Consider the following 457834-nt stretch of genomic DNA (forward strand, 5'->3'; position numbering starts at 1 on the left):
CTGGGGGCCGCGGTTTCCTACGTTTCCGCGATCGGCCTTGAAAGCATTCAGGAGTATGAACAGCTGCTGATGCACTACGCGCTTGCAGAGCTTGCCAGCGTGCCGGATTTAACCCTCTACGGGCCTGCCGATCGGCAAGGGGTAATCGCGTTTAATCTTGGGAAACACCACGCCTATGACGTGGGCAGTTTCCTCGATAACTACGGCGTGGCGGTCCGCACCGGGCACCACTGCGCCATGCCGCTGATGGCGTTTTACCAGGTACCGGCAATGTGCCGCGCATCGCTGGTGATGTACAACACGACGGAAGAGGTCGACAGGCTGGTGGCGGGGCTGAAGCGCATTCATCAGCTGCTGGGCTAACGGAGAGGCGAAAGATGGCAGAGCTGCCGGACAAAGATAAATTACTGCGCAACTTCTCGCGTTGCGCAAACTGGGAAGAGAAGTATCTCTATATCATCGAGCTGGGACAGCGTTTGCCGCCGCTCGGTGAAGAGGCGCACAGCCCGGAGAACAGTATTCAGGGCTGCCAGAGCCAGGTGTGGATTGTGATGGCGCAGTCGGATGACGGCACGATCGAATTGCGCGGCGACAGCGATGCCGCCATTGTAAAAGGGCTTATTGCGGTCGTCTTTAGCCTTTACCAGAAGATGTCTGCGCAGGATATCGTCGCGTTCGATGTTCGTCCGTGGTTTGAAAAAATGGCCTTAACCCAACACCTCACCCCGTCCCGCTCTCAGGGACTGGAAGCGATGATTCGCGCCATCCGCGCCAAAGCTGCAATCCTTAGCTAGACTTACAGAACAGCATTCATTCTGTTTCGCGAGGTGGTTCCCGCCTCGCTGGTTTTTCAGCTTTCTGGCGTTCTGTCAGTGAATAAGGAATCTCAGCATGAAGCGCGCGTCTCTCATTACTCTATTACTCCTCAGTTCGCTCGGAGCCCTTCATTCGGCCCGCGCGATGGACTATCCGTTGCCGCCCGCAGGCAGTCGTCTGATTGGGCAAAATCAAACCTACACGATACAGGAAGGGGATAATAAGCTGCAGACCATCGCCCGCCGGTTTAATACGGCGGCGCAGGTGCTCCTGGAAACCAACAATACCATTGCGCCGGTAAACCCTGCGCCGGGAACCGTGATAACCATTCCGTCGCAAATGCTGTTGCCGGATACGCCCCGCGAGGGGATTGTGGTGAATCTTGCTGAGCTTCGGCTCTACTACTTCCCGCCGGGGCAAAATATTGTTCAGGTTTATCCTCTGGGCATTGGTCAGCTGGGGCTGGAAACGCCGGTGACGACCACGCGGGTGAGCCAGAAGATCCCGAATCCCACCTGGACGCCCACGCCGGGCATACGAGCACGTTCTCTGGAGCAGGGCATTAAACTGCCTCCGGTGGTCCCTGCCGGGCCAAATAACCCCCTGGGACGCTTCGCACTGCGTTTAGGCGTGGGGAATGGGGAATATCTCATTCATGGCACCAGCGCGCCGGACAGCGTTGGCCTGCGTGTCAGCTCTGGCTGTATGCGGATGAACGCCCCGGACATTAAGGCGCTGTTCGAACAGGTGCGGGTGGGCACGCGGGTGCAGATTATCAATGAACCCGTGAAGTTCTCCGTGGAGCCGGATGGTAAACGCTATATTGAGGTCCACCGTCCGCTGGCGCAGGTAGAAGGGGAAAATCCGCAGGTCTCGCCAATTACTCATTCTGCCGACTTTGCGGCCTTTGTTTCTCAGGCAGGAAGCGATAAGGCGCTGATTGATAAAGCGCTGTCACGTCGTGCCGGGATCCCGGTTATCGTGTCGTCCGGTAGTGGCCCGTCAGCCAGCAATAGCGTGTTGTCGGTGCAGAACAGCCGGTTGTCTGCTGCGGTGGCGGAAGATGAAGGGGAGAGGGTGACGCAGTAGGCGTTTGACGCAGGCAAAAAAAATGGCGCACAATGTGCGCCATTTTATTAACAGGTACTATTACTTACGGTATTTAGTAGCCTGGTTGTCCAGACGCTGGTTAGCGCGAGCTGCGTCGTCTTTAGCAGCCTGAACGTCGGAACGCATTGCGTTCACGTCGTTGCTCAGCTGGTCAACTTTAGCGTTCAGAGTCTGAACGTCAGAAGACAGCTGATCGATTTTAGCGTTGCTGGAGCAACCAGCCAGCAGAGTAGAACCCAGGATTACCGCGCCCAGTACCAGTTTAGTACGATTCATTATTAATACCCTCTAGATTGAGTTAATCTCCATGTAGCGTTACAAGTATTACACAAAGTTTTTTGGGTTGAGAATATTTTTTTGATGGGAATACACCTATTTTTGATCGTTCGCTCAAAGAAGCACCGAATCAGCCCTTTTCGGGCAAAAATCTAAGGAAAAAAAGGCATTTATCATCGGATTCATCTTAGATAATTCGCAATTAAATAGAAAAACCCGATTTGCATTTTGAATGCGTTTGGCTAATGCCGGGAATAAAAAAAGCGCCCAATGGGCGCTTTTTATCCAAATTAATTCGTTCGGGAATTATTACAGCACGTGAACAGATGCGGTATTGGTGGTGCCGCTTGGTACCAGGGCGCCAGAAACCATGACCACAACGTCGCCTTTCTGTGCCAGACCGCTTTCCAGAGCCAGTGCTTTACCCTGAATGTAGAAATCGTCAGTAGAGGCGATCTCTTTAACCAGGTGCGCAACGACGCCTTTGCTCAGCACCAGCTGACGAGCGGTGGTTTCGTTGGTGGTCAGGGCCAGGATGGTCGCATCCGGGAAGTATTTACGCACGGCGCGCGCAGATTTACCGCCCTGAGTAGCAACCACAATCAGTGGTGCTTCCAGTTTCTCAGCAGTTTCTACCGCACCGCGGCATACTGCTTCGGTGATACGCAGCTTGCGGCTGTCGTTGTTGAAGTCCAGACGGCTGGTCATTACGCGGTCAGTACGTTCACAGATAGTCGCCATGATGCCGACCGCTTCCAGCGGGTATTTACCTTTCGCGGATTCACCGGACAGCATAACCGCATCAGTACCGTCGAGAATGGCGTTTGCCACGTCGCCTGCTTCAGCGCGGGTTGGGCGTGGGTTTTTGATCATGGAGTCCAGCATCTGCGTGGCGGTGATAACCACTTTACGCGCGCGCACACACTTCTCGATCATCATCTTCTGCGCGAAGATCACTTCTTCAACCGGGATTTCAACGCCGAGGTCACCACGTGCAACCATGATGCCGTCAGACGCTTCGAGGATTTCGTCGAAGTTGTTCAGGCCTTCCTGGTTTTCGATTTTGGAGATGATCTGGATCTTCTCGCCGCCGTGTGCTTTCAGGTGCTCACGGATTTCAACCACGTCGGAACGCTTACGTATGAAGGAGGCCGCGACGAAGTCAACGCCTTGCTCGCAGCCGAAGATCAGGTCCTGTTTGTCTTTTTCAGCCAGGGCTGGCAGCGCGATGGAGACGCCCGGCAGGTTAACGCCTTTGTTTTCGCCCAGGTCGCCGTTGTTCAGCACTTTACAGATAACTTTGTTGCCTTCGATAGCGGTGACTTCCATACCGATCAGGCCATCGTCGACCAGCACGGTGTTACCAACGGACAGATCGCTGGTGAAGCCTTCGTAGGTCACTGCAACGATTTCGCTGTTGCCGATAACGGATTTGTCGGTGGTGAAGGTGAAGGTCTGGCCCGCTTTCAGAGAGACGTCGTTACCGCCTTCCAGCTTGATGGTACGGATTTCTGGACCTTTGGTATCCAGCAGGATGGCCGCTTTTTTACCGGTCTTGCTCATCACGTTGCGCAAGTTCTGGATGCGCTGGCCGTGTTCTGCGTAGTCGCCGTGGGAGAAGTTCAGACGCATCACGTTCATGCCGGCATCCAGCATTTTGCTCAGCATCTCTTCAGATTCGGTTTTCGGGCCGATAGTACAAACAATTTTCGTCTTTTTCATGACAGTCTTAGTCTTTAAGTTGGGAAGGATATGGAAATCTCGCTCCGGGGGCGCACCGCCGCGGAGTCAAACCTGTGTTGCAAAAGAGTATATGACACGCACTAAGGATAGGAGACATCAAATGAGCGTGCAGAAGAAAGTGTGCCTGAGTGACAGCCCAACGAAGGAGAGGAGAAGTTGTACGTTGTTTTTTGTATTCCAAGCGCTGAAACCATTCACCAGGGATTAGGCGCGCATTATACGCTGATTTTAAGATAAAAGGAAAATGGAAACGGTGTTTCAGAAATAATCTGTGCCGTTTCACATAATATTGTTATCAAGGCGTTAAGCCATGATGACAACTTATCGCGGCAGGCGAGGGACCTGCCGCACTTTGCTTATTTTTGCAGCGCCTGGCTGAGGTCGGCAATCAGGTCTTTAGGATCTTCAATCCCCACCGACAGGCGGATCAGCTGCGGCACAATGCCGTTTGCGAGGCGTTGCTCCAGCGGAATCGAGGCGTGGGTCATGCTGTAAGGCTGGCTCACCAGACTTTCCACGCCGCCCAGGCTTTCCGCAAGGGTGAACAACTTCAGGTTACGAATCACCTCGGTGGCGCGTTGCGCATCGCCTTTTACCACGACGGAAATCATGCCACCGGGCAGCGCCATCTGCGTGCGGGCAAGCTGGTACTGCGGATGCGATTCCAGTCCTGGATAGTACACGTTTTCGACCAGCGGATGCTGCTCCAGCCATTGCGCAATCGCCAGCGCGTTGGTGCTGTGCTTTTCGACCCTCAGCGCGAGCGTGCGAATACCGCGCAGCGTCAGGAAGCTGCTGAACGGATCCAGAACGCCGCCCACCGCGTTCTGCAGATAGCCGAGCTTGTCCGCCAGCGCCTTGTTATCGCCCACCACCGCCAGCCCGGCCACCACGTCAGAGTGGCCGTTAAGGTATTTAGTGGCCGAGTGCACCACGATATCGAACCCGGACTCCAGCGGACGGTGGATCACCGGCGACGCGAAGGTGTTATCCGCCACGCTGATGACGTTATGACGACGGGCGATCGCCGCGATGGCCGCCAGATCGGCCAGCTTCAGCAGCGGGTTGGTTGGCGTTTCGACCCAGACCATACGCGTTTCCGGGCGAATGGCGGCCTCGAGCCCGGCCAGGTCGTCCGGTTTGACCCAGCTGACCTGCAGCCCGGTGCTGCGCTTGCGCACGTTTTCAATCAGGCGGTACGTCCCGCCGTATACGTCATCAATGGCGACAATATGGCTGTCTTTATCCAGCAGCTCGAGCACCGTGGAGATGGCCGCCAGACCGGAGGCAAAAGCGTAGCCGCGCGTGCCGCCTTCCAGTTCGGCAATCGCCGTTTCCAGCGCATGGCGGGTAGGGTTGCCGCTGCGGGAGTACTCGTAGCCGGTATGCTCCCCGGGCGCGGGTTGCGCAAACGTCGAGGTGGCGTAAATTGGCGGCATAACGGCGCCGTGCTGGTCGTTAAATTCGCCGCTGTGAACGCTGAGGGTGGCCAGATTTTTCATCATTGATTCCTTTATTGCTGTAGACGGTTGCGCCAGGCGGTCAGAACGTCGCTGCGCGTAATCAGACCGAGAAAACGGTCGTTGTCATTAATGACGGCCACCAGGCCGCGGTCGAAGATGGCGTGCAGGGCGCTTTCCGGCGCGTGCTTGTCAAGGAACTCGACCTGACGCGTCATGGCTGCCGTCACCGGCAGCGCGAAGCGATCGCCGTCGCCGCCGATATGCCGCAGGAGATCCCACTCGTCGATAATGCCCACCACCTTGCCGTTCTCCAGCACCGGCAGCTGGGAGATGTCATACAGACGCATGCGCGCCAGGACGGTGGAAAGCGTGTCGTCCGGGGCCGCGGTGACGGTGGCACCTTCGTCGTGGCGCAGGGCGATGTAGTCAGAGAGATCGCCGGCCTGAGGACGCGTGATGAGCCCCTGCTGTCGCATCCAGTCGTCGTTAAACATCTTCGAAAGATATTTATTGCCGCTGTCGCAGGCGAAGGTCACCACGCGCTTCGGCGTGGTCTGCGCCTGGCAATACTTCAGCGCGGCCGCCAGCAGCGTGCCGCTGGAGGAGCCCGCCAGAATGCCTTCCGTTTTCAGCAGCTCGCGCGCGGTGGTGAACGCTTCGCGGTCGGTGATGCGCCAGGCGCGATTCACCCCTTCAATGTGGGCCAGCGGAGGAATAAAGTCTTCGCCAATGCCCTCAACCAGCCAGGAGCCCGCGTCGTGGTAGCGTCCGGTTTCCACCTGGTCGGCGAGAACGGATCCGGCAGGGTCAGCCAGGACAAATTCCGTGTGCGGAGAGTGCTCGGCGAACCACGCCTGCAGGCCGCCCAGCGTGCCGCCTGAGCCGACGCCCACGACGATGGCGTCGATCCTGCCGTCAAGCTGTTCATACAGTTCCGGCGCCGTGGTGGTGCGGTGCGCCAGCGGGTTGGCTTCGTTGTTGAACTGGTCGATGTAAAACGCGCCCGGCAGTTCGTTCGCCAGACGCTGGGCGTAATCCTGGTAATAGGCAGGATGGCCTTTGTTAACGTCGGAGCGGGTCAGCACCACCTGGGCACCCAGCGCGCGCAGGTGGAAAATCTTCTCGCGGCTCATTTTGTCCGGCACCACCAGGATCAGCGAGTAGCCTTTCTGGGCGGCGATCAGGGCCAGGCCGAGACCGGTATTGCCCGCCGTGGCCTCGATAATCGTGCCGCCTGGCTGCAGCTGGCCGGTACGTTCCGCTTCGTTAATCATCGACAGCGCAACGCGATCCTTAATCGACCCGCCCGGATTTTGGTTTTCCAGCTTCAGAAAGAGCGAGCAGGGACCGGTATCAAGCTTATGCAGTTGGATAAGCGGGGTACGACCAATCAGTTCGGTGACGGAGTGATAAATCGTCATGATGTTTTCCTTTCTGGATGTCATGACGGGATGATAGGGCGGTGAAATTTTCTCAATAAAGAACCATTCACTGCTTTTTAGAACAGAAAGGAATATAAATGATGTTTTTGGATGTCAGGACAGCAAGACGTAAAGTTGTCTGGATGTGAGGATGGCTATATCCGCATAAAATGCTGCAAAAATGAGCGTTTTTGCAGGGTGTCAGCCAGCAGATATACATCAGGCAGATAATCATTGCTGAAATTCATCTAAATGCTGCCCACCCGGTAAATCCGCTATTTATTCCCCAAAGTTATAACACATTCTTTTTTGTTCATTTAAAAGCTGATAACGCCTGTTTACTATCGTTTGGACATCCATACTGCTAAACCGCCGCGGGCGGCACGGATAACGAATAAGAATGATAGTTCTCAGCAATATTTCGAAGGTTTTTGACAACGGAAAGGTGGCGCTCACGGCCGTTGATAACGTCAATTTGACGATAGCACAGGGACAGATATACGGGATCATCGGTTACAGCGGCGCAGGTAAAAGTACGCTTATTCGCTTGCTGAATGGTCTGGAAAAACCGAGCAGCGGCAGCGTAACCATCAACGGGCAGAACATTTCTGCCGCAAAAGGTGAAGCCCTGCGCCAGGCGCGTCTGAAGATCAGCATGGTGTTTCAGCACTTCAACCTGCTGTGGTCGCGCACGGTCAGCGAGAATATTGCGTTCTCGATGCAAATTGCCGGCGTACCGAAAGCCGACATTAAGGCCCGCGTGGCCGAGCTTATTGAACTCGTTGGCCTGAAAGGTCGCGAGCATGCCTATCCATCACAGCTGAGCGGTGGGCAAAAGCAGCGCGTGGGCATTGCGCGTGCGCTGGCTAATCGCCCGGATGTGCTGCTCTGCGATGAAGCTACCTCCGCGCTTGACCCCCAGACCACCGATCAGATCCTCGATCTGCTGCTGGATATTAACCGTCGTTTCAGGCTGACCATCGTGCTGATCACGCACGAGATGCACGTGGTGCGCAAAATCTGCGACCGCGTGGCGGTGATGGAGAACGGTAAAGTGGTGGAAGAGGGCGACGTGCTGAGCGTCTTTACCCATCCGCAGCAGCCGATTACGCAGCAGTTTGTCCGTCAGGTGAGCCAGTACGCTGAAGAAGAAACCTTCAATACCGAACTGGCAAACGATCTGGAAGGGACGGTCATCAGGCTGACCTTTACCGGGCACAGCACGCACAAACCGATTGTGGGCGAACTGACGCTGCGCTACGGCCTGCCGTTTAACATCCTGCACGGAAAAATGACCCAAACCGCTCACGGCGTGTTTGGTCAACTCTGGGTGCACGTCGTGGCATCTGATGAACAACTGAACAATATCCTCGCCGACCTGCAGCACAGCGATATTGAAGGCGAGGTGATTAAACATGGCTGAGAATCTCTTTCCGCATCTCAAGTGGGATCAGCTCTGGGCGGCGACGCTGGAGACGCTGTACATGACCGCGCTGTCCGGCGTGGCAACTTTCGTCCTGGGCATCGTGCTGGGCCTGGCGCTGTTTTTAACCGCGCGCGGCGGATTGTTCCACAACCGCACGGTATATAGCGTCATTTCGATTGTGGTGAACGTGTTCCGCTCGATTCCGTTCATCATTTTGATTGTGCTGCTGATCCCGTTCACCAAGACCGTTGTCGGCACCATTCTTGGCGCCAACGCGGCGCTGCCGGCGCTGATTGTGGGTGCCGCACCGTTCTACGCACGCCTGGTGGAGATCGCCCTGCGTGAAGTGGATAAAGGCGTCATCGAAGCCACACGCTCGATGGGCGCACGACTGAGCACGCTCGTGTTTCGGGTTTTACTGCCGGAATCATCACCCGCACTGGTCTCGGGTATTACGGTGACGCTGATTGCGCTGGTGAGCTACAGCGCGATGGCGGGGGTGATTGGCGCCGGTGGTTTGGGAAATCTGGCTTATCTGGAAGGATTCCAGCGCAACCATGGTGACGTCACGCTGGTGGCAACGGTGACCATTCTGATCATCGTTTTCATTATCCAGTTCTGCGGCGATGTCATTACTTCACTGTTAGATAAACGCTAATACCCGTCATATTTCGAGCCTCAGGCGCGTTGGCTGCATTCGTTCACCCCAGTCACTTACTGTATGTAAGCTCCTGGGGATTCACTCACTTGCCGCCTTCCTGTGACTCGAACTATTTAGGGTAACAACAACACACAGGAACCACATCATGAAAAAGACACTGACACTGATCGCCGCTGCAACCCTGAGCGCCCTGAGCTTCGCCTCCTGGGCCGACACCCTGACCGTGGGCGCGTCCAACACGCCGCATGCGGAAATTCTGGAGCAGGCAAAGCCGATTCTGGCGAAGCAGGGTATCGACCTGGAGATTAAACCGTTCCAGGACTACATTCTGCCGAACACCGCGCTGGCGGGTCATGACATCGACGCGAACTATTTCCAGCACATTCCTTACCTGAACAGCGTGCTGAAAGATCATGCGGGCGATAAGGACTACGATTTTGTCAGTGCGGGCGCGATCCATATTGAGCCAATCGGTATCTACTCCAAAAAATACAAGTCGCTGAAAGACCTGCCGGAAGGTGGCAAAATCATCATGCGTGATGCGGTTTCTGAAGAGGGGCGTATTCTCTCCATCTTCGAGAAAGAGGGCGTGATCAAGCTGAAGCCGGGCATCGATAAAGTGACCGCGCGCATCAGCGACATCGTCGAGAACCCGAAAAAGCTGAAGTTTACGCCTAACGTGGAAGCGTCTCTGCTGCCGCAGATGTACAACAATAACGAAGGCGACGCGGTGGTGATTAACGCCAACTACGCGATTGACGCCGGTCTGGATCCGGTTCATGACCCGATTGCGGTAGAGAGCGGTGAAAACAACCCGTATGCCAACATCATCACCGTGCATCGCGGTGACGAGAAGAAGAAAGACATCGTCGCGCTGGTGAACGTGCTGCACTCGAAAGAGATTCAGGACTGGATCCGCACCAAGTACAAAGGCGCGGTCATTCCAGTAAACAACTAATTGACTGATTTTACAGATGAAGCCCGGCGAGTCTCTCGCCGGGCTTCTTTTTTGTATCCGGCAGGAGAATCATTTAAGCTCAACGTTTAACAGGCAATGGAGTGATGACGATGGGTAACGTGACCAAAGATGAAGCGCTGTACCAGGAGATGTGCCGGGTGGTCGGAAAGGTGGTGCTTGAGATGCGTGATTTAGGGCAGGAGCCAAAGCATATTGTCATTGCCGGTGTTCTGCGTACCGCGCTGGCGAACCAGCGCGTGAAACGCAGTGCATTGACAACCGAAGCGATGGAAACGGTGGTTAAAGCGCTGGCCGGGTAAGGCGCCAGCGTTTCGCAAGCTGCTCGAGCGAGCAGCAGAGCAGGTAGTAGACCACGCCCGTAAAGATAAATATGGCCGCCGGGTAGATTTGCACCCGGTTGTTGACCTGTCCCGCCACCGTGGTCAGCTCCGGGACGTTCACGATAAACGCCAGCGACGTATCCTTCAGCAGGCTGATAAAAATCCCCACCAGCGACGGCAGAATATTCCCCAGCGCCTGCGGCAGCAGCACGCGCCACAGGGTTTGCTGCGTGCTGAATCCCTGTGACAGCGCGGCTTCGAACTGCCCGGTCGGCAGCGCGCTCAGCCCGGCCAGGACCGAGTGCATCACGGTGGCCGCCGTAAACCAGGCCAGCGCCAGCGTGACGGTCAGCGCTCCGGGCAGATCGCCCCCGGTGATGAGCGGCAGGAGATACCACATCCAGAAAATCACGAAGATGAGCGGGATCCCGCGAATCAGCTCTGCCCATAAAAAGAGGGCTTTGCGCACGAGCCCGGTAAAGCGCCAGGCCAGGCACGCGAGCGCAATCCCCGCGGGCAGGGCGATAACGGCTGCTCCAGTCGCCATCATCAGCGAGAGCAACACGCCCCCCGGTTCACCGGCTGCCGCGCGTCCCCACAGCAGATAATCGAGGTTATCGGTGATGACATTAAGTCCGGCAATCATGTTTTTCACTCCCTGCGGTAGCGACGATCGGACGTTTACGTTTCGCCTGCGGCCCAAGGCGGACCAGCACCATTCCCATGACCAGACCGGTCAGGAGATAGAGTGCGGTACCGAGGGTAAATGCCTCCAGCGCGTGCGCGTTATAGCTTTCGATCTGCCTGACCTGATAGGTGAGCTCGGCGAAGCCAATCCCGCTGGCGAGCGAGGAGAGCTTCATCAGGTTGAGATACTGGCCCACAACGGGCTGCCAGGCGTTAGCCAGCCCCTGCGGCAGCAGGATGTAGCGAAACACGCGCCACGTGGAGAAACCCTGGGCGAGCGCCGCCTCCCGTTGCCCGGCTGGCACAGACCGCAAGCCTGATTCCACTTCTTCGATTAAAAACGCCGAGGTAAATACGCCCAGCCCCCAGGCAGAGCATAAAAATTCGGGCGTAAACCACCAGACGTCGCCGGGCAGAATGGACCAGCTGTGATCGGCGTTGACCACGTCGCGAAACGCCTGCGGCAGCCCGTTCCAGGCGGCAAAATACCAGAACAGCAGCTGCACCAGCAGCGGCGTATTGCGAAACAGCGATACCCAGCCGCTGACGATCGCTTTCCCGACGCGTCCACCGGACAGGCGCAGGAGCATAAAGAGCAGTGCGAGCAGGCTGGCCAGCGCGATCCCCGCCAGCGTCACCCACAGGGTGGTGAGAAATCCGGAAAGTATCCACTGCAGAGGCTGTCCGGTCAGTACCCCCTGCCAGTCGAGCGCGGGCATTACAGATGCTCCTGATGCAGCGGGTCCAGCACCTTTTGCAGGAAACGCTGCGCGCGCGGATGCGCTGGCTGGTTGAAAAACTGCGCTGGCGGCGCGGTTTCCAGAATTTGCCCGCCGTCGATAAAGACAATCCGGTCGGCGATTTCCCGGGCAAATTGCATCTCATGGGTCACTACGATCATCGTGATCCCGCTGTGGGCGAGGGCTTTCATCACGAACAGCACTTCACCAATCATCTCCGGATCCAGCGCGGAGGTGGGTTCATCGAAAAGAATGATTTGCGGTGAAGAGGCGAGGGCGCGGGCTATCGCCACGCGCTGCTGCTGTCCGCCGGATAGCTCTGCCGGGAAATGGTAGGCCTTTTCCAGCATCCCGACTTTCTCCAGCAGGGCCAGCGCGCGCGCCTGGGCTGGCTGTGGCTTCCAGCCGTGAACGTGCTCCAGTGCCAGGGTAATGTTCTGGCTGGTGGTGAGATGGGCATAAAGGTTGAACTGCTGGAATACAAACCCCACGCGGCTTCGCAGCTGGCGCAGCCCGCTACCGGAGAGCTTTCCGGTAGGCTTGTTGTCGACCAGGATCTCCCCGCCGCTCAGGGGTTCAAGCTGGTTGATAAGACGAATCAGGGTGGATTTACCGGAACCCGACGGGCCGAGGATGGCCACCACTTCACCGGGCGTAATAGTGAGGTTAATGTCGTTCAAAACCTGATGGTCACCGTAGCGTTTGTCCACATGACGAAACTCGACGCTGGCCTGTTCCAGATGTGAAAAATCCGCGGCACCGGCCGCGGAGTGTGAAAATAAACCTGAGAGCATATTACTTAGCTTCTATTTTAAAGGCGCGAGGCTGTGGGGCTGGGGTGCCTGGACCAAACCAGACGTCGTAGATTTTTGCCGCCTGGCCGTTCTTCTCGAGATTGACCAGCTCATCGTTGACGGCTTTCAGCAGCGCCGTTTCACCTTTTTTCACCCCGACGCCAATCTCTTCTTTGCTCAGCAGGTCGGGCAGGATTTTGAAGTTGGCTTTATCCGGCGCCTGCGCCAGCAGACCGGCCAGAATGGTGCTGTCCTGAGTGATGGCCTGTACGTTGCCGTTGCGCAGTGCGGTCAGCGCCAGCGGAATATCGTCATAAGAGAGGACGCGGGACTGCGGGAAGCGCTGGTGCAGCGCCTGCTCGCCCGTCGTGCCTTTGACCGCGCCAATGCGCGCCCGGCTGTAGTCATCGAGCTTGTCCGGAGATTTCGCCGGAACGAGGAACTGCTGGCCGGTAACGAAGTAAGGCGTCGAGAAATCAATGACCTGTGCGCGTTCTGGGGTGATAGTAATATCCGCCACGATCAGGTCGGCTTTGCCGGACTGCAGCAGCGGAATGCGGTTGGCCGGATTGGTGGCAACCAGTTCAAGCTTCACGCCGAGTGATGTTGCCAGCGCTTTGGCGAAGTCCACGTCGTAACCCACGATCTCATGCGTTTTGGCATCAATCGAGCCAAACGGCGGGTTGGCATCAAACGTGGCGACTTTCACCACCCCTGCTGCCTTGATATCCGCCAGCTGATCGGCCTGCGCCTGCGCTGAAAACAGGCCCCAGGCTGCCACTACGCCCAGAACCAGCGTCCGTTTTTTAAACCCTTTCATTTTTGCTGCCATAGTCATACGCCATCCCGTTGTTTTTGTTTTACCCCGTTACGCTCCCATAAGGGAAAGCTATCGCCAAATAAGAAATCGTTCTTTGCTATGAGCAAAAAAGCATTAGTGAACAAGGTGTTAATGAAGCGTGAAAAGGACGGGGCGCTATTTGCAGATCCTGCACATCGACAGTGGATTTTGGTATTTCCCCTGCACGGGAGTGGGGTGCTTAACTGAAGGCAGATACGGCGAGAGAGGGTAAAACGATGAAAAAATGGATCAGCACGTTACGGCGGTTTTTTGCGACCCGACCAGCGAATGCGGAGAACAGCGCGCAACGTGTTCTTGAGTCGATACTGCCTGTCGCCAGCCTGTATGGCGTAGACGTTGCCAACATTGACCCGGAGTGGTTCCATGATAAAACGCCACGCTGAACTGCGCCGCACGCGCGAAACGTACTGGAATGAGGTGTGCGTGACGTCTGTAAAGCCTCAAAAGATGGAAAAGTACGCTCTGAATCATTCGGTTAATTAGCCCGCTTTTGTTACCAATGTGTCCTTTCAGTCATGGAGAAAATGATGAAACGGACCACGTTAACACGCGCGCTTTCTGTCCCTGCGCTACTTTTCACAATTCATGCGGCACACGCCGCACCGCAGGCGCATGTTGTTTGCGGCTATTCCCATACCCTTGGCGATGACGCCATTATGATGTACGGCATGCCCAACGAGGCCATGCTGCACGACTTCTTCGGCAACGTGCAAACGGATGCTGACTCCAGCCGTGAATCCCTGCGCCGGGATGAAAAGACCACCTGCGATAACAAAGCCGACAGCTCTGCCTACTGGGCACCTTCGCTTCGCCTGCCTGACGGTACGGTCGTCAAACCGGCGTATCAAAAAACCTATTATCAGGCATCGAACGTGGACGCCTGGCCGCTACACCCTTTCCCGGCGGGGCTGTCGCTGCTGGCGGGCGACCATCACGGTAGTGCGCCGAATCCACATATCACCTTTTTATGTGCCAACGGCAAGGGTTACACCACCAAAACCGGTGAGGTCTGCGGCTTGCGCAAGGCGAACGATGCCGTGCAGTTTAATATCGGCATTCAGTTTCCTAACTGCTGGGATGGAGTGAACCTGAAGCCTGCCCATGGTCTGATTAACGCCACCTACGACGTCAAGGGGCAGTGCCCGTCCACCTTCCCGGTGAAAATTCCCACCGTGAACATGAACATTGCTTACGTACTCCCGACGATTAGCTCGCTTGATACCAGCAAAGTGCAGCTCTCCATGGACCCCATCATGCACGGCGATGAGCGAGAAGAGCGGTGGGGTAGCCTGTATACGGCGCATGCAGATTTCATGAACGGCTGGACGGAAGACGCCGCGCGCTTTATGACTGACCTGTGCATGAACCGCGGGTTAGATTGTGGCACCACCGTCCCGTATGGTTATTCCAGAGCGAAGGCCAACGTCTGGCTCAGCAGCCTGGAGCCAGACCTCTCCCAGCCCGAACCGCAGGTTTTACTGGTGCAGGATAACTGGCAGAACGGGGGGCGCACGAAAAACAGCGAAACGCTGTCGCTGGTGAAGTTCCACATTCCTCCTCTGCCTGCCGGGCAGGATCCTTCGCAGTTTACGTACCGCGTGCGGATTTATGGCGGCAAAGTGGAAACTAACGGTGCCGATCAGATCTTCTTCTATCCGGCCAGCAATGACTGGGATCCTGCTACCGTAAGATGGGCCTCGCGTCCGGCCTGTAACTATCGCTCCGACGCAGTGCTCTATCTGAACCATTCTCGTGAATACCGGATGGTGAACGTGGACAAAGCCGTGCGCAAGGCGCTGGCGGAAGGAAAAACCGAAATCTCGTGGTATATCGGCGGTGACCGCCAGGGGAATCATTACCAGTTCGAACCGGCGTCTTCATCAGAAAGCCTGGTTCTGATGCTAACGGGGTTTAAAAAGACGCCTGAGCTGTAATCTTCCCCGCAATGAAAAAAGCACCGGTTTTCCGGTGCTTTTTTATCAGATCTTGCAGGCGTCGCCGCAGTCGTCGTCGGCAATAATCGCCTGCGCTTTTTTATCCGCATCGTCCAGACGTTCTGCGTTACGCTCTTCCGCTTCATCCAGACCGTTAAAAACTAAGTTATCGAGATCAATTTCCATCTTGCACCTGCTCTGTTCGGTTTTTGATACTGGCACAGTATAGGGTAAAAAACGCCAGCAATGTACCTCGCAGCACATAAGGATAATCCCTGCCATACTCAGTGCTTTATCACTGAGGAGCGCTCATGATTACACTCTGTAGAACCTGCGGTACTTCTTATGAGGGAACGCCGGAGAGATGTGCCATTTGCGAGGATGAACGTCAGTATGTTCCGGCCAGCGGCCAGGCGTGGATCGATTACGCGACGGTAACGGCGACACACGCCAACAAATGGCAGCAGCTGGAGCCGCAGTTATTCAGTATCAAGACAGTACCCGCTTTTGCCATTAACCAGCGGGCACTCCTCCTGCGTACCCCCCACGGTAACATTCTCTGGGACTGCATCGCCAACCTTGATCCTGCAACCCAAACGCTCATCGCCGCACTCGGCGGTCTTCGCGCGATTGCGATTTCGCATCCGCACTATTACACCACGATGCAGGAGTGGGCCGCGGCTTTCGACGCGCCGGTCTATCTGCACGTAAGCGATAGCGAGTGGGTGATGCGCGGCAGCCCGGCGATTCATTTCTGGGATGGCGATGCGCTGGAGATAGTACCGACGGTTACGCTGCTGCGTCTCGGCGGGCATTTTGCGGGCGGAACGGTACTGCACTGGCAGGAGGGCGAGGGCGTTTTACTGGCGGGAGATATTTTGCAGGTGACCCCAGGGAAAGAGGCCGTGTCGTTCATGTGGAGCTACCCGAATATGCTTCCGCTGCCTGTCCGTACGGTTGAGGACGTTACCCGGCGCCTGGCGGGAAAATCGTTCGCCCGTCTTTACGGCGCGTTCGAAGGGCAGAACATTCCGGCAAACGCCGATGACATCGTGCAGCGGTCGGGCCAGAAATATATTGCTTGTCTCAAGTGAAGCACGGTGGGTAAACTTTGCGAGTGTGATCTCGATCATGCCTAAACGAAAACAGATAAAAGAGAAATTGCTATGCAACATATCATTGAAGGTTTTCTCAGCTTTCAAAAAGAGATTTTCCCGCAACGTAAAGAGCTCTTTCGCAGTTTAGCGTCCAGCCAGAATCCCAAAGCGCTGTTTATCTCCTGCTCCGACAGCCGTCTGGTCCCTGAACTGGTCACCCAGCAAGAGCCGGGACAACTCTTTGTTATTCGTAATGCTGGCAACATTGTTCCACCGTTCGGGCCGGAGCCAGGCGGCGTCTCTGCAACTATCGAGTACGCGGTAGTGGCGCTGGGCGTGACCGACATCGTGATCTGCGGTCACTCCAACTGCGGCGCGATGAAGGCGATTGCCGATAACGCGAACCTGGAGCCGATGCCTGCTGTATCGCACTGGCTGCGCTATTCCGACGCGGCAAAAGCCGTGGTAGAGAAGAAAAGCTGGGATAAGCCGATCGATAAAGTGAATGCGATGGTGCAGGAAAACGTCTTTGCGCAGCTCAGCAACATCAAGACCCACCCGTCCGTCGCGGTGGGCCTGCGTAATAACTCGCTTCGCCTGCACGGCTGGGTATACGACATTGAAAGCGGCAAAATTCTCGCCCTGGATAAAGCGACGAAAAGCTTCGTCTCGCTGTCTGAAAACCCGGAAGTGTTCTTCGAATAATCTCGCGTTGCAGGGCATGGAAGCCCTGTCAGTTCTCCACGTACGGTAACCGACGCCGTATACCTGAGGCCGGTTTTTCAGCCGCCTTCGCCATCGCTTCTGCAATCTCCGCACACTCTGCCAGCCCCTGAACGAAGGGACGATCGTGCATCAGCCACGGTATTGCGCCGAAGGCGATGCGCCCACGAACCGTTTCTGGCGCTTTTAACGTGTAATCCTCGCCGATGTCGGGGATCTCATCGCCCGTCTCCTCAAGCTGTCTGCGCAGCGATGGGAAAGGCAGATCGTTTGTTTTAAGCGGCTTTTGCCCGCGCGCATCAATAAAGACGTCGAAACGATAAACGGTCTCTTGTGTGGTGATGACTGTCCGATCGCTGCCGGCATCAAGCGTGTAATCATCGCCCAGCGCCGCCACGCTAATGATGCCGGCCTCGCGAAGCGCAAGCAGCCTGCGGATAGACTGCGGCGGGATGGCGGCATAGTTGTCGATAAACACGCGGGCGAGGCCCTGCTTAAAGCGTTTTCTGTCCTGCTCGCTAAGATGGGGAACGATCTCCTGAACGACCTCATGCAGCCGCAGCACGGTATAGCGCCAGGCCACGGTGCGCCGTTCGCGTTTATTGCGTTCAACCTCGTTGAGATTCTCTTCCGCCCAGGTAAAGGGCCCGTGGCGCTTACGATCCTCAAACCAGGCCTCACGAATGGTGTCCGCATTCAGCGTATGCAGAGACATTTTCTCGCACCACGCCGGGTCGGCGAGTTCAAGCTCTTTCACCATCAGGGCAAAGACTCGGTCAAGCAGGCCATCCGGTCCTTTGGCTATCTCGCTTTCCACTACGAATTCGGTCAATACCGACAGCGGTTCATAAGGGATGGGGCAGTAAAAATCGGCTTCCGGGAGAATGCCCGTCCGTGACATCAGCGTAATGTTTAACCCTTCGCTGCCGCTGTCGAGGATGAATTTACCGTCACGAAACTCGCCGTGCTGCATCACCACCGCCATAGCCGCGTCCAGGCCGCTCAACGAGGTGCCCATAATGCCCACGCGACAAGGGGGAATGCGGGCGTCCATCAGGCCGGACCACGGGCTTGGGAAGAACGTGCGCGTGGCTTCATCCTCCTCTGGCCAGACGTGGCCGGTGGCAATAACCGCCAGGTCGAATTGATCCGGTAAGGTACGGTCGTTGACCGAAATCGTCACGCCGGTTGTCGAAGGGATGATGTCGGTGACCTTCGCGGATTCATGGACCTCAACCTGGAACCCCAGCTTTTTCGCCTCTTTTACGATTGAACGAAAGCTGTCGCGAAAATACTCTCCCAACAGGAGCCTGGGCAGGAACTGCCGATCGTGCAGGCTGGCTTTATCAACTTTAAAACGCGTCAGATGGTCGTCGCTTTGCTCCTTAAGCCAGTCGAGGTAGGTCATAAAAATGGGCGGGATTTCAATGCTCGCAATGTTCGCCAGCATCAGCCGGGAATTATCGTCATCGTTATAGGGCATGCCCACGCCAGCTTCATCGGCCTGTTCAAAGACGGAAACGGAGAGTGGGGTATTGTTATTAAGCAGATGATAAAAGGTGTAAATTCCCGTGGGGCCGGAGCCGATAATCGCGATCTTCTTCATCAACACGTTTCCTGTGTTTTTTTCCATAGGAAAAGCGTAGCAGGAGAATAATGATGAAAATAAGGGATTAAGAAAATTCAGGGTAACTGAGGAGAATTTGCACCATTTCAGGACTGAAATGGTGCGTCCGAGTGGACTCGAACCACCGACCCCCACCATGTCAAGGTGGTGCTCTAACCAACTGAGCTACGGACGCAGAATGGTGCGTTCAATTGGACTCGAACCAACGACCCCCACCATGTCAAGGTGGTGCTCTAACCAACTGAGCTATGAACGCAACGTGTTGTCGGTGACAACGGGGACGAATATTAGCGGCACAGCACCGAGGTGGCAAGAGGGAAAATGCAATTTTCTCTCTGATTTCACGCGATTGCTGCATTACCGCGCAAAGTGAAGAGAAAGTAGCCGCCGGGTGGCGGCTACTGCGTATTTAACGTGCAGCGCGTTGCAAAATGATCGTTGATGGCTGGCGCTGCAGGAAGCGCATGCGCAACATCATCATAATTGCCGCCGACGTCAGGCCGATGATAAAGCCCATCCAGAACCCCGCGGGTCCCATGCGGTCAACCACCAGGTCGGTCAGGGCCAGAATATACCCACACGGCAGACCCAGCACCCAGTAGGCGATGAAGGTGATAAAGAAAATGGAACGCGTGTCTTTATAGCCGCGCAGCACCCCGCTGCCAATCACCTGGATGGAGTCCGAAATCTGGTAAATCGCGGCCAGCAGCATCAGGTGCGAGGCCAGCGCGACGACTTCCGGATTGTCGTTGTAGAGCAGGGCAATCTGCTCGCGCAGCGCCACGGTAAAAAGCGCCGTGCAAATGGCCATGCAGACACCGACGCCCAGTCCGGTGCGCGCGGCGGTTTGCGCATCGAGCGTCGAGCCTTGCCCCAGGCGGAAGCCCACGCGAATCGTCACTGCTGCGGCCAGCGACATCGGCAGGACAAACATCAGGGAGCTGAAGTTGAGCGCAATCTGATGCCCGGCGACGTTCACAATGCCCAGCGGGGAGACCAGCAGGGCGACCACGGCAAACAGGGTCACCTCAAAGAACAGCGCAAGGGCAATCGGCAACCCTAACTGCACCAGGCGCGTCATGATGTTCCAGTCCGGCGTGCTGAATCTGTTCTCGTTACGAATATCGCGCATGGAGCGGGCGCGCTTCACGAAGGTCAGCATTGAGAAGAACATGACCCAGTAAACGGCGGCCGTCGCCACGCCGCAGCCGACGCCGCCCAGCTCCGGCATCCCGAAATGACCGTAAATAAAAACATAGTTAACGGGAATGTTGACCAGCAACCCGATAAAGCCCATCACCATGCCGGGCTTGGTTTTCGCCAGACCTTCACACTGGTTACGCGCCACCTGGAAGAAGAGATATCCAGGTGCCCCCCAGAGCAGGGCGCGCAGATAGCCCACGGCTTTGTCCGCCAGGGCCGGGTCAATGTTATGCATAGCGCGAATGATATGGCCCGCGTTCCAGAGCACGACCATGATCAGCACAGAGACAAACCCGGCCAGCCAGAAACCCTGGCGGACCTGATGGGCAATGCGCTCGCGGCGCCCCGAGCCATTGAGCTGAGCGATAACAGGCGTGAGCGCGAGCAGCAGACCGTGGCCGAACAGGATGGCCGGAAGCCAGATTGACGTGCCGATAGCAACGGCCGCCATGTCGGTGGCGCTGTAGCCACCTGCCATTACCGTATCCACAAATCCCATTGCGGTCTGGGCCACCTGCGCGACGATCACGGGTATAGCCAGTGCCAATAACTGGCGCGCTTCATTCATGTACTTCTGCACGTGAACACCTTTATTTTGTAGTTATATGAGAGACTAAAAAAGCCGCCGAAACGGGCAGCAAGAAGAAAATGCAGGGGGGTGCCAGCTATTGTAGCGGGCTTTAGCTATTTATCTAGTGAAAAAATCGCCAGAAAATGCGCTCCGCTGGCAACCTGTTTTTCCAACTGTTATTGTGGAGGGATTAAACGGTGTCATCACCGTTCGGAAAAAACAGGAGTTGTAAGCATGTTTACTGGTATTGTGCAGGGCACTGCCAAAGTGGTGTCCATTGATGAAAAACCTAATTTCCGTACTCATGTTGTTGAGCTGCCGGAATATATGCTTGAGGGCATCGAAACCGGCGCCTCGATTGCCCATAACGGCTGCTGCCTGACCGTGACCGAAATTAACGGCAACCAGATTAGCTTTGATTTAATGAAAGAGACGCTGCGGATCACTAACCTGGGCGAGCTGGTGGTAGGCGATACCGTCAACGTTGAGCGCGCGGCGAAGTTCAGCGATGAGATTGGCGGCCATTTGATGTCCGGGCACATCATGACCACTGCCGAAGTGGCGAAAATCGTGACCTCGGAAAATAACCGTCAAATCTGGTTTAAAATGCAGGACCCGTCATTAATGAAATACATCCTCTATAAAGGATTTATTGGCATTGACGGGATTAGCCTGACGGTGGGAGAGGTGACGCCAACGCGTTTTTGCGTGCATTTAATTCCTGAAACGCTGCAGCGCACCACGCTGGGCGCGAAAAAATTGGGGCATCGCGTGAATATCGAAATCGATCCGCAAACCCAGGCCGTGGTTGATACGGTTGAGCGCGTGCTGGCAGCAAAAGAAGCCGCAATAATAAAGACCGCAGAAGAAGAATAAAAAATAACCCCGGCTATCCGGGGTTATTTTTTTAGCGTGCGACACGCAGTCCGTGTTCGATCCCCCGGCTGAATACTACCTGCCAGAGCTGAATATCCCGTGCGCGAAACGCCCCCGCGCAGGCATTCAGATAATAGCTAAACATCCGTTTAAATCGTTCTGAATAGTTGTCCGCAATCTCGGGCCAGGCTTTCTGGAAACGTTCATGCCACGCCATTAAGGTGGTGTCGTAGTCCGCGCCAAAGTTATGCCAGTCTTCCATCACGAAATGGGATTCACTGGCGTTGGCAATCTGGCGAACGGACGGTAAACAGCCATTCGGAAAGATGTATTTATTGATCCACGGGTCAACGTTGTTGTCGGTCCGCTTAGAGCCGATGGTGTGCAGCAGGAAGAGGCCGTCCGGTTTCAAATTACGATCCACCACCTCAAAGTAGGTGTCGTAGTTTTTTGGCCCCACGTGCTCGAACATGCCGACGGAAACGATCCGGTCGAACTGCTCGTTCAGGTCACGGTAGTCCTGCAGCCGGATATCCACGTCAAGACCCTGACAGCGCTCCCGCGCCATTTTTTGCTGTTCCGCTGAGATCGTCACGCCGACCACGCTGACGCCGTAGTGCTTCGCCATAAAATACGCCAGCCCGCCCCAGCCGCAGCCGATATCCAGCACGCGCATGCCGGGCTGTAGCTGCAGCTTCTCGCTGATCAGGCGCAGCTTGGCCTGCTGTGCTTCCTCAAGCGTCGACGCGTCTTTCCAGTAGGCGCAGGAATATTGCATGAAAGGGTCCAGCATGCGGCTGAACAGGTCGTTGCCGAGATCGTAATGTTCTTTGCCGACGATCCATGCGCGTTTTTTACTTTGCAAGTTAAACAGTCGGGCAGAGGCGACACGCAGGGTGTCTTTCAGATTGCGGGGGAGTTGATTTTCCAGACCGGCGCGCAACACGCTGGCAAAAAAGATATCCAGACGTTCGCACTCCCACCAGCCGTCCATATAGCTTTCTCCCAGGCCTAACGATCCTTCCCGCAACACGCGTTTAAAAAAGTCGGGATGCTTAACCTGGGGATCGGATGGCGAAGATCCGTTGATAGTGATGCCTGCTCGACCTAACAGTTCACTGACGATCCGGGACCAGTTGTCGTCCGGAACGCTGACTTCTTCTATACACGATGAACTCATAGCTTCTCCATCACCCTGATGTGATCAGAACCTTCAAACAGCGTAGACGCTTTTTTTGGTTTGTGAGAAATCTCACGGTAAATACCGCGAGGCTAGTATCCGACGTAGAACAGAGGAAGGGAGATAACCCTTGCCGAAATGCCTTCCATGGTAAAACGGGAGCACTCCGGCTCCCGTTAACACTTAATATTTATCGTATTTAATCGAACCAAATTTAGTATAGGCCTCAAAATTTGGTGATTCAATAGAAAATTGTTAGCAACCTAATCACTGAAATGTAACATGATTTCAGGCGCAATCAGGCATGCGAAGTTTCCACCTGTGCGCCGTTATCCTGCTCGCGCTGCGCGGACGCCTGCATGCGGAAACCCAATACCGCCAGCGCTACGGTGAACAGCATCACGCTGGTGGTGGTTAACAGCGGCGTCGCAATCAGCGCCGAGACCACCAGACTTGCGAGGAAGCACAGACCCAGCTGCAGGGTATTTTGCAGCGCGGCGGCGCGGCCTGTCGCCTGCGGGAACGGACGTAACGCCTGTGCCACCACGATCGGATAAATCGCTCCGTTTGCCACGGCCATCACGCAGAAGGGGACCAAAATTTCAGCCAGACCCGCGCCCGGAATAAACCCGACGGCCCAGGTACCGATGACGCTCAGCGCATAGAGCACCAGCAGCCATGGCAGCATCTGCTGACCTTCCCATTTTTGCAGCGCCGCGCGGCAGCCGTACCCGCCCACCAGGAACGCGATGGTCTGCGGAACATAGCTCAGACCGATGGCCGCCGGGCTGTAGCCCATATCGTGCAGAATAAACGGCGAGCCGGTGAGCCACGCGAAGAAGCTGGCCGAACAGGCGGCATAAATCAGGACATTCCCGCGATACGCCTTGGCGCTCAGCAGGGAGGTGAAGGTAATCGGCGTCGCGTCGGCATGCGCCTCTTTTTTATGCGCGGGCTTAAGGGCAAACGCCGGCAGCATCAGCACCAGCGTGATGGCAAACAGCGTGGCAAAAATGGCCTGCCAGTCAAAGTGCGCGAGGATCCAGCTGCCCAGCAGCGGAGCCAGGGCAGGGGAGAGGCCCACCAGCGGCATAATGGTGGCGAAAATACGGTTTGTGCGATTAGCCGGGTAGTAGTCGGTCACCAGCGCCTGCCAGGTCACCGCCGCGGCACAGACGCCCACGGCCTGAACGAAACGCAGCACCAGCAGCCAGGTAGCATCGCGCACCCACAGCATCCCCAGGCAGCCCACGGCAAAAATGGCCAGACCCAGCAGCAGCACCGGTTTACGGCCGAAGCGATCCGAGAGCGGTCCCCAGAGCAGCTGGGCGAAAGCAAAACCGGCAAGGAACAGGCTCAGGCTGGCGCTGATGGCCGCCGCAGGGGTTTGCAGGTCTTCCTGCATCGCAGCAAACGCGGGCAGGTACATGTCGGTGGCCAAAAAGCCCAGCACGCTTAAGCCGCCGAGCCAGACTAAAAATCCTTTCCTGGGTTGCATTCTTTTATTCTCCTGAGGAGGCAGGTGTACGTTGGCGCAGAGTGTAGGGAGTGCAAAGCGGCTTGTGAAACGCTAATATTTGGCGGGTGCATTCAAATTTTTTGCAGGCAGAAAATGTGGTCAGATTATTCTCTTGAAGTGGTCGATGCTGTTGCGCGTAACGGCAGCTTTAGCGGTGCAGCGCAGGAGTTGCACCGCGTCCCTTCGGCCATCAGCTACACGGTGCGTCAGCTTGAGGAGTGGTTGGCGGTTCCGCTGTTTGAACGGCGGCATCGCGACGTGGAATTAACGCCCGCCGGAGCATGGTTTTTGAAAGAAGGGCGTTCTGTTATCAAAAAAATGCAGATCACCCGCGAACAGTGTCAGCAGATCGCCAACGGCTGGCGGGGGCATCTCGCCATCGCGGTAGATAACATCGTGAAGCCGGAACGCACCCGACAAATGATCGTGGATTTCTATCGTCATTTCTCTGACGTCGAGCTACGGGTCTCGCAGGAGGTGTTCAACGGCGTCTGGGATGCGCTGGCGGACGGCAGGGCGGAGATGGCGATTGGCGCGACGCAGGCGATCCCGGTCGGGGGACGTTACGCCTTTCGCGACATGGGGATGCTGAGCTGGAAATGCGTGGTGGCCAGCGATCATCCTCTGGCAGCGATGGAAGGTCCGCTGAGCGACGATACGCTGCGCAACTGGCCGTCGCTGGTGCTGGAGGATACGTCCCGTTCATTGCCCAAGCGTATCACCTGGCTTCTGGACAACCAGCGGCGGGTGGTGGCCCCTGACTGGGAATCATCGGCGACGTGCCTCAGCGCCGGGCTGTGCGTCGCGATGGTGCCCGCTCATTTTGCGCGTCCGCGCATCGATACCGGAGAATGGGTTGAACTGACGCTGGAGAATCCGTTCCCGGACGCGGCCTGCTGCCTGACCTGGCAACAAAATGATGTCTCGCCCGCCATGGCCTGGCTGCTGGATTATCTGGGGGACAGCGAAACCCTAAACCGGGAATGGTTACGGGAGCCAGCGTAGCTGGCCCCGTAAAGGGATTAACGACGGTAGTCGCGGAACGGACCGTCCGCAACGGAACGGCGTTCAATCAGGCGCGGGTGAACTTCAATGGACTGCGACTCTTCGCGCTTGTTGACGATCCTGTCCAGCAGCATATTGAAGGCCGTTTCGCCCAGCGAATCTTTTGGCTGGTGAATGGTTGTCAGCGCCGGGGTGAAGAAGCGCGCGTTGCGCACGTTGTCATACCCGATCACGGAAATATCCTGCGGTACGCGCAGACCCAGCTCATCGGCGGCGCAGAGCGCGCCCATGGCCATGATGTCACCCCCGCAGAAAACGGCGGTCGGGCGGTGCTGCTGGGAAACGATCTGCTGCATCGCGCGGTAGCCTGATTCCGGCTCAAAGTCGCCCTGTACGATCCAGTTTTCCGGCACGGCAATCAGCGCTTCTTCCATCGCTTTCATAAAACCGGCCAGACGGCCCGCGCCGGTGTTACGCTCCAGCGGACCCGGGATCACGCCAATCTCGCGGTGACCGCGTTCGATCAGGTAACGACCCGCCATGTAACCGCCTTCGAAGGCGTTGTCGATAACGGAGTCGGTGAAGTCCGCGCGCGCTTCACCCCAGTCCATGACCACCATGGGGATATGGCGATACTCTTCCAGCATCGACAGCACGGATTCCGGGTACTCGGAACACATCACCAGCAGGCCATCGACGCGCTTTTGCGCCATCATCGACAGGTAGGCGCGCTGTTTTTCTATGCTGTTCCACGCGTTGCCCAGAATCAGGGTATAGCCTTTCTGGAAGCAGTTCTTCTCTACCGCTTCTATGATCTCGGCAAAATAGGCCGCTTCACTGCTGGTGGCCAGCAATCCAATGGATTTGGTGTGATTAACCTTGAGGCTGCGCGCAACCGCACTTGGCGAATAGTGCAGCTCTTTGATTGCTGCCCAGACGGCGTTGCGCGTCTCTTCCGCCACAAAGCGGGTTTTGTTAATTACATGTGATACGGTTGTAGTGGAAACGTTTGCGCGTTTTGCTACGTCTTTAATTGTTGCCATTAAATGTCACTCCAGACCATATCCTAAACTCCTGAAAAACTTGAAGGTAAACGTTTGCCTTCTCTCACCCTTATCACGCAATCTTGAATTGCGGCACGCCGGGAAAACGACACGGGACGTCAGGAGGGGGTCAATGGCCGGTACGCTAATAAATTTAGCGTGGAATTTTGTCCTATCTTGATGAAAAGGGGAAGAGGTAAAGTGTTTATCAGCCTAAATCCAGGAAGATTTTTGACGTAAATTATGCAAAAATGAGCAGGCTCACTTTTCGTGGGGGGATTAAAAGGAGAAAAATTGATGAGTTCCGATCTGAAGTTTTCGCTGTTCACCACCGTGGTTGTGCTGGCTCTGATTGTCGCGGCGGGTCTGACGGCCGCGCTGCACTGATTTACGCGGAGGGAGAGCCTTCTCCCTCCCGCTCCCCCCGATTGTTACTCCTAAGGCAAAAATCTTTTGCCATTTTGTTAACTTCTCATTTTTTGTGATTGATGTCATGCTTTCCGCTTCTTTGTTCTGTGTCACCACATGACACGGCATCCGGAGTTGACGCATGAAAATCAATTTTCCCCTGCTGGCCCTGGCGATTGGCGCTTTTGGGATTGGCACCACTGAATTTTCCCCGATGGGGTTACTGCCCGTTATCGCCCGCGGCGTGGACGTCTCGATCCCTGCGGCCGGCATGTTAATCAGCGCCTACGCCATTGGCGTGATGGTGGGGGCGCCGCTGATGACGCTTCTTCTTTCACACCGCGCGCGCCGCAATGCGCTGATTTTCCTGATGGCGATTTTCACCCTCGGCAACGTGCTTTCGGCCATTTCGCCGGACTACACCACGTTGATGCTGTCGCGTATTCTGACCAGCCTTAACCACGGCGCGTTCTTTGGGCTGGGGTCGGTTGTGGCGGCAAGCGTTGTGCCGAAACACAAGCAGGCCAGCGCCGTGGCCACCATGTTTATGGGCCTGACCATCGCTAACATCGGCGGCGTTCCTGCGGCAACCTGGCTGGGCGAGGTCATTGGCTGGCGGATGTCCTTCCTGGCGACGGCCGGACTGGGCGTGGTCGCGATGGTGGCCTTGTTCTTCTCCCTGCCAAAGGGCAGCGCCGGAGAACGTCCGGAAGTGCGTAAGGAGCTGGCGGTGCTGATGCGCCCGCAGGTGCTCTCCGCGCTGCTGACCACCGTGCTGGGGGCAGGGGCGATGTTTACCCTCTATACCTATATTTCACCTGTGCTGCATGACATCACCCACGCAACGCCTCTCTTTGTGACCGCGATGCTGGTGCTGATTGGCGTAGGCTTCTCGATTGGCAACTATCTCGGCGGGAAATTTGCCGACCGTTCCGTGAGCGGAACGCTGAAGGGCTTCTTAACCCTGCTGATTGTTATCATGATCGCCATTCCGTGGCTGGCGCGTAACGAGTTTGGTGCCGCGATCGCAATGGTCGTCTGGGGGGCTGCAACGTTCGCGGTGGTGCCACCGCTGCAAATGCGCGTGATGCGCGTCGCGCATGAAGCGCCGGGCCTCTCATCCTCGGTCAATATTGGTGCTTTCAACCTGGGCAATGCGCTCGGTGCGGCGGCCGGTGGGGCCGTGATTTCCGGTGGGCTGGGGTACAGTTTTGTGCCGGTGATGGGGGCGATTATTGCCGCGCTCGGTCTGCTGCTGGTGATGATGTCGGGTCGTAAACAGCCAGAAGCAGCCTGCGCTGCGGAATAAACCAAAAACGCAGAAGGGCGAACCCTTCTGCGTGTCTCTTACGCGGCGAAGTTCTTCGCCACAAAGTCCCAGTTAACCAGTGCCCAGAAGTGCTCCAGGTAGTTAGGGCGCGCGTTGCGGTAATCGATGTAGTAAGCGTGTTCCCATACGTCCACGGTCATCAGCGGCTTCGCGCTGGTGGTCAGCGGGGTGCCTGCGTTAGAGGTAGACACGATAGCCAGTTTGCCATCCGCCTCTTTGACCAGCCACGTCCAGCCTGAACCGAAGTTCTTGATGGCGGCATCGGTGAACTTCGCTTTGAATTCCGCGAAGCTGCCAAAGGCGGCGTTGATGGCGGTAGCCAGTTCACCGACAGGTTCGCCACCGGCGTTTGGCGCCAGGCAGTGCCAGTAGAAGGTGTGGTTCCACACCTGAGCGGCGTTGTTGAATACGCCACCCTCAGCGCTGCGGACGATCTCTTCCAGCGTTTTGCCTTCAAAATCGGTGCCCTTGATCAGGTTATTCAGGTTGGTGACGTACGTCTGGTGATGCTTGCCGTAGTGATATTCCAGGGTTTCCGCAGAAATGTGCGGGGCCAGGGCGTCTTTTGCATACGGTAGTGCAGGTAATTCGAACGACATTGCTTCTCTCCTTATTGTATTTTGTGTTGCCAATAACCACACAGACAACAAGGACAGGATAGCAAATTGAAAGAGTATGCAAAAGAGGAACTTACCCTGCCACGGGTGTGGCAGGGCAGGGGTTAGCGAATGGTTTTCGGCGTCATCACGCGACGCGCGCCGACGTAATGGCGCACCCAGTAGTCTTCACTGAGCGAGGTGATCTGAATATCCTGGCCGCTACGCGGTGACTGGATGAATTTTCCGTTGCCGACATAGACGCCAACGTGGTCAGCCGTCCCGCGGCCCTGCGTGCGGAAGAAGACCAGATCGCCATTCTCCAGCTCTCCACGGTTGACCGGGGAAGCGTCGCGCAGGTGGTACATCTCGTTGGCGGTACGCGGAATGCGGAACTTGACCAGATCTTTATAGGCGTAATAGACGAGGCCGCTGCAGTCAAAACCGGTACGTGGCGAAGTCCCGCCCCAGTGATACGGTTTGCCAATCTGCCCCATCAGCTTGTTCATTGCGGTTTTTTGCGCTTTCTGGACGCGCACTTTATGCACTTCCGCTATTTTTGTGACCTTGGTGCATTTCGCCTTATGGCCTTTACGCGCGATGCATTTTTCAGTCACGAGGTTAGCGGCGGTTTGCGAAGCTTTACTTTTGGCGGTGTGGGCAGTGCGGGAAGAAGTGGTTTTCGTCTTGCTGGAAGCGGTTTTTTTAGTCTGTGTGGTTGTCTTTTTCTTGTCGTTCTTAGCGGTGGTTTTTTTCTTACGTTCTGTGGCTTTCACCAGATGGTTTTTTTGTACAGCAGAATGCCGCGCCTGCTGAGAGGCGTTTGCCACTGGCGTGAAGGTGAGTGAAGTAAACAGTAAAGCACAGAGCGTGATCGAGATTTTAGTTATCCGCGCCACTGGGCAGTCCCCTGATAAATGCAGGTCATCAATAATACCCGCGTGTGATTTACAAAGCCCGTCGATTCTAATCCATAAAAAGCCAGAAAGTTAATAGCATTTTTCAATCTACGATCCTGTTTCGTTAGCAAGTGCAAAAAAATTCATCGTTCTGTCGTACATTTGCCCATTCCCTAAGCAAAACCCTGACTGACGCAGGGGTAAACACCATTTGCAATGCAACTTTTCATCACTCGGAGTAGAATGTCTATACGTGACAAAAATGTTATTTTCCGATGCCAGTCTGAACCGCTACAATGTCAGACGAATGCCGTAACAGAAGTTAAAGGAAGCAAGACATGAGCACCACTATTGAAAAAATCCAGCGCCAGATCGCTGAAAACCCGATTCTGCTGTATATGAAAGGTTCTCCAAAGCTGCCAAGCTGCGGCTTCTCCGCGCAAGCGGTTCAGGCGCTGTCTGCCTGTGGTGAGCGTTTTGCTTACGTTGATATCCTGCAGAACCCGGACATCCGCGCTGAGCTGCCTAAGTACGCGAACTGGCCGACCTTCCCACAGCTGTGGGTAGACGGTGAACTGGTTGGCGGCTGCGATATCCTGATTGAAATGTATCAGCGCGGCGAACTGCAGCAGCTGATCAAAGAAACCGCGGCGAAGTACAAAACGGAAGAGCCGGACGCAGAGTAACTTTCTGCGGAAATAAAAAAGCGACCTGCTATGTGGTCGCTTTTTTTTTGTCGGGTGGCGCTGCGCTTACCCGACCTACGATTGGCGCTCGGCCTCATCATCCATCGGCAGCGGCCAGCCGCCCAGACGCTTCCAGCGGTTGACGATCTCACAGAACAGCTCTGCGGTACGCTCCGTGTCATACAGCGCGGAGTGCGCCTGCGTGCCATCGAACGGAATGCCAGCCGTAATACAGGCCTTTGATAACACCGTTTGTCCCAGCGCCAGGCCGCTCAGCGCGGCGGTATCGAAGGTCACAAACGGGTGGAAGGGATTGCGCTTGAGCGCGGCCCGCTCGGCGGCGGCCATGGTAAAGCTGTGATCGAAGGTGGCGTTATGAGCCACCATAATGGCGCGGCTGCAGTTGCTCTCCTTCATGCCTTTGCGCACCATTTTAAAAATGGCGTGCAGCGCATCATATTCACTGACGGCACCGCGCAGCGGGTTATGCGGATCGATACCGTTAAACGCCAGCGCTTCCGGCTGTAAGTTTGCCCCTTCGAAAGGTTCAACGTGGAAATGCAGCGTGGTGTCCGGTGTAAGCCAGCCCTGTTCATCCATCTTCAGCGTGATGGCGGCAATTTCGAGCAGCGCATCGGTTTTAGCGTTAAATCCGGCTGTTTCTACATCAATGACAACGGGATAAAAACCACGAAAACGGTCGCACAGACCGCTAAATTGAGCGTTATCGGACATCAGGGTCTCTTACATGGGGAAAAAGCAGAGCGCATTATGGCAAATTTTGCGGGGTGATGCAGTAAAACTACGGGCGCACGTTGCGCCCTGAGGGATCAGTTGCCCAGACCGCGACCGGCGTCTTTGGCTTCAATCAGCTCGATTTTGTAACCGTCCGGATCTTCCACAAACGCAATCACGGTGGTGCCGCCTTTTACCGGTCCCGCTTCGCGCGTAACGTTACCTCCATTTTTGCGAATGCGTTCGCACGCGTCGGCCGCGTTGTCCACTTCCAGCGCGATATGGCCGTAGGCCGTGCCCAGCTCATAGCTGTCAACGCCCCAGTTGTAGGTCAGCTCGATCACCGCTTCATCCGTTTCCGGGCCGTAACCCACGAATGCCAGCGAGTATTTGTATTCCGGGTTTTCGCTGGTGCGCAGCAGCTTCATGCCCAGGACGTTAGTGTAGAAATCGATTGAACGTTGCAGGTCGCCAACGCGCAGCATGGTGTGAAGTAGGCGCATAATTTCCTCATTAACCAATGGAATAAAAAGCTTTTTGAACAGAAACGATGTTTTAGTATAGCGGCGAAGTGTCGCCGCTATCAATGAACAATGGCGAGATTACAGAGAAGGGTAGTCGGTGTAGCCTTCCGCGCCGCCGCCGTAGAAGCTTTCCGGACGCTGCGGGTTCAGCGCCGCTTTTTTCTGCAGACGGGCAACCAGATCCGGGTTGGCGATGTAGTCGCGGCCAAACGCGACGGCATCAATCAGCCCTTTGCCGATCAGGTCTTCGGCTTTCTCTGGGGTATAGGCGCCTGCACCGATGATCACGCCGTGGAAGCGCTCGCGCACTTTCTGGCGGAAGGCTTCAGTGTAAGGCTTACCGCCAGCCCAGTCAGGCTCGGACATGTGCAGATAGGCAATACCGCGCTTGGCCAGCTCTTCAATCAGATAAAGCGCGTCCGCTTCCTCGTTCGGGCCGTTGTCGACGTTCTGGAAAGACCCGATTGGGGAGACGCGGATCCCGATACGGTCCGGGCTCCACTCCTTGCATACCGCATCCACCACTTCCAGCACCAGACGGGCGCGGTTTTCGACGCTGCCGCCGTACTGATCGGTGCGGTGGTTTGACGACGGTGACAGGAACTGGTGCAGCAGATAGCCATGCGCGGAGTGCAGTTCAATCAGGTCAAAGCCGGCTTCACGGGCGTTGGCCACGGCCTGACGGAAGTCGTTAACAATCCCCGGGATTTCGTCCAGCTCCAGCGCGCGCGGCATAGAGGTATCCACGCGGATCGCGTTACCGTTTTCATCGCGCAGGGACGTACGGGTATTGGCGCTCAGGGCCGACGCGGAGACCGGTGCCTGACCGCCAGGCTGGATGCTGCTGTGTGAGATACGACCGGTATGCCACAGCTGGACCGCAATACGACCCTCTTCAGCGTGAACGCCCGCGGTGATTTTCTGCCATGCCGCGATCTGTTCCGGGCTATGGAGGCCCGGCGCACCGGCGTAACCCTTCGCCTGAGCAGAGATCTGCGTGGCTTCGGTGATGATGAGGCCAGAGCTTGCGCGTTGACGGTAGTATTCGCCCATCAGCGGGGTGGGGATGTCACCCGGCTCAATGCTGCGCAGACGGGTCAGCGGAGCCATGAACACGCGGTTTGGCGCCGTGACGGCACCCACTTTCAATGGGGTAAACAGTTTTTCAGCTGACATAAAGACTCCTGAGTAGACCAGTCGACTAGTAATAAGGTAAATAAAAAGCGCCCGTTATACGCCAGGCGCAGTAATGCTGTTTTTCACATGTGCCAGAGCGCTTTCCAGCGGCACGGCACTGCGCGAAATTTTTGCCTGCAGATTGGCCCCTAACCACAGGGAATAGAGCACCTGAGACTGCATTAAGGGGTCGCCGGTAAAGGCCAGCGTTTTTTCGTCGCGGCCTTTTTCCAGCGCCTGGGCCAGCAGGGCGATCACGCCGCGGGCACCCTTATCCATCGCCGAGCGCATATCTTCGGAAAGATCGCACACCTCGGCAGACAGCTTGACCGTCAGGCATCCGCTGATAATGCCCTGCTGACAGAACTGGTTCAGCGTTTCCTGATAGTAGTTCAGAACACGATCCCGATAGTTTCCTTCACCCGACGCAAAGTGGGTCGCCAGACGCTGGTGGTAGCCCGCGTAATGACGCTCCAGCATTGCCACGCCAAAGGCTTCTTTGGACCGGAAGTAGTGATAAAACGACCCCTTCGGTACCTCAGCGGTTTTTAATAACTCGCTCAACCCCATACCGGTAAACCCGCGATGCATGCAAAGACGCTCGCCGGTTGCCAGGAGATGTTCGCGGGTATCGTGTTCAGTATTTCTGCTCATGGCCGCACTCTAATAGACCGTTCGGTCTAATGCAAGCGAGTTTATTGCCGACATGCGTTCAGAATATCCAGCTGTTGTTGATAAACGTTTGATTTCACGTCCATCATACCCAGCACGGTCGAGAATAAATTGTCCTGGGAAACCGCATTTTTTGCAGCGTGGTCGCGTAAACACTGTTCATTGATGCCAAAGTTTTTCGCGTAGTCCGGTGACAGCCAGAACATAAACGGAATGTGCGTTTGCTGCTCCGGCGCCAGCATGTACGGCGTACCGTGCAGATAAATGCCGCTTTCACCCAGTGACTCACCGTGATCCGAGAGATAAATCAGGGCGGTGTTCATGCTTGCCTGGCGCGCTTTCAGGGCATCAATGGTTTTGCTGACCATGCTGTCGGTATACAGGATGGTGTTGTCATAGGTATTCATCAGCGCCTGATGGTCGCAATCCTGAATTTCATTGGTGTCACAGGTTGGGGTGAATTTACGGAAATTGTCCGGGTAACGGCGATAGTATGCCGGACCGTGGCTCCCCATCAGGTGGATAACCAGCACCGTGTCCTGCTTCAGACCATCCAGCACGTTGTCCAGACGGTAGAAATTCACATCATCAATACAGGATTTGTCTTTGCAGAACTGATCCAGATTCCACTGCGTCATATCGGTATGCGGCACGCGATCGCAGGCGCCTTTACAGCCGCCGTCGTTGTCGCGCCAGAGCAGGTTGATCCCCGCATGCTTGAGCACATCGAGCAGGCCTTCCTGATGGTGAGCCAGGTCGGCATCGTATTTGCTGCGCGTCATGCCCGAGAACATGCACGGAACGGAAACGGCGGTTTCGGTGCCGCATGAGGAGGCCTGCGGGAAGTTAATCACATCCTGCTTTTTCAGCTCCGGGTTCGTTTCACGATCGTAACCATTCAGGGAGTAGTTCGCCGCGCGAGAGGCTTCCCCAACGACCAGCACCAGAACGGTTTTCTTTTGCTGGCCGGAAATCAACGGTCCTTTATGGGCATCTTCGCCAATCCGCACCAGCGTTTGATCGCCGGCAAACCAGCGCATTTTGCTGTACTTCACCACGGCGCTGACATAGTTGGCCGGGGTCACCATTTTGACGATGCTTTTGTTGTTGCGAAACAGCGACGCGTAATCTTTATAAAACAGCGCCGCAATCAGGATAATCACCAGCAGGGCACCGAGCATCGCGGCGACGCGCGTCAGCAGGGCATACCACCATTTCCCGGTACGAATGCGGGTCAACGCCAGCACCACGGAGGGAACGAGGCCTGCGATAACAATCCACAGAATCATCTGCGGGGTCACCAGGGCTGTCGCTTCCTGAGAGTTGGTTTCGAACACGTTCACAATCATGTTCTGATCGATCACCGCGCCGTAGGTGTACATAAAGTAGGTAGCCGCGGCGCATCCGACCGTTAAGACGATCAGCAGCGGCTTACGGATATAGGGGATATTCAGCAGGCTAAAGACAATCACCCAGCCGCAAAACAGCACCAGCGGTACGGACGCGGCAAAGAGGATGTCGTGCAGGTGCGCAGGGGCAATAATGGCCCAGCTGCGCTGGATAAACAGCCCGTTGATTAGAGTAAAGAAGAGTGCACAGCCCAGAGTAAATTTAATATCGTTACATTGTAACTTTTTGATTAACCACATCGATCGGTAAACCTGTCATTGTCATGATGGGCCGAGTATAAAGAAGGAAGATTAGTGAAACCTTAATGCCACAAATCTGTGGTATGGGCCTTGCACGTGGCGCGTTTAGCGTCTTCACTGTAGGTGAGAGTGGTTATCCGGAGGTGAGTGTGGCAGAGCAGCTGGAGTTTTTCCCCATCCAGAGCCCGTGCCGTGGGATTTGTCAGGTGGATGAACGCGGATATTGCCGCGGGTGCATGCGTACCCGCGACGAGCGTTTTAACTGGCAAAACTTTAGCGACACGCAAAAGCAGGAGGTGTTACGCCTCTGCCGTCAGCGTCTTCTGCGCAAAATACGCGCAAACAAAGCCGGTGAGACCGAAGAACCCCAGCAACCTTCACTTTTTTAACACGGTAATTGCGTATACTCATGACATCACGTCCTTGAGGAAAATGTTATGGTTCAGCGAATTACCCTTGCCCCCCAGGGGCCAGAATTCTCCCGTTTTGTGATGGGCTACTGGCGCCTGATGGACTGGAATATGTCCCCCCTCCAGCTGGCGAGCTTTATTGAAGAGCATATCGATCTGGGCGTTACCACGGTCGACCATGCGGATATTTACGGTGGCTATCAGTGTGAAGCCGCATTCGGCGAGGCGCTCAAGCTGGTTCCGGCACTCCGCGACCGCATGGAGATCGTCACGAAGTGCGGGATTGCCACCACGGCAAAACCGGAACACGCCCTTGGGCATTACATCACCGACAGCGCGCATATCATCAAGAGCGCTGAGCAGTCTCTGGTCAACCTGGCGACCGACCGTATCGACCTGCTGTTAATCCACCGTCCGGACCCGCTCATGGATGCCGATGAGGTGGCAGAAGCCTTCCTGAACCTGCATCAGAGCGGCAAAGTGCGTCACTTTGGCGTTTCCAACTTTACCCCGGCGCAGTTTGCGCTGCTTCAGTCTCGTCTGCCGTTTACCCTGGCCACCAACCAGGTGGAGATCTCCCCGGTACACCAGCCGCTGCTGCTGGACGGTACGCTTGACCAGCTGCAGCAGCTGCGCATTCGCCCGATGGCCTGGTCATGCCTGGGAGGCGGACGCCTGTTCAATGATGATGAATTCCAGCCGCTGCGTAACGAGCTGGACACCATCGCCCGCGAGCTGAACGCGGAGAGCATCGAACAGGTGGTTTACGCCTGGATCCTGCGCCTGCCGTCAAAACCGCTGCCGATTATTGGTTCTGGCAAAATTGAACGCGTGCGTTCTGCACTGGCCGCTGAAGAGCTGCAGATGACCCGCCAGCAGTGGTTCCGCATCCGCAAGGCTGCGCTGGGTTACGACGTGCCATAAACCGCCAGAAGATGACTTTCCGGTGAAATCTTTGCCCCTGGTATACACTTAAGGGGCAAAAAATAACCAGCGGAGGTCATATGAAGCGTTTTGCTCTGGCAATGGTCGCGCTGGTTGTTTGCGCAGGGGCGCAGGCAGCCAGCGACGAAGTGGAAATGAATCTCGTCACCTCTCAGGGTGTGGGTCAGTCCATCGGTACGGTGAAAATCACGGAAACCGATAAAGGACTGGAGTTCGCTCCCAACCTCAAAGCACTCCCTCCCGGTGAGCATGGTTTTCATGTTCACGCCAAAGGAAGCTGTCAGCCCGCGTTAAAAGAGGGGAAAGCGTCGGCTGCGGAAGCGGCAGGCGGTCACCTTGACCCGCAGCACTCCGGTAAGCATGAGGGCCCCGAAGGCATGGGACATCTGGGCGATCTGCCCGTGCTGGTGGTCAATAACGACGGTAAAGCCACCGATCCCGTTGTCGCGCCGCGGCTTAAAAAGCTGGATGAGGTGAAAGGCAAAGCGCTGATGATCCACGTCGGCGGCGACAATATGTCCGATCAGCCTAAACCGCTTGGCGGCGGCGGGGCGCGTTATGCTTGCGGCGTGATCTGATCCCCAATCGTACCCGGCGGTGGTGCCTGTTCCAGCTGCGACAGCGAGCAGTGCAGCCGCCAGATTATCGAGGCCAAATCGCGGGCGGCGGGGAGATGATGTCGTGCAAGCGTATCGCAGATCCGCTGCAGTTCATTCAGCGTGGCTTCCAGCGGCCGCTGCTGGACCCCGCGTTCGCTCATGACATCACGCAGCAGGGAGATGCAAACGTCACGCACCTGCGACAGCGGGTCGGAACGCGTTTCCCACCCGCGAAGCTGCCAGACCACGTGCGAGCAGTTCAGCAGCACCACGCCCCAGCGCAGCAGCCAGCGCCGGGAAAGCGCGTCCTGGCTGTTATTGAGCTGGCTGACGTGATGATAAACCAGCGATTCATATTCACTCTCACGAAGATGCGGTTTGCGGCTGAGCTGGTCGACAAACCCCCGGCGTAACTCCCGGATATGCCTGCGGCTTTTGCGGGCATCGGAGCCGGGACGCAGCACCGCGAAGGCCAGCCACGCCAGCCCCACGCCGAGGATCTTTGCCAGGTTGTCATTGAGAAAATCGGCGTAATCGTACACCGGTGGATTCGTCACGGAGATAAACGAGCCCATAAAGACAATCAGCTGTCCCCAAAGGCCCGCCAGCTTCGGCATCTGCAGCTTGAGTAGCTGCATGGTGGTCAACAGCGGAAAGAGGAACAGCAGGAACTGCCAGAGATCGCTTATCTGCACCATCAGGCCAAACTTCACCACGAAACTGAACAGCGACAGCAGCACCAGGGTGCGCAGCAGGAGCGTCAGCGAGTTAAACGGCGAGGCCGCGACGGAGTAAAGCACGCAGCTGATGGCGGCGAGCGTCAGGGCCGCCGTACCGGACTCCCACTGCGTGGTGATACTCCACGCGCCCACCAGCATCAGCGCGCAAAAGGTACGAAAACCGCTCCACAGCGCTTCCAGGTAGTCAGTATGGCGGGCGAGAGCCGGGCTCCCGGGAACGTTGAACTCCGTGACCGGCGTGGCATTCTCAACCGCGTTAATCCAGCGGCTGCTGCGCAGGTAGAGTCGGCAAAAATAATTCAGACGCTGCCAGAAGGCGCGATGGCGATAATCATATTCATCCACCGGGGCGAGCGGGGCGATTATTCGCGCGACCGTGTAGATGTCTGCATCCGGGCGCGCAAGGGTCGCGAGCAGCGTTTCAATCACCGCGCGCGTGTTTTCCGGCGGCGTCGGCCAGTTGAGCAGCATCCGGCGCAGGCTGGAGATGGCGCTGGTCATGCGCAGCTGCTGGTGCAGTAAATAATTAAGCAGGGTGTTCTGACGGCGAAAGCGGTAGTGGCTCCAGAACGCCTGAATACGCAGCAGATTCATTGTCAGGATCTGTCCTATCACCTTTTCATGGGCGAGACGGATCTCATCGCTGGTATCCGGTTGCCACAGCAGGCTCGCGTGTTCAAGCAACCGGGTGTGCATGGTTTTAAGGGCGGTGATGAGTGCGCTGCCGTCGGAAGTGCTGGGGAGGATCATCATCATAAATCCGCCGCAGAGGATCCCGACAATCACTTCGCAGACGCGCGCCTGTGCAATATCCCACAGCTCGGTGGTATCGAGCACATTCACCACCGGGAAGGCAATAATGGCGGCGGTATAGCCCGCCAGCTGGAAAGCGTAGGCGACGTTGTTGGTGAAATGGGCGCAGGCCCAGGTACAGCATCCCAGCCATGCCGCCATGCTCAGCAGGAACAGCCATGGGTCGTTCAGCGTGTGGCCGGCGATAATTAACGCCGCCGTGGCACCCAGCAGGCTGCCGGCGATACGCCCAAGGCTTTTACTGATCACCCCACCAACGGTGGGAAAACTCACCACTGCGGCAGAAGTCATCGCCCAGTAGGGCTCATCCAGGTTCAGGTAATAGGCGACGGTCAGCGCCAGACACATGGCAATGCCGTTACGCAGCGCGTAGCGCCACTGAGGACGCGTCGCTTTCATCCACGGCGAGTTTTGCCAGGAGAGCGCCTGCAGCTTCATTAAGGGGTTCCGATGGAGACAGTGCAGGTGGTGCCGGATACCAGCGTGATGCCCTGCGGTAAATGGTCAAACTCCACGCGAACAGGCACGCGTTGAGCGAGACGCACCCAGGGGACGTTCGGCTTGATATCCGGCACTAGGCCGGAATCTGTTTCAACGCTTTGATCGTAAATGGCGCGACCAATGCTGGAGACGTGACCCTGTAACCTTTGCGAGCCGCTGTACAGCGTAATCGCTGCTGGCGATCCCTCGCGAATATGTCGAAGCTTGGTCTCTTCGAAGTAGCCCACTACGTAGAAGGAGTGGCTGTCGACCAGGGCGAAAACGGGCTGTCCCGTGGTGGCATAGTTACCCACGCGGGCGGAAAGGTTGGTCACCCATCCATCGACAGGGGCGGTAATCACGGTTTGGGTCAGCTCCCACTGCGCCTGCTTCAGCGTCGCCTCAGCCACGTTGACGCTCGCCTGCATCGCCTTAACGTTGAGGTTGGCGGTGTCTAAATCTTCCGCGGAGATGTAGTTTTGCGACAGGTGACGGCGGCGGTTGGCCTCGTTGTTGGCCTTTGCCAGATCAGACTGGGCTTTTGCCAGCTGCGCCTGGGCATTCAGAATCGCGATATGGTACGGCGTGTCGTCGATTCGGAATAAAACCTCTCCCTTTTTAACGTACTGGTTATCCTTAACCAGCAGCGACGTAATGCTTCCCGATACCTGCGGGGTAATGCTGACCTGCTCAGCGCGAATCTTACCGTCACGCGTCCAGGGAGACTGCATGTAATAATTCCAGAGCCACCATCCGGCGACCAGCGCAAGGACCAGAACAAACAGGGTGGAAAAGTACTTCAGCGTTTTCAGGGGCATAGTCACCACACGATCAGAACAGCAAGGCCCAGGCATACACAGAGGGCAAACAGGGAAAGATCCATCAGCATGGGATGCCAGATTTCGCCGGAATACATCCAGTCGCGAAGCAGGCGATGCGCGATGAGCCAGAGAATAAAGCCCACCAGCACGGCCTTAAACAGAGGGGGAAAGTAGACTGACGCACCGAAGATCAGGTCCTGGAGGGGTAAACCCTCTGAGCGATGAAAAAAGGTCACGAGCAGAGATCCTTTGCAGTGAACAGAATGCCGTGTTGGCTTGTCTGAGTATGAAGAAGCATCACAATTCAGTGTAAGTCATACTTTTGAGTTAGATGAATGCAGTATTGCATTTGTTTTGCCATTACAAATGCTGCACACTATTCTAAAATCAGTATAATAACTTAGCAAGCTAATTATAAGGAGATGAAATTGGAATCGCCATTAGGTTCTGATCTGGCAAGGTTGGTACGCGTCTGGCGTGCTCTGATTGACCATCGCCTGAAACCTCTGGAATTGACGCAGACGCATTGGGTCACGCTGCACAACATTCATCAGCTGCCGCCCGACCAGTCGCAAATTCAACTGGCAAAAGCGATAGGCATTGAGCAACCGTCACTGGTGCGCACGCTTGACCAGCTGGAAGAGAAGGGGCTGATCTCCCGACAAACCTGCGCCAGCGATCGTCGCGCCAAGCGGATAAAACTCACTGAGAAAGCGGCGCCTATCATTACTGAAATGGAAGCTGTGATTACCAAAACGCGCGGTGAAATCCTTTCAGGCGTTTCACCGGCGGAGCTGGAAATGCTCATTAGCCTCATTGCTCGCCTTGAGCAAAACATCCATGAGCTACAGTCTCGCGACTGATCAACACTAAGGCCTTGCAGCAGCAAGGCCTTTTTTTACTTAAAGACCACCACTCGATTACGGCCTGTCTCCTTCGCTTCATACATCGCCTTGTCGGCACTCTCCACGCACGCTTCTGCGGTCACGGACGATGACGTCGCCGTAAATACTCCCATGCTGATGGTAATCGGCTCAGGTAGCTGCCCTCCGCTGCTGGTTTTATCAAAGCTGCTTAGCTTCAACCGAATACGTTCCGCCACCTGGTGGGCTGCATCTGAAGAGGTGTTGGCCAGCATCAGCACAAACTCCTCACCGCCGATTCGAGCCGCGATGTCCTGCGGGCGTACGGAATCCATCAGCAGATTGGCGACAAACTGTAAGACTTTGTCTCCCTGAAGGTGGCCATAGTTATCGTTGATACGCTTGAAGCGGTCGAGATCGCTGACGATAACCGAAACTGGGCGGCTGGGTTTCGCCATGTCCAGCGCCTGGTTTAACGACTCATAAAAATAGCTGCGGTTATACAGGCGCGTAAGCGGATCGCGAATCGAATTTTGATATGACTGCTGATATTTTAAATGGGAATCACGGTACAGCATGAAAACGTCGTAGAGCAGTACAAAAATAATCATCAGCGTAGCGACGGTTTCAAATAGCCGGGCGCGATACCACGATATATCTTCAGCATGTCCGCCTACTAACAGCATAGCGAGCGTGACGATATAGCAAACGCACAGGAAATTTCCGCCTACCCAGAATAAATTGCGCACGCGCGTGACAAACATCAGCGTTACTAATGAAATCACCCAGAAGACAATTAAAGAAATATTTATGGATTGGCTCCAGAGCACCATAAACTGACGGGTTTCGTTATCAACCAGGTCAATGGATAAGAAGGGCGAGTGACTGGAATATATCCAGGCCAGTCCCACAACACAGGCGGTAAAGAGGAACGCCCCGCTCACAATTGAGATATGCGCCAACCGTGAAAAGGGGTAATCGCGCGTAGGATAGAGTATTGCCGCAACGATGAACAACACCGCCATTAAAAAGTGGCGGAACATAAAGTAGATCATCGCATCGTTGTAGTTCACGACGTTGAACTGATAGAGGTTCAGCCACGCTGGAAAGCTGGACAGCGTTCCGACCATCAACAGTGCCGAACCGGCAAAGGCAAAGGCGAACGCAATCAGATAGAGTCGCCGCTTATCACACCAGTATTTCATTGCCATAAAACAGGCAATAAACAGGTGAAACACGAGTAAAAAAATGGTGAGCGTAGGGAACAAAAGAGGCGAGAAGGTGGGAACCCATTCAACCACTTTTGAAAAGAGAGCTTGTAATATTCCGATGACGACAAGGCAACCGAAACAGAACGAGATATAACGACCTTTTAGACAACGACTATTCGCAAGCATATAAGTTTTTACAAAATGAGAAATACATCATGAAGAGGTAATTGCGAAGAGTCTAAGCAAGTAATGCAATAAATACTTTGCGCGGAGACAATATACGATGAGATTAAATATTTGTGTGGTGAATATATTTTGTAAAAATATTCGTATAAGTGATGTATATTGTAAATGGATGTGGCCCAATGGCCACATCCATTTTTAATTAACGTGGAGAAACGGTCACCTGGCTTCCGTTGCTTGCCAGCACAACGCGCTGACCTGCGGAGAAGCGTGTGCTGCCTTGTTTCTGAACAACCATAATGGTGCTGCCGTCGTCTTTACGAATTTCCAGCTCGACGCCCTGAGTTTTGTTCATCGCACCCTGAACACCCTGGCCTGCTACACCACCGGCCACTGCGCCTGCGGCTGTTGCCAGAGAACGGCCCGTACCGCCGCCGACGGTATTACCCAGGAAACCACCCAGAACGGCACCGCCGATGGCGCCCATCACGTTGTTTTCATCACCACCCTGAATCTGTACAGGGCGTGCGTTAACAACGGTACCGTAAGTCACGTTCTGAACCTGTTTCGCTTCAGAAGCGCTATAAACGTCGCCAGAAAGTGAACTGTCATTCACACAGCCAGCCAGAGTTAAACCAATCAGCGAAACGCCCAGTACACGTAAAATCATTTGAATCTCCTGTTCACCAAAAACGCCCGATGGGGGGCATCCGTTATGGCTAAATTATATGGCATAAGGGGCCATCGTTCATATCTTTGCACTAACAATAGGAAAATTGTACTTGAATTTGACTTAACGAGACATAAACAGGATCCGCCCACGCTACCCGTCTGACATTGTTAAAAAATATTATTGCCGGATGGCAAAGCGACGCCGTTTATGGTTGAGTGGATATCCTTAGCCCACGCAACGTAAGGAAAGCGCATGAAATCGGGTCGCTACATTGGTGTGATGTCAGGCACCAGTCTGGATGGGGTAGATGTCGTTCTGGCCGCCATTGATGAAAACATGGTGGCACAGCAGGCGAGCCTGACCTGGCCAATCCCCATTTCATTGAAAGAGGATATTCTCAGTATCTGTCAGGGGCAGCAGCTGACCCTTTCGCAGCTTGGACAGCTGGATGTCCGCCTGGGGGCGCTGTTTGCGGATGCGGTGCAGGCTTTGATGCAAAAAGAACATCTTCGTCCGCAGGATGTGGTGGCCATCGGGTGTCACGGACAAACGGTCTGGCATGAACCCATCGGCGATGCCCCGCACACCCTGCAAATCGGCGATAACAACCAGATTGTGGCGAAGACGGGCGTCACGGTGGTCGGCGATTTCCGTCGTCGCGATATTGCTCTTGGCGGACAGGGCGCACCGCTGGTGCCCGCGTTTCATCAGGCACTACTGGCGCACCCTTCAGAACGGCGTATGGTGCTCAACATTGGTGGGATCGCCAATCTGTCGATGCTTATTCCGGGGCAGCCGGTCCGCGGCTACGATACCGGCCCGGGCAATATGTTAATGGATGCCTGGATCTGGCGTCAGTGCGGGCAACCGTATGATAAAAACGCGGAGTGGGCGAGTGAGGGGAAGGTGATTCTCCCGCTGCTGCAGTCCATGCTGAGCGATCCTTATTTTGCCTTACCGGCACCGAAAAGCACGGGGCGTGAATACTTCAACTTTGGCTGGCTTGAGCGCCAGCTGGCGTCATTCCCGGCGCTCGCGCCGCAGGATGTTCAGGCGACGCTTGCCGAGCTTACGGCCGTGTCGATTTCTGAACAGGTGCTGCTTAGCGGCGGATGTGAACGCCTGCTGGTGTGCGGCGGGGGAAGCCGTAACCCGCTGGTGATGGCGCGTCTTGCCGGGCTGCTGCCGGGTACCGAAGTGTCGACAACCGATGAGGCCGGCATCAGCGGGGATGATATGGAGGCGCTGGCCTTCGCCTGGCTTGCCTGGCGCACCGTTGCCGGGCTGCCGGGCAACTTGCCGTCGGTAACCGGCGCGCGCGAGGCGAGCGTTCTTGGGGCGATTTTCCCGGCAAATCCGCGTCATAATCAGAGTTAACTGAAATTCAGCGCGGCGCGTCGTCGTTAGAATGGAACGAAACAGGGGGGCAGCCATGCCCTCCAGGACCAGGATAGTCTTCGGAATATGCCCATGAAAAAACTTCTTCTTATTGCCGCCCCTTTGCTGCTGTCAGGATGCAGCGTCTACAACCAGCTCGTTGAGCGCATGCAGACCGATACCCTGGAGTATCGCTGCGACGAAAAACCGTTGACCGTGAAGCTGAACAATCCGCGCCAGGAAGCCAGTTTTGTTTACGACAATAAATTGCTGACGCTGAAGCAGGGCATTTCGGCCTCGGGCGCACGCTACACCGACGGTATCTATGTCTTCTGGTCGAAAGGCGACAGCGCCACGGTCTACAAACGCGACCGTATTGTGCTGAACAATTGCCAGCTCGAAAATCCGAAGCGTTGAGATTTTTACAGGGGCGGCGCACAATAGCGCCACCCACTCTCAATGTCAGCTAACGCCATGTCAGATAACGACGAACTGCAGCAAATTGCGCATCTGCGCCGTGAATACACCAAAGGCGGCCTGCGTCGCCAGGATCTTCCCGCTGAACCCCTCGTGCTTTTTGAACGCTGGCTGAAACAGGCCTGCGAAGCGAAACTTGCCGACCCAACGGCGATGGTTGTCGCAACGGTAGATGAAAACGGTCAACCGTATCAGCGTATCGTATTGCTCAAGCATTATGACGAGAAAGGGCTGGTGTTCTATACCAACCTTGGCAGCCGCAAAGCGCACCATCTGGAAAACAATCCGCGTATCAGCCTGCTGTTCCCGTGGCACATGCTGGAACGTCAGGTGATGGTGACCGGCAAAGCGGAACGTCTCTCGACGCTGGAAGTGGTGAAGTATTTCCACAGTCGTCCGCGTGACAGCCAGATTGGCGCCTGGGTATCAAAACAGTCCAGCCGCATTTCCGCCCGCGGCGTGTTGGAAAGTAAATTCCTCGAGCTGAAGCAGAAGTTCCAGCAGGGTGAAATCCCGCTGCCGAGCTTCTGGGGTGGTTTCCGCATCCCGATTGAGCAAATCGAATTCTGGCAGGGGGGCGAACATCGCCTGCACGACCGCTTTTTATACCAGCGCGAGAATGGCGGCTGGAAAATCGACAGACTGGCGCCGTAATCCCCGAAATTTGTTGATTTAAGCGCTAGCGCACACCGCGCTTGCGCTTTATTCTATGGTCCTTTCGCATCAGGCGAAAAGTCGTGTACCGGCAAAGGTGCAGTCGTTTATACATGGAGAATTTGATGGCAAGCAGTAACTTGATTAAACAATTGCAAGAGCGGGGCCTCGTGGCCCAGGTGACGGACGAGGAAGCGTTAGCAGAGCGACTGGCGCAAGGCCCGATCGCGCTCTATTGCGGCTTCGATCCCACCGCTGACAGCTTGCATTTGGGGCATCTTGTTCCATTGTTATGCCTGAAACGCTTCCAGATGGCGGGCCATAAGCCTGTTGCCCTGGTGGGCGGCGCGACCGGTCTGATTGGTGACCCAAGCTTTAAAGCCGCTGAGCGTAAACTGAACACCGAAGATACCGTGCAGGAGTGGGTGGATAAGATCCGCAAACAGGTTGCACCGTTCCTCGACTTCAACTGTGGCGATAACGCCGCGATTGCCGCGAACAACTACGACTGGTTTGGCAGCATGAACGTGCTGACCTTCCTGCGCGACATCGGCAAGCACTTCTCTGTTAACCAGATGATTAACAAAGAGGCCGTGAAGCAGCGTCTGAACCGTGACGACCAGGGTATCTCCTTTACCGAGTTCTCCTACAACCTGCTGCAGGGGTATGACTTTGCCTGCCTGAACAAGCTGCACGGTGTTTCCCTGCAGATTGGCGGTTCTGACCAGTGGGGTAATATCACCTCCGGTATCGACCTGACCCGTCGCCTGCACCAGAATCAGGTCTTTGGTCTGACCGTTCCGCTGATTACCAAAGCTGACGGTACCAAATTTGGTAAAACCGAAGGCGGCGCGGTATGGCTCGATCCGAAGAAAACCAGCCCGTACAAATTCTACCAGTTCTGGATCAACACGGCGGATGCCGATGTTTATCGCTTCCTGAAGTTCTTCACCTTTATGGATATTGAAGACATCAATGCGCTGGAAGAAGAAGACAAGAACAGCGGTAAAGCGCCACGCGCGCAGTACGTGCTGGCAGATGAAGTGACCAAACTGGTTCACGGTGAAGAAGGTCTGGCCGCGGCAAAACGCATTACTGCAAGCCTGTTCAACGGTACCCTGAGCGATCTGAGCGAAGCGGACTTCGAACAGCTGGCGCAGGACGGCGTGCCAATGGTTGAGATGGAGAAAGGGGCTGACCTGATGCAGGCGCTGGTGGATTCTGAGCTGCAGCCTTCCCGCGGTCAGGCGCGTAAAACCATCGCCTCAAACGCGATCACCATCAACGGTGAAAAGCAGGCTGACCCGGAATACACCTTTGTTGATGGCGACCGTCTGTATGGCCGCTACACCCTGCTGCGTCGCGGTAAGAAAAACTACTGCCTTGTCTGCTGGAAATAATTAACAGTCTCGAGGGGCGTGGGAAACCACGCCCCTTTTGTTTTTTCAGGGTTTGGTAAGCACAAAATGAAGAACATCCTCGCCATTCAGTCCCACGTTGTTTTTGGACATGCTGGCAACAGCGCTGCGGAATTCCCGATGCGCCGCCTCGGCGTCAACGTCTGGCCCCTCAATACCGTTCAGTTCTCTAACCACACGCAGTATGGCAAATGGGCCGGCTGCGTGATGCCGCCTTCGCACCTCACCGAGGTGGTGCAGGGCATTGCCGATATCGGCCAGCTCAAGCGCTGTGACGCCGTATTGAGCGGTTATCTTGGTTCAGCGGAACAGGGGGAGCATATCCTCGGCATCGTGCGTCAGGTAAAGGCTGCCAACCCGTCGGCAAAATACTTCTGCGACCCCGTCATGGGCCATCCGGAAAAAGGCTGTATCGTGGCGCCAGGCGTGGCAGAATTCCACGTCCGGCACGCGCTGCCCGCCAGCGATATCATTGCGCCAAACCTGGTCGAACTGGAAATTCTCTGCGAGCATCCGGTTAACAGCGTAGAAGAGGCCGTAAGCGCGTCACGCGAGCTGATCGCGCAGGGGCCTGAGGTTGTGCTGGTAAAACACCTCGCGCGCGCAGGGCTAAGCCAGGATCGCTTTGAGATGCTGCTGGTGACGAAGGATGATGCCTGGCATATCAGCCGTCCGCTGGTGGATTTTGGCCCGCGTCAGCCGGTGGGCGTGGGCGATGTGACCAGCGGGCTGCTGCTGGTGAAACTGCTTCAGGGTGCAACGGTGAGGGACGCGCTGGAGCACGTTACGGCAGCGGTGTACGAAATTATGATTGCGACGAAAGAGATGCAGGAATATGAACTGCAGGTGGTCGCGGCACAGGATCGTATCGCGAAGCCGGAGCACTATTTCAGCGCAACCCAGCTTTAAACGATGCCCGGCGGCGCTGCGCTGGCACGGGTCTACGGAATTCGTAGGCCGGGTAAGCGTCAGCGCCACCCGGCAACACAGTCTGCTCGGTTAATTCAACCCTTCCGCTTTCAGCGCTGCAGCCACCGCAGGACGTTCAGCCACGCGTTTCATATACGATGCAATGTGGTCTAACCCTTCCAGATTCAGCTTAACCGCACGTGCCCAGCGCAGCACGGTGAACAGGTACGCATCAGCGATCGTGAAGCGCGAGCCGCCAATCCACTGTTCGTCTTTCAGCGATTCGTTAACGTACTGCAGCTTTTTCTCCAGCAGGGCGCGCAGGGTCGGCTTAAACTCTTCCGGCGTATCCGGGCGGAACAGCGGCGTAAAGCCTTTGTGCAGCTCGGTGGCAATGTAGTTCAGCCATTCCAGCGTTTTATAGCGAGAAATGGTACTGACCGGGGCCAGCAGCTGGCGATCGGGCACGCTATCGGCCAGGAACTGCATAATCGCCACGCCTTCGGTCAGCAGGGTACCGTCATCCAGCAGGAGCGCCGGAACCTGTCCTTTCGGGTTAATGGCAAGAAAATCATCGCCGTTTTCCAGACGTTTTTTCATCAGATCAACGCCATCCAGCGTGAAATCTTTGCCGCTCTCGCGCAGGGTGATATGGGAAGCAAGAGAGCACGCGCCCGGTTTGTAGAACAGTTTCATCGGTAACTCCTTTTCGCTGAGGTTTCAGCTATGTTAGTGCGCAAACGGATAAAAAAAAAGCCGCTAATCAATTAGCGGCTTCTGGTCAGTCGTTTCTCACGGATTTCACGCAGTAGCGGTTTTGGTCGCCTTAGCGGTCTTGTCGTCGTCCTGAGTCATGCGATTCAGTTTCGGTGCGGTCAGCAGCATCAGAGCGGCAATAACGGCAGTCGCGATACCAATCTGCATGAACACGGTACCGTAGACGTTCAGGGAAACCAGTGGGTCAGTGACGTTTTCCGGCACGGCCATCAGGTTCGCAATCTTACCGGCGATAATTGCTGCACCGGCAGTGGTCAGGAACCAGCTACCCATAATGAAGCCCATCAGACGCTGCGGAACCAGCTGTGCAACCATTGCCAGACCCAGACCAGAGATCATCAGTTCGCCGATAGACTGCAGCGCGTAGCTCAGGATCAGCCAGTTAACGGATACGATACCGGCGTCGGTAGCAAATTTGGTACCCAGCGGCAGCACCAGGAACGCGCCGGAGCACAGCACCATACCGATAGCAAACTTGTGCGGCATTGGCAGACGGTCGCCCATCTTGTTATAGATCGCGGCCAGAATCGGGCTACCAATCATGATCCAGAACGGGTTCAGTGCCTGATACTGCTCCGGTTCGAACGCGATGCCCAGAATAGAGTGCTCAACGTTACGAATGGCAAAGAAGTTAAGAGAGGTTGGCATCTGGCTGTACAGCACGAAGAAGATAATCGCTTCCAGCATCAGAATGAAGGCCACGATCATCTTACGACGGGCAGCACCCTGCATAGCGAATGCTTCTTTCGCGAAGATAACCACGATACCCAGCGCCACAACGCCCAGAACGGCACGTGCGATACCCTGGTTGTGCAGCAGCCAGGTAGCGATGGCCGCCAGGACCACAACGCCTACGATGGTCGCCAGCAGTTTGCCCATATGCACAGGCTCGAAGTCTGGTTTTGAACCGTAGTTTTTAACCCAGCTGCGGCAGAACAGGAAGTTCACCACGGTGATCAGCATACCGACGAAGCTCAGTGCAAACGCCACGCTCCAGCCGAATTTTGCTGCGAGCCATGGGGTTGCCAGCATCGAGAAGAACGAACCGATGTTGATGGACATGTAGTACATGGTAAATGCACCGTCCAGACGCGGGTCATCTTTGCTGTAGCAGGTAGAGAGCAGGGAAGACGGGTTCGCTTTGAACAGACCGTTACCCACAGCGATCGTGGCCATGCCCATATACACGACAGCGGCATCATGCCCTGACCATGCTACCAGTCCATAGCCAATCGCCAGAACAATGGCGCCCAGCATGATGACACGTTTAGTTCCGAGGACTTTATCGCCCAGCCAGCCGCCGATAGCGACCAGACCGTACACCAGAGCACTGAAGGAGGAGAACAGCGTGATGGAATCGGCTTCGGACATACCCAGCTGTTTTACCAGGTAAACCGCCATGATCCCTTGCAGGCCGTAGTAACCAAAACGCTCCCATAACTCGATAGAGAAGATGAGATAGAACGCTTTAGGTTGTTTAAAAGCGTTCAGACTCACGCTTTCATCTGTTGGTTTATTGTTTGCAGTCGACACATATACCTCTTTTTTTACATCCCATATTAACGGGGGTGTTCATAGCGTGATGGCCGTAGTCCATACGCCTTATAGTTATATTGGGAGGAGAAACGGCGGGTAATGTTCACTATCCTGCCCCATCTGGCAATACGTTTGTAATAATCTGTTACATATATCCTGAGTGGTATAATCGTCGGTTCATGCAAATGTTATTCAGCGTTAAATTTCATACGCTGAGTAAAGGTAGTTTTTTCGACTGGTAATCACCGGTCAGTACGGGCTGTTGGCGATATGTTCTGCTATTTGCCGCTTGTGGTAGTGATATAGCCCATATTCTGAAAAATAGCTGGTCTTATCGTCGGCAAAGAAAGAGGAGTGTCTTGTCAGATAAAGGGTTTAGGTCGATTTTGACAACAAAAATACAACATGAAGTTATCAGGGTGATCGCGATCACAGATGTATAGAAATTTTCGGCTATGAAAAAACTATTAACCTGTTTCAGCGTTAAAGAGCCGAATAAGTGACAGGTGAGGCGAAACGAAAGGCGGACAAATAACGGTCAAAAGAAGAGCGTTTGAAAGCCCTTCTTTAATCAGGGGATTGAGATGCCTCAGGGATATACTTTTTCTTTGTATTCGCAGAGATCTTCAATAATGCAGGAGCCGCAGCGAGGCTTACGGGCAATACACGTGTAACGACCGTGCAGAATCAGCCAGTGATGGCAATCAACCTTAAATTCTGCCGGAACCACTTTCAGCAGCTTCTCTTCGACCTGCTCGACATTTTTCCCCGGCGCGAAGTTGGTCCGGTTAGAGACGCGAAATATATGCGTATCTACGGCGATAGTGGGCCAGCCAAACGCGGTATTGAGTACTACGTTCGCCGTTTTACGACCCACGCCCGGCAAGGCTTCCAGCGCAGCGCGGTCTTCCGGCACTTCGCCTCCGTGCTGCTCCAGCAGAATTCGGCAGGTCTTGATGACGTTCTCGGCTTTGCTGTTAAACAGGCCGATGGTTTTGATATAGGACTTCACGCCTTCCACGCCCAGCTCCAGCATGGCCTTCGGCGTATTGGCGACCGGATAGAGCAGGGCGGTGGCTTTATTGACGCTCACGTCGGTAGCCTGTGCAGAGAGCAACACGGCGATCAGCAGCTCAAACGGGGAGGTAAAATTCAGCTCCGTCGTCGGGTGCGGGTTCTCGTCCCGCAGACGGGTCAGGATCGCAATGCGCTTTTCTTTATTCATGAGGCCTTCTCGGGTGTCCCTTCCAGAACGCTGCGCTGAGCCGCGCGGCGCTTACGTTTCTCATCAATCAGGTATTTTATCGCCAGCATCATGCCAAGGCCAATAAACGCACCGGGCGGCAGCATCGCCAGCAGGAATGGCGTATCGGTGTGGAACACTTCAATGCGCAGCGCTTTGGCCCAGCCGCCCAGCAGCGCATCAGCGCCGTCAAACAGCGTACCGTTGCCGAGGATCTCGCGCAGCGAGCCCAGCACGAACATGGCGCAGGTGGCACCCATGCCAATAGAAAAACCGTCCAGCGCCGACATAGCCGGACTGTTTTTCACCGCAAAGGCTTCCGCACGCCCGACCACGATACAGTTGGTGACGATAAGGGGAATGAAGATCCCGAGCGACTGGTACAGACCAAACGCATAGGCGTTAATCAGCATCTGAACAATACTGACCACCGACGCAATGATCATGACGTAAATAGGAATACGAATTTCCGACGGCGTCCAGCGGCGCAGGGCAGAGATGGAGAGGTTGGTCAGGGTCAATACCAGCGTGGTTGCCAGACCCAGACCGAGCGCGTTGGTGGCGGTGGATGTCACCGCCAGCAGTGGGCACATGCCCAGAAGCTGAACCAGCGCGGAGTTGTTTTTCCACAACCCCTGGACAATAACCTCTTTAACCTGGCTCATGATTACTCCTCACAGGCCGGAAGATTGTTGATTTGCGCGGGCAGCGTTTCAGCGTACAGCCCGGCTCGTTTTACGGCATTCACCACCGCACGTGGGGTGATGGTCGCCCCGGTGAACTGGTCGAACTCGCCGCCATCTTTCTTCACCGCAAACGCGGTATCACCTTCGCCATGGATCACTTTACCGGCAAAGTGCAAAATCCAGTCGCTCAGACGGGTTTCAATTTTATCGCCAAGACCCGGCGTTTCATGGTGTTCCGTCACGCGGGTGCCCAGTATGGTGCCGGAGAAATCACTGCCCACGAGGAGCTGAATGGCACCGGAATAGCCGTCAGGCGCCGTCGCTTCCATCACCGCGCCGACCGGTTTATCCCCTTTTCGGGCAATAAAGAGGCGGTGCGGGCCTTTCCCAAGCTGCGGCGCGTCTACCATAAAGCAGCTTTTTTGCAGGTCGTTATCGTAGAATTCCGCCGGGATCACCTGATCGAACAGCGCCTTTTGCTGCTTCGAGGCCTGCTCTTCGATGGTCGTTTTGGTCAGCGCATTTACCAGCGCCGTCAGCCCTGTCAGGACCGCGGCGAAGACAGCCAGCGTGACGCCGTGTTTTTGCATCGTTTTGATCATGGCGAGACCCTTAGCGATGGCCGTACACGCGCGGACGCGTGTAATAGTCGATGAGCGGAACGGTAATGTTGGCAAGCAGGACGGCAAAAGCCACGCCGTCCGGGTACCCGCCAAAGCTGCGGATGAGCCAGACCAGCAGGCCTGCCAGCGCGCCGAAGATCAGGCGCCCGCGGTTAGTCGTTGAGGCCGTCACCGGATCCGTCAGGATAAAGAAGGCACCCAGCATGGTCGCCCCGGAGAGCAGGTGCAGCTGCGGGCTGGCCAGTGATTCAGGAGAGAATACCCAACCCAGCGTGGCGCAGACCGCCAGCGTCACGAGGAAGCTGACCGGAATATGCCAGCGGATGGCTTTCTGCTGCAGCAGGAACAGGCCGCCCAGCAGATACGCCAGGTTGACCCACTGCCAGCCGGCACCCGCCAGTACGCCGCTGTAAATGGCGGATTTCATGATCTGCTCAACGCTGTGTCCGGCATGCAGGGACGTTTTAAAGGTATCAAGCGGCGTCGCCTGGCTGATCCCGTCCACGCCCATGCGCAGCGCGTTCATATCGGCACCGAGCGCCGTATGGCCGGTAAAGATCACGTGCAGAGCATCCATGAAGCCCGGAACCGTGGCCGCAATCTCGTGCGGTGGCAGCCAGCTGGTCATCTGTGCCGGGAAGGAGATCAGCAGCACCACGTAGCCAATCATCGCCGGGTTAAACGGGTTATGGCCCAGTCCACCATACAGCTGTTTGGCAATGATCACCGCAAACACGGTGCCGAGGACCACCATCCACCATGGAGCAAACGGCGGGATACTGATCGCCAGCAGCAGCCCGGTCAGCAGCGCGGAGTTATCGGCCAGAATGCGGGAGACCGCCGCCTTGCGCAGCTTAAGGACAAGGGCTTCCGCCGCTAAGGCGCTGGCACAGCCCAGGATTATCTGGAACAGGGTTCCCCAGCCGAAAAACCAGCACTGAACGGCAATGCCCGGCAGCGCCGCCAGGCAGACCAGCATCATAATGCGCGATGTCTGGCGCTGATTGTGGGTGTAAGGGGAGCTTGCGATTCTGAAAACCATTTAATCCTCGTTAACTGCTTGCTGTGCGGCTTTCTTTGCCTGAACGCGCGCAATGGCGGCGGCGACGGCGGCTTTGCGCGGGTCATCGTTGGCGGCCTGCGGTTGTTCATCCTGCTGCGCTGCTTTGCGGGCTTTAGCGCGGGCAATCGCCGCTTCGACGGCGGCTTTACGCGGATCGACCGGCGCGTCGGGTTCTGCGGTTGGCGTCTGCTGCGCCGCTTTGCGGGCTTTGGCACGGGCAATCGCTGCCTCAACGGCCGCTTTGCGAGGGTCGACCGCTTCCTGCTCAACCACCACGCTTTGCTCACCGGCTTTGCGGGCTTTAGCGCGGGCTATCGCCGCCTCAACGGCGGCTTTACGCGGGTCGATCTCCGTCTCTGCCTGGACCGTTTGCGCTTTTTCAGCCTGACGGGCGCGAGCCTGAGCTTTACGCGCTTCACGCGCCGCAATGGCTTCGCTGTTGTCCGGCTTCTCGCCAGCCGGGATCACCACAGGCTGCGCCGCGGTCGCTTTTTTCTCGCGAACGCGAGCCAGTGCGGCATTAATCGCATCCTGATCTTTCTCGCCGGGCTGAACGGCGGCCTGCTTATGGCGCTCCTGACGGGCGATTTTTTCACGTTCCAGTCGCGCCTGGCGCGCTTCAAAGCGTGCCTTGGCTTCCGCCGCGCGTTTTTCTTCCATGGAGATGGCATAAATTTCCGCCTTCTCCTGGCGGAAATACTGCACCAGAGGAATGTTGCTAGGGCAGACCCAGGCGCAGGCGCCGCATTCGATGCAGTCGGCCAGGTTATGGGCTGTCGCCTTGTCGTGCAGTTGGCCTTTGCTGTACCAGTACAGCTGCTGTGGGAGCAGATCCGCCGGGCAGGCGTCGGCACAGGCGCTGCAGCGAATACAGCCTTTTTCTTCCTGCTCTTCACCCATCTCGGTCGGGGAAGGGGCGAGCAGGCAGTTGGTGATTTTGACTACCGGCACATCGAGCCACGGCAGGGTAAAGCCCATCAGCGGGCCGCCCATGATCACCATCTGGTCGCTGGCCGGGCAAAACTCAGCCTGCTCCAGCAGGTGACGCACCGGCGTACCCAGACGCGCCCAGACGTTGCCCGGACGAGAGACCGCTTCCCCGGTCAGCGTTACCACGCGTTCGGTCAGCGGCTCGCCGTCGATCACCGCGCGCTTCACGGCGTACGCGGTCCCGACGTTCTGCATCAGCACGCCGATATCTGAAGAGCGTCCGCCGTGCGGAACCTGCTTGCCGGTGAGAATTTGCGTCAGCTGTTTAGCACCGCCAGAGGGGTATTTGGTCGGGATAACGCGCAGGCTAATATCGTGACTGCCCGCCAGCACGGCGCGCAGCATAGAGATAGCCTGCGGTTTATTGTCTTCGATACCGATCAGCACTTCCCGCGGCTGCAGAATGTGCGCGAGGATCCGGATGCCTTCCACCACCTGGGCGGCGCAGTCCTGCATCAGACGATCGTCGGCGGTGATGTACGGTTCGCATTCGGCGGCGTTGATAATCAGCGTCTGAATATTATCGCCACCGCCGCGCAGTTTGACGCCGGTCGGGAAGCCTGCGCCGCCGAGGCCGGCAACGCCGAACTGATGAATGCGCTCGATGAGCGCTTCGCGGCTATGGGAGCGGTAGTCGCTCCAGCCGTCACGGTCGATCCAGCGGTCTTCGCCGTCGGCTTCAATAATCACGCTCAGCTCTGAGAGCGCTGACGGATGCGGCACCGTATGAGGCGCGATGGCGACCACCTTACCGGAGGTGGGGGCGTGCACCGGCAGCATACGTCCGCGACCAAAGGTCAGCGGCTGACCGCGAAGAACCGTATCGCCTTCTTTCACGCACAGCTCACCCTCAGCGCCAATGTGCTGCTTGAGCGGCATGACGAAACGGGTCGCCAGCGGTATTTGACGCAGCGGCGTGCCGTTAGACTGGGTTTTCATCTCCGGTGGGTGAATACCCCCGTCAAAGTCCCAAATCTTCTCTTTTCTGAAAGCAGAAAATAACTTAAGCATGTTGTTCCACAGGAATATTGCGAACCGGAATGGTTTGAAGATCCCATTTCCAGCTTTCGGTAGTCGTTTCAACCGGGCGCAGCTCGATACATTGCGTCGGGCAGGGGGCTACGCAGAGGTTACAGCCGGTGCACAGGTCCGCCACTACGGTGTGCATGGCGCGCGTGGCGCCAACAATGGCGTCGACCGGACAGGCCTGAATACATTTGGTACAGCCGATGCAGTTCGCTTCGTCGATCACGGCCAGCGCGCGGACCGGCTCCTGCACGTCCGCGTCGCCATCAACCGGCTGCGGATCAACGTTAAGCAGGGCGGCAATTTTCAGCATGACTGCTTCGCCGCCGGGGGCGCAGCGGTTAATTTTTTCGCCCTGGATGCCTACCGCTTCAGCGTAAGGGCGGCAGCCCGGGTAGCCACACTGCCCGCACTGGCTTTGAGGCAGAAGCTCATCAATTTTCTCAACAACGGGATCGTCCTCTACCGCGAAACGGCGGGAGGCGTAACCCAGGATAAGGCCAAACACCAACCCCAGGACGCTGATAGAGGCGATGGCAATCCAGATAGCATTCATTACAACTTCACCAGACCACTAAAGCCCATAAAGGCCAGAGACATTAAACCGGCGGTGACCAGCGCAATCGCGTTACCGCGGAAGGGCGCAGGAATATCCGCTGCTGCCAGGCGCTCGCGAATAGAGGCAAACAGTACCATGACCAGAGAGAAACCGACAGCTGCAGAAAAACCATACAGCGCCGATTGCATAAAGTTATGACCCAGGTTGATGTTCAGCAGCGCCACGCCGAGAACGGCGCAGTTAGTGGTGATCAGCGGCAGGAAGATGCCCAGCAGGCGATAGAGCGCCGGGCTGGTTTTGCGCACCACCATTTCGGTAAACTGCACCACCACCGCGATAACCAGAATAAAGGCCAGCGTACGGAGATAGGTTAACCCCAGCGGGATGAGGATCCAGGTATCAATCCACCACGCGCAGATGGACGCCAGCGTCATGACGAAGGTCGTCGCCAGCCCCATACCCATTGCCGTTTCCAGCTTTTTGGAAACGCCCATAAACGGGCACAGGCCAAGGAACTTCACCAGAACGAAGTTGTTAACCAGCACGGTGCCGACAAAGAGCAGTAAGTAATCGGTCATTATTTAGCCTGAAATAAAAAAGCCGCCTATTATCGGACAAACCCAGGCAGGCGACAACAGGTTATCTGTAGGGTTATTACGGGTTCACGAAGGTGTTTTTCACCCGCGTCGAACGCTTGAAGTAGGGCACCAGCAGCGCCGCGGCCAGCAACGGGAAAAGCAGCTGACGAACGGCCAGCGCGTCTGAAACGGGCGAAAAAGCAAACGCCTTCACCGCCAGCAGGACCGAAACCAGCAGCCAGATAATGTAGTGCTTAGGCACATTCTTACGGCGCTTAAAGAAGGCGATGGTCAGCCACAGCGTGTAGTACCACATCCCGATCGCGAAAACGAACGACACAAACCACAAAGCAATATTAAGCACGCTTTGCGACAACAGGGTCTGAATGGCGTGAGGGGTAATCAGTGCGGTGGTATAAAGCAGCAGCGCAAGTGATGCGCTTAATAAGGCAACCAGCAGCCATGCCAGTGGGGCGATTAACCAGCCTCCAATGCGTTCTCCAGGCGTTGCGGTCATGAACTCTCCCATAATCTGCGCGAAATGTTGTACAGCCAGTTGGCAGGGCGGAGAGTATATAACATTTCGCGCGGATGGCTACTTTCTTATAAAACGTAACGCCATACGGACTTTGGCACTTCGCCGACGTTGAACAAACGGCCACCGGAGACCAGCTCCGCACGGCGATGGTCAGCGGCGCGATACATATTAATGATTTCCTGATTATCCGACAGGGTGTAGTTCAGATGGTCAAACAGTTTTTCCAGGCTCTCAAGCGAATTGATCTTGCGAAATTTTAATAAATAGTCCTGAACTGTCATATTAATAAGTTTCCATATAAAAGTGAGTAATACCAGTTAAGGTAATTCGTTCGAATAATAAACGGATTAATAAAGACGTAAACAGCCCACTCAGGTAACGCGACGAAATTAGGAGTTTTCTTTGCTGAAATTCAGGCATCAGACGATGCCTGGAAGAGAAGGTTAACCGTGTTCACCAGGGCTGGCAATAAGTAACTGACATATTATGTCACTCTTTATTGCAGTAACCGGTTACTTAGGTTGAGCGACAGTGATAGGCTCCGGCGGCTGGTAGTTATCGATATGGCTGGCAACGCCCAGCAAAATGACCGACACCCCAAGGACAATCCATCCCGCTAATTCAATGATTCGATTAATAATTGACGTCATGATGTGTAATTGTACTTTATCCATAAAGACAGGGCGCAAATGTTACAGCGACGTTTCTCTGACGGCAAGGGCTTTGGGAACGGTTCCCTTAAACAAAATCAGTAGGTTAATACTATGTAACAAAAACAATCCGTATAACCTGCTATTTTACGTCATACGGCACATTATTAATCCGTGGTAATGCCAGACTAGCCAGTGTGAAATAAGAACGACTTAAAAGAGGATGACACTATGAGTGATAATATCCGCGTTGGGCTTATTGGTTACGGGTACGCGAGCAAAACGTTTCATGCGCCTCTGATAGCAGGGACGCCGGAGATGGCGCTGGCGGCGGTATCCAGCAGCGACGCTGCTAAAGTCCATGCAGACTGGCCTTCTGTGCCGGTTGTCTCCGAGCCAAAACATCTTTTCAACGATCCAAACATTGATTTAATCGTCATTCCCACGCCGAACGATACCCACTTTCCGCTGGCAAAGGCCGCGCTGGAAGCCGGGAAGCATGTGGTTGTCGATAAGCCCTTTACCGTGACGCTGTCACAGGCGCGCGAGCTGGATGCGCTGGCAAAGAGTCTGGGCAGGCTGCTGTCGGTGTTCCATAACCGACGCTGGGACAGCGATTTTCTGACGGTAAAACGGCTTCTCAGTGAAGGTACGTTAGGGGAGATCCTCTTTTTTGAGTCTCACTTTGACCGCTTTCGCCCGCAGGTACGAAACCGCTGGCGCGAGCAGGCCGGTCCTGGCAGCGGTATCTGGTATGATTTAGCCCCGCATCTGCTGGATCAGGCCGTCAATCTCTTTGGCCTGCCGGTGAGCATGACGGTCGATCTGGCCCAGCTCAGGCCCGGTGCGCAGACGACCGATTACTTCCACGCGGTGCTCAGTTACCCGCAGCGGCGAATTGTGCTGCACGGGACGATGGTCGCGGCGGCAGAATCTGCCCGTTACATTATTCACGGCACGCGCGGCAGCTACGTGAAGTTTGGTCTCGATCCGCAGGAAGACAGGCTGAAAAACGGTGAGCGTCTGCCGCAGGAAGACTGGGGCTATGATATGCGCGACGGCGTCGTCACGCGGGTGGAAGGCGAGGAGCTGGTCGAAGAGACCTTGCTGACGATACCGGGTAACTATCCGGCGTATTATGCCGCTATTCGCGATGCGCTGAACGGCACGGGAGAGAATCCGGTTCCGGCCAGCCAGGCAATACAGATTATGGAGCTGATTGAGCTGGGGATCGAATCTGCCAAACATCGCGCGACGCTCTGTCTGGCATAAGTTTTTGACGTTGCTGTAGGCCGGGTGAGGCGTAGCCGCCACCCGGCAAAAGGGGTTACGCGGTTGCCACCTTATCCCGCAGCGCCTGCTTCTCCGCAGGCGTCAGGAAGGCGATCTCCAGCCCGTTGATCTGCGCCTGACGGATCTGCTCGCGGCTCAACCCCGCCTGCGGTGCGGCGATGTTGTACTCGTGGATGATATCCACGCCCTGAACCGCCGGATCGTCCGTATTCAGCGAGGCCAGCACGCCGTGCTCGAGGAAGGTTTTCAGCGGGTGCTGCGACAGCGATGCTACGGTGCTGGTCTGAATGTTAGACGTCAGGCACGACTCAATCCCGATGCGCTGCTCCGCCAGGAAATCCATCAGGGCGCGGTCTTCTACCGCCTTCACGCCGTGACCGATACGTTCGGCGCCCAGCTCGCGGATGGCCTGCCAGATGCTTTCCGGGCCAGCCGCTTCACCCGCGTGCACGGTAATGTGCCAGCCGGCATCGCGCGCGCGGTTGAAGTGGGAGAGGAACAGGCTGCCCGGGAAGCCCAGCTCGTCACCGGCGAGATCGACGGCGGTGATGGCATCGCGATGGGCCAGCAGCGCTTCCAGCTCCTGCAGGCAGGCGGCTTCACCGAAGGTACGGCTCATGATGCCGATCAGGCGAGCCTGAACGTCGAAGGTTTTGCACCCTTCGCGGACGCCTTCAATGACGGCTTCCACGACGCCTGCAACGGGCAGGTTGTGGGTCATCGCCATGTAGCCCGGCGAGAAGCGCAGCTCGACGTAGTGCAGGCCGTTGCGGGCGGCATCTTCGATGTTCTCAAACGCCACGCGGCGGCAGGCATCCAGCGACGCCAGCATTTTCACGCCCCAGTCGAGTTTGCTCAGGAAGCTGACCAGGTCCGGTTCATTAGAGGTCACCTGCACGTGAGGGATCAGGGACTCAAGGGTCTGAGCAGGAAGCGTTAAATTGAACTGGCGGCCAAGATCGAGGATGGTTTGGGCACGAATGTTACCGTCAAGGTGACGATGAATATCAGTTAAAGGCAGGCGTGTATCAATCATGGTCGCACTCTTTTCTGGTTAAAGTGCGCCATATTATAAAAACAAAACGGGGTAAAAAGCTATTTGCGCAAGGGAATATTCCGTTGCGCAAATTGATTACAGAAGCGTATTAATGCCGGCAATCAGGCGTTGAACCCCTTGCTCCAGCTTGCTGCGCGGGCAGCCCGCATTCAGGCGTACGAAGCCATTTCCCTCTTTTCCATAGGTATATCCCGGCATGATGGCGACCTTTTGCTGCTCGATCAGCACTTTTTGCAGCGCCCGATCGTCAATGTTCAGCGGACGCAGATCGATCCAGGCCAGATAGGTCGCTTCCGGCGGCTGCCAGTTGAGTTTCGGAAAAGCGCGGTTTACTTCCTGAGCGATATACAACAGATTCTCTTCCAGATAACCCCGCAGGGCATCCAGCCACGGCCCCCCTTGCTGATAGGCGGCGATATGCGCCGTTAGCGCCAGCACGGAAGGGGAAGAGAGCCCGTCCCGACCTTTTAACGCGCTGAGATAGCCGTTACGGCTCTCTTCATCGCCGATCAGGCCATAAGCCCCCGTCAGCGCCGGAATGTTAAAGCTTTTCGAACCGGAGGTCAGAAGCGCCCATTTGCTCCGCGCCACTGCGGTCCACGGCGTGTGACGATGTTCTCCCCACACCATGTCCATATGGATTTCATCGCTGATAACCGCCACGTCATAGCGCTCGCAGAGTTCCGCCATCTGCGTCAATTCATCCCGCGTCCAGACCTTGCCGGTCGGATTCTGCGGGCTGCACAGCAGCAAAATTTTGTTTTCCGGTTTCGCCAGCGCCGCTTCGAGGGCTGCCATATTGCCCTGCCAGCCAGCGGCCTGTTTTTCCATTTCAGCCGCCACAACACGACGCCCGTTACCCTCTATGGCTTTGTAAAAGGCATCGTATGCCGGGGTGTGAACCACCACGCCGTCGTCGGGTTTTGACCAGAGGCGAATCAGTTCCGAGACCATGTAGATGACGGAGGGGCCATAAACCACGCTTTCGATATCAATTCGGGTGTTAAAGCGCTGCTGGAACCAGTGTGCGACGGCGGCGAGAAACTCGTCGTTTTTCCAGCGGCTATAGCCAAACACGCCGTGATGAATGCGCTGTTGCAGCGCGTCGGTTATGCAGGGGGCGGTGGCGAAATCCATATCCGAGATGGTGAAGGGCAGCAGATCCGCCGCGCCAAAGCGGTCGGCGACATAGTCCCACTGCGTACACCAGGTGCCGTGTCGATCCACGACGGTTGAGAAATCAAACATGCTTTAATCCTTAACGTAAAACCCCCTCATGGTGAGGGGGCTGAGGCATCAGGCTTCTACTGTTCGCATCAGGGTCGCCAGCTCATCTTTCACTGACTGTACCTGCGGGCCGATAACCACCTGCAAATTGTGCTGGTTTAACTGTACCACGCCGATGGCCCGGTTGGCCTTGAGGGCGTTGGTATCCACTTTCGACATATCCGCCACCGACAAACGCAGGCGGGTAATGCAGTTATCCAGCGAGGTGATGTTATCCGCACCGCCCAGCGCCGCCAGAATGGCAGGGGTGTTATAGCCGGATTTGCCCACGGTACCGGCAACCGCCTGTTCAACGCTGGTGGCCGTATCAATATCGCGTCCTGGCGTTTTCAGGTTAAAGCGGGTGATGGCGAAGCGGAAGATCCCGTAGTACACCGCAAACCAGATTGCCGCCACGACCGGGACCAGATACCACTTAGTCGACAGGCCGTGCAGGATCCCGAACACCACGAAGTCGATCACGTTACCGTCAGTGTTGCCGATGGTGACGCCCAGCACCGCCATCACGGTGAAGCCCAGACCGGTCAGCACCGCGTGAATCAGATACAGCACCGGCGCGACGAACAGGAACAGGAACTCGATAGGCTCGGTGGTACCGCCCACGACGCAGGCGATCACGCCGGAAATCAGCAGGCCTTTAATTTTATGACGGTTTTCCGGGCGCGCGCAGTGGTACATTGCCAGCGCAGCACCCGGCAGGCCGCCGAGGAAGGCAGGCATTTTACCCTGAGACAGGAAGCGGGTTGCGCTTTCGGAGAAGCCGTGTGTCGTCGGGCAGCTCAGCTGTGCCTGGAAGATAGTCAGCGCGCCGCTCACGTCGTGACCGCACACCTCCATGGTGCCGCCCGCTTCGGTGAAGCGAATCAGGGCCACCAGGATATGCTGCAGGCCAAACGGCAGCAGAAGACGCTCGCCGGTGCCGAAGATCATCGGACCAAAATCTCCCGCGCCGTTAATGATGCGGCCAATGCCGTTGATGCCCATAGCGAAAACTGGCCAAATCAGCGGAATAATCAGACCAAACAGTCCCATTACCACCAGGGTCACAATTGGGACAAAGCGGGTGCCGCCGAAGAAGGCCAGGGCATCCGGCAGGCGGATATTGTGGAAGCGCTCGTGCAGCATCCAGATAATTACCCCGGCGATCACCGCCCCGAGGATCCCGGTATCAATAGACTGGATGCCAATCACGCTCTGAATGTTGTTGGCCTTCAGCACGGCGGCGTCGGTGGTCGGCAGTATGCCTTTCGCGGTCAGCCAGAAGTTAACCGCCAGGTTCATCACCGCGTAGCCCACAAAACCGGCAAACGCCGCGACGCCTTTGTTCTCGCGGGCCAGGCCCAGCGGGATTGCGATACAGAACATCACGGGCAGGAAACTGAAGGCAAAGGAGCCGACTTTACTCATCCAGATAAAGATCGCCTGCAGCACGGGCGCGCCGAGGAAGGGGATCAACGTGATGACGTCTTTACTGCTGAGCGAACTGCCGATCCCGAGCATGATCCCGCAGAACGAGAGAAGCGCCACGGGCAGCATAAAGGTTTTACCCAGTTGCTGGAAAAATTCCCACAGCGATATTTTTTGTGCTGCTTTCGCCGTCATAAAACGACTCCTTTATTGTTAAAATCAGTTTGTCTGCTTCAATGCTGCGAGAAGATAAAACGTTTTATCAAAGTTTAGTGCGCGCTAAATCACATTCTCAGGCTTTGACTGGTAGTATAAAGATAACGTATTGATAAAACGTTTTACCGATCTCATTTTTCAGGGAGTCACGCCAACACATGGCTGTAGCGAAAAAAGTCACCATCAACGATGTCGCGCTGGCGGCGGGGGTTTCCGTCAGCACCGTTTCTCTGGTACTCAGCGGCAAAGGACGCATCTCTCCCGCGACCGGTCAGCGGGTGAATGAGGCGGTTGAGCAGTTGGGCTTTGTGCGAAACCGCCAGGCGTCGGCGCTGCGCGGCGGGCAAAGCGGGGTGATTGGCCTGATTGTCCGTGACCTGACGTCACCTTTCTATGCGGAGCTGACCGCCGGCTTAACCGAAGCGCTTGAAGCGCAGGGGCGGATGGTCTTTCTGCTTCACGGCGGTCGCGAGGCCGATCAGCTGCTTTCCCGGCTCGATATGCTGCTGAATCAGGGGGTGGACGGGGTAATCGTCGCCGGGGCGTCGGGCGTGGGCAGCGAGCTGTGCGAGCGTGCCGCTGAAAAAGGCGTGCCGCTGGTGTTTGCTTCACGCGCCAGCTACCTCGATGAAGCCGATACGCTGCGCCCGGATAACATGCAGGCTGCGCAAATGCTGACCGAGCATCTTATTCGTCGCGGCCATCAGCGCATTGCCTGGCTGGGCGGCAAAAGCTCGTCCCTGACCCGCGCCGAACGGGTCGGCGGCTACTGCGCGACGCTGATTAAATACGGCCTGCCGTTCCACAGCGAGTGGGTTGTTGAGTGTGAGTCCAGCCAGAAGATGGCGGCGGAAGCGATAGGCGCGCTGCTGCGCAGCAGCCCGACCATCAGCGCCGTCATTTGCTATAACGATGTGATCGCCATGGGCGCCTGGTTTGGCCTGATCCGCGCCGGGCGTCAGAGCGGCGAGGGCGGGGTGGAAACCTTCTTCGGCCACCAGGTGGCGCTGGGGGCGTTCGCCGACGTCGGTGAAAACGCGCTCGACGATCTGCCGATCGTCTGGGCCACGACCCCAGCGCGGGAGATGGGCTACACCCTGGCGGACAGGATCATGCAGCGCATCGACAATACGGATGTTCAGGCCGGGCACCAGATTGTGGCGGCGCGGTTAGTGACGGTGAAATAATATCGCCCGGCGTCGCTGCGCTTGCGCGGGCCTACAACGGCCCGGAATCGTAGGCCGGGTAAGCGTCAGCGCCACCCGGCAATAAAAAACCCCTCATGCGAGGGGTTTTGACGTTTACTGCTGCGGTGCCGCCGGTTCGGCTGGCGCTGCCGGTTCAGCCGGTTCCGGCATCCCCAGAGCAGGCATGCCAAACATGCCGACAAAATCCTCCAGCGGCATTTTGTCGCCGTTGAGCGTGACCTGGCCGTTGGCGTACTGCAGGCTGGTGGAAATCGTGTTGTTGTCCACCTTCGTGATGCGGAACATCTGGCCCATGGCCGCCAGACCTTTCACCTGCTGGTTCGCCAGCTTGCCGGCATCTTCATCGCCGTAGCCTTCCAGCTTCGCAATCTGGGTCATAAACTCGGTCGCCATATCCATCGGGATGGTCAGCTTGCTGTCGAGCGACTTCACGCTGCGATCCACTTCCTGCGCCAGCGTCTGCGGTTCACCCGTGGCGGTGGCCGGATCCTTCAGGAACAGCGACAGGTTAAAGCTGGTTTCGCCTTTGCTGTTTTTCCAGCTCAGCGGCGCAACGGTGATCACCGGCTCGCCTTTCAGCAGGATCGGCAGGTTGTTGAACAGCACCGCCATCGCCTGCTGCTGGTACACTTCCGGGTTCTGCTGCAGCGCGGCATCGGTCAGCAGCGCCTGGCTCTCTTTGCTGTATTTCTGGCTAAATTCGTGCCACGCCTGGCCGTCGATGTTGCCGATCTTCAGCGACAGTTTGCCGGTGCCCAGATCCTGATTCTGCACTTTCAGGCTCTTCAGCGTGTAATCCAGCTGGGTATTGATGCTCTTACCGTCTTTGGACACGTCGGATTTGCCGTTGACGTCCATGCCTTCCAGCACGGCCATCTCTTTGCCTTCAACCGCAATGGCGACTTTATCGAGAGACAGTTTCTGATCGCCGATACGCTCTTTAAAATCGGTCATGCGGCTGTTGCCGTCGGCCTTCAGGTTGTTGAAGGTGAGCTGAACTTTTTGATTGTATTCGTTCACGGCGTTGACCAGGCCACTTTCCGCTTCACCCGTCAGGGAGAACACGTTCCCGTCGCGGTCCGCGTCAAGTTTGAAGTGACCACCGCTAAAGGCGACTTTCTCATTCTCTTTCTCGTAGTTCAGCGCTTTCAGCGCGATATCGGAACTGGTGTCACCGGCATAGCTGATGCGGGTGTCGATTTCGAAAGGTGAGGTATTTTTTGCCAGGTCGAACAGCGGTTTGGTGACGTCGTTATTCACCAGGACCGTGTGAACGGACGCCATTGACGGGATCAGGTTAAACGACTTTAGCTGCGCCAGCGGGAATGGACCGTGGCTGACCACTTCATCCAGCACCACGCTCTGCCCCGGTTTCAGCCAGCCGTTTTCCGTACCGGCAACCGGCTTCACCACTACCTGCATACGGCTGGTAAACACGCCGCGCTCATAATTCTGGTAGCTCAGCTCAAGGCCCGCTTCCGGCGCGCTGCGCTTAATCTCTCCGTTAGCCTGCGCCACCATTTCAGCCAGGCGTCCTTCCAGCTGTTTCCCGGTAAACCAGGAGGCACCCGTCCAGACCACGCCTAACGCTACAATCACTCCTACCGCTACGACCGATTTTTTCATTGCGACTATCCCTAAAATGAAACCAGGCGGTAAAAACCGCCTGAGATATTAAGCCTGCAACTAGCTTAGCAAGAGTTGTTAAAAAATTCAGTAAGTGCTTAAAGCTTATTGAAAACGCGCGCCAGTCGACCGGTGCCGCTTACGCTAACCGGAGACTCATTGGCTGCAACGAATGCTGATTCACCGGGCTTAAGCACCAGACGCTGTTCGCCTTTGTGCAGCGTCGCTTCGCCTTCCACGCAGAACAGGATCGCCGCACTTTCCTGTGCGATGGTCGTTTCTGTCTGGCTCAGGTCGTGCAGGGAGAAAGCAAAATCCTCAACCGGAATCGGGAAGTCCAGCTCTGCGCCGTTTTTCACCGGCTGAGTCAGCAGCTCCGCGGCGGGTTTCGCCACGAACTTGACGTTGGCAACCAGCTCGGGGATGTCGATGTATTTCGGCGTCAGGCCCGCGCGCAGCACGTTGTCAGAGTTGGCCATCACCTCCAGCGCCACGCCCTGCAGATAGGCGTGCGGGGTTTCCGCGAACAGGAACATTGCTTCACCCGGATTCAGCTTCACCACGTTCAGCAGCAGAGGGGAGAACAGGCCGCTGTCGTCCGGATAGAACTGCGCAATAAGACGGATGGTCTCCCACGGTTCACCTTGCTGGCTCTCCAGGGCCGCTTTCAGTACCGCCAGGGCGTGGGATTTCTCTTCACCCTGCATGTTCAGCAGGCTGGCAAACAGCTGGCTTAGCGCCTCGGCATTCGGGTTTTCAAGGAAATGCGCGATAGCGTTATTGGCACCCGCGACCGGTTGCAGCAGGGAGATAATCTCTGAAAATTCGCGGAACGCGTTCATCGCCAGGAACGGCGTCAGCGCGAACACCAGCTCCGGCTTGTGGTTAGGATCTTTGTAGTTACGCTCGGCGGCGTCTAACGGAATACCCGCCGCGTTCTCTTTCGCAAAGCCGATTTCAGACGCTTGCTTGTTCGGATGAACCTGGATGGAGAGCGGCTGGTCAGCGCACAGCACTTTAAACAGGAACGGCAGTTCGCCAAAGCGCTGAGCCACCTTGTCGCCCAGCAGCGCGGCTTTATCGCCGTCAATCACGTCGCGCAGGCTGCGTGCCTGGCCGCTGGCGTCTTCAATTTTTGAGCTGCTCTTCGGGTGCGCCCCCATCCACAGTTCTGCCATCGGCAGGTTGTTTGGGTTCGCGATACCGTAGAGATCCGTTAACGCAGTTTTACTTCCCCAGGCGTAGTTTTGCACTGAGTTGATGAGTTTTTGCATTATCAAGCCCTGATTCAAATGTGGAATAAACTCCGGGTATTAAAGCAATAAACCACCTGGAAGTAACCTGTGGATGTAAAAAGTCGTACTAGTCTCAGTTTTTGTTAAAAAATTGTGTAGGATAAGCTGACTCGCTTTTAAGCCGGGCAGCGGAACATCTGCCCTGAATAAACAGACCGAAGCAGTAAGTGAGAGACCAATGTCGAATAAACCCTTCCATTATCAGGATCCTTTCCCCCTCAGTCAGGATCAGACCGAGTATTACCTGTTAACCCGCGATCACGTCTCCGTCTCTGAGTTTGAAGGACAAGAGATCCTCAAGGTGGATCCGCAGGCGCTGACGCTGCTGGCGCAGCATGCTTTCCACGACGCCTCGTTTATGCTCCGTCCTGCGCACCAGCAGCAGGTGGCCGATATTCTGAGCGACCCGGAAGCCAGCGAAAACGACAAGTACGTTGCCCTGCAGTTCCTGCGTAACTCCGATATCGCGGCGAAAGGCATTCTGCCTACCTGCCAGGATACCGGCACGGCGATCATCGTCGGTAAAAAAGGCCAGCGCGTCTGGACCGGCGGCGGCGATGAAGCGGCGCTGGCGCACGGCGTCTACAACACCTACACCGAAGACAACCTGCGCTATTCGCAAAACGCGGCGCTGGACATGTACAAAGAGGTCAACACCGGCACTAACCTGCCTGCACAGATTGACCTCTACAGCGTCGACGGGGATGAGTACAAATTCCTCTGCATCGCCAAAGGCGGCGGTTCGGCCAACAAAACCTATCTCTATCAGGAGACCAAAGCGCTGCTCACCCCGGGCAAGCTGAAGAACTACCTGGTTGAGAAGATGCGCACCCTCGGCACCGCGGCGTGCCCGCCGTACCATATCGCGTTTGTGATTGGCGGTACCTCGGCGGAAAGCACGCTGAAGACCGTGAAGCTGGCCTCAACCAAATACTACGATGGCCTGCCAACCGAAGGTAACGAGCACGGCCAGGCGTTCCGCGACGTGCAGCTTGAGCAGGAGCTGCTGGAAGAAGCGCGCAATCTGGGCCTCGGCGCGCAGTTTGGCGGTAAATACTTCGCCCACGACGTGCGCGTGATCCGTCTGCCGCGTCACGGTGCATCCTGTCCGGTCGGGATGGGCGTCTCCTGCTCTGCGGATCGCAACATCAAGGCCAAGATCAACCGCGAAGGCGTGTGGATCGAAAAACTGGAAAACAACCCGGGTAAATACATTCCGGAAGCGCTGCGCAAAGCGGGCGAGGGGGAAGCGGTTCGCGTTGACCTGAACCGTCCGATGAAAGAGATCCTGGCGCAGCTGTCTCAGTATCCGGTTTCGACCCGTCTCTCCCTCAACGGCACGATTATCGTGGGCCGCGACATCGCGCACGCGAAGCTGAAAGAGCGCCTGGACAACGGCGAAGGGCTGCCGCAGTACATTAAAGATCACCCGATCTACTACGCGGGCCCGGCGAAAACGCCTGAAGGCTATGCCTCTGGTTCATTAGGCCCAACCACGGCGGGCCGTATGGACTCGTACGTCGACCAGCTGCAGGCTAACGGCGGCAGCATGATCATGCTGGCGAAAGGCAACCGCAGCCAGCAGGTAACGGACGCCTGCCACAAGCACGGCGGCTTCTACCTCGGCAGCATCGGCGGCCCGGCTGCGGTGCTGGCGCAGGGCAGCATCAAGAGCCTGGAGTGCGTGGAATACCCGGAACTGGGCATGGAAGCGATCTGGAAAATTGAGGTGGAAGACTTCCCGGCGTTTATCCTCGTGGATGACAAAGGCAACGACTTCTTCAAACAGATCCAGTCTTCTCAGTGTTCGGCGTGTGTGAAGTAGTCTGAAGAAAATGCCGGGTGGCGCTGACGCTTACCCGGCCTACATTCTCGTAGGTCGGGTAAGGCGAAGCCGCCACCCGACACCAAAAAGAGCGCACAAAGCGCCATACCGTTTCTCAGAAGTCATCAATACTTATCCCTTAAGCATGTGAGCAATCCCGACAGTGTTATCAAGGAGAAAGTAATGACCACGGTACGCCATGAGAAAGACTCGATGGGCGCCATCGACGTCCCGGCCGACAAGCTATGGGGCGCGCAAACCCAGCGTTCGCTGGAGCATTTCCGTATCTCGACTGAAAAAATGCCCGTTTCGCTGATTCAGGCGCTGGCGCTCACCAAACGTGCAGCCGCGAAAGTGAACCAGGATTTAGGCCTGCTGGCGGCAGACAAGGCCACCGCCATCATAAATGCCGCCGACGAAGTGCTGGCGGGCAAGCATCCCGACGAATTTCCGCTCGCCATCTGGCAGACCGGTTCCGGCACCCAGAGCAACATGAACATGAACGAAGTGCTGGCGAACCGGGCCAGCGAACTGCTGGGCGGCGTGCGCGGCATGGAGCGCAAGGTACACCCGAACGATGACGTCAACAAGAGCCAGAGTTCTAACGACGTCTTCCCCACGGCCATGCACGTGGCGGCGGTGATTGCTATCCGCGAGCAGCTTATCCCCCAGCTCAACGTCCTCAAATCCACGCTCAACGAGAAAGCGCAGGCCTTCCGCGATATCGTCAAAATTGGCCGTACGCACCTGCAGGACGCCACGCCGCTGACGCTCGGCCAGGAGATTTCCGGCTGGGTGGCGATGCTGGAACACAACCTGAAGCATATTGAAAACAGCCTGCCGCACCTGGCGGAGCTGGCGCTCGGCGGCACGGCGGTCGGCACCGGGTTAAACACCCATCCGGAGTATGCGGTGCGCGTGGCGGAGGAACTTGCGGCCATAACCGGACAGCCGTTCGTCACGGCGCCCAACAAGTTCGAAGCGCTGGCGACCTGCGATGCGCTGGTCCACACCCACGGCGCGCTGAAAGGGCTGGCGGCGTCGCTAATGAAAATCGCCAACGACGTGCGCTGGCTGGCCTCGGGCCCGCGCTGCGGCATCGGTGAAATCAGCATTCCGGAAAACGAGCCGGGCAGCTCCATCATGCCGGGTAAAGTCAACCCGACCCAGTGCGAAGCCATGACTATGCTCTGCTGTCAGGTAATGGGCAACGACGTGGCCGTCAACCTGGGCGGTGCATCCGGCAACTTCGAGCTGAACGTCTATCGACCGATGGTGATCCACAACGTTCTGCAATCAATTCGTCTGCTGGCGGACGGCATGGAGAGCTTTAACGAGCACTGCGCGGTGGGGATCGAGCCAAACCGCGAGCGCATCAGCCAGCTGTTAAATGAGTCGCTGATGTTGGTGACCGCGCTCAATACCCATATCGGCTACGATAAAGCCGCCGAGATCGCCAAAAAAGCGCATAAGGAGGGGCTGACGCTGAAAGCCTCCGCCCTGGCGCTGGGCTATCTGACGGAGGCGGAGTTTGATGCCTGGGTGCGCCCTGAGGCGATGGTTGGCAGTCTGAAATAATCAACTCGCCACGTACAGGTGCAGTCGCGGAATAATGAGCTGAAGCGGCTGCGCCTGAGGTCGGTAGCGGTGCTGGACATTTTCAGCATCGTAATTCAGCAACTCACCAATATCCGGCACGATAGCCCCCTGATCGGCATCATAAAGCGCAATCAGCGGCGTCGGACAGGCGTACTGCACCTGTTTTTGCTGACCGGAGTACCAGACGCGGGCAATAGGCTGCACCTTCACCGGGCGCTTAATTTTGAGGCGCGTATCCGCCGGTAGCGAGGCGATGCTGTGGTACTCCTGCTCCAGGCGTTCGATCCACTGCTCACGCGACCACGGCGCGACGGTGCGCGGCGTCTTCAGGCTCTTTTCCAGCTGCGCCAGAATTTCATCCCGGGTGAAGTTTTTAATGATGTGCTTATTCGCCCAGCCGAAGCGCAGCGTGGCGGGATGGCGCAGAACCGTCAGCGTGCGATAGGCATTCAGGGTAATTAACCCCGGAAGCTGACGGTGCACCCACTCAAACCGGGCGGCGGGGGCCAGGCCAGACTCTTCGGTAACGATTTTCTCAAATGCCGCTTTCAGACTGTTGATATGGGCAATCTGGCTTTCCAGCGCCTCGCGCGCTACTGCATCGGTTTGCAGACAGATCACGCCCGGCAGCCGCACGGCCGCCTTGCTGCTGCGCTGTTCAGACTGCTGCTGGATAAAAAGATGGCGATAGTGCTTCATCGCCAGCTCCAGTGCGACCTTGCCGATGTGCTGCTTCACGTCGATGGTGTCCAGCGGATCGTGCTCGGCCCCTTTGGCCACCTCGGGCAGGGTAAAGACGCGCGCGGCCAGCAGGCGGCAGGTCTGCAAACGTTCTGTCAGGGTCAGCAGCTCGTGTTCTATTTCCCGAAACGTGCTGTTCAGCCGTTCGATAAGATCGTAGGTCGCCATAAGCACTCTCATTAGTTACAACATACTTATCATATAGCACAGCACGCCGGGTCAGGCCAGCGTGCGGTTGAAGTCAGGCAGGGACGGGAAGGGCGATGTTATGGTACACCGGCCAGCTAAAGCAGAAGCGCGCGCCGCCGAGCTCGCTCTCTTCGCAATGCACCGTGCCGCCCATCGCCTGCGCGATAGAGTGGACGATTGCCAGCCCCAGACCGCATCCGCCGGTGGCGCGATCGCGGCTGGGATCGAGGCGGACAAACGGTTCAAACACGGTTTCGCGTGCCTCCGGCGCAATCCCCGGCCCGTCATCCTCAACGGTCAGGCTGGCCTGATTGCCCTGCAGATCCAGCCCAATCTGCAGCGTACTTTCGCTGTAGCGCATGGCGTTGTTCATCAGATTGTCCAGCACGCGCTCCATCAGGCGCATATCGAGCGCGCCGTAGTCACCCGGCGTGACGCGCGTCAACAGCGTGCGCTGCGGGTTCACGCTCTGAACGTCGTCAATGTGGGTTTGCAGCCAGGCGGGCAGATCCGGCGTGCTGAGGTTCAGCTCGTTTTGCGGGCGATCGAGGCGCGCGTAGGTCAGCAGCTCCTCAATCAGCGCCTCAAGCTGGCCAATGTCGCGGTTAAGCGCCTGAGACTCCGCTTCCGTCAGATTCTCGCTCATCTCCAGACGATAGCGCAGGCGTACCAGCGGCGTGCGCAGCTCGTGCGCAATTCCGTCGATCAGCTGTTTCTTGCTGGCGATAAGGGCATTGATGTTATCGGCCATCTGGTTAAAGGCCACCCCCAGACGTTCAAAGCTGGAACCGCTGTCGAAGTGAATACGCTCTGTAAAATGCCCCTCGCCAAAACGCTGCGCGGCGGATTCGAGTTTCAGCATGTCCTGCCAGTGCGGGCGCATCCAGATAAAAACCGGAAACGCGAGTGAAATGGCGATAAAGGCCATCAGCGCCATGTCCAGCAGGCGCATCTGATGCAGATAATAGAGATAGGGCACCGGCCCGACGGCCAGCACGTAATGGCTGCGCGGAATTCGCTGGATAAAGGTGTATTTCTCATCCAGCGCGACGATATCCCCGTCGCGCAGACGCTGCATGGCGGGCGGGTCCAGATCGAAATCTTTCAACGGCTCAATGCGTAAATCGAATGACAGATTGAGATCCAGCTCTTTCAGGGTTTTCGCCCAGTCGTGTGGCGGGATCTCTCTCAGCTCGCTACGCATCAAATACAGCGAGCTTTTCATCAGGTCATCCAGAGACTGCCTGCCCGCGCGTTCGGCGGTAAATTTATAGACCAGGCCGACCAGCATGGTCATCACCAGGAAGCAGACAAACAGTAAAAGATAAAACTGCACAAACAGCTTTTTCATTGGATCTCACCGCAAAAACGCTATGTGCAGAATATACATGAAAACCCTTCGAGTTTTTCACGTCTGTCGAGCGTGTTAGACGGCTTTCGCGCTGTTTTTTACCTTGGCGATGAATTTTTCCGTCACGGCCAGGCCTTCTGCAATGTGCGTATCAATCACATCCGTTCCGTATTCGCTGATGAGATCCAGCAGTATTTCGTAAGACTGGATGAGTTCCAGCAGGTCAAAGAGCGCTTTTTGATCGGTACGTGAGGGGGAGGCGTGGTTCAGGGTTGCCTGATTAACAATCCACTCAAGATTGGTTTTTATCGCTTCTACCTGACCGTAGCTATACATAATTCATGAGCTTAAATCCTCATTTCAAGATTTATTGGAGAGATGTCGTGAAAGCTTCACGGCGAAAATGAGTAAAACAATCGCAAGAGCGGGGCGAGCTGAAGAAAGGAGAGTCGAGAAGGTAATTATGGAATAGTTTGCGTGCTTAGCAAGTTAATTGTTGCGCAAACGTAAAAATAAACGCGCGAAAGAAGGGCATTCTCGCGTAATGCCTTTATTTCGCGCAGGTTATCCTGTCCGGCGATCAGGTTTCCCACGCATGTGGGGCAAACAGATAGCCCTTGTTACGCACGGTTTTAATGCGGTAGGGCTCGGTGGCGTTATCCTGCAGTTTTTTGCGCAGACGCGAAATCGCCACGTCCACGCTGCGGTCCATTCCGTCATAGCTTACGCCACGCAGGTTTTTCAGGAGCGCGTCACGGTCCATGATCTGCCCGGCATGAGTTGCCAGCTCCCACAGCAGGTCAAAATCTGCGGTGGAAAGGGCGATAAGCTCGCCAGAGAGCAGCACCTGACGGTTAATCGGATCAATAGACAGCGTACCGAAGCGCATCGCTTTGTGCGGCGTCAGAGACGGCGCCGGTGCTTCGCGTTCGATGCTGGCGTGCTGGCGTAAATGGAGGCGCAGGCGAGCGAGCAGGACGGCAGGCGGTGTGGTTTTCAGAATGTAATCATTGGCACCCATCTCCAGCGACAAAATATGGTTCATATCGCTGTCCAGTGAGGTGAGCAGGACGATAGGGCCCTCCCAACGGGCGCGCAGGTCGCGGCAGAGCGTCATGCCGTCTTTGCCCGGCAACATAATATCCAGCAATACCAGATCCGGGTTTTCACGGACGACCACCTCTTCGGCACGATCGCCACGAGGTTCAACAATGACGTCCATATCATGTTTACCCAGATAGGCGGCGATCAGCTGCCCGACTTCGGGTTCGTCTTCAACATAAACAATCTTATTCATACAGCGTCTGTTTTCGTGAAAAAAGCCAACATACACCGCGAAACCTTAACCTTCCATTAATCTTTCAAAATTAACGCCGGTTCCGTTATTCTGGCCCATAGGGTGAGTTGATTATTATAAGGAAAACGATGGCTCTGGTGATCAAAGCCGCGCTGGGTGCGCTGGTGGTGTTGCTGATTGGCATTCTGGCAAAAACGAAAAACTACTATATTGCCGGGCTGATCCCTCTCTTCCCGACCTTTGCACTCATTGCCCACTATATTGTGGCGTCTGAACGCGGCACGGAAGCGTTACGCACGACCATCGTGTTTGGCATGTGGTCAATCATCCCGTATTTTCTCTACCTGCTTTCGCTGTGGTATTTCACCGGTTTTCTGCGTCTTCCCCTGGCGCTGGGCGGGGCGGTGGTCTGCTGGGGGCTCAGCGCCTGGGTGTTAATTTTCTTCTGGAGCCGCTTTCACTAGCGCAGCGGTCGGCCGCCGTCCACGGCAAAGGTTCTGCCGGTGACGTAGCAACTAGTGAGCAGGTAATCCACGAGGTCGATGACCTCTTTCTCGCCTGGGGCAATTTTCATCAGCGATTTATTCAGCGCCTGCTGGCGATACTCCGCATCATCGTTTTCGTTGAATAAGATCATTGCCGGGGCGATGGCGTTCACCTTCACCTCGGGGGCGAGCTTGCGGGCAAACGAGCGGGTCATATTATCCAGCGCGGCTTTACTGGCCGCATAGGCAATGTGCTTGTCGCTGCCGCGCTCCACCACATAATCCGTGAAGTGAATGATGTCGCCCGCAGCATGCCCGTGGCCGCGGAGCAGATCCTGCAGAGCGTGGTTAAGCAGATAAGGGGCATTGACGTGGATCTGCAGCATGGCGGAGAGCGTTTCGCTGAGTGACGTACCCGGCTTTTCGGCCTGCCATGCGCTGGCGTTATGGAGCACGGCGCGCAGACCCGTTGTGGTGGATTTCACCTTTTCCGCAAAGGCCAGAATGCCTTCATCGGTTGAAAAATCAGCCTGAATGCAAACCGCCCCGGCTTTGCGCAGCCCTTCAATCGACGGGTATTCCGTGCGGTAGCTGACAATGACCGGATGGCGAAGGTTGAGAAAATGATGGGCGAGGGCGAGGCCGATACGGCGGCCTCCGCCGGTGATCAGTATGGGGCGAAGCGGTGCATTTCCCATCGTATTCTCCTTTACAGTTCAACAATGGGAAAGGCGATGCTATCCCACTAACATCCAGGTTGCCGGCACGGCAGCAACCAGTAACAGTCCAATTAAGGCCATCTCACGGCGTTTCAGCGCGTTCTCCAGCTGATGCGTGCGGCGGGCGTAGATGAACACCAGCAGACCCGGTGCGTACAGCACCACCGACAGCAGCAGATGCATAGGTCCGGAAGCATACAACAACCACAGGCCGTAAATACAGGCTCCGACACCCACGACATAATGCGCCGGGCGTGTGGCAATTTTTAACAGATACGCACCCACTAAGAAATAGGGTACCAGAATCATCTCCGAGGCGATGGTCAGCAGCGTGTTATAGTCTGAACCTGTGAGCCAGATCAGCACCAGACAGATCTGAACGCTGATGTTGGTCAGCCAGAGTGAGGCAGACGGCGCGCTGTTTTGGTTTTGACGCGCAAACAGGCGTGGAAACGCCTTGTGCGTCGCGGCCAGGAAAGGCACTTCAGCCGCCATGATGGTCCAGCTCAGGTAGGCTCCGCAGACGGAGATGATAAGACCCGCCGCAATCACCACATCGCCCCAGGGGCCGAGCATTTTCACCATCAGGCCCGCCATTGACGGGTTACGCATTTCAGCCAGCTCAGGACGCGCCACCACGCCCAGCGACAGCAGCGTCACCAGCAGATAGACCCCGAGCGCAGCCAGTACCGCCAGCAGCGTGGCGCGGCCCACATCGCGTTTATTTCGGGCCCGGGCGGAAACCACAACCGCGCCTTCAACACCGATGAACACCCACAGGGTAATCAGCATCGTGTTTTTCACCTGCTCCCAGACGGGGACACCCAGCGCAACGCCGCTGAAATCGAGCGTGAACACGTCCATACGGAACGCAATGAAGGCCAGAACGATAAACAGGCCGAGCGGAACCAGTTTCGCGAGCGTCGCCACCAGGTTAATGCTGGCGGCCGTTTGTACGCCGCGCAGCACCAGCCAGTGGACGAACCACAGTAACACCGAGGCGCCCACAATAGACTGCCAGGTATTCCCGTCGCCAAAGAGTCGCAGCTCAGGCGTATCGGTAAAGAAACTGAGGGCCGAGAAAACGATCACCAGATAGGAGACGTTGGCGATCACCGCACACAGCCAGTATCCCCAGGCGGAGCAGAAGCCAATCAGCTCGCCGAAACCTTCACGGGCATAGGTGAAAATGCCGCCGTCCAGATCCGGGCGAATGCGCGTCAGCAGCAGCATGGCGAAGGCCAGCAGCAATATTCCGACACCCGTAATGCCCCAGCCAATGATGAGGGCAGACGGGCTGGCGACGGCCGCCATATTTTGCGGCAAACTGAATACGCCCGCACCCAGCATTGAGCTTAAAACGAGTGCAGTCAGAGCACTCAGGCCAAGTTTCTTTTCCATTGGCTTCCTGTTATGAAAGGTCAAAATCCAGAATAATTATTTCGCTCAGGCGCATAAAAATGGTGGATCACACTAAGGCGCGGGATTTTACGGAGTGTAACGAAAGCATGCAATGACGTGTGGCAGAAATTCAAAAAAAGTAACAAAAAAGGCGGCATTGCGCCGCCTTTTTTAAACGATTTTGTTACTTGTACAGATCGGCGCTGATGGTCACGTTGTTACCACGTTCCTGCCACTGGCGGGTGATGTGGTAGAACTTCGCCCCTTTCTTCGCCGCACGCTTCGCGACCTGGTAAGAGACTTCCGTCATGTTGCCGTAGTTGCCGGTAAATTTGATGCTGTCGAACGGCACCATCTGCGCGGCAGTGGCGTTGTTCAGCTCTTCAACTTTGGTACCGTCTGGCAACGTAACCGAATAGCGGCCACCTTTCGTGGACTGCGTTTCAAAGAAACGGCCCACTTCAGCGCTTGGCGTAGCCGTCGTTGCGACGCCTGGGATTTCCACTTTCTTCGCTTCTTCGCCGCCTTTCGCTATCGCCGCGCGACCGGCTTCTGAGTTTGCCGGAATCGCATCCGGGCTCTGCAGAACACGTTTCTTCGCATCTTCTTTATAGATGAACGCGGTAATACGCTGGTTGCCGCCCTGGTTAGCATCGACCTGACGCACGATGTAGAAAGCGTAGGCCCCTTTCTCTTTCGCGGCTTTGGTGATGGCATCGTTCACTTCAGGCTGGCTGCGGTAAAAGCCCTGAACGGTGACGGTGTCGTACGGTTCCAGCGCAATTGCCTGATCTTTCGGCAGTTCAACAACACCGTTAATCACGCGGTTTTTCGGTGCGTCAGCTTTTGGCGCGTTGTCCTTATACAGCGCAATGGTCACGCGCTGGTTACCGCTGTTGCCGTTATCAGACTGGTCAACAACATAAAACGAGGCTGCCCCGTTTTTATCAGCGGCCTTTGATGCAGCGGCGACGGCGTCGCCAATAGAATTATAACGACCCACAATGACCTTATGGTCAAAAGGTTTTAACGCTGCCGCTTGCTCCGGCGTTAACTCTGTTGCGGCATTCGCAGACAGGGCGGTCGCGGAGAGAAGTGCGGACGCCAGGAGTGTGTTCTTAAGCTTCATAAAAATGATCCTTCGCCTTGCGCAAACCATGTACTGGTATTGTTGTTAATTTGAGACGGTCCCGATTATGGCATTTAAAACCCGTCGCTGTCTGCGCCATTTTTCACTGCCTGTGCTCACTGAATCACCTTATTCGATAACATTTAGTGATATGTTGAAAAAACACGCGTTTGACAAGTAAAACTGATAAAGCTTATGACTTTTACAAGTTAATTTAATGTTAATAAGTTGTTCTCTTATGGCGCTATATCATGTTTTTACCGCTTCGCTTGCGCGAATTATCGGTTCTGGCGATGAATTTAAGGTAAATATCACTGTCAGTGACGCCGATCGCTTATTTTTCACAGATAAAGTAAGAAATAGTGTTTTCTGGCGGTAGATCACGGCCGCTATTTTCAGTAGGTTATAGACAGTTTGTTACTGTTTTATTTTCCGGGGTGAATTGTGTCTCATTGCTTGCGTGATGGCGAAAAATGATACAAACCGCGGGCACTTATCGTTAAACCATCATCAAAAACCGATGGAAGGGAAAACTATGCGTATTGGGGTACCAAAAGAACGGTTAGCCAATGAAACCCGCGTAGCGGCAACACCGAAAACGGTGGAGCAACTGCTTAAGCTGGGTTTTACCGTCGCAGTTGAAAGCGGCGCGGGCAAACTGGCGAGTTTCGATGACGAGGCCTTTATTCAGGCTGGCGCGGAAGTGGTGGACAGTGCCGACGTGTGGCAGTCGCCGGTTATTCTGAAGGTCAACGCACCGGAAGAGAGTGAGATTGCGCTGCTGAATCCGGGCACCACGCTGGTGAGCTTTATCTGGCCTGCGCAAAATCCTGAGCTGATGGAAAAACTGGCCGCGCGCGGCGTCACCGTGATGGCGATGGACTCCGTGCCGCGTATTTCGCGCGCCCAGTCGCTGGACGCCTTAAGTTCGATGGCAAACATTGCGGGCTACCGCGCCATCGTTGAAGCGGCCCACGAATTTGGTCGCTTCTTTACCGGTCAGATCACCGCGGCGGGTAAAGTCCCTCCGGCGAAGGTGATGGTGATTGGCGCGGGCGTGGCGGGACTTGCAGCCATCGGTGCGGCAAACAGCCTGGGCGCTATCGTTCGCGCGTTTGATACCCGTCCTGAGGTGAAAGAACAGGTCCAGAGTATGGGGGCCGAATTCCTTGAGCTGGACTTCAAGGAAGAAGCGGGCAGCGGTGATGGTTATGCGAAGGTGATGTCCGAAGCCTTTATCAAAGCCGAAATGGAACTCTTCGCCGCGCAGGCGAAAGATGTCGACATCATTGTGACCACCGCGCTTATCCCGGGTAAACCGGCGCCGAAGCTGATTACCCGTGAGATGGTGGACTCCATGAAGCCGGGCAGCGTGATTGTCGACCTGGCCGCGCAAAACGGCGGCAACTGCGAATATACCGTAGCAAATCAGGTGACCACGACCGCAAACGGCGTGAAGGTGATCGGCTATACCGATCTGCCGGGTCGCCTGCCGACGCAATCGTCTCAGCTGTACGGCACCAACCTCGTCAACCTGCTGAAGCTGCTTTGCAAAGAGAAAGACGGCAACATCACCGTCGATTTTGACGACGTGGTGGTGCGCGGTGTGACCGTGGTGCGTGAAGGTGAAATTACCTGGCCTGCGCCACCGATTCAGGTTTCGGCCCAGCCTCAGGCAGCGCCTAAAGCGGCGCCTGAGCCAAAAGAACCCGCTAAACCCGCTTCCCCGTGGCGCAAATACGCGATCATGGCGCTGGTGATTATTCTGTTCGGCTGGCTGGCTGACGTCGCGCCGAAAGAGTTCCTCGGCCACTTTACCGTCTTCGCGCTCTCCTGCGTCGTGGGCTACTACGTGGTGTGGAACGTCTCCCATGCGCTGCATACGCCGCTGATGTCGGTAACCAACGCCATCTCCGGGATCATCGTGGTGGGGGCGTTACTGCAGATTGGCCACGGCGGCTGGATCAGCTTCCTGAGCTTTATCGCGGTGCTGATCGCCAGTATCAATATTTTCGGTGGTTTCACCGTGACTCAGCGCATGCTGAAAATGTTTCGTAAAGGCTAAGGGGTAGCATATGTCTGGAGGATTAGTGACAGCCGCATACATTGTTGCTGCAATCCTGTTTATTTTCAGTCTGGCGGGGCTTTCCAAACACGAAACGTCTCAGCAGGGGAATAACTTTGGTATCGCCGGGATGGCGATTGCGCTGATTGCCACCATCTTCGGGCCGGACACCGGCAACGTGGCGTGGATCCTGGTGGCGATGATCATCGGCGGTGCGATTGGTATTCGCCTGGCGAAACGCGTTGAAATGACCGAGATGCCGGAGCTGGTGGCGATTCTGCACAGCTTTGTGGGTCTGGCCGCAGTGCTGGTGGGCTTCAATAGCTACCTGTACCACACGCCAGGTCTGGAACCGATTCTGGTGAATATTCACCTGACGGAAGTGTTCCTCGGTATCTTCATCGGTGCGGTCACCTTCACCGGTTCCATTGTCGCGTTCGGTAAGCTGCGCGGGAAGATCTCCTCTAAGCCGCTGATGCTGCCAAACCGTCATAAGCTGAACCTGGCGGCGCTGGTGGTATCGTTTGTGCTGCTGGTGGTCTTCGTGCGTACCGAAAGCGTCGGTCTGCAGGTGCTGGCGTTGCTGGTGATGACTATCATCGCGCTGGCCTTCGGCTGGCATCTGGTGGCGTCCATCGGTGGTGCGGATATGCCAGTAGTGGTCTCCATGCTGAACTCCTACTCCGGTTGGGCGGCGGCGGCGGCGGGCTTTATGCTGAGCAACGACCTGCTGATCGTCACCGGTGCGCTGGTGGGTTCTTCGGGTGCGATCCTGTCTTACATCATGTGTAAGGCGATGAACCGCTCGTTCATCAGCGTCATCGCCGGTGGCTTTGGTTCTGACGGCTCGTCTACCGGCTCCGATGAGGAAGTGGGGGAGCACCGTGAGATCAGCGCGGAAGATACCGCCGAGATGCTCAAAAACTCGCACTCGGTCATTATCACCCCGGGCTACGGCATGGCGGTGGCACAGGCGCAGTATCCGGTCGCGGAAATCACCGAGAAGCTGCGCGCGCGCGGCATCAAGGTGCGTTTTGGTATTCATCCGGTGGCGGGGCGTCTGCCAGGCCACATGAACGTGCTGCTGGCGGAAGCGAAAGTGCCTTACGACATCGTGCTGGAGATGGACGAGATCAACGATGATTTCGCCGACACCGACACCGTGCTGGTCATTGGGGCTAACGACACCGTTAACCCGGCGGCGCAGGACGATCCGCGTAGCCCAATCGCCGGGATGCCGGTTCTGGAAGTGTGGAAGGCGCAGAACGTGATCGTGTTTAAGCGCTCAATGAATACCGGCTATGCCGGGGTGCAGAACCCGCTGTTCTTCAAAGAGAACACCCACATGCTGTTTGGCGATGCCAAAGCCAGCGTGGATGCGATTCTGAAAGCGCTCTGACAGGGTAAAGCCCGGTGGCGCAAGCTTACCGGGTCTACCAAACCCGTAGGCCGGGTAAGGCGTAGCCGCCACCCGGCAAAAAAAAACCGCCGGTTCGCCGACGGTTTTTTTTCATCTTGCGGGTCAATCGTCTTCCGGATCGTCAAGCTCAACCGGCGTCTGGTACTCATCCGGCTTGATAACCAGCAGGTCGCAGCGCAGATGGTCGATCACCTGCTCGGCGGTGTTGCCGAGGAAGGCGGCAGAAATACCGGTACGGCCAATGGTACCCAGCACGACAATCCCCGCCTGCAGGTGTTCAGCCAGGTCCGGGATGACCTCTTCAGGCAGCCCTTTTTCCACGTGGGTCATCTTCTCATCGATGCTGAATTTCTGGCGCAGCGCTTTCATGGCCAGCAGGTGCTGACCGCGGATGGCGTCGTTATACACGCTCGGGTCAAATTCCGGCAGCTCAATGGCGATGTTAATCGGGGTAACCGGATAGGCACCTACCAGATGCACTTCGGTGTGGTTGACCTGGTCGGCAAGCTGGAGGGTCTCCTTCACCAGCTTCTCGTTCAGCGAGTTATGGTAATCCTCTTCGCTGGCGAGGTTTACCGCCACAACGGCTTTCCCGCCTTCAGGCCACGGCTGGTCTTTCACCATCCAGACCGGGCAAGGGCATTTACGCAGCAAGTGCCAGTCGGTCGGGGTGAAGATCACGGATTCCAGCTTGTCGTGCTGGTGCGCCATCTTCAGCAGCAGATCGTGCCCACCGGCAACGACTTCCTGAATGATGGCTTCGAAAGGTCGGTTGTGCCAGACCACTTTGATATCAATGGGCACGCCCGCTTCCAGGTAATACTTCGCCTGTTCGCGGATCCACGCGGTACGCTGGCTGATGACGCCCTGACGCATAGCGGTGCGCTCGTCAGGCGACAGAAGGGTGGTCATCTCATACGAGAAGTCATAGATCGGCAAAAACGCTTTGATTTTGCCACCAATCCGTTGATGTAAATACACAGCACGTCGTAATGCCGGCTGATCGTCCTGATTCGGATCGATTGCTACCAGCATGTTTTGATACTTGGCCATACAGGTCTCCTTACTACTGTCACCACAGTCTGTAATTAAAAGAGTAACCTATATATCCTGAATGAAACAGAGGAGAGCTTTTGCCAGATCAATAATTCATGAAAATTTATCAGAGGAAAAGCACCGTGGTCGTTACCGCGATAAACGCAATAAACAGCAGCACCATCACCGCTATCGCAAAGGTCGTGGAATCCTGAACGTAGGTTTTTTCCTCCCCCTTCATTGGGCCGACAAGCATGATCCAGATGAAGATAAAGGTCACTGAGGCAATCACGACTGAAACGAAAAACAAACTTTCTCTCAATTCATAACCTCAACGAGACCCTTTTGGGTGCTGTGTGGGGACGAGCTGCGGTGAAAAGGGCAGATAAAAGACGGGGTAACAGGCCAGACCCATAAATCAGGAAAATTTATCGGTCTGGCAGTATACGTATGGCGTTTACGCCACGTTGCGGGCGTGCCCGGCAAGAACGGCCAGCGCTTCACCGTTTTCGATAGTGATGTATTTACCCTTAACGGCCAGCATCCCGCTTTTCTGGAAACGACCCAGCAGACGGCTGATGGTTTCCACGGTCAGACCCAGGTAGTTACCGATATCGCCACGCGTCATCGTCAGACGGAATTCACGCGGCGAGAAGCCACGCTCGGCGAAGCGGCGGGAGAGGTTGTAGATAAACGCGGCCAGGCGCTCTTCTGCGTTCTTTTTAGAAAGCAGCAGAATCATGTCCTGATCGCCTTTGATCTCACCGCTCATCAGACGCATCATCTGCTGACGCAGGTTAGGCATCTTGCCGGACAGATCGTCCAGGGTTTCAAACGGAATTTCGCAAACCATCGAGGTTTCGAGTGCCTGAGCAAAGCTCGGGTGGTGGCCCGTACCGATGGCATCAAAGCCTACCAGGTCACCCGCCAGATGGAAGCCGGTGATCTGCTCATCGCCCTGTTCGGTGATGGTGTAGCTCTTGATGGTGCCAGAACGGATAGCATAGAGCGATTTCAGTTCGTCTCCCGCTTTAAACAGCGTCTGCCCTTTCTGAATAGGCTTTTTACGCTCGATGATATTATCAAGCTGATCGAGTTCATGCTCATTCAGGGTAAACGGGATACAGAGCTGGCTGATGCTGCAATCCTGGCAATGGATAGCACAACCGCCAGACTGAATGCGTCGTATAATTCGCTTTTCCGGGATCATAGGTTTGCTCAAGCCTTAATTGATATTGGTCAATTTTAACATCTTTTTGGTAAGTACGTAAGCCTGACAAACCCTCAATAAGGACAAGAGACGGCAATCTGCCGCCATCTTCTTGAAATTCCACAGCTTGATTATGGATTTTTAGCCTAACCGGAAGAAAATTAAGCACAAAAAGCCTGGGAACTAGAGTAAGAGATACCCTTCGTGACGCAGCAACCACTCTTTTCGCTGCACGCCACCGGCATAGCCGGTCAGGGTGCCGTTGCGGCCAATAACGCGATGGCAGGGCACCACGATGCTGACCGGATTAGAGCCGTTCGCGGCACCTACGGCGCGTGCGGCCCCAGCGCGACCTAACTGCTCCGCAAGCTGGCCGTAATGCATCACCTGCCCGCAGGGAATGGCCCGCAGCGCCTGCCACACTTCGCGCTGAAAAGGGGTGCCCGCCGTGGCGGTGGGCAGCGTGTCGATGATGCTGAGATCGCCTTCGAAGTACGCCGCAAGCTTGTCGCTCAGTCCACCCGGATTGGTGGCGCGGATACGTTCATACCCCTGGGCGCGGTAGTGAATCGCAAGCAGTTCTTCCATGCGGTCGCTGTGCTCTTCCCACTCAACGGCGCGCAGGCAAAACTGCTCGTCCGCGATCACCCACAGCGGCCCAAGCGGCGTCGCAATCTTGTCTTCGAGTAATCTCAGCATCCTCATTCCCTTAGTTCAGCCTCGGGTAGATCCCCGGCCCAATCGGCAGGCCGACAAGATACCACGCCACCAGCATCACCAGCCATACCCCTAAAAAGATAAGCGGGTAGGGTAAAACCAGCGAATAGTAGGTACCCAGTTTGGCCTCGGGTTTATAGCGCTGCAGGAAGCCTAAAAACAGCGGAACAAACGGCGAAACCGGCGCCAGCGGGATAACCGAAGAGTCCGCGATGCGGAACAGGATCTGCGCGAAAGCCGGGTGGAACCCCAGCATCATAAACATCGGCACGAAGATCGGGGCCAGAATCGACCAGATGGCGGAGCCGCTGGCGATAAACATGCACAGCAGGGATGACAGCAGCGCCAGACCGACAAACGCCGGTACGCCGCTTAGCCCGGCAGCCTCCAGCGCGTCGGTGAGGCCCACGGCCATAAACTTGCCCATGTTGCTCCAGTTAAACATCGCCACAAACTGGGCCAGCGGGAACACCATCACGATAAAGCCCGCCATCTCCTTCATCGGCTCGATCATCAGCTGCGGCAGGTCACCCTGGCGGCGGATTTTGCCGGTGGCGATACCGTAGGCGAGCGAAACAATAAAGAAGAAGAGGATAATCAGCGGCACGATGCCCTGAATAAACGGCGAGGGCAGGACCGTATGTTTAACCGGATCGCGCAATATGCCGTTTTCCGGCACCACCATCAGCGCCACCGCGGCGATAAACGCCAGCGAGACAATCCCCGCCACGCGCAGGCCGAAGCGCTGCGCTTCGCTCAGCGTCTCCAGCTTTTCATCGCTACGGCCTTCCCATTTGCCCAGGCGCGGCTCAATGATCCTATCGGTAATCAGCCCGCCGACAATTGTCAGGAGAATGACCGAGCTTGCCATAAAGTACCAGTTGTCGATCACGCTGACGTGCATGGCCGCATCAATGGTTTTCGCCGCCTCCGTACTGATGCCCGAGAGCAGCACGTCGGTGGTGACGATCAGCAGGTTAGCGGTAAAACCGCAGCCCACCCCCGCAATCGCGGACAGCAGGCCCGCCACGGGATGGCGCCCGACGGCGAGGAAGATCAGCGCCCCCATCGGCGGCATGATCACCAGCGCGGCGTCGGAGGAGATATGGCTGAAGAAGGCGATAAACAGCACCATGTAGCTCGCGTAGCGCGCGCTGACGTGAGAAGCCATCTTCACCATCAATGCAGGCAACAGGCCGACGCGTTCAGCCAGACCGGCGCCCAGCACCAGCGCCAGAATGGCGCCGAGCGGGGCGAAGCCGCTGAAGTTTTTAATCACGTTGGGTAAAAACCAGTGCAGCCCTTCAATGCTCAGCAGATTTTTCACCGCCACCAGGCTGCCGTCGGCCGGGCTGCGCACGCTGACGTCAAAGGCGGAGAGCACGGCGGTGGCGACCATCAAAATCACAATCAGATAGATAAAAAGCAGGAAAGGGTGCGGCACTTTATTGCCGATCCTTTCAACCCAGCCATAGAGCTTACCGGATGGGGAATGCGAAGGTATGGATGACATACTCATGGGCGTTCCTCGGGAGGGTTGTGTTGTTGTGTTGTGTTTTTTTATTTTAAAGGTGACGGTGTCACGCCCGGTGGGATCGGACACGCGTACGGTTTTTCTTCTAGTTGTTGTTCGAACTCTTCACGGCATTTTTTCAGCAGCGCGGCGTCCTGCAGCAGATTGAGCGCGGTCGCGCCCATCACTTTCCCGGCCAGCAGCATGCCTTTGTGGGCAATAGAGGTTCGCCCCTGAGACACCAGTTGCCAGGTGTGCAGCGGCGTGCCGACGGTAAAGCAGGGGCTGAAGCACTGGGCGACCGGCATTTTCCAGCTGACGTCACCCACGTCGGTTGAACCTGCCAGCACGTTGTCGGTGACGGCATAAGGCGCGACTTCATCCACCAGCAGCGTCGCCTGATGACGACGGGCAAAGGCTTTACCCGCTTCGCCACCCGTGGCGGCAATATTTTTCAGGCTGTTTTGCAGATCGTTGGGCGTCAGCGTGGCGCGGATCTCGCGGGCAAACTCTCGCTCTTCGTCGGTCCACTCCGGCGTGCCGTAGTGCTGCAGGGCGCGATACATCGCCGCCTCAAGCGTGCGGTTCGGCAGGTAGCTGGAGCAGGCTTTATCAAAGCGGCACTCGACGGTCGTTTCGGTCATCAGCGCCGCGCCCTGGGCGATTTTCTCGATGCGCTCGTAGATCTGCTGCGCATCCGCCATCTCCGGGGCGCGGATCAGGTACAGCACCTCGGCCTGCGCCTGCACGACGTTGGGCGAAATCCCGCCGGTATCGGTAATGGCGTAATGGACGCGCGCTTTCTCGATAATGTGTTCGTTAAGGAAGTTGGTGCCGGTGGTCATCAGCGTTACGGCGTCCAGCGCGCTGCGTCCCAGGTGAGGGGAGTTGGCCGCGTGCGCCGCCACGCCGTGAAAACGCCAGGCGGCCTGAATATTCGCCAGCGTGCTGACGTTAAACATCCCGGCAAAGGCTTCCGGGTGCCAGGTGACGGCGGCATCGACGTCATCAAACAGCCCTTCGCGCACCATAAAGGTTTTCCCGGAGCCGCCTTCTTCACCGGGACAGCCGTAAAAACGCACCGTTCCGCTGCCGCCGTGCTGCTCCAGCCAGCTTTTCACCGCCACCGCGCCCGCAAGCGCCGCGGTGCCTAAGAGATTATGTCCGCAGCCGTGGCCGTTAGCCCCCGGCGTGGCGGTTTGCGCCGTCGCGCAGTGTGCCTGCTGGCTTAACCCGGCCAGCGCGTCGTACTCGCCCAGCAGGGCGATAACCGGTTTCCCGCTGCCGAAGCTGGCGATAAAGGCATTGGGAATACCGCCTGCCTCGCGGGTCAGCGTGAAGCCTTCAGCTTCCAGCTCGCTGGCCAGCCGCTCGGCGGACCAGAACTCTTCAAAGCGGGTTTCGGGACGATCCCAGATCGCGTCGGCAATATCGGTTAACGTCCGACATCGCGTGTCGATCGCATCGGCAATAAAAGCGTAGTTCTCCTGCATCACACACCTCGCGTCCACGGGAAATTGAGCGCTGTTCGCGCCAGCGTTTCGATGGCGATAGTCATGACCTGCTCATCGAAGTCGAATTTTTCGTTGTGATGTCCGGCGCTCAAATCCGTGCCAAACACCATATAGGACGCCATGCCGCCGTTCTGCTGCACGCGGGCCATCATCAGCGTGGCGTCTTCGGAACCCGCTGGCGCTTTCACCTTATCGATGGCATGAACAACCCCGGAAACCTGGCTCGCCTGTTCGCGCAGATAATCCACCCACGCCGGTGTCGGCGCGCTGGAGGTGGCAGCCCCCATCAGGCGCATCTCCGCGCTCACGCCATAGAGCGCCGCCGCGCCGGTAATGACGGCCTGCGCGCGTTCAAAGACATACTGATTAATCGCTTCGCTTTCGCCGCGGGTTTCAACCTTAATCAGCGCATTCGCGGGCACCACGTTGCGTCCGCTGCCCGCCTGCATCACGCCGACGTTTACCCGGGATGCGCCGTCGCTGTGCGGGGCGATGCTGTGCAGGGCGAGGGCGGCCTGCGCGGCGGCGAGCAGAGCGTTACGACCGTCCTCCGGCTTACCGCCCGCGTGTGCGGCCACGCCGGTGAAGCTCACGTCGAACTTGGTGGTGGCCATAAAGTTATCGCTGCCGCAGATTACCGTCCCGGCGGGGACGCCGGTGCCAATATGAATGGCCGTGAAATAGTCCACGTCATCCAGCGCCCCGGCAGCAACCATGGCGCGCGCGCCGCGCGTGCCTTCTTCGGCAGGCTGGAAGATCAGCTTGATGGTGCCGTTCAGCCGGGCTTCATTCTGCTTAAGCACCTGTGCCAGCCCCAGACCAATGGTGGTGTGGCCGTCGTGCGCGCAGGCGTGCATCATGCCCGGATTGCAGGAGGCAAACCCGTCGCGGAACGGGCGATGGCTGTCGTCGAGCGCTTCGCTTAAATCAAGGGCGTCCATGTCCACGCGAAACGCCAGGGTTGGGCCCGGGCGGCCGGTATTCAGGGTGGCGACAATGCCGGTAAAGCCGCCTTCAAACGGCGCCAGCCATTTCTCAGGCGCGCCTTGCGCCCGCGCGCGGGCAAACTCTCGCGCCAGGGTTGCCTCGTCGGGCAGCCCCATCCGGCTTTCGGCATCGACCACGTCGCGCCCCATCGCCAGTTCGTAACCCAGCGAGTCCAGGGTCTCCGCAACTTTCGCGGCGGTACGAAACTCTACCCAGCCGGATTCCGCAAAATGGTGAAAATCGCGACGCCACGCGCTCAGCTGCGGGGTTAACGTCTGGATGTACTGCGCCAGTGTGTCCATATCTGTTCCTGTCATCATGAAAATATGTGAACTGCTTCACGCTGTGATAGTTTTTACTTATCACTAACCGATTTTTCACAGTTTTAACCGTTCAGGAATTACCCTCGCACATCCCTTTCCAGTAAAGTAGATGACAGTTTCTTTACTCTGATAAACAACGGTTATCGGTCGGGCTATGTCATTTCAGGTTAAATTCCATCATCTCCGGGCGTTTGTTGAAGTCGCTCGTCAGGGCAGCATTCGCGGTGCCAGCAGGACGCTGAATCTTTCGCAGCCGGCGCTGACCAAATCCATCAAAGAGCTGGAGGAGGGCATGGCGGCGCAGCTTTTCGTGCGCAGGAGTAAGGGCGTGGCGTTGACCGAATGCGGTGAGGGCTTTTACCAGCGCGCCCGGTTAATTCTGGAAGAGCTGCGCGCGGCGCAGGATGACATTCGTCAGCGGCAGGGGGAACAGGCCGGGCAGATCAACATCGGGATGGGGGCCAGCGTTTCGCGCAGCCTGATGCCCGCCGTTATCACCCGCTTTCATGCCCAACATCCGCAGGTCAAAGTGCGGATAATGGAAGGGCAGCTGGTGTCGATGATCAACGAATTACGGCAGGGAGAGCTGGATTTCACCATCAATACTTATTATCAGGGACCTTACGATCAGGAATTTACGTTTGAAAAACTCTTTGAGAAGCCATTTGCGGTATTTTGTCGCGAAGGGCATCCGGCAACGGGGGCAACGTCGATTAACGAACTTCTGCATTATAACTGGACAATGCCGACGCCGCGGGGAAGTTATTATAAGCAGTTAGAAGAGGTATTTAGCCATCGCTCGCAAATACCGCAAATTGGTGTGGTCTGCGAAACCTTTTCTTCCTGCATAAGCCTGGTTGCGCAAAGTGATTTTCTAAGCATATTGCCGCAGGAGTTAGGCTGTGACCCGCTTCTGGCGCACCGTCTGGTCATGCTGCCGGTTGTCGAATCGCTTCCAAAAGCAGCATATTATTTAATTCAGCGCCGTGATTCACGTCAGACGCCCCTGGCTGAATCATTAATTACGCAGTTCAGACGGGAAGCGAGAAAAATAATCGCGGCGTGAAAGTGAGATAATAAAAAAACAGGATCTGCCCGACATCAGACAGATCCTCCAGTACACACAGCAGTGCGTCCTTTCGCCAATCCTGAATATTATATCCATGAAGCAGGTATATTTAGGTATAACACCTTTTCCGCAAAAAGAAAGGATGTCGAGTGTTTGATTTTACGAAAATTTAACACAAATCACTTATTTCATCTTTGCTGAAGTTTTAGTTAAGTCATATTTAACTTTATTTTATAAATACTATATATATTCATCAGGTTAATATTTGCGGCGCATGAGGGCCTGTAACGGTGATTGAGGCCAGTCTCAGGCGCAGGTATAGTACCGTCCTCAGTTGTAGCCGGAGGATATCCATGAACCCTGACGACAAATCCTTTTTTCTTGACGCCATGGAAGATGTCCAGCCGCTGAAGCGTGGCCCGGATATTCACTGGCAGCCCAGCCGCAATACGCGGGCGCGCCAGGAGGTGGATAGTGAACAGCTGGATAACTTCCTGACGCTGGACTTTCTTGACCTTCTTCCCCTGGAAGAACCGCTGGCGTTCCAGCGCGAAGGGGTGCAGCAGGGCGTTATCGAGAAGCTGCGCTCGGGTAAATATGCCCGCCAGGCCAGCTTAAACCTCCTGCGTCAGCCCGCCGAACGCTGCCGTCAGATGCTCTATTCTTTTATTCGCCAGGCCGGACGTGACGGGTTACGCAATCTGATTATCATTCACGGAAAAGGGCGCGAGCAGAACTCGCATCCTAATGTGGTGCGCAGCTATCTGGCGCGCTGGTTAACCGAGTTCGAGGAAGTGCAGGCCTTCTGCGTGGCGCTGCCGCATCACGGCGGCAGCGGGGCATGCTACGTTTCACTGCGTAAATCCGATGAAGCAAAACAGGAGAACTGGGAGCGGCACGCCAAGCGCAGCCGCTAGCGGGCGATTTCCTCGCCCGCCGGTGATTCAGAAGGTTTCCCAGTTGCTGTCGGTGGCGGCGTTTGCGGTTGCCGGGCGCAACAGCTGAGGCGTTTTCACGCTGGCCGGACGTGGAGCTACCGCTTTTTCTTTGCCGTTCAGACGAAACGCGGCCACCGCCTGGCGCAGCTGTTCGGACTGATCTTCCAGCGCCGCTGCCGCCGTGGCGGACTCCTGCACCAGCGCGGCGTTTTGCTGCGTCACGCTGTCCATCTGCGAAACGGCCAGGCTCACCTGTTCAATGCCGCGGCTCTGCTCGTCAGAGGCAGAGGAAATCTCGCCCATGATATCGGTCACGCGGGTCACGGCGGCGACGATCTCCTTCATGGTGGTGCCTGCCTCGCTAACCTGCTCAGAACCGGTATTCACCCGGCTGACGGAGTTCTCGATAAGCCCTTTGATCTCTTTCGCCGCCTGCGCGCTGCGGCTCGCCAGGGTCCGGACCTCGCCTGCGACAACCGCAAAACCACGCCCCTGTTCCCCGGCGCGTGCCGCTTCCACCGCGGCGTTAAGCGCCAGAATGTTCGTCTGGAACGCGATGCTGTCAATCACGCCGGTAATATGCGCAATTTGCTGTGAACTGTCGGCGATCTCGTTCATGGTGCGAACCACGTTATCCACGACGTGACCGCCGCGCGCGGCCGTTTCAGAGGCGTTTTTCGCCAGCAGCGTGGCCTGACGGGCGTTATCGGAGTTCTGTTTAACCGTCGCGGTCAGCTCTTCCATGCTGGCGGCGGTCTCTTCGAGCGAGGCGGCCTGCTGCTCGGTGCGGGCGGAAAGATCGTTGCTTCCTGCGGCAATTTCGCCTGCGCCGGTGTAGATGGAATCGGTACTTCCGCGTACGGCGCTGACGGTGGTCACCAGCGACTGCTGCATCTCATGCAGGCCCGCGGCCAGCTGACCCATCTCATTGCGGCCCGAGATAGCGATCTCCTGCGTCAGGTCGCCTCCTGCAATGGCGCGAATATGGTCCATAATGGAGTGGAGTGGTTTTAACAGCAGGTGCTGTAAACCCTGCCAGATGACCACCAGAACCGCGATAACGGCCAGCAGAATTGCCGCCAGCGTCCACTGCATCTGCGTGAAGCTGCTCTGGTTCTCTTCGGTTGCGGCCTTCAGCAGGGTGTTATTTTCGGCGCGCCAGCGGTTATAGACCGCTTCCATATCGTCCTGCGCCTGCTGCGCATCCAGATCGCCATAGGCCTGATAGTTGTCGGCGCGCAGATACTCAATCGATAAACGCATGACTTCGTGCATCTGGTTCCAGGATTTCTGCATCTCGTCGGTCAATGCCGCCTCCTGGCCCTTAACCTGCGGCAGTTTCTGCCACTCTTTGTTATAGGCTTCGGCTTTTGCCAGCGAGTCGCCTGCGGTGCCCAGCAGTTTATTGATCGCCGCCAGGGAAGCCGGGTCACGCTGGTTTTTCAGGTAGCGGATCGCCACGCGGGTGACGGTGACGCGCGTTTTCACCAGCGTGTTCACGCTGTCGCTCAGGCTTTCCTGCTGGGCATTGAGCACGCCGGAGTTCTGGAAGTTATGGCGATCGTTACTGACGGCAGAGTAGAACAACCCTCCCGTGACAACTTGCAGCAGGCAGAATATGGTGAGGGCAAAGATAATACCGGTAATCACGTGCAGATTTTTCAGCATAGCGGTCGTCCGTTAGAGAAGATGCAGGGTTACTTCATTACTATCGTCGTAGAGAATGTAAACTTTAATTAACTCGCGCTTAACTAAGGGGCCCTTTTGGGAACCTGTTGTAAATCCGGATCATTTTTATGAGGAAGGTCAACATGAGCAGCATTGATAAAAGCGGGACATACGCGCTCGGGACGCGGACGGTGAAACGGCTGGGCTACGGCGCGATGCAGCTGGCCGGGCCGGGCGTCTTTGGGCCGCCGAAGGATAAGCAGGCCGCGCTGGACGTGTTACGCGAGGCCGTGGCGGCGGGGGTGAACCACATTGATACCAGTGATTTTTATGGCCCTCATGTCACCAACCAGCTGATCCGTGAGGCGCTTCATCCTTACCGGGACGATCTGACGATCGTCACCAAGATTGGCGCCCGTCGCAACGACAAAGGCGCCTGGCTGCCGGCCTTTTCCGCGCAGGAGCTGACGCAGGCGGTGCATGACAACCTGCGCAATCTGCAGCTGGACGTGCTGGACGTGGTGAATCTGCGGATCATGTTTAGCGCGCACGGGCCAGCGGAAGGGTCGATTGCTGAACCGCTCTCCACCCTGGCAGAATTACAGCAGCAGGGGCTGGTGCGGCATATTGGTTTGAGCAACGTCACGGCCACCCAGGTCGCGGAAGCGCAGAAGATGGTGCAGGTGGTGTGCGTGCAGAACATGTACAACATTGTGAACCGGGGTGATGATGCGCTGGTGGATCTGCTCGCGCAGCAGGGGATTGCGTATGTGCCGTTCTTCCCACTGGGCGGCTTTACGCCGCTGCAATCGTCCGGGCTGAAGGCTGTCGCGGATTCACTGGGCGTCACGGCAATGCAGGTTGCGCTGGCATGGTTGCTGCAGCGTTCTCCGAATATCCTGCTGATCCCGGGCACCTCTTCCATGGCGCATCTGCGGCAAAACCTCGCGGCGGGGGAACTGCAGCTGCCGCCTGACGCGCTGGAAACATTGAATACGCTGATGGACTGATCGTCACAGGCGCAAAGCCCGACATGTGCTTCCGGGCTTTGCGCGTTTTAAATCTTCTGACACTTCAACGCGTTTGGGTTCGCTTCCGGAAATGACCTTGATCCCTGACCATAATCCGTAATACTGTATTTATATACAGTATATGGCGAGAAAGGCATCATGGACACTCTCTTTTCTTATCAACCAAAACAAATCATTGAACTACCTTTGTTTTTAGAACGTGTTGCCTGTGGGTTTCCCAGCCCGGCGCAGGATTATGTGGAGGATCGTCTCGATCTTAACCGGCTGGCAGTGAGGCACCCCAGTGCGACCTATTTTATCAAGGTGAGTGGAGACTCCATGATTGGCGCGGGGATTGGCGACGGCGATCTGCTGGTGGTTGACCGCTCGTTAAATGCCGAACATGGGGATATCGTTGTGGCGTCGGTCGCCGGTGAGTTTACGGTGAAAGAGCTACAGACGCGCCCGGTGCTGAGGCTGTTGCCACATAACGCCCGCTATCAGCCGATTACCTTTCAGTCCGAAGAGGAGCTGCAGATCTTCGGCGTCGTCACCCACACGCTTAAAACGCATAAACATGTTCGCGCTGGTTGATGTGAACAGCTTCTATGCCTCCTGCGAGAAGGTATTCCGCCCCGATCTGGAGGGGAAGCCCATCGTGGTGGTGTCCAACAACGACGGCTGCATAATTTCACTCTCGCGGGAGGCAAAGCAGTTCGGCATAAAAATGGGTGAGCCCTATTTTAAATTCAAAGAGAAGCTTTTTCCGGCGAGGGTTTACGTCTTCAGTTCGAACTATGCGCTGTATGCCGACCTCAGCAGTCGGGTGATGCAGACGCTGACGGATCTGGCTCCGGCCATAGAAATTTACTCGATTGACGAGGCGTTCGTGAACGTTTCAGGGATCGGTAACTGCATGTCGCTGGACGCGTTCGGACACCAGATGCGCACGCAGGTCTTTAAAAACACGGGTTTAACCGTTGGCGTCGGCATTGCCCCGACAAAAACGCTGGCGAAGCTGGCCAACTATGCGGCGAAACGCTGGGCCAGTACCGGCGGCGTGGTCGATCTGTCGGGCCGCGAGCGGCAGCGTAAACTGCTGGCAAAGGTTCCGGTAGAGGAGGTATGGGGCGTAGGGCGGCGCATCACGAAAAAACTGAACGCGATGGGGATTACCACGGCGCTGGAACTGGCGGAGGCCTCCTCGTGGGTCATTCGCAAACATTTTAACGTGGTGCTGGAGCGTACGGCGCGCGAGCTTCGCGGTGAGCCCTGTCTTGACCTGGAAGAGTACACCCCCACGAAGCAGCAAATCATCTGTAGCCGTTCGTTTGGTCATCGCATTACGCAATATGAAGAGATGCACCAGGCGATTTGCGCCTACGCGGAACGCGCCGCAGAGAAACTGCGCGGCGAGCATCAATACTGTCGTTTTATCAGCGTGTTTGTGCGCACCAGCCCGCATGCGGACAACGAAATTTATTACGGTAATCAGGCTTCGGTCACCCTGATGACGCCCACCAATGACTCGCGGGATATCATCCGTGCCGCCACGGAGGCGCTGGGTCGGATATGGCTCGACGGGTATCGCTATATGAAGGCCGGGGTCATGCTGGCGGACTTTTTCAGCAGCGGTGTCGCTCAGCTTAATCTGTTTGACGACAATCGCCTGCGCGCCAACAGCGCGGCGCTGATGGAGATGATCGACAGCGTCAATCACTCCGGCAAAGGGAAGATATGGTTCGCCGGGCAGGGGATTGAGAAACCGTGGGCCATGAAGCGAGAGATGTTGTCACCGGCCTATACGACGCGATACGCGGATTTACCGGTGGCGAGGTAAAAGGCGGTTATTTTGTGGCGTTGTGGGTCGCGATCTCAGGCAGTAATTGCTCAATCACGCTGACGACCTTTCTGACGCGCTGCGGAATAAAGCGGGCATCAGGATAAACGGCATAGAGGAAGCGATCGGGTAACCGCCAGTCGGGCAGCACCGGTACCAGCGTGCCCGCCTGCAGAGCCCTGGCCACGAGCGGTCGCTGCATGCCGCCGATACCCATGCCGGATTCCAGCGCCTGCAGCAGCGCCTCACTGGTGTTGGCACGGAAAACGGTATTCACGTTGACCTCGACCGTCTCCGCGTCAGACATCAGGCGCAGGGGAGCATCCAGCGGAATGCCGCTGAACCGCACGTGTGGCAGCGTCACCAGCTCGCTGACGGCGCGTACCGCCTGAAAGCCGGGGGCGGCAAACAGTGCAGCTTCAATACGCCCCAGTACGCGCGCCGCATGCGCCTGCGGGGGCTCACTGCTCAGCCGTATCGCGACATCCACGCCCTCCGTCACCAGATCGGCAAGGCGATCATCAAGGGAAAGCATCAGATGCAGTTCGGGATGCAGACGCTGTAGCGCCAGCAGGTGCGGTAAAAAGATCTGCCCCAGGCCGCTCGGCAACTGGACATGGACGCGTCCCTGAACGCTATGATCGACAGGATGTAAACGCCTCTCCGCTTCCCCCATGGCGTCCAGCACGAGCTGCATATCATGCCGGTAGCGCTCCCCTTGTTCGGTCAGCTTCATCGTACGCGTCGTACGGTGCAGCAGTACCACGCCAAGCTCTTCCTCAAGCGCCGCGATCTGTTGACTGACGGCGGACTGCTTAATACCGGTCTGACGGGCAGCCGCTGAAAACGAGCCCGCTTCAGCGACGCGCAGAAAGGTAGAAATGGCATTGAGCTTATTATTCATTTAATGATTTTGCTTATAAGTGCCATCGGTTTCATGGGATATCTCCAGAAAAAATAATATATCACACTGCGTCTGTCACCCTTTCCGGAGAAATACCATGAATAATAGGCAGCAACACAACGTCGCCCTGGTCGCGGGCGCCAGCGGCATTGTCGGCAGACAGATGGTCAACACGCTCCTGCACCATCAGTGGCAGGTGATCGGCCTTAGCCGCTATGCCGGGTCGCATCCTGACGGCATTCCGATGGTCAAGATCGATTTACTGGATGAAAAGGACAGCGCCCGGGCGCTGCGCTCCCTGGACGGTGCCACCCATCTCTTTTACAGCGCCTGGGCGAACGCGGCGAACTGGGAAGACATGGTTGAGCCGAACGTCACCATGCTGCGTAAACTGGTCAGCATCCTCGAAAAAACGGCACCTTTGCAGACGGTAAGCCTGATGCAGGGGTACAAGGTCTACGGCGCGCATCTGGGGCCGTTTAAAACCCCGGCGCGCGAAAGCGATCCCGGCGTACCGGGTGCCGAATTTAACGCCGCGCAGCTTGCGTGGCTCAGCCAGTTTCAGCGGGGAAAGCGCTGGCACTGGAATGCCATCAGGCCGGGCGTGGTAGGGAGTGCGGTACCGGGCAATGCCATGAACCTTGCGCTGAGCATTGCCCTGTACGCCTCCCTGTGCAAGGCGCTGGGTTTACCGTTGCGTTTTCCCGGTTCGGAACAGACCTGGCACAGTATCGTTGACCATACAGACGCCGGGCTGCTGGCCGACGCCACTCTGTGGGCCGCCGCGTCACCTGCGGCACAGAATCAGGCGTTCAACGTGAATAATGGTGATATCTGGCGCTGGAGCGAGCTCTGGCCGCGCATCGCACGCTGGTTTGACCTGGACTCTGCACCGCCGGTGAGGCTGTCATTTCAACAGCTGTTTACGGACTATCGCGGCGTATGGCGCGAGCTTGCCGGAGACCGGCTGGTGGAAGCGGATATTCTGCAGCTGAGCGACGGGCGGTTTGCCGATTTTGTCTTTAGCTGGAACTACGACATGTTTGGTGACGGGAGCAAGCTGCGCAGGGCGGGCTTTACGCAAATGCAGGCGACGGATGAGATGTTTTTCCACCTGTTCGCGCAGTTGAGAGCCGCGCGGATTATTCCCTGACCGTAAGGGTTGTTGTCATCAACGATCGGCGCGTTATACTCACGCGTTTAAATGAATGTATTGTGGGGCAGGGATATGCACGAAAGTCTAAAAATGATATCAGTTGCTCTGCCCCTCATTGCGCTTCTCATTCTGTTAAGCTTTTTGGTCAGACGCATTCGCCAGGCAAAACGCATCATTACAGACCGTAACGGGATGAAAAAGATCTCTGCCAGTCCCTCAATATTTGGCGGGAATGGAGGTAAAACCTGGTTTTATGATGACCAGTTTTTATATGAAGTTAAAAACAACGCCACCCGTAAAATTGCGCTGGCTAATATCATTAAAATCGGGCCGGGGAATACCGAGATAAACAGCAGACGGGTCTGGATTGTTATTTACCGTGATGGTGCAAATGAAAAGCAGGTGCAGTTTTATAACAATCTTACCCTCTGGAATCATAACTTCACGGCTTTTCTGGCAGCGGTAAAACGTGCCAATCCTGACGCTGTGGTTAAAGAACGCGCAATCCTCAATGTGTGAAAAAGAACCGCAGACGGTTTGCGGACGCCGCTCCTGTGCAGCGTCCATAGCATCAGGGTTAAGGGCTTACTCAACCGTTAACGCATCGACAACCTCGGCCACGCTTCTCACGCTGCGGATATTCCCAATCCCCGTGCCGAGCGCGATATACCCTTCATCGGTGTTATTTTCCAGCATGCCCAGGCGCAGGCCCCGTAATCCGCCCATCGCCTTGCCCAGCGCTTCGTTGCTTGCGCCAGCTTTATCCATCGCCGCCAGTTTTTCCGCCAGCTTGCCGGGGAGAGAACGATAGTAGTGGGGGACGGTGCGGAAAAGCAGCAGGTCCAGGCCGTTGGCGGCAACAATTTTCTCTTTGACCCCCTGCGGCACGCGGCTTTCTTCGGTACTGATAAACACCGAGCCGGCAAACACGCCTTCTGCCCCTAACGCATGCGCCGCTCTGGCGGTGCGATTATCGGTAATACCGCCCGCCGCCATCACCGGGACGTGCTTCACGGCGTCGGCAATCAGCGGCACGATGGAAAAGGTACCCAGCGCCGTCGCGGGTAACGTCCCACCCTCATCAAAACCGGTGGCGACGATGATGTCTGCCCCCATCTCTTCAGCCAGAAGGGTATTTTCCGGCGTGGGATTGATGTCGCGGTAGATAATGGCGATACCTGCCTCTTTTAACTCATTGAACAGCGCGGGAATAATGCTGCCTTCCCCATAGCCCGTGTACACCACGGCCCTGACGCCTTCCTCTTTTACCACCTTAAGAATTGGCCCGGTCCAGACGTCATTAACGGCGGTGGGGATCAGGTTCACGCCGAAGGGTTTTTCGGTCAGCCGTTTGGTTTTCCGAATTTCTTCCCGCATTTTTTCGGCGGTCTCTTCCGGCGTGGAGACCGCGGTATCGGCGGTTAAACCGGCGTTGGGGCCCAGCACGCCGAGTCCTCCGGCATTGCTGACCGCGGCCACTAAACGGGCATCAGTAAGCCAGGATAACGGTCCCTGAATAACGGGCTTTTCGATACCCAGGATCTGACAGATACGGTTATTTTTCATAGCAGACTCTCCCTTACGTTTGAATGAGGGAGAGTGTAGAGAGGAAGATTGTTAGGAAAAATAGCCAAAAACATTCATCACTGTTATAAAATTAATAACAATCATTTTCTCCCGCTCGCGGCAAGACATCCCTTATGCAAATAAACCTCTTTGAATCTATTCGGATTTTTATTGAAATTGTCGACTCGGGGAGCCTTACCCAGGCGGCAGAGAATCTGCAGGTCCATCGCCCGGCAGTGACCAAAGCGCTGCAGCTTCTGGAACAACACAGCGGCACGCGGCTCCTGCAGCGCACCACGCGTCGGATTAGCCTGACGCCGGATGGGGAAGCCTTTTATCGCCGCAGTAAACCTCTGCTGGCGCAGGCGGACGAATTACTGGAGTCGTTTGGCGCCGATCGACCGATACACGGCCAGCTGCGTGTGGATATGCCCATCTCTTTTGCGGCGCTGCGGGTGATACCCAACCTGCCTGATTTTTATCGTCAGCATCCTGATATCGACATCATCCTGAGCAGCTCTGACCGCCGTCGGGATATGCTGCGGGACGGCCTGGACTGCGTGCTGCGGGTGGGCGAGCTGGACGACGGCGACTATATCGCGCGTAAAATCGGGAACATTAAAATCACGACCTGCGCCAGCCCGGCCTGGCTGGCTGAACACGGTACGCCAGAAACGCTGGAGGATTTACGCAAGCATCAGGCCATCAACTGGATTAATAACAGCAGCAGGCACGTTCAGCCGTGGACGTTTACCACGCCAGAGGGCGTTGCGGAGATCGCGCTATCCGGTAAGCTGGTGGTGGATAACTCCGAGGCCTACATCGCGGCAGGCCTGGCCGGGCTCGGGGTAATGCAGGGGATGAATCTCTTTCTTCAGCCTTACATTGACCGCGGCCTGCTGGTTGAGGTCTTGCCAGCCTGTCGCTCGCCGGACCGCAAACTGTCACTGCTCTACCCACACCGCCATCTCTCCCGCAAAGTGCGGGTATTTACCGAATGGCTGGAGAGTCTGGTATGAAAGCGGCCAGCTCATGGCATAGCGCACCAATCTGCTCCACGGCATTGAGCAGGCGGGGCGTCGGTTCGTTTGCACAGTTTAGCCGCAGAAAGTGCGTGAGTTCTGCGCCAGGGGAAAACAGGGGGCCGGGGCTGACGCCAATACCCCACGCCAGCGCGCGGCGATGCACCTCCAGCGCGTTGACCTGCGGAGGAAGTTCGACCCACAGCAGAAAGCCAGCTTCGGGGACGTTTACGCGGGTACCGGGGGGAAAACTGGCCTTGACCCGCGCCACGACGGCGGCGATTCCCTCTGCGATCCGCCGCTTTAGCCGCCGCAGGTGACGGTCGTAGTCGCCGTTTGCCAGCATCTCGCTCGTCGCGGCTTCCAGCAGCGGCGCGCCGGCCCAGTCTCCGGCCATGCGGGCCTGCAAGACCTGCGGGTAATAGCGTCCGGCGGCAATCCAGCCGATTCGCCACCCCGGTGCAAGCGTTTTAGACAGGGAGCTGCAGTAAATCACATTCCCGTTCTGGTCGAAGGCTTTGCAGGCCGGAGGACGTTGCCCGTCACCGACCAGGTCACCGTAAACGTCGTCTTCAATCAGAGGAATACCGGCTTCTTCAAGCAGAGCAACCAGTTCCTGCTTGCGCGCGACGGGCATGCTGGCACCCAATGGGTTTTGCACGGTGGGCGAGGCCAGGACGGCCGCGGGACGGTGGCAGCGGATGGCGTCAGCCAGCGGTTCCAGTAACAGACCTTCAGCAGGATCGGTGGGAATTTCTAACGCCTTCAGGCCTAAATCCTCCAGCAGCAGGAGCGTGCCAAAGTAGGCGGGCTGCTCCACCGCCACCACATCACCTGGCTGACACACGGCCCGCAGGGCCAGGCGCAGCGCCTGCGTCGCGCCCGCGGTGATAATGAGATCGTCCGCGCCGAAGCGGGCTCCCCACTGCGCAGCACGCGCCGCAATCTTGCTTCGTAAATCACGCCTTCCCGGCGGCAGGCTGTAGCTCTGCCCATGCGCGTCCAGACGACGGCCCACGGAGTGTAACGCCCGCTGTAGCGCATCTCCTGGCAGCCACGCGGGATCGGGCAGGGCGGCGCCCAGCGGGATCAGCCGAGCTTCTGCACTGCTGAACAGCGACCGGGCCACGGCGGACATAGTCACGGGCACCGGGCCCGGCGTGGAACGCGCAGGCTCTACGCGCGGAGGGAGGCCGATCTGGCGGATGTAATAACCTGAACGCGGTCGCGCAACGATCAGCCCTTCAGCCTCAAGGCAGCGAAGGGCCTCCAGCGCCGTCGGAAGGCTCACGTGCTCGCGTTCGGCCAGTTTACGTGCGGAGATCATCCGGTCACCGACTCGCAATGCGCCTGAAGAGAGCGTGAGGCGCAGACGCTCAGCAATCCGGCGATAGTGTGGGGAGGGGGCAGACATGGGTATCTGTTCAGGCTAATTTTCGATAAAACTGACTATACAGCCAATGATGTGCGCCATCTATAGTGTCCGGCATGTTCAGGACAAGGAGGCATTATGCACAGCGATAATTTCGACATTTCCTCGTATTTCAAACGCATAAACTACACCGGACCGGCGGCGGCCGATACGTCCACCCTGCATGCGCTGATGCGTCATCAGATCTTTTCCGTTCCCTTTGAAAATCTGGACGTGCAGGCGGGGAAAATTGTCTCGCTGGCACCAGACGACATTGCCGAGAAGGTGTTAAAGAAAGGGCGCGGTGGCTACTGCTATGAGGTGAACGGGCTTTTTGCCATGGCGCTGAAAGCACTCGGCATTCCTTACCGTTTCGTGGCGGCGCGCCCGATGTTCTACCCCGCGCGGCGTCCGAAAACCCATATGGCGCTCATCGCCGAGGTGGAGAGCCGTCAGTGGCTTTGCGATCTCGGCTTCGGCAGCTACGGCATCCGCGCGCCAATGGCGCTGGACACGCTTGACGTGGAAATCACCCAGGATTTCGACACGTTTCGCCTGAGCCGCAGCGCGGAGGGCGAGTATTTGCTTGAGGCGAAGGTTGAAGGCGAATGGGCCCGACAATACGGCTTCGATCTCACGCCCCAGGAGTGGATTGATTTCGTTCCGGCCAACTACCTGAACTCCACGCATCCTGATGCTATTTTTGTGCAGAAGCGGGTGGTGGTGCAGCACAGCCCGGAAGGACGCCAGATTTTGCTGGGCGATATGCTGAAAACCATCACGGCGAACGGCACTGAAACGCGGCAGCTGGCGGAGGAGGACATCCGCCATGTCCTGAAAGACCGTTTTGCGCTGACCGCCGCGTAATCGGAGAAAGATGGGGACTCAGCCCGGCCCGTCGGCTGCGGCTTTGCGCTGAGCCCCCCACTGTAACAGCAGGCTAAACGACGCGGGTAACACGGTCAGCGTCACCAGCGTCGCAGCCAGCAGCCCGCCAATAATGGCATAGGCCATTGGCCCCCAGAAGACCTGGTGAGAGATGGGGATCATCCCCAGAATGGCGGCACAGGCGGTCAGACAGATGGGTCTGGCCCTGTGCTCCGCGGCCGCCATAATCGCGGCATCATTTGCCATCCCCTGAGAAAGATTGCTGTCAACCTCGCTAATCAATATTACCGCGTTACGCACGATCATCCCCGCCAGGGCGATGACGCCCAGCAGCGCGACAAACCCCATCGGCGTGCCGCCAGGCAGCATAGCCAGCACGATCCCCGGTAAACCAAACGGGGCCATCAGGAGCGCCAGCAGCATCCGGGAATATCGCCGCAGCTGAAGCATCAGCAGCATCAGCATGATGACCAGCGTCACCGGAAGAACGGTAAAGACGGAGCTGTTCCCCTTATCCGATTCGGCAACCGCGCCGCCTTCTTCAATGCTGTAACCTGCGGGCAGGCTCGCGCGCAGTTTATCGACCGCCGGACGCAGCGCGGCGGATACCGCTTCAGCCCTCAGCCCCGGGGCGAGGTCGGTTTGCACCGTGATAAAGGGCACGCGCTGGCGGCGCCAGATGACCGGATCGTCCACGCCCCAGACCGGCGTTGCGACGGCGCTGAGCGGAATTTTTTTACCGTCATTCCCCTGAATCGTGAGTGAGGAGAGGGTGGCGGTGCTCTGGCGCGCGCTGTCCTCGGCCCTGAGCACCACGTCGACAAGGCGGTCATTATCTCTGATGGACGTGACAACGCTGCCGGACCAGACGGTATTCAGCGTGCGGGCAAGGCTTTCTGACGATATTCCCGCCGCTCTGGCCGCCGTCTGATTCACCTTAAGGGTGATGACCCTCTCCGGCTCTCCGGCCGTCTGGTTAACGTCGCGTGAGAACGGGGAGCGGCCAATCGCGTCCGTGAGACGGTTCGCAAGCGCCCGGACCTGCAGATAATCCGGCCCGCTCACCCGGTATTTGATGGGCCAGCCGACGGGAGGCCCCAGCTCAAGGGGCGACACGCGGGTGATGATGTCGCTAAATTGCGTCGCCAGGATCGTGTTGAGCTGTGCGTGCAGACGATCCCGCGCCGCAAGATCCTTCGCGACCACAACCATCTGGGCGATATTTTCATTTTCCAGCAGCACGTCCATCGGCAGGTAAAAACGGATGGCACCTGAGCCAACGTACGTCGAAAAGCGATCGATATTGCTGTTGTCGGCCAGCGCTTTTTCCAGCTTTTCCACCTCTCTGAGCGTTTCCGGCTGCGACGCGTTGGCCGGAAGCGTCAGGCTGACCAGCAACTCGGGCCGGTCCGAGGCGGGGAAAAACTCGCCCTGCATAAACGTCGTGCCGTACGCTGACAGCCCCAGCGCGGCAAGCGCAATCAGTACGGTAGCGAGCCGGTGGCGGAGCGCCAGGCGTAAAAGCCGTTCATACCCGCGCGCGATCCGTCCCGGTCCTGCCGCGTGATGTCTGACTTTTTCCGGCAGCAGCCACGTGCCCGTTAGCGGCGAAAACAGGATCGCGACGGCCCAGGAGCAGAGCAGGGCGATGAGCACCACCGCAAACAGGGAGAAGCAGTATTCACCGGCGCTGGAGGCCGCAAAACCAACGGGAATAAAACCGGCAATCATGACCAGAGTACCGGTGAGCATCGGGAAGGCCGTCGTTTTGAATGCATAGGTGGCCGCGTGTCGACGGGAATCCCCAGCTTCCAGTCGGGAGACCATCGTTTCGACGGCGATCATGGCGTCATCCACCAGCAGGCCCAGGGCAATGATCAGCGCCCCGAGCGAGATACGCTGAAGGCCGATGCCGGCGAGCATCATGCCGACAAACGTCATGGCAAGCACCAGCGGAATGGCCGTCGCCACCACCAGTCCGGCCCGCAAACCCAGCGAGACAAATGAAACCGCCAGCACGATAACAACGGCTTCGATAAGTACCCGGATAAACCCGCTTACCGCTTCACTCACCACCGCTGACTGATCGGCGACTTTCACCATCTCAATACCGTGCGGCAGCCCGGCGCTGAGGGCCGCCATTTTTGCGTTCAGCGCAGCACCGAAACGCAGCATGTTGCCTGTCGGCGCCATCGACACCGCCAGCCCGATAGCCGGTTTGCCGTTCACCCGGTAGGCCGGGGCCGGTGGCTCGGCGATTTCCCGGGTGACGGTGGCAATGTCGGTCAGCGGAATATAGCGATTGTTAACGTGCAGCGTGACGGCGCGCAAACTCTCTTCGGTGGTGAGCGCCCCGCTGACCTTTATCGCCATGTTCTCTTGCCCGGTACGCATCGTTCCTGCCGGGACAACGGCGTTTTGCGCCCGGAGGGCGTCGGCAACGTCCTGAATATCCAGCCCCATCCCGGCCAGGCGCGCCGGAGAAAAGGCGAGAACCCACTGCTCCTGCTGTTCGCCCAGCAGGGTGGTTTTGCCCATATCCGGCAGGGACATGAGCTCGCGCCGTATTGTCTCTGCGCGATCCCGCACCTCCCGCAGCGTGAAGCCTTCGGGAATAAAGGCGTAAATTGTGCCGAACGTGTCGTCAAACTCGTCATCCACGGCAGGACCCTGCACCCCTTCGGGCAGGGACGGCGCGATGTCCTGCATTTTTTTGCGAACCTGATACCAGATATCGGGCACGCGTTGCGGGGGCGTATCGTCACGGAGGTTGACGTGGATAACGGTGCGTCCGGCACGGGTTTCACTTTCGAGATAGTCCAGCCAGGGCGTTTCCTGCAGCTTTTTTTCAAGCGTATCGGTCAGCAGGCGGGTGGTATCCGTCACGGAGGCTCCCGGCCACTGTGCGGAGACGACGGCCGTTTTAATGGTGAATGCCGGATCTTCGTTACGCGGCAGGTTTTCATAGCAGAACACGCCCATCGCAATCACCAGCAGCATGAAAAAGCTGACCATCTGCTGGTTCTTCAGCGCCCAGGCGGAGAGGTTAAATTGGGCTTCCGATCCTGTGTTCATGGCTGAACCTCTCCGGCCATCACCGGCTCGCCGGATCGTAATGTGCTCACGCCCGCCGTAATCACCCTGTCGCCGGGCTCAAGGCCGGAGGCAATCATGACGGAGGTGGCCGTATAGCCGACGGGCACCACCACGCGCAGCTGTGCCCGCGACTGCGGGGTAATCACAAAAACCGCCGGTTTGTCGCTGGCTCGGGTCAGCGCCGACGCGGGAAGCGCGTACCCGTGCGGGGCGGCGGAGGGCAACGTCACGGTGACGCTGGCGCCGAGCGCCATGGCCTCCGGCGGGTTTTGCAGGGTGGCTCTGACGCGCCACGTGCGGGTCTGAGGATCGGCCTGCGGGGTGATATCCCGCAGCAGGGCAGACGCCTGCACCGACGGGTCGCCGAGCAGGGAAACCTGCAAAACCGCCTTATCCAGAGGCGGGATCGCATCGGGCGCGGCAATATCAAACACCACGTCGCGGGCTTCCCCGGATGCCAGCGTCAGCACGGACTGGCCGTCGCTGACAACCTGTCCCGCAGAGGCGCTCACGGCCGTGATGACGCCCGCTTGTGGGGCGATCAGGCGCGTCCAGCCGAGACTTTCGCGGGCATTTCGCCATGCGGCCTCGCTGCTTTTTAAGCGCGCGCGGGCGACAAGCCAGTCAGCCCGGGCGCTGTCGAGCTGCGTGCGGGCTATCGCGCCCGTTGGCATAAGCTTTTGCATGCGACTGACGTTAAGCGCGGCGACCTGGGCTGAGGCTTTGGCGCCTTCATAGTCGGCCGCGGCGCTGTCCAGCTGGTTTTGCCCGGTCGTATTATCAAGCGTGGCCAGCAGCTGTCCGGCAGTGACCCGGTCGCCAATATCAACGCCACGCGTCAGTATCCGGCCTCCGGTGCGAAAGCTCAGGGTCGTTTCATCGTGGGCATGGATCTCACCGGTTCTTTCCAGCGCGGGAAGGGATTGGGCGGAGCCAACGACGACGTAGCGTACCTTACGCACTGGATCAGGTTTGTTTTCGTGTTTATCACCGCAGCCGGTCAGCGGAAAAATCGCCAGCGCAAGCAGGGCCAGGGGAAGAAAATGCAGCCAGGAAAAGGTGCGCGCCACGCCGTACAAATGATGCAGGCAGTGACGGAGGGAGAGAAAAAATTCGTCTGACATAACGCCGCTCCATAAAGGGAATGGCGTTATTAAATGCGCGCTACGTCGAGAAAGATTCGATGTTCTGTCAAGGCTTTATCAAGAGGGGAGATTTTCATTATCAGACGGCTGCCAGGGCAACAAAATGCGCACCGCAAGGCCGCCGGTTTCCGGTAATGACGCGCTAATCTCACCCCCATGCGCCTCGCAAATCGCCCGGGCGATGGACAAACCGAGGCCGCTGCCGCCGGAATGCCGCGCGCGGGACTGCTCCTCGCGGCTAAAGCGTTTAAACATTTCCGGTAAGAACTGGGGCGACACGCCCGGTCCGTCATCGGTGAATTCGAGGATGTAATGCCCGCTGGCGTAATGCAGCGCCACCTCAAGGTGGCCGCCTTCGCGTCCGTAACGTAGCGCATTTTCCATGAGGATGGTAACGACCTGTCCCATACGGAACGCATCGCCCCGGAAGGGGCTGGTGTGCGGGTTACGCAGCGTTATCCTGAAATGATGTGCATCCGCCTGGGGCATGATCCAGGCAGCCCGCTCCTGAATCAGCTCATCCAGACAGAACGGCTGGTCCTCCAGCACAAGGTTACCCGCGTCTGCCAAAGAGAGAAGGTGGAGCTCATCGGTGAGGCGGTTGAGGTGCTGGAGCTGTTTCATCACCATGCCCAGCTGCGCCGGGCTGGCATCAAACACGCCGTCTAACATGCCCTGCAGACGCCCGATGGCGGCCGTCAGGGGCGAGCGCAGCTCGTGCGCCATCGCGACGTGCGAGGCGCGGAGCTCTTTCTCATAGCGGGCCAGTTGCCCCGTCATGGAGTTAAAGTCGGTCGCAAAGCTGACCATTTCTGCCGGTGCATCCTTGATCAGCTCTGCCTGACGGCCAAACTGCCCTTCGGCGACATCCTTTGCCGCATCGCGAAGGCGGCTGAACTGCAGCGCCAGCGGGCGGGCGTGTTTGAGCCCCATCACCACAATAAACGGGATCATCACCAGCACCAGCAGGGCCACCGTGACCCAGTCCGCTGAGGCGATGGACGGCGTGGAATAGCTCAGGCCCCACCAGGTATCCACAATCGTGTGGAAGCGGGCCGGGTTGGCCTGCGGGTTCTGGCTGAGCGTAAGAAACTCCTGCCGGACTGCCGGCGGCATCCTGCCCATGATCCAGTAGTTCTGTACCGCATAGCGCAGCCACATGCAGGTGGCAATGACGATCACGCTGCCGATAGCCAGCGCCAGGATGCGCGCGCAAATCCAGCGCCACAGAGAGGCGTGCCGATTTTTTATCATGGCTGTCTGAACCTGTAACCCACGCCGCGCACGTTGATCAGCACGCCGGAAATACCCACCGCTTCGAGTTTTTTACGCAGGTTATAAATATGGGTGTCCACCACGCGCTCCAGCGCCTCGCTTTCCGGCAAACAGTGTTCCAGTAAATACTGGCGGGAGAACGGGTGCGCAGGCGAGCGCAGCAGCGTTGCCAGAAGCGAGAATTCCGTTGGCGTAAGATCGAGCATCACAGGTGCGTCGTCGCCGTTGTCCACGCACGCCACAATGGCGGCGACATCCACCGCCAGCGTTTGCCAGCGAAGGATCTTTTCCTCTGTCTCTTTTTTACTGCTGCGCCGCAGCACCGCCTGCACCCGCGCTACCACTTCGCCCGGATGATAAGGCTTCACAACGTAATCATCGGCACCGTAACGCAGGGCGCCAATGCGATCGGGAGTATCCCCCATGGCCGTGACCATGATCACCGGCACATCGCTTTTACGACGCAGGCCCGCCAGCACCTCGGTGCCGTTAAGTCCCGGCAGCATTACATCCAGCAGGATGAGGTCGGGCTTCCACCGCTGCGCCATATCCAGCCCGGAAAGACCGTCTCCGGTAATGGTCACGTCGTAATTTTCACGCCGTAAATAGGCTTCGAGCACGCCAGCCGCGTCGGCGTCATCTTCAATAATCAGCACTCTTCTGGATAACATCCGTTCACCTTGACCATTTCTTAACACTATCCCGACGATTCATTGATTCAGCCAAATCATACTGCGCCAACATTGTGTGGCTGTTCCTGTCTCAGGAGACGCCAGCGTCTGTAAGGAGAGCAGTATGATAGCGATAAAAAAAGTCCTGTATATGTCCGTCCCGCTTCTGATGGTCGTGGCATCCGCCGCGCAGGCGGATGATGACACCGCGTCCGATTCCTTAACCGTCGGGCTGGGAGGGCAATATGCCCCGCGTTACTCAGGCTCAGACAAGCAGGTGTGGCAGGTGGTTCCTGTGCTGCAGGGACGCAAAGGTGCTTTCTTTGTTGATGCACAAAAAGGGGTGGGATATGACCTGCAAAACGACAGCGGCTGGTATTTCGAACACACGCTGGGCTACGACCCCGGAAGGGCTGATAAAAATTCTGGCTGGCGCGAGGGGGCAAACAACCTGAAAGGGATGGGGGATATTGATGCCACCCTGAATACCGGCCTTGCCGTGGGCTGGCAGGCTGCGCCATGGCTGAGCATGGAAGGCAAAGCGACGCTGCCGTTAACCGACAGTCAGGGGGCAAGCTATCAGGCCTCCGTTACGCTGATCCCGGTACAAAATAACCAGGACACGATAGCCTTTCAGTCTGCGGCCCTGTTTGGCGACAGCCGTTACCTGAATACCTGGTATGGGGTCAGTGAGCAGCAGAGCCGCCGCACCGGCTATCGCCGCTATGCTGCGCCGGGTGGATTTTACGGCGTCGACACCAGCCTGACCTGGAGCCATCAGTTCGATGCTCACTGGGGAACTGTCCTCAGCGCGGACTATACCTGGCTTGGCGACCATGCCAATGATAGCCCGATCGTGATGCGGCGTAATGAGGGGTCTGCAACCGCCGCTATCACCTGGACATTCTAAATTCGCGGATCATGATGTGAGCGAGGAGGCGAGAGGTTTATTTCTTTTTATCCATCATCGCCTTTAAATCGGCAAACGGGTTAAACGTGGCGACGCCCACGTCTTTTTGCGCGTCTTCCCCGGCCACCACGGTGGTGCCGTACTGATCCGCTTCGGTGTATTTCGAATGCTCATGATCGTGGCAAAACAGGCACAACAGCTCCCAGTTGCTGCCATCTTCCGGGTTGTTGGTATGGTCGTGATCGATATGGTGAACCGTGAGTTCACGCAGATTGGAATAGACAAACTCGCGCGAGCAGCGTCCACACACCCATGGATAAATTTTTAATGCTTTTTCGCGATAGCCGCTTTCCAGCCGCGCGTAGTTTTTGGGGATCAAAGCCATTGCCGGTTTTACCTGCCATGAAAAGAGTGGGGAAGAGTATATCCCATAACGTTGCGTCGTGACGAACCCGTCAGTTATGTCAATTTATTTGAACCATTCCGTTAAATAAACGGCATTTATTCTTACCGGGTAATGCGTAAAGTGGACAGAACGCAACGCATTATCAGGACACAGGGTTATGAAAAAGATCGGATTTTTATCCTTTGGTCACTGGACGCCTTCACCGCAGTCCGGCACGCGCTCGGCGGCCGATACGCTGCTGCAGTCCATCGATTTAGCCGTGGCGGCTGAAGAGCTGGGGGCAGACGGCGCCTATTTCCGCGTGCACCACTTCGCCCGACAGCTTAGCTCGCCGTTCCCTCTGCTGGCCGCTATAGGGGCAAAAACAAAAACCATCGAAATTGGCACCGGCGTAATCGACATGCGCTATGAAAATCCGATGTACATGGCCGAAGATGCGGGCGCGGCGGATCTGATTTCCGGCGGTCGCCTGCAGCTGGGCATCAGCCGGGGCTCACCGGAGCAGGTTATTGATGGCTGGCGGCATTTCGGCTATGTCCCGCAGGAAGGGGAAAACGAGTCGGATATGGCGCGTCGTCATACCGAGGTGCTGCTTGAGGTGCTGCGTGGGGAAGGGTTTGCCAAACCGAACCCACAGCCAATGTTCCCCAATCCACCGGGGTTGCTGCGTCTGGAGCCTTATTCAGAAGGGCTGCGCGAGCGTATCTGGTGGGGCGCGGGTTCTAATGCGACGGCGGTATGGGCGGCAAAACTGGGCATGAACCTGCAAAGCTCAACGCTGAAGGACGATGAAACCGGCGAGCCGTTCCACATTCAGCAGGCAAAACAGATCCGCGCGTACCGTCAGGCCTGGAAAGACGCAGGGCACACGCGCGAGCCGCGCGTGTCGGTTAGCCGCAGTATTTTTGCGCTGATGGACGACCGTGACCGGATGTATTTCGGCACCAGCCGCAACGACAGCGATAGCGTGGGTTATCTTGATGAGAAAACGCGCGCCATCTTCGGGCGCAGCTATGCCGCGGAGCCGGACAAGCTGGTTGAACAGCTGAAAAAAGACGAGGCGATTGCCGAGGCGGATACGCTCTTACTGACCGTACCGAACCAGCTGGGGGTGGATTATAATGCGCACGTGATTGAGTCTATTCTCAAACATGTCGCACCGGCAATGGGCTGGCGCGAGTAGTTCCGCTATCAGCCTTGAGATCGTAATGGAAAACCTGGCCCTCTGGTATCGCCGGTTTGGCGAGCCAGACTCTGTTCTGCAACCTGAAAACGCGCCGCTGGGCGCGCTTGCGCCCGGACAGCTCCGCGTGCGGATGCTGTTTTCTCCGGTCAACGCGTCCGATCTTATCCCCATCACCGGTGCCTATCGCCACAGAACCCCGTTACCCGCTGTCGCGGGGTATGAAGGTGTTGGGGTTGTCACCGGGGCGCCCGCCTCGTTTAAGCATCTGGTGGGTAAGCGCGTCCTGCCGCTGCGCGGTCAGGGCACCTGGCAGCGCTATGTGGACTGTCCGGCAGAGTATGCGATACCCGTTCCGGACGCTGTCGACTCGCGCCTGGCCGCGCGGGCCTACATCAACCCGCTGGCGGCGCAGATGATGCTGACCCGCTACCCGCCGCGCGGAAAGCGGGTCTTGCTCACGGCTGCGGGATCCGATTGCGCCATCCTGCTGGGGCAGTGGGCGCGTCAGGCGGGGGCGGAAGCGGTGTACGGCATTCACCGTTCTGCCGTGCATGCTGAACGGCTGGAGGCGATGGGCATCACGCCTGTCGCACAGCATGACGCAAACAGAATCGGCACCGTCGCCGCCCGTAGCGATATCGTCTACGATGCCACCGGCGGGCCGCTTGCGGAAACGATCCTCAGCGTGATGCCCGAGCAGGGCATGTTTGTTTGCTACGGGCTGCTGTCCGGGCAAGCCTTCACACAGCGGCGGCCTGCGCCGCGCGTGGCGTGGTTCCATATCCGAAACGGTCTGGATGCGCTCAGCGTTGAGGCGTGGCGCGCAGAGTTCGAGCGCATCTTGCTGAGGTTGCCCGGCAGTGAGTACAGCGACGTTACGGTGTACCCGCTGGCGGAGTGGCGAAGGGCGCTCAGCGCTTATCGTGAAGGAGGAAGGACCCGCAAGCCCCTCCTGTCGATGGCGGAATGACGGCTATTTATGACCCATATCGCTCAGCAGCACGGCGATACTTTGCCCGCCCGCCGTCTGCTCCAGACCAATCTTGACGATAATGGTGAGCGGAACGGAGAGCAGCATCCCGACGGGCCCGAGCAGCCAGCCCCAGAATATCAGGGACAAAAAGACCACCAGCGTGGACAGCCCCAGGCCCCGCCCCATCATGCGCGGTTCCAGTATGTTACCGAACACCAGATTGATGACCAGGTATCCGGCCAGCAGGATCAGCGCGTCATAAAGCCCGCTGAAAACCAGCACCTGAAGGATAGGGGGGATCGCCGCCAGCACGGAGCCAATGTTGGGAATGTAGTTAAGCGCAAACGCCAGTAACCCCCAGACGAACGCGAAGCGGACGTCCAGCGTCAGAAGCATCACCCAGACGACAAGGCCCGTCACCAGGCTAATGGCGGTTTTCAGCACCAGATAGCGGGAAACGCTGTCCAGCGCGCGTTGAATCGCCCCCATTCCTTCAACCGGACGGACCATGATCTGCTGCAGCTTTGCCGGCAGCTGGGGCACCTCCAGGAGCATGAACACCACCGTTAAGAACAGCAGGAAAATGGAGGTCATGGCGTTGGAAAGCTGCGTCAGCAGGCTGGTGACGATCGTCATCGCCGCATTGGGGTCGATATATTTCAGGAGTTCCTCAACCGAGACTTCGATCCCCGCGCGCTGCAGCCAGGGCTCCAGCTGCAGCAGGGGGATCGCCAGCGAAGAGCGATATTTCGGCAGCGTTCGCGCCAGTTCATTGAGCGAGGTGCCCAGATAAGCGACCAGCAGCACCATCGCCACAATAATGATGCTGATAAGCAGCGTGATGGCCAGCACGCGTGGGATGCGAAGCCGCGTCATGCGCTGCACCAGCGGGTTGAGGATCACCGCAATAAACAGGGCCAGAATAAAGGGCACAATAATGTCGGCGGCAAAGCGCACGCCTGTCAATATGATCACCAGCATGCCCAGCATGATGACAATTTTTAACCCGTTCAGGGTAATGATGGGTTTAGCCATGGTGACTCCGCAATTTTCGTTATTTTTATAATAAAGGCGAAAGGCGTTGCAATAAACTAACCAAAATCAAACGGGGTGGGTAAAGAATTGCAAAGACTTTGAGTAAAATCCTGGCTTATGGTACAAATTCGGTGTGTTTAACTACCGAGGACAATTTTCATCCGCAAAGACGAGAAGCAACAACGCGGATAATTGTAATTTTATGGACAATATGTTCAGGACGTACTCTTCAAACAATACTGCTGTATACTCCACCTCTTTCTGCCTGCTTTCTGGTGAGCAACACTGGCGCACCGCACTCTAGTCATTTCTTCTGCCTGAGCTGGCGCTAAGCGCTTAGCTGACTGATTTCAATTCGTATTTTTGGGTTTGCTGCACGCAGCGGGCCACGATGGATTATATTCTCAAGCAGGAGAAAAACATGTTTTACTGGATTTTATTAGCACTGGCTATTATTGCTGAAATTACCGGCACGCTGTCGATGAAGTGGGCAAGCGTCAGCGATGGCAATACTGGTTTTATTTTGATGCTGGTGATGATTTCGCTTTCTTATATTTTCCTCTCATTTGCGGTGAAAAAAATTGCGCTGGGCGTCGCGTATGCCCTGTGGGAAGGGATCGGTATTTTGTTGATTACGCTGTTCAGCGTGCTGATATTTGACGAAACATTAACAACAATGAAGGTCGCCGGATTAACGACGCTGGTCGCGGGTATTGTGCTGATTAAATCAGGTACCCGTAAGCCGTCTAAAGTGCAGAAGGAGCAGAACCATGCAACAGTTTGAGTGGGTTCATGCGGCCTGGCTGGGGTTCGCCATCGTGCTGGAAATTCTGGCGAACGTTCTGCTGAAATTCTCCGATGGTTTTCGCCGTAAGCTCTACGGCCTGATGTCGATTGCCGCGGTTCTGGGCGCGTTCAGCGCGCTGTCCCAGGCGGTAAAAGGGATTGACCTTTCGGTGGCCTATGCGCTGTGGGGCGGTTTTGGTATCGCCGCCACGCTGGCCGCAGGCTGGGTGCTCTTCGGCCAGCGTTTAAATAACAAGGGCTGGATGGGACTCATCTTGCTGCTTGCCGGTATGATTATGATAAAACTCGCCTGACGCTCATAAAGCCATCCTTTACAGGCAGCGAAATTCGCTGCCTGTATTACGCTTAGAAAAGCAAAACCCTGAAGAGGATGGCGGATGTATCGCACATTAAGCTGGCGCAATATTCCCACCGCGAGAACGTTGTTTGCCATGGTCTTTATGGCGGGCATCGGCTTAATCATCTCCGTCGTCGCACTCCTCTATCTTTCCCTGCATCTTATCAGCACCAAAACCAATGAAATTGATGAACACCGCGCGGCGCTTTCCGTGCAGGGGGCCATTCAGACATCGGTCAACCGCGTCTCCTCGCTGGTGCTGGATAACGCCGTCTGGGACGATGCGGTGCGGGAGGCCTACCGTCCCACGCTCGATACCAACTGGTTGTATAACACCTGGGGCGCCGGCTTTAAAATCAACAACCTCTATGATGGCACCTTCGTGCTTGATGAGCATTTCAACGTCATCTGGGGATCGTTTCAAAGTCAGCCATTTCAGGAGACGAATCTCGATTTTTTCGGTAAGGGGCTGAAAGCCCTGATTGCTCAGCACGCGCGCGCCTTATCAGGCGATAAAAATATCTATGCCGGGATCAGCAAAACGCGAAGCGGCGTCGCCTTTGTGGGCATTGGGCTGATTCGCCCGATGGTCGGAAGATTACAGGTTACCGACGGAACGCGCCGCTATCTGGTAGTCACCCGTCATCTGAACGCCAGAATTTTATCCGACCTGGGGTCGACCTTTCAGATCGATAACCTGCACTTTACGCCGGATAAAATTAACGAGCTGAGTATGCCGCTGCGCAGTTCGGCAGGGGAGCTGCTGGGCTATCTTAACTGGCAGGCACGGCTTCCGGGAGCGCAGGCCGCCCGGGCGGCATCCTCTGATATCACCCAGATTGTCGTGCTGGCATCGGCCCTGATCCTGCTCTTTATTCTGGTGAGCAGCGTGGGGCTGTACAAGCTTGCGCGCGGAGAAAGCCAGGCGCGTCTGGTGGCCAGAACGGACTGGCTAAGCCATCTGCCGAACCGGCGAGCGCTCATCGAGGCGCTGGATCGGGTGAGCTTACGCGGAGATATCGACGTCAAAAGCGTGGTGTTTATCGATCTGGATGGCTTTAAAGACGTGAATGACATCTACGGCCACAGCGTGGGTGACGATCTCATCGTGGCGATTGCGAAAACGCTGAGTGAACGCGTGCCGCCGGGGGGAATGCTGGCGCGTATGGGCGGGGATGAGTTTGCCATGACAATCGGCGGTGATAAGGCAGAGACACAGGCCACCGCTTTTGCCGTGTCGGTGCTGGATTCTCTCTCCGCCCCGATTCAGCTGGGGGAACGCACCATCCATATCGGGGCCAGTATCGGGATCGCCAGCGGAACCCTGATTGAATGCACCAGCTCCGAGCTGTTTCGTCGCGCCGATATTGCCATGTACCATGCCAAAATGAGCGGGAAAGGGCGTATCACCCACTACGACGCCGAGCTGAACAGCGCCCGTGAGCGCAAGCTGGCGATTGAAAATCAGATCCGTAATGGTCTGGAGCGCGATGAGTTTGAGGTCTGGTACCAGCCGATTATTGACGCCCGCAGCCAGAAAATGAGCAGCGTCGAAGCGTTAGTCCGCTGGCCGCGTCGCCCGGAAGGGCCGCTGGGCCCGGATACCTTCATCGCCATCGCGGAGACCAGCGGCCTGATTTACAAACTGGGCCAGTTTGTGTTGCAGCGCGCCTGTCAGGACCTCCAGCCATACGGTGACTTAACGCTTTCCGTTAATATTTCTCCCGCACAATTCCGCGATCCCGCCTTCGAAGACAAAGTGGCCAGCGTGCTGGAAACCACCCATTTTCCTGCCAACCGACTGCAGCTGGAGGTCACGGAGTCCTATGTGCTGGAAAACCCGGAGCGTGCCCGCATGGCGATAGCCAATCTTAAAGCGCTGGGCACCGCGGTGGCGCTGGACGACTTTGGCACCGGCTATTCCAGCATTGGCTATTTGCGGCGTTTTAACTTCGACACCATCAAGATTGATAAATCGCTGGCCGGGCTGGTGGACCACGATGAACAGGCGGCCGCGCTGGTGAGCGGCACGGTGCGGATCGCCAACGCGCTGGGGATGGCGGTGGTCGCCGAAGGGGTCGAGACCGAAAGACAAATGAAACTGTTGCGGCTGGCTGGCTGCGATCAACTGCAGGGTTTCTGGTTCAGCCAGCCGATGCCGATTGAGTCAATCAGGGCATTACATCAGGTCAGACGATGCTGATTTACTGCTGCGCCAGCGCTTCCAGCTTGTCGCGAAAACCGGTCACGGACAAGGCCCGGTTATCGGCCCGCCAGCGATCTTTCGCCGCCGGTGCAGAGCTCTGCACGCCAATCAACTGCCAGCCGTTATCTGTTTTCAGCATCAGCGGTGAACCACTGTCGCCCGGCAACGTATCACACTGGTGCGAGAGTACGCTGGTTTGCGCCCAGCCCGTCACAATACAGTCGGTGTGGGTGTAAAGGGTATCCAGATGGTCGACAGGATAGCCAGACTGCGTCACCTTCCGGTCGGCGGCTTTCAGCGCGGCGGTGAGTGCGTCTTTATCGCCGTCAAATAACGGCAGCGGCGAAATGCCGGAAGGGGGGTAGCGTAAAACGATCAGGCCAAAGTCCCATGAGGCGGCCGCCGGTGGCACGATCCAGCCGTCACCATCCGGTTTCAGCCGTTTGCCGAGAGACGGATCGACCCGGCCTTCAATGCCGTGGATTTCATAGCGCCAGGTGCCTTTTTGCGACACAAACCGCAAGGCCACCGCTTTATCCGGCTTGCCGTTTGGCGGCGTTAACAGACAGTGGCCTGCCGTCAGGGCAAGCTGTGGGGTAATCAGCGTCGCAGTACATAAGTTACCGCTGGCGGTTTCCAGTTGACCTATAGCATCCCAGGGCGCCTGGGTGGGATCGGCGACGCGCGTACGGTCGTCATGATTGAAAAAAAGCGTCTTTAGCTCTTTCGCGCTAATGGTGTCATCACCGCCATCATCCGCATGTGAGAATCCAGAAAAAAGACCAAACGTTCCCAGTAACAACACAACAGATTTACGCATATCTCACTCTGGTGGGGGTAATTATGATTATTAAAAGTGAACCCTATGAAAATACTATAGACGGGACAGCGCTAAAGTGGGAGTAAAATCAGCGTGCTACATTCAGGAAAGATAAAAATGGCTGGCGATGAGCGCGCATAAAATAAGCAGGATCAGAATCAGCTCAAACCGATAGCGCCGCAGCATACGCCCTCCGGATAAAAAAACGGCGCGGAACCTGTTCCGGTTCAGCGCCGGTTTACCAACGTGCCCGGAAGGGCACGGTTTAGCTTGTACTCTTACGCAGCTGGCTGTGCAGCTGGTTTAGCAGCTTCGTGTTTTACTGCTTTTTTGTGATGCTTTTTAGCAGCCTGGGCTTTCTGTTCTACAGCCGGTTTGGTCGCTTTTTTATGGTGCTTTTTAGCAGCCTGGGCTTTCTGCTCTGCAGCTGGTTTGGTCGCTTTTTTGTGGTGCTTTTTAGCGGCCTGGGCTTTTTGCTCTGCAGCCGGTTTAGCGGCTTTATGATGTTTCTTGTGATGGACAGTTTTTGCTGGTGCCGCGGTGGTCGTTGCAGCAGGTGCCGCAGCAGCCGGTGCAGCAGTGGTTTCAGCAGCGAACGCAGCAGAAGACAGACCCATAGCAGCGGCAACAACCAGAGCTAATACTTTTTTCATGTTCATACCCTCGAATTTGGTTTTTCATTTAACCCCACTGCGGGGCCGTTGAAATAACTATATCCCTGTAAATTCGGGGTTTCCGTGAGTGATTGGTATCGGCGTGTAACGGAATGTACAGAGGGGAGAAAAGTGTACGAACAGACCAAACGCCGCTGCTCGTACAGGTCTCTGTTATCTTTTCAGTGTGGCCAGAATAGCCGCCGGAGACTGACTGCCTATAATCGACCGTGATTCAGGCTCAATAACCACCATTACCGGGGTGACGCTAATGCCCAAACGTTCTGCCAGTGCAGATTGCCGCGCGATCAGATCGGAGCACGCTGTCGTGGTGTCGTTATTCGGTAAAAATCCCGCCATCGCTTGTTGCAGGCTTTTGACCTTATCGGCTGAACACCAGACGCGCCCCATATCTTCAATTACCGAGTCGCGAATGGCGCTGGGCGCAACGGTCAGAAACGACATCGTCAAACCGGCATCCGTATATTGCTTAACGTTTTTCACTACATTGCTGCAGTAAATGCACTGATTATCAATAAACACCAGCAGCTTATATTTTTCAGCGGGAGCCTGAAACGTGATGGGCTGGAGGTCTGCAAGAGAGCGGGTAATATCGTTGAACGCGTCTTGCGGGGTATTATCCGTGGCTGCGAAAGTACTTAAACTGGTCGCACACAGAATCGCTAACACCGTTTTCATTATGCCTTTCATCATTGATCCCTTTATTTTTTTAATCCTGGCCTGATAGCAGTCTAATTGTGTCGGAAGGACACGCATTCATACACCCGGCGCAATCATGGCAATATGTGCTAAATCATATTCTTATTGAAAAGGGTGAGAAGAGTGCCGGAGCAGGCTCCGGCAGAGGGATTAAAGATAACGGGAGGTCAGATGCTCGCGGAAATAACGGATATTCAGATCTTCGCCCGTCGCCTGGGTGATTAACTGCGACGTGCTGAAGCGACTGCCGTGCTGCCAGATGTTCTGACGCAGCCACTCAAAGAGTGCGGAAAAATCGCCCTCAGCGATGGAGGCCTGCAGACCCGGAAGCGCCGTTTTCGCGGCGTGGAACAGCTGTGCGGCATACATGGCCCCCAGCGTATAGGATGGGAAGTAGCCAAAACCGCCGTCGGTCCAGTGGATATCCTGCATGCAGCCGTTGCGGTAGTTGTCTTTGGTGGATAACCCGAGCCAGGCCTGCATTTTCTCGTCCCACAGGGCAGGGATATCGTCCACTTCGATCTCGCCGTTGATCAGCGCGCGCTCAATCTCATAGCGCAGCACCACGTGTGCCGGGTAGCTCACTTCGTCCGCATCGACGCGGATATAGCCCGGCTTCACGCGCTGGTTCCAGGCGATAAAATTCTCTTCGCTGAACGCCGCCTGGCTGCCAAAGCGGGCGTGCACCGCAGGGAGAAGATGCTTGAGGAAGGCTTCACTGCGTCCCAGCTGCATCTCAAAGAACAGGCTCTGGGATTCGTGGATCGCGGTTGAGCGGGCCAGCGCAATCGGCTGTCCTGCCCACGCGCGCGGCAGGTTTTGTTCGTAGCGCGCGTGTCCGGTTTCGTGGATCACGCCAAACAGCGCGCTGAGCAGTTCATCCTCGTCGTAGCGCGTGGTGATGCGCACGTCTTCCGGTACGCCGCCGCAGAACGGGTGCGCACTCACGTCGAGGCGACCGCCGTTAAAATCGAAGCCGAGCATTTTCATGGCTTCCAGGCCCAGTTCGCGCTGTGTTGCGGTCGGGAACGGGCCCTGAGGAGGAACAAACGAACGTTGCGCCTGCTTTTCCACGACGTTTGCCAGCAGGTCCGGCAGCCAGGATTTCATATCGCCGAACAGAACGTCCAGACGGGCGCTGGTCATGTCGGGCTCAAAAATATCCAGCAGCGCGTCGTACGGTGTGCAGCCTTTGGCTTCCGCCCGCAGGCGCGCCTCTTCACGGCTGAGTTTGACCACCTCTTTCAGGTTGGCGGAAAAGCCCTGCCAGTCGTTGGCGGGACGCTGCGTGCGCCAGGCGTGCTCGCACCTGCTGCCCGCCAGGGATTTGGCTTCCACCAGCGATTCCGGCAGCAGGGTTGCCTGCTGGTAGTGGCGCGTCATTTCGCGCAGGTTGGCCTGTTCGACGTCATTCAGATCTTCTCCTGCTGCCGCCGCTAACAGGTCGCCGACTTTTTTATCGGTCAGGATCTGGTGCTGCAGGACGCTCATCTCCGCCAGCGCCTCGCCGCGCGCGGCGCTGCCGCCGGGCGGCATCATGGTAAACATGTCCCAGCTGGCGATGGAGGTAAGGTGCGAGAAGCGGGAGAGACGCTGGAAGGTTTTCACAAGTGACTGATAGGCTGATGTTTTTTGCAATTCTTATTTCCTCATGCCGGGGATGTGTTTCAGGGAGCATACAATGAAACAGACCCAATTCCCCAACATTTCCCACACGGAGGAAATCTGTGCCGATCTCCTCCGTTGAAACCGTCCCCGGCATTCCGGGAGACGGTTTTCGGTGGGCACTCAGGACTTATCGCGCATAACCTGTTGCAGGATCGCCAGCGCCTGGTTGAACTGAGCGTCCGGAATGGTCAGCGGATAAAGGAAGCGGATCACGTTGCCGTACTGGCCGCAGATCAATAACAGCAGGCCCTGGGCGAGCGCCTTTTGCTGGATCGCCTGCGCGATGGCGGCCGACGGTTCACGGCTCTCGGGGTCAAAAAACTCCGCCGCAATCATCGATCCTCTTCCCCTTATCGCCACGAGCGCAGGGAAGGTGCCCTGAATCTCCTCCAGCGTGGCCTTCAGCCGATCGCCCAGCTGACGGGCACGCGCGCACAGCGACTCGTTGTCGATAATCTTCAGCACCGCGTGCGCGGCGGCCACCGCAAGCGGGTTGCCTGCATAGGTGCCCCCCAGGCCGCCGGGAGCCGGCGCGTCCATGATTTCGGCGCGGCCCACCACGCCGGACAGCGGCATTCCGCCTGCCAGGCTTTTAGCCATCGTCATCAGGTCGGGTTTGTCCGCGTAGTGTTCCATCGCAAACAGTTTCCCCGTTCGGGCGAAGCCGCTCTGCACTTCGTCGGCAATCATCACGATCCCGTGCTCATCACAAATACGGCGGATGGCGGCCACCAGTTCTGGCGGGGCGACGTTGAATCCGCCTTCACCCTGAATGGGTTCAAAAATAATCGCCGCCACCTGTTTCGCCTCAATATCTGCTTTGAACAGGCGTTCTATCGCCGTGATGGCATCCTGCGTCGTGATGCCGTGCAGCTCGGAGGGATACGGCACGTGATAAACCGAGCCCGGGAAGGGGCCAAATCCCAGCTTGTAGGGCGCGACCTTGCCGGTTAAGGCCATGGTCATATAGGTTCGGCCGTGAAAGCCTCCCCCGAAGGCAATCACGCCCGGTCTGCCGGTGTGGGCCCGGGCGATTTTAATGGCATTTTCCACCGCTTCCGCGCCCGTTGTGAAGAACGCCGTTTTGGCCGGGCTCTGCACCGGAGCCAGCTCGTTAAGTTTTTCGGCCAATGAAACGTAGCTTTCATACGGCACAATCTGGTAGGCCGTGTGGGTGAACTGGTGAAGCTGTTTTTCCACTGCGGCCACCAGTTCAGGATGACGATGGCCGGTATTCAGTACCGCGATCCCGGCGGCGAAATCAATATAGTCGTTGCCTTCCACGTCGGTAAGCGTGGCATTCTCCGCCGAGCGGGCAAAGAAATTACACATTACGCCAACGCCGCGCGGGGTGGCAGAAAGTCTGCGCTGATGAAATTCCTGGTTACTCATGTCAGATACCCTTTTGTCGAAACGATCATACGCCAAGACGATCGCGCAGGCTGTAGTACGCCGCGCCCATCGCCGTAAATGGAATCCGCAGGCTGCGGCCGCCCGGGAAGGGGTAGTGCGGGAGGTTGGCAAACGCATCAAAGCGCTCTGCGTCACCGCGCAACAGTTCCGAGATCAGCCGTCCGGCCAGGTGGGTGCAGGTCACGCCGTGGCCGCTGTAGCCCTGCATGTAATAGATGTTTTTGTCCAGACGACCAAACTGCGGCATACGGGACAGGGTCAGCAGGAAGTTGCCCGTCCAGCGGTAGTCGATTTTGACGCCTGCCAGCTGAGGGAAAGTTTTCAGCAGCTTTGGCATCACCAGGCGCTCGACATCGTCCGGATCGCGCGCGCCATACACGACGCCACCGCCGTACAGCAGGCGGTTGTCGGCGGTGAGACGGTAGTAATCCAGCAGGTAGTTACAATCTTCCACGCAGTAGTTATTGGGGATCAGCGTGCGGGCGAGCTCTTCCGGCAGCGGGGCGGTGGTCACCACCTGGGTGCCGCAGGGCATGCTGCGTTTTGCCAGCTCCGGTTCGATCTTATCGCCCAGATAGGCATTCCCGGCGACGATCACGTAGCGGGCCGTCACCTGACCATGCTGCGTGCTCACCACGGCCGGGCTGGTGTGCTGAATGGCGGTCACCGGGGACTGTTCATACACCCGCCCACCGTTCAGGCGAATGGCGTCCGCTTCGCCGATCGCCAGGTTCAGCGGATGAATATGCCCCCCGCTGCGGTCCAGCAGCGCGCCGGTATAGCGTTCGCTGTCGACTTCCCGGCGGATGGCGCTGGCGTCCAGCAGCTCCAGCTGCGTGTTGCCGTAGCGTTCCCAGTTGGCTTTTTGCTCCTCCAGCGTCTCCAGCTGCTTATGGTTTAGCGCCACAAACAGCCCGCCGGGACGATAGTCGCACTGGATCTGATAGCGCTGGATACGCTCCCGGATGATCTCCCCGCCTTCAAACATCATGCTCCCGAGCATTCTGGCGGCATCGGGCCCGTAGTTTTTCTCGATCACGTCGATGTCGCGGCTGTAGGAGTTAACCAGCTGGCCGCCGTTGCGTCCGCTGGCGCCGAAGCCGATGCGCGCCCCTTCAAGGAGCACCACGTCATAGCCCATTTCGGCGAGATGCAGCGCGGAGGAGAGGCCGGTATAGCCGCCGCCCACCACGCACACGTCACAGCTGATCGATTCGTTAAGCGTCGGGAAAGGTTCGTAAGCGTTCGCGCTGGCCGCGTAGTAGCTGGTGGTATGTTCGGTCATGATTGAGGCTCCATGGCAATCCAGATGGTTTTCAGTTCGGTAAATTTTTCCAGCGCGTGCAGGGACTTATCGCGACCGTTGCCGCTCTGCTTATAGCCGCCAAAGGGGACGGTCATATCACCGTCGTTATAGTTATTGACGAAGACCGAGCCAGCTTTCAGGCGGCGGCTCATGCGGTGCGCGCGGGAGAGATCGCGGGTCCATACCGCCGCGCCAAGCCCATATTCACTGTCGTTGGCCTGCGTTAAGGCGTCCTCTTCGGTTTTAAAACGGGTGACGACCAGCACCGGCCCGAAAATCTCTTCCCGGCACAGCGGGGAGGCAGGGTCGATGTCGACGAAAATGGTTGGACCGACTGCGGAAGGCCACGATTGTTCCCGCCCGTCCAGCAGCAGTGTACCTTTCAGGGTTCCCTCGCGAATAAACGTGTGGACGGTATCGGCGTGCGCGGCGTCGATGAGCATCCCCATCGTGCTGTCGGGGTCGAGCGGATCGCCCGGCTGCCAGTGGCGGGCCTGCGCCTTCAGCCTTGCCAGGAAGTCATCAGCGATGCTGTCTTCGAGCAGCAGGCGGGTGCCGGCGATACAGACTTGCCCCTGGTTATAAAAAATTCCGGCGGCGGTCGCGCTCACGGCCTTGTCCAGGTCCGGACAGTCGGCAAAGATAATGTTGGCGCTTTTGCCGCCCGCCTCCAGCCAGACGCGCTTCATGTTGCTTTCTCCCGCGTCCTTCAACAGCTGCTTGCCGGTACGGGTAGAGCCGGTAAACGTCAGCACCTCGACCTCCGGATGCAGTGCCAGCGCCTGGCCCGCTTCGTGGCCGTAACCGCTTATCACGTTCAGCACGCCGTCAGGCAGGCCCGCCTCTTTCGCCAGTCCGGCCAGCCGCAGGGCGGTGAGCGGTGATTTCTCCGATGGTTTCAATACCACGCTGTTGCCCGCGATCAGCGCCGGGCCCAGCTTCCAGCAGGCCAGCAGCAGCGGGAAGTTCCAGGGGACGATGGCCGCAACAACCCCGATGGGCTCGCGCACGATCATCGCCAGCTCGCCCGGCCCCGTAGGCGCCACTTCGCCGTAGACTTTATCCGCCGCTTCGGCGTACCAGCGAATGGCGCGCGCCGCGCCGGGAATATCGTCGCGCAGGCTGTGGCGGATGGGTTTACCGGTGTCCAGCGTTTCCAGTAAGGCCAGCTCTTCGCTATGGCGTTCCATTAAATCGGCGAGCGTATTGAGCACGGCCTTGCGCTGCGCCGGAGACGCCTGCGACCAGTCACCGCGCTCAAATACCGCACGCGCGGCCTGAACCGCGCGGTCCACGTCCGCCTGTTTGCCCCGTGCGACGTTCGCCAGCGTCTGCTGGGTCGCGGGATTGACGGTTTCAAACGTGGCATTATCGGCGGCGTCACAATAGGCGCCGTTAATAAATAACCGGGTCTCAATGGCGCTGTTTTTTGCTTTATCCTGCCAGTAAGTCAGGTGCTGAAAATGCATATTCACTCCTTTCTTTCGCAATCAGATAAATAAAGGCATGGCCGTTTCAGGCAATACGAAGCCGTGGGGCATCCCGGGAATTAACCCGTTAAATGCCGACAGCGATCGTTTTTATATTTCCCGGCGTAAGCGCGCTTACGCCGGGACTGAGTGGTAATTAGAACGTGGTGGGAGTGTGGGCACTGATAATGCGGCAGATGCCTGCCGAGGTGTTGCTGAAGCTGTGCGGTATGCCGGTATTGATGGCATAGCTCTGCCCCGCAACCAGGTGATATTGCTGGCCATTAATGGTCAGCAATATTTCACCTTCCAGTATCGTACCGATCTCCTCACCCTGGTGTTTGATCCTCTCTCCGGTCGTGGTTCCAGGCTGGTAAGTTTCAAAAATCATCGCCAGCGTACGGTTCGGATTTCCGTTATGAACCAGCTTCATCGAAACCCCCTGACTGCCTATTTCGATAAGGTCTTCCTGATTAATAACCACCTGCGGTTCATCAGGTTTTTCCGGTTCCGAAAAGAATTCCGAGAGCGACAGCCCATAAACTTTCAGCAGCTTTTGCAGCGTACTGATAGCAGGACTGACTTTGTCCTGCTCAATGGTGCTGATGGCACTGTGTGTTAACCCAGACAGTTCGGCGGCACGCCGCTGCGAGAGACCCAGCTGTTGGCGGATCTCAGACAGACGTTTCCCTGGCGCCAGTCCGTCATCGCTCATAGTTGCATTTCCTTTACGGTAGTGGTCAAAGCCGTTGCTTCTCGGCAATGTGGCTTTGACAGGCGGTGATAAAACCTTCAAACAACATACGGGACAGGGCGTACTCGCTGCTGTTCCATTCGGGGTGCCATTGCACGCCGAGGGCAAAAGGGTGGTCATGAACGCTGACCGCCTCGACCAGCCCATCCGTCGAGCGGGCCTCCACGCGAAGCCGTGGTCCTAACGTTCGTGCACCTTGCCCGTGTAACGAGTTTACCCAAAATGTGTTACAGCCTGGTATTAATTGAGACAGCAGTCCTCCCTCCTGAACCTGAACTTCATGAGACGGGGCGTATTGTAGCTCAACCGGCAGTTCAGGATCTTCCCGGTGCTCGAGCAGGTCGTTCTGCTCGAACAGGCGGCGATACAGCGTCCCCCCCGTCGCAACAACGAGTTCCTGCAGCCCCCGGCAGATGGCGAAAATGGGGATGCGCCTTTCGAGCGCGGCGGCAATCAGCGCCATACTCAGAAGATCTCGCCCGGGATCGGCGTCAGGCTCATCGCCGTTTTCACCATAAAGGTGCGGCTGCACGTTACTTGGGCTGCCCGGCAGGTAAATCCCGTCCAGGGTGGGCAGCAGAGCGGTGAGCAGCTCTGGCTCTGCCAGCGCATGCGGTAAGGCAATTGGTAAACCCCCCGCGTTAATAATGGCATTCAGGTACTTTTCTTGCAGGGTCTGGGTCTCATGACCCTTAAGCCTGTTTCTACACATCACCACGCCAATAACTGGCTTGTTCATTATATTTTCCATGATCGCCCTCACAAAGTGGACTAAATTTAGGCCATTTTCGCCTGATAAACGGCCTTTTCGTTCAATATTTTCTCAATCTAGCAACGGGATCTGCCTTTTGCAAACTTAATTTAACATTTGACAAACAATTTATTTGCATACAGATTCGATAGGGTGGACATTATATTTGACAGTCCAGAGCAGCGAACGCAAATCCCAAAAACGGTGGTAAATCATGGAAACCAATATCGTAGAAGTTGAGAACTTTGTGCAGCACACGGATGAGAGGCGGGGCAGCGCCTTTACGCAGGAAGTGAAGCGCTATTTAGAAAAGTATCCTGACACCCAGTTTATTGATGTCCTCCTGACCGACCTGAACGGCTGTTTTCGCGGCAAGCGCATCCCGGTTGCCGGACTGAGCAAGCTTGAAAAAGGCTGCTATTTCCCGGCATCGGTTTTCGCCATGGACATTTTAGGTAACGTCGTGGAAGAGGCGGGTCTGGGGCAGGAGCTCGGCGAGCCGGACTGTATCTGCGTGCCGGTGCCGGGCACCCTGACGCCGTCCGCCGCCGACCCGGAATACATTGGTCAGGTGCAGCTCACCATGGTCGATGAAGATGGCGCTCCCTTTGACGTTGAGCCGCGGAACGTACTCAACCGACTCTGGCAGCAGCTGCGCCAGCGCGGCCTGTTCCCCGTGGTAGCGGTAGAGCTGGAGTTCTATTTACTTGACCGTAAACGCGATGCCGACGGCTATCTGCAGCCACCCTGCGCGCCGGGGACCGACGTGCGTAACACGCAGAGTCAGGTCTACTCGGTTGATAATCTTAACCATTTTGCTGACGTGCTGAACGATATTGACGAACTGGCGCAGCTGCAGCTGATCCCCGCCGACGGGGCAGTGGCTGAGGCCTCCCCGGGCCAGTTTGAGATAAACCTGCACCATACGGAAAACGTGCTCGACGCCTGCGATGATGCGCTGGCGCTTAAACGTCTCGTCAGGCAGATGGCGGAAAAACATAAGATGCACGCCACGTTTATGGCAAAGCCGTATGAAGAACATGCGGGCAGCGGGATGCATATCCACATCAGCATGCAAAACAACCGAGGCGAAAACGTGCTCGCAGACGCCAACGGAGAGGATTCCGCGCTGCTGAAACGCGCGCTGGCCGGGATGATCGACCTGATGCCTGCGTCCATGGCGCTGCTGGCACCGAACGTCAACTCCTACCGCCGTTTCCAGCCGGGGATGTACGTGCCGACGCAGGCGTCATGGGGACACAATAATCGCACCGTTGCCCTGCGTATCCCCTGCGGCGATCGCCATAACCATCGGGTCGAGTACCGGGTGGCGGGCGCTGACGCGAACCCGTATCTGGTGATGGCGGCGATTTTTGCCGGCATTCTACACGGGCTGGATAACGATTTACCCCTGCAGGAAGAAGTGGAAGGCAATGGTCTGGAGCAGGACGGGCTGCCGTTCCCGATTCGTCAGAGCGATGCGCTGTGGGAATTTATGCAAAACGATAGCCTTCGCGAGCGGCTGGGCGAACGTTTCTGCCACGTCTATCACGCCTGCAAAAATGATGAATTACTGCAGTTTGAACGCCTGATTACCGAAACGGAAATTGAGTGGATGCTGAAAAACGCCTGATGACGTGCCCCGGTAAGGGGCCGCTTTATTTCATCTGACACGTATCACCAAACGGCCTGCGCGGAGCCTGGCCTAACTGTTCGCTGGCACGCCAGCTTTCTCCCGGGAGTCGCGTTATGGAGCGCAGGCGGCACAGGGATTTTCTTAACGACACTGTGTGACGAGGTAGGAAATGATGCAGATGTTCAACTATCCGCAGGGCGAAGGGGGCCAGTCAGGCGCCTGCTGTGAGTGCGAGCGAGAGACGGTGCGCTGGTACGATCGCGTGTGTTCTTTACAACTTCCCCCTTTGCTAAGCAGGTTTGCGTTAAGGACAGCGCGATTGCAAACCACGGTAAGCATGGGGGGGACGGTTTATGGCGACTAACACCTCTCTTGACTCGCCGCGCATGGCCGGCAGAACCCGGCTGCGCAGTTCCCTCAAGCTCTGGCAGGTGGTCATGATGGGGCTGGCTTATCTCACCCCCATGACCGTGTTTGATACCTTCGGTATTGTGTCCGGTATCAGCAATGGCCACGTGCCCGCCTCGTATCTCCTGGCGCTGGCTGGCGTCATGTTTACCGCCATCAGCTACGGCAAACTGGTACGACAGTTCCCGGAAGCGGGCTCTGCGTATACCTACACGCAGAAATCGATCGGCCCCCATTTAGGCTTTATGGTCGGCTGGTCATCGCTGCTGGATTATCTCTTCCTGCCGATGATCAACGTGCTGCTGGCGAAGATCTACCTTTCCGCGCTGTTCCCTGAAGTCCCGCCGTGGGTCTGGGTGGTGGGGTTTGTAACGATCCTGACGCTGGCGAACCTGAAGAGTGTGAATCTGGTCGCCAACTTTAACACCCTGTTTGTGCTGGTGCAGATCGCCATCATGGTGGTGTTTGTCATACTGGTGGTGCACGGTCTGCATAAGGGGGAGGGCGTCGGCACCGTCTGGTCGCTCCAGCCGTTTATCAGCGAGAACGCACACCTGATCCCGATTATTACCGGCGCGACTATCGTCTGCTTCTCTTTCCTCGGCTTTGACGCGGTCACCACGCTGTCGGAAGAGACGCCAAACGCGGCGCGGGTGATCCCCAAAGCCATCTTCCTCACCGCTTTGTATGGCGGGCTGATATTTATTGTTGCCTCGTTTTTCATGCAGCTCTTTTTCCCGACGATCGCGCGCTTCAAAAACCCGGACGCCGCGCTGCCGGAAATCGCGCTGTACGTGGGCGGCAAGCTCTTCCAGTCGGTGTTTCTGTGTACCACGTTTGTGAATACGCTCGCTTCAGGCCTGGCCTCGCACGCCAGCGTCTCTCGCTTACTGTATGTGATGGGGCGTGACAACGTGTTTCCAGAGCGGGTGTTTGGCTACGTGCATCCGAAATGGCGCACGCCAGCCCTGAACGTCATTATGGTTGGGATAGTGGCGCTGTCGGCCCTGTACTTTGATCTCGTGACCGCGACGGCGCTGATCAACTTTGGCGCGCTGGTGGCGTTTACGTTTGTTAATCTCTCGGTGTACAACCATTTCTGGCGGCGCAAGGGGCTGAACAAAACGTGGAAAGATCGGTTCCACTATCTTCTGCTGCCGCTCATTGGTGCCGTCACGGTCGGCGTGCTGTGGATAAACCTCGAAGCGACGTCCCTGACGCTTGGCCTCATCTGGGCGGCACTGGGGATCCTTTACCTGACATGGCTCACGCGCCGTTTCCGAAAACCGCCTCCGCAGTTTGAAGCCGGTAAAATAGAGCAGGCCTGGGATTCCTGAACGTGAAACGGCACCAGTACGCTGGTGCCGTTTTTCGGGAAACGGACGTCCGCCCGCGAGCATATTATCTCAGACGTTTATGCAGGCTTCCCCCCACGAGCAACGCCGCGCACAGCATCAGCGCAATAAACCCGCCCACGCCGTTCCAGCCGTAGTGATGCCAGAACACGCCGCCGAGCGTCCCGGCGATGCTGGACCCCAGGTAATAGCTAAACAGATACAGCGAGGATGCCTGGCCCTTGGCGCGACGCGCGCGTGGGCCAATCCAGCTGCTGGCGACCGAGTGGGCGGCGAAGAAACCCGCGGAGAAGAGCAGCATGCCGGCAAAAATCAGCCACAGGGAGGAGAAGAGCGTCAGCAGCAGGCCGACCAGCATCACCGATGTGAAGAACAGCATGACCGGGCCGCGGCCATAGCGGGCGGTCATTGCCCCGGCCTTCGGTGAACTCCACGTTCCGGTCAAATACGCAACCGAGAGTAAACCGACAAGAGCCTGGCTCAGATGCCACGGCGAGAGCATCAGGCGATAGCCAATATAGTTAAACAGCGTGACGAACGAGCCCATCAGCAGGAAGCCGGTCAGGAACAGGCGCGGCAGCCCCTTGTCGCGCCAGTGCAGGCGGAAGTTGATAAACAGCGTTTTCGGGCGCAGCGATGTCGGGCGGAAATGACGCGATTCCGGCAGAATTTTCCAGAACATCAGGGCAGAAGCCAGCGCGAAACAGCCGATGACCGCCAGCGCAATACGCCAGCTAAAGAAGTCCGTGAATACCCCGCTCAGCAGACGCCCGCTCATCCCGCCAATCGAGTTCCCGCTGATGTATAGCCCCATAGAGAAGGCAACAAAGCTCGGGTGGATCTCCTCGCTGAGGTAGGTCATCCCGACCGCCGCCACGCCGCTGAGCGAGAGCCCGATCAGCGCACGCATCACCAGGATGCCGTGCCAGCTGGTCATCATGGTCGAGAGTAGCGTACAAACCGAGGCCAGCATCAGCGCGGTTACCATCACCTGTTTACGGCCGATGGCGTCGGACAGCGGCCCGGTAAAGAGCAGGCCAACCGCCAGCATACCGGTTGAAATAGAGAGGGATACGCTGCTGCTGGCGGGTGAAACGCCAAACTCATGGGAGAGCACGGGCAGGATCGGCTGAACGCAATAGAGCAGGGCGAAGGTCGCCAGACCGGCGGAGAAGAGCGCCAGCGTGACGCGCATAAATTGGGGGGTACCACGTTTAATGAACTGAACCGGCTGCGATGTTGCAGGTAAATCATCGATATCGCTCGCCGGATCGATATCAATGGCAGTTGTACGACTCACACAGTTTCCTTGCTTAAACATCCCCGTGATTTCTGGTGACGGGTATGACCACCTGATAAGGGTAGGAAAATGTAAATATTCTGTCTAATATATTAATAATCTCAAATGATACTTTAGAAATATGAATATCGAGCTGCGTCATCTCCGCTACTTTGTCGCCGTCGCCGAAGAGCTGCATTTTGGCCGCGCGGCGGCGCGGCTGAACATCTCTCAGCCTCCCTTAAGCCAGCAGATTCAGATTCTGGAGCAGCAGGTCGGGGCGCGCCTTCTGGCCCGCACCAACCGCAGCGTGAGCCTGACGGCGGCGGGTAAGCAGTTTCTCATCGATAGCCGACAAATTCTGAGCATGGTCGAGGACGCCGCCGCCCGGGCAGAACGGCTCTATCTCGGGGAGGCCGGAGAGTTGCGCATCGGGTTTACCTCGTCCGCACCGTTTATCAGCGCCGTCTCGGAAACCCTGTCGTCATTCCGTCGCCATTTCCCGGATGTTCATATTCAAACGCGCGAGATCAACACCCGCGAGCAGATCGCGCCGCTCAATGAAGGTTCGCTGGATCTGGGGCTGATGCGTAATACCCAGCTGCCGGACTCGCTGGCGTGGGAGGTGATCCTGCGCGAGCCGCTGATGGCCATGATCCCGCACGATCACCCGCTGGCGTCGCGTCCGGCGGTTTCGCTGGCAGAGCTGGCAAACGAGCCGTTTGTCTTTTTTGACCCGCAGGTCGGAACGGGTCTGTATGACGATATCCTGGGGCTGATGCGCCGCTACGATCTTGCCCCGGTCATCACCCAGGAAGTCGGGGAAGCGATGACCATTATCGGCCTGGTCGCCGCCGGGCTGGGGGTGTCTATTCTTCCGGCCTCCTTTAAACGGGTACAACTGCGCGAAATGCGCTGGGTGACCATCGCCGAAGAGGATGCCGTTTCAGAGATGTGGCTGGTCTGGGCAAAACATCGCGAACAGAGCCATGCCGCGCAGCGCTTCAAACAGCAGTTGATGAACGTCTCCGCCGGGCGGCATTTTCAGGGAAAAGTGGGCAAAAATGTGCAGTAAATCACATGGCTAAGTAAATATTTGACGGCAGCCCTGCAAGTGCTTCACCATAGCCAACAGTTTATTTCGAAGCTCGAAAATAAGGGAGTACGAGGTGGTCGCTGATAGTCAGCCAGGGCATATTGATCAGATTAAGCAGACCAACGCTGGCGCGGTGTATCGCCTGATTGATCAGCTTGGTCCGGTTTCGCGTATCGATCTTTCGCGCCTGGCACAGCTGGCACCCGCCAGTATTACCAAGATTGTCCGCGAGATGCTGGAAGCGCACCTGGTTCAGGAGACGGAAATTCAGGAGCCGGGCAGCCGTGGCCGTCCGGCAGTCGGGCTGGTGGTGGAGACGGAAGCCTGGCACTACCTGTCGCTGCGCATCAGCCGGGGGGAGATCTTCCTTGCGCTGCGCGATCTCAGCAGCAAGCTGGTGGTGGAAGACCGTCTTGATCTGCCGCTCAACGCTGAGGAACCGCTCCTCGACGCGATTGTTTCGCATATCGATCGCTTCTTTATTCGTCACCAGCAGAAGCTTGAACGCTTAACGGCGATTGCCATCACCATGCCGGGGATTATTGATACCGAAAATGGCATTGTTCACCGCATGCCGTTTTACGACGATGTTAAAGAGATGCCGCTGGGGGAAGTGCTGAAAAACCATACCGGCGTGCCGGTCTATATTCAGCATGACATCAGCGCCTGGACCATGGCGGAGGCGCTGTTCGGCGCGTCACGCGGGGCGAGGGATGTGATTCAGGTGGTTATCGATCATAACGTCGGGGCAGGCGTCATTACCGACGGACGTCTTCTCCACGCCGGAAGCAGCAGTCTGGTGGAAATTGGCCATACCCAGGTCGACCCATACGGCAAGCGCTGCTACTGCGGGAACCACGGCTGTCTGGAGACCATTGCCAGCGTGGAAAGCGTGCTGGAGCTAGCGCAGGTCAGGCTCAGTCAGTCCATGAGCTCCTCGCTGCACGGACAACCCCTCACGGTGGATTCTCTCTGCGCCGCGGCGCGTCAGGGCGATCTGCTGGCGAAGGACATCATTACCGGGGTGGGGAATAACGTTGGCCGCATTCTGGCGATTATGGTGAACCTCTTCAACCCGCAAAAAATCCTTATTGGCTCACCGCTGAGCCAGGCGGCGGAGATCCTCTTCCCGGCGATTACGGCCTGTATTCAGCAGCAGTCGCTTCCCGCCTACAGCCGGAACATTGCGGTAGAAAGTACCCAGTTTTCCAATCAGGGCACGATGGCCGGCGCCGCGCTGGTCAAAGATGCCATGTATAACGGCTCGCTGTTGATCCGCCTGTTACAGGGTTAACTCTTTTTTGCAGATGTAAGAAAAATTGCGCTATCTCAAGCCGGGTAGCGCACGCATCCCGTAGACTTCCTCCACTGAATTATTTACCTGGTTTATATTTTCGAAGCATACCCAAGAGGTGGAGTGAGTCATGCTTAAGCGTTTCTTTGTTACTGGTACAGATACCTCTGTCGGCAAGACCGTTGTATCCCGCGCATTGCTGCAGGCGCTGGCAGCAAGCGGTAAACGCGTGGCAGGGTACAAACCGGTCGCAAAAGGGAGTAAAGAGACGCCAGAGGGATTGCGTAATAAAGACGCCCTGGTACTGCAAAGCGTCTCGTCACTGGAACTGCCTTATCACGCGATCAATCCTATTGCGTTAAGCGAAGAGGAGAGCAGCGTGGCGCACAGCGGCCTGATTAATTACCCTCTGCTGTCCAACGGTCTGGCGAGCCTGTGCGAGAAGGTCGATCACGTGGTGGTGGAAGGCACGGGCGGCTGGCGCAGCCTGATGAACGATCTGCGCCCGCTGTCGGAATGGGTGGTGCAGGAACAGCTTCCGGTGGTGATGGTGGTGGGGATCCAGGAAGGGTGCATTAACCATGCGCTGCTGACGGCGCAGGCGATTGCCAATGACGGCCTGCCGCTGGTTGGCTGGGTGGCCAACCGCATCAACCCTGGTCTGGCGCACTATGCGGAGATCATCGACGTGTTGAGCACCAAACTACCCGGACCACTGGTGGGTGAACTGCCTTATCTGCCTCGCGCCGAGCAGCGCGAGCTAGCGCAGTACATCGATCTCTCTGCCCTCAGTGGCGTGTTGACCGTAGATCGAGTCGTGGCGTAACGTCCGCGACAGCACGGACGCCAGCACGCAGGCGACCAGCAAACCGGGCAGTAAAAAATATTGCCCGGTCATTTCACAGACCATCAGCGCCGACATAATGGGCGCATGCGTGGTCGCGGCGAGTAGCGTCGCCATCCCCGCCAGCCCAAGCAGAATCGCCGTCTCAGCGCCCGGCAGCCACAGCGCGAAAAGCTGTGCAAACAGCATCCCTGTCGCCATGCCGACAAACAGCGTGGGCGTGAACACCCCGCCCGGCGCGCCCGAACCGCTGCTCGCCAGTACCGCCAGCAGTTTACAGATAAAGACGCCTGCAACGATCGACAGCAGCGGTGGGGCGAGCAGAAAAGTCTGCACCACGCTATAGCCGTTCCCCCACACCTTCGGCGTCAGAAGAGACAGTAGCCCGACGATCGCACCGCCGAGCGCCAGCTGCCACGGGGGCGAAAGCTTAAGGCGCAGGAATAGCCCGTGGCTGAACGCCATCAGCCACATCAGCAGCGGTCCGCAGAGACCCGCCAGCAGCCCCATGGCGACCAGCAGGGCATAATCAGTTGCGGTGAGTGTGCCGCTCAAATGGACCGCGTAGAGCGTGCCGGTTCCCGGCGCCAGGAGCTGCGTGGTGAGAAGCGCCACTACCGCCGCGATAACCACGGGCCCGAGCGAGGCCAGCATCAGGGTGCCAAACAGAATCTCCGCAATGAACAGGCTTCCGGCTAACGGAGCATGGTAGGCGCTGGCCATCCCGGCCGCGGCTCCGCAGGCGATCCATAACTTCCATTCGGATTTGGGCGTAAAGCGCCGGGCAAAAAAGGAGGCGGCGAGGGCGGCAAGCAGGATCATCGCCCCTTCACGCCCGATGGCGCTTCCGCTTGCCACGACAAGCAGCGAGGCAAGGGATTTCACCAGGCTGGCGCCGTAATCAAACTGACCGTCGCCGGTCTCCAGCGCTTCCATATAATCGGTGGGGGCATGAGGCCGCTGGGCGGTCAGCCGTTGCCATCCCCAGAGCAACAGCCCGGCAGCCAGCCCGCCCAGCGCGGGCGTCAGCGCGCGCCGCCAGGGCGAGAGCGAGGCGGCGGCATTCACCAGGCTGCCGCTGTCGTTGCTGAGAAGCAGCCACTCCAGCAGGTACATGCTGTGGCGGAACACCGCAACGGCTAGCGCGGCCAGCACGCCGGTGACGGTTGCAATCAGCAGTCGGCGAAACATCGCGCGGATGTCGGGGTACGTATGAAGACGTTGCATGGGTCGCGAGTAAACGGGAAAGATACAATATTGTGGCGGGAAATCGCGGGGTTAGCAAAAGGTATGCGTGCGGAAAAGCCGGGCGACGCCCGGCCTGAAAGATTAGTTCTCGCTGTGTATATTCAGCGCCCGACGCGTACGACCTGAACTGAGATACTCGGCTATATAGTCCTGAGAAATCTCGCCGTTGTAGCGCCCGTCCTCATCCACGATCGGCATCCAGCTGGTGTTGCTCTCATACAGGCGTGACAGCACTACGCGCAGGTTGTCTTCGGCTTTGCCGGTCATGCGGAACGGATGCAGGATGTCGGCGCAGGTCCCGCTGGCGTTACGCGCTTCGCGACGCTTCACAAAGCCCAGCGGCTTGCCGTGCTCGTCAACCACGGTAATCGCGCGAATATCGTTATCATCCATGGTGGCAAAGGCTTCAGGCAGCGGCGTCGAACCCCGCACCGTAATGGTCGGCTGCTGGTCAGTGACGTCGCCCGCCGAGACCAGCAGCAGGCGCTTCAGCGTGCGGTCCTGACCGACAAACGAGCCGACAAACTCATTCGCCGGTTTCGCCAGCAGTTCGTCCGGGCTGGCGCACTGGACGATTTTCCCCTGCCGGAACACCGCAATACGGTCGCCAAGCTTCAGGGCTTCATCGATATCGTGGCTGACCAGCATGACGGTTTTTTTCAGCTTGCGCTGCATCTCGAGGAACTGGTTCTGGATCACCTCGCGGTTGATCGGGTCCACCGCGCCGAAGGGCTCATCCATCAGCAGCACCGGAGGATCCGCCGCCAGGGCGCGGATCACGCCGATGCGCTGCTGCTGGCCGCCGGACATCTCGCGCGGGTAGCGATTCAGGAACTTATGCGGATCCAGCGCCACCATATCCATCAGCTCTTCGGCGCGGGTTTTACAGCGCGCTTTATCCCAGCCCAGCATGCGCGGTACGACGGTAATGTTCTCTTCGATGGTCATGTTCGGGAACAGGCCAATCTGCTGGATCACGTAGCCAATGTTGCGGCGCAGGGTGACGGTGTCCATCCCGCTGGTGTCTTCGCCGTTGATCAGGATCGTCCCGCTGCTCGGCGTAATGAGGCGGTTAATCATCTTCAGGGTGGTGGTCTTCCCGCAGCCGGACGGGCCGAGCAGGACGCACATTTCCCCTTCGGGCACGTTCAGGTTGACGTTGTCGACGGCCTTGAAGGTCTGGCCGTGCTTCTGTGAAAAGTGTTTGGTGAGGTTTTCCAGTTTTATCATTATCGAATCCCCTTCGGAGTCAGAACCACCTGCAGACGGTGCAGCAGCCAGTCGAGCACAATCGCTAAAAGACAAATCATCAGCGCGCCCGCAATCAGCATGCGGATATCGCTTCCGCCGATGCCGTTGAGCAGCAGCAGACCCAGACCGCCCGCGCCGATCACCGCGGCAATCGCCATCACGCCGATGTTCATCACCACGGCGGTGCGGATCCCGCCGAAAATCACCGGCAGCGCCATCGGAATTTCGACCCAGCGCAGGCGCTGCCAGAAGGTCATGCCGATGCCGCGCCCGGCTTCACGCAGGCCCGGCGGCAGGCTGTCGAGCGCGGTATGGGTGTTGCGCACAATCGGCAGCAGCGAGTAGAGAAACACCGCCGTGATCGCGGGCAGGGCGCCAATCCCCTGACCGATCAGCGAAAAGAGCGGGATCATCAGGCCAAACAGCGCAATGGACGGGATGGTCAGCACGATGGTGGCAATCCCCAGCACCGGCGTCGCCAGCCACCTGTGGCGAACAATCAGAATGCCGAGCGGGACGCCGATGAGAATGGCTAAGCCCACGGCCAGCGCCACCAGCCACAGATGCTGCAGCGTCAGGGTTAACAGGTAGTTCCAGTTGTCCAGAATGTAGTGAATCGTCTCCATAGCGCCTCCTACAGCAGCTGTTTGCTACGCAGGAAATCACGGGCGACCTGCTGCGGTGACTGATGGTCGATATCCACCTTCTTGTTCAGTTCGGTGATAACGTCGTTGTTGAGCTGGGCCGAGAGGGTGTTGAGCGCCTCTTCCAGGCCCGGATTGGCCTCCAGCGTGTCCTTACGGACCACCGGGGTGACGGCATAGCTCGGGAAGAAGCCTTTATCATCTTCCAGCACCTTGAGGTCGAAGCCCTTCACGCGCCCGTCGGTGGTATAAATCAGCCCGGCGTCGACGAAACCGTCGCGCACCGCGTTATAGACCAGACCGGGGTCCATCTGACGGATCTGCGGGCGGTCCAGGTCCATCTTATAGGCGGCCTGAAGCGGCTTCATGCCGTCGCTGCGCCCGGCAAATTCCAGGTCTAAGCCCAGCAGCCAGTTTTTGTCCGGGTTGGTTTTACGGATCTGCTCAATCTTCGCCACCATCTCCGACATGGTGTTGATATGTTCCGCCTCGGCGCGCTTGCGCTGCATGGCGAACGCATAGGTGTTGTTCATGTCGGCGGGCTTGAGCCAGACCAGACCGTGCTTCGCGTCCAGACGTTTCACAGTCTCGTAAGACTCCTGGGGCGACATGCGCTTGTTGATATGGTTAAAGATGATTAATGACGTGCCGGTGTACTCCCAGGTCATATCAATCTGCTTGTTGATCATCGCGTTGCGGGAGATCACCGTGGCGATATTGGTTTGCGGCTGAACCTGGAATCCTTTCTTTTGCAGGTACTGCACGGTCATCGCCGAGAGAATGTGCTGCTCGGTAAAGCTCTTGGTCGCCAGAATCAGAGGGGCCGCAATGGTCTGGCCGGTGAACAGCGCCGCGGCACACAGCGCCGCCAGGCCGGATATCAGTCTCATAAAAGCTCCTTGTTATTGTTATCGAGCGAGATGGGGACTCATCACGCGACCCAGCGCCGCCAGCAGGGTATCGAGGATCAGGGCGAACAGGGCGGTGGCCGCCGCGCCGAGGATCAGGGTCGGGAAATCGTTCAGGTAAATGCCCGGGAAAATCAGCTCGCCGTAGCTGCTGGCGCCAATCAGGAACGCCAGCGGCGCGGTACCGACGTTAATGGCGGTGGCGATGCGGATCCCCGAGAGCATGACCGGCCAGGCGGCAGGCAGCTCCACCTGGCGCAGACGCTGCCATTTGGTCATCCCGATGCCGTTTGCCGCTTCCAGCAGCGACGGCGGGACCGAGCACAGCCCGGCATAGGTGTTGCGCACGATCGGCAGCAGCGAGGCGAGGAACAGGGCGATGATGGCCGGCGTATCGCCAATACCAATCACCACCATCGCCAGCGCCAGCACGGCCAGCGGCGGCAGCGTGTTGCCAACGTTGAAGATTTGCATCACATATTCGGCGATACCCCGCGCGGCCGGGCGGCTCAGCAGAATACCGGCCGGAATACCCACCAGCAGGGCTAAGAACATTGATGAGAAAACCAGAATCATATGCTGTTGCCCGAGATAGATCAGGTCAACCTGACGCGCTCTGATGGTCTCCAGCCCGATCCCCCAGACGAGGAGGGCGAGAACCACGATAATGGCGCCGACAAACAGTAGCGAACGTTTGAATAATGGGTGCATTGCGGTGTGTCTCCCTGTGCGCATGCGTTATAGCAACCACCGGTTGCCTGTTGTTATGCCATGTTTCGGCAGGGGTAATTGACCTATAGCAAGCGTTTGGGAAGGGTTCCAGCGAAGGGGGAAAATCAGTAACCCTATGAAACTAGTGACAACCTGAGGTCAGGCCTTATGGCATAAGGCCTGATTGTGGGGCGGGCAGAATAGTCCTAAAGCGAATCTTTCAATGTGACAGTGTCACATCTAAAGGGCTTTTATGCCGAGTACAGGTCATTACCTTCATAGAGAGGCGCGAACCCGTCGAACCCGCGACGAGACGGTGATTATTGAGACGGTGGCGACAAACGCGAGCATCACGCCCAGCGCCAGCATGGCGTTAAAGCCAATCCATCGGAACAGCAGCAGCCCCGCGATGCCGCCCGTAATGAACGAAAACAGGGTGGTTAAGTGGGTTTTTAGCTGGCTTTTTTGCGCCGCCGTATCTTTGGAGTAATCCCTGCGCAGCATCGCCACCATGACGGAGGCCAGGGAAATCCCCGCGTCCGTTAGCGTGCCGGTAATGTGCGTCGATCTTACCCGTCCGCCGGAAAGCTGCGTGGAGGTGGAATTATGAATGCCCATCAGAAAGCAGAGAAAAAGAATAATCTCGCGATTGCTGGTGAGCGCATGGAAATACATTTCGTAGAAGGAAACGCCGGTCAGTAATATCCCCTCGACAAAAAGGATCTGGCAAAAAACCAGCCTGACGTTATGGATAATTCCCCATATGACGATCGTGCGCGCAATAATGGCGCCAGCCACAAAAGAGAGAATAATCGAGCCGAAGAAAATCATATCGCTCAGATCGGTAGAAGAAACTTCGCTGGATAACTGTGAGGTGTTGCCGGTCATGTGTGAGGGGAAAAAACCAAATGCCCCGAGGGCGATGGCGTTCAGCAAACCTGCCGAGGTCGCCAGCCAGAGAGCAAGCCGGCGATCCTCCTGGTGCGTTCGTTCTTTCTTGAGTTTAATCAGCAAGAATACCTCCGGGTTGAGCTTTGCCTGACTATTCAGGCTAGCAAAGCGGTGCAACGGGCTGTCCAGGATATGGCTTAATTATTATTCCCTCTGACGACAATCAGGGTTTCGTAATTAAATAAAACAGCCTCGTTGCGGTATTCATTCAGGCATTAAGTTTTATATCATGCCGTTATTGCCGTGACGCAAAAATGCCGGACGCTGGTTAAGTCGCTCGAACCAGGCCTCAATGGCGGGCACGTCTGGCTTATCAAACGGCGTCATTTTCCAGCGATTCACCGACAGCCCAAGCACCACGTCCGCGAGGGTAAACGTCTCGCCCGCCGCGAAGGCCCCGGTGCGCTGCAGCTGGTTTTCCAGAATGGTGATGCAGTGATTCCACTCTTTGATTCCTGCCGCGATGCGCTCAGGGTCGTTAAAGTCCGGGTTTTTACGCCCCAGCGCCGGGAAGACATAGCGCCAGGCGTTGTTAAATTCGGTGGCCTGCCAGTCCATCCAGCGTTCAACGTTGGCGCAGGCCCGCGGTTCTGCAGGCAGCAGATCGTGACGTTCGGCCTTGCGCGCCAGATAACGGCAGATGGAATTGGACTCCCACAGCACGAAATCACCGTCAATCAGCACCGGCACCATGGCGTTGGGGTTCAGGGCGCGGAAGGCATCCGTTTCCGTCGAGGCGAAACCGCTGCCGTAATCTTCCTGCTGATAGGCTATGCCCGCTTCTTCGCAGGTCCAGAGCACTTTACGAACGTTGATGGAGGTGGTTTTGCCGAGGATGCTGATCATTGCGCAGGTGTCCTTTAGAGGATGTTATTGTTTAAAAACAATACACGATCGGCGAAGAAAAGCGTCAAAAAATCATCCGGCGCGTTATTTGTGAAGACGCGAAAGCAGAAACGTTAGCGCTGCCGCAAAGAGGAGCACTATGCCACTCAATGCAAACGAGCTCTGCCAGCCATAACGATCGAAGGCTATACCGCCCGCCGTTGAGCCGAGCGCAATGGCGAGCTGGATCACCGCGACCATCAGTCCACCGCCTGCTTCAGCATCCTTCGGCAGCGTTCGCGCAATCCACGTCCACCACCCCGTCGGCGCTGATGTTGCCAGCATCCCCCATAGGCCTGACAGCAGGGCCACAATCCACACGTTATGCCCGGCGAGAATCAACGCGACTGCGATGGCCGCCATCAGTAGAGGGATCGCGATCAGCGTTATGTAAAACGCGGCATTAAGCACCAGGGCAACGAAAAGGGTGCCCACAAAACCTGCAACGCCTATGGTGAGCAAAATTAGCGACAGCCCGGCTCCGCTCACACGGGTGACGGTTTCAAGGAACGGGCGCAGATAGGTAAACAGCGCAAACTGCCCCATAAAGAACAGGCCGCAGGCCAGCAGACCAACGGAAACGGCAGGCTGGCGGAATAACCGAAAAACACTTCCTCGTGATGTACCGTTTTTACGCGCGTTCATGTCAGGCAGGCTTAAACACTGCCAGATGAACGCGACTATCGCCACGGGCACCAGACAAAGAAATGCGCCGCGCCAGCCAATAGTGGCCCCAAGATAGCTGCCAAGCGGGGCGGCCACCACCGTTGCCAGCGCGTTACCGCCGTTGAAAATGGCCAGCGCGCGCGCAACCTTATGCGGCGGAACAAGGCGAATGGCCGTTGCGGCAGACATGGACCAGAACCCGCCTATAGCGATACCGATCAGCGCGCGGCCCGTCATGTAAACCAGATAGTTTGGGGCGAAAGCGATAATCATCCCCGAGAGCGCCATCAGGAGCGTCATGCCCAGAAGAAGGTGTTTGCGGTTTATATTCCCGGCAAGCCGGGAAAGGAAGAGGCTGGTCAGCACCGCCAGCGCGCCGGAAATCGCGATCCCCTGGCCAGCGAGACCCTCCGTAACGCCCAAATCTCTGGCAAGGGGAGTAAGCAGGCTGACGGGCATAAATTCCGAGGCAATCAAGACAAATACGCACAGGGTCATGGCAAAAACGCCACTCCAGTGTGCATGCTCTGTGTTCTGTGATGTGGTGCGGGTCAGTGTAGACATAGTCAGATTTCACAAAGAGCCACCCGTATAGGGCGGGTGGCGTAGAGGTTTATTTCAGGTTGGTTTTGAAGAACTGCTCAAACTGGCCGAAGGGGATCTTCCCGGCAGCATTATCGTAGAGATCGACATGGTTTGCGCCCGGAACAATCACCAGTTCCTTCTGCTTGCTGCCGACCGCTTTAAACGCATCTTCAGCAAAGTAGCGGGAGTGTGCCTTTTCACCGGTTACGATAAGCGTTGGGATAGTAATTTCCCTGCCGTAGCTCAGCAGCGGCATATTCATAAATGATAATGGCGTGGTCGCGGTCCACGCGCCGGTGGAGTTGACGGAGCGCGCATGGAAGCCGCGCGGCATACGGTAGTAGTCAAAGAATTCTTTGAGTACCGGATTCGGGTTGTCAGGTAACGCCTCCGGCAGAATACGTTCAGCTGCCGTCACCTTGCCGTTCTCATCGACATAAATGTCATGGCCGCCGTGCGCGAAGGTACCGTTCTCAGCATCTTTCCAGCGCTGTGCGTTCAGATACTGCAGAACGGCACGGCGGTCAGACGTTGAATAGCGATCTTTCCCGTCGCCCACGCCGTGGCCCATCGCCCGGCTCATGTCATACATCACGCTGGTGGCGACCGCCTTCACGCGGGTGTCCATGGATGCTGCGTTGAGCGCCATACCGCCCCAGCCGCAGATGCCGAGAATACCAATGCGGTTACGATCAACCTCTTTCTGCAAACCGAGGAAGTCCACCGCCGCGCTAAAGTCTTCGGTGTTGATATCCGGAGACGCTACGTTGCGCGGCTGGCCACCGCTTTCGCCCGTATAGGACGGATCGAACGCCAGGGTTACAAACCCATTTTCTGCCAGGGTTTGCGCATACAGGCCGCTGGACTGCTCTTTGACCGCGCCAAATGGCCCGCTGACCGCAATCGCCGCCAGCTTGCGGTCGCCGCGGTTTTTGGGAAGATACAGATCGCCTACCAAAGTGATCCCGTATCGGTTCTGGAAGGACACCTTACGGTGATCGACTTTGTCACTCTCGGCAAAGGTTTTATCCCATGTGCTCACCATCGAAACAGGCGCGTTTGGGTTAGTGGTTTCTGCATAACTCATTGTTGTCACTCCACTTAATGATGCACATAGCAGCATCGCAACGGACAGTTTTTGGGTAAATGTTTTCATAGAAATGAACCCTGGGTTGTTGTGTTGCGGTCATTATAGTTAGCAGAAATAGTGCTGATTAGAGGGCAAAAGCTGCTAGGATTCATATCATATTGTTATAAATGGGTGGGGATGATGGCGAAACGGGAAAACTATAATGAGCTGTACCTGTTCATGCAGGTGGTACGGGAGGGGAGCTTCACGGCGGCCGCGCTTCGGCTTGGGCTGGCGCAATCCGGGATCAGCCGCTCGGTTCGCGAGCTGGAAGAGCGATTGGGCGTTCAACTTCTGGTCCGCACCACGCGCAAGCTCTCGCTCACCCATGCCGGGGAACAGCTTTATCAGACCGCCGAGTCTGCATTCGATACGCTCGATACGGGTCTGGCGACCCTGGCACACTATCGTCAGACGCCGTCCGGCACGGTGCGTATTAATGCCAGCCAGCACGCTATCGATAAATGTCTGCTGCCAAAGCTCGCCATTTTTAAACAGCGTTACCCGGACATCAGGCTGGAATTGATGAATGAAAGCCGCTTCGTCGACATTATCGCCGAGCGGTTCGATGCGGGTGTCAGACTGGGGCCGGAAGTGGGGCAGGGAATGATTGCCGTGCGTATCACGCCTGATATGGAAATGGCCGCGGTGGCTGCCCCGGAACACTTCAGACGCTACGGTTTTCCGCAGACGCCAGCCGATTTAGTGGCTCATCCCTGCATTGCCTACCAGTTTGCCGACGGTAGTGACTATCAGTGGGAACTGGTGCAGGACGGGAAAAAAATCACCCATCGGCCAGAGGGGCAATGGGCGCTGTCTGACAGCTACATGGAAGCCGAGGCCGCCCGGCTGGGGCTTGGGCTGGCCTATGTCCCGGTGGAGCTGGTGGCTGACGATCTGGAGCGCGGAACGCTTATCCGGGTGTTGCAGCGCTATAGCCTGCGCATGGACGGGTTGTACCTCTATTATCCGCACCGCAACGTGTCGCCTGCCCTGAGGGCTGTGATCGATACGCTGAAAATTTAGGGCGCATAACATCACGAGAGCGGACATTCAAACTGCCCGCCGGTGAGCTATGACTAAAAATAAATCAGGACCGCTGTGGTGAGGCAAATTTTGCAGCAATCATTTCAGATGTGGGCTGTATTCCCCCAAGACTCCACTGTTCCGGTTCATGCTCGTCAATACGGATCCATACTGAACGCCGGAATTCAGGATCGCCGTTTCCCTCAATTTCAACAATAAGGTCAGTCATACGACGTAGCAGTTCTTTTTTTTGCTCCGAATTCATCATTCCTTTAATGGTTTGCACATTTACGAAGGGCATTGTATTCTCCTTAAATAACTGAGTCTTTAAATCATACTCAGTTTGCGAGGCAAACGAAGAGATGTCAAAAAATAAATCATTACCGTACTTATTACCTGAGCTTTGTGGGTTAGCGGCGGCCGCTGAGCTTCTTGGCGATCAATGGGTTTTGTTGATTCTGAGAGAGGCGTTTTATGGGGTAACACGCTTTGAAACGATACGGGATCATACAAAAATCACCCGGCAGACGCTGGCGAACCGGTTAAAAAAAATGACTGAACTCGGCCTGCTTTGCAAAATCCCTTATCAGGAAGAAGGGGCGCGTGAACGGTATGAGTATGTTCTTACCGCCAAAAGCCGCAGCCTTGCGCCGATTCTTTTCTCTTTGATGGAGTGGGGTCATAAAAACATACTGCACGACGCACCACATATTGCCTTAACAGACAAAGAAAGTGGAGAAGTGGTGAGTAGCGCCTATGTTACCGTCGACGGTAAGTTCGTTGATCCTAAAAACGTTCGGTTAACGTTTCACGACAGCCAATACTCCGCCGCCATGCCCCAGGCGCCTGACCATACTGACGCTTAAAGCTGCGGTTGAAGGAATGCCGGGAGTCAAAGCCCAGCGAGAGCGGTGATTGATACCCTTAAAATTTAGGGCAGCGTTGTCATTCTGGAAGGCGCCTCGCAAACCGCAAAGTAACCTTATGAAATTCAGCGTTATGTCTTTTCCTCTACGGGGCGCGGTCGTAAAGTGCCTGCGTTGCGGCACATCCGCAATCGGGCGTAGGAACCCGCATCTACAGAGCGATATTTATATGTCGCGACAGCGCCGATCTCGTTAAAATTGCGGTGGCGCTGACGGAGCAGCCGCAAGGCTGGCCGTTTTCTCTGTGGGCGGTATTCCTACCTCTGTCAGCGCTACCCCCTCGAGCGTAGGAACTCATCGGATGGTTCACCCAATTTATACACTGAGGATGCCTTACGATGGCTACTATCCCAACCCTGACTTACCTTCCATCTGACGAAAACGTCATTCTGCAACTTATCTCCCGACCGCTTCCGGCCGATGCCGATCTCTTTGACGTCGCCGACAACTGCGCCGCGCTGGTGAGCGTGCTGGTCGAAACCGATGATGTCGCGAGCCGTACTGCGCTGTGCGAGCGTCTCCTTGAGGCTCTGCGCAGGCTGCGCGCACTCTGCGATGCCGATCTTCCGCCATACCTGATTGAACAGTTGATCATGGGTGAGAAAACCAACTCCTGCGTGCCCGACTGCTGGCAGGACACCTTAACGCAGGTGGACTATGTTCTGGCGCTGACGCAAGCCGTTATGGGGGGAACGCTGCCCGCTCACGTAGTGAAGGAGCTGACAGGCCTGCTGCACGATATGGTGTGGCTGCTGGCTGAGTTTGTGAAGGAGCCGCGCATTACTGCGCATTAAGGGGCTGGCGTGGAGGGGCGGCAGCGCCCCTTTGAAAGTGTGATTAACGCGATCGGTTCCCGGTATCCAGAAGCGACGTGCCGTAGGAGTTGTCGATAGTACAAAGCCAGCGACCGTCGCTTTCCTGCCGAAAAACATAGGTCGCGCGGCGCGACATTTCCGTTATTCCACCCTGACCATCAGGAAAACGCAGAACGGTTTCCATGATAACGAGGGCATTGTCACCGCCTTCGATCACCTGCATCTCTCCTTGTTCCACAATCAATTGGTCCTGGAAATAATCCGAGATGGCAACAAACGCGCTGCGGATGTTGTCTTTGCCTTTAACAACCATTCCGGGCTTGACCACCAGAACTGCATCTTCGGCGTAGTGTTTCATCAGCGCGTCATAGTTTTTGGTGGTGATGGCGCGATCGCAGGATTCGATTATCTGGCGTAGCGGGTGTGGGGTCATGCGTATTTTCTCAGAGAGAGGGAAAGCGTATTAACTTAACAGTCTGGCGTGTTTGTATAGCTACCAGGTTTTGTGGTTGGAAGGTTTAGCATAGAAGCGGATAGTTTTAAGGTTACGCCTGCTATGGGTGGTGAGCTCAACGGGGCGATTTCTAAACTGATATCGAGTCATTAAAACCTTCATCTGTCAGGTTTTGTGTCAGCAGTCACTACAGCAGGATAATAACTTCCTTGGGTAACTAAAGATTTTTTGCACAAAGTCGATAACTCCCCGGAAGACAGTCATTTGACGAAACAGTATTTATCAGGGGAAAAAGAAGTTGAGATTTCTAACATTGTTTATCCTCCTTATTGCTATTACTCTACATGCCGAAGAACATGATTATGGCCCACCTGTCTCTGTATGCCTGAACAAACATACCATTCCCTATATCAACACGATGATTCCAGCTGAAAATATTGTTAATGACGCTTATCTGACATGCCAGGGTGTCGTTGATGAATGGAATCGTGAGAGAGAATCCTTGCCCAAAGAAATGGTCATCAAGCAGAATAAGGAGTTGCGTGATATGTATATCAGGATGATTGAGATCCGTCGGAAAGCGAGTGCACACAAAAAATGAGGGACCCTTGTATCGATTGATTAGAACAAAAAGCAGACACTTAACGTGTGTCATGGAAACGCTTCGATTATTCGTAAAATATGAGAGCGCGAATTCACATCATCGTTGAATGCTATTTTATTAATAAAGGGATGACTTATGAAAGCAGGTGTTTTTTTAAATCTATTATTATTGACGTTATCATTTGATGTCGCGGCATTTACTCAATTCAAACCGGCGGTCTTAAATGCTGCTCTTTTATTCGATCATGATGCAACAACCGGGAACGTAAAACATAGCCTCCAGTGGATGCGGGATGTTACAGGTAAACTTCAGGTTATGACAGAAGTTAGATATGATCGCAGCGGATGCTTTACGAGTATCAACATGGTTGACAAGGCAAATGATCGAGAGTTTCATTTGGTCAATAAAGATGGCTTACTGACGTCACTTAAAGGCCAGCGTATTACCGGAAAAATAAATGAGCGCTGCGAAATTACTGAGCTTGAGAATGAAAAAGGTAATTACTTACTCAGTTATAATATACGTGGCTTGCTGGAAAAAATAATGGACAAAGATACGGGCGAAGTTGTAGAGCGATATGAATATCACAACAGCCAATTCCCCGTTCGCATAATAAACTACAAAGATCCAAAAGATGAACGCATCGTTTACCCATCCGGGAGTGCGCAATTCCTTGACTCAGAATTAGTGTCGAAAAGAGAGGACATCACTTTCATGGTGAAGCAAAGCTGTGCTTACACCGCTGATGGTAATGCAGATAAATGCTCGCTGATAGCATCCACTAATGACGACTATCGTGACTCAAGCCTCGTATGGATTTCTAATCACAAAAATGAATATTTCTAAATTATATTAAAAGGACTGAACCCACGTCACCTTCCCGAAAGGTTGATTAACGTCCTATTTTTTTATGTCAGTGCATCATCTCCTGCTTTGAAACGATGGTATCGTTAACATCAATCAGCAGGAGAGTACTACAGACAGCCAAAAAGCCGTAAGCAGTTATCTGCTTACGGCTTCCAGAACGGTGATGATTTTCTGACAATCAGGCCGCTTTCACAGCCCTGATTTTTTTCGTGTCAGCCGCATCGGATTCTGTTTTATCAGCAGCAGCAGCAGTGAGATCGGGAAGCTTGCTGGTACGCAGAATATGCTGCACGGTCTCTTTCTGCTCGGCGAGATACAGGCCAAGATTTTCAGCCTGCGTTTCATCCATCTGCATTCCGCTTTGCAACAGCCAGTCGGTGAACGCGTCGGCCATATCGAGCAGCTTGTCGTGAGCGTCAGCCTCTTTCTTACTGGCAAATGTCATTTTCTCTTCACCTTTTCTTACGACAACAAATTTTGTTTCAACAGCCATCGTGCACCTCGCTATACTGTATTTATATACAGTATATCAGCACCGGTTCGATGTTGCAGCAAAATATGCATTACTGGTGAAGCTGCTGCGTTTCGGGGCCACCCATACTGCGTCGCCACGCTCCGGGCGCCTGACCATACTGGCGCTTAAAGCTGCGGTTGAAGGACTGCTGGGAGTCAAAGCCCAGCGCGATCGCCACGTTCAGAATCGGTTCATCGCTGTGGGATAACCGCTCAACCGATTTTTGCAGCTTTTGCGCGCGAATATACCCGGCGAGGGGATAGCCCGTATGCTCTTTGAACAGGCGCTGGAGGTGCCATTTCGAGTAGCCGGAACGCCTGGCGACGGTCTCAATGTCCAGGCGGCTGTCCAGGTTGTTGTCGATCCAGTCGAGTAAATCATGCATAAATGCGCCAGTGTTCATCTGGTTACCCCCACGCAGCGGATGAAAAAGTATCTTTGTCTGTTGCATTAAAAGGTGGCGCGTTTTTGCAGTAATTGCAAGTTTTATTGTTGCATTTAAATCCCTGACCGAAACGGGTCTTTTCACATCCGCTCAAATAGCACATAAAGTGCAACAATTATTCTTGCACTTAGTTAAGTGCCTTCCTACAATCGCCGCGAATAGTGTATTCGCAACTGTTACAGTTTTGTGGCGATGAACGACACAAATGGCCTTAAGACAGCCCCCGGACAAAGGAAGTGGCGCGGTGCCTCCTGCTGCGTCTTGCCCGGTGGCGACAATTATCGGAATAAAAATAATGAGCCTGCAAAAAACCTGGGGTAACTCTCCTCTGAGCGCGCTGGGGGCCATGTTGCTCTCCGTGCTGCTCGTCGGATGCGATGACAGCGTCGCGCAAAATGCCGCGCCACCTGCGCCTGCCGTGAGTGCCGCTGACGTGGTGGTGAAATCGATTAGCCAGTGGGATAGCTTTAACGGCCGGATTGAAGCGGTGGAGAGCGTTCAGCTGCGCCCGCGCGTGTCCGGCTACATTGATAAGGTGAATTACACCGACGGCCAGGAAGTGAAGAAGGGCGAGGTGCTGTTCACCATTGATGACCGTACCTATCGCGCCGCGCTGGAACAGGCGCAGGCGAACCTGGCGAGAGCCAAAACGCAGGCCAGCCTCGCGCAAAGTGAGGCTAACCGTACAGATAAGCTGATCAATACCCATCTGGTCTCACGGGAAGAGTGGGAGCAGCGTCGCTCGGCTGCCGTTCAGGCGCAGGCCGATATTCGCGCCGCGCAGGCGGCGGTTGACGCAGCCCAGCTCAACCTGGACTTCACCAAAGTGACCGCGCCTATCGATGGTCGCGCCAGCCGGGCGCTGATCACCAGCGGGAACCTGGTGACTGCGGGCGATACCGCCAGCGTCCTCACCACGCTGGTCTCGCAGAAGACGGTGTACGTCTACTTTGACGTGGACGAGTCAACCTACCTTCACTATCAAAACCTGGCCCGCAGCGGGCAGGGGGCGTCCAGCAATCACACGGCGCTGCCGGTTGAGATTGGCCTGACGGGCGAGGAGGGCTATCCCCATCAGGGCAAAGTGGATTTCCTGGATAACCAGCTCACGCCGAGCACCGGGACCATCCGCATGCGCGCGCTGCTGGATAACTCACAGCGTCAGTTCACGCCGGGACTGTTTGCCCGCGTACGCCTGCCGGGCAGCGCGGAGTTCAAAGCTACGCTTATCGACGACAAGGCGGTGCTGACCGATCAGGATCGAAAATACGTCTATATCGTGGATAAAGAGGGGAAAGCGCAGCGTCGCGACATTACGCCGGGTCGTCTGGCAGACGGTTTACGCATCGTGCGGCAGGGGCTGAACCCAGGTGACAAAGTCATCGTCGAGGGTTTACAGAAAGTGTTTATGCCGGGTATGCCGGTTAATGCCAAAACCGTAGCCATGACCGCCAGCGCCGCCCTCAACTGATCACTTGACCTGAGAATCCAACCCATGGACTTTTCCCGCTTTTTTATCGACAGGCCGATCTTTGCTGCCGTCCTGTCGATTCTGATTTTTATCACAGGGTTAATCGCCATCCCGCTGCTGCCGGTGAGCGAATACCCTGACGTCGTGCCGCCAAGCGTGCAGGTGCGCGCCGAGTACCCGGGCGCCAACCCGAAAGTGATTGCCGAGACCGTGGCGACGCCGCTGGAAGAGGCGATCAACGGCGTCGAGAACATGATGTACATGAAATCCGTCGCGGGCTCGGACGGCGTGCTGGTAACCACCGTGACCTTCCGTCCGGGGACTGACCCGGATCAGGCGCAGGTTCAGGTGCAGAACCGCGTCGCGCAGGCCGAAGCGCGTCTGCCGGAGGACGTGCGGCGTCTGGGCATTACCACCCAGAAGCAGTCGCCCACGCTGACGCTGGTGGTGCATCTGTTTTCGCCAAACGGTAAGTACGATTCTCTGTATATGCGCAACTACGCCACGCTGAAGGTGAAGGATGAGCTGGCGCGCCTGCCCGGCGTCGGCCAGATCCAGATTTTCGGCTCCGGCGAGTACGCGATGCGCGTCTGGCTGGACCCTAATAAAGTGGCGGCGCGCGGGCTGACCGCCTCGGACGTGGTCACGGCGATGCAGGAGCAAAACGTACAGGTCTCCGCCGGTCAGCTTGGCGCCGAGCCGCTGCCGAAAGAGAGCGACTTCCTGATCTCCATTAACGCCCAGGGGCGCCTGCATACCGAAGAAGAGTTTGGCAATATTGTCCTGAAAACAACGCAGGATGGTACGGTCGTCCGCCTGCGCGACGTGGCGCGGATTGAAATGGGGTCCGGGAGCTATGCCCTGCGTTCCCAGCTGAACAATAAAGACGCGGTCGGGATTGGTATCTTCCAGTCGCCGGGGGCGAACGCCATCGATCTGTCTAACGCGGTGCGTGCGAAAATGGACGAACTGTCCACGCGCTTCCCGGCAGACATGAAGTGGGCGGCACCTTACGATCCGACGGTCTTTGTGCGTGATTCGATCCGTGCGGTGGTGCAAACGCTGCTGGAAGCCGTGGTGCTGGTCGTGCTGGTGGTGATTCTGTTCCTGCAAACCTGGCGCGCGTCGATCATTCCGCTGATCGCGGTGCCGGTGTCGGTGGTGGGTACTTTCAGCATTCTCTACCTGCTGGGCTTCTCGCTGAATACCCTCAGCCTGTTCGGCTTGGTGCTCGCCATCGGTATCGTGGTGGACGATGCCATCGTGGTGGTGGAAAACGTCGAGCGAAATATCGAAGAGGGGCTTGCGCCGCTTGCGGCCGCGCACCAGGCGATGCGTGAAGTGTCCGGGCCGATTATCGCGATTGCGCTGGTGCTGTGCGCGGTGTTTGTGCCGATGGCGTTTCTCTCGGGCGTTACCGGTCAGTTCTACAAGCAGTTTGCGGTGACGATCGCGATATCGACGGTGATTTCAGCGATTAACTCGCTGACGCTCTCTCCGGCGCTGGCGGCACTGCTGTTAAAGCCCCACGGCGCGCCGAAAGATTTCCCGACCCGGCTTATCGACCGTCTGTTCGGCTGGATTTTCCGTCCGTTTAACCGCTTTTTCCTCCGCAGCTCAAACGGCTATCAGGGGCTGGTGGGCAAAACGCTGGGACGGCGGGGTGCGGTATTCGTGGTTTACCTGCTGCTGCTCTGTGCCGCAGGCGTCATGTTTAAAGCGGTGCCCGGCGGGTTTATTCCCACGCAGGACAAGCTGTACCTGATTGGCGGCGTGAAAATGCCGGAAGGCTCCTCGCTGGCCCGCACCGATGCGGTGATCCGCAAAATGAGCGAAATCGGGATGAATACCGAAGGCGTGGATTATGCGGTCGCGTTTCCGGGGCTGAACGCGCTGCAGTTCACCAATACGCCGAATACCGGAACGGTCTTCTTTGGCCTGAAGCCGTTCGACCAGCGTAAACATTCCGCGGCGGAAATTAACGCGGAAATTAACGCGAAAATCGCGCAAATCCAGCAGGGCTTTGGCTTCTCCATTCTGCCGCCGCCGATTTTAGGGCTGGGTCAGGGGTCGGGCTATTCCCTGTACATTCAGGATCGCGGTGGCCTGGGCTATGGCGCGCTGCAAAACGCGGTGAACACCATGTCCGGTGCAATCATGCAGACGCCGGGGATGCATTTCCCGATCTCAACCTACCAGGCTAACGTGCCGCAGCTGGACGTCCAGGTTGACCGCGACAAGGCGAAAGCGCAGGGCGTGTCGCTGACCGATCTTTTCGGGACGCTGCAAACCTATCTGGGCTCGTCGTACGTCAATGATTTCAACCAGTTCGGACGAACCTGGCGCGTGATGGCGCAGGCTGACGGGCAGTTCCGCGACAGCGTGGAAGATATTGCGAATCTGCGTACCCGCAACAGCCAGGGCGAAATGGTGCCGATTGGCAGTATGGTGAACATCACGACCACCTACGGGCCGGATCCGGTGATCCGTTACAACGGCTACCCGGCGGCGGACCTGATTGGCGATGCCGACCCGCGCGTGCTCTCATCTGCACAGGCGATGACGCAGCTGGACGCGATGTCTAAGCAGATCCTGCCGAACGGGATGAACATCGAATGGACGGACCTGAGCTTCCAGCAGGCCACCCAGGGCAACACGGCGCTGATCGTCTTCCCGGTCGCGGTGCTGCTGGCATTCCTGGTGCTGGCGGCGCTGTATGAAAGCTGGACGCTGCCACTGGCGGTGATCCTCATCGTGCCGATGACCCTGCTCTCCGCGCTGTTTGGCGTCTGGCTGACCGGGGGCGATAACAACGTCTTCGTGCAGGTGGGGCTGGTGGTGCTGATGGGGCTGGCCTGTAAAAACGCCATTCTTATCGTGGAGTTTGCCCGCGAGCTGGAAATTCAGGGTAAAGGCATCATGGAGGCCGCGCTGGAGGCGTGCCGCCTGCGTTTACGCCCGATTGTGATGACCTCCATCGCCTTTATTGCCGGGACCATTCCGCTGATCCTCGGCCACGGCGCGGGCGCAGAAGTACGCGGCGTCACCGGGATCACGGTGTTCTCCGGTATGCTGGGGGTGACGCTGTTTGGTCTGTTCCTGACGCCGGTGTTCTACGTGACGCTGCGTAAGTTCGTCACGCGCGGCAAAAAAGAGGAAAGGGACGTGCTGCCCGCGTAGGGACGTTGCTGATAATAAAAAACCGCCTTCACAGTGAAGGCGGTTTTTTTTCGCATCAGGTAAACGTTATGACGTTTTTTGATACTGGGCAATGAGGTCGGGGAGCGAATCCCATCCGCTGCTGTCGGCGTTTTTCACCGCTTCCAGGGCGCTAGCCACGGTATGGCGCTCCAGTACCGCTAACGACGCCTGCTCGGCCTCTTCGGAAATCGATTTAAAGTACCAGCAGGCGTTAGCGCTGACCACGCAGCGGGCCGGTACGTCAGGGCGCGACGCCCACAGTTTTTTATCTTCGATGACCGACAGGTAGATGTCGCGCAGGGTGATCTCTTCCGGCGGGCGACCAAGATGAATGGAGCCGTTACGGCCAAGCGTTGAGACGATAATGCCGTCTCGCGTCAGCGGAACCATCAATTTGCGGATGAAGCTCGGGTTTGCTTCCAGACCGTAGGCCAGAATCGCACTCGTTGAACGTTCACCCAATTGCTCCGCCATCGCTACGCTGAGAACCATCTGCAAAGCTGTCGGGAAGCGGTAATCTAACATTTCTCTGTCCTGGGTTGCGGTGAATCTTGTTCTTTTTGGCACCGCAGAGGTGAATAAGCAATAAACAACAATATAACAAATACGGTAATTATTTTGAAGCAATCTGCGGCATTTGCGATCAAACCCCCTGTTCTGCTTTAGCTAAACGTGCGGTTCGGGAAGTCAACTGTGACCAGGAGGCCACCTTCTGCAGAAGTACTCAGATTTACGCTGCTGTTGTGCTGCTGCGCCACCGCTTTGACGATGGCAAGCCCCAGCCCGCTGCCGCTCTGCACCTGATTGGGATCGCGGAAAAAGCGGTCGAACACGCGCTCCCGCAGCTCATCCGGAATACCCGGGCCCGCATCGGAGACGCGCAGCTGAACGACGCGATCGCAGGCGCTCACGTCGACCTGAATCCGCCCGCCCTCGGGGCTGTATTTCACGGCGTTCTCAATGAGATTATCAATCAGCGACACCAGGCGTTCCCTGACGCCGTGGATCCAGACGTCATCCTCGGCAAAGAATTCCAGCTCAATTTTGCGCGCAGACGCTAGCGGTTCCAGCTCGGCCATTCGTTCCTGAATAAGCGTTGTCAGCGGCACGGGTTCCATCGCCGTATCAATGCGCGCTTCGCTGTGCATCATCAGCAGCAGCTGATTGACGAGGCGCGCGGCGCGGCTGTTGCTGCGAATCACGCCCGCAAGCAGCTCCTTCTGGCTCTCGCTGATGACCCAGGACTGCAGCGCCTCCACGTTGATGCGCATCGCCGCGAGGGGGGTACGCAGCTCGTGTGCAGCATCCGCGATGAAAACCCGCTCCCTTTCCGCGCTTTCACGCACCCTGGCAAGGAAGTCGTTGATCGCGTCCACCATCTGGCGAAGCTCCCGGTGCTTCGGTACGGCTCTTAAAGGGGAGAGGTCGTCCGGCGTGCGTAACGTAATTTCATTGACCACCTTATTCCATGGACGCATCGCAATGCGGATTGAGAGCCACGCGGGAAACAGCAGAAACGGGAAGCAGACCAGCAGCGGCAGGATGTAGTACCCGCGAGAGTTCAGATAGATAAAGAAGTTCCAGCCGCTGGCTGGCGTGAAGAGGGTGACCTCAACGTCAGAGTGAGGGGATTTAAGGGTGCGGCTGGTCCAGGTACGATCTCCACTCTGAACGTGCTCCAGTTCTCCGAATCGGGTGTTTGTTATCCCCGCGGGCGCATCGTCGGAGGCAAAAATAACGGCATTATTCTTGCGAACGATGAGGTTAATCGACAGCACGGGATCTTCCCCTCCGCCGTAACCTTCCCGCAGGGCCTGGCTAAAGGCTTCCAGCACGGCGGTACGATCCTGCGGACGTCCGTCCATACGCTCAGCCAGGGTAAAAACGGTTTCGTATGTTTTACTGCCCGTGAGGATGGGAGGGCTGCGCAGGTCCTCCCACAGAATAAAGGTTAGAAAAAGACACCACAGCAGGGTCAGCAGAAGCATCTGGGCGATGATAATTCGGCGCACCAGCGTCGGGCGCCTCAGGTGATACCAGACGTTTTGCATTAACCGCTCACCTTTTGAATGGAGACGGTATCAATGACGTACCCGACGCCCCGGACCGTTCGCACATAGCCGTCGCCGATTTTCCGCCGCAAATTTCCCATATGCACGTCGAGCGCGTTGCTGAGGTTCTCTTTGTTGCCGAATATCCTTTCCTCCAGAAACCGCCGTGTCAGCACGCGGTCCGCGCGCAGCATCAACGTTTCCAGCAGCGCGTATTCACTGGCCGTCAAATCGATATGGCGGGCACTCACCGTCACGCGACGCGTCGGGACATGAAGAGAGAGCCCGCGAATTTCTATCGCCTCATTTTCAAAACCGTAGCTGCGCCGTGCAAGGGCTCGCACTCGCGCCAGCAGCTCGGCGAGAATAAAAGGTTTGACGAGATAGTCGTCCGCGCCGGCATCCAGCCCGCACAGGCGATCCTGCAGCGTCCCTCGCGCCGTCAGGATGATGACGGGGATCCCCTTGAGCTGCTGGCGCAAACGCGTCATCAGGCTCATGCCATCGCCGTCGGGTAGCCCCAGGTCGAGCAAAATAAGTTCCGGCACGCAGACGTCAAGCTGATGCAGCGCATCCTCTTTACGGCGAACCCATATGACGTCAAACCCTTGATCTGAGAGGGCGATACGTACGCCATTGCCGAGATCCAGGTCGTCTTCGATAAGTAGAATTTTCACATTGGTAACGGTATCAACCGTGAATGAAGAATTTCTTAAGAAAAAAACGGTAGCAGGAAATCTGTCCGGATGACAGCACCTGCCCGCGCTTCAGTGTTTCTTCATTTTCGGCTCATAAGAACCTTAGGGTCACGCTTCAAAATGGGCGTTCCGGCGTTTAACCGCCTGCATCGTCATCATTTGCATCCATAAGGACTTCCTTAATGAGAAATATCGAACTGCGTCATACGTTCCCTCATTTACTTTCGGGTCGCTGCCTGAAAACCCTCGTGCCGGGCGTCGTTCTGGCGTTACTGGCTACGCCTGTACTGGCGGAAGAACAGCGCCAGGGTAACGTCTTAACCCTGGGAGGCGGCGTGGATGTGGGGCCGCGCTACTCGGGTTCAGATAAAACCCGCGTCTCAGCGGCTCAGGTAGTGGATTATTCCATGGCAAATGGCTTCTTTATCGGCACCACGCGAGGGATCGGTTACGGTAACAACATTGGCAACCTGGATTACAGCGCAGCGCTGAGCTATCGAACGGGCCGTAAAGATAAAGACGTGAGCAGCGATTCCATCAGCTCCGGCAGCGACGAGCTGCGGGGGATGGGTGAGATTAAAGGCTCGGCTATCGTGGTACCCGGGCTGGGGTACAAGGTGACCGACTGGCTGAATCTGCAGCTGCAGGCTGAGGTACCGGTGTCTGAGAGAGACAACGGTGAAGCGGTACACTTCGGCATTTCCAGCCCGTTCTACACCTCACCCAAAAATGAGGTGACGATGGCGGTGACCGGCAGTTGGGGATCCGACAAGTATATGCAGACGTATTACGGGGTCAACGCCGCCCAGTCGGCCACATCGGGCTTTGCCCGACATGACGCCGGGGCCGGGATTTATGCCTGGTCGATGAACCTTGACTGGACCCACAAGCTCACCTCGCGCTGGAGCGTGCTTGCCTCTGCGGGCGTGACGCAGCTGACGGGGGATGCGGGCGATAGCCCGATTGTGCATCGTAAAACGTCGCCGACGGGGAGTTTGAAGGTAACGTACAGTTTTTGAGCATGTGATAACGACGTTTATAAGCCGCTCCGGTTAAGATGGCGGGGCGGTACTGCTGGGTGACGGGAAGAGTGATGGACTCTCTCGATCTCATGGTGTGTAACAACCTGCTATCTATGCCAAAATGATTCAACATTAGCGATTAACGAGACTTATTGATATTGACCATTGTATTTATTCCATCACTTGCTTTCATCACGGTATCCGGCACGGCCAACCCCGGTTAAGCCGCAGTATCTGAACTACGTTTAACATCAGTCAGAATAATAAAAGAGTTAACGTTTTATTAGATTCGCAACAGTGTCGGCCTCCGTCCGGAGCATTTGAAAACCAGAACCTCACTAAGAAATGTGCCAACATGACGCGAGTAATATCTCTGTCCGGAGAATAATGTGTTCGGAAAACTGTTGTTAAACTACATGCCCGGTTTACAAAATTTGTTGGCCTACGATAAAAGCTGGCTAAAACATGATGTTAAAGCGGGGTTATCCGTTGCGGCCGTAGCGCTACCTGTTGCGATTGCTTACGCTGAGCTGGCGGGGGTGGGGGCAATTGTAGGGCTCTATTCCTGCGTTTTACCGATGATAGCTTACGCACTGTTTGGCTCTTCACGCCAGCTTATTGTGGGCCCGGATGCCACAACCTGCGCGGTGATTGCGGCCGTCGTATTTCCGCTTTCTGCAGGAAACCCCGAACTGCACTGGCAGCTGACGATCATCATGACATTGATGATGGGCGGGTGGTGTTTGCTTGCCAGTAAATTTCGGCTGGGCGCGCTCGCCGATCTGCTGTCTCATCCCATTCTTACCGGTTTACTTAATGGCGTAGCCGTGACGATTATCGTCGGGCAATTAGGCAAGGTGTTGGGGATTAAGCTTGATGAAGCGCAGGTTATTGAAAAAATAATCGCCTTGCCAGGTCGACTTTCAGATAGCCATTTATTAACCGTAGGAATATCCCTTTTTACGTTAATTATTTTAATGGTGATCAAAACGTATCGCAGCCAGTGGCCAGCACCTTTAATCGCCATTGTAATAACAACGGCACTGGTATGGGTGACCTCTGCACAACAGTATGGGATTGCCACGATAGGGGGAGAAGGCTTCCAGCCTGGTTTACCGGTCGTTCACTGGGGGGCGTTCCAGCCGGGGCCGATGCGTGATTTGGTGATCCCGGCGCTGAACCTGGCGTTGGTCAGTTTTGTCAGTCTGATGCTGACCGCCCGCAGTTTTGCCGCAAAAAATGGATACGAAATTAATGCGGATGCAGAGTTCCGGGCTTTGGGTATTGCGAACATTATGTCGGGGTTATCTCAGGGGTTTGCTATCAGTGGAGCCGATTCCCGGACCGCGGTGAATGATTCGGTTGGGGGGAAAAGCCAGCTGGTTTCCGTGGTCGCCGCCTTGATCATCGGTATCGTCGTAGTATTTTTCACTCAGCCATTACAATTCATTCCGGTATCTGCGTTAGGGATTGTTCTAATGTATGCATCGTGGTCATTGATTGATTTACGTGGGCTATGGAACCTGAGGCGCAGAAATAAACAGGCCTTTCGCCTGGCCTTCTTCACGTTTGGCTGTGTGTTAATTATCGGCGTTATCCAGGGGATCGGCCTTGCAGTGTTGCTTGGCCTGTTGCAGTTCCTTCGTACGGTATTTCGTCCCTCTGAGCACCTGCTGGGCACTGACGAAGAGGGAATGATTCACTCGTTAGGGAATACCACCGATATAAAAATGGTCCCGGGCGTGCTGATGTATCGATTTAACTCACCGTTGACCTATTTTAATGTGGCTTATTTTAAACGTCGGGTATTGAACCTGGTTGATGGGGCAGCCATACAGCCTAAATGGGTGGTCATTGATGCCGTTGCCTGCTTCACCTATTCAGACATCAGTGTCCTGGCAACCATTAATGAGTTAAAGCGCGATCTGAAAGGTCGACAGATTAAATTAATTCTTGCGGGCAGGAAAACGGAGTTAACACGCTGGTTTAAAGACAGTCGGCCAACAATGAATGATGATGACATGATTCTGGCGCCAGACCTCTACCTGGCACTTCGGTTCATTCAAAGCAAAGAGAGTGCGAGTGAGGGGGAATCAGTCGGTGATACATAACCAAATAGTGGTGAAAGGCTCGTAACGCATGCTACTGGCAGGCAGGGAACACTCACAATTTCTACCACCGAGGCTCAGCTACTGTTGGCCTGGACAGTGAGATGTTCCTTGCCCGTCTTACCTTCTTCTGCCATCTATCTCAGTAAAACCTGAATCAGCTGAACAAAGATATACACTGCCGCCGCCACTCGTATTGCCTGCCAGCCCCATCTGAGATAGCGCCATTCATAGCGTTCTCTGGCATTAGCCTCTGCTATAGCGGAGTCATAACGCTTTTTTTTCTTTCTCCTGACTTCGTCTATTACCCACAGGATGAGAATAAAGATAATGATGGTTTTCTGAAGTATGGGATTATCCACTAAAAATGACTCCGGCTTGCTCGCTGAAAAAGCAGAATAGAGGAACAGTCGTCACGTATCCACCACTAAATGTGGGGGTATGAATGAAATTTACCCTGATTCGATTTTGAGATGACCCTGCCCGTAGCCGGTTTCTCCGCTGTGAATGCGCAATCTCTGGTGCGACGTATCAGGCTGACGGCTATAAGCAAGGAGCGGGCCTTGAGTACCATTCATTTTCGCCAGAACAAAAATAGATAGGGTCGTGCCTACAAATAAATAAACTCATAACTCACAATGTAACTTCCAATATTATTCACACGGGCCGTTACCCACACCCCAGTCATTCCCTGCTTACGGTGGCTGTGCAGATATTCTTTGTTTGTACAAAGCTGAATCCATCTGTTGGTGTTCTGATCTTTTAACCAGAGACCCGCTTCACAATGGCCATGCTTACCTCTCGAAGGCCCCGGAAAGACAACCTCATATTCAGATTCATAGCCAATTATTTTGTCCGGGAAGAGATAGACATAAATATCATAACAATTTAAGCTCAATACAAACCCAAGGCAAAAGCCGCTAAAAAAAGCACTGGCAATATATTCTAATGTTTTGTTAAAAGTGCGCAGGTAAAAAGCGCGCATAACAAAAATTGTTCCAATCAAAACGCCAAGTGAAATATATGTCATCCATTCAGGGACGGATTTTTTTAATATAGTATTATGGGAGATGCCAGATGCCCATGACATATACCAGAGCCATCCACCTAAAACGCTGAATATCACGGCTGTAACAAGTAATTTCTTGCGTTTATCTTCGAAAGAATAATTTTTAGTCATGGTTTTGTTTTGTATGTATCAAACGAAAGTGTTGACCTTACCAGGAAAAGCTATTTTATATTATTAAATTCAATATGCCTCCTGTTTCGAGTTAAATTTTTTAAGCTTCCTCTTTTGACCGTAGCTTGCTCGCTACCCGCGAGCAAGCCACACCCCTTAGCGATACAGCGTCTTTTCCGCAACCGGAATAAGGAGCCCGGATCGCCAGTCCGCGAGCGTCAGCTGCGCAAGCTTACCCAGCGCGGTATAAAACGGATGGTTGGCGTTCTCGACAAACACCGTCAGGAAGCGGGTGCTCCACGGCAGCAGGTGCCACGCCAGAAGCTGAGCGCACTCCGCCTCGCGGCCGTTCTCGGCCAGCCATGCCGCCAGCAGCAGCAAAGTCCCGAAGTGATCTTCCGGTTCATTCTGCTGCATTTCAAATGCGATAGCGTTCTCCCGCATCCACTGGCGCAGCGCGAGGGTCGAGTCGCCGAACAGCACGGATTCTCGGTCCAGCCAGACGGAGCCCCACGGTGGCGCGGGCAGGGCGTAAGGGCCAATAAACAGTCGTTGCCAGGCGTCCGTCAGCGGCTCATCGGCAGACGCGGCAAAGGTGTCGGCTACGGGTCGCAGCGTTTCCGAAGGCAGAGGCCAGTCCTGTACCCATTCGCCTGCGGTGAGAGCCTGCACCAGCGGCGCGGCCTGCTCGCTGTCTGGTGCGAAATAAAACAGCGCACCCAGCACCCGGGCGCTGAACGCGAACGATTCACGATGTGAGACATCTTTCATTACATCTTCCTTGCTCGCGCGGAGGGTGTCCGCGCGACTGAGTTAACCGATAATACAAACCATAGAATAAACCACGGTCACGCCATTCACCCGTTACACCTTCTCGATCTGTACCAGATTGGTGTGCTGCGGGTTGCCTTTGGCCAGCGGTGACGGGCGGTGCGTGGTCAGGGTGTTGATGCATGAGCCGTGGTCGACACGATCGCCACTCATATTGGCGTCGTGCCAGGCCCCCTGGCCCATAGCGCTGACGCCGGGCATGATGCGCGGCGTCACTTTCGCTTCAATTCGTACCTCGCCGCGGTCGTTAAAGACGCGCACCGTATCGCCGTTCTTAATGCCGCGTTTTTCGGCATCGACGGGATTAAGCCAGACCTCCTGGCGGCAGGCGGCTTTCAGCACGTCCACGTTACCGTAGCTCGAGTGGGTACGGGCCTTAAAGTGGAAGCCAAACAGCTGCAGCGGGAACCGCGCGCGCTCGGGCGCGTCCCAGCCGTCGAAGGTTGACGCGTAGACGGGCAGCGGGCTGATGGTCTCATCTTTTTCCAGCTCCCAGGTGGCCGCAATCTTCGCCAGCTTGCTGGAGTAAATTTCAATCTTACCCGATGGGGTTTTCAGCGGATTGGCTTCCGGGTTTTCACGGAATTTTTTATAGGCCACAAAATGGCCGTTCGGATCTTTGCGCTTGTAAATGCCCATTTTTTTCAGCTCGTCATAGGACGGCAGTTGAGGGTCTTTTTCGAGCATTTTGGCATACAGATACTGCAGCCACTGTTCCTGCGTCCGTCCTTCGGTAAATTTCTGATGGATATCCGGCCCGAGGCGTTTCGCCACTTCGCTCATGATCCAGTAGATGGGCTTGCGTTCAAACTTCGGCGCGGTCACGGGCTGAAGGAATATCAGGTAGCCCATGTTGCCCGCATAATCGTTTGGAATGATGTCTTCCTGCTCGACGGTCATCAGGTCCGGCAACACGATATCGGCATACTTCGCTGACGATGTCATGAAGTTATCAATGACCACAATCATTTCGCACTTGCTTTCATCCTGCAGGATATCGTGGGTTTTATTGATATCGGAGTGCTGGTTGATGAGGGTGTTGCCCGCGTAGTTCCAGATGAACTTAATCGGCACGTCCAGCTTATCCTTGCCGCGCACGCCGTCGCGCAGGGCGGTCATCTCCGGCCCACGGGCGATGGCGTCCGTCCAGCTGAAGCAGGAAATTTGCGTTTTGACCGGGTTATCCGGCAGCGGCATACGTTCGATGGTGATGGTGTAGGTGGACTCACGCGCGCCGCTGTTTCCGCCGTTGATCCCGACGTTTCCGGTGAGGATCGGCAGCATGGCGATAGCGCGGGAGGTCAGCTCGCCGTTCGCCTGACGCTGAGGTCCCCAGCCCTGACAGATATAAGCCGGTTTAGCGGAGCCGATTTCCCGGGCAAGCTTAACGATGCGATCGGCGGGAATACCGGTGATGCGGGAGGCCCACTCCGGCGTTTTCGCCGTGTGGTCATCGCCCTGGCCGAGAATATACGCTTTGTAGTGACCGTTAGCGGGCGCGCCTTCCGGCAGCGTTTTTTCGTCGTAGCCAACGCAGTATTTGTCGAGGAATGGCTGGTCGACCAGGTTTTCGTCGATTAATACCCAGGCAATACCCGCCACCAGCGCGGCATCGGTTCCCGGACGGATCGGGATCCATTCATCTTCGCGTCCGGCTGCCGTATCGGTGTAGCGCGGGTCGATAACAATCATGCGCGCGTTGGACCGCTCGCGAGCCTGTTCCAGATAGTACGTAATCCCGCCGCCGCTCATGCGCGTTTCCGCCGGGTTATTGCCGAACATGACCACCAGTTTGGTGTTTTCGATGTCCGAGGTGCTGTTGCCGTCGTTGCTGCCGTAGGTGTAGGGCATTGCGCAGGCAATTTGCGCCGTGCTGTAGGTGCCGTAGTGGCTCAGGAAGCCGCCGTAGCAGTTCATCAGGCGCGCCACCAGCGAAGCGTAAGGGGAGGAGCGGGTGATATTGCCGCCTACAATCCCGGAAGAGTAGTTGATATACACCGCTTCGTTGCCGTAGTTGGCCACCACGTCTTTCAGGCTGGCGGCGATCGTGTCGAGCGCTTCATCCCACGTGATGCGCTCGAACTTGCCTTCGCCGCGTTTGCCCACGCGCTTCATCGGGTAGTTCAGACGGTCAGGGTGATTGATGCGGCGACGAATAGAACGTCCGCGCAGGCAGGCGCGCACCTGGTGATCGCCATACACATCCTCGCCGGTGTTATCCGTTTCGACCCAGTACACTTCGTTGTCGCGGACGTGCAGACGCAGCGCACAGCGGCTGCCGCAGTTGACCGAGCAGGCGCCCCACACCACGGTATCTTCAGGAGGCTGGACGGCGTGCTTCACCGCAGCGGCAGCGCTTTTAAGGCCAAAGGGAAGCGAGATCCCACCAGCGGCAAGCGCCAGAGAACCTATCGCCGTAGATTTTACGAGAGTTCGACGGCTAATTCCGCCGTCGTAATGTTCAGCATCGGACATGGCTCACCCCATCATTATTATTGCGTATTATTTCTCCCGAAATGATATCCGGGCTAATGATGGGGTGAGTGTTACTTATTTGGGGGTATTAGATCTTAATCCTTATCAAATCAAAGGGAATTGACGCTCAATTACTGAGGTTCAGCTGCCGCACCGCTGCCTGTGCGGGTGTACAGAATTTTAAAGGTGTCGTTAGCGCAGTGGCCTACGACCTGCGTGCCCGGCTGATCGGCCTGGTCGTTCGGCACAATGTTCAGCGTAAAACCTGACTCAGGCACGCCGTTGTTGACGATCTTCTGCTGAATGTCGCTTTTCACGCGCTCGCAGGAATCCGGTGCCGCCAGCGCGGCCGTTGAGGCACTCATTAACAGCAGGGCGGTAATCCAGGGTAACCGTTTCATCTGTAGCTCCTTTTCTCTGTGTAGAGATTAATTTTAGCAGGCTTCGTGTAAACATCTGTATTTGCTAATATGATTGGGAATAATCTCCCTGTACGGAAATGAATGTGAAGAAATATGCAGCGATAACGCTCCTGGCAGCAACACTGGTGGGGTGCGACAACAGCTCCGCGCCGCTGTCGTTTACGCCCGAGATGGCGAGTTTTTCAAACGAATTTGATTTTGATCCGCTGCGCGGCCCGGTCAAAGACTTTACCCAGACGCTGTTCAACGAGAAGGGCGAAGTCTCTAAACGGGTCACCGGCACCGTCTCGACGGAAGGGTGTTTCGATACGCTGGAGCTACACGACCTGGAGGCCAACACCAGCGTGGCGCTGGTGCTGGATGCCAATTACTATCTTGATGCGGAAACCCAGCAGCGCAAAGTGAAGCTGCAGGGCAAATGCCAGCTGGCCGAACTGCCGTCAGCCGGGGTAACGTGGGATACCGACGACAACGGATTTGTGGTGGCGGCGCACGGTAAAGAGATGGAAGTGAAGTATCGCTACGACGCGGATGGTTACCCGCTGGGCAAAACCACCGTATCAGGGGATCAGCATCTGTCCGTCCAGTCGACGCCGTCGAAAGACCTGCGCAAAAGAATGGATTACTCGGCAGTCAGCATGTTGAATGACAAGCCGCTGGGCAACGTGACGCAGAGCTGCGACTACGATCGCCACAATAACCCGGTGAGCTGCGATCTGACCATCACGGACGACAGCGTCAAACCCGCCGTTGAGCACAAGTACACCATCAAGAACACGATTGAATATTACTGAGCGTAAAGTGCATTTTGTGCGTTTCGCCCGGCGGCGCTACGCTTGCACGGGCCTACAATGAAGCACCCTGTAGGCCGGGTAAGCACAGCGCCACCCGGCAAGAAAGACAGCTCAACGGTTTATGACACGGTTTGTCATCAATCTTACTGCGCGGTAGGTTTCAGCAGGCTGGCGCCTGACGGTTTATGTCCGGCCAGGTGCTGATGCTGGAAAATGCACATGCGGATGGTGTTGCGATATTCACCGTTGATAAAGAACTCGTGAATCAGCTCGCCTTCCACCATAAAGCCCAGCTTGCGATAGATATGGATCGCTTTTTCGTTCTCTTTGTCCACAATCAGGTAAAGCTTGTAGAGATTCAGAACGTTGAATCCGTAATCCATTGCCAGCCTGGCCGCGCGTGACGCAAGGCCTTTTCCCTGATGCTCAGGGGAAATGATGATCTGGAACTCCGCCCGACGGTGAACGTGGTTGATCTCAACCAGCTCCACCAGCCCGGCTTTTTCACCTTCACACTCCACCACAAAACGACGTTCACTCTGATCGTGAATGTGCTTATCGTAGAGATCGGACAGCTCGACAAAGGCCTCATAAGGCTCTTCGAACCAGTAGCGCATTACGCTGGCATTGTTGTCGAGCTGGTGAACAAAGCGCAGGTCTTCACGCTCCAGCGGACGGAGTTTAACGTCGCAGGGCGCCGACATTATGGGGCTACCGTGCGGCCAGTGCGGCGATCCAGGCATCGCAGGGTGTTAGGCTCCCAGTAGGCATTGACGTTTGCACTTTGCTGACACTTATCGCGTGCGTCAAAAGCGACATCTTCTTTGTCCCACTCTTTTTCGGCACGTTTGTTGACCTTCTGGCGAAGGCTACGGGTGTCATTCCATTGTTCTTTGTCCATGGCGGCGTTTTGGCGGCTTTGCGCGCTGTCACCAGACTCAATAATGAGCTTGCTGGTTTCCGCTGTCGCAGAGGCGGCAAAGGCGAACGATGACAGCGCCAGCAGGGCTGTCAAACAAAGGCGTTTGCTTAATGTGGTCATAGCGTTTCCTTTAAAATGGGTGCAGATAATCAAGTTACCCCGTACAGATTCTACACTAAAGCGAAATGACGGCATACCCGCGGAGCAAGTATGGAAAAGTAAAGGGCATCATCAGGTATGATGGTTAAATAAATCCTCACCTGACGTGAAATATGCTTAAAACGACGCTGCTTTTTTTTGCGACTGCGCTGTGTGAAATCATCGGTTGCTTCCTGCCCTGGCTCTGGCTCAAAAAGGGTGGATCCGTATTGCTGCTCATTCCGGCAAGCGTCGCGCTGGCCCTGTTTGTCTGGCTGTTAACGCTGCATCCGGCGGCCAGCGGGCGCGTTTATGCGGCTTACGGCGGCGTCTATGTCTGCACGGCGCTGCTGTGGCTACGCGTGGTGGACGGCGTCAAACTCAGCGTCTATGACTGGGCCGGCGCGCTGATTGCCCTGTGCGGTATGCTGATTATTGTGGCGGGATGGGGCCGCGCATGAGCCCCCGGTTTTGTGATCGTTAGCTTATTTTACGATCATTATACTTGTATGGTAGTAGTGTAGTTGCGTAAATTTCCGACATCACAACGAACGATGTAAGGAAAGGAATTATGAAGATTGTCGCGGCTGACGTGTTTGTTACCTGCCCGGGGAGGAACTTTGTCACCCTTAAAATCACCACCGATGAGGGGATTGTCGGCCTCGGTGACGCTACGCTAAACGGACGCGAGCTCTCCGTGGCCTCATACCTGAAGGATCACCTTTGCCCCCAGCTCATTGGCCGCGATGCGCACCGCATCGAAGACATCTGGCAGTTCTTCTACAAAGGTGCTTACTGGCGTCGCGGTCCGGTTACCATGTCGGCCATCTCTGCCGTGGATATGGCGCTGTGGGATATCAAAGCCAAAGCGGCCAACATGCCGCTCTACCAGCTGCTGGGTGGCGCCTCACGCGAAGGGGTAATGGTCTACTGTCACACCACCGGCCACACCATTGACGACGTGCTGGAAGATTACGCCCGTCACAAAGAGATGGGCTTTAAGGCGATCCGCGTGCAGTGCGGCGTGCCGGGCATGAAAACCACCTACGGCATGGCCAAAGGGAAGGGGCTGGCCTACGAGCCTGCGACCAAAGGCGACTGGCCGGAAGAGCAGCTCTGGTCCACCGAAAAATACCTCGACTTCACGCCGAAGCTGTTCGACGCGGTGCGCAGTAAATTCGGCTTCAATGAGCACCTCCTGCACGACATGCACCACCGCCTGACGCCCATCGAAGCGGCGCGCTTCGGCAAGAGTATCGAAGCGTTCCGCATGTTCTGGATGGAGGATCCCACCCCTGCGGAAAACCAGGCCTGCTTCCGCCTGATCCGCCAGCACACCGTTACGCCCATTGCGGTAGGCGAAGTGTTTAACAGCATCTGGGACTGCAAGCAGCTCATCGAAGAGCAGCTGATCGACTATATCCGCACCACCATTACCCACGCGGGCGGCATCACCGGGATGCGCCGCATCGCGGACTTCGCGTCGCTCTATCAGGTGCGCACCGGCTCGCACGGTCCGTCGGATCTGTCGCCCGTGTGCCATGCCGCGGCGCTGCATTTCGACCTGTGGGTGCCGAACTTCGGCGTGCAGGAATATATGGGCTACTCCGAACAGATGCTGGAGGTCTTCCCGCACAGCTGGCGCTTTGATAACGGCTATATGCATCCGGGCGACAAGCCGGGTCTGGGCATCGAGTTTGATGAAAAGCTGGCGGCGAAATACCCGTACGATCCGGCCTATCTGCCGGTGGCCCGTCTTGAAGACGGCACGCTGTGGAACTGGTAAGCGAGGAGCAAACGATGAAAAGCGTAGTGATTCAACAGCCGAACGAACTGGTAATTGAAGAGCGTCAACTCCCGGTACCTGGCGCAGGTGACGTCCGCGTCAGTATCAAGCTGGCCGGGATCTGCGGGTCGGATAGCCACATCTACCGCGGCCATAACCCGTTTGCGAAGTATCCGCGCGTCATCGGCCATGAGTTTTTTGGCGTGATTGACGCCGTGGGCGAGGGCGTTGACAGCGCGCGCCTGGGCCAGCGCGTTTCGGTCGATCCGGTGATCAGCTGCGGGCACTGCTACCCGTGCTCCGTGGGAAAACCGAACGTCTGCACCTCGCTGGTGGTGCTGGGCGTTCACCGTGACGGCGGCTTTAGCGAATATGCGGTCGTGCCCGCACAAAACGCCTGGCCCATTCCGGATGACATTCCTGATAAGCACGCCGTCATGGTTGAGCCCTTCACCATCGCCGCCAACGTAACGGGGCAGGCGAAACCGACTGAACAGGACGTCGCGCTGATATATGGCGCCGGGCCGATGGGGCTGGTTACGGTTCAGGCCCTGAAAGGCGTCTATAAGGTGAAGCAGGTTATCGTGGTTGATCGCATAGACGAGCGTCTGGCGATGGCCCGGCGCAGCGGCGCGGATTGGGTCTTTAATAATGGCGAGCAGTCGCTGCAGGCCGCGCTGGAGGAAAAAGGCATCAAACCGACGTTAATCATTGATGCCGCCTGCCATCCCTCCATTTTGCAGGAAGCGATAACCCTGGCCTCGCCGGCGGCGCGCATCGTGCTGATGGGGTTCTCCAGCGAGCCGAGCCAGATTGTTCAGCAGGGCATCACCGGCAAAGAGCTGGCGATCTTCTCCTCGCGCCTGAACGCCAACAAATTCCCGGTCGTTATCGACTGGCTGAAGAGGGGGCTGATCGACCCGGAAAAACTGATCACCCATACCTTTGACTATCACCACGTTAAAGACGCTATTGAACTGTTTGAGAAAGACCAGCGGCAGTGCTGCAAAGTTTTGCTCACGTTCGGCCAATAATCATTTACGCGGTTAAGCGCCTGCGCAGACAGGCGCTATGTGGTACGCATCTTACCTTTCAGAGATAGCCATTATGACGCAAGTACAACCTCAAAGAACCACATCCGATCTGGTGAAAGCCGCCGTTTCCGGCTGGCTGGGCACTGCCCTGGAATTTATGGATTTCCAGCTTTACTCGCTGGGCGCCGCTCTGGTCTTCCATGAGATCTTCTTCCCGGAACAGTCCGCCGCGATGGCGCTGATCCTCGCGATGGGCACCTACGGCGCAGGCTATATTGCGCGCATCGTCGGCGCCTTTATCTTCGGCAGAATGGGCGACAGCATTGGTCGTAAGAAGGTGCTGTTCATTACCATCACCATGATGGGGATCTGCACCACGCTGATTGGCGTCCTGCCGACCTACGCGCAGATCGGGATTTTTGCCCCCGTGCTGCTGGTGACGCTGCGCATTATTCAGGGCCTTGGTGCCGGGGCCGAGATCTCCGGGGCCGGGACCATGCTGGCGGAGTACGCGCCGAAAGGTAAACGCGGCATCATCTCCTCGCTGGTGGCGATGGGGACTAACTGCGGGACGCTGAGCGCAACGGCGATCTGGGCCATCATGTTCTTTGCCCTCGATCGTGAACAGCTGCTCGCCTGGGGCTGGCGCGTGCCTTTCCTCGCCAGCGTCGTGGTGATGATCTTCGCCATCTGGCTGCGTATGAACCTCAAGGAGAGCCCGGTCTTTGAGAAAGTGAACGATGTGCAAGCTGCGCAGCCGGACACCTCACTGGGTTCCATGGTGAAAAGCAAATCCTTCTGGCTGGCGACCGGCCTGCGTTTCGGCCAGGCAGGCAACTCAGGTTTGATCCAGACCTTCCTCGCGGGTTATCTGGTCCAGACGCTGCTGTTCGATAAGGCCATCCCGACCGATGCGCTGATGATCAGCTCCATTCTCGGGTTTATCTCCATTCCGCTGCTGGGCTGGCTTTCCGATAAAGTGGGGCGCCGTCTGCCGTACATTATCCTCAATATCTCCGCCATTATTCTGGCCTATCCGATGCTGTCGATCATCGTCGATAAGAGCTATGCGCCGGGGACGATCATGCTCTGCATCATCGTTATCCATAACTTCGCCGTGCTGGGGCTGTTTGCGCTGGAAAATATCACCATGGCGGAGATGTTTGGCTCGCGAAATCGCTTTACCCGTATGGCGATCTCCAAAGAGGCGGGCGGTCTCGTAGCGGTGGGCTTTGGTCCGGTACTGGCAGGGATTTTCTGCAATATGACCGGCTCCTGGTGGCCGATTGTCGCCATGCTGGTGGCCTATTCCGTGATTGGACTGATCTCGGCGATCCTGATGCCGGAAGTGCGCGACCGTGATTTAAGCGCGGCGCAAGACGCAGCCGAGTCTGCGCCGAAAGAGACGGTCGGTTACGGTGCCGTCTCCTCGCGACGCTGATGGTTTATAGCTTGCGTTACCTGTCACACAGCTTTGATTTTGTGTCACACCACATGAACAAAAGTTAATTTAAATCAAAAACTCAAACGGCAGTATCAGTATGGTTGATGGCAGTTCACTTTTTTTACTCCAGCTACCATTCTAGTTGGTGTAGTCAGCAGGCGCTGCCGCTTCAGCATGGGCGGCAGCGATCCACAGCTTTCTAATTAACGAGTCTTAATCATGGAAAATACCTTATTACAGGCCAACGCGACGCTGCCACAGTACGATCGCGACAGCCTTAAAGCACGCATCGTTCATTTAGGCTTTGGCGCGTTTCACCGTGCGCATCAGGCAGTGTACGCCGACATCCTCGCCGCGGAACACGGTAGCGACTGGGGATACTGTGAGGTTAACCTGATTGGCGGCGAACAGCAGATTGCCGATCTGAACGCGCAGGATAATCTCTATACCGTGGCGGAAATGTCTGCCGATGCGTGGACCTCCCGCGTGGTTGGCGTGGTAAAAAAGGCGCTGCATGCGCAGGTTGACGGGCTGGAGACCGTGCTGGCCGCGATGTGCGAACCGCAGGTGGCGATTGTCTCGCTGACCATCACCGAGAAAGGGTACTGCCATTCCCCGGCGACCGGGCAACTGATGCTCGATCATCCGTTTATCGTCGCAGACCTGCAAAACCCGCACCAGCCGAAATCTGCGCCGGGTGTGGTCGTGGAAGCGCTCGCGCGGCGTAAGGCGGCGGGCCTGCCGGCGTTTAGCGTGATGTCCTGCGACAACATGCCGGAGAACGGTCACGTGATGCGCAATGTCACCTGCGCGTACGCCCGTGCGGTAGACGGTGAGCTGGCGGACTGGATCGAATCCCACGTTACCTTCCCGTCAACGATGGTGGATCGCATCGTGCCTGCGGTCACCCCCGACACGCTGGATAAAATTGAACAGCTTACCGGCGTGCGCGATCCGGCGGCGGTGGCCTGTGAACCGTTCCGTCAGTGGGTGATCGAAGATAACTTTGTGGCCGGCCGTCCAGCGTGGGACAAAGCCGGAGCCGAGCTGGTGTCAGATGTTATCCCGTTTGAAGAGATGAAGCTGCGCATGCTTAACGGCAGCCACTCATTCCTGGCGTACCTGGGCTATCTGGCGGGCTATCAGCATATTAACGACTGTATGGAAGATGAAAACTACCGCGTCGCCGCGCACGCCCTGATGCTTAACGAGCAGGCGCCTACGCTGAAAGTCAAAGGCGTCGATTTAGGACGCTATGCCGATCTCCTGATTGCCCGCTACAGCAACCCGGCCCTGCGCCATCGGACCTGGCAAATTGCGATGGACGGCAGCCAGAAGCTTCCGCAGCGCATGCTGGATTCCGTGCGCTGGCACCTGGTGCATCAGAAGCCTTTCCCGCTGCTGGCGCTGGGCGTGGCAGGGTGGATGCGCTATGTCGGGGGCGTGGATGAGCAGGGTAACGCGATTGACGTGAGCGATCCGCAGCTGGCGGTGATTCAGGCGGCGGTGAAGGGCAGTGCGGAAGGGGAAAACCGGGTCAGGGCGCTGCTCGGCATCGAGGCCATCTTTGGCAAGGAGCTACCGCGTGAAGCCGTCTTTGTTGATGCGGTGATGAAGGCATACCAGACGCTGCTGCAAAAGGGCGCGAAAGCGACCGTGGCGCAGTACGTGTCTCAACGGTAATTCAGCACATGCCGCCGTTCGCGGCGGCATGTCTGCGCACCGTTTAGTGCATACCCAGGCGAATCAGCTCAATCGGTTCGAACTTACCTTCGCATCCTTCCACTTCAACCGTTTTGCTGCGGCGCACCTGCGCGGCATCCAGCCCGTCGCTGTGGATCGCTTTAATCACGCCAGTTTTGCCTGTGCCGCTAATCATGACGCGGCTGCCGGTGGTGATCGCATTGCGGTTACGGTCGTATGTCATCATGGTATTTTCTCCTCTCTAACCTGTTCGTTACGGCGTTATTTCAGGGTTGCCGTTCACGGGGCATATAAATACGCCTGTCTGCATCAGATGTTTTTGTTTTTGATCAAACTCACACTTTTTTCTTTATTGCCTCGGTCGCTGACGGTTCACGACAGCAATTGACAAAGCAGACCGTTATTTTCATTACCTGATAGTTTCAGCAGGGAAGCGTTGAGGGTTGGTTTATATTCCCGATGCCATTCTGGATACAGGAAATAACCCTTTCATCGGAATAAGGAGCCAGGCTTATGTATAAGAAGATTTTGATGCCTGTTGATGTATTTGAAATGGATTTGAGCGACAAAGCGGTTCGCCACGCGGCTAACCTCGCGAAGGCCGAGGGCGCGTCGATTACCCTGGTCAATATTCTGCCGACCAGCAGCCGATCCCTACTGCGCGGTTTTAACGCCGATATTAAAAAGTTCGAAGAATATATGACTGAGGAATCCGGGAAGAAAATGAACGTCTTAAAAAGGCTGTTCGATATCTCGCCGGAGAAAATTGACAGCCTGGTTCGCTTTGGCAACGTCCGCGATGAAATTATCAGGCTGAGCAAAGAGGGGGAATATGACGCGATCGTCATCGGGTCGAAAAACCCAGGCATCACCACCCATCTGCTGGGATCAAATGCGGAATCTATCCTGCGCTACGCAACCATTCCGGTGTTAGTCGTTCGCTAACCCTCTCGCCGCACCCGAAAGGGCGCGGCGAAATATTATTCTTCGCTAAACCACTCGCTATTTTCCTGACGAATCAGCTGCACGGATTCGCTAATTTCCTGCAGATGCAGCGTCATCGCTTTTTCCACGCCGTCCGGGTCGCGTTTTTCCAGCGCGCTGAAAATATCATGGTGTTGTCGGAGCAGCATTTCCGGTGGAGAGACGTGATCGAGACTCATATAACGCACGCGGTCGATGGTGGCCTTGATGTTTTCGATGGTGTCCCAGGCCAGCTGGCAATCCGCAATCTGCGCCAGCTTCTGGTGGAATTCATCATCTAGCTGGAAGAAATCATTCAGCTGCTTACGGTCAATCGCAATCCGCTGCTGATGCAGGTTTTGCTCCAGCAGGTAACACTGCTTGTCGTTGATAAGCGTTGCGGCACGCCGCGCCACCGCGCATTCAATGGCCTGGCGAACAAAACAGCCGTTGCGCACCTGAGAGAGTGAAATTTTGTTCACGTAGCTGCCGCGCTGCGGGCGGATCTGAATCAGACCGTTTTCCGCAAGCTTAATAAACGCTTCACGCACCGGCTGACGGGAAACGTCAAAACGCACGGAGACCTCTTTTTCAGAAAGCGGCGTTCCCGGTGGGATCAGGCAATGGACAATATCACGTCGCAAAATGCGATAGATTTGCTGGTTTACGGGCTGGGTGGGATTGAGTTGCGATTCAGCGGCCATGAGTTGTCATTTCTCAGAGAGTTAGCCTGAACATACTACCATTCTTTTATAACCCGAAACAGACCCGGCCCGCAGGCCGGGAAGGGCAGCGTTAGCTACGATGGACGCTAAGCCCGGCAAAACTCTGGCTGACCGGCATCATTTCTACGGTATTGATGTTGACGTGTTTTGGCAGCGTCGCCACCCACCAGACCGTTTCGGTGACATCTTCCGGCGTCAGGGCGTTAGCGTTTTCATAGGTCTTGTCTGCTTTCGCGTCATCGCCTTTGAAACGCACGTTGGAAAATTCGGTGCCGCCCACCAGGCCCGGCTCGATGTCGGTGACGCGAATGGCGGTGCCGTGGAGATCGGTACGCAGGTTAAGGCTGAACTGGCGCACAAACGCTTTTGTTGCGCCGTAGACGTTGCCGCCTGCATAAGGCCAGCTTCCGGCGGTGGAGCCGATATTGATAATGTGGCCGCGATTGCGCTCAACCATGCCCGGCAGCACCGCGCGGGTCATATAGACCAGCCCTTTGTTGTTGGTGTCGATCATGTTTTCCCAGTCTTCCACGCTGGCTTTGTGGGCAGGCTCCATGCCCAGCGCCAGACCGGCATTGTTGACCAGCACGTCGATGGCGAGCCACTCGGCGGGCAGGTTGGCAATCATCTCTTCAATCGCCGCGCGGTTACGCACGTCCAGCTGCGCGGTCAGGATGCTGTCGCCTAATTCGTCCTTCAGCTCCTGCAGACGTTCCTGACGGCGGCCCGTTGCAATAACCTTGTGCCCGTTGGCGACGAAGCGACGCGTGATGCTTTCACCAAAACCTGCCGTTGCCCCGGTAACTAAAATAATCATCTCACTGTTCCTCAACGCTTTTTGTGTTTTACTAACATAGCACGGCCGCAGAGGGTGCGTTAAGGCAACATTTGTATGACAGCGTTGCAGGGGATGGCGGCCTGGCCTACTCTGGGAGGATACCCGTACTCAGGAGTGAAAGATGACGGCCACGAATCCCTTTTTTGACATCAGCCTGCTGCCTTACCAGGCCCCCCATTTTGATCAGATCAACGACAGCCACTATCGTCCGGCCTTCGATGAAGCCCTTCGCCAGAAGCGTGCGGACATTGACGCGATTGTCGCTCAGGCCGCTGCGCCTGACTTCACGAACACCGTGCTGGCGCTGGAGAAGAGCGGCGCCATGCTCTCGCGTGTCAGCAGCGTGTTCTTCGCCATGACTTCCGCGCACACCAATCCGTTTTTACAGGAGCTGGAAGAACAGTTCTCCACCGAGCTTGCCGCGCTGGCAAACGATATCTGGCTGAATGACGCGCTGTTCGCCCGCGTGGAGAGCGTCTGGCAGGACCGTGCCGCGCTGGACGCCGAATGCCGTCGTCTGGTCGAGGAGCTGTATCAGCGGTTTATTCTGGCCGGTGCGCGTCTGAATGAGACAGAAAAGGCCGAGCTGAAGGCGCTGAATACCGAGGCGGCCTCCCTGACCAGCCAGTTTAACCAGCGTCTGCTGGCTGCCGATAAGACCGGTGGGCTGGTGGTGGATTATGCGCACCAGCTTGACGGGCTCAGCGCAACGGAGATCGCTGACGCGGCGCAGGCTGCCGCGGAGCGAGGGCTAAACGATCGCTGGCTGATCCCGCTTTTGAACACCACCCAGCAGCCCGCGCTTTCCGCGCTGCGCAATCGTCAGACACGCGAAAACCTCTTCAACGCAGGCTGGACGCGTACCCAGAAAGGGGACGAAAACGACACCCGCGCGCTGATTCTTCGTCTGACGGCGCTGCGCGCGCGGCAGGCCCGTCTGCTGGGCTTTGAGGATTACGCTAGCTGGAGCATCGCTGACCAGATGGCGAAAACCCCGGCCGCCGCGCTGGAATTTATGCGCGGCATTGTGCCTGCCGCCCGCGCCCGCGCGGAACGCGAGCAGGCCGATATTCAGAAAGTCATCGACGACGAGCAGGGCGGTTTCACCGTGGAGGCCTGGGACTGGGCCTTTTATGCGGAGCGCGTGCGCCAGACAAAATATGCCCTCGATGAGTCGCAGATCAGGCCCTACTTTGCGCTCAATACCGTGCTGCAGGATGGCGTATTCTGGGCTGCCAGCCAGCTGTTTGGCATTCGCTTCGTCGAACGCTTCGATATCCCGGTATATCACCCGGACGTCCGCGTATGGGAAATTTTCGACCACACCGGCGAGGGCATGGCGCTGTTTTACGGTGACTTCTTTGCCCGTGATTCCAAACAGGGCGGGGCATGGATGGGGAATTTCGTCGAGCAATCCTTCGAGTTTGCTGCCCGTCCGGTGATCTACAACGTCTGTAACTACCAGAAACCGGCGAATGGCGGTATCGCGCTTCTCTCCTGGGATGACGTAATAACCCTGTTCCACGAGTTTGGCCATACGCTGCACGGTCTCTTTGCCAGCCAGCGTTTCGCAACCCTTTCCGGCACCAATACGCCGCGTGATTTTGTTGAGTTCCCGTCGCAAATCAACGAGCACTGGGCCAGCCATCCTCAGGTGTTTACCCACTATGCGCGCCATTACGAAACCGGCGAACCGATGCCGGACGCGCTGCGGGAAAGCATGCTCAACGCGACCCATTTCAATAAGGGTTATGACATGACCGAACTGCTGGGTGCCGCGCTGCTGGACAAGAACTGGCACGGCATCAGCGAGGCCGTTTCGGACGTGGAGGATTTTGAAGCGGCAGCGTTGAAAAAAGAGGGGCTGGATCTGCCCGCCGTTCCGCCGCGCTACCGCAGCAGCTATTTTGCCCATATTTTTGGCGGCGGCTACGCGGCGGGGTATTACGCCTACCTGTGGACGCAGATGCTCGCTGACGATGGCTATCAGTGGTTTGTCGAGCAGGGCGGCCTGACCCGTGAAAACGGACAGACATTCCGCGAGGCCATTTTGTCCCGCGGGAACAGTACTGATTTAGCTGAACTTTACCGGAACTGGCGCGGGCACGATCCGAAGATTGAGCCGATGCTGGATAACCGCGGATTGAGCGAATAGAGTCAATGTCGTATGAAAAAAGAACCGGGCTTTACGCCCGGTTTTTTATACGCCTGTAACCGTTACAGCATAAAAACTAAGATTATGTTCTTTATAAATAAAACCGGCGAGGTTAAAGGTCACTCCCTCCGGGAGATGTATTTAACCGAATTCAGGCTGTAAGAGAGCTAATAATTTGATCTGGATTGTAAAAATCAAATGTTCTTTAAGCTTAAGGGTTTTAACTATAAATTTTTATTATTCTTTGCCGATAAATAAAGGTGGCATAAAAATTGACGTATTAGCAGTATAAGAAGGCGAATGATGACCCTACCTCTGAACAATCCCGGTTTTACGGATGCCGAGCCTTCTAAGGGGCTGATAAATAAAACCTTTACCTATATAGTGACATTGTTGATAAGTATTTTCATTGCGGCAATAATTTCCCTGCTATTAATAAAAAATAATGTTAATAAAATCAGCGATAAGCACGATGAATTTTTGTTAAGGAAAGCCCTGGATTCCCGCCAGGAAAGCATGCGAAGTCACTTGAAAGATAATGCTGAATGGGGAGATGCCTACAAACATCTTCATTTGAACACTGACGTTCACTGGGCATGGGATAAGCAGAACCTGGGTAAGTCCCTGTATGACAACTTTGGCTACGAAGGGGTGTTTATTCTCTCCCCGGAAGGAACCACGCGATACAGCGTGCTTGACGGGAAACTGAAGCTTCAGGATCTCGGGCGCTGGTTAGATAAATCAACCAAGGAGCGATTACTCCGTGAGGTGAGCGTTAACAATGGATTGCCGGTTTCTATACTCACGCTTATCGATTCCATTCCAGCCATTGTTTCTGCTGAATGGATAACAACGGGCGATGACGCGAGCGTGCAACCCTTGCCGGGGAAACCGTCGGTAATGGTGTTTGTAGACAAGTTAACGGCTAAAAAACTCCTCGCGATTGGGCAGGATGCCGGTATTAAAAATGTTCGTACGTCACCTGATGCAGTCACTTCTCAAATAAACAATCAAACAGAATTTACCTTAAGCACCCAGAATGGTGATGTGCAAATTATCTGGGACGGTGAAAATCCCGGCCAGGCATTGATTATTTATTTTTTACCATTACTCATTCTTTCAGTTATTCTGACGGTATCGATGACGGTTATTCTCATGCGCCATATTATGCAGAAGGCGAGAATGTTTGACGAAAATACCTTTCTCCTCGAGCAGGCGCGGTTGAATCTTATCACCAGTGAAAAACGATTCCGGGACGTCAGTGAAACAACCAGCGACTGGTTCTGGGAAACAGATTTATCGTTAAAGATAACCTGGCTTTCAGGTCGTTTTTCTACAGTAACGGGATATGAAAATAGCAAATGGATAGGCCGCAGGCTGGATGAACTCTTTCCTACGTCACGCGGATTATTACAAAACTGTGTGAGGCTCAGGGAATTAACAGAACGCTTTGAATTTAAAAACTGTCCTTATATTCATGCGCAACAATCTACGGCCTATTGCACGCTTCTGGCAAAGCTTTCTGCTCAGCCTGATGGAACGGTGGTTTTGCGAGGCGCGGCAACCGACGTTTCTCTGGAAGTTGAAGCAACTAAACGGGTGGAGTTCCTGTCACGTCATGATGAATTAACCGGTCTGCCGAACCGCTATCATATTAAGGAATTTCTGGCAGGCCAGTTGGCTAAAGAAGACCTTAACCATTATCCCTTTGCCATGATTTGCCTCGATTTAGACAAGTTTAAACCCGTCAATGATATTTTTGGGCACTCCACGGGGGATGCGCTGCTTGGCGAGGTCGCTCTACGTCTTAAAAATTGCGTTCGTCGAGGTGATTTTGTCGCACGGCAGGGAGGGGATGAATTTATGCTTCTTCTCGGCAATACCAGCCAAAAAGACCAGATTGATGAGGTGTGTCACCGCATCGTACAGGAACTCAACCGTCCTTTCTCCATTGAGGGTAATGATGTCGCAATAGGCGTAAGCATGGGGATTGCGCTGGCTCCCCTGGATAGCAGCAGCGCAAACGATCTTTTACGCTATGCCGATATTGCGCTTTACCAGGCTAAGCAATCCGGCAGAAACAGATGGGTCTATTATCGCCCGGATATGTCGGAAAAGTTAACTGAACGGAGAAAACTGGAACTCGAACTGAAAACCGCGATTCGCGAAGAACAACTCTATCTGGTGTACCAGCCCCGTTATAACCTCCGATATTCTAAGATAGAGGCCGTCGAAGCGCTGGTACGTTGGCAGCACCCGCACCGGGGGACGATGATGCCCGATCAGTTCATTCCGCTGGCTGAAGAAACAGGTCTGATTATTAACCTCAGCAACTGGGTCATACGCAAAGCGTGTGCGGAGACAAAAGATAAATTGCCGGGGCTATCGGTATCCGTAAATATTTCCGCTATCGAATTCCAGGCAAGCGATCTTGCTGAAAGGATAAAAGAGATCCTGCACGAAACAGGGCTAGAACCTGACCGACTGGAAATAGAAGTGACGGAAAATGTCACGCTTTCCGATCCTGAAAAGACCTTGCAGACCATGAAGGCTCTCAAAAAAATGGGCGTCCGTATTTTGATTGACGATTTCGGTACCGGCTATGCCTCTCTGAGCTATCTCCGGAAGTTTCAGTTTGATGGACTCAAGCTCGACAAGAGTTTTATTTTTACCCTGGCCGATTCGCCGCAGAACCAATCAGTCGTAGAAAAAATTATCGATCTGGGTAAGGCCTATTCGATGGCGGTCACTGCAGAAGGGGTGGAGACCACCGAACAGCTCTCTTTTCTTAAAAAAAATAGATGTGATGAAGTTCAGGGCTACTTGCTTGGAAAACCGGCTTCCATTACGGAATTAAATTTAAACGCAAACAGAATAGATCTTTAAAGTGTGCTTCCATCAGCTTCGCACGCTTTACGCCGGGAAGCGAAAATGAAAAACCGGGCTTCTCGCCCGGTTTTTTGTCATCTGCTATCTGACCGTATACAGAGACGCAAGCGCGTTTTATCTAACGACCAGCACAGGGCATTTCGCATGCCGCACCACTGCCGCAGCGTTCGAACCCAACAGATAGGTCGAGATGTCCGGCTTATGAGAGGCAATGATGATCAGGTCGGCGTCGATTGTGTCAGCGAGCTTAAGGATTTGATCCTTAGGCGATCCCGTCACGGCGTGAGTCTGTATCTTGTCTGCAGGAATTTTGAATTGCTTAACAATCTCATCCAGTTTCGCTAAAGCAGCGTGCTGGAATTCTTTCATCTTCGGCATTTCCACGGAGTAGGCCAAACCTAACGATGAATAATAGGGAAGCGATGGAATGACAGTAAGAAAGTGGACCTTGGCCGTGTTAAGTGCGGTGTGTGCCTGAACGAACGGGATAACCATGTGCGTCAGGCTATCCTCGGAAATGTCAATGGGAACCAAAATTGAGTTGTACATGTGTCCCTCCTGAGTGTTTTTCACACAACTCAAGGTAGATCGTTAATTTCAGCAAAACAGAGAGCAGGGTGTCATAACGGGTACAAATTTCTGTTCTGTGGTATTCTTACAATCGACCTTGCCTGTCATTTCGTCGTGACTATGTCCATTCTCGCGTCCTGGGCGAACTGGCGTACAGCCTTAATCGGCGCATGTCCCATTTTATGGGCAGCGAGCAGCTTAGCTTTACGACGGAATGATGAAACGTCTGGCTAAAACCAGCACCTCTTTATGAAATGCGCCGCATTAGCGGAGCAGCTATTTGCCTATATTTTGGGCGGGAGCTGCGCGGCAGGGTGTGACTCCTGTCTGTGGACGAAGATGCCAGGGATGATGGTTGGCTGGGGTTTGTCGAACAGAGCGGCTTTGTATTACAACTGGCGCGGGCACGTTCCGAAGTTTGAACCGATGCTGGAGAATTGCGGATTCAGTACATAAAGTCACCGTAGCAAATAACACAACCGGGCCCAGAGCCCGATTTTCGCAACGGCTATTCGAATTCAGAATGAATAAATTGCCTGACCTGAAGTATCGAATTCAGGTTAAGTTTTTGCCCAATATTATTGGTGTAGGTATAGACAGTTTTGGGGGACAGGTAAATTTTTCTTGCAGCAGCCACCGTGTCATCAGTATCCAGAAGGGCGAAAAGTGTCTTTTTCTCCTGTTCTGAAAGCATGCTCAGACTTCTGCAGCGCGCGATGTGGTTCAACGCATATTCTGATGAATACGTCCGACCGCCCGTAAGCTGCTTTCGAAACTCCATAAAGCATGATTTCCTGTAGATTGTCACAAGCGGTTCGAGAACTCTTGAACTGACATCCTTGCCACCGATGAAGATCATTTCATGCTTTTCAGTGAGTTTCTTTCTTTTCAGTAGGTTGAAAATGGCGCCCAGGCTTCTGAATGATTCAATATCTACGACGCAAACCTTTCTGCCGGGGGACGCTTGCTGAAGGATGACAGACAGCGCTTTATTCAAAAAAACATCTTTCGTCAAAATCATGTGAGGCATAAACATAACCAGAACATTTCAGAACACAGTGAAAAGGGGCCCTAAGGCCCCTGTGGAACATCAGAACCCGATACGGATACCTGCCACACCCTGGATCGGTGTTTCGATTTGGCTGCCCTGACGATAATTAGCCTCACCGTACAAGGTTACGTCTTTACCAACGTTGACTGAAGCGCCCAGACCGTATTTACCTGATGTGCCTTTGACGTTGTTGTCAAAGCGATTACGCTCATTGATCGTGACTTCGTTTGAGTTAGCAAACTCCTGCAGCACCGCAGCTGACAGATAAGGTTTGAACTCAGTCGAGCCAATACTGAGTTTCCCGGCAAGCTTCGCACCGGCTTCACCAGTTACAGAACGTGGAGTGCCTGTATTGCCTTTCATGCCGTTGCTGAGTTTCACCTCCTCACTGGTCATCTGAACAAATGCCAGGCGCGCATAAGGCGTGATGCTTACGTCATCTTTGAGATCAAACTGATAACCACCTTCAACGGCTGTGCTGAGTGCATACTGCGTCCAGTCACCGCCGGTTCTACCTCCGTTAGTCATAACCGCTCTCAGTTTGTTGTTAAGACGGTTACCTTTGACTACACCGTCAGCGTAGAACCCACTTACGTCGTACCAGGTTGCATACAGGCCGAGACCGTAGCTGTCGATTTTGCTTGTGCCGCCGCGGGCATGCTTCACTTTGTTATCGCTAAAGGACATGAATGTGCCAGTGACGAGGCTGCCTCGGTCAAAGTCAGTACGGGTATCAGCACCGATCTCAAGTCCGTTCTGGCTCAGCTTATAGGCTGCGCCATTGCTTGTATCAATGTCACTTTTACTGCCGAGGTAGTGTCCCCATACGTTGCTTTCTGGTCCGATTTTATCCAGACTCGCGCGATACGTGCGCAGGCCATCCAGCTCAGAATGGATAACGTTCAGACCGGCATTAGACATGGCCAGAATGGCATCAGTTGCAGGTGTGGTCATTGGCTTCTTACCGCCATTTCCGTTACCTCCTGCGTTGCCGTTGTCACCACCGCCCGGATTCTCGCCGCCCGGATTCTCGCCGCCCGGATTCTCGCCGCCCGGATTCTCACCACCAGGGTTCTCGCCGCCCGGATTCTCGCCGCCCGGATTCTCGCCACCTGGGTTCTCACCGCCCGGGTTCTCACCGCCCGGGTTCTCGCCGCCCGGGTTCTCGCCGCCAGGGTTCTCGCCGCCAGGGTTTTCACCGCCTGGGTTTTCACCGCCCGGGTTCTCGCCGCCAGGGTTCTCGCCGCCAGGGTTCTCACCACCAGGGTTCTCACCGCCAGGGTTCTCGCCGCCACTCCCCATGGCACCCAGATACCATACGTTACCGCCGGTGAGGCCGTCCTTATCCTGCTGGCTGTACAGGGTGTACATATACGTGCCGCCATCCACGAATCGGGTGCTTCGCCCGGATGCCGTGACCATTTCAAAGTCAATGTCACCGCCTTTCTCGTGGATGAGGTTCAGCGTCAGATTAGTGTGGTCTGATATCTCCTTACCGGAATCATTAACGGCAAGACCAAAATGACCGGTGCCCTGTTCGATAGTGACGAAGTTGCCTTGTCGGTCGGCCAGAGAGGTATTCAGGAGGAAGTTCCCGGTGCCGTTCAGCTCCATAATCGTCAACTTCGCGAATTGACCATCGCTGTTGCGCAGGAAGTTGACGTTACCGCCGTCCATGTTGAGCTTACCGACCTGAGCAGTGTCCGTACCGTATGTGGCATCGGAAAGGGCATTGACAGAGAGGGTGCCTCCCTGAATGTTTACGTCCATTGCGAGAGAGCCTGCGTTCATCAGCAATACGCCTCCCGCGCTCACTATGGTTTTGCCGTCGGCCAGCGCTCCGGTCATTAGCCAGGACTGGCCATCGTTTATAGTGGTGTCAGTGGTTGTGCCGCCACTGGAGACATACTGATAACCACCACTGTTGATTGTTGTAGAGGTCGCTGTACCACCGGAAACTCGCTGTTGACCACCGTCAATGGATGTGAGGTTGGCCGATCCACCAGCGTGGACGATCTGCCAGCCACTGATAATAGTACCCGTAACGTTAGCGCCACTATTTACGTGCATCCTGCCATTGTTGGCAATAGATGTGTCAATTGCTACGCCTCCACTGGAAACATGAAGATTACCATTATCGATGAAAGTTGATGTGGCAGAACCTATCTCGATATACATGTCACCACCACCATTGATAGTGGTAGCGGTGGCCGAGCCTCCTGCATAAACATACTGCCGGCCACCATTGACGATGGTACTGGTTACCGAACCACCATAGACATCCTGTCTGCCACCGCTTATGGTTGTAAATGAGGCCGAGCCTCCTGCGTATACAAACTGCCTGCCACTGTTTATTTCTGTTTTAAAAGCTGAGCCGCCACTGGAGATGCTCTGAGAACCGCCGCTGTTAATAGTGGCAGATGTGGCCGCACCGCCATTAAAGACGTGCTGAGATCCTCCTTCGATGGTAGTCGAGGTGGCTGTGCCACCGCTAGAGACGTATTGCCAACCACCACTGTTGATAGCTGTTGAGGTGGCCGAGCCGCCACCGGAGATGTGTTGAGCACCCCCGCTGATGGTAGTGGTGGTGGCTGAGCCGCCACTGGAGATGTGTTGAGCACCACCGCTGATGGTAGTGGTGGTGGCTGAGCCGCCACTGGATACAAGCTGTCGCCCACCACTTTTGATGGTAGTTGAGGTTGCCGAACCGCCATTGAAGATGCCCTGATATCCACCACTGTTGATGGTAGTTGAGGTTGCCGAACCGCCACTGACGACGTACTGGGCTCCACCACTGATGGTAGTAGAGGTGGCAGTGCCGCCACTATTGACGTATTGACTGCCCCCATCCTCGATGGTTGTAGATGTGGCCGAACCTCCAGCGTAGATATTCTGAAAGCCCCAGTTATTGATGGTGGTATCCGTGGCCACACCACCACTGGAGACTTGCTGATTGCCATGGTTGTTAATGGTGGTACTTGTAGCTGAGCCCCCGGACATTATGGTCTGATAGCCACCACTGTTTATGGTCGTTGAGATGGCAGAACCTCCGCCGTAGATAGTCTGCCGGGTAGATACTAGATTTGTAGCCAAACCGCTGATTGTGGTGCCAATGGCCATTCCGCCATTAAATATAGCCTGCTCACCGCCATGATTGATGGTAGTGGAAGTAGCCGAACCGCCACTGGAGATGTGTTGAGCACCACCGCTGATGGTAGTGGTGGTGGCTGAGCCGCCACTAGAAACTAACTGAACACCATCAGCATGTATAGTAGTAGAGGTTGCTGAACCGTCACTCGCGACGTGCTGATAGCCTCCACTATTGATGGTAGCAGTAGTGGCTGTGCCGCCACTGAGGATATACTGTCCACCACCTTCGATGGTGGTAGAGTTCGCCGAACCTCCAGCGTAGACGTACTGATAGCCCCAGGTGTTGATGGTTGTGTTACTGGCCAATCCACCCAATGATACGTGCTGACTACCACCGCTGTTGATAGTAGTAGAAGTGGCCTGGCCACCACTGAAGATGCTCTGACTACCACTGTTTATGGTTGTAGAAATTGTAAAGCCACTATTAGTGACGTGCTGGACTCCAGCGCTATTTATAGTAGTGGTGGTGGCTGTTCCTCCGCTGACGAACTGATTACCACCATCAAGGATGGTAGAGGTAGCCTCCCCGCCATTATAGATGAGCTGAGAACCACCGCTCATTATGCGTGTCGATGTAGCCGAACCGCCACTGGACACGCGCTGATTACCACTATAAATAGTGGTACTAGTGGCCGACCCGCCACTGGATACGTGCTGAGCACCACCACTGATGGTGGTTTCAGTGGCAGAGCCACCAGTGGAGACGTGCTGATTACCCATGACTTTAATGGTGGTATCGATGGCAGTGCCGCCATTTGAAACGTGCTGTTCTCCATCAATTCCAACGATAGAGGTATTAATCGCTAGACCGCCATTAGAAACGTGCTGCTTTCCACCGAATTTAATATCAGTAGAGGTTGCCCGGCCGCCACTTGAGATGTACTGAGTACCACCGCTGTTAATGGTAGTAGAGGTGGCTGAGCCGCCTCTGTAAACGTGCTGATTACCACGGTCGAGGGTAGCATTGGCGGCCAAGCCACCACTAGAGATGTGCTGTTCACCACCGTTACTGACGGTGCTATAAGTGGCGATGCCACCATTTGAGATATGCTGAAAGCCACCGCTAATGATGGTAGTAGAATTGGCACTACCACCACCGAGGATGTGCTGGTTGCCATTACCTCTAATGGTAGTGACATTGGCCCAACCGCCACTGGAAACACGCTGAATGCCACCGCTATTGATGGTGGTGTAAGAGGCCCAGCCGCCATTGGAAACTAACTGAGTGCCACCTGTGTTGATGGTGGTAGCAGAGGTATAACCGTCACTAGTGATGTACTGACTACCACCGCTGTTAATGGTGGTGGAGATGGCCCTGTCCCCTGAATGAATACCCTGTATGCCCGTTACCGTCTCGCCCACATAATCCGCAGCCATGACCGGCCCTGAAGGTAGCAGCATTGCACCCAACAGCAGTGCCAGCGCGCTCTTCTTAGGCGTCAGCTTCGGACGATCGGACCCGGTCGCGAGTTCAGAGGTAACAACCCACTGCTGGCGCGACTCGCACCACACTGTGGTATATATCTTGTTCATATTTACGTCCCTTACTTATCAACTAATCCTGAATGCAGACGGTCCACCATGCCGATAACCTGCCGACCGGTTATCAGGCTCGTGCACTCGTACTGTCGAGGGGTGTGCTTGTGATGCGGACACCACAAATAATCCACGTGGTCAAAATCAACGGACGTGTCATCCCAGCAGCCGTTACAGCCATGGCTGCTGAACACCCGCCAGGGGGTGTAAAATTCGCTGTTGGGGAGACTGAATCCGCTGATTAACACCACAGGGATACCGGACGCCCAGGCTAGCCATGACAGCCCGCTGCCAAGTCCGATAAAGAAGCTCGCATGCTTTAACAGGTCCACACGCTCCTGGAGCGGAATATTCCCTGTAAAGTCTTCAGCGCCCTGGGGGATGTGGTTCCAGACGAAGCCCTGGCCGTAATGCGCATGGCGGTCAATGCACAGCACCCGGTATCCCAGATATTTAAGGTGGGCAACCACCTCGGCCCAGCCATGGCCGTTGTTCCAGTACTTCGCCTGGTTGGTGGACTGCGCGGCGATGCAGACATACGGCTCCGCAATTTTTCGTTCCGCATCCAGTTTCAGGCGGGGAGGGCACTCCCGCGGATCGACCCCGAGGATGTAGCCGGCATTGCGGTGGAAACCGACCTTCCTGAAATCGATGGGTTGATGTGTGGTATCACCCTTAAAGAAGAGGCCTACATACCAGGATGCGTAGGGATTTACTGTCTGCAGATTGTCCTTTGTGGAGAACGTGATCTCGGGATATTGCGGGCTGAGCAGCTCAATGATTTCCTGCCCCATGACGCACTCAAGCTGACACCGGTGCAGCTGGCGAAAACGCTCTGCATAATGGAACCACCCAAGCATGTCGCCCAGCGTCCCCGTCGGGAAAAAGATGACGACGGGCTTGTCCTTCATATCCAGCGTTTCATCCAGGATCGGGCTCGCCGATCCCTGGTGGAATACCTGAATGCGGAAGCGGACGTAATATTTTTTAATACTGGTGACCCAGCCGCCTTCTGAATCACAGCTGAAAAGAATATTACCGCTGTCGTCGTCCATTAAAATGACGTGCCATTTTCCTTCCGGAAGCAAAACGCGCGCGCCATAGTTAAAGTCATAAAGAATTCCGTCCGGTCCTGTGCAGGACGGAAACTCTGGCGGATTTGGGAAGTTAGCTGACATATATAATTTGTCCTTGGTGGTGATTTTAAATCTGTAACAATGAGGTTGAGTGCACTACTGTTATTTAAGTAATGCTTTTCCATAATGGATTGCGAATTGCTGTATTTACGTTTTTGAAAAGTGTTATATGTGCGTGCAAAACTCGCGCATGCTTATGGGTTTTGAAAATAGATAACCTTGAAAAATATCCACTCCTTTGTCTTTCAAAAGCGATAGTTGTTCTTTATCTTCTATCCCCTCCGCAATAACATGAATTTGCAATCGTTCTGCAAGCGTTACAATCGAGTCAATTACCGCGGAATAGATTAATGATCCATTGCTCGCAATTGTCAGGCATTTATCAATCTTGATTGTTGAGAAACCTGCATGCTCAATATATTTAAGGCATGAACTCCCGCTGCCAAAATCATCAATCGCAAATCGCACACCTGACTCAGTAAGTTGCTGCATAGCATCGAGTGCAAAGTCGTCCAGGTTCATTGTCCCGCGTTCGACAATTTCCAGCGTGACAGCAATGCGTCCGTCGAATACTTTCTTAAAGTCCGTCACTGCTTCAATAACTCTTGAAGAGTTCAACTGTCTCGCACAGATGTTGAAGGAGAGATAAAAATCATCAGGTAGCGTTCCTTCATAGCCTTCAAAAAATGTTTTAACATCAGACATGAGGCTGCATGTGACATCATTAATCACCTCGCATGATTCCATTACCGAAAGGTATTTTTCGGGAGATTGGTAAATCCCATCTTTGAGAACTCTGAGTAAAACCTCTCCGCCTACAATCTCATCGCCCTTACATACCGGCTGGATGAAGGGAACAAATTCAGCGCCGGTCAGTTCCGCTGATAAGATTGTTTCTCTAATCACTGTACGGGCTTTGATGAAGAAACGTTCTGCCTTCATGAGCATTTTGGTGCTTATCATAATGTCGCTCCTTATCTACTGGATTCGCTACCCGAGGTGTCTCTTCGTACCCGGGGCTGTGAATGGCGGTAGGTCGGATGGCTGCTCCTGAAGAATAAGAACCTGCTCATTCACTTCTGCGAATAATCCTATCAACCCAAAACGGCGTGTAGATACATGTATTGTGAATTTATTAAAATACAAACTTATATTCTGTTTGGTGTTTCTTTTACAAGTGATAAGTCTGCAGAAGAAGTTGTTGCGTCTTGCTGTGCTAAGATGCGAGAAAGAAGTTAATGGGCTTTCGCAGGTTGGATAAATGTGAAGATCCATTCAATTACCATCATGGATAAGGAGTCAGAGATGGTTTTTGTGATTGATAATAGGGTTTTTTATCGCTCTGAAGATGGTGCCATATGGCCATCCGGAGACGAGGGCTCTACTGTCATTCTGACCCTGACAATGAACAGGCTACTAACATGCCTTCTCGAAAAGCATGGTCAAGTCCTGACACGGAATGAACTCCTGGATAACGTCTGGGATGCTCATGGGTTGCGCTCATCGAGTCACACATTAAATAAATACATCTCAGAACTGAGAAAACACTTCGTCCAGTTTGGTATTACGGATGAATGTATTACCACAGTGCCTCGGGTCGGCTTTATGTTTAACAGTGATATTGATGTCAGAGATATAACTGAATCTACGATTGCTGATGGACGACTCAAAGAAGATGAAGAGTCGGAGATAATAAAGGTAGTACACCGTACGGCGGTAGCGGGTAAGAACAAGGCTTTTCATTATATGCTGGCACTGATTGTCCTTTTAATCAGCGCTACCTTAGTTGTGTCAGGTCTCGTAATTCCGTCGAAAGACGTAAAGGAAATAAAACAGATTAAGCCTCATTTTTTGTTTAACTACGACACCTGTCCTGTCTATACAGTCCAGAGCAACTCTGCATCCCTGTCAGAGCAAAAAAAAGAACTGTTTTTAGAACTGGCTAACTCAAATCATATTCAGTGTCTGGAAGGCACTTCTTTTCTCTATCAGGTTTCAGAGTCCTATCTGTACGGCAATAAGGGGAGGGCGTTTATCAGTCGATGCACGCAAAAGAATAATAATTACATCTCCTGTCTGAATAACTACTGGAGTGGTTATGAACGCAATCAATAAAAAAACAGGGATATCTGCCGTAATTTTACTCCTCATCCTGGCGTTATCGGTGTGGTTCTACGTTCACATGCGTCATAAACAGAGTGCGTTGAGTGTTAACTGTTCCACAATTGTACGTTACAACCATCACGAACCTGATTTCGTCGCTACGCTGGAGTTTATTTTCCGTTTAGATAAAAACCACGATGGCCAGGCTGTCCTGTCTGGGAATATCCACTCAGCGCGAGGTGTTAATGTCATCTCACGCACAATTCTCTTTAGCTATGAGATGAACAGGCCGGGTGAGATTGCCCTGACCGATACGCGCTACGTTAAAAATCCGCGTGATACAGCTGATGATGACAGTTTTAAAAGCAGCTTCTTTTATGTTCCCGAGGGAACCGTTCGCCAGCTGAAGATTGAACCTACAGGTAATGGCTGGCTGATTGGAAATCTGCAGTCGCCATTTGCGCTTTGCGTGAACAGGTAAGGCTGGTCAGGGATTGTAAACCTGCTCATATTCCTGTGTCGCTATCGGTTGGGAGCGGTTCATGGTGTTGGCTAAAAAAACCGGGCGTTACGCCCGGTTTTTTATCTTACAACCAGTACAGGGCATTTCGCATGCCGAACCACTGCCGCAGCGTTCGAACCCAACAGATAGGTCGAGATGTCCGGCTTATGGGAGGCAATGATAATCAGGTCGGCGCCGATTGTGTCAGCGAGCTTAAGGATCTGATCCTTCGGAGACCCCGTCACGGCGTGGGTCTGTATCTTGTCTGCAGGGATTTTGAATTGCTTAACGATTTCATCCAGCCTTGCTAAGGCCGCGTGCTGGAATTCTTTCATCTTTGGCATATCTGCGGGGTAGGCCAAACCTAACGATGAATAATAGGGAAGCGAAGGAATAACGGTAAGAAAGTGAACCTTGGCCGTGTTAAGTGCGGTGTGTGCCTGAACGAACGGGATAACCATGTGCGTCAGGCTATCCTCGGAAATGTCAATGGGAACCAAAATTGAGTTGTACATGTGTCCCTCCTGAGTGTTTTTCACACAACTCAAGTTAGATCGTTAATTCCTGCAAAACAGAGAGCAGGCTGTCATAACGAGGACAAATTTTGGTTATGTGATATTCGCCCGGTCGAACCTGCCTCTGAATTCGTCAAGTAGTGTGACAAAGAACGTTTGTTGAACGGGGCATCCTGGGATTCATCGGCCCATGTCACTGCCCATTTCTGCAAAACGGCAAAGCCTCAACCGGGCGCAATGCCCGGTATCGTGTTCATATTGCGTGGCAGCTTACGGAAGCCATAATTTTATTCCCGCCGATATTACCCATAATTAGCTCGAGTAATTTCCGGTATTCCTCACGGGTCATCACCTCGGCCCGTATTTCGGTTTTTCCTTCTGCTTGCGCCGTATCGCAATAAATGGCTTTCAGACTCAACGTCAACTCTTTCGCCATGTTGACCACACTCTGCCGCACCGCATCTTCATGCTCGTCATCACAGGTGATTTTCAGGACATAGCATTTTTCGCCTTCATGGATCGCGGGCAGTTGATTAATCCGCTGCGCAGCTTCGCGAAGCAGGATGTTGGCGCACAGAATAATCACGCTGGCCATACCGGCATTCCAGAATTGACCTAATCCACATAGCACGCCAATTCCGGCCGAGCACCACAGCGTCGCGGCGGTATTAAGACCGCGAATATTCATTCCCTCACGCATAATAACGCCAGCGCCAAGAAAGCCTATTCCGGAGACAATCTGCGCTGCAATACGCCCCGGGCTATCGGGTGACGTCGAGAGGGAACTTAAAATAAACACGGCCGCACCCGTTGCAACCAGAGCATTGGTGCGAAGCCCGGCCATACGCTGGCGCCACTGTCTTTCCGCGCCAATAATTGCGCCCAGCAGCATCGCTGCGAGCAGATGAGAGATATAAGGGAACATCAGCCTGTCGCCTGTTAACATGGTTACACGATAAGCGTCAGCGCTTCACAAAGCACAGTATGACGCCGTTAAAACGCAAAGCATGTCAGCGCGAGGGCGGCGGAAAGAGTGAATGATTAAACATGAACATCGCGATGCCCCACAAATTTGGCCGTTCTTAATGTATTGGGATGCAATCACGTCAAGAGGATTGCTGCCCACCGTTAAGGTAAGCAGCGAGAAAATCGCGTCAGCTTACCTTCGTATCAACGATAAAATGGCTTTCCAACGAAGGACTCCTGTGAAAATTTTTGCCAGTATAAGCAGGCGCAATAATGAGTAAAGTAAAAAAACAGCGCCCTTGATGTATTGTTTAAGTTTGCAGGGAATATTTTTCAGACGTCATCTGATTTTCAAAAATACCCGGTATACTGCATTTTGCTTATTTCAGGCAATAACAGGCAAGGCAGGAAGTATGTCTCTTCGTTCGCTGCGGGCGTTATGCCTGACAAGTTTTTTCATTGCTGATGTTCGTGATGGTCTGGGGCCTTTCCTCGGTATTTTCCTGACCGAACGCCACTGGACCCCTGATGATATCGGCATCCTGATGACGGCCGGCGGGCTGGCGGGGTTACTGGCCACGCTGCCGGCGGGATTCATCACCGACACCTCCCGCAACAAGCGCGCTGTGCTCGCGCTACTGTGCATTCTGATCACGCTCAGCACGCTTCTGCTCTGGTTTAGCCAGCAGAGCAGCGTTGTCGCCGTGTCGCAAGTCGTCACCGGTATCTGTGCGGCATTTGTCGGGCCGTTAATCGCCGGGATTACGCTGGGGTTGACCGGGCAGGGCGGGTTCAGCGCGCAGATGGGTAGAAACGAAGCGTTCAATCACGGCGGCAATTTTGTTACTGCACTGATCGCGGGCGGCATTGCGTGGTACTGGGGCGTGGGCGGGATTTTCCTGCTGATGACCAGCACCACGCTGCTAACGCTGTGTGCACTGCTTGCCATTCGCAACAGCGATATCGATAACGACGCGGCGCGCGGGCTGTCCTCTTCAGCGAGCCTGCCGGTCCCCGGTTTTGCGGTGCTGATGAAAAACCGGGCGCTGTTTGTGACCGGGCTAACGCTGCTGCTGTTCCACCTGGCGAACGCCGCGCTGCTGCCGATGCTGAGCATGAGGGTTGCCGCGGCACCTGCCGCGATCAACCCCGGTTTGTATGCGGCAGGTACCGTCATCATTTCTCAGGCCGTGATGATCCCCGTCGCCATCTGGGCCTCGCGCCGGATCGAACACTATGGCTACTGGCGCTTGATTATGCTGGCGCTGCTGGTTATGCCGGTGCGTGCGGCGCTGGCGGCATCCACGGATGCGCCGTTAATGATGATCCCGGTACAAATTCTCGACGGCCTGGCCGCCGGGATCCTGGGTGTCGTCGTACCGTCGTTTATTGTGGTGCTGCTGCGCGGAAGCGGGCACGTCAATGCCGGGCAGAGCGTGGTGATGTTGATGCAGGGAGTAGGGGCATCCATGAGTCCGGCATTAACCGGGACGATCGCCGGTCATTACTCGTTTGCGACGGCATTCAGTGTCCTGAGCGCGATTGCGCTGGCTGCCGTCCTGCTCTGGTGGCGCGTTGCGCACCGGAGCTGGGAAACAAACGCGCCGGGTGAGGCTTAGCCGCCCACCCGGCGTAGCACTTAAGCCAGCTCGTTAGGGCACGCTTCGCCCTTTTCCAGCTGCTGCAGGTTCCCCAGCGTGGTTTCTGAAATGCTGATCAGCGCTTCGGCCGTCAGAAACGCCTGGTGACCGGTAAACAGCACGTTATGGCAGGCAGAGAGGCGACGGAACACGTCGTCCTGGATGACGTCATTAGACTTGTCTTCAAAGAACAGATCGCGTTCGTTCTCATACACGTCCATCCCCAGCGCGCCAATCTTCTGGGTCTTCAGGGCTTCGATAGCAGCCTGAGAATCAACCAGCCCGCCGCGGCTGGTGTTGATGATCATCACGCCATCCTTCATCTGGTCAAACGCCGCCTGGTTAAGCAGGTGATAGTTTTCCGGGGTAAGCGGACAGTGCAGAGAAATCACGTCGGACTGGGAGAACAGGGTCGGCAGGTCGACGTACTCCACGCCCAGATCCAGCGCTGCGGCGCTTGGGTACGGATCGAATGCCAGCAGACGCATGCCAAAGCCTTTCAGAATGCGCAGGGCAGCCACGCCAATTTTACCGGTGCCGATTACGCCAGCGGTTTTGCCGTACATGGTAAAGCCGGTCAGCCCTTCCAGCGAGAAGTTGGCGTCACGGGTGCGCTGATAAGCGCGGTGAATACGACGGTTGAGGGACATCATCATGCCAATCGCATGTTCAGCCACCGCTTCCGGGGAGTACGCCGGAACGCGCACCACCTTCAGACCCAGCTCTTTTGCCGCGTCGAGGTCCACATTGTTGAAGCCCGCACAGCGCAGGGCGATGTACTTCACCCCCTGTTTTTTCAACTCTTCCAGCACCGAGCGACTGCCGTCATCGTTTACGAAAATGCAGACGCCTTCACAGCCGTGCGCCGTTTTGGCGGTTTTTTCGGACAGCAGAAAGTCGAAAAATTCAAGCTCAAACCCGTAAGCCTCGTTAACATGTTGCAGAAACTTTTTGTCGTACTGCTTTGTGCTATATACTGCGAGTTTCATAAGACTTTCTCCAGTGATTTTGCATTCACGTTAGCATGATTAAAATTATCTTACAATTTCTAAAATATTATTGAATTCAATAAGTTCTATCAATTATTCTAGAGCATATGTGCACCCTAACTCCATGATATTCATATCCACCGATTTCTTAAGCGGGACTGACACCAGCGACATGTCTGCTTGTTTTACTCTAAGGGGGCTATGGGGGAGACTAAAGTCACAACAAGTGCGTATGTTTGGGTAAGTGGTTTCCCAATGCTTGAAAATGTGACTACCTTTAGCTGTTAAAATGACGTAGCTCTTTGAATGTCCTAACATCGAAGGTAGTATTATTACTATCATTTTAAAATGACAGGGAGACCGAATGTACAACCATAATCGGGATAAAAGTCATTTCGAAGAGAAAGTCTTAGAGATTGAAAATCTTGCGCAGCGAATTGCCACAAAGCATTTGCTTTATGGTACCGCTGGTATGTTTTTTGAAACTCAACAACTTGTTGCTCACCTGAGAAGGGAGATCGAGTCGCATTGCTTGACCTGGTCAGGCGGGATTCAATTACTTGATGAACAGATACATCATCTTAAGGAACAGGATGATTTACTCACCTTCAATAAAGCTAAGTTATTTATTGTTGTTGAAAAAAACCGAACAACAACGACGACTTTAGCGCTTAAACAGATCGGTTTCGTTGCCGGTGGGGCGCAAGTGTATGGGGGCGCTAGTTTATGCGTCGGTTCGCTGGGTCTGGCCTGTGCTGCGTATGGTGCACCTATGATTACTCATGGGCTAAACAACATGTATGAAAATGGATACTATCTTCTTTATCGTGAAGATCGGTCTGGCACGCTAAGAGATGCTTATCGTTACGTAGCAGCGAAACTCGGCTATGGGAATAATGAAGCTGATATTGTCTATGGAGTAGTTGATATCTCTTTATCAGCCTATGGCGCGGGCAGGAGAGTACTGGCTCCCCGAGAAAAATCCTGGAGTCTGTTTCGCAACACTGAATCTGATTATATCAGAGGATGGCAAGAGGCTTCTAAAACAGCGATGGCTCTGGATTTAACCAGTGGAAGCGTCACAGGTTGGCAGATGTACCAGATAGCTAAAGAGAATTAATTATGTCGGAACAATTCGAGTTGTCATTAACCCCACCGATTCTACCTGCCGTATGCTATTTTATTGTATCTATTGTCGTTTTTTTCTTGTTGTACCTCGGGAAACTCAAGGTCAACAGGCTTCATAAATATCCTCTGTTCATTGCCTATACGCTATTTGTGATAGCCATCGCAGCCATTCAAATTAACGTTTTTGCCAACGGCTATGAGTTTGTTAGCGGTTTTTTACATATTGATTTTGATCCCTGGCGGTACGACTCGGTGTATTGGGGGTCATTGATATTCGCCATGCTTTACCTGCTGGCAATGCCACGGAATAGGTATTAATGTCGCAAATCTGCTCTGCGATTATTCTTGAACTTATGCGTAACCAATTGAACCGAAACTATATTCTTTAGGTTACGCATAGAAAAAAAATTACCGCTTACTATTACAGCATCTATTCTTAACTTGGCGTCAACTTCAACTCAACCGCTAAACATGCGACAATGATCGGCACTGCCGGCTTAATTCTTTCGCTAAATCAGGATATTAACTGCCCATGAAGGGTAAATACAAAGCCGCTCTTGCGCTTTTACTGCTGTTCATATTGTTGCCGCTGACGCTGCTGATGACGCTCGCTCAGTGGGTACCGACGCTCGCCGGGATCTGGCTTCCCGTCGGGACGCGCATCGCGTTCGAAGAGAGTCCGAAACTGACTCGCCGCGCGCTGGTGATCCCCGATCTTCGCTATCTGGTGGAAGACTGCGAAATTGCCCGCATCGATAACGTGACGCTGTCACACCCCAGCCGCTGGAAGCTGGATATCGGCGCGCTGGATCTTAACACCGTCTGCCTGAGCAAAATTCCCCAGTCGGCGCCCTCAACGGTCGCCCCGAAAACGCTGGCACAATGGCAGGCTGTGTTACCCAATACCTGGCTCACGATTCACCGCCTGACGCTGTCGCCCTGGCAGCAGTGGCAGGGCGAGCTGCAGGCGTCGCTAACCCCCTCCAGCCAGGAGATCGCCTATAAAGGCGAGCAGGTCAGCATTAAAGGCACGCTTCGCGGTCAGACGCTCTCGGTCAGCCAGTTCGATGTTCAGCTCCCGGATCAGCCGCAGCCGATTAAGCTGGTGGGCGAGTTTACCCTGCCGCTGGTGCCGGACGGCGTGCCGGTGAAAGGCCACGCGGTGGCGACCTTTAACGTGCCACAGTTAACGTCTCTGGTCGATGCCGATCTCGACTGGGAAGACAATCAGGGACAGCTGGTGGTGATGGCGAGAGACAACCCCGATCCGCTTCTCGACCTGCCGTGGCAGATCACGGCGCAACAGCTCAACATCAGCGACGGGCGCTGGAACTGGGATCTCTCGGGTATGCCACTGAGCGGGCGGGTGTCCCTTCGCGCCGACAACTGGCAGCAGGGGCTGGAGAAAGCCACCCTGACCGGACGACTGAACGTCTTGACGCAAGGCGATGCGGGTAAAGGCAACGCGGTACTGAATATTGGGCCCGGCAGGCTCAGCATGGAAAACAGCGACATGCCCCTGCACCTGAGCGGCGAGGCGAAGCAAAACGATCTCATTCTTTACGCCAAGTTACCGGCAAAACTGACCGGCAGCCTGTATGAACCGCAGCTGGCCTTTGAGCCGGGCGCGCTGCTCCGCTCGCGCGGGCGCATCATTGACTCGCTCGATATCGATGAAATCCGCTGGCCGCTGGCGGGCGTGAAGCTCACCCGGAAGGGGGTGGACGGTCGTTTACAGGCGATTCTGCGCGCCCATGAAAACGAGATGGGCGATTTTGAACTCCACCTGGACGGTCAGGCCAACGACTTTTTACCCGATAACGGCCTGTGGCAGTGGCGCTACTGGGGCAAAGGCGGCTTTACGCCGATGCATGCCCGCTGGGATGTCGCCGGGAAAGGCGAGTGGCGCGACAACCTTATTGAGCTGACGGCGCTCTCCACCGGCTTTGACAAGCTTCAGTACGGTACGATGGAGGTCAGCACGCCGCGTCTGGTGCTGGATCGGCCTGTACGATGGCTGCGCGATGCCGAAAAACCAACCTTCAGTGGGGCGTTGTCGCTCAACGCAGGGCAAACCCGTTTCTCCGGCGGCAGCGTGTTGCCGCCCTCGGTCCTGACCTTCAGCGTCGACGGCACCGACCCGACGATTTTTCAGTTTAAGGGTGACCTCCATGCGGACAACATCGGCCCGGTACAGGTGAACGGACGCTGGGATGGCGTGCGCCTTCGCGGGCAGGCCTGGTGGCCGAAACAGTCCCTCACCGTATTCCAGCCGCTTATTCCGCCGGACTGGAAAATGACGCTGCGCGACGGGGCGCTTTATGCGCAGGTCGCCTTCTCGGCGGCGGCCGATCAGGGCTTTGAAGCGGGCGGGCACGGGGTGCTGAAATCCGGCAGCGCCTGGATGCCCGATAACCAGATTAACGGCGTCGATTTTGTGCTGCCGTTCCGCTTCAGCGAGGGCACCTGGTCTCTGGGCACGCGCGGTCCGGTCACGTTGCGCATCGGTGAAGTGGTAAACCTGGTGACCGCGCGCAACATTACCGCGGATTTACAGGGCGATTATCCCTGGACGGAGGACAATCCGCTGCTGCTCACCAACGTGAAGGTGGAAACCCTCGGCGGGAAGATCACCATGCAGCAGCTGCGAATGCCGCAGCACGATCCGGCTCTGCTGCGGGTGGACAATATCTCCTCGAGCGAGCTGATTAGCGCCGTCAATCCGAAACAGTTCGCCATGTCGGGGCCGGTCAGCGGGGCGCTGCCGTTCTGGCTGGACAACGAAAAATGGATCATTAAGGATGGCTGGCTGACCAACCCGGGGCCAATGACGCTGCGCATCGACAAAGATACGGCCGACGCCATCGTGAAAGACAATATGGTCGCGGGCGCCGCGATTAACTGGCTCCGCTATATGGAAATTTCGCGTTCGTGGACGAGAATCAATTTAGATAACCTGGGTGAATTAACCATGCAGGCGACCATCAAGGGGACCAGCCGGGTCGATGGCAAAAGCAGCTCCGTCAACCTGAACTATACCCATGACGAGAATGTCTTTACCCTCTGGCGCAGCCTGCGTTTTGGAGACAACCTGCAAACCTGGTTTGAGCAACACGCGGCGATACCCGGTCTCCGCAGTTCGACTGGCAAGGAAAGTGAGGAATAACAATGAAAAAGATGGCTGGTGCGCTCACCGTTGCCGTTGCCGCGCTACTGTCCGGCTGTACGCCGCGCATTGAAGTCGCTGCGCCAAAGGAGCCGATTACCATCAACATGAATGTCAAAATCGAACATGAGATCCACATTAAGGTCGATAAAGACGTTGAAACCCTGCTGAAATCGCGCAGCGATCTGTTCTGAGGATGCCATGAAACGAGTAGCTCTGATTTTGCTGGCGCTGGGGATGAACGTACAGGCGGCTACGCTCACCCTCAACGATGCCCGGGCCCAGGGGCGCGTGGGGGAAACCCTCAGCGGTTATCTGGCCCCGATTCAACAGGATGCCGAAACGCTGGCGCTGGTCAATCGCATCAACGCGGCGCGCACGGAAAGCTACCAGAAGCTGGCTGACAGCAATAATTTGCCGGTCGATGAAGTGGCCAAAATGGCAGGGCAAAAACTGGTTGCCCGCGCCCAGCCGGGCGAGTATGTGAAGGGCATTAACGGAAAATGGCTGAAAAAATAGCTAGCGGTAGCGCCTGCGGTATTCACCCGGCGAAACGCCAAAGCGCTGCTTAAACGCCGTTGAAAAATGGCTATGGTCGGTGAACCCCCAGCTGTAGCCAATGCCAGCCAGCTTTTCGTCATCACCGGCTGCGCGCAGCACCTCCGCGCAGCGATCCAGGCGGCGGTTTTTAATGTACTGCGCAACCACCAGCCCCTTCTCGGCAAACATGCGATAGAGGCTGCGCACGGACATTCCGCTTTCGGCGGCAATCCATTCCGGGCGCAGCGATTCAGACTGAATGTGGTCGTCAATCAGCGCCACCACATGCTGGAACTGGCGCTCCTTACGCGGCTGAATGATTTCGCGCTGCTGGAAAGCGGGGCGCAGCAGGCAGATCATCGCTTCGAGCGCCGCTTCACTCTCCCGGTCACTCAGGCTGGCATTGCTCATGCTCTCCATCAACAGGCGATGGCTCAGCTGCACCGTGGGCAGCGTGCGGGAAAGGGCGGTGGCGCAGCTTATCTCCTGAAAACGGCACTGCTGCTCAATAATCTGACGGGGAACCAGAAGCGAAATCTGGCGGGATTTTTCCTGCCAGTTGATCGAGCAGGGGCGTGAGGCGTCAATCAGCGTGATATCCCCGGTTCTGAGTACCGCGCGACGGTCATCCTGCTCAATCTCCGCGCTGCCTTCGAGCTGAAACACGGTATAGAACCAGGCATCGTTACTCTGTTTGATCTCCTCACGGGAGCGGAACAGGTTGACACCACCGGCGGTGACGGTGCTGAGCTTCAGGCTGCGCGCATAGCTGGTCTCCAGCTCGCCGTAGAATCTGCCCCCGGTGGGCTGCGCGTTAAAACGCCCGCAAACCTGGTTAATTTGCGCCAGCCACTGCTGATACTGTTCCTGCTCGCTTGCACACGCCATCGTTTCTCTCACTGCACCGTCAACGTTTTCGCATTGTTGCATTTGTGTTGCATTTTGTCAGAGCTATGAGGCTGAATATAGGAAAGAACACTCACCGGTAACAGCGATATAAGCGGCAATTATCGCGATTTGCGGCGCCTGTCACAGGTGGCAAAGCGAATGTCACAGAGACAAAAGCGAGAATGCAAAACCCCTCTTAGACTGGATGAACACCCTGCGAAGAATAACGAAGGAGTATCCTATGTCTGAATCACTGGTGGCTATTCAGCCTGCCGTGCAACAATTTTTAGACCGACAGCATGGCCTGTGGATTGAAGGGCGTCAGGCCGCGTCGGACAGTGAAAAGCGGCTTAATGTCTACAACCCGGCCACGGGCGAGGTGATTGCCTCAACTGCCGATGCCAGCGTCGACGACGTTGATCGTGCCGTCATGTCCGGCTGGCGCGCCTTTGTGGCCCGTACCTGGGCCGGAAAGCTCCCGGCGGAGCGCGAGCGGATCCTGCTCCATTTCGCCGATCTCGTCGAACAGCACGGCGAGGAGCTGGCTCAGCTTGAAACGCTGGAGCAGGGCAAGTCCATCAACATCTCCCGTGCCTTTGAAGTCGGCTGCACCCTGAACTGGATGCGCTATACCGCCGGGCTGACCACCAAAATTGCGGGCAAAACCCTCGATCTCTCCATCCCGCTACCGCAGGGGGCACGCTATCAGGCGTGGACGCGTAAAGAGCCGGTTGGCGTGGTGGCCGGAATTGTGCCCTGGAACTTCCCGCTGATGATTGGCATGTGGAAAGTGATGCCAGCGCTGGCCGCGGGCTGCTCTATCGTCATTAAGCCGTCGGAAACCACGCCGCTGACCCTGCTGCGCGTGGCGGAACTCGCCAGTGAAGCGGGCATCCCGGACGGGGTGTTCAACGTGGTGACCGGCAGCGGCGCGGTGTGTGGCGCAGCGCTGACCTCGCACCCGCATATCGCGAAGGTGAGCTTTACCGGCTCAACGGCGACGGGTAAGCAAATTGCCCGCGCGGCGGCGGATACGCTCACCGGCGTGACCCTGGAGCTCGGTGGGAAAAACCCGGCCATCGTGCTGAGGGATGCGGACCCCGCGTGGGTGATAGAAGGATTAATGACCGGCAGCTTCCTGAACCAGGGGCAAGTGTGCGCGGCGAGCTCACGCATCTACATTGAAGCCCCGCTGTTTGACACGCTGGTGAGCGGGTTCGAACAGGCGGTGAAATCCCTGAGCGTCGGGCCGGGCATGTCGCCGGAGGCCTTTATCAACCCGCTGGTGTCGCGTGCGCACTGCGACAAGGTGCAGTCCTTCCTTGATGAGGCGACGTCGCGCAACGCGGAGCTGATCGTCGGTAACCGTGGTCCGGAGGGCAAAGGCTATTACGTGTCGCCGACGCTGGTGGTGAACCCGGATGCCTCGCTGCGGCTCACCCGCGAAGAAGTGTTCGGTCCGGTGGTCAACCTGGTACGCGTCGCCGACGGGGAAGAGGCGCTCCAGCTGGCAAACGACACCGAATATGGCCTGACGGCCAGCGTCTGGACGCAGAATATCAGCAAGGCGCTGGAGTACACCGACAGGCTGCAGGCGGGCACCGTGTGGGTGAACAGCCATACGCTGATTGACGCCAACCTGCCGTTCGGCGGGATGAAGCAGTCCGGAACAGGGCGCGACTTTGGCCCGGACTGGCTGGACGGCTGGTGTGAAACCAAGTCGGTGTGCGTGCGGTATTAAAAAGCAAGCCGGGTGGCGGCTACGCCTTACCCGGCCTACAACGACTCGAACCGTAGGCCGGGTAAGCGCAGCGCCACCCGGCTTTTATCTACAACGACCACCGATCCCGCCCGGCCTCTTTCGCCCGATACAGCGCCGCATCGGCGCGGGCGATAATCTCGGTGCCCGCGAGTCCCCCCGCCATCCCCGCAATCCCCATGCTCACGGTGACATGGTCGCTGACCGTCGAGGCGCCGTGCGGTATGGCCTCTGCGCGAAGGCCATCCTGGATACGCAGGGCGACCTTTTCAGCGATGTTCTCCGGGCAATTAAACAGAATCACCAGAAACTCTTCGCCGCCGTAGCGTGACACCACATCCTCAGGTGTGCGCACCGACTGCTTAAGCACGCGCGCCACGCGCGTCAGACAGTCGTCACCCGCCTGGTGTCCGTAGGTGTCGTTGTAGCGCTTGAAGTAGTCGATATCCAGCATAATCAACGAGAAGGGCTTCTTCTGCTCAACCGCGTTCTCCAGCACCACCTCCATTTTCCGTCGATTGGCGGTTTTGGTTAACGGGTCCTGATGCGCCAGCGCATCCAGCCGCGAAATCAGCAGCTGATTTTGCTGGTTACGTCGCCAGGCTTCGTCAAACCAGCTCAGCAGAATAAAACGCCCGCAGATCAGGATCAGCGTAAAGACGCTCCAGATGACAACGAAGTGAAGGTTGAGACCATCGTTTCGTATCCAGCTTGCTATCGGCAGGGTGATCCAGAGCGGGAGCACAAAGGCGAGCAGCCCTTCAGGGTAGAAATAGAGCGCCGTCAAACCGGCGAGTAACAGAATAACGCACAGCGGCCAGACGTGCGGGAGCAGCAGCTGGGTGATAAACCAGAAGCAGGAGACCGACCAGATGGCGCTGCAGATAAACAACACCACGCTGATGCCGGCGATGCGCCGCCAGGCCATAAGGATCAGCGCAGCCGAGAGGATGATAATACCGAGCATGGAGGCATCGACGATTCTCGTCAGCTGCGGCGAGTGGGGATAAAGGGGATCGCTGGCCTTAAGCAGAACGTGTCGCAGCAGAATCATCACGGCGAAGCTGATATTGACGAAGGCCAGCCACGGCAGGTTCATCGCCAGTCCATGCATGACCATGGCCTGGCGCGTTGGCCAGGTTGCCCGTTCCAGCGTCGGTTTTTTTCTTTTTTCCATAAAGCCCTTTCCCGTCCGGGGGATAAATCATGCAGGTGAGATATCAGTAACTATAAGCAAGCCAGGACGATCCTCAAACGCCAGGGCAAAAAAAACCGGGCAATTGCCCGGCGGATGGTTATTTTTCGTCTTTTTTCTTCCCGAGCGTTGGCGTCTCGTCGAAGAAATTCCACGGTTTAAGCAGGGTATGCACCCATTCCGTCGGCATGATCGGCCACTCCTCCGCGCGTGCCACGTGGGTGGTGCCGGTGGTCATCCAGACCACGTCATCCTGATCGTTCAGCGACTCGTTATCCTTGCTGTACTGCCCAAGGCCCGTGTCGTGGATGGAGCGGTTCGGGAATTTCCCTTCCGGGTAGAGCTCATCCGGATGGTAACGGGTCACCCACAGCTGTTTGTCCATAAAGCTCAGGCGATGGTAGATCCACTCGTCCGGGGCAAATTTCGCGCCGGTTGCCACCGGGTGCGTGCCGCCCGCGTAAGGGATAATCTGATACGAGACCGGGTTGCCCATGCGGTTCTCCTTGCTGGTGTTGCTCAGCAGGCGGATGGTGCCCGGGTCGAACTTCTGTGCCGCCTGCTGCTCGGTATCAATATCGTACTGATTAATCTGCATGGTGCTGGTGCGCGGGCCCCCGGCGGTATTCGGCTTCACTTCCGGATCCATCGCCACCAGCTTGTTGTTGATGCCGTCCACGTCCATATCAAGACGGAAGTTGTAGATGTGCTGGTGCGTGGTGCCCACGATGTTGTGGTCGATCAGCGTGCCGTATTTTGTATCGTCTTTAGCGGTGGCGTCGTGCATGGTTTTCGCCTGCACGCCTTTCACCGCCTCGATACCCGTCGCGCCGGCGTCAATGCCGATGGTGCCATTTTCATGGAACACCCAGTCGAAGATGTAATCGTAGTTGCCCACGGTACTCACCCAGCGCACCACCAGTTCGCGGCGCTCGGTGCTGACGTTAGGCTGGCCCATCTCCTGATGCTTATATTCCGGCCCCGCGTAGCGTTCGAAAATCGCAATCGCGCGCGGGATCTCCATCGGCGCGCCGGTGTAGTCCGGGATAGTTTCGTTGAGCATCACCGCGTTGGACGGCACGTCTTTACCGCGCACCAGCGGCGAGGTCAGGGTGCCCATGCCGTAGTCGCCGGAATCAAGATAGGCCTTGAAGTACCAGCCCACGTCCGGATCGCCGTAAGGAACGATCATGCCGCCGAGCGACCCCTGATACATAATCTGACGTTTTTTGCCGTTGTCGTTATACGTGACAGTCGAAATCATCGGGCCGACGCGGGAGTCCAGGCTCAGGTGGAAATCCCAGTTCTGCCAGTGCACCATATCGCCAGTAATGGTGTAGTTCTTGCCTTCCGGCTCAATGATGTCGAGCGGTTTTTTCGGCGTCTCTATACGGTCGCGGCCATCGTAGGGGCGCGGCGTCATCGGAACCGGAACAACGGCACCTTCCTCAATCTTCTGGATCTTTTTCTGTTCAAGATCGACCACGGCCACCAGGTTCTCAATCGGGTGCGCCCAGTAGTTGCCGTCGCCGACGTCCAGATAGCTCACCACCTTCAGCAGGCGATCTTCCTGCTTCAGGCCGTCTTTACCGTCGAAATAGCCGACGGTCAGCGGCGTGGTAATCACTTTTTTCGGGTCGGTGATGCCGTGTTTTTTAAGCACCTCGGCAAACTCCGTGCTCTCGTTAACGATCTGCTGCACCGCAGTGAAATCATCCAGCAGCACCATGCCGTGCGCGTCTTTCACCGGCTCCCAGCGCAGGATTTTTTTATCCTTCAGATCCACCACGCTTTCGATAACGTGCTTGCCATCGAGCATCACAATCTTTGCCTGACGGGGGGCATCCACAGCCGTACCGTTAAGCACAAAGTCCCACACTTTGGCTTTCTCTGGCTCAGCAAGGGCAATCTGGGTAAAGCGGGTATTCGGTTTAAAATCCGCCGAGGCTTTGACAATCTCAACGGCCTGCTTAATTTCGTCCGCCGTCAGCGCGTTCAGCGGGTGAGGGCGTTTTTCAACCTGGAAAGTCTGGTCAAGACCGGACTGGAAAACATCATTGATGAAGCTGTCAGAGATAAAGGCTTTCTTGCCTTTCATCACCACCGGCACCTCGAGCTTGAGGGTTTTCCCGTTGACGATGGCGGTTTTAGCGCCCGGTTTGACCTTCACAAAGGCGCCGTCTTTCGCAATGGTGAACATCTGTGCGTAATCATCCCACTGAACGTCGGCGCCAAAGTCCTGCAGCGTTTTGTCCATCGGGACCATATGCGCCTCGCTGCCGTGGGCAAAAACAGGGGATTGCCAGGCGCAACACAGCGCAACGGCCATAGCCAGCGCCGTTCTACGGGCAGAAAAAGAAGAATTGCTTCCCATCGTAGACCTCATCTTGTTGTGTTTATTGTGTTGTGACAGCCTTATCCTGACAGGCGCCTGAGAAAAGCGTTTGCCTGCATCTGCCAGATTATTTGCCAGTCTTGCCAGGTTAAAAAAAGAGCGGGGCGATGTCACACCCCGGCTGGTCGTCGTAGGCCGGGTAAGCATCGCGCCACCCGGCAGGAAAGGAGGTGAAGGGAAGGTGTCAGAAATCCCCCTGCTGGCGCGCCACCAGCGTCAGGATGGAGTAGAGCGCCACGGCCTGCTGGTGCTGGTTGAAGATCTCAACCGCCCATTCCACTACGCCGGTTGGTTTTTCCTCGGCACTGCGTTGTTTCTTCAGCGTTTTACGCTTGCAGGTCAGACGCACCTGAATGGTATCGCCCGGTTTAACCGGCTCGATAAAGCGCAGGTTTTCCATGCCGTAGTTGGCAATGACAGGCCCAACGCCCGCATCAACGAACAGCCCTGCCGCGGCGGAAATCAGGAAGTAGCCGTGCACCACGCGCTCGCCAAAGATCGACTCTGCCGCGCCGATCTTGTCCATATGGGCGTAAAAGTGGTCGCCGCTCAGGCAGGCAAAATTCACGATGTCCGCTTCCGTCAGGGTGCGGCGCGGCGTCAGCAGGCTGTCGCCCGGCTGCAGCTCCTCAAAGTATTTGCGGAACGGATGCACGCGATCTTCCTGCACCGCTGCGCCACGCACCCACTGCTTGCCGATGGCGGCCAGCATGGTTGGACTGCCCTGAATCGCGGTGCGCTGCAGGTAGTGCTTCACCGCGCGCAGGCCGCCCAGCTCTTCGCCACCGCCCGCACGTCCGGGACCGCCGTGCACTAGCTGTGGCAGCGGGGAACCGTGGCCGGTGGATTCTTTCGAGGCTTCCTCGTTGAGGATCTGAATACGCCCGTGGGCGCGCGCCGCGCCGAGAATAAACTGGCGGGCAATGTCCAGGTCTGCGGTGACCAGCGTGCCCGCCAGGCTGCCGCCGCCCGCGCGGGCAAGCTGCATTGCGTGCTGTGCGTTGCGATACGGCATCAGGGTCGCGACCGGCCCGAAAGCCTCCGTTGCGTGGACGGCAGGGGTTTCATCCGGCTGCGGGCAGAACAGCAGGGTCGGCGGGAAGAACGCGCCCGCGGCCTGCAAATCCGCTTTGCCTCCAAGACGGACCTGGCAGCCTGCGGCGATCAGCCGATCCACTTTCTCCTGCACGTCCGCGCGCTGTTCGGCGTTGACCAGCGCGCCCATCTTTACCCCTTCCTGCGCCGGGTCGCCCACCACCACCTTTTCCAGGCGGGCAACCAGCGCCTGGCTCACGGCGTCAATCTGGCTCTGCGGGACGATAATGCGGCGGATGGCCGTACATTTCTGCCCGGCTTTGGCGGTCATCTCGCGCACCACTTCCCGGATGAACAGGGCAAATTCCGGCTGCTCCGGCGTGACGTCTTCTCCCAGCACGCAGCAGTTCAGGGAGTCGGCTTCCATCGTGAACGGAATGGCATTCGCCACAATATTCGGGTGCACGCGCAGGCTTTGCCCGGTGCTGGCGGAGCCGGTAAAGGTGACCACGTCCTGGCTGTCGAGCTGGTCGAGCAGATCCCCCGCACCGCCGCAGATCAGGCTGATGGCACCGTCCGGCACCAGCCCGCTGTCGACGATAGATTTCACCATCGCCTGCGTCACCTGCGCGGTGGCGGTGGCCGGTTTGATGATGGCGGGCATGCCCGCAAGCCAGGTCGGGGCCAGTTTTTCCAGCATTCCCCAGCAGGGGAAGTTAAAGGCGTTGATGTGCACCGCCACGCCGGACTTCGAGGTCAGGACGTGACGCGCAGCAAAGCCGCCTTCTTTTGACAGCGGGATCGGCTCGTCTTCCGGCCACACGGTGTCATCCGGCAGCTCGCGGCTGCCCAGGCTTGCATAAGTGAAGAGGGTGCCGATCCCGCCTTCAATATCGACCCAGCTGTCTGATTTTGTCGCCCCGGTCTGGGCGGACAGAGCATAAAACGTCTCTTTCTCGCTAAGCAGATGCTTTGCCACCGCCTTCAGCATGGCTGCGCGTTCGATAAAGGTCATCGCGTGAAGCGCTTCGCCGCCGCGCTCAATCGCATAGCGACGGGCGGCCGCCATGTCCAGCCCTTCGCTGGTCACGCTCCACAGCGCTTCGCCACTGATGGCGTGATGAATAGTGCGTTCGCGGCCCCGGCCAGACTGCCAGGTGCCGGACAAGAAGCTGGCTAACTGCTGCATCGCTTATCTCCAAATGTTACGTGATTTACACATTAATAGTTTGATCGTGAATCATAAAAATCAAGCTGAGTTTTTAATGAATTGTTAACGATGTGATCTGGATGGATGAATCACAGAATACCAAGGCCCGCCTATCAAGGCTTGAAGCAAAAGCCTTGCGAGCAGCATCACAAAACAAGCAAACAATTCTTGGGGTTATATTTAACCTTTGTGTAACTTTTAAAAAACAAAGTGATTCAACATTACGCTTTAATTTGCAAACTAACGAATCATAAAGGTGATGACGTGACGCAAGAACAACGGTTTGAGCAGCGCATAGCGCAGGAGACGGCGATTGAGCCTCAGGACTGGATGCCTGACGCCTACCGTAAGACGTTGATCCGCCAGATTGGCCAGCATGCGCACTCCGAAATTGTCGGCATGCTGCCGGAAGGGAACTGGATCGCCCGCGCCCCGACGCTGCGCCGTAAGTCGATCCTGCTGGCGAAGGTGCAGGACGAAGCCGGACACGGGCTTTACCTCTACAGCGCGGCGGAAACGCTGGGCTGCGCGCGGGAAGACATCTACCAGAAGATGCTCGACGGCAAGATGAAATACTCCTCCATCTTCAACTATCCGACTCTGAGCTGGGCCGATATCGGCGTGATCGGCTGGCTGGTGGACGGCGCGGCCATCGTCAACCAGGTGGCGCTGTGCCGCACCTCCTACGGTCCGTATGCCCGCGCGATGGTGAAAATCTGTAAAGAAGAGAGCTTCCACCAGCGTCAGGGCTTTGAAGCCTGCATGGCGCTGGCGCAGGGCAGCGAGGCTCAGCGCCAGATGCTGCAGGACGCCATCAACCGCTTCTGGTGGCCGGCGCTGATGATGTTCGGGCCGAACGACGACAATTCGCCGAACAGCGCCCGCAGCCTGGCGTGGAAAATCAAACGCTTCGGCAACGACGAGCTGCGCCAGCGCTTTGTCGACAACACGGTGCCGCAGGTGGAGATGCTGGGCATGACGGTGCCCGATCCCGATCTGCGTTTTGATGAAGAGAGCGGTCATTATCGCTTCGGCGAGATCGACTGGCACGAGTTTGACGAGGTCATTAACGGGCGCGGCATCTGCAACCACGAACGCCTGGCCGCCAAACGTAAAGCCTGGGAAGAGGGGGCGTGGGTGCGGGAAGCCGCACTGGCGCACGCCGAAAAACAACACGCCCGCAAAGTGGCTTAAGAGGAATCACGATGAGCAATGTCTACTGGCCGCTGTACGAAGTGTTCGTACGCAGCAAACAGGGGTTATCCCACCGTCACGTGGGCAGTCTGCATGCCGCCGACGATCGCATGGCGCTCGAAAATGCGCGTGATGCCTATACCCGCCGCAGCGAAGGCTGCTCTATCTGGGTGGTGAAGGCGAGCGAGATTGTCGCCTCCCAGCCGGAAGAGAGCGGCGAGTTCTTCGACCCGGCGGAAAGCAAGGTTTACCGCCACCCGACGTTCTACATGATCCCTGACGGCATCGAGCATATGTGAGGCAAAGAATGAACTCAGTGACTGCCTATGCCCTGCGTCTGGGCGACAACGGTCTGGTGCTCTCCCAGCGTCTCGGCGCCTGGTGCGGCCACGCGCCGGAGCTGGAAATCGACCTCGCGCTCGCCAATATCGGTCTCGACCTGCTGGGACAGGCGCGCAATTTCCTGACCTATGCCGCGGAGCGGGAAGGCCAGGGCGATGAAGACACGCTGGCGTTTGGCCGCGACGAGCGCCAGTTCCGCAATGTGCTGCTGGTGGAGCAGCCGAACGGCAGCTTCGCCGACACCATTGCCCGCCAGTACCTGATGGATGCCTGGAACGTGGCGCTGTATGAACGCCTGGCCCAAAGCCGCGACGGCCAGCTTGCCGCCATTGCCGCCAAAGCGATTAAAGAGGCGCGCTACCACCTGCGCTTCAGCCGCGGCTGGCTGGTGCGGCTGGGCGACGGGACAGAAACGTCTGCGCAAAAAATGCAGCAGGCCATCGACAACCTTTGGCGTTTTACGGCCGAGCTGTTTGAAGCCGATGACGTCGAGCGCGAGCTGATTGAGTCCGGCGTGGCGGTTGACCCGCGCCTCCTGCGCCAGCCGTGGGAAAGCGAAGTGTATGCCGGTCTGAATGAAGCCTGCCTGCAGGTGCCCGCCGAGGTGGCGTACCGCACCGGGGGCAAGCAGGGGCTGCACACCGAACATCTGGGCCCGATGCTGGCGGAAATGCAGTATCTCCAGCGCGCGTATCCCGGCCAGCAGTGGTAAAGGAGAACGCTATGCAACGCCTCGTCGACATCGCGCCTGCGCAAATCCCGCAGATCTGGGCGCTGTTAAGCCAGATCCCGGACCCGGAAGTGCCGGTGTTAACCATCACCGATTTAGGCATGGTGCGCAGCGTGAAGGCGCAGGGGGAAGGCTGGGTCATCGGCTTCACGCCCACCTACTCGGGCTGCCCGGCAACGGAACACCTGCTGGGGGCGATCCGCGAGGCGATGACCGCGCACGGCTTTACCCCGGTGCACATTGTGCTCCAGCTTGAACCCGCCTGGACCACCGACTGGATGACCCCCGACGCGCGCGAGCGCCTGCGGGCGTACGGCATCAGTCCACCGGTGGGGCATAGCTGTCACGCGCACGCCCCGGTGGAGGTGAGCTGCCCGCGCTGCGCCAGCACCGACACCGCGCTTATCAGTGAATTTGGCTCGACGGCCTGCAAAGCGCTCTACCGCTGCAATTCCTGCCGTGAGCCCTTCGACTATTTCAAATGTATTTGAGGCTGCCATGACAACGTTTCATTCATTAACAGTGGCAAAAGTGGAACCCGAAACCCGCGACGCGGTGACCATCACCTTTGCGGTGCCGCAGGCCCTGCAGGAGGCCTACCGCTTCCGTCCCGGCCAGCACCTGACGTTAAAAACGACGCTTGGCGGGGACGAGCTGCGCCGCTGCTACTCCATCTGCCGGAGTACCGCTCCGGGCGAAATCAGCGTGGCGGTCAAAGCCATCGACGGCGGGCGCTTCTCCCGCTATGCCCGGGATGAGATCAAAGCGGGCATGGCGCTGGAGGTGATGGTTCCTCAGGGGCAGTTTGGCTACCAGCCCCGGGCCGAACGCGAAGGCCACTACCTGGCGATTGCGGCAGGCTCCGGGATCACCCCGATGCTGGCGATCATATCCGCGACGCTTGCGACCGAACCGAACAGCCATTTCACCCTGATCTACGGCAACCGCAGCAGCCAGAGCATGATGTTCCGCCAGGCGCTGGCGGACCTGAAGGACAAATACCCGCAGCGGCTGCAGCTGCTCTCTATCTTCAGCCAGGAGCGGCTGGACAGCGACCTGCTCTATGGCCGCATCGACGGGGAAAAGCTGCAGGCGCTGGCGAAAACCCTGATCAACTTCCGCCAGTATGACGAGGCGTTTATCTGCGGCCCGTCTGCCATGATGGACGACGCGGAAGCCACGCTGAAGGCGCTGGGGATGCCGGACAAATCCATTCACCTTGAGCGCTTTAACACCTCCGGAATCACCGTTAAGCGCGCGGCGCACGTGCAGGCAGAAGGACAGAAAGTGACCGTTCGCCAGGACGGGCGCGACCGTGAAATCACCCTGACGGCGGACGACGAAAGCATTCTGGATGCCGCCCTGCGTCAGGGGGCGGATCTGCCGTATGCCTGCAAGGGCGGCGTCTGCGCCACCTGCAAATGCAAAGTGCTGCGCGGCAAGGTGGACATGGCAACCAACTACAGCCTGGAGCCGGACGAGCTGGCCGCCGGGTACGTACTGAGCTGCCAGTCTTTACCGTTAACCGCCGACGTGATCGTCGACTTTGACGCGAAGGGGATGGCATGAGTGAACTGATTGTTACCCGTCATGGCCGCGTGCTGCAGCTGACGCTGAACCGTCCGGCGGCGCGCAACGCCCTCAACAACGCGCTGTTGACCCAGCTTGCAGAACAGCTTGAGGCCGCCGCTGTGAATGCCGACATCGCCGTCTGCGTGATTTACGGCAGCGAGCGCTGCTTTGCCGCCGGGGCCGATCTCAATGAGATGGCGGAGAAAGACCTGCCTGCCACTCTGAACGATATTCGCCCGCAGCTGTGGGCGCGAATCAACGCGTTTCCTAAACCGCTGATCGCCGCCGTAAATGGCTTCGCGCTGGGGGCGGGCTGCGAGCTGGCGCTGCTGTGCGACGTGGTGATTGCCGGTGACAACGCCCGTTTCGGCCTGCCGGAAATCACGCTCGGCATCATGCCCGGCGCGGGCGGCACCCAGCGTCTTATCCGCTGCGTCGGTAAATCCCTGGCCAGCAAAATGGTGCTGACCGGCGAGAGCATTACCGCAGAGCAGGCGCTGAGCGCCGGGCTGGTGAGCGACGTTTTCCCGGCGGCGCTGACGCTGGAGTATGCCCTGAAGCAGGCGGCCCTGATGGCGCGCCACTCGCCGCTGGCGCTGCAGGCGGCCAAACAGGCGCTGCGCCAGTCCCAGGAGGTGCCGCTCCAGGCCGGTCTGGCCCAGGAGCGCCAGCTGTTTACGCTGCTTTCTGCCACCGAAGACCGCCGGGAAGGCATCGACGCCTTCTTACAAAAACGCACCCCCGACTTTAAAGGACGCTAATTGTGGAATTTATTCTCAGTCATATAGAACAGGGCGTGATGACCCTTACGCTGAACCGTCCGGAGCGTCTGAACAGCTTTAACGACGTCATGCACCGGCAGCTGGCCGAGTGCCTGAAACAGGCCGAGCGCGATGACACTATCCGCTGCCTGCTGATCACCGGGGCAGGACGCGGCTTTTGCGCCGGTCAGGACCTGAACGACCGCAACGTCGACCCTAACGGCCCGGCGCCGGATCTGGGCATGTCCGTTGAAACCTTCTACAACCCGCTCGTGCGCCGCCTGGCAAAGCTGCCGAAGCCGGTCATCTGTGCCGTTAACGGCGTGGCGGCGGGCGCTGGCGCCACGCTGGCGCTCGGGTGCGACATGGTGATTGCGGCGCGCTCCGCCAGCTTCGTGATGGCCTTCAGCAAGCTCGGCCTGGTGCCGGACTGCGGCGGCACCTGGCTGCTGCCGCGCGTGGCCGGACGCGCCCGCGCCATGGGGCTGGCGCTGCTCGGCGACAAGCTCAGCGCCGAGCAGGCGCAAGCGTGGGGCATGATCTGGCAGGTGGTCGATGACGAAGAGCTCTCCACTACGGCGCAGCAGATGGCCCTGCATTTTGCGTCGCAGCCGACCTTCGGGCTGGGGCTGATCAAGCAGGCGATCAATGCCGCGGAAACCAACACTCTGGACGCCCAGCTCGATCTCGAGCGCGACTTTCAGCGCCTGGCCGGGCGCAGCGATGACTACCGCGAGGGCGTCAGCGCCTTCCTGGCGAAGCGCGCGCCGAACTTTACGGGGAAATAAGATGCTGAACATACGGACTGTCGCCGTGATCGGCAGCGGCACGATGGGCGCAGGGATTGCCGAAGTCGCCGCCAGCCATGGTCATCAGGTGCTGATCTACGACATCTCCAGCGATGCGATATCGCGCGCCATCGACGGGATCCGCCAGCGTCTGGCCTCCCGGGTAACGCGCGGAAAACTCTCTGCCGATGCCGGGAGCCAGATCCTTGCCCGGCTGGTTCCCGTCACGGATATCGAGGCGCTCTCCGCGGCCGATCTGGTGATTGAAGCGGCCTCAGAGCGGCTGGAGGTGAAAAAGGCGCTGTTTGCGCAGCTGGCTGAGATCTGCCCGCCGCAGACGGTGCTGACCAGCAATACCTCCTCCATCTCCGTCACGGCGATTGCGGCGGACGTCCACCACCCGGAACGCGTCGCAGGCCTGCACTTCTTTAACCCGGCGCCGGTGATGAAGCTGGTGGAGGTGGTCAGCGGGCTGGCGACCTCCCCGGAAGTGGCCGACGCGCTGTGTGAGCTGGCGCTGAACTGGGGCAAACAGCCCGTTCGCTGCCAGTCCACGCCGGGGTTCATCGTCAACCGCGTTGCGCGTCCGTTCTATTCCGAAGCCTGGCGCGCGCTGGAAGAGCAGGTCGCGCCGCCGGAGGTAATTGACGCCGCCCTGCGGGAAGGCGGCGGCTTCCCGATGGGGCCGCTGGAGCTGACCGACATGATTGGTCAGGACGTGAACTTTGCGGTGACCTGCTCGGTCTTTAACGCCTTCTGGCAGGAGCGTCGTTTTCTGCCTTCGCTGGTGCAGCAGGAGCTGGTGCTGGCAGGCAGGCTGGGCAAAAAGAGCGGGAAGGGCGTTTACGACTGGCAGGGTGACAAACCCGACGTGCAGTGGGTCAAGGCGGTAAACGACAGCTATAGCCCGATGCGCGTGGAAAAAAGACGTGACGGTGTCACAGAAATTGATGATGTGTACCTGATTGAAACGCAGGGGGAGACCGCGCAGGCGCTGGCGCTGCGGCTCAACGGCCCGGTGGTGGTGGTCGACCGCATTGAACGTGACGTGGCGGTCATTGCCGCCGCGGCCAGCAATCCGCATACCGCGACGCAAAAAGCCATCCGCTACCTGCAGCAGCAGGGGCTCCGGGTAGTGCAAATTGCCGATTATCCCGGCCTGCTGATCTGGCGAACGCTGGCGATGATTGCCAACGAGGCGCTGGATGCCCTGCAAAAAGGGGTCGCCAGCGAGAAGGACATTGATACCGCCATGCGCCTGGGCGTGAACTACCCGAGCGGGCCGATCGCCTGGGGCGAGCGCCTGGGCTGGCAGCGCCTGCTGACGCTGCTGGAGAACCTGCAGCGCCATTACGGTGAAGAGCGCTATCGCCCCTGTTCACTGCTGCGCCAGCGCGCGCTTCTGGAGAGTAGCTATGAGTCATAACGCCTGGCATAACGCCCGCGCCATGTACGAACGGGACGCCTGCGCGCAGGCGATGGGGATGGACATTGTCGAGATGGACGAGGGTTACGCGGTGGTGACCATGACCATCACCCCTCAGATGCTGAACGGTCACAAAACCTGCCACGGCGGACAGCTGTTTTCGCTGGCGGACACCGCCTTTGCCTACGCCTGCAACAGCCAGGGGCTGGCGGCGGTAGCCTCCGGCTGCTCGATTGACTTTCTGCGTCCGGGCTTCGCCGGGGACACGCTCACCGCCACCGCGCGGGTGAAGCATCAGGGAAAGCTGACCGGCGTATACGACATTGAAATCCAGAACCAACAACAAAAAACCGTCGCCCTTTTTCGCGGAAAATCTCACCGCATTGGCGGCAGCGTGACAGGAGAGGCCTGATGCGTGACGCATTTATTTGTGATGGCGTTCGAACCCCGGTGGGCCGCTACGGCGGGGCGCTTTCCGCCGTTCGAACTGACGATCTCGGCGCCGTGCCGCTGCGCGCGCTGCTGGCCCGCTACCCGCAGCTCGACCTGGAGCGGATTGACGACGTGATTTTCGGCTGTGCCAACCAGGCGGGGGAAGATAACCGCAACGTGGCGCGCATGTCGTTGCTGCTGGCCGGTGTGCCGCAGACGGTCTCCGGCACGACGATCAACCGCTTGTGCGGATCCGGGCTGGACGCGATTGGTTTTGCCGCGCGCGCCATTAAGGCGGGCGACGGCGACCTGCTGATTGCGGGCGGGGTGGAGTCGATGTCCCGCGCGCCGTTTGTGATGGGCAAAGCCACCGCGGCGTTCCAGCGACAGGCGGAGATCTTCGATACAACCATCGGCTGGCGATTTGTGAATCCGCTCATGCATCAGCAATTCGGAACTGACAGTATGCCGGAAACGGCAGAGAATGTAGCTGAATTGTTAAATATCAGCCGTGCCGATCAGGACGCGTTTGCCCTGCGCAGCCAGCAGCGTACCGCGCAGGCGCAGCAGAACGGCATTCTGGCGCAGGAGATCGTGCCGGTGCCGGTGCCGGGCAAAAAAGGGGCGGTCAACGAGTTCAGCGTGGATGAACATCCGCGCGCCGACACCACGCTCGAACAGCTTGCCGGTCTGAAAACGCCGTTCCGTAAGAACGGGGTGGTCACGGCGGGCAATGCCTCCGGGGTTAACGACGGCGCGGCGGCGCTGATTGTCGCCAGCGAGAAGATGGCGCTGGCGCAGGGGGTAGTCCCGCGCACGCGGATCGTGGCGATGGCGACGGCGGGCGTGGAGCCCCGTCTGATGGGGCTCGGCCCGGTACCCGCTACCCGTAAGGTGCTGGAGTGCGCCGGACTCAGTATTCACGATATGGACGTCATTGAGCTTAACGAAGCTTTCGCCGCGCAGGCGCTGGGCGTGGTGCGTCAGCTGGGCCTGCCGGATGATGCCGCGCACGTCAACCCGAACGGTGGCGCGATTGCGCTGGGCCACCCGCTGGGCATGAGCGGCGCCAGGCTGGCGCTGGCCGCGAGTAACGAACTGCACCGACGCGGCGGGCGCTACGCGCTGTGTACGATGTGCATCGGTGTGGGTCAGGGCATTGCCATGATCCTTGAGCGTGTTTGAGCATAAAAACAATGTGAGTACCCTGCGATGACAAATACAACAAAGCTTGACCCGATCGAAACCGCGTCCCTTGACGAGTTACAGGCGCTGCAGACCGCGCGTCTGAAATGGACGCTGCATCATGCCTATAACAACGTGCCGATGTACAAACGCAAGTTTGATGCCGCGGGCGTTCACCCTGACGATTTCAACGAGCTGGCGGATATCCGTAAGTTCCCGTGCACCACCAAGCAGGACCTGCGGGATAACTACCCGTTCGATACCTTTGCCGTGCCGATGGAGCAGGTGGTGCGCATTCACGCGTCATCCGGCACTACCGGTAAGCCGACCGTTGTCGGCTACACGCAGGGCGACATTGATAACTGGGCCAACCTGGTGGCGCGTTCCCTGCGCGCCGCGGGCGGCAGCGCGAAGGACAAAATTCACGTGGCGTATGGCTACGGCCTGTTTACCGGCGGGCTGGGGGCGCACTACGGGGCCGAGCGCTTAGGCGCGACGGTGATCCCGATGTCCGGCGGCCAGACGGAGAAACAGGCGCAGCTGATCCGCGATTTCCAGCCGGACATGATCATGGTGACGCCATCCTACTGTCTCAACCTGATAGAAGAGCTTGAGCGCCAGATGGGCGGCGATGCCAGCGGCTGTTCCCTGCGCTTGGGCGTCTTCGGCGCCGAGCCGTGGACGCAGGCCATGCGTCGCGAAATTGAAAAACGCCTGGGCATTACGGCGCTGGACATTTATGGCCTTTCCGAAGTGATGGGGCCGGGCGTGGCGATGGAGTGTATCGAAACCGTCGACGGCCCAACCATCTGGGAAGACCACTTCTACCCGGAGATCGTCAACCCGAATGACGGCATGCCGCTGGATGACGGGCAGCAGGGCGAACTGCTGTTCACCACGCTGACCAAAGAGGCGCTGCCGGTGATCCGCTACCGCACCCGCGACCTGACGCGTCTGCTCCCGGCTACCGCGCGCAGCATGCGCCGTATGGACCGCATCAGCGGCCGCAGCGACGATATGCTGATCATTCGCGGCGTCAACGTCTTCCCGTCGCAGCTGGAGGAGGAGATTGTGAAGTTCGAACATCTCTCTCCGCACTACCAGCTGGAGGTGAACCGTCGCGGACATCTTGATTCACTTTCCGTGAAGGTGGAGCTGAAAGAGAGCAGCCTGACGCTGACGCACGAGCAGCGTTGCCAGGTGTGCCACCAGCTGCGCCACCGCATTAAATCGATGGTGGGGATTTCCACCGACGTGACGATCGTGAACTGCGGCAGCATCCCGCGCTCGGAGGGGAAAGCCTGCCGGGTGTTTGACCTGCGAAAAGTTGCGGCCAACGGTTAAGTTTCCTCTCACCCCGGCCCTCTTCCAAAGGGAGAGGGTTAGGGTGAGGGGCTATCCCAGAATCCTATGCTATGATTCATCCAGGACAAAAATAACAACAGAATGAATCACATGAATAAACTCGACGCCTTTATCCAGCACGCGGTCAGCTCCGTTCCCGTCAGCGGGACCTCGCTTATCTCCTCGTTATACGGTGACGCGCTTTCCCATCGCGGCGGTGAGATTTGGCTCGGCAGCCTGGCAGCCTTACTGGAAGGCATGGGGTTTGGCGAACGGTTCGTGCGTACCGCGCTGTTTCGCCTCAACAAAGAGGGCTGGCTGGACGTCTCGCGCATCGGGCGGCGCAGCTTTTACCGCCTGAGCGATAAGGGGCTGCGCCTGACGCGTCGCGCGGAGAATAAGATCTACCGCGCGGAACTGCCCGCCTGGGACGGCAAATGGCTGCTGCTGCTTTCCGAAGGGCTGGATAAAACTACGCTCGCGGATGTGAAAAAACAGCTCATCTGGCAAGGATTTGGCACGCTGGCACCGAGCCTGATGGCCTCGCCGTCACAGCATCTGGCGGACGTGCAGTCCCTGCTTCACGATGCCGGCGTGGCCGAAAACGTGATTTTCTTTGAAGCCCACTCGCCGCTGGCGCTCTCGCGCGCCGCGCTGCGTTCACGCGTAGAAGAGTGCTGGCAGCTAACCGAGCAAAACGCGATGTACGAGTCGTTTATCAACTCGTTCCGGCCGCTGCTGCCGCTGCTGAAAGAGGCCGCGCCGGAGGAGCTGACGCCGGAACGCTGCTTCCAGATCCAGCTGCTGCTGATTCACTTTTATCGTCGCGTGGTGCTGAAGGACCCGCTGCTGCCGGAAGAGTTACTGCCTGCGCACTGGGCGGGGCAAAGCGCCCGACAGCTCTGCATAAATATCTATCAGCGTGTCGCGCCGGGAGCGCTGGCGTTTGTCAGCGAGAAGGGCGAAACCTCCGTCGGCGAACTGCCCGTGCCCGGCACGCTCTACTATCAACGCTTCGGTGGTCTTACAAGCGCATAAGGAGGGAAGATGCCTGTTTATCAAATTGACGGCCTGACGCCGGTCGTGCCTGACGAGAGCTATGTTCACCCAACGGCGGTGCTCATCGGCGACGTGATTCTGGGCAAAGGCGTGTATGTCGGTCCCAATGCCAGCCTGCGCGGTGATTTTGGCCGTATCGTGGTGAAAGACGGGGCGAACATTCAGGATAACTGCGTGATGCACGGCTTCCCGGAGCAGGACACGGTGGTGGAAGAGGACGGGCACATCGGCCACAGCGCCATTCTTCACGGCTGCGTGATCCGCCGCAATGCGCTGGTGGGCATGAATGCGGTGGTGATGGACGGGGCGGTCATTGGTGAAAACAGCATCGTCGGCGCGGCGGCGTTCGTGAAGGCCAAAGCGGAGATGCCTGCCAACCATTTGATCATCGGCAGCCCGGCCAAGGCGATCCGTGAGCTGAGCGAGCAGGAGCTGGCATGGAAGCAGCAGGGCACGCGGGAGTATCAGGTGCTGGTGGAGCGCTGCAAGCTCACTATGCACCAGGTCGAGCCGCTGCGTGAGGTTGAGCCTGACCGGAAACGGCTGACGTTTGACGAGAATTTGAGGCCGAAGTCGGTGAACCAGGGGTAAGGCCGTCTTTTTTCGCCATATCCATCAAAAGCGCGATGCCAATGTAATTACTCCAGTTAAAGATATTTTGCAGCACTACCACCGCATTGCCCCTTTCTTTGTCATAACCGATAAAGCTGGAGTAGCCGCCGATATAGCCGACCTGATAGGTGATTTTCTCCAGACCGATAAAGTCGGTGGTCCAGGCAATACCCTGTACTCCGTCAGGTCGTTGAATGTCGGTATCCCTGACTTCGGCAAAGACGCTGTCCAGTAAGCGATTGTGAGTCGTCGATACGTGATAGCGCGCATAGGCCGCCAGATCTTCAGCGTTGCTGTATAAGCTCGCTGCCGCCACCATATTATTGGAAAAATGCCAGTCCGGTGTGAGCTGCCCGCGTGGGATAAATTTAGGCTGATCGCCCGCGTGGCCTAGCGCCCGCTGGGGGTATCCTTTTAGCTGCTGCGGCGTAAAGCTGCTGTTAGCCATCTGCAGCGGATGGAAAATATAGCGCGAGGCTAAACTCTGGATATCTTCGCCGGTTTTGTGCTTCAGGATGTAGCCGATCAGGGCGTAGCCGGTATTGGAGTATTGCGGCACTTTATTCTTTGGCGCTCGCCAGTCGGCGAGGTAGAGCAGCACGTTATCGCTATCCAGCTCACCGTAGAAATTATCGCCGGTGCTTAAGTAGCTGATGAATTTTCCAAGCATCGGAACATCCATATTCTGACGCGGAAGGCCGGAGGTGTGGGTTACCAGTTCAAGTAGGGTGATTTTTTGTGCATCCGCGCTAAGCGCCGTCCCCGGCGGAAGCAATGTCGCCAGGCTATCGTTCCAGTTCAGTTGCCCTTCATTCACCAGACAAGCCACTACTTCTGCCGTGATCCCTTTGCTGAGTGAGCCGAGCGCAAACAGGGTGTCGGTCCTGATCGGATAGCGATTGACCGCATCGGTTACGCCCCAGGTGTAAAACTGCGGTGAGCCGTGATTATGGATCACCGCGACCGTCATCCCGGGAACGGATTTTTGCGCCATGTAGTGACGCACCACGCTGTCAACGTCGCCGTCCAGCGAATCATGAGTGAGAAGTTCCTGAGTGCCTTCCGGGGAGGACATTTGCGAGAGCGTGCCACAACCGCTGAGGAGTGGCAGAGTAAGCAGAAGCCAGCGAAATTTTTTTGTTATGTTCTGCATACCTGATAGCGAGTGTGGTGGTCATGGCGCGCCAGGAATGTATCACAAATAGCCTGCTTGAATGTAAACTTTCTACACGGTGACGGCCCTGCGGGTGGTCACCATGACTTTTCGGCCAGCTTTGAGGGATATTAGTATGACTCGCTTTTATCAACTTAGCGCCACCCGTCTGGATGGGCAGCTTATCTCTATGGCCGACTATGCGGGTAAGGTGGTTCTGGTTGTTAATACGGCCAGCCAGTGCGGCTTTACGCCACAGTATGCGGGGCTTGAAGCACTGTACAAAAAATACGCCGATCAAGGGCTGGTGGTGCTTGGCTTCCCCTGCAACCAGTTCGGTAAGCAGGAACCCGGCGGTGCCGACGACATCTCAAAGACCTGTTACATTAACCACGGCGTCAGCTTTCCCATGTTCGAGAAAGTCGAGGTCAACGGTGCCGCAGCACATCCGATTTTTCGTTATCTGAAAGACGAATTGCCCGGCGTGCTGGGTGGGCGGATCAAGTGGAACTTTACCAAGTTCCTTGTCGGGCGTGACGGTAAACCCCTCAAGCGCTTTGCACCGATGACTACGCCCGAGAAAATGGAGGGGGCAATTGTTGCGGCACTGGGAAGGTGAGTGTTTTTGTCGCCAGAGCCATCCGTTTGTTGGGGATAGCCGATATTCTGATGTCCGCTCTGTGCCAGATGCGGACGTCGAGGAGAATGTTATTTTGATGCGAAATATTTGCGTAATATTTTTTCTAATAACGAGAAAACGACCGTCACCCTTTTGGGAGTAATCAGCTGGTAAGGCCGATATAAATAAAATTGCCATTTCTCCTGTCGCAGTTCTGGCAATGGGGGAACAAGTTGGCCGCTTGCTAAGTACTCCCTACAGATAAAGTCGCTGGACTGTACAACCGTTCTCCCGGCCAATGCAGCCTGAATTTCGGCATATGGATCTGTAGTATAAAACTCAATATGACGAGGGACAAAAGTATTTACTGCGTCACTCATAAACTCAAATGATTTTCCCGTTTCAGGATTAATTAAACCACTAAATGGATAACGCTGTCGAAGATCTTCTAAATCAGTAGGTGCTCCCAGCCGCTCAATAAGTTCAGGGGATGCAACCAAAATATGTTCAACTTGTGCGATATTTTTAATGATAAAGTTTGGATTAGGTTCTCGTCCTACGCGTATACCTATATCAATACGATTCTCAATAGTATCAAGTTTCATCATATCTAAACGCCAGTCGATAAATAAATCAGGATAGGGACGTAGTGCAGTCAATAGTTCATACAAGATTTGTTCATGATTTGGAAATCGAAGTAATGTGATACGAACAATACCCTTCATTTCATTATCAACTTTCGCTGTCTGAAATAGTTTTTCAGAATCTTCAAGCAGTCGCTTTGCTTGGGGTAAAAATAGTTCGCCGAAACTGGTGAGAAAGATCGAACGCGTATTGCGTTTGAATAAAGGTTCACCAAGTTGTTTCTCCAGCTCAGCGACTGTTCGGGTTACTACTGATGGTGAAACCGACAGCTTGATGGCTGCTTCGCGGAAGTTCAAGGTCTCAGAGGCGATGATAAAAAATTTTAGAGCGTCAAGTTTGTCCATGATTATTGTGAAATCTGCAATAATGTATTTTGATAATAGCAATTAATTTGCAACTATTCCAGCCATATAATAGAACAATCAAATAAGTAACCTGTCTTACTTTTTATCAGAACTCAAAAGAGTAAACTATGTCAATTCAACCAGTAGAGTTAAACAAAGCCTATCGTTTATTACAGGTCGGGCCAACGACGATGATATCGGCTAAAAATGATGGCATTGAAAATGTCATGGCAGCGGCCTGGGTGGGATTAGTAGGCAATAACAAAGTGATGGCTTTTATAGGTCCACAGGCATTTACTCGCGGGCTTGTAGAAAAAAGCGGATATTACGTTGTACAGATCCCAGTAGTGAATCAGATGGAAATGGTTTTATATGCTGGAGGTCACAGTTATTCCGACACACCCGATAAAAATAGTAAAATCCCACTATTTTATCAGAAAGAGTTTGATCTGCCTTTAGTGGAAGGTTGCGCTGGCTGGTTAGTATGTAAGGTCATACCCAATGAAGAAAATGAAAAGCAGCACAACTTGTTCATGGGGGAAATTGTCGGAGCATGGAGTGATGACCGCGTTTTCAGAAATGGGCACTGGATTTTTGATGATGCACCAGATGAATTACGTACTGTCCATTACGTTGCTGGCGGACAGTTTTACGCCATTGGCAAAGGGACAAAATTTAATTATGGTCCGGGAAAAGACTAATCCTTACTTCTGCATAAATGTAGCCATATAACATGGCTACAAAGAGGTAGTAGCATAAAAGAACAACCTACTTAAGATGTTTGCTTCTCACTCACAGCGGACCTTTAGCTCAGTTAGCATATCCGCTCAGTGCCAGAAGCGGATGTCGTAAGATTCGTTCGGCTAAAAGAGCAAATTCTTCTGCATCAGAGTGACAGGCCCTGCGGATTCACATTTATCATTACTCTCTGCAAAGTACTTTTATTTTTGCCCGGGGTTACGATAAATATCGGGTCGATTGATTTGCCAGACAAAATCTGGTCGGTTCAATGGGTTATACCCCAGCTTCTGGTATAACCATGGCGCGCTGTCGGTTACCAGCATTATCCGTCGCAGACGTGACAACAATGGATGGGCATGACAGCATTCAATCAGCCAACGGCCAAGACCACTTTTCTGATAATCGTTCAGCACGTAGACGTCACACAAATAACCAAAAGTGGCATAGTCTGTGACCAGACGGGCGAAGCCGATTTGTCTTGTTCCATCCAGGAGCGCGAAACAAAGGCTGTTCTGGATTGATATCCTGACCGTTTCAGCATCAATACCAGGAGCCCAGGACGATTGCGAGAGGTAATCATGAATGGCTTCCAGCTGAAAAAAGCTGGGATCGGTTGTGACTATAAATTTGTCTTTGGTAAAACGCAGATGCTGATTATTCACCGAACTTCTCCTTTTGGGCTACTTGTGATGAGGCACAGGGCTGTCCTCTATGCCGGGGAATGCTCAGGATGCTTTTTCATGTACTGTCATGATAAATACCAGCGGGTTCTCCCCCTGGTTTTCATAGAAATGAGGAACGTCCGTTCTGGCGGTTGCCGAACAGCCAGTATGTACCCGATACACGTGTTCCTGTACGCCGAGTGTGAGCGTGCCCGACTGCACATAAAACAGTTCAAGCGTACCTTCCGTGTGGCCGGGGGACGCAAACTTTTCCCCCGGCTGCATTTCCCACATCCAGAGCTCGGTCATATCAGGGCCACCTGACCCTGCGAGCAATCTTGCTCTCCCGCCTTTTTCACCTTCCCACAATTCTGGGATCTCATCTTCAGCAATGAGATGCACGGTCGGTTTTGAACTGACATCCACAAAATCAGCCACCGAAACCCCCATTGCGGCAGCCAGGCGGCATAACAGGGCAATGCTGGGATTCGCCCGGCATCCCTCTATCTCAACCAGCGCTCCCTTGCTGACGCCTGCCCGACGGGAGAGCTCATCGAGGGATATCTTCTTATGCTTACGATAGAGTTTAATTCGCTGAGATACGGCTTCATTCACAGTGTTGACGATAGCGTTTGCATCGGTCATTAAATTGACTTTTTTGGTCATTGGTCATTATCATGGGATAAAATGGTCATTACAGGATTATCACGTGCTAACAGTATCTCCGTCAATTACCCCTGAAATTTATCGTATTGCTCCCGGTTTTCGTGCACTGAGCATTTGCGTAAAAGCTGCGCCAGTGCTTAATCCCGACATTGGGAAAACGGCGCTGCGTGAAGCCTGTGAAGCCGTTCTGGCCGGTGAACCAGATTGGGCGGACTCTCATCTGGCGGCATGGACCGACGTTTTTCAAAAGTTTGGTGCTAAACCTAAACGCACCCCTTGCTCAGCAGATGCGTTACGCAAGCGCGTGTTACGTGACGGAACGATGCCAGCGCTCGATCCTATCGTTGATCTTTATAATGCCGTTAGTCTCCGCTATGCCGTTCCGGTTGGTGGAGAGAATCTCTCTGCCTATCAGGGGGCGCCGCGTCTGACTGTGGCAAAAGGAACAGAGCCTTTTGATACCGTCAAAGAGGGAGAGGCCACCGTTGAGTATCCTTCACAAGGCGAGGTTATCTGGTGTGATGATATCGGCGTGACCTGCCGTCGCTGGAACTGGCGACAGGGGATCAGAACCCGCTTAGGCGTGGAGGCTCAGCAAATGTGGTTCATTCTGGAGAGTCTCCCGCAGATGCCGCTGGATAGACTTCACGAAGCCGGGAAGATGCTGACCGACGGCCTGGAAAAAATGATGCCCGGTCTGTGGTTTGAAGTTGCTCTCATCGAAGAACAACAGCTGTAATACCCTTCAGGAGAAAGAGTTATGTTTACCGGTTTGTCGGCGTTTCCATTAACCCCAGTCACTGCCCGCGGCGTGGATGAAAAGGGTTTTAGCCATATTCTTTCCCGTCTTACAGACGCTCGGGTTGATTCTATGGGCATCCTGGGGTCAACCGGAAGCTACGCCTATCTGACCCGGGAGCAGCGCAAGCGCGTAGCAACGCTGGCTAAACAGCATGCAGGGAACATCCCCGTTATGGTGTGTGTGGGAGCGGTCAGTACCGATGCCATTCTGCATCTGGCAGAGGATGCACAGGCAGCTGGTGCGAATGCGCTGTTACTCCCGGCGGTCAGCTACCAGCCACTCCGTGACGAAGAAGTCTTTTCACTCTTTGAGACCGTTACCCGGCACGTGTCTGTACCGGTGTGTATCTATGATAATCCGGGCACTACGCATTTTACCTTTACGGATGAACTTCACGGTCGTCTCTCCTCACTTGAGGGGGTTCGCTCGGTCAAGATCCCTGGCGTCCCGGATAGCCCCGCTGCAACGATTGAAAGGGTGAATGCGTTACGTCAACATTTGCGCCCTGGCGTAACAATCGGTATTAGTGGCGACGCTTATGCGGGGCTGGGATTAAACGCCGGTTGTGAAGTGTGGTATTCCGTGTGTGGCGGTCTGTTCCCTGAGATGGCGAAACAAATCACCGAAGCTGCGGCGGCAAACGACCATCAACGCGTTACAGCCCTGACAACCCGCCTTGAGCCGTTGTGGTCGCTCTTCCGGAAACATGGCGGAAGTATTCGCGTTATTGCCGCTGCTGCTGGCGTGCTTGGGCTTACCGACATGGATTGCCTGCCTCGACCTCTGCAACCGTTGTCAGCTGGCGATATCGCGGATATTGCCCATGTGATAAGCATGCTGGAGCTGAAGTGATCTCTCCACAGGACTGGGTGTCTACCGGTCCTTTTGAAACCTGGTGGGGGATCAATCATCAGATGTTTGACACAAGTTCTTTAGGTCCGCTCTTCGCTAAAAGCGGACCATACCGTAAAACTTTATTAGTGAAGTGACTCTTCCTCTCCTGAGAGCGTATCTGCATCAGGAGAATAATGCTGGCAAACGCATGCCAGTTTATGCCCGTCAGGATCGCGCAGATAGGCAACATAAAAATCGGGGCCGTAGGCGGTTCGTGTACCGGGCACGCCTTCATCCTTTCCTCCCGCACGGAGGCCCACTGCATGGAAGCGTCTGACAATTTCCGCGCTATCGGCTCTGAATGCGAACATTGTCCCGTTTCCCGCCGTCGCGGGTTGCTGGTCAAAAGGAGGACAAATGCAGAAGCTAAATTCGTCATCCGGATGATTTTCGTTTCCCCACATTGCCCAGCTATCAGTCCAGGCGGGCAGACGTGAATAGCCCAGCACGTTAAAAATAGCGTCATAAAAGTTCACGGCGCGCTGAAAGTCATTTGTCCCTATCGTGATATAAGCCAGCACCTTATAACATCCTCTATCCACGCAGCCACGGCGTAATCGTTAGTCCGGTCAGCAAACCTTCCGGGCTGAGCAGGCGAGTAACGATTTGTCCCCACGGTTCCGTGCGGTTGGCGACCAACAACCGATAGCCTTTTTCACTCAGAACACGGGTAGCGGAATCGAGATCCTGCACCTCGTATTCAATCCATCCCTGCGGTATCGGATGCTCCACGGGCCACTGCGCTTCACCAAAACAGGACGTTGCAGCCTGTGACAGCGGCCAGACGGCAAAATGCTTCACGCCCGGTAAGTGTTTCTCTTCGGTGAGAAGATACTCGGCATTGCCCTCCATGGGCTTCAGCGGCAGTCCGAGAGTCTGGATATAAAACGCGGTGCTGGACGCTGTATCCCGTGAAATGGGCCCGAACCCGGCGACGAACATGACATCAATTCCCGGTAACGTCTGCGACATATCCACTCCTTAATAGCCTGAAATGATGGAATTTAGCGTAGAGCCGTCTTAAATACGACTCTCAATTCTGGTATCGCATTCACCGCGCCTGCACGTTCACGGTGGGTTTGAAAGTGAACGCGATAGCGATCAACAGCACGACTCCCGCACTCATCACCAGCCATGCGCTGGTCAGCGAGACCGAACTGTCGCGAACGATCCCGGCAACTAGCGGCATGAGCGCGGCGATCATATATCCTCCTCCCTGAACTTTAGACAGTAACTTCCCGGCCTGCGCGGGCGTTCGCGCATGATCGAACGTGACGATAAGCGACAGCGGGAAGAGGGCGCCGATACCGATGCCAAGCAGCAAGGTTGATAAGACCGGCGTCGTACCTGGAGAGAAGACCAGACACAGTAAACCCGCGAGCAGCAGTAACAGTACAGTTATCAGCGGAACACGGCGGTCGGGGAATTTACCGATCAGCGCGGAGACGGCAAACCCGGCGGCCACCTCGGTTAAGGTCAGCCAGGCCAGCATATAGCCGCTGCTGCGTGCGGACCATCCTGCCTGAATATAGAGCGGGGGCAGCCAGGCTAAGACCAGCGTGTAGGCACCCGTCCCCACGCCGAAAAAGAGCAGAAGGAGTCCAGTCCGGGAGGAAGAGAGCGTAACGGATTCATGTGCTGTTTGTTCCCCTTGAGGCTGCTTAACCAGGGGTAACCACAGCATCAGCGCCAGCAGCGCGAGCACGCCTGCCATAGCCAGCGCGGGCTTCAGCGTGAGCCATGAAAACAGCGGCTCGGCGCTGGCGGCGGCGACTGCCGCACCGGCCATAATGCCCGTGCTGAATAGCGACATGATCGTGCTGGCCGTTTGCGTATACGCCTTTTTTATCAGGGCAGGCATTAACGCCTGGATCGTGCCGATGCTGGCCCCGCCCAGTAACGCGGTGCCCATCAAGCCCGTCAGCGAGGTGCTAAAACCGCGTAATGAACAGGCTACCAGCAGGATGAACAGCCCGAGCATAATTCCCCTGACGGCACCGATCCTGGCTAAAAGCCAGGGACCACACAGGGCAGCCAGTCCCATCATCGCCACCGGCAGGGTGGTCAGCAGGCTGAATTGCGTCGCGGTCAGCCCCGCTTCGCGCTGCAGCACGGAGAACAGGGGGCCAACCGAGGCCAGAATGGGGCGCAGGTTCAGCCCGACGATAAAAGCGATAACGGCGAAGAGTAACGGTGACGTGCGTTTCAACATGGCATCCTTTTCGGGTGTGAATGGCCCGGGCAAATTGCCGCGAGCATTTATCTTAACGTTAAGATAAAATCTGTTTTAGTGTAAGATGTACCGCACAACTCGATAAATTCCCACGCCATACGGGGTGAAGATGAAAGACCATGTAGACTTCGTTGTCGGCCAGTGGAGCCGCGCCATGCCCGAGCTGGACGCCTCGTCGATGAAAATTTTTGGCCGAATGCTCAGGCTGATGAAGCACCTGGGAAAAGAACGCGCGCTGGCTATGGCGCCGTTTGGCTTTCGCGAGGGCGAGTTTGACGTCCTCGCCACGCTGCGCCGCGCCGGGGAGCCGTACTGCCTTTCGCCCACGCAGCTGTATACATCCCTGTTGATCACCTCAGGGGCGATGACGAACCGGCTCAACCATCTCGAACAGCAAGGCCTTATCAGGCGGATTGCCGATCCCGACGACAAGCGCAGCTCGCTCGTCAGCCTGACGCCGCACGGGCAGGAGCGTATCGAACAGGCGCTGCTCGTGCACACGGAAACGCAAAATGCGCTGCTGAGAAACCTCTCTGAGGCGCAACGCGCGCAGCTTGAGTCCCTGCTCAGGGTGCTGCTGCTGACGTTTCCGGCTGAAGAATGGGATGAAACGTCACCGAGTGCCGATAATACAAAACTGCATGATTACACCTGACAAAAAGGGAACATATGTCTTTACCGCCACTGTATGCGCTGCGCGCGTTCGAAGCTGCCGCACGGCTGAACTCCTTTAGCAAAGCGGCTGAAGTCCTGAACATCACGCCGGGGGCGGTCAGCAGGCATGTCCGGACGCTTGAGATGTGGTTTGACTGCGAGCTGTTTAAGCGGCAAGGTCCGAGAGTGGAGGTCAGCGACGCCGGGCGCATTCTGGCCGGGCAGCTTAGCGAAAGTTTCTCGAATATTGAGTGGGCCTGTCGCGCATTCAAAAGTGAAAACCACCTTCTGCGCCTCAAAGCCCCCAGCACACTGACGATGCGATGGCTCCTCAATGTGCTTAAATCCTTTCGCGAGAACCACGCGAAGCCGAAAATCGAAATCGCCAGCGTCTGGATGGACTTCGACACCGTTGACTTCAGCCGCGAGCCCTACGATTGTGCGATCCTCCTCGGGAACGGCTATTTTGGCGAGTCAACGGAGAGCCGGCTGCTGTTCAGCGAATGGCTTATTCCGGTTTGTACGCCGTCTTTGCTGGAGCCTGCCCGGCAGCAGCTTCCAGAGTGCGATCTTATTCATCCGTCACCGGACAGACGGGACTGGAAGCGCTGGCTGAAAAGGACGGGCTTATTCCCCGGCCTCGACATGGGCGGCGGGATCGTGTTCGACACCCTGGAGCAGGGCAGCCTTGCGGCCATGCACGGACACGGCGTAGCGATGGCGGATCTCCGGCTCACGCTCGACGCGCTGAAAAGCGGCCTTCTCGCGCTGCCCTTCAGGGAGGCGATAGCAACAGGGGACGGTTACTACCTTGTCTGGCCCAAAAATTCGCTCAGAGGACAGAGTATTGAACGGTTGCTGGCCTGGCTTAACCTTAATGCGCCAGTTGTGCCCTCTTTGGATATTGTCTGTCTTGATTTCAATGAAAAGCGGATTTAATAAATAGCGGAATATTAACAGGGAAATATTCCGCACAGTGAACGTATTTATGCGTAGGGAATATTTGCCATATTTTTATATCTTTCCGGCAGGGCGCTGTTCAGGTTGAGTAATTTATCCAGTATATATAGCGCAGGGGTTCCCTTTGCGCGTTCAGCTTCGATCAGCGCAGAACGTAACAGATTGGTAGCCGATGTCATTTCACGGAAGTACTCCTCAGATTCAGGCGTCTGAACTTCGCCTGAAGCGGCGTAACGCACCCGGGGCCAGTCCGCGAAGTCCAGAACCGGAAGGATCCCGTCGTCTTTGGGTAAATGCGCAGAGAGCAACTCTTCGGCGTTACCCGGATTGCTTTGGGCAAACGAGAGCAGATGCAGTCGATGAATAAAGGGCGAAAGCACCTCAGCGCTATCGTTTTCTGACGAAAGTAACGTTATTAACGCATGTATATTTTCACCCGCGATGTTTTTTTCAGGTGAGATCATTTTCATTAGATGAAATAAAACATCGAGTGTCATACGTACTCCATATGCATGCAGGTGTATTTATTATTTGAGTTTCGCTCTCTGTTCCAGGTCAGGAAGAGACCGGGAATGAAGGGATGGTATTTCAATGAGATTACGTTTGAAAAACGAGAAATAGTGGGAATCAATGTGAGTTTTACTCAACATAGGTTTTATTATTCAATGAGATTCTCCAGATGTGATGATTAACTTACAATGAACTGCAGAATATCTGTCCGACAAGCGTCTACAGAGGCGAGCAAACATGAGATTAGAGAGTGCGTCAGTTTTAGAAGAACTCCGGACCAGGCTAAGACCCGCATCGGTCGCGCAGGTCGGTGGGTTCCGGCCGCCTGAAGATCCCATTACGTCATGGTTTCTGAAGGGCGTTTCTCGCGCAGATGAAGGATTACCCACCTGGAAGGGCAAACCCATGTTTCCACTTCTTCAGATCAGGGTCGACGAGCTTCCTGTTATTCCTGACCAGTTGAAGGGCATAGCCCTTCTGGTGTTGTTTCACAATGTGGAACAACATCCCTTTGACAAACCGCACGGTGAAGGATGGTTAATTCGCGAGTATGCCAGCCTTGATGGGCTTCAGCCATTGCCTGAATTGGACACGCCGTATCGGCCGTTTCCAGTTCAATGGCTGAGTGTCGTTGACGATGCTCCTGGATGGGAAGATGCCTGGGATATTATTGATCTCTCTTGCGTAAATGATGATGAGCAGGCCAGTGAGAGTTTTTTTGAAGATTTCAATCGCTACAGGGGAACCAAGGTAGGGGGATTTCCGACTGAGATACAACACGGTGTGGGAATCGAAGAGTTTGTTTTTCAGGTTGGGTCAGAAGAAAAAGTAAACTGGATGTGGGCGGATAACGGTATCGGTTACTTTCACCGGTCATCAGAAGGAGAATGGCGGTTTTCATGTCAGTTCTACTGATGAGCTTCCTGTCGGGGGATTGACCACTCGCCCGGCAGCGATTTGTTTCACAAATCCCATCGCTCCTCGACCGTTCAGGATGGTATAACGTCCTGCGGCAACCGGGTTGCCGCAGACAGCCCACATACCTAAAGGTGTATATGAAACAGATTACTTTCAGTGACCTGCAGCAGCAAAGCGAGCAGGCCGCACATTCTCCTCGCTTACGCGCGCACCGTAATTTACACCCTGACCTGAGCGACCCGGTGCAGCGCCTGGCCATTGCAATGGAACCCGGTACCTATGTCCGCCCCCACCGCCATCCGCACACGTTTGAACTGCTGACGGCGCTGAGCGGTCGCTTTCTGGTGCTGAATTTTGACGACAGCGGCAACGTGACCCGGCGCGTGGTGTTAGGCGAAGAGTGTAAAGTCCTGGAGATGGATGCCGGAACCTGGCATGCCGTGCTGTCGCTGGATAAAGGCGGCGTCATTTTTGAGGTTAAACACGGGGGGTATCAGCCCGTGCCCGAGCATGATACCGCCCCATGGTCACCGGCAGAAAACGAGCCTGGCACCGAGAAGCTGATGCAATGGTACGCTCAGGCACAGGTGGGGGACGGTGGTTTTACCCTGTAATTATTCCCTTATGTGCCCGGCGCGCGGAAAGGCGAGCCGGGTAAAGAGATAAGATCTCGCCGATTCAACTTACGCGAGCCGATTTTATTGAAGGTTCCCGATCTCGCTCAGGAATTCTTCTACCTGCTCAGGCGTCGCCGTGTCTGCCTGGTAAAGGATATCGAGCTTAACGTTCTTCAACCCGCAGAAGCCAAATACCCCTTCGATTATCTGCGTCTGAATCGCCGTCGAATAGCCGTGTTTATCAAATCCGTTGAGATCGCTACCACCAGTGGCAATCAGGCGAACGGGAACATCCCGTAAGTTGCCCACAATCCGGCCGTCGTCAGCCACCTTATACGCCCAGTTCAGGGTCAATACGCGGTCGAACCAGCCTTTCAACAGCGCGGGAACCGACCACCAGTACACCGGGAAGACAAACACCAGCATATCCGCACGCTCGACGCGCTGCTGCTCGCGCAGAATATCGTCGGGGAGGGCGCTCGGATCGCCGTGATACAAATCGAGATCGGCGCGGGTCATCGACGGATTAAACCCTTCAGCATGCAGATCGGCGATCTCAACCTGCGTACCTTCCTCGCTTAATTTCCCGGCAATACGAGCTGCCAGCGTATGGGATAACGAATTGTCGATCGGGTGTGCCGTCACGATCAGCGCGTTTTTAATGGCATGTGTTGCAGACATAGCGACCTCCAGATGGGGGAGAAGTGATGCCTATATTACTATTGGTAACTTAGGTGTCAATCCGCCCCCGGCGATCATTTTGTGCTATTCGCGTAGGTCTCCAGCACCCCGGTCATGGCGCCGCAGAGCATATCTTCTGCCACATTCCGGGCGAGCACGCCGTTGCCCGCCGCGGTGCTGAGCGCCTCCGCCGCGCCAATGATGGCCGTCAGTACCGCTTCTCCCTGAACGCCTTTTAAGACGATAAAAGGAGAAAGCGCGGTGCGCAGGCAGTCGGCACATTCGGCCACGCACGCTTCCCGAAACGTCTGAAGCGCGCGAGAACCGGACAGCGCCGCGGCGATTGGCCCGGTTTCAGGCCCGGCGGCAATCGCACAGTCGATATAGGCCGCGCTGAAAAAACGGATCGTCTTCTCCAGCGTTTTGCTGTCCACCGCCAGCGTCTCGCGGAATTTTGCCAGCTGCCGATCGCTATAGTCCTGGTACAGCGCCATCAATAGCCCTTCACGATCGCCAAAGTGGTCGTAGGGGATGGGCTTGGTCACGTTAGCCCGTTCTGCCAGATAGCCAAGGGTCAACGCCTCCGTGCCTTGCTGACGCACGATCCCTCGCGCAACCTCCAGCAGCTGCACGCGGCGGTCCTCTTTTCTTAAGCGCTTAACAACCATGCTTGCCTCAGGTCAGTTATCTACTGATGGTAGTTTACACGTTTTCCGTGGCAGGCTGCACGCGTTGTTCAACCGGGCGGATCCGGAACCAGATCGCATACATCGCGGGCAGGAAGACGAGCGTAATGATCGTCCCGCCCAGCGTTCCGCCGATCAGCGTCCAGGCCAGCGTGCCCCAGAACACCGAATGCGTCAGGGGAATGAACGCCAGCACGGCCGCCATGGCGGTGAGTAAGACCGGCCGCGCTCGCTGGACCGTCGCCTCGACCACCGCCTGGAACGGATCGAGGCCGTCCTTCTGGTTATGATCGATTTGACCGATCAGGATCAGCGTATTGCGCATCAGAATGCCGGAGAGGGCGATCAGGCCGACCAGCGCGTTGATGCCAAACGGCTGATTAAATATCAGCAGGGTCGGCACGACGCCAATCAGCCCCAGCGGCGCGGTTAAGAACACCATGACCATCGCGGAGAGTGAGCGCACCTGCAAAATGATGATCAGCAGCGTCAGGGCAATCATGATCGGGAACAGCGGTAACATGGCCTGCGTGGCTTTGCCCGACTCCTCAATCGACCCCGCCATGTCAATGCGGTAGCCGGCCGGCAGCGAATCAACGATCGGCTGGAGCTCTTTCATGATGTCGACCGACACGTCCGGCGGCTGAAGATTGTCGGCGATATCGCCCCGTACGGTAATCGTGGGGGTGCGATCGCGACGGCGCAGGATCGGGTCTTCCATGCCGACCTCTATCTTGCCAATTTGAGACAGCGGCACGCGCTGTCCCGCATTGCCGACCAGGGTAAAGCCTTCGATTTTTGCCGGGTCAAGGCGGATATCTCCCGCCGCGCGGGCAACGACGTCTACCGATCGAATATCCTCCCGCACGGAGGTGACAGGCACGCCTGATAACAGGAACTGAAGCTGCCCGGCAACGGCGCTGGAGGTTAAGCCGGTCGCCTGCAGGCGGTTCTGATCGAGAGTGAAATGGAGCACCGGAACGCGCGAGCCCCAGTCGGTGTTAACGGTTCGCATCATCGGGCTTGCCTGAAGCACGGCTTTCACCCGTTCGGCGATGTCCTGCACCTGTTTGACATCCGGCCCCGACACGCGCCAGGCAACCGGGAAAGGCGAGTAGGGGCCAAACACCAGCTGCGTCACCCGCACGCGGGCTTCGGGCGCAAGGCCGCTGGCGACGGCCTCCCTGAGCCTGAACTTGAGCGCCTCGCGTGACGTCTCGCTGTCCGTCAGGATCACGATTTTCGCAAAAGAGGGATCGGGCAGCTCGGGGGCCATTGCCAGATAGAAACGGGGCGAGCCCTGACCAATATAGGCCGTGACGATTTTGGCTTCCGGCTGCTTGCCCAGCCACGCTTCTATTTTTGCGGTAGCGGCGCTGGTTTGTGCAATCGAGGTGCCATAGGGCATCTGCACTTCAACCAGCACTTCCGGGCGATCGGAGGTCGGGAAGAACTGTTTTTTTACCAGCCCCATACCGAGCACGGCCAGAATGAAAATGGCGACCACGGACCCGGCCACGCGCCATTTTCTGGCGATAACGCGGCCAAGCAGCTGGCGAAAGCGGTTATAGCGAGGCGTGTTATAAATGGCGGCATGGCCGCCTTCCACTTTGGGGATCGCGGGCAGGATCTTCACCCCCAGATACGGCGTGAACACCACCGCAACAAACCATGAGGCAATCAGGGCGAGGCCGACAATCCAGAACATATTGCTGGTGTATTCCCCGGCGGTCGACTGGGCAAACCCATTCGGCATAAAGCCAATCGCCGTCACCAGGGTACCGGCCAGCATCGGCGCGGCCGTGTGGCTCCAGGCGTAGGCCGAGGCTTTGATTCTGTCGTAACCTTCCTCCATCTTCACCACCATCATTTCGATGGCGATGATGGCATCGTCAACCAGCAGGCCGAGGGCGAGGATCAGGGAGCCCAGCGTGACGCGGTCAAAGTTTATTCCCGCGGCCTCCATCACCACGAAGACGACCGCCAGGGTCAGCGGCACCGCCGCCGCAACCACCACCCCCACGCGCCAGCCCATGCTGACAAAACAGACCACCATGACCACAAGCAGGGCGACGAAGAATTTGATCATAAACTCATCGACCGAGGAGCGGATATTCACGGACTGGTCGGTGACTTTGGTCAGGGTCATGCCAAGCGGCAGGCTATCGTTGATTTTCGCCGTTTCCGCATCCAGCGCTTTACCCAGCGCCAGGCCGTTCCAGCCCTCACGCATGACAACGCCCAGCAGCAGGGCGGGTTCATGTTGATTGCGTATCAGCATCGTCGGGGGATCTTCATAGCCTCGTTCAACCGTTGCCACATCCGACAGCGTGAGCGTTTTGCCCTGGACGACTAAAGGCGTATCGCGGATTTTCTGCAGTTCATCGAACGCGCCGTCCAGGCGGATAAAAATCTGCGCGCCCCGGGTCTCAATGGCACCCGCCGCGGCCAGGGCATTCTGGCCGTTAAGAGCATTGAAAATATCCTGCGGTGAGAGGCCCATCGTCGCCAGACGGTCATGGGAGAAGGCGATATAAATCCGCTCGGCCTGTTCACCGATAATGTTCACTTTTTTGACCCCTGGAACGTGCAGAAGCTGCTGGCGCAGGCCTTCGGCATCGCGTACCAGCTGCCGCTGCGGTTCGCCTTTTGCTTTCAGAGCAAAGAGGGCAAAGGTGACATCCGAGAATTCATCATTGATCATCGGGCCAATGACGCCCGCCGGAAGACGCAGGGATTCATCACCAAGCTTCTTACGCGCCTGATAGAACTCCTCCTGCACTTCAGAAGGCGGGGTTTTGTCCTGCAGTGACAAGGTGATATACGCCATGCCGGGACGAGTATAGGTTTCGGTACGGTCATACCATTTGAGTTCCTGCAGGCGCTTTTCCAGCGGCTCCGCGACCTGATCCTGGATCTCCTGCGCGGTCGCACCCGGCCAGACGGCAATCGCCGTCATCTGCTTCACGGTGAAGGGCGGATCTTCCGCGCGTCCCAGTCCAAAAAAGGCGTAAATACCGGCAATCGTCACCAGAACGATCAGAAACAGCGTGACGGAACGCTCGCGGACGGCCAGCGCTGACAGGTTGAAGCGACTTCCGCTCATGGCGCGTTCTCCGCCGGAGCGGCATGGCGCTGTTCTGCCAGCCTGACAACTTCACCTTCGTGCAGAAGATGGGCCCCTAACGCAACGATCTTCTCCCCGGGCTTCACGCCGCCCGCGATCTGGACCGCGTCTTCGCCCACGCTCAGCACCTTAACCGGTGTCCATGTGACCTTTGCCGGCTGGGCGGAAATGCGCCAGACGCCGGGCCCTTTACCCGCATCGTAGAGTGAGGCCAGCGGGACCTGCATGGCCTGACCTTCCGCTTTCGGGTCTTCAAGGCTGAGCGTGACGGTCGCCCCCAGCGGCGCGTTCGCCAGCTGGCCAGCCAGCACGTAGCGTGCTTCATACGTACGGGTTGTGGCATCCGCGGAGTCAGACAGCAGGCGCAACGTGGCGGTGACCGGTTGTTGTTCACGGCCATAAAGCGTGGCCCGTGCTTCGCTGCCGACGGCAGGGCGCAGCGTCTCCGGAAGCTGCACGAGCGCTTCGCGCTGTCCCGCTCTGGCAAGGCGGATCGCCACCTGTCCGGCGCTGACCACCTGACCGGGTTCGGCAAGCGTCTCCATCACCACGCCGTCTGAATCCGCCAGCAGGACGGCATAGCCCGTGGCGTTTTGCGCCACGTTGGCCTGCGCCCGGGCGGCGCTGAGATCCGCCCTGGCCGTATCGGCCGCCGCTTTAACCTGATCGTACTCCGCGGCGGACACCGCGCCGGACGCCACCAGACCGCGATAACGCGCCTCATCGCTGGTGGCTTTTCTCGCCCGCGCCTGGGCAGCATCCACCGCGCGCTGCTGCGCCTGAGCCTGTAATTTCAGGTCAACCGGATCCAGACGCAGCAAGGGCTGGCCCTGTTTGACGGTCTGCCCGGTATCCACCAGGCGTTCGAGGATTTTACCCTGAACCCTGAAGCCCAGGTCGCTTTGCGTTCTTGCCACCACCACGCCCGTAAAGGTGCGAGCGGCTGGATTCGCCCTCTCGACGGAGGCGGATCTGACAAGCGGTGGCCTGGTGCGCGGATCGTCACTCGCGGAAATATCGCCGCATGCCGCGAGGGCAAACGGCAGAAGACATATGGCAAGGCGGGCTGAAGTGAGCCTGAGCATGGGAAACCCTTTTGAAGTAACAGGACAGTTTCCGCATTCTGTGATTAGTGACCAATAAAGTCAATGGTCACTAATCAGGGAGCCAGGCTTCTTAAAATCAGTGAGGAGAGAAGTACCGCTGCCGTTGGGGCAGTTTCAAGGTTGTACTGCAGCTGAACGGGGTTAATGTAAGGGCACATCACCATGTAAACGGCACAGGTGACCTCGTCCAGCGGCGTCTTCCTTTCGAACTCTCCAGCCTGTCTGCCTTCGATAATGATGGTCTCAATCAGCTTCAGGAGGCTTTCGGTATACCTTTCCGTCGAAGGCCACTTCTCCCGTGACGCGACGGCGGCGATGTCGTAGAGCTTGCGATCGTGGAAAAACAGCTCGCTGCCGGCCTCGGTGAGCGACTTAAAAAGACGGCGGAGTTTTTCGCTGGCTGACGGCGCATCCTCAATGGCGGAAAGCACGGCCGCCATGATCAGCTCCAGGCGGTTAGCGCAGATCACTTCGCCGATAGCCTGCTTGGAATCGAAGAACTTATAAATGTAGGATTTTGAAAAACCGATAGATTTCGCCAGCTCGGCGACGGTGGTTTTTTCATAGCCGTAGTGGCCGAAGTGCTCAAAGGCCGCTTCGACGATTTGCTCTCTGACAGAATGGTCAAGTGGACCACGTATTGATGGGGCGTTCATAGTTTTAGTCATTATGTAAGCTTAGCGTGACGGGCCAGGGTTGGCAACGAGTGACCATTTTGTACTTTGGTTACTGTTGTGCTGTCTTACGTCGTGAAGACGGGACAATCGGCCAGGTGGAGTAAGTGTATCACTGTTTTTTACGTTAATGTTTTTTAAGCCAGTCGAGAAAAAACTGGCTGAACGCCGTAACCTGAAGCGGCTGAAGCTTGCGCTGCGGGTAAACAAGCTGCAGCCCGACATCTTTGCGATCGTAGCGGCTAAAGCCGGTGAAGCTGTCGGCAAACAGCACCGTGAGTCTTCCGGCGTCAACGTCGTCTTTGACGTCCCACCACGATTTCCCGGCGATGCCCGCTCCGCCCAGGGCCCACTGACGAAGCAATGCCCCGTCGTCGCACACCATGGCGGGCTCGACGCGAACAACGCTTTCCTCTCCCTCATGTTCAAAGCGCCATTCGTTCATCACCACGCCCTGAGACTCCAGCGCCAGGCACCGGTGCCGGGCTAGATCGGCAAACCTGGCGGGGATACCGTGGTCGTTAAGATACGCCCCGGAGGCAACCAGCACCCGACGGTTCGGGCGGATGTTTCTGACGACAAGGCTGCTGTCCGGCAAATTGCCGAAGCGCACGCTCATATCCAGCCGGTTAGCGACCAGATCCTCAACGTGTTCTTTTAGCGAGATGTAAAATTTGACGGCAGGATGGTGACGCGAAAATTCAATGACGGCGGGGCTGAGATACTGTCTGCCAAAGTCCGAGGGCGCGGAAAGGCGAATATTGCCGCTGAGCACGCCCTCTTTTTGCGTCAGCAGCGACTCGGCGTGATGCACCTCTTCCAGCACGCGCAGCGCGGCGTGATAAAACTCTTCGCCTGCGCGGGTCAGGGTGAGGGATCGCGTTGAGCGATGAAACAGGCGCGTCTGGTAACGCTCTTCAATCGCCTTCAGCCTGGCGGTCATCGTGGCAGGAGAAAGCGACAGGCGACGTCCGGCGGCGGAAAGACTCCCGGCCTCGGCAACTGCCACCAGTAAGGCCATGTCTTCGAGTTTACCCATTGTTCATCTTTTCCGAAAAGTGCATCTATTTTTAGCGTAATTATCAAAATCAGATGCGGACTGTAAAGTGATTTCATCCAAACCATAAGGGATGAAAACATGAAACCTGCTTCACTCTTTGAACGCTACAGGCTGGGGTCGCTGGACCTGAAAAATCGTATCGTCATGGCGCCGATGACCCGCGCGCGCTCCCTTCAGCCGGGCAACATTCCCTCCGCGCTGATGGCGGAGTATTACCGGCAGCGGGCCAGCGCGGGGTTAATCATCACCGAAGCCACGCAGATCTCGCCTCAGGGTCAGGGATACTCCTGGACGCCCGGCATCCATTCGCCGGAGCAGGTTTCAGGATGGCAGCTCACCACAGGCGCCGTGCATCAGGCGGGCGGCGTCATTTTTTCTCAGCTCTGGCACGTTGGGCGAATGTCGCACGCCAGTTTTCACCAGGATGGTCAGCCCGTCGCCCCGTCAGCGCTGGCTCCGGACGCGCAGGTGTGGGTGGTGAATGAGCGTGGGGAAGGCCAGATGGTTGACTGCCCGCAGCCGAGAACGCTCTCACGCAAGGACATTCAGAACATCGTCGCGGACTATCGCCAGGCCGCTTTGAATGCCGTTCAGGCCGGGTTTGATGGCGTGGAGGTCCACGGCGGAAACGGCTATCTGATCGACCAGTTCCTGCGCCAAACCTCCAACAAACGCACGGACGAGTACGGCGGTACGGTGGCTAACCGGATCCGCTTCGCCCAGGACGTGTTAAGCGCGATTGCCGAAGCCATTGGTCACGAACGTACGGGCATCCGTCTTTCGCCGTTTATTACCCAGCGCGGGATGAACGACCCGCAGGTCTCTGAAGCCATACTCGCGCTTGCGGCCTGGTGCGAACAAAAAGGGATTGCGTTCATCCACCTGGCGGAAGCCGACTGGGACGACGCGCCGCAGATACCCGAGCGTTTCCGTCAATCCCTTCGCGAGACCTTCAGCGGAACGCTGATCGTCGCGGGCAACTATGACCTTGCCAAAGCCGAAGAAATTCTGGCGGCGGGCTATGCCGATTTGATTGCCTTCGGACGACCGTTTATTGCCAACCCGGATTTACCTCACCGGCTGGCCCACCGCTTGCCGCTGGCCCAGGTGTGCGACCCCGCCACGCTTTTTGGCGGGACCGCGACGGGATATACCGATTACCCAACGTACACCCTGGAGGAGGAAACGTTATGACCCGTAAAACCTTAATTATCGGCGGCGCTTCCGGCATCGGTTTCGCCGTGGGCACCCTGCTTGCCGGGCGCGGCGAGGAGATTATGCTTGCTGGGCGCGACAGCGCGAAACTGGACGCTGCACGTCAACGACTGAGCGCTCATGCCGCGTCTGTTAGCACTCTCGTGCTCGATATCAGCCGTGAGGCAGAGCTTGTTGCGCTCAGTGAAACGCTGGGCGAGGTCAATAATATTGTCGTCACTGCGGGCTCACAGGCGCCGGGCGGGCTGCTTTCCGGACTGGATCTCCGTGCGGCAAGACATGCCTTTGATACAAAATTCTGGGGAAGCCTCAATGTCGCCCGCTATCTCAGCGGGAACATCGCCCCCCGCGGTACGCTGACCTTCACCAGCGGCTTTGTGGCGCGCCGCACCGTGGCGGGCGCCATCGTAAAAACAACGATGAATGCCGCCATTGAGGCCGCGACAAAGGTACTGGCGAAAGAGCTTTCCCCGCTGCGCGTCAACGTCGTGAGTCCGGGGCTGACCGACACGGAAGCGTATGCGGGGATGGACGCCGCCGCGCGGGAAAAAATGCTCGCAGGCGCGGCGGAAACCCTGCCAGCCAAAGCCTGGGGAAGGGCGCAGGACATCGCACAAGGGTATCTTTTCGCCATGGACAACCCCTTTGTCACCGGGTCGGTCATTGATATTGAGGGCGGGGCGTTAATTAACTGACCCCTCATTAATGTGATCCGCAGGGCATCGTCTGCGGGTAACGTAACACTCTGTAGAGAGACATCATGAAATATACGACGTGCTTTCGTCCCGCTATCGCGGCGCTTATTTTTGCTGGTCTGTCGGGCAATGCTATTTCCGCGCAGGGGGAAAGGGTACAGCCGAAACAGCTGATTGTGGACAAGAGCCTGCCCCTGGTGCAATTAAAGACGAATGAAGCCGTTGCCAGAGAATATGCCACGTTCTGGAACACCGGTAATGAAACTCTGGCGCGTGATGCCCTGGCGGCAAACTTTGTTGATAAAACACCGCCGGAAGGCCGTAAGCAGGGGCCGGAAGGCGCTATTTTAGCCTCGCGGGCGTTTCGCACTGCCGTGCCCGATTTGCGCTGCGACGTTGAGCAGATGATTATTTCAGGCGACCGCGTGGTCTCACATTTACATTTTTACGGCACATTCACCGGGACATTTGGCAAGCTGAAAGGAAAGGGACAGAAAATAGATTTTATCGCCACGGATATCTATGAAATCCGTGACGGTAAAATTGCAGCGAACTGGCATATTGAGGACAACATGACGCTGATGAAACAGCTGGGCACACTCTAAACGCATCACTCCGGGGCGCCCCGGAGTGATGTAGAAATCTTATAAGCCCAGATCGCTCAGCGACGGGTGATCGTCCGGGCGTCTGCCCAGCGGCCAGTGGAACAGTCGCTCGGATTCTTTTATCGGCATATCGTTTACGCAGGCAAAACGACGCTTCATCAAGCCGTCTGGGTCGAATTCCCAGTTCTCGTTGCCGTACGAACGGAACCAGTTGCCTGAATCATCATGCCATTCATAGGCATAGCGGACCGCGATGCGGTTATCCGTAAAGGCCCACAGCTCTTTAATCAGACGATAATCCAGCTCTTTTTTCCATTTCCTTTCGAGAAACGCCCGGGCCTCTTCACGGTTGGTGGCGAACTCTGCACGGTTGCGCCATTGGGTATCCAGCGTATAGGCCAGCGCGACTTTCGCCGGGTCGCGACTGTTCCAGCCATCTTCTGCCAGCCTGACTTTTTCGATGGCGCTTTCACGGGTGAAGGGCGGTAAAGGAGGACGTGTGTTCATGGCGGTTACCTCAGTGTGATTTTGTGTAGACAGGTCTGTCTACTTGGGGTAATCTATGCCTGAAAAATAACGCTGTCAACACCCTTTTTGAGGCTGTCGAAAAAATGAAAACCGAACACGCAGGCAACGAAACAAAAATTAGCGTCCGGGATAAAATATTACTCACGGCGCACGATCTGTTTTATTCCACGGGCTTCAGGGCGACGGGGGTGGATACGCTGATTAAAGAGGCGAAAGTGACGAAGGTGACGTTTTATCGCCATTTTCCGAGTAAGAGCTTGCTTATTCTCGCCTATTTACACTATCGACATGAAATATGGATTAACTGGTTTGAGGCCACGCTTCGTCGACATCTCGTTGAAGGCCAGACGCCTGCGGACGCTCTATCGGCTACCCTTTATGAATGGTTTATTTCGCCTGATTTCCACGGCTGTGCGTTTATTAATGCCAGCGCCGAAGCCAAATCCGAAGATATTGAAAGCGAAATAAAAGCGATATGCCGCGATCATAAAATCGAAACAAAGAAGATTATTGCGTTGCTGACAAAAATTGCGGATGAGCGCGCCGTCAATGAAATCATGCTGCTCATTGACGGCGCCATTATTCATGCGCAGATGGGCATGGAGACGGATGAGGTCATCGCGTCGTTGAAGAGGGCGCTGGCAGACTTAATCGGGGGCTAGCGAGGATCCCCTTAGTCCTCCAGACGAAGGCTGACAGGTGCATTCAGCATTTGCGAATAACAGTCGGCTGGCGTGCGCCGAGGATGAACAATCCTCGGCCTCAGCATGTGCCGCTATACCATGCTGTAAACCCCCGCTCCCCAGTACCCCTTACCCGGACGAGTCTGTTCTTTCCAGCCTGATGCGATCAGTTCTTTTGCAATGAACCGGTTGATGACCCCGTGCCCCATGAGCAAGACGGGGCCGTCAGAGTCCTTCGCTACATTCACCAGGATTTCTGCCGCCTTAACGGCACGTTCTTTTGCGGCGCTTACGCGCTCTGACTCGCCAGACAGGCCGCAGAGCCAAAGAACGCGAAACAGCGCTGCCCAGTAAAAAGGCGATAGCCGGAACCCCGGAATACGGAACACCGGCAGCTCTGCTTCCCGAAAAACCTCATCAATTAAGCCCGGTTCACACCCCAGCGTTTTCAACGATGAAAGGGCTCGCGGGAGAGGGCTGCTGAGAAACGTCAGTGCGCGGTACGCGAGGATTTGAGCCATCTCCGAAGGTCTGTCGCGGCCCGTTGAAGAGCGGTTATAGCTGTCGAACCATCCCACCATTTCCCTGTACGACACCTTTCCGGCGCCCCTGTATTCGGGTTCGCCGTGGCGCATCAAAATAATTTCCATATGTCTTCATCGCTCACCATCCATTCACCAGAGGCAGACTAGCGCGTTCTCACACTGATGTTCACCCACCCGTTTTGGAGTGTCAGGGCGGCGATCGCACTTATCAGACTTGTCGGTCTGTTAATTAATAAGTAGACTAGCCAGTCTTTTAAATGATCAAAGAGATAATTCAGTGTCAAAAATCACGTCATCTATCACAACACTCTGTCTTTCAAGAATTTTATTGACCTTTTTCTTCTGGATGGCAGGCTTTTATGGGTTGTTCAACTTTGGAGAGATTGTGCTGGAAATGGTGGATGTGGGTCTCCCCTGGCCCGTCTTATTCGCGACAGGCACCATTCTCTGTCAGCTTGTAGGCTCTGCTCTGGTGATTTCGAATTTTGCCGGCTACGGATGGATTGGATCGGCAATGCTGATTGTGTTTACATTACTCACCATTCCGGTGGGGCATCCATTCTGGAAATTTAGCGAGCCCCAGCGCACCCAGGAGTTTCATATCGCGCTTGAACACATAACCGTTATCGGGGGGCTCATGATGAGCATGCTTTTGTCAGGTCGTAAACGATGAGAGAAAAGGTTCGGCAGAAAGGCCGCCCAAAAGATCCGTCAAAGGAGCAGGCGATACTGCAGGCCGCAAGAAGCCTGTTTCTCGAGAAAGGCCTCGATGTCACGACGGAAGAAATTGCCCGCGTTGCCGGGGTGGCAAAAGCCACGCTTTATGCCAATTTCGCGGATAAAGACCTGCTTGTTGAGGCCGTACTCCGTAAGGAATCGGATCTGACCATCAGTGACAGTGATTTTTCCGAGCGGCATCATCTGTCGTTGACCGAGGTCTTAACCGCGTTTGGCAACCGTTTTGTCCGCTTCATCAACCAGCGCGAGCTGACGGGATGGGACCGCTTAATTGCCTCCGCCGCTATTCGTCATCCGGAGTTACCCGCGCGTTTTTATGCGGCAGGTCCCGGCAGGGCGCAGCAGATGCTGGAGACAATTATCGGTGAAGCCGTTGAAAAGGGCTTACTGATCGCGTGCTCCCCGCGCGAAGCGGCTGACGACCTGGCCGGGTTGTGGCTCGGGATGACAAGCCTTGAGATAAAGCTTGGCGCCAGAAAAAGCTTATCTGATGAAGAAATTGCTCGTCGGGTTACGCATGCGATCGCTGTTTTTATGTGCGCGTATTCAGTGGAAAAGCGCTGAGCATAACCATTTAGAGTAAAGGTAACGGAAATGAGAACACAGAAACGATGCCTCGGCTGCGTGGCTATTGTGGTTGATGACTACGATCGCGCCATTGAGTACTACACAGACAAGCTGGGGTTTACCCTCGTAGAGGATACGCCGCAACCGGGTAAACGCTGGGTGGTCGTCTCGCCCAACCCGGAAAGCGACTGCAATATTTTGCTGGCTCGTGCGTCTAACGAGAGGCAGGAAGGTTTTATCGGTAATCAATGCGGTGGCCGAGTATTCCTGTTCCTTCAGACGGATGATTTCTGGCGCGATTACCATGCCATGAAAGCAAAAGGCGTTCATTTTTGTGAAGAACCGCGTGAGGAAGAGTACGGTACGGTGGTGGTGTTTGAAGATATGTACGGCAACCGCTGGGATCTCTATCAACATGCCCAACGCGGGTGATTACGCGGGATACCTTCCATGACGCTTCGAATTCGACAGGCCACCGGGGCCGATTCAACGCTATTAAGCGCGTTGGGATATCGTATCTATCCCGCGCATTTTCAGCATTTGTGGGTATCAGATGCCGAGATGACGGCTTTTCTGGACGCCGAGTATGCCCCCTCCGTCATTGAGCAGAGCCTGACCGAGAGCCATGTTTCCTGGTTTGTGGCAGAAACCGATCGGCCAGTGGGATTCATGAAAGTGACCTGGGACGCCATGCTTCCGGAAACGGACAAGAGGGGCGTTCTCCTCAACAAGTTCTACCTCGATCCTGCCGAGACCGGCAAACACTATGGTCAGGACATGTTCAATAAAATCATCGACATGGCCCGGAGCAGGGGAAAGGACTCTCTCTGGCTGGAAGTGCTTGAGCAGAACGCAGGAGCGTACCGGTTCTACCAGAAGCAGGGCATGCTCTGCATTAAGAACGTCCTTTTTGAAACAGCCTCACAGCAGAGCATACTCAGAATTATGGGGATGTCTCTTTAGGGCCAGGGCTCTCGTCCCGCTGTGCCAGCGACAGCGCGCTGGCGCTGGCGGGATCGAACAGCGAGATGCTCTCAATCTGATTGAGTAAAATCACCTTGCGGAATGACATGGCGCTGCGGGGTTCCGAGTCGAGCGTAATGTCATGCTCCGCATACCACCGGCTGTAATTATTCTCGATGCGCAGGTTCATCGTCTTCGCATCCCGGTACCCGCTCAACATCGGGATCAGCACGATATTGGCCGTTTTTTCATATTCCAGCGTTGCGGTGTGGATCATACCCACGTATATCCGCCTCGAGCGGAGCGTGACCTGCGCCAGTTCGCCTTGCTCCATACACTGATAGAGCAGTTGTTCAATCCCGCTCGCCTGCGCAAGCCGTTTGTAGAGCTTTTTCCGACTCTCGCCGTCCAGCCTGGCGCTGCCTGCCCAGTTAGAGCGGTAGAGGCAAAACAGAATGGCAAACGCCAGCATCACCACCACCGGTGCCTGAATGCCTAAAAAACTCCAGTTCATAAAGTCGATTTGCCAGTCGGTGTATTTCGGTGAGGCAAAGTGGAAAGCGTTGTTGGCGGCAGAAAGGGTGAGCAGCAGCAGCCAGAGCAGCCCCGTAGCAATCACCCCCTGCAGAACGAAAATACAGCCGTAAAGCGCAACGAGAAAATAGACGTCCCAGCCAAAGGAACGCTTGATTTTAAAGCGGGTCGACAGGTCGCGGCTGGTGTACCAGTACCCGCAGACCATCAGCACCATAAATATCGCCGTTCCCATATCAGGCCCTCTTCAGCGCGTTAACGTGACGCAGAAAGTCCTGCCGCACCTCGTTGCTCTTGTAGTTCACCGAGGCGTTCCCGTCCTGGTCGATAATGATGCGGTCGCCATCTTCCACGGCTTCAATAATTTCCTGCTGACTCATCACCTGCAGTAAGGATTCCGGGCTTGAGAAGAGGGAGAGAAAGAAACGTTTCATGTCAGGCATCCTTATGAATAAAAAGGATAAGCCTGGAAGATGACCGCTGAATTTGCCTTAAGGATAACCTGAAAGTGAAAGCCGGGTGGCGGCTACGCCTTACCCGGCCTACAAAACCGTCAAATGATTGAGTTATCAAGTTGTTGATATTTATGGTTAATAAAAAATAAATTTGCACAAACTTGGACAAATAACGTTAATTGTGTAAGTTTTAAGTATGCGATTACGCCACGTTGTTTACAGCCAGGATGTGACCCATGAGCACTTTGCCCTCTGTCGTGAGTCGGTTTGTTGAGTACTACGCCGCACTGGATAGCCAGCCGCCGTCCGCGCTGGTCGGGCTTTACCATTCAAATGCCACGCTTGTCGATCCGTTCGGCGAGCACGACGGTATCTTTGCGCTTCAGCGCTATTTCACCCATCTGCTGGCCAACGTCGAGAACTGCCGTTTTTCTATCGACCCGCCGCTCTGCAGCGGGAACCGGTTTGTTGTCACCTGGGTGATGCACTGGTCGCATCCGCGCATTGCCGGAGGCGAACCGCTCGATCTGCCGGGGTGCTCGGTGGTGGAGACGGAAAACGATCTCATCACCCACCAGCGCGACTACTACGATGCGGGAGAGATGATCTACGAACATCTTCCTCTGCTGGGCTGGGCGGTACGCGGCGTGAAGCGGAGGGTCAAATCATGAAGACGGTACTGATTACCGGTGCAAGTTCGGGCATTGGCGCCGGGCTGGCGAAATCCTTCTCCGCTGACGGCTATCATGTGATTGCCTGCGGGCGCGATCCGGCGCGTCTGGAAGCGCTGCATCAGACCTGCCCCAATCTCACCGTTCGCCTGTTCGATATGACGGACCGGGAGGCCTGCCGACAGGCGCTGACCGGCAGCTACGCCGATTTGATTATTCTCTGCGCCGGTACCTGCGAATACCTCGACGGTGGCGTGGTGGATGCAGCGCTGGTGGAGCGGGTCATGAACACCAATTTCCTCGGGCCGGTCAACTGTCTTGAGGCGCTGCAGCCGCAGCTGGTTCGAGGCAACCGCGTGGTGCTGGTGAGCTCGATGGCCCACTGGCTGCCTTTCCCCCGCGCAGAGGCCTACGGTGCGTCCAAAGCGGCGCTGAGCTGGTTTGCCGAAAGCCTGCGCCTGGACTGGGAGCCAAAAGGGATTGCCGTCACGGTTGTCTCTCCGGGCTTCGTCGATACGCCCCTGACGCGAAAAAACGATTTTGCCATGCCGGGTCGGGTGACCGTCGATGAGGCGGTGAAGGCGATCCGTATCGGGCTGGCGGCCGGGAAAATGCACATCGCGTTTCCTGCCGGATTTGGCTTCATTTTGCGGCTGCTCTCAGGGCTGCCTGCTTTTCTTCAGCGCACGCTGCTGCGCAGGATGGTGCGTTCATGAACATTGCAATTATCGGCAGCGGCATTGCCGGGCTGACGTGCGCCTGGCGACTGGCCGGGCACCATCAGGTGACCCTGTTTGAAGCGGGATCCACACCGGGCGGCCATACCGCAACGGTTGACGTGACGACGCCACAGGGCACTTACGCGATCGATACCGGGTTTATCGTCTACAACGACCGCACCTATCCGCGCTTTATGGGCCTGCTCAGCGAGCTGGGTATCAGCGGGCAAAAAACCCAGATGAGCTTTTCAGTACACAATCCCGAGACGGGTCTGGAATACAACGGCCACACCCTGACGTCGCTGTTTGCCCAGCGCCGAAATCTCGTCAATCCGACATTCTGGCGGCTGCTCGGTGAAATCGTCCGCTTCAATCGTCTGGCAAAACAGGCGCTGGACGGGGAAGTGGACCCGAACGCCACGCTGCAGACGTTTCTGGACCAGCACGGCTTTACGCCCTTTTTTGCGCGCCACTATATTCTGCCGATGGGGGCCGCCATCTGGTCATCCTCGCTGCAGGAGATGAAGCGTTTCCCGCTGCCGCTTTTTTTACGTTTCTTCCAAAACCACGGTCTGCTGGATATCACCCATCGCCCGCAGTGGTACGTGGTGCCGGGCGGCTCGCGAGAGTATATCCGCGCGATGCTGGACAAACTGGGCGATCGGCTGACGCTGCATCTCAATTCACCGGTGCAGCGGGTGAGCCGCCACGAGGACGGGGTCACGCTCCAGCTTGAAAACGGCAGCCATACCTTCGACCAGGTGATATTTGCCTGCCACTCGGGCAGTGCTCTGGCGATGCTTGACGACCCGACCTCCGCAGAGCGCGAGGTGCTGGGCGATATCGGCTGGCAGCGCAACGAGGTGGTGTTGCACAGCGACCCGCGCTGGCTGCCGGTGCGGCCGCGCGCCTGGGCGAGCTGGAATTACCGGCTGAGCGCGCAGGCGCAGGCCAGCGCCTGTGTGACCTACAACATGAACATTCTGCAGGGGCTGCCTGCGGGCAGCCCGCTGTTCTGCGTCACCCTGAACCCGGACGCGCCGGTGGATGAGCGCTTCGTTCTGCAACGCTTCGTTTATGAGCATCCGCTGTTTAACCCGCAAAGCTGGCGGGCGCAGGCGCGGCGCGGCGAGATCAACGGTCACCAGCGGAGCTGGTTCTGCGGAGCCTATTGGTACAACGGTTTTCATGAAGACGGCGTGCGCAGCGCGCTGGACGTGGTCAACGCGATAGCGGCCGGAGAGGGGAACTGAGATGAACAGCTGCCTCTATCACGGCGTATTGCGCCACCGCCGCCTTCAGCCGAAAACCCATGAATTTCGCTACAGCGTCTTTATGGCCTGGCTGGATCTTGATGAGCTGCCGCTGCTGGCGTCCGTCGGCGTGCGCCGCAATCGCTTTGCCGCCGCCGCGTTCCATGACGCGGACTATCCGCTCGGCACGCCGCTCAAAGAGAACGTGCTCAGCAGGCTGGAGAGCCTGACCGGGGAACGGCCTGACGGGCGGGTCATGCTTCTGACGCAGTTGCGGTATTTCGGGTTTCATTTTAACCCGGTCAACTTTTACTACTGCTATGACGGGAAGGGGACTCTGCGCTGGGTACTGGCGGAGGTTCGCAACACGCCGTGGAACGAGCGTCATTATTACGCGGTCGACGGGCAACATGCCCAGCCCACGGAAAAAGCGTTTCACGTTTCCCCCTTCAACCCGATGGACATGATCTACCACTGGCGCTTCAACGATCCGGATAACACGCTGCATATGCACATTGAAAATCATCAGGAAGCGAAGGTGTTCGACGCCACGCTCGCCCTGCGCCGGGAGCCGCTGACCCGTCCGGCACTGCGCGCGCTGCTGCTGCGCATCCCGCTTATGACCCTGAAAACCGTTTTCGCCATTTACTGGCAGGCGCTGAGGCTGTGGCTCAAGCGCGTGCCGCTGTATAACCATCCCGTCAGCAGGAGTGAACGCTCATGACCGATCCCGTCTTTGCGTTAGAACCCGATATCCCGCGCAACGTCCGCCTCGCGCGATGGCTTCTGTTTCGTCTGTTAAGCGGCATCCGCGGTGGTTCGCTCACCCTGCGTGAAGGGGCGCAGACCTTCCATTTTGGCGAGACATCCTCCGCGCTGCACGCCGACGTGCAGATCCTCACGCCCGCCGTCTACTGGCGCGTCTTAACGGGCGGGAGCCTTGCCGCCGCTGAAGCCTGGATGGACGGCGAATGGGAAACCGCGCAGCTCACGCCGCTTCTGCAAATCCTGGCCCTCAACGGCGAGGTGCTTGGCCGTCTTGAGAAAGGGTTCCGGCTGCTTGGCCGACCGCTGGAGCGTTTGCGCCACTGGACGCGGCGTAACTCCCGCGCGCAGGCGCGTGAAAATATTGCCGCCCACTACGACCTGGGCAACACCTTCTATGCCCATTTTCTGGACAGGGAACTGCTTTACTCCAGCGCGCTCTTTACCGCAGACGAGCAGGATCTCACGACGGCTCAGCAGGCCAAAATGGCGCGCCTGTGCGACCAGCTGGCGCTTAGCGAGGCCGACCACCTGCTGGAAATCGGCACCGGCTGGGGGGCGATGGCGGAATACGCGGCCCGTCATTATGGCTGTCGGGTGACTACCACCACGCTGTCGCAGGAGCAATACGTCTGGGCAACCGAGCGGATCGCCCGCGCCGGGTTGCAGGATCGTGTTGAGGTGCTGCTCTGCGACTATCGCGACCTCACCGGGCAGTACGACAAGCTGGTCTCAATAGAGATGATTGAAGCCGTCGGGCAGCGCTATCTGCCTACATTCTTCCGGACCTGTCAGGCGCGGCTGCGCCCGGGTGGACGAATGGCGATTCAGGCCATCACCATTCAGGACCAGCGCTATCGCGACTACAGCAAAAGCGTCGATTTTATTCAGCGCTACATTTTCCCCGGCGGCTTCCTGCCGAGCATCACCGCCATGAACGAGCTGATGACGCGCCACACCGATTTCGTGGTGCGCAATCTCTTCGACATGGGGCCGGACTACGCCCGCACGCTGGCGCACTGGCGGCAGCGCTTTGTCCACGCCTGGCAGGAGATTGAAAAGCTCGGCTTTGATGAGCGGTTCCGCCGCATGTGGCTTTATTACTTTGGCTACTGTGAAGCCGGGTTTAACGCCCGCACCATTAGCGTGGTGCAGCTGACCGCAGAGCGCGTATGAGACGATATCTTCAGGTCTTCCTGCTGGCCGTCGCGTTCGATCTCTACTGGGCGCTGGTGGTGCTCTTTCGCGAACAGGGCCTGATTATCTGGCTCGGGCTGGCGATCCTGGCGTGCCTGCTCTTGCCGTCTGTATATCGTTTTTACGCCATTGGGCTGGCCGCGGCGGGCAGTTTGCTGGATACGCTCTGGGCGCTGACGGGGCTGATCGCCTTCACGGGTGATGCCCTGATGCCGCTATGGATGGTGGCATTATGGCTGATGTTCGCCACCGTCTGGACGCAGCTTACGCGCACCACCACGTTGCCCGGCTGGCTGCTCACCCTGCTGGCCGCCGTGGGAGGGCCGGTAGCGTACCTGATTGGCGAGCGGCTGGGTGCCATCACGTTTCTGGAGCCGACCTTTATCGTCGTCAGCTGGATGGCGCCGGGCTGGCTGGTGTTGATGCTGTTTTTCCACCTGCTGATGGGGAGACAAAAATGAGAGCTGCGGTTTTGTTGCTTTGTCTGACGCTGGTTGTTCCTGTTGCCCAGGCCACCGACTGGCTGGGGTGGCGGAAGGTGGGGGACGCCACGCTCACCTGGGGGCCATTCACCGTCTATACCTCCCAGCTGCGTACGCCGGACGGGCGTTACGGTCGGGAGAACCAGGATCAGGCGCTGATTATTACCTATGCGCGCGATATCGATCGCGATGAGCTTGTCGAGGCGACCCGCGACCAGTGGCAGGCGCAGGGGATCCTGCAACGGGAACCCCGAAGCGAAGCCTGGTTACAGATGCTCCGCTCTCTGTGGCCGGATGTCCGGCCGGGCGCACAGCTGGCGTTTGTGCTCGACGACGGGCAGGGGCAGTTCTGGTATCGCGAGTCAGCGGCGCAAAAAGCCTTTATTCCACTCGGACCGCGTCAGTCAGAAGCGTTCAGCACCCGCTTCCTGGCCATCTGGCTCGATCCTCGCACGCAATACCCTGAGCTGCGTCAGCAGTTAATCGGAGGCCAAAAATGAAACGTATCCTGATGATGGCGCTGGCATTGACGATGCTGCTGGCAGGCTGTAGCACGGAGGTGACCGAGTATCGCCAGCAGCAGCCGCGGCTGGATATCTTCCATTACTTCCAGGGCAAAACCGAAGCGTGGGGGATGGTGCAGGATCGCAGCGGCAAGCAGATCCGCCGCTTTCACGTTGAGATTGCCGGGGACGTTATCGGCGATACGCTGACGCTGAACGAGCACTTCGTTTACGACGACGGTGAGAAGCAGCAGCGGGTCTGGCATATCCGCCGCGTGGGGAGCGATCGCTACGAAGGCACGGCGGGGGATATTGAAGGGGTAGCAACGGGGCAGGTCGCCGGCAACGCGTTCAACTGGCATTACAGCATGAACGTGAAGGCCAACGGCAGCACCTGGCTACTGAACTTTGACGACTGGATGTACCTGCAGGATGAGAACCATCTGTTTAATAAAACCGAGATGAAGAAACTGGGCGTCACCGTCGCCACGGTGACGCTGTTCTTTACCCGTAAGACCTCAGCTTAGTCGCTGACGCTGCCGGTTTTGCTGCTGGAGTAGATGAAGTACAGGGCAATCCCCAGGCATACCACCGCGCTCAGACGGCTCGGTGAAAACGAAATGGCGGGATTGCCCAGCCAGCCAAAGTTATCAATCAGCATACTCATGGCGAGCTGGCCGAAGATCACCGCCACCGTGGCGACAGCGGTGCCGATCCGCTGTACGGCGAGCACCATTATCACGATATAGGGCACGCCAAACATCGCCCCGAGGAGCTGCCATTTCGGCACGTCCAGCAGCGTGACCGCCTGCTTAGGCTCAAAGAAGAAAATGAGCAGGGCGGTCACCAGCGCGCCGACGGAAAACGTTAGAAACGCGCTCTTGAAAACGCCCACGCTGCTGCCGAGCTGCCCATTAATTGCGGCCTGTATGCTCAGCGTCGCGCCGCCGCAGATGGCCAGAATTATCATCATCAATGTCATGTGTTTACCCCTTTGCGACCAGTACCAGTGCGGCAATAATAAAAACCAGCGCCACGATGCGTCTTGCGTTTATCTTCCTGTGCGGCGTACCCAGCAGGCCAAAGTGGTCAATGATCAGGCTTTTAAAAACCTGACCTGCCAGAATGCCAATCATCGTCAGCGCGATGCCGATAGTCGGCGTGGCGAGCGTCAGTATGACGACGTAGATCGGACCCAGCACCCCGCCGAGGAGCTGCCAGCCGGGCTGTGCGAAAAACGACGGGCTGTTGCGCGGGCTGAAAAACAGCATCAGCAGAAACGTCAGCACGGCGCCGACGCCAAAAATGCTGAACGTCGCCCATAAATCCCCGACCTTCCCCCCCAGCGGTCCCAGCAGGCCCGCCTCGACGGAGAGGCCCATCCCGCCAGCAATCACCAGTAAAATCAAAACCAACTGCATTCTTCTTCCTCCGTTTTCAGGCGAAGAAGATTACGTGGGTTGTGCAATGAGAAAAATGCCATAATGGTAGAAACACCTTTGCAGGATATGCATTAATGGTTGACGCCAGCAACATCAACATCCGCGCGCTGCTGATCTTTATCGACGTGTATGAAGCGCAGAACTTCTCCGTCGTGGCGCGGCGGCAGGGGATATCGGCCTCGCAGATATCGCGCGTGATCCACCAGCTCGAGGATGCGCTCGGGCAGCAGCTTTTCTATCGCAATACGCGGGCCGTCATTCCCACGGAAAGCGGTCATCTGTTTATTCGCTACGCCCGGTCGATGGCGGAGAATCTTGAAGAGGCGCGCCGGGAGCTGGACGCGCGTGCGGTGGAGCCGTCCGGTGCGATCCGCATTAACGGACCGGTGTTTTTCGGCCAGAAGCACATAGCCCCAGGACTTCCCGGCCTGTCGGCACGCTATCCTCGCCTGAGCGTAGAGCTGACGCTGACCGATGATTTCATTGACCCCCACCGGGATGCGGCAGACCTTATCTTCCGCATTGGCGTGCTGACGGACTCGTCGTTTCGCGCGCGGGTGTTTGGGCAGCAGGTGTACCATCTGGCCGCGTCGCCAGACTACGTGCGTAAACACGGTGCGCCAGAAGTGCCCGACGATCTGAACCGCCATCATTGCCTGGTGTATCGCGGATCGTCAGGGCCTAACCGCTGGCTGTTGCGCAGGGCGGGCGAGGCGTGGACACACTATCCCGTGACGCCATTGATGACCTCGAATAATGCGGAAGCGTTGCTGGCTGCGGCGCTTGGCGGGATGGGGATTGTGTTGTTTCCGGACTGGCTGGTGAGCGAGCCGCTCCAGCGCGGTGAGCTGATTCCGCTCCTGCCCGCGCTGGAGTGCGCCATCACTACGGAACAACAGGCTATCGCGGCGATCTACCCTGATGCCCGACATCCGCCCCTGAACGTCAGGGCGGTGATTGATTATTACGTCGAGCGCTTTGGTACGCCGCCGTACTGGCAGCGTAAGGGGATTACGCGCCAAGCTCCTGGCGGATAATTTCTGCGCCAGCGCTGAGTGCTTTAAGCTTGCCGTTGGCAACCTGACGGGAGAGGGGCGCCATGCCGCAGTTGGTTGACGGGTACAGCTTGTCGGCGTCGACAAACTGCAGCGCTTTTCGCAGCGTATCGGCCACTTCCTCCGGCGTTTCAACCGTGTTGGTTGCCACATCGATCGCCCCAACCATCACTTTTTTACCGCGGATCAGCTCCAGCAGATCCATCGGCACGCGGGAGTTGTGGCACTCCAGGGAGATGATGTCGATGTTAGAGGTCTGCAGCTTAGGGAAGGCCTCTTCGTACTGGCGCCACTCCGAGCCGAGCGTCTTTTTCCAGTCGGTATTGGCCTTGATGCCGTAGCCGTAGCAGATGTGGACCGCGGTTTCGCACTTCAGCCCTTCAATGGCGCGCTCCAGCGCGGCGATGCCCCAGTCGTTGACCTCATCAAAAAAGACGTTAAACGCCGGTTCATCGAACTGGATAATGTCCACGCCTGCGGCCTCTAACTCTCGCGCTTCCTGGTTGAGGATCTTGGCGAATTCCCAGGCCAGCTTTTCGCGGCTTTTATAGTGCGCGTCATACAGGGTGTCGATCATGGTCATCGGCCCCGGCAGGGCCCATTTGATCGGCTTGTCCGTAAGCTGGCGCAGGTACTTTGCATCGTCGACGAAGACCGGTTTCTGGCGCGCAACCGCGGAAACCACGGTCGGCACGCTGGCGTCATAGCGGTTACGAATGCGCACCGTCTGGCGGTTCTCAAAATCGACGCCGCTCAGGTGTTCAATAAAGGTGGTGACGAAGTGCTGGCGGGTCTGTTCCCCGTCGCTGACGATATCGATTCCCGCGCGGATCTGCTCATCCAGAGACAGGCGCAGCGCATCCTGCTTGCCTGCCAGCAGTTCCTGATCCTGTAACTTCCACGGTGACCAGAGCGTCTCCGGTTGCGCAAGCCAGGTCGGCTTTGGCAGGCTGCCAGCCGTTGAAGTCGGGAGCAATGTTTTCATAATAAAAGACCTTTTTTAATGTATTAAAGCGTGTAGTTATCAGACCACTGCTCAAGAATGTGTTTGTAAGGCTTAATAAAGTACTCTTCGGTAAACCGACCCTGTTCAATCGCAAGACGGCTTCGCTCTTCCCGGTCATACACAATTTTGGTTAAGGAGTGATCCTGCTGGTTCAGATCCGGTCGGTAGCACAGCCCCGCCGCCGAGTTGGCGTTATAAATTTCCGGGCGATAGATCTTCTGGAACGTCTCCATCGTGCTGATGGTGGCGATCAGTTCGAGGTCGGTGTAATCACTCAGCAAATCCCCGGTAAAGAAGAACGCGAACGGCGCCACGCTGTGTTCCGGCATGAAGTAGCGCACGCTCAGGCCCATCTTCGCGAAGTACTGCTCCGTAAGCGATTCGCCATCCGGCTGGTACTCAACGCCCAGCACGGGGTGCTGGTTACCGGTGCGGCGATAGATATCTTTGCTGGAGACGCTCAGGCAAATCACCGGTCCTTTTGTGAAGTTCTCTTTGTATTCCGGTGAACTCACAAAATGGCGGAAGATATTGCCGTGCAGTTCGCCAAATTTTTCCGGAATGCTGAAGTGCTGCTGGTTCTTGTTGTGCTCCAGCAACAGCACGCTGAAATCATAATCCCGCACGTAAGACGAGAAGTTATTCCCGACGATGCCAGGGATACGCTGGTTGTTTTTCTTGTCGACAATGGTGGTTTGCAGTATCTCAATGGCCGGGAACGGCTTTTCCGCGCCAATATTCATATCGACAGAGATGATTTCAAGCTCAACCGCATAGCGATCGGCGTTTGGGTTATCCCAGCGCGCTAAGGCGTTAAAGCGGTTGTTGATCATCACCAGCGTATTGCGCAGGTTCTCCTGACGCTTTTCCCCGCGCGCCAGGTTGGCAAAGTTGGTGGTCGTACGCGTATTTTCTGACGGGTTGTAATTCTCATCGAAGCAACTGCGCTTAAGGGTATATGTGAAAGCTTTGCTCATTGTGGTTATGCATCCTAAGTTCATGTTGCTAAGAAGTTACCAATGCATAATTTATGCCTGAGCCCGCGGCGCAGGGGAAGTGACTTAATTTCAATGCAACATGAGGGAAGTTCATGAACAGGATTGCGCACAGCCTGGAGAGGAAAGTGAGAGAGTAAGGGGCATCGCGCCCCTTAGCGTTATGCTGTAGGGCGTTCGTTCCAGGCGTCACTGTGCATTATGTTCCCGTCGACGATGCGCCAGGTAATTTTTTCGTACTGCAGACTTACGCTTTCAACATGGTTCATTTTATCGTTGGCAGCGATTTTCACGTTCGGCACGCTGCAGTTAACACCCGTAACCTTTACGTTCTCCATTAGTACGGTGTAATAACAGACTTCCTGTCCGGCATCATTAATATGATAGAACTTAATTTCAGCGCTTTTGAGTGCCTGACCGGTAGATGCTGCTTTGTAAAGGTAGGGCGTGGCGCTATCAACTTCCTTTTCAATCCGCATAGATGAGTGTTGACGCGTGCCGGTGATCTTGCCGTTAGCGCTGTCTACCGGGAGGTTTAGGCCATGACTCAGTCCTATGATCTCAATGCTACCTTCACGATCCTGAACATCTACAGAACCTTTAATATGTGCTCCACCGTCGTCTTTTAGCCACATGTAGGGAGGAATAGGCATTCTTTATTTCCTTATTTTATTGAGTAGTAGGGCTGTTAAACGGTAAATAACCATAGCGAGGGTCAGTACGATTAAAATATCGATATTGGTATATGTGTCGTATAGTGTTTCAGCATTCACATCACCATAAATAAAATCACATAGAGATGAGACCACGTCATGATCAAGATAGCGTTCAGCGGGTCCCAATGTGCGGCCTACTAAAATGCTGATGCATAGAAACCAGACCGTTTTGAACAGCCTGATGCCCCATTTAAGGGCAAGTGTAGGTATATCCACTTTCACTCACCTCAACCCAACCGCGTGCCATCAGTGAACGCATACAGGGAACCTGAATAAGCTCTGTACCCATGAGAGCATTCCGGATCAGTGCGTAATCAGAATTATGGGCAATCGTGATACATCCTTCAGATACCGTACCCGGATGCAGCCGAAACAAACCCCGATAGACGTTATCAATCCAGGTACCATCATCGATTCCCCAGTCATCCTTGTACAAAGCAAACCACTCATCGCGGCCAAATTCTGCACCGGACCTGACCTTATTCCACCGATCCTGAACCTTCGCTTTTAAACCTGAAAAGAAACCTCCAGTCCCTCTGTCAACAATCCAGTATTTACCTGGGGGAATTGGACCCGACCCTTTAACTGCACCACAAAATCCGTTGTTTCTGTAAATTCCCTGCCCGGAATGCGCCATAAACACGCCAACGCCGTACAGGTTAAAAGGCGCATATTCAGCACCATTTAGCAGCATCGTTCCTTTTAAGGCCATCTTTTCTCCGCATCCTTTTATTAAGAGAAAGCCAGCCTACGCCTGACGTGACCATAGATATTCAACCCACATCATATTTATGAACGGCTCATTTTTTTTAAGAAAATGACCTGACAATTTTTAATCACGCTTTCGCGTTAACCTTAGTAAATGCTGAATGAATAATGAACCAGACTCAGCTAACAAAACGCCATGCCTACTTCTCTGGCACACGCTCCGCAATTCCCGCTATAATCCCCAAAATTTCCAACCGGTTTAGAAATAATCATGACAAAACTCACCTTACAAGAGCAGATGCTGAAAGCGGGCCTCGTCAGCAGCAAGAAAGCGGCGAAAGTGCAGCGCACGGCAAAGAAATCACGCGTTCAGGCGCGTGAGGCTCGGGAAGCGGTAGAAGAGAACAAGAAGGCCCAGATCGAGCGTGACAAGCTGCTGAGCGAGCAGCAGAAGCAGGCCGTGCTGGCGAAAGAGTTTAAGGCGCAGGTGAAGCAGCTGATCGAGATGAACCGCATCACCGTGGCGAAAGGCAATATCACCTTTAACTTCACCGACGGTAATCTGATCAAAAAAATCGAGGTGGACAAGCAAACCCAGGCTCAGCTGATCAACGGCCGTCTGGCGATTGCCCGCTTGGTCATCAACGCCAGCGGCGACTGCGAATACGCGATTATCCCGGCGGTAGTGGCCGATAAAATTGCCCAGCGCGATGCCGACAGCATCGTGTTAAACAGCGCGCTCAGCCAGGAAGAGCAGGACGAAGACGATCCGTACGCGGACTTCAAAATCCCTGACGATTTGATGTGGTAAACCACATTCAGAACGGGGCGGCGTGGCGGGCGTTAACCGGCTCGCCGCTCACGGGATGAATAAAATTCAGCTCGCTGGCATGCAGCATCAGCCGGGGCGCGTCTTCAGCGCCCGGCACGTCAAGACCGCCATACAGATCGCAACCCAGAATCGGGTGCCCCAGCTGCTGGCAGTGAATACGCAGCTGATGGGTTCGCCCGGTCTCCGGGATCAGTTTCACCCGCGTTAACGGTAATCCCGCCCCCTGATAAAACCGTTCTACAACCTGGTAGCGGGAGCGGGCGGGTTTACCGGTAATGGCGCAGATCGACATCAGCGGGAACAGCGCCGGGTCTTTGGCAATCGGCGCATCAATGACCCCTTCATCATTTTCCACGTGGCCGCAAAGCAGGGCGTTGTAGACTTTCTCCACGCTGCGCTGGCTAAACTGCTGGCACAGTGCCGCGTTAATGGCCTTATTGCGCGCAACCACCATCAGCCCGGACGTGCCAAAATCCAGACGGTGCACCAGCGAGCAGCCCGGGAACGTCTGAACCAGACGATAGTGGACGGAATCAAGGTTTTGCGGATTTTTGCCCGAGAGGCTGAGCAGACCGGAAGGCTTGTCGATCAGCAGCAGATGTTCATCCTGCCAGAGGATCTGAATGTCATCGTGACACGGTGGGGCAATAAAAGAATCAATGATCGCAGACATCAGGCCGCCCGGCTGGAGAGTGGGAGCGGATGATAACGAAATGCGGGAGAAAAGAAAAACCCTCCCACCGGGCGGTGAGAGGGTGAAGTCTTACGCTGCAACCAGGCTGTCGATGGCGGCTTTCGCGTCGGTCTGCGCTTTGGTCGCCACTTCCGGACCGTAAGCGATACCTTCCGCGAACACGAAGTTCACGTCAGTGATGCCGATGAAGCCCAGGAACAGGCTCAGGTACGGCGCAACCAGGTCGGTTGGGGTGTCTTTATGGATACCGCCGCGGCTGGTCAGTACGATTGCACGCTTGCCTTTCACCAGACCTTCAGGGCCGTTCTCGGTGTAACGGAAGGTTACGCCAGCGCGCGCCACCAGGTCGAAGTAGTTCTTCAGCTGGGTTGGGATGTTGAAGTTGTACATTGGGGCGTTGATGACGATGACGTCATGCGCCTGCAGCTCAGCAATCAGCTCGTCGGACAGGGCCAGCGCTTCCTGCTGACGCGGGCTCAGCGGTGCATCGCTTGGGCGCAGCGCGCCAACCAGCTCGCCATCAAGCACAGGAATGGGGTTTGCAGCCAGGTCACGCACGGTGATTTCGTCAGCAGAATGCTGTTCACGCCACTGTTCAACGAAGTAATCAGACAGCTGACCAGACTGAGAGTACCCTGCCAGAATGCTGGATTTCAAAACTAATACTTTGCTCATGGGTGATTCCTGTTGTTGCATTTGATTGAAGGGGGTTGCCCCGTTGCTTGTTGACACTCTATTCACAATCCTGCCACAGAGATAGCGCAATATATCGAAGCCTATTTTCGAATTTTTTGAATAAGGCACGAAAGGCGTCAGTGTGGTACTCTATAGCAATCATTAAAAAGAGAGTTTATCAGGGCGTGTACTGCCCTTTAACGCTATGACAGAACAACAAAAATTCACCTTCCCGATGCTCCTGCAACAGCTCGATTCTCTGACGCTGCGCGATAAACAGCGCTTTGCCCGCCGTCTGCACGGCGTCAAGAAGGTTAAAAATCCTGATGCTCAACAGGCCATTTACCAGGAGATGGCGAAAGAGATTGAACAGGCGGCAGGGAAGGTTGTGCTGCGCGAAGCTGCGCGCCCGGCAATTACCTACCCGGAAAACCTGCCCGTCAGCCAGAAGAAACAGGACATTCTTGAGGCCGTACGCGACCACCAGGTGGTGATTGTCGCGGGTGAAACCGGTTCGGGGAAAACCACCCAGTTGCCGAAAATCTGTATGGAGCTGGGCCGCGGGATAAAAGGCCTGATTGGCCATACCCAGCCGCGTCGTCTGGCGGCGCGCACCGTCGCCAACCGTATTGCCGAAGAGCTGCAGACGGAGCCGGGCGGCTGCATCGGCTACAAGGTGCGCTTCAGCGACCACGTGAGCGATAACACCATGGTCAAGCTGATGACCGACGGTATTCTGCTGGCGGAAATCCAGCAGGATCGCCTGCTGATGCAGTACGACACCATCATCATCGATGAGGCGCACGAACGTAGCCTGAACATCGACTTCCTGCTCGGCTACCTGAAAGAGCTGCTGCCGCGTCGCCCGGATCTGAAAGTGATCATCACCTCCGCGACCATCGACCCGGAACGCTTCTCGAAGCACTTCAACAATGCGCCGATTATTGAGGTGTCTGGGCGGACGTATCCGGTTGAAGTGCGCTATCGCCCGATTGTGGAAGAGGCGGACGATACCGAGCGCGACCAGCTGCAGGCCATCTTCGACGCCGTTGACGAGCTGGGCAACGAAAGCGCGGGCGACATTCTGATCTTCATGAGCGGCGAGCGCGAAATCCGCGATACTGCCGATGCGCTCAGCAAGCGCGACCTGCGCCACACGGAGATCCTGCCGCTGTATGCCCGCCTGTCCAACAGCGAACAGAACCGCGTCTTCCAGCCGCACAGCGGACGCCGCATCGTCCTGGCGACCAACGTGGCGGAAACCTCGCTGACCGTGCCGGGCATCAAATACGTGATCGACCCGGGTACGGCGCGCATCAGCCGCTACAGCTACCGCACCAAGGTCCAGCGGCTGCCGATTGAGCCGGTCTCTCAGGCATCGGCCAACCAGCGTAAGGGCCGCTGCGGCCGCGTGTCGGAAGGGATCTGCATTCGTCTCTATTCCGAAGACGATTTCCTGTCGCGCCCGGAGTTCACCGACCCGGAAATTCTGCGCACCAACCTGGCGTCCGTTATCCTGCAGATGACCGCCCTGGGGCTGGGCGACATCGCGGCGTTCCCGTTCGTCGAAGCGCCGGATAAACGCAACATTCAGGACGGCGTGCGTCTGCTTGAAGAGCTCGGGGCGATTACCACCGACGAGCAGGCGACGGTTTATAAGCTGACGCCGCTGGGCCGCCAGCTCAGCCAGCTCCCGGTCGACCCGCGCCTGGCGCGTATGGTGCTGGAAGCGCAAAAGCACGGCTGCGTGCGCGAGGCGATGATCATTACCTCGGCGCTCTCCATTCAGGATCCGCGCGAGCGTCCGATGGACAAACAGCAGGCCTCGGACGAAAAGCACCGTCGCTTCCACGACAAAGAGTCCGATTTCCTCGCCTTCGTGAACCTGTGGAACTACCTCGGCGAGCAGCAGAAGGCGCTCTCTTCGAACCAGTTCCGCCACCAGTGCCGGGTGGATTTCCTCAACTACCTGCGCGTGCGCGAGTGGCAGGATATCTATACCCAGCTTCGCCAGGTAGTGAAAGAGCTGGGCATTCCGGTGAACAGCGAACCGGCGGAGTACCGCGAAATTCATATCGCTCTGCTGACCGGCCTGCTGTCCCACATTGGGATGAAGGACGCCGAGAAGCAGGAGTATACCGGCGCGCGCAACGCCCGTTTCGCCATCTTCCCGGGTTCTGGCCTGTTCAAGAAGCCGCCGAAGTGGACCATGGTCGCGGAACTGGTGGAAACCAGCCGCCTGTGGGGACGCATTGCCGCCCGTATCGATCCGGAATGGGTGGAGCCGGTGGCGCAGCACTTGCTGAAGCGCTCGTACAGTGAACCGCACTGGGAGCGCGCGCAGGGCGCGGTGATGGCGACCGAAAAAGTGACCGTTTACGGCCTGCCGGTGGTCGCCGCGCGCAAGGTCAACTACAGCCAGATCGATCCGGCGCTCAGCCGCGAGCTGTTTATCCGTCACGCGCTGGTGGAGGGAGACTGGCAGACGCGCCACGCCTTCTTCCGCGAAAACCTGAAGCTGCGCGCGGAAGTGGAGGAACTTGAGCACAAGTCCCGCCGCCGCGACATTCTGGTGGACGACGAGGCGCTGTTCGAGTTTTACGACCAGCGCATCAGCCACGATGTGATTTCCGCCCGCCACTTCGACAGCTGGTGGAAGAAGGCCAGCAAAGAGACGCCGGACCTGCTCAACTTCGAAAAGAGCATGCTGATTAAAGAGGGGGCGGAGTCGGTCAGCAAGCTCGACTACCCGAACTTCTGGCATCAGGGCAACCTCAAGCTGCGGCTGACCTATCAGTTCGAGCCGGGGGCCGACGCGGACGGCGTGACCGTCCACATTCCGCTGCCGCTGTTAAACCAGGTCGACGAGAGCGGGTTCGAGTGGCAAATCCCCGGCCTGCGCCGCGAGCTGGTGATTGCGCTGATCAAATCCCTGCCGAAACCGGTGCGCCGCAACTTTGTGCCTGCGCCAAATTACGCGGAAGCGTTTTTGGGCCGCGTCACGCCGCTGGAGCTGCCGCTGCTGGACGCGCTGGAGCGCGAGTTCCGCCGCATGACCGGCACCACCATCGACCGCGACGACTGGAACTGGGATCAGGTGCCCGATCACCTGAAAATCACCTTCCGCGTGGTGGACGATAAAAACAAAAAGCTGCTGGAAGGGCGTTCCCTGAGCGAGCTGAAAGAGGCGCTGAAAGGCAAAGTCCAGGAGACGCTCTCTGCGGTGGCCGACGACGGCATCGAGCAGAGCGGGCTGCACATCTGGAGCTTTGGCCAGCTTCCGGAGAGCTACGAGCAGAAGCGCGGCAACTATAAGGTGAAAGCCTGGCCTGCGCTGGTAGACGAGCGCGACAGCGTGGCGATCAAACTGTTTGATAACCCGCAGGAACAGCAGCAGATGATGTGGCGCGGGCTGCGTCGCCTGCTGCTGCTCAACATCCCGTCGCCGATCAAGTATCTGCACGAGAAGCTGCCGAACAAGGCCAAGCTGGGGCTCTACTTTAACCCGTACGGCAAAGTGCTGGATCTGATTGACGACTGCATCTCCTGCGGCGTGGACAAACTCATTCACGAAGCGGGCGGCCCGGTCTGGACGGAAGAGGCCTTTGCTCAGCTGCATGAAAAGGTGCGCGCGGAGCTGAACGACACCGTGGTGGAGATTGCCAAACAGGTCGAGCAGATCCTCACCACCGTGTTCAACATCAACAAGCGTCTGAAAGGGCGCGTGGATATGACCATGGCGCTGGGTCTGTCGGACGTGAAGGCGCAGATGGCGGGGCTGGTTTACCGCGGCTTTGTCACCGGCAACGGCTTCAACCGTCTCGGCGATACGCTGCGCTATCTCCAGGCGATTGAAAAACGGCTGGAGAAGATGGCTATCGACCCGCACCGCGACCGCGCGCAGATGCTGAAAGTGGAGAGCGTCCAGCAGGCGTGGCAGCAGTGGCTGAACAAGCTGCCGCCAGCGCGCCGCGACGACGAAGACGTGCAGGCGATCCGCTGGATGATCGAGGAGCTGCGCGTCAGCTTCTTTGCCCAGCAGCTCGGTACGCCGTATCCGATTTCGGATAAGCGTATTCTGCAGGCGATGGAGCAGATTTCCGGTTAAACCCTTGCCCGGTGGCGCTGCGCTTACCGGGCCTACGAGTGCGAAATGTAGGCCGGGTAAGGCAAAGCCGCCACCCGGCTGGTTATCGTTCTACAATCGCCAGCGTAAACCCATCCCATCCCTTAATCCCCACCGTTTGCAGCGCGGTGGCGGTTAAGCGCGGGTTATCGCCCATCATTTCAATAAAACGCCGCACGCCCAGCACGCGCGCGTCGTCGCTTTGACCGTTAATGACTTCGCCATCACGGACCACGTTATCGCCGATAATTACCGTACCGGGGCGGGAGTAGTGCAGCGCCCATTCCAGATAGCCGGGATTGTTCGGCTTATCGGCATCAATAAAGATCAGGTCGAACGGCGGAACCTCGCCGAAATTCTCCAGCGAGCTCAGCGCCGGGCCTTCAATTAATTCAATGCGTTCGTTTAACCCCGCAAGCTGAATATTCTCGCGCGCAACGCGGGCATGCGTGGGATCGGCCTCAAGCGTAATCAGCTTACCGTCCGGCGGCAGCGCGCGCGCCATCCAGATTGAGCTGTAGGCACCCAGCGTCCCGATCTCAAGAATGCGTCTTGCCTGCGTCATGCGCACGAACAGCGCCAGCAGCTGCCCCTGATTAGCCGCGACATCATGTTCAGGCAGCCCGGCGCGTTTGTTGTTTTCCAGCACCTGATTCAGTACGTCATCGTCAGGAATAAGTGACGAAATCATGAAATTATCAACTGCAGACCACTGTTGTTGCATAGATTGACTCCTTGTGGGGATTGCCGGGTGGCGGCTACGCCTTACCCGGCTTACAGGGCTGAGGAATAAACGCCGGGTGGCGCTTCGCTTACCCGGCCTACGGGGCGAAATGTAGGCCCGGTAAGCGAAGCGCCACCGGGCAGGTTTTCAGGCACTGACCCAGCCGCCGCCCAGCGCTCTGTACAAATCAATCTGCGCCAGCAGCAGGTTATTTTTCACCTGCACGACGCTGGTCTGGACCGAGAACAGCGTGCGCTGCGCGTCCAGCACGTCCAGATAGGAGGAGTAGCCGTTGCGATAGCGATTCTGCGCAATGCGCAGCGTCTCCTGGGCCACATCCTGCTGGGCAAGCAGCTCCGTCAGCTGTTCCTGATAGCGACTTATCGCATCAAGGCTGTTGTTCACTTCGGCAAATGCGTTACGCACGGTTTTTTCATAAGCGTACAGCGCCTGGTTACGCTGGGACTGAGAAATATCCACCTGCGCATTCAGCGCCTGGCGGTTCAGCAGCGGGGCGAGAATACTTCCCCCTGCGCTCCAGAGCTGAAGCGGGTTGTCCAGCAGGCCGGAAAGGGTGCGATCCTGAACCGATCCTGTCGCGGTCAGGTTGATCGACGGCAGCAGGCTGGCGCGCGACGCCGCGAGCGAGGCATCCGCCGCCACCAGCTGGCGTTCGGCCTGGACGATATCCGGCCTGCGGTTCAGCAGCGTAGAAGGCAGCTGCGACGGCAGCGTTAGCGGCGTCAGTGCTGCAAAGCTTGCGCTGCGCGCCACGTCGCCCGGGTTGCTTCCCAGCAGCAGGCTGAGGGCATTCTCCTGCTGTGCAATCTGGTGCTGCAGCACGGGCACCTGCGCCCGCGTTGAGCGAAGTTCGGAATCCGACTGCATCAGCTCCAGGCGCGAGCTGTAGCCCGTCTCAAACTGACGCTTCGCAAGGTTAAACGCCTCTTCGCGCGATTTCAGCGTGGACTCGGTCACCCGCAGCTGCTCGTCAAGCGAGAGCAGGGTGACATACCCGGATGCCACAGACGAGGCGACGGTCAAATCCGCGGCCGCGGCGGCGGCTTTTTGCGCCGCCAGCGAGGCTTCGGCAGCGCGAGAGGTGCTGCGGTTGACGCCCCAGATATCCACGTCATAGCTTGCCGTCAGGCTCCCTTTGTACACTGTGCCGTAAACCGGCAGCCCGGTCGCAGCGGATTGTGAACGGGCGCGCGTCCCGGTTAAGCCCGCGTCGAGGGAGGGAAACAGGCTGCCGTCGGCCGCATAGACCCGCGCCTGATACTCGTTTATCCGTTCGCGGGCGATCAGCACGTCGCTGTTATGCTGTAGCGCCTGATCCACATAGCGGTTCAGGTGGTTGTCATGGAAATTACGCCACCAGAGCTGCTCCGTCGGGCTGGCAGGGCCGGAGACGGTGCGCCACTGGGTGGGGATGTGCAGCGTCGGCTGCGCCGGTTTGACGTCAACGGACTGGCATCCGGCCAGCATGACCGCCGCCACCAGCGCGGCTATCGGGCGAAGGATCATTGCTTCGCCTCCCGCGTATCAATGGTTACCTGCACCGACATACCCGGACGCAGCAGCGCGGCCTCCTCTGGCTTACCGAGCACCTCAATACGCACCGGAATACGCTGGGCAATTTTGACAAAGTTCCCGGTGGCGTTATCCGGCGTGATGGCGCTGAACTCCACGCCGGTCGCCGGGGAGATGCTCTCCACGCGGCCCTGATACCCCTTGTTGTTCAGGGCATCAACGGTGAACTTCACCGGCTGGCCGACGCGCAGCTCCGCGAGCTGGGTCTCTTTAATGTTGGCGATGACCCAGTGCTGCGGCGGCACCAGGGTGGTGAGATGGGTTCCGGCGGTCACGTAGGCCCCGAGACGCACGGCGATCTGGCCGAGCTGGCCGTCACGCGGCGCCACAATGCGGGTGTTTTGCAGGTCAATCTGCGCCAGCTCCAGCGCCGCTTTGGCGTTTTCAACATCCGCTTCCAGCGCACCGCGATTGACAATCACCCTCTGCAGATCCTGACGCGACATCTCAAGGGCGGCTTTCGCCTGGTCGATGTCGGCGCTACCCTGAGCGGCACTGGCCAGCGCGGCGTCGCGCTCGCGAATGGAAAGCGAGCCGTCCGCCGTCAGCTCTTTCACCCGTTTTAAATCCGCCTGGCTTTTCAGGCTCTGGGCGCGGGCATTTTTCAGCGCGGCGTCATTTTTGGCGATTGTTGCTTCGGCGCTTTTACGCTGCTGCAGGTTGTTATTCAGGGCGGCAATTTTCATCGCCAGCTGCGCCTCTGCCTGATGCACCCGCTGACGATAGATACGGTCATCGATCTGCAGCAGCAGGTCGCCTTTTTTCACCTGCACAAAGTCCTGAACCTTCACCTCGGTGATATAGCCGTTCACCTGCGGGCTGATAAACGTCGTCTGGCCGCGCACGTAGGCGTTGTCGGTAAACTGCGCGTGACGGGTGAACGGCGGCAGTTGCCACGCATAAAGGATCACCAGCACGCCGACAATACCGATGGCGGCGGCGGTGAAAACGGAAACAATGCGCACATTTTTGCGGGTGTTGGCCTGCTCTTTGGCGGCATCCTGCTGACTCATAAACTCTCCAGAACTCTTTCAATTATTTGTTGCCGGTGGCGTTCTTCAGCGCCAGACGGGCAGTGATGCGCAGGCGCAGCAAGCGCCATAAAATCCAGACCAGCGTGGCGGCAGCGATGCTCGCCGTCAGCAGATAAGTATCGTTATAAGCCAGAATATTCGCCTCCAGCGCGGTGACCGTTTGCAGCTGCGTTATCGCCTGGGTGCCCAGCAGCGCGCTGTCGCCAATCAGGCTTTTATACATTTGGGTATAAAGCTGAATTCGCTCGTTGACCAGCGGGTTGAGCGTGGTGAGCTGGTCCGCCAGCAGGCTGGAGTGGTATTTCTCGCGCCAGGTCTGGAAGGTGCCGAGGATCGCGGAGCCCAGCAGGCCGCCCAGGTTCTGGCTCATGCCAAACATCACCGAGAAGCTGACCAGGTTACGCGGGTCGGCGATCACCCCGCCAATGGCGGCCAGCATAGCGGGCGCCAGGAAGAAGGCGCTGCCGAAGCCCAGCAGGAACTGGCTTACCATCAGCTGATCCGGACGGGTCAGGTTGTTGGACTGGCTGTCCAGCAGCGAGGCAACAATCATCAGCGCCAGAGACGTGATGATTGGCCACGCCAGTTTCGTCGGCTTGATGGTGAGACAGCTGGTGACAATCCCGCAGACGATCCCGGCGAAAATGGACCACGCAAGGTGCGTCATCTGCTCGTTCTGTAAGCCTACGTACTGCAGCCAGCCGATGACGCCGGTGTTCTGCTCGGCCAGCACGATACGGATCAGCAGCATAATCAGCCCCAGGCGGACGATGCTGCCGCTCGACAGCCAGCGGGTGTTCAGCAGCGGGTTGCTGCGGTTATGTTCAAAGACGATGGCTGCGACAATCAGCACCAGCGATAGCGCCAGCGACCAGCCGATCCACGGCGCTTCGAACCACCAGTCAAGGCGGCCCAGAGAGAGGACGGCACAGAGCAGGGCCATCCCGGGAGCCAGTAAAAAGAAGGTGATAAAGTCTTTTTTCTCAAAGACCTTGCGCCGGTCGCCCGGCGGTAATTTTAAGGCGATGACGCAGGCCAGGGAGATCAGCGCCAGTCCCAGCTCGAAGAAATAAAGCCCGCGCCACTCGTCCAGCTGCAGCAGCTCGGTTGAAAACAGGCGCGCCAGCGGGATGGCGAGTGATGAACCGGTGATGCCGATGGTCAGCGCCTTCAGGCGGTGCTTCGCAGGCCAGGCCTGGATCTGATAGTAAATCCCCAGCGAGCTGAGCGCGGCGGCCACCATGCCGTGCGCGGCGCGAACCATCAGCGCCGAGCTGAGATCGTTAACGAACAGGTGGAAAAAGGTGACCAGCACGTACAGCACCAGAAAACCTTCCGTAAAGGCGCGCAGGCCATACTGCTGGCGGAATTTAACCAGCAGCAGGTTGATGGAGATGTTGGTCATCACATAAACCGCGGGCAGCCAGGCGATTTCGGTTGACCAGGCGCCGAAGGTCCCCTGCAAATTTTGCAGGTTGGCGGTCACCACCGCATTTCCCAGCGCACCCGTCAGGCAGACCAGCAGGCCCACGACGCCATAGGCAATGCGTTTTGGCGTACTGTGTTCGGGCGTGGAGGGCGAACCCAGCAGGGCGGGTTTCTCATGTGGCTGCCACTCGCGAGGAGCATAAGGGTCGCGTTCGGGCAGGCGCATAACGTCGTTTACCTTAGAAATGATTGAATAATTAGCGGGCTAGCGATTCTACGACTCCCGCAAATGATAATTCAAGTGAATATGATTTACGCATGTTAATCAAATGGTGAAGGGAAATTTAAGGAAAAAGAGCGGCCCGCAGGACGGGCCGGGAAGGGTCAGAGACGTTCGGGCTGCGCCTGGATGAGAGTGGCGCGCTTAACGCGGCTGGCGCAGAAAATCGCGATTAAAGAAATGGTCACCGTGACGGCAAGATACCAGGCCACCGGCACCCAGTCGCCGTCGTATTTTGCCAGCAGGCCGGTGGCAATCAGCGGCGCGGTACCGCCAGCCAGCGCGGCACCCAGCTGATACCCGAGCGTAATGCCGGTGTAGCGCACGTTTGCGCTAAAGATTTCAGAGCACAGCGTGCCGAGTACCGCCGTGACAGGGGCCCACAACACGCCAAAGGCGATGACCGTCGCGAGCACGATACCCCATGTGGTGCCGGTATTGAGCAGCATAAACCACGGTACGATAAACAGGCCCAGCACGAAGACGCTGATTGCGTACATGCGCTGACGGCCTACCTTATCGGAGAGTAGCCCCATTAGCGGGATCATAATGGTCGCCACCAGGGCTCCCAGCGTCACGGCTTCCAGCGCCTGCGATTTCTGATACGTCAGCGTGCTGGTGGCATAGCTCACCACGAAGGTCGAGAAAATATAGAACGGCGCGGTTTCAACCACCTTCAGACCGGCGGCAATCAACACTTCACGCCAGTGATGTTTCAGCGTATCGCGCAGCGGGGCCTTCGCTACCTGACCGGACGCTTTCACTTTCTGAAAATCGGGCGTTTCGTCAATATCTTTGCGGATCCACAGGCCGAGCAACACCAGCACCGAGCTCAGCAGGAACGGGATGCGCCAGCCCCAGGAGAGAAAATCCGCCTCGCTGAACAGGGTCATCAGCGACACGATAAAGGTTGCCATCAGCATGCCGATGGTGACGCCCGCCTGTGGAATACTGCCGAAGAAGCCTTTACGTTTTTCTGGCGCGTATTCATAGGCCAGCAGCAGCGCGCCGCCCCATTCACCGCCGATGCCCATCCCCTGAATGATGCGCATCAGGATCAGCAGCGCAGGCGCCCAGAGGCCAATCATCTCATACGTGGGCAGCAGGCCAATCATAACGGTTGCACCTCCCATCAAAGAGAGGGTCAGCACGAGGGTTTTTTTACGTCCGATGCGGTCGCCGATGTGGGCGAAAAGTACCCCGCCAATGGGGCGAATAAAAAAGGTTAATGAGAAAGAGAGATAAGAGAGGATGAGTCCGATCACCGGATCGACCATCGGGAAAAAGATCTTATTGAAGACCAGCGCGGCCGCCGTACCATAGAGAAAATAGTCAAACCATTCAATGGCGCTCCCGGTAAGGCTGGCGATTAACACCTTTTTATTTTTACGTAACACCGTCGTCGTACTTTCATGTTCTGTCATGACCTGAAACCCCGCCACGTTGATGATGAGAGAGGTGTCACCTGGCGCGCTTCAGGTGCAACCTGTGATGATAAAAAAGGTTGTGAAATTGTTAAGCAACTTAGGGTCGGATGTTGTCTTTGGCAAGCGCAGGGGGGATAAAACTGGTCAGATCACGGCGAAATAAGCAGCGTTGGGTGCTTTTTCATGCCGCCTGCACAATACAATGTTTTGTAGGGCTGGAAATCAAAAGCATAATAGGCAGGTGCAACCCGATGATTTTTGGATGTTTCTGGTTATTTCAGAAAAATGATAAATTCGGCGCTTCAACAACGTGAGGAGTTCACCATGGTTCAGCCCCATTTTCCCGTTCTGGCGGATGCCACGCTGGCGGCCTTCAATACTGTCGGTGAATGGCTGGCGCAGGACGACCTGAGCGCGACGAGTCCGCTCCCGGAAGTCGATGCGGTGATTCTGGCCGGAAACGCGGTGATCCCAACCATTGACGCGGCCTGCCGTATTGCCGCCCAGAGAGATGTACCGCTTCTGATCAGCGGCGGCATCGGCCATTCGACCCCCTTTTTATATACCGCCATTGGCAATCATCCGCGTTACCACACCGTACCGGTCACGGGGCGGGCTGAAGCGAGCATTCTTGCCGACATTGCGCGGGCGTTCTGGCAGATCCCCGAGGCGCGTCTGTGGGTTGAGGATCGCTCCACCAACTGCGGTGAAAACGCGCGCTTTAGCTGGAACATGCTGAAACAGCGTCATCGAACGACCGGGCGGGTGCTGGTGGTGCAGGATCCGACGATGCAGCGCCGCACGATGGCGACGTTTGCCCGCGTGTGTCGTGATGAGCCCGATTCACCGCAGTGGATCAGCCATCCCGGGTTTACGCCGACGCTGCAAAACGGTAACGAGGGCGTGGAATTCAGCGAGGGCAACACCGGCCTGTGGCCCGTTGACCGTTACCTTTCACTGGTTATGGGGGAGCTGCCGCGCCTGTATGACGACGCCAACGGCTATGGCCCGGCCGGGCGGGATTATATTGCTCACGTTGAATTCCCCGAGGCCGTCATGGCCGCGTGGAAACAGCTGCAGCAGGATCCTGTCCTGAAGGGCGCACGTAAAATAATTTAGGCACGGAACAATCCCCTCGCCCCATTGGGGAGAGGGTGAGGGGGGGAAATCACAGCGCCGCAAACTTATCCAGCGTCCGCACCAGCTGCGTCACAAACCCATACTCGTTGTCATACCAGGCAACGGCTTTCACCAGCTGAAGGTCTCCCGCTTCTGACACCTCCGTCTGCGTGGCGTCAAACACCGAACCATAATGCGAGCCAATCACATCTGACGACACGATCTCTTCATCGGTATACCCGAAGGATTTATTGCCCTGAGTGGCCTTTTTCAGCGCGGCGTTGATCTCCTCAACGGTCACTTTCTTGCCCAGAATGGCCACCAGTTCGGTCACGGAGCCCGTTTTAACCGGCACGCGCTGGGCGTGGCCTTTCAGTTTGCCGCTGAGCGCAGGGATCACCAGACCGATGGCTTTGGCGGCGCCGGTGGTGTGCGGAATGATATTCTCTGCCGCCGCCCGGGAGGCGCGAAGATCTTTCCCGCGCGGGCCATCCACCAGCGCCTGGGTACCGGTATAGGCATGAATGGTGGTCATGGTGCCCACCTTAATTTCAAACGCGTCGTTCAGGGCTTTTGCCAGCGGGGCGAGGCAGTTGGTGGTGCAGGAGGCGACGGAAATAATGGTATCACTGGCGTCAATGGTCTCGTCGTTCACGCTGTAGACGATGGTTTTCATGTCCCCCGCGGGCGCAGAGATCAGCACCTTCTTCGCGCCCGCGTCCAGGTGCGCCCGTGATTTCTCTTCAGACGTATAAAAGCCGGTGCACTCCACAACGATATCCACGCCCGCGGCTTTCCACGGAATGTGCTTTGCCTCTTTTTCGGCATAGACCGCGATGGTTTTACCGTCAACGATCAGCGCATCCTCGGTGAAATCCACGCTCCACGGGAAGCCACCGTAGTTGGAATCGTGCCTGAGCAGGTAGGCCAGCACTTTGGGAGAGGTGAGGTCGTTGATGGCGACGACGGTATTACTGTCCTGGGTTTCAAGAAGGCGGCGCAGAACAAGACGTCCGATGCGTCCAAATCCGTTAATGCCAATTTTACTCATGGTGTTCTCCTGTAAACGTGTCGATGTGACAGTTTGAACTCATCCAGGCTTAGACCATCACGGGCAGGGCGGCAATTGAAGATGCTTCATGCGGGAGGATGTATTTGAAAAACCATACAGAAAAGTTAATGAATTTTTAAGGAAAGGAGATTATGTTGGCGCGGTAACTGTTTTTAATCGAGAAATCACATGCGCACTAAATATACAAGCCTGCAAATTGGCATCCACTGGCTGGTGTTTCTGTTAATCATCGTCGCCTACTGCGCCATGGAGTTCAGAGGTTTCTTCCCGCGCACCGCGCGCCCGACGATCAACATGATCCACGTCTCATGCGGGATCAGTATCCTGGTGCTGATGGTGGCGCGTCTGCTGGTTCGCCTGAAATTCCGTGCACCACCGATTCAACCGAAGCCAAAAGCGATGGTGACGGGGATGTCTCATCTGGGGCATCTGGTGGTGTATCTGCTGTTTATTGCGCTGCCGCTGATTGGCATTGTGATGATGTATAACCGGGGCAGCGACTGGTTTGCTTTTGGCCTGGCGATGCCGCATGCGGCGGAGTCCAATTTTGACCTGGTAGATATGCTGAAAGAGTGGCACGAGACGCTGGCAAATCTGGGCTATTTTGTGATTGGCCTGCACGCCGCGGCGGCGCTGATGCACCACTATTTCTGGAAAGATAATACCCTGCTGCGCATGATGCCGAAAAAGCGTTCGTAGTCTTTAACGCTTGCCGGGTAAGGCATAGCCGCCACCCGGCTTGTTTTTTAACCCAACAGAGCACGCTCTTCAGCCGTTAACGCCAGCGTCTGCGTTGACCCCGTTTCCGACGACGTCACCGCCGCTTCCAGCACGGCCATCACCGCCAATGCCTCAACAGGGTGGACAGGATTGGCGATTTCCCCGCGTAGCGCATCACGCACGTTGATGTAGTACTGGCGCTGATCGCCTTTCGGGGTAGGGATCGTCTGCGATGCGCCGTCAGCGCCAAAGAACACCATGCTGTCGCTGTCATCGCCCCATGCCTCACTGCCGGGGATCACCCCGGAGAGCAGCTGTGCTTCCTGCTGATCGATTCTGGCCTTCACCACGCTGCCCTTGTCCCCGTGGACGGCAAAGCGCGCCGTACCGCCCGCCACCAGCATACTGGCGTGCAAAATTACCTTATGCTCCGGGTAGTTTAAGACCACGTGCGCCCAGTCGTTGATTTCTGCACCGTCGCGCAGCGTCGCGATATTCCCCTGAACCGACTGCGGTAGGCCAAAGAGCTGCAGCGTCTGGTCGATAAGATGAGGACCCAGGTCAAACCATAAGCCACTTCCGGGGACGTTCTGCTCGCGCCAGCGCACGCGCACTTCCGGGCGGAAGCGGTCGATATGCGACTCCAGGTGTTTGACCTTGCCGAGCGTGCCCTGCTCAATAACCTGCTTAATGCCGAGGAAATCGCTGTCCCAGCGGCGGTTGTGGAAGACGGAGAGCAGACGCTGCTTTTCCTCCGCCAGCGCAATCAGGTCGCGGGCTTCCTGCATGTCGAGGGTGAAAGGCTTATCCACCACGACATGCTTGCCGGCGTTCAGAGCCAGCGTCGCCAGCGGGGCGTGCGTGGCGTTGGGGGAGGCAATCACCACCAGGTCAACATCAGGATGCTGAATAGCCTCTTCAGGGGTGGCGACCACCTCTACGTCCGGCAGATCGCGTTTAACCTTCTCTTCATCACGAGAAGAGACCACGGCCAGCTTAAGCCCGTCCACAGACTGGATTAACGGGGCATGGAAGGTTTTGCCCACAAATCCATACCCGATCAGCGCAATGTTAATTGTTCGAACTGTACTCATGAACTTCTCCACGTTAATTCGCGCACACCGTGACCTGCAATGCGCCAGGGTCCCCAAGCTCAGGCCAGGGACGATCTAAAAAGAGTTGTTGAATGTTGGATAACCCGGAAACCAGATACGGCTCGCAGCGGTTGACCTTCAGGTGGTCGGCAACAATCCAGTGCGCATGGCTTGCGTCAAGCATCGCGCGCTTAACCTCGGCATCCGCTTCTTTACCGGCGCTCAAACCGAGTTCGGCATGAATGGCGCACGCCCCGAGGATGGCGATATCTGCCCGATAGCGGGACAGCAACGACAACGTGGCGCTTCCGGCAAACAGGCGCTGCTGGTGGTCCCATTTCCCCCCGAGCAGGATCAGTTCAACGTCTTCCCGGTCGCTAAAATGCTGGGCGATATCCAGCGACGTGGTTATGACGGTGAGCGGCCCGCGAAGAAAGGAGGCGACAGCCATTACCGTGCTGCCCGCATCCAGAAACAGGGTAGAACCCGCAGGGACCTGCAGGGCGACCTGTTTTCCGAGGCGCTGTTTGGTTTCCGGCAGCAGCGTATTGCGGCCCTGACGGTTCATGGCGGAGAGATTCAGCGCGATGGCTCCGCCGTGGTTCTTCTGCGCCAGACCCTGGTTCTCCAGGTCGGTCAGATCCCGACGGATGGTATCGGCTGAAACCTGCAGCTTTTCTGCCAGTTCGGTGATGCTGGCCTGGCCTTGCTCGCTCAGGATATCCAGAACGTGGCGCTGTCGTGCAGTTTTGTGCATCGGTTACATTCCTGCAAAATATCGCAATAGTTTGCATAATACAGCATTTTAACGCAGAGAGAAGGGCAACGTGGTTTTGATGTCGCGGAGTGAGGTGATGATTCAGATGCGTGATTATTAAAATTTTATTAAACAGGTATAAGCAAGCCGTTTTGAATGTTAACCATAATGTTATTGTTATGTTTTATTTAACGGTTTGGATTATGTAACCAGTGCAACACCATTGTCTGGAGTTAAGTTTCGACAAAATAGATATTTATAGATATTAATTGCTTTAATTAGTTTTTTAATAGCGATAAATCCCAATTCATCCTGTTTGGCTACTTAAATTGACACTTCTTTGAAAATCTTTGTGTCTGACCCGCGCGGAAATTAACGCAAAAATGTGCAGGGAGCAAATTAAGAATTTTCCTTAAATAACAGACGGTTTATATGTTTCATCTGAAAGGTCATTTTAAGAGTTTTGTCCAGAAACCCCATCTTTTTTCTTAATTGTAACACCACATTAACATTGTGGGTGTAGTGGCCTATAACACATTTTGTTATGCTGCTAACCACTTTAGGAAATAAGTAAATTCTTAATTAAATAAGACGCAGGCAGATCTCATCTCCAGGGGGAAATGGGTATGGGGAGTTTTACCTAAAATTCGGCAAGGATGCTAAAAAAGATATTTGTCTAATTATCTATACCTCTTTTTGGGTAATTGCTTCAGTGTCACTCAGAGTCAGGGAGATAAAATGACGATATTACGAAAGCCAATGTTACGCCGATTTACAGCAGCGCTGGCATTCATTTCATTAGCCATAAATACGGCGTACGCCAATAGTAGTCAGGTGGGTATTGCCCCGGTTGCCAGGACAACCTTAAAAGAAAGTATTCTTTTTGCTATCGATCGCGATCCGTCTATTAGTCAGCAGGCCGCGCAGCTCGGTATTGGTCAGGCACAAATAGATGAAGCGCGCAGCGGCTGGATGCCGCAAATATCGCTGAACGGGAGCACGGGCCATAGCCAGACCACCGATTCCAGCGGGTCGCTGAAGAATTCAGCCGCCTGGGGACTGAGCCTGACGCAGCTGATCTATGATTTTGGCAAGACCAATAACAGCATCAGCCAGTCTTCCGCCCAGCGCGATAGCTATCGCTACCAGCTGATGAGCACGCTCTCTGACGTGGCGGAAAAAACGGCGCTGAGCTATGTCGAGGTCAAACGCTATGCCGATCTGCTGCAGGCAGCAAAGGAGAACGTTCAGGCGCTGAAAAATGTTGAGCAGCTGGCAAAGCTGCGCGCCGACGCGGGCGTGAGCTCGACCTCCGATGAGCTCCAGACCCGCACGCGTATTGCCGGTATGCAGGCAACGGTCGCGCAGTATCAGGCCGCCTTAAACAGCGCCCGCGCAAGGCTTGCGGTATTAACCGGCATGCAGGCAGAAAACTATTCGCCTGTACCCGCAAACCTCGCGGTTGAACCTGATTCGCTCAACCGCATTGATTATTCGCTGATACCGGCGGTCATGGCCGCGCAAAACATGGAGCGCTCTGCCCAGTATGGCGTGGAGACGGCGAAGTCCCAGCACTGGCCGACCCTCAGCCTGAAGGGCGGACGTACCCGTTACGAGTCGGACAACCGTTCGTACTGGGACGACCAGATCCAACTCAACATTGACGCACCGCTTTATCAGGGCGGCGCGGTCTCTGCACGCGTGCGGCAGGCTGAAGGCGCGCGGGCGATGGCCTCCTCTCAGGTCGATCAGGCGCGTTTCGACGTCCTGCAAAAAGCCTCCGTCGCGCAGGCGGACTGGACCGGCGCGCGGGGAAGAATGGAGGCCGGGAAACAGCAGCTGGAAAATGCGCTGCGCGCCCGTGATGTTTATAAAAATGAGTACACCCTGAGCAAGCGGAGCATTAACGATCTGCTCAGCGTTGAGCAGGATGTCTGGCAGGCCACCTCGGCGAAAATAATCGCTGAGTATGATGGCTGGAGTTCAGCAATTAATTATGCTTCCGCGGTTGATAATTTAATGCCGCTTATTGGAATAGAGAAAAACGCTGCCGCAAAACTACCCGATTTGAGTTAAAAAAAGACGCGCATTGTCGCGCAAAATAAGTCTGAAAATAATGGGTGTTTTTTCCCAGGGATAGCTACATCCGTCTGGTGGACATATCCACAGGAATCCGCACACCTGCAAGGAGAGAAATATGAGTAACATAAAGGTTGTTGATGTCATCATTCGCAAAACGGCGGAGAAAACGAAATTAACCGGCGAAGGAAATTTGTCGGTCTCTATTTCCTCCCCGAGCGTGATTGAAATCCAGGGTTCTGCTCAGGATGTGGTGCGATATGTCCGCCAGGGTAAAGATCTCCTCATTTATATGAAAGATGGCAGCGTGATTCGCTGCAATAACTATTTTGTTGAAGATCCTGAGACGCACAACCAGTCAGAACTGGTGTTCAACGATCGTCAGGAACTGACGCATATTTCTTTTGCCGATACCGGGGAAGCGTCAGGCGTTGCGGTGACCGAGCTAACCGCGCAGGCCACACCGATTAGCAGCATTCAACCTTTCCTGGGGCAGGGAAGCGTCTTAAGCGACGCCCCGTGGGGCTGGATTGCGGGAGCTGCATTAGGTGGCGGTGCCATCGGGGCGCTGCTGGCAAACGGCGGCGACGGCGAGACTAAAACAAAAGTTATTGATAATACGAAAGAAGTGGAAAGCGCCACGCCAACCTTCCTGCTGTCGGATAAAGCGGGCGACAAGCAGGGCGTGCTGACAGCAAACGCGATCACGGACGACAACACGCCAACCTTTAGCGGTACCGGTCAGCCGGGCGCGACCATCCAGATCAAAGACAGCAGCGGCAGCACCATCGCCAGCGCCATGGTCGGTAAAGAGGGCACCTGGACGGTAAAATTACCGACCCAGACTGACGGGGAACATACCTGGTCGGTGGTGCAGATCGACGGCAGTAAAACCACCGATGCGGGCAACATTACCGTAACGGTCTCGACCGCCGAGGCTGCCATTACGCTGGCTACCACGGCGGGCGACAACGTGCTTAACGCCAGCGAGCAATCCGCGGGCTTTACGCTCTCCGGTGCCAGCAAGAATCTGGCGCAGGGTACCGTACTCACCGTGACGCTGAACGGTAAAACCTATACGACGGAAGTGGGGGCGGACGGGACGTGGAGTGTTAACGTGCCCGCGGCCGACGCGCAGGCGTTGGGCGATGGCACCTGGACGGTCAACGTCAGCGGCAAAGACGCGGCGGGTAACACCGTGAGCGGCAGCCAGACAATCGGCGTGGATAGCGTCGCGCCAACCCTCTCTGTCGATAGCCTCGCGCAGGACAACATCATTAATGCCGCCGAGCACAGCCAGCCGCTGACGCTGACCGGCAAAACGACTGCGGAAGCCGGTCAGATCGTCACGGTCACGCTGAACGGTAAAAACTACAACGCCACGGTGGGCAGCGACGGTACCTGGTCCGTCACGCTTGCCGCGGACGACGTGCAGGCGCTCAACGAGGGTAATCACACCCTGACGGTGAACGTCAGCGACAAAGCGGGCAACGGTTCGTCTGTCACCGCAGATTTCACGGTGGATACCACCGCGCCGGTGGTCACCATCGATACCGTGGCGGGCGACGACATACTGAACACCAGCGAACAGGGCCAGGCGCAGATTATTTCCGGGCAGACGAGCGGCGCGTCGGCAGGCGATGTGGTCACCGTGACCGTTGGCGGCCAGTCCTTCACCGGCGTGGTGCTGGCGGACGGCAGCTGGAGCGTGGGCGTTCCGGCATCCGTGCTGGGCGCGCTGGGTGAAGGCAACCACACGATTTCAGTATCCGTGACCGACGCGGCGGGCAACACCGGCAGCGCCACGCACGGCATTACGCTGAGCGGCAACCCGCCAGAATTTACGATTGACGTCATTAGCCAGGACAACGTGCTGAATGCCCAGGAGGCGATGCAGCCGCTGAGCCTGACCGGTACCAGCAACCTGCCTGACGGCAGCGCCATTACCGTGACGCTGAACAACGTCAACTATCAGGCCACCGTTGAAAACGGCATCTGGGCGGTCCAGGTGCCGGTTTCCGACGTGCTGAATCTGGCGAACACCCTCTACACCGTCAGCGTCAGCGGCACTGACAGCGTGGGTAACAGCGGCTCTGCCGGGGCGACGCTGCTGGTGGATACCGTGCTGCCGCAGGTGATCATCAACACCTTTGCGGGCGACAACCTGGTCAATAACGCCGAAGCGGGTGTCGATCAAACCCTCAGCGGTCGCGTTACCGGCGCGGCGGCGGGCGATACCGTTTCTGTCACCGTGGGCGGCAAGAGCTACACCGCCACGGTGGGCAGCGATCTGACCTGGAGCGTGAAAATCCCGTCAGCGGATCTTAAGGCGTTCGGCGACGGCGATTTAACCTTCACCGCGTCGGTGACCAATTCGCACGGCAATACCGGTACCGGCGAGCGCGATATCAACATCAACGCACAGCTGCCGGGCCTGCGTGTGAACACCATTTCCGGCGACGACGTGGTCAACGCCATCGAACAGCAGCAGGATCTGACCGTCACCGGCGCCAGCACCCACCTGGCCGCGGGCACGCCGATCGTCGTCACCATCAACAACGTCGAATATAACGCCGTGGTTACCGCCAGCGGCGGCTGGAGCATTGGCGTTCCTGCTGCGGACCTGCAGGCCTGGACCGCGGGAGAGGTGACGGTTAGCGTCAGCGCAAAAGATGCCTGGGGCAATACCGTTGCGGCTGAACACCCGATTGAACTCGATCTCAACGCCGTGGCGGTCACCATTGATACCGTCTCCGGCGATGATCTGCTGAATGCGGCAGAAAAAGGTGCCGATTTAACTCTCTCCGGAAAGACGCAGGGCGTGGAGGCGGGGCAGACCGTGGTGGTGAAATTCGCCGACCAGACCTTTACCGCCCAGGTGCAGCAGGATGGGTCCTGGAGCCTGACCGTGCCCGCCAGCGCCATGGAAACCCTGATCGACGGGCGCGCGCAGGTGAGCGTCAGCGTCACGAACGTCAACGGTAACAGTGCCGACGCGTCGCGCGTGGTCACGGTGGATACGCTGCCGCCGGCGATTACCCTCGATAACCTCACCAGCGATAACATCATCAATGCGGCAGAGGCGCAGCAGGATTTAGCCTTAAGCGGCACCAGTACTGCGGAACCGGGCCAGACGGTCACCGTGACGCTGAACGGCAAAACGTATCAGACCACGGTCCAGACGGACGGAACCTGGCAGCTGATCGTACCGGCGGCTGACGTCGGTGCCCTCAACGATGGCATCGTGACCGTGACGGCCACCGTAAGCGACGTGGCGGGCAACAGCAGCAGCGCCGACCGCGTTGGGCTGGTGGACGCGACCGTGCCGCAGGTGACCATCAACCACTTCGTCACCGACACCAATACCGTTAACCAGCTCGCCCATGCACAGGCTCAGATCCTGAGCGGCTCCGTCACCGGGGCGGCAGCGGGCGATCGGGTGACCGTCACCATTAACAGCGTCGATTACACCACGGTGGTGGATGCGGCGGGGAACTGGAGCCTTGGCCTGCCGGCGTCTGTCGTACAGGGGCTGACGGACGGTACCTGGACCATCGACGTCTCCGTGACCGACCGATCCGGCAATACCGGAAGCACTTCACTGGATGTGGTGGTGAATACCGTGACGCCTGTCATCGGTATCAACACGCTGGCGGCGGACGACGTGATTAACGCGACCGAGAAGGGCGAAGATCTGCAGATTTCCGGCACCAGCAACCAGCCGGAAGGCACGACCATTACGGTGACCCTGAACGGCATTCACTACACGGCTACCGCTGACGCCAGCGGAAACTGGAGCGTAACCGTTCCGGCGGCAAACGTCTCGGCGCTGGGCGAAGCGAATTACACCGTGACGGCGAACGTCACCGATAGCGTCGGCAACAGCGCTTCAACCTCGCACGACGTGCTGGTGGACAGCTCGCTGCCGGTGGTAACGATCGACACGCTGGCGGGCGACAATATCGTTAACGCGGCGGAAGTGGCGGCAGGGCAAACCCTGACCGGTAAGGTGACAAATGCGGCGCCAGGTGACACTGTCACGATTACCCTGGGCGGCCAGACCTTTACTGCCACCGTACAGGACGATCTCACCTGGAGCCTGCCGTTAACCCAGAGCCAGTTGACCGCGCTGGGCAACGGCGATCTCACCGTATCGGCCAGCGTCACCAACGCGCACGGCAATACCGGCTCTTCTTCGCTCGACTTCACCATCGACGCCCAGCTTCCGGGGCTGCGTATTGATACGGTCGCAGGCGACGACGTGATCAACGTGATTGAGCACGCTCAGAACCTGATTGTGTCCGGCACCAGCACCGATCTGGCGGCGGGCAGCGCCGTCACCGTGACCATCAACGGAAAAGCGTATTCCGCAACGGTGCTGGCGGACGGCTCCTGGCAGGCGGCGGTACCGGCGGCGGACGTGTCCCAGTGGGCAGATGGCTCGCTGGATATCAAGGCAAGCGCGCAGGATGCCTCCGGCAACCCGGTGGCCATCGGGACCGTCGTGGACGTCGATCTCGCGCCGGTTGCCATCACCATCAGCAGCGTGACCGACGACAACGTCCTTAACGCAGCGGAAAAAGGCCAGGATCTGGTGCTGTCCGGCACGTCATCTAACGTTGAAGCGGGCCAGACCGTCACCATTATCTTCGCAGGAAAAACGTACACCACGACGGTGGATGCCAACGGCGACTGGACCTGGGCCGTTCCGGCTGCCGATCTGAGCGGCCTGAAAGACGGCGACGCCAGCGTGCAGGTCAGCGTCACCAACGTGAACGGCAACGCCGCGTCTTCGGCGCAGGCATTCAGCGTCGACACCACCGCGCCGACGGTGACCATCAACACCATCAGCGGCGATAACATGCTGAATGCGGCAGAGGCAGCGCAGGATCTGACCCTGAGCGGCACTTCTACTGCCGAAGCGGGCCAGACGGTCACCGTGACCTTCAACGGCAATCAGTACACTGCGCAGGTGCAGGCGGACGGCAGCTGGACGCTCGACGTGCCTGCGGCGGATCTGGCAGGCATCACCGACGGCGGTGCCGCGGTCACGGCGACCGTGTCCGATAAAGCAGGTAACCCGGCCAGCGCGGGCTCATCGGTGCTGGTGGACACCACCGTACCGCAGATTAGCTTCAACATCGTCGCGGGCGACGACATCGTGAATATTGCCGAGCACGGCCAGGCGCTGATCGTTTCCGGTAAGGTGACGGGCGCGCAGGCGGGCGACGTGATTACCGTGACCCTGAACGGTAAAGATTACACCGCCATGCTGGACGCGTCCGGCAGCTGGAGCGTGGGCGTTCCGGCGGCGGACGTGGGCGCGCTGGTCAACGGCGACCAGACGATCTCCGCGACCCTCACCGACAAAGCCGGTAACAGCACCACTGCGACGCACGAATTTGACGTCTCCCTGACCGCGCCGGTGGTCGCCATCAATACCCTGGCGGCTGACGACGTGATCAATGCGACCGAGAAAGGCCAGGATCTGCAGGTGTCCGGCACCAGCAACCAGCCGGAAGGAACCGCCATTACGGTGTCCCTGAACGGGATTAACTATACGGCCACCACCGACGCGAGCGGGAACTGGAGCGTGACCGTTCCGGCGGCAAACGTCTCGGCGCTGGGCGAAGCGAGCTACGCCGTGACGGCGAGCGTAACTGACGCCGCGGGCAACAGCGCGAGCACCGGCCACAGCGTGCTGGTTGACAGCGCGCTGCCGCAGGTCACCATCAATCCGGTCGCGACGGACGACGTGATTAACGCGGCGGAAGTGGCTGCCGGACAGACCCTGAGCGGGAAAGTGAGCGGTGCGGCGAGCGGTGACACTGTCACTATTACCCTCGGCGGCAATACGTATACCGCGACGGTTCAGGACGATCTGAGCTGGTCGGTCAACGTGCCGTCCTCGGTCTTAACCGCCATCGGTAACGGCGATCTGACGGTGTCAGCCAGCGTCACTAACGGCCACGGCAACACCGGCACCGGCGAGCGCGACATCACCATTGATGCCAACCTGCCGGGCCTGCGCGTCGATACCGTGGCGGGCGACGATGTGATCAATAGCATTGAACACGCTCAAAATCTGATTATCACCGGTTCCAGCGACGGTCTGGCAACGGGCGCGGCGCTGACCGTCACCGTCAACGGCAAAACCTACGCGGCCACCGTACTGGCGGACGGCACCTGGACGGCGGCCATTCCGGCGGCCGACGTCAGCGCGCTCGGCGCGGGCACGGTTACCGTGAAGGTTGAAGGTCATAGCGCGGCGGGCAACCCGGTTTCCATCAGCCATGACGTGAAGGTGGATCTGGCGACAGTCGCCATCAGCATTAACCCGATTGCCTCTGACGACGTGATTAACGCGGCGGAGAAAGGCGCGGACCTGGTGCTGTCCGGCTCCACCACCAACGTGGAAGAAAACCAGACCGTTACCATCACCTTCGGCGGCAAGTCGTACACCGCGACGGTGGATGCCGACGGCAACTGGACGGCCACCGTGCCGTCTGCCGACCTCAGCAGTTTGAAGGACGGCGACGCCAGCGTGCAGGTGAGCGTGACCAACGTGAACGGCAACAGCGCGTCGGCGGGCCGCGAGTACAGCGTGGACACGACCGCGCCGACGGTGTCTATTGAAATCATCAGCGACAACAACATCATCAATGCGGCCGAGGCGCAGCAGGATCTGGTCGTTAATGGTGTAACCAACGCCGAAGCGGGCCAGACCGTCACCGTGACGCTGAACGGCGTGGACTACACCACCACCGTGCAGGCAAACGGCAGCTGGAGCGTGACCGTGCCTTCCGCGGATGTCGGCGCGATTACCGACGGTAACTACACCATTAGCGCGGCGGTCTCCGATAAGGCGGGCAACCCGGCCTCTGCGGATCGCGACGTGCTGGTCGATACCACCGTCCCGCAGCTGACCATTCACACCGTGTCCGACGACGACGTGATCAACAGCGCCGAGCACGCGCAGGCATTGATTGTCACGGGCTCCGTGACCGGCGCGGCGGCGGGCGACGTGGTCACCGTCACCCTCAACGGCAAATCGTACACCGCCACCCTGGATGCCTCCGGCAACTGGAGCGTGGGCGTGCCTGCGGCAGACGTTACCGCGCTGGCCGCCGGGGATTACACTATTACCGCGGCGCTGACCGATAAAGCGGGCAACAGCAACAGCGCCACGCACGGTGTGGCGGTGAACCTGACCGCGCCGGGGCTGACCATTGACACCGTTTCCGGTGACGATGTGATCAACAACACCGAGAAAACCCAGGATCTGACTCTCTCCGGTACGGCTTCCGGCCTGGCGGCAGGCGCGGTGGTGACCGTGATGCTGAACGGCAAAGCGTACAGCGCGCAGGTGGACGATAACGGAAAATGGACCACCACCGTTCCGGCGAGCGAAGTCGGTCAGCTGGGCGAGGCGCTTTACACCGTCACCGCCTCGGCGACGGACAGCGTCGGCAACAGCACCAGCGCGTCGCACACGGTAAACGTGGAGTCCGTTCTGCCGGGCGTGATTATCAACACCATTGCGGGCGACGACGTGATTAACGCCGCCGAGCTGGCTGCCGGCCAGACCATCAGCGGTAAGGTGGTGAATGCCGAAGCGGGCAACACCGTGACCGTGACCATTGGCGGCAACCGCTACACCGCAAAGGTGCAGAACGATCTCACCTGGTCCGTCGATGTGCCGGAATCTATCCTGACCGCCCTGGGCAACGGCGATTTAACGGTGACCGCCAGCGTGACCAACGGCGTCGGAAACAGCGGATCCGCTGAGCGCGATATCACGATCGACGCTAACCTGCCGGGCCTGCGCGTGGATACCGTGGCGGGCGACGACGTGATCAACAGCATCGAGCACGGGCAGAATCTGATTGTGACCGGATCCAGCGATGGCCTGGCCGCAGGTACCACCTTGACCGTCACCGTAAACGGCAAAACCTACCCGGCCACCGTGCTGGCCGACGGCACCTGGCGTGCGGCCATCCCGGCTGCGGATGTGGGTGCCCTGGCAGCAGGTCCGGTCACCGTGACCGTTGCAGGCCAGAGCAGCGCCGGTAACCCGGTTTCCATCAGCCACGATGTGACGGTGGATCTGGCGACCGTTGCCATCAGCATCGATGCGATTGCCGCCGACGACGTGATTAACGCCGCCGAGAAGGGCGCGGATCTGGTGCTCTCCGGGGCGACCTCGAACGTTGAGGAAAACCAGACCGTTACCATCACCTTCGGCGGCAAGAGCTACACCGCGACCGTCGGCGCCGACGGCAAATGGACGACCACGGTGCCAGCCGCCGACCTGGCGGGTCTGAAAGACGGCGACGCCAGCGTGCAGGTGAGCGTCACCAACGCGAACGGCAACAGCGCCTCGGCGGGACGTGAGTACAGCGTGGACGCGACCGCGCCGACCGTCACGATTAACACCCTGGCGACGGATGATATTCTGAACGCCGCCGAAGCGAAGAGCGATCTGACGGTTTCCGGTACCAGCACCGCCGAAGCGGGCCAGACGGTCACCGTGTCGCTGAACGGCAAAGACTACACCACCACCGTCAGCGCAGACGGCAGCTGGACGCTGAACGTTCCGGCGGCCGATCTGGCAGGATTAACCGACGGCAACGTCACCGTGACCGCATCGGTCAGCGACCAGGCGGGTAACCCGGCGTCCGTGGACCACCACCTGACGGTGGATGTGACCGTTCCTGCGGTCACTATCAACACCATCGCGGGTGACGATGTGATTAACGTGGCTGAACACAGCCAGGCACACGTTATCAGCGGCACCGCCACCGGCGCGGCCGCGGGCGATAAGGTGACCGTCACCATCGGCGGCCAGACCTACACCACCGTGCTGGACGCGGCGGGGAACTGGAGCGTGGGCGTACCGGCAAGCGTGATTTCCGGCCTCAGCGACGGCACCGTGACCGTCACGGCGTCGGTCACCGACGCGGCGGGCAACACCGGCACCGGCAGCCATAACGTGACCGTCGATACCGGTCTGCCATCGGTCAGCTTCAACGCCATCAGCGACGATAACGTGCTGAACGCGGTGGAAAAAGGTCAGGATCTGAGCGTGAGCGGCACCAGCGCCAACCTGGCGGAAGGCACCGTGGTGACCGTGACCCTGAACGGCAAAAACTACACGGCGACGACGGCGGCAGACGGCACCTGGAGCCTGACGGTTCCGGCGGCGGATCTGGCCGGTCTGGGTCAGGCCAACTACACCCTGAACGCGACCGCCACCAACGGCGTGGGCAACAGCGTCAGCAACACCGCGAACCTGCTGGTGGACACCGCGCTGCCAACGGTCACCATCAACACCGTGGCGGGCGATAACGTCATTAATGCGGCGGAAGTGGCCGCAGGCCAGACCCTGAGCGGCATCGTGGCGAATGCCGAAGCGGGCAACACCGTGACCGTGACCATTGGCGGCAACAGCTACACCGCAACGGTGCAGAACGATCTGACCTGGTCCGTCAACGTGCCGTCTGACGTGCTGACGGCGCTGGGTAACGGCAGCCTGAGCGTGACGGCGACCGTTACCAACGGCCACGGTAACACCGGGACCGGCGAGCGCGAGATCGCTATCGACGCTAACCTGCCGGGCCTGCGCGTCGATACCGTGGCGGGCGACAACGTGGTCAACAGCATTGAGCATGCGCAGAACCTCATTGTCACCGGCTCCAGCGACGGGCTGGCACCGGGTACGGCCCTGACCGTCACCATCAACGGTAAAGACTATGCGGCCACGGTGCTGGCGGACGGCAGCTGGAGCGCGGCTGTTCCATCAGCGGACGTGAGCGCGTGGCCGGAAGGTACCGTCAAAATCAGCGTTACCGGCGACAGCTCAGCGGGTAACCCGATTACCATCAGCCACGATGTGACGGTAGATCTGGCGACCGTTGCCATCAGCATCAATCCGATTGCGACCGACGACGTGATTAACGCGGCGGAGAAGGGCGCGGATCTGGTGCTGTCCGGTGCGACCATCAACGTGGAAGCCGGGCAGACCGTGACCATCAGCCTGAACGGCAAAATCTATAGTGCGACAGTAGACGACAGCGGCAACTGGACCTGGACCGTACCGTCTGCGGATCTGGCTGGCCTGAAGGACGGCGATGCCAGCGTGCAGGTGAGCGTCACCAACGTGAACGGCAACAGCGCCTCGGCGGGACGTGAGTACAGCGTGGATGCCACCGCGCCGACCGTCACGATCAACACCCTGGCGACGGACGACATTCTGAATGCCGCCGAAGCGAAGAGCGAACTGACCGTGTCCGGCACCAGCACCGCCGAAGCGGGCCAGACGGTAACCGTGTCGCTGAACGGCAAAGACTACACCACCACCGTCAGCGCGGACGGCAGCTGGACGCTGAACGTTCCGGCGTCCGATGTTGCGGCCCTGACGGACGGCAGCGTGACCGTTACCGCAAGCGTCAGCGACAAGGCGGGCAACCCGGCGTCGGTTGATCACAACCTGACGGTGGACGTCACCGTTCCGGCGGTGACCATCAACACCGTGGCGGGCGACGATGTCATTAACCTCGCAGAACACAGCCAGGCGCACGTTATCAGCGGCACCGCCACCGGCGCGGCAGCGGGCGATAAGGTGACCGTCACCATCGGCGGTCAGACGTACACCACCGTGCTGGACGCGGCGGGCAACTGGAGCGTAGGCGTCCCGGCGAGCGTGATTTCCGGCCTCAGCGACGGCAGCGTAACCGTCACGGCATCGGTTACCGACGCGGCCGGCAATACCGGCACCGGCACGCATAACGTGACCGTCGATACCGGTCTGCCTTCGGTCAGCTTCAACGCCATCAGCGATGACAACGTGCTGAACGCGGTGGAAAAAGGTCAGGATCTGCGCGTCAGCGGCACCAGCGCCAACCTGGCAGAAGGCACCGTGGTGGCCGTGACCCTCAACGGCAAAAACTACACGGCCACGACGGCGGCAGACGGTACCTGGAGCCTGACCGTTCCGGCGGCGGATCTGGCGGGTCTGGGCGAAGCGAATTACACCCTGAGCGCGAGCGCCACCAACGGCGTGGGCAACAGCGTGAGCAACACCGCGAACCTGCTGGTCGATACCGCGCTGCCAACCGTCACCATCAACACCGTGGCGGGCGATAACGTCATCAACGCGGCGGAAGTGGCCGCGGGCCAGACCCTCAGCGGCAAGGTCGCGAACGCGGAGGCGGGCAATACCGTCACTGTGACCATTGGCGGCAACACCTACACCGCAACAGTGCAGAGCGATCTGACCTGGTCCGTGAACGTACCGGAATCCGTCCTGACGGCGCTGGGCAACGGCGACCTGACGGTGTCTGCGACTGTGACCAACGGCCACGGCAACACGGGAACGGGCGAGCGCGAAATCGTTATAGACGCTAGCCTGCCGGGCCTGCGCGTCGATACGGTAGCGGGCGACGATGTGATCAACAGCATCGAACATACTCAAAACCTGATCGTCTCCGGCACCAGCGACGGGCTGGCGGCAGGCACAACGCTCACCGTGACCGTCAATGGCAAAACCTATGCGGCCTCCGTGCTGGCAGACGGTTCCTGGAGCGCGGCGATCCCGGCGGCAGACGTCGCGGCCTTCGCAGCAGGTACGGTCACCGTGACCGTTGCAGGCCAGAGCGCGGCGGGCAACCCGGTGACCATCAGCCATGACGTGACCGTCGATCTGGCGGCGGTGGCTATCAGCATCGATGCGATTGCCACCGACGACGTGATTAACGCGGCGGAAAAAGGCGTGGATCTGGTGCTCTCCGGCAGCACGTCGAACGTGGAGGAAAACCAGACCGTTATCGTTACCTTCGGCGGCAAGACGTACACCGCGAAGGTGGATGCCGACGGTAACTGGACGGCCACCGTGCCTTCCGCCGATCTCGCGGGCCTGAAGGACGGTGACGCCAGCGTGCAGGTGAGCGTCACCAACGCGCACGGCAATAGCGCCTCGGCGGGCCGCGAATACAGCGTGGACGCCACTGCGCCAACCGTGACCATTGATACGGTCGCAGGCGATAACGTGATTAACGCCAGCGAAGCGGCTGCGGGCGTGGCCATTTCCGGCACCACCACGGCGGAAGCCGGGCAGACGGTCACCGTGACGCTGGGCGGGAAGAGCTATACCGCCCAGGTGCAGCAGGGCGGCGTCTGGAGCGTGAACGTGCCGGGCAGCGATCTGACCGCACTGGCGGATAGCGGCTACACCGTGCAGGTGAGCGTGAGCGACGCCGCGGGGAACCCGGGCAGCGCGGGTAAGACGATTACGCTTGATACCACGCCGCCGACCGTCAGCTTTAACGTGGTGGCGGGCGATGACGTGATTAACAGCGTGGAGCACGGCCAGGCGCAGATCGTCAGCGGGTCGGCAACCGGCGCGAACGTCGGTGATAAAGTGGTTATCACCCTCGGTTCGCACCAGTACACCACCACCGTTGACGCCAGCGGCAACTGGAGCGTGGGCGTTCCGGCCAGCGTGATTTCCGCGCTGACCGACGGCACCGTGACCCTCAGCGCGACCATTACCGACAGCGCGGGTAACAGCAGCACCCAGACCCATGACGTGGTGGTCAACACCGCCTCCGTGGCGCTGACGGTGAACACCGTTAGCGGTGACGACGTCATCAACGCGGCTGAAGCCGGTTCGTCACTGGTGATTAACGGTTCCAGCGCGCAGTTCGCCAGCGGGACCCAGGTCACCGTGACCCTGAACGGCAAGACCTATACGGCTACGATCCAGAGCGACGGCACCTGGACGACCACCGTACCGGCCGCCGACGTGGGTGCTCTGGCCGATGGCGCACGCTATCAGGTGTCGGTGTCGGCACAGGACAGCGCGGGCAACAGCGCGTCGGCAACGCACGGCATCAGCGTGGATACCACTGCGCCGGTGGTGAGCATTGGGACGCTGTCGGTTGACGACATGCTGAACGCCTCGGAAGCGCAGCAGCCGCTGACCGTGCACGGATCTTCCAGCGCGGAGGCGGGGCAGACCGTTACCGTGACGCTGGGAGGAAAAACCTACACTGCGCTTGTCGGCAGTGACGGCACCTGGACGCTCGACGTGCCGGCAGCCGACCTGGCCGCTCTGAGCCAGGGCGCGCTGACGGTCACCGCCTCGGTCAACGACAAAGCCGGTAACAGCGGCCAGACCACGCACACCTTAACGGTGGATACCGTCGCGCCAACCGTGACCATCAGCACCGTGGCCGATGACGATATCGTCAACAACGCGGAGCAGCTGGCGGGCCAGACCATCCGCGGCACCACCACGGCGGAACAGGGCCAGACGGTGACCGTCTCCTTCAACGGGCACAGCTATCAGGCGACCGTCGGGGCGGACGGATCGTGGTCGGTCTTCGTACCGGGCCGTGATTTCCTCGGCCTGAGCGACGGGGAGTACACCATCACCGCGTCGGTAAGCGACAGGGCGGGCAACCCGGGCAGCGCAACGCACGACGTGACGCTGAACGGCGATGTCCCAACCATCACCATTAACACCTTTGCGCAGGACGACATCGTCAACGCCGCCGAGCACGGCACGCCGCTGGTCGTCAGCGGTACTACCGACGCCCCGGCGGTCCAGACGGTGACCCTCACGCTGAACGGTAAAACCTATGCGGCTACCGTCCAGAATGACGGCACCTGGAGCTACACGGTCAGCAGCGCTGACGTGGCCGCGCTGGCAGACGGCGGTTCTTACGTGATTAACGCCCAGGTGAGCAACACCATCGGCAACAGCGCCAGCGATAACCATACCGTCACGGTGGATCTCACCGCGCCGTCGATGGGGATCAGCATTGATTCGCTGCAAAACGACACCGGCCTGAGCGCAACGGATTTCATCACCAACGACAGCCAGGTCGTCGTCAACGGCTCGCTGACCGCGCAGCTCGGCAATAACGAGAAGGCGCAGATCAGCCTCGACGGCGGCGTCACCTGGATCGACCTGACCGTGACCGGCACCACCTGGCGCTACGCCGATGGCCGCACCCTGACGGACGGGACGTATCAGTACCAGGTCCGCGTGATTGATAACGCGGGCAACGTGGGGGCCACGGACAGCCAGGACGTGGTGATTGACCTGACGAAGCCTGCGGCAACCACCATTACCGTGGATTCCATTACGCAGGATACCGGCCTGTCCGGCAGCGACTTTATCACCAGCGACAACCAGATCAGCCTGAAAGGGACGCTCGGTGCGGCGCTGGGCAGCGGCGACCACGCGCAGATCAGCCTTGACGGCGGCGTCACCTGGATCGACGTCAGCGTCAGCGGCCTGAGCTGGACGTACGTCGATGGGCGCACGCTGGCCGACGGGGATTACAACTACCAGCTGCGCGTGATTGACGATGCGGGCAACATCAGCGCCACCGCCTCTCAGGTGGTGACCATTGATACGGTTGCACCGGACGCCAGCAAAACGATCGCCATCGACAGCATCAGCGACGATACCGGCCTGAGCAGCAGCGACTTTATCACTCGCGACACGTCCCTGACGCTGCACGGCTCGCTCGGCGCGACGCTGGCCGACGGCGAATACGCCCAGATCAGCCTCGACGGCGGCGTCACCTGGCAGAACGTGATCGTCACCGGCAACAGCTGGTACTACGTCGATAGCCGCACGCTGGGTAACCAGACCTATGACTATTACGTCCGCGTGGTGGATGCCGCCGGTAACGTGGGGGCCAGCGCCCATCAGCAGGTGACCGTCGATACGATTGCTCCGGATGCGGCGATCACGGTGTCGGTGGATAACATCACCGTGGATACCGGCTTCGACAATAACGACTTCCTGACCAGTTCGACCTCGTACACCCTGCACGGAACGCTCGGCGCTGAACTCGGCGTGGGCGAGTACGTGCAGGTGAGCATGGACGGCGGCACGACCTGGGTGTACGCCACCGTCAGCGGCACCCAGTGGAGCTACAGCGATACGCGTACCCTGACCGACGGCAGCCATAACTATCAGGTGCGGGTGGTCGACCAGGCGGGTAACGTCGGGGCCACCACCTCGCAGGCGGTGACGGTGGACACGCAGGCGCCGCAGTACGGCGTTACCATCGACAGCATCAGCGACGATACCGGCCAGTCCGGGAGTGATTTCATCACCATGGACACCACGCTGACCATCAACGGTTCGCTGGGCAGCGCGCTGGCAAACGACGAGCGCGTGCAGATCAGCCTGGACGGCGGGAATACGTGGCTCGATACCACGGTCACCAACCAGCGCTGGAGCTACACCGATACCCGCGATCTGCCTGACGGAGACTACACCTACCAGGTGCGGATTATCGACCAGGCGGGCAACGTGGGTTCCACCGCGTCTCAGGTCGTCACGGTAGACACCACGCCGCCGACCACGGTTGGCACGGTCGTGAGCTATACCGACGGCGAAGGCGAGCGTCAGGGCACCTTTGGCAGCGCGGTGGCAACGGACGATAACTCGCCGCTGATCAACGGGACGCTGAACCGCGCCCCGGACGACGGCGAGATCGTGCAGCTTTACCGTGACGGGGTTCTGCTCGGCCAGGTGACCATGAACGGCAGCGCAAGCTGGTCCTTCCAGGACAACGGCCTGAGCGACGGGAATCACACCTACATCGTGCGCGTCACCGACAGGGCCGGAAACTACACGGAATCGGACGGCTTTGTGCTGAACGTCGATACCAGCATTCCGACCACCACGGCGGCGATTACCGCGCAGACCACGTCGGATACCACGCCGATCGTCAGCGGTACCGTCTCCGCTGACCTGGTGAACGGTGAATACCTGGTGGTGACGGTGAACGGCAAAACCTACACCTCCCAGACGGGCGGTGCGGTGGTGGTCGACCCGGATCACAACACCTGGTATCTGCAGATCCCGGACGGCGATGCGCTGAGCGTGGCGAGCTACAGCGTGACCGCGCAGGTGAAGAGCAGCGCGGGTAACGGCAATACCACCGGTACGGCGACCGGCAGCCTGGTGATTGATACCACCTCGGTGAACACCGACTGGGCAACCTCGGCGGGGAACAGCAACAACTCCACCATGACCCTCGGCATGAACAGCAGCGGTCTGTGGAATATCATCGCTAACGGCCAGTCTTACTCCAGCAGCGATAGCTCGACCTATGCCGGCAATACGCTGACTAACACCCGTAACTACTACGTGGTGAGCCAGACCGCCGCCGACTTTGACCGTAACGGCACGCAGGACATTTTCGCGACGGAAAATACCTACGCCGGGTCAACGCAGGTGATGTGGACCTACGATGGCAGCACCTATAACGCCAGCCAGCTGGCAATGGGCACCACCATCTGGTTCGGCGGCGTGATTGCCTACGATAAAACCGGGGATGGGTATCTGGATCTGGCGTACGGTGACTCCGGCGCGGACTCCATTACCTATCTGATCAACAAAAACGGGGTACTCTCGCCTGACGGCACCTACGGCGGCGCGGGGTTCTGGGGACAGTTCACCACCATGCGTGAAATCTCCGGCGTCGATATTAACAATGACGGCACCGTGGATGTGGTTCAGCACACCAACCGCAGCGGCGCGTACTCGTTAACCGTGATCAACAACAACGGCAACGGCACGCTCTCCATCGGTCAGAACCTGACGAACGTGTTTGTGCCCAACGCCTCGAATACCACCACGGCGGCTTCCATGACGTGGGCGGACTTCAACGGCGATGGCTACATGGATCTGTACCTGGGCAGCAGCTACAACAACAACGGCGGGGTGATCTACTACAACGACGGTACCGGGAAGCTCTCGGCCACCAAGAGCGCGGTGGAGGCGTCTAACGCAGCGGCGGGCTATCTGTCGGTGGCGGTGGACTGGAACGGCGACGGGCAGATGGACATCGTCAAGCTCAGCACCTACGGCGGCTCGCAGACGGCGACGCTGTTCACCAACAACGGCTACGGCTCCACCTGGACCGCCAGCCAGCTGGCGTCCGGCATTGCTTACGCCACCGGCGTGGCGGCAGTGGACTACAACTGGGACGGTGCGCAGGACCTGCTGGTCTCTCAGCAGAACGGCAAGGTGGTGCTGGTGCAAAACAGCAAAACCATTGCTGACGGCACCGCGATGCATCTGCACATTGTCGACAGCGAGGGCATCAACGCCTACTACGGCAATACGGTCAACCTGTACAACGCCGCGGGCGTGCTGGTGGCCTCACAGATCATCAACGCCCAGTCCGGTATCGGGTCGAACGATACGTCCGCGCTGGTGAGTTTCTACGGGCTGGATCCGAATGAAACCTATTCGGCCGAGATCCTGAAGATCACCAACGGCGTGTCGGATAACGTCACCTGGAGCGGTCTGGAGGCGGGCAACGGCAAAGAGGGCTACGTCCTGACGGCCGAAGCGGCCACCGGCGGCCACAGCGGAACCATTACCGGAACCGGGTATAACGACACCTTCATCGCCGAAAATGGCACGTATACCTACAACGGTTCCGGCGGCTGGACTACCCATTCCGACCATGACACCTGGAGCAACACCGGCGGGATGGACGTGGTGGATTACCGCAATGCGACCTCTGGCGTGACCGTTGACCTGCGCCTCTCAACCGCGCAGGACACCGGCTTCGGCACCACGCGTCTGCTGAACATTGAAGGGATTAACGGCTCGGATTACGACGACGTCATCACCGGCAACAGCGGTGATAACCGGTTCGAAGGCCGTGGCGGAAACGACACCTTCAACATCGGCAGCGGCGGTCACGATACGCTGCTCTACAAGCTGATCAACGCTTCGGATGCCACGGGCGGTAACGGTCACGACGTGGTGAACGGCTTTACGGTCGGCACCTGGGAAGGGACGGCGGACACGGATCGTATTGACCTGCGCGATCTGCTCTCCGGCAGCGGCTATACCGGCACGGGCTCGGCGAGCTACGTGAACGGCGTGGCCACGCTGGACAGCGGCGCGGGCAATATCAGCGATTACATCCGCGTGGTGCAGAACGGCAGCAATACCGAGATCCAGGTTGACCTGGACGGTACCGGCGGTCAGTTCTCGCCAACCACCCTGGTGACGCTGAACGGCGTGCAGACGGATCTGGCAACGCTGCTGGCGAACCATCAACTGTTAATTGCGTAAAACAACGCCGCGGGGAGCGATCCCCGCGGCCTTTTGGCGTTTCTTTACACGAATTGCGTTACCCCGGAGATTATGAAGACACATCCACAGTACGAACCCTGGCTGCAGGGCATGCTCATCATCGCGAAGCACTACCGGCTGGACTTTTCGGTGGAGCACGTTCGGGTCACGATTAATCATGAAAGCCAGTCGCCGCGCCAGCTGGTGCTGGAGGAGATGGCGCGCCAGCTTGGGCTGGGGATGCGTGTGGTGGCGGCGGAAGCGGCATCCCTCGATCCTTGGCGCCTGCCGCTGCTGGCAGAATTCACCGGCGGGCAGATTGCGGTGATCAACCGCATGGACAACGAAGGCAACGTCAGCCTGCAGTTCAGCGGCGACGGCGGCCTGGAGACGACGCTGACGCGCGAGGCGCTCGGGTCGCGATTAAAGGGCCTGATGGTGCTGCGCCCGCTCGAGTCCACGCCGGATGCCCGCGTGGATGACTACATCAAACCGTATGAAAAAAACTGGTTCTGGCAGCTGGCGCTGAAGGACTGGCGACGCTACGGCGACATTATGCTGGTGGCGCTGGTCGCCAACGTGCTGGCGCTTTCCAGCATGGTCTTCTCCATGCAGGTCTACGACAGGGTGGTACCGTCGCAGTCAGAAGCCACGTTGTGGGTGCTGTTCGGCGGCGTGATGATTGCCATCGTGTTCGAATTCATCATGCGCATGCTGCGCGTGCACATTTCTGACGTGGTGGGGAAGCGCGCCGATCTGCGCATCTCTGAACGCGTCTTTGCCCACGCGCTGCGGATTAAAAACGGCGCACGCTCAAAATCAACCGGATCGTTTATCGCGCAGATCCGCGAGCTGGAGTCGGTGCGCGAGCTGATCACCTCGACGACCATTGCGGCCCTCTCCGATCTGCCGTTCTTCCTGCTGTTCGTCTTCATTCTGTGGATGATTGGCGGTCCGCTGGTGCTGGTGGTCCTGCTCGCCGTGCCGCTGTTGCTTATTCCGGGCCTGCTGGTGCAGCGCCCGCTGGGGAAACTCTCCAGCGAAGGGATGCGTGAATCCGCCATTCGTAACGCCACGCTGGTGGAAGCGGTGCAGGGCATTGAAGACATCAAGCTGATGCGCGCCGAGCAGCGTTTCCAGAACCAGTGGAATAACACCAACGACGTCGCCGCCAGCGTCGGCATGAAGCAGCGCTGGCTGACGGGCCTGCTGCTCACCTGGACGCAGGAGGTGCAGTCCATTGTTTACGCGGTGGTGCTGCTGGTGGGCTGCTATCTGGTCATCAGCGGTGACATGACCACCGGTGCGCTGGTGGGCACCTCGATTCTGGCGTCGCGGACCATTGCGCCGCTGTCGCAGATCTCAGGCGTGCTCTCGCGCTGGCAGTCGGCAAAAGTTGCCCGCAAGGGGCTGGACGACCTGATGCAGCGGCCGATTGACGATCCGCAGCACGGCAAGAAGGTGCACAAAGCCCACCTGCGCGGCGACTATGCGCTTGAGGACGTCGGGTTTTATTACGACGAGGAAGAGAAACTCACCGTGCTCAACATCAGCAAGCTGCAGATCCGCGCCGGAGAACGCGTGGCGGTGCTCGGGCGCAATGGCTCCGGCAAAAGCACGTTGCTTCAGCTTCTGGCGGGCATGCAGGAGCCGCAGCAGGGCAGCATTCTGCTGGACGATATTGCCCTTAATCATCTTGATCCGGCCGACGTGCGTCGCGACATGCAGCTGCTGAGCCAGCAGGCCCGTCTGTTCTTTGGCACCGTGCGGGACAACATCCTGATGGGTAACCCGCTGGCGACCGACGATGACATTCACCAGGCGCTGGTCAACAGCGGCGCGCTGGAGTTTGTGCGCAAACAGAAAATGGGGTTGAACACCATCATCAACGAGGGCGGAACGGGCCTCTCCGGCGGTCAGCGTCAGGCACTTTTGCTGGCGCGCGCCCTGATCACCTCGCCGACTATTCTGCTGCTGGACGAGCCTACCGCCTGGCTGGACGAAATGAGCGAGAAGCAGTTTATTCAGCATCTTCACACATGGCTGGGTAAACGCCGGACGCTGGTGGTGGCCACGCATCGCCTGCCGATTCTGGACCTGGTCGACCGCATCATCGTGCTGGAAAACGGCAAGGTGGTGATGGACGGCCCGCGCGACGCCATCCTGCACCAGCACGGTATGGCGCCGCAAAAGACAGCACAGCGCACCGTGACCATGAAACCGGCGGCGGTTGCAGAGGAGGGCGCGGCATGAATGATTTCTCCCGTTTTAATAGCCGACTGAATGAGCCGCGCCTTCCGCGATCCACGCTGGTGGCATGGTCGCTGTTCGCCCTGCTGGCGGCGTTTATCGCCTGGGCGAGCCTGTTCCATCTTGATGAGGTGACGACCGGCAGCGGTAAGGTGATACCGTCTTCTCATGAGCAGGTCATCCAGTCCCTGGAAGGCGGCATTATCCACAGCCTGATGGTGCGCGAAGGCGACATCGTCGAGCGCGGCCAGCAGCTCGCGCAGCTTGATCGGACAAAAACCGAGTCGAGCGTGCTGGAGAGCGAGTCGCGTCTGAATGCGGCGCTGGCCACGGCGGCACGCCTGAAGGCCGAAGTTAACGACACGGAGCTGACGTTTCCCGAGGAGCTGGATGACGACGTTGAGCTGGTTAAGCAGGAAACGGCGCTCTACCAGTCCCGTCGCGAGAGCCTTGAAAAAGGGCTGGCTGGTTTACGTCAGGGTGCCGAACTGGTGCAACGCGAGCTGTCGTTGACCCGTCCGCTGGTGACCCAGGGGGCGGCCAGCAAGGTGGAGGTGCTGCGTCTTGAGCGTCAAAAAAATGAGCTTGAGAATAAAATCACCGAGATGAAAAACCAGTATTACGTCCGCGCTCGCGAAGAGCTGGCGAAAGCCAATGCGGAGATTGAAGCCCAGCGTTCGGTGATGAAGGGTCGGGAAGACTCCCTGACCCGACTGACCTTCAATGCGCCGGTTCGCGGGATCGTAAAGGATATTGACGTCACGACCGTGGGCGGCGTCATCCCGCCGAACGGCAAGCTGATGAGTCTGGTTCCGCTTGACGATCAGATGGTGATTGAGGCGAAAATTTCGCCGCGCGATGTGGCGTTTATCCATCCTGGCCAGAAGGCGCTGGTGAAAGTGACGGCCTATGACTACTCCATTTACGGCGGGCTGGAAGGGGAAGTGACCATGATTTCACCGGACACCCTGCAGGATGAGGTGAAAAGAGATGTTTATTACTATCGCGTCTATATTCGTACCGACAGTAACCATCTGACCAATAAGCAGGGTCAGGAATTCCCGGTCTTTCCGGGCATGATTGCCACCGTTGATATTAAAACCGGCAGCAAAACCATTCTGGATTATCTGTTGAAACCGCTGAATAAGGCAAAAGAGGCGCTGCGGGAACGATAGGTGAAGGGCGTTCGGAACACCGAACGCCTGGTGAATTATACGGTTGACGTCACGTTGTGAAGGTGGCGTCGCTCTTTAGGAACCACGTTGATGTAATGCGTGACATACGCAAAATATAATCCGGCATAATTTTCGACGAGTTCGATAAACGCCGGATAGACCGATAGCCGACCATCACCCCGATCTTTCAGATAGCCTGCCTCCTGAGCTGATTTGATAATCCGGTTGACGTGGATGCGCGATACAAAAAATTCTTTTGCGAGCGTGCTGGCTGAATAGTCAATAACGGCGCCATGGGCGGATTTGTTTTTCATAGCCTGCAGGTAAAGATAAAGCATAATCATACGGCCACCATCTTTATCAATAAATAATCCTACTTCAGGCAAAACCTTTCTGAACGTTAATCCACGAAAAAGATATTCTGCCGCGCGGCGAAAGAAGTTGCTTCTCAAAATATCATTATCCAGCAGGTTTACATTAATATTAAATGTCGGATATAGAATGCTGACGGGCAAAAAAGCGCCGGACATATAACGCTTTAGTTCATTCAGGCCTTTTTCGGTTGGCGCGATTCTCGTCTTTCGTCTGTCTTCTGTACAGCGCCAGGTCCTGATGCGCCCGGTGGTTCTGAGTATCGTAATGATCGCAATAACGCTGTTGGGGCTGGCTATCTTATAGCGAGAACATAACTCTTTAATTTCAGAAACTGACTCGGCCTGATTGCCAAAAATAAAACAACACATGGAGAGGATAATGTTGAACCGTGATTCCTGTAGCATTGTCTTGTAGAACAAAGGTTGCTTTTTGTAGATGGTGTCATTAATTGTGTAGTGCTCTAATATTGCCTCACCGAATCGTGGATTGCTCTTTATGACATCCCTTCGATGTAGCAAGGCCCTGGATGAGATATGATTATCCATAGCATTTTTCTCGTATTTGAATGAGCCGATAGATGAAGTGTCCAGTCTTCTTTTTCGGAATTTTCATTATACCCTGAGAATAAAATATTTGCCGTGGTTATTTGAAAAGAAAAGTATAGTTAAACGTTTGTGATTAACGCAAAGATGTTCCAGTGAATTAGGCTGATAACAGTTTCTTAACCCTGGGTGCTACTGTAAAATTATACTACGCAACAGATGCAATAAATTTTACGCATACTCAAACAGAAATGGCGCTTTGGTGCCCAGGAGCAGGTTATGACCCAAAAAATGTCTCTCAAAAATGGGGTTTGCGATGAACATAAATTTGTCATCTCAGCCTGCGGCTTCACATTTCAGGGGTATTGTTCGATCCTCAATAAGTACGGGATCCACGCTTCCCAAATTCACTTTAACGGAGATGAGGCATCCCAACAGGATGTTGAAAATATCCTTAAAAATCAGGATGCCCATATCGTGGTGTTCCTCGGGAAAGGTGTCGTCAATCTCCTGGAAAGCCTGAAGCGACTGGCCTCGGTACTCAATGCACTCCCCGTTATTCGGCATGTCACCCTGTATGGTGATATTCCTGACGGCTGGCTGTACCGCACGCTGGGCAGTCTTTTAAATAACAGTTATCAATTATCATTGATTCGCGTAGCCAGCGTTTCGGATGTAGTAGGCTGTTTTAATACCCATTACAAAAGCTTTAAGGATCGTTCACGTGTATTACGCGAACGCTACATGGATATTGGCTCTGAAGAAAATCTAAAGTGGTTAACAAGAAGAGAGATTGACGTTTTATTAAATTTCTATCGTGGTATGTCCGTAAAGGAAATGTGCGATAGAATGGGGTTGTCGAATAAAACGGTTTATACCCACCGAAAAGAAGGTGTGCTTAAATTACGTTTAATTAAGCGCTGGTTACACGATCCGCACAATTTTAAAGCAGATAAACCTGATAAACACCCGCGTCAAAAAGTGGGGCTCACGGAAAAAGAAGCCGAAATTTTTAATGCTTTACGTAATCGGGAAATATTCCCGGCATATCAGATTATTACCGATCGAGATAAAAAAGGGGTTGGGTTTGAAATCCTGATTCGCTGGAATAAAAACGGTAAAATTGTCAAGCCTGCCAGTTTTTTAACGGATGTTTCCAATCATGAAATCTGGCTGAAAATTACGGCGTTGGTCATCCATGCCGCCGTTTCAGGTATTAATAAGTATAACGGGAAATACTATTTTTCAGTGAATATTCCGCCTCGTCTGGCGTCCGGGAATGCTTTGCCTGATATGGCACGGAAAGCCATCGGCATGCTGCTCAAACCGCAGTGGGCCGAAAAGCTGGTTTTTGAATTTGCAGAAGATATTGACGTGACGAAGGACAAAAGGATCCCTGAAACCATGCGGCATTTACGCAATACGGGGTGTCGATTGTTCCTGGATGACTGCTTCTCTAACCATCAAACCATGTTCCCGGTGCGCCAGGTGCATTTCGATGGGCTTAAGCTGGATCGGGACATCGTTGAGCATTTTGTGGCAAACGACAATGACTATAATTTGATTAAAGCGATACAGGTTTACAGCGACATGACCGGAACGGACTGTATTGCAGAGGGGGTTGATAGTGAAGAAAAGTTTGAGAAATTAGTCGAGCTGGGCATCAAGAACTTTCAGGGATATTATTTATCGCGCGCCGTGAAAGAGGAGGAGTTAGACCGCATGGTCAGATTGTTTAGTTAAGAAAAAATAAAGCCCCGAAGGGCCCTGGGTTATTTCCGGCCCAGCAACAAGCCGAGAACTATACCGATTGCACCCGCGGCAACGAGGCCGGTGAGGGGATTATTTCTGACGGCTTCAGTGACATCGGAAACGGCATCGCTGGCCTGAGCGGCATATTTTTTAGCAGCACCTTTAACCTGATGTTTTGGTGAATCAACGAATTCACCAAACTGCTGCTGCGCTGAACCTGCAAGTTCATCAAATTTATTTTTTGCTTTGTCTTCAGCAAACTGGGTGTTTTTATCAGTACCGAAATCAGACATTTTTGCCTCCTTTTGTTGATAGTTAAAGGATAGCCGCTCTTTGTGGATACGGCAGGCGAAAGGCTAAATTCGGCACCTGAAAGGGCGGTTTTCGGATATATCTCTATACCCGGAACCCGTTATTTCTCATTGTCATCCTGACCGTAAAACAGTTTCCCAATGCGGATTAGCGGGCGGCCCTGTGACTTACGGTGCAGGTTACTGTCCCTGAGCGAATAAACGCAGCCGCAGTATTCCTGCTGGTAAAACTGTTCCCGCTTGCTGATCTCAATCATGCGCGAGGAGCCGCCCTGTTTACGCCAATTATAGTCCCAGTACACCATACCCGGATAGCGCGCCGCCGCACGCTGGCCGCAGTCATTTATCTGCTGCATGTTCTTCCAGCGGGAGATCCCCAGCGAGCTGCTGATGACGCTGAATCCATTTTCTGCCGCATAGAGCGCCGTACGCTCGAAACGCATATCGAAGCACATGGTGCAGCGGACGCCGCGCTCGGGTTCCCATTCCATACCTTTTGCGCGCTCAAACCAGTTATCGGTGTCGTAATCGGCATCAACAAACGGCACGCCGTGCTTTTCCGCAAAGCGAATATTTTCCTCCTTACGAATGAGGTATTCCTTTTGCGGATGGATATTGGGGTTATAGAAGAAAATGGTGTACTCAATGCCCGACGCCTGAATAGCCTCCATCACTTCACCGGAGCAGGGGGCGCAGCAGGAGTGCAGCAGCAGTTTGTCAGCGCCGTTTGGCAGGGTGAGTTGAGGGCGGATAAAAGGGGCTGTCGTCATGGCGTTCTGCACTATGTTTATGAAATTTATGGAAGGGTAGCATAAATTCATAATCTGTTGAGACGGGATCGACGCAGGAAAGCGCGATCCCGCGGGGCGGGATCTTCTCGGGTATGACGTGCCGCTACTCGGCAAATTTGAGCAACGCTTCTCCGTCAAGACGGTAGCGCACCCATTCGGACTGCGGCAGCGCGCCAATGCTCAGATAAAAATCGATGGCGGGCTGGTTCCAGTCCAGCACGCTCCATTCAAGGCGACCGCACTGCCGTTGTACGGCGAGCTGGGCGATATGTTTCAGCAGTGCTTTTCCCGCCCCCAGGCCGCGATAAGCTGGGGAAACATACAGATCTTCCATATAAATCCCGTTGCGGCCAAGCCCGGTTGAATAGCTGGTGAAGAACACGGCATAGCCGGCGATCTTGCCTTCACACTCCGCGATCAGCGCTTCGGTTTTAGTACCTGCGCTAAAGAGCGTTTCCCGGATCTCCTCCGGTGTGGTAACCACTTCTTCCGGGGCTTTTTCATACACCGCCAGCTCATAAATCATGGCGTAAATGGCCGCCGCATCTTCGGGGCGTGCCTGACGAAGGGTGATGCTCATTGTTTTTCCTGCTTTTTAGCGTGTGTCCTGATTGATGGCGTTAAGCATACGGCGTATTGTCTGAAGAATTAAGTGCAATGAAATCAACAAATGATGAATATTATGCATCCGGCCCTGAGACGTCTTGATTTAAACCTGCTGCCCGTTTTCGACGCGATTTACCGCCACCGCTCCGTTCGCCTGGCCGCTGACGAGCTGGCGATGAGCACATCCGCGCTCAGCCATGCGCTGTCGCGTCTGCGTGCCACCCTGAACGACCCGCTGTTTTTCCGCGAAGGGCATCGCATGTCCCCCAGCGTGTATGCCTCTCAGCTCGCGCCTTCGATTGCTTCCGCACTGTCGTTCCTGAATCATGAGCTGACCCCGCAGCCGGAGTTTGATGCAGCCAGCAGTTCGGAGTGCTTACAAATTGCGATAACGGACTTTACCGCGCTGTGCATTTTCCCGGTGCTGATGCACAAACTGCAGCTTGCGGCCCCGGGCTTGCGTTTCGAATTGCGCTATCTGCCGCACAGCCCGGCGCTGACGGAACTGCTGGCGGGCGAGGTGGATCTGGCGCTGGGCTTCAGCACTCAGGATGATATCCGGCACCCGGAACTGGAAGAGATCGACTGGTTTGAAGATGAGTATGTGGTTATTAGCAACGCGCGCCGGACGCGGCTGACGCTGGAGGATTATCTCGCTGCCCGACACCTGGTGGTGACGCCATGGAATGAGAAGCAGGGCGTTCTTGACGTACGGCTTGAGCAGCTGGGCTATACCCGACAAATCGCGATCAAAACGCCGTCGATGCTCAGCGCACCGTTTATCGTAGCGGAAAGCGACCTGCTGATGGCCATCCCTCGATACGCCGCTGAGAAGCTGGTTGCGGCAGCAGGCCTGAGGATTTTTCCTTTACCGTTCTCGATACGCACGTTTGGAGTGAAAATTTACTCGCATAAACGCAGCGGCCAGCGGGGCGCGACCCGCTGGCTGAAGGAGGAACTGCAGATGCTGGCGCAGGCTGTCAGGGGACGGTAGGCTATTTGTTAGCGGACAGCCCAGCCCGCGCTTTAATATAGAGCAGAGCGAGTCTGTCCATAGAAGCTTAGGTCCTGAAGATTTTATTCATCCAGTAACGGTTTTCGATTATCTTTCGCTGGCTCTGGCTTGAGTTTTTCAACGGGAATACTGCACATGCTTTCCGCTATTATCCCAAAAAGAGAGTCTTTCGGATAACTTTCCCATTGTCCCACATCCTGTGTCACATGTACGACATCGCCTTCCGCGAACGGTTTCGAAAAATAGGTTCGCGCCATAACGGCACGCTGGTTTTTGTCGCAGTTAATCACGTCGATTGCCCGTGAGCTCGCTATGTAGACGGGAGGATTTTTTATAATGAGTGTCTGCTCGGCGTAGTTATTGATGAAATAAAAGCGGCGTAAGTGATCGTTACCCTGATAAGTTGAAATCACCCGAAAATCGATATACGAAGCAATTCTTTTATCTTCAAGGATTTTTATGACGCCTGCCGGTGGCTTGGGGATGGACTGGGGCTGGGGTTTACTTGTCCCGGTACAACCTGTCAGCATAAGTAATACCAGCCATGTTAGCTTTTTCATTTCGCATCCCCTGCGGATAAATCAGGTCGTAATGTCGTCAGCATGTCAGGCGTTACATTTCCCTGAACGGTACAGAGCAATAATGTCCCGTCTTTGCTTTTGCTGAGCATTAACAGCTTTTCGGTACTTTCTTTTGCCGGAGCAATACCTGACACCGCCTGCGCATTGTCTTCCCACTCACTGTTTGGGTTGATTTTAATCATCGTCTGAGAAACATAATCATCTCCCGCCTTTTTCCAGGACAAATGATCAAGTCTGGAAATCACTTCTTCTTGTGACTCTTTGAAAATGAGTCCCCAGTAATAGTACTTACCGTAATTGATTTCATCGAGATTGCTGGTTTGCAGGTAATATCCCGATACCGTCAGATTTAATTCATGCAGCGGTTGAGCAAACCAGATGGTGCGATTGCCGTCTTCAGGGGCTTTGAACCAGGCCTGCGAATGCTTGTTGAGCGTTAAGGGGGCTACGCGGCTGAGTTTGGCTCGCTGATGATAAATCTCGTTGAAAAAGGTTGAGTCGCAGCGGGTCAACGTTTGTGTCAACGTGCTGGCGTGAACCGCGGGTGTGGCTACAGCCATACCTGCTATGAGCCCAATGGAGGAGATGAGTTTACGCATGTAATATCCCTATATTAAAAAAAGACCCTATTTTTATCGGCTTATCAGAATGAGACTTTACGCTTTTTATTTTGCTTTGTTATCTGGCGTATTCAATGCCTCCCCCGAGTTTTGTACAAAACCTCAACCCTCTCATCTTTAGGTTTACACAGCGGTAACAAAATAGGTACCATACCCCCCTATAGTATCAGGAGGGCGTATGCCGCATTCACCCGAAGATAAAAAACGTATTCTTACCCGCGTCCGCCGCATTCGGGGCCAGGTTGATGCCCTGGAACGCGCGCTGGAGTCGGGCGACCCCTGTCTGGCCATCCTGCAGCAAATTGCCGCCGTGCGCGGGGCTGCCAATGGCCTGATGGGCGAAATGGTTGAAATTCACCTCAAAGATGAGCTGGTAGCGGGGGAAACCACGCCGGATCAGCGTGCCGTTCGCATGGCGGAAGTCGGCCATTTACTGCGCTCTTATCTAAAATAAAACCACATACCTGACAAGAAGGGAAGACATATGAAATCTCGCGCTGCAGTTGCATTTGGCCCCGGCCAGCCGCTCAAAATCGTTGAAATTGACGTGGCACAGCCGAAGAAAGGCGAAGTGCTGATCAAAATCACCCATACCGGCGTATGTCATACCGATGCGTTTACGCTCTCGGGCGACGACCCGGAAGGCGTCTTCCCGGCGGTGCTCGGCCATGAAGGCGGCGGGATTGTGGTGGAAGTGGGCGAGGGCGTGACCAGCCTGAAGCCGGGCGATCACGTGATCCCGCTGTACACCGCGGAATGTGGCGAGTGTAAGTTCTGTAAATCCGGCAAAACTAACCTCTGCCAGGCCGTTCGCGCCACCCAGGGGAAAGGGCTGATGCCCGACGGGACGACCCGTTTCTCGTACAACGGCGAGCCGGTTTATCACTACATGGGCACCAGCACCTTCAGCGAATACACCGTTTGCGCGGAGATCTCGCTGGCGAAGGTGAACCCGCAGGCGCCGCTGGATAAAGTCTGCCTGCTGGGCTGCGGCGTGACCACCGGTATTGGCGCGGTGCATAACACCGCAAAAGTCAAAGAGGGAGATACCGTGGCGGTGTTCGGTCTCGGCGGCATTGGTCTGGCGGTGATTCAGGGCGCGGTGCAGGCGAAGGCCGGTCGTATCATTGCGGTCGATACCAACCCGGAGAAATTCAGGCTGGCGGGTGAAATGGGCGCGACCGATTTTGTGAACCCGAAAGATCACGAGAAGCCGATTCAGGACGTCATCGTTGAGATGACCGACGGCGGCGTGGACTTCAGCTTCGAGTGTATCGGCAACGTCAACGTGATGCGTTCCGCGCTGGAGTGCTGCCACAAAGGCTGGGGTGAGAGCATCATCATTGGCGTGGCCGGTGCGGGCCAGGAGATTAAAACCCGTCCATTCCAGCTGGTCACCGGGCGCGTATGGCGCGGTTCCGCGTTTGGCGGCGTGAAGGGCCGTACCCAGCTTCCGGGGATGGTTGAAGATGCGATGGTCGGCAAGATTCAGCTCGATCCGTTCATTACCCATCGCTTACCGCTGGAGCAGATCAACGAGGCGTTTGATCTGATGCACGAAGGAAAATCCATCCGTACCGTTATCCATTTCGGCGACAAGTAACTCTTCTGCCAGCGGTTTTTCGCCGCTGGCATTTCTTTAATAATCTTCTCTAAAGTGTGACCAGTGCGGCGTTTTTAGCCGTAATCTAAATCTCTGCCGTGCCGATGACTATTTAACAGGCGTGTTTTTACGCATCTTACCTACAAGAGAGTCGACGGTCATGGACAACACTACTTCGATGCTGGCGCAGCGCAAGCTGGGCTTCTTGCATCACATCAGGCTGGTTCCGCTGTTTTCCTCCATTCTCGGTGGCATTATTCTTCTGTTTGCCTTGAGCTCGGGTCTGGCAGGGTATTTCCTGCTGCAGGCCGATAACGATCAGCAGGATGTCACAGCTGAAATTCAGGTGCGTATGGGGCTGTCGAACAGCTCAAACCATCTGCGAACCGCGCGTATCAATCTGATCCACGCCGGTGCGGCAAGCCGTATCGCAGAGATGGATGCGATGAAGCAGAACATCAGCGAGGCGGAAACGCGCATTAAGCAGTCTCAGGAGAGCTTTACCGCCTACATGAATCGCGCCGTGCGTACCGCCGAGGGCGCAGCGCTGGATGCGGAGCTTAAGACCCGGTATGACGCCTATATCGCGGGCATGCAGCCGATGGTCAAATTCGCCAAAAACGGCATGTTCGAGGCGATCATCAACCACGAAAACGAAACGGCGCGTCCGCTGGACGACGCGTACAACGCCGTACTGCTGAAGGCGATTAAGATCCGTACCGACCGTGCCAATGCGCTAACGGCGCAGGCGCACAGCCGCACGCAGCTGGGCCTGATGTTTATGGTGGGCGCGTTTGCGCTGGCGCTGGTGCTGACGGCGATGACCTTTGTCGTGCTGCGCCGCACGGTAATCAATCCGCTGCAGCGGGCAGCGAAACGTATCGAGAATATCGCTAAGGGCGACCTGACGATGCCGGACGACGTGGCCGGGCGCAGCGAAATTGGCCGCCTGACGCGCGATCTGCAAACCATGCAGCACTCGCTTGAAAAAACGGTCGGCACCGTGCGTCAGGGGGCGGAGGAGATTTACCGCGGCACCAGCGAGATCTCTGCCGGTAACACCGATCTCTCTTCCCGCACCGAGCAGCAGGCTGCCGCCATCGAGCAAACCGCCGCCAGCATGGAACAGCTGACCGCGACGGTGAAGCAGAACGCGGATAACGCCCATCATGCCAGCAAGCTGGCGGAAGATGCCTCCGGGAAAGCCACCCGCGGCGGCCAGATGGTCTCCGGCGTGGTGAAAACCATGGGCAATATCTCCAGCAGCTCGAAGAAGATCTCTGAAATCACCGCCGTGATTAACAGCATTGCCTTCCAGACCAATATCCTGGCGCTTAACGCGGCGGTAGAAGCGGCGCGGGCGGGTGAACAGGGGCGCGGATTTGCCGTGGTGGCCAGTGAAGTGCGCACCCTGGCAAGCCGCAGTGCGAATGCCGCAAAAGAAATCGAAAGCCTGATCAACGAATCGGTTTCGCTGATCGATCAGGGGTCCGGTGAAGTTGTTGCCGCCGGTAACACCATGAATGAGATCGTCGACGCGGTGAAGCGCGTCACCGACATCATGCTGGAGATTGCCGCGGCGTCCGATGAGCAGAGTCGCGGTATCGTCCAGGTGAGCCAGGCGATTTCGGAGATGGATAAAGTGACCCAGCAGAACGCCTCGCTGGTGGAAGAAGCCTCCGCAGCGGCGGCGTCTCTGGAAGAACAGGGCGCGCGTCTGACCGAGGCGGTTGGGGCGTTTCGTCTGAGCGGTGCGAAGCCGAACCGCGCGGTGGCGTCAGCGCCAGTGGCGACGAGCGCGCCGTTGCGCCCGGCGGCGACAGTTTCGGGGGATAACTGGGAGACGTTCTGAGTCGCGTGTTTTGTCGGGTGGCGGCTTCGCCTTACCCGACCTACTTGTATTTGTAGGCCCGCGTAAGCGTAGCGCCACCGGGCAAAAAAAAGGGACCTTTCGGTCCCTTTTTCACATCTTATTTCTTGTCAGGTAACGCGTACGCGATAACGTAATCACCGCGATCCGGCGACTGGCGGGCGCCACCGGCGTTAATGATGATGTACTGCTTACCGGTTTTCGGCGACACGTAGGTCATCGGGCCGGACTGGCTGCCGACCGGCAGGCGGTCTTTCCAGATCTCTTTCCCGGTGGCGGTATCAAACGCGCGCAGGTAGAAATCCTGGGTGCCGGCAAAGAACAGCAGGCCAGACTGGGTCGAGAGCGATGCCCCAAGCGTCGGCATGCCGATTGGGATTGGCATGTGCATGCGAATGCCCAGCGGGCCGGTATCTTCCACCGTGCCAACAGGAACCTGCCACACCAGCTTGCCGGTTTTCAGGTCAACGGCCGACATGGTGCCAAACGGCGGCTTCTGGCACGGAATGCCCAGCGGCGACAGGAAGCGCTCGCGCATCGCACCGAACGGCGTGCCGTCCATCGGGACAATCCCCATCTCGATGCCGCTGGCATCTTTCGCCACGTTCGCGCGCGGCACCATGTAGTTTGCCAGACCCAGACGCATATCGTTGACGAACATCAGGCTGTTGTTCGGGTCAACGGAGACGCTGCCCCAGTTCATCCCGCCGAGTGAGCCAGGGAACTGCAGGGAACGGTCAAGACCCGGTGGAGTGAAGACGCCCTGATGACGCATCTCTTTAAACTGAATGCGGCACAGCAGCAGGTCGACTGGCGTCGCGCCCCACATGTCGGACTCGGTCAGCGTCTGGTTGCCAATCATCGGCATGCCAACAGAGTACGGCTGGGTTGGGGAGTAGCGTTCACCTTCAACGTTACCCGCCGGGACAGGGCGTTCCTCGACCTTCGCCACCGGCTTGCCGGTTTCGCGGTTAAGCATGAAGATCATGCCCTGCTTGCTGGTCTGCACCAGCACAGGCGTGGTGCCGCCCTTGCCGTCAGGCAGGTCGTACAGCAGCGGCTGGGAAGGCAGGTCAAAGTCCCACAGGTCGTGGTGGGTGGTCTGGAAATGCCAGCGGACCTGGCCGGTGGCCGCGTCGACGGCGACGATGGAGGAACTGTACTTATCGTCCAGCGCGGTACGCTCGCCCGCCCAGAAGTCTGGCGTGGCGTTGCCGGTTGGCAGGTAGATCAGGTTCAGTTTGGCGTCGTAGGACATCGCTGACCAGACGTTCGGCGTGCCGCGGGTGTAGGTCTGGCCTTCCGGCGGCAGGCCGGTCAGGTTCGGATTACCCGGATCCCATGCCCAGGCCAGCTTACCGGTGTGAACGTCGTAGGCGCGAACCACGCCCGGCGGCTCGCCGGTCGAGTAGTTATCCGCGACGCGACCGCCGACGACAACGACGTTCCCGGCCACCAGCGGCGTCGAGGTTTGCTGATAATATCCGGGCTTAATCTCACCCATGCCGACGCTCAGATCCACGGTTCCATGGTCACCGAAGTCGTCGCAGACCTTGCCGGTATCCGCGTTGATGGCAATCAGACGGGCATCGGTGGTGGGCAGGAACAGACGGCGAGGACATGCCGCTGGCTGTGTTTCTGCCTGTGACGTTGTCACGGTGGAGTGGTCTTCAAAATAGCCCAGACCGCGACAGCGCTGCCAGTTAGGGGCCGTGGCTTTGGAATCGTAGCGCCATTTTTCTTTACCGGAATCCACGTCCAGCGCCAGCACTTTACTGTACGGCGTACAGACATACAGCGTGTCGCCAATCTGCAGCGGCGTGTTCTGATCTTCCGCACCCGAGCCGTTGCTCTGCGGAATATCGCCGGTGTGCGCAACCCACGCGACTTTCAGCGAGCTGACGTTTTGCTTGTTAATCTGGTCCAGCGCGGCGAATCGGTCACCGTGGGTGGTGTTGCCCCAGTGCTCCCAGTTCTTTTGCTGCTCGCCGGGTGCGACGGGTTTCACCGGCACGGGCTCGTTCGCTGCCACAAGGGTTTGCGGCTTAAACATCCAGCCGAGGCTGACCAGCATGGCCACCGCGAGCAGCGCCGCGACGCCAAAAGCGGGGGCTTTGTTTGGTGCAGTGTGGTTTGCCGCACGCAGGAAGGGCCAGACGATGGCGCACAGGAACGCCAGCACGGCAAAGGTAAACAGGCGGGAGAAGAGCGGCCAGAAATCCCAGCCCGCATCGCTTACCGCCCAGAACAGCGAGGCAATAAACGCGATGCCGTAAAGCAGGATCCCGCTGGTGCGGTTGAGGAAAATCAGGATCGCGGCAATCACCATTGCCACGCCCATTATCAGGAAGTAACTACTCCCGCCTACGGTGGCGAGCTTAAAGCCCAACCCGCCGACCGCCAGACCGATGAGCATCATCAGTCCGGCAAGAAGCCACTGCAGAATACGCGGTATTCCACGTGGCGCGCTGCCAAATGCCATTTCTCTCTCCTTTAGATCCCGCCGCCGTGTCGGGTATGTACCAGTTGGGTAATAAATGCGGTGGGATTGATGATTAGTACGGGTGAATTCGTTTTTTTCAAACCGTTTGTGAACCATTTGGTGAATTCACGGCTATGATAAAACTGTTAAATTGTTTTACGCAATTGTTAATGAATGATTTCGCATTATTTGATTAACGCGCAGGTCTGTTCCCTCGCCCCTTTAGGGGAGAGGGTTAGGGTGAGGGGTATTAAACCGGCATCGATTTACGGATGGCGCTCAGCAGCGTTTGCGCGCCGGTGGAAAGCGGGGTATCTACCCGGGTCAAAATGCCGATAGGTTCACCAGCGCCGGGGGCCGTTACCGGGAGAGCGGTCAGCGTGCCCTGGCGCAAATCATCTTTTACCGCGCCGGAGGGAACGAACCAGACGTAGTCATAGTCGAGGGTGAGCTGGCGTGAAAGCGAGGCTGACAGCGTTTCGATACACCCTGAGGGCAGCGTACACCCCTGCATTTGCAGCAAGATTTCGGCGGTCTGACGCGGGACGGTCCCTTTCGGGCACACCACCACCGGCCACTCCATGACGCGGCTTAACGTCACCGTGTCCTGCAGCAGAGGGTGATCGGGACGAACCACCAGCTTCAGGGACTCCAGGAACAGCAGCTCGTAATTGAGACCGCCCATCAGTTCAGGGTCGGACATGCGGCCAATCCCGATATCCAGCTCGCCCGATTTCAGCCCCGCGAGCAGCATGGTGTTATTCATGGTGGCAACCTGGATCGTGGTATGCCGTTGCTGCTTGTGGAACTGGCCAATCACCGGCGGAAGAATGCCCAGCGCGGCGGTGGGCAGTGCCCCGACGCGGACGACCTCGCTGGTGTGTTCTTCTTTTCGGTGCAGGGACTGGCCTGCGGTATTGAGCGCATCCAGCACTTTGACGGCGTGCGTAAGGAACTGTTCGCCCACGATGGTAAGCTGCGCCCCCAGCCGACCCCGGTCAAAAAGACGGGCGCCGGTCAGCTGTTCAAGCTCGTTGAGGGTTTTCGAGAGCGCAGGCTGGCTCAGGTTAAGAGTTTCAGCCGCACGCCCCAGCGTTCCCTGTTGAGCGACGGCCACAAATGTATGCAAATGGCGCAAGCGTATGCGCTGACTGAACAGACCATTTTTTTCCATAGGCGATGTTAAAAACAGAGCGATGCGGGTGACAAGCTAAGTTGTTTAATTTTGATAACTTGATAGCAAAATATTTTTAACATTTGATCTGTTTGAGTTACAACATGTTTTTCGGCAGGGGAAGAAAAGTGAACATCCTTGTTCATTTATTGCTCACTGCAGAGAGGGAGGGTTAAGGGGTCAGATCACGCCGTCACCGCCGTCAGAACACCATACCTGGCCGGAGGTAAATGAACATTCATCCGAGGCCAGCGTGACGTACAGCGGGGCAATCTCGACGGGCTGACCCGGACGTCCCAGCGGGGTATCGCCGCCAAACTCCTTCACTTTTTCCATCGGCTGGCCGCCGCTGGATTGCAGTACCGTCCAGTAAGGTCCGGGAGCGACCGCGTTGACGCGAATGCCTTTCGGACCCAGCTGCTTGGCTAAGGATTTGGTAAATACCGCCAGGCAGGCTTTGGTCTGGGCGTAGTCCAGCAGCACCGGGCTCGGCTTCACGGCCTGAACGGAGGAGGTATTAATGATAACGGACGAGGCTTTCAGGTGGCGCAGCGCCGCCTTTGTGATCCAGAAGGGGGCATAGACGTTGGTTTTAAACGTCGCGTCAAAATCTTCGGTAGTCAGCTCTTCAAGGGATTCACGGAACTGCTGACGACCGGCGTTATTGACCAGAATATCCAGCCCGCCCAGCTTCGAGACGGCTTCTTCGACCAGATTCTGGCAGAAGGTTTCGTCCCGAACGTCACCCGGCAGCGCGACGGCATTCCGGCCTTCGGCTTTGATCAGGTCGATGACCTCCGCGGCGTCTTTTTCCTCTTCAGGCAGGTAGTTAATGGCCACGTCTGCACCTTCACGGGCATAGGCGATGGCCACTGCGCGACCGATACCCGAGTCACCGCCGGTGATCAGCGCTTTTTTACCGGCCAGGCGGCCATGCCCTTTGTAGCTAGTTTCCCCGTGGTCGGGTACAGGTTGCATTTCGGATGCCAGTCCCGGTGGCGTTTGCGGCTGTTCCGGGAACGGGGGCTGCGGGTAAGCGTTCGTACGTTGTTGGGTATCACTCATAGCTGACTCCTTAAGCCAAGGGGTGAGATTTGATGGATAACTGCAGCGTTAACGCTTCGCTGAATTATTTCTGCAAACGATCGACACGGACGACGGCAGGAGATGATTTTTTATCAAGCGAACCGTTGATGTTGATCATCTGGTCGGGTTTTACCGTTCTGCCGTCGAAGACTGCCTGGGGAATAATAACGTCGATTTTTCCGGTTTTATCCTGAAATACAAACTTATCGCCGCTACCGTCAATAAGATTACCGCGTAATGAAATGGTCGCACCGTCGTGCAGTTGTTTTGCCTGATCGATGGTCATAATACGCGCGTCATCGGTTCCGCGATATCCGCTATCCAGGGCGTGGGGCGGCGGCGGGGCTTCACCTTTTTGTAACCCGCCGTTATTATCTGCCCATGCGGCCGGAACCAGAAATATCAAAAAAGCGGAAATAAGCGATAATTTCATCGGATATCCTTCATTTTGGGTGTCTTGACTTATTAAGTATTGTTGCTATTCCTTTATGTGGCAAATGTGATAAGTCCTAAAAACAATCGCGTTAGAAATCAAAATTATCGGATAATAAGCGAAACGGTGACGATGGCCATGAAGCGTGAAAATGAAAAGTTACCCGGGATAGAGGAAAGATATCGCTTGCTGACGTTTGAATACGCGTTTCGTCAGGTGGGGTTTATTGTTCTGTTAGGTATTATCGTTGCCGCCATTGCCGGTCTGTTTTCAAGCGGAATAGTCAGCGATACGGTAAAAACAAATTCCGCTAAGTCGCTGACCATAAACTATGAGCGCTTCGGGCGGCGGGAGACGGAGACACGGATACAGCTTGCGTTTCCGGTGAAAACGGAGGGGACCTATACCCTCAGCGTCACCAGCGAGAGTAGCGAGGCGTATGATCCAGGCAGCGTCTGGCCCCAGCCGGACGCCATGTTCAGCCACGGAAACAGCCTCTATTTTGTTTATCACAACCTGAAAAAGACGGATAACTTTTCGGTATTACTCTTTACCACACCGTCCCGGGCCGGTAAATGGAACTCGGTCATCCGCGTAAACAACGAGCCGGAGATCACCCTCTGGCAATTTATTTACCCGTAGGAGGCTGATATGGATATGGTCTTTCGTGCGCTGGCTATTTATCTGTTCCTCGTGGTGGTATTTAAAGTGGCCGGGCGACGCGCGCTGCTGCAGATGACCAGCTTTGACCTCATTCTTCTCCTGATAATTAGTGAAGCCACGCAGCAGGCGCTTCTGGGGCAGGATTTTTCCGTCACCGGCGCGATGATTACGATTACCACCCTGGTGGTAGTGGATATTATTTTTGGCCTTATGAAAAAATATTTTTCCCCGGTAGAGAATATTCTGGACGGCACTCCAGTGATTCTGGTGGAAAACGGCGTTCCCTTGGCGGATAAACTCAAAAAGGTCGATGTCTCTTGCGATGATATTCTGGTTTCCGCGCGTCAGAATAATGGCATTACCGAAATAAGCCAAATTAAATATGCCATACTTGAGCGCAATGGACATATTTCAATCATTCCTTTCGAGAAATAAGAGGCGGCAAGATGAGCAATCTTTTGCACGATAACCATTACACCGTCGGTGAACTGACAAAAAAACTGGCGAGCAAGTTAACCGATGCCGGGCTGCGCTTAACCACGGCGGAATCCTGCACCGGGGGAAAGCTCTCGGTGGCGCTCTGCGCTGAAGAGAACACGGCCGATTTTTATGATGTCGGGCTGGTGGTGTTCAGCGATGCCGCGAAAGCGCGGATCCTCGGCGTGCGTCCTGAAACGCTGGCGCGCTATACCGCCGTCAGCGAACAGACGGTGACCGAGATGGCCGCCAGCATCCGCGACATTGCCCAGGCGGATATCAGCATCGCCATCAGCGGATACGCTGGCCCGGAAGGGGGCGACGACGGCACGGCGGCGGGGACGGTCTGTTTTGCGTGGAACATACGTGGCGAGACGAAAACCCGTACCGTGCTTTTCTCCGGAGACTGTCAGGACGTGGTGGAAAAAGCGGTGCATTTTTCGCTGGCAGAGCTGGTAACAGCATTGTCGGACGGAAATAACGGTTGAGTTCACGTGGAGGTTCTATGGCTGTCATAGTGATTACCGGTGGGACGGCGGGCGTGGGAAAAGCCACGGCGCTGCGCTTCGCAAAAGCAGGTTACGATGTGGGCCTCATCGCCCGCGATGAAGCCAGCCTGCACTCCACCCAGGAAGAGTTGCGCCGCTTCGGCGTAAATGCGCACGCCGTGCAGGCGGACGTCGCCGACAGTCAGGCAGTGGTGGATGCGGCTAACGAGATTGAGTATCGCCTCGGTGCGATTGATGTCTGGGTCAACAACGCCATGGGGGCCGTGCTGGCACCGTTTCGTACCCTTACGCCGGACGAGTTTCGGCGCGTGACCGAGGTGACATACCTCGGCTACGTGAACGGCACCCGCGCGGCGCTTGAGCTTATGGTTCCGCGCGACAGGGGCGTGATTATTCAGGTAGGGTCCGCGCTGGCCTACCGTTCCATTCCCCTGCAGTCCGCCTACTGCGGGGCCAAAGCGGCGATTCGCGGGTTTTCCGATGCGGTGCGCACTGAGCTGATGCATGAGAACAGCCGGGTTCAGCTTTCGATGGTGCAGATGCCGGGGCTCAATACGCCGCAGTTCGAATGGGCAAGGAACAAGTTCGCGTGGGCAATGCGGCCGGTACCGCCGGTGTTCGAGCCTGAAGTCGCCGCCAGCGCCATCTTCAGGGTGGCGCAAAAGCCGGTGCGCGAGCTGTGGGTTGGCAGCAGCACCATTCAGTCGATTGTCGGGCAGTTCCTCTTCCCGGGTTTTCTGGACAGGCTGATGGTGAAGAAAGCCTGGGAAGGTCAGATGACCGACGATCTGAACGCGCCGGACCGCCGGGATTATCTCGACCAGCCGGTTAACGACCTGCACAAAATCCATGGCCGTTTCACTGACGAAGCGAAAACCCGCGCGTCGTCCGTGACCTCCGGTATGCCGGGCAAAGTGGCGTTAGGGGCCCTTGCGGTGGCGGGTATTGTGTTGACGCGTTTGATAATCCGCCGGAAACCGTAATCAGCGCAGCGCGCTGCGGTGCGTCCAGAACCAGCGATAGCCGTAGCCGCCAAGGCTGAGCTCGACGGTTTTACCGCAAACCAGCGCGTCATCGTAGCGTTTGTCCGCGAGACAGGCGGTCCAGGTCGTGTTGCGGATCCCCTTCACGGTGAACTGCACCGGCTGGTCAATGAAGTTAACAAAGGTCAGGATACTGCGTTCTTCGGTCTCGTAATAGATCCCCAGCACCGCGTCACTGTCGATCGTGAGGAGCCGAAAGGGCGCAACGGCAATTTCGGGGAACTCCGAGCGGGTATTGGCGATATCAATGATGCGGTGCAGGAGCGAGTTGCGGTGGAGCAGCGAATCAGCGACGTTGATTTTTTGATAGCGGTAAGGACCGCGGTCGATAATCGGCGCGATAAATTTTTCCGGGTCGGCTGCCGAAAAACCGCCGCCTTGCGATCCTGCCCACTGCATGGGGGTGCGCACGGCGTAGCGCTCTTCCAGATCGAGGTCATCCCCCATGCCGATCTCATCGCCATAGCGCATCACCGGAACGCCGGGCAGGGAAAAGAGTACCGCGTGGCAGAACGCCAGCCGCTTCAGATCGCCGTTCAACATCGGCGCCAGGCGGCGGCGGATCCCGCGCTGGTAGACGTTCATCTCGTCGTCAGGGGCGAAGGTATCGAGGACAAACTGTTTGTCTTTCTGGCTGATGCCCTCCAGATCCAGCTCGTCGTGATTGCGCAGCCAGTTGGCAAAACAGCATGAATCGGGCGGGACGATCATTTTCTTCACCGCGTTGCGCAGCGGACGGGCGCTTTTGCGGGCCAGGCTAACGTAAAAATATTTGTTGAGCCAGAAATTGAGCACCAGATTCAGGCGGTCATTATTGCCAAAGTAGTCCTGATAGGCCTCCACCTCGACGTCCACTTCACCCAGCAGGATCGCGTCCGGATTATGCTCCTCAATCAGACGGCGCATATGTTCGAGGATCCACAGGCCCTTTTTTTCATCACCGTTTCCCGCCTGCGTGGTCAGGTGGGAGGCGGCATCCAGGCGGAACCCCGACACGCCCAGCTTGAGCCAGAAGAGGATGATGTTCTCGATCTCTTTCAGCACCGCGGGCGAGGTCAGGTTCAGGTCCGGTTCGTGGCGATAGAACATGTGCCGGTAGTATTGTCCCGCTTCGTCATCCCAGGTCCAGATGCTCTCCTCCACGCCGGGAAACATGGGGGGCGTATCGTCGTCGTCACTATCTGACCAGAGGTAGTAATCCCGATAGGGTGACGCCGGGTTACGGCGGGCCTGCTGGAACCAGGGATGCGCGTCAGAGGTGTGCTGGATCAGCAGTTCAATAATGACCTGCATGCCCAGCTCGCGGGCCTGTTCGATAAAGGCGATGATATCGGCCAGCTTTCCGAAGCGGGGATCCACCTGGAGATGGTCGCTGACGTCATAGCCTTCATCGAGAAAGGGCGTGAGATAAAACGGGGTGATCCAGATAACCGTCGCCCCCATGCGGCGAATGTACCGCAGCTTGGTCGCTATCCCGGCGATGTCCCCGCAGCCATCGCCGTTCAAATCATAAAAGAGTGCGGTATCAATCTGGTAAATAATGGCCCGTGTATGCCAGTCCGTCATAGCGTGCCTCAGTGATAGCCTTCAGTATCCGAAACCTTGCCCCGGAACACGTAGTAGCTCCACGCGGTGTACACCAGGATCACCGGAATAATCAGTAACGTCCCAACCAGCATAAACAGCTGGCTGGCAGGCGGGGCCGCGGCCTCCCACAGAGTGATACGCGGCGGAATAATGTTCGGCCAGAGGCTGATACCCAGTCCGCTGAACCCGAGGAAGATCAGCCCCAGCGTCAGCAGGAAAGGGCGCGCGTGGCTGGACGGATTGCGGGTCAGGCGCCAGATCAGCACGCTGAAGATCCCGACCAGCAGCGGAACCGGCAGGAACCAGAAGAAGTTGGGCAGGGTAAACCAGCGGTCGGCGACGTACTGCCAGCCGAGCGGCGTCCAGACGCTGACCACCGCGATAACCACCATCAGCGCCAGCAGCACGTGGCGGGTCAGTTCGCGCATGCGTTGTTGCAGCGCGCCTTCGCTTTTCATGATGAGCCAGGTGGTGCCCAGCAGCGTGTAGGCGACGACCAGACCGATGCCGCAGAAGAGGTTGAAAGGCGTGAGCCAGTCCAGCGAAGAGCCGACAAAACGTCGGCCCTCCACGTCAAAGCCGTTGATCACGGCGCCCACCACCACGCCCTGGCTGAAGGTGGCGAGCAGGGAGCCGCCGGCAAAGGAGTAGTCCCAGAATTTGCGGTGTGAAGGGGTGGCTTTGAAGCGGAACTCAAAGGCAACGCCGCGAAAGATGAGGCCGATCAGCATCGCGGTGAGGGGGATGGTCAGCGCATCAATGATCACCGCATAGGCCAGCGGAAACGCGCCGAACAGCCCCGCGCCGCCGAGCACCAGCCAGGTCTCGTTGCCGTCCCAGACGGGCGCCACGCTGTTGACCATCACATCGCGCTTTTTGGCATCGCCCACGAAGTTAAACAGCAGGCCAATCCCCAGATCGAAGCCGTCCATAATGATATACATCAGCGTGGCAAACACGATGATGGCAAACCAAATCACTGATATATCGACGCCCATCAGATTCTCTCCTCTTCCGGAACAGACTCCGCGGCTGACAGCGGACGGGCAGGCGTGCCCGAGGTGTTTGACGTCAGCGTATCAACGGGCTGAGGACCTTTCTTAATCAGCCGGATGAGATAAACATAGCCCACGCCAAATACGGATGAGTAGACGACGAAGAACGCCAGCAGGCTAATGCTCATCTGCAGGGTGCTGTGCAGCGATACCGCGTCGATGGTGCGCAGGTAGCCATAGACAACCCACGGCTGACGGCCTACTTCGGTGGTCACCCAGCCGGCAAGCAGCGCGACCAGCCCCGCAGGCCCCATGCAGAGGGCAAACCACTGGAACGGACGCGAGTGGTAAAGTCGATGGCGATAGCGTAGCCAGAGGCTGAGCAGACCGAGGGTAATCATCAGCAGCCCCATCCCTACCATAATGCGGAACGACCAGAAAACGATGGTCGAGTTGGGGCGATCCTCTTTCGGGAAGTCTTTCAGCGCCGGGACCTGTTTATCCAGGCTGTGCGTCAGAATCAGGCTGCCGAGCGCGGGGATCTCCAGACCGTATTTGGTGCGCTCTTCCTCCATATCCGGCAGGCCAAACAGCAGCAGAGGGGTGGCCTCGCCGGGCGGATTTTCCCAGTGACCCTCAATAGCGGCGATTTTGGCTGGCTGATGCTCAAGCGTGTTCAGGCCGTGCATATCGCCCACCACCGCCTGGATAGGGGCGACCAGCAGCGCCATCCACATCGCCATCGAAAACATGGTGCGAACGGCGGGCGTATCGTTACCGCGCAGCAGATGCCAGGCGGCCGACGCGCCGACAAACAGCGCGCTGCTCAGGAACGCGGCGATAGCCATATGAATAAGACGGTACGGGAAGGAGGGGTTAAAGACGATCGCCAGCCAGTCCTGCGGGATCACCTGCCCGTTTTCGATAGTGAAACCCTGCGGCGTATGCATCCAGCTGTTGGAGGCGAGGATCCAGAAGGTCGACATCAGCGTGCCGAGCGCCACCATGCAGGTCGAAAAGAAGTGCAGCCCCGGGCCGACCTTGTTCCAGCCGAACATCATGACGCCGAGGAATCCGGCCTCCAGGAAGAAGGCGGTTAATACCTCGTAGGTCAGAAGCGGGCCGGTAATGCTGCCCGCGAACTGGGAGAACCCGCTCCAGTTGGTGCCAAACTGGTACGCCATCACCAGCCCGGAAACGACGCCCATGCCGAAGTTAACGGCAAATATCTTTAGCCAGAAGTGGTACAACGATCGCCAGACGTCGTTTTTGGTGCGCAGCCACATGCCCTCCAGCACCACCAGGTAGCTGGCGAGACCGATGGTGATCGCAGGAAACAGGATGTGGAACGAGACGGTAAAAGCGAACTGAATTCTGGCCAGATGAAACGCATCGAGTTCGAACATGGTCCGTACCTCTGAGACGATGGGGCACGCGAATTGCCGGGCAGGTCAGGCCTGCCCGGCAAACCGATTACGGTTTAGTCTTACCGGCACCCAGCTCGGCACCGGTCAGCGGGTCGGAATGTGGATCGGACTTCGTGCGGGCAGACATCGCCTTAACCAGGGTTGCCTGCTCGGTTGTGAGCGTCACGCTGGCACTGCCATCGCCGCCATCCACCGCAGGCTGGGGGGACTCAACGTAATCGAAATGTTTATCGCTGTTCCAGCTTCCGCGAACCTCTCCACCTTCAGACATATTGTAGTACTTGTTGGTGAATTCCTCGATTGGCGGCAGTTTTCCCGGCGGGAAATTATTACGGATGGACTGCAGCGCCTTCTCAAAGGAGAGCTGATGCGCCGCCTCACGCGTCATCAGAAACGCCAGGGCATCTTTAACGCCGGGATCGTCAGTCACGTTGATCAGCCGTTCATAGATGATTTTGGCTCTGGCCTCGGCCGCCACGTTCGAACGCAGATCTGCCGTCGGCTCGCCAATGGTGTCGACGTAGGCCGCCGTCCAGGGTACGCCCGCTGAGTTGGTTAGCGGGGTTCCGCCGCCGTAGAGCAGGGAGGTGATGTGGCTGTCATTCCCGTTTTCGGTCATGGAGCGATACAGCTCGGCCTCATTTTCCACCCCTTCCGCCAGCGCGCCCTTGGCACCTTTATTCAGCATACCGACCAGGGTACCGATGATTTCGAGGTGGCTTAACTCCTCGGTCGCGATATCCATCAGCATGTCTTTACGGCCCGGATCGTCATCGCTCAACCCTTGCGTAAAGTAGCGGCAGGCGGCGGCCAGTTCACCCTGCGGTCCGCCAAATTGTTCCAGTAAAAGGTTGGCCAGGCCGGGATTCGGTTCGGCGACGCGAACCGTGTATTGCAGCTGTTTGACGTGTCGAAACATGCTCACTCTCCTGTGGGTTATTTTTTCGCTTCGACACCCGACGCGTCTGAACGCAGCAGGAACTGTTCCGTCGTTTGCGGGATATGACGAATCAGCCAGTCGGCCATTTCGCGCTCTTCTTCGGCGAGGATCGTCTCAATAGCGGGTATCGAGGCGGTGTCACCCGCTTTTTTGGCCGCCGCCAGCAGGGAGGTATAGCAGGCGATTTCAAACTGTTCGAAAACATAGCCGCTGATAGAGCCCTTCACGATTTCGTCAGAAGGGAACATGCCGCCGATGGATTGTCCCAGCGCCGCCATTTTGCTCATCGAGTCTTTTAAGACCGAACGAGAAATATCATTACGGTCGAGGATTTCCTCCAGCAATGTGATTTGCCGTTTTGTCTCATTAATATGTTGCTCAATTCTGGCGCGAACATCAGGATAATTATCGATACGGCTGGCCATGGATTCCAGCATAGATTCGGCTTGCTTTTCCATTGCATGGGCATCGCGTAGCCAGTCATGGTAGTGTTCTACGTGATTCATCATTGTATCCTCATTAGGGGTTCGCTTATTTGGTCTCACTTTCAGCAGCCTGATCGGCACGTGCGGCACTGTAGCCAGATAAATGGCCGACAATATTGGCATAAATACTGATGATAATGACCCATAGCACGCTGTTCTTCCACCAGATGACGGAAGGGATAGCGAGAATGAACCATATTATCGCTGCCGCTAAATGGCACCGTTTAATTGTCCTGGGACTGATGCTCATTTTATTTAACCTGTATTATCGCGTCATTTCTGCGCTTTTTGGTTAATATTGCCAACGGCCAGGTCGGTGAGTTTAAGGTCGGTCTCTTTCTCTTCTTCCAGCGTTTCGGCAAGAAGCTTAACGGCTTTTTTATAGCCGAGCTGTTCTGCCAGAGTGGCAAGGGTACCGTAGCTGGCTATTTCGTAATGTTCCACTTTTTGCGCAGCGGCAATTAATGCGGCATCACGGACTTCATTTTTTTCCGTGCTTTCGATGACTTCATTAGCTTCTTCAATTAAGCCTTCCATTGCGACGCATTTCATGCGCTTGAGCTTGATGCCGTCTTCCTGTTCCACGATCTGGTCGATGCGTTCGATCTGACCTTGCGTCTCTTCAAGGTGTGCGGTAAAGGCGGCGCTCAGCTTCTCGCTGGAGGCGGCGCGGGCAAGCTTGCTTAACGCTCGGGTAAGCTGCTTTTCTGCGCTGTAGGTATCCGACAGAAGATGAATAAATACATCCTCTACACTTTTCATATTCATAATTATTACGCTCCGGTAAAATAAAGAAAGGGTACTGCGAGCTTTTCAGCCCGCAGCATGCTCTCTGGTTTTATTAAAAGAGTACTAAATAAGATCAGGAGTTATCAGATTTACGGCCTCCGCCGTGACTGTTCTGTCCCCCTTTCTTACCCGCTTCAGATGCGCGTTGCGGATCGTTTTTAAAATTACCACCGCTGTGCTGGCCACCTTTACGTCCAGCTTCTGATGCTTTTTCACGGTCTTCAGCGAAATTACCGGAACCACCACGATGCTCTGCCATATTAAACCTCATAGTCATATATTGGTTATGTCAGTACGATACGAAAATATTCCGTATCACTCGTCGTTCGAGTAATAACTCTAGTCGCTGTGTGCGATCCGTCAAATGCGTTTTGCTATTTGCGGTTGCGTTATTTTTAAATATTTGTAAATTTGCGCTTCGCTTGCGTTGGAAATATGGATAGACAGGAAGGACTTGTAAACAACTGTTCAGATTATTCCTAACTTTGAGCTAAAAATTTGAAAGCTGAGGATAAAAATAATGACGCACTCAAATTGGTTGATTTCCAGCCAGGGGAAAATAAAAAATACTCCTTTATAGCTAGAAAGCGAAACCATAAATAATTATAAGGAAAATCCTGGATAAAAAGCGACAGGCGCGAAAGGGCGGTTTCGTTAAGGCTTGTTCAGAGGCCAGTCGCACACGGTTTGACCACTGTCGTCTTAAGATCACAAATCAGAAATCTTTCCCCCCGGAAGGAACGGGTTTCTCTACACTCCAGGTAATATTCACTGGAGGCATGACATCATGGCGAACACCATCACGGCTGATGACATTCGGGAACACTTTTCGCAGGCTATGTCGGCGATGTACCAGCAGGAAGTTCCGCAGTACGGCACCTTGCTTGAACTGGTAGCGGACGTAAACCTGGCGGTGCTGGAAAATGATCCACTATTACATGAACAACTGGCAAACGCCGATGAGCTTGCGCGTCTGAACGTCGAGCGTCACGGGGCCATCCGCGTCGGCAGTGCGCAAGAACTTTCAACCCTGCGCCGTATGTTTGCCATTATGGGGATGTACCCGGTCAGCTATTACGATCTCTCCCAGGCGGGGGTGCCGGTCCACTCAACGGCATTTCGGCCGATTGATGATGCGGCGCTGTGCCGTAATCCGTTCCGCATCTTTACTTCGCTGCTGCGCCTTGAGCTGATTGAAAACGTCGCGCTGCGCGAACGTGCGGCGGAAATTCTGTCTCACCGAAACATCTTCACCCCGCGCTGTCTGGCGCTTCTCGATCTGTATGAATCGGAAGGGCAGTTTACCGTCGAGCAGGCGCAGGAGTTTGTGCAGGAAGCGCTGGAAACCTTCCGCTGGCACCGCCATGCGACGGTCGATCAGGAGACCTATCTCGCGCTGCATAACGAGCACCGGCTGATCGCCGATGTGGTCTGCTTCCCGGGCTGTCATATTAACCACCTGACGCCGCGCACGCTGGATATTGACCGGGTGCAGGAGCTGATGCCGAAGTACGGTATTGAGCCGAAAATTTTGATTGAAGGGCCGCCGCGTCGCGAGGTGCCCGTCCTGCTGCGTCAAACCAGTTTCAAGGCGCTGGAAGAGCCGGTGCTGTTTGCCGGTGAACACAAAGGCACCCACACCGCGCGCTTCGGTGAGATTGAGCAGCGCGGCGTGGCGCTGACCCCGAAAGGCCGGGAACTGTACGATAGCCTCCTTGCCCAGGCCGGTACCGGCAAAGATAACCTGACGCACCAGCTCCATCTGCAGGAGATCTTTAGCGCCTTCCCTGACAGCGAACTGTTAATGCGCCGTCAGGAGCTGGCGTATTTCCGCTACCGTCTGACGCCAGCGGGTGAAGCGCATCGCCATGCGTTCCGGCCGGGCGACGATCCGCAGCCGCTGATCGAGCGCGGATGGGTCGTCGCACAGCCGATCACCTACGAAGATTTCCTCCCGGTCAGCGCCGCGGGGATTTTCCAGTCCAATCTCGGGAACGAAACGCAGGCCCGCAGCCATGGTAACGCCAGCCGCGATGCGTTTGAAGCGGCCCTCGGCTGCCCGGTGTATGACGAATTTACCCTCTATGAGGAGGCTGAAACGCGCAGCAAACAGCGTTGCGGTTTGCTCTGAAAGCGTTACTCTGCTGGGGTGTGATGGAAAAAATAAGGTCGTTATGCAAAATCCTTCCGCCCCTGTGGTTGAAACGCGCCAGGGCGCACTGTCTGGTTTAACCGATGAAAATGTCCACGTCTGGTGCGGTATTCCTTATGCCGCACCGCCCGTTGGCGAGTGGCGCTGGCGCTCCCCGCGGCATCCTGAGCCGTGGGATGGCGTTCGCGAGGCTACCGCTTTTTCGGCCTCAAGCTGGCAAAGCAGCGAATATTGCCAGGAGCTGGGCGGGGGCGATCCCGGTCAGTTCTCGGAAGACTGCCTCTATCTGAACGTCTGGTCTCCCACAGAGCGCGCCGGGCCGCTTCCGGTTATGGTCTGGCTGCACGGCGGCGGCTTTACCATCGGTGCGGGTGGCTTACCGCCCTATAACGGCAAAGCGCTGGCCACGCGCGGCGTGGTTGTCGTGACGATCAACTACCGTCTCGGCCATCTCGGCTTTTTCGCCCATCCCGCGCTGAAAGGCGAGGAAGATCGCGTGGTGCATAATTTTGCCCTGCTGGATCAGATCGCCGCCCTCGAATGGGTAAGGGACAATATCGCCGCATTTGGTGGCGACCCCGCTAACGTGACCCTGTTTGGCGAATCCGCTGGCGCGCGCAGCGTGCTCTCTCTGCTGGCCTCTCCGCTTGCAGAAGGATTGTTCCATAAGGCGATTGTGCAAAGCGGGTACACCTTGCCGGACACGCCGCGAGAGCAGGCGTTGCAAAAAGGGGAGGCGCTGGCCGCCCATTTTGGCCTGAAACAGGCGACAGCCGAACAACTGCGCGCCATTCCGCCGGAGGCGTTCTGGCCGCTCACCGCGCCGCTGAACATTGCTCCGGCCCCCATCGTCGGGGATTGCGTTCTGCCTGAAGCGATGCTGGACGTCTTTTTCGCCGCTCGCCAGCACCCCGTGCCGGTAATGATCGGCTCGAACAGCGATGAGGCCAGCGTGATGGCGGTGTTTGGCATCGATCTCGCCGGGCAAATCCAGAAGCTTCGCCGGGAGCGACGCTTCGGGCTGGGGCTGATTAAGCTGCTCTATCCGGGCGTCAAAGGCGATGAGGAGCTGGGCAGGCAGGTGTGCCGCGACATGGCGTTCACTACGATGGGCTACGTCGTGATGCAGGCGCAGCAGCGCGTCGGCGGATTGTGCTGGCGTTACTGGTTTGACTATGTTGCGGAAGCGGAACATGCCACCTATATCAACGGCGCGTGGCACGGCAATGAAGTGCCTTACGTCTTTGATACCCTCGGCCAGGTGGAGCCTTCACGCCAGTATGTCAACGAACGGGATGTGCAGTTTGCTGCTCAGGTGGCCGATTACTGGGTGAGCTTTGCGCGAGACGCAGGACCTCGCGAGGTCCTGCCCGGGCCGACGCACTGGCCCGCATGCCGTAAAGGGCGGGACGTATTATTACGCATTGGCGTGAATAAACATGCAGGTTTTAGGCTTGAAAACCGCTTTATGCGCGCCCGGATGAGCCTCTTCAAACGGGTGATGAAGCTCCACGTCAGCCTCGATTAAGCAAACAGTCGCGAAACGCCGCCAGCCCATTTTCCTCGCCTGGCGTTTCGCGCAGCACCAGCCGGTAGCTCGCGCCGGTTTTTATGCTGGTTTCATAAGGCCGCATCAGTCTTCCCGCGCGGACATCTTCGGCCACCAGCGTTTCGTCGGCAATGGCAACGCCCAGCCCCTGAATGGCGGCCGTGATGGCGAGATCCATCGTGTCGAAGTGTTGATTTTTGTGCATGGCAAAGCCCGGACCTTCCTGTTTCGTCAGCCACAGCGACCAGTCTGTTTTATCCCTTGTCGGGTGCAGGAACGTCAGCGATCCCAGCGCTGCACCCGCCCGCACCGGGCTTATCACCGGGGTGAGCGCCTCTTCGAACAGCAGGTCGCCTGCGCTCATGTGCGTGCCGAACACGATGGCCGCGTCGTAAGATTCGGTTTTGAAATTGACGTTATGATCGGTGGTGGTGGTCAGGGCGATCTGCAGATCCGGCTGCTCACGCTCCACCTCCAGCAGGCGCGGCACCAGCCAGCGCATGGCACAGGTGGGCGCCTTGAGCCGGATCACGGTTTGCTGGCTGCGGGCCTGGTCGGCCACGGTCAGCAAGTGTTCGAACGCAGACTGCAGTTCCGGGAGCAGGGCGCAGCCCTGTGAAGAGAGGCGCAGGCCGCGCGCGTGGCGTTCAAAAAGCGGAAAGCCAAACCAGGCCTCGAGGGAGGCTATCTTGCGGCTCACGGCCCCCTGCGTCAGACAAAGCTCTGCGGCAGCATGGGTCAGATTCAGGTGACGCGCGGTGACTAAAAATGCGTCGATGGCATTGAGCGGGAGCGAACGGCGCGACATGAAAACACCTCAGCTATGCATTTTTCTCATGGCTATTATGACAACAATTCGATTGTCCCGACAACAGAGATGTTGTTTGAATAGTTATGCAATGTCCATGAGAAGGGAAAGAGGATGACTTTACAAACGCCTGTGCAAACGCGCTCCAAACTGCCCGATGTGGGCACCACGATCTTTACCGTTATCGGCCAGCTCTCGGCGCAGCATAACGCGATAAACCTTTCTCAGGGCGCACCGAATTTTTCCTGCGACCCGAAGCTTGTTGCGGGCGTCACCCGCGCGATGGAGGCAGGGCATAACCAGTACGCGTCGATGACCGGCCTGCAGACGCTCAAAGAGCGCATTGCCGACAAAATTGCCACGCTTTACGGCACGCAGTATGACCCGGGCCGCGAGGTGCTGGTGACCGCCAGCGCCAGCGAAGGGCTCTACTCGGCAATCAGCGGGCTGGTGCACCCGGGTGATGAGGTGATCTACTTTGAGCCCTCCTTTGACAGCTACGCGCCGATTGTCCGCCTGCAGGGGGCAACGCCGGTTGCCATCAGGCTCACCGTGCCGGATTTTGCCGTGAACTGGGACGAGGTTCGCGCCGCGATCACCCCGCGCACGCGCATGATCATCATCAATACGCCACACAACCCGAGCGGTCAGGTCTTCTCCGCCGACGATCTGCAGCAGCTGGCGGCGCTGACCCGCAATACTGACATCATTATTTTGTCTGACGAAGTGTACGAACACGTGGTGTTTGACGGTGAGCCGCACCACGGGATGGCTACGCACCCGCAGCTGGCGGAGCGTAGCGTGATTATTTCTTCTTTCGGAAAAACGTATCACGTCACCGGCTGGCGCGTGGGTTACTGTGTTGCACCGGCGGTACTGATGGACGAGATTTGTAAAGTCCATCAATTTTTAATGTTCTCTGCCGATACGCCAATGCAGCACGCGTTTGCTGAACATATGGTCGACCCGCAAACCTGGCTGTCGCTGTCGGCGTTTTACCAGCGCAAGCGCGATCTGCTGCAGAGTCTGCTGGCCGATTCGCCGTTTACGCTGCTGCCAAGCGCCGGCTCGTTCTTCATGCTGGCGGACTACAGCCAGTTCAGCGACGAGCGCGACAGCGAGCTGGTGAAACGGCTGATCGTTGAGTACGGTGTTGCCACCATTCCGCTGTCGGCGTTTTATGCGGACGGTACGGATAATAAATTGATTCGTCTCTCTTTTGCGAAAGATGAGGCGACGTTACGGGCAGGTGCCCAGGCCCTGTGTCGGGTTAAACCACGCTAAGGAGTTTGAAATGAAATTACGCGCGCTAGTTGTCGGCATGGGATTGCTGTGTACCTTTTCCTCCTTCGCAGCGTCCGAGCTGCGTTACGGTCTGGAAGCCGAATATCCGCCGTTTGAAAGCCGCAATGCGGCAGGCGAACTAGAAGGATTTGACGTTGAGCTGGGGAATGCCATCTGCAAAGCGGCAGCGCTGAAGTGCAGCTGGGTGGAAACCTCGTTTGATGCGCTGATCCCGGGGCTGGTGGCGAAGAAATTCGACGCCATCAACTCGGCGATGAATATCACCGAGCAGCGCCGCAAGAGCATTGATTTTACCCAGCCGATCTACCGTATTCCGTCGCAGCTGGTCGGCAAGGCCGGGACGGCGGTCGAGGCGACGCCTGAAGGGCTGAAGGGGAAAACCATCGGCGTGCTGCAGGGCTCCATTCAGGAAACCTATGCCAAAGAGCACTGGGAAAAGCAGGGTGTCACCGTGGTGTCGTATAAAGATCAGAATATGGCCTGGGGCGATCTGCTGAATGGCCGTATCGACGCCTCGCTGGTCATGTCCGCGGCCGGGCAGGCAGGTTTCCTCAGCAAGCCGCAGGGAAAAGGGTTTGGCTTCATCGGCAAGCCGGTGTCTGACGACACCATCCTCGGCAGCGGGATCGGTTTTGGGTTGCGCAAAGGTGATGAGTCCACCAAAAAGCAGCTTGATGCCGCAATTGATAAGGTACGTGCCGACGGCACGATCGCCAAACTCGCTGATAAGTACTTCCCGGGTATCGATGTCAGCGTAAAATAACCGCCTCATTGGCCCCGTCAGCTGATGTCCTGACGGGGCATTTTTATACACATTTTCCAGGCTTTCTTTACACCACTTTCGGGCCGTTCTGGTCGACAGAAAATATTTCTCACTTTGTTCATATAATCACCGGCCAACAATTGGATTCTTAACCATTTTTGTTTAGGCTGTGCGTTCTTTCTTGCCGTCATTTCGCCGAGCGCGGAACACATTCACACGACCATAAGGACGTTTTTCCAGGCATGAATCGCAGACGTTTTCTAAAAGGCTCGCTGGCAGTGGCAGCCCTGAGCGGCACATCCGGCCTTGCTTCCCTGTTTTCCAAAGCGGCATACGCTGCCGACTCTGACATTGCTGACGGCCAGAGCCGTCGTTTTGACTTCTCCGTACTGCAATCCATGGCGCATGACCTGGCGAAAACCCCGTGGGGTGGCGCGCCGCGTCCGCTGCCGGAGACGCTGGCAACCATGACGCCGCAGGCGTACAACGCCATTCGCTACGACGAAAAGCAGTCTCTGTGGAACAACATTGAAGGGCGTCAGCTGGACGTGCAGTTCTTCCACATGGGAATGGGGTTCCGCCGCCGCGTGCGGATGTTCTCGCTGGACCAGTCGACCTCTATGGCGCGCGAGATCCACTTCCGTCCTGAGCTGTTCAGCTACGGTGAAACGGGCGTGGATACCAAACAGCTGGAAGGGCAAAGCGATCTCGGCTTTGCGGGCTTCCGCGCGTTTAAGGCGCCGGAGCTGGCGCGTCGCGATATCGTCTCTTTCCTGGGGGCCAGCTATTTCCGCGCGGTGGACGACACCTACCAGTACGGCCTTTCCGCCCGCGGTCTGGCGGTAGACACCTTTACCGACACGCCGGAAGAGTTCCCGGACTTTACCGCCTTCTGGTTTGAAACCGTCAAGCCCGGCGACACCACCTTTACCGTCTATACGCTGCTGGATAGCCCGAGCATCACCGGCGCCTATAAGTTCGTGATCCACTGCGAGAAGAGCCAGGTGATCATGGAGGTGGAAAACCACCTCTATGCGCGTAAGGACATCAAGCAGCTCGGCATTGCGCCGATGACCAGCATGTTCAGCTGCGGCAATAACGAACGCCGCATGTGCGACACCATTCACCCGCAAATTCACGACTCCGACCGCCTGGCGATGTGGCGCGGCAACGGGGAGTGGATTTGTCGTCCGCTGAACAACCCGCAGAAGCTGCAGTTCAATGCCTATATGGATAAAAACCCGAAAGGGTTCGGGCTGCTGCAGCTCGATCGCGATTTCTCGCACTATCAGGACGTGATGGGGTGGTACAACAAGCGCCCAAGCCTGTGGGTGGAACCGCGCAACGACTGGGGTAAAGGCGCGGTTGGCCTGATGGAGATCCCGACCACCGGCGAAACGCTGGATAACGTGGTCTGCTTCTGGCAGCCGGAAAAAGCCGTCAAAGCAGGCGACGAGCTGGACTTCAAATATCGTCTCTACTGGAGCGCGATGCCGCCGGTGCGCTCCCCGCTGGCGAACGTTTATGCGACCCGCACCGGCATGGGCGGCTTCCCGGAAGGCTGGGCTCCAGGGGAAAACTACCCGAAAGTGTGGGCCCGTCGCTTTGCGATTGACTTCGTGGGTGGCGACCTGAAGGCCGCTGCGCCAAAAGGCATCGAGCCGGTGATTACGCTCTCCAGCGGTGAAGCGAAGCAGGTAGAGATCCTCTACGTTGAGCCGTTTGACGGCTATCGCATTCTGTTTGACTGGTACCCGACGTCGGATTCGACGGAGCCGGTGGATATGCGCCTGTTCCTGCGCTGTCAGGGCGACGCCATCAGTGAAACCTGGCTGTACCAGTATTTCCCACCGGCGCCGGATAAACGTCAGTACGTTGACGACAGGGTAATGCGTTAACCCTTGTGGGATTGTGCCGGGTGGCGGCTTCGCCTTACCCGGCCTACAGTTTCGAAACGTAGGCCGGGTAAGCGCTAGCGCCACCCGGCAATTGAGAGGCACCATGTCTTCAGAAATCATCCCCGTCACCCAGGATATCGAACTTCGCGCCGTCGAAGAGCGCTACACCGCCGACCTGCACAATCTCGTTGTTAAAAACAGAGTCTTTCTGCAAACCGCCTTTGACTGGGCGCAGCACGCGATCAGCGAAGAGGACACCCGCCGCAACGTGCAGAGCAACCAGATGCTGCATCAGCGCGGCTACGCCAAAATGTTTTTGATTTTCAAGGATGATGCGTTAGTTGGCGTCCTGTCGTTCAACACCATTGAACCGACCAACAAAGCCGGCTACATCGGCTACTGGCTGGATGAAGCCCACCAGGGGCAGGGCATTCTCTCTCAGTCACTGCAGGCATTTATGCGCTACTACGCTGAACGCGGTGAGATCCGCCGTTTTGTGATCAAGTGTCGGGTGGCGAATCAGCACAGCAACAGCGTTGCCGTGCGCAACGGTTTTACGCTGGAAGGGTGCCTGCGGGAAGCGGAATACCTGAATGGCCGCTTTGACGACGTGAATATCTACGGCAGGATTTATACCCTATAACGCACCCAGCAGCGGCGTGCGGGTGATGCGCTGGTCGCCGTTTATCACTTTTTCGCCGCGCAGATGAATGCTCTCGCCAGCAAACGCTTCTATGACCGCATCGTCGGTGATTTCAACCCGATGCTCGATAAGCACATCCCCGCTGATTCGCGCGCGCCCCTGGATCACCACTTTATCATCCAGCATGATCGGCCCGCCGCGCAGCCATGCCTGACCGCCAATCAGGACGTGATGCTTGATGACGCAGTTGCCTTCAACCACGGCATTCTCCGCAATCTGCGAGCTGTAGCGCACCGTCGGGATGGCATCGTCGTCGAAACCTGCTATCACGCGGGCGTTGCCGTAGACTTTCGCGCAGTCGCACACCCAGACGTTGTTGAGTTCGTTACCCTCCAGGATCGCGTTGTCGAAGACTTCGGCCCGGTGTTCAACGAAGGCAAAATTAACCATCGCCTCGCCGTAGATTTGCGCCTGGTGCACAATGCGCGACTGGCTCACCGTCGCCTTATCGTAGATTTGGAGGATCTGTTCATGATCCGGCGTCAGCCCTTTGGCGGCAATGACCACGCTGTGATGCAGCACGCGCGCGTCGCCGTAGATATGGCACTCGCCCCGTACGCAGGATTGCTGAATAGTGACGTTGTCACTTATTCGCGCCCCGTGGCTGACCTCCGCGCCGTCCACCCAGCAGCTGTCGTTGATATGCGCGTCATGGCTAATGATGCATGGAAGGGTAAGACGCGCGTTGCCGGATACGGTTGCCCCGGCGAACACCACGCTGTTTTCATCGTAGATCCAGCAGTAGCCGTCCTGCGCGAGGGCGCGCTCATCGTCAATCCAGCCGCCTCTCGTGCCGACCGTCACGTCGTTAAAGTCCGCCGTGGCGATGATCTGCCGCAGCGTAGCGGCGTGGGTGGTTTCGCCGTTTTTCCATTGCCAGAGGCGGGTTTCATCGCTGAGCCGGTACTTTTTCATCGTTTGATCTCTGGTAAACATCTCAACTAAACGTAGCAAATTTTCGGCTTTTCGTTTTGCTGGCATCCGCTGCAGAAACCGCTTAAAATGGCATTTAAAATACATTTTAAAAATTAAAATTAATGAATAAATTTAACAAACCCCAACAGGTACTTAACTTGCCCGCAGGGTATTTTGGCATGGTGCTTGGCATCATCGGGATGGGTTTCGCCTGGCGTTACGCCAGCACCCTCTGGCCAGTGACGCGTTGGCCGGGTGAGGGCCTCGTAGCCCTTGCGGTGATATGCTGGTTTCTTTTAACGGTCGCGTTTGTGACGCGAGCGATCCGTTTTCCCCGCAGCGTGCTGGCAGAGATGCGACACCCGGTGATGAGCAGTTTTGTCAGCCTTTTCCCGGCCACCACGATGCTGGTCGCCATCGGTTTTGTCCCCTGGTTTCGCGCGGTGTCACTGGCATTGTTTGGCATTGGCGTGGTGGTGCAGCTTGCATACTCCGCCTGGCAAAGCGCCGGGTTATGGCGCGGGAAACATCCGCAAGAGGCGACCACGCCTGGATTATATCTGCCTACGGTGGCGAATAATTTTATCAGCGCGATGGCATGCGGTGCCCTGGGCTTCAACGATGCAGGGTTAGTCTTCCTTGGCGCAGGCGTCTTTTCCTGGCTCAGCCTGGAACCGGTTATTCTTCAGCGTCTTCGTAGTGCAGGAGAACTGCCCTCCGCACTGCGTACTTCATTGGGTATTCAACTGGCGCCCGCGCTGGTGGCATGTAGCGCCTGGTTCAGCGTAAATGGCGGTCAGGCGGATACGTTTGCGAAAATGCTGTTCGGCTATGGTCTGCTGCAGCTGCTATTTATGCTCCGCCTGATGCCATGGTATTTGTCCCAGCCGTTCAATGCCTCATTCTGGAGTTTTTCCTTTGGCGTATCGGCCCTGGCAACCACGGGTCTGCATCTGGGACAAAGCAGTCCGACGGGCTTTTTTCACGCCATTGCCGTGCCGCTGTTTATCTTCACCAACGCGATTATTGGGTGGCTGTTGGTGCGTACATTGATTCTGCTGCTTCAGGGCAAACTTCTGGTTCGTGCTGATAAAGCGCAGCTTATGCAATCCGAGGAACAATAATGACCGTCGATGAGAATTACTTCACTGAGAAATATGGCTTAACGCGTACCCATTCAGAAGTGCTGTACAGCGCGGAGATCGTGAAACCCGGTAAAACGCTGGATCTGGGCTGCGGCAACGGCCGTAACAGCCTTTATCTTGCAGCCAACGGCTACGATGTCACCGCGTGGGACAAGAACCCGATGAGCATCGACAATATCGAGCGCATCAAGGCGGAAGAAGGGATCGCTAATCTGCATACCGCGATTAAGGATCTGAACAACCTGAGCTTTGACGGCCAGTACGATTTTATTCTCTCTACCGTGGTGATGATGTTCCTGGAGGCAAAAACCATCCCGGGCCTTATCGCCAATATGCAGCGCCGCACGACGCCGGGCGGTTACAATCTGATTGTTGCCGCCATGGATACGGCAGACTACCCCTGCACGGTCGGCTTCCCGTTTGCGTTCAGGAGCGGTGAGCTGAGCAACTACTACGAAGGCTGGGAGTTGCTCAAATACAACGAGGACGTTGGCGAACTGCACCGCACTGATGAAAACGGCAACCGCATCAAGCTGCGCTTTGCCACGATGCTGGCACGCAAGCCCGCTTAACGGGCGGCGAGCAGGCAGATCTGCAGGGCAGTCTTATAAGACGCCTCAAACGACGACAGCGGCAGGAATTCAAACTTCGAGTGGAAGTTATGCGCCCCGGTGAAGAAGTTCGGGGTGAGTAGCCCTTTAGCCGAGAGCGCCGCGCCGTCGGTGCCGCCGCGCATCGGCGTCGGTTTCGGCGTGATGCCGAGCGATTCCATCGCCTCGAACATCAGATCGATGGCACGCCGGTCTTCGCCAATCGCATTGCTGATATTGCTGTAGGTATCTTCAATGCGATAGTCCACTTTGGCCGTCGGATATTGGGCGGCAATCAGCGCGGCCACGTCGGCAATCTGCTGCTTGCGCGCGACAAAGCGCTCCTTGTCAAAGTCGCGGATATTGGCCTTAAGAACGGCCTCGTTCTGTCCGGCCTGAATGCCGTTAAACCAGATATAGCCTTCACGTCCCTCGGTGCACTCGGGCGTTTGCTGGCGGTCAAAATGGCTGATGTAGTCAGTCGCCATCAGCAGGGGATTCACCAGCACGCCTTTCGCGGACATCGGGTGCGCCGTCACGCCGGTAAAGCGGATTTCAGCGGCTGCCGCATTAAAGTTTTCGTAGACAATTTCCCCCAGCTCGCAGCAGTCGATGGTCCAGGCGAAGTCGACGTCAAAGCGCTTAAGATCGAGCGCTTTTGCACCGTTCAGGCCGATCTCTTCGTCAGGCACAAACGCCACGACGATATCCCCATGCTGATGTTCCGCCGTCAGGTTTTCCAGCACCGTCATGACCACCGTGACGGCCGATTTATTATCGGCGCCCAATACGCTGGTTCCGTCGCTGAAAATAATCTCCTCGTTCGGATAAGCCAGAATTTCAGGGTGCTCCTCTACCCGCAGCCAGATGTCTTTCTCTTTATTCAGACAGAGATCTTCACCGGTAAACGTTAATATTTGTGGATGAATATCCGGTGAAAGTCCCACGTCGACGGTATCAATATGGGTAATAAAGCCGATGCGCGGCGCACCGGGCACGTTGCCTTTTTTTACCGCCGTTACCGTGGCAAATTCATCAATCACAATATCGTCTAACCCCAGCTGTGCCAGCTCCTGCGCCAGCTCGCGCGCCATGTCGTGCTGGCCCGGCGTTGAGGGCAGAGTTTTGACTCTGGGATCGCTCTGGCTGGTGATCGCGAGATAGCGGAAAAAACGGTGCGTTAATTGTCTGGAAAGCGGCGAGCCCATAGTGATTTGTTCCTTATTTATTTTTCGGGTGTTTGCCACTTCACTTTAATGTTATTTATGAAATGGCAAAAGAATTAATTAGCCGTCGAATTAAAAAGACAGGAATAAATGATGACAAGCAAACTCACAACTATTGCGCTGGCGCTTGCGGCGCTCACGGTCAGTTCCGCCGTCGCCGCGAAAACGCTGGTGTATTGCTCCGAAGGATCGCCGGAAAACTTTAACCCTCAGCTTTACACCTCGGGAACCAGCGTCGACGCCAGCGCCGTGCCGGTCTATAACCGTCTGGTCGATTTCAAACCCGGCACCACGGAGCTGGTGCCGAGCCTGGCGGAGCGCTGGGAGGTGAGCGACGACGGCAAGGTTTACACCTTCCATCTGCGTCAGGGCGTGAAGTTCCAGAGCAATAAATCCTTCACGCCAACCCGCGACTTTAACGCCGACGACGTGATTTTCTCGTTTATGCGCCAGAAAGACGTGAATCATCCCTACCACAACGTCTCTAACGGCAGCTACTCCAACTTCGAAAGCCTGGAGTTCGGCAGCCTGATAACCGCCATTGATAAAGTCGATGACCACACCGTGCGCTTTACCCTGGCGCACCCGGAAGCGCCGTTTGTCGCCGATCTGGCCTGGTATTTTGCCTCAATCCTTTCGGCGGAGTATGCCGACGCGATGCTGAAAGCGGGCACGCCGGAGAAGGTGGATATGGAGCCCATTGGCACCGGGCCGTTTAAGCTGGCGCAGTATCAGAAGGATTCCCGGATCCTGTTCACGGCGTTTGCCGACTACTGGCAGGGGAAATCGAAGCTGGACAGGCTGGTGTTTAGCATCACCCCGGATGCCTCCGTGCGTTTTGCCAAAATTGAGAAGAACGAATGTCAGGTGATGCCGTTCCCGAACCCGGCGGACCTGCCGCGCATGAAGGCCAATAAAGATATCAACCTGATGAGCAAAGCCGGACTGAATACCGGCTTCCTGGCGTTCAACACGCAGAAGCCGCCGCTGAATAACGTAAAAGTCCGTCAGGCGCTGGCGATGGCCATCAACAAACCGGCCATTATTGACGCGGTGTTCCACGGTACCGGAACGGCGGCGAAGAACCTGCTGCCGCCGGGCGTCTGGAGCGCCGACAGCGAGCTTAAGGATTACGACTACGATCCTGAAAAAGCCAAAGCGCTGCTGAAAGAGGCCGGCTTTGCCAGCGGCGTCAGCATCGATTTATGGGCGATGCCGGTCCAGCGTCCCTATAACCCGAATGCGAAACGCATGGCGGAGATGATTCAGGCGGACTGGGCGAAAATTGACGTACAGACCAAAATCGTTACCTACGAGTGGGGCGAATACCTTAAGCGTGTGAAGGGCGGGGAACATCAGGCTGCGCTGATGGGCTGGACGACCGCAACGGGCGATCCTGACAACTTCTTTGGTCCGCTGTTTACCTGCACCTCGGCGAACGGTGGCTCAAATTCGGCGAAATGGTGCTATAAGCCGTTTGATAAGATCGTTGCTGAAGCCAAATCGATAACCGATCATGATAAACGGGTGGCGCTGTATAAACAGGCTCAGCAGATGATGCATGACCAGATGCCTGCGGTGATGATTGCGCATTCAACGATTTTCGAACCGGTGCGCAAGGAGGTGAAGGGCTATGAAATCGACCCGTTTGGCAAACATCTGTTCTGGCAAGTGGATATAAATCAGTAATTTTTCACTGCCCGGCATGCGTCCGGGCAATCTTTTTGCAATTTGTGCTCCCGGCATCATTTTTTGTCACAACAAACCCGCCAGACTTTTGCTATAACTTCAAATGCATACTTGCAGATAACATGGAAAACTATCATGCGTACTCAAACTTTTTTTAAAGTTGCAGTGCTTACTGGTCTGTTGGCGTTGGCGGGCTGTTCTTCAAAAGTCGCCGCTCCGGAACAATACTCCGGCTTTTTAAAAGATTATTCAGGCTTGCAGCAAACGACCTCGGCGACGGGAAAACCAACGCTGCGTTGGGTCGATCCTTCGTATAACGAAGCCAATTACGACAGCATTCTCTGGACGCCAATTACCTATTATCCAACGCCAAAACCCACCACGCAAATTGGGCAAAAAACGCTTGATGAGTTGTTGAATTACACCAATAACAAAATGAAAACGGCGATTGGTACGCGTAAGCCAGTTGTCACCACGCCGGGTAAACACAGCCTGATTTTCCGTGGCGCGATTACCGGGGTGAGTTCGCAGAAAGAGGGGCTGCAGTTCTATGAAGTGGTGCCTGTTGCGCTGGTGGTTGCCGGGACGCAGATGGCAACCGGACACCGCACCATGGATACGCATCTCTTCTTTGAAGGCGAGCTGATCGATGCGGCCACCAACAAACCGGTTATGAAGGTGGTACGTAAAGGCGAAGGTAAAGAGCTGAATAACGAAAACACACCAATGACCTTTGCGACGCTGAAGCAGGTTGTTGATGACATGGCGACGGACGCAACCATGTTTGATGTGAAAAAGACCGCGAAATAAAATAAAACGGCCTGCGTAATGCAGGCCGTTTTATTTATGCCATTCGTAAGCGTCTGAACCAGGTTTCCGGTTTGGTAAACATCACCATATTTCCTCCCAGAATCAGCACTAATCCCACGATACCGTTGACATGCCAGACGTAGCCTTCATACACCGTGGAGATGGAGAGCGCCACCAACGGAAAGAGCAGCGTGCTGTAGGCCGCTTTGCCCGGGCCAATACGTCCCACCAGCGTGAAGTAGGCGCCAAAGGCAATCACCGAGCCAAACAGGGCCAGATACACCAGCGCGCCGAGATAGCTCACCGTCCATTCCGGCACAAAGCTATCGCCTCTGAACAGCGCAATGCAGCCCATCACCAGCGTGCCATAGAGCATCGCCCAGGCGTTGGTGGTCATGGTTTCAAGGCCTCTGCGCTGATGGCGCATGCTGATCATATTACCCAGCGAGAACCCATACGTGCCGAGTGCGGAAAGGCCAATGCCCGTCAGGAGTGACGCGCTCCAGCCGCTGGCCAGCAGATCGTCCCAGAAGAGGGTGACAATCCCGACCAGCCCCAGCGCCGCCGCCGTCCAGAAACGCGCGGGCGGGCGCTGGCCGAAGAAAATAAAGCTGTTAATGGCGTTATAGAGTACCGCCATGGAGAAGATCACCGACTCCAGCCCGGTATTGATATGTGCCGCTGCCGTGTAAAAACACCAGAAGTTAAAGCAGAAAACACAGCATCCCTGAAGCAGGCAAAAAAGATGATCCCGCAGCGCCAGCGTGCGCAGGCGACGCAGGGCGAGTAACACCACCATCATGGTGAGGCTGGCGACGGCGAAGCGCCAGAAAATCGACACCGGCGCCGCGACGGGGCCCTGCTGCAGGAAAATCGCAATCCAGGTGGTTCCCCAGATAATGACCACGAGTCCGTATAATAATGCGTTCATAGTTGCCTCTTCTTAAACCGCGTAAGCCCGCAGTATGACGCTGAGATGCGTAACGGGCTTTCACCCGCTTGCGGCAGACTTGCAAAATCTTGCGCTTTTTTCTTCTGGAGGGACTGGCAACGGGCAACAACTCTTCTTAGACTGATATTCCGATTCTTCACGCGCTAACGGTTATGTCTCACGCTTACGATACCTTTGAAACGCTTTGCCAACAGAATGCAGTCCTGCGGGAAACCGTCTCGCTGAATTCGGGTATCCAGCTGGCCGCGTGGTACAACAAGCACGACACGATCACCGTAAAGAGCAATCATCATACCCTCAGCCTGTACGTGGCGGACGGCTACGAAAGCTATCAAAAAACGCCAGGAGGCTGGAAGAACGGCGGGGGGCCGGACCGATTCTGCCTGATGCCCAAAGAGAGCGAATCGACGTGGGATATCCGCGATGACCTGTCGTTTGTGCATCTCTACTGCACCGATGAACACCTGCGCGACGTGGGAGAAAAAATCTGGGACAAGCGACCGCTTTCGCTGACCCTGGACGAGCGTATTTTTGGCAGCGACCCGAAGATCACCACGCTGTATCGCCAGTTTTTACTGGGCTGTGACTGGCAGCAGCACGCCAACCAGCTTACCCTGAGCACGGCCTCCACGCTGCTGCTGACCCATCTGCTGCAAAACTACTCAAACGTGCAGTGGAAGCTGCCGGTCGTCACCGGCGGGTTATCGCCGTTTGTTCTGCGCAACGTTCTGGCCTTTATCGAAGAGAACCTGGGGCAGCCCCTGACGCTGGCCGAGCTGGCGGCGCAGGCTGCCCTCAGCGAATACCATTTTGCCCGCATGTTCCGCCAGTCGACGGGGCTGGCACCGCATCAGTACGTGATGCACAGGCGTATGGTCAAAGCGAAAGAGCTGGTGCAGCATACCTCCATGCCACTGACGGACATTGCGCTGGCCTGCGGGTTTAACTCCGCCAGCCACTTCAGCAACCGCTTTCGCAGCGCGACGGGCATGACGCCGTCGCAGCTACGCGCGGCGAGCGCGTGAAAACAGGGCGTAACATACCCCGCCCAGCACCAGCCCCCAGAATGCCGAACCGATGCCCAGGATTGTCACGCCGCTTGCGGTCATCAGAAATGTGACGATAGCCGCGTCGCGCTCCGCTTCGTGACTCAGCGCCTGATATAAACTCCCGCTGATGGTGCCCAGCAGCGCCAGACCGGCGAGCGTCTGGATCCAGCTGAGCGGCAGGGCGGCCATCAGCCCGGTAATGGAGCCACCGAAAATTCCCGCCAGCAGATAAAACCCGCCGGCTGCGATGGCTGCCAGCCAGCGTTTTTCCGCGTCCGGATGTGCATCCGGGCTTTGACAAATGGCGGCAGTAATGGCCGCAATGCAGATAGAAAAGACGCCAAACGGAGAAAACAGCAGCGCCAGTCCACCCGTCACGATGATGAGCGGTGAGGCCGCCAGCGGGTAGCCGGAGGCTTTCATGGTGGCGAAACCCGGTGCATTTTGCGAGGCCATGGTCACGAGGAAGAAGGGCAAGCCAATACTCACCAGGCTGGTGAAGGTGAAGTCAGGCGCAATAAAGTCGGGCATCACCAGAGAAAGGGTGAGCTTATCCGTGACAACGTCACCACCGGCCCAGGCCACGATACCGCCCACCAGCAGCGTGACCACGATGGCATAGCGCGGCGACAACGCTTTTGCGATCAGCCATGCCGCAATCATGCTGCCGCACAGCAGAAAGTGCCCCTCAAGATGCGCAAACGCGTGCAGGCCAAACTGCAGCAGTACCCCGGCCAGCATGGCGGCAGCAAGCGAATGGGGGATCAGCGTCATCAGACGGGCGAAAAGCCCGGTGATGCCGCAGAGCAAAATAAGCGCGTTGGCAAAGATGAACACGCCGATGGTTTCCGCCAGCGTGACGCCGTGCAGGCTGGTGGCGAGCAGCGCCGCGCCGGGCGTTGACCAGGCGGTCAGCACGGGCGCTTTGTACCACCATGAAAGCACCAGCGTGCTGACGCCCATCCCAATCCCCAGCGCGGTCATCCAGCCTGCGATCTGCTGCGCGCTGGCGCCAGCCGCGGCGGCGGCCTGCCAGATGATGGCGGCCGAGCTGGCGTAGCCCACGAGAACGGCGACAAATCCAGCCAGTACGACCGGAACAAGATGAGAGGAAGGGCGCATGAAAACTCCGTTGTGCGTTATAACGTCCGGGGTAAGGTAACACTGTGCGTTATAGCGTACAAGTGGTATGCTCGTCGTCAGGAGGAAATATGGACATCACACAACACCTTGCAGCAACACTGAAAACATTACGCCAGGCACGGGGCTGGAGCCTGTCGAAGCTGGCGGACGAAACCGGCGTATCAAAGGCCATGCTCGGGCAAATCGAGCGAAATGAATCCAGCCCCACGGTGTCGACGCTGTGGAAAATTGCCACGGGACTGAACGTGCCGTTTTCCGCCTTCATCACGCCGGAAGCGGACCGGCAGGCGGTGTTTGACCCGCAGCAGCAGGCGATGGTCGTCAAGCCGCTCTTTCCGTGGGACGAGGCGCTCCGGTTTGATTATTTCTCCATTACCCTGGCCCCCGGCGCCCTGAGTGAATCCACGCCGCATGAGGCGGGGGTGATTGAACATGTGGTGGTGGTCAGCGGCGAGCTGGAGATGAAGCTCGAGGGCAAATGGCAGACGATTTCTGCCGATTCCGGCGTCCGTTTTGCCGGCGATAAACCGCACGCCTACCGCAACAGCAGCGACCGGACGGTGCATTTTCACTCCCTCATTCATTTTCCCCGCTGAGGCTACGCAAAACTGTTTCGCTGACGCAGACTTCTGACTACAATAGCCGCCATTTTGACCATAACGGATAACGACGAAGTATGCGCCTGCAATCCCATCATCTTGAACTTTTAAGCCCGGCCCGTGACGCCGCCATTGCCCGTGAAGCGATCCTTCATGGCGCAGACGCCGTCTACATTGGCGGCCCGGGCTTCGGTGCCCGCCATAACGCCAGCAACAGCCTGAGCGATATTGCTGAGCTGGTGCCGTTCGCCCACCGTTTCGGGGCGAAGGTGTTCGTCACCCTGAACACCATTCTTCATGATGATGAGCTGGAGCCTGCGCAACGTCTGATTACCGATCTCTATCAGGCCGGGGTGGATGCCCTGATCGTTCAGGATATGGGCGTGCTGGAGCTGGATATTCCGCCCATTGAACTGCACGCCAGTACCCAGTGTGATATCCGCACGGTAGAGAAGGCGAAGTTCCTCTCCGACGTCGGCTTTTCGCAGATCGTTCTGGCGCGCGAGCTGAACCTGAATCAAATCCGCGATATTCACCAGGCGACAGACGCGACGATTGAATTCTTCATCCACGGCGCGCTGTGCGTGGCCTATTCCGGCCAGTGCAACATTTCCCACGCGCAGACGGGCCGCAGCGCCAACCGCGGCGACTGCTCTCAGGCCTGCCGTCTGCCGTATACCCTGAAAGACGATCAGGGCCGCGTGGTGGCATTTGAAAAACACCTGCTCTCGATGAAGGATAACGACCAGACCGCCAACCTGGGCGCGCTGATCGACGCGGGCGTGCGTTCCTTCAAGATTGAAGGGCGCTATAAAGATATGAGCTACGTGAAGAATATCACCGCGCACTATCGCCAGATGCTGGACGCCATCATCGAAGATCGCGGTGACCTGGCGCGCGCGTCGGCCGGTCGTACCGAGCATTTCTTTATTCCGTCGACGGACAAAACGTTCCACCGCGGCAGCACGGACTATTTCGTGAATGCCCGTAAAGGGGATATCGGTGCGTTTGACTCACCGAAGTTTATCGGTTTGCCGGTGGGGGAAGTGCTGAAAGTGGCGAAAGATCACCTTGATGTTGCGGTGACGGAGCCGCTGGCGAACGGCGATGGTCTTAACGTGATGATTAAGCGTGAGGTCGTCGGCTTCCGCGCCAACACGGTCGAGAAAACCGGTGAGAACCGCTACCGCGTATGGCCGAATGAAATGCCGGCCGATCTCTACAAGGCACGGCCGAACGCGGCGCTTAACCGTAACCTCGATCATAACTGGCAGCAGGCGCTGCTGAAAACCTCCAGCGAACGTCGTATCGCGGTGGATATTGAACTGGGCGGCTGGGAAGAGCAGCTGATTCTGACCATGACCTGTGAAGACGGCATCAGCGTAACGCATACGCTTGATGGCCTGTTCGAGGTGGCAAACAACGCAGAGAAAGCGCTCAACAGCCTGAAGGATGGCGTCACAAAGCTGGGGCAGACGATTTACTACGCCCGCAACGTTGAGGTCAATCTGCCGGATGCCCTGTTTGTGCCGAACAGTTTGCTCAACCAGTTCCGCCGTGAAACCGCCGAGATGCTGGATGACGCGCGCCTGGCGAACTACCCGCGCGCTAGCCGTAAAGCAGAAACCGTTCCTGCGCCCGTCTACCCGGATACGCATTTATCCTTCCTCGCCAACGTCTACAACCATAAAGCGCGTGAATTCTATCATCGCCACGGCGTGCGGCTGATCGACGCGGCTTATGAGGCGCATGAAGAGAAGGGCGATGTTCCGGTGATGATCACCAAACATTGCCTTCGTTTCGCGTTTAACCTGTGTCCTAAGCAGGCGAAAGGCAACATCAAGAGCTGGAAGGCCACGCCTATGCAGCTCGTAAACGGTGACGAAGTGCTGACCCTCAAATTTGACTGCCGTCCCTGCGAAATGCATGTGATTGGCAAGATGAAAAACCACATCTTCAAAATGCCGCAGCCCGGCAGTGTTGTGGCGTCCGTCAGCCCGGACGATCTGATGAAAACCCTGCCAAAACGCAAGGGCAGCTAACTACCGAACGTGCGTGTCCGGTTTGCGCGATTTCTGCCACAGGTGGTGTTCGCGCAAACCCTCCGCCGACTCCTCCGCCGCGCTTCGCAATTCATCGCTATCGGCTTCATGACGCAGCTGATGATCCACATTCTTTACCCACAGATATTCATGTCCTTTGTGCCCGGCCATAAGCTGGCCTGAAAAGAGGGCACAGATAAGCATCACGAGAGATAAACCTTTTTTAACCATGAAGTCACCGCCGAATAACATTGCGGCTTAATGATGCCGATTATTTATTATTGTTATTATTCAAAAGTTCAAATTAGCGCAAAGGGAATGTCAAAGAGTATGATTTCGGGCGCGCTGCATCTCATCAGAGAACATTACCAGTGCGGGTTAAAAAGGCTGTTTAACCTTCGTTAAGATAACGAGTGTTAGGTTGTATGGGATCCGCAGCCCGGCCATGGAGTGTCGGGACGTAGAGACCAAAATACAAATCTATCCATGCAAGCATTTACCGCCATTTTTTGGCGGTTTTTTTTGCGCATAACGTAGCGGTGTTGGCCGTGGGGTTATGGCGTCACCCGATAGTGCGACTGCACCAGACCCGAAGGAAAGCTGCGGCTGGAGACCAGCGTCAAATCGATATCCCCGGGAAGGGCGCCAAACAGCGATTTTCCCGAACCGAGCAGGACAGGAACGGTTGTGATCACCATATCGGCCACCAGTCCTTCTCGCAGGAACGACTGTATGACTTGCCCACCATCGAGATAGACGCGACGGGCGTTCTGCCTCGCCAGATCGTCGAGCACCTCCTTTGGCGTGCGGCCGGAAAACTGTACTTTGCCCCTCAGCGCGTCGGGTACGGGCGTGTCGACCAGCTGACGGGAGAGCACCAGTACGGGCCGGTCATAAGGCCATGTCTCAAAGGTCCGCACCTTCTCATAGCTCCCACGGCCCATCACGATCCAGTCTTTGTCCGCGATGAAAGCCGTGTAGCCATGATCCTCATTCGGGTCATCGCGCTGCAGCAGCCAGTCGATATCATCATTGTGTCGGGCGATGTAGCCATCAAGACTGGTTGCGATAAAAACGTGTGTGGTGACCATCAGGTTCTCCGTATTCCAGCGAAACCAAAAGACTGACGCCTCAGCGGGCAGTACCGGCATGAGAAAATTGTTTACGGTACTGGGCCGGGGAAATCGCGAACTGCTGGCGAAAATGATGACGCAGCGTCGATGCCTGACCAAACCCGGTCTGTTCCGCGATGCTGTCGATGCTTAAACGACTGCTTTCCAGATAATCTTTCGCCCGCAGCAGGCGCTCATTGAGTAACCAGCGGGCAGGCGTCGTTCCCGTTGCCGCTTCGAAGCGACGCAGAAACGTGCGCTGACTCATACCGACACGGCGCGCCAGCGAGTCGACGCTGTGCGGCTCGGTAAGATGCGTGTGCAGAAAATCAAACAGCTTGCCCAGGCGCTGGCTTTCCCGCAGCTGCGCCACCGGGCGGCTCAGCTGTTGCGGCTGAGATCCATCCCGGTGAGGGGGAATGACAAGCCGCCTCGCCACGCTGTTGGCGGTTTCCATCCCGAAATCCCGACGCACGACGTGCAGACAGAGATCGATCCCCGCCGCGCTGCCTGCGGAAGTCAGGATCTCGCCTTCGTCCTGGTAGAGCACATCCTCGACCACGTCGATGTCAGGGTAGCGGGCTTTAAGCGTCTCAATGTAGCGCCAGTGCGTCGTGGCTTTGCGTCCGTTGAGCAGACCGGAGGCGGCCAGCACAAATACACCCGAGCAGATGGAGAGTAGCTGACAGCCCCGCGCGCTGGCCTGACGTAATGCGTTGCAGAGCGCGTCCGGAACCGGCGAGTCCACCCCCCGCCAGCCCGGCACCACGATCAGATCGGCAGACGCAAGCAGGGAGAGATCGCCATCGGTAATGATGCGGATCCCGCCTGTCGCCCGAAGCTCACCGTTATCAACGCTTGCCACGGCAAAACGATACCAGTCGTCGCCCAGCTCGGGCCGCGGCAGGCCGAAGATTTCCACCGCCACCCCAAACTCAAAGGTACACAGACCGTCATACGCCAGCACCACCACCTTCGGGCGGGCAATCTGTCTTAACGTTGTCATCTTTTTGCTGTTTTCTGGCATAAGCGAGCGCATTCATGAGCTGAATTTGTGGATAGAGTAGTGTTAACACAAACGCCAAAGATGAGGAAGGATCATGAGCTATGTTACTGAATTTCCGGCTGCCGAACCGCAGGAAGCCGTTACCCATTTTCTGCGTCGCCTGAGCGTCGAAACCGACTGCGCCGATGTGCATCATGCCATCACGCATAATGAGCAGGACTTTGTTTTGCTGCACGTGGTGGGGAGCCCGGAGCAGTTTGCCCGTCGCCATGTGCCGGGCGCTCTGCATATGCCGTGGAGCCAGATGACCGCTGAGCGCATGGCCCAATGGCCTGAAGGGACGCTGTTTGTCGTCTACTGCGCAGGGCCGCACTGTAACGGCGCGGACAGAGCCGCGCTGAAGCTGGCGCGTCTCGGGCTGCCGGTCAAAATCATGCTCGGTGGGATCACCGGCTGGGAAGATGAACGCTACGCGTTTGCCAGCGAGGCGTCCGTCGCCGCGCTGTGAAGATGAATTTTTTTCAACATACGTGAAATTTTCTCGTTTGCCGGCACCGATGAGGTATGACATTGTTTTTGGACATTTAGACATCCAGAAGTCTAAAGCTTCAAATGATAAATTATCACTGCGGGCAATTATTGCCGGCAGACTGAGGAGATTTCCATGCAACGACACCACGCCCCGTTCCGTGCCGACGTAGTCGGCAGTTTTTTACGCCCGGATGCCATCAAGCAGGCTCGCCTGAAATTTGCCAGCGGTGAGATTGATGCCGGGCAGCTTCGCGCGGTGGAGGACGAGGCCATTCGCCACGTCGTCGAGCAGCAGTGTGCGTGCGGCCTGCATGTGGTGACCGACGGTGAGTTTCGTCGTGCCTGGTGGCACTTCGACTTCTTCGACGGTCTTCAGGGCGTTGAGCGTTACGATTCCCAGCAGGGCATCCAGTTTAACGGCGTGCAAACCAAAGCCCACGGCGTGCGCGTCACCGGCAAGCTGGGCTTTGGCGAGCACCCGATGCTGGACGATTTCCGCTATCTGAAAAGCATCAGCGGTAACGCCCAGCCAAAAATGACCATTCCGAGCCCAAGCGTGCTGCACTTCCGCGGCGGTCGCAAAGATATTGATGCGACCGTGTATCCGGACCTTGACGTCTATTTCGATGACCTGGCGACCACGTGGCGTGATGCCATCCGGGCCTTCTACGACGCGGGCTGCCGTTATCTGCAGCTGGATGACACCGTCTGGGCCTATCTCTGTTCGGACGACCAGCGCCGTCAGATCCGCGAGCGCGGCGACGACGCCGATGAGCTGGCGCGCATCTATGCCCGCGTGCTGAACAAGGCGCTGGAGGGCAAGCCGGACGATCTGACCATCGGACTGCACGTCTGTCGCGGCAATTTCCGTTCCACCTGGATTTCCGAAGGCGGCTACGAGCCGGTAGCGGACGTGCTGTTCGGAACGGTCAACGTTGACGCCTTCTTCCTCGAATATGATAACGACCGCAGCGGGGATTTCGCGCCCCTGCGCTTTGTTCGCCCGGGCAAACAGCAGGTGGTGTTGGGTCTTATCACTACAAAAAACGGCGAGCTGGAGAATCCGGAGGGAATTAAAGCCCGTCTTGAAGAGGCGGCGAAATACGTGGCAAAAGAGCAGATTTGCCTCAGCCCGCAGTGCGGCTTTGCCTCGACCGAAGAGGGCAACAGCCTGAGCGAAGCCCAGCAGTGGGACAAAGTCCGGCTGGTCACGCAGATCGCCAGCGAAGTCTGGTAACCCCGTTATACGACGCTGCATTATAAAAGTGCAGCGCTGTACCATTCTGAGTCGTTCTCTTTACATCCGGCGTTCCCCTCCCAGAAATAGCGCTTTCTCCATTCTGGCACTCTTTTTGCTCCTGCTTCGCTGACACTTTTTTTTCCGCGTCCACGCCGTACCGGACGTTTTCGCACAGCGTTCTTTTTCAGGAGTGAAAATATGCAGCGTCGTATCTTATTAAAAGCTTTTGCGTTATCCGCGTCCGTCGTGGCGATGGGGATGAGTTTTGGCGCGCAGGCGGCCGATACCATCAAGGTGGGGATCATGCATTCGCTGTCCGGCACCATGGCCATCTCTGAAACCCCGCTGAAAGACGTCGCGCTGATGACCATCGATGAGATCAACGCCAAAGGCGGCGTGCTGGGCAAGAAACTGGAGCCGGTGGTGGTGGATCCGGCCTCAAACTGGCCGCTGTTTGCCGAGAAGGCGCGTCAGCTGCTGAGCCAGGATAAAGTGGCGGTGGTATTTGGCTGCTGGACGTCGGTGTCGCGCAAATCCGTACTGCCGGTTTTCGAGGAGCTGAACGGCCTGCTGTTCTATCCGGTGCAGTATGAGGGCGAGGAAATGTCGCCAAACGTCTTCTATACCGGCGCGGCGCCGAACCAGCAGGCCATCCCGGCGGTGGAATACCTGATGAGCGAAGACGGCGGCGCGGCGAAACGCTTCTTCCTGCTGGGAACCGATTACGTCTATCCGCGCACCACCAACAAGATCCTGCGCGCGTTCCTGCATTCGAAAGGGGTGGAGGATAAGGACATCGAAGAGGTTTATACCCCGTTTGGCCATAGCGACTACCAGACCATCGTCGCCAACATTAAAAAATTCTCCGCGGGCGGCAAAACTGCCGTGGTGTCGACCATCAACGGTGATTCTAACGTGCCGTTCTACAAAGAGCTGGCTAACCAGGGGCTGAAGGCGACGGACGTGCCGGTGGTGGCGTTCTCCGTGGGTGAAGAAGAGCTGCGCGGGATCGACACCAAACCGCTGGTGGGTAACCTGGCAGCCTGGAACTACTTTGAGTCCGTGGATAACCCGACTAACCAGGCGTTTGTAGCGGATTACAAAGCCTATGCGAAGGCGCACAAGCTGCCGAACGCCGATACCGTCGTAACTAACGATCCGATGGAAGCCACCTACGTAGGTATTCACATGTGGGCGCAGGCGGTGGAAAAAGCGGGCACTACCGATGTAGACAAAGTGCGTGCGGCGATGGCCGGTCAGTCCTTTAAGGCGCCGTCAGGCTTTACGCTCACCATGGATGCCACCAACCATCATCTGCACAAGCCGGTCATGATCGGTGAAATCGAAGGCAACGGTCAGTTTAACGTGGTGTGGCAGACCGAACAGCCGGTACGCGCCCAGCCGTGGAGCCCGTTCATCGCCGGGAATGATAAAAAACCCGACCAGCCGATGAAAACCGCCAGCAACTAAGCCATTACCGCAGGGAGAAACGTCATGAACGCCATGCGCCTGTTCATCGCTCTTGTATGGCTTTCCGGACTGCTGCCAGGGATGGTGCAGGCATCGGATGCCGATCGTTTTGTTGCCGCCAGCCGCAGCCAGCAGGCGGATTTGTTGACGCAGTGGGCCGCCGCGCCGGATGCGTCAAGACTGCCGCTCCTTGAGGCGCTGCAAAAGGAAAATCTCTACGTCGATACGCAAAAGCACGCCTTTGCACAACGCGATGGCAACGTCATCCCGCTGGGGGACAGTCAGACGGCAGAGGGCCCAACCAAAGCCGTGCGCCTGACGAACCGGCTGCGCGTGCTGGCTGCAACTGCTATCGCCACGCATCAGCTGGTGAGTGACAGTGTCACCGAAAGGCGGGCGGCGGCGCGTCAGCTGCAGCGCGATGCCCAGCCCGGGATGCTCGCTTTTCTGGAAAAGCGTGTGAACGATGAGACGGACGCCGTGGCGCGTCAGGCGCTGCTGCTGGCGGTCGCGAATCTCCAGCTGGCCAGCCCGCAGCCGGAAGTGCGTCGCAAGGCCGTCGAATTGTTAGGCCAGTCAGACGATCCGGACATGCAGTCCAGGCTTACCCCGTTTACCCTGCCACAGACGGAGCCGGATAGCGCGGTGCGCGCGGCCGCAGAAGAGAGTCTTAGCCAGATCCAACACCGCCTGATGTGGGGCGACCTGCTGGGCCAGGCGTTTATGGGGCTGTCCCTTGGGTCGGTGCTGCTGCTGGCCGCGCTGGGGCTGGCTATCACCTACGGCCTGCTGGGCGTGATTAATATGGCCCACGGCGAGATGCTGATGCTGGGGGCATATGCGACCTGGATGGTGCAGCAGGCGATGGCCGGGCTTGCGCCCCAGTGGCTGGCGCTCTATCCCGTTATCGCCTTGCCGGTCGCGTTCTGCCTGACGGCGGGCATTGGAATGGTGCTGGAGCGCACGGTGATCCGTCATCTGTACGGTCGTCCGCTGGAAACGCTGCTGGCGACGTGGGGCATCAGCCTGATGCTTATCCAGCTGGTGCGCATGACCTTTGGCGCCCAGAACCTGGAGGTGGCGAACCCGGCATGGCTCTCCGGCGGGGTGCAGGTTTTTGCCAACCTGACGCTGCCGTGGAACCGCATCGTGGTGCTGGGCTTCGTGCTGCTGGTGCTGTTCTTTACCTGGCTCATTCTGAATAAAACCCGTCTGGGGCTTAACGTGCGGGCGGTGACGCAAAACCGCAGCATGGCCGCCTGCTGCGGGGTACCGACAGGGCGCGTCGATATGCTGGCGTTCGGGCTTGGCTCCGGGATTGCGGGGTTAGGCGGCGTGGCGCTATCGCAGCTCGGTAACGTCGGACCTGAGCTGGGCCAGGGCTATATCATTGACTCCTTCCTTGTGGTGGTGCTCGGAGGCGTAGGCCAGCTGGCAGGCAGCGTGGCCGCGGCGTTTGGTCTGGGGATCTTTAATAAAATCCTCGAACCCCAGATGGGGGCGGTGCTGGGCAAGATCGTGATTCTGGTGGCGATCGTGCTGTTTATTCAGAAACGCCCGCAGGGGTTGTTTGCGCTGAAAGGGAGGGTGATTGACTGATGAGCCAGCCGCTGACCTTAACGCTGGCGCGCAAAGCGCCACGCACCACGCAGATAGCGGGCAGCCTGCTGGTGGTGTGTTTGCTGATACTGCCGTTTTTCGCCTTGCTGCCTGCGACGCATCCGCTGGCGTTGTCGACCTGGATGCTGACGCTGATTGGCAAAATCCTCTGCTATGCCATCGTGGCGGTGGCGCTGGATCTGGTGTGGGGCTATGCCGGCATGCTGTCCCTTGGGCACGGCCTCTTCTTCGCCCTGGGCGGCTATGCGATGGGCATGTACCTGATGCGCCAGGCGTCAGGTGACGGTCTGCCCGCGTTCATGTCGTTTCTCTCCTGGAGCGAGCTGCCCTGGTTCTGGTGGGGCACCCAGCATTTTGCCTGGGCGCTGGTGCTGATTGTGCTGGTGCCGGGCCTGCTGGCGCTGGTGTTTGGCTGGTTTGCCTTCCGCTCGAAGATCAAAGGGGTCTATTTCTCGATTATGACCCAGGCGCTGACCTATGCCGGGATGCTGCTGTTCTTTCGCAACGAAACCGGGTTTGGCGGCAATAACGGCTTTACCGGTTTTACCACGCTGCTCGGGTTTTCGGTAACGGAAACGACCACCCGCATCGCGCTGTTCCTGGCGACCGTGCTGTTGCTGCTTCTGGCCCTGGGCACCGGGTTTGCGCTGGCGAAAAGCAAGTTTGGCCGCATTCTGACCGCCGTGCGCGACGCCGAAAACCGCCTGACCTTTTGCGGCTACGATCCGCGCGGGTTCAAGCTGCTGGTGTGGACGCTTTCTGCCGTGCTGTGCGGTCTGGCGGGGGCGCTTTACGTCCCACAGGTCGGCATTATTAACCCCGGTGAAATGTCGCCGACGAACTCGATAGAGGCCGCCATCTGGGTGGCGCTGGGCGGGCGCGGCACGCTGGTGGGGCCGGTGATTGGCGCGGCGCTGGTGAACGGGGCGAAGAGTTTCTTCACCGTCGCGATGCCGGAGTACTGGCAGCTGTTTCTGGGGCTGATTTTTATCGCCGTCACGCTGTTCTTGCCGGGCGGCGTCTACGGTCTGTTGCGTAAGGGAGAGAAATAATGCAGCCAACGGAAGGATTATTTACCCGCCAGCTGCCCGGCGATCGCTACCGGGACCAGACTGACCCTGTACTTCAGCTTGAATCCATTAACGTCAATTTTGATGGTTTTCAGGCCCTGACCGATCTCTCGCTGAATATCGGCGTGGGCGAGCTGCGCTGCGTGATTGGCCCCAACGGTGCGGGTAAAACCACGCTGATGGACGTCATCACCGGCAAAACGCGGCCAAAGAGCGGCAGGGCGATTTACGATCAGTCCATCGACCTGACCGCGCTGGAGCCTGCGGCCATCGCCCGCCAGGGCATCGGGCGTAAATTCCAGAAGCCCACGGTCTTTGAGGCGCTGACGGTGTGGGAAAACCTGGAGATCGCCATGAAAACGGATAAATCCGTCTGGGCGAGCCTGCGGGCAAAACTCAACGGCGAGCAGCGTGACCGCATTGACGAGATGCTGGTTTTGCTGCGCCTTAGCGCGGAGCGCGACCGACGGGCCGGGCTGCTTTCCCACGGACAGAAACAGTTCCTGGAGATCGGCATGCTGCTGGTGCAGGACCCGCATCTGCTGCTGCTGGATGAACCCGCCGCCGGAATGACCGACGCGGAAACGGAATACACCGCAGAGCTGTTCAAATCGCTGGCGGGCAAGCACTCCCTGATGGTGGTGGAGCACGATATGGGCTTTGTAGAAACGATTGCCGACCACGTGACGGTGCTGCATCAGGGGCGGGTGTTGGCGGAAGGGTCGCTGCGTGAGGTGCAGGCCAACGAGCAGGTGATTGAGGTCTATCTGGGACGTTAAGGAGAGGGAATGTTACAGGTCAACGAACTGAATCAGTATTACGGCGGCAGCCATATCCTGCGCGGCGTGAGCTTTGAGGCCGTCACCGGCGAAGTCACCTGCCTGCTGGGGCGCAACGGCGTGGGGAAAACCACACTGCTGAAGTGTCTGATGGGGCTGATCCCGGCGAAAACCGGGGAGGTCATCTGGCAGGGGAAAACGATTACCCACAGCAAACCGCACCAGCGGGTGCAGTCTGGCGTGGCGTATGTCCCGCAGGGACGCGAGATTTTTCCGCGCCTGACCGTGGAGGAGAATCTCCTGCTGGGGCTATCGCGGTTTTCCGCCCGCGAGGCGAAGCAGGTGCCGGAGGAGATCTGGCAGCTGTTCCCGGTGCTCAAAGAGATGAAGCACCGTCGCGGGGGCGATCTCTCGGGTGGGCAGCAGCAGCAGCTGGCGATTGGTCGCGCGCTGGCGAGTCGTCCGCGGCTGCTTATCCTGGATGAACCGACGGAAGGCATACAGCCTTCCGTCATTAAAGAGATCGGCCACGTGATCCGCACCCTGGCAAACAGAGGCGACATGGCGATCCTGCTTGTTGAGCAGTTTTACGACTTTGCCGCCGAGCTGGCCGACAGCTATTTGCTGATGTCCCGCGGCACCATTATTCAGCGCGGGCGGGGTGAAAATATGGAGCAGGAGGGCGTTCGCGGGCTGGTTGCGATCTGAAATGTTATAATATAACATCCTCATTCTTATAAAACGGAATGAGGGCGTTACTTTGGCTGCACATATTGGGAAATTTGCCATGACTCTGGGGGCGCTGCTGGTCAGCGGCCAGCTGTTTGCTCACTCGCACGGCCACCAGATGACCGAAGCGGAACAGAAGGCGGCGAACGGCGTGTTTGAGGATAAAGACGTGAAGGACAGAGCGCTGTCTGACTGGGACGGCACCTGGCAGTCGGTCTATCCGTTCCTGCTCGATGGTTCGCTGGATCCGGTCTTTAAGCAGAAAGCGCAGAAGGATAAAAGCAAATCCTTTGATGAGGTGAAAGCCTACTACCGCACGGGTTATGCGACGGACGTGGATGCCATCGGCATCGAAAATAACGTGATGGAATTCCATCAGGGGAAAACGGTCAGCCGCTGCCAGTATGATTACAGCGGCTACAAAATTCTGACCTACGCGTCAGGCAAGAAAGGCGTGCGCTATCTCTTTGAGTGCAAGGACGCCAGCAGCAAGGCGCCGAAGTTTGTCCAGTTCAGCGACCATACCATCGGACCGAAGGCCTCTTCGCACTTCCATATTTTCATGGGCAATACCTCCCACGAGGCGCTGCTGAAAGAGATGGATAACTGGCCGACCTATTATCCGAACGAGATGTATAAAGAGCAGGTGGTGGAGGAGATGTTGCACCACTAGGTTTTTGCTTTTGCCGGGTGGCGGCTTCGCCTTGCCCGGCCTACATTTGCTACGCCGCTTTGGGTGACTCGCACCATGCCTTCACGCTCATCCCGCGCAAAATCATCAGCCACGCCACAATAATCGCGGCCATCATAATCACAAACAGCGACCAGTGCGGCAGGTTGGTCAGGATGATGCCGGTGATCATCGGGTTTGCCGCCGCGCCGAGCCAGCCCAGCGCCTGCGCGGAGAAATAGCTCGCCTTCATTCCCGGTGGCGCAATGTTGTCAATCAGCATGTATTCACCCGGGGCATAGATAATCTCACCCAGCGTAAAGATGGCGGCAGCGATGCCCCAGTAAACCAGGTTTTCCCCGGAGAGCATAAAGCCGCCCAGCCCCACGATAAAAAACAGGGTGGCGAGGGACATCAGCGGGCGGATATTGCTGGCTGAGATCTTACGGCCCAGCGCATATTGCAGCGTTACCACCACGGCGGCGTTGACGGGCAGCACCACGGCGACCACCTTTTCGGCGAAATCACTGTCCGCATGTGCGGCCAGAACGTATTGCGAAATACAGCTCGCGAACGATCCGCCCACGTACGACGCCAGCAGGCCAGAGAGCGTGTACCAGAACAGCGCGCGGTCTTTCAGCAAGACCGACGGCTGCCACGGCGTCTTCTCCTCGGCGGTATCTAACGCCACGCTTTTCTGCACAAAGAAGTGGATAAAGCCCAGCGGCAGGGCGGCACAGAAGGCTGCCAGCCAGAACGGCAGCTGCAGGCTGTACATCACCAGCAGGGTGCCAATCGGCGGGCCGACCGTCCAGCCAATGTTCAGGAAGCTGTAGTTTAGCGAGAAGACCCGCGCCTTCTGGCTGGAGGTGAGCACGTCGGAGAACCAGGCTTTTAGCACCGTCGAAAAGACGGAGTAGGCGCAGTTGATCAGCGCAAAAAACAGCACCACCAGCGTGACGTTATTGACCAGCGGGATCGCCACAAATCCGGCGATAAACGCCACAATCGCGATCAGCATGTAGCGTTTTTTATCAAACTTATCGGCCAGAATGCCAAATCCCAGGCTGAACACCACGCCAATGGTCAGCGCCACGGTCAGGGCATAACCAATATTCTCGACGCTCATGCTGTAGACGCGCGTGAGATAAATGGTCATAAACGGCAGCGTTGCCCCCCGACCGATGGTTAACAACAATGACGATGCCAGCAGCGCTGCGGTTGAGCGCCTGAGAGATGGTTTCATATTCCTGCCCGACAGTTGCTTATGCTTTTATTCGATGTGTGTTAACAGGATTACCATGACATAAGGGGCTTGTATAGCACCCGATTTATCCCTAAGTGCTTCAGCTGCCTGCCAGAAATAATGATCTTCTCGTGACGCACTTTTTTCTGTTACCTTGAAGTGTTAACAAATTATTAATAATTCAGGGGCGGGATATGACGCGGAAAGACGGGCTGCTGGCACTGCTGGTGGTCGTAGTATGGGGGCTCAATTTTGTGGTCATTAAGCTGGGGCTGCACAACATGCCGCCGCTGATGCTGGCCGGCTTACGTTTTATGCTGGTCGCTTTCCCGGCCATCTTCTTTGTGGCGCGTCCAAAGATCCCCTTTAAACTGCTGCTGGGCTACGGTCTGACCATCAGCTTTGGCCAGTTCGCGTTTCTCTTTTGCGCCATCAAGTTCGGTATGCCGGCCGGTCTGGCCTCGCTGGTGTTACAGGCGCAGGCGTTCTTTACCATTATTCTCGGGGCGTTTGTGTTTGGCGAGCGCCTGCAGGGCAAACAGCTGGCGGGGATCACGCTGGCGGTGTTTGGCGTGCTGGTGCTGATCGAGGCCAGCCTGAATGGTCAGCACGTGGCGCTGCTCGGGTTTATGCTGACGCTGGCGGCGGGGCTGAGCTGGGCCTGCGGGAATATCTTCAACAAGCTGATCATGCAGCACGAGGCGCGCCCGGCGGTGATGTCGCTGGTGGTGTGGAGCGCACTGATCCCGGTTATCCCGTTTCTGCTGGCGTCGAGTATTCTGGACGGTCCGGCGGTGATGCTGAACAGTCTGGTCGACATCGATATGACCACGATCCTGTCTCTCGTCTATCTGGCCTTTGTCGCCACCATTGTGGGCTACGGGATCTGGGGATCGCTGCTGGGGCGTTATGAGACCTGGCGCGTTGCGCCGTTATCTCTGCTGGTGCCGGTGGTAGGGCTTGCCAGTGCGGCGATATTGCTGGATGAAACGCTAAGCGCGCTGCAGCTGTTGGGTGCCGTGCTGATCATGGCCGGGCTGTACATTAACGTGTTTGGTCTGCGGGTGCGTCGGACGACGCGGGTAAGCGAAAAGGCATAAAAAAAGCCCCGCGTCTGCGGGGCAAAAACGAATCAGAAGCCGTGCTGATTATAATAAGGCACGCCTAATTCGTCGGATTTGTCGCTACCAGCACCCATGTGGTTGAAATCATAGGGCGACTGGTCATGTGCGGACGGCAAAATCATCGTATCAGGATTATTTTGCTGCGTTGCACGAGGGGTTTGCTCCGCGAAGGTCTGGCTGGAGAACAGCACCAGCAAGGCGAGGGCGGCGGAGGCGATAACTTTCATGATTTCCTCGGTTACGTCTGTGACAGGCGATGATTAACTACAGTGTTTTAACGGATACAGGTATCGGGATTCGCCCGGCACGCTGGTGATTCGGTACTTATGAGGCGGCACGTCAAAATAGTTCTTGAACGTACGCGTCAGGGTTTGCTGCGATTCAAATCCGTAACGCTCCGCCAGATAAAGGATCGGCTCATTGCTTTCTTTCAGTTTCTGGGCAATCTCCGTCAGCTTGCGGCTGCGAATATATTGACCTAATGAATGGCCGGTCTCTTTTTTGAACATCCGTTGCAGGTGCCATTTGGAGTAACCCGAACGCTCTGACACTTTTTCAAGGGAGAGCGGCGATTCCAGGTTATCCTCGATCCAGTCCAAAATGCTATGAATGGTGATAGCGTCAGTATTGCGTCTGGACATCGTCATACCTCTTTTTTCTGTTTACGGCAGGATTTTCTTCAGCAAAAGCTCAAGGGTTGCCACTTCATCTGCCGTTAAGTTTTTTGTTAGTTCCTGATGCAGTGTTTGTCCTACTAATTGATGACATTGCTCGCACATGGCCGCGCCATCGCTGGTCAGCTTCACCAGTACGCCGCGTTTGTCATTCGGGTTAGGGCTTCGTTCTATCCATCCTTTGCAGACGAGACGATCGAGCATGCGGGTTAACGCACCCAGATCGACAGAGAGCACCTTTTTCAGCTCAACCGGCGTGATACACACTTCGCAGCGAATGGAACACAGCACTTTGAACTGTGTTGCGGTGATATCCAGCGGTGACAGATAGTCATTGAGCAGGCGATCTTTTTTCTGATTGACCATATGAATAAGACGACCCAGCGGAACAACGTCGTTAAAGATATCACTGGTGCTTTTCACAATGGTTGCCCTGGCAAGTAATTAGTCACGGCAGATATTATTGCTCAGGCAAGTATAAGTCAACTGAATGAATCAGCCGATGCCACGAATTGCTAAAACGTTTCATGAACTTTTTTTAAGGTGTTTCAAATCATAGGGATAACTTCCTGTTATCTTTTCAGAAGGAAAATAATCGTTACGTTGCGCCCATGGCTGAATGTCACACTTTCCCCCTATAATTGCTGTGTTAAATATGGATAAGGACGACAACGCACTATGTTGGATTTGATTAAAGCAATCAGCCTTGGGCTGGTGGTCTTGCTGCCGTTGGCTAACCCGTTAACGACGGTGGCGCTTTTCCTCGGGCTGGCAGGGAACATGAACAGCGCCGAGCGCAATCATCAGTCGATGATGGCCTCGGTGTATGTGTTTGCCATCATGATGGTGGCTTACTACGCCGGGCAACTGGTGATGAATACCTTCGGGATTTCCATCCCCGGCCTGCGCATCGCCGGGGGGCTGATCGTGGCCTTTATCGGTTTCCGCATGCCGTTCCCGGCGCAAAAAGCGCATGAGTCGCCGGAAGCGACCAGCAAATCGGAAGAACTGGAAACCGAACCGAGCGCGAATATCGCCTTCGTGCCGATTGCCATGCCGAGCACGGCGGGGCCGGGGACCATCGCGATGATCATCAGCTCCGCGTCGACGGTGCGTGACAGCGCAACCTTCCCGGACTGGGTGCTGACGGTGGCACCGCCGCTGATTTTTGCGATTATCGGGATTATCGTGTGGGCATCGCTGCGCAGCTCCGGCGCCATCATGCGCTGGGTAGGCAAGGGCGGTATCGAGGCGATTTCCCGCCTGATGGGCTTCTTACTGGTCTGTATGGGCGTGCAGTTTATTATTAACGGCGTGCTGGAGATTATTAAGACCTATCATTAAGTTCATTGCCGGGTGGCGGCTTCGCCTTACCCGGCCTACGAAACCCGTCTTTTTGTAGGCCGGGTAAGCGCAGCGCCACCCGGCACAAACAAACCTCACCCGTGCTGCCCCTGTTCCTCCAGCGCCACCGGCCACTTACGGAAGATAAGCACGGACCAGATCAGCGCCATCAGGGCCGGAATGGCACCCAGATAGCCAATCGCCGACATCGACACGTGCAGGATGACCTGGTTTCCCACCAGCGCACCCGCGCCAATCCCCAGATTGAAAATTCCCGAGAACAGCGACATGGCGACGTCCGTCGCATCCGGCGCCAGGGCTAGCACCTTCACCTGCATGCCCAGGCCAATAATCATGATCGCCACGCCCCAGAACAGGCTGAGGATCGCCAGATGGCTTTCACTGCCCGCGGCGGGCATCAGCAACAGCAGACAGGCCAGCAGCAGGCCGATAGCGCTGCTCACCAGCGATGAGGCATGCCGGTTACCCAGCTTGCCGAACAGCACGCTGCCAATAATCCCCGCGCCGCCGAGGATCAGCAGTAAGACGGTGGCAAAGTTGGCGCTAAAGCCTGCTACCACCTGCACAAACGGCTCAATGTAGCTATACGCCGTGTAATGGGCCGTTACCACGATGGCGGTCAGCAGGTAGATGCTCAGCAGCGCAGGGCGACGCATCAGCAGCGGCAGGCTTTTCAGCGAGCCGGAATGCTCGCTCGGCAGCGCGGGCAGCAGCTTAATCAGACACACCAGCGTCACCAGCGCGCCCATGCCGATGGCGAAGAAGGTGGTACGCCAGCCGAAGTATTGCCCCACGATGCGGCCAATCGGCAGGCCCAGCACCATCGCCAGTGCGGTACCGGTAGCAATCAGGCTTAGCGCCTGCGCGCGTTTACCCGCCGGTGCCAGGCGAATCGCCAGCGACGCGGTGATCGACCAGAACACCGCATGGGCAAAGGCGATACCGACGCGGCTGATGACCAGCACCGTAAAATTCCACGCCATAAACGACAGCACGTGGCTCGCGATGAACAAGACAAACAGACCGATCAGCAGCCTGCGCCGCTCTATCTGGCTGGTCAGCAGCATGAACGGCAGGGACATCAGCGCCACCACCCAGGCGTAAATGGTCAACATAATGCCCACCTGCGCCGTTTCCATCTGGAAACTGTTGGCGATGTCAGACAACAGCCCAACCGGCACAAATTCTGTGGTGTTAAAAATAAACGCGGCAATGGCCAGCGTGACCACGCGTAGCCACGCAACCCTGCGGGAAACTGTGTTCGTTGTCATAGGGATGTCGGAGATTCGTTGCTGAAAAGAAGAGGAGACGATCTTAAAACGTTGAATGGCGAAAACTCAACCATTATGTGACGCAGATCTCAATATTTACCTTATGAAAGCGGTAGCCGGGAGCGCTGTTTTCATTGAATATAAAAGAACAACACAATAAAAACAGGCGGTAAGACAATGCAGGAGATTGATTTTTATCTGGTCGATGCGTTCAGCAATACCACGTTTGGCGGCAACCCGGCCGCCGTTTGTCCGCTCAAGGAATGGTTACCCGATGAGACCTTGCTGAAAATGGCACAGCAGCATAATCAGTCGGAAACGGCCTTTTTCGTCTGCACTAAAGGAGGCATTGAGCTACGCTGGTTTACCACGCTTACCGAAGTCAATCTCTGCGGCCACGCCACCCTTGCCGCCGCGTACGTTCTGTTTAATGAACTGGAATACCCCGACTCGCGGATCCACTTTGATACCGCCTCTGGCCGCCTGACGGTCAGCCGGGAGGGGGAGTGGATGACGCTGGACTTCCCGGCATGTCCAACCCATGAAGATACGCCGCCGCCGGAGATGCTCTCGGCGCTCGGTATCCGTCATTACGTTGCAGCACGCAAAGGGCGCGCCTGGCTGATCGTGCTGGACAATCGCCAGCAGGTTGAAGCACTCGCGCCACGCTTTTCGGCGATGACGCCGGGTGAGCATAAGGTGAGCGTGACGGCACGGGGTGAGGGGGAATACGATTTTGTCAGCCGCTTTTTCTCCCCCGGGGTATCCGTTCCGGAAGACCCGGTCACCGGCTCCGCGCACACCATGCTGATCCCATACTGGGGTGAACGGTTGGGGAAAACAGCCATGCTTGCCCGTCAGGTTTCCGCGCGCGGCGGCGACGTGCGCTGTGAGCTGAAAGGCTCGCGCGTGCTGATGAGCGGACAGGCTTCACTTTATCTGAAAGGCACTGTTTTTCTGCGCTAAATAACCCATAACAAGAGAGGAAGAGACAATGCAGGAAATTGATTTTTATCTGGTGGATGCCTTCAGCGACAAAACCTTTGGCGGCAACGCGGCAGCGGTATGTCCTCTGGAAGCGTGGCTGCCGGACGAGACGCTGCTCAAAATGGCGCAGCAGCATAACCAGTCTGAGACCGCCTTTTTTGTACGCACCGCCGGTGGGTTTGAACTGCGCTGGTTTACCACGCTCGATGAAATTAACCTGTGCGGCCATGCTACGCTTGCCGCATCGCACGTTATTTTCGAATACCTTGACTATCCGCACACTGAAATTACCTTCACCACGCGCTTCGTGGGCGAGCTGACGGTGAAACGCAGCGGCGACTGGCTGACGCTGAACTTCCCCGCGTGGTCAACGGAGGTGGTCGAGAACCCACCTGCGCTGCTGTTTAGCGCGCTGGGCATCCCAGACGCAAAAGAGGTGCGCGTCGGACGTGATTACCTGGTGGTGCTGGAGAGCCAGCAGCAGGTGGAAGCGTTAACGCCGGATATTGGGGCGATGATCCCGCTGGATAAAATGGTCTGCGTGACGGCGCCGGGCGAAAAATATGACTTCGTCAGCCGCTTCTTCTGCCCGGGGGAAGGGGTGCCGGAAGATCCGGTTACCGGATCCGCCCACAGCATGCTGATCCCTTACTGGAGCGAAAAACTGGGTAAAACGTCACTTTATGCCCACCAGGGGGCGCACCGTGGCGGGGATCTGCGCTGCGAAATGAAGGGCGACCGCGTGCTGATTGGCGGTCAGGCCACCCTGTACCTGAAAGGGAAAATCTTTTTGCGCTAACGGAGCGGTACGATAAGTTAATTGTATGAAGCACCCCGGCAGGCCTGCGCTATGTTGACATTTAGCCTCACAAAAAAAGCAAGGAGCCTGCCATGTATTCCATTACCTCTGAATCTGCACGTCACCCGGACATTCTCAGCCTGATCGCGGCGCTGGACCGCTATCAGAGCGAACTCTATCCCGCTGAAAGCAATCATCTGATCGATCTGGCTGCGCTGCCGGAAGCTTCGCTGATCCTGATGGTCATTCGCGACCAGCAGCTTCAGGCCGTTGGTTGTGGCGCCATCGTGCTCAACGGCGACGGTACGGGGGAGATGAAGCGGGTCTATATCGATCCGGCCCATCGTGGGCAGCACCTTGGGGAGACGCTATTGGCCGCCCTGGAAGATGAGGCCCTGAGCCGTCATTGCCATACGGTACGGCTGGAGACGGGCATCAAGCAGCGCGCCGCGGTGCGTCTTTATGAACAGTGCGGATACGATTTGCGTCCGGCGTTTCCCCCTTACGTTGACGATCCGCTCAGCCTGTTTATGGAGAAGGCGCTGGTTGAAGACGTTCGTTTAGCAGCGCTATAAAGGCCTCCAGCTGGCGGGTCATTGCCCCGCGTCGCCATACCAGCCAGGTGGTGAGCCAGCGCCAGTTTTCTGCCAGCGGCCAGGCTTCAACCTGATGATGCCCGGGCATACTCTCCAGCATCGAGCGCGGCATCAGCGCGATGCCCGCGCCCGCAATGACGCAGGCGAGCATGCCGTGATAGGACTCCATCTCGTGAATGCGGCCGGGCGCGGCGCGGTCAGCGTGAAACCAGCTCTCCAGGTGCCGGCGATAAGAGCAGTTGGCGCGAAAGGCATAAACGTCGCTGCCGCTCACCTGCGCGGCGCGTGAGATTTCCGCCTGCCCGGCAGGGGTGACCAGCATCATCTCTTCCCGATAGACCGGCATTCCTTCCAGCTCCGGGTGCGACAGCGGCCCGTCGACGAAGGCGGCGCTGAGGGTTCCCTCCAGTACGCCATCAATCATCGTCCCGGACGGCCCGGTCGAAAGGGCAAACTGAATGCGCGGATAGCGCTGGTTAAACTGTGCCAGCGTTTCCGGAATGCGCACGGCGGCGGTACTTTCCAGCGCGCCGAGGGCAAATAACCCCTGCGGCTCATCCCCCGCGACGACCATGCGCGCTTCATCCACCAGGGCGAGGATCTGCTTGCTGTAGCGCAGGAAGTTATGGCCAGCCGGGGATAAACGCAAACGCTGGTTCTCACGAATAAACAGCTCAACGCCCAGATCGGCTTCCAGCTGGCGAATGCGGGTCGTCAGGTTAGACGGCACGCGATGCACCTTCTGCGCCGCCTGGGTGATACTGCCCGTCAGCGCGACGGCGTTAAACATCTCAAGCTGGGTTAAATCCATAATGTTCTCGTTTCGTGAATAATGTGGTTAGTATTATTCATTTTTAAGAAATAGCAGAGTGGGCCACAATTAATCAACCGAAAAACGTGGAGATCACCATGACTTATTCCTCTGCAACACATGCCTTCTCTGTCAACCCGGCCACGGGTGAAACCCTCGCCGCGTATCCGTGGGCGACACCGGAACAGGTTGAACGCGCGATTTCTCAGTCCGACGCGGGCTATCGCCAGTGGCGTCGCGAAAGCGTCTCCCACCGGGCGCAAAAGCTGCGCGATCTTGGCGCCGCGCTGCGTCATCGCGCTGAAGAGATGGCGCAGACGATCTCCCGTGAAATGGGCAAACCCATTCAGCAGGCGCGGGCGGAAGTGGCGAAATCCGCTGGCCTGTGCGACTGGTACGCCGAGCACGGCCCGGCGATGCTGCAGGCGGAACCGACGCTGGTCGAAAACCAGAATGCGGTCATTGAATACCGTCCGCTGGGGCCGATCCTCGCGGTCATGCCGTGGAACTTCCCGCTCTGGCAGGTGCTGCGCGGCGCGGTGCCGATTCTGCTGGCAGGTAACAGCTATCTGCTCAAACACGCGCCCAACGTCCTCGGCTCGGCGGAGCTTATCGCGCAGATCTTTGCGGATGCCGGTTTCCCTGAAGGCGTGTTCGGCTGGGTAAACGCCACCAATGACGGCGTCAGCCAGGCGATTAACGATCGTCGTATTGCGGCGGTGACCGTCACCGGCAGCGTGCGTGCCGGGGCTGCCATTGGTGCTCAGGCGGGGGCCGCGCTGAAAAAATGTGTTCTCGAACTGGGCGGCTCTGACCCGTTCATCGTCCTCAACGATGCCGACCTGGATCTTGCCGTGAAGGCGGCGGTAGCAGGCCGCTACCAGAATACCGGGCAGGTGTGCGCGGCGGCCAAACGCTTCATTGTGGAAGAGGGTATTGCGAAGACCTTTACCCAGCGCTTTGTCGATGCGGTTGCTGCGCTGAAGCTGGGCGCGCCGGACCAGGAAGAAAACTATATTGGCCCGATGGCGCGTTTTGACCTGCGCGATGAACTCCATCAGCAGGTGCAGGCGACGCTGGCGGAAGGTGCAACGCTGCTGCTGGGCGGTGAGAAAATCAGCGGTGAGGGGAATTATTACGCCCCAACCGTGCTGGCGAACGTCACCCCGGCGATGACGGCCTTCCGGCAGGAGCTGTTTGGTCCGGTCGCGGCCATTACTATCGCGAAAGACGCGGAGCATGCCCTGATGCTGGCCAACGACAGCGATTTTGGCCTGTCTGCCACGGTCTTTACCGCCAGTGATGCGCTGGCAGAAACCTTCTCCCGCGAGCTGGAGTGCGGCGGGGTGTTTATCAACGGCTTTAGCGCCAGCGATGCGCGCGTGGCCTTTGGCGGCGTGAAGAAAAGTGGCTTTGGCCGCGAACTTTCCCACTTTGGGTTGCACGAGTTCTGCAACGTGCAGACGGTGTGGAAGGATCGCGTGTAATCCCGTGATGTCGGCCCTCATCTCGAGGGCCGTTGTCATTAATCTGCAATGGTTCTGTCATTTTCATTTCGTAGACTCGCTCGCGTCTAACGCCTTGTAAATGAAGCTAATTATGAACCTAACGCAAATTTTTCGCCGTATTGCGCAGCGTCTCACTCCCCGTCACTTTGGCCTGCTGACAGGGATCTTTTGCATTATTGGCCTTTTCTCTGCGCTGCAGCTCTCCTCGTCATTCCTGCTTAATGCCTCCCTGAACGAAGCCCAGCGCAACGAGCAGCAAAACCTGCTGGCGTGGCAGCAGCAGAGCAAGCTGGATCTGGCCCGCGTCTCTCTGCTGGCGGCAAGCGATCTCCTTAACCGCTCCGGGGTCTGGTTTATGCAGGATAAAGAGACCGGATCCGACGGAAGCTGGCACAGCCTGATGGATGACGCGCAAAAGGCGCTGACGGTTTCTCAGCAGGCGTGGAAGGCCTGGCTGGCGCTGAATCCACCGAAAGACGACGCCCTGGTAAACAGCTATCAGCTCTTCTACGGCGCGATCAAAGAGCAGGCGGAAGGTCTGGTCAAAACCAATACCATCGACGCTTTTTTTGCCGTCCCGGCGCAGGCTTTTCAGACTGATTTTAACGACAACTATGCGCGCTACCAGCAGGCAAGCGAGAAGCAGGCCATGCAGGGGCGTCAGAGCCTCATGGCGCAGCTCTCTGACCTGCAAACGTTATTCCTGTTTGCCCCGTTGCTGTTAGTCGCCATTGCTGCTGTCGTCTGGTTCGGTATGTCCCGATGGGTGATTACGCCGCTGCGTCGGCTCATCGCGCATATCAACCGGCTGGCAGCAGGGGATCTCTCCGGCACGACGCCGAACGTCATGCGCTTCAACCGGGAGATAGGGCGGCTTAGCGACAGCATTGCCACGATGCAGCACGGCCTGCAGCAGCTGGTGACGCAGGTCAGCCACGCCACGGCTACCATGGTGGAGAACATTGACTCTCTGGCGCAGGGTAACCAGAAGCTGTATCAGCAGTCGGCACGTCAGGCGAAAGAGCTTGAGGATGTGACGGCGCATATTGCGGCGCTGGAAAGCCACGTGGAAGGGAATACCGGCTATGCCAGACTCGCCAGCTCCCGGGCCGATGAAGCACGCCAGGCAGCCGTGGGCGGCGACCAGATGATGTCGACCGTAAATGCGTCTATGCAGGCGATCGTCGACCGATCGTCTGAAATGCGCGGGATCGTGGCGATGATCGACAGCGTGGCGTTTCAGACGAACATCCTGGCGCTGAATGCCGCCATTGAGGCCGCCCATGCCGGAAATCAGGGGCGCGGGTTTGCCGTCGTCGCCCGGGAGGTTGGACTGCTGGCCAGAAAGAGCAGCCACTCGACGCAGACCATTCAGGAGCTGATCAACCGTTCACTGCAGGGTATCGAAGACGGTTCCCGTGCCGTCACCCTGATGGAGGAGAATTTGCAGCAGGTCACCGGTCTGGTGGGCAATTTGAGCAGTTTGCTGAATGAGATCTCCACCGCCACGCTCAGTCAGGGAGAGCGTATTCACCTGATGACGCGTCAGCTTCAGGCGCTGAACCAGGTCTCCCGTCAGACGGACCTGCTGGTCTCTGACGCCTCGGAGGCCTCTGAGCGGCTGCAAAAGCAATCCGATCTTTTATTGCAGGCCGTTTCGCGTTTTCGTCTTAGCGCCTGACGCAATACATAAGCCTCTGTTATACTCGCAGCCCGTTTTAGCCTGAGGGCAAGGAGCAAAGTGTGGCTGCGGTCATCCATAATGAGATGTTGGACGAGATTCTGGCGCAGGTTCGTCCGTTAATTGGAAAGGGGAAGGTTGCCGACTATATTCCGGCCCTTGCCTCGGTCAGCGGGAATAAGCTGGGTATTGCTATCTGCACCATTGACGGACAGCGATTCCAGGCAGGGGATGCAACAGAACGTTTTTCCATTCAGTCCATTTCGAAAGTGCTCAGTCTGGTTGCCGCGATGCGCCAGTATGAAGAAGACGAAATCTGGCAGCGCGTGGGTAAAGATCCGTCCGGCCAGCCTTTTAACTCGCTGCTTCAGCTTGAAATCGAGCAGGGTAAACCGCGAAATCCCTTTATCAACGCCGGGGCGCTGGTGGTCTGCGATATGCTGCAGAGCCGCCTCAGCGCACCGCGTCAGCGAATGCTGGAGATAGTACGCCAGCTCTCGGGGGTTGACGACATTGCCTACGATCCGGTGGTGGCCCGCTCGGAGTTCGAACACTCTGCCCGTAACGCGGCCATCGCGTGGCTGATGAAATCCTTCGGCAACTTCCATAACGACGTGGCGACCGTCCTGCAAAACTACTTCCACTACTGCGCCCTGAAAATGAGCTGCGTTGAGCTGGCTCAGACGTTCCTGTTCCTTGCGCATCAGGGGCACGCGCCGCACCTCGATCAGGAGGTGGTTTCTCCTCTGCAGGCGCGCCAGGTCAACGCGCTGATGGCAACCAGCGGGATGTATCAAAACGCGGGCGAGTTTGCCTGGCGCGTTGGTCTCCCGGCCAAGTCGGGCGTGGGCGGCGGAGTGGTGGCGATTGTACCGCATGAAATGGCGATTGCGGTCTGGAGCCCCGAGCTGGATGAAACGGGAAATTCCCTTGCCGGTGTCGCGGTTCTGGAGAAACTGACCCAGCGTATGGGACGTTCCGTTTACTGATGTCTGACCTGGATCCCCTTTTTTCCCGTCTGGCGCGATCGACGTTTCGCTCGCGCTTCAGCTTAGGCGATAAGGAACGGCAGTATTGCTGGGACAAAGGCCCCGATACCATTGATCAGCATGCCGCTGATTTTGTCGAAAAGCGCCTTGCCCCTGCACAACCCGCGAATGACGGCAAACAGACGCCCATGCGCGGTCACCCGGTATTTATCGCCCAGCATGCCACCGCCACCTGTTGTCGGGGCTGTCTGGCGAAATGGCATAATATTCCTCACGGTGTTCAGCTCACCGCGAAGCAGCAGCAGTATATCGTCAGCGTGATTCACCACTGGCTGGTGCTCCAGATGAACGCCTAAATTTGACGAGTTATGATCCCGTTATATTTGTGTTATAGATTCATCCTAAGTGAGCGCCGATCGTGCTGACGACCGCAATAACTGCCATAAGCTTTCATATGGAATGAAATTTAATGCGTTCTGCTCTTACCGCTTTCAGGCCGTTCCAGCCTGACACGCCGCTGCGAAATGCATCGACGATCTTTATCCTCACCACTTTGTTCTATTTTGTGGGGGCGGAATTACGTCTCGTGGAGGCCTTGTCGCTGTTCTGGCCCCTCAACGGCGTGATGGCAGGGATCTTTGCCCGCTATGTTTTTCTGAATCGCCTGCATTACTACGCGGTATCCTATGTCGCCATGCTGATGTACGACGCGGTGACGACCAACTGGGGGATAGCCTCCGTGGTGATCAACCTGTCTAACATGGTCTTTATCGTCGTGGTCGCCGTGCTGATTCAGCGTGACAGGCGGCTGATGAAGAAAACCCCGGATCCGCTTAACGCATTACGCCTGTTCAACTACTGCCTGATTGCCGCATTGCTGTGCGCACTGCTCGGCGCGGTGGGGTCGGTCGGGATTGACAGCCACACCTTCTGGCCACTCTTTGCCGACTGGTTTAGCGAGCAGTTCTCAACCGGCGTGCTTGTTGTGCCGTGTATGCTCACGATAGGCATGCCCGTGCGCGAATTCAGGTTACGTCTGGAGCAGCTATTACCGGTTATTGCGCTGATCGTCTCGGTGGTCGCATCAGTTGTGATTGGCGGCGCGGGGAGCCTCTCTTTTCCACTGCCTGCGCTTATCTGGTGTGCGGTACGCTACCCATTGCCTGTGACCTGCTTGCTGACGTTTGTCACGGGCGCCATTGAAATTATTCTGGTCGCCAACTCGGTGATTAATATTGCCGTGGCGACACCGCTGACCACCCCAATGATGTTTTCTGCCCGGCTGGGTATTGCCACGATGGCGATCTGTCCGGTGCTGGTTTCCGTCAGCATGGCGGCCATTAATTCTCTGATCCGTCAGGTTTCCCTGCGGGCGGATTATGACTTTTTAACGCAGGTTTATTCGCGTTCCGGGCTTTATGAGGCGTTAAAACACGAAGAGACGCACCGCCATTCGCGTTTCCTGACCGTTATGCTGCTGGATATCGATTACTTCAAAAGCATCAACGATAACTACGGCCACGAGTGTGGCGACCGCGTGCTGGCGTCATTCGCCCGGCAGGTTCAGCAGGTGGTCGGTGAAGACGGGATGGTCGCGCGTATGGGCGGGGAAGAGTTCGCGGTGGTGGTCAACTCTGGCGACGCTCGACACGGTTATGAACTGGCGGAACGTATCAGAACTACAGTCGCTAACCATCCTTTTACATGGCGTCAGCAAACGCTCTCTCTGACGGTCAGTATTGGCCTTGGAAGCGGGAAGGCGGAGGCATGGCAGTTGACCGAGGTCTTCAACAAACTCATGACCGAAGCGGACGATCACCTCTATCGTTCAAAAAAAGCGGGTCGAAATCGTACCAGCGCCCGGGTCGCGGACGAGCATATTACTGCCGCCACCGGGCATGAAACAGAGCTGCGTTAATCGTCATAAGGCATTGACGTGAATAGCAAGTGGCTTAACAGACTGTCAGAACACTGACAATGTCACTGTTTAAGCTACGCTTTTAGTAACGCTTTACGTCAGGAGACATTATGAAAGCACCTGCAACCCCTGAAAATGAAACAGACAGACTGAACTCGCTGCGCGAATCAGGTCTGCTTGAGATCGACAATTCCCCGGCGTTTGACCGGCTTACGCGTCTGGCGAAGCGCTTCTTCCAGGTGCCGCTGGCAATGGTCAACCTCATTGATGAGCACTCGCTGATCGTGAAGTCGGCCGATGGCAAGGCGCCTGACACCGTTCCGCGTAATATCTCGTTTTGTGGCCATACGATCCTCACCGAAGCACCGCTGGTGGTAGGGGATATGCTGCAGGACGATCGTTTTGCGGATAATCCGCTGGTGGCGGGTGAACCTCGTGTGCGTTTTTATGCGGGCTTCCCGCTGCGCCTGCGTGACGGCGCCAGCGTGGGCTCGCTGTGTCTGATTGATTACGCCCCCCGTGAGTTCTCGGCGGCCGATCTTGCCGTGCTGGGAGACCTGGGCGCGCTGGCAGAAGATGAGTTTGCCGCCATCAGCGCGGCGACCACGGATGAGTTAACCGGCTTATTCAACCGCCGGGGCTTTAATCAGCTGGTGCGGTTTACGCTTTCGGTTGCCCGACGCCGGGCGGAGCCGCTGACGCTCGGCTGGCTGGATTTGGATCGCTTTAAGGAGATTAACGATCGCTACGGGCATGAAGAGGGCGATAAGGCGCTTAAAGTTATGGCGCAGCTGATGCGCAGCGCTTTCCGTGAGGCCGATATGCTGGTGCGTTTTGGCGGGGATGAGTTCGCGGTGCTGTTCGCGGATACCGACGAGCAGGGCGCCTGGATAGCCATGCAGTATCTCGCCGAGCAGGTGGAAAGCTATAACGCCCGCAAGCTTCACCCGTGGTCGCTACACTTCTCATGGGGGCTCAGTGAATTCGATCATAACGGCAACGACCTGCAACAGTGGTTAAAAGATGCCGATGAAAAGATGTATGCCATGAAGCAGCAGCGCCAGCGCGCCCGGTGACATAATAAAAGCCTATGTCCGAACCGCTTGCGTTAATAAGTTGTTAAACCCAAAGTGAGCGTATTCAACGTAAGGAAAAACAATGAATACCTCACTGCAAATCAAAACCCTCACCCGGGAAGAGATCCTCATCCATCTTGATGCGCTGGCCGGGATCCTCGAAAACTGCGTAAACGGCGGGGCATCCGTCAGCTTTATGCTCCCTTTTAGCCTCGACAAGGCCCGTACTTTCTGGCGCGGTATTGCCGAAAGCGTCGCGCGAGGCGAGCGGTTGGTGCTTGCCTGCGTCGATGCGCAGGACGGGGTCATTGGAACGGTGCAGCTGATCGCAGACCAGCCGGAAAACCAGCCGCACCGGGCGGATGTGGCGAAGCTGCTGGTCCATGAAAAAGCGCGTCGAAAAGGGGCCGCAATGGCGTTAATGGAAGCGCTGGAGGCTGAGGCCCGGGCCAGAGACATTTCTGTGCTGGTGCTCGATACCTCCACCGGCAGCGGGGCCGAGACCTTCTACCAGCGTGCTGGCTGGCAAAAGGTTGGTGAGATCCCGCGCTATGCCCTGATGCCGGACGGTGCCATGACGTCCACGTCCGTGTTTTATAAGTTCTTATAATTTTTCTGCACAACTACGCGACGTATTGATCAAAACAGGGTTTCTGGTCGTTAAGTTTTGATAAGTTATCGTACCAATCTTATCAGGCTGTATGACTAATCATAAAAGGAACCTCTTGTGAACACGCTCAACCGTCGTGATTTTCCCGGTGCGCACTATCCAGAACGCATCATTCAGTTTGGTGAAGGCAATTTCCTGCGTGCGTTTGTCGACTGGCAAATTGACCTGTTAAACGAACATACCGATCTTGACGCTGGCGTGGTAATCGTTCGCCCGATTCAGAGCGACTTCCCGCCGTCGTTAAGCACCCAGGATGGGTTGTACACCACGATCGTTCGTGGCCTGAATGAGCAGGGCGAGGCGGTGAGCGAGGCCCGGCTGATCCGCTCCGTTAACCGGGAAATCAGCGTCTATGACGACTATGGCGCATTTCTGAAACTGGCTCACAATCCCGATATGCGGTTTGTATTCTCGAACACCACCGAAGCGGGTATCAGCTACCACGCGGGTGACAGCGTCGACGATGCCCCTGCGGTGAGCTATCCGGCGAAGCTGACGCGTCTGCTGTTTGAGCGCTTTAGCCACTTCAACGGTGCAGCTGACAAGGGCTGGATCATCATTCCCTGCGAGCTGATTGACTACAACGGTGACGCACTGCGTGAACTCGTCTTGCGCTATGCGCAGGAGTGGGCGCTGCCTGCCGCCTTTATTCAGTGGCTCAACGACGCCAACAGCTTCTGCTCGACGCTGGTTGACCGTATCGTGACAGGCTATCCACGCGATGAAGCGGCCGCACTGGAGGCTGAACTGGGTTATCACGATGGGTTCCTCGACACGGCCGAACATTTTTATCTGTTTGTGATTCAGGGGCCGGCATCTCTTTCGCACGAACTTCGTCTGGATAAGTACCCGTTAAACGTGCTGATTGTCGACGACATCATGCCTTACAAAGAACGCAAGGTGGCCATTCTGAACGGCGCGCACACGGCGCTGGTGCCGGTCGCCTTCCAGGCCGGGCTGGATACGGTAGGTGAGGCGATGAATGATGCCGAGGTCTGCGCGTTCGTCGAAAAAGCAATTTATCAGGAGATCATTCCGGTCCTCGATTTGCCGCGTAACGAGCTGGAATCGTTCGCCAGTGCGGTGACAGGACGTTTTCGTAATCCCTACATCAGACACCAGCTGCTCTCCATCGCGCTTAACGGTATGACCAAATACCGTACCCGCATCCTGCCGCAGCTGCTGGCAGGGCAGAAGGCGACGGGGCAATTACCGGCTCGCCTGACGTTTGCTCTGGCCGCATTGATCGTGTTTTATCGCGCGGAGCGTAACGGGGAGAGCTATCCGGTGCAGGATGATGCACGCTGGCTGGAACGTTATCAGCAGCTGTGGGCGCAGCACCGCGATCGGCAGCTTAGCACCCGTGAACTGGTGCAGTCGGTGCTCAGCGTACGCGACCACTGGGAGCAGGACTTGACGCAGGTAAGCGGTCTTGTCGACCAGGTCACGCTGGATCTGGATGCCATTCTGCTTAAGGGCATGCGCGCCGCGGTTAAACCGCTTTGCTAATGCATTCACCCGGCTTCGGCCGGGTTTGAATAGGCCCCATTTAGTTACAACATACTATGTGCTTTGTTTTTAAAAAGCACATGCAGCACCGTGCGAATTTCGCTAATCAGGGGAGAAAATGCAATGTCCCGTTAACAAGCTTGCAACGGTGACGGGGATCACGTTTAATAGCCTCGCTCTTTTCTTGCCTGAAACTCACTATGATCGTTCGTCCTAAACAGCACTGGCTACAACTGATTTTTGTCTGGCACGGTTCGGTACTTCCCAAGATCTATACCCGATTGCTGCTCAACTTCCTGCTCTCTATCGCCGTTATCCTGATGTTACCGTGGTATACCTCGCTCGGTATCAAATTTACCGTGGCGCCATTCAGCATTCTCGGCGTGGCGATCGCTATCTTTCTGGGTTTCAGAAACAACGCCTGTTATTCACGCTACGTTGAGGCGAGGCTGCTCTGGGGGCAGTTGATGATAGCGGCACGCTCGCTGTTTCTCGAGGTAAAAAACACCTTACCCGACGATAAGCACCTCGGCGAATTTGTCCGCCTGCAGATTGCTTTCGCCAACTGTCTGCGCATGACCCTGCGCCGGGAACTGAATGCTGAGCAGCTCTCTCGTTATCTTGCTGCGGAGGATTTACGTAAAGTCATGGACGCCAACTCACCGGCGAACCGTATTTTGCTGATCATGGGGGAGTGGCTGGCCGTGCGGCGGCGAAACGGGCAACTCTCAGACATTCTGTTCCATAGCCTGAACAACCGTCTGAACGACATGTCTATCGTCCTTTCCGGCTGCGAGCGCATTGCGACCACGCCGGTGCCGTTTGCCTACACGCTGATTTTGCACCGCACGGTATATCTGTTCTGCATCATGCTGCCGTTCGCGCTGGTTGTGGACCTGCACTACATGACGCCCTTTGTTTCGGCGCTGATTTCTTATACCTTTATTTCGCTGGACACCCTGGCGGAAGAGCTGGAAGACCCGTTTGGCACGGAAGATAACGACCTGCCGCTGGACGCCATCTGCAACATGATGGAACGCGATCTGCTGCAGATGAATGATGAAGAGAACATTCCGGACAGGCTGATGCCGGATAAGCACTATCAGCTGACCTGACGGGCGTTCCACTCGTCGCGGGTGATCTCCCACAGCTCGGAGTCCAGCATCCCGCTGACGTAGGCTTTCTTCTCCGTTCTGATAAGCCGCATGCCGCTACTGTCCGAAATACGACGGGAGCGGCTGTTGGCGGCGGCCTTCGGGGCCCGCAAAACGGATTTGTTTAGCGTGTTGAACCAGTAATCCGTCGCGGCAATGCTGGCTTCGCGCATATATCCGTGCCCCTGAAACTCCGGCGCGAGCCAGAACCCGCGGTTGTTATCCTCGACGTCGTACAGGCAAATAATGCCCATCAATTCATCCGGCACCTCACGTCGCCGGATGCTCCAGAACCAGGCAATCCCTTTTGCCATATCCGGCAGCGCCACGTTGTTGACATAGTTTTCCGCGCCGTTATCCGGGTAGGGCCAGGGGACGGAAGAGACCATATAGCGGACGATCTCCCAGCGCGGATAAAGCGTTTGTATCTGGGCGGCATCTTCCGCAACCAGCGGTTTCAGCAGTAAACGTTCTGTCGTGAGCGTCGGTATCGTCATGCGCGGATCTCCCTTTTTAGGCGTTATGCTTTTGTTTGCGTTCTGGTATTTTCATCTATATGACGTTCTGTTTAGTTGCGTTGTAACGTATTTACTACCAAAATTTTGCTCTGCTGAGCGTTCGACTACCATCAGATTAGTTGGGCTAACTTACCTACCCACATAAGGAATAATGTATGGTTTTGCCTGGAATGAATCCTGAGACCAATCTCCCCGGTTATGATTATGCGCGAATGGCAGGTTTAGGGGCTGCAGATTTCGATTTCAAAGCACTGGGGTAGAACTCACTCGACAACTTGGGCAAGTGGTAACAAGTGCCGCAGCATTAGCAGGAAGTGCGGTGAGCGGCGTTATTGCAGCGCCCAGTAACTTACCACGGACCGGTAAATACATTATCGGTACCATTCAGTCACTGGCGGTATTCTGATGAAGTTTTTGAGTTTGTTAACCGGACGGGTTTTCCAGGATCTCCTGCAACATGGTAAAGATATAGAGGAGGCTATTGCTCGTCGTGATACCCGCCTTCTGGATAATTCCACTCCCGAGCTGGAACGGTATTTTTCGCGACCCCTCAGCGAGCTTCCGCGTCAAAATCCTTACCCGGTAGCTATGCTGTTACCTCTGTTTTTAGTGGCGTTTGCGCTAAACCTTTTGCCTTTTCTCAGCACGTTGCAGGGTTTGTCACCTTTACATCATGCATTGAGCTTTTTCTTACCATCATTGACGATGACAGGCGCGCTCATTGTGACAAGCGTACTACTGGCTCGTGGAAAGACGTCGGGATTGTCGGGCTTTATGGCGTTGTTCATCATCCTGCTGATAACGACCCTCGTTCAGGTTCTACATGTCATGCTTTCTCATGATGGAAGCCTCTGGCCACACGTCATTGCATCTTTCGCGCTGTTACTTTGTCGGGTGGTGATGAACGGCAGCGGCTTTGTTCTGTTTACGCTCTATTGTCGTACTCAGCGTCTTGCCAGATTGGCACGGGAAATGCGGCTAAAAAGCCGTTAAAGGGGAGGTTATGACATTACGAAAAGCCACGCCACAGGAAGCCGAAACACTCTGGAATATACGCAATCAGGCGATTCGTCACGGCTGTACAACCAGTTACGACGCTGAGGTCATTGCGCGCTGGACGCCCGATCTGATGCCCGAACGCTATCGGCAGATGGTCATTGAATACCCTTTTTACGTGGTTGAAGATGAAAAGGGCGATGTTGCGGCAAGCGGCTATCTCGATCTGGATACCCATTGCCTGGAGGCGATTTTCACCTTGCCCGCAGCCTCCGGCAAAGGCATGGCGACCCAGATTATTGAGGCCCTCAAACATGAGGCCCGTAGCCAGGGGATAACCCGCCTGACGCTTGATGCAACGCCTAACGCCCAGTCGTTTTATCAAAAGCTGGGGTTTGTGACGCTGCGCGAAAACTATCATCACTCGCGTATGGCGGGGGCTGATTTACGCTGTTTTGAAATGGCGATTACTCTGTAATGTGAGGAAAACATGGCTGTTACGGTACGACCTCTATGCAAAGACGACTATTCCCAATGGCGACCGCTGTGGGACGGCTATACCCATTTTTATGATTGCTACCTTGAGGAATCCGTCACCGCAGCGACGTGGGAAAGGGCGCTCTCAGCGCATTCATCGATGTTCTGCCGGGTCGTGGAGAAGGACGAAAAGATCATCGGTTTCGCAATGTGTGTTCTGCACGAAGGCACCTGGTCAACCGCGCCCATCTGCTACCTGGAAGATCTGTTTGTTGATGCTGCCGAACGCGGGGCGGGGGCCGGTAAGGCGCTCATTGACGCTCTGATTGAGGAAGGCAAGCGCGAAGGGTGGTCGAAACTGTACTGGGTCACCCGGGAGAACAATCCGGCGCGTAAACTTTATGACAAATATGGTGAAGCTGACGACTACGTCCGCTACCGTCTCTCCCTTTAAGACTTCAAGGCCTGTGTTTGTATCACACTGTATCAGCGTCCCGGATACATACACAGGCTTGCAATAAACCCGCTTTCGCACATATCCGCTATACATTGAGGTGTTGTGATATCCCCGTGAATTGTACTCAACCGGAGATACCAACATGTTCAGCAAACTTGCTTACTCAACCCTCGCACTGACCGTTTCGCTTGGCACCGTGATGTCCTGTCAGGCGGAAGCCACCGGCACGAATTTCGCGACCGCCTTTGATCATCCCCAGCAAATTAACGCTGGCGATCTGAACGTCGGTTATGTCGACATTGGTCCGAAGGACGGTCAGCCGGTTATTTTATTGCACGGCTGGCCCTACGATATTCACAGCTACGCCGAGGTCGCACCCGCTCTGGCGGCAAAAGGGTACCGGGTCATTGTGCCGTCTCTGCGCGGCTACGGTACCACGCGCTTCCTGTCAGCAAACACACCGCGCAACGGCCAGCCCTCGGCGATGGCGAAAGATATCGTTAATCTGATGGATGCCCTGAATATCAGGCAGGCGGTATTTGCAGGCTATGACTGGGGCGCCCGGACGGCGGATATCGTCGCCGCGCTGTGGCCAGAGCGCGTAAAATCACTGGTGTCGGTGAGCGGGTATCTCATTAGCAGCCAGCAGATTGGCAAACAGCCGCTGCCGCCAAAAGCAGAGCAGCAGTGGTGGTATCAATTCTATTTTGCGACGGAGCGCGGTGCGGAAGGCTATGCCAAAAACACGCATGACTTTGCGCGCTTAATCTGGTCGCAGGCCTCGCCTGACTGGAAATTCAGCGACGCGGTCTTTAACGCCAGCGCCAAATCCCTCGATAACCCGGACCACGTCGCGGTGACGCTCAGTAACTATCGTTGGCGTTTAGGGCTGGAAAAAGGCGAGCGCAAATACGACCGCTACGAGCAAAAACTGGCCACGCTGCCGAATATCACCGTACCAACGATCACCATCGAAGGCGGTAACAACGGCGCGCCGCATCCGGCACCGCAGGCCTATGCAGCTAAATTTACCGGCAAATATGAGCACCGCACCTTCGGCGCAACCGTGGGGCACAATCCGCCTCAGGAAGATCCACAGGATTTCGTTAAGGCGGTTATCGACGCGGATAAGCTGTGAAATGTGCTATTTTCAGTACGTTACCCTTCGGTCTGGAGAGTTCGGTGGAACATATTGACCACATCCTTGTCGTCGATGACGACAGGGATATTCGTGAACTGATTGTTGACTATCTCGTTAAGTCCGGTTATCGCGCCTCCGGCGCGGCGAACGGCAAAGAGATGAGTGCCGTGCTGGATAAACAGCATATCGATCTGGTAGTGCTGGATATCATGATGCCCGGTGACGACGGCCTTACGCTGTGTCGAGAGCTGCGCGTCGGGAAGTATAAAGATTTGCCCATTCTGATGCTGACCGCGCGCAACGAGGAGACGGACAGGATCCTGGGGCTGGAGATGGGGGCGGATGATTACGTCGTGAAGCCGTTTGTCGCACGTGAGCTACTGGCGCGCATTAAAGCGATTTTACGGCGTTTTCGCGCGATGCCGCCCAATTTACAGGTGACGGAAGCAGGGCGTCTGGTGATGTTCGGTGAATGGCAGCTCGATACCGTCGCTCGCCACTTAATCGACCCGGAAGGGGTGATCGTCGCGCTCAGCGGAGCGGAGTATCGTCTGCTGCGCGTTTTCCTTGACCATCCGCAGCGCGTGCTGACCCGAGATCAATTGCTCAACCTGACGCAGGGGCGAGACGCCGAGCTGTTTGAACGCTCAATCGACCTGCTGGTTAGCCGGGTTCGCCAGCGTCTCAATGAAGATGCCCGCACGCCCGCCTATATCAAAACCGTGCGCAGCGAAGGCTACGTCTTTACGATGCCGGTGACCATCAAAGAGGTTAACGAATGACGATCTGGCCGCGCTCGCTGCTGGCCCGTTTGCTGCTCGTCGTGCTGGCCGGTCTGCTGCTGGCTAACGCCCTGAGCCTGACGCTGGTCATGGTTGAACGCATGCACAGCGCCCGCACGGTGATGCTCGGTAATCTGGAAAACGATGTCGCAACCAGCGTCGCCATTTTAGACCGCTTACCGGCCAGCGAACGCGCCGCCTGGCTGCCGCGGCTTGAACGAGGTAACTATCGTTATATCCTGGGCACAGGGGAACCCGGCGCAGCGCCGACGGATAAGCGTTCGCAGGACGCCATCAGAACCTTAAAAGCGACGCTGGCCGCGCATTACCCGCTTAGCTTTACCGCCGTTCCTGGCGCCATTTCACATATTCAGGCCCACCTTACGTTACGCGATGGCGCGCCGCTGACCATTGACCTGATCCCGCGCATGCCGCCCGTCGCCAGCTGGCTCCCGGTCGTCCTCATCCTGCAGCTGCTCGTGCTGGCCGTCTGCGCCTGGATCGCCGTGCGGCAGGTGGTACGGCCTTTTTCACACTTTACCCGCGCGGTGGATGCGCTGGATCCGGCGGCCAGCACGCCTATGACGGAAAAAGGGCCGCTTGAGGTGCAGCGGGTAGCGCATGCCTTCAACGCCATGCAGGCGCGCATTCAGTCTTATCTCCGGGAACGCGCGCAGATCCTGGCCTCGATTTCTCACGATCTCCAGACGCCCATTACCCGCATGAAGCTGCGCGTCGAAATGGCCGGAGAGCCTGAACTTCGCGACAAGCTCCTGAACGACCTTGATAATATGTCTCGTCTGGTGCGGGAGGGCATTGCGTATGCCCGGTCATCGGAATCACTGGAGGAGACGTCACTGAAGCTGGAGCTGAACGCCTGGATCAACAGCATCGCCTGCGATTATCAGGACATCGGTAAAAACGTGCACTTTCAGGCAAGCGAAACCCGCATGCCCATCGTCACGCGGCCGCAGGCGCTTCGCCGGGTGATGACCAACCTGCTGGATAACGCCCTCAAATTCGGCGAGCGTGCTGCGATTGCGATAGACGTTTCGTCGGACAGCGAGGTCATTATTCACATTATGGACGACGGACCGGGAATACCCGAAGCCGAGCTGGATGCGGTTCTGCAGCCGTTTTATCGGGTTGAAACCTCGCGTAACCGCGATACCGGCGGAACAGGACTCGGCCTGGCGATTGCCGCTCAGCTGACCGCACAGCTGGAAGGAAAACTCAGGCTGGCGAACCGCGCCGGGGGCGGACTGGATGTCGCCATTACGCTACCGCGTCGTTCGTAAAATTGTACGGCTTTGTATCTCCCGGCCTGGGCGATACAGAGCCAGACAAAACCCACGCGTTTACACATACCCTGAACACATCCGCACGATGAAATAGCCTCACTGCAGTGTCGCAGGACATGTCATGTGAGGTCACTATGTTTCTGGTAATCGCTTTTCTGGGCGGGATGATAAGCCTGCTCAGCCCATGTACGCTCCCGGTTATTCCACTCCTGTTCGCCGGTTTCCAGGGGCAGCGTCGGCATATTCTGGCCCTGCTTGCGGGGATGATCGTGATGTTCACTCTGGTGGCAATGGTCGTCACCGTCGCCAGCGAGTGGATAACAGAGGCAACCATTGTCGGGCGCTGGATCGCGCTCGTCATTCTGGCCACCGCCGCGCTGGCCTTGATTTTCCCGTCTTTCGCCCAGCGTATTGCGGGACCGGCCGTCAGCGCGGGAAATGTTCTCAACAGCCGTAGCGGGCAAACGCGCGGAATGGCATCGGCTTTTCTGGCTGGGCTAGCGGTTGGGCTGCTCTGGTCTCCCTGCGCCGGGCCTATTCTGGGTGCGATTTTCAGCATTAATATTGCGGGGCATTCGGCCATCGCCACAGGCGCACTGCTTGCCGCCTATGGCAGCGGATGCGCGCTGATGCTGGGTCTACTCGTGTTCGGCGGACGCTCGCTGATGGCTCCACTGAGAGCAAAATCGGCGCTAATGGCGAAGCTGCGTCAGGGTGCGGGGGTGGCGATGTTAGCCGCAGTCGTCCTGAACGCGACGGGGATGACTTCGCTGCTGAGAGGGGCAAACGGCGTCGCGGACCGTCTTGAGACGGCGCTCTTGAATCTGGCGAAACCTGCCACCGCGCCGGTGAACCTCCAGCCAGTAGTCATGACAGAGCCCAGCAGCCAGCTGCCTTCGCTAAGCGGTGGAACAGGGTGGATAAACGGTGACCCTGTCACGTCTGAATCGTTACGGGGAAAGGTTGTACTGATTGATTTCTGGACGTGGGACTGCATTAATTGCCAGCATACGCTCCCCCATGTGCGGGAGTGGGCCACAAAGTACCAGCCGCAGGGTCTGGTGGTGATTGGCGTTCACACCCCGGAATATCCCTGGGAGAAACCGCTGTCGTCGGTTAAAAATGCGGTGAAGAAATGGCAACTGCCGTATCGGGTGGTGACGGATAACAACTATCAAATCTGGAATGCGTTCGGCAATCAGTACTGGCCAGCACATTACTATTTTGATGCCAAAGGGCAGCTGCGCTATACCGCCTTTGGCGAAGGTGACTATGAGCAACAGGAAAAGGTTATCCAGCAGCTGCTCAAAGAAGCCCGCTCATAATCGGATCAGGGCTGGCGTTGAGCCACGATAAACAACCTTGGAAAAGCCAGTAGTATCTGCCCGTTTTCCTGGAGCGGATACTGCTCTTCCAGCAGTTCATGGTAGCGTTTCAGGAACCGTTTCTGCTCGCTCTCGTTCAGTTCCTGAAGCCAGGGGCGCAGGCCGGTGGCGCTTACCCAGTCAATAATCGCCTGATGAGAGCTCATTTTGTGATAATAGGTTGTCCGCCAGATATCCACGTCACAGCCAGCTTCCGACAGAATATCGTAATAAGCGTGTACGCCCGGCAGCGGTTCGCGGCCACGGTCTGGATAGTCTTGCTCCAGCGCCACTTCACGCATCGCCACATGGGTGGGTTCCAGCCAGTTATCAGGCATCTGGACCGCCAGCACGCCATTTAGCTTAAGCAGGGAAACAAGATGCGGCAGGAGATCGTAATGGTCCGGAATCCATTGCAGCGACGCGTTGGCATAAATCAGGCTCAGCGGCTGGCCGGGCGTGTACTGACGAATATCGGCCTCAACAAAATGGCAATCGGGTAAGGCGGCGCGTGCTTCCTCGAGCATGGCAGGGGAGTTATCGACCCCGGTGATGTGAGCAGAAGGCCAGCGATGCTTCAACAGCGCGGTGCTGTTTCCCGGTCCGCAGCCCAAATCCGCGATGGTAGCGGCCTCATCCAGAGGAACTCTGGCGAGCAGTTCTGCGGCCGGACGCGTTCTTTCTGCGCCAAATTGCAGGTAAAGAGAAGGGTTCCAGTCGGCCATTATCAATTCTCCGTTTTGCATGTTTCTGCAAGAATAGCACAGGCAGATGCCTGCAAAGCGGTATTGGCGAGGGAGTTTGGCCAGAAGAAGCCAGCAGAGTCAGAAAATGAGGAGAGGTGCAAAAAATAATAAAACGGAAATATTACCCCTTAAAAGATTAAGGGGCAATACATTTATTGTAATTATTTTATGATTATTGTTTTTTAATATTTTATCGGCAAAGTGCTTCTTATGCTCTGTACCCGAAACTTTAAATATTAGATAATCATCGATGGGTATATCCCTGGTGTTTCGTAGGTCTTTGACCTCCTGGCCGCTTAGTTTTGCGAGAACTTCGTGGTCAGGTACTTTTTAAGTATAGGGAATATGCAGCACAATGAAAGCTGTCCTAAAAGACAGGTGATAATAGTTTCAGGTGTTATTATCAGGAACAAGAGCATGAATTCTGTCATTGAATTTTTTTTACACGACTACGATGATTTACCCCCAGCATTAGCGCGCGAACTTTACCGACTCCGGAGAAAAACGTTTCGGGACCGACTCGACTGGAAAGTGGAATGCGTCGAAGGTATGGAGAAGGATCAATTTGATTCCCATAACACGACATATTTACTGGGTATTTATGATGGACAACTGTTATGCGGCGCACGATTTATTAACGCAACGCAGCCCACAATGATAAGCGAAATTTTTCATAATTATTTCGACAACCCCATTATTTTTCCCGCAGATGTTCCTTGTTGTGAAGTGAGCCGTTTATTTTTAGATAAAGAAATACGAGATTCCGCAAGTCTGCATGGCGTGCCCGCCAGTAAGGCATTGTTTCTTGCAATGAATATTTATTGCATGAAGAACAAATATCATGGAATGTATGCTGTAGCCAGTCGTGGAATGTATGCCATATTTCGCCATGCGAACTGGAAAGTTGAAGTTATTCAGCGCGGTGTTTCTGAAAAAGGCGAGGTTATTTACTATATTTATATGCCCGCCAGCACCAGCATTATTGAAGATATTATTAGCAAAGACAAATCCAGTCACTGGCTTCGCGAAATGCTCGAGCACTTACGCCATTTATAACCAGTGGCTGAGGCTCAGTCCTCCAGTAACCGGAGTTCCGTTCCAAGTTTTATTGCGTGTCTTGCATTATTCACACCGAGCTTTTTCATGATGTTGCCCATATGGAATTTAACGGTGCGCTCAGCAATAGACAATATAACAGAAATTTCTGCGTACGTTTTTCCGGCGCTGACCCATTTAAGGATTTGGCGCTCACGTGGCGACAGGAAAACATTCTTTTTCTGCTGATGCTGACTATACAGATTGAGTGTCTTCTGGTGTAACTGAACAAGGAAGCGTAGAAAATGCGGCCGATATTTTTCAATGTCAATCCCAGAATGCTTAGGACTGATGACGGATAAGACAACAAGATTATTCAAATAGTCATGCAGAGGAAACGTCTGTCCCTGATAAATATCATACTGGACACTTTCGTCGAAAATACGCGTCAGGTTATAACCATCTGACAGGACAACATCACTTTCCCAGAAAAAATCTTCCACACAGCGCAAAGCCCGAATGATAACAGGGTCAATGAACTGATATTTTTTTTCAAGGTAGATAGTAAACCACTCTGGACTGTTATTGATTATCCTCATCTGTGAGGGATCTTTCTTGTTCATAATGGCGTAGGCGAAGACGATCCCTTTGAAGTCCTCAAAAAACGCGTCCAGCTCACTCTGAATTTGCGTATTGATCGTTAAGTCGTTGTAATATGTATCCTTCACGTGAGTTGCTGCCTCCTGTACGAGTGGAGGAGCAAGTATAATATGCTTCGTTATCTGTAGCGAGTCGCATTTTAATCCAGTCAACAGATAAGACAGGCTGCCTCAACTGGCAGCCTCGTGAACGTTTGGGATTTTTGAATGGTAAATGCAGATGACTTAGGGAATTGTTGATGTTTTTATCGAATTTCGAAATCGTTCACTAAATATAGTAGGCTGCAAAATTTAGGAGGTTTCACGCTTTTCCCCCAGGTGCATACAAATTGAAATCAGGATTTAAACCAGTGGGTTACAGAATGCCTTTCAGGGCAATATGATAAAGCAGCATGATGGTTTTACCGTCGACAATCCTGCCGGTTTCAATGCGGCGTAATGCCTCTTCAAGCGTCATTTCCAGCACGTCGATATCTTCTCCCTCAGCCTTGATCCCGCCGCCGGCGCCGGTTCTGTCTTTCGGCTGATACTCGGCAAGATAAAAATAGAGTTTTTCCGTGACAGAGCCCGGGCTCATATAGGCTTCAAAGATTTTCTCTACGCGCGTAACGTGGAATCCGGTCTCTTCTTCCGCTTCTGCTTTGATGCGGCTTTCAGGATCCATGTTGTCCAGCAATCCCGCCGCCGCTTCAATTAAATCGTCCTCATGGCCGTTGATAAAAACAGGGAAGCGGAACTGGCGCGTCAGGATGACCGTCTTTTTCTCACGGTTGTAGAGAAGAATCGTCGCGCCGTTGCCACGGTCATAAACTTCCCGCTGTTGCCGCTGCCATTCGCCATCACGGCGCTGCAGGTCGAAGGTGTATTTTTTAAGGATGTACCAGTTATCTGACAGGGTTTCACTGTTAATGATGCGCACATCTGCACGTTTTGATTGCACGATTGTTCCTCCTTACGTAGAGTAATACTCATAAACAGCAACATCATGCACTTTCAAGGTAAAACATGCAACATCAGGAAAACAGGATGCTCACTCGTCAGCGAAAACAATTGATCCTTGAAAAGCTGGGTGCCGAAGGTCAGGTCCAGTCAAAAGCGCTGAGCATTCTTTTCGACGTCTCTGAAGATACTATCCGGCGCGATCTCCGCGAGCTGGCGGCAGAAGGGCGTTTGCAGCGTGTTCACGGCGGCGCACTACCGTCATCTTCCGCAATTGCTCCGTTTGCCGAACGGCAATCCGTGAAGATGGATGCAAAAAAAAGGGTGGCCCGGAAAGGGGCCCAGCTGATTTCATCAGGCCAGGTGGTAATTATCGACGGTGGCACGACAACCTCGGAGCTGATTACCTTTTTCCCGCCTGACTTGCGCATCACCGTGGTGACGCACAGCCCGAGTATTGCTCTGGGGCTTGTTGATCATCCTGCCATTGAGGTGATTTTGATCGGCGGACGGTTGTATAAACACTCGATTGTTGCGGTCGGCGCGGCGGCCATCGAAGGCATAGAGAATATTCATGCAGATCTGTTCTTTATGGGCGTGACCGGTATTCATCCGGATGCGGGGCTGACAACCGGCGATTTCGAAGAGGCATGCATCAAACGTGCATTTTCCGGCAGAGCCGCGGAAACGGTCGTTCTGGCGTCTCCGGAAAAGATCAACACCGCGTCGTCGTTTGTGATTGGCGATGTATCTTCAGTGAATACCATCATCGTTGAAGACGGTACAGATAAGGAGTGGATCCGCGCGGTATCGGAAAAGGGGGTATCCGTCGTGCTGGCCTCAGATCGTGACAGCCTCTGACAGCCAGCGACTGGCTGTCAGGATTTAGCTTCTAAAATGTTCTCAAGCGAAATATTTGGGCTACCGACTTTCCGGCGCATGGCATACGGCTTCAATGTTATGACCATCAGGCGAGATGACAAAAGCGGCATAGTAATTTTCACCATAGGAACGTAGCCCCGGCTCACCGTTATCACGTCCGCCAGCGCCCAGCGCGGCATGGTAAAAATCATCTACCTGCTGACGGGTCTTGGCCACAAACGCCAGATGCAGAGGCGCCGGTTTGTCATTTGTCTGGAAAAGGCAAAGCGAAACGTCGCCAGAGCTCATCTCAACACCATAATCCGGCGCGCCTTCATCGACGAGTTCAACACCAAGCGGACGAAGCGCCTCGAGGAAGAAGGTTTTACTTTTTTCATAATCACTGACGCCAAATTTCACATGATCAAACATTATCGACTCCTTGAAAGCGATAGAGAAATGAAGAGTATAGAAGGTGGCAGGAGTCGAATATGAGCACAGGTGCGTCTATGTGACAGATATCTCGTTACATAGCAGACTGTTTCCGTCCAACAAATGTCCAGCGCAGGTAATCGTAAATCCAGTTAAACAGCATCGTGTACGGCAGGAAAAACAGTACCAAACCAATCTCAACAAAAAATGCCTCCGTCATCGTTAAATGCAGCATCACCATGGCCACAGGAATTAACGTGATGATAAGTCCGGCTTCGAAACAGGCCGCATGGAGCGCGCGGACGAGGAACGTTCTTTCAAAGTGGTATTTTTTCTGAAGAGCGTCAAAGAATTTGTTAAAAACAAAATTCCAGGCCGTGGCGGTAAGCGCGGATATCACGGACAGCGAACCAGACTGGAGTACCGACACGTTCATCAGCCACGCAAGCGACAGCGCGATGATAATGTTGGCCGTGACTTCAAAAATGACCGCGTGGAAAATCCTTTCTCTAAAGCTTTTATCTAATTCAATTTCCATAAGTTTACGGCAGCAGTGGGCAAAGGCTGAAGTATATCAAACGTCTTTCAACCATGTGTAAACGTAGACGTTGGGTCGTGCGGGGCCTCGACACAAATCATGCCTGAAAAGGTGGCTTCACATGATTCAATGGACCAGGTCAATCATGACCGCAGAAATGCAGATTTTGCCTCCACTTACGTTAGTGCGCATAATGTATATTATGTTAAATGACATCTGATAGCTAATCACGAGCCGATACATCAATCTGTTATTAATTCTGACCACCCTCTCGCTTCTCGTCTTTCACTGTCGATAACGACGATTTGTGAAAAAAACTCAAAACACCATTCGATGGCGCATGCTGGTTCCCTTCATGTCAGTGCAATACCCTGTCACATACAGAATTGCTGGCAATAAAAGAAGGAACACAGAATGAAGTATGTGAATCTGGGTCGTAGCGGTTTGCAAGTCTCCCGTCTTTGCCTCGGTTGTATGAGCTATGGTGAACCTGAACGCCTGCCTCAACCCTGGTCCCTGGATGAAAAGGCGTCACGGCCACTCATCCGTCAGGCGCTTGAAGCAGGCATTAATTTTTTTGATACCGCGAATATCTACTCGGGCGGAAGTTCTGAAGAGATCACAGGAAAAGCGCTGAAAGAAATGGCCAGACGCGACGAGATCGTTGTGGCGACAAAGACCTTCTTTCCGTGGCGCAACTCACCCAATACCGGGTTTCTTTCCCGCAAGGCCATTTTTCAGTCTATTGACGATAGCCTGATGCGCTTAGGTATGGATTATGTGGATCTCTTTCAGATTCACCGCTTTGACCACTCCACGCCTGTTGAAGAGACCATGGAGGCTCTGCATGACCTCGTTAAATCAGGAAAAGTACGTTACATCGGCGCATCATCTATGGAAGCCTGGCGCTTTGCAAAAATGCAGCATACTGCAGAGCGTAACGGCTGGACCCGATTTATTACGATGCAACCGCAATACAACCTGCTTTACCGGGAAGAAGAGCGCGAGATGTTGCCCCTGTGTGAAGACCAGGGCGTTGGTGTGATCCCCTGGAGTCCGATGGCACGCGGCAGGCTCACGCGCGACTGGAGTGTCACGTCCCGACGAACGCAAAACGATGCCTTTGCGTTAAAAATGTATGAGAACGCAGCCCTTCTGGATAAGCCCGTTATTGATGTCGTTGCAAGAATTGCCGAAAAGCACGATGTGCCAAGAGCCCATGTTGCACTTGCCTGGTTGCTATCAAAAACGGTCATCACAGCCCCGATCATTGGCGCGACCAAACCAGAACATCTTTCCACGGCTATCAGCGCACTGGACTTTACACTTAGCGATGCTGAAATCACGGAACTCGAGGCACTCTATCTGCCGCACCCCGTCGACGGGATCATTCCCCCGCTTCCTGATACGCCCCCTTCACTCACGCCGCCTTCAGCAATACAGAACCGTTAACACCCTTCCCTGGCCCGGCGTTGCCGGGTCTCATTCTTTTCAAGAATAACGAAGCACAACGTGTTCAGTGAGAGGCGATGAGCGGATGGACTTGTGAAATAAATTCAGCAACGGATTAGCGCTAATCGGTCTATGGTGTATATCATTTCCGTATCAATACATTCGGGCCTTAACGCACAAGGAAAACGATTCTGTATGCAAATAAGCAGAGCTGATGTTGCCGATCTCATTTATTTCATGGCTATTGCACGTCATCGCAGTTTCAGCCGTGCTGCCATTGAATTAGGTGTCAGTGCATCAGCGCTTAGTCATGCCCTGAAGGGACTGGAAACCCGGCTCGGGGTTCGCCTGCTTAATCGCACGACCAAGAGCGTCACCCCTACGGCAGCAGGTGAAGAACTGGTTCAGTCTGTCCTTCAGCCTTTCGACATAATAGAAGGCGCACTTGAATCGCTTAACAAGTATCGTAATACCCCTGGCGGACGTATCCGCATCAATGCTGCCGTTGAAGCGGCCAATCTTTTGCTTGCGCCAGTTATGCCCGCGTTTATGGATCGCTATCCCGATATTGAAATCGATATTGTGGCCAGCAACCGTATGGTTGACGTCACTGATGCGGGCTTCGATGCCGGTATCCGCTATGGTGGCACCGTCCCGGAAGACATGGTTGCCCGGCGTTTATCTGCCGATATTCGCTGGGTTATCGCAGCATCCCCAGACTATCTTGAACGCTACGGAACGCCTGAACATCCTGATGATTTATTACACCATCGCTGTATAAGCAATCGTCTCGGCGACGATCGGATTTATCGCTGGGAACTTGAGCGAGATGGCGAAACGTACCAAATCACTGTGCCAGGCTCTGTGACGGTCAATCAGGCTGAAACGGGCCTTGTGGCCGTCTTAGGTGGAGCCGGCCTGATGTATTTTCCGGAGCCTCTTGTTGCCCCCTATGTGAAAGATGGACGGCTCCGCCTGGTGCTTACGGAATGGTCTCCGCTGGAGGAAGGTTTTCATATCTATTATTCAAGCCGCCGGCAACTGCCGATCGGGCTTCGCCTTCTGATTGAGTTCATACAGGAGGCCAGGCCACTGGGGTTGTGAAATAGCGCTTCCATACTGAACGATGCGTTGTCGTCTTTATCGTTCCGTAGCGGATGTCAGAAAATCAATCAGGGTCTTCACTCTTTTAAAAGCAGTATAATCAAATGATTAAAATTTTATCCCTTCGCCTGAAATACTGTAACGCGCTGGCCAACAGCATGAGCAATGCCTCCCCGACACAGCTGCAGCAGTTTAAGACGCAATTGTCCGAACAGATGGGTAAGCCTGTGGGACTACATACCATGGGTATTCCGGCAGCGATCAGTACGCTCGGGGTGATTGTCAGTTTCGCCATTCCGCAGCTGTGGTTGGGCTATGGCGTACTCGCCGCACTCAGCCAGCCAACTGAACGCGTATTCGTGTGGGTTGTGCTGGTCGCCCTGCTTTTCGCTGGCATCAACGGCGTGACGATGTTCATGATTGGCAAAGGCAGCATGCGCGCCGTACGGATACACCTTGCGCTGGCGGTGATAAGCCTGGTATTAACGGCAGCCTATCTGCTGGCCGCGCTGATCGGTAGCCCTTTTCCGGGCGTCAGTCTGACTGCGGCACTGGTGAGTATCGTCATGTTATTGCTTAGTGGTAGCGCTATCCTCTCCACAGCCTTTTATAAGATGCTGCTATTTACTCTGCATAATCGCGCCTGGCGCAAGCTGATCAGACAGACTCGCGATGCACATATGCCACGCTAAGCCTGCCCCTCGTAAACATCCCGCCCCATTATCCCAGACGCGATATCCTTGACCTCGCCTCGTCCAGATGGCTGCGCAATGCGGCAAGACATGGCGCAAAATTGGCAGAAAAGCGGCCGCAACTGCTGGCCTGCGTATAAAAGCGTTCGGCCAGCGCCAGTGCTTCATGCCAGGTTTCTCCCGCGATCGCGTCAATAAGCGTAGCCGGACGCAGCGTATTCACCAGTGCGCCTCCTGATTTCGGGGCAAATCCCATGGGCAGCATGTCATAGGCAGGAGCAAGATCGTAAGGCCGTCCATGGGAACTGATAAACGACAGATTACCGTGGTGCATGTCGGTATTGCCGATCAGCATACCAAACGCCCAAAGCCTTGACGTGCTGGCGACCGCATCCTGGTGAACACAGCCCTGCTTTGCCAGCTCATTCACCAGTACCGGCCAGGATTCTCTTGCCCTGCCGACAAACTCCGCCTCGAGCGCACGTAAAGAAAAGAGTCCCTTACGACCAAGGGGTCCCGTACGGTCGAACCGCGGGATCTCAAGGAAGCGCTGTCCGCCAAAATCAAACACCTCGGTTTCGACGCCAAGCACGCTTAACGCAAGATGTTCTGCCAACAAAAGGTCTCGCCAGCGTTCGCTTACAGGGTTATCGTCCGGTGCCGTGAATTTCACAATGACGTGGCCACGTTCTGTATAAGTACAGAACTTCGGCTGTTCACCCCCAGCAGAGGAGCCCGGTACTTCGCCCGCGCTCACGGCCTGCGCCAGCGACGGGTATGCGGTTGCGCGGTCCACCGCAACAGGCGACGGCATCTCTACAAAATGATTCCTCGCCTGTTCTCCGATTAACAGGTTCCCCACCGCATCGTGTCCATGAGCGAGCAAAGCCCTGATAACGTCAGTATCACTCCAGTTATCTGGATTTGGCGGCAGGCCCAGCTCGGATGAAAATCGCGAGGCGTACGCGCGGCCAAGATATCCCTGAGGCCGCATGTCAAACAACCACCACGGCAACCCATCGCTATGGAGGCACACATTGTCCGTTTGCGCCATTACAAAACCGTCTGGATAAACCGGAATGAGTTTACCCAGCGATTTAACCTGGCCCTCTTCCGTGATGCGGTAGACAGGAGCCGAGCTGAATCCTCGATGTGTATCCCGCAGCACATAGTGAATAGATGGACCGGAGCCAATGCGAACAACCTCATCGCCAAGCGCTTTAATCGATCGTGAAACGGTAGGCTGACTAATACCCATAATATCAGTTAGTTGCCTTACCGATACCGGGCCTTGTCTCAGCAATTGTCGTAGTGTTTCGGATCGATTAATCATGGTTTTGAATAGCTTTATGAATAGGTTATTGAATAGCTAATTTATCAGGTATTGACTCCCCTGTCATCTTCACCAACGGCTGTCTCTGGTTTATGCCTGCGCAACCAAATTAACTTATACGCCGCAGGAATAATAAACAGCGACAGCAGCGGTGCCGTGATCATCCCGCCGATCATGGGCGCCGCTATCCGGCTCATGACTTCTGAGCCTGCCCCGGTCCCCCAGAGAATGGGCAGCAGACCGGCAATAATTACCGCGACGGTCATCGCCTTTGGCCGCACGCGCAGCACGGCGCCCTGATAAAGGGCGTCATCAAGCCCCTGTTCAGTGAACGTTTCGCGCTGGGACAGCGCCGGATGTGCTTCAACGGCATGACGCAAATACATCAGCATGACCACTCCAAACTCTGCTGCCACCCCGGCCAGGGCGATAAACCCGGTGCCGGTTGCCACGGACATATGGAAGCCCTGCCAGTACAGGAACCATATCCCGCCGACCAGCGCGAACGGCAGGCTCATCAGGATCAACAGGGCCTCATCCACGCGACGGAACGCCAGATAGAGCAGAACGAAAATGATCATCAGCGTCATCGGCACCATCAGCTTCAGTTTCTTGTTGGCATGCTCAAGCAGTTCAAACTGCCCGGAGAATGACACGCTGGTACCCGGCCTGAGCTTCACGTTCTGGCTGATGGCCGTCTTAATGTCGTTCACCACCGACACCATATCCCTGCCGCGGGCATCGATATAAATCCAGCTCGCAGGCCGGGCATTCTCCGTTTTCAGCATCGTGGGGCCTGAAACAACGTTGATATCTGCCACATCACCCAGCGTAATCTGCTGTTTCATTGGCGTCAGGATCGGCATCTGCTTCAACGCGCTCGGGCTATTCCGGTAGTCCTGAGGGTAACGAATATTAATCGGATAGCGGGCCACGCCTTCCACCGTTTCACCCACCGTCGCACCGCCGATGGCCGAGGAGACGAACAGCTGCACGTCGCCCACCGTCATTCCATAGCGGGAGGCTTTCTCCCGGTTGATATCGACATCGATGTAGCGCCCGCCTTCCAGACGTTCTGCCAGGGCAGACACCACGCCCGGCACCGTTTTGGCTACCGCTTCGATGCTCTGCGCCGTGGCGTCGATATCAGCCAGAACGGTACCAGACACCTTGATGCCAATCGGGCTTTTAATCCCGGTCGACAGCATATCAATGCGGTTGCGAATGGGCGGAACCCAGAGATTCGCCAGACCGGGCAAACGAACGGTCTTATCAAGCTCCTCAACGATCTTGTCAATCGTCATCCCGGGACGCCACCGATCCTCAGGCTTAAGCTGAATGGTGGTTTCCACCATTTCGAGCGGCGCGGAATCCGTTGCCGTTTCGGCTTTGCCGGTCTTGCCGAAGACAGAGGCCACTTCAGGGACGGTTTTTATTAACTTGTCCGTGGTCTGTAAGAGCGCGGCCGCTTCTGCCGGAGAGACGCCGGGCAAAGTAGAGGGCATATACAGCAGATCGCCCTCATTAATCTTCGGCAGGAACTCGCCGCCCACCTGGCTCAGGGGCCAGATCACCGTCAAGATGGATAAGGCCGCAACCAGCAGGGTTGTTTTGGGCCAGTTGAGCACCCGAATCAGCAGCGGATGATAGGCGTTAATCAGCAGCCTGTTCAGCGGGTTACGGGTCTCGGCGGGGATTTTACCCCGGATCCAGAATCCCATCAGAATGGGGATCACGATGATGGCCAGCGCGGCTGCCCCTGCCATGGCATACGTTTTGGTGAAGGCCAGCGGACCAAACAGCCGCCCTTCCTGCCCCTCAAGGGTAAAGATGGGAATGAAGGATAAAGTGATGATCAGCAAGCTGATAAACAGCGCCGGTCCAACCTCTACAGAGGCGTTGGTAATCACCTTCCAGCGGGTGGCGTTATCAATCTGCTGTCCCGGGTGCTGGTAATCCCACTCTTCCAGCCGCTTATGCGCGTTCTCAATCATCACGATGGCGGCATCCACCATCGCGCCGACGGCGATGGCAATGCCTCCCAGCGACATAATATTGGCGTTCAGCCCCTGGAAATGCATGACGATAAAGGCAATACACAGGCCAAGCGGCAGAGAGATAATCGCCACCAGCGCCGAGCGAATGTGCCAGAGGAACAGCGCGCAGACGATGGCCACCACGAAAAACTCTTCGAGAAGTTTGCTGCTCAGGTTATCAATGGCCCGGTCGATGAGCTGGCTGCGATCGTAGGTGGTCACAATCTCAACGCCTTCCGGCAGGCTGGCCTTCAGCGTCTCCAGCTTGTCTTTTACCGCCGTAATGACCTCGCGCGCGTTTTTACCCGAACGCAGGATCACCACGCCGCCCGCCACTTCACCCTGTCCGTTCAGCTCGGCAATACCACGGCGCATTTCCGGCCCCGTTTGTACGCGGGCAACATCGCGCAGGTAAATCGGCACACCGTTCTCACCGGTTTTCAGGACGATGTGATTGAAATCATCGATGGTCTGCAGATAGCCGCTGGCCCGCACCATATATTCCGCTTCCGCGATTTCTACGGACGATCCCCCCGCTTCCTGATTAGACGATTCAAGGGCCTGCTTAACTTCCGGCAGACTGACGCCGAACTGCGCCAGCTTTAACGGGTCAACCTGAATCTGATACTGCTTCACCACACCGCCGACGGAGGCCACCTCGGCCACGTTCGGGATTGTTTTTAGCTCAAATTTCAGGAACCAGTCCTGCAATGATCGCAGCTCGGCGAGATCGTGTTTTCCGCTGCGGTCCACCAGCGCATACTCAAATATCCAGCCTACGCCCGTGGCGTCCGGGCCGATTTCGGAACTCACGCCGGCGGGGAGTTTGCCCTGAACCTGATTCAGGTACTCCAGCACGCGCGAGCGGGCCCAGTACAGATCGGTCCCGTCTTCAAAAATAACGTACACATACGAATCACCAAACTGTGAAAAACCGCGCACGGTCTTCGCGCCAGGAACCGACAGCATGGTGGTGGTGAGTGGATAGGTCACCTGGTTTTCAACAATCTGCGGGGCCTGGCCGGGATAGCTTGTTTTGATAATCACCTGAACGTCAGACAGATCGGGCAAGGCATCGACCGGGGTGTTGATGATGGTCCATGTCCCCCAGACGCTGAGAAACAGCGCACCCATCATCACCAGGAAACGGTTGGCGACCGAACGCCGGATAATCCATTCAATCATCATCGTCTCCTTAATGGCCTGAATGCGCGTCGTCAGCGGCTTCAGCGTGGCGCATGCGCTCCAGCGCGCCGGTAATATTGGCCTCCGAGTCAATCAGAAACAGACCGCTGACCACCACCGACTCCCCCTCTTCCAGTCCGGTACCAATGCCGGACTGCTGCTGAGATTCATGCAGAACGTGGATCCTTTTCGGTACAAACTTCCCGTTCGCATCAACGGTAATAACGCGCTGTTCTTTCCCGGTATCGATAACGGCCTGAGACGGAATGAGCAACATTTCCTGACTTTGGGTATTCAGCTTCAGGTAGGCATTCATGCCCGGTTTCAGCAGTTCATCCTTGTTGGAGACCTGCAGGCGCACCTGCAGCGTACGGGTGGTTTGATCCACGCTCGGCAGAAGACGCCATTTTTCAACCGGGAAGGATTTATCCGGATAAGCCGGTACCGAAACAGTAAACTGCGAGGTATCTTTCAGCAGATAAGCAATGGATTCAGGAACCGCCGCGCCGATCCAGACCGGATCCATCCCCTGAATCTGCGCCACCACCTTATCTTTGGAAATATTCATCCCGGTGCGCAGGTCAAAGGCCGTGATGACCCCATCAATCGGCGCCTTGATGGTAAACCGGGTCTGGATAGTGCGGGTCGCACGCAGTCGCTGAATATCGTCATCCGGCATACCGGCCAGCCTGAGCCGTTCCAGTACCCCTTTTATCTGCGTGGGCGTACCGCCGGTGCCGGAGAGGAGCAGAAACTCGCTCTGGGCCTCGACCCAGTCCGGGATTGTAAGATCAATCAGCGGCGTGCCCTTTTTCACCTTATCGCCGAGGGTCAGCGGATACACTTTCTCAACGAACCCTTCCGCGCGCGCTTGCACAATGACAAACTGATAGTCGTTATAGCTGACGTTCGCCGGGATCATCTGGGCATAATTCAGCGTTCCGCGCGTGACCTTTTGCGTTTTTAATCCCAGGTTCTGGACCTGGGTCGGATCAATACGGATCCCGGCACTGCTTTTATCATTCTCATCGGCATACTTTGGCACCAGATCCATATCCATAAACGGCGATTTACCGGGCTTATCGAATTTAACGTCGGGCTTCATCGGGTCATACCAGAAAAGCACCTTTCTTTCAGATGTGCCATTTTCTGGCGTTGTCGATGAGTGCATCGTCTGCCATGCCGTCACGGCTATCAGCCCTCCCGCAATAAGGCTGGTGATAATCGTGGCGGCATATTTTATTTTTAAAGAAGCCATGCCGTTTCTCGCTATTTAATGCTTTTGAGTACAGAGAGATTGCCCTGCTGAACAAACGAGAAATTCACGTGGCTGCCGACTTTTAAGGCAGTAATACTCGCGTCGGCCTGCATAAAAGTAAAACGCATGGTCATCGCGGGCCAGCCAATTTCCGGGATGGCTTCGTGAGAAATCGTTACTTTTTTGTTCGTGAGATCAATATCCTTCACAATGCCGGTCCCGGTGATAACCTGCTCTGAGGCACCTTCGCTGGCGGCGCTCATCTCCGCGTGCTGATGAACCTCAGCCTGAAGACCGGCAGAAAACATAATGATTGCACCAAATACGACGGCGTTAAGTGAATTGCGCATGTTTAATATCCTTTTTAATTAAGTGAGGTTATTCGGCCCAACCGCCGCCCAGCGCGGTGAAGAGGTTAATTTCATTAACCTGCCGGGCATAAATAAGGTCGAGAATATTTTGCTGCGTGGAAAACAGCGACCGTTCCGCGTCTAATACTTCGATATAGCTCACCGCGCCGCTGGTATATAATCCTCTGGCCCGCTGCAGGGTAATGTTTAGCGAATCAAGATACCGTTCTTGCGCAGCAAGCTGCTGGTTGAGGCTGTCCCGCAGCGCGAGCGCGTCGGCAACCTGCCTGAAGGCAGCCTGTATTTTTTGTTCGTAATTCACAACCGACTGCTGCTGACGAATTTCAGCCAGCTTCAGGTTGGCCTTATTCCTGCCCGCATTAAAAATCGGAAGTTCAATTTTGGGGATGAAATTCCACATCCCACTGCCCGCGGTAAACAGGCTGGATAATTCCGTACTGCCTGTTGAAAGCCCGCTGGTCAGGGAAATTGACGGGAAAAAGGCGGCACGCGCGGCGCCGATATTGGCATCGGCCGCTTTAAGCTGATGCTCCGCCTCCATAATATCCGGGCGCTGCAGCAGTATCGCTGAAGAAAGATGGGGCGGGAGTTTTACCGGCGCAATATCGCGGGCGCTCATTCCGCTGTCGCCCGGCAATCCGCGATAGGTGCCGAGGAGCAGCTGCAGAGCATTATTGGCCTGCGCCAGCTCCCCCTCACGTTTGGCAATCTCTGCCTGCGTGCTTTCGATCTGTCCCCGGGCCTGTTCCAGCGCCAGGACGTTCGTGCTGCCCGTCACCAGCTGCTGCTCAACGAACGCATAGGAGTGCTGGTAATTGGCCAGCGTATCCCGCGCGATGCGCAGCTGTTTATACGCCAGCTGCTGGTTGAAATAGCTCTGCGACACGTTAGAGACGAGCAGGATATGCACCGCGCGACGGGCTTCTTCGCTGGCGAAATAGTTTTGTCGATCGCCCTCGCTCATGTTTTTCAGCTTGCCAAAAAAGTCGAGCTCGTAGCTAAGCGCCAGCCCCGCGTCATACTGTTGTGAAGTGGGTTTGTCACTTTTCAGCCCGCCGCTGTACGTGATGCCCGAGGAGGCATTCAGTTGAGGATAACGATCCGCATCCGTCACGTTTAACTGCGCACGGGCTTCCTCAACCTTCAGGGCGGCCATTTTTATATCCCGGTTGTTCTTCAGGGCTTCCGTAATCAGCCCGGCGACCTGAGGATCGACAAAAAAGCGTCGCCAGCCGGTGTCCTGGTACCCCGCCGCCGCGGGCGTCAGGCCGTTACGGGAAAGCGAAAACTGCTGGGGTACCGGTGATGCCGGCCGCTGGTATTCAGGCGCCAGCGAGACGCAGCCTGCCAGAATAAATACCGTACTGATGCTGAGTCGTTTTAACAGGAACATAGCGGTTCAAATCAAGTCCAGAGGATTTTTAGGGCTACTCTACTGAACGCATCCTGTTTGACCGGTGACAGGATAATGACAATGTTGTCATTTATGGCGTAAGTCATTGTTAACGATCGCGGGCTCACTAGAATGTCATCAGCAGCCAGTCTGGGGAGCAAGATGAAAATACTGATCGTTGAAGACGAAATGAAAACCGGGGAATACCTCAGCAAGGGGCTGACGGAAGCGGGGTTTGTCGTGGACCATGCGGATAATGGCCTGACCGGGTACCACCTCGCCATGACCGCGGAATATGACCTGCTGATTCTGGATATCATGCTGCCCGACGTGAACGGCTGGGATATTGTCCGCATGCTTCGCTCTGCCGGCAAAGGAATGCCCATCCTCTTACTCACGGCCCTCGGGACGATAGAGCAACGGGTTAAAGGGCTGGAGCTGGGCGCGGATGATTATCTGATTAAGCCTTTCGCCTTTGCGGAACTGCTCGCCCGGGTCAGGACGCTGCTAAGACGCGGAAATACGGTGATCGCGGAAAGCCAGCTTCAGGCGGCTGACCTGACGGTTGACCTTGTGTCGAGGAAGGTCAGCCGGGCGGGCAATCGCATCCTGTTAACCAGCAAGGAGTTCAGCCTGCTGGAGTTTTTCATGCGTCATCAGGGCGAGGTGCTGCCCCGCTCCCTGATTGCCTCCCAGGTGTGGGATATGAACTTTGACAGCGACACGAACGCAATAGATGTGGCGGTAAAGCGCCTGCGCGCAAAGATCGATAACGATTTTGAACCCAAACTGATCCAGACGGTGCGCGGCGTGGGCTATATGCTGGAGGTGCCGGATGCCCGTTAAGCTTCCCGGGCGCCCTTTTTCTCTCGCCCTGCGGCTGACCTTTTTTATCAGCCTCTCCACGCTACTGGCCTTCTTCGCCTTTACCTGGTTTATGCTGCATTCCGTCGAAAAGCATTTCGCCGAGCAGGACGTCAGCGACCTGCAACAAATCAGCAGCGCGATGCACCGCATACTGCAGTCCCCGGCCGATCCCGATCAAAAGAAAATCAGCAAGCTCAAAGAGTCGCTTGCCAGCTACCGCAACGTTGCCGTCCTGCTTCTGGATCCACAGGGCAATACCCTGTTCAGCTCAGCACAAGGCGCAGCATTACGCCCGGCGATGAATACGGCGAACTTTAGCCAACACCGTCAGGCACAGGATGTGTTTCTCTGGACGGTTGATGGCCCGGACATGGCCATGCATGCCGGCTCCGACATGAAGATGGAAACCTACCGGATTATCGCCTCTTCAGGAACGGCGACGCTGCAGGGCAAAACGCAGAACTACGTTATGCTGATCGGGCTTTCCATTAATTTTCATCTTCACTATCTTGAGGCGCTGAAAAAGAACCTGTTCGCGATTGCCGCGGTGATTAGCGTGCTGATTGTGCTCATCATTCGCATCGCGGTTCGCCAGGGACATTTACCCCTGCGTAACGTCAGTAACGCCATTAAAAATATCACTTCCGAAAATCTGGACGCGCGTCTGGAGCCGTCTCGCGTGCCCGTTGAGCTGGAACAGCTGGTGATCTCGTTCAACCAGATGATGGGGAAAATTGAAGATGTCTTTACCCGGCAGGCCAATTTTTCCGCCGATATCGCGCATGAAATAAGAACCCCCATCACCAACCTGGTGACGCAAACGGAAATTGCGCTGAGTCAGCACCGGACGCAAAAGGAGCTGGAAGATGTTCTCTACTCCAGCCTGGAAGAGTACAACCGAATGACCCGGATGGTCAGCGATATGCTTTTTCTCGCCCAGGCGGACAACAACCAGCTGATCCCTGACCGGGTGCTGTTTGACCTCGGCGCAGAGGTGCTAAAAGTTTTCGAGTTCTTCGAGGCCTGGGCGGAAGAACGCCACATCACGCTGACGTTTCACGGCGTGCCCTGCCTGATAGAAGGCGACCCGCAGATGTTCAGAAGAGCCATCAATAACCTGTTATCCAACGCCCTGCGCTATACCCCAACAGGGAAAACGGTGACGGTCTCCATCAGCAAACGGGGTAACGACGTTGAGCTGGTCACAGAAAACCCCGGCACGCCGATCCCGCAGGTGCATCTGTCGAAGCTTTTTGACCGCTTTTACCGCGTCGATCCGTCCAGGCAGCGTAAGGGGGAAGGCAGCGGGATTGGGCTTGCGATCGTGAAATCCATCGTCACCGCGCATCACGGAAAAGTCCGCGTCGAATCGGACGCGGTGTCGACGCGCTTCATCCTCACCGTACCGGGAAAAGTGCTCTGAGCGTCAGCAAACCGTGCGGCACACCTCAAGGACCTTTTCCCTGAGCCAGCGATGCCCCGGATCCCGCTCCATACGCGGATGCCACATCTGTGAAACCGTAATGGTGCGGGTCTTAAACGGCAGTTCAAAGACGTGTACGCGCTCTGACATCGGCTGATTGAGCAGGTACAGCGCCGGTACCATGGCAATCAGATCGGACGCCAGGGCCACGGATAACGCCGTCGGAAAACCGGGCACTACGCTTGCGACCTTTCGTTTCATCCCCCGCTCCGCCAGCGCGTCGTCCACAGACCCGTGTAACGCCCCATCAGGCGACGCCACCACATGGCCCCAGGCAACATAATCGTCAAGGCTGACCTCAGGCTGTGAAGACAGCGGATGTCCCTTGCGCACCGCGCCAACAAACCGATCCTGAAAGAGCCTTTGCAGCCGTATTTCAGGCCCCATGTTGCTCTGCACGCCGATCTCCAGGTCGACAAGCCCCTCCCGTAAATAGCGCGACGTTTTTTCAGGTTTGGGAGCGAAGCGGATGCAGACCCCGGGCGCAACGCTCGCCACCGCGGCTATGAGCATGGGTCCAAACGCCACGACAAAACCGTCGTTGGCCCGAATAGTGAACAGCCGTTCAAGGCTTTCCACCTTCAGCGTGTCGGAGGAGGGCTGCAGCACCGCCCTCGCCTCGTGCACGGCGCTTCTGGCGCGGTCCCGGGTGGCTTCGGCCCAGGGCGTCAGCACCATATGACGCCCGGCCCGCACCAGAATAGGATCGCCGGTCACCTCCCGCAGCCGGCTCAGGGTACGGCTCATGGCGGAGGTGCTCAGGTTTAAACGTCGCGCCGCGCCCGCCACGCTGGCTTCGGCCAGCAAAACGTCGAGCGCAACCAGAAGGTTAAAGTCAGGATCGGACACGATGGCTCCTCAGATAAGGCGTTATATGCAACGATTAAGTGCAAATGCTGCGTCTTCCGCCCTGTATAGCGCATGATTATAGTTTCGTCATCACTATTCTTATCCGGAGTAACGACGATGACGCTATTTACCAACCAGCCCGGCGATGAAGGTTTACCCGGGCATGAACGCGCCCGGGTCCTGGCCGCCGTCATGACCACCACGCTGATGGGCGTCTTTGACGGCACCATGATCAACATCGCGCTCCCCTCCATGGCTAGAGCGATGCAGGTCCCCGCAAACGTTGCGGTCTGGTTCGCTAATGGTTATCTGCTGTCAGCGGCGATGACGCTGGCTATTTTCGCCGCGCTGGCGGCCCGCGTGGGCTATCGCCCGGTCTTTCTGAGCGGGCTTGCCACCTTTACGCTCACCTCGCTCGGCTGCGCGCTGGCAACAACGCCGGAAATATTAACCGGGATGCGAATTCTGCAGGGCATCGGCGGGGCGGCGACCCTGAGTATCGCTCCGGCGATCCTGCGGTCCGTTTTTCCGGGCCGACTGCTGGGCCGTATTCTGGGGCTGCACGCCCTGCTTATCGCCTCCAGCACGGCGATTGCTCCGGTACTCGGTGGAACAATACTGGACGCCCTGAGCTGGCAGTGGCTGTTCGCCATTAACCTCATTCCGGGCAGCATCGCCCTGCTGCTGGCATGGCGGGCCTTGCCGCGGGAATCGGTTGCTGACAGACCGCCCTTTGATGCGCCGGGCGCCGTGCTCTCCGCCGTCCTGATAGGTTCCGCGATCATGCTGGCGGACAGCCTTCAGCACGTGGCGCAACACATTAGTCTGCAGGCCGTCTGCTGGAGCGTTCTGGCGCTGGTTAGCGCCCTCGCCTTTACCTGGCGGATTCGGCGCGCGCAACATCCGTTACTGCCGCCGGTGATGTTCAGAAACGGGCGCTTCACCCTCGCCGCGCTGACCTCGCTGGCCTCGTTTGTGAGCCAGGGGATCACGTTTGTCGCGCTGCCGTTCCTGTTTCAGAGCGTGTATGGCTACAGCCCTGTAGCGTCCGCGCTGCTGTTCACCCCATGGCCGATTGGCATCGTGCTGATCGCGCCGCACGCGGGTCGCTGGGCGGATACGATCTCCGCGCCGCTCATCTCGACCCTCGGGCTGATGGTTTTTGTCGGCGGGCTGGTCCTGCTGGCCACGTTGCCGGACAATCCTTCCGCCTGGAATATCTGCCTGCGTAGCCTGGTCTGCGGGATGGGATTTGGCTGCTTCCAGAGTCCCAATAATCGGGAAATGCTCGCTAACGTCGCGCGGGAATATGCCAGCTATGCCTCCGGCGTGTTGTCGATCGTCAGAACATTCGGCCAGTGTCTCGGCGCCGCCGTGGTGGGCGTTCTGCTGGGTGCGGCGGCAGGATGGGATCATCAACATGCTATCCAGGTTGCACTGTGGTTAGCCGTCATCGCCTCGACGGGTTCGGTGGTATTTAGCCTGAGCAGGCTGCGCCCTGCGAGGTCTCCAGGCAAGCGTTGCACAATGTAGGCCGGGTAAGCGCAGCGCCACCCGGCAAGAAAGACGGCGCGTTTGTTTACTCCAGCGCCAGCAGCGCAAAGCTCGCCAGCCAGTGTCCGCCGCTGTAGTGGCTGCCAACCACATGCCCGACGCTTGCGGCCAGATGTTTCGTCACCGCCTCGCGCAATGCCGGTTGCGCCGGGTGGCTGGCTGGAAGCGCTTTCGCTATGTGCTTCATACACCATGCGCGGCTGAGGTTTAATCCGTCCAGATGGGCAATTTTCGGGTCGGTACGATCGCTCACTTCCGCCGGGTTCATCAGTGCCGTAACGGCGCCCACCTCAGGCAGAAACGCGTCAAACCAGGCCGGGAAGCCCTCCGACACCTTGCTCATCAGCAGTGCCTCCGTCAGCGCGCCGGAAATATACTCGTCTCCGCCGGGCTCATAATGAGCCGGATAGCGCGTGTCGGCGAGATAAAACCGCTCCGCCGCCGCCAGAATTGCCTGCTCAAGCGCCTTGTCGCCCACTGCGCGACCATAATCCAGCGCCAGCGCGAGGGCAAACGCGGTGTTGTAGTGCGTCCCGACGCGGATCGGATAGGTGAGCTTGCCGAGGTAATCCACCAGCCGGTTGCGAATGTCCTGGGTTAACGGCTCCAGCGTCTGGTACCAGCCTGCCGCCTGCGGCAGCGACGACTGTTTCAGCTCCCGGGCCAGCGCCAGCAGCCAGCCGTAGCCATACGGCCGCTCAAACGAGGCGCGGAACGGCGCGGTAAAATAGGCCAGCTCCTTCGCCACGTTCTCTTCGGTCAGGTGCTCGTCAAAAAGCGCGACGATCGCGTCCCGGCACGGCAATTCTGGATAGAGGCGCACGCAGCGCAGCAGCAGCCAGTAACCATGAACCGCCGAGTGCCAGTCAAAACAGCCGTAGAAAATGGGATGAAGCTCGCGCGGCGGCAGCACGTCACCATCATCATTCAGCAGGTGCATGATGTGGTTCGGGTATTCCTGGCGCAAATAGGTCAAAGGCATGCGGGCAAACGCGTCGGCCTGATGTTGCGTTAATTCCATGACAGCTCCTTAGCGAAACACGAGGAAGTACATTAAGAACACGTTCACCACCAGCAGGGTTAACGCGGTCGGGATCTGGATCTTGATCACCTGATATTTGTCTTTCAGCTCCAGCAGCGCGGCGGGAACGATATTGAAGTTCGCGGCCATCGGCGTCATCAGCGTGCCGCAGTAGCCTGCGTACATGCCAATCGCCAGCAGCGGCGCCGGGTTGCCGTGATGCACGTTGATCAGAAACGGCAAGGCGATCCCCGCACTCAGCACCGGGAAGGCCGCAAAGGCGTTACCCATGATCATGGTAAACAGCGCCATCCCCACGCAGTAAATGACCACCAGCATGAAGCGGCTATCCGGGTTCACAAACAGGCTCACCACCTTCTGCACCGAGTCACCCGTGTTGGCCACCACGAACACGCCGCCGAGCATGGCCAGCATCTGCGGCAGGATCACCGCCCAGCCGATGGTATCGACAAGACGGCGGGACTGACGAACGGCATGGAGCGGCGTGCCTTTGGTCAGCCACCAGCCGGTGAGGATCGCCGCGACGCAGGCCACGCACAGCGCCGCCAGGGTGAGCTGTTTCTGATCGAGCAGAAACACGCCGCCGACCGAAACGCCCTTCAGGAATAACGTGCCCAGCACCGTCACCACCGGGATCATCAGCGCCGGCAGGAACAGCCAGTTTTTAAGCCGATTTGACGACGCGACGCGCTCCTCCTCGGTGGACATTTTATAGTGCCCTTTCCCGACGAGACCAAAACCCGCCAGCAGCGCGATAACGATAACGCCGCCGCCAATGATCCGGTACGCCAGCGATTTCCCCAGCTCCTGCACCATCAGATCGCCAAACAGGAAGATCCCGCCAAACAAGAACCAGAACAGCGCGGTGGTAAAGCGCTTCGGGTTGGCGCGATCGCGCAGGGTCATGACAACCAGCAGCATTACGACAAAGCCAATCAGGTAGTACACGCGGTTAATGGTGATAAGCGTCATCATTGCGCGGCCTCCTGCGTACCCTGCTCTGCCCGCCAGGCCATCACGTCGCGACGGATGCTCGCATCGAGGCGCAGCAGGCGCGTCATATGAATAATTAATGCCGCAATGGCGGTGGGAATGGCCCACAGGCCGATATGCAGCGGTTCAATGCCCGGAATACCGTTCTCTTTCAGGAACGCGTCGATCAGCAGCACCGCCCCGAAGGCAATAAAGATATCTTCCCCAAAGAAGACCGCGATGTTGTCGCACGCGGCGGCGTGGGCTTTGATTTTGTCGCGGATGTGCTGCGGCAGTTCGCCGTATTCGTTCAGCGCCGCCCCTTCGGCCATCGGTGCCAGCAGCGGGCGCACCGTCTGGGCATGGCCGCCCAGCGACATCAGGCCCAGCGCGGCGGTGCCTTCACGCGCGACAAAATAGAGCATCAGAATACGCGCCGAGGTGGCGCTGGCGATCTTCGCCACCCAGGCCTGGGCGCGCTCCTTAAGCCCGTAATATTCCAGCAGACCAATCACGGGCAGGATCAGGATGAAGGTGGCCAGCGATCGGCTATTGACGAACTTCTCGCCAAAGGTCTCCAGCAGCATCCCGAAATCCATGCCGACCAGCAGACCCGTCGCCAGCCCCGCCACCACGACCACCAGCAGCGGGTTGAAGCGCAGTGCAAAACCAATAACCACGATCGGTATCCCGATCAGCGGCAGCAGCGTAGTACCGTCCATAACGTTTACCCTATCGAAAGTGAGCGTTGCGCGCCGACGGCTATTTTTTTAATTTGCGGCGAGCGATGTTGTGTTTTGTTGGCAGGCTTCGCAAAACCTGCGCTAAAAAGCTATATCTGAACCTCAAAAACATGTAAACAAATTATCAATAAAATGTTCTTATTTTATCGATGAGTTTACATTTCTGGCTAAGGAACGTTATGACCTCAGAAAAGAGTGCTTCACCCGATCGCGACGATATCAACGAGGGCCGGATCGTCTCTTCCCGCCATCTGGTATCCGAGCGCTGCGCGGAGTTATCAGAGCTGGAATATGCGCTGATCATGACCGGCAACGCGTTTAACAAATGGATGGTGCGCTGCATGACGGCTGCCGGCGAGCCCGATATGGGCGCCTTTGACGTTTCGCTGCTGCATCACGTCAACCACCGCGACCGCAAGAAAAAGCTGGCCGATATCTGCTTCGTCCTCAACGTGGAAGACACCCACGTGGTGACCTATGCGCTGAAAAAGCTGGTCAAAGCAGGCTACGTGACGAGCGAGAAAGCGGGTAAAGAGCTCTTTTTCTCTACAACGGAGGAAGGGAAAGCGCTGTGCATGAAATACCGGGACGTGCGGGAGGCGTGTCTGATTGCGATCCACGCGGAGAGCGGCATTGCCGGGAAGTCGATTGGCGAGACCGCGCAGCTGTTACGCACGATCTCCTCCCTGTATGACACCGCCGCCCGGGCGGCGGCGTCACTGTAACTAAGGACGGCGGAACAGCGTAATGCTCCGTCCGGCCAGCGCGTACTCAACGGTTTCGGTGATCGCTGTCCCGGTGGCGGCATCATCCGCCGTAGACAGCTCCAGCACCCATCCCCCTTCGCCAAACTGCGGGATCTGGAACGGCACGGTGCCTTCAAACGGATTGAACAGCATCAGCACGTCGTGCCAGATGCCGTCCTCCTGCTGAAGATCCGGCCTGCTGATGGAGACCCCGAGCGTTGAGCCTTCATCCCACTGCTCGGCCTGCTGCGGACCGCCTCCGGCATTGAACCAGCGGATCTCCAGCCCGTCACGCCAGCTTTCACGGCGCAGCAGCGGCTGTTGCGCGCGAAGGGCAATGAGACGACGGGTAAACTCGCGCAGCGCGGCGTCGTTTTCGGAGAGCCCCTTCCAGTCGATCCACGAGATCTCACTGTCCTGGCAGTAGCCGTTGTTGTTCCCCTTCTGCGTGCGGCCAAACTCGTCCCCCGCCAGCAGCATCGGCGTGCCGTGGGAGAACAGCAGCGTGGTGAGGAAATTACGTTTCTGCCGTTCGCGGGTAGCAATAATATCCGGGTTCTCGGTTGGCCCTTCCTCGCCGTAGTTGTACGAGCGGTTATCGTTATGCCCGTCGTTATTGTCCTCGCCGTTGTCGGCGTTGTGCTTCTCGTTGTACGACACCAGGTCATTCAGCGTAAAGCCGTCGTGGGCGGTGATAAAGTTGACGCTGGCCCACGGGCGACGCCCACGCAAATCGTACAGATCGCCGGAGCCGAGCAGCCGCGCGGCAAAGTCCGTGGAGACGTTGTCCCCCTTCCAGTACTCGCGAACGGTGTCGCGGTATTTGTCGTTCCACTCCCCCCAGCCCGGCGGGAATCCGCCCACCTGATAGCCGCCGGGGCCAATATCCCAGGGTTCACCAATCAGCTTCAGTCGGGATAAGACCGGATCCTGGGTCATGGCGTCGAAAAAACCGCCGCGCGGGTCAAACCCTTCGGGCTCGCGGCCCAGGATCGTCCCGAGGTCGAAACGAAAACCGTCTATGTGCATTGATTCCGCCCAGTAGCGCAGGGAATCCATCACCATCTGCAACACGCGCGGGTGCGAGGTGTTGACCGTGTTTCCCGTCCCGGTGTCGTTGATGTAGTACCGGTGCTGGTCGGGCAGCGTGCGGTAATAGCTGTAGTTATCAATCCCCTTAAACGAGAGCGTCGGGCCAAGCTCGTTCCCTTCCGCCGTGTGGTTGTATACCACGTCCAGAATGACCTCGATGCCCGCGTCATGATAGGCGCGCACCATATCGCGAAAGCCCTGGATCCCCGCCGGGCCGTAGTAGCGCGACGCCGGAGCAAAAAAGCCCAGCGTGTTATAGCCCCAGAAGTTCTTCAGGCCGCGGTCGAGCAGGTGCTGGTCGTCCGGGAACCAGTGAACCGGCAGCAGCTCCACCGAGGTAATGCCCAGGCTTTTGATGTAGTCGACCGAGGCTTTGTGCCCCATCCCCTCAAACGTCCCGCGCAGCTCGGGTGGAATGGCCGGGTTCATCTGGGTAAAGCCTTTCACGTGGCTCTCATAGACAACGGTATGCGGCCAGGGTACGTTCGGCCGGTTGTTGTCCTGCCAGTCAAAGGCGTTCGGGTCGATAACCCTGCATTTCGGCGTAAACGGCGCGCTGTCGCGGGTATCAAAGCTCAAATCCAGCTCGTCATGCCCCAGCGCATAGCCGAAATGGGCGTCGTTCCAGTCGATGTCACCCACCAGTTCGCGAGCGTACGGGTCGATGAGCAGCTTATGCGGGTTAAAGCGATGACCATTTTCCGGGTCGTAGGGGCCGTAGACGCGATAGCCGTACAGCGCGCCCGGCTTCAGGTCAGGCACATAGCCGTGCCAGATCTCATGGGTATACTCCGGCAGCTCCAGCCGGGCGATTTCCGTTTTCCCGGACGGGTCAAACAGACAGAGCTCCACTCGTTCAGCGTGCGCGGAGAACAGCGCGAAGTTAACGCCCTTCCCGTCATAATTCGCCCCCAACTGCTGGCCATGACCGGCCCGAATTTCAAACGTTGTATCCTTTGCCATTTTCGTTCTCCACGATTATTCGCAGGTAAGCAGAACCAGTACACATCCCTTTTCTGACGTTAAATCCAGCGTCTTTTGCAGAATGCGGCTCTCACCGCTGAACAGATCCCGATAGCGCTTCCCGGCCAGTTCGTCGGGTATCGCCACCGTGGTATTGACCCACAGCTGATGATTATCCGTGACGCCAAAAACCAGACGCGGCAAGGCGACAATCAGCGCCTCCTCGTCCTTAACGCGCGCATAAACAATCAGGTTCTCTTCCCGCTCGCCGGTGACCTTAAGCGGCAGCCAGTCGCCGTAGCGGAAAAGCGCGTCGTAGTGCGGTCGAAGCCGCAGCAGCGTGGCGGTAACAAACTGTTTGACCCGTCCGTCCCGCCAGCAGGCCGGGTTGTCAAACACCCCGGCATCCGCCGCGCTGAGGCTCTGCACCAGGGCCGGAAAGTCCGGCTCGCGCCGGTTATCCGGGTCGACAAGGCTGAAGTTAAGCGCCTCGCTGCCCTGATAGATATCCGGCACGCCGGGCGCCGTCAGCTTGATCGCCGTCTGGCTGAGGCTGTTCATCAGCCCGGCGCGAATAAAGGGCTGCATCGCCTCGCTGAAATCGTGCAGGAACGGGGTGTTGTTCGGCGAAAGCAGGTGCCGCGCGTAGCTCAACACCACGCTCTCATAGCTCTCGTTGCTGTCAATCCAGTCGGTGCGCTGTTTCGCCTCGCGCAGCGCTTTTTCGAGGAAGCCGAGGAACCGCGTTTCGAGTGCTTTAAGCCCTTCAGCGTCATCCGGTGACAGCGTGGCGGGCCAGACGCCCGCCAGCGCCTGGTAGATCATCCACGTATCGGCGGCGTTCGGCGCGGTACCGTCATTGAGAAAGCGCACCTGGGTCTGGTTCATCTGCCGCCAGCGGGTAAGGTTCTCGCCCCAGCGTTCCGGGGCTTCCGTGAGGGTGTAAAGGCGCGCCCGGGCATCTTCCCCGCGCTTGGTATCGTGCGTGGAGGTACCCAGCAGCGCGTCGGGCTGACGGGCCAGACGAATGCGCATCTCCTGGTGGAAGCGGGATAAGGAAAACGCGCGCGGCGTCGGGTCGGCCCCCACTTCATTAAGCGCAAGCTCAAGGTTGTGGCGAAAGAACAGCGTGTCTTCAACGGACTTCGCCATCAGCGGCCCGGTGAGCTGCTGGAAGCGGGTCCTGAACAGCGCGGCGCTCTCGCGGCAATCTTCCGGCAGGTCGCCGGTAAGAATGCGCACGATCAGGCTGAGCGCGGCTTCAGACGTCTCCACGCTGGCAACCACGCGGTTGAGCAGCGCCACGTCCGGCGGGGTTAACCCCTCGCGAGTGCCGTAGGTGCGGTAGACCGGAAACGCAATAAGCAGCTCGCGCAGCGCGTGGCGGATATCCTCGCGCGGCAGCGCAACCTCATTGCGGCGGGCCAGATCCTCAGCAAGGTTTAGCAGCGTGGTGAATTCCCCCTCAAAATTGCGATCGGTCATCAGGCCTTTGGCATCGCGCAGCGCCGCGTGGCGATCGACCGTCACGCCGAGCGTTTCGTCGTGGATTGTCTCCAGGCGCGACAGGCTATCATCGTCGACCAGCACCTCCGCCAGCGAGGCGATAAACTCGTAGCCGGTGGTGCCGGATACCGGCCAGTCAGCGGGGAGCTGTTCCCCTTTGGCGAGAATCTTTTCGACCGTGATGTAGCAGTCGGGCCCGGCTGCCTGCCGCAGCTTCTGCAAATAACCCAGCGGATCCGCCAGGCCGTCGACATGGTCAATGCGCAGGCCGTCCACCACGCCCGCGTGGACCAGCTCAAGGATCAGCCGGTGCGTATCGTCGAAGACCGCATCATCTTCAACCCGAACGCCGACCAGCCCGGTGATCTCAAAGAAGCGCCGCCATGAGAGCTGCTTCGGTGCCTCCCGCCAGGACATCAGCCGCCAGCTTTGCGCCTCGTGCAGCTCGGCAATGCTCTTCTCCTCGCTGTACGTTCCCGGGTTGAGCGGATACTCGGCGTCGTAGTAAACCAGCGCGGCCTTTTCCGTGACAGGGTCACGTTTTAGCGTGATGGCACCCTTCTCCAGCTCCGCCTCAAAGGTATCGCCAAGAAACGGCAGCGTCAGCGGCCTCGACCCGTCGATATCAAAATAGCGGAAATAGCGGCTCTGCTGGCCGTATTCAATCACGTCCCGCCACCAGAGGTTTTCCAGCGAGGTGGACATATGGTTCGGGACAATATCCAGAATCAGCCCCATACCGGCCTGCTTAAGCGCCGCGGCCATGCGGTCAAAGCCTTCTCGTCCGCCAATCGCGGGGTCGATTTCATTCGGGTTGGTCACGTCATAGCCGTGGGTAGACCCCGTCGTGGCAGTGAACACGGGCGACGCGTAAAGGTGGCTGATGCCGAGGTCCTTCATATACGGCACCAGCGCCACAACGCGGTCGAAGGTCATGCCGTTACGGAACTGAATACGGTACGTGGCGGAAGGGATCATAACGATGCTTCTCCATCAGCAAAGCGAACGACAATACCGTTCGGGGGTAAAACGTCGTTGACCTCCGGCCAGGCGAAGCGCGTCTCCCCCGCGAGCGCGGGCAGGTCGACGGGCTTCGTTCCAATATTCAGCGCCAGAGAAAGCGTGCCTGACGGGAAGCGCCAGCTCACCGCCACCATGCCGGGCGCGGTCTTGAGCACATGGCCCTCAACGGCGCCGCCCGGATGCAGAAGCGGAACGATATAGCGATGGCGCAGCGTTAACAGATGGCGCGTATAGCGCAGCCACGTTTTGCCCTCGTCGGTGGCGATTTTGTTCCAGTCGAGCCTTGAGCGGATAAACGTGTTCACGTCGTTCGGGTCCGGGACGGTTTCATCGTGCCCGGCATGGCCGCTAAACTCTTTCGCGCGCCCTTCCCGCACCGCCTTTGCCAGTTCGCCGTGAAAGTCGGTGAAGAACAGGAACGGATGTGTTTCACCAAACTCCTCGCCCATAAACAGCAGCGGGATATGGGGGGAAAGCAGCAGCGCGGCAAGCAGCACCCTCGTTTTATCAGCCCCCGCGAGGGAGATAAGCCGCTCGCCCTGGGCGCGATTGCCGGTCTGATCGTGGTTTTGGATGAAATCGACGAAGAACTGCGGCGGCTGCGTGCGGCACTCCACGCCGCGGGATTCGCCGGTTTGCAGCGAAATCTCGCCCTGGTAGACAAAGCCTTCCGCCAGCGCCCGGGCGAACTTTTTCTCCGGCTCAAAGGCAAAGTCCTGGTAATAGGCGTGCGTCTCACCGGTAGCAAACACGTGGGCAGCGTTGTGAAAATCATCGTTCCACTCGCCGGTAAACAGCGGCGTGTGGCCCTGTTCATCGCGCGGATGCAGAAAAATCACGTTGCGGCTGTCTTCCGTGGTCAGGTGAACGTGCCGGTGCGGGATCGCCTCGCGAATTTTTGCGGCAATCTCCTCGAGAATGTGCGTCCCGGAACTGTCTTTAATCTGGTCGATGGCATCAAAGCGCAGGCCGTCCAGACGGTACTCCGTCAGCCAGTAGAGCGGTGCGTCGGTGATGTACTGCCTCACCGGCTCGCGCTCGTAGGCGATGCCGTTGCCCCACGGCGTCATTCGATGCTCATCAAAAAACGCGGGCGACAGCAGAGGCAGATAGTTCCCCTCCGGGCCGAAGTGGTTGAGCACGATATCCAGCACCACGGAAAGCCCCAGCCCGTGCGCGGCGTCGATAAACGCGTGGAAATCCTCCGGCGTGCCGTACGCAGAGTGCGGGGCATACAGCAGCACCCCGTCGTACCCCCAGCCGCGGGAACCGCCAAACTGGGAGACGGGCATGACTTCAAGCTGGGTAATCCCCAGCTCCGCCAGATACGGCAGCTTGTCGATCGCCGCCCGGAAGGTGCCCTCCGGGGTAAACGTGCCGATGTGCAGTTCGTAAATGATCGTCTCTTCCCACGGCCGCCCTGCCCAGTCGCGGTTGACCGGCTGGTAACGTCGGGGATCGATCACGACTGAGGGGCCGTTAACGTCACCCTTTTGCGCCCGTGAGGCGGGATCGGGCACCGCCGTGCCGTCCTGAAGAACAAACTGATATTCTGCACCGTGCCTGACGCCGGGGACGTCCGCCTGAAACCATCCGTCGCCGGTTGCCGTCATCGGCACGTCGGTGGCGGCAAGACGTAGCGTAAGTTCTTTCTGTCCTTCTGCCCAGACGCGAAAACGTACAACGTCATCGGAAATAAACTCAGCACCCCACTGCTTTTGAAATGTCCTGAATTCCATTCATTGTCCTCGAATGACCCACATTTTACGCGGAACGAAGTACAAGCTTAGTTCAGGATTAAAAGTGCGTGAGCTCAGCGGATTTAACCGCTTCGTCTATTCTTTATGAAATAACTCACTAACGGGAACACTATGCAGATTCGAAAAGGACTCAATACCGACTTCGCACGCCTTGAATGCTGTGACTTTTCTTTCACCATTAGCCACATTGCCCGGGAGCCGTTTATCCACTGTGATTTGCATATTGAAGCCGTGGCAGAGCCGTGGATAAAAACCTACGAACTCGACATTCAAACGCTTGAAAATCACTGCGTTAATCCGGACGCCATATTTCTTGTCGCGGAAACGGACGACGGTGAAATAGCCGGATTTATTACCGCGTCAGTCGGCTGGAATAAATTTATTTCAGTGGATTATATTGCCGTTGAGCGCACCAAACGCAGAACCGGCGCTGCGCAAAAATTAATGGCCGCCGCGCACGTGTGGGCCCGCAGCGTAAACGCGCCGGGATTACGGCTTGAAACACAAAATGTGAACGTCTCTGCCTGCCTGTTTTACCGTCACTATGGATTTACCCTGGGCGGATACGATCGTTATCTCTACAACGCCCTACCGGAAAAAGACGAGGTCGCTCTGTTCTGGTATTACATGCTGGTCTAGCGGAAACACATTGCCACATCACGGTCATATTTCTGTCACTGAATTTCATTACGCTTTCGGGATTTTAACCACGGTGTTGAGGAAAGAAGTGTGAATTCAATGGCTAAGGCATTACTGCTGGCATTACCGGTTTTGAGTGCAACGGCAGCGGCGACGGCCGTGGAGCACGACCTGTGTGAACCGAAAGCGTACGAAATGGCGCTGCGCTATCAGCAGAAATCGGCAGAGATTATGGCCCTTCAGCTGCAAACCTATCGGTTTGCCACCGAGCGTTTCAACGAAAAGTTAAAGGATCTGAAAACGCCCGAAAATTACGCCGTGGTAATGGACCTGGATGAAACGGTACTGGATAACACCCCACTGCTGGTGCGCGACATGGAGCAGTGTCACGACTATACGAAATGGGACACCTGGAGCGACTGGGAGAAACAGGGAAAACCCGGCTTAATTCCGGGGGCGAAAGCGTTTCTTGACCACGTGAATCAAAGCAAGGTCCGCATCTACTATGTCTCGGATCGTATGCAGGAAAACAAAGCCGACACGCTGAAGACGTTAAACGCTCTCGGCCTGCCGCAGGTATCTGACGAAAGCGTGCTGCTGGATACGGTCAGCAAGGAAGAGCGCCGTCAGAGCATCCTCAAAAAGCAGCAGATCGTGATGCTGTTCGGCGACAGCCTGCCGGATTTCGCCGTGCAGTTTAAAAACAAAAAGCCGAGCGAGCAGCAGCGTGAACTGGTTGAGGCCAGCGCGGAACACTTCGGCAACGACTGGATTGTGCTGCCTAATGCCGCTTATGGCTCATGGTCCAAAGCCACGCCGGACAGCTGGAACGCACCGCTGAAAAAATAATGTCTACGGGCCGGGAAAGCTATCGCGCGCCTTCCCGGCCCTTCGGTTTACTATCCATCCCGTTTATAGGTCCTATCATTTCTGGGCAGGTTCTTATAATTTTACGGAGCAGTAAGATGAGCACTTTCAAAGGAGACTCGTATGCTTACCGTGAAAAAACTTGCTCTTTCCACGCTGATTTCCAGTTCACTGCTTTTCTACCCTGCGCTCCAGGCCTCTGCAGAAACGCCGCAGCACGTCGTTAAACAACCGGCGGGCGGTTACAGCGTGCAGGTCGGCGACGTGCTTGTCACCTCGTTTACCGACGGGACCGTCGCGCAGGATCTGCACAAGCTGCTGCGCCGGACAACGCCGCAAAACATTGATGCGCTGCTCGCAAAAAATTTCCAGACCAACCCGGCTGAGGTCTCCATCAACGCTTTTCTGATTGCGATACCCGGACATAAAATCCTGGTGGATACCGGCTCGGGCCAGCTCTTTGGTCCTGATACCGGCGGACGTCTGGTTGATAGCCTCGCCACGCAGGGAATAAAACCCGAGGACATCACTGAAGTCCTGCTGACCCACGCCCACTCCGATCATGCGGGCGGCCTGGTGAAAGACGGCAAGGTGGTGTTCAGCAACGCGCGCGTTTTCGTTGGCAAACCGGACATCGACTTTTTCTTTAACGACGACAATCAGAAGAAAACCGGCTACGGCAAGAACTACTTCGACGTCGCGCAGAAGACCTTAAAACCCTACCTTGACGCGGGGAAAGTGGTGCCGTTTAGCGGCACATCGGAGATTCTTCCGGGGCTTACCGGCACGGTTCATCCCGGACACACGCCGGGTTCAGCCTTCTACACCCTGACAAGCAAAGGCGAGAAGATCACCTTTGTCGGCGACATCATTCACGCCGCGGCGGTCCAGTTCCCGCAGCCTGCGGTGACCATCACCTACGATGAAGATGAGAACAAAGCGGCAAGCGTACGCGAGCATGCGTTCGCTGACTTTGTGAAAAACAAGGACCTCATTGCCGCGCCCCATCTGCCTTTCCCGGGCATCGGCTATGTGACGAAAGGCGAGAAAGGCGGCTATGCCTGGGTCCCTGTGACCTATACCAACCGGGACGCCAGCAGCGCGAAATAAGATGACGCGGATATCTGACATGGACATAGACCTGCTCCTGACGCTGGACGCCCTGCTTCAGGACAGGAACATCACCCATGCGGCCGCGCGGCTGGGCATCAGCCAGCCCGCGCTCTCTGCCCGTCTCGCGCGTCTGCGCACGCTGTTTGGCGAACCGCTGTTCATTCCCTCCCCGCATGGACGCGGGGTGTTACCCACGCCGCGCGCGGAAGCGCTCAGGCCGCAGGTGACAGGCGTTCTGCGCGGCATCAGCGCGATGTTTGCGCCCACCGCGTTTGACGCGCAAACCAGCAGCCGGACCTTTGTTATCGCGCTGCATGAAAACCCGGCGCTGATGCTCGGCACCGCGCTGCTTAACAAGGTGGATACCGATGCTCCCGGTATTCGCCTGCGCTTCGCCCTGCCCGAGATGGCCGAACTGCCGCAGCAGCTGGAGAACGGCGATGTGGATCTCTACATCGGCGTGAGCGCGGGCGCCCATGACGGGTGGGTAAGGCGCAAACTCCTCGACGACGCGTTTGCCACCGCCCAGCGAAAAGGGCATCCGCGCGGAACGGGTGCGTTAGATCTGGAGGTCTACTGCGCGCTTTCCCATCTGGTGGTGTCGTCGGCGGGAGATCCGTTTACCGGATTTGTCGACCAAACCCTCGCCGGGCTGGGCTATCAGCGACACGTTGCCATGTCCACCCAGAGCTACGCTATGGCGCCTGCGCTGGTTGCCGGTACCGACCTGGTGTGCACCCTGCCGGAACGGATGCTGAAGCAGTTTGCCAGCACGCTGGATCTCTTTGCACCACCGCTGCCGCTCCAGCCCATTACCATCAACATGTACTGGCACCCGAAAAACAGCCAGGATCCGGCGAACGCCTGGCTGCGCGAGCAGCTCCTGCGGGCAGCAGGACGTCAGGTGTGATCGAGCGTGACCAGAAACTTTTTTAGCACCTCTGAGCGAATAATCCGGTGGCAAACCAGGGTGAGTTCGCTCTCCCGCAGCCGGTCAAGGATGTCCACGTAGACGACGTTCTCGACGCTCACCGCCTTTGCCGACGCGGGAAGCAGCGCCAGACCAAACCCTGCCGAAACCAGGCTGATGACCGTGGGCACGTCGGTCGCGTTTTGCACCACGTCCGGCTGAAAGCCCGCCCCGCTGCAGGCGTCATAGAAGTACTGCTCCAGCCCCATTCCCTCCGGGTCGCGCAGGGAGATCCATTTTTCGTCTTTCACCGACGAAAGCGTCAGCGCGGCGGACCCGGCCAGCGGATGCTGACGATACAGCGCCAGCACCGTTTTCTCCGAGGCGAACGGGCGGCTTTGCAGATCGTCCGGCAGCGACGGCAGCGGCGCGCGGATGATGGCAACATCCAGCTGGTTGCTCTGCACGGCGGCGTAGAGCGTCTGCACGTTTCCCGTCATCAGCGACATGGTAATGGCGGGCCAGCGGCTGTGCATCTGGCGCAGCGCGGCGGGCAGCCTGCCGTCAAACATCGCGCTCGACACGCACCCGAGGTTTAACACACCCTGCTCGCCCCGTGCCGTTTGTCTGGCGTCCAGCACCGCCTGTTCGGTCAGCGAGATGGCAAGCCGGGCTTTCACGAGAAATGCTTCGCCCGCGGGCGTCAGGGTCAAGCGGCGGTTCGCCCGGCTGAAAAGCGTGACGCCTAAACGTTCTTCCAGGGCCTTTATCTGCTGGCTCAGCGCCGGCTGCGCCATGTTCAGACGCTCGGCGGCCCGGTGCATATGGAGCTCTTCGGCCACGACGATGAAGTGGCGCATCTGGCGAAACTGCACGAGGCGACCTCCCGAATTGATATTAATTTACTTATCAATTTAACAGTAATGATGCAATTGATGCTATTGGTCATTGCCATAAAAATGGAGGTATTCAACCGAGGGAGGAAAATATGGAAAACCAGATTAACGATCTCCGCAGCGCCATCGCCTTACTGCAGCGCCACGAAGGGCAGTACATTGAAACCGATCGTCCGGTCGACCCCAACGCGGAACTGGCGGGCGTCTACCGCCATATCGGCGCAGGCGGCACGGTCAAACGTCCAACCCGTACGGGCCCGGCCATGATGTTCAACAGCGTGAAGGGCTATCCGCACTCCCGCATCCTGGTGGGCATGCACGCCAGCCGCGAGCGCGCGGCGCTGCTGTTGGGCTGTGAGCCTTCGGAACTGGCAAAGCACGTCGGCCAGGCAGTCAAAAAGCCGGTTGCGCCGGTTGTCGTTCCGGCCTCGCAGGCCCCCTGCCAGGAGCAGGTCTTTTACGCTAACGATCCTGACTTCGACCTGCGCAAGCTGCTTCCGGCCCCAACCAACACGCCGATTGATGCGGGTCCGTTCTTCTGTCTGGGGCTGGTGCTGGCAAGCGATCCGGAAGACAGCTCGCTGACGGATGTCACCATCCACCGCCTCTGCGTTCAGGAGCGCGACGAGCTTTCCATGTTCCTTGCCGCCGGGCGCCATATCGAAGTCTTCCGCAAAAAAGCAGAAGATGCCGGAAAACCGCTGCCGGTGACGATCAACATGGGTCTCGACCCCGCCATCTACATCGGCGCGTGCTTTGAGGCCCCTACCACGCCGTTTGGCTACAACGAGCTGGGCGTCGCCGGGGCGCTGCGCCAGCAGCCGGTTGAGCTGGTACAGGGCGTAGCGGTCAAAGAGAAAGCCATCGCGCGGGCGGAGATCATCATCGAAGGTGAACTGCTGCCGGGCGTGCGCGTGAGAGAGGATCAGCATACCAATACCGGCCACGCGATGCCGGAGTTCCCGGGCTACTGCGGCGAGGCGAACCCCTCCCTGCCGGTGATCAAAGTGAAAGCCGTGACCATGCGCAACCACGCGATCCTGCAGACGCTGGTGGGACCAGGGGAAGAACATACCACGCTGGCCGGACTGCCGACCGAGGCCAGCATCCGCAATGCCGTAGAGGAGGCTATTCCGGGCTTCCTGCAAAACGTCTATGCCCATACCGCGGGCGGCGGCAAGTTCCTCGGGATACTGCAGGTGAAAAAACGCCAGCCGTCAGACGAAGGACGTCAGGGCCAGGCGGCGCTTATCGCCTTAGCCACCTATTCGGAGCTGAAGAACATTATTCTGGTCGACGAAGACGTGGATATTTTCGACAGCGACGACATCCTGTGGGCGATGACCACCCGCATGCAGGGCGATGTCAGCATCACCAATATTCCGGGGATCCGCGGCCACCAGCTGGATCCGTCCCAGTCGCCGGATTACAGCACCTCGATTCGCGGCAACGGCATTTCCTGCAAGACGATCTTCGACTGCACGGTGCCGTGGGCGCTGAAGGATCGCTTCGAACGGGCGCCGTTTATGGAAGTGGATCCACGTCCGTGGGCACCGGAGTTGTTTGCCGATAAGAAATAAAATCACGCGCGTATGGCCCGCAGGTCATACGCTGATTTTCTTTTCAAGCGTGGCAATATTTTCACCCGCCGCTCGCTCCACCGAGAAACGATCGACGCTCAGCAAAATGAGCATCAGCCCCCTGCCGCTCTCCAGCAGCGGTGAGATTTCACAAAAACGGTCTCGCCTGGCGGCCTCAAGCCGCGCCAGCGGGAACGCGTCGCCCGCGTCGGTAAAATCAATGCAGACGTCGCTGTCGCGGATATCGAAGCGTACGCTGAATGTGCGCGAGGCATCCTCATGCAGCGCGTGCCGGATGATATTCGTCGCCACCTCACAGACGGCGAGATCGAGCGCGAAACGCCACTCATCATCTACGGGAAGCGCGCTCAGCCGCGCTTCCAGCCAGCCGGCCAGCGGCGTCAGGGAACCGAGCACCGCCGGAAATTCTGCCTGCACCGGCGTCTGCATCTACTGCCCCAGCTGCGCAAGCGCGCTGCTTTTGTCCGGATAGATGCGGAATATGCGGTCCATGCGGGTCAGGGTGAACATGTTCATGATCCCGGGGTTCAGGGAGCACAGCGCCATGTCGCCTTTCCCGTTCATCAGCTTAAACAACGACACCAGCATTCCCAGCCCGCTGCTGTCGATAAAATCCACTTTGCTGAAGTCGACAATCAAAGCCTTGCGATCGTCGCCAATTTCTTCCGTCACGGACGCTTTAAACGTCGCGGCAACGGAGGCATCCAGCCGCCGGACTGCGGGCGTGAGGATGTTGGCATGCGGTAGTCGTTCAGTGTTAATAATCATTCTGTTCTCCCTGACGCTCGATCACGAGCAGTGAAACGTCATCGGTTAAGGCGGTCGGTTCATCACGATTTGCGTTGCGCCAGCCGGTCAGGTGGTCACCGAACCGCGCCAGGAGCTGGTCAACCGGAAGTCGGGCATGGTCATGAAGCCAGCGTTCGAGACGCTGCGGGCCAAACTGCTCGCCGCTGACGTTCTCACACTCCGTAATACCGTCACTGAATAAGCATAAGCGATCCCCCGGATTGAGGGTAAACGCGACGTCCTCCCAGCTGAGGTCAGGCATCAGCCCGACCGGCGGGCCGCCATTGCCCACGGACGTGACGGCGCTGTCTGCGTTCACAATGACGGGAGTAGGATGCCCGGCCTGACACAACACCCCTCGTCCGCTCTCGGGGTCGATCACCCCGTAGATAATGGTGAAATAGCTGGTAATGTCACTCTCTTCACTGCAAAAGCGGCTGTTCAGGATTCCGATCACCTCCGCAGGCGACTGAATGCCGCCCTGATCGGTAAACAAAAAACGGTCTACCACCCGGCCATGTAAGAACTGACGCGCCACCGCGAGGGACATCATCGCGGCCCCCACGCCGTGACCGGACACATCCACGCAATAGAACCCAATGTGAGAATCGAGTGGAAAAATATTGAACACATCGCCTGAGACCCACGCAGACGGCAAGAAAAGCCAGTCGGAAAAGTAGTTCCCAAAGCGTAAGCGGTGCGAAGGCAGCACGGAGTGCTGAACGCGCGCCGCGAGTTCAAGATCCTGTTCAATCTGATGCAACGCTTCACTCAGGCGCTTGTTGTGCGCCGCGAGGGTCGCTTCCAGCGTTAAAATACGGACCCCGGCGTGCAGACGCGCCCGCAGTTCATCCTGCTCGACCGGCTTGCTTAAAAAATCATCGGCTCCGGCATCAAAGCCCTGCGTTAAATCCCCGGCATTTTCGCGTGCCGTGAGCAGAATGACATAGACGTAGTGGCCAAACTGACGGTTGCGGATGGTCTGACAGAGCGTGAGTCCGTCCATTTCCGGCATGTCCCAGTCGCTTATCACCATGCTGATCGGCTGGCTGGACAGTATTTCCAGCGCGGCGACGCCATTTTCCGCCTCGCTCACGATATACCCCCACTGGGTGAGCATTCGGGAGAGTAACCGACGATAAATCAGCGAATCTTCTACGATTAACACGTGCAGCGCCGACATACATCCCTCCTAAAGCGGTAAGAACCAGATGAGGCTCACGGTCCCTTCCCTGAATTTTGCATTCCCGTTGCCGTGCCCCGGATAGCGCGTTCCCGCATAGTTCGCGTACTGGATGGAGAACGAACCCGGCGTATAGCCGGCATAACCGAAGCTGTAGCTGTAATCGCCGTTCCAGGGCTGCTGCTGGCTGCTGTCCGGGAACCAGAATGCCGTCGCGCGAACGAAGAAATGTTGTTTGAAGGTGTAGCCGCAGCCGCCGAGCATGACGTTTTTATTTTTGCGGATGTCATCGCTGCTGAGGTCGTAGTAGCGCGGCACCCAGCTGTACCCGACCTGGCAAATGATGGAATCCCCTTTATTAATCAGGAGCGTGTTTTCGACCGGTTTCGGTAGCGAAAACTTGTAGGCCAGCGTGAAGGCGCCCTGTTCGAAATAGGTGTGTCGTCGGCTGCCCGATGTCCAGAAATGGTTATCGCCGTAGTTGCTGTAAACCAGACTGACGGTGTTGGCGTGCCAGTCATCGTAGCCGAAGCTGTAGCGAAAATCGGCGGTGTAGCGGCTGGTGTCTCTGACCGGCAGTCGGGACGTAATGTTGGCAAACCAGAAGCTGTAGGGGGAATACTGAAGGCTGAGATTCAGCGTCTGGTTAATCTTTTTCTTTTCCGTGGCGGTGTCTGAACTGTTAGGAACGCTCATCCACTGCTCTTTCAGTCCCGAGCTAAAGCTCAGCGCACCTGAGAATTTCTTGTCGTTACCCGAGAACAGGCGCCCCCAGCGGCTGGTAAAGACGCCAGCCTGAACAGGTTCACCGTTCTTGTCGCGCAGGGATTCATTTTCACTGCTTTTCGCCGCCTCTGCGGCGGGGATCGCGGCGAGCAGCACGCCCGCCAGAAGCCATTTTTCGCGCATAACCGCCATCCTTAGTTAGGTATCCAGCGTGCGCCGACGTCGTATTTTGCCATCAGCCACAAAATACCCAGTGCCGCCGCATGCACTAACGTGTTCTCTATCCAGGCATGACGCCATAAGTCGAAGGTGATGAACTGGCTCACCAGCAGCACCACGTACACATGCAAAATAAAGGTATAAAGCGAGTGCTGGCCGAGCGGGATCAGGAACCATCCCAGCAGGCGATTGAGCGGCGTCCAGCAATACGTCAGCACCAGGTAGACGGTGACCATCAGGGCAATATCGTTTAACACCCTCACCGGGCCCAGCCCGTTCTTCGCCGCCCAGGTGTGATAAAACGAATTGAAGCTGTCAGGCGGGATGACGTGCATCAGCAGCGCGGGCGGCATAAACGGGTTGGTATGGTTCTGGGCGACAAATCCCAGCACCAGCGACACCATGACCAGCGCCACTACCACCCCTTTCCCCGGAGGCGTCCGGGCGAAAGAGAGCAGTTCGGCTTTATACCAGCCGCTGGCCATGCCCAGCACAAAGATGAACTGCCAGGCGAGCAGCGGGAAGGCAAATTCGAATTCCGACGGCGTCAGCCGAAGCGGCCAGCGCTGCCACAGGCTGTACACCAGCAGCGACAGCCCCAGCAGCCACCAGACTTTTCCTTTCTGCAGCATCCCCAAAAATAGCGGGCTGAGTAGCAGTAAAAAGATATACAGCCCCAGAATTTGCGTCTGATGAGGGCCAATCTGCAAATAGAGGATAATGTTGAACCAGGTCTCTTTTATTTGCGGCGTAACCGGATAAAGCGACCAGCTTTCACCCGAAAAACGGTCGGTAAAATGGGTGACCTCGAAAACATTAATATGTGGGATATAGGCCAGAAGAATAAACGACACTATGATAATGATATTTACACGATATATTTTCCATGCCCTGAGATAAAGCCCCCAGGAAACCGTGAGCAAAACCACTTTTTGCAGACGCGCGCGGTTCAGCATGCCAAGCATAAACCCCGAGAGAATAACAAAACCTTCTGCACCGGTTGTTAACCCAAAACGCTCCCAGGAGAATATATTAAATACCGACATCACCTCCGTATGCGCCACGACCATCATGACGAGGGCAATGCCGCGCATAAAGTCGATTCTCAGGTCCCTGGCACCTGCAACGGCATACCGCCATGCTGTTGATTTAGCGTCATCTTCTTGCGCTACCGACGGCGCAACATGGCTCATAGGGTGTCCTTTGCCTGAAAACGAAAATTAAGGTCTAAATAAAGTAGATAGCCTAAAGGAATAGTAACCGCAATTTATCGACGGCCGATGAAACATCATTAAGCAGAATTTAAGCTAAATTAACCACCGCTAAATATTAATAAAAACGTGGCTGGACACTTTTATTCGGCGTTCTACACTTATCTTAAATCTTGTTTAATCGCTATTTTCTTTCGCTTTTGGGCAACTGTCTGCGCAGCAGAATGGGTCTGCATTTTCACGGAATCAGGAACGCCGGAACTATGGATTTTTATTTTTCCCGTTTTGAACATCGTCGTCCTCCGGAACCGTTAACAACACCGCGCTGGGTCATGTTCACCTGGCAGGTGTTAGCGGTCGCGGCGCTTATTCTGGGTGCCAATTATATTTACTGGCGCTGGACCGCCTCCCTGAATACTGACGCATTATGGTATGCCATTCCGCTGGTCCTCGCCGAAACCCTGGCGTGGATTGGCACCGTGCTGTTTACCATCAATTTGTGGAAAGAACAGGATCCTCCTCAGAGTCCGCCGCCCGGCGAAATTAACGAATGCCTGTCGCCTGAGGAGGCCGTAGAGCCCCGTCCCGTCAAGGTGGATCTGTTCATTGCCACCTACTCGGAAGACACCGAGCTGGTCAGGCTGTCCATTCGCGATGCCCTGAAGATGACGTACCCGTTCCCGATTGACTACCGCATCCACGTGCTTGATGACGGCCGCCGCCCCGAGATGAAAGCCGTTTGCGAAGAGGAAGGCGTTAACTATATCACTCGCCAGACCAACATCGGCTTTAAGGCCGGCAACCTGCGCAACGGCCTTGAGCAAACCGACGGCGATTTTATTGTTATCTGCGACGCCGACACCCGGGTATTTCCCACCCTGCTCAGCCATACGCTGGGCTATTTTCGCGATCCGGACGTGGCCTGGGTACAGACGCCGCAGTGGTTCTTCGATCTTCCGGAAGGAGAAAACCTGTCGCGCTGGGGCCAGCGAAAAGCCGGAAAAGTGGGCTACGGTCTGGGCTGGCTGATTCAAAAGTGTGTTGGCCCGATCACGATTGGCCGCGACCCGTTTTTTAACGATCCGCGCATGTTCTATGACGTGATCCTGCGGCGGCGCAACTGGGCGAACGCGGCTTTCTGCTGCGGCGCAGCGTCCATTCACCGTCGCGAGGCGGTCATGCAGGCCGCGCTAAGAAGCTATGTCTGGTCCGTCGAAGAGGAGATCCATCGTCATACGCGCGACATTCGCGATGAGGAGACCCGGGACGCGCTGCAGAATGCAATGCGTCCGCACGTGGCGTTTGACACCGAGCTTACCCCCTACAAATTCCACGTCTCGGAAGATATTTACACCTCGGTGCTGCTGCACGGTGACGCCGCACGGCGCTGGCGCTCGGTTATGCATCCGCGGGTTGAGTCGAAGATGCTCTCTCCGCAGGATATGCTCACCTGGATGATCCAGCGCTTTAAGTACGCCGCCGGTTCGCTGGATATTTTGTTTCATGACAACATCTTCAGCCGTCGCCGCTTCAGGCTCTCTCTGCCCCAGACGCTGATGTATGCCACCACCTTCTGGTCATACATGGCCTGCGTGTGGAACACGGTGTTTTTGATTTCGCCCATTATCTATCTGTTTACCGGCATTCCGCCGGTGTCCGCCTGGTCGACGCCGTTCTATCTCCATTTTCTCCCGTTTTTTATCTTCTCTGAACTGGCGTTTATGTTCGGCACCTGGGGGATCTCGGCCTGGGACGGCAGGGCCTCATACCTTTCCTTCTTTTCCATGAACCTGCGCGCGCTCAATACGGTGCTGCGGGGCGAGCAGATCAAATTTCACGTCACGCCAAAAGAGCGGCAGACGGGCCGTTTTCTCTACCTGGTGAAGCCGCAGATTGCCATCGTGGTGCTGACCCTCGCAGGGCTTATCTGGGGCGGTATTCAGGTGGCGCGTGGGCAGGTGGACGACCCCTCCGGCTACGTCATCAATATTTTCTGGGGAGGGGTGAACATCGCCGCCATGCTGCCGCTGATTTTCGCGGCCATGTGGACGCCCGCTGAAGAGGACGAGGTCACTCAATGAGGATACGTGACGCCCTGCTGCCCGCGCGCAGCTACCTCACCATTTTGCTCGGCTTCCTGATCGGCTTTGCCATTGTGGTCTGGGTGGAGAAACAGATGCCCACGCGCGTGGAAAGCAGCGGCGGCATCGCGCTCAGTAAAGACTTCCCGCCGCTGCCCACAACACGGGCGCTGACCTATGACGAAGCCATCTGGGCGCGGGTCGCCTGGCAATACTACGTGAATAATACCCAGCCAAACGGGCTGGCGAACGCCAGCGACGGTGAACCCTGGCTGAGCCTCTGGAGCGTGGGAAGCTACCTCTTTGCGACCGCTGCCGCAGAGCAGCTCAATATCATTTCCGCCGATGAGTTTGACGAGAGGGTCAGCACCGCCGTGTTTACGCTGGGGCAACTGCCGCTCAATGACAAGGGTCTCCCCGCCGCCTATTACCATGCGGACACGCTCAAGATCCTGGGCAAACCTGACGCCTCCGCAATCGGTCTGAGCCGGCTGCTGACGGCATTACAGACCCTGCTGTGGCGCTATCCCCAGCACGCGGCGGCCATCCGCGATTTGTTGAGCGTGTGGCGCACCGCGGCGCTGATTGAAAATAACACCCAAAGCCAGGCTGCGGTGCCGCTCCACCACTGGACGCTGGCCGACGATGAACAGCGGGACACTTTTGGCTACCGTCTCTATGCCAGCCATACGCTGCGCCTGATTGACAGCGCGGCAGGACTCGCGGTGACCAACCCGCCTGAAGGGCAAAAGATGATCGATCTGGATGGCGTAATGGTGCCCGATGAAGGGCTTCGCACGCCCTGGGGCAAGCAAACCTCGCTGATCAGTCTCCCCTATCTGTTAACCGGTCTTGAACTGGGCTTTGATGCGCAGAGCGCTGAAATTGCGTGGCGGATTATGCAGATCCAGCAGCGGCGCCACGGCCTGCGCGCGCCAAAACCCCCCGTCAGCACGGATTATGCCGAACCCGCGCCGGATTACGTTAACGATCTGCCGGACAGGCAGCCGGTACAGGCGCGTAACCTGCGCGACGAGGTGCCGGAGAAAGTGGCGATGACCTCCACCCGCACCGCGTTTGCCTGGTATGCCCTATTCCGCAACAGCTGGAGCGAAGCGCTGCGCCAGCAGGTTCTGCCGCTTCAGGTGCCGGGTAAAGGCTGGCAGCGCGGGTTAAATCTCAACAACAGCGTCAATGCCGTCGTGGACGCCGATACCAATGCCATTGTGCTGGAAAGTCTGTCTTACATCGCACATGGCCAGATGCTCTGTCTGGCCTGCCTCTACACTTCCCCCTCAGCAGGAGCAACGCCATGAAGCCACGATCCCCGATCCTTTTCCACCTGCTCACGGGAATAACGATCTGCTGGCTGGCGCTATCGACCGTGCGTGCGGGCACCGAGCTGCCTGCATCAGGTTACTCCCCGCGCAGCGGCGAGCTGACGGCCCGAGAGATGACCATCGCCAAAAACGCCTGGCAGTATTTCGTCACCAACTATCAGCCCACGACGGGCCTGGTGAATGCGGTCAACAAATATCCCTCCACCACCATGTGGGACAGCGCCTCCTATCTGGCCGCCCTGACGGCGGCGCGCGAGCTGGGGATCATTGATAAAGCGGAATTTGACCGCCGGATGCTGAAGTTTCTCGCCACGTTAAACACCCTGGTACTGTTCCGCAACGAGCTGCCCAACAAGGCCTATAACACCATCAGCGGCCAGAAGGTGGACTACACCAACAAGCCCGGCGAAATTGGCTTCTCGGCGCTGGATATCGGGCGAATGCTGGTCTGGCTGAAAATCATCAAGGAGCGTTACCCGGAATACGGCAACAGCATTGATAACGTGGTGCTCGGCTGGGATTTCAGCCACGCGATCGACCCCTGCGGCACGCTGTACGGGGCCTATCTGGAGAACGGCCAGCCGAAGTACGTTCAGGAAGGTCGACTGGGCTATGAAGAGTACGGCGCGGCCGGTTTCCAGCTGTGGGGGTTTAATACCTGCAAAGCCAGCCGTCCGCAGCCTTACGAGCTGGCCGAGATCTACTGCGTGCTGGTCCCGTACGATACGCGCGACCCGCGTAACACGTCGCAGCATAACTACGTGGTGACGGAATCCTACCTGCTCTACGGGCTGGAGTTCGGCTTTGATAAACCGACCGACCGGGATAACGCCCCGCGCGACTACTCCCTGACGTGGATGAAAAACTTTGCCGACCGCGTTTATCAGGCTCAGGAGAACCGCTATACCATTACCGGCGTCCTGACCGCGCGCTCCGAGCACCAGCTCGATAAGGCCCCTTACTTCGTCTATGACACCGTCTTCAGCGACGGGTACAACTGGAACACCATTACCGATAAAGGCCAGTTTGTCCCTAACGCTGCCGCGATTTCGCTGAAGGCGGCGCTGGGCATGTGGGTGCTGTGGAACTCCCCCTATACCGACCGCCTGCTGAACACCATTGAGAATGCCAACGAAGAGGGAAAAGGCTACTACGAAGGGCTGTATGAAAACGGCGACGGCCCGATCAAAGAGTTCACCGCGAACAATAACGGCATCATGCTGGAGGCCCTGTTGTTCAAAAAAGAGGGAAAACTGCTGGCCTTCAACACCGACAACCCGAAGAGCAAGGATTTTGCCCCGTCTCTGTGGGATCAAAAGCTGCTCGATCAGTTTGAAGAGAACAACGCGCTGCGCAGCCGCCCGTTCCTTGCCAGCACCCCGGCCGTAAAAAGCTGGTGCGACCGGACCGGCGTCACGCAGCGCACCAAACCCGCCTGCCAGGCATGTCAGTGCGCGTCATGCAGCGCGGACGAGCCCGTTAAACTGCCTCCGGTGACTGCGCAATGCTTAAAACCATAGCCAGAGGGCTTGCGGGATTACTCCTTGCAGGCGCGATCGTCTTTGCGCTGTTTGCCCATCAGGGCGCAGGCTGGCGCTGGCTCATCAGTGGCGGCTGGCACTCCAGCGCGCGCATTGCCGCCCTGACGCCGGAAGAGCAGACGTGGGCGGCGATCGCCTGGCGCTATTTCGTCAATAATACCCAGCCGCAAACCGGGCTGGTCAACGGCAGCGACAAACAGCCCCGCGTCACGCTCTGGCAAATGGGCGATACGTTTATCGCCCTGCTGGCGGCCAAAGAGCTGGGGCTGATTGAGGAGGCCGAGTATGACGCTCGCCTGACGCGGCTGATGGGCACCCTCAACCGCATGATGCTGACCGAGGCCCGGACACCCGGGCGACTCTATTCCAGCCAGACGGCGACGCCGATCGACTTTAGCGGCAAGCCCGTTAAAAATGGCTGGTCCGCGCGCGACATGGCGCGTCTGATGCTCGCCCTGCGCCTCACCGCAGAGCGGGAACCGCAGTACAGCGAATACCTCGATAAAATCATCCTGCGCTGGAATTTCTGCCCGGTCATCGATCGTGAAGGCGAACTGTGGTCATCTTCCCTGCAAAACGGCCAGCCGGTGGTGCGCGAGGAGCTGCGCCTGGGCGAGAGCGAATATGCCGCAACGGCGTTTCAGCTGTGGGGGTTTTCTCCGGAGAAAGCGTTTACCCCCCCGGCGCACCACGTCATCATCGCCCAGCGGCGCCTGGCCGTCGATGCCCGGGATCCGCGCACCACGTGGCAGCCCTCCCTGATCACCACCCTTCCCTATATGCTGCCGGGCCTGGAGTTTGGCTGGGAGCCCGAAGGCGTTGCGGCCGATCGGCAAAAGCACCTGCGCAAGCAGGCCGAAAACGTCTGGCTGAGCCAGAAGAGCCGCTGGGAGACAGATAAGATCCTGACGGCCAGGGCAGATTTCTCGCTCCCGCAGGCGCCCTGGCATATCCAGGATACGGTCTGGGGAAATGGCTATGCCTGGAACTCTGTCGGTGACGATGGCCGGGACTACACCCGTTTCGCGCAGGTATCGACCAAGGCGGTCTTTGCCCTGTGGGCCCTGTGGGACACCCCATACACCGACGTGCTGATGGCGGTGACAAAGCATCTTAACGATCCGCAAAAAGGCTGGTACGAAGGCCGCCAGGAAGCCACGGGCGATACTAACGCTGCGCTCACCCTTTCCACCAATGCCACGGTGCTGGAAGCCCTGTTCTTCAAACACAACGCGGGCCCCCTGTTTGACGCCCGCCGGGCTAAAAAAGAGAGCTACTTTACGCGCCGTGTGGCAGATGACTATACGCCCGTCGGGCACTGTCTACCGGGCGAAAATGCCGTAAGGAGGACGCCGTGAAATTTTACCGCGATCTGTTTGAATCCAGTCTGAACCGCGTCTTTCCGGATAATGATAAAACGGCGTTTTTTCAGACGTTCTATGACGCCTTCGTCCATATGTCACCCGAGACGGAGCAGCATTTTTCTCGCCTGCCGGATAGCGAGGGTCAGCAGACTCTGTTTAAGAGTTTCTTCGCCATGCTTGCGGTAGACGGCGCGTTAATCGTGCCTGATTTTCTCGAGCGCCTGGCACGGGAGCAAAGCGACGACGGTCTCCACCTCCCGCCGCGTTTTTTCGCCCTGTGGCGCGAAGCGATGTTGAACACCGTGAGCCTGCGCGATCCGCAGTGCGACGATGAGATCCTGACGGCCTGGGCCATGGCGATCGCGCCCGGGCTGGAATACCTGCGCCGACAGGCAGAACTGCACTACCGCGCGTAGGAGGATCACGATGAGCGCATTCACGTACGATCTTAACGCGCTGCCGGCCGCCGTCATGATTTATGACGCCGAGGAACGCCTGCAGGCCTGGAATCACAACGTGGCCCTTTTTTATCCGGTCATTACCCCGTGGCTGAAGGTGGGCACAACGCTGGAATCGCTGGCGGAACGCTTTATCGACGCCGTTTACAACGTCGACCCTGGCCTTCGCCAGACGCTGCGCGAGTCGATCGTGCGCAACTGTCGGCAGGATAAACACTGCGAAGTGCGGCAGGCAGGCCAGCGGCGGATCTTCGTCCAGCACCAGCGCCTTGCGGACGGCGGCATTGTCAGCCTGCACAGCGATGTTACGGAGCTGGATGAAGCGCAGCGGGCGCGTCATCAGCTGCATGACGATTTTCTGCTGACGGCAGAATCCATCCATATCGGGATCTGGGACTGGCAGGTGTCTGGCGACACGCTCCAGGTCAACGATACCCTGCTGGCCATGCTGGGCCAGTCGCGCACCCAGTGGCGATATCCGGTGCGTTTTCTGCTCAATCAGGTCCACGAGAACGATCGCGCAGCGCTGCGCAAGGCGCTGCACGCGTCGAAGCAGGATCATCGTCCGGTCTTTGAATGTGAAATTCGCGTGCATCACCCTACCGAAGGTCTGCGCTGGATGCTGCTCTCCGGCCAGGTGGTCACGCTCTCCATTGAGGGAAACGCCGAGCGCGTGATTGGCACGCTGCAGGATATTACGCGCCGCAAGGAGGCTGAAATTCAGGCGTTCGCCTCGGCCATTGAGGCACAAAAAGCCAATGAGGCGAAAAGCGCGTTCCTGGCGAATATGAGCCATGAAATTCGCACCCCCATGAACGGCATTATTGGCATGACCCAGCTGTGCCTCGATACCTCTCTCAGTGCCGATCAGCGCGATTACCTGACGCTGGTGATGAGTTCTGCCCAGTCTCTGCTGCATATCATCAACGACATTCTCGACTTTTCCCGAATCGAAGCCGGCAAAGTGGAGCTGGAGGCGGAGCCCGTCCCGGTCCGTCCCTTCATTCAGTCGCTTATTCGCCCCCACATGCCGGGGGCGAGCGAAAAAGGCATTGAGCTGCTGGTCGATATTGCGCCCGACGTTCCCGACGTGCTGCTGGTTGACGGCGCGCGGCTGCGCCAGATCCTGACCAATCTGCTGGGTAACGCGCTGAAATTTACCCATCAGGGGGAAGTTATCCTGATTGTTGAGCCCGCGGATAGCGCGGATCGATGGCGTTTCCGGGTGTGCGACAGCGGCATTGGCATACCGGTAGATAAGCAGAAAGCCATTTTTGAAGCCTTCAGCCAGGCGGATAACTCAACCACCCGACGCTATGGCGGTACGGGGCTCGGGCTAACCATCTCAGCGCGACTGGTCGCGGCGATGGGCGGCGAATTAACGGTCTCCAGCGAGCCGGGGAAAGGCAGCGAATTTTCCTTCGTGCTACCGCTTGCGGCCCAGGCGCCCGGCCCGGAGGAACGCCGGCATAGCCATCGCTTTAATGGGGAACCCGTGCTGGTGGTTGATGATAACGCGACCAACCTGCGGCTATTGGCCGCCATGCTTAGCCAGATGGGGCTGAAACCCACCTGCGTTAATAACGCCAGCGAGGCCATCAACCGGGTTAAAACCGGAACGGCATGGCCCCTGATCCTGCTGGACGCACAGATGCCGGATATGGACGGCGTATCGCTGGCTCTCGAACTTTCGGTGCTGCCGCAGGTTGCTGAAAGCCATATCATCATGCTGAGCTCCATGAGCCAACATTTTGATATCAATATGCTGAAGCGGATCGGTATCCAGAACTACCTGCATAAACCTATCGCCCAGAATGAATTGCATCAGGCGATTGCCGCGGCGTTTGAACGTGCACCAAAGACGGTGAGTGAAAGCGCGCCCGCGCCCACCGTCGCGCCGGACACAGCCGGGCTCAGGGTCCTGCTTGCGGAAGATAATCTGGTCAACCAGAAGGTCGCCGCGCGCCTGCTTGAGCGGCTCGGGCACACCTGTCAGATCGTCGATAATGGCGTCGCACTGCTGGAACGCTGGCGCGCGGGCGTGTGGGACGTTTTGCTGATCGATCTTCAGATGCCAGAGATGGACGGTGAGACCGCCATTCGCCTGCTGCGTGAAGAAGAACGCGCCCGGCCCGGACCGGCGCAGCCCACCGTCGCCATGACGGCACACGCCATGCAGGGGGATAAAGAGCGCTGTCTTCAGATGGGTTTCGACGGCTACATTGCCAAACCCATCAGCCAGGAGCGTCTCGCTGAGGAGATTGCTCGCGTGCTCCCGCGCCACGATGACCCTTCCGCCTTCCCGGATGAAGCACGCCTGCTGAAGCAGTGTGCTGACGACCCTGCTCTGGTCCAGGAGCTGCTGGCCCTGTTTGGCGAAGGGCTGGAGGAGGCCATGAAGGCCATCACCCTGGCTATCGACAGCGACGATCGTGAAGCGCTGCGCCGCGCCGCCCACAAGCTGCGAGGAGAAGCCGTCACGCTGGATTTCGGGCGACTCGCCCGTCAGCTGCAGGCGCTGGAGAGCGAGGCGCACACGCTGGAAGGGCAACAGCTTGCGGCGCTAAACCAGCAGCTTCAAAAGGAATCGCTGCGCCTGATGGCGTGGCTCAACGCGCGCGGGGTAAACGCATGATGACTCGCAACTGCGCGCTGCTCGTTGCCCTGTTGACCACCCATACGGTGGCGAACGCTGCGCCGGTCAGCTGGTCACTGGCCGGAGAATGGCAGGTTCAGGACGCCAATGATAGCGCGCGTCCTGCCGCATCAGGCTGGCGCCCGCTTCAGGTCCCCGCCAACTGGTACAGCGCCGGGTACGATCACCAGGGCGCGCTGTGGTACAAGCACGCGTTTTCCCTGCCCGTGCAGCCGCCCGACGTAATGAGCACCCTGGTGTTTGACGGCGTCGATTACCTGGCCGAGGTCACCCTGAACGGCCAGCCGCTGGGCCAGCATGAGGGCTATTTTCAGCGCTTTTCGCTGGATGCCGGCCAAGCGTTACAACGTCACAACCGACTGGTGGTCAGGGTGGACAGCCCTTACGAAGATCCCAATAAGATCTGGCCGCTGCATAAAACGGTCATGAAGGGGATCCTTAACCAGCATGACACCCGTCCCGGCGGGGCCTGGTCGCCGCAAGGACAGGACGCCAACTCGGGCGGCATCTGGGCACCGGTGAGGCTGCATCTTAGCCGGGGCGCTACCCTTGATGAGACCATCCTGCGGCCAGACTGGTCACAGGGTCTGATGCACCCCGCGCTGAAAGCAGATATTCGCTATCGCGCGCTCGGTCAGGGCCCGGCGACCGTGCGGCTCACCGCCACGCCCGCCAATTTCAGCGGCAGGCGCTATCAGGCTGACTTTCCGGTTACCCTCGAAAGCGGCGCCCATTCCGTGCAACTGACGCTGCCCATGCCGAAGGCAAAACTGTGGTGGCCCGTCGGTACCGGAAAACCCCACCTGTATACCATTCGCGTGGCATTGCGGGATGAAAACGGCCTGATGGATACGGCGGTCACCCGAACAGGGCTGCGCAAGATCGTCGAGCAGCCCGACAATATGGGCTGGCTCATTAACGACAAACGCCTTTTCATTAAGGGCAGTAATTACATCGGTTCCCCCTGGCTCAGCACCATGACGCGAGAAAAATACCGTCGCGATCTTCGTCTGGTGGAAGCCATGAACGCCAACGCCATACGCGTGCACGGACACGTTGCCGGACGTGCGTTGTATGACGTGGCCGATGAGATGGGCATGATGATCTGGCAGGATGTTCCGCTGCAGTGGGGCTACAACAACAGTGCGGCTTTCACGGAAAATGCGGTTCGACAGACGCGGGAGATGATCGAACAGTTCGGCAATTCCCCCGCCATCATCGTCTGGGGCGGGCATAACGAACCGCCGTGGAACTCGCCGTGGATGGAAAAACGCTTCCCGGACTGGAATAAAGATCTGAATCGCGAGCTCACGCAAAAGGTGGCGGATACGCTTGCCGAAGATACCTCGCGCATCGTGCACCGCTTTTCCGCCGTTGAGGAGCATTACTGGGCGGGCTGGTACTTTGGTACCGTACGCGACCTGCTTGCTCCGGCCAAAACGGGGATCATCACCGAGTTCGGCGCGCAGGCGCTTCCCCGCTTATCGACGCTAAAAACCATCATCCCGGCGGCGTCACTCTGGCCCAAAACGACCGCCGCTGACGATCCCGGCTGGACCGTCTGGAAATACCATAATTTTCAGCCGTTCCAGACCTTTAAGTTTGCCGGTATTTCGCGTGGGGACAACATTCAGGCGATGATCCGCAATACTCAGGCGTACCAGTCGCAGCTGGTGGCCACGGCGGCAGAGAGCTACCGTCGACAGCGCTACCAGCCGGTGACGGCCCTGTTCCACTTCATGTTTGTAGAAACCTGGCCCTCCATCAACTGGGGCGTGGTGGACTACCTGCGTAAGCCTAAAGCCGGGTTTTACGCCTTAAAACGCGCCTACCAGCCTGTTTTACCGTCCATTGAACCGGTCACGGCGCAGTGGCAATCCGGGGCGGCGGCGACCGTGCGTCTGTGGGCCATCAACGACACCTGGAAACCGTGCCGCGAATGCCGTCTGATCTGGCGCATCACCCAGCGCGATAAGGTGCTGGCAAAAGGCACGACGACGATGACGATCGCTGCAGACTCGGGAACGATGGTAAAAGCGGTCACGGCCACGCCCGTGGGCCAGGACGACGTGTCGATTCGGTTTACGATTGAAAACAGCGCGGGAAAAATTGTCGGCGAAAATCAGCGCACGGAGTTCGTCATAAAGTGAGCGAGGGGAAAAGGAAAATTGCCGCTTCCCCTGCTTTCTTGTACCCTTTCAGCGTTTACCCCAATCCCCTAAAAATCGAGACATCCGGACGCCTATGACTGCACATATTTCCAAAGATCCTTTGCATGGCGTAACGCTGGAGATGATGGTCAACGCCCTGGTGGCGAAATATGGCTGGAGCGAGTTGGGTGACCGCATCAAAATTAACTGTTTCAGAAAAGACCCCAGCGTTAAATCGAGCCTGAAATTTCTGCGCCGCACCCCGTGGGCGCGCGCGGAGGTTGAAGCCCTGTATCTGGACTCTCTCAGCGATGAGGGAAATACAGCGCAGGCGGCGCCCGCCTTTAATCCCTGGGCCAACAGCAGGATTATCAAGAGCTAATACGCAAATGACGCGACACGTAAAACGGATTGGTGCGCTGGCTGCCTGCGCGCTTTTACTTGTAAGCTGCTCCTCAAAACCACCCAAATCACTGGTTACCCCTCTTCCCACCGTCAGCAAACCGACGCCGCAGGCAAACGCCCCGATGCGCGGGATCTGGCTGGCGACCGTCTCGCGTCTTGACTGGCCGCCGGTGGCCTCGGTGAATGGCCGCAGCGCGGACCAGCGCATCGCGATGCAAAAGCAGGCGCTGATCGCAAAGCTCGACAACCTTAAGCAGCTCGGCATCAACACGGTATTTTTTCAGGTGAAGCCGGACAGCACGGCGCTCTGGTCATCCAAAATTTTACCGTGGTCAGATATGCTGACCGGCAACATCGGTGAGTATCCGGGGTACGATCCGCTGCAGTTTATGCTTGATGAAGCGCACAAGCGCGGCATGAAGGTCCATGCCTGGTTTAACCCCTATCGCGTATCGACCAACACCAAACCGTCCACCATCGCCGCCCTGAACCGGACGTCATACCAGACGCCGTCCAGCGTTTATGTCCAGCACCCGGAATGGGTCCGCATCTCGGGTGACCGCTTTGTGCTCGATCCGGGCATTCCGGAGGTGCGCGACTGGATAACCAAAGTGGTGACCGAAGTGGTGGCGAACTACCCGGTAGACGGCGTGCAGTTTGATGATTACTTCTATGCCGAATCGCCGGGATCCGCGCTCAATGACGCGCAGAGCTGGCGGCAGTACGGCCAGGGGTTTGCCTCAAAAGCCGACTGGCGAAGACACAACACGCAGCAGCTGATTGTCCAGGTCTCCCGCGCGATCAAGCAGACAAAACCCAACGTGGAGTTTGGCGTCAGCCCGGCGGGCGTGTGGCGCAACCGCTCCTTTGACCCGGCAGGCTCCGACACCCGCGGCGCCGCAGCCTATGATGAATCCTACGCCGATACGCGTCAGTGGGTGCAGCAGGGCCTGCTGGACTACATCGCGCCGCAGATTTACTGGCCCTTCTCCCGGGATGCCGCGCGCTACGACGTGCTGACCAGATGGTGGGCCGACGTGGTGAAGCCGACCCACACTCGCCTGTATATCGGCATTGCGTTCTACAAGGTTGGCGAGCCGTCGAAAAAAGAGCCGGACTGGACGGTTCAGGGCGGCGTGCCGGAGTTGAAAAAGCAGCTCGATCTCAACGATTCGCTGCCCAACGTCAACGGCACCATCCTGTTTCGTGAAGATTACCTGAACCAGCCGCAGACCCAGCAGGCGGTAAACTATCTCCGGGGACGCTGGGGTAGCTAAGTCACGATCAGGCAGAGACGCCCGTTTCTGCCTGTTTTTTTACGGCTTCGGCCCGAACATCGCCTCGAGCTGCTGCGCATCCGGCATCCCCACCACCTGCTGCAGCTCGTTTTCCGCATTCAGATAGTAAATTGCGGGCGTGGCGTTAGCGCCCAGGCTGTCCATCAGCGCCTGATGTTTCTGTAGGATCGCAACCGTTTCGCGGGAAGCCTCGCCTTCAGGCTTGGGCAGTTTTTTGCCGCCGGAAAGCTCGTATTCGCGCCAGGCCGAAACCGGATCTTTCGCATTCAGAATGGCGGCGGCGTTGCGTCCGCTGTTGGGGTTAAGAAACGCCACCAGCAGCGTGTTGATCTGAACCTTGCCCGCCTTCACCCACGGCTGCGCTTCGGCCCAGAACTGCTTGCAGTATGGGCAGAACGGATCGGCGAAGACGAAGACCTTACGCGGGGCGTTTTCTGCCCCTTCCTTCAGGGGATGCGCCGCGTTGAGGTTCTTCCACATCTCGCGTCCCATCGGGGCGTAGATCTCTTTCTGGAAATAGCCTTCGCTGAGGTTTTTTCCTTTGTCATCGTACAGATAGCCCGAAATGACGTGTTTGCCGTCCGGTGTTAAAAAGAGCGTCACGCCCATATCCTGATACTGCCCCAGCCAGGCTGGCGCCCCGCCCGGCGCATCCAGCTTCTTGATGATTTTAATGTTCTGCTGCTCGCTGAAGTGCTTCACCACATCCGGTATGGCTTCAGCCGCCTGTACCAGCCCTGACGTCGCCAGCGCCGAAAGTAACAGTAATTTTCTCATTTCCCTCTCCGGTTTATCGGGGGCATTTCGCCCCCTTCAGGTTAGCGGTTTTTCAGGGCTTCACTGACCATTTCGTCGAATTGTTCGAACGGCACCCAGCCGGGAAGCAGCCCCTCGCCGATAAGCGTGGCGGGCGTGCCCTGGATCCCCATTTTTTCCGCCACAATGAGGCTGCGCCTGATCGTCAGAAAACTCTCCTCGTCCGGCGTCGTCACGCTCACGCCCGCCCGCTTTTGCGCCTCCTGAATGCTGGCGTCATCGTGGTACCCCTTTTTCGCCATCAGGGTGTGGTTCAGCTTCATAAACTGCTCAGGATGCGCACGCCAGACGGTTAGCGCGTCTCGTGCGGCGGTCAGCGAACTTTCCGAGCGGAAAGGTAAAAACTTAAAGACTACCGCCACGTCCGGGTGTTTTTCGACAATCTTCTCCAGGTACGGATCGAATTTTTTACAGTACGGGCAGTTGTAGTCGGTAAACACCACCAGGGTGAGCTTTGGGTTTTTCGCGCCGATGCGCGGGGAGTTCGGATCGTTAAACAGGAAATCAGCGATCGTCTTTTGCGCACGCTGCTCCTGGTCCGGCGTCAGCGGCTGCGCGGCGAATACCTGAAGCGGGGCCAGCAGGAGCAGAAGCGTAATAAGGAATTTTTTCATGACACAGTTAGCCTTTTGCGTTGTTCAGGGTGGTGACCAGGGTGCGCTTGTCCAGCAGCGGCGAGAGGATCTCGCCATCAGGCAGGCCGGGGCCATACACCGCGTTAAACGGAATGGCGTAGCGGTTTCGCTTCGCCAGAAAATCCGCGATAAACGCGGACGGCTGGCTCCAGTCCCCGCGCAGGGCCACCACGTCCGGCTGGCGCAGCGCGGCAATCACGTCCGGCTGACTCAGTACGCGGTGCTCGTTAACTTTGCACGTCACGCACCAGTCCGCGGAGATATCCACAAACACCCGTTTCCCCTGCGCCAGCGCGTTCTCGATAGCCTCTTCGCTGAGCGGCTGCCACGGGATAGTCTGCGCAACGTTTTGTGCCGGAGCGTCAGGCGGCGCGTTAAGCAGACCGCGCGCCTGATACCCGCCAAACGCCGACAGCGCGATGACCACCACCCAGAAAAGCGGCGAAGATTTTTGCCCCTTTAGCGCAAACAGCACCAGCGCGACGGCAGTCAGCCCCAGAATCACGATCTGGCTGACCGCCTCGCCCAGATGCACGCTCAACAGCGTCGCCAGCCAGAGGCTGGAGGCCAGCATCATCATGCCGAGGATGACCCTGAGCGTGTTCATCCAGCGGCCGGGTTTCGGCAGCAGCATGGCCGCTTTCGGCACCATGGCGACAAACAGCCACGGCAGGCTCATGCCCACGCCGAGCATCAGGAAGATCAGCCACAGGGCGTGCAGCGGCGCGCCAAGGGCAAAGGCGACCGCGGTACCGAGGAACGGCGCGGAGCACGGCGTTGCCAGCAGCGTGGCGAACATCCCTTCGCAGAAGCTGCCGCCAATCCCCGATCCCCCTGCCGTCGCCAGCCGTCCTGCGGCGGCAGAAGGCAGCAGCATTTCAAACGCCCCAAACAGGTTCAGCGCAAACAGGAAGGTCACGGCAACCATCAGGCCGATAAACCACGGGTTCTGGAACTGAATGCCCCACCCCAGCGACGCTCCGGCCAGCTTCAGCGCGGTGACCATCCCGGCCAGCAGCATGAAGGAGGTGAGGATCCCGGCGCTGGTGGCCAGAAAGCGCAGCCGGATGGCACGCCTGTCCGATCCCGCCTGCAGGATGATGTTAAGCTTCATGCCCATTACCGGCAGCACGCAGGGCATCAGGTTGAGGATCAGCCCGCCTAATAGCGCAAAGAGCACCATTTTTCCCGTCCCGTCCGGCACGGAGGTCTCTTCGGGCGTTGTCCCAACGCGCATGGTGGTTTGCTGCGCCCGATCGCCGTTGGTCAGCACAAACGACAGCCTCTTGCCTGCCAGCGAGGCGGGTTTGTCTCCCCATTCGTCGGTCACGGGCACCGTCACCCGAAGCGCAGTGCCGTCGTGTTTAATGACCGGCTCGCCGGGCAGAATATCGCCCTCCAGCGGGTCAAAGTAGATCCCCGGATTGTCCCATTTCCCGTCCGTGGTGCCGGTAATCACCAGATTGCCGTCGGAAAGCCAGGCGGACAGATTGGAAGACACGCCCGACGTGCCGGGCACGGCGCGCATCGCTTGCTCGAAGGCGCTGCGGAAGCCCTCATCCACCGGCTGGGTAAAATCGAGGTGCAGAGGGTAGTCCGTCAGCAGACACACGTTGCTGCACGTGGAGAGCGTGAGCGTCCCATCGAGCGTGTCGCCCTTCACCCCGTCGAGAACGATCGGGATAGTGACCTTATCGTGATAGCCCTGCGTCGTCATGCCGGAGATATCGAAACGCGACGGTACCGGCCAGGACCAGCTGTCCGTTACGCCTTCCGGCCAGCTGATTTTCGGGGCCACGCCGCCCTCGCCCGGCGATCGCCAGTAGGTTTTCCAGCCGGGCTTTAGCTCAACGGTGAGCAGACCCTTAATGTGCGTTTGCTCCCTCTCCGCCTGAAAGCGGATGCGGGCGTGATCGTTTTGTGGGGAGACCAGCCAGCCGGTGTCCGCCGCATGGACAATGCCGATGCAGGACAGCCACAGGAAGACGAATCCCCTGAAGAGGTTAACCATGTTGTACTCCGTGAACAGTGAAAAATTATCGTGTGAGGACGATGTTTTTCATTCACGGAAAACGCAGTTTTTCAGGTGTATTCGGGGAGGCGGCGCCTGAACGGGCTGTTCCACGGGAACCAGTGCCCGCCCTTGCGTCAACAGCTGCAGCAGCGCGAAGAAGATAATAATGGCCGGTAACGCACCGTCGAAGAACAGCGGCTGGGCGCAGAGAAGCGAGTGTGCGCCCAGCTGACAGGGCGATGGCCCGGACTGCTCGGTGCTGGTTTGCGTTGGGGCATCAGCACTCAGAGAAATCTGCGGATCCAGTCCCTGTAAAAAATGGTTGAGCATCACCGCACGCTGCACGAGGCAAAGCGCCATCGCGAGACAGGTGATAATCAAAAGCCATTTTCCGAGGAGCTGACGGTTGCGCATAACATTCCAGAGTGACAAGACGCCCCGATCATAAACGATAGTGATGAATCTACAAGTGCCGGAAGTGTAAGGTTTTGTCTGTCGCCGCTATTCGCCCGTCAGCGCGTCATAGACGTCCCGCAGCCGCGTGCGCAGAAACAGCACCGCCTTGTGCTTGCGGGATAACAGCGCCTGTTCGCTGGCGCCGGTCTCCTCTGCCAGCATTTTAATGCTGTAGCCGTGGAGCTCGGTCTTTTCAAACGCCTCCCGCTGCGGCGGAGGAAGTTCAGACAGCGCCTGGCCCAGCTCTTCCCACAGCAGCGTCTTGAGGTACTCCTCCTCCGGCGTGTGCGGTACGCCGAACAGGGTTTCGGCCAGCTCGTCTTCCGGATAACCGTCGTCGTCATCGCCCGTAAAATAGCCGGAGAGCGACACCTCACGCTTTTTGCGCGCCCGGTCGGTCATCTCGTTACGCGCCGCGCGGAACAGCCAGGCGGCGACGTTTTCGACCGGCTGCTCCACTTTCATCAGCTGATACGTCACTTCCTGCAAAATGTCGTCGGCATCATCGCGAACGGACGTCCGTCCGCGAATGAAGGCTTTCAGCCGGGCGCGACAGGCGTTGAGCGCCGACATCAGCATGGATCCGCCTGCCTCCCCGGCTTTCATCTCGCTCACTCTGCTTCCGGCGCTTTTGGCGTGGCTTCATCGCGCTTATCGTCACGATGACCGTGCCAGCCGCAGTGGCCGCGTCCGTGGCGACCGAATCCTTCACGGCGCTGCTGAATAAACGCCTCACGCTGTTCGGGCGTCATGTTCATCCAGCGCTCGTGCATCCGGCGGTGCGCGCCAAACATTCCGGGGCGGAAACCCAGCCCGCCAAACAGAATGCGGCTCAGCACCAGAATGCCCAGCGCCTGCCAGAATCCGATGGCCTTCACGCCCAGGATCGCCGGGAGCAAGGCGTTCCACAGGGACATCACCAGCAGGCCGAGCACGATGAAAATCACCGCACCGATGATTAAACCTTTGCCCATGCGGTGGCGACCGAATCCGCGCCCGTGACCTCTGCCGTGCATTTCAAAATCTCTCATGGTGTTTACCTCGTTTGCAGTAACTGATTATGGCGTGTGATGAGGTAGACGGATGAGGGAGGGAAATATTGCTGGGGTGAATATAATTTTTTTGTGCTGTCGGATTTGGACTCATAGCGGTAACGGCTGGCGGGTGCTATGAGTCGCTCGAAAGCAAATCATCTCGTACGAAGAATTCGCTTAACCAATGCAATAGCAATGACGGCCAGTATGATTGACAACAGTGCCAGGAAGATGAGCAAGGATAATAGTGGATTTAACAAGCCACCTAAACTGGTGAAGTCGCTGAGACGGCCAAGTTGCTCGGACGTGCATACACGCAGAATGATCTCAGGTATAATAAGCAAAAAAATAATGACGGTCAGGACATAAATCAGAGCACTCTTGCGCTTTCCCATTTTCGATGTTGCCCCTCTATCAAACATGATCAATGATAATAAGGTAATGATACTGCAAGGTTATATAAAATGGCACAAAACTATTTGCAACTGAAAATGCAGTCGAATAAACAGTTAGCTATTGCACTAACAAACTCGCTTAGAGACATGCATGAAGATCATATGGCAACTCTGGAAAAGGTGAAACAGGGAACGCAGCGCCTGGTTAGCTACGGGGCATGTTTGATGCCAGACGAGTATTATCGTAACGCATGCCGTGATACCTGGCGTGAAGACAAACGCTTAGTCCTTGCCTTAGGTGAAATTTACAACCGAAAAGATGTCACTTTAGACATGGTTGAGATCTATTTTAGGAAAACTCTCATTAGGCTTGGCGAACAAAAGAGCAAAGACCTGATTACTAATATCCATAACTTGTTGGGTAAAGCTGCTGACCATGCATCGGCTAAAGCCAGCAAGCTAGCCCTCTCCTTTACTCTTGCGAACCTGATCATAAACAGCAAAGATTTTAAGCAAAATCATATCAGGCTTGTGAACTCATTCTCGACTTGGTTCGTTAATGGTGCAACGCTTTACTCAAAGGCTCAGGTAGCAGCATCTGCGGCTAATCGACTCAAATTTCAGGATCCGCAGTACTACCAGGCACTTTATAAAGAAAATATCGAGATGTTATACTTCTTAATCGAACCACAAATGTCTGAAATCATTTATCAGGTAAACTCTGGGGATAATAACGAGCAAGTGATAGGCGACGCCTTGTACGAGATACTGCGAAAATGAAGCAAGCGATGTTATGGCTTTTGAAGTCGTTCTTTTACTTGGTTCCTGCGTTGCTTATTGTTATTGGGATATATTTATTCGTACGGTTTGTACCGGATTATGCCGCTTTACTTAGCGTCGCTTGGGTGATTACCATTTCTGTTATATATATTAGATACAACAAATGGTATTAATATAAACTTAATTCAAAAAACCTCTTACCTTGAACTTGTGCAAGGTAGGAATAAATCTGGAAATTTTATGTCCCCGCAATATAAAAGGCCTTCACAGAAGTTTTTAAAAGCACCTCTATACATTGAACAAATCGATATGAGACTCACCACATTGTGATGCATCTCATATCGATTAATTTAAATTTTTGCAAGATCATCTATCATCTGCGGATTTTTTGACATAAATGACAAATATGAACGACCTATCGCAGTTAATTTGTAACCATTATGTTCTTCGACCATAAGCCCATTACTAACTGGATATGCGATGTATTTTATCCAATCCCATTCAGAAAACGCATCTTTGTAAATTGCTTTTGTCGATTCGAACTCTCGGATTGCTTCTTCTTTACGGATAAATCCTGCATTATTTGCCATATTACAAAACATATTATACTGTGAACGAAAGAGGAGTTTATTTATCTCGTTATACCTCACACCACTTTGTATTATTGATATATCTCGAGCAAGCAACTCGACTTTTTCCTTATCATCAATATTTAATGCAAGCAAATGCTTCATGACTCTTTGATATATTTCCTCACTAAACTCCGTTTTATACAGGAGATGTCTAGTCCTTATAGCCTCTACACTCATTTCATCAGGTAAGTCAGTTGCATGAGTACTAACCGATGAAATAGGATCTAGGGATTGTTGAGCAGCCACGAATTTTGCAGATAATCCAGTAGTAGAAGCTGAAAGTTCCGAGACTGTGTTTTTTGTAAAAAAGAAACGAATTGCTCCTGATATTTTATTGTGGAATCCTATTCCAATTAGAAGAACGACAATTGGCCATGCCATATTTTTTACAAGCTCGACAATTAATTTTGGTGTCCACGTGCATATCAACTCTGACATTAATATTCCTTAATAATAACCAGTCATTTTTATGATGGTAGTTTAGCGAACCAGAACCCAAGATCAAATATTTTCATTCGTGTTGCACAAAATGTTAAAACTCGAAGTTTCAGGGCTTTGATAATGATCACATCTACGATATTTTTGCTGCCCGGAGGCGGTGTAGTTGACGCTACTTTCACTGGCGATTCGATATAACGCTCGCCCCTCTCATTGGTCACAAGCGTTGCGCTACAGGTGATACATGTGCACCGTGACAGTCGATTTTTATGGCCTATAACTGCTCTTAGTAAACCGTGAAGCCTTATCTGCCGACTGTCCATTTACACCAGCAACAAAAAGCCCCACAAATGTGAGGTTTTGTTGTCATCCCTAAATCACCTCCTGGGGAGGTGGTGATTGATCCTGTAAGGCTATAGCCTGCAGAATACCCATGTCGGAATATCTCTTCTTACTCACCACAAGTAAAAGGAGACAGACTGACATGGGGCTTTACAGGAGTTCATCACATGTATATTGGCGTTGCAAATACCACATAGTCTGGACGCCAAAATATCGATTCAGGATCCTCAAAGATAAGCTGGGTAAGGAACTTTACAGGACAATCTACATCCTCTGCGGAATAAAAGGTTGTGAAGTTCTGAAGTTAAATGTTCAACCAGATCATGTACATCTTGTGGTTATCGTGCCGCCTAAAATTTCCATATCGACGTTGATGGGGCATCTTAAAGGTCGCAGTGCCATCAGACTCTACAATCGTTTTCCACATATAAGGAAGAAGTTATGGGGAAACCATTTTTGGTCACGCGGCTACTTTGTCGATACGGTAGGGGTAAACGAAGAGATCATCAGACGACATGTGCGGCATCAGGAGAAAACGGAACAAACGCACGAACAGCAGATGGAATTTCTAGAATAGAAACAGGAATGAAACAATAGCCCCCCTTACAGGGGGCATTCTGGAAAGCCACCTTCTAAGAAGATGGTCTTTTACTTTGATAGAATATTGAGTAACCTGCTTCAATATCGAAATATTCAGCAAAGAGCCACACAATTCGGCTTGTTTTATAAATTTACCGGCAAATAACATACCATTGAAAGCGCGTGAGTTTTGCGCATGTGCGCTATCAAATTTCTTCGTTAGGTAAAATATTTCCCCAGTCTATAACCTTATTTACACCACCAGGACAAAATACACCCTGCGCATTTGTTCCGAAGTACAAATCGGTTACTTGCTCAAGACAATCTAGAAATGCTTTCAGATGTTCCCCAGTACACCATCCTTTGTTAGAAACTTGGAAGAACCAATCTAAAACTTCAGAGCCTGATGATAATCTATTAACATTAAAGTCATATACTTCCGTTCCGGCACTCCAGAACGAAACAACACCACTTTCAGGATCAAACGTCACAGGCTTTTTTTGTTGGAATTTTTCAAAAAAGTTGTCTGGGGATTTTGTTCTCGCATGAGAATAAGCATTTTTTCTGCTAAGCCTCAGGATTTCTTCCAAAATATCTCTATCATTCCGAGTATTAACTTGATTCCTGGATATCTCTGGAGCATTAGTAATAGCTTCAATTTTCGATGTTAGTCGAGGCCAGAAAACCTCAAAAGTCGAATGTAATGTCTTCTCCTCAAGTTTATCATCTCCTAGCATATTATTTATAGAACGGAGGAGTTTAAGTGCCTCGGATTGATTAAAAACAGAGCACTGGAATTGAACTAAAGGACCGATTACTTCTGCTGGTGTAACTCCGAATAACAAAGGACAAACTCGAGAGGTTTCTAGACTTTTAGATAATGCACCAGCTTCGAACATTAGCCATGGAGCATCTAAATTTGTTGGAGTCAATACAATAATCCCTAACTTAGAAGATTCCAATTTATTTGAAATTTCCGTACTCCATCGTTGACCTTTATTTATATCCTCAGGAGAAAAATAAGGTTTTACCGCTTGAATTACGCATGGTATCCATTCTCTTATAGCCTCTGCAATTGCCCGACTTCTTTCACCAGACCAGCTTATAAATAACTCCATATTATACCCCCCACGATTAGTACAAACGAAATTTTAGAGGTTTGCTCGAACCCCGACTCAATTTAATTGAAAAACCATTACATCACATAACTTAATGTTTTTATTGCATAATTTCAATATATCAATTCAATTTTTTCCAGATAAAATGACAATGATCATTATTACCTTGTAAAACAGGATTATCCATCACCAGACACCGTAATTCGACTGTCAAAAGCTCTCCTTTTGCCCCAAGTGCTATTTGTTATAAGAGCAAAAAAAGACCTAAATTTTTAACAAAAAAGTTAACAATGGAATTTAAACCGATTAACTCCCATATTTAATACTTACATGCCGCTTCCAACATAAAAATTATATCCAATGTATTTATTGCAGGCTTGACGGCGAAGGATGTGGTGGCAGTGGCACGACCTCAACCCGGTGAAACGATAAAACACGAAAGGGCTTCGGTCGTGACAAAAGTGCAACTACAACCGTTTTTTATAGCTTCTAACAACTATTAATCAAACGTAAAACCTTTGCTGGTGCGTCTTTCCAGTTACACCCGCTACAAAAAAGCCCCCTAAGGAGCCTCTTTTATTATATCAAGCCTGCACCGGCAACCTAAAACTCGAAATACTCCGTGAAAGCTGCTGCGCCTGCTCTTCCAGCGAGGCCGCTGCCGCGGCGGACTGCTGCACCAGTGCGGCGTTCTGCTGCGTCACGCCATCCATCTCGGTCACCGCCTGCCCGACCTGGCCGATCCCGCGGCTCTGCTCTTCAGAGGCGACGGAGATCTGCTCCATCAGCGTATTCACTTTATTCACCGACGAAATGATCGCGTCAATCACCTCGCCCGAGCGGCTGACCAGCTCCGCACCGTTTTTCACGCTGGAGACCGACTGCGCGATCAGGCTTTCGATGTCTTTCGCCGCCACCGCGCTTTTCTGCGCCAGAGTGCGCACTTCGCTGGCTACCACCGCAAAGCCGCGTCCCTGGGTACCGGCGCGCGCCGCTTCAACCGCCGCGTTCAGCGCCAGGATGTTGGTCTGGAAGGCGATGCTGTTAATCACGCTGGTGATGTCTTCAATGCGCTTCGAGTTCGCCGCGATGGTATTCATCGTGTCGATGACTTCACGGGTTACCGCTTCACCGGTGTGGGCATTTTTCACCGCGTCCTGCACCAGTTTTCCGGCCTGATACACATTGTCGGTATTGTTCGCCACCGTCGCGCTCAGCTCTTCCATGCTCGCTGCCGTCTGGGTCAACGCGGAAGCCTGCTGCTCGGTGCGAGACGCCAGGTCGATATTCCCGGAGGCAATCTCCTGGGCGGCGTGCGTCACGGTATGGCTCGCATCACGCACCTGGGCGATGGTCGCCAGCAGCGCCTGACGCATCTGCTCCATCGAGCCCATCAGATGGTCAATTTCGTTGCCTGTACTCCCCTTCACCGGCACCGGAATGTCCAGCTTGCCAGCCGCAATCTGGCTGCAGTGCTCGCGCGCCAGGTTGATCGGCGCAAAGACAAAGCGCTTCATCAGCAGGCTAACGGCGATAATCACCACCACAAACAGGCTGGCGATAGCAGCAACGATCGCCAGGCCGGAGACGAAGCTACTGCTCGCATCTTCGTTCAGGCTTTTGGCGTATTTCTGGTGGACGGAAAGGACCTGGTCGAGAACGATCTCGTACTGGCGGTCGAGGCGGGAGACTTCCGGGATGAGCGCGTTAAATCTGGCGACATCGTGCGCCTCGGCGGCATCGATCAGCGGCGCCAGCCCCTGGTTGCGGTAGTTTTGCCAGGCTTCCTGATAGGCCGTCACCAGCGGCGCTTCATCGCTCAGACGCGGCGACGCCATAAAGGCCGCAAAGGCGTGGTCCGCTTTGGTCAGCGCCTCTTTCACGGCGGTAAGCTTTGCAGCGCCGTCCGCCGCGTTGCCCGCTTCCACCATCTTCACATACTCCATCACCCGCACGCGCAGCGTACGGCTGTGGTTGATGGGGTCAATAATGGACAGCACAACCTGGATCTCTTTGTTGACGTTATCCAGCGAATTATTACTTTTAATGATGAGGCCAACGCTGGTGACGGTGCTGACAACAAAGAAGAAAAGCAGCGAGAACAGGACAATCAGGGACGACTTTTTCAACGACATAAACCAATACCTCAAGGAGAATTATTCCTTATGGTTATCGGCCATTCCAAAACTTAAATTAATTAAAGTTATTGAAGTATCGAACCGGGCTATTTCGCTGACTTATAGCGTCGCTGCAGGGTGGCATTAAGCTTGCGCTGCAACGGCTGCGGCGTCTCCCCCTCGATTAATTTGCTAATCAAATCAAAGCAGTGCCACGCCAGCTGGCGGTTATCCTGACGAATGGTATCCACCGGGATCGTCAGCGAATCGTAGAGATAGTGATCGTCAAAACTGGCTAACCTGATATCGCTTTGCAGCAGGTTATGCTGGCCCATATAGCGTAGCACCCCTTCCAGCAGCCCGCAGGCGGCGGCGAAGAGCGCTTTCGGCGGACGCCCCAGGCGGGCACAGAGTTCAGCAAACATCTCGTATCCGGAGCTCGGATGATAGTTGCCGTGAATGATCCACTCGGGCCGCAGCGCCACGCCGGCCTCACGCAGCCCTTGCTTAAAGCCTTCCAGGCGGTCGCGCGTGGGCGACAGCCGGGGCTGGCCGCCGAGAAAGTAGAACTCATCAGGATGCTGGCGCGCAATGTCGGCCACCAGTTCGGTCGTCGGGGTAATGGAATCGGTGATCACCAGCGGCAGCGCGCTGTCGTTGATATGGCGGTCAAACAGAACCACCGGCAGCTGCTCGCTCAGTTTATGGTAGTCCGCGTCGTTGAGCATGCTGGAGGCCACAATCAGCCCGTCCACCTGGCGCGCCACCATGTTGTTCACCACCACCGTCTCCTGCCCCGGGTTTTCATCGCTGCAGGAGATCAGCAGCTGAACGCCCGCCTCGCGACACAGCGTTTCCAGCTCGTGAGAAAAGACGGCAAAACCGTAGTTGGTGATCTCCGGGACCACCAGACCAATGGTGTGGCTGCGGTTATCGCGCAGTGACCGGGCGTGAATGCTGGGCTGATAGTGGTGCTCTTTTGCAATTGCCAGCACGCGCTCGCGCGTCTCTTCCGCCACGCGAAGCTCTTTGCTGCGACCGTTCAGGACCAGGCTGGCGGTGGCTTTTGACACACCCGCCAGCTCCGCGATGTCTTTAATGGTGACGCGTTTTGTTTTTCTCACAACGACTTAGATCCGGCTGCCAAAACCCTCATTCTATCATGCAGGCGCGCAGCGACCAGTAGCGTAATGTGATATCGGACGCACCTTCGAATCGCACCCGGGCCGGATGGTCAGGAAAATAGCGGCTGCTCATCACCCCTTCGCCGTGGTTAATGAAGATTTCGACGCTGGAGCGGTCGCACAGGACGCGCAAATGACGGACGTCGCCCTGCCAGTAGCGGGTCAGCGTTTCACCGGTTTTCAGGCTCGCGCGTTCAAGACGTATACCCTGCTCATCGACCATGAGACGCAGCGCGCCGCCAAAATCGACATTCACCTGCGATGCGCTCAGCTCAAACTCCAGGCGCGTCGCGTCCAGTTCGGGCGCGTCGCTGGCGCGCCCCTGCCAGTGCTGCTCATCTTCACGCAGCGCCGCCTGCTCGCGCGCCGGGGTCTGCCAGAGCCTGCCGTCGCGGAAGCGCAATTCTCGCGGGCAGGTCATCTGGTGCATCCAGCCGTGCGCCCGCGTGGGCTGAAGCATCTCTTCCCCGTCCGGTACGCCCATCCAGCCAATCAGGATGCGGCGTCCATCTTCCGCCAGCGTGGTTTGCGGGGCGTAGAATTCAAAGCCCGCGTCCAGCTCGTGCAGCTCGCCGTGATCGAACGTCGCGCGGGCATAGTCAAACGCCCCGCTCATCCAGGTAGCCGGATAGGTATTGAGGTAGCGATGCGGCTCGCGCGCCAGCCCCTGCGGGCAGCAGATCAGGACGTGCGTCCCGTCGAGATCAAACAGGTCCGGACACTCCCACATATAGCCCGCGTCCGTCAGGCCGTTAACCCCGTGACCGGCGATCTCCCCGCAGGATGTCCAGGCGTGCAAATCGGCTGATTTAAAGAGCAGCACCTTGCCGCGCTTCTGCACATCCTGCGCGCCGAGCACCATGTACCAGTCCCCGTCGTGCCGCCACACCTTCGGGTCGCGCACGTGGCCGGTGTAGCCTTCCGGCAGCGCCAGCACCGGCCCCAGCTTCGTAAAGGTCCCGTCCGGCTGCTCCACGGCCAGGCACTGCCAGGCGGTGCGGCTGCCGTCATCGAACTTGACGTTGCCGGTGTAGCACAGGGTCAGTACGCCCTGGTTATCGACGGCGCTACCGGAGTAGCAGCCGTTGCGGTCATACGCTTCGTCGGGCGTCAGCGCCAGCGGCTCATGCTGCCAGTGCACCAGGTCCGCAGAACTCCAGTGCCCCCAGCACTTAAAGCGGTGCTCGCAGTCCAGCGGGTTCCACTGATAGAACAGGTGATAGCGGCCAGCAAACCAGATAAACCCGTTCGGGTCGTTCATCAGCCCCGTCACCGGCGCGGCGTGCCATTGCGGATAATGGCTGTCCGCCAGCGCCCGCGGCTGACCTTTCATAACGGCCTGCAGGATCGCAGGCCAGCGGGAAGGTAACGTCATTATTCAGAGTCCGTTTTATATTTCAGCAGCAGTGAGACGGTAAACGCCACGCCGAAGGCAATCACCATGCCGATAATATAGTTCAGCAGCGAGCTGGCCTGCACGATGGCCATACCCGGAATGGCGGTCAGCCCGACGGCGGTCATGTACACGTGCACGGAGACCACCCAGGCCCCGCCCACCGCACCGCCAATCAGCGCGCCGATAAACGGCTTAACGAAGCGCAGGTTGATACCAAAAATGGCCGCTTCGGTGATGCCCAGCATTGCAGAGAACGCCGACGGTAAGGTAATGGCTTTGATTTTGGCATCTTTGGTTTTGAACCACACCGCCAGACAGGCGCCACCCTGCGCCACGTTCGCCATGGCCCAGATCGGCAGCAGGAAGTTAACGCCAATCGACGGATTCCCCAGCAGCCCGGCTTCAATCGCGTGGAAGCTGTGGTGAATACCGGTGATCACAATCACCGAATAAAGTCCCCCGAACAGCAGCCCGGCGAGCCAGCCCGCGTGGGCGATCAGCGTGCTCAGAATAAAGGAGATACCGTCCCCCAGAGCGCGCCCCGCCGGGCCGATAATCAGCAAGGCGATAAAGCCGGAGATAACCACGGTGAGGAACGGCGTCAGGATCAGGTCTAACGCATCCGGGATCGCGCGACGCAGGTTTTTCTCGACGATGCTCATGAACCAGACGGCCAGCAATACCGGGAATACCGTGCCCTGATAGCCAATCATCGCGATCTCAAGGCCGAAGAAGTTCATGGTGTGGAAGCCCGACGCCACGCCCCAGGCGTTGGTCAGCGCCGGGTGGGTCAGAATGCCGCCCAGCGTCGCGCCGAGGTACGGGTTACCGCCAAATTCGCGCGCGGCGGTAAAGCCAATCAGAATAGGCAGAATGATAAACGCCGCCGAGCTGCACATGTCCAGCATGATGTAGAGGGCGTTATCCGCATTGACCCAGCCGTAGGTTTTCACCATGCCGAGCAGGCCCATCAGCAGACCGGACGCCACAATCGCGGGAATGATCGGCACAAAGATGTTGGAGAGTAAGCGGGCAATGCGCTGGAACGGGTTCAGCTTGCGCGCCGCCAGATCCGCGGCTTCCGATTTGCTGGATTCGCTAATCCCGGCCGCCTGAATAAATGCGGCGTACACCTTGTTGACCACGCCCGTGCCAAAAATCACCTGCATCTGCCCGGCGTTACGGAAGCAGCCTTTCACGCCGTCAACCTTGCCGATGGCCTGCTGATCCGCCAGCGCGTCATCAACCAGCACCAGACGAAGACGCGTTGCGCAGTGCGCCGCGCTGGCGATGTTTTCCTTGCCGCCGAGCAGCGGAATAAGCTCGCGGGCGATTTGATTAAAATCCATAGATACCTCTGCCTGACTTCTTTTTATGATGTGCGAAACGCTCCCGCCAGGCGGGAGCGTGATGGGTTAAAACCAGGTTTCCATCTGGACCCCAAAGTTCCATTCCCCGCCAGCGTTGAAGCCGCTGCTGCCAAAGGCATCATCGCTGGCGTAATTATCCAGTTTGCTGCTCCAGTCCATCCAGGTGGCAAACAGGCGCAGTTCCGGACGGCTGAAGAAATCGCCGATTTTGCTCGCTTTTAACGTCGGCGCAAAGGTCAGCTTGTAGAAACTGCCGTTCACGGCGTTGCGGTCCTTATAGCCCTCCGGGTTTAAATCCATGTACTGGTAGCTTCCCTCAAACGCCAGCGCGAAATTCTGGGTGACCTCTTTGATCAGGCGGGTATTGAGCGTTACCCACTCATAGCTATCGCCCTTGACGTAGCGATCTTTACTGCTCTGTGCCAGAACGGCGGGCGCAACGCTCCAGCCACCGCCGATTGGCGTGACACCGTAACTTGCGAAGCGCCAGGTATCCGCCTCAGACAGCAGCGCGCCGTCGGAGCCGATGCTTTTTACCTCCGCACCCAGCCCGTGACCATAAAGCAGCGCCGTTTTGGCGGTCCCTTCACGCAGGCCGTAGAAGCTCTCATTGTGCAAGCCTACCAGGGCATGAACGCCGTGATTGGCGGCATCCGTTTTAATCAGATCGCCGTTAGTGTCTTTACGGTCGTCGTTATCCTTCGCCCGCAGCCCGCTCACCATCAGCTGGAACGGGCCAGCGAAGTGGTTCATGCTGAGGATATAGTTCTGAACGTTGTTGTCGGTCTGCTCCACGCTGCCGAAGTTGCGGCCATAAATAGAGAAGTTGCTGCGCAGCGAATCGTTCCACTTCACGTCGTAAACGCCGCCGCCGGTACCGGCCAGGAACACCACGTCGGAATCCAGCCAGTGGATGTCAAAGTTGTCGCGGTCGAAGCGTTTACCCGCCCAGAAGGTGCTGCCCTTCAGCGCGCCGGTAAAATCAGGCAGGTTGCCCAGCTCCGCGAAGGCCTGACGAATATTGAGGTCGCTGGTATCGGCAGACCAGTCGTTATAGGTTCTCTGACCGTCGGCCAGCATCGCTTTAAAGCGCGTGGTCGCCCCGTTATCCAGGGTTTGCTTGTGCTCCAGGTTCAGCTCGACGTAGGTGTCGGCTTCGTTACCCAGACGCCCTACCGCACCGCCGGTTTCACCGGCTGGGGTCAGGTAAGGGCCGCTTTTGCTGCTGGAGGCGGCATCGTTCATCAGCAGGCCAGAGCGGGCATAGCCGTGGAACTCAAACCCACCGGTCTGATCCGCCTTCTTCTCCAGCGCGGTGGTGCGCTGCGCCACCTCCTGGGTTGTCGTTTGCGCCTGCTGCTGAGCGGCAACCAGCTGCTGCGTTTTTTGTTCTGCTGCCGCAGCGCGCTTCTCAGCCACCTGCGCGCGCGTTTCCGCGTCCTGAAGGCGCTGCTCCATCGCGGCAAGACGCGCTTCAATACTGGACATATCCGTCTGGGCAAAAACAGAGGTACTTCCGGCCAGCATGCCTATCATCACGGCAAGTCTGCGTTTTTTATACATTTTGTCGCATCCCTAAAAGAAGTCATTAAACGTGCTAAATTGCTAAACCGGTTTAGGTTGCTGATACTAAACCTGTGAATTTTGGTTCGGCAATCTTTTTTGCTAAACCGATTTAGTAAGTGTGATCGAGGCGACAATTCAGGCCGCCGGATGGCGGCCAGGAGAGGAGAAATTACAGGTCGTGCTGCCAGGGCAACGCGGTCATCGCCCCTTTGGCGGTGGTGGCCAGCGCGCCGCAGCGCTGGGCGAGCGCGATAACCGGCGTCAGGTCCTGTCCGGCGGCCAGCCCGTAGAGCAGCCCCGCCACAAAGGCGTCGCCCGCGCCGGTCGTATCAATGCACTGCACAGGCGTTGCCGGGTAGTGTTTTACGGTACCTTCATGCCACGCGGTTACGCCCGCTTTTCCCTGGGTAACCAGCACCAGACGCGCCGGGCAGCGCTGCATCAGCACCTCCAGACCAACGTTGACCTCCGCGCTGCCGGTGAAAAAGGCCAGCTCTTCTACCGAAAGTTTCACCACGTCGGCGCTTTGCAGGGCCTGCTCCAGGCAGCCATGCAGTGCGTTCTCATCCGGCCAGAGGTCCGGGCGAATATTGGGGTCGAAGCTGACGTAACCGCCCGCCTCACGAATGGCGGCCATCGCCTGAAACGTCGCAGTCCGGCTCGGCTCGGCGCTTAAGGCGATGGAGCAGACGTGCAGCCACTCCCCGGCGCTGAACGTCGGCAGGTCGTCGGGTTCGAGAAACAGATCGGCGCTTGGGCGCACCATGAAGGTAAACGAGCGCTCGCCGTGGTCGTCGAGATCGACAACCACCGTTGAGGTGCGGTGCGCCGGGTCAAGGCGCATCCACGTCACGTCAACCCGCTCGTCAGCGAGCGTTTTCGCCATAAAGCGCCCGAAAGGATCGTCGCCAACCCTGCCGATAAAGGCGCTCTGGCCGCCCAGCCGGGCAATACCGACCGCGACGTTCGCCGGCGCGCCGCCGGGACACTGCAGTAATCGACCTTCTCCATCGGGCAGCAAATCCACTACCGCATCGCCAAGTACCCAGATTTTCTTCATGTGATCCTCGCAGCTAAACCATGTTAAACCGTTTTAGCTATTTAAGCACAGGCCGGGCAAAGGGGAAATAACGGGAGGGAAAATTGGCTTACCGCACCAGATGCGGCCAGTGGATATCGCCGACGCCATTAAGCTGCGGCCGGGCAAACAGGAATCCCTGAAAGCGGCGGATTCCGGCCGATTCGAGCCAGCACCACTCCTCAATTTTCTCGATGCCTTCGGCCACCAGGGTGATTTCAAGATCGGAGCAGCAGCTGATGATGGAGCGCACAATCGCCTGTTTTGGGCCGCTCAGGTGGATGTTGCTGACAATCTCACGGTCAATTTTAATTTTGTCCGGCTGGAAGCGGGTCAGCAGCGAAAGCCCGGCATAGCCCGAGCCAAAATCATCGATCGCCAGGCCAATCCCCTCGCCGCGAAGCTGCTTGATGGCGCTGTTAAACTGGTTGAGCCCGGAGATTATCTCGTTTTCAGTGACTTCAATGACCACCTGCTCCGGCTGAAGGCCATGTTTTTTAATCTGTTCGACCAGAAATTCCACCGCGCCAGGGACATTCACCAGCGACATGGGCAGCAGGTTTACCGCGATTTTATGGCTACCAATGCCCAGCTTTTCCGCCAGCGCAAAGGCATAGGCTTTCGTCTGGAGATCGACTTCGTAGACGTTGTCCGGATTGACGGTGCTGAAGAAATGCTCCGGGCTGCCGCCGTCGTTGCCGCGGATAAGCGCCTCAAGGGAGCTGATCTTCCCTTCCGAGGGCTCGACAATAGGCTGCAGCGCAAACTGGCAGGTTTGTCCGGCAATCAGGCCCAGGTGTTCGCCAAAGGGTAGCGTTTCGGTCGAGAGCGTCCATTTGTCCGCCGTGTAGCGTGCCCCCGACGGGGCCGGACGTTTACCGGTTATAAAGGTCTGAATAAATTTGAACACCCGATCGTCGGAGGTCAGATAGCTGTCCAGCTTGCTGTAGCGCAGCACCGACTGCAGCACCTCTTTCGGCGACTGCGTTTGCAGGTCGAACAGCAGCATACCGACGTTTTCGAAGCGTCTGCGCGGACCATAGTCCCGCAGCAGTTCTACCACCCCGCTGTGCCGCTTGTCCTCGCGGATTTTATGGAACAGTTTGACCACACTCTCTTCCGACCCTTCGAGGATCTGCAGAACGTCATTCCCTTTTGCCAGGAGGACGCCGGTAATGTTCAGTTTTACGTTGCGGCCCCTGGCGCGCTCCACCAGCTCCCGCAGTTCGGTGGACGGGCGGGATAAATTCAACTGGCTTCGGTAGATCAGCGTCGTCAGCACAAAAAGGGGTTCCAATGAGAAAGAGAGGTATCTTGAAGCTACTGTTTAACATACTTCATCAAAGCAACCTAACATATTCAAGATACTTGGGGTCTGAGATTAGCATCGAAAATCATAATGCTAATAGTTCACGCTACCAAGAAAGATCTGAACTTTGATGGGAATAAACCTTTTAGAATGGCTTTTTATGAATCCTTTTACTTTTCGATTTTTATAGTTTAAAAGTTACCCAAGAACGAACCACTAATATCATACGTTTTTATCGTTATAAATCAAAAAGTTAACCTTATCTCGATTAATGGCGTATACTAAAACTCATATCATAAAAAGTGGTAAGAATTCATTTTATTATCTTAATAAGTGGTTTAGAGGTTTCTAAAAAAACTGTAATGATTCTAGGGTGATAACATATTCTCCTAACATACATACTTCATCTTTCAATGAGGTTACAAATGGAATTCAAAGCACATCCTTTATCAGTTGATAACTTACTTTCCCTAAGAAAACAATATTATGTCTCCAGGAATCAACGAGAATTTTCATGGGTTGAAGAGCAACTACAAGAATTTTGGTTTGATCTTCTCTCTAACATTAAATATGAAGCCGATAAATTTGATCATCAAGAATATTTTTTAGGTGCAATTGTTTTGGCTGGGAACGAAGATGGATTTAGACTCAGTATTGTTGATGGTCAACAACGCCTGACAGTTATCACAATATTAATCTGTGCTATTTGTGAACGACTCAAAGAACTCGATAGTGCTAGTATTGGTGAAAGTTTTTATAATAACTACATCGAAGGGATAAGCATCGATGAAAGTGATGATAGTGATGAGTCTGCAAAATATTTTAAGCTTGACAGACAGTCAGAAAGCGATTTTTTTAAACTAGCAATTCAATTTTACACAAAAGAAAAGAGCAATACAAATAATCTTGAAGATGAATTACTGAAACAGGCTTATAATTATTTTTATGATAGACTCGCATCAGAGGAAATAATATCTGAGTTATTTAAAATTCAACCCAGCGAAGTTGATAATCAAGCAAAAATAAAATTTATTCGTGCTATCGCAAAGCAATTAACCACTAAAGTGAAAATTATAAGGGTGATAGTTGATAACGAGGATGACGCTTATGTTATCTTTGAAATTCTGAATGCAAGAGGAATGGATCTTGACTCAGCAGATCTTATTAAAAACAAAATATTTAGTGAGATGAGGAAAACTCACCCTATTGATTATGCAGAACGTGGGTGGAGTAAAATGATTAATGAATTGTCGGAACGTAATAAAAACTTTAAATTAACAAACTATATAAGGCATTGGTGGAGCGGTCATTATGTAGTAGTTAGTGAAGGCTCTCTTTATAAGTCATTTAAACAAAAGATCATCTCAGGTGAGTTAGATAGTGCAACTTTCCTTGAAAAAATTAGCTCTGATGTAACAATATACTCCAAAATACTCGATCCTAGATTTGATGATTGGAGAGAACAACATGCCAAACAGATATATTACAGCCTCTTGGCATTAAAAATCTTTAACGTTAGTATATGTCGACCTTTTCTATTATCATTATTCGAATGTTTTAACAATAAAAAATTAAGATACTCAGAATTGGCAAGTACACTAAAATTAGTTGAAAAATTTCATTTTCTTTTTAATGCAATTGGCTCATTACGCCCTTCTGGTGTCGAAAACACTTATTCATTTGCAGCAAGAAAACTTCTCGAGGCAAAAAACAAACATGAAGCAAGAGCAGTTCTAACAGATTTAAAAAACAAACTAGCCAATAGAATTCCTCCTGAATCTTCTTTTATCCAAAAATTCAGGGAGATTAAATACACAAAGAAAAAAACAACTCATCGCAAATTGATTCAATATATTTACTTCACTATCGAGCGACATATAAGAGGTAATGATGAAGTCATTCCATTAGATATTACACTTGAACATATAACACCTCAGTCATCGAACCTGCCTTTCATTGGAATGATTGGAAACCTTATTCCTTTAGGGTCTAACATTAACTTAAAAGCAGATACATTACCATTCACAAAAAAAATTGTTTTATACAAAGATAGCAACTTCCGGTATACAAATCATTTTTATTATCTTTATAAAAAGGAGACATCATGGACAGAGCAACACATAAAAGACAAAACTGATGAGTTGGCTCAACTGGCTTACCAGACAATATGGAAAATTTAAATAATTAGCAAAGGGTGTCTATGATGGCACCCTAACCTTTTCGAGCAACGTGGTATTAGTCTCCTACTAGATAAAATCCAAATGTTTGATAAATAATTTCATACAGCAAATATTAGAAAAAGTAAATAATATATATTGTATATTTAATTTTGATGTTATAGCCATTAAAGCTTCCTTTTAAAAAAGAACATTACTTTTGCCCTTCTTCGATCCGGCTGTTAATCCTCTCCTGCATGTAGTCGAAGAACGGGTTCGAGGTGACCCGCATAAGCGCCTCTTTCCCGACGCTCAACACGGACGTCTCTCCCCACAGCGCAATCGTCCCCAGGCTGATGCCATATCGGTTTTTCACACGTGGTTCACGACCATAGAGATCGTCATCCGGCGGGAACGGCACCGCAACGTGCGACAGGGAATAAACATCCTGCGGCCAGGACTGGGCAAGCGGCACGACCGTCTCCTGCGTACTGCCTGCCAGCGTGATTTTCGCCACCGTCGAGAAACTGTGCTCGCCGGCATTGGTGATAATCGTGACACTGTAACGCCTCTGCGCGACCGGCAGCAGCGCCGTGGTGGCCGTCCAGGACGACGGTTTAAAGAGCGGGCGGAAGCTCGCCGCCTGGTTGATATCAAACACCACCAGCTCGCTGCCGTTTGCCGGAAGCTGGTCAAACAGGCCGCTGACCACCGCGCGGGTACTGACCGTAGAGTCCATCACCGACTGGAACGCCAGCACTGGCGGCAAATTCGCCAGCCTGTTTTCCCGCGCCTCACGGCCAATCTGCTCCTGCAGGGCCTTCGTCAGCAGCCACGACTGGCGGGCGGCGTTCACCGGGAACGAGTTGTATTTATACGGATTATATTCCGGGGAGATATTCAGCCAGGCCGCTTTGGCAAACGGCGGCAGCAGCGCCGGTAGCCCGGCGAATCCGGCGAACCGCGCAAAGGACGTCACGCCGATCATCGGTGAGAGCAGGATCATCTGTTGAGGCTTACGCAGCGCAGGGTCTTCCAGCGCATCGAGGGCATACTTCATCGCCAGCGCCCCGCCGTTGGAGTAGCCCACCAGATGCAGCGGCACGTTATTCCCCGTCAGGCGCGTGGCTTCCCGCACGGCAAGCCGCGTCGCTGCCAGCCACATTTCCCAGTCCACGTCCGTCAGCGCGCCGGGCGCGGTGCCGTGTCCGGGAAGACGCGGGACCACGGCCACAAAGCCGTGCTGCTGATAGTTCACGGCAAGGTGCCTGACGCTGTAAGGCGAGTCGGTCAGGCCGTGCAGAAGCACCACCGCGCCGCGCGGCTTCCCGGCTGGCATCAGCACAAAGGAGCGGTTGGCATCGGGGGCAAACAGGCCGGGCCACACCAGGCTCTGGCGGTAGTAGCGGTTTAACGGAGTTTGATCCTCGCCCGCTGTTTTCGCCGTCACCGCGTTATCCAGATCGGTGAAAATCGCCTTTTCACGGGCGAGGTACCCGGCGAAATCGGCGTTATCCAGCTCGCGCACGGACATCTCATCTCCCCGCCAGGTGTGCCACGGGTGCAGTTCCGGCCCCTGCTGCGAGAGATAGACCCGCACCGCCAGCAGGACGACCAGGACGATTCCCACGACCATCCCTGTTTTCTTTGCAAGCGCCACCAGGCGCACGCTGACTCGCCAGGGCCAATTCGCCATGCCGGGATCCCTTTTATGTTCACTGTCTTTCTATCTTATCAAAAATGTGAACGGGCTGACGTATTCGCCAAATTCATCCCTGCCAGGTCAGACAGTGCACCAAAAGTGAACTACGCTGCACAAATGTTGATCATTGGTTAACCAAATATTGCATGAAGTTTACTGCGCAGCGGGTTTTCGCCCTTCTGTGAACATGGCACGCGTCATGCATTGTTAACCCGGTAACACATATTCAGCTTTTGACAGCCTGTTAACAGCGAGGCGGTATGACGACGAAACCCGAGATGTTAAGCCGTATCGAGGCGACCTTCAGCCAGCTCACGCCCAGCGAAAAGCGGGTCGGAAGCTGGCTGCTGGCGCACGCCGCGCAAATCCCGTTTGAAACGGCGGAGAGCGTCGGGCTGGCGAGCGGGACCAGCGGGATCACCGTCGGACGCTTCCTGCGCAAGCTGGGATATCGCAACCTGGAAGATGCCAAAAAGAGCCTGCGCGATCCGTATCAGCCCTGGGGCATGAACGAGCGCCTCGACTCCTGGCAGCAGCAGCGCCCCCTGCCCAACCGCCTTCAGCACGCCCTGTCGCTGGAAGTGGACGCTATCACGCAGGTGTATCAGCTGGCGCAAACG

The 457834-nt window shown here is 56.6% G+C and carries 425 protein-coding genes and 2 tRNA genes (2 of these 427 running past the window's edge); 204 read left to right on the forward strand and 223 right to left on the reverse strand.

The window, feature by feature from the left end:
- From sufS to L362_RS17210, 3 genes are all read left to right on the forward strand, one after another.
- On the forward strand, positions 1 to 363 hold the 3' end of the coding sequence (gene sufS / locus L362_RS17220) for a cysteine desulfurase SufS (RefSeq protein WP_023343955.1). Its footprint begins 858 nt before the window's first position; 363 of the gene's 1221 nt are visible here — the last part of the coding sequence; its start codon lies off the left edge, out of view; the stop codon is at positions 361 to 363.
- A 14-nt stretch (positions 364 to 377) separates the two neighbouring features.
- Complete coding sequence (sufE, locus tag L362_RS17215; RefSeq protein ID WP_023343956.1) at positions 378 to 794, forward strand: cysteine desulfuration protein SufE; 417 nt, start codon at positions 378 to 380, stop codon at positions 792 to 794.
- Positions 795 to 891: 97 nt separating this feature from the next.
- Positions 892 to 1905: a L,D-transpeptidase LdtE gene (locus tag L362_RS17210; protein ID WP_023343957.1), complete on the forward strand. Its 1014-nt coding sequence runs from the start codon at positions 892 to 894 to the stop codon at positions 1903 to 1905.
- 60 nt (positions 1906 to 1965) lie between these two features.
- Here L362_RS17210 and lpp read toward each other — a convergent pair whose 3' ends face one another.
- The 4 genes from lpp to L362_RS17190 all read right to left on the reverse strand — a co-directional run bounded on the left by lpp (position 1966) and on the right by L362_RS17190 (position 6829).
- Positions 1966 to 2202: a murein lipoprotein Lpp gene (lpp, locus tag L362_RS17205; protein WP_001082307.1), complete on the reverse strand. Its 237-nt coding sequence runs from the start codon at positions 2200 to 2202 to the stop codon at positions 1966 to 1968.
- A gap of 309 nt (positions 2203 to 2511) precedes the next feature.
- Positions 2512 to 3924 carry a pyruvate kinase PykF gene (gene pykF / locus L362_RS17200; protein WP_008500621.1) on the reverse strand — a complete coding sequence of 471 codons (1413 nt, stop codon included), beginning with the start codon at positions 3922 to 3924 and terminating at the stop codon, positions 2512 to 2514.
- Between the two features lie 377 nt (positions 3925 to 4301).
- Positions 4302 to 5447, reverse strand: a complete 1146-nt coding sequence (locus L362_RS17195; RefSeq protein ID WP_021241113.1) for a trans-sulfuration enzyme family protein — start codon at positions 5445 to 5447, stop codon at positions 4302 to 4304.
- 11 nt (positions 5448 to 5458) lie between these two features.
- Complete coding sequence (locus L362_RS17190) at positions 5459 to 6829, reverse strand: pyridoxal-phosphate dependent enzyme (RefSeq protein ID WP_023343958.1); 1371 nt, start codon at positions 6827 to 6829, stop codon at positions 5459 to 5461.
- A 400-nt stretch (positions 6830 to 7229) separates the two neighbouring features.
- On the opposite strand from L362_RS17190, the gene L362_RS17185 reads away from it, so the two are divergent.
- The 4 genes from L362_RS17185 to fumD all read left to right on the forward strand — a co-directional run bounded on the left by L362_RS17185 (position 7230) and on the right by fumD (position 10194).
- Positions 7230 to 8252 (forward strand): methionine ABC transporter ATP-binding protein, encoded by a 1023-nt coding sequence (locus tag L362_RS17185; RefSeq protein ID WP_021241114.1) that lies wholly within the window; start codon positions 7230 to 7232, stop codon positions 8250 to 8252.
- The gene (locus tag L362_RS17180; RefSeq protein ID WP_008500617.1) at positions 8245 to 8913 is read left to right on the forward strand and encodes a methionine ABC transporter permease; all 669 of its coding nucleotides are present in this window, start codon (positions 8245 to 8247) and stop codon (positions 8911 to 8913) included. The genes L362_RS17185 and L362_RS17180 overlap by 8 nt, the downstream gene beginning before the upstream one ends.
- Positions 8914 to 9061: 148 nt before the next feature.
- On the forward strand, positions 9062 to 9874 hold the full coding sequence (locus L362_RS17175; protein ID WP_008500616.1) for a MetQ/NlpA family ABC transporter substrate-binding protein: 813 nt from the start codon (positions 9062 to 9064) through the stop codon (positions 9872 to 9874).
- Positions 9875 to 9984: 110 nt separating this feature from the next.
- Positions 9985 to 10194: a fumarate hydratase FumD gene (fumD, locus tag L362_RS17170; protein WP_023343959.1), complete on the forward strand. Its 210-nt coding sequence runs from the start codon at positions 9985 to 9987 to the stop codon at positions 10192 to 10194.
- On the opposite strand, the gene L362_RS17165 is transcribed toward fumD, so the two are convergent.
- From L362_RS17165 to L362_RS17150, 4 genes are read right to left on the reverse strand one after another with little or no spacing between them, the layout of a single operon-like run.
- Positions 10175 to 10861, reverse strand: a complete 687-nt coding sequence (locus L362_RS17165; RefSeq protein ID WP_023343960.1) for an amino acid ABC transporter permease — start codon at positions 10859 to 10861, stop codon at positions 10175 to 10177. The genes fumD and L362_RS17165 overlap by 20 nt on opposite strands.
- A complete protein-coding gene (locus tag L362_RS17160; protein WP_023343961.1) occupies positions 10845 to 11621 on the reverse strand; it encodes an amino acid ABC transporter permease in 777 nt (258 codons plus the stop codon). Before L362_RS17160 ends, L362_RS17165 begins: the two co-directional genes overlap by 17 nt.
- Positions 11621 to 12436, reverse strand: coding sequence for an amino acid ABC transporter ATP-binding protein (locus L362_RS17155; protein ID WP_023343962.1), 816 nt, complete (start codon positions 12434 to 12436; stop codon positions 11621 to 11623). The genes L362_RS17160 and L362_RS17155 overlap by 1 nt, the downstream gene beginning before the upstream one ends.
- A 1-nt stretch (position 12437) precedes the next feature.
- On the reverse strand, positions 12438 to 13268 hold the full coding sequence (locus L362_RS17150; protein WP_021241119.1) for an ABC transporter substrate-binding protein: 831 nt from the start codon (positions 13266 to 13268) through the stop codon (positions 12438 to 12440).
- Between the two features lie 245 nt (positions 13269 to 13513).
- Here L362_RS17150 and L362_RS24790 point away from each other — a divergent pair, with 245 nt between their 5' ends.
- Positions 13514 to 13681, forward strand: coding sequence for a hypothetical protein (locus tag L362_RS24790; RefSeq protein ID WP_008500610.1), 168 nt, complete (start codon positions 13514 to 13516; stop codon positions 13679 to 13681).
- A 144-nt stretch (positions 13682 to 13825) separates the two neighbouring features.
- Complete coding sequence (locus tag L362_RS17140) at positions 13826 to 15232, forward strand: DUF1996 domain-containing protein (protein WP_021241120.1); 1407 nt, start codon at positions 13826 to 13828, stop codon at positions 15230 to 15232.
- Between the two features lie 45 nt (positions 15233 to 15277).
- Here the strand turns inward: L362_RS17140 and L362_RS24595 are convergent, their stop codons facing one another.
- Positions 15278 to 15418 carry a hypothetical protein gene (locus tag L362_RS24595; protein ID WP_008500607.1) on the reverse strand — a complete coding sequence of 47 codons (141 nt, stop codon included), beginning with the start codon at positions 15416 to 15418 and terminating at the stop codon, positions 15278 to 15280.
- A 125-nt stretch (positions 15419 to 15543) separates the two neighbouring features.
- On the opposite strand from L362_RS24595, the gene L362_RS17130 reads away from it, so the two are divergent.
- On the forward strand, positions 15544 to 16326 hold the full coding sequence (locus L362_RS17130) for an MBL fold metallo-hydrolase (RefSeq protein ID WP_023343964.1): 783 nt from the start codon (positions 15544 to 15546) through the stop codon (positions 16324 to 16326).
- A gap of 72 nt (positions 16327 to 16398) precedes the next feature.
- Complete coding sequence (locus L362_RS17125) at positions 16399 to 17034, forward strand: carbonic anhydrase (RefSeq protein ID WP_008500605.1); 636 nt, start codon at positions 16399 to 16401, stop codon at positions 17032 to 17034.
- A 28-nt stretch (positions 17035 to 17062) separates the two neighbouring features.
- On the opposite strand, the gene L362_RS17120 is transcribed toward L362_RS17125, so the two are convergent.
- The 4 genes from L362_RS17120 to mdtK all read right to left on the reverse strand — a co-directional run bounded on the left by L362_RS17120 (position 17063) and on the right by mdtK (position 20462).
- The gene (locus tag L362_RS17120; RefSeq protein WP_023343965.1) at positions 17063 to 18658 is read right to left on the reverse strand and encodes an FAD-NAD(P)-binding protein; all 1596 of its coding nucleotides are present in this window, start codon (positions 18656 to 18658) and stop codon (positions 17063 to 17065) included.
- A 119-nt stretch (positions 18659 to 18777) separates the two neighbouring features.
- Positions 18778 to 18854: transfer RNA gene (locus tag L362_RS17115), tRNA-Val, on the reverse strand.
- A gap of 4 nt (positions 18855 to 18858) precedes the next feature.
- Positions 18859 to 18935 (reverse strand) — tRNA-Val (locus tag L362_RS17110).
- 153 nt (positions 18936 to 19088) lie between these two features.
- Positions 19089 to 20462: an MdtK family multidrug efflux MATE transporter gene (gene mdtK, locus L362_RS17105; protein ID WP_021241123.1), complete on the reverse strand. Its 1374-nt coding sequence runs from the start codon at positions 20460 to 20462 to the stop codon at positions 19089 to 19091.
- A gap of 225 nt (positions 20463 to 20687) precedes the next feature.
- Between mdtK and L362_RS17100 the strand changes: the two genes are divergently transcribed.
- Positions 20688 to 21329 (forward strand): riboflavin synthase, encoded by a 642-nt coding sequence (locus tag L362_RS17100; protein ID WP_008500602.1) that lies wholly within the window; start codon positions 20688 to 20690, stop codon positions 21327 to 21329.
- Between the two features lie 31 nt (positions 21330 to 21360).
- Here the strand turns inward: L362_RS17100 and cfa are convergent, their stop codons facing one another.
- Positions 21361 to 22509, reverse strand: a complete 1149-nt coding sequence (gene cfa / locus L362_RS17095; RefSeq protein WP_008500601.1) for a cyclopropane fatty acyl phospholipid synthase — start codon at positions 22507 to 22509, stop codon at positions 21361 to 21363.
- A 298-nt stretch (positions 22510 to 22807) separates the two neighbouring features.
- Positions 22808 to 24007 (reverse strand): purine nucleoside transporter PunC, encoded by a 1200-nt coding sequence (gene punC / locus L362_RS17090; protein WP_023343967.1) that lies wholly within the window; start codon positions 24005 to 24007, stop codon positions 22808 to 22810.
- A gap of 114 nt (positions 24008 to 24121) precedes the next feature.
- Between punC and punR the strand changes: the two genes are divergently transcribed.
- Positions 24122 to 25033: a DNA-binding transcriptional activator PunR gene (gene punR, locus L362_RS17085; protein ID WP_008500598.1), complete on the forward strand. Its 912-nt coding sequence runs from the start codon at positions 24122 to 24124 to the stop codon at positions 25031 to 25033.
- Positions 25034 to 25050: 17 nt separating this feature from the next.
- Here punR and purR read toward each other — a convergent pair whose 3' ends face one another.
- A complete protein-coding gene (gene purR, locus L362_RS17080; RefSeq protein WP_023343968.1) occupies positions 25051 to 26076 on the reverse strand; it encodes an HTH-type transcriptional repressor PurR in 1026 nt (341 codons plus the stop codon).
- Positions 26077 to 26373: 297 nt separating this feature from the next.
- Between purR and L362_RS24600 the strand changes: the two genes are divergently transcribed.
- A complete protein-coding gene (locus L362_RS24600) occupies positions 26374 to 26463 on the forward strand; it encodes a cytochrome bd-I oxidase subunit CydH (protein WP_008500596.1) in 90 nt (29 codons plus the stop codon).
- Between the two features lie 163 nt (positions 26464 to 26626).
- A complete protein-coding gene (locus tag L362_RS17070) occupies positions 26627 to 27793 on the forward strand; it encodes an MFS transporter (RefSeq protein ID WP_021241126.1) in 1167 nt (388 codons plus the stop codon).
- A gap of 38 nt (positions 27794 to 27831) precedes the next feature.
- Here L362_RS17070 and sodB read toward each other — a convergent pair whose 3' ends face one another.
- Together sodB and L362_RS17060 are read right to left on the reverse strand one after the other, a co-directional pair.
- Positions 27832 to 28413, reverse strand: coding sequence for a superoxide dismutase [Fe] (gene sodB / locus L362_RS17065; protein ID WP_021241127.1), 582 nt, complete (start codon positions 28411 to 28413; stop codon positions 27832 to 27834).
- 122 nt (positions 28414 to 28535) lie between these two features.
- On the reverse strand, positions 28536 to 29309 hold the full coding sequence (locus tag L362_RS17060) for a C40 family peptidase (protein WP_023343969.1): 774 nt from the start codon (positions 29307 to 29309) through the stop codon (positions 28536 to 28538).
- 338 nt (positions 29310 to 29647) lie between these two features.
- On the opposite strand from L362_RS17060, the gene grxD reads away from it, so the two are divergent.
- Positions 29648 to 29995 (forward strand): monothiol glutaredoxin 4, encoded by a 348-nt coding sequence (grxD, locus tag L362_RS17055; RefSeq protein ID WP_003832760.1) that lies wholly within the window; start codon positions 29648 to 29650, stop codon positions 29993 to 29995.
- 75 nt (positions 29996 to 30070) lie between these two features.
- Here the strand turns inward: grxD and rnt are convergent, their stop codons facing one another.
- The 5 genes from rnt to eptA all read right to left on the reverse strand — a co-directional run bounded on the left by rnt (position 30071) and on the right by eptA (position 34751).
- Positions 30071 to 30730 carry a ribonuclease T gene (gene rnt, locus L362_RS17050; RefSeq protein ID WP_008500592.1) on the reverse strand — a complete coding sequence of 220 codons (660 nt, stop codon included), beginning with the start codon at positions 30728 to 30730 and terminating at the stop codon, positions 30071 to 30073.
- 95 nt (positions 30731 to 30825) lie between these two features.
- Positions 30826 to 31233, reverse strand: coding sequence for a lactoylglutathione lyase (gene gloA / locus L362_RS17045; RefSeq protein ID WP_008500591.1), 408 nt, complete (start codon positions 31231 to 31233; stop codon positions 30826 to 30828).
- A 99-nt stretch (positions 31234 to 31332) separates the two neighbouring features.
- On the reverse strand, positions 31333 to 32430 hold the full coding sequence (locus L362_RS17040) for an alkene reductase (RefSeq protein ID WP_008500590.1): 1098 nt from the start codon (positions 32428 to 32430) through the stop codon (positions 31333 to 31335).
- A 54-nt stretch (positions 32431 to 32484) separates the two neighbouring features.
- Complete coding sequence (locus L362_RS17035; RefSeq protein WP_008500589.1) at positions 32485 to 33084, reverse strand: TetR/AcrR family transcriptional regulator; 600 nt, start codon at positions 33082 to 33084, stop codon at positions 32485 to 32487.
- Between the two features lie 41 nt (positions 33085 to 33125).
- Positions 33126 to 34751, reverse strand: coding sequence for a phosphoethanolamine transferase EptA (eptA, locus tag L362_RS17030; RefSeq protein ID WP_023343970.1), 1626 nt, complete (start codon positions 34749 to 34751; stop codon positions 33126 to 33128).
- Positions 34752 to 34900: 149 nt separating this feature from the next.
- On the opposite strand from eptA, the gene L362_RS0122870 reads away from it, so the two are divergent.
- The 3 genes from L362_RS0122870 to sodC all read left to right on the forward strand — a co-directional run bounded on the left by L362_RS0122870 (position 34901) and on the right by sodC (position 36684).
- Positions 34901 to 35140, forward strand: a complete 240-nt coding sequence (locus L362_RS0122870; protein WP_008500587.1) for a DUF1289 domain-containing protein — start codon at positions 34901 to 34903, stop codon at positions 35138 to 35140.
- A 48-nt stretch (positions 35141 to 35188) separates the two neighbouring features.
- The gene (locus L362_RS17025; protein ID WP_021241132.1) at positions 35189 to 36085 is read left to right on the forward strand and encodes an aldo/keto reductase; all 897 of its coding nucleotides are present in this window, start codon (positions 35189 to 35191) and stop codon (positions 36083 to 36085) included.
- Between the two features lie 80 nt (positions 36086 to 36165).
- On the forward strand, positions 36166 to 36684 hold the full coding sequence (gene sodC, locus L362_RS17020; RefSeq protein ID WP_023343972.1) for a superoxide dismutase [Cu-Zn] SodC: 519 nt from the start codon (positions 36166 to 36168) through the stop codon (positions 36682 to 36684).
- Here sodC and L362_RS17015 read toward each other — a convergent pair.
- Genes L362_RS17015 through L362_RS17005 form a run of 3 tightly spaced genes read right to left on the reverse strand, consistent with a single transcriptional unit; the run spans position 36663 to position 39795 of the window.
- Entirely contained in the window at positions 36663 to 38696 is a 2034-nt protein-coding gene (locus L362_RS17015) for an FUSC family protein (protein ID WP_023343973.1), read from the reverse strand. The genes sodC and L362_RS17015 overlap by 22 nt on opposite strands.
- Positions 38696 to 39556, reverse strand: a complete 861-nt coding sequence (locus L362_RS17010; RefSeq protein ID WP_023292627.1) for an efflux RND transporter periplasmic adaptor subunit — start codon at positions 39554 to 39556, stop codon at positions 38696 to 38698. The genes L362_RS17015 and L362_RS17010 overlap by 1 nt, the downstream gene beginning before the upstream one ends.
- Positions 39557 to 39558: 2 nt before the next feature.
- On the reverse strand, positions 39559 to 39795 hold the full coding sequence (locus tag L362_RS17005) for a DUF1656 domain-containing protein (protein ID WP_008500581.1): 237 nt from the start codon (positions 39793 to 39795) through the stop codon (positions 39559 to 39561).
- A 186-nt stretch (positions 39796 to 39981) separates the two neighbouring features.
- Between L362_RS17005 and slyA the strand changes: the two genes are divergently transcribed.
- On the forward strand, positions 39982 to 40422 hold the full coding sequence (gene slyA / locus L362_RS17000; RefSeq protein WP_021241135.1) for a transcriptional regulator SlyA: 441 nt from the start codon (positions 39982 to 39984) through the stop codon (positions 40420 to 40422).
- 35 nt (positions 40423 to 40457) lie between these two features.
- Here slyA and L362_RS16995 read toward each other — a convergent pair whose 3' ends face one another.
- Together L362_RS16995 and slyB are read right to left on the reverse strand one after the other, a co-directional pair.
- Complete coding sequence (locus L362_RS16995; protein ID WP_023343974.1) at positions 40458 to 41819, reverse strand: sensor domain-containing diguanylate cyclase; 1362 nt, start codon at positions 41817 to 41819, stop codon at positions 40458 to 40460.
- A 199-nt stretch (positions 41820 to 42018) separates the two neighbouring features.
- Positions 42019 to 42486 (reverse strand): outer membrane lipoprotein SlyB, encoded by a 468-nt coding sequence (gene slyB, locus L362_RS16990; protein ID WP_008500578.1) that lies wholly within the window; start codon positions 42484 to 42486, stop codon positions 42019 to 42021.
- A 255-nt stretch (positions 42487 to 42741) separates the two neighbouring features.
- Between slyB and anmK the strand changes: the two genes are divergently transcribed.
- From anmK to pdxY, 5 genes are all read left to right on the forward strand, one after another.
- Positions 42742 to 43866: an anhydro-N-acetylmuramic acid kinase gene (gene anmK / locus L362_RS16985; RefSeq protein ID WP_023343975.1), complete on the forward strand. Its 1125-nt coding sequence runs from the start codon at positions 42742 to 42744 to the stop codon at positions 43864 to 43866.
- A gap of 87 nt (positions 43867 to 43953) precedes the next feature.
- Positions 43954 to 44283: a C-type lysozyme inhibitor gene (gene mliC / locus L362_RS16980; protein WP_085930290.1), complete on the forward strand. Its 330-nt coding sequence runs from the start codon at positions 43954 to 43956 to the stop codon at positions 44281 to 44283.
- 57 nt (positions 44284 to 44340) lie between these two features.
- Positions 44341 to 44997, forward strand: coding sequence for a pyridoxamine 5'-phosphate oxidase (gene pdxH, locus L362_RS16975; protein WP_008500575.1), 657 nt, complete (start codon positions 44341 to 44343; stop codon positions 44995 to 44997).
- A 125-nt stretch (positions 44998 to 45122) separates the two neighbouring features.
- Complete coding sequence (gene tyrS, locus L362_RS16970) at positions 45123 to 46397, forward strand: tyrosine--tRNA ligase (RefSeq protein ID WP_008500574.1); 1275 nt, start codon at positions 45123 to 45125, stop codon at positions 46395 to 46397.
- Positions 46398 to 46463: 66 nt separating this feature from the next.
- Positions 46464 to 47324, forward strand: a complete 861-nt coding sequence (gene pdxY / locus L362_RS16965; protein ID WP_023343976.1) for a pyridoxal kinase PdxY — start codon at positions 46464 to 46466, stop codon at positions 47322 to 47324.
- 90 nt (positions 47325 to 47414) lie between these two features.
- Here the strand turns inward: pdxY and gstA are convergent, their stop codons facing one another.
- The 12 genes from gstA to blr all read right to left on the reverse strand — a co-directional run bounded on the left by gstA (position 47415) and on the right by blr (position 57581).
- On the reverse strand, positions 47415 to 48020 hold the full coding sequence (gene gstA / locus L362_RS16960; RefSeq protein ID WP_008500572.1) for a glutathione transferase GstA: 606 nt from the start codon (positions 48018 to 48020) through the stop codon (positions 47415 to 47417).
- A gap of 105 nt (positions 48021 to 48125) precedes the next feature.
- Complete coding sequence (gene dtpA, locus L362_RS16955) at positions 48126 to 49634, reverse strand: dipeptide/tripeptide permease DtpA (protein WP_008500571.1); 1509 nt, start codon at positions 49632 to 49634, stop codon at positions 48126 to 48128.
- Positions 49635 to 50226: 592 nt separating this feature from the next.
- The gene (nth, locus tag L362_RS16950; protein ID WP_008500570.1) at positions 50227 to 50862 is read right to left on the reverse strand and encodes an endonuclease III; all 636 of its coding nucleotides are present in this window, start codon (positions 50860 to 50862) and stop codon (positions 50227 to 50229) included.
- Positions 50859 to 51545: an electron transport complex subunit E gene (locus L362_RS16945; RefSeq protein ID WP_023343977.1), complete on the reverse strand. Its 687-nt coding sequence runs from the start codon at positions 51543 to 51545 to the stop codon at positions 50859 to 50861. The genes nth and L362_RS16945 overlap by 4 nt, the downstream gene beginning before the upstream one ends.
- Positions 51546 to 51547: 2 nt before the next feature.
- Positions 51548 to 52168, reverse strand: a complete 621-nt coding sequence (gene rsxG / locus L362_RS16940; protein ID WP_023343978.1) for an electron transport complex subunit RsxG — start codon at positions 52166 to 52168, stop codon at positions 51548 to 51550.
- Between the two features lie 10 nt (positions 52169 to 52178).
- On the reverse strand, positions 52179 to 53231 hold the full coding sequence (gene rsxD / locus L362_RS16935; protein ID WP_023343979.1) for an electron transport complex subunit RsxD: 1053 nt from the start codon (positions 53229 to 53231) through the stop codon (positions 52179 to 52181).
- Positions 53232 to 55253, reverse strand: coding sequence for an electron transport complex subunit RsxC (gene rsxC / locus L362_RS16930; RefSeq protein ID WP_023343980.1), 2022 nt, complete (start codon positions 55251 to 55253; stop codon positions 53232 to 53234). It abuts the gene before it with no gap.
- On the reverse strand, positions 55246 to 55824 hold the full coding sequence (gene rsxB, locus L362_RS16925; RefSeq protein WP_008500565.1) for an electron transport complex subunit RsxB: 579 nt from the start codon (positions 55822 to 55824) through the stop codon (positions 55246 to 55248). The genes rsxC and rsxB overlap by 8 nt, the downstream gene beginning before the upstream one ends.
- Positions 55824 to 56405, reverse strand: a complete 582-nt coding sequence (gene rsxA, locus L362_RS16920) for an electron transport complex subunit RsxA (protein WP_008500564.1) — start codon at positions 56403 to 56405, stop codon at positions 55824 to 55826. Before rsxA ends, rsxB begins: the two co-directional genes overlap by 1 nt.
- Positions 56406 to 56481: 76 nt before the next feature.
- A complete protein-coding gene (locus L362_RS16915; protein WP_021241142.1) occupies positions 56482 to 56922 on the reverse strand; it encodes a DUF2569 domain-containing protein in 441 nt (146 codons plus the stop codon).
- An 86-nt stretch (positions 56923 to 57008) separates the two neighbouring features.
- On the reverse strand, positions 57009 to 57224 hold the full coding sequence (gene ydgT, locus L362_RS16910) for a transcription modulator YdgT (protein ID WP_006174966.1): 216 nt from the start codon (positions 57222 to 57224) through the stop codon (positions 57009 to 57011).
- A 231-nt stretch (positions 57225 to 57455) separates the two neighbouring features.
- Complete coding sequence (gene blr / locus L362_RS0122875; protein ID WP_196231163.1) at positions 57456 to 57581, reverse strand: division septum protein Blr; 126 nt, start codon at positions 57579 to 57581, stop codon at positions 57456 to 57458.
- 243 nt (positions 57582 to 57824) lie between these two features.
- On the opposite strand from blr, the gene L362_RS16905 reads away from it, so the two are divergent.
- Entirely contained in the window at positions 57825 to 58865 is a 1041-nt protein-coding gene (locus tag L362_RS16905) for an oxidoreductase (RefSeq protein ID WP_023343981.1), read from the forward strand.
- A gap of 55 nt (positions 58866 to 58920) precedes the next feature.
- Here L362_RS16905 and add read toward each other — a convergent pair whose 3' ends face one another.
- From add to malX, 3 genes are all read right to left on the reverse strand, one after another.
- Positions 58921 to 59922: an adenosine deaminase gene (gene add / locus L362_RS16900; RefSeq protein WP_023343982.1), complete on the reverse strand. Its 1002-nt coding sequence runs from the start codon at positions 59920 to 59922 to the stop codon at positions 58921 to 58923.
- A 96-nt stretch (positions 59923 to 60018) separates the two neighbouring features.
- On the reverse strand, positions 60019 to 61191 hold the full coding sequence (locus L362_RS16895; RefSeq protein ID WP_023343983.1) for a MalY/PatB family protein: 1173 nt from the start codon (positions 61189 to 61191) through the stop codon (positions 60019 to 60021).
- 48 nt (positions 61192 to 61239) lie between these two features.
- Entirely contained in the window at positions 61240 to 62832 is a 1593-nt protein-coding gene (gene malX, locus L362_RS16890) for a maltose/glucose-specific PTS transporter subunit IIBC (protein ID WP_023343984.1), read from the reverse strand.
- Positions 62833 to 63011: 179 nt separating this feature from the next.
- On the opposite strand from malX, the gene L362_RS16885 reads away from it, so the two are divergent.
- Positions 63012 to 64040: a Mal regulon transcriptional regulator MalI gene (locus L362_RS16885; protein ID WP_021241148.1), complete on the forward strand. Its 1029-nt coding sequence runs from the start codon at positions 63012 to 63014 to the stop codon at positions 64038 to 64040.
- Positions 64041 to 64154: 114 nt separating this feature from the next.
- Here the strand turns inward: L362_RS16885 and L362_RS16880 are convergent, their stop codons facing one another.
- Positions 64155 to 65687, reverse strand: a complete 1533-nt coding sequence (locus L362_RS16880; RefSeq protein WP_008500557.1) for a YdgA family protein — start codon at positions 65685 to 65687, stop codon at positions 64155 to 64157.
- A 98-nt stretch (positions 65688 to 65785) separates the two neighbouring features.
- Positions 65786 to 66961, reverse strand: a complete 1176-nt coding sequence (gene manA / locus L362_RS16875; RefSeq protein ID WP_023343985.1) for a mannose-6-phosphate isomerase — start codon at positions 66959 to 66961, stop codon at positions 65786 to 65788.
- Positions 66962 to 67160: 199 nt separating this feature from the next.
- Here manA and fumA point away from each other — a divergent pair, with 199 nt between their 5' ends.
- Together fumA and fumC are read left to right on the forward strand one after the other, a co-directional pair.
- Positions 67161 to 68807, forward strand: coding sequence for a class I fumarate hydratase FumA (gene fumA, locus L362_RS16870; protein WP_023343986.1), 1647 nt, complete (start codon positions 67161 to 67163; stop codon positions 68805 to 68807).
- 183 nt (positions 68808 to 68990) lie between these two features.
- The gene (fumC, locus tag L362_RS16865) at positions 68991 to 70385 is read left to right on the forward strand and encodes a class II fumarate hydratase (protein ID WP_023343987.1); all 1395 of its coding nucleotides are present in this window, start codon (positions 68991 to 68993) and stop codon (positions 70383 to 70385) included.
- On the opposite strand, the gene tus is transcribed toward fumC, so the two are convergent.
- The 4 genes from tus to rstA all read right to left on the reverse strand — a co-directional run bounded on the left by tus (position 70386) and on the right by rstA (position 73984).
- A complete protein-coding gene (gene tus / locus L362_RS16860; protein ID WP_023343988.1) occupies positions 70386 to 71315 on the reverse strand; it encodes a DNA replication terminus site-binding protein in 930 nt (309 codons plus the stop codon). It lies immediately after the preceding gene.
- A 73-nt stretch (positions 71316 to 71388) separates the two neighbouring features.
- Positions 71389 to 72687 carry a two-component system sensor histidine kinase RstB gene (gene rstB, locus L362_RS16855; protein WP_023343989.1) on the reverse strand — a complete coding sequence of 433 codons (1299 nt, stop codon included), beginning with the start codon at positions 72685 to 72687 and terminating at the stop codon, positions 71389 to 71391.
- Positions 72688 to 72762: 75 nt separating this feature from the next.
- Positions 72763 to 73023 (reverse strand): hypothetical protein, encoded by a 261-nt coding sequence (locus L362_RS16850; RefSeq protein ID WP_008500551.1) that lies wholly within the window; start codon positions 73021 to 73023, stop codon positions 72763 to 72765.
- Between the two features lie 244 nt (positions 73024 to 73267).
- Positions 73268 to 73984: a two-component system response regulator RstA gene (rstA, locus tag L362_RS16845; RefSeq protein WP_021241154.1), complete on the reverse strand. Its 717-nt coding sequence runs from the start codon at positions 73982 to 73984 to the stop codon at positions 73268 to 73270.
- A 128-nt stretch (positions 73985 to 74112) separates the two neighbouring features.
- On the opposite strand from rstA, the gene L362_RS16840 reads away from it, so the two are divergent.
- Positions 74113 to 74448, forward strand: coding sequence for a GlpM family protein (locus L362_RS16840; protein WP_021241155.1), 336 nt, complete (start codon positions 74113 to 74115; stop codon positions 74446 to 74448).
- On the opposite strand, the gene folM is transcribed toward L362_RS16840, so the two are convergent.
- From folM to ydgH, 3 genes are all read right to left on the reverse strand, one after another.
- Entirely contained in the window at positions 74445 to 75167 is a 723-nt protein-coding gene (folM, locus tag L362_RS16835; RefSeq protein ID WP_008500548.1) for a dihydromonapterin reductase, read from the reverse strand. The two genes, L362_RS16840 and folM, sit on opposite strands and share 4 nt — an antisense overlap.
- 39 nt (positions 75168 to 75206) lie before the next feature.
- Positions 75207 to 76589 (reverse strand): amino acid permease, encoded by a 1383-nt coding sequence (locus tag L362_RS16830; RefSeq protein ID WP_023292612.1) that lies wholly within the window; start codon positions 76587 to 76589, stop codon positions 75207 to 75209.
- Positions 76590 to 76773: 184 nt separating this feature from the next.
- Positions 76774 to 77718: a DUF1471 family protein YdgH gene (gene ydgH / locus L362_RS16825; RefSeq protein WP_023327293.1), complete on the reverse strand. Its 945-nt coding sequence runs from the start codon at positions 77716 to 77718 to the stop codon at positions 76774 to 76776.
- Positions 77719 to 78253: 535 nt separating this feature from the next.
- On the opposite strand from ydgH, the gene pntA reads away from it, so the two are divergent.
- Both pntA and pntB read left to right on the forward strand, forming a co-directional pair.
- Entirely contained in the window at positions 78254 to 79783 is a 1530-nt protein-coding gene (pntA, locus tag L362_RS16820; RefSeq protein ID WP_021241157.1) for a Re/Si-specific NAD(P)(+) transhydrogenase subunit alpha, read from the forward strand.
- Between the two features lie 10 nt (positions 79784 to 79793).
- Entirely contained in the window at positions 79794 to 81182 is a 1389-nt protein-coding gene (gene pntB / locus L362_RS16815; RefSeq protein WP_021241158.1) for a Re/Si-specific NAD(P)(+) transhydrogenase subunit beta, read from the forward strand.
- Positions 81183 to 81305: 123 nt separating this feature from the next.
- Here the strand turns inward: pntB and uspE are convergent, their stop codons facing one another.
- From uspE to L362_RS16780, 7 genes are all read right to left on the reverse strand, one after another.
- Positions 81306 to 82256, reverse strand: coding sequence for a universal stress protein UspE (uspE, locus tag L362_RS16810; RefSeq protein ID WP_008500542.1), 951 nt, complete (start codon positions 82254 to 82256; stop codon positions 81306 to 81308).
- Positions 82257 to 82365: 109 nt separating this feature from the next.
- The gene (locus L362_RS16805) at positions 82366 to 82548 is read right to left on the reverse strand and encodes a hypothetical protein (protein WP_014883604.1); all 183 of its coding nucleotides are present in this window, start codon (positions 82546 to 82548) and stop codon (positions 82366 to 82368) included.
- Between the two features lie 147 nt (positions 82549 to 82695).
- A complete protein-coding gene (gene fnr, locus L362_RS16800) occupies positions 82696 to 83448 on the reverse strand; it encodes a fumarate/nitrate reduction transcriptional regulator Fnr (protein ID WP_006174991.1) in 753 nt (250 codons plus the stop codon).
- A gap of 183 nt (positions 83449 to 83631) precedes the next feature.
- Entirely contained in the window at positions 83632 to 84147 is a 516-nt protein-coding gene (gene ogt / locus L362_RS16795) for a methylated-DNA--[protein]-cysteine S-methyltransferase (RefSeq protein WP_021241159.1), read from the reverse strand.
- Between the two features lie 10 nt (positions 84148 to 84157).
- On the reverse strand, positions 84158 to 85684 hold the full coding sequence (abgT, locus tag L362_RS16790) for a p-aminobenzoyl-glutamate transporter (RefSeq protein WP_023343990.1): 1527 nt from the start codon (positions 85682 to 85684) through the stop codon (positions 84158 to 84160).
- 41 nt (positions 85685 to 85725) lie between these two features.
- The gene (locus L362_RS16785) at positions 85726 to 87171 is read right to left on the reverse strand and encodes a M20 family metallopeptidase (RefSeq protein ID WP_023343991.1); all 1446 of its coding nucleotides are present in this window, start codon (positions 87169 to 87171) and stop codon (positions 85726 to 85728) included.
- The gene (locus L362_RS16780; RefSeq protein ID WP_023343992.1) at positions 87171 to 88481 is read right to left on the reverse strand and encodes a M20 family metallo-hydrolase; all 1311 of its coding nucleotides are present in this window, start codon (positions 88479 to 88481) and stop codon (positions 87171 to 87173) included. The genes L362_RS16785 and L362_RS16780 overlap by 1 nt, the downstream gene beginning before the upstream one ends.
- 175 nt (positions 88482 to 88656) lie before the next feature.
- Here L362_RS16780 and L362_RS16775 point away from each other — a divergent pair, with 175 nt between their 5' ends.
- Together L362_RS16775 and smrA are read left to right on the forward strand one after the other, a co-directional pair.
- Entirely contained in the window at positions 88657 to 89568 is a 912-nt protein-coding gene (locus L362_RS16775; RefSeq protein WP_023343993.1) for a LysR family transcriptional regulator, read from the forward strand.
- 356 nt (positions 89569 to 89924) lie between these two features.
- On the forward strand, positions 89925 to 90488 hold the full coding sequence (gene smrA / locus L362_RS16770; RefSeq protein WP_021241163.1) for a DNA endonuclease SmrA: 564 nt from the start codon (positions 89925 to 89927) through the stop codon (positions 90486 to 90488).
- Between the two features lie 27 nt (positions 90489 to 90515).
- Here the strand turns inward: smrA and L362_RS16765 are convergent, their stop codons facing one another.
- On the reverse strand, positions 90516 to 92177 hold the full coding sequence (locus L362_RS16765; protein ID WP_008500534.1) for a methyl-accepting chemotaxis citrate transducer: 1662 nt from the start codon (positions 92175 to 92177) through the stop codon (positions 90516 to 90518).
- A gap of 143 nt (positions 92178 to 92320) precedes the next feature.
- Here L362_RS16765 and L362_RS16760 point away from each other — a divergent pair, with 143 nt between their 5' ends.
- The 3 genes from L362_RS16760 (at position 92321) to umuC (ending at position 95027) form a co-directional block, all read left to right on the forward strand.
- On the forward strand, positions 92321 to 93187 hold the full coding sequence (locus L362_RS16760) for an aldo/keto reductase family oxidoreductase (protein ID WP_023343994.1): 867 nt from the start codon (positions 92321 to 92323) through the stop codon (positions 93185 to 93187).
- 159 nt (positions 93188 to 93346) lie between these two features.
- Positions 93347 to 93781 carry a translesion error-prone DNA polymerase V autoproteolytic subunit gene (umuD, locus tag L362_RS16755; RefSeq protein ID WP_008500532.1) on the forward strand — a complete coding sequence of 145 codons (435 nt, stop codon included), beginning with the start codon at positions 93347 to 93349 and terminating at the stop codon, positions 93779 to 93781.
- A complete protein-coding gene (gene umuC / locus L362_RS16750) occupies positions 93765 to 95027 on the forward strand; it encodes a translesion error-prone DNA polymerase V subunit UmuC (RefSeq protein WP_008500531.1) in 1263 nt (420 codons plus the stop codon). The genes umuD and umuC overlap by 17 nt, the downstream gene beginning before the upstream one ends.
- A 7-nt stretch (positions 95028 to 95034) precedes the next feature.
- On the opposite strand, the gene L362_RS16745 is transcribed toward umuC, so the two are convergent.
- Complete coding sequence (locus L362_RS16745; protein WP_023327299.1) at positions 95035 to 95931, reverse strand: LysR family transcriptional regulator; 897 nt, start codon at positions 95929 to 95931, stop codon at positions 95035 to 95037.
- A 97-nt stretch (positions 95932 to 96028) separates the two neighbouring features.
- On the opposite strand from L362_RS16745, the gene L362_RS16740 reads away from it, so the two are divergent.
- Both L362_RS16740 and L362_RS16735 read left to right on the forward strand, forming a co-directional pair.
- Positions 96029 to 97084 (forward strand): SDR family oxidoreductase, encoded by a 1056-nt coding sequence (locus L362_RS16740; protein WP_023327300.1) that lies wholly within the window; start codon positions 96029 to 96031, stop codon positions 97082 to 97084.
- Positions 97085 to 97159: 75 nt separating this feature from the next.
- Complete coding sequence (locus L362_RS16735) at positions 97160 to 97606, forward strand: hypothetical protein (RefSeq protein WP_023327301.1); 447 nt, start codon at positions 97160 to 97162, stop codon at positions 97604 to 97606.
- Between the two features lie 66 nt (positions 97607 to 97672).
- On the opposite strand, the gene L362_RS16730 is transcribed toward L362_RS16735, so the two are convergent.
- On the reverse strand, positions 97673 to 98653 hold the full coding sequence (locus tag L362_RS16730; protein ID WP_023343995.1) for an NAD(P)H-dependent flavin oxidoreductase: 981 nt from the start codon (positions 98651 to 98653) through the stop codon (positions 97673 to 97675).
- A 134-nt stretch (positions 98654 to 98787) separates the two neighbouring features.
- Here L362_RS16730 and L362_RS16725 point away from each other — a divergent pair, with 134 nt between their 5' ends.
- Complete coding sequence (locus L362_RS16725) at positions 98788 to 99672, forward strand: LysR family transcriptional regulator (RefSeq protein ID WP_023343996.1); 885 nt, start codon at positions 98788 to 98790, stop codon at positions 99670 to 99672.
- On the opposite strand, the gene L362_RS16720 is transcribed toward L362_RS16725, so the two are convergent.
- Complete coding sequence (locus L362_RS16720) at positions 99644 to 101089, reverse strand: aminotransferase-like domain-containing protein (RefSeq protein ID WP_023343997.1); 1446 nt, start codon at positions 101087 to 101089, stop codon at positions 99644 to 99646. The genes L362_RS16725 and L362_RS16720 overlap by 29 nt on opposite strands.
- Before the next feature lie 96 nt (positions 101090 to 101185).
- Between L362_RS16720 and L362_RS16715 the strand changes: the two genes are divergently transcribed.
- On the forward strand, positions 101186 to 101953 hold the full coding sequence (locus tag L362_RS16715) for an arylamine N-acetyltransferase family protein (protein WP_023343998.1): 768 nt from the start codon (positions 101186 to 101188) through the stop codon (positions 101951 to 101953).
- 18 nt (positions 101954 to 101971) lie between these two features.
- Here the strand turns inward: L362_RS16715 and L362_RS16710 are convergent, their stop codons facing one another.
- From L362_RS16710 to L362_RS16695, 4 genes are all read right to left on the reverse strand, one after another.
- Positions 101972 to 105049 carry an efflux RND transporter permease subunit gene (locus L362_RS16710; RefSeq protein WP_023343999.1) on the reverse strand — a complete coding sequence of 1026 codons (3078 nt, stop codon included), beginning with the start codon at positions 105047 to 105049 and terminating at the stop codon, positions 101972 to 101974.
- Entirely contained in the window at positions 105046 to 106194 is a 1149-nt protein-coding gene (locus L362_RS16705; protein WP_023344000.1) for an efflux RND transporter periplasmic adaptor subunit, read from the reverse strand. Before L362_RS16705 ends, L362_RS16710 begins: the two co-directional genes overlap by 4 nt.
- A gap of 78 nt (positions 106195 to 106272) precedes the next feature.
- Positions 106273 to 107469 carry a sensor histidine kinase gene (locus L362_RS16700; RefSeq protein WP_023344001.1) on the reverse strand — a complete coding sequence of 399 codons (1197 nt, stop codon included), beginning with the start codon at positions 107467 to 107469 and terminating at the stop codon, positions 106273 to 106275.
- Entirely contained in the window at positions 107466 to 108161 is a 696-nt protein-coding gene (locus tag L362_RS16695; RefSeq protein ID WP_008500520.1) for a response regulator, read from the reverse strand. The genes L362_RS16700 and L362_RS16695 overlap by 4 nt, the downstream gene beginning before the upstream one ends.
- A gap of 124 nt (positions 108162 to 108285) precedes the next feature.
- On the opposite strand from L362_RS16695, the gene L362_RS16690 reads away from it, so the two are divergent.
- A complete protein-coding gene (locus tag L362_RS16690; RefSeq protein WP_023344002.1) occupies positions 108286 to 109071 on the forward strand; it encodes a MipA/OmpV family protein in 786 nt (261 codons plus the stop codon).
- 37 nt (positions 109072 to 109108) lie between these two features.
- Here the strand turns inward: L362_RS16690 and yajD are convergent, their stop codons facing one another.
- The gene (gene yajD / locus L362_RS16685; protein ID WP_003857471.1) at positions 109109 to 109456 is read right to left on the reverse strand and encodes an HNH nuclease YajD; all 348 of its coding nucleotides are present in this window, start codon (positions 109454 to 109456) and stop codon (positions 109109 to 109111) included.
- 178 nt (positions 109457 to 109634) lie between these two features.
- Between yajD and L362_RS16680 the strand changes: the two genes are divergently transcribed.
- A complete protein-coding gene (locus L362_RS16680; protein ID WP_023344003.1) occupies positions 109635 to 110660 on the forward strand; it encodes an LLM class flavin-dependent oxidoreductase in 1026 nt (341 codons plus the stop codon).
- 25 nt (positions 110661 to 110685) lie between these two features.
- Positions 110686 to 111633, forward strand: coding sequence for a zinc-dependent alcohol dehydrogenase family protein (locus L362_RS16675; protein WP_023344004.1), 948 nt, complete (start codon positions 110686 to 110688; stop codon positions 111631 to 111633).
- A 3-nt stretch (positions 111634 to 111636) separates the two neighbouring features.
- On the opposite strand, the gene L362_RS16670 is transcribed toward L362_RS16675, so the two are convergent.
- Positions 111637 to 112671 (reverse strand): AI-2E family transporter, encoded by a 1035-nt coding sequence (locus L362_RS16670; RefSeq protein ID WP_023344005.1) that lies wholly within the window; start codon positions 112669 to 112671, stop codon positions 111637 to 111639.
- A gap of 421 nt (positions 112672 to 113092) precedes the next feature.
- Here L362_RS16670 and mdtJ point away from each other — a divergent pair, with 421 nt between their 5' ends.
- The 3 genes from mdtJ (at position 113093) to L362_RS16655 (ending at position 116018) form a co-directional block, all read left to right on the forward strand.
- On the forward strand, positions 113093 to 113455 hold the full coding sequence (gene mdtJ / locus L362_RS16665; RefSeq protein WP_008502463.1) for a multidrug/spermidine efflux SMR transporter subunit MdtJ: 363 nt from the start codon (positions 113093 to 113095) through the stop codon (positions 113453 to 113455).
- Entirely contained in the window at positions 113442 to 113771 is a 330-nt protein-coding gene (gene mdtI / locus L362_RS16660; protein ID WP_008502462.1) for a multidrug/spermidine efflux SMR transporter subunit MdtI, read from the forward strand. The genes mdtJ and mdtI overlap by 14 nt, the downstream gene beginning before the upstream one ends.
- An 84-nt stretch (positions 113772 to 113855) precedes the next feature.
- Positions 113856 to 116018 (forward strand): bifunctional diguanylate cyclase/phosphodiesterase, encoded by a 2163-nt coding sequence (locus L362_RS16655; protein WP_023344006.1) that lies wholly within the window; start codon positions 113856 to 113858, stop codon positions 116016 to 116018.
- Between the two features lies 1 nt (position 116019).
- Here L362_RS16655 and L362_RS16650 read toward each other — a convergent pair whose 3' ends face one another.
- From L362_RS16650 to puuD, 9 genes are all read right to left on the reverse strand, one after another.
- A complete protein-coding gene (locus tag L362_RS16650; protein ID WP_023344007.1) occupies positions 116020 to 116841 on the reverse strand; it encodes a trypsin-like serine peptidase in 822 nt (273 codons plus the stop codon).
- Between the two features lie 278 nt (positions 116842 to 117119).
- A complete protein-coding gene (gene asr, locus L362_RS0122880; RefSeq protein WP_021241183.1) occupies positions 117120 to 117494 on the reverse strand; it encodes an acid resistance repetitive basic protein Asr in 375 nt (124 codons plus the stop codon).
- 174 nt (positions 117495 to 117668) lie between these two features.
- Entirely contained in the window at positions 117669 to 118208 is a 540-nt protein-coding gene (locus tag L362_RS16645) for a thioredoxin fold domain-containing protein (RefSeq protein ID WP_008502459.1), read from the reverse strand.
- A 156-nt stretch (positions 118209 to 118364) separates the two neighbouring features.
- The gene (locus L362_RS16640) at positions 118365 to 119852 is read right to left on the reverse strand and encodes a carboxypeptidase M32 (protein WP_023344008.1); all 1488 of its coding nucleotides are present in this window, start codon (positions 119850 to 119852) and stop codon (positions 118365 to 118367) included.
- Between the two features lie 150 nt (positions 119853 to 120002).
- Positions 120003 to 121274 carry a 4-aminobutyrate transaminase gene (puuE, locus tag L362_RS16635; RefSeq protein ID WP_023344009.1) on the reverse strand — a complete coding sequence of 424 codons (1272 nt, stop codon included), beginning with the start codon at positions 121272 to 121274 and terminating at the stop codon, positions 120003 to 120005.
- Positions 121275 to 121299: 25 nt separating this feature from the next.
- Complete coding sequence (locus L362_RS16630) at positions 121300 to 122580, reverse strand: NAD(P)/FAD-dependent oxidoreductase (protein WP_023327320.1); 1281 nt, start codon at positions 122578 to 122580, stop codon at positions 121300 to 121302.
- Positions 122577 to 124070, reverse strand: a complete 1494-nt coding sequence (puuC, locus tag L362_RS16625) for an aldehyde dehydrogenase PuuC (RefSeq protein WP_023344010.1) — start codon at positions 124068 to 124070, stop codon at positions 122577 to 122579. Before puuC ends, L362_RS16630 begins: the two co-directional genes overlap by 4 nt.
- 157 nt (positions 124071 to 124227) lie before the next feature.
- Positions 124228 to 124785, reverse strand: coding sequence for an HTH-type transcriptional regulator PuuR (gene puuR, locus L362_RS16620; RefSeq protein WP_008502454.1), 558 nt, complete (start codon positions 124783 to 124785; stop codon positions 124228 to 124230).
- Between the two features lie 25 nt (positions 124786 to 124810).
- Positions 124811 to 125575, reverse strand: a complete 765-nt coding sequence (puuD, locus tag L362_RS16615; protein WP_023292584.1) for a gamma-glutamyl-gamma-aminobutyrate hydrolase — start codon at positions 125573 to 125575, stop codon at positions 124811 to 124813.
- Positions 125576 to 125789: 214 nt separating this feature from the next.
- On the opposite strand from puuD, the gene L362_RS16610 reads away from it, so the two are divergent.
- Positions 125790 to 127208 carry a glutamine synthetase family protein gene (locus L362_RS16610; RefSeq protein ID WP_008502452.1) on the forward strand — a complete coding sequence of 473 codons (1419 nt, stop codon included), beginning with the start codon at positions 125790 to 125792 and terminating at the stop codon, positions 127206 to 127208.
- A gap of 356 nt (positions 127209 to 127564) precedes the next feature.
- Positions 127565 to 128956, forward strand: coding sequence for an APC family permease (locus L362_RS16600; protein ID WP_008502450.1), 1392 nt, complete (start codon positions 127565 to 127567; stop codon positions 128954 to 128956).
- 64 nt (positions 128957 to 129020) lie between these two features.
- Here L362_RS16600 and L362_RS16595 read toward each other — a convergent pair whose 3' ends face one another.
- Entirely contained in the window at positions 129021 to 130274 is a 1254-nt protein-coding gene (locus L362_RS16595) for an MFS transporter (RefSeq protein WP_008502449.1), read from the reverse strand.
- A 121-nt stretch (positions 130275 to 130395) separates the two neighbouring features.
- Between L362_RS16595 and L362_RS16590 the strand changes: the two genes are divergently transcribed.
- The 3 genes from L362_RS16590 to bioD all read left to right on the forward strand — a co-directional run bounded on the left by L362_RS16590 (position 130396) and on the right by bioD (position 133469).
- Entirely contained in the window at positions 130396 to 131328 is a 933-nt protein-coding gene (locus tag L362_RS16590) for a LysR family transcriptional regulator (protein ID WP_023327325.1), read from the forward strand.
- Between the two features lie 94 nt (positions 131329 to 131422).
- A complete protein-coding gene (gene mlc, locus L362_RS16585; protein ID WP_008502447.1) occupies positions 131423 to 132643 on the forward strand; it encodes a sugar metabolism global transcriptional regulator Mlc in 1221 nt (406 codons plus the stop codon).
- Positions 132644 to 132773: 130 nt separating this feature from the next.
- The gene (bioD, locus tag L362_RS16580; protein WP_008502446.1) at positions 132774 to 133469 is read left to right on the forward strand and encodes a dethiobiotin synthase; all 696 of its coding nucleotides are present in this window, start codon (positions 132774 to 132776) and stop codon (positions 133467 to 133469) included.
- Here bioD and clcB read toward each other — a convergent pair.
- From clcB to L362_RS16535, 9 genes are all read right to left on the reverse strand, one after another.
- A complete protein-coding gene (clcB, locus tag L362_RS16575) occupies positions 133404 to 134714 on the reverse strand; it encodes a voltage-gated ClC-type chloride channel ClcB (RefSeq protein ID WP_023344012.1) in 1311 nt (436 codons plus the stop codon). The genes bioD and clcB overlap by 66 nt on opposite strands.
- A gap of 102 nt (positions 134715 to 134816) precedes the next feature.
- Entirely contained in the window at positions 134817 to 135965 is a 1149-nt protein-coding gene (gene osmV / locus L362_RS16570; protein WP_023344013.1) for an osmoprotectant ABC transporter ATP-binding protein OsmV, read from the reverse strand.
- Positions 135965 to 136612, reverse strand: coding sequence for an osmoprotectant ABC transporter permease OsmW (osmW, locus tag L362_RS16565; protein WP_023344014.1), 648 nt, complete (start codon positions 136610 to 136612; stop codon positions 135965 to 135967). The genes osmV and osmW overlap by 1 nt, the downstream gene beginning before the upstream one ends.
- Before the next feature lie 8 nt (positions 136613 to 136620).
- On the reverse strand, positions 136621 to 137520 hold the full coding sequence (gene osmX / locus L362_RS16560) for an osmoprotectant ABC transporter substrate-binding protein OsmX (protein ID WP_023344015.1): 900 nt from the start codon (positions 137518 to 137520) through the stop codon (positions 136621 to 136623).
- A gap of 18 nt (positions 137521 to 137538) precedes the next feature.
- Positions 137539 to 138249 (reverse strand): osmoprotectant ABC transporter permease OsmY, encoded by a 711-nt coding sequence (gene osmY / locus L362_RS16555; RefSeq protein ID WP_023344016.1) that lies wholly within the window; start codon positions 138247 to 138249, stop codon positions 137539 to 137541.
- Between the two features lie 276 nt (positions 138250 to 138525).
- On the reverse strand, positions 138526 to 139263 hold the full coding sequence (locus tag L362_RS16550) for a YoaK family protein (protein WP_032637708.1): 738 nt from the start codon (positions 139261 to 139263) through the stop codon (positions 138526 to 138528).
- 159 nt (positions 139264 to 139422) lie between these two features.
- A complete protein-coding gene (locus L362_RS16545; protein WP_023344018.1) occupies positions 139423 to 140046 on the reverse strand; it encodes a glutathione S-transferase family protein in 624 nt (207 codons plus the stop codon).
- Between the two features lie 84 nt (positions 140047 to 140130).
- Positions 140131 to 141315 (reverse strand): MFS transporter, encoded by a 1185-nt coding sequence (locus tag L362_RS16540; protein ID WP_032637710.1) that lies wholly within the window; start codon positions 141313 to 141315, stop codon positions 140131 to 140133.
- Positions 141316 to 141364: 49 nt separating this feature from the next.
- Complete coding sequence (locus L362_RS16535) at positions 141365 to 142492, reverse strand: alpha/beta hydrolase (RefSeq protein WP_032637711.1); 1128 nt, start codon at positions 142490 to 142492, stop codon at positions 141365 to 141367.
- 114 nt (positions 142493 to 142606) lie between these two features.
- On the opposite strand from L362_RS16535, the gene L362_RS16530 reads away from it, so the two are divergent.
- Positions 142607 to 143491 (forward strand): LysR family transcriptional regulator, encoded by an 885-nt coding sequence (locus L362_RS16530; RefSeq protein WP_023311521.1) that lies wholly within the window; start codon positions 142607 to 142609, stop codon positions 143489 to 143491.
- A gap of 64 nt (positions 143492 to 143555) precedes the next feature.
- Here the strand turns inward: L362_RS16530 and L362_RS16525 are convergent, their stop codons facing one another.
- The gene (locus tag L362_RS16525; RefSeq protein ID WP_021241201.1) at positions 143556 to 143792 is read right to left on the reverse strand and encodes a tautomerase family protein; all 237 of its coding nucleotides are present in this window, start codon (positions 143790 to 143792) and stop codon (positions 143556 to 143558) included.
- A 61-nt stretch (positions 143793 to 143853) separates the two neighbouring features.
- Between L362_RS16525 and L362_RS16520 the strand changes: the two genes are divergently transcribed.
- Positions 143854 to 144357, forward strand: coding sequence for a winged helix-turn-helix transcriptional regulator (locus L362_RS16520; RefSeq protein ID WP_023344020.1), 504 nt, complete (start codon positions 143854 to 143856; stop codon positions 144355 to 144357).
- A 398-nt stretch (positions 144358 to 144755) separates the two neighbouring features.
- Positions 144756 to 145211, forward strand: coding sequence for a hypothetical protein (locus tag L362_RS16515; RefSeq protein WP_023344021.1), 456 nt, complete (start codon positions 144756 to 144758; stop codon positions 145209 to 145211).
- Between the two features lie 43 nt (positions 145212 to 145254).
- Here the strand turns inward: L362_RS16515 and L362_RS16510 are convergent, their stop codons facing one another.
- Complete coding sequence (locus L362_RS16510) at positions 145255 to 145665, reverse strand: YybH family protein (protein WP_023344022.1); 411 nt, start codon at positions 145663 to 145665, stop codon at positions 145255 to 145257.
- A 319-nt stretch (positions 145666 to 145984) separates the two neighbouring features.
- On the opposite strand from L362_RS16510, the gene L362_RS0122885 reads away from it, so the two are divergent.
- Positions 145985 to 146287 (forward strand): hypothetical protein, encoded by a 303-nt coding sequence (locus L362_RS0122885; RefSeq protein ID WP_050009950.1) that lies wholly within the window; start codon positions 145985 to 145987, stop codon positions 146285 to 146287.
- 138 nt (positions 146288 to 146425) lie between these two features.
- Complete coding sequence (locus tag L362_RS16505) at positions 146426 to 147136, forward strand: YnfC family lipoprotein (RefSeq protein WP_008502431.1); 711 nt, start codon at positions 146426 to 146428, stop codon at positions 147134 to 147136.
- A 199-nt stretch (positions 147137 to 147335) separates the two neighbouring features.
- On the opposite strand, the gene L362_RS16500 is transcribed toward L362_RS16505, so the two are convergent.
- Both L362_RS16500 and L362_RS16495 read right to left on the reverse strand, forming a co-directional pair.
- On the reverse strand, positions 147336 to 147650 hold the full coding sequence (locus tag L362_RS16500; protein ID WP_021241207.1) for a YebG family protein: 315 nt from the start codon (positions 147648 to 147650) through the stop codon (positions 147336 to 147338).
- 70 nt (positions 147651 to 147720) lie between these two features.
- Complete coding sequence (locus tag L362_RS16495) at positions 147721 to 148074, reverse strand: helix-turn-helix domain-containing protein (RefSeq protein WP_021241208.1); 354 nt, start codon at positions 148072 to 148074, stop codon at positions 147721 to 147723.
- A gap of 337 nt (positions 148075 to 148411) precedes the next feature.
- Here L362_RS16495 and L362_RS16490 point away from each other — a divergent pair, with 337 nt between their 5' ends.
- Entirely contained in the window at positions 148412 to 149587 is a 1176-nt protein-coding gene (locus L362_RS16490; protein ID WP_023344023.1) for an efflux RND transporter periplasmic adaptor subunit, read from the forward strand.
- A gap of 24 nt (positions 149588 to 149611) precedes the next feature.
- Complete coding sequence (oqxB, locus tag L362_RS16485) at positions 149612 to 152767, forward strand: multidrug efflux RND transporter permease subunit OqxB (RefSeq protein ID WP_023344024.1); 3156 nt, start codon at positions 149612 to 149614, stop codon at positions 152765 to 152767.
- Between the two features lie 66 nt (positions 152768 to 152833).
- Here the strand turns inward: oqxB and L362_RS16480 are convergent, their stop codons facing one another.
- The 3 genes from L362_RS16480 to L362_RS16470 form a co-directional block, all read right to left on the reverse strand.
- Positions 152834 to 153313, reverse strand: a complete 480-nt coding sequence (locus L362_RS16480) for an RrF2 family transcriptional regulator (RefSeq protein ID WP_023344025.1) — start codon at positions 153311 to 153313, stop codon at positions 152834 to 152836.
- A gap of 137 nt (positions 153314 to 153450) precedes the next feature.
- Positions 153451 to 154839 (reverse strand): sensor histidine kinase, encoded by a 1389-nt coding sequence (locus L362_RS16475; protein ID WP_023344026.1) that lies wholly within the window; start codon positions 154837 to 154839, stop codon positions 153451 to 153453.
- The gene (locus tag L362_RS16470) at positions 154839 to 155516 is read right to left on the reverse strand and encodes a response regulator (protein ID WP_021241213.1); all 678 of its coding nucleotides are present in this window, start codon (positions 155514 to 155516) and stop codon (positions 154839 to 154841) included. The genes L362_RS16475 and L362_RS16470 overlap by 1 nt, the downstream gene beginning before the upstream one ends.
- Positions 155517 to 155719: 203 nt before the next feature.
- Here L362_RS16470 and L362_RS16465 point away from each other — a divergent pair, with 203 nt between their 5' ends.
- Entirely contained in the window at positions 155720 to 156556 is an 837-nt protein-coding gene (locus L362_RS16465; RefSeq protein ID WP_023344027.1) for a MipA/OmpV family protein, read from the forward strand.
- A 392-nt stretch (positions 156557 to 156948) separates the two neighbouring features.
- Positions 156949 to 158670 (forward strand): SulP family inorganic anion transporter, encoded by a 1722-nt coding sequence (locus tag L362_RS16460; RefSeq protein ID WP_023344028.1) that lies wholly within the window; start codon positions 156949 to 156951, stop codon positions 158668 to 158670.
- Positions 158671 to 158804: 134 nt separating this feature from the next.
- On the opposite strand, the gene L362_RS16455 is transcribed toward L362_RS16460, so the two are convergent.
- From L362_RS16455 to L362_RS16440, 5 genes are all read right to left on the reverse strand, one after another.
- A complete protein-coding gene (locus L362_RS16455) occupies positions 158805 to 159029 on the reverse strand; it encodes a hypothetical protein (RefSeq protein WP_023344029.1) in 225 nt (74 codons plus the stop codon).
- Between the two features lie 248 nt (positions 159030 to 159277).
- Positions 159278 to 159847: a hypothetical protein gene (locus L362_RS0122890; RefSeq protein ID WP_021241217.1), complete on the reverse strand. Its 570-nt coding sequence runs from the start codon at positions 159845 to 159847 to the stop codon at positions 159278 to 159280.
- A gap of 156 nt (positions 159848 to 160003) precedes the next feature.
- Positions 160004 to 160618: a Tat proofreading chaperone DmsD gene (gene dmsD, locus L362_RS16450; RefSeq protein WP_023327344.1), complete on the reverse strand. Its 615-nt coding sequence runs from the start codon at positions 160616 to 160618 to the stop codon at positions 160004 to 160006.
- Between the two features lie 93 nt (positions 160619 to 160711).
- The gene (gene ynfE, locus L362_RS16445; protein WP_023344030.1) at positions 160712 to 163153 is read right to left on the reverse strand and encodes a selenate/tellurate reductase subunit YnfE; all 2442 of its coding nucleotides are present in this window, start codon (positions 163151 to 163153) and stop codon (positions 160712 to 160714) included.
- Positions 163154 to 163284: 131 nt separating this feature from the next.
- Positions 163285 to 163554: a DUF1161 domain-containing protein gene (locus L362_RS16440; protein WP_021241220.1), complete on the reverse strand. Its 270-nt coding sequence runs from the start codon at positions 163552 to 163554 to the stop codon at positions 163285 to 163287.
- A gap of 98 nt (positions 163555 to 163652) precedes the next feature.
- Between L362_RS16440 and L362_RS16435 the strand changes: the two genes are divergently transcribed.
- A complete protein-coding gene (locus L362_RS16435) occupies positions 163653 to 164369 on the forward strand; it encodes a YnfC family lipoprotein (protein ID WP_008502416.1) in 717 nt (238 codons plus the stop codon).
- A 143-nt stretch (positions 164370 to 164512) separates the two neighbouring features.
- Here the strand turns inward: L362_RS16435 and speG are convergent, their stop codons facing one another.
- Entirely contained in the window at positions 164513 to 165073 is a 561-nt protein-coding gene (speG, locus tag L362_RS16430; protein WP_008502415.1) for a spermidine N1-acetyltransferase, read from the reverse strand.
- Positions 165073 to 165411, reverse strand: a complete 339-nt coding sequence (locus tag L362_RS16425) for a DUF1283 family protein (protein WP_008502414.1) — start codon at positions 165409 to 165411, stop codon at positions 165073 to 165075. Before L362_RS16425 ends, speG begins: the two co-directional genes overlap by 1 nt.
- Before the next feature lie 152 nt (positions 165412 to 165563).
- Here L362_RS16425 and L362_RS16420 point away from each other — a divergent pair, with 152 nt between their 5' ends.
- The 5 genes from L362_RS16420 (at position 165564) to L362_RS16400 (ending at position 171376) form a co-directional block, all read left to right on the forward strand.
- Entirely contained in the window at positions 165564 to 165890 is a 327-nt protein-coding gene (locus L362_RS16420) for a YnfA family protein (protein ID WP_008502413.1), read from the forward strand.
- Between the two features lie 110 nt (positions 165891 to 166000).
- Positions 166001 to 167215 carry a D-mannonate dehydratase ManD gene (gene manD, locus L362_RS16415; RefSeq protein ID WP_023292552.1) on the forward strand — a complete coding sequence of 405 codons (1215 nt, stop codon included), beginning with the start codon at positions 166001 to 166003 and terminating at the stop codon, positions 167213 to 167215.
- 14 nt (positions 167216 to 167229) lie between these two features.
- Complete coding sequence (locus L362_RS16410) at positions 167230 to 168249, forward strand: Zn-dependent oxidoreductase (RefSeq protein WP_008502411.1); 1020 nt, start codon at positions 167230 to 167232, stop codon at positions 168247 to 168249.
- 73 nt (positions 168250 to 168322) lie between these two features.
- Positions 168323 to 169690, forward strand: coding sequence for an MFS transporter (locus tag L362_RS16405; RefSeq protein WP_008502410.1), 1368 nt, complete (start codon positions 168323 to 168325; stop codon positions 169688 to 169690).
- A gap of 222 nt (positions 169691 to 169912) precedes the next feature.
- Complete coding sequence (locus L362_RS16400; protein WP_023344031.1) at positions 169913 to 171376, forward strand: mannitol dehydrogenase family protein; 1464 nt, start codon at positions 169913 to 169915, stop codon at positions 171374 to 171376.
- 43 nt (positions 171377 to 171419) lie between these two features.
- Here the strand turns inward: L362_RS16400 and ydfZ are convergent, their stop codons facing one another.
- Positions 171420 to 171623 carry a putative selenium delivery protein YdfZ gene (ydfZ, locus tag L362_RS16395; RefSeq protein WP_014883679.1) on the reverse strand — a complete coding sequence of 68 codons (204 nt, stop codon included), beginning with the start codon at positions 171621 to 171623 and terminating at the stop codon, positions 171420 to 171422.
- Between the two features lie 287 nt (positions 171624 to 171910).
- Between ydfZ and L362_RS16390 the strand changes: the two genes are divergently transcribed.
- Positions 171911 to 172342 (forward strand): universal stress protein, encoded by a 432-nt coding sequence (locus L362_RS16390; protein WP_023344032.1) that lies wholly within the window; start codon positions 171911 to 171913, stop codon positions 172340 to 172342.
- Positions 172343 to 172377: 35 nt separating this feature from the next.
- Here L362_RS16390 and L362_RS16385 read toward each other — a convergent pair whose 3' ends face one another.
- Together L362_RS16385 and ydfG are read right to left on the reverse strand one after the other, a co-directional pair.
- A complete protein-coding gene (locus L362_RS16385; protein ID WP_008502405.1) occupies positions 172378 to 173064 on the reverse strand; it encodes a GntR family transcriptional regulator in 687 nt (228 codons plus the stop codon).
- A 91-nt stretch (positions 173065 to 173155) separates the two neighbouring features.
- Positions 173156 to 173902: a bifunctional NADP-dependent 3-hydroxy acid dehydrogenase/3-hydroxypropionate dehydrogenase YdfG gene (gene ydfG / locus L362_RS16380; RefSeq protein ID WP_008502404.1), complete on the reverse strand. Its 747-nt coding sequence runs from the start codon at positions 173900 to 173902 to the stop codon at positions 173156 to 173158.
- Positions 173903 to 174044: 142 nt separating this feature from the next.
- Between ydfG and dcp the strand changes: the two genes are divergently transcribed.
- Both dcp and L362_RS16370 read left to right on the forward strand, forming a co-directional pair.
- On the forward strand, positions 174045 to 176078 hold the full coding sequence (gene dcp / locus L362_RS16375; RefSeq protein WP_023344033.1) for a peptidyl-dipeptidase Dcp: 2034 nt from the start codon (positions 174045 to 174047) through the stop codon (positions 176076 to 176078).
- Between the two features lie 303 nt (positions 176079 to 176381).
- Positions 176382 to 178964, forward strand: a complete 2583-nt coding sequence (locus tag L362_RS16370; protein ID WP_023344034.1) for a bifunctional diguanylate cyclase/phosphodiesterase — start codon at positions 176382 to 176384, stop codon at positions 178962 to 178964.
- 117 nt (positions 178965 to 179081) lie between these two features.
- Here L362_RS16370 and uspF (L362_RS16365) read toward each other — a convergent pair whose 3' ends face one another.
- From uspF (L362_RS16365) to L362_RS16350, 5 genes are all read right to left on the reverse strand, one after another.
- Positions 179082 to 179516 carry a universal stress protein UspF gene (gene uspF / locus L362_RS16365; protein ID WP_023344035.1) on the reverse strand — a complete coding sequence of 145 codons (435 nt, stop codon included), beginning with the start codon at positions 179514 to 179516 and terminating at the stop codon, positions 179082 to 179084.
- Between the two features lie 529 nt (positions 179517 to 180045).
- Positions 180046 to 180567 (reverse strand): helix-turn-helix transcriptional regulator, encoded by a 522-nt coding sequence (locus L362_RS16360; protein WP_021241313.1) that lies wholly within the window; start codon positions 180565 to 180567, stop codon positions 180046 to 180048.
- A gap of 60 nt (positions 180568 to 180627) precedes the next feature.
- The gene (locus L362_RS23745; RefSeq protein ID WP_023344037.1) at positions 180628 to 185271 is read right to left on the reverse strand and encodes an AIDA repeat-containing protein; all 4644 of its coding nucleotides are present in this window, start codon (positions 185269 to 185271) and stop codon (positions 180628 to 180630) included.
- Between the two features lie 11 nt (positions 185272 to 185282).
- Positions 185283 to 186452: an autotransporter strand-loop-strand O-heptosyltransferase gene (locus tag L362_RS16355; protein WP_023344038.1), complete on the reverse strand. Its 1170-nt coding sequence runs from the start codon at positions 186450 to 186452 to the stop codon at positions 185283 to 185285.
- 123 nt (positions 186453 to 186575) lie between these two features.
- On the reverse strand, positions 186576 to 187373 hold the full coding sequence (locus L362_RS16350) for an EAL domain-containing protein (protein WP_023344039.1): 798 nt from the start codon (positions 187371 to 187373) through the stop codon (positions 186576 to 186578).
- A gap of 342 nt (positions 187374 to 187715) precedes the next feature.
- Between L362_RS16350 and L362_RS16345 the strand changes: the two genes are divergently transcribed.
- The gene (locus L362_RS16345; RefSeq protein ID WP_023344040.1) at positions 187716 to 188525 is read left to right on the forward strand and encodes a winged helix-turn-helix domain-containing protein; all 810 of its coding nucleotides are present in this window, start codon (positions 187716 to 187718) and stop codon (positions 188523 to 188525) included.
- On the forward strand, positions 188509 to 188994 hold the full coding sequence (locus L362_RS16340; protein WP_023344041.1) for a hypothetical protein: 486 nt from the start codon (positions 188509 to 188511) through the stop codon (positions 188992 to 188994). The genes L362_RS16345 and L362_RS16340 overlap by 17 nt, the downstream gene beginning before the upstream one ends.
- Before the next feature lie 101 nt (positions 188995 to 189095).
- Here L362_RS16340 and uspF (L362_RS16335) read toward each other — a convergent pair whose 3' ends face one another.
- Both uspF (L362_RS16335) and L362_RS16330 read right to left on the reverse strand, forming a co-directional pair.
- On the reverse strand, positions 189096 to 189530 hold the full coding sequence (gene uspF, locus L362_RS16335) for a universal stress protein UspF (RefSeq protein ID WP_023344042.1): 435 nt from the start codon (positions 189528 to 189530) through the stop codon (positions 189096 to 189098).
- A gap of 253 nt (positions 189531 to 189783) precedes the next feature.
- A complete protein-coding gene (locus tag L362_RS16330; RefSeq protein ID WP_008502394.1) occupies positions 189784 to 190455 on the reverse strand; it encodes an MgtC family protein in 672 nt (223 codons plus the stop codon).
- 454 nt (positions 190456 to 190909) lie between these two features.
- Here L362_RS16330 and L362_RS16325 point away from each other — a divergent pair, with 454 nt between their 5' ends.
- Positions 190910 to 192115 carry an MFS transporter gene (locus L362_RS16325; protein ID WP_021241320.1) on the forward strand — a complete coding sequence of 402 codons (1206 nt, stop codon included), beginning with the start codon at positions 190910 to 190912 and terminating at the stop codon, positions 192113 to 192115.
- A gap of 20 nt (positions 192116 to 192135) precedes the next feature.
- On the opposite strand, the gene L362_RS16320 is transcribed toward L362_RS16325, so the two are convergent.
- Complete coding sequence (locus L362_RS16320) at positions 192136 to 193125, reverse strand: 2-hydroxyacid dehydrogenase (RefSeq protein ID WP_023344043.1); 990 nt, start codon at positions 193123 to 193125, stop codon at positions 192136 to 192138.
- Positions 193126 to 193489: 364 nt separating this feature from the next.
- Here L362_RS16320 and L362_RS16315 point away from each other — a divergent pair, with 364 nt between their 5' ends.
- The 5 genes from L362_RS16315 to L362_RS16295 all read left to right on the forward strand — a co-directional run bounded on the left by L362_RS16315 (position 193490) and on the right by L362_RS16295 (position 197938).
- Positions 193490 to 194245: a DUF4225 domain-containing protein gene (locus L362_RS16315; protein ID WP_023344044.1), complete on the forward strand. Its 756-nt coding sequence runs from the start codon at positions 193490 to 193492 to the stop codon at positions 194243 to 194245.
- A gap of 2 nt (positions 194246 to 194247) precedes the next feature.
- Positions 194248 to 194571: a hypothetical protein gene (locus L362_RS16310; RefSeq protein WP_008502390.1), complete on the forward strand. Its 324-nt coding sequence runs from the start codon at positions 194248 to 194250 to the stop codon at positions 194569 to 194571.
- 214 nt (positions 194572 to 194785) lie between these two features.
- Positions 194786 to 197419: a YdbH family protein gene (locus tag L362_RS16305; protein WP_023344045.1), complete on the forward strand. Its 2634-nt coding sequence runs from the start codon at positions 194786 to 194788 to the stop codon at positions 197417 to 197419.
- A gap of 2 nt (positions 197420 to 197421) precedes the next feature.
- Positions 197422 to 197613, forward strand: a complete 192-nt coding sequence (locus L362_RS16300; protein ID WP_008502388.1) for a YnbE family lipoprotein — start codon at positions 197422 to 197424, stop codon at positions 197611 to 197613.
- Between the two features lie 7 nt (positions 197614 to 197620).
- Positions 197621 to 197938 carry a YdbL family probable chaperone protein gene (locus tag L362_RS16295; protein ID WP_008502387.1) on the forward strand — a complete coding sequence of 106 codons (318 nt, stop codon included), beginning with the start codon at positions 197621 to 197623 and terminating at the stop codon, positions 197936 to 197938.
- Here the strand turns inward: L362_RS16295 and feaR are convergent, their stop codons facing one another.
- Positions 197939 to 198847, reverse strand: coding sequence for a transcriptional regulator FeaR (gene feaR, locus L362_RS16290; protein ID WP_008502386.1), 909 nt, complete (start codon positions 198845 to 198847; stop codon positions 197939 to 197941).
- A 241-nt stretch (positions 198848 to 199088) separates the two neighbouring features.
- Between feaR and L362_RS16285 the strand changes: the two genes are divergently transcribed.
- Positions 199089 to 200588, forward strand: coding sequence for an aldehyde dehydrogenase family protein (locus L362_RS16285; RefSeq protein WP_023344046.1), 1500 nt, complete (start codon positions 199089 to 199091; stop codon positions 200586 to 200588).
- 88 nt (positions 200589 to 200676) lie between these two features.
- On the opposite strand, the gene L362_RS16280 is transcribed toward L362_RS16285, so the two are convergent.
- The 3 genes from L362_RS16280 to paaZ all read right to left on the reverse strand — a co-directional run bounded on the left by L362_RS16280 (position 200677) and on the right by paaZ (position 206420).
- On the reverse strand, positions 200677 to 201783 hold the full coding sequence (locus L362_RS16280; RefSeq protein WP_023344047.1) for a GGDEF domain-containing protein: 1107 nt from the start codon (positions 201781 to 201783) through the stop codon (positions 200677 to 200679).
- A 118-nt stretch (positions 201784 to 201901) separates the two neighbouring features.
- Positions 201902 to 204175, reverse strand: a complete 2274-nt coding sequence (tynA, locus tag L362_RS16275; protein ID WP_023327364.1) for a primary-amine oxidase — start codon at positions 204173 to 204175, stop codon at positions 201902 to 201904.
- Between the two features lie 205 nt (positions 204176 to 204380).
- A complete protein-coding gene (gene paaZ, locus L362_RS16270; protein WP_023344048.1) occupies positions 204381 to 206420 on the reverse strand; it encodes a phenylacetic acid degradation bifunctional protein PaaZ in 2040 nt (679 codons plus the stop codon).
- 101 nt (positions 206421 to 206521) lie between these two features.
- Between paaZ and L362_RS24795 the strand changes: the two genes are divergently transcribed.
- The 14 genes from L362_RS24795 to paaY all read left to right on the forward strand — a co-directional run bounded on the left by L362_RS24795 (position 206522) and on the right by paaY (position 217865).
- A complete protein-coding gene (locus L362_RS24795; RefSeq protein WP_162269499.1) occupies positions 206522 to 206695 on the forward strand; it encodes a hypothetical protein in 174 nt (57 codons plus the stop codon).
- 10 nt (positions 206696 to 206705) lie between these two features.
- Positions 206706 to 207635, forward strand: a complete 930-nt coding sequence (paaA, locus tag L362_RS16265; protein WP_023344049.1) for a 1,2-phenylacetyl-CoA epoxidase subunit PaaA — start codon at positions 206706 to 206708, stop codon at positions 207633 to 207635.
- Positions 207636 to 207646: 11 nt separating this feature from the next.
- A complete protein-coding gene (gene paaB, locus L362_RS16260; protein WP_023344050.1) occupies positions 207647 to 207934 on the forward strand; it encodes a 1,2-phenylacetyl-CoA epoxidase subunit PaaB in 288 nt (95 codons plus the stop codon).
- Between the two features lie 8 nt (positions 207935 to 207942).
- Positions 207943 to 208689, forward strand: coding sequence for a 1,2-phenylacetyl-CoA epoxidase subunit PaaC (paaC, locus tag L362_RS16255; protein ID WP_023344051.1), 747 nt, complete (start codon positions 207943 to 207945; stop codon positions 208687 to 208689).
- 11 nt (positions 208690 to 208700) lie between these two features.
- The gene (gene paaD, locus L362_RS16250; protein ID WP_008502378.1) at positions 208701 to 209198 is read left to right on the forward strand and encodes a 1,2-phenylacetyl-CoA epoxidase subunit PaaD; all 498 of its coding nucleotides are present in this window, start codon (positions 208701 to 208703) and stop codon (positions 209196 to 209198) included.
- 7 nt (positions 209199 to 209205) lie between these two features.
- The gene (gene paaE / locus L362_RS16245) at positions 209206 to 210276 is read left to right on the forward strand and encodes a 1,2-phenylacetyl-CoA epoxidase subunit PaaE (RefSeq protein WP_023344052.1); all 1071 of its coding nucleotides are present in this window, start codon (positions 209206 to 209208) and stop codon (positions 210274 to 210276) included.
- Positions 210273 to 211040, forward strand: a complete 768-nt coding sequence (gene paaF, locus L362_RS16240) for a 2,3-dehydroadipyl-CoA hydratase PaaF (protein WP_023344053.1) — start codon at positions 210273 to 210275, stop codon at positions 211038 to 211040. The genes paaE and paaF overlap by 4 nt, the downstream gene beginning before the upstream one ends.
- Positions 211040 to 211828, forward strand: a complete 789-nt coding sequence (gene paaG / locus L362_RS16235; RefSeq protein ID WP_155249602.1) for a 2-(1,2-epoxy-1,2-dihydrophenyl)acetyl-CoA isomerase PaaG — start codon at positions 211040 to 211042, stop codon at positions 211826 to 211828. Before paaF ends, paaG begins: the two co-directional genes overlap by 1 nt.
- Before the next feature lies 1 nt (position 211829).
- Positions 211830 to 213254 carry a 3-hydroxyacyl-CoA dehydrogenase PaaH gene (gene paaH / locus L362_RS16230; protein WP_023344055.1) on the forward strand — a complete coding sequence of 475 codons (1425 nt, stop codon included), beginning with the start codon at positions 211830 to 211832 and terminating at the stop codon, positions 213252 to 213254.
- Entirely contained in the window at positions 213244 to 213666 is a 423-nt protein-coding gene (paaI, locus tag L362_RS16225; protein WP_023327372.1) for a hydroxyphenylacetyl-CoA thioesterase PaaI, read from the forward strand. Before paaH ends, paaI begins: the two co-directional genes overlap by 11 nt.
- A complete protein-coding gene (pcaF, locus tag L362_RS16220) occupies positions 213666 to 214871 on the forward strand; it encodes a 3-oxoadipyl-CoA thiolase (protein ID WP_023344056.1) in 1206 nt (401 codons plus the stop codon). The genes paaI and pcaF overlap by 1 nt, the downstream gene beginning before the upstream one ends.
- 27 nt (positions 214872 to 214898) lie before the next feature.
- On the forward strand, positions 214899 to 216215 hold the full coding sequence (gene paaK / locus L362_RS16215) for a phenylacetate--CoA ligase PaaK (protein ID WP_023344057.1): 1317 nt from the start codon (positions 214899 to 214901) through the stop codon (positions 216213 to 216215).
- A 102-nt stretch (positions 216216 to 216317) separates the two neighbouring features.
- Entirely contained in the window at positions 216318 to 217253 is a 936-nt protein-coding gene (paaX, locus tag L362_RS16210; RefSeq protein ID WP_021241337.1) for a phenylacetic acid degradation operon negative regulatory protein PaaX, read from the forward strand.
- Positions 217254 to 217262: 9 nt separating this feature from the next.
- Positions 217263 to 217865, forward strand: coding sequence for a phenylacetic acid degradation protein PaaY (gene paaY, locus L362_RS16205; RefSeq protein ID WP_023344058.1), 603 nt, complete (start codon positions 217263 to 217265; stop codon positions 217863 to 217865).
- Here the strand turns inward: paaY and L362_RS16200 are convergent.
- Positions 217768 to 219039 carry a serine hydrolase domain-containing protein gene (locus L362_RS16200; RefSeq protein ID WP_023344059.1) on the reverse strand — a complete coding sequence of 424 codons (1272 nt, stop codon included), beginning with the start codon at positions 219037 to 219039 and terminating at the stop codon, positions 217768 to 217770. The genes paaY and L362_RS16200 overlap by 98 nt on opposite strands.
- A gap of 136 nt (positions 219040 to 219175) precedes the next feature.
- Between L362_RS16200 and L362_RS16195 the strand changes: the two genes are divergently transcribed.
- Entirely contained in the window at positions 219176 to 219658 is a 483-nt protein-coding gene (locus L362_RS16195) for a glutathione peroxidase (protein WP_023344060.1), read from the forward strand.
- A gap of 89 nt (positions 219659 to 219747) precedes the next feature.
- On the opposite strand, the gene L362_RS16190 is transcribed toward L362_RS16195, so the two are convergent.
- Positions 219748 to 220647 (reverse strand): LysR family transcriptional regulator, encoded by a 900-nt coding sequence (locus L362_RS16190; RefSeq protein WP_023344061.1) that lies wholly within the window; start codon positions 220645 to 220647, stop codon positions 219748 to 219750.
- A gap of 128 nt (positions 220648 to 220775) precedes the next feature.
- Here L362_RS16190 and L362_RS16185 point away from each other — a divergent pair, with 128 nt between their 5' ends.
- The gene (locus L362_RS16185; protein ID WP_023292520.1) at positions 220776 to 221348 is read left to right on the forward strand and encodes a flavin reductase family protein; all 573 of its coding nucleotides are present in this window, start codon (positions 220776 to 220778) and stop codon (positions 221346 to 221348) included.
- 240 nt (positions 221349 to 221588) lie between these two features.
- Here the strand turns inward: L362_RS16185 and L362_RS16180 are convergent, their stop codons facing one another.
- The gene (locus tag L362_RS16180; protein WP_008502363.1) at positions 221589 to 222050 is read right to left on the reverse strand and encodes a GNAT family N-acetyltransferase; all 462 of its coding nucleotides are present in this window, start codon (positions 222048 to 222050) and stop codon (positions 221589 to 221591) included.
- A gap of 63 nt (positions 222051 to 222113) precedes the next feature.
- Entirely contained in the window at positions 222114 to 222716 is a 603-nt protein-coding gene (locus tag L362_RS16175; RefSeq protein ID WP_023344062.1) for a helix-turn-helix domain-containing protein, read from the reverse strand.
- Positions 222717 to 222759: 43 nt separating this feature from the next.
- On the opposite strand from L362_RS16175, the gene L362_RS16170 reads away from it, so the two are divergent.
- Together L362_RS16170 and L362_RS16165 are read left to right on the forward strand one after the other, a co-directional pair.
- The gene (locus tag L362_RS16170) at positions 222760 to 223455 is read left to right on the forward strand and encodes a B3/B4 domain-containing protein (protein ID WP_023344063.1); all 696 of its coding nucleotides are present in this window, start codon (positions 222760 to 222762) and stop codon (positions 223453 to 223455) included.
- Between the two features lie 21 nt (positions 223456 to 223476).
- Entirely contained in the window at positions 223477 to 224370 is an 894-nt protein-coding gene (locus tag L362_RS16165; RefSeq protein WP_023344064.1) for a dihydrodipicolinate synthase family protein, read from the forward strand.
- A gap of 125 nt (positions 224371 to 224495) precedes the next feature.
- On the opposite strand, the gene L362_RS23750 is transcribed toward L362_RS16165, so the two are convergent.
- The 3 genes from L362_RS23750 to L362_RS16155 form a co-directional block, all read right to left on the reverse strand.
- A complete protein-coding gene (locus L362_RS23750; protein WP_023344065.1) occupies positions 224496 to 224933 on the reverse strand; it encodes a VOC family protein in 438 nt (145 codons plus the stop codon).
- A gap of 13 nt (positions 224934 to 224946) precedes the next feature.
- Positions 224947 to 225384, reverse strand: coding sequence for a VOC family protein (locus L362_RS16160; RefSeq protein WP_023344066.1), 438 nt, complete (start codon positions 225382 to 225384; stop codon positions 224947 to 224949).
- Positions 225385 to 225463: 79 nt separating this feature from the next.
- Positions 225464 to 226624, reverse strand: a complete 1161-nt coding sequence (locus tag L362_RS16155; protein ID WP_023344067.1) for an MFS transporter — start codon at positions 226622 to 226624, stop codon at positions 225464 to 225466.
- 130 nt (positions 226625 to 226754) lie between these two features.
- Here L362_RS16155 and L362_RS16150 point away from each other — a divergent pair, with 130 nt between their 5' ends.
- Both L362_RS16150 and L362_RS16145 read left to right on the forward strand, forming a co-directional pair.
- Positions 226755 to 227300 (forward strand): MarR family winged helix-turn-helix transcriptional regulator, encoded by a 546-nt coding sequence (locus L362_RS16150; protein WP_032637719.1) that lies wholly within the window; start codon positions 226755 to 226757, stop codon positions 227298 to 227300.
- Positions 227301 to 227314: 14 nt separating this feature from the next.
- On the forward strand, positions 227315 to 228238 hold the full coding sequence (locus L362_RS16145; RefSeq protein ID WP_023344069.1) for a LysR substrate-binding domain-containing protein: 924 nt from the start codon (positions 227315 to 227317) through the stop codon (positions 228236 to 228238).
- A 47-nt stretch (positions 228239 to 228285) separates the two neighbouring features.
- Here L362_RS16145 and L362_RS16140 read toward each other — a convergent pair whose 3' ends face one another.
- Positions 228286 to 228756 carry a hypothetical protein gene (locus L362_RS16140; protein WP_023344070.1) on the reverse strand — a complete coding sequence of 157 codons (471 nt, stop codon included), beginning with the start codon at positions 228754 to 228756 and terminating at the stop codon, positions 228286 to 228288.
- 250 nt (positions 228757 to 229006) lie between these two features.
- Between L362_RS16140 and L362_RS16135 the strand changes: the two genes are divergently transcribed.
- Together L362_RS16135 and L362_RS16130 are read left to right on the forward strand one after the other, a co-directional pair.
- Positions 229007 to 229684, forward strand: coding sequence for a DUF1963 domain-containing protein (locus L362_RS16135; RefSeq protein WP_023344071.1), 678 nt, complete (start codon positions 229007 to 229009; stop codon positions 229682 to 229684).
- A 140-nt stretch (positions 229685 to 229824) separates the two neighbouring features.
- Positions 229825 to 230301, forward strand: a complete 477-nt coding sequence (locus L362_RS16130) for a WbuC family cupin fold metalloprotein (protein WP_008502351.1) — start codon at positions 229825 to 229827, stop codon at positions 230299 to 230301.
- Positions 230302 to 230385: 84 nt separating this feature from the next.
- Here L362_RS16130 and L362_RS16125 read toward each other — a convergent pair whose 3' ends face one another.
- The 6 genes from L362_RS16125 to L362_RS16100 form a co-directional block, all read right to left on the reverse strand.
- Positions 230386 to 230985 (reverse strand): NAD(P)H-dependent oxidoreductase, encoded by a 600-nt coding sequence (locus tag L362_RS16125; RefSeq protein WP_023344072.1) that lies wholly within the window; start codon positions 230983 to 230985, stop codon positions 230386 to 230388.
- 74 nt (positions 230986 to 231059) lie between these two features.
- Positions 231060 to 231653 carry a TetR/AcrR family transcriptional regulator gene (locus L362_RS16120; protein ID WP_008502347.1) on the reverse strand — a complete coding sequence of 198 codons (594 nt, stop codon included), beginning with the start codon at positions 231651 to 231653 and terminating at the stop codon, positions 231060 to 231062.
- Between the two features lie 34 nt (positions 231654 to 231687).
- Positions 231688 to 234777: an efflux RND transporter permease subunit gene (locus L362_RS16115; protein ID WP_023344073.1), complete on the reverse strand. Its 3090-nt coding sequence runs from the start codon at positions 234775 to 234777 to the stop codon at positions 231688 to 231690.
- Entirely contained in the window at positions 234774 to 235883 is a 1110-nt protein-coding gene (locus tag L362_RS16110; protein ID WP_023344074.1) for an efflux RND transporter periplasmic adaptor subunit, read from the reverse strand. Before L362_RS16110 ends, L362_RS16115 begins: the two co-directional genes overlap by 4 nt.
- 74 nt (positions 235884 to 235957) lie before the next feature.
- Positions 235958 to 236572 (reverse strand): TetR/AcrR family transcriptional regulator, encoded by a 615-nt coding sequence (locus tag L362_RS16105; RefSeq protein ID WP_032622997.1) that lies wholly within the window; start codon positions 236570 to 236572, stop codon positions 235958 to 235960.
- A gap of 133 nt (positions 236573 to 236705) precedes the next feature.
- Complete coding sequence (locus L362_RS16100; protein WP_023344075.1) at positions 236706 to 237617, reverse strand: LysR family transcriptional regulator; 912 nt, start codon at positions 237615 to 237617, stop codon at positions 236706 to 236708.
- 99 nt (positions 237618 to 237716) lie between these two features.
- Here L362_RS16100 and L362_RS16095 point away from each other — a divergent pair, with 99 nt between their 5' ends.
- The 3 genes from L362_RS16095 to L362_RS16085 all read left to right on the forward strand — a co-directional run bounded on the left by L362_RS16095 (position 237717) and on the right by L362_RS16085 (position 240153).
- Complete coding sequence (locus L362_RS16095) at positions 237717 to 238832, forward strand: alkene reductase (RefSeq protein WP_023292502.1); 1116 nt, start codon at positions 237717 to 237719, stop codon at positions 238830 to 238832.
- Positions 238829 to 239548, forward strand: coding sequence for an SDR family oxidoreductase (locus tag L362_RS16090; RefSeq protein ID WP_023344076.1), 720 nt, complete (start codon positions 238829 to 238831; stop codon positions 239546 to 239548). The genes L362_RS16095 and L362_RS16090 overlap by 4 nt, the downstream gene beginning before the upstream one ends.
- Before the next feature lie 65 nt (positions 239549 to 239613).
- A complete protein-coding gene (locus tag L362_RS16085) occupies positions 239614 to 240153 on the forward strand; it encodes an ester cyclase (RefSeq protein ID WP_023344077.1) in 540 nt (179 codons plus the stop codon).
- A gap of 39 nt (positions 240154 to 240192) precedes the next feature.
- Here the strand turns inward: L362_RS16085 and L362_RS16080 are convergent, their stop codons facing one another.
- The gene (locus tag L362_RS16080; RefSeq protein ID WP_021241363.1) at positions 240193 to 240660 is read right to left on the reverse strand and encodes a nuclear transport factor 2 family protein; all 468 of its coding nucleotides are present in this window, start codon (positions 240658 to 240660) and stop codon (positions 240193 to 240195) included.
- A gap of 104 nt (positions 240661 to 240764) precedes the next feature.
- Between L362_RS16080 and L362_RS16075 the strand changes: the two genes are divergently transcribed.
- Positions 240765 to 241343, forward strand: coding sequence for a TetR/AcrR family transcriptional regulator (locus L362_RS16075; protein ID WP_023344078.1), 579 nt, complete (start codon positions 240765 to 240767; stop codon positions 241341 to 241343).
- Between the two features lie 113 nt (positions 241344 to 241456).
- On the opposite strand, the gene L362_RS16070 is transcribed toward L362_RS16075, so the two are convergent.
- Positions 241457 to 242014, reverse strand: a complete 558-nt coding sequence (locus L362_RS16070; RefSeq protein ID WP_032637721.1) for a histidine phosphatase family protein — start codon at positions 242012 to 242014, stop codon at positions 241457 to 241459.
- A 172-nt stretch (positions 242015 to 242186) separates the two neighbouring features.
- Here L362_RS16070 and L362_RS16065 point away from each other — a divergent pair, with 172 nt between their 5' ends.
- The 4 genes from L362_RS16065 to L362_RS16050 are packed head-to-tail and all read left to right on the forward strand — an operon-like array spanning position 242187 to position 244177.
- The gene (locus tag L362_RS16065) at positions 242187 to 242582 is read left to right on the forward strand and encodes a DoxX family protein (protein WP_023292497.1); all 396 of its coding nucleotides are present in this window, start codon (positions 242187 to 242189) and stop codon (positions 242580 to 242582) included.
- Entirely contained in the window at positions 242579 to 243211 is a 633-nt protein-coding gene (locus tag L362_RS16060; RefSeq protein WP_021241367.1) for a TetR/AcrR family transcriptional regulator, read from the forward strand. Before L362_RS16065 ends, L362_RS16060 begins: the two co-directional genes overlap by 4 nt.
- Before the next feature lie 30 nt (positions 243212 to 243241).
- Positions 243242 to 243646, forward strand: a complete 405-nt coding sequence (locus L362_RS16055) for a VOC family protein (RefSeq protein WP_008502334.1) — start codon at positions 243242 to 243244, stop codon at positions 243644 to 243646.
- 18 nt (positions 243647 to 243664) lie between these two features.
- A complete protein-coding gene (locus L362_RS16050) occupies positions 243665 to 244177 on the forward strand; it encodes a GNAT family N-acetyltransferase (protein ID WP_023344080.1) in 513 nt (170 codons plus the stop codon).
- On the opposite strand, the gene L362_RS16045 is transcribed toward L362_RS16050, so the two are convergent.
- Complete coding sequence (locus L362_RS16045) at positions 244158 to 244946, reverse strand: hypothetical protein (RefSeq protein WP_008502332.1); 789 nt, start codon at positions 244944 to 244946, stop codon at positions 244158 to 244160. The genes L362_RS16050 and L362_RS16045 overlap by 20 nt on opposite strands.
- Before the next feature lies 1 nt (position 244947).
- Positions 244948 to 245145, reverse strand: a complete 198-nt coding sequence (locus L362_RS16040) for a hypothetical protein (protein WP_008502331.1) — start codon at positions 245143 to 245145, stop codon at positions 244948 to 244950.
- Positions 245146 to 245402: 257 nt separating this feature from the next.
- On the opposite strand from L362_RS16040, the gene L362_RS16035 reads away from it, so the two are divergent.
- Genes L362_RS16035 through L362_RS16000 form a run of 8 tightly spaced genes read left to right on the forward strand, consistent with a single transcriptional unit; the run spans position 245403 to position 251283 of the window.
- The gene (locus tag L362_RS16035) at positions 245403 to 245837 is read left to right on the forward strand and encodes a nuclear transport factor 2 family protein (RefSeq protein ID WP_008502330.1); all 435 of its coding nucleotides are present in this window, start codon (positions 245403 to 245405) and stop codon (positions 245835 to 245837) included.
- Positions 245834 to 246553, forward strand: coding sequence for an SDR family NAD(P)-dependent oxidoreductase (locus tag L362_RS16030; RefSeq protein ID WP_023344081.1), 720 nt, complete (start codon positions 245834 to 245836; stop codon positions 246551 to 246553). Before L362_RS16035 ends, L362_RS16030 begins: the two co-directional genes overlap by 4 nt.
- Entirely contained in the window at positions 246550 to 247809 is a 1260-nt protein-coding gene (locus L362_RS16025; protein ID WP_023344082.1) for an NAD(P)/FAD-dependent oxidoreductase, read from the forward strand. The genes L362_RS16030 and L362_RS16025 overlap by 4 nt, the downstream gene beginning before the upstream one ends.
- Position 247810: 1 nt before the next feature.
- Positions 247811 to 248533 carry a DUF1365 domain-containing protein gene (locus L362_RS16020; RefSeq protein WP_008502327.1) on the forward strand — a complete coding sequence of 241 codons (723 nt, stop codon included), beginning with the start codon at positions 247811 to 247813 and terminating at the stop codon, positions 248531 to 248533.
- Complete coding sequence (locus L362_RS16015) at positions 248530 to 249750, forward strand: SAM-dependent methyltransferase (RefSeq protein ID WP_023327405.1); 1221 nt, start codon at positions 248530 to 248532, stop codon at positions 249748 to 249750. The genes L362_RS16020 and L362_RS16015 overlap by 4 nt, the downstream gene beginning before the upstream one ends.
- Complete coding sequence (locus L362_RS16010) at positions 249747 to 250232, forward strand: DUF2878 domain-containing protein (RefSeq protein ID WP_008502325.1); 486 nt, start codon at positions 249747 to 249749, stop codon at positions 250230 to 250232. Before L362_RS16015 ends, L362_RS16010 begins: the two co-directional genes overlap by 4 nt.
- Entirely contained in the window at positions 250229 to 250753 is a 525-nt protein-coding gene (locus L362_RS16005) for a chalcone isomerase family protein (protein ID WP_023344083.1), read from the forward strand. The genes L362_RS16010 and L362_RS16005 overlap by 4 nt, the downstream gene beginning before the upstream one ends.
- The gene (locus L362_RS16000; protein ID WP_023344084.1) at positions 250750 to 251283 is read left to right on the forward strand and encodes a DUF3833 domain-containing protein; all 534 of its coding nucleotides are present in this window, start codon (positions 250750 to 250752) and stop codon (positions 251281 to 251283) included. The genes L362_RS16005 and L362_RS16000 overlap by 4 nt, the downstream gene beginning before the upstream one ends.
- Here L362_RS16000 and L362_RS15995 read toward each other — a convergent pair.
- Positions 251280 to 251738, reverse strand: a complete 459-nt coding sequence (locus tag L362_RS15995; protein WP_023344085.1) for a DMT family transporter — start codon at positions 251736 to 251738, stop codon at positions 251280 to 251282. The genes L362_RS16000 and L362_RS15995 overlap by 4 nt on opposite strands.
- 4 nt (positions 251739 to 251742) lie before the next feature.
- On the reverse strand, positions 251743 to 252177 hold the full coding sequence (locus L362_RS15990) for a DMT family transporter (RefSeq protein ID WP_023344086.1): 435 nt from the start codon (positions 252175 to 252177) through the stop codon (positions 251743 to 251745).
- A 95-nt stretch (positions 252178 to 252272) separates the two neighbouring features.
- On the opposite strand from L362_RS15990, the gene L362_RS15985 reads away from it, so the two are divergent.
- Positions 252273 to 253235, forward strand: coding sequence for a LysR family transcriptional regulator (locus tag L362_RS15985; protein WP_023327409.1), 963 nt, complete (start codon positions 252273 to 252275; stop codon positions 253233 to 253235).
- On the opposite strand, the gene L362_RS15980 is transcribed toward L362_RS15985, so the two are convergent.
- From L362_RS15980 to L362_RS15965, 4 genes are all read right to left on the reverse strand, one after another.
- Positions 253210 to 254238: a methionine synthase gene (locus L362_RS15980; protein ID WP_021241377.1), complete on the reverse strand. Its 1029-nt coding sequence runs from the start codon at positions 254236 to 254238 to the stop codon at positions 253210 to 253212. The two genes, L362_RS15985 and L362_RS15980, sit on opposite strands and share 26 nt — an antisense overlap.
- 23 nt (positions 254239 to 254261) lie before the next feature.
- Positions 254262 to 255236 (reverse strand): DUF1852 domain-containing protein, encoded by a 975-nt coding sequence (locus L362_RS15975; protein WP_023344087.1) that lies wholly within the window; start codon positions 255234 to 255236, stop codon positions 254262 to 254264.
- Positions 255237 to 255415: 179 nt separating this feature from the next.
- On the reverse strand, positions 255416 to 255907 hold the full coding sequence (locus L362_RS15970) for an Hcp family type VI secretion system effector (RefSeq protein ID WP_008502317.1): 492 nt from the start codon (positions 255905 to 255907) through the stop codon (positions 255416 to 255418).
- Between the two features lie 253 nt (positions 255908 to 256160).
- Entirely contained in the window at positions 256161 to 256682 is a 522-nt protein-coding gene (locus tag L362_RS15965; RefSeq protein ID WP_023344088.1) for a DUF2778 domain-containing protein, read from the reverse strand.
- A 267-nt stretch (positions 256683 to 256949) separates the two neighbouring features.
- Here L362_RS15965 and L362_RS15960 point away from each other — a divergent pair, with 267 nt between their 5' ends.
- Complete coding sequence (locus L362_RS15960) at positions 256950 to 257489, forward strand: DUF2058 domain-containing protein (RefSeq protein WP_021242569.1); 540 nt, start codon at positions 256950 to 256952, stop codon at positions 257487 to 257489.
- Between the two features lie 7 nt (positions 257490 to 257496).
- Here the strand turns inward: L362_RS15960 and L362_RS15955 are convergent, their stop codons facing one another.
- A complete protein-coding gene (locus L362_RS15955; protein ID WP_023344089.1) occupies positions 257497 to 258183 on the reverse strand; it encodes an RluA family pseudouridine synthase in 687 nt (228 codons plus the stop codon).
- A gap of 90 nt (positions 258184 to 258273) precedes the next feature.
- Positions 258274 to 258879: an FMN-dependent NADH-azoreductase gene (gene azoR, locus L362_RS15950; RefSeq protein WP_008502313.1), complete on the reverse strand. Its 606-nt coding sequence runs from the start codon at positions 258877 to 258879 to the stop codon at positions 258274 to 258276.
- A 205-nt stretch (positions 258880 to 259084) separates the two neighbouring features.
- Here azoR and hrpA point away from each other — a divergent pair, with 205 nt between their 5' ends.
- Entirely contained in the window at positions 259085 to 262987 is a 3903-nt protein-coding gene (hrpA, locus tag L362_RS15945; RefSeq protein WP_023344090.1) for an ATP-dependent RNA helicase HrpA, read from the forward strand.
- Between the two features lie 82 nt (positions 262988 to 263069).
- Here the strand turns inward: hrpA and L362_RS15940 are convergent, their stop codons facing one another.
- From L362_RS15940 to L362_RS15920, 5 genes are all read right to left on the reverse strand, one after another.
- The gene (locus L362_RS15940) at positions 263070 to 263729 is read right to left on the reverse strand and encodes an O-methyltransferase (protein WP_008502311.1); all 660 of its coding nucleotides are present in this window, start codon (positions 263727 to 263729) and stop codon (positions 263070 to 263072) included.
- A 147-nt stretch (positions 263730 to 263876) separates the two neighbouring features.
- Complete coding sequence (locus tag L362_RS15935; RefSeq protein ID WP_023344091.1) at positions 263877 to 265256, reverse strand: efflux transporter outer membrane subunit; 1380 nt, start codon at positions 265254 to 265256, stop codon at positions 263877 to 263879.
- Positions 265253 to 266335: an HlyD family secretion protein gene (locus L362_RS15930; RefSeq protein ID WP_023344092.1), complete on the reverse strand. Its 1083-nt coding sequence runs from the start codon at positions 266333 to 266335 to the stop codon at positions 265253 to 265255. The genes L362_RS15935 and L362_RS15930 overlap by 4 nt, the downstream gene beginning before the upstream one ends.
- Before the next feature lie 22 nt (positions 266336 to 266357).
- Entirely contained in the window at positions 266358 to 268010 is a 1653-nt protein-coding gene (locus L362_RS15925) for an MFS transporter (protein WP_008502308.1), read from the reverse strand.
- Between the two features lie 158 nt (positions 268011 to 268168).
- The gene (locus L362_RS15920; protein WP_023292477.1) at positions 268169 to 269488 is read right to left on the reverse strand and encodes an MFS transporter; all 1320 of its coding nucleotides are present in this window, start codon (positions 269486 to 269488) and stop codon (positions 268169 to 268171) included.
- Between the two features lie 327 nt (positions 269489 to 269815).
- Here L362_RS15920 and L362_RS15915 point away from each other — a divergent pair, with 327 nt between their 5' ends.
- Positions 269816 to 270610 carry a YdcF family protein gene (locus tag L362_RS15915; RefSeq protein WP_023344093.1) on the forward strand — a complete coding sequence of 265 codons (795 nt, stop codon included), beginning with the start codon at positions 269816 to 269818 and terminating at the stop codon, positions 270608 to 270610.
- Positions 270611 to 270659: 49 nt separating this feature from the next.
- On the opposite strand, the gene gap is transcribed toward L362_RS15915, so the two are convergent.
- Entirely contained in the window at positions 270660 to 271661 is a 1002-nt protein-coding gene (gene gap, locus L362_RS15910; protein WP_023327422.1) for a type I glyceraldehyde-3-phosphate dehydrogenase, read from the reverse strand.
- Between the two features lie 189 nt (positions 271662 to 271850).
- On the opposite strand from gap, the gene cybB reads away from it, so the two are divergent.
- The gene (gene cybB / locus L362_RS15905; RefSeq protein ID WP_023327423.1) at positions 271851 to 272381 is read left to right on the forward strand and encodes a cytochrome b561; all 531 of its coding nucleotides are present in this window, start codon (positions 271851 to 271853) and stop codon (positions 272379 to 272381) included.
- 47 nt (positions 272382 to 272428) lie between these two features.
- On the opposite strand, the gene L362_RS15900 is transcribed toward cybB, so the two are convergent.
- Together L362_RS15900 and L362_RS15895 are read right to left on the reverse strand one after the other, a co-directional pair.
- A complete protein-coding gene (locus tag L362_RS15900) occupies positions 272429 to 273496 on the reverse strand; it encodes an oxidoreductase (protein WP_023344094.1) in 1068 nt (355 codons plus the stop codon).
- 13 nt (positions 273497 to 273509) lie between these two features.
- Positions 273510 to 274253 (reverse strand): DeoR/GlpR family DNA-binding transcription regulator, encoded by a 744-nt coding sequence (locus tag L362_RS15895; RefSeq protein WP_021242557.1) that lies wholly within the window; start codon positions 274251 to 274253, stop codon positions 273510 to 273512.
- A gap of 738 nt (positions 274254 to 274991) precedes the next feature.
- Here L362_RS15895 and L362_RS15890 point away from each other — a divergent pair.
- From L362_RS15890 to L362_RS15875, 4 genes are all read left to right on the forward strand, one after another.
- Positions 274992 to 276329, forward strand: a complete 1338-nt coding sequence (locus tag L362_RS15890; protein WP_023344095.1) for a TolC family outer membrane protein — start codon at positions 274992 to 274994, stop codon at positions 276327 to 276329.
- A gap of 121 nt (positions 276330 to 276450) precedes the next feature.
- On the forward strand, positions 276451 to 294456 hold the full coding sequence (locus L362_RS15885) for an Ig-like domain-containing protein (RefSeq protein ID WP_023344096.1): 18006 nt from the start codon (positions 276451 to 276453) through the stop codon (positions 294454 to 294456).
- A 72-nt stretch (positions 294457 to 294528) separates the two neighbouring features.
- Entirely contained in the window at positions 294529 to 296709 is a 2181-nt protein-coding gene (locus tag L362_RS15880) for a type I secretion system permease/ATPase (RefSeq protein ID WP_023344097.1), read from the forward strand.
- Positions 296706 to 297881 (forward strand): HlyD family type I secretion periplasmic adaptor subunit, encoded by a 1176-nt coding sequence (locus tag L362_RS15875; RefSeq protein ID WP_023344098.1) that lies wholly within the window; start codon positions 296706 to 296708, stop codon positions 297879 to 297881. Before L362_RS15880 ends, L362_RS15875 begins: the two co-directional genes overlap by 4 nt.
- 35 nt (positions 297882 to 297916) lie before the next feature.
- Here L362_RS15875 and L362_RS15870 read toward each other — a convergent pair whose 3' ends face one another.
- The gene (locus tag L362_RS15870) at positions 297917 to 298801 is read right to left on the reverse strand and encodes a helix-turn-helix domain-containing protein (RefSeq protein WP_023327430.1); all 885 of its coding nucleotides are present in this window, start codon (positions 298799 to 298801) and stop codon (positions 297917 to 297919) included.
- A 276-nt stretch (positions 298802 to 299077) separates the two neighbouring features.
- Between L362_RS15870 and L362_RS15865 the strand changes: the two genes are divergently transcribed.
- A complete protein-coding gene (locus L362_RS15865; protein ID WP_023344099.1) occupies positions 299078 to 300541 on the forward strand; it encodes an EAL domain-containing protein in 1464 nt (487 codons plus the stop codon).
- A gap of 29 nt (positions 300542 to 300570) precedes the next feature.
- On the opposite strand, the gene L362_RS15860 is transcribed toward L362_RS15865, so the two are convergent.
- The 3 genes from L362_RS15860 to L362_RS15850 all read right to left on the reverse strand — a co-directional run bounded on the left by L362_RS15860 (position 300571) and on the right by L362_RS15850 (position 302232).
- On the reverse strand, positions 300571 to 300843 hold the full coding sequence (locus tag L362_RS15860) for an ElaB/YgaM/YqjD family protein (RefSeq protein ID WP_008502294.1): 273 nt from the start codon (positions 300841 to 300843) through the stop codon (positions 300571 to 300573).
- 119 nt (positions 300844 to 300962) lie between these two features.
- A complete protein-coding gene (locus L362_RS15855; protein WP_008502293.1) occupies positions 300963 to 301631 on the reverse strand; it encodes an epoxyqueuosine reductase QueH in 669 nt (222 codons plus the stop codon).
- Positions 301632 to 301755: 124 nt separating this feature from the next.
- Positions 301756 to 302232: a GNAT family N-acetyltransferase gene (locus L362_RS15850; protein ID WP_023344100.1), complete on the reverse strand. Its 477-nt coding sequence runs from the start codon at positions 302230 to 302232 to the stop codon at positions 301756 to 301758.
- A gap of 90 nt (positions 302233 to 302322) precedes the next feature.
- On the opposite strand from L362_RS15850, the gene L362_RS15845 reads away from it, so the two are divergent.
- A complete protein-coding gene (locus L362_RS15845) occupies positions 302323 to 303252 on the forward strand; it encodes a LysR family transcriptional regulator (protein ID WP_023344101.1) in 930 nt (309 codons plus the stop codon).
- A gap of 83 nt (positions 303253 to 303335) precedes the next feature.
- On the opposite strand, the gene L362_RS15840 is transcribed toward L362_RS15845, so the two are convergent.
- Together L362_RS15840 and L362_RS15835 are read right to left on the reverse strand one after the other, a co-directional pair.
- Entirely contained in the window at positions 303336 to 303833 is a 498-nt protein-coding gene (locus tag L362_RS15840; RefSeq protein ID WP_023344102.1) for a surface-adhesin E family protein, read from the reverse strand.
- On the reverse strand, positions 303830 to 304453 hold the full coding sequence (locus L362_RS15835; protein WP_023344103.1) for a hypothetical protein: 624 nt from the start codon (positions 304451 to 304453) through the stop codon (positions 303830 to 303832). Before L362_RS15835 ends, L362_RS15840 begins: the two co-directional genes overlap by 4 nt.
- A 199-nt stretch (positions 304454 to 304652) precedes the next feature.
- On the opposite strand from L362_RS15835, the gene L362_RS15830 reads away from it, so the two are divergent.
- The 3 genes from L362_RS15830 to L362_RS15820 all read left to right on the forward strand — a co-directional run bounded on the left by L362_RS15830 (position 304653) and on the right by L362_RS15820 (position 307929).
- On the forward strand, positions 304653 to 304928 hold the full coding sequence (locus L362_RS15830) for a metal/formaldehyde-sensitive transcriptional repressor (RefSeq protein ID WP_021242544.1): 276 nt from the start codon (positions 304653 to 304655) through the stop codon (positions 304926 to 304928).
- A gap of 30 nt (positions 304929 to 304958) precedes the next feature.
- Entirely contained in the window at positions 304959 to 306077 is a 1119-nt protein-coding gene (locus L362_RS15825) for an S-(hydroxymethyl)glutathione dehydrogenase/class III alcohol dehydrogenase (protein WP_023344104.1), read from the forward strand.
- 160 nt (positions 306078 to 306237) lie between these two features.
- A complete protein-coding gene (locus L362_RS15820) occupies positions 306238 to 307929 on the forward strand; it encodes a methyl-accepting chemotaxis protein (RefSeq protein ID WP_023344105.1) in 1692 nt (563 codons plus the stop codon).
- A gap of 118 nt (positions 307930 to 308047) precedes the next feature.
- Here the strand turns inward: L362_RS15820 and L362_RS15815 are convergent, their stop codons facing one another.
- The 4 genes from L362_RS15815 to L362_RS15800 form a co-directional block, all read right to left on the reverse strand.
- Positions 308048 to 310429 (reverse strand): glucose/quinate/shikimate family membrane-bound PQQ-dependent dehydrogenase, encoded by a 2382-nt coding sequence (locus L362_RS15815; RefSeq protein WP_023344106.1) that lies wholly within the window; start codon positions 310427 to 310429, stop codon positions 308048 to 308050.
- 250 nt (positions 310430 to 310679) lie between these two features.
- Positions 310680 to 311603 carry a LysR substrate-binding domain-containing protein gene (locus tag L362_RS15810; protein WP_023344107.1) on the reverse strand — a complete coding sequence of 308 codons (924 nt, stop codon included), beginning with the start codon at positions 311601 to 311603 and terminating at the stop codon, positions 310680 to 310682.
- A gap of 180 nt (positions 311604 to 311783) precedes the next feature.
- Positions 311784 to 312668: an SDR family oxidoreductase gene (locus tag L362_RS15805; protein ID WP_021242539.1), complete on the reverse strand. Its 885-nt coding sequence runs from the start codon at positions 312666 to 312668 to the stop codon at positions 311784 to 311786.
- 64 nt (positions 312669 to 312732) lie between these two features.
- Positions 312733 to 313122, reverse strand: coding sequence for a YdeI family stress tolerance OB fold protein (locus L362_RS15800; RefSeq protein ID WP_023344108.1), 390 nt, complete (start codon positions 313120 to 313122; stop codon positions 312733 to 312735).
- 138 nt (positions 313123 to 313260) lie between these two features.
- Here L362_RS15800 and L362_RS15795 point away from each other — a divergent pair, with 138 nt between their 5' ends.
- Genes L362_RS15795 through L362_RS15780 form a run of 4 tightly spaced genes read left to right on the forward strand, consistent with a single transcriptional unit; the run spans position 313261 to position 315754 of the window.
- On the forward strand, positions 313261 to 313764 hold the full coding sequence (locus tag L362_RS15795) for a hypothetical protein (protein ID WP_032637998.1): 504 nt from the start codon (positions 313261 to 313263) through the stop codon (positions 313762 to 313764).
- Positions 313765 to 313773: 9 nt separating this feature from the next.
- Positions 313774 to 314220: a DUF421 domain-containing protein gene (locus L362_RS15790; protein WP_008502280.1), complete on the forward strand. Its 447-nt coding sequence runs from the start codon at positions 313774 to 313776 to the stop codon at positions 314218 to 314220.
- An 11-nt stretch (positions 314221 to 314231) separates the two neighbouring features.
- On the forward strand, positions 314232 to 314750 hold the full coding sequence (locus L362_RS15785) for a 2-oxo-tetronate isomerase (protein WP_023292456.1): 519 nt from the start codon (positions 314232 to 314234) through the stop codon (positions 314748 to 314750).
- A gap of 17 nt (positions 314751 to 314767) precedes the next feature.
- On the forward strand, positions 314768 to 315754 hold the full coding sequence (locus L362_RS15780) for an SDR family oxidoreductase (protein ID WP_023344110.1): 987 nt from the start codon (positions 314768 to 314770) through the stop codon (positions 315752 to 315754).
- Here L362_RS15780 and L362_RS15775 read toward each other — a convergent pair whose 3' ends face one another.
- The 8 genes from L362_RS15775 to L362_RS15740 all read right to left on the reverse strand — a co-directional run bounded on the left by L362_RS15775 (position 315755) and on the right by L362_RS15740 (position 322296).
- Positions 315755 to 317380: an alpha-amylase family protein gene (locus L362_RS15775; protein WP_023344111.1), complete on the reverse strand. Its 1626-nt coding sequence runs from the start codon at positions 317378 to 317380 to the stop codon at positions 315755 to 315757.
- Between the two features lie 8 nt (positions 317381 to 317388).
- Positions 317389 to 318399 carry a cytochrome d ubiquinol oxidase subunit II gene (cydB, locus tag L362_RS15770; protein ID WP_023344112.1) on the reverse strand — a complete coding sequence of 337 codons (1011 nt, stop codon included), beginning with the start codon at positions 318397 to 318399 and terminating at the stop codon, positions 317389 to 317391.
- Complete coding sequence (locus L362_RS15765; RefSeq protein WP_021242535.1) at positions 318399 to 319802, reverse strand: cytochrome ubiquinol oxidase subunit I; 1404 nt, start codon at positions 319800 to 319802, stop codon at positions 318399 to 318401. Before L362_RS15765 ends, cydB begins: the two co-directional genes overlap by 1 nt.
- A gap of 67 nt (positions 319803 to 319869) precedes the next feature.
- Complete coding sequence (locus tag L362_RS15760) at positions 319870 to 320742, reverse strand: manganese catalase family protein (protein ID WP_008502274.1); 873 nt, start codon at positions 320740 to 320742, stop codon at positions 319870 to 319872.
- Positions 320743 to 320759: 17 nt separating this feature from the next.
- Positions 320760 to 321269: a ferritin-like domain-containing protein gene (locus L362_RS15755; RefSeq protein ID WP_032637726.1), complete on the reverse strand. Its 510-nt coding sequence runs from the start codon at positions 321267 to 321269 to the stop codon at positions 320760 to 320762.
- A 25-nt stretch (positions 321270 to 321294) separates the two neighbouring features.
- Positions 321295 to 321498, reverse strand: a complete 204-nt coding sequence (locus L362_RS15750) for a hypothetical protein (protein ID WP_008502273.1) — start codon at positions 321496 to 321498, stop codon at positions 321295 to 321297.
- 23 nt (positions 321499 to 321521) lie between these two features.
- Positions 321522 to 322016 (reverse strand): YciE/YciF ferroxidase family protein, encoded by a 495-nt coding sequence (locus L362_RS15745; protein WP_008502272.1) that lies wholly within the window; start codon positions 322014 to 322016, stop codon positions 321522 to 321524.
- A gap of 94 nt (positions 322017 to 322110) precedes the next feature.
- Positions 322111 to 322296 (reverse strand): con-10 family general stress protein, encoded by a 186-nt coding sequence (locus tag L362_RS15740; protein WP_004150795.1) that lies wholly within the window; start codon positions 322294 to 322296, stop codon positions 322111 to 322113.
- A 528-nt stretch (positions 322297 to 322824) separates the two neighbouring features.
- Between L362_RS15740 and L362_RS15735 the strand changes: the two genes are divergently transcribed.
- Both L362_RS15735 and L362_RS15730 read left to right on the forward strand, forming a co-directional pair.
- Positions 322825 to 324168, forward strand: a complete 1344-nt coding sequence (locus L362_RS15735; protein ID WP_008502270.1) for a 2-oxoadipate dioxygenase/decarboxylase HglS — start codon at positions 322825 to 322827, stop codon at positions 324166 to 324168.
- 43 nt (positions 324169 to 324211) lie between these two features.
- The gene (locus L362_RS15730) at positions 324212 to 325717 is read left to right on the forward strand and encodes a carboxylesterase/lipase family protein (RefSeq protein ID WP_023344114.1); all 1506 of its coding nucleotides are present in this window, start codon (positions 324212 to 324214) and stop codon (positions 325715 to 325717) included.
- On the opposite strand, the gene L362_RS15725 is transcribed toward L362_RS15730, so the two are convergent.
- Positions 325704 to 326546, reverse strand: a complete 843-nt coding sequence (locus L362_RS15725) for a LysR family transcriptional regulator (RefSeq protein WP_023344115.1) — start codon at positions 326544 to 326546, stop codon at positions 325704 to 325706. The two genes, L362_RS15730 and L362_RS15725, sit on opposite strands and share 14 nt — an antisense overlap.
- A 114-nt stretch (positions 326547 to 326660) precedes the next feature.
- On the opposite strand from L362_RS15725, the gene L362_RS15720 reads away from it, so the two are divergent.
- The 4 genes from L362_RS15720 to rimL all read left to right on the forward strand — a co-directional run bounded on the left by L362_RS15720 (position 326661) and on the right by rimL (position 331155).
- Complete coding sequence (locus tag L362_RS15720) at positions 326661 to 327830, forward strand: pyridoxal phosphate-dependent aminotransferase (RefSeq protein ID WP_021242532.1); 1170 nt, start codon at positions 326661 to 326663, stop codon at positions 327828 to 327830.
- A 10-nt stretch (positions 327831 to 327840) separates the two neighbouring features.
- Positions 327841 to 328614 (forward strand): transporter substrate-binding domain-containing protein, encoded by a 774-nt coding sequence (locus L362_RS15715; RefSeq protein WP_023344116.1) that lies wholly within the window; start codon positions 327841 to 327843, stop codon positions 328612 to 328614.
- A gap of 242 nt (positions 328615 to 328856) precedes the next feature.
- Complete coding sequence (locus L362_RS15710) at positions 328857 to 330512, forward strand: glucan biosynthesis protein D (protein WP_021242530.1); 1656 nt, start codon at positions 328857 to 328859, stop codon at positions 330510 to 330512.
- Positions 330513 to 330615: 103 nt separating this feature from the next.
- Positions 330616 to 331155: a 50S ribosomal protein L7/L12-serine acetyltransferase gene (gene rimL, locus L362_RS15705; protein ID WP_023344117.1), complete on the forward strand. Its 540-nt coding sequence runs from the start codon at positions 330616 to 330618 to the stop codon at positions 331153 to 331155.
- Here the strand turns inward: rimL and ydcK are convergent.
- Positions 331150 to 332130 carry a YdcK family protein gene (ydcK, locus tag L362_RS15700; RefSeq protein WP_023344118.1) on the reverse strand — a complete coding sequence of 327 codons (981 nt, stop codon included), beginning with the start codon at positions 332128 to 332130 and terminating at the stop codon, positions 331150 to 331152. The two genes, rimL and ydcK, sit on opposite strands and share 6 nt — an antisense overlap.
- Before the next feature lie 122 nt (positions 332131 to 332252).
- On the opposite strand from ydcK, the gene tehA reads away from it, so the two are divergent.
- A complete protein-coding gene (tehA, locus tag L362_RS15695; protein ID WP_008502262.1) occupies positions 332253 to 333254 on the forward strand; it encodes a dicarboxylate transporter/tellurite-resistance protein TehA in 1002 nt (333 codons plus the stop codon).
- Positions 333254 to 333847 (forward strand): tellurite resistance methyltransferase TehB, encoded by a 594-nt coding sequence (gene tehB, locus L362_RS15690; protein ID WP_023344120.1) that lies wholly within the window; start codon positions 333254 to 333256, stop codon positions 333845 to 333847. The genes tehA and tehB overlap by 1 nt, the downstream gene beginning before the upstream one ends.
- Here the strand turns inward: tehB and pepT are convergent.
- Positions 333844 to 335073 (reverse strand): peptidase T, encoded by a 1230-nt coding sequence (pepT, locus tag L362_RS15685; protein ID WP_023344121.1) that lies wholly within the window; start codon positions 335071 to 335073, stop codon positions 333844 to 333846. The two genes, tehB and pepT, sit on opposite strands and share 4 nt — an antisense overlap.
- A gap of 111 nt (positions 335074 to 335184) precedes the next feature.
- Here pepT and L362_RS15680 point away from each other — a divergent pair, with 111 nt between their 5' ends.
- Positions 335185 to 336780 carry an ABC transporter substrate-binding protein gene (locus tag L362_RS15680; RefSeq protein WP_023344122.1) on the forward strand — a complete coding sequence of 532 codons (1596 nt, stop codon included), beginning with the start codon at positions 335185 to 335187 and terminating at the stop codon, positions 336778 to 336780.
- Positions 336781 to 336915: 135 nt separating this feature from the next.
- Positions 336916 to 337590, forward strand: coding sequence for a DUF3313 domain-containing protein (locus tag L362_RS15675; protein WP_008502258.1), 675 nt, complete (start codon positions 336916 to 336918; stop codon positions 337588 to 337590).
- A gap of 34 nt (positions 337591 to 337624) precedes the next feature.
- Here L362_RS15675 and L362_RS15670 read toward each other — a convergent pair whose 3' ends face one another.
- The gene (locus L362_RS15670) at positions 337625 to 338521 is read right to left on the reverse strand and encodes a DMT family transporter (protein WP_008502257.1); all 897 of its coding nucleotides are present in this window, start codon (positions 338519 to 338521) and stop codon (positions 337625 to 337627) included.
- Positions 338522 to 338694: 173 nt separating this feature from the next.
- Here L362_RS15670 and L362_RS15665 point away from each other — a divergent pair, with 173 nt between their 5' ends.
- On the forward strand, positions 338695 to 339567 hold the full coding sequence (locus L362_RS15665) for a helix-turn-helix transcriptional regulator (RefSeq protein WP_023292442.1): 873 nt from the start codon (positions 338695 to 338697) through the stop codon (positions 339565 to 339567).
- Here L362_RS15665 and L362_RS15660 read toward each other — a convergent pair.
- A complete protein-coding gene (locus L362_RS15660; RefSeq protein ID WP_023344123.1) occupies positions 339547 to 340713 on the reverse strand; it encodes a benzoate/H(+) symporter BenE family transporter in 1167 nt (388 codons plus the stop codon). The two genes, L362_RS15665 and L362_RS15660, sit on opposite strands and share 21 nt — an antisense overlap.
- An 89-nt stretch (positions 340714 to 340802) precedes the next feature.
- Between L362_RS15660 and L362_RS15655 the strand changes: the two genes are divergently transcribed.
- Both L362_RS15655 and L362_RS15650 read left to right on the forward strand, forming a co-directional pair.
- Positions 340803 to 341330, forward strand: coding sequence for a helix-turn-helix domain-containing protein (locus tag L362_RS15655; protein WP_023344124.1), 528 nt, complete (start codon positions 340803 to 340805; stop codon positions 341328 to 341330).
- An 80-nt stretch (positions 341331 to 341410) separates the two neighbouring features.
- Positions 341411 to 343375 (forward strand): peptidase U32 family protein, encoded by a 1965-nt coding sequence (locus tag L362_RS15650; protein WP_023344125.1) that lies wholly within the window; start codon positions 341411 to 341413, stop codon positions 343373 to 343375.
- Here the strand turns inward: L362_RS15650 and L362_RS15645 are convergent, their stop codons facing one another.
- The 3 genes from L362_RS15645 to ftrA all read right to left on the reverse strand — a co-directional run bounded on the left by L362_RS15645 (position 343376) and on the right by ftrA (position 345514).
- The gene (locus tag L362_RS15645) at positions 343376 to 343606 is read right to left on the reverse strand and encodes a DUF2554 family protein (protein ID WP_008502251.1); all 231 of its coding nucleotides are present in this window, start codon (positions 343604 to 343606) and stop codon (positions 343376 to 343378) included.
- Positions 343607 to 343929: 323 nt separating this feature from the next.
- Positions 343930 to 344466, reverse strand: coding sequence for a dihydrofolate reductase family protein (locus L362_RS15640; RefSeq protein ID WP_023344127.1), 537 nt, complete (start codon positions 344464 to 344466; stop codon positions 343930 to 343932).
- Positions 344467 to 344506: 40 nt separating this feature from the next.
- Complete coding sequence (gene ftrA / locus L362_RS15635) at positions 344507 to 345514, reverse strand: transcriptional regulator FtrA (RefSeq protein WP_023344128.1); 1008 nt, start codon at positions 345512 to 345514, stop codon at positions 344507 to 344509.
- Between the two features lie 73 nt (positions 345515 to 345587).
- On the opposite strand from ftrA, the gene L362_RS15630 reads away from it, so the two are divergent.
- The 8 genes from L362_RS15630 (at position 345588) to zinT (ending at position 353605) form a co-directional block, all read left to right on the forward strand.
- Positions 345588 to 346001: a rhodanese-like domain-containing protein gene (locus tag L362_RS15630; protein ID WP_008502248.1), complete on the forward strand. Its 414-nt coding sequence runs from the start codon at positions 345588 to 345590 to the stop codon at positions 345999 to 346001.
- A 156-nt stretch (positions 346002 to 346157) separates the two neighbouring features.
- Positions 346158 to 347261: a cobalamin-independent methionine synthase II family protein gene (locus tag L362_RS15625; RefSeq protein WP_023344129.1), complete on the forward strand. Its 1104-nt coding sequence runs from the start codon at positions 346158 to 346160 to the stop codon at positions 347259 to 347261.
- A gap of 201 nt (positions 347262 to 347462) precedes the next feature.
- A complete protein-coding gene (urtA, locus tag L362_RS15620; RefSeq protein ID WP_023344130.1) occupies positions 347463 to 348734 on the forward strand; it encodes an urea ABC transporter substrate-binding protein in 1272 nt (423 codons plus the stop codon).
- Positions 348735 to 348758: 24 nt separating this feature from the next.
- Positions 348759 to 350333 carry an urea ABC transporter permease subunit UrtB gene (gene urtB / locus L362_RS15615; RefSeq protein WP_023344131.1) on the forward strand — a complete coding sequence of 525 codons (1575 nt, stop codon included), beginning with the start codon at positions 348759 to 348761 and terminating at the stop codon, positions 350331 to 350333.
- Positions 350333 to 351406, forward strand: a complete 1074-nt coding sequence (gene urtC / locus L362_RS15610) for an urea ABC transporter permease subunit UrtC (RefSeq protein ID WP_023344132.1) — start codon at positions 350333 to 350335, stop codon at positions 351404 to 351406. The genes urtB and urtC overlap by 1 nt, the downstream gene beginning before the upstream one ends.
- On the forward strand, positions 351406 to 352203 hold the full coding sequence (gene urtD, locus L362_RS15605; RefSeq protein ID WP_023327458.1) for an urea ABC transporter ATP-binding protein UrtD: 798 nt from the start codon (positions 351406 to 351408) through the stop codon (positions 352201 to 352203). Before urtC ends, urtD begins: the two co-directional genes overlap by 1 nt.
- A 9-nt stretch (positions 352204 to 352212) precedes the next feature.
- The gene (gene urtE, locus L362_RS15600; protein WP_023327459.1) at positions 352213 to 352911 is read left to right on the forward strand and encodes an urea ABC transporter ATP-binding subunit UrtE; all 699 of its coding nucleotides are present in this window, start codon (positions 352213 to 352215) and stop codon (positions 352909 to 352911) included.
- A gap of 52 nt (positions 352912 to 352963) precedes the next feature.
- Complete coding sequence (gene zinT, locus L362_RS15595; RefSeq protein ID WP_023344133.1) at positions 352964 to 353605, forward strand: metal-binding protein ZinT; 642 nt, start codon at positions 352964 to 352966, stop codon at positions 353603 to 353605.
- Positions 353606 to 353654: 49 nt separating this feature from the next.
- Here zinT and ydeE read toward each other — a convergent pair whose 3' ends face one another.
- Positions 353655 to 354848, reverse strand: coding sequence for an efflux MFS transporter YdeE (gene ydeE / locus L362_RS15590; RefSeq protein ID WP_023292430.1), 1194 nt, complete (start codon positions 354846 to 354848; stop codon positions 353655 to 353657).
- Between the two features lie 194 nt (positions 354849 to 355042).
- Here ydeE and eamA point away from each other — a divergent pair, with 194 nt between their 5' ends.
- Positions 355043 to 355948, forward strand: a complete 906-nt coding sequence (eamA, locus tag L362_RS15585; protein ID WP_021242508.1) for an O-acetylserine/cysteine exporter — start codon at positions 355043 to 355045, stop codon at positions 355946 to 355948.
- 32 nt (positions 355949 to 355980) lie between these two features.
- Here the strand turns inward: eamA and marB are convergent, their stop codons facing one another.
- Genes marB through marR form a run of 3 tightly spaced genes read right to left on the reverse strand, consistent with a single transcriptional unit; the run spans position 355981 to position 357069 of the window.
- Complete coding sequence (marB, locus tag L362_RS15580) at positions 355981 to 356199, reverse strand: multiple antibiotic resistance protein MarB (RefSeq protein ID WP_008502238.1); 219 nt, start codon at positions 356197 to 356199, stop codon at positions 355981 to 355983.
- A 33-nt stretch (positions 356200 to 356232) separates the two neighbouring features.
- A complete protein-coding gene (gene marA, locus L362_RS15575; protein ID WP_008502237.1) occupies positions 356233 to 356613 on the reverse strand; it encodes an MDR efflux pump AcrAB transcriptional activator MarA in 381 nt (126 codons plus the stop codon).
- Positions 356614 to 356634: 21 nt separating this feature from the next.
- Entirely contained in the window at positions 356635 to 357069 is a 435-nt protein-coding gene (gene marR, locus L362_RS15570) for a multiple antibiotic resistance transcriptional regulator MarR (protein ID WP_008502236.1), read from the reverse strand.
- Positions 357070 to 357324: 255 nt separating this feature from the next.
- On the opposite strand from marR, the gene L362_RS15565 reads away from it, so the two are divergent.
- The gene (locus tag L362_RS15565) at positions 357325 to 357990 is read left to right on the forward strand and encodes a MarC family NAAT transporter (RefSeq protein ID WP_023344134.1); all 666 of its coding nucleotides are present in this window, start codon (positions 357325 to 357327) and stop codon (positions 357988 to 357990) included.
- Positions 357991 to 358085: 95 nt separating this feature from the next.
- On the opposite strand, the gene L362_RS15560 is transcribed toward L362_RS15565, so the two are convergent.
- Complete coding sequence (locus L362_RS15560; RefSeq protein ID WP_023344135.1) at positions 358086 to 359282, reverse strand: sugar transporter; 1197 nt, start codon at positions 359280 to 359282, stop codon at positions 358086 to 358088.
- A 177-nt stretch (positions 359283 to 359459) separates the two neighbouring features.
- Here L362_RS15560 and L362_RS15555 point away from each other — a divergent pair, with 177 nt between their 5' ends.
- From L362_RS15555 to L362_RS15545, 3 genes are all read left to right on the forward strand, one after another.
- Complete coding sequence (locus L362_RS15555) at positions 359460 to 360248, forward strand: PhzF family phenazine biosynthesis protein (protein ID WP_023344136.1); 789 nt, start codon at positions 359460 to 359462, stop codon at positions 360246 to 360248.
- A 28-nt stretch (positions 360249 to 360276) separates the two neighbouring features.
- On the forward strand, positions 360277 to 361068 hold the full coding sequence (locus tag L362_RS15550; protein ID WP_023344137.1) for a PhzF family phenazine biosynthesis protein: 792 nt from the start codon (positions 360277 to 360279) through the stop codon (positions 361066 to 361068).
- Positions 361069 to 361160: 92 nt separating this feature from the next.
- The gene (locus tag L362_RS15545) at positions 361161 to 361643 is read left to right on the forward strand and encodes a GNAT family N-acetyltransferase (RefSeq protein WP_023344138.1); all 483 of its coding nucleotides are present in this window, start codon (positions 361161 to 361163) and stop codon (positions 361641 to 361643) included.
- Here the strand turns inward: L362_RS15545 and L362_RS15540 are convergent.
- Positions 361597 to 362475, reverse strand: a complete 879-nt coding sequence (locus tag L362_RS15540; protein WP_021242502.1) for a putrescine utilization regulator PtrR — start codon at positions 362473 to 362475, stop codon at positions 361597 to 361599. The genes L362_RS15545 and L362_RS15540 overlap by 47 nt on opposite strands.
- 98 nt (positions 362476 to 362573) lie before the next feature.
- Between L362_RS15540 and sad the strand changes: the two genes are divergently transcribed.
- The 9 genes from sad (at position 362574) to L362_RS15495 (ending at position 372941) form a co-directional block, all read left to right on the forward strand.
- Positions 362574 to 363962, forward strand: coding sequence for a succinate-semialdehyde dehydrogenase (gene sad, locus L362_RS15535; RefSeq protein WP_023344139.1), 1389 nt, complete (start codon positions 362574 to 362576; stop codon positions 363960 to 363962).
- 112 nt (positions 363963 to 364074) lie between these two features.
- Positions 364075 to 365664 carry a methyl-accepting chemotaxis protein gene (locus tag L362_RS15530; protein ID WP_032637730.1) on the forward strand — a complete coding sequence of 530 codons (1590 nt, stop codon included), beginning with the start codon at positions 364075 to 364077 and terminating at the stop codon, positions 365662 to 365664.
- 62 nt (positions 365665 to 365726) lie between these two features.
- A complete protein-coding gene (glsB, locus tag L362_RS15525) occupies positions 365727 to 366653 on the forward strand; it encodes a glutaminase B (protein ID WP_008503201.1) in 927 nt (308 codons plus the stop codon).
- Entirely contained in the window at positions 366653 to 367009 is a 357-nt protein-coding gene (locus L362_RS15520; RefSeq protein WP_023344141.1) for a DUF4186 domain-containing protein, read from the forward strand. Before glsB ends, L362_RS15520 begins: the two co-directional genes overlap by 1 nt.
- 113 nt (positions 367010 to 367122) lie before the next feature.
- Positions 367123 to 368571, forward strand: coding sequence for a GGDEF domain-containing protein (locus tag L362_RS15515; protein ID WP_021242498.1), 1449 nt, complete (start codon positions 367123 to 367125; stop codon positions 368569 to 368571).
- 110 nt (positions 368572 to 368681) lie between these two features.
- Positions 368682 to 369647, forward strand: coding sequence for a sensor domain-containing diguanylate cyclase (locus tag L362_RS15510; RefSeq protein WP_023344142.1), 966 nt, complete (start codon positions 368682 to 368684; stop codon positions 369645 to 369647).
- An 82-nt stretch (positions 369648 to 369729) separates the two neighbouring features.
- Positions 369730 to 370257 carry a GNAT family N-acetyltransferase gene (locus L362_RS15505; protein WP_023292422.1) on the forward strand — a complete coding sequence of 176 codons (528 nt, stop codon included), beginning with the start codon at positions 369730 to 369732 and terminating at the stop codon, positions 370255 to 370257.
- A 117-nt stretch (positions 370258 to 370374) separates the two neighbouring features.
- A complete protein-coding gene (locus L362_RS15500) occupies positions 370375 to 371826 on the forward strand; it encodes a tagaturonate reductase (RefSeq protein ID WP_023344143.1) in 1452 nt (483 codons plus the stop codon).
- A gap of 200 nt (positions 371827 to 372026) precedes the next feature.
- Positions 372027 to 372941, forward strand: a complete 915-nt coding sequence (locus L362_RS15495) for a bestrophin family protein (protein WP_023344144.1) — start codon at positions 372027 to 372029, stop codon at positions 372939 to 372941.
- On the opposite strand, the gene L362_RS15490 is transcribed toward L362_RS15495, so the two are convergent.
- On the reverse strand, positions 372929 to 373477 hold the full coding sequence (locus L362_RS15490) for a GNAT family N-acetyltransferase (RefSeq protein ID WP_023292419.1): 549 nt from the start codon (positions 373475 to 373477) through the stop codon (positions 372929 to 372931). The two genes, L362_RS15495 and L362_RS15490, sit on opposite strands and share 13 nt — an antisense overlap.
- A 426-nt stretch (positions 373478 to 373903) precedes the next feature.
- Here L362_RS15490 and L362_RS15485 point away from each other — a divergent pair, with 426 nt between their 5' ends.
- The 7 genes from L362_RS15485 to L362_RS15455 all read left to right on the forward strand — a co-directional run bounded on the left by L362_RS15485 (position 373904) and on the right by L362_RS15455 (position 379977).
- Positions 373904 to 374491, forward strand: coding sequence for a hypothetical protein (locus L362_RS15485; protein ID WP_023292418.1), 588 nt, complete (start codon positions 373904 to 373906; stop codon positions 374489 to 374491).
- A 10-nt stretch (positions 374492 to 374501) separates the two neighbouring features.
- Positions 374502 to 374972, forward strand: a complete 471-nt coding sequence (locus L362_RS15480; protein WP_023344145.1) for a GNAT family N-acetyltransferase — start codon at positions 374502 to 374504, stop codon at positions 374970 to 374972.
- 12 nt (positions 374973 to 374984) lie between these two features.
- Positions 374985 to 375425 carry a GNAT family N-acetyltransferase gene (locus L362_RS15475; protein WP_021242490.1) on the forward strand — a complete coding sequence of 147 codons (441 nt, stop codon included), beginning with the start codon at positions 374985 to 374987 and terminating at the stop codon, positions 375423 to 375425.
- A 145-nt stretch (positions 375426 to 375570) separates the two neighbouring features.
- Positions 375571 to 376566, forward strand: a complete 996-nt coding sequence (locus L362_RS15470; RefSeq protein WP_023344146.1) for an alpha/beta fold hydrolase — start codon at positions 375571 to 375573, stop codon at positions 376564 to 376566.
- Between the two features lie 44 nt (positions 376567 to 376610).
- Positions 376611 to 377351 carry a response regulator gene (locus L362_RS15465; RefSeq protein WP_023344147.1) on the forward strand — a complete coding sequence of 247 codons (741 nt, stop codon included), beginning with the start codon at positions 376611 to 376613 and terminating at the stop codon, positions 377349 to 377351.
- On the forward strand, positions 377348 to 378649 hold the full coding sequence (locus L362_RS15460; RefSeq protein ID WP_023344148.1) for an ATP-binding protein: 1302 nt from the start codon (positions 377348 to 377350) through the stop codon (positions 378647 to 378649). The genes L362_RS15465 and L362_RS15460 overlap by 4 nt, the downstream gene beginning before the upstream one ends.
- 137 nt (positions 378650 to 378786) lie before the next feature.
- Entirely contained in the window at positions 378787 to 379977 is a 1191-nt protein-coding gene (locus L362_RS15455; protein WP_023344149.1) for a cytochrome c biogenesis protein/redoxin, read from the forward strand.
- A gap of 5 nt (positions 379978 to 379982) precedes the next feature.
- On the opposite strand, the gene tam is transcribed toward L362_RS15455, so the two are convergent.
- Positions 379983 to 380741: a trans-aconitate 2-methyltransferase gene (tam, locus tag L362_RS15450; protein ID WP_008503216.1), complete on the reverse strand. Its 759-nt coding sequence runs from the start codon at positions 380739 to 380741 to the stop codon at positions 379983 to 379985.
- 438 nt (positions 380742 to 381179) lie between these two features.
- Between tam and L362_RS15445 the strand changes: the two genes are divergently transcribed.
- On the forward strand, positions 381180 to 381818 hold the full coding sequence (locus tag L362_RS15445; RefSeq protein ID WP_023344150.1) for an acyl-homoserine-lactone synthase: 639 nt from the start codon (positions 381180 to 381182) through the stop codon (positions 381816 to 381818).
- A gap of 14 nt (positions 381819 to 381832) precedes the next feature.
- On the opposite strand, the gene L362_RS15440 is transcribed toward L362_RS15445, so the two are convergent.
- Together L362_RS15440 and L362_RS15435 are read right to left on the reverse strand one after the other, a co-directional pair.
- Positions 381833 to 382525, reverse strand: coding sequence for a helix-turn-helix transcriptional regulator (locus tag L362_RS15440; RefSeq protein WP_008503218.1), 693 nt, complete (start codon positions 382523 to 382525; stop codon positions 381833 to 381835).
- A gap of 286 nt (positions 382526 to 382811) precedes the next feature.
- Positions 382812 to 383396, reverse strand: a complete 585-nt coding sequence (locus L362_RS15435; RefSeq protein ID WP_023292410.1) for an NUDIX hydrolase — start codon at positions 383394 to 383396, stop codon at positions 382812 to 382814.
- A gap of 86 nt (positions 383397 to 383482) precedes the next feature.
- On the opposite strand from L362_RS15435, the gene L362_RS15430 reads away from it, so the two are divergent.
- Positions 383483 to 384256, forward strand: a complete 774-nt coding sequence (locus L362_RS15430; RefSeq protein ID WP_021242483.1) for a DeoR/GlpR family DNA-binding transcription regulator — start codon at positions 383483 to 383485, stop codon at positions 384254 to 384256.
- Between the two features lie 60 nt (positions 384257 to 384316).
- Here the strand turns inward: L362_RS15430 and L362_RS15425 are convergent, their stop codons facing one another.
- Both L362_RS15425 and L362_RS15420 read right to left on the reverse strand, forming a co-directional pair.
- Entirely contained in the window at positions 384317 to 384688 is a 372-nt protein-coding gene (locus L362_RS15425; protein WP_023344151.1) for a VOC family protein, read from the reverse strand.
- Positions 384689 to 384782: 94 nt separating this feature from the next.
- Positions 384783 to 385226: a PACE efflux transporter gene (locus L362_RS15420; protein WP_023344152.1), complete on the reverse strand. Its 444-nt coding sequence runs from the start codon at positions 385224 to 385226 to the stop codon at positions 384783 to 384785.
- 414 nt (positions 385227 to 385640) lie between these two features.
- On the opposite strand from L362_RS15420, the gene L362_RS15415 reads away from it, so the two are divergent.
- From L362_RS15415 to L362_RS15405, 3 genes are all read left to right on the forward strand, one after another.
- Positions 385641 to 386678, forward strand: coding sequence for an aldo/keto reductase (locus L362_RS15415; RefSeq protein ID WP_023344153.1), 1038 nt, complete (start codon positions 385641 to 385643; stop codon positions 386676 to 386678).
- A gap of 195 nt (positions 386679 to 386873) precedes the next feature.
- The gene (locus tag L362_RS15410; RefSeq protein WP_023344154.1) at positions 386874 to 387782 is read left to right on the forward strand and encodes a LysR family transcriptional regulator; all 909 of its coding nucleotides are present in this window, start codon (positions 386874 to 386876) and stop codon (positions 387780 to 387782) included.
- 104 nt (positions 387783 to 387886) lie between these two features.
- A complete protein-coding gene (locus L362_RS15405) occupies positions 387887 to 388474 on the forward strand; it encodes a hypothetical protein (protein ID WP_023344155.1) in 588 nt (195 codons plus the stop codon).
- A gap of 28 nt (positions 388475 to 388502) precedes the next feature.
- On the opposite strand, the gene yjjJ is transcribed toward L362_RS15405, so the two are convergent.
- Genes yjjJ through L362_RS15380 form a run of 5 tightly spaced genes read right to left on the reverse strand, consistent with a single transcriptional unit; the run spans position 388503 to position 396050 of the window.
- Positions 388503 to 389807 (reverse strand): type II toxin-antitoxin system HipA family toxin YjjJ, encoded by a 1305-nt coding sequence (gene yjjJ / locus L362_RS15400; protein WP_032637733.1) that lies wholly within the window; start codon positions 389805 to 389807, stop codon positions 388503 to 388505.
- A gap of 44 nt (positions 389808 to 389851) precedes the next feature.
- Positions 389852 to 393028, reverse strand: a complete 3177-nt coding sequence (gene silA, locus L362_RS15395) for a Cu(+)/Ag(+) efflux RND transporter permease subunit SilA (protein ID WP_023344157.1) — start codon at positions 393026 to 393028, stop codon at positions 389852 to 389854.
- 10 nt (positions 393029 to 393038) lie between these two features.
- On the reverse strand, positions 393039 to 394286 hold the full coding sequence (locus L362_RS15390) for an efflux RND transporter periplasmic adaptor subunit (RefSeq protein ID WP_023344158.1): 1248 nt from the start codon (positions 394284 to 394286) through the stop codon (positions 393039 to 393041).
- Positions 394287 to 394297: 11 nt separating this feature from the next.
- Positions 394298 to 394636: a cation efflux system protein CusF gene (gene cusF, locus L362_RS15385; protein ID WP_023344159.1), complete on the reverse strand. Its 339-nt coding sequence runs from the start codon at positions 394634 to 394636 to the stop codon at positions 394298 to 394300.
- Positions 394637 to 394664: 28 nt separating this feature from the next.
- On the reverse strand, positions 394665 to 396050 hold the full coding sequence (locus L362_RS15380; protein WP_023344160.1) for an efflux transporter outer membrane subunit: 1386 nt from the start codon (positions 396048 to 396050) through the stop codon (positions 394665 to 394667).
- Between the two features lie 162 nt (positions 396051 to 396212).
- Between L362_RS15380 and L362_RS15375 the strand changes: the two genes are divergently transcribed.
- Positions 396213 to 396896: a copper/silver response regulator transcription factor gene (locus L362_RS15375; protein WP_023344161.1), complete on the forward strand. Its 684-nt coding sequence runs from the start codon at positions 396213 to 396215 to the stop codon at positions 396894 to 396896.
- Positions 396886 to 398340: a Cu(+)/Ag(+) sensor histidine kinase gene (locus L362_RS15370; RefSeq protein ID WP_023344162.1), complete on the forward strand. Its 1455-nt coding sequence runs from the start codon at positions 396886 to 396888 to the stop codon at positions 398338 to 398340. The genes L362_RS15375 and L362_RS15370 overlap by 11 nt, the downstream gene beginning before the upstream one ends.
- A 3-nt stretch (positions 398341 to 398343) precedes the next feature.
- Here the strand turns inward: L362_RS15370 and L362_RS15365 are convergent, their stop codons facing one another.
- Positions 398344 to 399249 carry a LysR family transcriptional regulator gene (locus L362_RS15365; RefSeq protein WP_023344163.1) on the reverse strand — a complete coding sequence of 302 codons (906 nt, stop codon included), beginning with the start codon at positions 399247 to 399249 and terminating at the stop codon, positions 398344 to 398346.
- Positions 399250 to 399366: 117 nt separating this feature from the next.
- Between L362_RS15365 and L362_RS15360 the strand changes: the two genes are divergently transcribed.
- Positions 399367 to 400782, forward strand: a complete 1416-nt coding sequence (locus L362_RS15360) for an MFS transporter (RefSeq protein ID WP_023344164.1) — start codon at positions 399367 to 399369, stop codon at positions 400780 to 400782.
- A gap of 46 nt (positions 400783 to 400828) precedes the next feature.
- On the opposite strand, the gene L362_RS15355 is transcribed toward L362_RS15360, so the two are convergent.
- Genes L362_RS15355 through L362_RS15345 form a run of 3 tightly spaced genes read right to left on the reverse strand, consistent with a single transcriptional unit; the run spans position 400829 to position 403539 of the window.
- Positions 400829 to 401824 carry a DUF2891 domain-containing protein gene (locus tag L362_RS15355; protein ID WP_023344165.1) on the reverse strand — a complete coding sequence of 332 codons (996 nt, stop codon included), beginning with the start codon at positions 401822 to 401824 and terminating at the stop codon, positions 400829 to 400831.
- Positions 401825 to 401833: 9 nt separating this feature from the next.
- The gene (locus L362_RS15350) at positions 401834 to 402820 is read right to left on the reverse strand and encodes a DUF979 domain-containing protein (RefSeq protein ID WP_023344166.1); all 987 of its coding nucleotides are present in this window, start codon (positions 402818 to 402820) and stop codon (positions 401834 to 401836) included.
- Positions 402817 to 403539 (reverse strand): DUF969 domain-containing protein, encoded by a 723-nt coding sequence (locus tag L362_RS15345; RefSeq protein ID WP_021240145.1) that lies wholly within the window; start codon positions 403537 to 403539, stop codon positions 402817 to 402819. The genes L362_RS15350 and L362_RS15345 overlap by 4 nt, the downstream gene beginning before the upstream one ends.
- A gap of 200 nt (positions 403540 to 403739) precedes the next feature.
- Between L362_RS15345 and L362_RS15340 the strand changes: the two genes are divergently transcribed.
- Positions 403740 to 404285 (forward strand): winged helix DNA-binding protein, encoded by a 546-nt coding sequence (locus L362_RS15340; RefSeq protein WP_021240146.1) that lies wholly within the window; start codon positions 403740 to 403742, stop codon positions 404283 to 404285.
- Here L362_RS15340 and glgX read toward each other — a convergent pair whose 3' ends face one another.
- Genes glgX through treZ form a run of 3 tightly spaced genes read right to left on the reverse strand, consistent with a single transcriptional unit; the run spans position 404286 to position 410629 of the window.
- Positions 404286 to 406361, reverse strand: a complete 2076-nt coding sequence (gene glgX / locus L362_RS15335) for a glycogen debranching protein GlgX (protein WP_021240147.1) — start codon at positions 406359 to 406361, stop codon at positions 404286 to 404288. It lies immediately after the preceding gene.
- Between the two features lie 15 nt (positions 406362 to 406376).
- On the reverse strand, positions 406377 to 408845 hold the full coding sequence (gene treY / locus L362_RS15330) for a malto-oligosyltrehalose synthase (RefSeq protein WP_023344167.1): 2469 nt from the start codon (positions 408843 to 408845) through the stop codon (positions 406377 to 406379).
- Entirely contained in the window at positions 408842 to 410629 is a 1788-nt protein-coding gene (gene treZ, locus L362_RS15325) for a malto-oligosyltrehalose trehalohydrolase (protein WP_023327498.1), read from the reverse strand. Before treZ ends, treY begins: the two co-directional genes overlap by 4 nt.
- Positions 410630 to 410761: 132 nt before the next feature.
- Between treZ and L362_RS15320 the strand changes: the two genes are divergently transcribed.
- From L362_RS15320 to L362_RS15305, 4 genes are all read left to right on the forward strand, one after another.
- Positions 410762 to 411289 carry a GNAT family N-acetyltransferase gene (locus L362_RS15320; protein WP_023327499.1) on the forward strand — a complete coding sequence of 176 codons (528 nt, stop codon included), beginning with the start codon at positions 410762 to 410764 and terminating at the stop codon, positions 411287 to 411289.
- A gap of 99 nt (positions 411290 to 411388) precedes the next feature.
- A complete protein-coding gene (locus tag L362_RS15315; protein WP_230861871.1) occupies positions 411389 to 412138 on the forward strand; it encodes a 5'-nucleotidase, lipoprotein e(P4) family in 750 nt (249 codons plus the stop codon).
- A gap of 141 nt (positions 412139 to 412279) precedes the next feature.
- Positions 412280 to 413266 (forward strand): MBL fold metallo-hydrolase, encoded by a 987-nt coding sequence (locus L362_RS15310; RefSeq protein WP_023327501.1) that lies wholly within the window; start codon positions 412280 to 412282, stop codon positions 413264 to 413266.
- A gap of 1 nt (position 413267) precedes the next feature.
- Positions 413268 to 414179 (forward strand): LysR family transcriptional regulator, encoded by a 912-nt coding sequence (locus L362_RS15305; RefSeq protein WP_032635714.1) that lies wholly within the window; start codon positions 413268 to 413270, stop codon positions 414177 to 414179.
- On the opposite strand, the gene L362_RS15300 is transcribed toward L362_RS15305, so the two are convergent.
- Entirely contained in the window at positions 414170 to 415054 is an 885-nt protein-coding gene (locus L362_RS15300; RefSeq protein WP_008501665.1) for a LysR substrate-binding domain-containing protein, read from the reverse strand. The two genes, L362_RS15305 and L362_RS15300, sit on opposite strands and share 10 nt — an antisense overlap.
- A gap of 113 nt (positions 415055 to 415167) precedes the next feature.
- On the opposite strand from L362_RS15300, the gene L362_RS15295 reads away from it, so the two are divergent.
- On the forward strand, positions 415168 to 416655 hold the full coding sequence (locus L362_RS15295) for a UbiD family decarboxylase (protein ID WP_023327503.1): 1488 nt from the start codon (positions 415168 to 415170) through the stop codon (positions 416653 to 416655).
- A gap of 24 nt (positions 416656 to 416679) precedes the next feature.
- On the opposite strand, the gene L362_RS15290 is transcribed toward L362_RS15295, so the two are convergent.
- Genes L362_RS15290 through opgC form a run of 5 tightly spaced genes read right to left on the reverse strand, consistent with a single transcriptional unit; the run spans position 416680 to position 420786 of the window.
- A complete protein-coding gene (locus L362_RS15290; RefSeq protein WP_023327504.1) occupies positions 416680 to 417105 on the reverse strand; it encodes an ATP-binding protein in 426 nt (141 codons plus the stop codon).
- A complete protein-coding gene (locus L362_RS15285; RefSeq protein WP_023292380.1) occupies positions 417106 to 417444 on the reverse strand; it encodes an STAS domain-containing protein in 339 nt (112 codons plus the stop codon).
- Positions 417434 to 418648 (reverse strand): PP2C family protein-serine/threonine phosphatase, encoded by a 1215-nt coding sequence (locus L362_RS15280; protein WP_023327505.1) that lies wholly within the window; start codon positions 418646 to 418648, stop codon positions 417434 to 417436. The genes L362_RS15285 and L362_RS15280 overlap by 11 nt, the downstream gene beginning before the upstream one ends.
- A 9-nt stretch (positions 418649 to 418657) precedes the next feature.
- Positions 418658 to 419557 (reverse strand): hypothetical protein, encoded by a 900-nt coding sequence (locus L362_RS15275; RefSeq protein WP_023344168.1) that lies wholly within the window; start codon positions 419555 to 419557, stop codon positions 418658 to 418660.
- 11 nt (positions 419558 to 419568) lie between these two features.
- Positions 419569 to 420786 (reverse strand): OpgC domain-containing protein, encoded by a 1218-nt coding sequence (gene opgC, locus L362_RS15270; RefSeq protein WP_023327506.1) that lies wholly within the window; start codon positions 420784 to 420786, stop codon positions 419569 to 419571.
- Between the two features lie 281 nt (positions 420787 to 421067).
- On the opposite strand from opgC, the gene L362_RS15265 reads away from it, so the two are divergent.
- The 9 genes from L362_RS15265 to L362_RS15225 all read left to right on the forward strand — a co-directional run bounded on the left by L362_RS15265 (position 421068) and on the right by L362_RS15225 (position 434076).
- The gene (locus L362_RS15265; RefSeq protein WP_023344169.1) at positions 421068 to 422885 is read left to right on the forward strand and encodes a glycosyltransferase family 2 protein; all 1818 of its coding nucleotides are present in this window, start codon (positions 421068 to 421070) and stop codon (positions 422883 to 422885) included.
- Positions 422882 to 424201 (forward strand): DUF3131 domain-containing protein, encoded by a 1320-nt coding sequence (locus L362_RS15260; RefSeq protein WP_023292377.1) that lies wholly within the window; start codon positions 422882 to 422884, stop codon positions 424199 to 424201. The genes L362_RS15265 and L362_RS15260 overlap by 4 nt, the downstream gene beginning before the upstream one ends.
- Positions 424198 to 425745, forward strand: a complete 1548-nt coding sequence (locus tag L362_RS15255; RefSeq protein WP_023344170.1) for a DUF3131 domain-containing protein — start codon at positions 424198 to 424200, stop codon at positions 425743 to 425745. Before L362_RS15260 ends, L362_RS15255 begins: the two co-directional genes overlap by 4 nt.
- Positions 425730 to 427124, forward strand: coding sequence for a DUF3131 domain-containing protein (locus tag L362_RS15250; protein ID WP_023344171.1), 1395 nt, complete (start codon positions 425730 to 425732; stop codon positions 427122 to 427124). The genes L362_RS15255 and L362_RS15250 overlap by 16 nt, the downstream gene beginning before the upstream one ends.
- Positions 427121 to 427546 carry a globin family protein gene (locus L362_RS15245; protein ID WP_008501676.1) on the forward strand — a complete coding sequence of 142 codons (426 nt, stop codon included), beginning with the start codon at positions 427121 to 427123 and terminating at the stop codon, positions 427544 to 427546. Before L362_RS15250 ends, L362_RS15245 begins: the two co-directional genes overlap by 4 nt.
- A gap of 10 nt (positions 427547 to 427556) precedes the next feature.
- The gene (locus L362_RS15240) at positions 427557 to 430223 is read left to right on the forward strand and encodes a hybrid sensor histidine kinase/response regulator (RefSeq protein WP_023344172.1); all 2667 of its coding nucleotides are present in this window, start codon (positions 427557 to 427559) and stop codon (positions 430221 to 430223) included.
- Entirely contained in the window at positions 430220 to 432394 is a 2175-nt protein-coding gene (locus tag L362_RS15235; RefSeq protein WP_023344173.1) for a glycoside hydrolase family 2 protein, read from the forward strand. The genes L362_RS15240 and L362_RS15235 overlap by 4 nt, the downstream gene beginning before the upstream one ends.
- Before the next feature lie 94 nt (positions 432395 to 432488).
- Positions 432489 to 432776 carry a VF530 family protein gene (locus L362_RS15230; RefSeq protein WP_008501679.1) on the forward strand — a complete coding sequence of 96 codons (288 nt, stop codon included), beginning with the start codon at positions 432489 to 432491 and terminating at the stop codon, positions 432774 to 432776.
- A 7-nt stretch (positions 432777 to 432783) separates the two neighbouring features.
- Positions 432784 to 434076 (forward strand): glycoside hydrolase family 10-like protein, encoded by a 1293-nt coding sequence (locus L362_RS15225; protein WP_023344174.1) that lies wholly within the window; start codon positions 432784 to 432786, stop codon positions 434074 to 434076.
- A gap of 39 nt (positions 434077 to 434115) precedes the next feature.
- On the opposite strand, the gene dsbG is transcribed toward L362_RS15225, so the two are convergent.
- From dsbG to L362_RS15195, 6 genes are all read right to left on the reverse strand, one after another.
- Complete coding sequence (gene dsbG / locus L362_RS15220) at positions 434116 to 434874, reverse strand: thiol:disulfide interchange protein DsbG (protein WP_023344175.1); 759 nt, start codon at positions 434872 to 434874, stop codon at positions 434116 to 434118.
- Positions 434875 to 434915: 41 nt separating this feature from the next.
- Positions 434916 to 435527 (reverse strand): DsbA family protein, encoded by a 612-nt coding sequence (locus L362_RS15215; protein ID WP_023292370.1) that lies wholly within the window; start codon positions 435525 to 435527, stop codon positions 434916 to 434918.
- A gap of 7 nt (positions 435528 to 435534) precedes the next feature.
- Positions 435535 to 437559 (reverse strand): protein-disulfide reductase DsbD family protein, encoded by a 2025-nt coding sequence (locus L362_RS15210; protein ID WP_023344176.1) that lies wholly within the window; start codon positions 437557 to 437559, stop codon positions 435535 to 435537.
- A gap of 48 nt (positions 437560 to 437607) precedes the next feature.
- Positions 437608 to 437976 carry a hypothetical protein gene (locus L362_RS15205; RefSeq protein ID WP_023344177.1) on the reverse strand — a complete coding sequence of 123 codons (369 nt, stop codon included), beginning with the start codon at positions 437974 to 437976 and terminating at the stop codon, positions 437608 to 437610.
- Positions 437977 to 438063: 87 nt separating this feature from the next.
- Positions 438064 to 438624, reverse strand: a complete 561-nt coding sequence (locus tag L362_RS15200; RefSeq protein WP_084832135.1) for an RNA polymerase sigma factor — start codon at positions 438622 to 438624, stop codon at positions 438064 to 438066.
- Between the two features lie 5 nt (positions 438625 to 438629).
- A complete protein-coding gene (locus L362_RS15195) occupies positions 438630 to 439049 on the reverse strand; it encodes a hypothetical protein (protein WP_023344179.1) in 420 nt (139 codons plus the stop codon).
- A gap of 467 nt (positions 439050 to 439516) precedes the next feature.
- On the opposite strand from L362_RS15195, the gene L362_RS15185 reads away from it, so the two are divergent.
- A complete protein-coding gene (locus L362_RS15185) occupies positions 439517 to 440227 on the forward strand; it encodes a hypothetical protein (protein WP_023344181.1) in 711 nt (236 codons plus the stop codon).
- Positions 440228 to 440577: 350 nt separating this feature from the next.
- Here L362_RS15185 and L362_RS15180 read toward each other — a convergent pair whose 3' ends face one another.
- The gene (locus L362_RS15180; protein WP_023344182.1) at positions 440578 to 441297 is read right to left on the reverse strand and encodes a hypothetical protein; all 720 of its coding nucleotides are present in this window, start codon (positions 441295 to 441297) and stop codon (positions 440578 to 440580) included.
- Between the two features lie 484 nt (positions 441298 to 441781).
- Here L362_RS15180 and tnpA point away from each other — a divergent pair, with 484 nt between their 5' ends.
- Positions 441782 to 442216 (forward strand): IS200/IS605 family transposase, encoded by a 435-nt coding sequence (gene tnpA, locus L362_RS15175; protein WP_023344183.1) that lies wholly within the window; start codon positions 441782 to 441784, stop codon positions 442214 to 442216.
- Between the two features lie 208 nt (positions 442217 to 442424).
- On the opposite strand, the gene L362_RS23760 is transcribed toward tnpA, so the two are convergent.
- From L362_RS23760 to L362_RS15140, 8 genes are all read right to left on the reverse strand, one after another.
- Positions 442425 to 443336, reverse strand: a complete 912-nt coding sequence (locus L362_RS23760; RefSeq protein ID WP_023344184.1) for a TIR domain-containing protein — start codon at positions 443334 to 443336, stop codon at positions 442425 to 442427.
- A gap of 584 nt (positions 443337 to 443920) precedes the next feature.
- Positions 443921 to 445471: a methyl-accepting chemotaxis protein gene (locus L362_RS15170; RefSeq protein ID WP_023344185.1), complete on the reverse strand. Its 1551-nt coding sequence runs from the start codon at positions 445469 to 445471 to the stop codon at positions 443921 to 443923.
- Positions 445472 to 445560: 89 nt separating this feature from the next.
- Complete coding sequence (locus L362_RS15165) at positions 445561 to 446577, reverse strand: LacI family DNA-binding transcriptional regulator (RefSeq protein WP_023344186.1); 1017 nt, start codon at positions 446575 to 446577, stop codon at positions 445561 to 445563.
- Between the two features lie 28 nt (positions 446578 to 446605).
- The gene (locus L362_RS15160; protein WP_023344187.1) at positions 446606 to 448012 is read right to left on the reverse strand and encodes a sucrose-6-phosphate hydrolase; all 1407 of its coding nucleotides are present in this window, start codon (positions 448010 to 448012) and stop codon (positions 446606 to 446608) included.
- The gene (locus tag L362_RS15155; protein ID WP_023344188.1) at positions 448012 to 449382 is read right to left on the reverse strand and encodes a sucrose-specific PTS transporter subunit IIBC; all 1371 of its coding nucleotides are present in this window, start codon (positions 449380 to 449382) and stop codon (positions 448012 to 448014) included. The genes L362_RS15160 and L362_RS15155 overlap by 1 nt, the downstream gene beginning before the upstream one ends.
- Positions 449383 to 449448: 66 nt before the next feature.
- Positions 449449 to 450966 carry a carbohydrate porin gene (locus tag L362_RS15150; protein WP_021240175.1) on the reverse strand — a complete coding sequence of 506 codons (1518 nt, stop codon included), beginning with the start codon at positions 450964 to 450966 and terminating at the stop codon, positions 449449 to 449451.
- Positions 450967 to 451138: 172 nt separating this feature from the next.
- The gene (locus L362_RS15145; RefSeq protein WP_008501695.1) at positions 451139 to 452029 is read right to left on the reverse strand and encodes an aminoimidazole riboside kinase; all 891 of its coding nucleotides are present in this window, start codon (positions 452027 to 452029) and stop codon (positions 451139 to 451141) included.
- Between the two features lie 88 nt (positions 452030 to 452117).
- Positions 452118 to 453329, reverse strand: coding sequence for a diguanylate phosphodiesterase (locus L362_RS15140; RefSeq protein ID WP_023344189.1), 1212 nt, complete (start codon positions 453327 to 453329; stop codon positions 452118 to 452120).
- A 452-nt stretch (positions 453330 to 453781) separates the two neighbouring features.
- On the opposite strand from L362_RS15140, the gene L362_RS15135 reads away from it, so the two are divergent.
- Positions 453782 to 455536, forward strand: a complete 1755-nt coding sequence (locus tag L362_RS15135; RefSeq protein ID WP_023344190.1) for a DUF262 domain-containing protein — start codon at positions 453782 to 453784, stop codon at positions 455534 to 455536.
- A gap of 190 nt (positions 455537 to 455726) precedes the next feature.
- On the opposite strand, the gene L362_RS15130 is transcribed toward L362_RS15135, so the two are convergent.
- Positions 455727 to 457208 carry an alpha/beta hydrolase gene (locus L362_RS15130; RefSeq protein WP_023344191.1) on the reverse strand — a complete coding sequence of 494 codons (1482 nt, stop codon included), beginning with the start codon at positions 457206 to 457208 and terminating at the stop codon, positions 455727 to 455729.
- 266 nt (positions 457209 to 457474) lie between these two features.
- Here L362_RS15130 and L362_RS15125 point away from each other — a divergent pair, with 266 nt between their 5' ends.
- Positions 457475 to 457834, forward strand: the start of a protein-coding gene (locus L362_RS15125) for a MurR/RpiR family transcriptional regulator (RefSeq protein ID WP_008501698.1). The gene runs 495 nt beyond the window's last position; only the first 360 of its 855 coding nucleotides appear in the window; its start codon is at positions 457475 to 457477; the stop codon falls past the right edge of the window.

Origin of the sequence: Enterobacter sp. MGH 16 (assembly GCF_000493175.1) — a bacterium.
In the GTDB taxonomy this organism is placed as follows: domain Bacteria; phylum Pseudomonadota; class Gammaproteobacteria; order Enterobacterales; family Enterobacteriaceae; genus Enterobacter; species Enterobacter roggenkampii.

Excerpts from the sequence above, each read along its gene's own strand:
- L362_RS15520 (WP_023344141.1), top strand. The coding sequence starts at position 366,653 with ATGTCTGACCTGGATCCCCTTTTTTCCCGTCTGGCGCGATCGACGTTT.
- L362_RS16130 (WP_008502351.1), top strand. The coding sequence starts at position 229,825 with ATGAAACAGATTACTTTCAGTGACCTGCAGCAGCAAAGCGAGCAGGCC.
- L362_RS16095 (WP_023292502.1), top strand. The coding sequence starts at position 237,717 with ATGAAACCTGCTTCACTCTTTGAACGCTACAGGCTGGGGTCGCTGGAC.
- L362_RS17125 (WP_008500605.1), top strand. The coding sequence starts at position 16,399 with ATGCAACATATCATTGAAGGTTTTCTCAGCTTTCAAAAAGAGATTTTC.
- L362_RS16695 (WP_008500520.1), bottom strand. The coding sequence starts at position 108,161 with ATGTTATCCAGAAGAGTGCTGATTATTGAAGATGACGCCGACGCGGCT.
- L362_RS16125 (WP_023344072.1), bottom strand. The coding sequence starts at position 230,985 with ATGTCTGCAACACATGCCATTAAAAACGCGCTGATCGTGACGGCACAC.
- L362_RS15180 (WP_023344182.1), bottom strand. The coding sequence starts at position 441,297 with ATGTCAGAGTTGATATGCACGTGGACACCAAAATTAATTGTCGAGCTT.
- asr (WP_021241183.1), bottom strand. The coding sequence starts at position 117,494 with ATGAAAAAAGTATTAGCTCTGGTTGTTGCCGCTGCTATGGGTCTGTCT.
- osmX (WP_023344015.1), bottom strand. The coding sequence starts at position 137,520 with ATGAGACTGATATCCGGCCTGGCGGCGCTGTGTGCCGCGGCGCTGTTC.
- L362_RS16085 (WP_023344077.1), top strand. The coding sequence starts at position 239,614 with ATGAAATATACGACGTGCTTTCGTCCCGCTATCGCGGCGCTTATTTTT.
- L362_RS16520 (WP_023344020.1), top strand. The coding sequence starts at position 143,854 with ATGTCAAAAAATAAATCATTACCGTACTTATTACCTGAGCTTTGTGGG.
- ydfG (WP_008502404.1), bottom strand. The coding sequence starts at position 173,902 with ATGATTATTTTAGTTACCGGGGCAACGGCAGGTTTTGGTGAAAGCATC.
- L362_RS16030 (WP_023344081.1), top strand. The coding sequence starts at position 245,834 with ATGAAGACGGTACTGATTACCGGTGCAAGTTCGGGCATTGGCGCCGGG.
- ogt (WP_021241159.1), bottom strand. The coding sequence starts at position 84,147 with ATGCTGAGATTACTCGAAGACAAGATTGCGACGCCGCTTGGGCCGCTG.
- L362_RS15550 (WP_023344137.1), top strand. The coding sequence starts at position 360,277 with ATGCAGGAAATTGATTTTTATCTGGTGGATGCCTTCAGCGACAAAACC.
- puuE (WP_023344009.1), bottom strand. The coding sequence starts at position 121,274 with ATGAGTAACCAGGAATTTCATCAGCGCAGACTTTCTGCCACCCCGCGC.
- folM (WP_008500548.1), bottom strand. The coding sequence starts at position 75,167 with ATGGGAAATGCACCGCTTCGCCCCATACTGATCACCGGCGGAGGCCGC.
- L362_RS15250 (WP_023344171.1), top strand. The coding sequence starts at position 425,730 with ATGCTTAAAACCATAGCCAGAGGGCTTGCGGGATTACTCCTTGCAGGC.
- L362_RS16775 (WP_023343993.1), top strand. The coding sequence starts at position 88,657 with ATGTCATTTCAGGTTAAATTCCATCATCTCCGGGCGTTTGTTGAAGTC.
- fumD (WP_023343959.1), top strand. The coding sequence starts at position 9,985 with ATGGGTAACGTGACCAAAGATGAAGCGCTGTACCAGGAGATGTGCCGG.
- tehA (WP_008502262.1), top strand. The coding sequence starts at position 332,253 with ATGAATAAATTTAACAAACCCCAACAGGTACTTAACTTGCCCGCAGGG.
- tus (WP_023343988.1), bottom strand. The coding sequence starts at position 71,315 with ATGGCGACCTACGATCTTATCGAACGGCTGAACAGCACGTTTCGGGAA.
- L362_RS16490 (WP_023344023.1), top strand. The coding sequence starts at position 148,412 with ATGAGCCTGCAAAAAACCTGGGGTAACTCTCCTCTGAGCGCGCTGGGG.
- L362_RS16090 (WP_023344076.1), top strand. The coding sequence starts at position 238,829 with ATGACCCGTAAAACCTTAATTATCGGCGGCGCTTCCGGCATCGGTTTC.
- L362_RS0122890 (WP_021241217.1), bottom strand. The coding sequence starts at position 159,847 with ATGACTAAAAATTATTCTTTCGAAGATAAACGCAAGAAATTACTTGTT.
- paaI (WP_023327372.1), top strand. The coding sequence starts at position 213,244 with ATGAGTCATAACGCCTGGCATAACGCCCGCGCCATGTACGAACGGGAC.
- slyB (WP_008500578.1), bottom strand. The coding sequence starts at position 42,486 with ATGATTTTACGTGTACTGGGCGTTTCGCTGATTGGTTTAACTCTGGCT.
- pntB (WP_021241158.1), top strand. The coding sequence starts at position 79,794 with ATGTCTGGAGGATTAGTGACAGCCGCATACATTGTTGCTGCAATCCTG.
- L362_RS15660 (WP_023344123.1), bottom strand. The coding sequence starts at position 340,713 with ATGCGCCCTTCCTCTCATCTTGTTCCGGTCGTACTGGCTGGATTTGTC.
- ydgH (WP_023327293.1), bottom strand. The coding sequence starts at position 77,718 with ATGAAGCTTAAGAACACACTCCTGGCGTCCGCACTTCTCTCCGCGACC.
- L362_RS16175 (WP_023344062.1), bottom strand. The coding sequence starts at position 222,716 with ATGACCAAAAAAGTCAATTTAATGACCGATGCAAACGCTATCGTCAAC.
- L362_RS16645 (WP_008502459.1), bottom strand. The coding sequence starts at position 118,208 with ATGATGAAAGGCATAATGAAAACGGTGTTAGCGATTCTGTGTGCGACC.
- L362_RS16385 (WP_008502405.1), bottom strand. The coding sequence starts at position 173,064 with ATGGCCGCTGAATCGCAACTCAATCCCACCCAGCCCGTAAACCAGCAA.
- gap (WP_023327422.1), bottom strand. The coding sequence starts at position 271,661 with ATGAGTAAAATTGGCATTAACGGATTTGGACGCATCGGACGTCTTGTT.
- L362_RS15915 (WP_023344093.1), top strand. The coding sequence starts at position 269,816 with ATGGTTCAGCCCCATTTTCCCGTTCTGGCGGATGCCACGCTGGCGGCC.
- L362_RS15155 (WP_023344188.1), bottom strand. The coding sequence starts at position 449,382 with ATGGATTTTAATCAAATCGCCCGCGAGCTTATTCCGCTGCTCGGCGGC.
- L362_RS15390 (WP_023344158.1), bottom strand. The coding sequence starts at position 394,286 with ATGGCTTCTTTAAAAATAAAATATGCCGCCACGATTATCACCAGCCTT.
- L362_RS16765 (WP_008500534.1), bottom strand. The coding sequence starts at position 92,177 with ATGCTGAAAAATCTGCACGTGATTACCGGTATTATCTTTGCCCTCACC.
- rstA (WP_021241154.1), bottom strand. The coding sequence starts at position 73,984 with ATGAATAAGATTGTTTATGTTGAAGACGAACCCGAAGTCGGGCAGCTG.
- L362_RS17190 (WP_023343958.1), bottom strand. The coding sequence starts at position 6,829 with ATGACGATTTATCACTCCGTCACCGAACTGATTGGTCGTACCCCGCTT.
- L362_RS16005 (WP_023344083.1), top strand. The coding sequence starts at position 250,229 with ATGAGAGCTGCGGTTTTGTTGCTTTGTCTGACGCTGGTTGTTCCTGTT.
- L362_RS16295 (WP_008502387.1), top strand. The coding sequence starts at position 197,621 with ATGAAACGAGTAGCTCTGATTTTGCTGGCGCTGGGGATGAACGTACAG.
- L362_RS16070 (WP_032637721.1), bottom strand. The coding sequence starts at position 242,014 with ATGGAAATTATTTTGATGCGCCACGGCGAACCCGAATACAGGGGCGCC.
- L362_RS15865 (WP_023344099.1), top strand. The coding sequence starts at position 299,078 with ATGACCCAAAAAATGTCTCTCAAAAATGGGGTTTGCGATGAACATAAA.
- L362_RS15970 (WP_008502317.1), bottom strand. The coding sequence starts at position 255,907 with ATGCCTATTCCTCCCTACATGTGGCTAAAAGACGACGGTGGAGCACAT.
- L362_RS15925 (WP_008502308.1), bottom strand. The coding sequence starts at position 268,010 with ATGCGCCTGCCCGAACGCGACCCTTATGCTCCTCGCGAGTGGCAGCCA.
- L362_RS15680 (WP_023344122.1), top strand. The coding sequence starts at position 335,185 with ATGACAAGCAAACTCACAACTATTGCGCTGGCGCTTGCGGCGCTCACG.
- L362_RS16390 (WP_023344032.1), top strand. The coding sequence starts at position 171,911 with ATGTATAAGAAGATTTTGATGCCTGTTGATGTATTTGAAATGGATTTG.
- L362_RS16475 (WP_023344026.1), bottom strand. The coding sequence starts at position 154,839 with ATGCAAAACGTCTGGTATCACCTGAGGCGCCCGACGCTGGTGCGCCGA.
- L362_RS16880 (WP_008500557.1), bottom strand. The coding sequence starts at position 65,687 with ATGAAAAAATCGGTCGTAGCGGTAGGAGTGATTGTAGCGTTAGGCGTG.
- L362_RS16525 (WP_021241201.1), bottom strand. The coding sequence starts at position 143,792 with ATGCCCTTCGTAAATGTGCAAACCATTAAAGGAATGATGAATTCGGAG.
- L362_RS16590 (WP_023327325.1), top strand. The coding sequence starts at position 130,396 with ATGAATATCGAGCTGCGTCATCTCCGCTACTTTGTCGCCGTCGCCGAA.
- L362_RS17195 (WP_021241113.1), bottom strand. The coding sequence starts at position 5,447 with ATGAAAAATCTGGCCACCCTCAGCGTTCACAGCGGCGAATTTAACGAC.
- L362_RS17035 (WP_008500589.1), bottom strand. The coding sequence starts at position 33,084 with ATGAGCAGAAATACTGAACACGATACCCGCGAACATCTCCTGGCAACC.
- L362_RS16135 (WP_023344071.1), top strand. The coding sequence starts at position 229,007 with ATGAGATTAGAGAGTGCGTCAGTTTTAGAAGAACTCCGGACCAGGCTA.
- L362_RS16330 (WP_008502394.1), bottom strand. The coding sequence starts at position 190,455 with ATGTTCCCTTATATCTCTCATCTGCTCGCAGCGATGCTGCTGGGCGCA.
- L362_RS16370 (WP_023344034.1), top strand. The coding sequence starts at position 176,382 with ATGACCCTACCTCTGAACAATCCCGGTTTTACGGATGCCGAGCCTTCT.
- L362_RS16280 (WP_023344047.1), bottom strand. The coding sequence starts at position 201,783 with ATGGAAAAAAGAAAAAAACCGACGCTGGAACGGGCAACCTGGCCAACG.
- L362_RS15355 (WP_023344165.1), bottom strand. The coding sequence starts at position 401,824 with ATGGAATTAACGCAACATCAGGCCGACGCGTTTGCCCGCATGCCTTTG.
- L362_RS16025 (WP_023344082.1), top strand. The coding sequence starts at position 246,550 with ATGAACATTGCAATTATCGGCAGCGGCATTGCCGGGCTGACGTGCGCC.
- L362_RS15315 (WP_230861871.1), top strand. The coding sequence starts at position 411,389 with ATGGCTAAGGCATTACTGCTGGCATTACCGGTTTTGAGTGCAACGGCA.
- gloA (WP_008500591.1), bottom strand. The coding sequence starts at position 31,233 with ATGCGCCTACTTCACACCATGCTGCGCGTTGGCGACCTGCAACGTTCA.
- L362_RS15295 (WP_023327503.1), top strand. The coding sequence starts at position 415,168 with ATGGAAAACCAGATTAACGATCTCCGCAGCGCCATCGCCTTACTGCAG.
- L362_RS16915 (WP_021241142.1), bottom strand. The coding sequence starts at position 56,922 with ATGACCGCAACGCCTGGAGAACGCATTGGAGGCTGGTTAATCGCCCCA.
- L362_RS16465 (WP_023344027.1), top strand. The coding sequence starts at position 155,720 with ATGAGAAATATCGAACTGCGTCATACGTTCCCTCATTTACTTTCGGGT.
- L362_RS17185 (WP_021241114.1), top strand. The coding sequence starts at position 7,230 with ATGATAGTTCTCAGCAATATTTCGAAGGTTTTTGACAACGGAAAGGTG.
- L362_RS16515 (WP_023344021.1), top strand. The coding sequence starts at position 144,756 with ATGGCTACTATCCCAACCCTGACTTACCTTCCATCTGACGAAAACGTC.
- sodB (WP_021241127.1), bottom strand. The coding sequence starts at position 28,413 with ATGTCGTTCGAATTACCTGCACTACCGTATGCAAAAGACGCCCTGGCC.
- L362_RS17140 (WP_021241120.1), top strand. The coding sequence starts at position 13,826 with ATGAAACGGACCACGTTAACACGCGCGCTTTCTGTCCCTGCGCTACTT.
- L362_RS15560 (WP_023344135.1), bottom strand. The coding sequence starts at position 359,282 with ATGACAACGAACACAGTTTCCCGCAGGGTTGCGTGGCTACGCGTGGTC.
- L362_RS15130 (WP_023344191.1), bottom strand. The coding sequence starts at position 457,208 with ATGGCGAATTGGCCCTGGCGAGTCAGCGTGCGCCTGGTGGCGCTTGCA.
- L362_RS15935 (WP_023344091.1), bottom strand. The coding sequence starts at position 265,256 with ATGATCCTTCGCCCGATAGCCGCGCTGGTGGCGGCGGTCATGCTGGCC.
- L362_RS15555 (WP_023344136.1), top strand. The coding sequence starts at position 359,460 with ATGCAGGAGATTGATTTTTATCTGGTCGATGCGTTCAGCAATACCACG.
- osmY (WP_023344016.1), bottom strand. The coding sequence starts at position 138,249 with ATGCACCCATTATTCAAACGTTCGCTACTGTTTGTCGGCGCCATTATC.
- L362_RS15870 (WP_023327430.1), bottom strand. The coding sequence starts at position 298,801 with ATGGATAATCATATCTCATCCAGGGCCTTGCTACATCGAAGGGATGTC.
- L362_RS15420 (WP_023344152.1), bottom strand. The coding sequence starts at position 385,226 with ATGGAAATTGAATTAGATAAAAGCTTTAGAGAAAGGATTTTCCACGCG.
- tynA (WP_023327364.1), bottom strand. The coding sequence starts at position 204,175 with ATGGGAAGCAATTCTTCTTTTTCTGCCCGTAGAACGGCGCTGGCTATG.
- pntA (WP_021241157.1), top strand. The coding sequence starts at position 78,254 with ATGCGTATTGGGGTACCAAAAGAACGGTTAGCCAATGAAACCCGCGTA.
- urtA (WP_023344130.1), top strand. The coding sequence starts at position 347,463 with ATGCAGCGTCGTATCTTATTAAAAGCTTTTGCGTTATCCGCGTCCGTC.
- opgC (WP_023327506.1), bottom strand. The coding sequence starts at position 420,786 with ATGAGCCATGTTGCGCCGTCGGTAGCGCAAGAAGATGACGCTAAATCA.
- L362_RS15815 (WP_023344106.1), bottom strand. The coding sequence starts at position 310,429 with ATGGCATTTGGCAGCGCGCCACGTGGAATACCGCGTATTCTGCAGTGG.
- L362_RS17160 (WP_023343961.1), bottom strand. The coding sequence starts at position 11,621 with ATGCCCGCGCTCGACTGGCAGGGGGTACTGACCGGACAGCCTCTGCAG.
- L362_RS15715 (WP_023344116.1), top strand. The coding sequence starts at position 327,841 with ATGAAATTACGCGCGCTAGTTGTCGGCATGGGATTGCTGTGTACCTTT.
- L362_RS15360 (WP_023344164.1), top strand. The coding sequence starts at position 399,367 with ATGACGCTATTTACCAACCAGCCCGGCGATGAAGGTTTACCCGGGCAT.
- L362_RS16650 (WP_023344007.1), bottom strand. The coding sequence starts at position 116,841 with ATGCGTAAATCTGTTGTGTTGTTACTGGGAACGTTTGGTCTTTTTTCT.
- dsbG (WP_023344175.1), bottom strand. The coding sequence starts at position 434,874 with ATGAGAAAATTACTGTTACTTTCGGCGCTGGCGACGTCAGGGCTGGTA.
- L362_RS15650 (WP_023344125.1), top strand. The coding sequence starts at position 341,411 with ATGCGCCTGCAATCCCATCATCTTGAACTTTTAAGCCCGGCCCGTGAC.
- L362_RS23745 (WP_023344037.1), bottom strand. The coding sequence starts at position 185,271 with ATGAACAAGATATATACCACAGTGTGGTGCGAGTCGCGCCAGCAGTGG.
- L362_RS16075 (WP_023344078.1), top strand. The coding sequence starts at position 240,765 with ATGAAAACCGAACACGCAGGCAACGAAACAAAAATTAGCGTCCGGGAT.
- L362_RS16060 (WP_021241367.1), top strand. The coding sequence starts at position 242,579 with ATGAGAGAAAAGGTTCGGCAGAAAGGCCGCCCAAAAGATCCGTCAAAG.
- hrpA (WP_023344090.1), top strand. The coding sequence starts at position 259,085 with ATGACAGAACAACAAAAATTCACCTTCCCGATGCTCCTGCAACAGCTC.
- L362_RS15485 (WP_023292418.1), top strand. The coding sequence starts at position 373,904 with ATGAAGTTTTTGAGTTTGTTAACCGGACGGGTTTTCCAGGATCTCCTG.
- dmsD (WP_023327344.1), bottom strand. The coding sequence starts at position 160,618 with ATGAAAGATGTCTCACATCGTGAATCGTTCGCGTTCAGCGCCCGGGTG.
- ftrA (WP_023344128.1), bottom strand. The coding sequence starts at position 345,514 with ATGCCAGAAAACAGCAAAAAGATGACAACGTTAAGACAGATTGCCCGC.
- L362_RS15810 (WP_023344107.1), bottom strand. The coding sequence starts at position 311,603 with ATGGAAAAAAATGGTCTGTTCAGTCAGCGCATACGCTTGCGCCATTTG.
- L362_RS16055 (WP_008502334.1), top strand. The coding sequence starts at position 243,242 with ATGAGAACACAGAAACGATGCCTCGGCTGCGTGGCTATTGTGGTTGAT.
- L362_RS15880 (WP_023344097.1), top strand. The coding sequence starts at position 294,529 with ATGAAGACACATCCACAGTACGAACCCTGGCTGCAGGGCATGCTCATC.
- L362_RS17175 (WP_008500616.1), top strand. The coding sequence starts at position 9,062 with ATGAAAAAGACACTGACACTGATCGCCGCTGCAACCCTGAGCGCCCTG.
- L362_RS15920 (WP_023292477.1), bottom strand. The coding sequence starts at position 269,488 with ATGACAGAACATGAAAGTACGACGACGGTGTTACGTAAAAATAAAAAG.
- L362_RS16725 (WP_023343996.1), top strand. The coding sequence starts at position 98,788 with ATGCAAATAAACCTCTTTGAATCTATTCGGATTTTTATTGAAATTGTC.
- urtD (WP_023327458.1), top strand. The coding sequence starts at position 351,406 with ATGCAGCCAACGGAAGGATTATTTACCCGCCAGCTGCCCGGCGATCGC.
- punC (WP_023343967.1), bottom strand. The coding sequence starts at position 24,007 with ATGCAACCCAGGAAAGGATTTTTAGTCTGGCTCGGCGGCTTAAGCGTG.
- mdtI (WP_008502462.1), top strand. The coding sequence starts at position 113,442 with ATGCAACAGTTTGAGTGGGTTCATGCGGCCTGGCTGGGGTTCGCCATC.
- L362_RS16735 (WP_023327301.1), top strand. The coding sequence starts at position 97,160 with ATGCACGAAAGTCTAAAAATGATATCAGTTGCTCTGCCCCTCATTGCG.
- L362_RS15455 (WP_023344149.1), top strand. The coding sequence starts at position 378,787 with ATGTTTCTGGTAATCGCTTTTCTGGGCGGGATGATAAGCCTGCTCAGC.
- L362_RS16320 (WP_023344043.1), bottom strand. The coding sequence starts at position 193,125 with ATGAAACTCGCAGTATATAGCACAAAGCAGTACGACAAAAAGTTTCTG.
- L362_RS15200 (WP_084832135.1), bottom strand. The coding sequence starts at position 438,624 with ATGAAAGCCGGGGAGGCAGGCGGATCCATGCTGATGTCGGCGCTCAAC.
- L362_RS15975 (WP_023344087.1), bottom strand. The coding sequence starts at position 255,236 with ATGAGCAAAGCTTTCACATATACCCTTAAGCGCAGTTGCTTCGATGAG.
- L362_RS17025 (WP_021241132.1), top strand. The coding sequence starts at position 35,189 with ATGGTTCAGCGAATTACCCTTGCCCCCCAGGGGCCAGAATTCTCCCGT.
- L362_RS16690 (WP_023344002.1), top strand. The coding sequence starts at position 108,286 with ATGATAGCGATAAAAAAAGTCCTGTATATGTCCGTCCCGCTTCTGATG.
- L362_RS15875 (WP_023344098.1), top strand. The coding sequence starts at position 296,706 with ATGAATGATTTCTCCCGTTTTAATAGCCGACTGAATGAGCCGCGCCTT.
- L362_RS16140 (WP_023344070.1), bottom strand. The coding sequence starts at position 228,756 with ATGACACTCGATGTTTTATTTCATCTAATGAAAATGATCTCACCTGAA.
- L362_RS16355 (WP_023344038.1), bottom strand. The coding sequence starts at position 186,452 with ATGTCAGCTAACTTCCCAAATCCGCCAGAGTTTCCGTCCTGCACAGGA.
- L362_RS15185 (WP_023344181.1), top strand. The coding sequence starts at position 439,517 with ATGGCACAAAACTATTTGCAACTGAAAATGCAGTCGAATAAACAGTTA.
- L362_RS15320 (WP_023327499.1), top strand. The coding sequence starts at position 410,762 with ATGCAGATTCGAAAAGGACTCAATACCGACTTCGCACGCCTTGAATGC.
- cfa (WP_008500601.1), bottom strand. The coding sequence starts at position 22,509 with ATGAGTTCATCGTGTATAGAAGAAGTCAGCGTTCCGGACGACAACTGG.
- rimL (WP_023344117.1), top strand. The coding sequence starts at position 330,616 with ATGTCTTCAGAAATCATCCCCGTCACCCAGGATATCGAACTTCGCGCC.
- L362_RS16150 (WP_032637719.1), top strand. The coding sequence starts at position 226,755 with ATGAAAGACCATGTAGACTTCGTTGTCGGCCAGTGGAGCCGCGCCATG.
- L362_RS16315 (WP_023344044.1), top strand. The coding sequence starts at position 193,490 with ATGTACAACCATAATCGGGATAAAAGTCATTTCGAAGAGAAAGTCTTA.
- L362_RS15310 (WP_023327501.1), top strand. The coding sequence starts at position 412,280 with ATGCTTACCGTGAAAAAACTTGCTCTTTCCACGCTGATTTCCAGTTCA.
- gstA (WP_008500572.1), bottom strand. The coding sequence starts at position 48,020 with ATGAAACTGTTCTACAAACCGGGCGCGTGCTCTCTTGCTTCCCATATC.
- L362_RS15995 (WP_023344085.1), bottom strand. The coding sequence starts at position 251,738 with ATGACATTGATGATGATAATTCTGGCCATCTGCGGCGGCGCGACGCTG.
- L362_RS15645 (WP_008502251.1), bottom strand. The coding sequence starts at position 343,606 with ATGGTTAAAAAAGGTTTATCTCTCGTGATGCTTATCTGTGCCCTCTTT.
- L362_RS17070 (WP_021241126.1), top strand. The coding sequence starts at position 26,627 with ATGAAAATCAATTTTCCCCTGCTGGCCCTGGCGATTGGCGCTTTTGGG.
- rnt (WP_008500592.1), bottom strand. The coding sequence starts at position 30,730 with ATGTCCGATAACGCTCAATTTAGCGGTCTGTGCGACCGTTTTCGTGGT.
- L362_RS15850 (WP_023344100.1), bottom strand. The coding sequence starts at position 302,232 with ATGAGCATCACCCTTCGTCAGGCACGCCCCGAAGATGCGGCGGCCATT.
- pepT (WP_023344121.1), bottom strand. The coding sequence starts at position 335,073 with ATGGGCTCGCCGCTTTCCAGACAATTAACGCACCGTTTTTTCCGCTAT.
- L362_RS15845 (WP_023344101.1), top strand. The coding sequence starts at position 302,323 with ATGATGAATATTATGCATCCGGCCCTGAGACGTCTTGATTTAAACCTG.
- L362_RS15480 (WP_023344145.1), top strand. The coding sequence starts at position 374,502 with ATGACATTACGAAAAGCCACGCCACAGGAAGCCGAAACACTCTGGAAT.
- L362_RS17040 (WP_008500590.1), bottom strand. The coding sequence starts at position 32,430 with ATGTCAGCTGAAAAACTGTTTACCCCATTGAAAGTGGGTGCCGTCACG.
- L362_RS16505 (WP_008502431.1), top strand. The coding sequence starts at position 146,426 with ATGAAAGCAGGTGTTTTTTTAAATCTATTATTATTGACGTTATCATTT.
- L362_RS16035 (WP_008502330.1), top strand. The coding sequence starts at position 245,403 with ATGAGCACTTTGCCCTCTGTCGTGAGTCGGTTTGTTGAGTACTACGCC.
- L362_RS15230 (WP_008501679.1), top strand. The coding sequence starts at position 432,489 with ATGACTGCACATATTTCCAAAGATCCTTTGCATGGCGTAACGCTGGAG.
- L362_RS15990 (WP_023344086.1), bottom strand. The coding sequence starts at position 252,177 with ATGCAGTTGGTTTTGATTTTACTGGTGATTGCTGGCGGGATGGGCCTC.
- speG (WP_008502415.1), bottom strand. The coding sequence starts at position 165,073 with ATGTCGGCGCCCTGCGACGTTAAACTCCGTCCGCTGGAGCGTGAAGAC.
- L362_RS15795 (WP_032637998.1), top strand. The coding sequence starts at position 313,261 with ATGAAGCGTGAAAATGAAAAGTTACCCGGGATAGAGGAAAGATATCGC.
- L362_RS16680 (WP_023344003.1), top strand. The coding sequence starts at position 109,635 with ATGAAAAAGATCGGATTTTTATCCTTTGGTCACTGGACGCCTTCACCG.
- L362_RS15985 (WP_023327409.1), top strand. The coding sequence starts at position 252,273 with ATGGTTGACGCCAGCAACATCAACATCCGCGCGCTGCTGATCTTTATC.
- L362_RS17155 (WP_023343962.1), bottom strand. The coding sequence starts at position 12,436 with ATGCTCTCAGGTTTATTTTCACACTCCGCGGCCGGTGCCGCGGATTTT.
- L362_RS15475 (WP_021242490.1), top strand. The coding sequence starts at position 374,985 with ATGGCTGTTACGGTACGACCTCTATGCAAAGACGACTATTCCCAATGG.
- cydB (WP_023344112.1), bottom strand. The coding sequence starts at position 318,399 with ATGGGCGTCGATATATCAGTGATTTGGTTTGCCATCATCGTGTTTGCC.
- L362_RS15545 (WP_023344138.1), top strand. The coding sequence starts at position 361,161 with ATGTATTCCATTACCTCTGAATCTGCACGTCACCCGGACATTCTCAGC.
- L362_RS16745 (WP_023327299.1), bottom strand. The coding sequence starts at position 95,931 with ATGAATAATAAGCTCAATGCCATTTCTACCTTTCTGCGCGTCGCTGAA.
- L362_RS15900 (WP_023344094.1), bottom strand. The coding sequence starts at position 273,496 with ATGAGTACAGTTCGAACAATTAACATTGCGCTGATCGGGTATGGATTT.
- L362_RS15460 (WP_023344148.1), top strand. The coding sequence starts at position 377,348 with ATGACGATCTGGCCGCGCTCGCTGCTGGCCCGTTTGCTGCTCGTCGTG.
- L362_RS17010 (WP_023292627.1), bottom strand. The coding sequence starts at position 39,556 with ATGCCCCTGAAAACGCTGAAGTACTTTTCCACCCTGTTTGTTCTGGTC.
- urtC (WP_023344132.1), top strand. The coding sequence starts at position 350,333 with ATGAGCCAGCCGCTGACCTTAACGCTGGCGCGCAAAGCGCCACGCACC.
- L362_RS16145 (WP_023344069.1), top strand. The coding sequence starts at position 227,315 with ATGTCTTTACCGCCACTGTATGCGCTGCGCGCGTTCGAAGCTGCCGCA.
- L362_RS16195 (WP_023344060.1), top strand. The coding sequence starts at position 219,176 with ATGACTCGCTTTTATCAACTTAGCGCCACCCGTCTGGATGGGCAGCTT.
- L362_RS17180 (WP_008500617.1), top strand. The coding sequence starts at position 8,245 with ATGGCTGAGAATCTCTTTCCGCATCTCAAGTGGGATCAGCTCTGGGCG.
- L362_RS16190 (WP_023344061.1), bottom strand. The coding sequence starts at position 220,647 with ATGGACAAACTTGACGCTCTAAAATTTTTTATCATCGCCTCTGAGACC.
- L362_RS15370 (WP_023344162.1), top strand. The coding sequence starts at position 396,886 with ATGCCCGTTAAGCTTCCCGGGCGCCCTTTTTCTCTCGCCCTGCGGCTG.
- L362_RS15805 (WP_021242539.1), bottom strand. The coding sequence starts at position 312,668 with ATGAGTGATACCCAACAACGTACGAACGCTTACCCGCAGCCCCCGTTC.
- malX (WP_023343984.1), bottom strand. The coding sequence starts at position 62,832 with ATGACGGCGAAAGCAGCACAAAAAATATCGCTGTGGGAATTTTTCCAG.
- uspE (WP_008500542.1), bottom strand. The coding sequence starts at position 82,256 with ATGGCCAAGTATCAAAACATGCTGGTAGCAATCGATCCGAATCAGGAC.
- L362_RS17015 (WP_023343973.1), bottom strand. The coding sequence starts at position 38,696 with ATGAAGCTGCAGGCGCTCTCCTGGCAAAACTCGCCGTGGATGAAAGCG.
- uspF (WP_023344042.1), bottom strand. The coding sequence starts at position 189,530 with ATGTACAACTCAATTTTGGTTCCCATTGACATTTCCGAGGATAGCCTG.
- L362_RS15305 (WP_032635714.1), top strand. The coding sequence starts at position 413,268 with ATGACGCGGATATCTGACATGGACATAGACCTGCTCCTGACGCTGGAC.
- puuR (WP_008502454.1), bottom strand. The coding sequence starts at position 124,785 with ATGAGCGATGACGGACTGGCGCCAGGGAAACGTCTGTCTGAGATCCGC.
- L362_RS23760 (WP_023344184.1), bottom strand. The coding sequence starts at position 443,336 with ATGGAGTTATTTATAAGCTGGTCTGGTGAAAGAAGTCGGGCAATTGCA.
- L362_RS15720 (WP_021242532.1), top strand. The coding sequence starts at position 326,661 with ATGACTTTACAAACGCCTGTGCAAACGCGCTCCAAACTGCCCGATGTG.
- feaR (WP_008502386.1), bottom strand. The coding sequence starts at position 198,847 with ATGGCGTGTGCAAGCGAGCAGGAACAGTATCAGCAGTGGCTGGCGCAA.
- fnr (WP_006174991.1), bottom strand. The coding sequence starts at position 83,448 with ATGATCCCGGAAAAGCGAATTATACGACGCATTCAGTCTGGCGGTTGT.
- L362_RS17210 (WP_023343957.1), top strand. The coding sequence starts at position 892 with ATGAAGCGCGCGTCTCTCATTACTCTATTACTCCTCAGTTCGCTCGGA.
- L362_RS16160 (WP_023344066.1), bottom strand. The coding sequence starts at position 225,384 with ATGTCGCAGACGTTACCGGGAATTGATGTCATGTTCGTCGCCGGGTTC.
- L362_RS16700 (WP_023344001.1), bottom strand. The coding sequence starts at position 107,469 with ATGATAAAAAATCGGCACGCCTCTCTGTGGCGCTGGATTTGCGCGCGC.
- L362_RS16200 (WP_023344059.1), bottom strand. The coding sequence starts at position 219,039 with ATGCAGAACATAACAAAAAAATTTCGCTGGCTTCTGCTTACTCTGCCA.
- osmW (WP_023344014.1), bottom strand. The coding sequence starts at position 136,612 with ATGGAGACGATTCACTACATTCTGGACAACTGGAACTACCTGTTAACC.
- nth (WP_008500570.1), bottom strand. The coding sequence starts at position 50,862 with ATGAATAAAGAAAAGCGCATTGCGATCCTGACCCGTCTGCGGGACGAG.
- fumC (WP_023343987.1), top strand. The coding sequence starts at position 68,991 with ATGACCACGGTACGCCATGAGAAAGACTCGATGGGCGCCATCGACGTC.
- L362_RS15505 (WP_023292422.1), top strand. The coding sequence starts at position 369,730 with ATGAATACCTCACTGCAAATCAAAACCCTCACCCGGGAAGAGATCCTC.
- L362_RS17130 (WP_023343964.1), top strand. The coding sequence starts at position 15,544 with ATGATTACACTCTGTAGAACCTGCGGTACTTCTTATGAGGGAACGCCG.
- L362_RS16185 (WP_023292520.1), top strand. The coding sequence starts at position 220,776 with ATGTCAATTCAACCAGTAGAGTTAAACAAAGCCTATCGTTTATTACAG.
- L362_RS16165 (WP_023344064.1), top strand. The coding sequence starts at position 223,477 with ATGTTTACCGGTTTGTCGGCGTTTCCATTAACCCCAGTCACTGCCCGC.
- L362_RS15160 (WP_023344187.1), bottom strand. The coding sequence starts at position 448,012 with ATGACGTTACCTTCCCGCTGGCCTGCGATCCTGCAGGCCGTTATGAAA.
- L362_RS16995 (WP_023343974.1), bottom strand. The coding sequence starts at position 41,819 with ATGCTTGCGAATAGTCGTTGTCTAAAAGGTCGTTATATCTCGTTCTGT.
- L362_RS16110 (WP_023344074.1), bottom strand. The coding sequence starts at position 235,883 with ATGCTCAGGCTCACTTCAGCCCGCCTTGCCATATGTCTTCTGCCGTTT.
- L362_RS15830 (WP_021242544.1), top strand. The coding sequence starts at position 304,653 with ATGCCGCATTCACCCGAAGATAAAAAACGTATTCTTACCCGCGTCCGC.
- L362_RS16105 (WP_032622997.1), bottom strand. The coding sequence starts at position 236,572 with ATGACTAAAACTATGAACGCCCCATCAATACGTGGTCCACTTGACCAT.
- L362_RS15285 (WP_023292380.1), bottom strand. The coding sequence starts at position 417,444 with ATGATTATTAACACTGAACGACTACCGCATGCCAACATCCTCACGCCC.
- slyA (WP_021241135.1), top strand. The coding sequence starts at position 39,982 with ATGAAATTGGAATCGCCATTAGGTTCTGATCTGGCAAGGTTGGTACGC.
- L362_RS15445 (WP_023344150.1), top strand. The coding sequence starts at position 381,180 with ATGAATTCTGTCATTGAATTTTTTTTACACGACTACGATGATTTACCC.
- eamA (WP_021242508.1), top strand. The coding sequence starts at position 355,043 with ATGACGCGGAAAGACGGGCTGCTGGCACTGCTGGTGGTCGTAGTATGG.
- L362_RS15425 (WP_023344151.1), bottom strand. The coding sequence starts at position 384,688 with ATGTTTGATCATGTGAAATTTGGCGTCAGTGATTATGAAAAAAGTAAA.
- L362_RS16495 (WP_021241208.1), bottom strand. The coding sequence starts at position 148,074 with ATGAACACTGGCGCATTTATGCATGATTTACTCGACTGGATCGACAAC.
- L362_RS15835 (WP_023344103.1), bottom strand. The coding sequence starts at position 304,453 with ATGCGTAAACTCATCTCCTCCATTGGGCTCATAGCAGGTATGGCTGTA.
- tnpA (WP_023344183.1), top strand. The coding sequence starts at position 441,782 with ATGGGGCTTTACAGGAGTTCATCACATGTATATTGGCGTTGCAAATAC.
- L362_RS16435 (WP_008502416.1), top strand. The coding sequence starts at position 163,653 with ATGAATGTGAAGAAATATGCAGCGATAACGCTCCTGGCAGCAACACTG.
- L362_RS16895 (WP_023343983.1), bottom strand. The coding sequence starts at position 61,191 with ATGTTTGATTTCTCAACCGTCGTGGATCGACACGGCACCTGGTGTACG.
- paaY (WP_023344058.1), top strand. The coding sequence starts at position 217,263 with ATGCCTGTTTATCAAATTGACGGCCTGACGCCGGTCGTGCCTGACGAG.
- ydeE (WP_023292430.1), bottom strand. The coding sequence starts at position 354,848 with ATGAAACCATCTCTCAGGCGCTCAACCGCAGCGCTGCTGGCATCGTCA.
- L362_RS15290 (WP_023327504.1), bottom strand. The coding sequence starts at position 417,105 with ATGCAGACGCCGGTGCAGGCAGAATTTCCGGCGGTGCTCGGTTCCCTG.
- L362_RS16885 (WP_021241148.1), top strand. The coding sequence starts at position 63,012 with ATGGCTGTAGCGAAAAAAGTCACCATCAACGATGTCGCGCTGGCGGCG.
- L362_RS15430 (WP_021242483.1), top strand. The coding sequence starts at position 383,483 with ATGCTCACTCGTCAGCGAAAACAATTGATCCTTGAAAAGCTGGGTGCC.
- urtB (WP_023344131.1), top strand. The coding sequence starts at position 348,759 with ATGAACGCCATGCGCCTGTTCATCGCTCTTGTATGGCTTTCCGGACTG.
- L362_RS16715 (WP_023343998.1), top strand. The coding sequence starts at position 101,186 with ATGCACAGCGATAATTTCGACATTTCCTCGTATTTCAAACGCATAAAC.
- ydfZ (WP_014883679.1), bottom strand. The coding sequence starts at position 171,623 with ATGATGACATACGACCGTAACCGCAATGCGATCACCACCGGCAGCCGC.
- L362_RS15840 (WP_023344102.1), bottom strand. The coding sequence starts at position 303,833 with ATGAAAAAGCTAACATGGCTGGTATTACTTATGCTGACAGGTTGTACC.
- L362_RS17150 (WP_021241119.1), bottom strand. The coding sequence starts at position 13,268 with ATGGCAGCAAAAATGAAAGGGTTTAAAAAACGGACGCTGGTTCTGGGC.
- L362_RS16530 (WP_023311521.1), top strand. The coding sequence starts at position 142,607 with ATGGCGAAACGGGAAAACTATAATGAGCTGTACCTGTTCATGCAGGTG.
- L362_RS15825 (WP_023344104.1), top strand. The coding sequence starts at position 304,959 with ATGAAATCTCGCGCTGCAGTTGCATTTGGCCCCGGCCAGCCGCTCAAA.
- L362_RS16830 (WP_023292612.1), bottom strand. The coding sequence starts at position 76,589 with ATGGAAAAGAAACTTGGCCTGAGTGCTCTGACTGCACTCGTTTTAAGC.
- ynfE (WP_023344030.1), bottom strand. The coding sequence starts at position 163,153 with ATGTCCGATGCTGAACATTACGACGGCGGAATTAGCCGTCGAACTCTC.
- manA (WP_023343985.1), bottom strand. The coding sequence starts at position 66,961 with ATGCAAAAACTCATCAACTCAGTGCAAAACTACGCCTGGGGAAGTAAA.
- L362_RS15265 (WP_023344169.1), top strand. The coding sequence starts at position 421,068 with ATGGATTTTTATTTTTCCCGTTTTGAACATCGTCGTCCTCCGGAACCG.
- paaB (WP_023344050.1), top strand. The coding sequence starts at position 207,647 with ATGAGCAATGTCTACTGGCCGCTGTACGAAGTGTTCGTACGCAGCAAA.
- L362_RS15675 (WP_008502258.1), top strand. The coding sequence starts at position 336,916 with ATGCGTACTCAAACTTTTTTTAAAGTTGCAGTGCTTACTGGTCTGTTG.
- purR (WP_023343968.1), bottom strand. The coding sequence starts at position 26,076 with ATGGCAACAATTAAAGACGTAGCAAAACGCGCAAACGTTTCCACTACA.
- L362_RS15940 (WP_008502311.1), bottom strand. The coding sequence starts at position 263,729 with ATGCAACAACAGTGGTCTGCAGTTGATAATTTCATGATTTCGTCACTT.
- L362_RS15625 (WP_023344129.1), top strand. The coding sequence starts at position 346,158 with ATGCAACGACACCACGCCCCGTTCCGTGCCGACGTAGTCGGCAGTTTT.
- L362_RS16740 (WP_023327300.1), top strand. The coding sequence starts at position 96,029 with ATGAATAATAGGCAGCAACACAACGTCGCCCTGGTCGCGGGCGCCAGC.
- L362_RS15630 (WP_008502248.1), top strand. The coding sequence starts at position 345,588 with ATGAGCTATGTTACTGAATTTCCGGCTGCCGAACCGCAGGAAGCCGTT.
- add (WP_023343982.1), bottom strand. The coding sequence starts at position 59,922 with ATGATTGATACACGCCTGCCTTTAACTGATATTCATCGTCACCTTGAC.
- L362_RS15755 (WP_032637726.1), bottom strand. The coding sequence starts at position 321,269 with ATGAATCACGTAGAACACTACCATGACTGGCTACGCGATGCCCATGCA.
- L362_RS16345 (WP_023344040.1), top strand. The coding sequence starts at position 187,716 with ATGGTTTTTGTGATTGATAATAGGGTTTTTTATCGCTCTGAAGATGGT.
- rstB (WP_023343989.1), bottom strand. The coding sequence starts at position 72,687 with ATGAAAAAGCTGTTTGTGCAGTTTTATCTTTTACTGTTTGTCTGCTTC.
- L362_RS16155 (WP_023344067.1), bottom strand. The coding sequence starts at position 226,624 with ATGTTGAAACGCACGTCACCGTTACTCTTCGCCGTTATCGCTTTTATC.
- eptA (WP_023343970.1), bottom strand. The coding sequence starts at position 34,751 with ATGTGGTTAATCAAAAAGTTACAATGTAACGATATTAAATTTACTCTG.
- silA (WP_023344157.1), bottom strand. The coding sequence starts at position 393,028 with ATGATTGAATGGATTATCCGGCGTTCGGTCGCCAACCGTTTCCTGGTG.
- L362_RS16425 (WP_008502414.1), bottom strand. The coding sequence starts at position 165,411 with ATGACCACATTAAGCAAACGCCTTTGTTTGACAGCCCTGCTGGCGCTG.
- L362_RS15240 (WP_023344172.1), top strand. The coding sequence starts at position 427,557 with ATGAGCGCATTCACGTACGATCTTAACGCGCTGCCGGCCGCCGTCATG.
- L362_RS16500 (WP_021241207.1), bottom strand. The coding sequence starts at position 147,650 with ATGGCTGTTGAAACAAAATTTGTTGTCGTAAGAAAAGGTGAAGAGAAA.
- L362_RS16850 (WP_008500551.1), bottom strand. The coding sequence starts at position 73,023 with ATGTATAGCTACGGTCAGGTAGAAGCGATAAAAACCAATCTTGAGTGG.
- yjjJ (WP_032637733.1), bottom strand. The coding sequence starts at position 389,807 with ATGATTAATCGATCCGAAACACTACGACAATTGCTGAGACAAGGCCCG.
- L362_RS16050 (WP_023344080.1), top strand. The coding sequence starts at position 243,665 with ATGACGCTTCGAATTCGACAGGCCACCGGGGCCGATTCAACGCTATTA.
- rsxC (WP_023343980.1), bottom strand. The coding sequence starts at position 55,253 with ATGCTTAAGTTATTTTCTGCTTTCAGAAAAGAGAAGATTTGGGACTTT.
- L362_RS16535 (WP_032637711.1), bottom strand. The coding sequence starts at position 142,492 with ATGAAAACATTTACCCAAAAACTGTCCGTTGCGATGCTGCTATGTGCA.
- L362_RS15340 (WP_021240146.1), top strand. The coding sequence starts at position 403,740 with ATGACCTCAGAAAAGAGTGCTTCACCCGATCGCGACGATATCAACGAG.
- L362_RS24600 (WP_008500596.1), top strand. The coding sequence starts at position 26,374 with ATGAGTTCCGATCTGAAGTTTTCGCTGTTCACCACCGTGGTTGTGCTG.
- rsxD (WP_023343979.1), bottom strand. The coding sequence starts at position 53,231 with ATGGTTTTCAGAATCGCAAGCTCCCCTTACACCCACAATCAGCGCCAG.
- L362_RS15210 (WP_023344176.1), bottom strand. The coding sequence starts at position 437,559 with ATGGTTAACCTCTTCAGGGGATTCGTCTTCCTGTGGCTGTCCTGCATC.
- L362_RS15760 (WP_008502274.1), bottom strand. The coding sequence starts at position 320,742 with ATGTTTCGACACGTCAAACAGCTGCAATACACGGTTCGCGTCGCCGAA.
- L362_RS15885 (WP_023344096.1), top strand. The coding sequence starts at position 276,451 with ATGAGTAACATAAAGGTTGTTGATGTCATCATTCGCAAAACGGCGGAG.
- mliC (WP_085930290.1), top strand. The coding sequence starts at position 43,954 with ATGCCCATGAAAAAACTTCTTCTTATTGCCGCCCCTTTGCTGCTGTCA.
- L362_RS15345 (WP_021240145.1), bottom strand. The coding sequence starts at position 403,539 with ATGGACGGTACTACGCTGCTGCCGCTGATCGGGATACCGATCGTGGTT.
- pykF (WP_008500621.1), bottom strand. The coding sequence starts at position 3,924 with ATGAAAAAGACGAAAATTGTTTGTACTATCGGCCCGAAAACCGAATCT.
- L362_RS15280 (WP_023327505.1), bottom strand. The coding sequence starts at position 418,648 with ATGTCGGCGCTGCACGTGTTAATCGTAGAAGATTCGCTGATTTATCGT.
- L362_RS15895 (WP_021242557.1), bottom strand. The coding sequence starts at position 274,253 with ATGCACAAAACTGCACGACAGCGCCACGTTCTGGATATCCTGAGCGAG.
- L362_RS16100 (WP_023344075.1), bottom strand. The coding sequence starts at position 237,617 with ATGGGTAAACTCGAAGACATGGCCTTACTGGTGGCAGTTGCCGAGGCC.
- L362_RS15470 (WP_023344146.1), top strand. The coding sequence starts at position 375,571 with ATGTTCAGCAAACTTGCTTACTCAACCCTCGCACTGACCGTTTCGCTT.
- yajD (WP_003857471.1), bottom strand. The coding sequence starts at position 109,456 with ATGGCTTTGATCCCCAAAAACTACGCGCGGCTGGAAAGCGGCTATCGC.
- L362_RS16720 (WP_023343997.1), bottom strand. The coding sequence starts at position 101,089 with ATGTCTGCCCCCTCCCCACACTATCGCCGGATTGCTGAGCGTCTGCGC.
- L362_RS15235 (WP_023344173.1), top strand. The coding sequence starts at position 430,220 with ATGATGACTCGCAACTGCGCGCTGCTCGTTGCCCTGTTGACCACCCAT.
- L362_RS16015 (WP_023327405.1), top strand. The coding sequence starts at position 248,530 with ATGACCGATCCCGTCTTTGCGTTAGAACCCGATATCCCGCGCAACGTC.
- L362_RS16360 (WP_021241313.1), bottom strand. The coding sequence starts at position 180,567 with ATGCCTCACATGATTTTGACGAAAGATGTTTTTTTGAATAAAGCGCTG.
- sodC (WP_023343972.1), top strand. The coding sequence starts at position 36,166 with ATGAAGCGTTTTGCTCTGGCAATGGTCGCGCTGGTTGTTTGCGCAGGG.
- L362_RS15750 (WP_008502273.1), bottom strand. The coding sequence starts at position 321,498 with ATGAGCATCAGTCCCAGGACAATTAAACGGTGCCATTTAGCGGCAGCG.
- pcaF (WP_023344056.1), top strand. The coding sequence starts at position 213,666 with ATGCGTGACGCATTTATTTGTGATGGCGTTCGAACCCCGGTGGGCCGC.
- L362_RS15150 (WP_021240175.1), bottom strand. The coding sequence starts at position 450,966 with ATGTATAAAAAACGCAGACTTGCCGTGATGATAGGCATGCTGGCCGGA.
- tam (WP_008503216.1), bottom strand. The coding sequence starts at position 380,741 with ATGGCCGACTGGAACCCTTCTCTTTACCTGCAATTTGGCGCAGAAAGA.
- L362_RS15790 (WP_008502280.1), top strand. The coding sequence starts at position 313,774 with ATGGATATGGTCTTTCGTGCGCTGGCTATTTATCTGTTCCTCGTGGTG.
- sufE (WP_023343956.1), top strand. The coding sequence starts at position 378 with ATGGCAGAGCTGCCGGACAAAGATAAATTACTGCGCAACTTCTCGCGT.
- L362_RS16040 (WP_008502331.1), bottom strand. The coding sequence starts at position 245,145 with ATGAAACGTTTCTTTCTCTCCCTCTTCTCAAGCCCGGAATCCTTACTG.
- L362_RS16120 (WP_008502347.1), bottom strand. The coding sequence starts at position 231,653 with ATGGTTGTTAAGCGCTTAAGAAAAGAGGACCGCCGCGTGCAGCTGCTG.
- L362_RS17120 (WP_023343965.1), bottom strand. The coding sequence starts at position 18,658 with ATGAAGAAGATCGCGATTATCGGCTCCGGCCCCACGGGAATTTACACC.
- L362_RS15170 (WP_023344185.1), bottom strand. The coding sequence starts at position 445,471 with ATGTCGTTGAAAAAGTCGTCCCTGATTGTCCTGTTCTCGCTGCTTTTC.
- L362_RS15725 (WP_023344115.1), bottom strand. The coding sequence starts at position 326,546 with ATGTCGCGCCGTTCGCTCCCGCTCAATGCCATCGACGCATTTTTAGTC.
- L362_RS16410 (WP_008502411.1), top strand. The coding sequence starts at position 167,230 with ATGAAAAGCGTAGTGATTCAACAGCCGAACGAACTGGTAATTGAAGAG.
- L362_RS15530 (WP_032637730.1), top strand. The coding sequence starts at position 364,075 with ATGAACCTAACGCAAATTTTTCGCCGTATTGCGCAGCGTCTCACTCCC.
- oqxB (WP_023344024.1), top strand. The coding sequence starts at position 149,612 with ATGGACTTTTCCCGCTTTTTTATCGACAGGCCGATCTTTGCTGCCGTC.
- L362_RS16010 (WP_008502325.1), top strand. The coding sequence starts at position 249,747 with ATGAGACGATATCTTCAGGTCTTCCTGCTGGCCGTCGCGTTCGATCTC.
- L362_RS16655 (WP_023344006.1), top strand. The coding sequence starts at position 113,856 with ATGTATCGCACATTAAGCTGGCGCAATATTCCCACCGCGAGAACGTTG.
- L362_RS15965 (WP_023344088.1), bottom strand. The coding sequence starts at position 256,682 with ATGGCCTTAAAAGGAACGATGCTGCTAAATGGTGCTGAATATGCGCCT.
- L362_RS16630 (WP_023327320.1), bottom strand. The coding sequence starts at position 122,580 with ATGACCGAACATACCACCAGCTACTACGCGGCCAGCGCGAACGCTTAC.
- L362_RS15655 (WP_023344124.1), top strand. The coding sequence starts at position 340,803 with ATGGACATCACACAACACCTTGCAGCAACACTGAAAACATTACGCCAG.
- L362_RS15540 (WP_021242502.1), bottom strand. The coding sequence starts at position 362,475 with ATGGATTTAACCCAGCTTGAGATGTTTAACGCCGTCGCGCTGACGGGC.
- L362_RS15495 (WP_023344144.1), top strand. The coding sequence starts at position 372,027 with ATGATCGTTCGTCCTAAACAGCACTGGCTACAACTGATTTTTGTCTGG.
- L362_RS16000 (WP_023344084.1), top strand. The coding sequence starts at position 250,750 with ATGAAACGTATCCTGATGATGGCGCTGGCATTGACGATGCTGCTGGCA.
- L362_RS24795 (WP_162269499.1), top strand. The coding sequence starts at position 206,522 with ATGGATGAATCACAGAATACCAAGGCCCGCCTATCAAGGCTTGAAGCA.
- L362_RS15565 (WP_023344134.1), top strand. The coding sequence starts at position 357,325 with ATGTTGGATTTGATTAAAGCAATCAGCCTTGGGCTGGTGGTCTTGCTG.
- L362_RS15740 (WP_004150795.1), bottom strand. The coding sequence starts at position 322,296 with ATGGCAGAGCATCGTGGTGGTTCCGGTAATTTCGCTGAAGACCGTGAA.
- paaD (WP_008502378.1), top strand. The coding sequence starts at position 208,701 with ATGCAACGCCTCGTCGACATCGCGCCTGCGCAAATCCCGCAGATCTGG.
- treZ (WP_023327498.1), bottom strand. The coding sequence starts at position 410,629 with ATGGAATTCAGGACATTTCAAAAGCAGTGGGGTGCTGAGTTTATTTCC.
- umuC (WP_008500531.1), top strand. The coding sequence starts at position 93,765 with ATGTTCGCGCTGGTTGATGTGAACAGCTTCTATGCCTCCTGCGAGAAG.
- L362_RS24595 (WP_008500607.1), bottom strand. The coding sequence starts at position 15,418 with ATGGAAATTGATCTCGATAACTTAGTTTTTAACGGTCTGGATGAAGCG.
- L362_RS15375 (WP_023344161.1), top strand. The coding sequence starts at position 396,213 with ATGAAAATACTGATCGTTGAAGACGAAATGAAAACCGGGGAATACCTC.
- L362_RS16730 (WP_023343995.1), bottom strand. The coding sequence starts at position 98,653 with ATGAAAAATAACCGTATCTGTCAGATCCTGGGTATCGAAAAGCCCGTT.
- sad (WP_023344139.1), top strand. The coding sequence starts at position 362,574 with ATGACTTATTCCTCTGCAACACATGCCTTCTCTGTCAACCCGGCCACG.
- L362_RS15930 (WP_023344092.1), bottom strand. The coding sequence starts at position 266,335 with ATGAGTCAGCAGGATGCCGCCAAAGAGCAGGCCAACACCCGCAAAAAT.
- L362_RS15800 (WP_023344108.1), bottom strand. The coding sequence starts at position 313,122 with ATGAAATTATCGCTTATTTCCGCTTTTTTGATATTTCTGGTTCCGGCC.
- L362_RS15195 (WP_023344179.1), bottom strand. The coding sequence starts at position 439,049 with ATGAGAGATTTTGAAATGCACGGCAGAGGTCACGGGCGCGGATTCGGT.
- L362_RS15745 (WP_008502272.1), bottom strand. The coding sequence starts at position 322,016 with ATGAATATGAAAAGTGTAGAGGATGTATTTATTCATCTTCTGTCGGAT.
- L362_RS17165 (WP_023343960.1), bottom strand. The coding sequence starts at position 10,861 with ATGATTGCCGGACTTAATGTCATCACCGATAACCTCGATTATCTGCTG.
- glgX (WP_021240147.1), bottom strand. The coding sequence starts at position 406,361 with ATGGCAAAGGATACAACGTTTGAAATTCGGGCCGGTCATGGCCAGCAG.
- L362_RS16905 (WP_023343981.1), top strand. The coding sequence starts at position 57,825 with ATGAGTGATAATATCCGCGTTGGGCTTATTGGTTACGGGTACGCGAGC.
- azoR (WP_008502313.1), bottom strand. The coding sequence starts at position 258,879 with ATGAGCAAAGTATTAGTTTTGAAATCCAGCATTCTGGCAGGGTACTCT.
- L362_RS15855 (WP_008502293.1), bottom strand. The coding sequence starts at position 301,631 with ATGACGACAGCCCCTTTTATCCGCCCTCAACTCACCCTGCCAAACGGC.
- cybB (WP_023327423.1), top strand. The coding sequence starts at position 271,851 with ATGCGCACTAAATATACAAGCCTGCAAATTGGCATCCACTGGCTGGTG.
- L362_RS24790 (WP_008500610.1), top strand. The coding sequence starts at position 13,514 with ATGAAAAAATGGATCAGCACGTTACGGCGGTTTTTTGCGACCCGACCA.
- pdxH (WP_008500575.1), top strand. The coding sequence starts at position 44,341 with ATGTCAGATAACGACGAACTGCAGCAAATTGCGCATCTGCGCCGTGAA.
- L362_RS15960 (WP_021242569.1), top strand. The coding sequence starts at position 256,950 with ATGACAAAACTCACCTTACAAGAGCAGATGCTGAAAGCGGGCCTCGTC.
- L362_RS15765 (WP_021242535.1), bottom strand. The coding sequence starts at position 319,802 with ATGTTCGAACTCGATGCGTTTCATCTGGCCAGAATTCAGTTCGCTTTT.
- L362_RS16020 (WP_008502327.1), top strand. The coding sequence starts at position 247,811 with ATGAACAGCTGCCTCTATCACGGCGTATTGCGCCACCGCCGCCTTCAG.
- rsxA (WP_008500564.1), bottom strand. The coding sequence starts at position 56,405 with ATGACCGATTACTTACTGCTCTTTGTCGGCACCGTGCTGGTTAACAAC.
- L362_RS16400 (WP_023344031.1), top strand. The coding sequence starts at position 169,913 with ATGGAAAATACCTTATTACAGGCCAACGCGACGCTGCCACAGTACGAT.
- rsxB (WP_008500565.1), bottom strand. The coding sequence starts at position 55,824 with ATGAATGCTATCTGGATTGCCATCGCCTCTATCAGCGTCCTGGGGTTG.
- puuC (WP_023344010.1), bottom strand. The coding sequence starts at position 124,070 with ATGCATTTTCAGCACCTGACTTACTGGCAGGATAAAGCAAAAAACAGC.
- L362_RS16115 (WP_023344073.1), bottom strand. The coding sequence starts at position 234,777 with ATGAGCGGAAGTCGCTTCAACCTGTCAGCGCTGGCCGTCCGCGAGCGT.
- paaK (WP_023344057.1), top strand. The coding sequence starts at position 214,899 with ATGACAAATACAACAAAGCTTGACCCGATCGAAACCGCGTCCCTTGAC.
- marA (WP_008502237.1), bottom strand. The coding sequence starts at position 356,613 with ATGTCCAGACGCAATACTGACGCTATCACCATTCATAGCATTTTGGAC.
- L362_RS15215 (WP_023292370.1), bottom strand. The coding sequence starts at position 435,527 with ATGAAAAAATTCCTTATTACGCTTCTGCTCCTGCTGGCCCCGCTTCAG.
- L362_RS15735 (WP_008502270.1), top strand. The coding sequence starts at position 322,825 with ATGGCGAACACCATCACGGCTGATGACATTCGGGAACACTTTTCGCAG.
- L362_RS16610 (WP_008502452.1), top strand. The coding sequence starts at position 125,790 with ATGGAAACCAATATCGTAGAAGTTGAGAACTTTGTGCAGCACACGGAT.
- L362_RS15380 (WP_023344160.1), bottom strand. The coding sequence starts at position 396,050 with ATGTTCCTGTTAAAACGACTCAGCATCAGTACGGTATTTATTCTGGCA.
- L362_RS15255 (WP_023344170.1), top strand. The coding sequence starts at position 424,198 with ATGAAGCCACGATCCCCGATCCTTTTCCACCTGCTCACGGGAATAACG.
- L362_RS16600 (WP_008502450.1), top strand. The coding sequence starts at position 127,565 with ATGGCGACTAACACCTCTCTTGACTCGCCGCGCATGGCCGGCAGAACC.
- L362_RS15730 (WP_023344114.1), top strand. The coding sequence starts at position 324,212 with ATGCAAAATCCTTCCGCCCCTGTGGTTGAAACGCGCCAGGGCGCACTG.
- L362_RS16760 (WP_023343994.1), top strand. The coding sequence starts at position 92,321 with ATGAGCAGCATTGATAAAAGCGGGACATACGCGCTCGGGACGCGGACG.
- L362_RS16510 (WP_023344022.1), bottom strand. The coding sequence starts at position 145,665 with ATGACCCCACACCCGCTACGCCAGATAATCGAATCCTGCGATCGCGCC.
- tyrS (WP_008500574.1), top strand. The coding sequence starts at position 45,123 with ATGGCAAGCAGTAACTTGATTAAACAATTGCAAGAGCGGGGCCTCGTG.
- pdxY (WP_023343976.1), top strand. The coding sequence starts at position 46,464 with ATGAAGAACATCCTCGCCATTCAGTCCCACGTTGTTTTTGGACATGCT.
- L362_RS16350 (WP_023344039.1), bottom strand. The coding sequence starts at position 187,373 with ATGATAAGCACCAAAATGCTCATGAAGGCAGAACGTTTCTTCATCAAA.
- manD (WP_023292552.1), top strand. The coding sequence starts at position 166,001 with ATGAAGATTGTCGCGGCTGACGTGTTTGTTACCTGCCCGGGGAGGAAC.
- paaC (WP_023344051.1), top strand. The coding sequence starts at position 207,943 with ATGAACTCAGTGACTGCCTATGCCCTGCGTCTGGGCGACAACGGTCTG.
- L362_RS15640 (WP_023344127.1), bottom strand. The coding sequence starts at position 344,466 with ATGGTCACCACACACGTTTTTATCGCAACCAGTCTTGATGGCTACATC.
- L362_RS15890 (WP_023344095.1), top strand. The coding sequence starts at position 274,992 with ATGACGATATTACGAAAGCCAATGTTACGCCGATTTACAGCAGCGCTG.
- L362_RS16340 (WP_023344041.1), top strand. The coding sequence starts at position 188,509 with ATGAACGCAATCAATAAAAAAACAGGGATATCTGCCGTAATTTTACTC.
- L362_RS16785 (WP_023343991.1), bottom strand. The coding sequence starts at position 87,171 with ATGCAGGAGAACTACGCTTTTATTGCCGATGCGATCGACACGCGATGT.
- L362_RS16705 (WP_023344000.1), bottom strand. The coding sequence starts at position 106,194 with ATGTCAGACGAATTTTTTCTCTCCCTCCGTCACTGCCTGCATCATTTG.
- urtE (WP_023327459.1), top strand. The coding sequence starts at position 352,213 with ATGTTACAGGTCAACGAACTGAATCAGTATTACGGCGGCAGCCATATC.
- L362_RS15785 (WP_023292456.1), top strand. The coding sequence starts at position 314,232 with ATGAGCAATCTTTTGCACGATAACCATTACACCGTCGGTGAACTGACA.
- L362_RS15275 (WP_023344168.1), bottom strand. The coding sequence starts at position 419,557 with ATGCGCGAAAAATGGCTTCTGGCGGGCGTGCTGCTCGCCGCGATCCCC.
- paaF (WP_023344053.1), top strand. The coding sequence starts at position 210,273 with ATGAGTGAACTGATTGTTACCCGTCATGGCCGCGTGCTGCAGCTGACG.
- L362_RS15980 (WP_021241377.1), bottom strand. The coding sequence starts at position 254,238 with ATGAAAACATTGCTCCCGACTTCAACGGCTGGCAGCCTGCCAAAGCCG.
- L362_RS17100 (WP_008500602.1), top strand. The coding sequence starts at position 20,688 with ATGTTTACTGGTATTGTGCAGGGCACTGCCAAAGTGGTGTCCATTGAT.
- uspF (WP_023344035.1), bottom strand. The coding sequence starts at position 179,516 with ATGTACAACTCAATTTTGGTTCCCATTGACATTTCCGAGGATAGCCTG.
- L362_RS15710 (WP_021242530.1), top strand. The coding sequence starts at position 328,857 with ATGAATCGCAGACGTTTTCTAAAAGGCTCGCTGGCAGTGGCAGCCCTG.
- L362_RS16080 (WP_021241363.1), bottom strand. The coding sequence starts at position 240,660 with ATGAACACACGTCCTCCTTTACCGCCCTTCACCCGTGAAAGCGCCATC.
- L362_RS16420 (WP_008502413.1), top strand. The coding sequence starts at position 165,564 with ATGCTTAAAACGACGCTGCTTTTTTTTGCGACTGCGCTGTGTGAAATC.
- umuD (WP_008500532.1), top strand. The coding sequence starts at position 93,347 with ATGGACACTCTCTTTTCTTATCAACCAAAACAAATCATTGAACTACCT.
- paaE (WP_023344052.1), top strand. The coding sequence starts at position 209,206 with ATGACAACGTTTCATTCATTAACAGTGGCAAAAGTGGAACCCGAAACC.
- L362_RS15410 (WP_023344154.1), top strand. The coding sequence starts at position 386,874 with ATGCAAATAAGCAGAGCTGATGTTGCCGATCTCATTTATTTCATGGCT.
- L362_RS15860 (WP_008502294.1), bottom strand. The coding sequence starts at position 300,843 with ATGTCTGATTTCGGTACTGATAAAAACACCCAGTTTGCTGAAGACAAA.
- L362_RS15350 (WP_023344166.1), bottom strand. The coding sequence starts at position 402,820 with ATGATGACGCTTATCACCATTAACCGCGTGTACTACCTGATTGGCTTT.
- treY (WP_023344167.1), bottom strand. The coding sequence starts at position 408,845 with ATGATCCCTTCCGCCACGTACCGTATTCAGTTCCGTAACGGCATGACC.
- L362_RS15405 (WP_023344155.1), top strand. The coding sequence starts at position 387,887 with ATGATTAAAATTTTATCCCTTCGCCTGAAATACTGTAACGCGCTGGCC.
- tehB (WP_023344120.1), top strand. The coding sequence starts at position 333,254 with ATGACCGTCGATGAGAATTACTTCACTGAGAAATATGGCTTAACGCGT.
- abgT (WP_023343990.1), bottom strand. The coding sequence starts at position 85,684 with ATGAGTATGTCATCCATACCTTCGCATTCCCCATCCGGTAAGCTCTAT.
- mdtJ (WP_008502463.1), top strand. The coding sequence starts at position 113,093 with ATGTTTTACTGGATTTTATTAGCACTGGCTATTATTGCTGAAATTACC.
- L362_RS16480 (WP_023344025.1), bottom strand. The coding sequence starts at position 153,313 with ATGTTAGATTACCGCTTCCCGACAGCTTTGCAGATGGTTCTCAGCGTA.
- L362_RS16710 (WP_023343999.1), bottom strand. The coding sequence starts at position 105,049 with ATGAACACAGGATCGGAAGCCCAATTTAACCTCTCCGCCTGGGCGCTG.
- punR (WP_008500598.1), top strand. The coding sequence starts at position 24,122 with ATGTGGTCAGATTATTCTCTTGAAGTGGTCGATGCTGTTGCGCGTAAC.
- paaH (WP_023344055.1), top strand. The coding sequence starts at position 211,830 with ATGCTGAACATACGGACTGTCGCCGTGATCGGCAGCGGCACGATGGGC.
- rsxG (WP_023343978.1), bottom strand. The coding sequence starts at position 52,168 with ATGATCAAAACGATGCAAAAACACGGCGTCACGCTGGCTGTCTTCGCC.
- clcB (WP_023344012.1), bottom strand. The coding sequence starts at position 134,714 with ATGCAACGTCTTCATACGTACCCCGACATCCGCGCGATGTTTCGCCGA.
- L362_RS16440 (WP_021241220.1), bottom strand. The coding sequence starts at position 163,554 with ATGAAACGGTTACCCTGGATTACCGCCCTGCTGTTAATGAGTGCCTCA.
- ydcK (WP_023344118.1), bottom strand. The coding sequence starts at position 332,130 with ATGAAAAAGTACCGGCTCAGCGATGAAACCCGCCTCTGGCAATGGAAA.
- paaZ (WP_023344048.1), bottom strand. The coding sequence starts at position 206,420 with ATGCAGCAGTTAGCCAGCTTCTTGTCCGGCACCTGGCAGTCTGGCCGG.
- L362_RS16310 (WP_008502390.1), top strand. The coding sequence starts at position 194,248 with ATGTCGGAACAATTCGAGTTGTCATTAACCCCACCGATTCTACCTGCC.
- paaX (WP_021241337.1), top strand. The coding sequence starts at position 216,318 with ATGAATCACATGAATAAACTCGACGCCTTTATCCAGCACGCGGTCAGC.
- anmK (WP_023343975.1), top strand. The coding sequence starts at position 42,742 with ATGAAATCGGGTCGCTACATTGGTGTGATGTCAGGCACCAGTCTGGAT.
- bioD (WP_008502446.1), top strand. The coding sequence starts at position 132,774 with ATGCTTAAGCGTTTCTTTGTTACTGGTACAGATACCTCTGTCGGCAAG.
- ydgT (WP_006174966.1), bottom strand. The coding sequence starts at position 57,224 with ATGACAGTTCAGGACTATTTATTAAAATTTCGCAAGATCAATTCGCTT.
- L362_RS16285 (WP_023344046.1), top strand. The coding sequence starts at position 199,089 with ATGTCTGAATCACTGGTGGCTATTCAGCCTGCCGTGCAACAATTTTTA.
- L362_RS15415 (WP_023344153.1), top strand. The coding sequence starts at position 385,641 with ATGAAGTATGTGAATCTGGGTCGTAGCGGTTTGCAAGTCTCCCGTCTT.
- L362_RS15780 (WP_023344110.1), top strand. The coding sequence starts at position 314,768 with ATGGCTGTCATAGTGATTACCGGTGGGACGGCGGGCGTGGGAAAAGCC.
- L362_RS15670 (WP_008502257.1), bottom strand. The coding sequence starts at position 338,521 with ATGAACGCATTATTATACGGACTCGTGGTCATTATCTGGGGAACCACC.
- L362_RS15665 (WP_023292442.1), top strand. The coding sequence starts at position 338,695 with ATGTCTCACGCTTACGATACCTTTGAAACGCTTTGCCAACAGAATGCA.
- L362_RS16675 (WP_023344004.1), top strand. The coding sequence starts at position 110,686 with ATGGAAAACCTGGCCCTCTGGTATCGCCGGTTTGGCGAGCCAGACTCT.
- L362_RS16545 (WP_023344018.1), bottom strand. The coding sequence starts at position 140,046 with ATGATCAGCATCCTCGGCAAAACCACCTCCATCAACGTTCGTAAAGTG.
- osmV (WP_023344013.1), bottom strand. The coding sequence starts at position 135,965 with ATGATAAAACTGGAAAACCTCACCAAACACTTTTCACAGAAGCACGGC.
- L362_RS15145 (WP_008501695.1), bottom strand. The coding sequence starts at position 452,029 with ATGAAGAAAATCTGGGTACTTGGCGATGCGGTAGTGGATTTGCTGCCC.
- L362_RS15260 (WP_023292377.1), top strand. The coding sequence starts at position 422,882 with ATGAGGATACGTGACGCCCTGCTGCCCGCGCGCAGCTACCTCACCATT.
- L362_RS15510 (WP_023344142.1), top strand. The coding sequence starts at position 368,682 with ATGAAAGCACCTGCAACCCCTGAAAATGAAACAGACAGACTGAACTCG.
- puuD (WP_023292584.1), bottom strand. The coding sequence starts at position 125,575 with ATGGAAAATATAATGAACAAGCCAGTTATTGGCGTGGTGATGTGTAGA.
- L362_RS15490 (WP_023292419.1), bottom strand. The coding sequence starts at position 373,477 with ATGACGATACCGACGCTCACGACAGAACGTTTACTGCTGAAACCGCTG.
- L362_RS15135 (WP_023344190.1), top strand. The coding sequence starts at position 453,782 with ATGGAATTCAAAGCACATCCTTTATCAGTTGATAACTTACTTTCCCTA.
- L362_RS16945 (WP_023343977.1), bottom strand. The coding sequence starts at position 51,545 with ATGAGCCAGGTTAAAGAGGTTATTGTCCAGGGGTTGTGGAAAAACAAC.
- L362_RS15515 (WP_021242498.1), top strand. The coding sequence starts at position 367,123 with ATGCGTTCTGCTCTTACCGCTTTCAGGCCGTTCCAGCCTGACACGCCG.
- smrA (WP_021241163.1), top strand. The coding sequence starts at position 89,925 with ATGAACCCTGACGACAAATCCTTTTTTCTTGACGCCATGGAAGATGTC.
- L362_RS16305 (WP_023344045.1), top strand. The coding sequence starts at position 194,786 with ATGAAGGGTAAATACAAAGCCGCTCTTGCGCTTTTACTGCTGTTCATA.
- L362_RS16405 (WP_008502410.1), top strand. The coding sequence starts at position 168,323 with ATGACGCAAGTACAACCTCAAAGAACCACATCCGATCTGGTGAAAGCC.
- L362_RS15775 (WP_023344111.1), bottom strand. The coding sequence starts at position 317,380 with ATGACGGACTGGCATACACGGGCCATTATTTACCAGATTGATACCGCA.
- L362_RS16300 (WP_008502388.1), top strand. The coding sequence starts at position 197,422 with ATGAAAAAGATGGCTGGTGCGCTCACCGTTGCCGTTGCCGCGCTACTG.
- marB (WP_008502238.1), bottom strand. The coding sequence starts at position 356,199 with ATGAAAGTTATCGCCTCCGCCGCCCTCGCCTTGCTGGTGCTGTTCTCC.
- L362_RS16540 (WP_032637710.1), bottom strand. The coding sequence starts at position 141,315 with ATGTCTACACTGACCCGCACCACATCACAGAACACAGAGCATGCACAC.
- L362_RS15225 (WP_023344174.1), top strand. The coding sequence starts at position 432,784 with ATGACGCGACACGTAAAACGGATTGGTGCGCTGGCTGCCTGCGCGCTT.
- L362_RS16325 (WP_021241320.1), top strand. The coding sequence starts at position 190,910 with ATGTCTCTTCGTTCGCTGCGGGCGTTATGCCTGACAAGTTTTTTCATT.
- L362_RS16045 (WP_008502332.1), bottom strand. The coding sequence starts at position 244,946 with ATGGGAACGGCGATATTTATGGTGCTGATGGTCTGCGGGTACTGGTAC.
- lpp (WP_001082307.1), bottom strand. The coding sequence starts at position 2,202 with ATGAATCGTACTAAACTGGTACTGGGCGCGGTAATCCTGGGTTCTACT.
- L362_RS16670 (WP_023344005.1), bottom strand. The coding sequence starts at position 112,671 with ATGGCTAAACCCATCATTACCCTGAACGGGTTAAAAATTGTCATCATG.
- L362_RS15205 (WP_023344177.1), bottom strand. The coding sequence starts at position 437,976 with ATGCGCAACCGTCAGCTCCTCGGAAAATGGCTTTTGATTATCACCTGT.
- L362_RS15820 (WP_023344105.1), top strand. The coding sequence starts at position 306,238 with ATGGACAACACTACTTCGATGCTGGCGCAGCGCAAGCTGGGCTTCTTG.
- cusF (WP_023344159.1), bottom strand. The coding sequence starts at position 394,636 with ATGCGCAATTCACTTAACGCCGTCGTATTTGGTGCAATCATTATGTTT.
- L362_RS15955 (WP_023344089.1), bottom strand. The coding sequence starts at position 258,183 with ATGTCTGCGATCATTGATTCTTTTATTGCCCCACCGTGTCACGATGAC.
- L362_RS16780 (WP_023343992.1), bottom strand. The coding sequence starts at position 88,481 with ATGGACACACTGGCGCAGTACATCCAGACGTTAACCCCGCAGCTGAGC.
- fumA (WP_023343986.1), top strand. The coding sequence starts at position 67,161 with ATGTCGAATAAACCCTTCCATTATCAGGATCCTTTCCCCCTCAGTCAG.
- grxD (WP_003832760.1), top strand. The coding sequence starts at position 29,648 with ATGAGCACCACTATTGAAAAAATCCAGCGCCAGATCGCTGAAAACCCG.
- L362_RS16840 (WP_021241155.1), top strand. The coding sequence starts at position 74,113 with ATGGCTCTGGTGATCAAAGCCGCGCTGGGTGCGCTGGTGGTGTTGCTG.
- dcp (WP_023344033.1), top strand. The coding sequence starts at position 174,045 with ATGACGGCCACGAATCCCTTTTTTGACATCAGCCTGCTGCCTTACCAG.